Source organism: Streptomyces sp. SudanB52_2052 (assembly GCF_964272415.1).
In the GTDB taxonomy this organism is placed as follows: Bacteria; Actinomycetota; Actinomycetes; order Streptomycetales; family Streptomycetaceae; genus Streptomyces; species Streptomyces olindensis.
Genome location: NZ_OZ186796.1, coordinates 3796659 through 4250964 on the forward strand (window position 1 = coordinate 3796659; position 454306 = coordinate 4250964).

General features: G+C 71.5%; 393 protein-coding genes, 3 tRNA genes, 3 rRNA genes and 18 pseudogenes (2 of these 417 only partly in view). 163 read left to right on the top strand and 254 right to left on the bottom strand.

The annotated features are described in order from the left end of the window. The 10 genes in view from ACSUPV_RS16720 to ACSUPV_RS16765 are tightly spaced (at most 20 nt apart) and all read right to left on the bottom strand, a layout consistent with a single transcriptional unit that may run on beyond the window. Positions 1-124, bottom strand: partial view of an NADH-quinone oxidoreductase subunit J gene (locus ACSUPV_RS16720; protein WP_031117032.1) — the start only. The gene continues 719 nt to the left of window position 1, outside the view; only the first 124 of its 843 coding nucleotides appear in the window; its start codon is at positions 122-124; the stop codon falls past the left edge of the window. Further along, complete coding sequence (gene nuoI, locus ACSUPV_RS16725; RefSeq protein WP_037763535.1) at positions 121-786, bottom strand: NADH-quinone oxidoreductase subunit NuoI; 666 nt, start codon at positions 784-786, stop codon at positions 121-123. Before nuoI ends, ACSUPV_RS16720 begins: the two co-directional genes overlap by 4 nt. Then, positions 779-2155, bottom strand: coding sequence for an NADH-quinone oxidoreductase subunit NuoH (nuoH, locus tag ACSUPV_RS16730; protein WP_037763533.1), 1377 nt, complete (start codon positions 2153-2155; stop codon positions 779-781). The genes nuoI and nuoH overlap by 8 nt, the downstream gene beginning before the upstream one ends. 20 nt (positions 2156-2175) lie before the next feature. Continuing rightward, positions 2176-4680: an NADH-quinone oxidoreductase subunit G gene (locus ACSUPV_RS16735; protein WP_031117035.1), complete on the bottom strand. Its 2505-nt coding sequence runs from the start codon at positions 4678-4680 to the stop codon at positions 2176-2178. Beyond that, the gene (gene nuoF, locus ACSUPV_RS16740; RefSeq protein ID WP_359757883.1) at positions 4677-6023 is read right to left on the bottom strand and encodes an NADH-quinone oxidoreductase subunit NuoF; all 1347 of its coding nucleotides are present in this window, start codon (positions 6021-6023) and stop codon (positions 4677-4679) included. Before nuoF ends, ACSUPV_RS16735 begins: the two co-directional genes overlap by 4 nt. Then, a complete protein-coding gene (gene nuoE / locus ACSUPV_RS16745; RefSeq protein ID WP_031117037.1) occupies positions 6023-6883 on the bottom strand; it encodes an NADH-quinone oxidoreductase subunit NuoE in 861 nt (286 codons plus the stop codon). Before nuoE ends, nuoF begins: the two co-directional genes overlap by 1 nt. Continuing rightward, positions 6880-8202, bottom strand: coding sequence for an NADH-quinone oxidoreductase subunit D (locus ACSUPV_RS16750; protein WP_031117038.1), 1323 nt, complete (start codon positions 8200-8202; stop codon positions 6880-6882). Before ACSUPV_RS16750 ends, nuoE begins: the two co-directional genes overlap by 4 nt. After that, the gene (locus ACSUPV_RS16755; protein WP_031117039.1) at positions 8199-8960 is read right to left on the bottom strand and encodes an NADH-quinone oxidoreductase subunit C; all 762 of its coding nucleotides are present in this window, start codon (positions 8958-8960) and stop codon (positions 8199-8201) included. Before ACSUPV_RS16755 ends, ACSUPV_RS16750 begins: the two co-directional genes overlap by 4 nt. After that, positions 8957-9511 (bottom strand): NuoB/complex I 20 kDa subunit family protein, encoded by a 555-nt coding sequence (locus ACSUPV_RS16760; RefSeq protein WP_007383964.1) that lies wholly within the window; start codon positions 9509-9511, stop codon positions 8957-8959. Before ACSUPV_RS16760 ends, ACSUPV_RS16755 begins: the two co-directional genes overlap by 4 nt. 13 nt (positions 9512-9524) lie before the next feature. After that, positions 9525-9884 (bottom strand): NADH-quinone oxidoreductase subunit A, encoded by a 360-nt coding sequence (locus ACSUPV_RS16765; RefSeq protein ID WP_019755222.1) that lies wholly within the window; start codon positions 9882-9884, stop codon positions 9525-9527. 724 nt (positions 9885-10608) lie between these two features. Here ACSUPV_RS16765 and ACSUPV_RS16770 point away from each other — a divergent pair. Then, positions 10609-11442, top strand: a complete 834-nt coding sequence (locus ACSUPV_RS16770) for a C40 family peptidase (protein WP_037763525.1) — start codon at positions 10609-10611, stop codon at positions 11440-11442. 149 nt (positions 11443-11591) lie between these two features. On the opposite strand, the gene ACSUPV_RS16775 is transcribed toward ACSUPV_RS16770, so the two are convergent. Then, positions 11592-13415, bottom strand: a complete 1824-nt coding sequence (locus ACSUPV_RS16775; RefSeq protein ID WP_436947752.1) for a hydroxysqualene dehydroxylase — start codon at positions 13413-13415, stop codon at positions 11592-11594. 90 nt (positions 13416-13505) lie between these two features. On the opposite strand from ACSUPV_RS16775, the gene def reads away from it, so the two are divergent. Further along, positions 13506-14132 (top strand): peptide deformylase, encoded by a 627-nt coding sequence (def, locus tag ACSUPV_RS16780; protein WP_037763521.1) that lies wholly within the window; start codon positions 13506-13508, stop codon positions 14130-14132. 32 nt (positions 14133-14164) lie between these two features. Here the strand turns inward: def and ACSUPV_RS16785 are convergent, their stop codons facing one another. After that, positions 14165-15457, bottom strand: coding sequence for a geranylgeranyl reductase family protein (locus ACSUPV_RS16785; protein WP_037763520.1), 1293 nt, complete (start codon positions 15455-15457; stop codon positions 14165-14167). 244 nt (positions 15458-15701) lie between these two features. On the opposite strand from ACSUPV_RS16785, the gene ACSUPV_RS16790 reads away from it, so the two are divergent. Beyond that, positions 15702-16013 carry a PASTA domain-containing protein gene (locus ACSUPV_RS16790; RefSeq protein ID WP_382614449.1) on the top strand — a complete coding sequence of 104 codons (312 nt, stop codon included), beginning with the start codon at positions 15702-15704 and terminating at the stop codon, positions 16011-16013. Positions 16014-16018: 5 nt separating this feature from the next. Here the strand turns inward: ACSUPV_RS16790 and ACSUPV_RS16795 are convergent, their stop codons facing one another. Both ACSUPV_RS16795 and ACSUPV_RS16800 read right to left on the bottom strand, forming a co-directional pair. Next, the gene (locus tag ACSUPV_RS16795) at positions 16019-16714 is read right to left on the bottom strand and encodes a demethylmenaquinone methyltransferase (RefSeq protein WP_359784754.1); all 696 of its coding nucleotides are present in this window, start codon (positions 16712-16714) and stop codon (positions 16019-16021) included. A gap of 23 nt (positions 16715-16737) precedes the next feature. Beyond that, positions 16738-17261: pseudogene (locus tag ACSUPV_RS16800) on the bottom strand (hypothetical protein). A 95-nt stretch (positions 17262-17356) separates the two neighbouring features. Between ACSUPV_RS16800 and ACSUPV_RS16805 the strand changes: the two are divergent. Then, positions 17357-17833, top strand: coding sequence for a GNAT family N-acetyltransferase (locus tag ACSUPV_RS16805; RefSeq protein WP_436947753.1), 477 nt, complete (start codon positions 17357-17359; stop codon positions 17831-17833). On the opposite strand, the pseudogene ACSUPV_RS16810 reads toward ACSUPV_RS16805, so the two are convergent. Continuing rightward, a pseudogene (locus ACSUPV_RS16810) lies at positions 17802-18038 on the bottom strand (hypothetical protein); the annotation flags it as partial. The gene ACSUPV_RS16805 and the pseudogene ACSUPV_RS16810 sit on opposite strands and share 32 nt — an antisense overlap. 307 nt (positions 18039-18345) lie before the next feature. On the opposite strand from ACSUPV_RS16810, the gene ACSUPV_RS16815 reads away from it, so the two are divergent. Further along, positions 18346-19368, top strand: a complete 1023-nt coding sequence (locus ACSUPV_RS16815; RefSeq protein ID WP_436947754.1) for a chitinase — start codon at positions 18346-18348, stop codon at positions 19366-19368. A 246-nt stretch (positions 19369-19614) separates the two neighbouring features. Here ACSUPV_RS16815 and ACSUPV_RS16820 read toward each other — a convergent pair whose 3' ends face one another. The 6 genes and pseudogenes from ACSUPV_RS16820 to ACSUPV_RS16845 form a co-directional block, all read right to left on the bottom strand. After that, positions 19615-20061, bottom strand: a complete 447-nt coding sequence (locus tag ACSUPV_RS16820; RefSeq protein WP_037763509.1) for a hypothetical protein — start codon at positions 20059-20061, stop codon at positions 19615-19617. Positions 20062-20078: 17 nt separating this feature from the next. Continuing rightward, the gene (mqnC, locus tag ACSUPV_RS16825; protein WP_031117049.1) at positions 20079-21278 is read right to left on the bottom strand and encodes a cyclic dehypoxanthinyl futalosine synthase; all 1200 of its coding nucleotides are present in this window, start codon (positions 21276-21278) and stop codon (positions 20079-20081) included. Between the two features lie 70 nt (positions 21279-21348). After that, positions 21349-22077, bottom strand: coding sequence for a prepilin peptidase (locus ACSUPV_RS16830; RefSeq protein WP_436947755.1), 729 nt, complete (start codon positions 22075-22077; stop codon positions 21349-21351). Continuing rightward, positions 22074-22505: pseudogene (locus ACSUPV_RS16835) on the bottom strand (bacterial transcriptional activator domain-containing protein); the annotation flags it as partial. The pseudogene ACSUPV_RS16835 and the gene ACSUPV_RS16830, both read right to left, overlap by 4 nt. A 495-nt stretch (positions 22506-23000) precedes the next feature. Further along, positions 23001-23231, bottom strand: coding sequence for a hypothetical protein (locus ACSUPV_RS16840; protein ID WP_436947756.1), 231 nt, complete (start codon positions 23229-23231; stop codon positions 23001-23003). A gap of 660 nt (positions 23232-23891) precedes the next feature. Further along, the gene (locus tag ACSUPV_RS16845) at positions 23892-24308 is read right to left on the bottom strand and encodes a hypothetical protein (protein ID WP_031117053.1); all 417 of its coding nucleotides are present in this window, start codon (positions 24306-24308) and stop codon (positions 23892-23894) included. A gap of 384 nt (positions 24309-24692) precedes the next feature. Here ACSUPV_RS16845 and ACSUPV_RS16850 point away from each other — a divergent pair, with 384 nt between their 5' ends. Further along, a complete protein-coding gene (locus tag ACSUPV_RS16850; protein WP_436947757.1) occupies positions 24693-26147 on the top strand; it encodes a hypothetical protein in 1455 nt (484 codons plus the stop codon). Between the two features lie 261 nt (positions 26148-26408). Then, positions 26409-26657 carry a hypothetical protein gene (locus tag ACSUPV_RS16855; RefSeq protein WP_436947758.1) on the top strand — a complete coding sequence of 83 codons (249 nt, stop codon included), beginning with the start codon at positions 26409-26411 and terminating at the stop codon, positions 26655-26657. Positions 26658-26755: 98 nt separating this feature from the next. On the opposite strand, the gene ACSUPV_RS16860 is transcribed toward ACSUPV_RS16855, so the two are convergent. The 5 genes from ACSUPV_RS16860 to ACSUPV_RS16880 all read right to left on the bottom strand — a co-directional run bounded on the left by ACSUPV_RS16860 (position 26756) and on the right by ACSUPV_RS16880 (position 35845). Then, a complete protein-coding gene (locus ACSUPV_RS16860) occupies positions 26756-27928 on the bottom strand; it encodes an LCP family protein (RefSeq protein ID WP_382614462.1) in 1173 nt (390 codons plus the stop codon). Positions 27929-27962: 34 nt separating this feature from the next. Next, positions 27963-29888, bottom strand: a complete 1926-nt coding sequence (locus ACSUPV_RS16865; RefSeq protein WP_382614464.1) for a glycosyltransferase — start codon at positions 29886-29888, stop codon at positions 27963-27965. Positions 29889-30475: 587 nt separating this feature from the next. Further along, the gene (locus ACSUPV_RS16870) at positions 30476-32878 is read right to left on the bottom strand and encodes a serine/threonine-protein kinase (protein WP_436947759.1); all 2403 of its coding nucleotides are present in this window, start codon (positions 32876-32878) and stop codon (positions 30476-30478) included. Between the two features lie 128 nt (positions 32879-33006). Next, positions 33007-34833 (bottom strand): serine/threonine-protein kinase, encoded by a 1827-nt coding sequence (locus tag ACSUPV_RS16875; protein ID WP_436947760.1) that lies wholly within the window; start codon positions 34831-34833, stop codon positions 33007-33009. A gap of 163 nt (positions 34834-34996) precedes the next feature. Then, on the bottom strand, positions 34997-35845 hold the full coding sequence (locus ACSUPV_RS16880) for a menaquinone biosynthetic enzyme MqnA/MqnD family protein (RefSeq protein ID WP_037763476.1): 849 nt from the start codon (positions 35843-35845) through the stop codon (positions 34997-34999). A gap of 321 nt (positions 35846-36166) precedes the next feature. Here ACSUPV_RS16880 and ACSUPV_RS16885 point away from each other — a divergent pair, with 321 nt between their 5' ends. From ACSUPV_RS16885 to ACSUPV_RS16895, 3 genes are all read left to right on the top strand, one after another. After that, positions 36167-36370 (top strand): cold-shock protein, encoded by a 204-nt coding sequence (locus ACSUPV_RS16885; RefSeq protein ID WP_004984723.1) that lies wholly within the window; start codon positions 36167-36169, stop codon positions 36368-36370. A 122-nt stretch (positions 36371-36492) separates the two neighbouring features. Then, positions 36493-36720: a hypothetical protein gene (locus ACSUPV_RS16890; protein ID WP_382614469.1), complete on the top strand. Its 228-nt coding sequence runs from the start codon at positions 36493-36495 to the stop codon at positions 36718-36720. Positions 36721-36897: 177 nt separating this feature from the next. Next, on the top strand, positions 36898-37557 hold the full coding sequence (locus ACSUPV_RS16895) for a class I SAM-dependent methyltransferase (RefSeq protein ID WP_037763474.1): 660 nt from the start codon (positions 36898-36900) through the stop codon (positions 37555-37557). A 58-nt stretch (positions 37558-37615) separates the two neighbouring features. Here ACSUPV_RS16895 and kstD read toward each other — a convergent pair whose 3' ends face one another. The 5 genes from kstD to ACSUPV_RS16920 form a co-directional block, all read right to left on the bottom strand. Next, a complete protein-coding gene (gene kstD / locus ACSUPV_RS16900; protein ID WP_436947761.1) occupies positions 37616-39397 on the bottom strand; it encodes a 3-oxosteroid 1-dehydrogenase in 1782 nt (593 codons plus the stop codon). Between the two features lie 359 nt (positions 39398-39756). Further along, positions 39757-40356: a TetR/AcrR family transcriptional regulator gene (locus tag ACSUPV_RS16905; protein WP_359784731.1), complete on the bottom strand. Its 600-nt coding sequence runs from the start codon at positions 40354-40356 to the stop codon at positions 39757-39759. Between the two features lie 69 nt (positions 40357-40425). Beyond that, positions 40426-41517 (bottom strand): sugar ABC transporter substrate-binding protein, encoded by a 1092-nt coding sequence (locus ACSUPV_RS16910; protein ID WP_051648909.1) that lies wholly within the window; start codon positions 41515-41517, stop codon positions 40426-40428. Between the two features lie 145 nt (positions 41518-41662). Then, complete coding sequence (locus ACSUPV_RS16915) at positions 41663-43582, bottom strand: AMP-dependent synthetase/ligase (RefSeq protein ID WP_436947762.1); 1920 nt, start codon at positions 43580-43582, stop codon at positions 41663-41665. A 230-nt stretch (positions 43583-43812) separates the two neighbouring features. Beyond that, the gene (locus ACSUPV_RS16920) at positions 43813-45096 is read right to left on the bottom strand and encodes an acetyl-CoA C-acetyltransferase (protein WP_436947763.1); all 1284 of its coding nucleotides are present in this window, start codon (positions 45094-45096) and stop codon (positions 43813-43815) included. Between the two features lie 106 nt (positions 45097-45202). On the opposite strand from ACSUPV_RS16920, the gene ACSUPV_RS16925 reads away from it, so the two are divergent. Then, positions 45203-46528 (top strand): 3-oxoacyl-ACP reductase, encoded by a 1326-nt coding sequence (locus ACSUPV_RS16925; RefSeq protein ID WP_436947764.1) that lies wholly within the window; start codon positions 45203-45205, stop codon positions 46526-46528. Next, positions 46528-47379, top strand: a complete 852-nt coding sequence (locus tag ACSUPV_RS16930; protein WP_031117071.1) for a MaoC family dehydratase — start codon at positions 46528-46530, stop codon at positions 47377-47379. The genes ACSUPV_RS16925 and ACSUPV_RS16930 overlap by 1 nt, the downstream gene beginning before the upstream one ends. Positions 47380-47414: 35 nt before the next feature. Here the strand turns inward: ACSUPV_RS16930 and ACSUPV_RS16935 are convergent, their stop codons facing one another. The 9 genes from ACSUPV_RS16935 to ACSUPV_RS16975 all read right to left on the bottom strand — a co-directional run bounded on the left by ACSUPV_RS16935 (position 47415) and on the right by ACSUPV_RS16975 (position 53850). Beyond that, positions 47415-48080 (bottom strand): TetR/AcrR family transcriptional regulator, encoded by a 666-nt coding sequence (locus ACSUPV_RS16935; protein WP_436947765.1) that lies wholly within the window; start codon positions 48078-48080, stop codon positions 47415-47417. Between the two features lie 104 nt (positions 48081-48184). Then, a complete protein-coding gene (locus ACSUPV_RS16940) occupies positions 48185-49486 on the bottom strand; it encodes a dicarboxylate/amino acid:cation symporter (RefSeq protein WP_031117073.1) in 1302 nt (433 codons plus the stop codon). Positions 49487-49551: 65 nt separating this feature from the next. Further along, the gene (locus tag ACSUPV_RS16945; protein WP_359757918.1) at positions 49552-49653 is read right to left on the bottom strand and encodes a putative leader peptide; all 102 of its coding nucleotides are present in this window, start codon (positions 49651-49653) and stop codon (positions 49552-49554) included. A gap of 144 nt (positions 49654-49797) precedes the next feature. Then, on the bottom strand, positions 49798-50097 hold the full coding sequence (locus tag ACSUPV_RS16950) for a DUF4229 domain-containing protein (protein ID WP_436947766.1): 300 nt from the start codon (positions 50095-50097) through the stop codon (positions 49798-49800). Positions 50098-50188: 91 nt separating this feature from the next. After that, positions 50189-50713 carry a GNAT family N-acetyltransferase gene (locus ACSUPV_RS16955; protein ID WP_037763454.1) on the bottom strand — a complete coding sequence of 175 codons (525 nt, stop codon included), beginning with the start codon at positions 50711-50713 and terminating at the stop codon, positions 50189-50191. A gap of 16 nt (positions 50714-50729) precedes the next feature. After that, the gene (locus tag ACSUPV_RS16960) at positions 50730-51380 is read right to left on the bottom strand and encodes a UdgX family uracil-DNA binding protein (RefSeq protein WP_359784719.1); all 651 of its coding nucleotides are present in this window, start codon (positions 51378-51380) and stop codon (positions 50730-50732) included. Positions 51381-51449: 69 nt separating this feature from the next. Beyond that, positions 51450-52613 (bottom strand): aminofutalosine synthase MqnE, encoded by a 1164-nt coding sequence (gene mqnE / locus ACSUPV_RS16965; RefSeq protein WP_031117077.1) that lies wholly within the window; start codon positions 52611-52613, stop codon positions 51450-51452. A gap of 38 nt (positions 52614-52651) precedes the next feature. Beyond that, complete coding sequence (locus tag ACSUPV_RS16970) at positions 52652-53107, bottom strand: Lrp/AsnC family transcriptional regulator (protein ID WP_031117078.1); 456 nt, start codon at positions 53105-53107, stop codon at positions 52652-52654. A 56-nt stretch (positions 53108-53163) separates the two neighbouring features. After that, the gene (locus tag ACSUPV_RS16975) at positions 53164-53850 is read right to left on the bottom strand and encodes a UbiX family flavin prenyltransferase (protein WP_078650879.1); all 687 of its coding nucleotides are present in this window, start codon (positions 53848-53850) and stop codon (positions 53164-53166) included. A gap of 91 nt (positions 53851-53941) precedes the next feature. Here ACSUPV_RS16975 and ACSUPV_RS16980 point away from each other — a divergent pair, with 91 nt between their 5' ends. Next, positions 53942-54559 (top strand): rhomboid family intramembrane serine protease, encoded by a 618-nt coding sequence (locus ACSUPV_RS16980; RefSeq protein WP_436949909.1) that lies wholly within the window; start codon positions 53942-53944, stop codon positions 54557-54559. Between the two features lie 120 nt (positions 54560-54679). On the opposite strand, the gene ACSUPV_RS16985 is transcribed toward ACSUPV_RS16980, so the two are convergent. The 3 genes from ACSUPV_RS16985 to ACSUPV_RS16995 are packed head-to-tail and all read right to left on the bottom strand — an operon-like array spanning position 54680 to position 57182. Then, entirely contained in the window at positions 54680-54817 is a 138-nt protein-coding gene (locus tag ACSUPV_RS16985; protein ID WP_382614486.1) for a hypothetical protein, read from the bottom strand. A 14-nt stretch (positions 54818-54831) separates the two neighbouring features. After that, positions 54832-55734, bottom strand: coding sequence for a menaquinone biosynthesis prenyltransferase MqnP (gene mqnP / locus ACSUPV_RS16990; RefSeq protein ID WP_037763442.1), 903 nt, complete (start codon positions 55732-55734; stop codon positions 54832-54834). Then, a complete protein-coding gene (locus ACSUPV_RS16995; protein WP_436947767.1) occupies positions 55731-57182 on the bottom strand; it encodes a menaquinone biosynthesis decarboxylase in 1452 nt (483 codons plus the stop codon). Before ACSUPV_RS16995 ends, mqnP begins: the two co-directional genes overlap by 4 nt. Positions 57183-57250: 68 nt before the next feature. Here ACSUPV_RS16995 and ACSUPV_RS17000 point away from each other — a divergent pair, with 68 nt between their 5' ends. Then, positions 57251-57541 carry a PLD nuclease N-terminal domain-containing protein gene (locus ACSUPV_RS17000; protein ID WP_031117085.1) on the top strand — a complete coding sequence of 97 codons (291 nt, stop codon included), beginning with the start codon at positions 57251-57253 and terminating at the stop codon, positions 57539-57541. A gap of 3 nt (positions 57542-57544) precedes the next feature. Here ACSUPV_RS17000 and ACSUPV_RS17005 read toward each other — a convergent pair whose 3' ends face one another. Together ACSUPV_RS17005 and ACSUPV_RS17010 are read right to left on the bottom strand one after the other, a co-directional pair. Next, positions 57545-57655, bottom strand: a complete 111-nt coding sequence (locus tag ACSUPV_RS17005) for a DUF397 domain-containing protein (RefSeq protein ID WP_359784911.1) — start codon at positions 57653-57655, stop codon at positions 57545-57547. Next, positions 57603-58538: a helix-turn-helix domain-containing protein gene (locus ACSUPV_RS17010; protein WP_031117086.1), complete on the bottom strand. Its 936-nt coding sequence runs from the start codon at positions 58536-58538 to the stop codon at positions 57603-57605. The genes ACSUPV_RS17005 and ACSUPV_RS17010 overlap by 53 nt, the downstream gene beginning before the upstream one ends. Before the next feature lie 105 nt (positions 58539-58643). Between ACSUPV_RS17010 and ACSUPV_RS17015 the strand changes: the two genes are divergently transcribed. Further along, complete coding sequence (locus tag ACSUPV_RS17015) at positions 58644-59252, top strand: DUF7848 domain-containing protein (RefSeq protein ID WP_359784713.1); 609 nt, start codon at positions 58644-58646, stop codon at positions 59250-59252. 14 nt (positions 59253-59266) lie between these two features. On the opposite strand, the gene ACSUPV_RS17020 is transcribed toward ACSUPV_RS17015, so the two are convergent. Further along, positions 59267-59680, bottom strand: a complete 414-nt coding sequence (locus ACSUPV_RS17020; RefSeq protein WP_436947768.1) for a DUF6281 family protein — start codon at positions 59678-59680, stop codon at positions 59267-59269. A 74-nt stretch (positions 59681-59754) separates the two neighbouring features. Then, the gene (uvrA, locus tag ACSUPV_RS17025) at positions 59755-62202 is read right to left on the bottom strand and encodes an excinuclease ABC subunit UvrA (protein WP_436947769.1); all 2448 of its coding nucleotides are present in this window, start codon (positions 62200-62202) and stop codon (positions 59755-59757) included. Between the two features lie 92 nt (positions 62203-62294). On the opposite strand from uvrA, the gene ACSUPV_RS17030 reads away from it, so the two are divergent. Next, positions 62295-63011, top strand: a complete 717-nt coding sequence (locus ACSUPV_RS17030) for a MerR family transcriptional regulator (RefSeq protein ID WP_382614496.1) — start codon at positions 62295-62297, stop codon at positions 63009-63011. Here the strand turns inward: ACSUPV_RS17030 and ACSUPV_RS17035 are convergent. Then, positions 62987-63439, bottom strand: coding sequence for a GNAT family N-acetyltransferase (locus tag ACSUPV_RS17035; RefSeq protein ID WP_382614497.1), 453 nt, complete (start codon positions 63437-63439; stop codon positions 62987-62989). The two genes, ACSUPV_RS17030 and ACSUPV_RS17035, sit on opposite strands and share 25 nt — an antisense overlap. 109 nt (positions 63440-63548) lie before the next feature. Here ACSUPV_RS17035 and ACSUPV_RS17040 point away from each other — a divergent pair, with 109 nt between their 5' ends. The 5 genes from ACSUPV_RS17040 (at position 63549) to ACSUPV_RS17060 (ending at position 75497) form a co-directional block, all read left to right on the top strand. Further along, entirely contained in the window at positions 63549-64028 is a 480-nt protein-coding gene (locus ACSUPV_RS17040; RefSeq protein WP_382614498.1) for a pRL2-23, read from the top strand. A 241-nt stretch (positions 64029-64269) separates the two neighbouring features. After that, positions 64270-67833, top strand: a complete 3564-nt coding sequence (locus tag ACSUPV_RS17045) for a LamG-like jellyroll fold domain-containing protein (protein WP_436947770.1) — start codon at positions 64270-64272, stop codon at positions 67831-67833. Positions 67834-67950: 117 nt separating this feature from the next. Continuing rightward, positions 67951-74397, top strand: a complete 6447-nt coding sequence (locus ACSUPV_RS17050; RefSeq protein ID WP_436947771.1) for an RHS repeat-associated core domain-containing protein — start codon at positions 67951-67953, stop codon at positions 74395-74397. Between the two features lie 115 nt (positions 74398-74512). After that, positions 74513-75013, top strand: coding sequence for a hypothetical protein (locus tag ACSUPV_RS17055; RefSeq protein ID WP_436947772.1), 501 nt, complete (start codon positions 74513-74515; stop codon positions 75011-75013). After that, positions 75006-75497 carry a hypothetical protein gene (locus ACSUPV_RS17060; protein WP_436947773.1) on the top strand — a complete coding sequence of 164 codons (492 nt, stop codon included), beginning with the start codon at positions 75006-75008 and terminating at the stop codon, positions 75495-75497. Before ACSUPV_RS17055 ends, ACSUPV_RS17060 begins: the two co-directional genes overlap by 8 nt. Positions 75498-75544: 47 nt before the next feature. On the opposite strand, the gene ACSUPV_RS17065 is transcribed toward ACSUPV_RS17060, so the two are convergent. Further along, positions 75545-75982, bottom strand: a complete 438-nt coding sequence (locus ACSUPV_RS17065) for a hypothetical protein (protein ID WP_003974483.1) — start codon at positions 75980-75982, stop codon at positions 75545-75547. 506 nt (positions 75983-76488) lie between these two features. Here ACSUPV_RS17065 and hemL point away from each other — a divergent pair. From hemL to ccsB, 7 genes are all read left to right on the top strand, one after another. Then, positions 76489-77805 (top strand): glutamate-1-semialdehyde 2,1-aminomutase, encoded by a 1317-nt coding sequence (hemL, locus tag ACSUPV_RS17070; RefSeq protein ID WP_436947774.1) that lies wholly within the window; start codon positions 76489-76491, stop codon positions 77803-77805. Continuing rightward, positions 77802-78491 carry a histidine phosphatase family protein gene (locus ACSUPV_RS17075; RefSeq protein ID WP_031117096.1) on the top strand — a complete coding sequence of 230 codons (690 nt, stop codon included), beginning with the start codon at positions 77802-77804 and terminating at the stop codon, positions 78489-78491. The genes hemL and ACSUPV_RS17075 overlap by 4 nt, the downstream gene beginning before the upstream one ends. Before the next feature lie 118 nt (positions 78492-78609). Beyond that, positions 78610-79899, top strand: coding sequence for a hypothetical protein (locus ACSUPV_RS17080; protein ID WP_436947775.1), 1290 nt, complete (start codon positions 78610-78612; stop codon positions 79897-79899). Positions 79900-79965: 66 nt separating this feature from the next. Then, a complete protein-coding gene (locus ACSUPV_RS17085; RefSeq protein ID WP_031117099.1) occupies positions 79966-80607 on the top strand; it encodes a TlpA family protein disulfide reductase in 642 nt (213 codons plus the stop codon). Position 80608: 1 nt separating this feature from the next. Then, the gene (locus ACSUPV_RS17090; RefSeq protein WP_031117100.1) at positions 80609-81382 is read left to right on the top strand and encodes a cytochrome c biogenesis CcdA family protein; all 774 of its coding nucleotides are present in this window, start codon (positions 80609-80611) and stop codon (positions 81380-81382) included. A gap of 3 nt (positions 81383-81385) precedes the next feature. After that, positions 81386-83116 carry a cytochrome c biogenesis protein ResB gene (gene resB, locus ACSUPV_RS17095; protein ID WP_031117101.1) on the top strand — a complete coding sequence of 577 codons (1731 nt, stop codon included), beginning with the start codon at positions 81386-81388 and terminating at the stop codon, positions 83114-83116. Continuing rightward, the gene (ccsB, locus tag ACSUPV_RS17100; RefSeq protein ID WP_031117102.1) at positions 83113-84192 is read left to right on the top strand and encodes a c-type cytochrome biogenesis protein CcsB; all 1080 of its coding nucleotides are present in this window, start codon (positions 83113-83115) and stop codon (positions 84190-84192) included. Before resB ends, ccsB begins: the two co-directional genes overlap by 4 nt. Here the strand turns inward: ccsB and ACSUPV_RS17105 are convergent. Further along, positions 84141-84380, bottom strand: a pseudogene (locus ACSUPV_RS17105) (hypothetical protein); the annotation flags it as partial. The gene ccsB and the pseudogene ACSUPV_RS17105 overlap by 52 nt on opposite strands. Positions 84381-84411: 31 nt before the next feature. After that, positions 84412-84582, bottom strand: coding sequence for a hypothetical protein (locus ACSUPV_RS17110; protein ID WP_359784918.1), 171 nt, complete (start codon positions 84580-84582; stop codon positions 84412-84414). A gap of 151 nt (positions 84583-84733) precedes the next feature. Between ACSUPV_RS17110 and ACSUPV_RS17115 the strand changes: the two are divergent. Then, positions 84734-86647, top strand: a pseudogene (locus ACSUPV_RS17115) (hypothetical protein); the annotation flags it as partial. A gap of 314 nt (positions 86648-86961) precedes the next feature. Further along, positions 86962-87561: an antibiotic biosynthesis monooxygenase gene (locus tag ACSUPV_RS17120; protein WP_051648905.1), complete on the top strand. Its 600-nt coding sequence runs from the start codon at positions 86962-86964 to the stop codon at positions 87559-87561. Positions 87562-87599: 38 nt separating this feature from the next. On the opposite strand, the gene ACSUPV_RS17125 is transcribed toward ACSUPV_RS17120, so the two are convergent. The 5 genes from ACSUPV_RS17125 to ACSUPV_RS17145 all read right to left on the bottom strand — a co-directional run bounded on the left by ACSUPV_RS17125 (position 87600) and on the right by ACSUPV_RS17145 (position 92814). Further along, a complete protein-coding gene (locus tag ACSUPV_RS17125) occupies positions 87600-88865 on the bottom strand; it encodes an ArgE/DapE family deacylase (RefSeq protein ID WP_436947776.1) in 1266 nt (421 codons plus the stop codon). A 108-nt stretch (positions 88866-88973) separates the two neighbouring features. After that, positions 88974-90392 carry a HAMP domain-containing sensor histidine kinase gene (locus ACSUPV_RS17130; protein WP_037763407.1) on the bottom strand — a complete coding sequence of 473 codons (1419 nt, stop codon included), beginning with the start codon at positions 90390-90392 and terminating at the stop codon, positions 88974-88976. Beyond that, complete coding sequence (locus ACSUPV_RS17135; protein ID WP_078650874.1) at positions 90393-91112, bottom strand: response regulator transcription factor; 720 nt, start codon at positions 91110-91112, stop codon at positions 90393-90395. A 117-nt stretch (positions 91113-91229) separates the two neighbouring features. Further along, the gene (locus tag ACSUPV_RS17140) at positions 91230-92306 is read right to left on the bottom strand and encodes an LLM class flavin-dependent oxidoreductase (RefSeq protein WP_037763404.1); all 1077 of its coding nucleotides are present in this window, start codon (positions 92304-92306) and stop codon (positions 91230-91232) included. 67 nt (positions 92307-92373) lie between these two features. Further along, on the bottom strand, positions 92374-92814 hold the full coding sequence (locus tag ACSUPV_RS17145) for a hypothetical protein (protein WP_436947777.1): 441 nt from the start codon (positions 92812-92814) through the stop codon (positions 92374-92376). 179 nt (positions 92815-92993) lie between these two features. Between ACSUPV_RS17145 and ACSUPV_RS17150 the strand changes: the two genes are divergently transcribed. After that, complete coding sequence (locus tag ACSUPV_RS17150; RefSeq protein WP_031117112.1) at positions 92994-93329, top strand: YnfA family protein; 336 nt, start codon at positions 92994-92996, stop codon at positions 93327-93329. A gap of 17 nt (positions 93330-93346) precedes the next feature. On the opposite strand, the gene ACSUPV_RS17155 is transcribed toward ACSUPV_RS17150, so the two are convergent. Then, positions 93347-93781, bottom strand: a complete 435-nt coding sequence (locus ACSUPV_RS17155) for an ester cyclase (protein WP_031117113.1) — start codon at positions 93779-93781, stop codon at positions 93347-93349. A gap of 119 nt (positions 93782-93900) precedes the next feature. Between ACSUPV_RS17155 and ACSUPV_RS17160 the strand changes: the two genes are divergently transcribed. Then, complete coding sequence (locus ACSUPV_RS17160) at positions 93901-94677, top strand: SDR family NAD(P)-dependent oxidoreductase (RefSeq protein ID WP_031117114.1); 777 nt, start codon at positions 93901-93903, stop codon at positions 94675-94677. Positions 94678-94687: 10 nt separating this feature from the next. Here the strand turns inward: ACSUPV_RS17160 and ACSUPV_RS17165 are convergent, their stop codons facing one another. Next, positions 94688-95881, bottom strand: a complete 1194-nt coding sequence (locus ACSUPV_RS17165; RefSeq protein WP_436947778.1) for an RtcB family protein — start codon at positions 95879-95881, stop codon at positions 94688-94690. A gap of 171 nt (positions 95882-96052) precedes the next feature. Here ACSUPV_RS17165 and ACSUPV_RS17170 point away from each other — a divergent pair, with 171 nt between their 5' ends. The 3 genes from ACSUPV_RS17170 (at position 96053) to ACSUPV_RS17180 (ending at position 99301) form a co-directional block, all read left to right on the top strand. Next, positions 96053-96904, top strand: coding sequence for a DUF3558 domain-containing protein (locus ACSUPV_RS17170; protein WP_436947779.1), 852 nt, complete (start codon positions 96053-96055; stop codon positions 96902-96904). A gap of 119 nt (positions 96905-97023) precedes the next feature. Then, the gene (locus tag ACSUPV_RS17175; RefSeq protein ID WP_037763389.1) at positions 97024-97929 is read left to right on the top strand and encodes a DUF3558 family protein; all 906 of its coding nucleotides are present in this window, start codon (positions 97024-97026) and stop codon (positions 97927-97929) included. Positions 97930-98017: 88 nt separating this feature from the next. Continuing rightward, a complete protein-coding gene (locus tag ACSUPV_RS17180; protein WP_382614526.1) occupies positions 98018-99301 on the top strand; it encodes a DUF2637 domain-containing protein in 1284 nt (427 codons plus the stop codon). An 85-nt stretch (positions 99302-99386) separates the two neighbouring features. Here the strand turns inward: ACSUPV_RS17180 and lysS are convergent, their stop codons facing one another. Then, positions 99387-101135, bottom strand: a complete 1749-nt coding sequence (gene lysS / locus ACSUPV_RS17185; protein WP_436947780.1) for a lysine--tRNA ligase — start codon at positions 101133-101135, stop codon at positions 99387-99389. A gap of 149 nt (positions 101136-101284) precedes the next feature. Here lysS and argS point away from each other — a divergent pair, with 149 nt between their 5' ends. From argS to ACSUPV_RS17205, 4 genes are all read left to right on the top strand, one after another. Next, positions 101285-103048: an arginine--tRNA ligase gene (gene argS / locus ACSUPV_RS17190; RefSeq protein ID WP_436947781.1), complete on the top strand. Its 1764-nt coding sequence runs from the start codon at positions 101285-101287 to the stop codon at positions 103046-103048. Positions 103049-103187: 139 nt separating this feature from the next. Further along, a complete protein-coding gene (fxsT, locus tag ACSUPV_RS17195) occupies positions 103188-108659 on the top strand; it encodes an FxSxx-COOH system tetratricopeptide repeat protein (protein ID WP_436947782.1) in 5472 nt (1823 codons plus the stop codon). Between the two features lie 5 nt (positions 108660-108664). Further along, the gene (locus ACSUPV_RS17200) at positions 108665-109942 is read left to right on the top strand and encodes a hypothetical protein (protein WP_031117126.1); all 1278 of its coding nucleotides are present in this window, start codon (positions 108665-108667) and stop codon (positions 109940-109942) included. After that, the gene (locus ACSUPV_RS17205) at positions 109939-110970 is read left to right on the top strand and encodes a hypothetical protein (RefSeq protein WP_436947783.1); all 1032 of its coding nucleotides are present in this window, start codon (positions 109939-109941) and stop codon (positions 110968-110970) included. The genes ACSUPV_RS17200 and ACSUPV_RS17205 overlap by 4 nt, the downstream gene beginning before the upstream one ends. A 64-nt stretch (positions 110971-111034) precedes the next feature. Here ACSUPV_RS17205 and ACSUPV_RS17210 read toward each other — a convergent pair whose 3' ends face one another. After that, a complete protein-coding gene (locus tag ACSUPV_RS17210; protein ID WP_436947784.1) occupies positions 111035-111535 on the bottom strand; it encodes a DinB family protein in 501 nt (166 codons plus the stop codon). Between the two features lie 120 nt (positions 111536-111655). Between ACSUPV_RS17210 and ACSUPV_RS17215 the strand changes: the two genes are divergently transcribed. Then, positions 111656-112495 carry a DUF4253 domain-containing protein gene (locus ACSUPV_RS17215; protein ID WP_436947785.1) on the top strand — a complete coding sequence of 280 codons (840 nt, stop codon included), beginning with the start codon at positions 111656-111658 and terminating at the stop codon, positions 112493-112495. A 13-nt stretch (positions 112496-112508) separates the two neighbouring features. Here ACSUPV_RS17215 and ACSUPV_RS17220 read toward each other — a convergent pair whose 3' ends face one another. The 4 genes from ACSUPV_RS17220 to hemB all read right to left on the bottom strand — a co-directional run bounded on the left by ACSUPV_RS17220 (position 112509) and on the right by hemB (position 116840). Beyond that, the gene (locus tag ACSUPV_RS17220) at positions 112509-113342 is read right to left on the bottom strand and encodes an arylamine N-acetyltransferase family protein (protein WP_037763378.1); all 834 of its coding nucleotides are present in this window, start codon (positions 113340-113342) and stop codon (positions 112509-112511) included. Between the two features lie 138 nt (positions 113343-113480). Next, entirely contained in the window at positions 113481-114704 is a 1224-nt protein-coding gene (locus ACSUPV_RS17225; RefSeq protein ID WP_436947786.1) for a PLP-dependent aminotransferase family protein, read from the bottom strand. 136 nt (positions 114705-114840) lie between these two features. Further along, positions 114841-115743, bottom strand: coding sequence for an SAM-dependent methyltransferase (locus ACSUPV_RS17230; protein ID WP_436947787.1), 903 nt, complete (start codon positions 115741-115743; stop codon positions 114841-114843). Positions 115744-115847: 104 nt separating this feature from the next. Continuing rightward, the gene (gene hemB, locus ACSUPV_RS17235; RefSeq protein ID WP_031117133.1) at positions 115848-116840 is read right to left on the bottom strand and encodes a porphobilinogen synthase; all 993 of its coding nucleotides are present in this window, start codon (positions 116838-116840) and stop codon (positions 115848-115850) included. A gap of 208 nt (positions 116841-117048) precedes the next feature. Here hemB and ACSUPV_RS17240 point away from each other — a divergent pair, with 208 nt between their 5' ends. Next, the gene (locus tag ACSUPV_RS17240; protein ID WP_031117134.1) at positions 117049-118437 is read left to right on the top strand and encodes an FAD-binding oxidoreductase; all 1389 of its coding nucleotides are present in this window, start codon (positions 117049-117051) and stop codon (positions 118435-118437) included. Between the two features lie 23 nt (positions 118438-118460). Here the strand turns inward: ACSUPV_RS17240 and ACSUPV_RS17245 are convergent, their stop codons facing one another. The 5 genes from ACSUPV_RS17245 to ACSUPV_RS17265 all read right to left on the bottom strand — a co-directional run bounded on the left by ACSUPV_RS17245 (position 118461) and on the right by ACSUPV_RS17265 (position 124223). Beyond that, a complete protein-coding gene (locus ACSUPV_RS17245) occupies positions 118461-120167 on the bottom strand; it encodes a uroporphyrinogen-III synthase (RefSeq protein ID WP_436947788.1) in 1707 nt (568 codons plus the stop codon). Then, entirely contained in the window at positions 120164-121123 is a 960-nt protein-coding gene (gene hemC / locus ACSUPV_RS17250; protein ID WP_031117136.1) for a hydroxymethylbilane synthase, read from the bottom strand. The genes ACSUPV_RS17245 and hemC overlap by 4 nt, the downstream gene beginning before the upstream one ends. Beyond that, a complete protein-coding gene (locus ACSUPV_RS17255) occupies positions 121120-122877 on the bottom strand; it encodes a glutamyl-tRNA reductase (protein ID WP_037763373.1) in 1758 nt (585 codons plus the stop codon). The genes hemC and ACSUPV_RS17255 overlap by 4 nt, the downstream gene beginning before the upstream one ends. After that, positions 122874-123638 (bottom strand): redox-sensing transcriptional repressor Rex, encoded by a 765-nt coding sequence (locus tag ACSUPV_RS17260; RefSeq protein WP_031117138.1) that lies wholly within the window; start codon positions 123636-123638, stop codon positions 122874-122876. The genes ACSUPV_RS17255 and ACSUPV_RS17260 overlap by 4 nt, the downstream gene beginning before the upstream one ends. 315 nt (positions 123639-123953) lie before the next feature. Beyond that, entirely contained in the window at positions 123954-124223 is a 270-nt protein-coding gene (locus tag ACSUPV_RS17265) for a glutaredoxin family protein (RefSeq protein ID WP_436947789.1), read from the bottom strand. 169 nt (positions 124224-124392) lie between these two features. On the opposite strand from ACSUPV_RS17265, the gene ACSUPV_RS17270 reads away from it, so the two are divergent. The 3 genes from ACSUPV_RS17270 (at position 124393) to ACSUPV_RS17280 (ending at position 127914) form a co-directional block, all read left to right on the top strand. Then, positions 124393-125310, top strand: coding sequence for an HAD family hydrolase (locus tag ACSUPV_RS17270; protein ID WP_078650873.1), 918 nt, complete (start codon positions 124393-124395; stop codon positions 125308-125310). A 349-nt stretch (positions 125311-125659) separates the two neighbouring features. After that, entirely contained in the window at positions 125660-126430 is a 771-nt protein-coding gene (locus tag ACSUPV_RS17275; protein ID WP_031117141.1) for an ECF subfamily RNA polymerase sigma factor, BldN family, read from the top strand. 236 nt (positions 126431-126666) lie between these two features. After that, entirely contained in the window at positions 126667-127914 is a 1248-nt protein-coding gene (locus tag ACSUPV_RS17280) for a DUF5667 domain-containing protein (protein WP_436947790.1), read from the top strand. Positions 127915-128002: 88 nt separating this feature from the next. Here the strand turns inward: ACSUPV_RS17280 and ACSUPV_RS17285 are convergent, their stop codons facing one another. From ACSUPV_RS17285 to ACSUPV_RS17340, 12 genes are all read right to left on the bottom strand, one after another. Beyond that, positions 128003-129058: a lysophospholipid acyltransferase family protein gene (locus ACSUPV_RS17285; RefSeq protein WP_031117143.1), complete on the bottom strand. Its 1056-nt coding sequence runs from the start codon at positions 129056-129058 to the stop codon at positions 128003-128005. Positions 129059-129072: 14 nt separating this feature from the next. Beyond that, a complete protein-coding gene (locus tag ACSUPV_RS17290) occupies positions 129073-130134 on the bottom strand; it encodes an NAD-dependent epimerase/dehydratase family protein (protein ID WP_031117144.1) in 1062 nt (353 codons plus the stop codon). Between the two features lie 214 nt (positions 130135-130348). Then, positions 130349-130447: a 30S ribosomal protein bS22 gene (locus ACSUPV_RS17295; RefSeq protein ID WP_003948845.1), complete on the bottom strand. Its 99-nt coding sequence runs from the start codon at positions 130445-130447 to the stop codon at positions 130349-130351. A 156-nt stretch (positions 130448-130603) separates the two neighbouring features. Further along, positions 130604-130816, bottom strand: a complete 213-nt coding sequence (locus ACSUPV_RS17300) for a helix-turn-helix domain-containing protein (RefSeq protein WP_004984898.1) — start codon at positions 130814-130816, stop codon at positions 130604-130606. A gap of 129 nt (positions 130817-130945) precedes the next feature. Next, positions 130946-131761 carry a phosphatase gene (locus ACSUPV_RS17305; protein WP_037763367.1) on the bottom strand — a complete coding sequence of 272 codons (816 nt, stop codon included), beginning with the start codon at positions 131759-131761 and terminating at the stop codon, positions 130946-130948. 129 nt (positions 131762-131890) lie between these two features. Beyond that, a complete protein-coding gene (locus ACSUPV_RS17310) occupies positions 131891-133063 on the bottom strand; it encodes an acetoin utilization protein AcuC (RefSeq protein ID WP_359784647.1) in 1173 nt (390 codons plus the stop codon). Beyond that, entirely contained in the window at positions 133014-134234 is a 1221-nt protein-coding gene (locus ACSUPV_RS17315) for an MFS transporter (RefSeq protein WP_037763364.1), read from the bottom strand. Before ACSUPV_RS17315 ends, ACSUPV_RS17310 begins: the two co-directional genes overlap by 50 nt. Before the next feature lie 87 nt (positions 134235-134321). Continuing rightward, positions 134322-134966, bottom strand: coding sequence for an HAD family hydrolase (locus ACSUPV_RS17320; RefSeq protein WP_037763363.1), 645 nt, complete (start codon positions 134964-134966; stop codon positions 134322-134324). Positions 134967-134975: 9 nt separating this feature from the next. Then, positions 134976-135959, bottom strand: coding sequence for a pectate lyase family protein (locus ACSUPV_RS17325; protein ID WP_037763362.1), 984 nt, complete (start codon positions 135957-135959; stop codon positions 134976-134978). A gap of 151 nt (positions 135960-136110) precedes the next feature. After that, positions 136111-136227, bottom strand: a 5S ribosomal RNA gene (gene rrf, locus ACSUPV_RS17330). An 85-nt stretch (positions 136228-136312) separates the two neighbouring features. Then, a 23S ribosomal RNA gene (locus ACSUPV_RS17335) occupies positions 136313-139429 on the bottom strand. 308 nt (positions 139430-139737) lie between these two features. Next, positions 139738-141262, bottom strand: a 16S ribosomal RNA gene (locus ACSUPV_RS17340). The 16S, 23S and 5S rRNA genes sit together here, the layout of an rRNA operon. Positions 141263-142100: 838 nt before the next feature. Between ACSUPV_RS17340 and trpS the strand changes: the two genes are divergently transcribed. Continuing rightward, positions 142101-143135, top strand: a complete 1035-nt coding sequence (gene trpS / locus ACSUPV_RS17345) for a tryptophan--tRNA ligase (RefSeq protein WP_436947791.1) — start codon at positions 142101-142103, stop codon at positions 143133-143135. Between the two features lie 50 nt (positions 143136-143185). Here the strand turns inward: trpS and proC are convergent, their stop codons facing one another. The 6 genes from proC to ACSUPV_RS17375 all read right to left on the bottom strand — a co-directional run bounded on the left by proC (position 143186) and on the right by ACSUPV_RS17375 (position 147679). Continuing rightward, positions 143186-143998: a pyrroline-5-carboxylate reductase gene (gene proC / locus ACSUPV_RS17350; protein ID WP_031121558.1), complete on the bottom strand. Its 813-nt coding sequence runs from the start codon at positions 143996-143998 to the stop codon at positions 143186-143188. Positions 143999-144107: 109 nt separating this feature from the next. Beyond that, positions 144108-144881, bottom strand: coding sequence for an ABC transporter permease (locus tag ACSUPV_RS17355; protein WP_031121557.1), 774 nt, complete (start codon positions 144879-144881; stop codon positions 144108-144110). Further along, positions 144878-145687: an ABC transporter ATP-binding protein gene (locus tag ACSUPV_RS17360; RefSeq protein ID WP_037768349.1), complete on the bottom strand. Its 810-nt coding sequence runs from the start codon at positions 145685-145687 to the stop codon at positions 144878-144880. Before ACSUPV_RS17360 ends, ACSUPV_RS17355 begins: the two co-directional genes overlap by 4 nt. A 32-nt stretch (positions 145688-145719) precedes the next feature. Then, positions 145720-146535 (bottom strand): class I SAM-dependent methyltransferase, encoded by an 816-nt coding sequence (locus tag ACSUPV_RS17365; RefSeq protein WP_436949910.1) that lies wholly within the window; start codon positions 146533-146535, stop codon positions 145720-145722. Between the two features lie 181 nt (positions 146536-146716). Continuing rightward, on the bottom strand, positions 146717-147211 hold the full coding sequence (locus tag ACSUPV_RS17370; protein WP_037768352.1) for a membrane protein: 495 nt from the start codon (positions 147209-147211) through the stop codon (positions 146717-146719). A 138-nt stretch (positions 147212-147349) separates the two neighbouring features. After that, on the bottom strand, positions 147350-147679 hold the full coding sequence (locus ACSUPV_RS17375) for an SH3 domain-containing protein (RefSeq protein ID WP_031121530.1): 330 nt from the start codon (positions 147677-147679) through the stop codon (positions 147350-147352). A gap of 183 nt (positions 147680-147862) precedes the next feature. Here ACSUPV_RS17375 and ACSUPV_RS17380 point away from each other — a divergent pair, with 183 nt between their 5' ends. Beyond that, positions 147863-150004: a protein kinase domain-containing protein gene (locus tag ACSUPV_RS17380; protein WP_436947792.1), complete on the top strand. Its 2142-nt coding sequence runs from the start codon at positions 147863-147865 to the stop codon at positions 150002-150004. A gap of 58 nt (positions 150005-150062) precedes the next feature. Here the strand turns inward: ACSUPV_RS17380 and ilvD are convergent, their stop codons facing one another. From ilvD to ACSUPV_RS17400, 4 genes are all read right to left on the bottom strand, one after another. Further along, a complete protein-coding gene (gene ilvD, locus ACSUPV_RS17385) occupies positions 150063-151916 on the bottom strand; it encodes a dihydroxy-acid dehydratase (protein WP_037768358.1) in 1854 nt (617 codons plus the stop codon). A gap of 139 nt (positions 151917-152055) precedes the next feature. Then, positions 152056-152694, bottom strand: a complete 639-nt coding sequence (locus ACSUPV_RS17390) for a TetR/AcrR family transcriptional regulator (protein WP_359794900.1) — start codon at positions 152692-152694, stop codon at positions 152056-152058. Next, entirely contained in the window at positions 152691-153515 is an 825-nt protein-coding gene (locus ACSUPV_RS17395) for a sugar phosphate isomerase/epimerase family protein (RefSeq protein WP_436947793.1), read from the bottom strand. The genes ACSUPV_RS17390 and ACSUPV_RS17395 overlap by 4 nt, the downstream gene beginning before the upstream one ends. A gap of 93 nt (positions 153516-153608) precedes the next feature. Then, positions 153609-154541 carry a Ppx/GppA phosphatase family protein gene (locus tag ACSUPV_RS17400; RefSeq protein WP_031121536.1) on the bottom strand — a complete coding sequence of 311 codons (933 nt, stop codon included), beginning with the start codon at positions 154539-154541 and terminating at the stop codon, positions 153609-153611. Positions 154542-154612: 71 nt separating this feature from the next. Between ACSUPV_RS17400 and ACSUPV_RS17405 the strand changes: the two genes are divergently transcribed. Next, positions 154613-155413, top strand: a complete 801-nt coding sequence (locus ACSUPV_RS17405; RefSeq protein ID WP_037768364.1) for a hypothetical protein — start codon at positions 154613-154615, stop codon at positions 155411-155413. 11 nt (positions 155414-155424) lie between these two features. Here the strand turns inward: ACSUPV_RS17405 and ACSUPV_RS17410 are convergent, their stop codons facing one another. Further along, the gene (locus ACSUPV_RS17410; protein ID WP_436947794.1) at positions 155425-157140 is read right to left on the bottom strand and encodes a BACON domain-containing protein; all 1716 of its coding nucleotides are present in this window, start codon (positions 157138-157140) and stop codon (positions 155425-155427) included. A 197-nt stretch (positions 157141-157337) separates the two neighbouring features. On the opposite strand from ACSUPV_RS17410, the gene radA reads away from it, so the two are divergent. Together radA and disA are read left to right on the top strand one after the other, a co-directional pair. Continuing rightward, the gene (radA, locus tag ACSUPV_RS17415; RefSeq protein WP_037768370.1) at positions 157338-158747 is read left to right on the top strand and encodes a DNA repair protein RadA; all 1410 of its coding nucleotides are present in this window, start codon (positions 157338-157340) and stop codon (positions 158745-158747) included. Between the two features lie 80 nt (positions 158748-158827). Then, entirely contained in the window at positions 158828-159952 is a 1125-nt protein-coding gene (gene disA, locus ACSUPV_RS17420) for a DNA integrity scanning diadenylate cyclase DisA (protein WP_031121542.1), read from the top strand. 112 nt (positions 159953-160064) lie between these two features. Here the strand turns inward: disA and ACSUPV_RS17425 are convergent, their stop codons facing one another. Continuing rightward, positions 160065-160931, bottom strand: coding sequence for a hypothetical protein (locus ACSUPV_RS17425; protein ID WP_078651092.1), 867 nt, complete (start codon positions 160929-160931; stop codon positions 160065-160067). A 175-nt stretch (positions 160932-161106) separates the two neighbouring features. Between ACSUPV_RS17425 and ACSUPV_RS17430 the strand changes: the two genes are divergently transcribed. Then, a complete protein-coding gene (locus tag ACSUPV_RS17430; protein WP_382618345.1) occupies positions 161107-161769 on the top strand; it encodes a phosphatase PAP2 family protein in 663 nt (220 codons plus the stop codon). Between the two features lie 12 nt (positions 161770-161781). Here the strand turns inward: ACSUPV_RS17430 and ACSUPV_RS17435 are convergent, their stop codons facing one another. Together ACSUPV_RS17435 and ACSUPV_RS17440 are read right to left on the bottom strand one after the other, a co-directional pair. Beyond that, positions 161782-162438, bottom strand: a complete 657-nt coding sequence (locus ACSUPV_RS17435) for a response regulator transcription factor (RefSeq protein WP_382618342.1) — start codon at positions 162436-162438, stop codon at positions 161782-161784. Beyond that, positions 162435-164012, bottom strand: a complete 1578-nt coding sequence (locus ACSUPV_RS17440) for a sensor histidine kinase (protein WP_436947795.1) — start codon at positions 164010-164012, stop codon at positions 162435-162437. The genes ACSUPV_RS17435 and ACSUPV_RS17440 overlap by 4 nt, the downstream gene beginning before the upstream one ends. Before the next feature lie 119 nt (positions 164013-164131). On the opposite strand from ACSUPV_RS17440, the gene ACSUPV_RS17445 reads away from it, so the two are divergent. The 5 genes from ACSUPV_RS17445 to cseC all read left to right on the top strand — a co-directional run bounded on the left by ACSUPV_RS17445 (position 164132) and on the right by cseC (position 168674). Then, complete coding sequence (locus ACSUPV_RS17445; RefSeq protein WP_037760734.1) at positions 164132-165073, top strand: A/G-specific adenine glycosylase; 942 nt, start codon at positions 164132-164134, stop codon at positions 165071-165073. A gap of 233 nt (positions 165074-165306) precedes the next feature. Beyond that, on the top strand, positions 165307-165846 hold the full coding sequence (locus ACSUPV_RS17450) for a SigE family RNA polymerase sigma factor (RefSeq protein WP_010048809.1): 540 nt from the start codon (positions 165307-165309) through the stop codon (positions 165844-165846). Beyond that, on the top strand, positions 165834-166487 hold the full coding sequence (locus ACSUPV_RS17455) for a hypothetical protein (RefSeq protein WP_359793873.1): 654 nt from the start codon (positions 165834-165836) through the stop codon (positions 166485-166487). The genes ACSUPV_RS17450 and ACSUPV_RS17455 overlap by 13 nt, the downstream gene beginning before the upstream one ends. A gap of 126 nt (positions 166488-166613) precedes the next feature. Continuing rightward, the gene (gene cseB, locus ACSUPV_RS17460; protein ID WP_031121550.1) at positions 166614-167315 is read left to right on the top strand and encodes a two-component system response regulator CseB; all 702 of its coding nucleotides are present in this window, start codon (positions 166614-166616) and stop codon (positions 167313-167315) included. 9 nt (positions 167316-167324) lie between these two features. Further along, entirely contained in the window at positions 167325-168674 is a 1350-nt protein-coding gene (cseC, locus tag ACSUPV_RS17465) for a two-component system sensor histidine kinase CseC (RefSeq protein ID WP_037760740.1), read from the top strand. A 29-nt stretch (positions 168675-168703) separates the two neighbouring features. Here the strand turns inward: cseC and ACSUPV_RS17470 are convergent, their stop codons facing one another. The 3 genes from ACSUPV_RS17470 to ACSUPV_RS17480 form a co-directional block, all read right to left on the bottom strand. Further along, positions 168704-169150 carry a VOC family protein gene (locus ACSUPV_RS17470; protein WP_031121552.1) on the bottom strand — a complete coding sequence of 149 codons (447 nt, stop codon included), beginning with the start codon at positions 169148-169150 and terminating at the stop codon, positions 168704-168706. 63 nt (positions 169151-169213) lie between these two features. Then, the gene (locus tag ACSUPV_RS17475; protein ID WP_031121553.1) at positions 169214-169654 is read right to left on the bottom strand and encodes a helix-turn-helix transcriptional regulator; all 441 of its coding nucleotides are present in this window, start codon (positions 169652-169654) and stop codon (positions 169214-169216) included. A 381-nt stretch (positions 169655-170035) separates the two neighbouring features. Then, the gene (locus ACSUPV_RS17480) at positions 170036-171652 is read right to left on the bottom strand and encodes an MDR family MFS transporter (protein WP_436947796.1); all 1617 of its coding nucleotides are present in this window, start codon (positions 171650-171652) and stop codon (positions 170036-170038) included. A gap of 122 nt (positions 171653-171774) precedes the next feature. On the opposite strand from ACSUPV_RS17480, the gene ACSUPV_RS17485 reads away from it, so the two are divergent. After that, the gene (locus ACSUPV_RS17485) at positions 171775-172371 is read left to right on the top strand and encodes a TetR/AcrR family transcriptional regulator (RefSeq protein ID WP_031115857.1); all 597 of its coding nucleotides are present in this window, start codon (positions 171775-171777) and stop codon (positions 172369-172371) included. 25 nt (positions 172372-172396) lie between these two features. On the opposite strand, the gene ACSUPV_RS17490 is transcribed toward ACSUPV_RS17485, so the two are convergent. Further along, on the bottom strand, positions 172397-173116 hold the full coding sequence (locus ACSUPV_RS17490; protein ID WP_436947797.1) for a M23 family metallopeptidase: 720 nt from the start codon (positions 173114-173116) through the stop codon (positions 172397-172399). A 440-nt stretch (positions 173117-173556) separates the two neighbouring features. Here ACSUPV_RS17490 and ACSUPV_RS17495 point away from each other — a divergent pair, with 440 nt between their 5' ends. Together ACSUPV_RS17495 and ACSUPV_RS17500 are read left to right on the top strand one after the other, a co-directional pair. Continuing rightward, the gene (locus ACSUPV_RS17495; protein ID WP_031115859.1) at positions 173557-174192 is read left to right on the top strand and encodes an HAD family acid phosphatase; all 636 of its coding nucleotides are present in this window, start codon (positions 173557-173559) and stop codon (positions 174190-174192) included. Between the two features lie 58 nt (positions 174193-174250). Further along, positions 174251-177310, top strand: a complete 3060-nt coding sequence (locus ACSUPV_RS17500; RefSeq protein ID WP_436947798.1) for an NACHT domain-containing protein — start codon at positions 174251-174253, stop codon at positions 177308-177310. A 128-nt stretch (positions 177311-177438) separates the two neighbouring features. Here ACSUPV_RS17500 and ACSUPV_RS17505 read toward each other — a convergent pair whose 3' ends face one another. Then, positions 177439-179964, bottom strand: a complete 2526-nt coding sequence (locus ACSUPV_RS17505; RefSeq protein ID WP_037760757.1) for an ATP-dependent Clp protease ATP-binding subunit — start codon at positions 179962-179964, stop codon at positions 177439-177441. A 441-nt stretch (positions 179965-180405) separates the two neighbouring features. Here ACSUPV_RS17505 and ACSUPV_RS17510 point away from each other — a divergent pair, with 441 nt between their 5' ends. After that, on the top strand, positions 180406-181146 hold the full coding sequence (locus tag ACSUPV_RS17510; protein ID WP_436947799.1) for an SCO3374 family protein: 741 nt from the start codon (positions 180406-180408) through the stop codon (positions 181144-181146). 9 nt (positions 181147-181155) lie between these two features. Here ACSUPV_RS17510 and ACSUPV_RS17515 read toward each other — a convergent pair whose 3' ends face one another. The 10 genes and pseudogenes from ACSUPV_RS17515 to ACSUPV_RS17560 form a co-directional block, all read right to left on the bottom strand. Then, positions 181156-181491 (bottom strand): histone-like nucleoid-structuring protein Lsr2, encoded by a 336-nt coding sequence (locus ACSUPV_RS17515; RefSeq protein ID WP_010048839.1) that lies wholly within the window; start codon positions 181489-181491, stop codon positions 181156-181158. A 304-nt stretch (positions 181492-181795) separates the two neighbouring features. Next, on the bottom strand, positions 181796-182329 hold the full coding sequence (locus ACSUPV_RS17520) for an amino-acid N-acetyltransferase (RefSeq protein WP_031115864.1): 534 nt from the start codon (positions 182327-182329) through the stop codon (positions 181796-181798). A 9-nt stretch (positions 182330-182338) separates the two neighbouring features. Further along, positions 182339-182875 carry a BlaI/MecI/CopY family transcriptional regulator gene (locus tag ACSUPV_RS17525; RefSeq protein ID WP_031115865.1) on the bottom strand — a complete coding sequence of 179 codons (537 nt, stop codon included), beginning with the start codon at positions 182873-182875 and terminating at the stop codon, positions 182339-182341. A gap of 181 nt (positions 182876-183056) precedes the next feature. Continuing rightward, positions 183057-183242, bottom strand: coding sequence for a hypothetical protein (locus ACSUPV_RS17530; protein ID WP_031115866.1), 186 nt, complete (start codon positions 183240-183242; stop codon positions 183057-183059). 18 nt (positions 183243-183260) lie between these two features. Next, on the bottom strand, positions 183261-183893 hold the full coding sequence (locus tag ACSUPV_RS17535; RefSeq protein WP_436949911.1) for a hypothetical protein: 633 nt from the start codon (positions 183891-183893) through the stop codon (positions 183261-183263). 250 nt (positions 183894-184143) lie between these two features. Further along, positions 184144-184941, bottom strand: a complete 798-nt coding sequence (locus tag ACSUPV_RS17540) for a type III pantothenate kinase (protein WP_031115868.1) — start codon at positions 184939-184941, stop codon at positions 184144-184146. Between the two features lie 17 nt (positions 184942-184958). Continuing rightward, positions 184959-185930: a carboxylating nicotinate-nucleotide diphosphorylase gene (gene nadC / locus ACSUPV_RS17545; RefSeq protein WP_037761029.1), complete on the bottom strand. Its 972-nt coding sequence runs from the start codon at positions 185928-185930 to the stop codon at positions 184959-184961. Between the two features lie 5 nt (positions 185931-185935). Continuing rightward, positions 185936-187646: pseudogene (locus ACSUPV_RS17550) on the bottom strand (L-aspartate oxidase). Next, positions 187643-188644 carry a pantoate--beta-alanine ligase gene (gene panC / locus ACSUPV_RS17555; RefSeq protein WP_382615183.1) on the bottom strand — a complete coding sequence of 334 codons (1002 nt, stop codon included), beginning with the start codon at positions 188642-188644 and terminating at the stop codon, positions 187643-187645. The pseudogene ACSUPV_RS17550 and the gene panC overlap by 4 nt, the downstream one beginning before the upstream one ends. Further along, positions 188641-189579, bottom strand: coding sequence for a Rossmann-like and DUF2520 domain-containing protein (locus tag ACSUPV_RS17560; RefSeq protein WP_031115871.1), 939 nt, complete (start codon positions 189577-189579; stop codon positions 188641-188643). Before ACSUPV_RS17560 ends, panC begins: the two co-directional genes overlap by 4 nt. 178 nt (positions 189580-189757) lie before the next feature. On the opposite strand from ACSUPV_RS17560, the gene ACSUPV_RS17565 reads away from it, so the two are divergent. Then, positions 189758-190930, top strand: coding sequence for a threonine aldolase family protein (locus ACSUPV_RS17565; RefSeq protein ID WP_382615182.1), 1173 nt, complete (start codon positions 189758-189760; stop codon positions 190928-190930). Between the two features lie 54 nt (positions 190931-190984). Here the strand turns inward: ACSUPV_RS17565 and ACSUPV_RS17570 are convergent, their stop codons facing one another. After that, positions 190985-191188 carry a hypothetical protein gene (locus ACSUPV_RS17570; protein ID WP_382615181.1) on the bottom strand — a complete coding sequence of 68 codons (204 nt, stop codon included), beginning with the start codon at positions 191186-191188 and terminating at the stop codon, positions 190985-190987. A 162-nt stretch (positions 191189-191350) separates the two neighbouring features. Here ACSUPV_RS17570 and ACSUPV_RS17575 point away from each other — a divergent pair, with 162 nt between their 5' ends. Continuing rightward, the gene (locus tag ACSUPV_RS17575; RefSeq protein WP_359793853.1) at positions 191351-192457 is read left to right on the top strand and encodes a DUF5937 family protein; all 1107 of its coding nucleotides are present in this window, start codon (positions 191351-191353) and stop codon (positions 192455-192457) included. 19 nt (positions 192458-192476) lie between these two features. Here ACSUPV_RS17575 and ACSUPV_RS17580 read toward each other — a convergent pair whose 3' ends face one another. Together ACSUPV_RS17580 and ACSUPV_RS17585 are read right to left on the bottom strand one after the other, a co-directional pair. Next, positions 192477-193145 (bottom strand): response regulator, encoded by a 669-nt coding sequence (locus tag ACSUPV_RS17580; RefSeq protein ID WP_031115876.1) that lies wholly within the window; start codon positions 193143-193145, stop codon positions 192477-192479. Between the two features lie 67 nt (positions 193146-193212). After that, positions 193213-194403, bottom strand: coding sequence for a sensor histidine kinase (locus ACSUPV_RS17585; protein ID WP_382615180.1), 1191 nt, complete (start codon positions 194401-194403; stop codon positions 193213-193215). A 118-nt stretch (positions 194404-194521) separates the two neighbouring features. Here ACSUPV_RS17585 and ACSUPV_RS17590 point away from each other — a divergent pair, with 118 nt between their 5' ends. Then, positions 194522-195514 (top strand): SAM-dependent methyltransferase, encoded by a 993-nt coding sequence (locus tag ACSUPV_RS17590; RefSeq protein ID WP_436947800.1) that lies wholly within the window; start codon positions 194522-194524, stop codon positions 195512-195514. Positions 195515-195518: 4 nt separating this feature from the next. Here the strand turns inward: ACSUPV_RS17590 and ACSUPV_RS17595 are convergent, their stop codons facing one another. Beyond that, positions 195519-196670, bottom strand: a complete 1152-nt coding sequence (locus tag ACSUPV_RS17595; protein WP_037760782.1) for an NADH-quinone oxidoreductase subunit D — start codon at positions 196668-196670, stop codon at positions 195519-195521. Positions 196671-197094: 424 nt separating this feature from the next. On the opposite strand from ACSUPV_RS17595, the gene ACSUPV_RS17600 reads away from it, so the two are divergent. Both ACSUPV_RS17600 and ACSUPV_RS17605 read left to right on the top strand, forming a co-directional pair. After that, positions 197095-197604, top strand: a complete 510-nt coding sequence (locus ACSUPV_RS17600) for a PH domain-containing protein (protein ID WP_051648598.1) — start codon at positions 197095-197097, stop codon at positions 197602-197604. Continuing rightward, on the top strand, positions 197601-198935 hold the full coding sequence (locus ACSUPV_RS17605) for a PH domain-containing protein (RefSeq protein WP_037760785.1): 1335 nt from the start codon (positions 197601-197603) through the stop codon (positions 198933-198935). The genes ACSUPV_RS17600 and ACSUPV_RS17605 overlap by 4 nt, the downstream gene beginning before the upstream one ends. Before the next feature lie 10 nt (positions 198936-198945). Here ACSUPV_RS17605 and ACSUPV_RS17610 read toward each other — a convergent pair whose 3' ends face one another. Both ACSUPV_RS17610 and ACSUPV_RS17615 read right to left on the bottom strand, forming a co-directional pair. After that, on the bottom strand, positions 198946-200262 hold the full coding sequence (locus ACSUPV_RS17610) for a hypothetical protein (protein ID WP_436947801.1): 1317 nt from the start codon (positions 200260-200262) through the stop codon (positions 198946-198948). 161 nt (positions 200263-200423) lie between these two features. Further along, positions 200424-201548, bottom strand: coding sequence for an alpha/beta hydrolase-fold protein (locus ACSUPV_RS17615; RefSeq protein WP_031115886.1), 1125 nt, complete (start codon positions 201546-201548; stop codon positions 200424-200426). A 232-nt stretch (positions 201549-201780) separates the two neighbouring features. Between ACSUPV_RS17615 and ACSUPV_RS17620 the strand changes: the two genes are divergently transcribed. The 6 genes from ACSUPV_RS17620 (at position 201781) to ACSUPV_RS17645 (ending at position 206838) form a co-directional block, all read left to right on the top strand. Continuing rightward, a complete protein-coding gene (locus ACSUPV_RS17620; RefSeq protein ID WP_037760792.1) occupies positions 201781-203634 on the top strand; it encodes a phosphatidylglycerol lysyltransferase domain-containing protein in 1854 nt (617 codons plus the stop codon). Positions 203635-203708: 74 nt separating this feature from the next. Continuing rightward, positions 203709-204590, top strand: a complete 882-nt coding sequence (gene folP / locus ACSUPV_RS17625; RefSeq protein WP_031115888.1) for a dihydropteroate synthase — start codon at positions 203709-203711, stop codon at positions 204588-204590. Continuing rightward, complete coding sequence (locus ACSUPV_RS17630) at positions 204587-205093, top strand: nuclear transport factor 2 family protein (RefSeq protein WP_031115889.1); 507 nt, start codon at positions 204587-204589, stop codon at positions 205091-205093. Before folP ends, ACSUPV_RS17630 begins: the two co-directional genes overlap by 4 nt. 226 nt (positions 205094-205319) lie before the next feature. After that, the gene (gene folB / locus ACSUPV_RS17635) at positions 205320-205679 is read left to right on the top strand and encodes a dihydroneopterin aldolase (protein WP_031115890.1); all 360 of its coding nucleotides are present in this window, start codon (positions 205320-205322) and stop codon (positions 205677-205679) included. After that, positions 205676-206287: a 2-amino-4-hydroxy-6-hydroxymethyldihydropteridine diphosphokinase gene (gene folK / locus ACSUPV_RS17640; protein WP_037760798.1), complete on the top strand. Its 612-nt coding sequence runs from the start codon at positions 205676-205678 to the stop codon at positions 206285-206287. The genes folB and folK overlap by 4 nt, the downstream gene beginning before the upstream one ends. A 62-nt stretch (positions 206288-206349) precedes the next feature. Beyond that, on the top strand, positions 206350-206838 hold the full coding sequence (locus ACSUPV_RS17645; protein ID WP_031115892.1) for a DUF3180 domain-containing protein: 489 nt from the start codon (positions 206350-206352) through the stop codon (positions 206836-206838). A gap of 19 nt (positions 206839-206857) precedes the next feature. On the opposite strand, the gene folE is transcribed toward ACSUPV_RS17645, so the two are convergent. The 6 genes from folE to dacB form a co-directional block, all read right to left on the bottom strand. After that, a complete protein-coding gene (gene folE, locus ACSUPV_RS17650) occupies positions 206858-207463 on the bottom strand; it encodes a GTP cyclohydrolase I FolE (protein ID WP_031115893.1) in 606 nt (201 codons plus the stop codon). Positions 207464-207602: 139 nt separating this feature from the next. Continuing rightward, positions 207603-209642, bottom strand: coding sequence for an ATP-dependent zinc metalloprotease FtsH (ftsH, locus tag ACSUPV_RS17655; protein WP_031115894.1), 2040 nt, complete (start codon positions 209640-209642; stop codon positions 207603-207605). Positions 209643-209828: 186 nt separating this feature from the next. Further along, on the bottom strand, positions 209829-210389 hold the full coding sequence (gene hpt, locus ACSUPV_RS17660; protein ID WP_031115895.1) for a hypoxanthine phosphoribosyltransferase: 561 nt from the start codon (positions 210387-210389) through the stop codon (positions 209829-209831). Between the two features lie 60 nt (positions 210390-210449). Then, complete coding sequence (tilS, locus tag ACSUPV_RS17665; RefSeq protein ID WP_037760801.1) at positions 210450-211487, bottom strand: tRNA lysidine(34) synthetase TilS; 1038 nt, start codon at positions 211485-211487, stop codon at positions 210450-210452. A 195-nt stretch (positions 211488-211682) separates the two neighbouring features. Next, positions 211683-212810, bottom strand: a complete 1128-nt coding sequence (locus ACSUPV_RS17670; RefSeq protein WP_037760804.1) for a zinc-dependent metalloprotease — start codon at positions 212808-212810, stop codon at positions 211683-211685. Between the two features lie 343 nt (positions 212811-213153). Beyond that, positions 213154-214740 (bottom strand): D-alanyl-D-alanine carboxypeptidase/D-alanyl-D-alanine endopeptidase, encoded by a 1587-nt coding sequence (dacB, locus tag ACSUPV_RS17675; protein WP_436947802.1) that lies wholly within the window; start codon positions 214738-214740, stop codon positions 213154-213156. A 79-nt stretch (positions 214741-214819) separates the two neighbouring features. Between dacB and ACSUPV_RS17680 the strand changes: the two genes are divergently transcribed. Together ACSUPV_RS17680 and ACSUPV_RS17685 are read left to right on the top strand one after the other, a co-directional pair. Further along, positions 214820-215311 (top strand): inorganic diphosphatase, encoded by a 492-nt coding sequence (locus ACSUPV_RS17680; protein ID WP_031115900.1) that lies wholly within the window; start codon positions 214820-214822, stop codon positions 215309-215311. A 122-nt stretch (positions 215312-215433) separates the two neighbouring features. After that, a complete protein-coding gene (locus ACSUPV_RS17685) occupies positions 215434-217131 on the top strand; it encodes a threonine/serine ThrE exporter family protein (RefSeq protein ID WP_031115901.1) in 1698 nt (565 codons plus the stop codon). Positions 217132-217158: 27 nt separating this feature from the next. Here the strand turns inward: ACSUPV_RS17685 and ACSUPV_RS17690 are convergent, their stop codons facing one another. Beyond that, entirely contained in the window at positions 217159-218031 is an 873-nt protein-coding gene (locus tag ACSUPV_RS17690; RefSeq protein WP_359792885.1) for a DedA family protein, read from the bottom strand. Positions 218032-218166: 135 nt separating this feature from the next. On the opposite strand from ACSUPV_RS17690, the gene ACSUPV_RS17695 reads away from it, so the two are divergent. Further along, on the top strand, positions 218167-218532 hold the full coding sequence (locus tag ACSUPV_RS17695; RefSeq protein ID WP_031115903.1) for a YbjQ family protein: 366 nt from the start codon (positions 218167-218169) through the stop codon (positions 218530-218532). 16 nt (positions 218533-218548) lie between these two features. Here ACSUPV_RS17695 and ACSUPV_RS17700 read toward each other — a convergent pair whose 3' ends face one another. Further along, positions 218549-219310 (bottom strand): MerR family transcriptional regulator, encoded by a 762-nt coding sequence (locus tag ACSUPV_RS17700; RefSeq protein ID WP_436947803.1) that lies wholly within the window; start codon positions 219308-219310, stop codon positions 218549-218551. Positions 219311-219412: 102 nt separating this feature from the next. On the opposite strand from ACSUPV_RS17700, the gene ACSUPV_RS17705 reads away from it, so the two are divergent. Together ACSUPV_RS17705 and ACSUPV_RS17710 are read left to right on the top strand one after the other, a co-directional pair. Next, on the top strand, positions 219413-220699 hold the full coding sequence (locus ACSUPV_RS17705) for an ion channel protein (protein WP_436947804.1): 1287 nt from the start codon (positions 219413-219415) through the stop codon (positions 220697-220699). Between the two features lie 29 nt (positions 220700-220728). Then, on the top strand, positions 220729-222135 hold the full coding sequence (locus ACSUPV_RS17710; protein WP_037760814.1) for a glutamate decarboxylase: 1407 nt from the start codon (positions 220729-220731) through the stop codon (positions 222133-222135). 99 nt (positions 222136-222234) lie between these two features. Here ACSUPV_RS17710 and ACSUPV_RS17715 read toward each other — a convergent pair whose 3' ends face one another. From ACSUPV_RS17715 to ACSUPV_RS17740, 6 genes are all read right to left on the bottom strand, one after another. Beyond that, positions 222235-222996, bottom strand: a complete 762-nt coding sequence (locus ACSUPV_RS17715) for an ABC transporter permease (protein WP_436947805.1) — start codon at positions 222994-222996, stop codon at positions 222235-222237. Then, positions 222993-223943: a daunorubicin resistance protein DrrA family ABC transporter ATP-binding protein gene (locus ACSUPV_RS17720; RefSeq protein WP_037760819.1), complete on the bottom strand. Its 951-nt coding sequence runs from the start codon at positions 223941-223943 to the stop codon at positions 222993-222995. Before ACSUPV_RS17720 ends, ACSUPV_RS17715 begins: the two co-directional genes overlap by 4 nt. 73 nt (positions 223944-224016) lie before the next feature. Beyond that, positions 224017-224658: a PadR family transcriptional regulator gene (locus ACSUPV_RS17725; protein ID WP_031115910.1), complete on the bottom strand. Its 642-nt coding sequence runs from the start codon at positions 224656-224658 to the stop codon at positions 224017-224019. Positions 224659-224668: 10 nt separating this feature from the next. Then, positions 224669-225238: a DinB family protein gene (locus ACSUPV_RS17730; RefSeq protein ID WP_031115911.1), complete on the bottom strand. Its 570-nt coding sequence runs from the start codon at positions 225236-225238 to the stop codon at positions 224669-224671. A gap of 68 nt (positions 225239-225306) precedes the next feature. Beyond that, a complete protein-coding gene (locus ACSUPV_RS17735) occupies positions 225307-225534 on the bottom strand; it encodes a DUF397 domain-containing protein (RefSeq protein WP_359792876.1) in 228 nt (75 codons plus the stop codon). Next, on the bottom strand, positions 225527-226324 hold the full coding sequence (locus ACSUPV_RS17740; RefSeq protein ID WP_359792873.1) for a helix-turn-helix domain-containing protein: 798 nt from the start codon (positions 226322-226324) through the stop codon (positions 225527-225529). The genes ACSUPV_RS17735 and ACSUPV_RS17740 overlap by 8 nt, the downstream gene beginning before the upstream one ends. Before the next feature lie 263 nt (positions 226325-226587). Between ACSUPV_RS17740 and ACSUPV_RS17745 the strand changes: the two genes are divergently transcribed. Next, entirely contained in the window at positions 226588-226875 is a 288-nt protein-coding gene (locus ACSUPV_RS17745) for a hypothetical protein (RefSeq protein ID WP_031115914.1), read from the top strand. A 25-nt stretch (positions 226876-226900) separates the two neighbouring features. Here the strand turns inward: ACSUPV_RS17745 and ACSUPV_RS17750 are convergent, their stop codons facing one another. Together ACSUPV_RS17750 and ACSUPV_RS17755 are read right to left on the bottom strand one after the other, a co-directional pair. Next, positions 226901-228364 carry an aldehyde dehydrogenase family protein gene (locus ACSUPV_RS17750; RefSeq protein ID WP_037760828.1) on the bottom strand — a complete coding sequence of 488 codons (1464 nt, stop codon included), beginning with the start codon at positions 228362-228364 and terminating at the stop codon, positions 226901-226903. A 92-nt stretch (positions 228365-228456) separates the two neighbouring features. Further along, entirely contained in the window at positions 228457-229281 is an 825-nt protein-coding gene (locus tag ACSUPV_RS17755; protein WP_051851319.1) for a helix-turn-helix domain-containing protein, read from the bottom strand. Positions 229282-229645: 364 nt separating this feature from the next. On the opposite strand from ACSUPV_RS17755, the gene ACSUPV_RS17760 reads away from it, so the two are divergent. Next, on the top strand, positions 229646-230140 hold the full coding sequence (locus tag ACSUPV_RS17760; protein ID WP_037760831.1) for an ATP-binding protein: 495 nt from the start codon (positions 229646-229648) through the stop codon (positions 230138-230140). A gap of 96 nt (positions 230141-230236) precedes the next feature. Here ACSUPV_RS17760 and ACSUPV_RS17765 read toward each other — a convergent pair whose 3' ends face one another. The 5 genes from ACSUPV_RS17765 to rpmG all read right to left on the bottom strand — a co-directional run bounded on the left by ACSUPV_RS17765 (position 230237) and on the right by rpmG (position 232951). Continuing rightward, the gene (locus ACSUPV_RS17765) at positions 230237-230455 is read right to left on the bottom strand and encodes a DUF397 domain-containing protein (RefSeq protein ID WP_051648637.1); all 219 of its coding nucleotides are present in this window, start codon (positions 230453-230455) and stop codon (positions 230237-230239) included. A gap of 633 nt (positions 230456-231088) precedes the next feature. Beyond that, positions 231089-231322, bottom strand: a complete 234-nt coding sequence (gene rpsR, locus ACSUPV_RS17770) for a 30S ribosomal protein S18 (RefSeq protein ID WP_037760833.1) — start codon at positions 231320-231322, stop codon at positions 231089-231091. A gap of 6 nt (positions 231323-231328) precedes the next feature. Further along, positions 231329-232531 carry a CobW family GTP-binding protein gene (locus ACSUPV_RS17775; RefSeq protein ID WP_031115920.1) on the bottom strand — a complete coding sequence of 401 codons (1203 nt, stop codon included), beginning with the start codon at positions 232529-232531 and terminating at the stop codon, positions 231329-231331. A 4-nt stretch (positions 232532-232535) separates the two neighbouring features. Then, a complete protein-coding gene (locus ACSUPV_RS17780) occupies positions 232536-232784 on the bottom strand; it encodes a type B 50S ribosomal protein L31 (protein WP_436947806.1) in 249 nt (82 codons plus the stop codon). 2 nt (positions 232785-232786) lie between these two features. Next, positions 232787-232951 carry a 50S ribosomal protein L33 gene (rpmG, locus tag ACSUPV_RS17785; protein ID WP_010044249.1) on the bottom strand — a complete coding sequence of 55 codons (165 nt, stop codon included), beginning with the start codon at positions 232949-232951 and terminating at the stop codon, positions 232787-232789. A 63-nt stretch (positions 232952-233014) separates the two neighbouring features. On the opposite strand from rpmG, the gene rpmB reads away from it, so the two are divergent. The 4 genes from rpmB to ACSUPV_RS17805 all read left to right on the top strand — a co-directional run bounded on the left by rpmB (position 233015) and on the right by ACSUPV_RS17805 (position 235710). Continuing rightward, positions 233015-233251 (top strand): 50S ribosomal protein L28, encoded by a 237-nt coding sequence (gene rpmB / locus ACSUPV_RS17790; RefSeq protein ID WP_031115922.1) that lies wholly within the window; start codon positions 233015-233017, stop codon positions 233249-233251. Further along, entirely contained in the window at positions 233251-233556 is a 306-nt protein-coding gene (gene rpsN, locus ACSUPV_RS17795) for a 30S ribosomal protein S14 (protein ID WP_031115923.1), read from the top strand. Before rpmB ends, rpsN begins: the two co-directional genes overlap by 1 nt. A 147-nt stretch (positions 233557-233703) precedes the next feature. Next, positions 233704-234213 (top strand): hypothetical protein, encoded by a 510-nt coding sequence (locus ACSUPV_RS17800; protein ID WP_037760838.1) that lies wholly within the window; start codon positions 233704-233706, stop codon positions 234211-234213. A gap of 954 nt (positions 234214-235167) precedes the next feature. Then, on the top strand, positions 235168-235710 hold the full coding sequence (locus ACSUPV_RS17805) for a DUF4232 domain-containing protein (protein ID WP_436947807.1): 543 nt from the start codon (positions 235168-235170) through the stop codon (positions 235708-235710). Between the two features lie 31 nt (positions 235711-235741). Here ACSUPV_RS17805 and ACSUPV_RS17810 read toward each other — a convergent pair whose 3' ends face one another. After that, on the bottom strand, positions 235742-236842 hold the full coding sequence (locus ACSUPV_RS17810) for a DUF2786 domain-containing protein (protein ID WP_436947808.1): 1101 nt from the start codon (positions 236840-236842) through the stop codon (positions 235742-235744). Between the two features lie 109 nt (positions 236843-236951). On the opposite strand from ACSUPV_RS17810, the gene ACSUPV_RS17815 reads away from it, so the two are divergent. The 3 genes from ACSUPV_RS17815 to ACSUPV_RS17825 are packed head-to-tail and all read left to right on the top strand — an operon-like array spanning position 236952 to position 240127. Then, positions 236952-237584, top strand: a complete 633-nt coding sequence (locus ACSUPV_RS17815; RefSeq protein ID WP_031115927.1) for a LysE family translocator — start codon at positions 236952-236954, stop codon at positions 237582-237584. Positions 237585-237642: 58 nt separating this feature from the next. Beyond that, positions 237643-238383, top strand: a complete 741-nt coding sequence (locus ACSUPV_RS17820) for a Clp protease N-terminal domain-containing protein (protein ID WP_031115928.1) — start codon at positions 237643-237645, stop codon at positions 238381-238383. A gap of 55 nt (positions 238384-238438) precedes the next feature. Further along, positions 238439-240127: a bifunctional 3'-5' exonuclease/DNA polymerase gene (locus ACSUPV_RS17825; RefSeq protein WP_037760845.1), complete on the top strand. Its 1689-nt coding sequence runs from the start codon at positions 238439-238441 to the stop codon at positions 240125-240127. Here ACSUPV_RS17825 and ACSUPV_RS17830 read toward each other — a convergent pair. The 3 genes and pseudogenes from ACSUPV_RS17830 to ACSUPV_RS17840 form a co-directional block, all read right to left on the bottom strand. Further along, a pseudogene (locus tag ACSUPV_RS17830) lies at positions 240128-242410 on the bottom strand (tetratricopeptide repeat protein); the annotation flags it as partial. Positions 242411-242944: 534 nt separating this feature from the next. Continuing rightward, positions 242945-243805, bottom strand: a pseudogene (locus tag ACSUPV_RS17835) (AfsR/SARP family transcriptional regulator); the annotation flags it as partial. 385 nt (positions 243806-244190) lie between these two features. After that, a complete protein-coding gene (locus ACSUPV_RS17840; protein ID WP_037760846.1) occupies positions 244191-245084 on the bottom strand; it encodes a glycosyltransferase family 2 protein in 894 nt (297 codons plus the stop codon). A 300-nt stretch (positions 245085-245384) separates the two neighbouring features. Between ACSUPV_RS17840 and ACSUPV_RS17845 the strand changes: the two genes are divergently transcribed. Then, entirely contained in the window at positions 245385-245705 is a 321-nt protein-coding gene (locus ACSUPV_RS17845) for a hypothetical protein (RefSeq protein ID WP_037760849.1), read from the top strand. A gap of 271 nt (positions 245706-245976) precedes the next feature. Here the strand turns inward: ACSUPV_RS17845 and ACSUPV_RS17850 are convergent, their stop codons facing one another. The 4 genes from ACSUPV_RS17850 to ACSUPV_RS17865 are packed head-to-tail and all read right to left on the bottom strand — an operon-like array spanning position 245977 to position 251367. Beyond that, entirely contained in the window at positions 245977-246939 is a 963-nt protein-coding gene (locus ACSUPV_RS17850) for a DMT family transporter (protein WP_436947809.1), read from the bottom strand. A 32-nt stretch (positions 246940-246971) separates the two neighbouring features. Then, positions 246972-247469 carry a YbaK/EbsC family protein gene (locus ACSUPV_RS17855; RefSeq protein WP_031115938.1) on the bottom strand — a complete coding sequence of 166 codons (498 nt, stop codon included), beginning with the start codon at positions 247467-247469 and terminating at the stop codon, positions 246972-246974. Further along, positions 247466-249925, bottom strand: a complete 2460-nt coding sequence (locus ACSUPV_RS17860; RefSeq protein ID WP_436947810.1) for a class II fructose-bisphosphate aldolase — start codon at positions 249923-249925, stop codon at positions 247466-247468. Before ACSUPV_RS17860 ends, ACSUPV_RS17855 begins: the two co-directional genes overlap by 4 nt. Beyond that, the gene (locus ACSUPV_RS17865) at positions 249922-251367 is read right to left on the bottom strand and encodes a hypothetical protein (RefSeq protein ID WP_031115940.1); all 1446 of its coding nucleotides are present in this window, start codon (positions 251365-251367) and stop codon (positions 249922-249924) included. The genes ACSUPV_RS17860 and ACSUPV_RS17865 overlap by 4 nt, the downstream gene beginning before the upstream one ends. 885 nt (positions 251368-252252) lie before the next feature. Between ACSUPV_RS17865 and ACSUPV_RS17870 the strand changes: the two genes are divergently transcribed. The 14 genes and pseudogenes from ACSUPV_RS17870 to ACSUPV_RS17935 all read left to right on the top strand — a co-directional run bounded on the left by ACSUPV_RS17870 (position 252253) and on the right by ACSUPV_RS17935 (position 264329). Further along, positions 252253-252777, top strand: a complete 525-nt coding sequence (locus tag ACSUPV_RS17870) for a thiamine pyrophosphate-binding protein (RefSeq protein WP_436947811.1) — start codon at positions 252253-252255, stop codon at positions 252775-252777. A gap of 3 nt (positions 252778-252780) precedes the next feature. Beyond that, entirely contained in the window at positions 252781-253353 is a 573-nt protein-coding gene (locus tag ACSUPV_RS17875) for a thiamine pyrophosphate-dependent enzyme (RefSeq protein ID WP_051648609.1), read from the top strand. Beyond that, positions 253350-254375: a hypothetical protein gene (locus ACSUPV_RS17880; RefSeq protein WP_051648610.1), complete on the top strand. Its 1026-nt coding sequence runs from the start codon at positions 253350-253352 to the stop codon at positions 254373-254375. Before ACSUPV_RS17875 ends, ACSUPV_RS17880 begins: the two co-directional genes overlap by 4 nt. Continuing rightward, on the top strand, positions 254372-255304 hold the full coding sequence (locus ACSUPV_RS17885) for an isocitrate lyase/phosphoenolpyruvate mutase family protein (RefSeq protein ID WP_051648613.1): 933 nt from the start codon (positions 254372-254374) through the stop codon (positions 255302-255304). The genes ACSUPV_RS17880 and ACSUPV_RS17885 overlap by 4 nt, the downstream gene beginning before the upstream one ends. Further along, positions 255301-256416, top strand: coding sequence for a hypothetical protein (locus tag ACSUPV_RS17890; protein WP_436947812.1), 1116 nt, complete (start codon positions 255301-255303; stop codon positions 256414-256416). Before ACSUPV_RS17885 ends, ACSUPV_RS17890 begins: the two co-directional genes overlap by 4 nt. Further along, entirely contained in the window at positions 256413-256877 is a 465-nt protein-coding gene (locus ACSUPV_RS17895; protein WP_031115947.1) for a YjbQ family protein, read from the top strand. The genes ACSUPV_RS17890 and ACSUPV_RS17895 overlap by 4 nt, the downstream gene beginning before the upstream one ends. Further along, a complete protein-coding gene (locus ACSUPV_RS17900) occupies positions 256874-258016 on the top strand; it encodes a pyridoxal-phosphate-dependent aminotransferase family protein (RefSeq protein WP_031115948.1) in 1143 nt (380 codons plus the stop codon). The genes ACSUPV_RS17895 and ACSUPV_RS17900 overlap by 4 nt, the downstream gene beginning before the upstream one ends. Continuing rightward, positions 258016-258321: a glutaredoxin domain-containing protein gene (locus tag ACSUPV_RS17905; protein WP_031115949.1), complete on the top strand. Its 306-nt coding sequence runs from the start codon at positions 258016-258018 to the stop codon at positions 258319-258321. The genes ACSUPV_RS17900 and ACSUPV_RS17905 overlap by 1 nt, the downstream gene beginning before the upstream one ends. Then, positions 258318-259520, top strand: a complete 1203-nt coding sequence (locus tag ACSUPV_RS17910) for an ATP-grasp domain-containing protein (protein WP_037760855.1) — start codon at positions 258318-258320, stop codon at positions 259518-259520. Before ACSUPV_RS17905 ends, ACSUPV_RS17910 begins: the two co-directional genes overlap by 4 nt. A gap of 5 nt (positions 259521-259525) precedes the next feature. After that, a complete protein-coding gene (locus ACSUPV_RS17915; protein WP_051648616.1) occupies positions 259526-260206 on the top strand; it encodes a metallophosphoesterase family protein in 681 nt (226 codons plus the stop codon). Next, complete coding sequence (locus tag ACSUPV_RS17920; RefSeq protein WP_051648617.1) at positions 260203-261360, top strand: ATP-grasp domain-containing protein; 1158 nt, start codon at positions 260203-260205, stop codon at positions 261358-261360. The genes ACSUPV_RS17915 and ACSUPV_RS17920 overlap by 4 nt, the downstream gene beginning before the upstream one ends. Then, positions 261357-262670, top strand: coding sequence for an MFS transporter (locus ACSUPV_RS17925; protein WP_051648620.1), 1314 nt, complete (start codon positions 261357-261359; stop codon positions 262668-262670). The genes ACSUPV_RS17920 and ACSUPV_RS17925 overlap by 4 nt, the downstream gene beginning before the upstream one ends. 68 nt (positions 262671-262738) lie before the next feature. Then, a complete protein-coding gene (locus ACSUPV_RS17930) occupies positions 262739-263761 on the top strand; it encodes an HNH endonuclease signature motif containing protein (RefSeq protein ID WP_436947813.1) in 1023 nt (340 codons plus the stop codon). A 78-nt stretch (positions 263762-263839) separates the two neighbouring features. Further along, positions 263840-264329 (top strand): annotated as a pseudogene (locus tag ACSUPV_RS17935) (hypothetical protein). A gap of 12 nt (positions 264330-264341) precedes the next feature. Here the strand turns inward: ACSUPV_RS17935 and ACSUPV_RS17940 are convergent. The 11 genes from ACSUPV_RS17940 to bldG all read right to left on the bottom strand — a co-directional run bounded on the left by ACSUPV_RS17940 (position 264342) and on the right by bldG (position 280682). Then, positions 264342-264418 (bottom strand) — tRNA-Thr (locus tag ACSUPV_RS17940). Between the two features lie 108 nt (positions 264419-264526). After that, positions 264527-266167 (bottom strand): alpha/beta hydrolase, encoded by a 1641-nt coding sequence (locus ACSUPV_RS17945; RefSeq protein ID WP_436947814.1) that lies wholly within the window; start codon positions 266165-266167, stop codon positions 264527-264529. A 201-nt stretch (positions 266168-266368) separates the two neighbouring features. Beyond that, positions 266369-267574 carry a DNA polymerase III subunit delta' gene (locus ACSUPV_RS17950; protein WP_037760861.1) on the bottom strand — a complete coding sequence of 402 codons (1206 nt, stop codon included), beginning with the start codon at positions 267572-267574 and terminating at the stop codon, positions 266369-266371. An 86-nt stretch (positions 267575-267660) separates the two neighbouring features. Further along, positions 267661-270921, bottom strand: a complete 3261-nt coding sequence (tmk, locus tag ACSUPV_RS17955) for a dTMP kinase (RefSeq protein ID WP_359788787.1) — start codon at positions 270919-270921, stop codon at positions 267661-267663. A 154-nt stretch (positions 270922-271075) separates the two neighbouring features. Further along, the gene (gene topA, locus ACSUPV_RS17960) at positions 271076-273910 is read right to left on the bottom strand and encodes a type I DNA topoisomerase (protein ID WP_037760867.1); all 2835 of its coding nucleotides are present in this window, start codon (positions 273908-273910) and stop codon (positions 271076-271078) included. A gap of 246 nt (positions 273911-274156) precedes the next feature. Further along, positions 274157-274354, bottom strand: coding sequence for a hypothetical protein (locus ACSUPV_RS17965; protein WP_031115961.1), 198 nt, complete (start codon positions 274352-274354; stop codon positions 274157-274159). A 249-nt stretch (positions 274355-274603) separates the two neighbouring features. Beyond that, positions 274604-276133 (bottom strand): DUF7059 domain-containing protein, encoded by a 1530-nt coding sequence (locus ACSUPV_RS17970; protein ID WP_037760872.1) that lies wholly within the window; start codon positions 276131-276133, stop codon positions 274604-274606. Positions 276134-276310: 177 nt separating this feature from the next. Beyond that, the gene (locus ACSUPV_RS17975; RefSeq protein WP_031115964.1) at positions 276311-276898 is read right to left on the bottom strand and encodes a hypothetical protein; all 588 of its coding nucleotides are present in this window, start codon (positions 276896-276898) and stop codon (positions 276311-276313) included. Between the two features lie 193 nt (positions 276899-277091). Continuing rightward, positions 277092-279497, bottom strand: a complete 2406-nt coding sequence (locus ACSUPV_RS17980; protein WP_031115965.1) for a sodium-translocating pyrophosphatase — start codon at positions 279495-279497, stop codon at positions 277092-277094. Positions 279498-279769: 272 nt separating this feature from the next. Beyond that, entirely contained in the window at positions 279770-280207 is a 438-nt protein-coding gene (locus ACSUPV_RS17985) for an ATP-binding protein (protein WP_031115966.1), read from the bottom strand. 133 nt (positions 280208-280340) lie between these two features. Beyond that, on the bottom strand, positions 280341-280682 hold the full coding sequence (gene bldG / locus ACSUPV_RS17990) for an anti-sigma factor antagonist BldG (RefSeq protein WP_003991900.1): 342 nt from the start codon (positions 280680-280682) through the stop codon (positions 280341-280343). A gap of 79 nt (positions 280683-280761) precedes the next feature. Between bldG and ACSUPV_RS17995 the strand changes: the two genes are divergently transcribed. Continuing rightward, on the top strand, positions 280762-283290 hold the full coding sequence (locus ACSUPV_RS17995; protein WP_436947815.1) for a DEAD/DEAH box helicase: 2529 nt from the start codon (positions 280762-280764) through the stop codon (positions 283288-283290). Here ACSUPV_RS17995 and ACSUPV_RS18000 read toward each other — a convergent pair. From ACSUPV_RS18000 to ssd, 7 genes are all read right to left on the bottom strand, one after another. Beyond that, positions 283181-283633: an Rv3654c family TadE-like protein gene (locus ACSUPV_RS18000; RefSeq protein ID WP_436947816.1), complete on the bottom strand. Its 453-nt coding sequence runs from the start codon at positions 283631-283633 to the stop codon at positions 283181-283183. The genes ACSUPV_RS17995 and ACSUPV_RS18000 overlap by 110 nt on opposite strands. Next, positions 283630-283989, bottom strand: a complete 360-nt coding sequence (locus tag ACSUPV_RS18005) for a TadE family type IV pilus minor pilin (protein ID WP_031115968.1) — start codon at positions 283987-283989, stop codon at positions 283630-283632. The genes ACSUPV_RS18000 and ACSUPV_RS18005 overlap by 4 nt, the downstream gene beginning before the upstream one ends. Then, positions 283976-284185, bottom strand: a complete 210-nt coding sequence (locus ACSUPV_RS18010) for a DUF4244 domain-containing protein (RefSeq protein WP_031115969.1) — start codon at positions 284183-284185, stop codon at positions 283976-283978. Before ACSUPV_RS18010 ends, ACSUPV_RS18005 begins: the two co-directional genes overlap by 14 nt. A gap of 79 nt (positions 284186-284264) precedes the next feature. After that, positions 284265-285050: a type II secretion system F family protein gene (locus ACSUPV_RS18015; protein ID WP_436947817.1), complete on the bottom strand. Its 786-nt coding sequence runs from the start codon at positions 285048-285050 to the stop codon at positions 284265-284267. A 34-nt stretch (positions 285051-285084) separates the two neighbouring features. After that, positions 285085-285957 carry a type II secretion system F family protein gene (locus ACSUPV_RS18020; RefSeq protein WP_436947818.1) on the bottom strand — a complete coding sequence of 291 codons (873 nt, stop codon included), beginning with the start codon at positions 285955-285957 and terminating at the stop codon, positions 285085-285087. Next, positions 285954-287162: a TadA family conjugal transfer-associated ATPase gene (locus tag ACSUPV_RS18025; protein WP_037760887.1), complete on the bottom strand. Its 1209-nt coding sequence runs from the start codon at positions 287160-287162 to the stop codon at positions 285954-285956. The genes ACSUPV_RS18020 and ACSUPV_RS18025 overlap by 4 nt, the downstream gene beginning before the upstream one ends. Next, positions 287159-288268 carry a septum site-determining protein Ssd gene (ssd, locus tag ACSUPV_RS18030; RefSeq protein WP_436947819.1) on the bottom strand — a complete coding sequence of 370 codons (1110 nt, stop codon included), beginning with the start codon at positions 288266-288268 and terminating at the stop codon, positions 287159-287161. The genes ACSUPV_RS18025 and ssd overlap by 4 nt, the downstream gene beginning before the upstream one ends. Positions 288269-288844: 576 nt before the next feature. Here ssd and ACSUPV_RS18035 point away from each other — a divergent pair. Next, positions 288845-289678 carry an HAD family hydrolase gene (locus ACSUPV_RS18035; protein WP_031115976.1) on the top strand — a complete coding sequence of 278 codons (834 nt, stop codon included), beginning with the start codon at positions 288845-288847 and terminating at the stop codon, positions 289676-289678. A 332-nt stretch (positions 289679-290010) separates the two neighbouring features. On the opposite strand, the gene ACSUPV_RS18040 is transcribed toward ACSUPV_RS18035, so the two are convergent. Next, positions 290011-290835, bottom strand: a complete 825-nt coding sequence (locus ACSUPV_RS18040; protein WP_359788767.1) for an oxidoreductase — start codon at positions 290833-290835, stop codon at positions 290011-290013. Between the two features lie 114 nt (positions 290836-290949). Further along, on the bottom strand, positions 290950-292218 hold the full coding sequence (locus ACSUPV_RS18045; protein WP_037760898.1) for a polysaccharide deacetylase family protein: 1269 nt from the start codon (positions 292216-292218) through the stop codon (positions 290950-290952). 293 nt (positions 292219-292511) lie between these two features. Here ACSUPV_RS18045 and ACSUPV_RS18050 point away from each other — a divergent pair, with 293 nt between their 5' ends. From ACSUPV_RS18050 to ACSUPV_RS18075, 6 genes are all read left to right on the top strand, one after another. Further along, entirely contained in the window at positions 292512-294881 is a 2370-nt protein-coding gene (locus tag ACSUPV_RS18050) for a bifunctional SulP family inorganic anion transporter/carbonic anhydrase (protein ID WP_031115979.1), read from the top strand. A gap of 495 nt (positions 294882-295376) precedes the next feature. Further along, positions 295377-297332 carry an acetate--CoA ligase gene (gene acs / locus ACSUPV_RS18055; RefSeq protein ID WP_037760904.1) on the top strand — a complete coding sequence of 652 codons (1956 nt, stop codon included), beginning with the start codon at positions 295377-295379 and terminating at the stop codon, positions 297330-297332. A gap of 198 nt (positions 297333-297530) precedes the next feature. Next, on the top strand, positions 297531-298967 hold the full coding sequence (gene nhaA / locus ACSUPV_RS18060) for a Na+/H+ antiporter NhaA (RefSeq protein ID WP_037760908.1): 1437 nt from the start codon (positions 297531-297533) through the stop codon (positions 298965-298967). Between the two features lie 120 nt (positions 298968-299087). Further along, the gene (locus ACSUPV_RS18065; RefSeq protein ID WP_031115982.1) at positions 299088-299576 is read left to right on the top strand and encodes a phage holin family protein; all 489 of its coding nucleotides are present in this window, start codon (positions 299088-299090) and stop codon (positions 299574-299576) included. Continuing rightward, positions 299573-300523, top strand: coding sequence for an alpha/beta fold hydrolase (locus ACSUPV_RS18070; RefSeq protein ID WP_436947820.1), 951 nt, complete (start codon positions 299573-299575; stop codon positions 300521-300523). Before ACSUPV_RS18065 ends, ACSUPV_RS18070 begins: the two co-directional genes overlap by 4 nt. 127 nt (positions 300524-300650) lie before the next feature. After that, positions 300651-300833 (top strand): hypothetical protein, encoded by a 183-nt coding sequence (locus tag ACSUPV_RS18075; RefSeq protein ID WP_078650763.1) that lies wholly within the window; start codon positions 300651-300653, stop codon positions 300831-300833. A gap of 51 nt (positions 300834-300884) precedes the next feature. Here the strand turns inward: ACSUPV_RS18075 and ACSUPV_RS18080 are convergent, their stop codons facing one another. The 3 genes from ACSUPV_RS18080 to nth all read right to left on the bottom strand — a co-directional run bounded on the left by ACSUPV_RS18080 (position 300885) and on the right by nth (position 303778). After that, positions 300885-302084, bottom strand: coding sequence for a MarP family serine protease (locus ACSUPV_RS18080; RefSeq protein WP_031115984.1), 1200 nt, complete (start codon positions 302082-302084; stop codon positions 300885-300887). 13 nt (positions 302085-302097) lie between these two features. Then, positions 302098-302802, bottom strand: a complete 705-nt coding sequence (locus ACSUPV_RS18085) for an NUDIX hydrolase (protein WP_037761058.1) — start codon at positions 302800-302802, stop codon at positions 302098-302100. 97 nt (positions 302803-302899) lie between these two features. Continuing rightward, positions 302900-303778 carry an endonuclease III gene (gene nth, locus ACSUPV_RS18090; protein WP_031115986.1) on the bottom strand — a complete coding sequence of 293 codons (879 nt, stop codon included), beginning with the start codon at positions 303776-303778 and terminating at the stop codon, positions 302900-302902. On the opposite strand from nth, the gene ACSUPV_RS18095 reads away from it, so the two are divergent. The 3 genes from ACSUPV_RS18095 to ACSUPV_RS18105 all read left to right on the top strand — a co-directional run bounded on the left by ACSUPV_RS18095 (position 303756) and on the right by ACSUPV_RS18105 (position 306040). After that, positions 303756-304166, top strand: a complete 411-nt coding sequence (locus ACSUPV_RS18095) for a hypothetical protein (RefSeq protein WP_436947821.1) — start codon at positions 303756-303758, stop codon at positions 304164-304166. The genes nth and ACSUPV_RS18095 overlap by 23 nt on opposite strands. Positions 304167-304359: 193 nt before the next feature. Further along, complete coding sequence (locus ACSUPV_RS18100) at positions 304360-305034, top strand: Crp/Fnr family transcriptional regulator (RefSeq protein ID WP_031115987.1); 675 nt, start codon at positions 304360-304362, stop codon at positions 305032-305034. A 178-nt stretch (positions 305035-305212) separates the two neighbouring features. Further along, complete coding sequence (locus ACSUPV_RS18105) at positions 305213-306040, top strand: nucleotidyltransferase (protein WP_436947822.1); 828 nt, start codon at positions 305213-305215, stop codon at positions 306038-306040. On the opposite strand, the gene ACSUPV_RS18110 is transcribed toward ACSUPV_RS18105, so the two are convergent. The 4 genes from ACSUPV_RS18110 to ACSUPV_RS18125 form a co-directional block, all read right to left on the bottom strand. Then, on the bottom strand, positions 306037-306867 hold the full coding sequence (locus ACSUPV_RS18110) for an MBL fold metallo-hydrolase (RefSeq protein WP_031115989.1): 831 nt from the start codon (positions 306865-306867) through the stop codon (positions 306037-306039). The genes ACSUPV_RS18105 and ACSUPV_RS18110 overlap by 4 nt on opposite strands. Beyond that, positions 306864-307742: an NUDIX hydrolase gene (locus tag ACSUPV_RS18115; protein ID WP_359788753.1), complete on the bottom strand. Its 879-nt coding sequence runs from the start codon at positions 307740-307742 to the stop codon at positions 306864-306866. The genes ACSUPV_RS18110 and ACSUPV_RS18115 overlap by 4 nt, the downstream gene beginning before the upstream one ends. A gap of 80 nt (positions 307743-307822) precedes the next feature. After that, positions 307823-308284: a RidA family protein gene (locus tag ACSUPV_RS18120; protein WP_031115991.1), complete on the bottom strand. Its 462-nt coding sequence runs from the start codon at positions 308282-308284 to the stop codon at positions 307823-307825. Next, a complete protein-coding gene (locus ACSUPV_RS18125) occupies positions 308284-308442 on the bottom strand; it encodes a DUF4177 domain-containing protein (RefSeq protein WP_003991873.1) in 159 nt (52 codons plus the stop codon). Before ACSUPV_RS18125 ends, ACSUPV_RS18120 begins: the two co-directional genes overlap by 1 nt. Before the next feature lie 118 nt (positions 308443-308560). Between ACSUPV_RS18125 and ACSUPV_RS18130 the strand changes: the two genes are divergently transcribed. Continuing rightward, positions 308561-309538: an ArsA family ATPase gene (locus tag ACSUPV_RS18130; protein ID WP_031115992.1), complete on the top strand. Its 978-nt coding sequence runs from the start codon at positions 308561-308563 to the stop codon at positions 309536-309538. A 202-nt stretch (positions 309539-309740) separates the two neighbouring features. Then, positions 309741-311135, top strand: coding sequence for an ArsA family ATPase (locus tag ACSUPV_RS18135; protein WP_031115993.1), 1395 nt, complete (start codon positions 309741-309743; stop codon positions 311133-311135). Between the two features lie 120 nt (positions 311136-311255). Here ACSUPV_RS18135 and wblA read toward each other — a convergent pair whose 3' ends face one another. Beyond that, entirely contained in the window at positions 311256-311594 is a 339-nt protein-coding gene (gene wblA / locus ACSUPV_RS18140) for a transcriptional regulator WblA (protein ID WP_031115994.1), read from the bottom strand. A 407-nt stretch (positions 311595-312001) separates the two neighbouring features. Between wblA and ACSUPV_RS18145 the strand changes: the two genes are divergently transcribed. After that, positions 312002-314308 carry a transglycosylase domain-containing protein gene (locus ACSUPV_RS18145; RefSeq protein ID WP_037760918.1) on the top strand — a complete coding sequence of 769 codons (2307 nt, stop codon included), beginning with the start codon at positions 312002-312004 and terminating at the stop codon, positions 314306-314308. 320 nt (positions 314309-314628) lie between these two features. Here the strand turns inward: ACSUPV_RS18145 and ACSUPV_RS18150 are convergent, their stop codons facing one another. Continuing rightward, on the bottom strand, positions 314629-315093 hold the full coding sequence (locus ACSUPV_RS18150; protein ID WP_037760920.1) for a GatB/YqeY domain-containing protein: 465 nt from the start codon (positions 315091-315093) through the stop codon (positions 314629-314631). Between the two features lie 134 nt (positions 315094-315227). On the opposite strand from ACSUPV_RS18150, the gene ACSUPV_RS18155 reads away from it, so the two are divergent. The 3 genes and pseudogenes from ACSUPV_RS18155 to ACSUPV_RS18165 all read left to right on the top strand — a co-directional run bounded on the left by ACSUPV_RS18155 (position 315228) and on the right by ACSUPV_RS18165 (position 317202). Next, complete coding sequence (locus tag ACSUPV_RS18155) at positions 315228-316154, top strand: metallophosphoesterase (protein ID WP_031115997.1); 927 nt, start codon at positions 315228-315230, stop codon at positions 316152-316154. Between the two features lie 155 nt (positions 316155-316309). Next, positions 316310-317081: pseudogene (locus ACSUPV_RS18160) on the top strand (Pr6Pr family membrane protein). Between the two features lie 47 nt (positions 317082-317128). After that, positions 317129-317202, top strand: a tRNA-Pro gene (locus tag ACSUPV_RS18165). Positions 317203-317288: 86 nt separating this feature from the next. Here the strand turns inward: ACSUPV_RS18165 and ACSUPV_RS18170 are convergent. Then, complete coding sequence (locus ACSUPV_RS18170; protein ID WP_436947823.1) at positions 317289-317723, bottom strand: Rrf2 family transcriptional regulator; 435 nt, start codon at positions 317721-317723, stop codon at positions 317289-317291. Positions 317724-317850: 127 nt separating this feature from the next. Between ACSUPV_RS18170 and ACSUPV_RS18175 the strand changes: the two genes are divergently transcribed. Beyond that, positions 317851-318606 carry an SDR family NAD(P)-dependent oxidoreductase gene (locus tag ACSUPV_RS18175; protein WP_037760972.1) on the top strand — a complete coding sequence of 252 codons (756 nt, stop codon included), beginning with the start codon at positions 317851-317853 and terminating at the stop codon, positions 318604-318606. A 20-nt stretch (positions 318607-318626) separates the two neighbouring features. Here the strand turns inward: ACSUPV_RS18175 and ACSUPV_RS18180 are convergent, their stop codons facing one another. Beyond that, on the bottom strand, positions 318627-319166 hold the full coding sequence (locus tag ACSUPV_RS18180) for an ATP-binding protein (protein WP_436947824.1): 540 nt from the start codon (positions 319164-319166) through the stop codon (positions 318627-318629). A 238-nt stretch (positions 319167-319404) separates the two neighbouring features. Between ACSUPV_RS18180 and ACSUPV_RS18185 the strand changes: the two genes are divergently transcribed. After that, complete coding sequence (locus ACSUPV_RS18185) at positions 319405-321156, top strand: SpoIIE family protein phosphatase (protein ID WP_382613913.1); 1752 nt, start codon at positions 319405-319407, stop codon at positions 321154-321156. 24 nt (positions 321157-321180) lie between these two features. Here the strand turns inward: ACSUPV_RS18185 and ACSUPV_RS18190 are convergent, their stop codons facing one another. The 3 genes from ACSUPV_RS18190 to ACSUPV_RS18200 form a co-directional block, all read right to left on the bottom strand. Beyond that, on the bottom strand, positions 321181-322161 hold the full coding sequence (locus tag ACSUPV_RS18190) for an SDR family oxidoreductase (RefSeq protein ID WP_037760978.1): 981 nt from the start codon (positions 322159-322161) through the stop codon (positions 321181-321183). A gap of 148 nt (positions 322162-322309) precedes the next feature. Next, a complete protein-coding gene (locus tag ACSUPV_RS18195) occupies positions 322310-324430 on the bottom strand; it encodes a SpoIIE family protein phosphatase (RefSeq protein WP_382613909.1) in 2121 nt (706 codons plus the stop codon). 179 nt (positions 324431-324609) lie between these two features. Continuing rightward, positions 324610-324858, bottom strand: coding sequence for a hypothetical protein (locus ACSUPV_RS18200; protein ID WP_037760984.1), 249 nt, complete (start codon positions 324856-324858; stop codon positions 324610-324612). A gap of 180 nt (positions 324859-325038) precedes the next feature. On the opposite strand from ACSUPV_RS18200, the gene ACSUPV_RS18205 reads away from it, so the two are divergent. Continuing rightward, a complete protein-coding gene (locus tag ACSUPV_RS18205; RefSeq protein WP_436947825.1) occupies positions 325039-326322 on the top strand; it encodes a cytochrome P450 in 1284 nt (427 codons plus the stop codon). Between the two features lie 27 nt (positions 326323-326349). Here the strand turns inward: ACSUPV_RS18205 and ACSUPV_RS18210 are convergent. Then, positions 326350-326463 (bottom strand): annotated as a pseudogene (locus ACSUPV_RS18210) (DUF6766 family protein); the annotation flags it as partial. A gap of 181 nt (positions 326464-326644) precedes the next feature. On the opposite strand from ACSUPV_RS18210, the pseudogene ACSUPV_RS18215 reads away from it, so the two are divergent. From ACSUPV_RS18215 to ACSUPV_RS18230, 4 genes and pseudogenes are all read left to right on the top strand, one after another. Then, positions 326645-327044, top strand: a pseudogene (locus tag ACSUPV_RS18215) (FAD-dependent oxidoreductase); the annotation flags it as partial. A gap of 195 nt (positions 327045-327239) precedes the next feature. Further along, positions 327240-327752, top strand: coding sequence for a hypothetical protein (locus tag ACSUPV_RS18220; protein ID WP_031116005.1), 513 nt, complete (start codon positions 327240-327242; stop codon positions 327750-327752). Between the two features lie 50 nt (positions 327753-327802). Then, positions 327803-328528: a hypothetical protein gene (locus ACSUPV_RS18225; protein ID WP_436947826.1), complete on the top strand. Its 726-nt coding sequence runs from the start codon at positions 327803-327805 to the stop codon at positions 328526-328528. Between the two features lie 129 nt (positions 328529-328657). Further along, complete coding sequence (locus tag ACSUPV_RS18230; RefSeq protein WP_382613902.1) at positions 328658-329326, top strand: hypothetical protein; 669 nt, start codon at positions 328658-328660, stop codon at positions 329324-329326. A 6-nt stretch (positions 329327-329332) separates the two neighbouring features. Here the strand turns inward: ACSUPV_RS18230 and ACSUPV_RS18235 are convergent, their stop codons facing one another. The 3 genes from ACSUPV_RS18235 to ACSUPV_RS18245 all read right to left on the bottom strand — a co-directional run bounded on the left by ACSUPV_RS18235 (position 329333) and on the right by ACSUPV_RS18245 (position 331532). Beyond that, complete coding sequence (locus ACSUPV_RS18235) at positions 329333-329740, bottom strand: hypothetical protein (RefSeq protein WP_037760996.1); 408 nt, start codon at positions 329738-329740, stop codon at positions 329333-329335. A gap of 65 nt (positions 329741-329805) precedes the next feature. Further along, entirely contained in the window at positions 329806-330510 is a 705-nt protein-coding gene (locus tag ACSUPV_RS18240; RefSeq protein ID WP_037760999.1) for a TIGR03943 family putative permease subunit, read from the bottom strand. Then, positions 330507-331532: a permease gene (locus tag ACSUPV_RS18245; RefSeq protein ID WP_031116011.1), complete on the bottom strand. Its 1026-nt coding sequence runs from the start codon at positions 331530-331532 to the stop codon at positions 330507-330509. The genes ACSUPV_RS18240 and ACSUPV_RS18245 overlap by 4 nt, the downstream gene beginning before the upstream one ends. A 182-nt stretch (positions 331533-331714) precedes the next feature. Here ACSUPV_RS18245 and ACSUPV_RS18250 point away from each other — a divergent pair, with 182 nt between their 5' ends. Beyond that, positions 331715-333610, top strand: a complete 1896-nt coding sequence (locus ACSUPV_RS18250; protein ID WP_037761002.1) for a potassium channel family protein — start codon at positions 331715-331717, stop codon at positions 333608-333610. Between the two features lie 49 nt (positions 333611-333659). On the opposite strand, the gene ACSUPV_RS18255 is transcribed toward ACSUPV_RS18250, so the two are convergent. Further along, complete coding sequence (locus ACSUPV_RS18255) at positions 333660-335522, bottom strand: prolyl oligopeptidase family serine peptidase (protein WP_436947827.1); 1863 nt, start codon at positions 335520-335522, stop codon at positions 333660-333662. Positions 335523-335690: 168 nt separating this feature from the next. Here ACSUPV_RS18255 and ACSUPV_RS18260 point away from each other — a divergent pair, with 168 nt between their 5' ends. After that, positions 335691-336485 carry an SURF1 family protein gene (locus ACSUPV_RS18260; protein ID WP_382613895.1) on the top strand — a complete coding sequence of 265 codons (795 nt, stop codon included), beginning with the start codon at positions 335691-335693 and terminating at the stop codon, positions 336483-336485. Positions 336486-336566: 81 nt separating this feature from the next. Here the strand turns inward: ACSUPV_RS18260 and ACSUPV_RS18265 are convergent, their stop codons facing one another. The 4 genes from ACSUPV_RS18265 to ACSUPV_RS18280 all read right to left on the bottom strand — a co-directional run bounded on the left by ACSUPV_RS18265 (position 336567) and on the right by ACSUPV_RS18280 (position 341203). Further along, positions 336567-337604 (bottom strand): hypothetical protein, encoded by a 1038-nt coding sequence (locus ACSUPV_RS18265; RefSeq protein WP_037761011.1) that lies wholly within the window; start codon positions 337602-337604, stop codon positions 336567-336569. Between the two features lie 116 nt (positions 337605-337720). After that, on the bottom strand, positions 337721-338296 hold the full coding sequence (locus ACSUPV_RS18270) for a SigE family RNA polymerase sigma factor (protein ID WP_010032008.1): 576 nt from the start codon (positions 338294-338296) through the stop codon (positions 337721-337723). Positions 338297-338837: 541 nt separating this feature from the next. After that, the gene (locus tag ACSUPV_RS18275; RefSeq protein WP_436947828.1) at positions 338838-339914 is read right to left on the bottom strand and encodes an aspartate-semialdehyde dehydrogenase; all 1077 of its coding nucleotides are present in this window, start codon (positions 339912-339914) and stop codon (positions 338838-338840) included. Beyond that, positions 339914-341203, bottom strand: a complete 1290-nt coding sequence (locus tag ACSUPV_RS18280; protein ID WP_037761016.1) for an aspartate kinase — start codon at positions 341201-341203, stop codon at positions 339914-339916. Before ACSUPV_RS18280 ends, ACSUPV_RS18275 begins: the two co-directional genes overlap by 1 nt. 235 nt (positions 341204-341438) lie before the next feature. On the opposite strand from ACSUPV_RS18280, the gene ACSUPV_RS18285 reads away from it, so the two are divergent. Continuing rightward, entirely contained in the window at positions 341439-342140 is a 702-nt protein-coding gene (locus tag ACSUPV_RS18285) for a response regulator transcription factor (RefSeq protein ID WP_031116020.1), read from the top strand. Then, positions 342137-343495, top strand: coding sequence for a sensor histidine kinase (locus tag ACSUPV_RS18290; RefSeq protein WP_037761018.1), 1359 nt, complete (start codon positions 342137-342139; stop codon positions 343493-343495). Before ACSUPV_RS18285 ends, ACSUPV_RS18290 begins: the two co-directional genes overlap by 4 nt. Before the next feature lie 6 nt (positions 343496-343501). On the opposite strand, the gene ACSUPV_RS18295 is transcribed toward ACSUPV_RS18290, so the two are convergent. Then, positions 343502-344026 carry an SgcJ/EcaC family oxidoreductase gene (locus ACSUPV_RS18295; protein WP_436947829.1) on the bottom strand — a complete coding sequence of 175 codons (525 nt, stop codon included), beginning with the start codon at positions 344024-344026 and terminating at the stop codon, positions 343502-343504. 185 nt (positions 344027-344211) lie between these two features. Further along, the gene (locus ACSUPV_RS18300) at positions 344212-346299 is read right to left on the bottom strand and encodes an NB-ARC domain-containing protein (RefSeq protein WP_359788661.1); all 2088 of its coding nucleotides are present in this window, start codon (positions 346297-346299) and stop codon (positions 344212-344214) included. A 906-nt stretch (positions 346300-347205) separates the two neighbouring features. On the opposite strand from ACSUPV_RS18300, the gene ACSUPV_RS18305 reads away from it, so the two are divergent. Next, positions 347206-348042, top strand: a complete 837-nt coding sequence (locus ACSUPV_RS18305; protein WP_436947830.1) for a PhzF family phenazine biosynthesis protein — start codon at positions 347206-347208, stop codon at positions 348040-348042. 16 nt (positions 348043-348058) lie between these two features. On the opposite strand, the gene ACSUPV_RS18310 is transcribed toward ACSUPV_RS18305, so the two are convergent. The 3 genes from ACSUPV_RS18310 to ACSUPV_RS18320 all read right to left on the bottom strand — a co-directional run bounded on the left by ACSUPV_RS18310 (position 348059) and on the right by ACSUPV_RS18320 (position 349746). Continuing rightward, positions 348059-348718 (bottom strand): DUF5063 domain-containing protein, encoded by a 660-nt coding sequence (locus ACSUPV_RS18310; RefSeq protein ID WP_031116028.1) that lies wholly within the window; start codon positions 348716-348718, stop codon positions 348059-348061. Then, the gene (recR, locus tag ACSUPV_RS18315) at positions 348711-349310 is read right to left on the bottom strand and encodes a recombination mediator RecR (protein ID WP_003991835.1); all 600 of its coding nucleotides are present in this window, start codon (positions 349308-349310) and stop codon (positions 348711-348713) included. Before recR ends, ACSUPV_RS18310 begins: the two co-directional genes overlap by 8 nt. 94 nt (positions 349311-349404) lie before the next feature. Continuing rightward, positions 349405-349746 (bottom strand): YbaB/EbfC family nucleoid-associated protein, encoded by a 342-nt coding sequence (locus tag ACSUPV_RS18320; RefSeq protein WP_078650769.1) that lies wholly within the window; start codon positions 349744-349746, stop codon positions 349405-349407. A gap of 264 nt (positions 349747-350010) precedes the next feature. Between ACSUPV_RS18320 and ACSUPV_RS18325 the strand changes: the two genes are divergently transcribed. After that, positions 350011-350766 (top strand): SLATT domain-containing protein, encoded by a 756-nt coding sequence (locus ACSUPV_RS18325; protein WP_031116030.1) that lies wholly within the window; start codon positions 350011-350013, stop codon positions 350764-350766. Positions 350767-350823: 57 nt separating this feature from the next. Here ACSUPV_RS18325 and ACSUPV_RS18330 read toward each other — a convergent pair whose 3' ends face one another. From ACSUPV_RS18330 to ACSUPV_RS18345, 4 genes are all read right to left on the bottom strand, one after another. Beyond that, on the bottom strand, positions 350824-352200 hold the full coding sequence (locus tag ACSUPV_RS18330; protein WP_436947831.1) for a M20/M25/M40 family metallo-hydrolase: 1377 nt from the start codon (positions 352198-352200) through the stop codon (positions 350824-350826). A 97-nt stretch (positions 352201-352297) separates the two neighbouring features. After that, the gene (locus ACSUPV_RS18335) at positions 352298-354529 is read right to left on the bottom strand and encodes a protein kinase domain-containing protein (RefSeq protein WP_436947832.1); all 2232 of its coding nucleotides are present in this window, start codon (positions 354527-354529) and stop codon (positions 352298-352300) included. A 79-nt stretch (positions 354530-354608) separates the two neighbouring features. Then, on the bottom strand, positions 354609-355067 hold the full coding sequence (locus ACSUPV_RS18340; protein WP_037765075.1) for a MarR family winged helix-turn-helix transcriptional regulator: 459 nt from the start codon (positions 355065-355067) through the stop codon (positions 354609-354611). Next, the gene (locus tag ACSUPV_RS18345) at positions 355064-355696 is read right to left on the bottom strand and encodes a type 1 glutamine amidotransferase family protein (protein WP_382613875.1); all 633 of its coding nucleotides are present in this window, start codon (positions 355694-355696) and stop codon (positions 355064-355066) included. Before ACSUPV_RS18345 ends, ACSUPV_RS18340 begins: the two co-directional genes overlap by 4 nt. 161 nt (positions 355697-355857) lie before the next feature. Between ACSUPV_RS18345 and ACSUPV_RS18350 the strand changes: the two genes are divergently transcribed. The 3 genes from ACSUPV_RS18350 to ACSUPV_RS18360 all read left to right on the top strand — a co-directional run bounded on the left by ACSUPV_RS18350 (position 355858) and on the right by ACSUPV_RS18360 (position 358806). Continuing rightward, positions 355858-357213 carry an aspartate aminotransferase family protein gene (locus tag ACSUPV_RS18350; RefSeq protein ID WP_436947833.1) on the top strand — a complete coding sequence of 452 codons (1356 nt, stop codon included), beginning with the start codon at positions 355858-355860 and terminating at the stop codon, positions 357211-357213. Positions 357214-357331: 118 nt separating this feature from the next. Further along, positions 357332-358033 carry a GntR family transcriptional regulator gene (locus tag ACSUPV_RS18355; protein ID WP_037765083.1) on the top strand — a complete coding sequence of 234 codons (702 nt, stop codon included), beginning with the start codon at positions 357332-357334 and terminating at the stop codon, positions 358031-358033. A 122-nt stretch (positions 358034-358155) separates the two neighbouring features. Next, a complete protein-coding gene (locus ACSUPV_RS18360) occupies positions 358156-358806 on the top strand; it encodes a hypothetical protein (RefSeq protein WP_031116037.1) in 651 nt (216 codons plus the stop codon). Positions 358807-358809: 3 nt separating this feature from the next. On the opposite strand, the gene ACSUPV_RS18365 is transcribed toward ACSUPV_RS18360, so the two are convergent. Beyond that, complete coding sequence (locus ACSUPV_RS18365) at positions 358810-359100, bottom strand: DUF3303 family protein (protein WP_031116038.1); 291 nt, start codon at positions 359098-359100, stop codon at positions 358810-358812. A 189-nt stretch (positions 359101-359289) separates the two neighbouring features. Further along, positions 359290-360573 carry an adenylosuccinate synthase gene (locus ACSUPV_RS18370; RefSeq protein ID WP_359785313.1) on the bottom strand — a complete coding sequence of 428 codons (1284 nt, stop codon included), beginning with the start codon at positions 360571-360573 and terminating at the stop codon, positions 359290-359292. Between the two features lie 186 nt (positions 360574-360759). On the opposite strand from ACSUPV_RS18370, the gene ACSUPV_RS18375 reads away from it, so the two are divergent. Further along, a complete protein-coding gene (locus tag ACSUPV_RS18375; RefSeq protein WP_031116041.1) occupies positions 360760-361626 on the top strand; it encodes a diacylglycerol kinase family protein in 867 nt (288 codons plus the stop codon). A gap of 18 nt (positions 361627-361644) precedes the next feature. Here ACSUPV_RS18375 and ACSUPV_RS18380 read toward each other — a convergent pair whose 3' ends face one another. Next, positions 361645-362142 carry a GbsR/MarR family transcriptional regulator gene (locus tag ACSUPV_RS18380; protein ID WP_031116042.1) on the bottom strand — a complete coding sequence of 166 codons (498 nt, stop codon included), beginning with the start codon at positions 362140-362142 and terminating at the stop codon, positions 361645-361647. A gap of 75 nt (positions 362143-362217) precedes the next feature. Between ACSUPV_RS18380 and ACSUPV_RS18385 the strand changes: the two genes are divergently transcribed. Both ACSUPV_RS18385 and ACSUPV_RS18390 read left to right on the top strand, forming a co-directional pair. Then, on the top strand, positions 362218-363114 hold the full coding sequence (locus tag ACSUPV_RS18385; protein ID WP_436947834.1) for an ABC transporter ATP-binding protein: 897 nt from the start codon (positions 362218-362220) through the stop codon (positions 363112-363114). Next, positions 363111-364709 (top strand): ABC transporter permease, encoded by a 1599-nt coding sequence (locus tag ACSUPV_RS18390; protein WP_382613867.1) that lies wholly within the window; start codon positions 363111-363113, stop codon positions 364707-364709. The genes ACSUPV_RS18385 and ACSUPV_RS18390 overlap by 4 nt, the downstream gene beginning before the upstream one ends. Here the strand turns inward: ACSUPV_RS18390 and ACSUPV_RS18395 are convergent, their stop codons facing one another. The 19 genes and pseudogenes from ACSUPV_RS18395 to ACSUPV_RS18485 all read right to left on the bottom strand — a co-directional run bounded on the left by ACSUPV_RS18395 (position 364710) and on the right by ACSUPV_RS18485 (position 385103). Next, positions 364710-365306, bottom strand: a complete 597-nt coding sequence (locus ACSUPV_RS18395) for a Uma2 family endonuclease (RefSeq protein ID WP_436947835.1) — start codon at positions 365304-365306, stop codon at positions 364710-364712. It lies immediately after the preceding gene. A gap of 88 nt (positions 365307-365394) precedes the next feature. After that, positions 365395-366603: a cytochrome P450 gene (locus ACSUPV_RS18400; protein ID WP_436947836.1), complete on the bottom strand. Its 1209-nt coding sequence runs from the start codon at positions 366601-366603 to the stop codon at positions 365395-365397. Between the two features lie 115 nt (positions 366604-366718). After that, complete coding sequence (locus tag ACSUPV_RS18405) at positions 366719-367384, bottom strand: response regulator transcription factor (RefSeq protein WP_359785326.1); 666 nt, start codon at positions 367382-367384, stop codon at positions 366719-366721. Beyond that, positions 367381-368721, bottom strand: coding sequence for a sensor histidine kinase (locus tag ACSUPV_RS18410; RefSeq protein ID WP_037765102.1), 1341 nt, complete (start codon positions 368719-368721; stop codon positions 367381-367383). The genes ACSUPV_RS18405 and ACSUPV_RS18410 overlap by 4 nt, the downstream gene beginning before the upstream one ends. Positions 368722-368845: 124 nt before the next feature. Continuing rightward, complete coding sequence (locus tag ACSUPV_RS18415) at positions 368846-369529, bottom strand: response regulator (protein ID WP_031116049.1); 684 nt, start codon at positions 369527-369529, stop codon at positions 368846-368848. Then, a pseudogene (locus ACSUPV_RS18420) lies at positions 369526-370934 on the bottom strand (sensor histidine kinase). The gene ACSUPV_RS18415 and the pseudogene ACSUPV_RS18420 overlap by 4 nt, the downstream one beginning before the upstream one ends. After that, the gene (locus ACSUPV_RS18425) at positions 370927-372135 is read right to left on the bottom strand and encodes an acyltransferase family protein (protein ID WP_382613854.1); all 1209 of its coding nucleotides are present in this window, start codon (positions 372133-372135) and stop codon (positions 370927-370929) included. Before ACSUPV_RS18425 ends, ACSUPV_RS18420 begins: the two are co-directional and overlap by 8 nt. After that, positions 372128-373111, bottom strand: coding sequence for an alpha/beta hydrolase (locus ACSUPV_RS18430; protein WP_436947837.1), 984 nt, complete (start codon positions 373109-373111; stop codon positions 372128-372130). Before ACSUPV_RS18430 ends, ACSUPV_RS18425 begins: the two co-directional genes overlap by 8 nt. A 257-nt stretch (positions 373112-373368) precedes the next feature. Continuing rightward, the gene (locus ACSUPV_RS18435; RefSeq protein WP_037765112.1) at positions 373369-374235 is read right to left on the bottom strand and encodes an alpha/beta hydrolase family protein; all 867 of its coding nucleotides are present in this window, start codon (positions 374233-374235) and stop codon (positions 373369-373371) included. Positions 374236-374425: 190 nt separating this feature from the next. After that, the gene (kynU, locus tag ACSUPV_RS18440; protein WP_031116055.1) at positions 374426-375610 is read right to left on the bottom strand and encodes a kynureninase; all 1185 of its coding nucleotides are present in this window, start codon (positions 375608-375610) and stop codon (positions 374426-374428) included. Further along, a complete protein-coding gene (locus ACSUPV_RS18445; RefSeq protein WP_031116056.1) occupies positions 375603-376433 on the bottom strand; it encodes a tryptophan 2,3-dioxygenase family protein in 831 nt (276 codons plus the stop codon). The genes kynU and ACSUPV_RS18445 overlap by 8 nt, the downstream gene beginning before the upstream one ends. Positions 376434-376587: 154 nt before the next feature. Then, positions 376588-377001, bottom strand: a complete 414-nt coding sequence (locus ACSUPV_RS18450; protein ID WP_031116057.1) for a DUF3151 domain-containing protein — start codon at positions 376999-377001, stop codon at positions 376588-376590. Between the two features lie 198 nt (positions 377002-377199). Beyond that, positions 377200-378666 (bottom strand): MFS transporter, encoded by a 1467-nt coding sequence (locus ACSUPV_RS18455; RefSeq protein ID WP_436947838.1) that lies wholly within the window; start codon positions 378664-378666, stop codon positions 377200-377202. A 125-nt stretch (positions 378667-378791) separates the two neighbouring features. Then, positions 378792-379814, bottom strand: a complete 1023-nt coding sequence (gene fbaA, locus ACSUPV_RS18460) for a class II fructose-bisphosphate aldolase (protein WP_031116060.1) — start codon at positions 379812-379814, stop codon at positions 378792-378794. Positions 379815-379961: 147 nt separating this feature from the next. Next, positions 379962-380510: an orotate phosphoribosyltransferase gene (gene pyrE, locus ACSUPV_RS18465; protein ID WP_031116061.1), complete on the bottom strand. Its 549-nt coding sequence runs from the start codon at positions 380508-380510 to the stop codon at positions 379962-379964. Between the two features lie 10 nt (positions 380511-380520). Next, on the bottom strand, positions 380521-381309 hold the full coding sequence (locus tag ACSUPV_RS18470; protein ID WP_037765119.1) for an aldose epimerase: 789 nt from the start codon (positions 381307-381309) through the stop codon (positions 380521-380523). Between the two features lie 383 nt (positions 381310-381692). Beyond that, positions 381693-382652: an SRPBCC domain-containing protein gene (locus ACSUPV_RS18475; protein ID WP_359785352.1), complete on the bottom strand. Its 960-nt coding sequence runs from the start codon at positions 382650-382652 to the stop codon at positions 381693-381695. Between the two features lie 131 nt (positions 382653-382783). Next, on the bottom strand, positions 382784-384439 hold the full coding sequence (locus tag ACSUPV_RS18480; RefSeq protein WP_382613840.1) for a polyamine aminopropyltransferase: 1656 nt from the start codon (positions 384437-384439) through the stop codon (positions 382784-382786). Between the two features lie 136 nt (positions 384440-384575). After that, positions 384576-385103 (bottom strand): DUF2617 family protein, encoded by a 528-nt coding sequence (locus ACSUPV_RS18485; protein ID WP_382613837.1) that lies wholly within the window; start codon positions 385101-385103, stop codon positions 384576-384578. A 967-nt stretch (positions 385104-386070) separates the two neighbouring features. On the opposite strand from ACSUPV_RS18485, the gene ACSUPV_RS18490 reads away from it, so the two are divergent. Then, a complete protein-coding gene (locus ACSUPV_RS18490; protein ID WP_436947839.1) occupies positions 386071-387339 on the top strand; it encodes a pyridoxal phosphate-dependent aminotransferase in 1269 nt (422 codons plus the stop codon). Here ACSUPV_RS18490 and ACSUPV_RS18495 read toward each other — a convergent pair. Continuing rightward, positions 387294-387878, bottom strand: coding sequence for a hypothetical protein (locus ACSUPV_RS18495; protein ID WP_436947840.1), 585 nt, complete (start codon positions 387876-387878; stop codon positions 387294-387296). The two genes, ACSUPV_RS18490 and ACSUPV_RS18495, sit on opposite strands and share 46 nt — an antisense overlap. Positions 387879-388335: 457 nt before the next feature. Continuing rightward, the gene (locus ACSUPV_RS18500; RefSeq protein WP_037765125.1) at positions 388336-388863 is read right to left on the bottom strand and encodes a YbjN domain-containing protein; all 528 of its coding nucleotides are present in this window, start codon (positions 388861-388863) and stop codon (positions 388336-388338) included. A gap of 165 nt (positions 388864-389028) precedes the next feature. On the opposite strand from ACSUPV_RS18500, the gene ACSUPV_RS18505 reads away from it, so the two are divergent. Beyond that, positions 389029-389502, top strand: coding sequence for a hypothetical protein (locus ACSUPV_RS18505; protein WP_382613829.1), 474 nt, complete (start codon positions 389029-389031; stop codon positions 389500-389502). A 19-nt stretch (positions 389503-389521) separates the two neighbouring features. Here the strand turns inward: ACSUPV_RS18505 and clpB are convergent, their stop codons facing one another. Both clpB and ACSUPV_RS18515 read right to left on the bottom strand, forming a co-directional pair. Next, complete coding sequence (gene clpB, locus ACSUPV_RS18510; RefSeq protein WP_436947841.1) at positions 389522-392119, bottom strand: ATP-dependent chaperone ClpB; 2598 nt, start codon at positions 392117-392119, stop codon at positions 389522-389524. 377 nt (positions 392120-392496) lie between these two features. After that, positions 392497-392832: a hypothetical protein gene (locus ACSUPV_RS18515; RefSeq protein WP_037765134.1), complete on the bottom strand. Its 336-nt coding sequence runs from the start codon at positions 392830-392832 to the stop codon at positions 392497-392499. Positions 392833-393199: 367 nt separating this feature from the next. On the opposite strand from ACSUPV_RS18515, the gene ACSUPV_RS18520 reads away from it, so the two are divergent. Together ACSUPV_RS18520 and ACSUPV_RS18525 are read left to right on the top strand one after the other, a co-directional pair. Further along, the gene (locus ACSUPV_RS18520) at positions 393200-394162 is read left to right on the top strand and encodes a hypothetical protein (RefSeq protein WP_037765137.1); all 963 of its coding nucleotides are present in this window, start codon (positions 393200-393202) and stop codon (positions 394160-394162) included. Continuing rightward, on the top strand, positions 394159-395148 hold the full coding sequence (locus ACSUPV_RS18525) for a helix-turn-helix transcriptional regulator (protein ID WP_031116072.1): 990 nt from the start codon (positions 394159-394161) through the stop codon (positions 395146-395148). Before ACSUPV_RS18520 ends, ACSUPV_RS18525 begins: the two co-directional genes overlap by 4 nt. Here the strand turns inward: ACSUPV_RS18525 and ACSUPV_RS18530 are convergent. After that, positions 395111-396148 (bottom strand): LuxR C-terminal-related transcriptional regulator, encoded by a 1038-nt coding sequence (locus ACSUPV_RS18530; protein WP_436947842.1) that lies wholly within the window; start codon positions 396146-396148, stop codon positions 395111-395113. The genes ACSUPV_RS18525 and ACSUPV_RS18530 overlap by 38 nt on opposite strands. 234 nt (positions 396149-396382) lie before the next feature. On the opposite strand from ACSUPV_RS18530, the gene ACSUPV_RS18535 reads away from it, so the two are divergent. Then, a complete protein-coding gene (locus ACSUPV_RS18535) occupies positions 396383-397588 on the top strand; it encodes a DUF418 domain-containing protein (RefSeq protein ID WP_436947843.1) in 1206 nt (401 codons plus the stop codon). On the opposite strand, the gene ACSUPV_RS18540 is transcribed toward ACSUPV_RS18535, so the two are convergent. From ACSUPV_RS18540 to ACSUPV_RS18565, 6 genes are all read right to left on the bottom strand, one after another. Continuing rightward, entirely contained in the window at positions 397581-398690 is a 1110-nt protein-coding gene (locus ACSUPV_RS18540) for a sugar ABC transporter substrate-binding protein (protein ID WP_382613822.1), read from the bottom strand. The genes ACSUPV_RS18535 and ACSUPV_RS18540 overlap by 8 nt on opposite strands. Positions 398691-398972: 282 nt before the next feature. Next, positions 398973-399425, bottom strand: coding sequence for a heat shock protein transcriptional repressor HspR (locus ACSUPV_RS18545; RefSeq protein ID WP_031116078.1), 453 nt, complete (start codon positions 399423-399425; stop codon positions 398973-398975). 5 nt (positions 399426-399430) lie between these two features. Then, complete coding sequence (gene dnaJ, locus ACSUPV_RS18550) at positions 399431-400612, bottom strand: molecular chaperone DnaJ (protein WP_031116079.1); 1182 nt, start codon at positions 400610-400612, stop codon at positions 399431-399433. A gap of 30 nt (positions 400613-400642) precedes the next feature. Then, complete coding sequence (gene grpE / locus ACSUPV_RS18555; protein WP_031116080.1) at positions 400643-401299, bottom strand: nucleotide exchange factor GrpE; 657 nt, start codon at positions 401297-401299, stop codon at positions 400643-400645. Next, complete coding sequence (gene dnaK, locus ACSUPV_RS18560; protein ID WP_037765150.1) at positions 401296-403152, bottom strand: molecular chaperone DnaK; 1857 nt, start codon at positions 403150-403152, stop codon at positions 401296-401298. Before dnaK ends, grpE begins: the two co-directional genes overlap by 4 nt. A 94-nt stretch (positions 403153-403246) precedes the next feature. After that, positions 403247-404257 (bottom strand): MraY family glycosyltransferase, encoded by a 1011-nt coding sequence (locus tag ACSUPV_RS18565; protein WP_436947844.1) that lies wholly within the window; start codon positions 404255-404257, stop codon positions 403247-403249. 243 nt (positions 404258-404500) lie between these two features. Here ACSUPV_RS18565 and ACSUPV_RS18570 point away from each other — a divergent pair, with 243 nt between their 5' ends. Then, entirely contained in the window at positions 404501-406819 is a 2319-nt protein-coding gene (locus ACSUPV_RS18570; RefSeq protein WP_436947845.1) for a heterodisulfide reductase-related iron-sulfur binding cluster, read from the top strand. Positions 406820-406948: 129 nt separating this feature from the next. Here ACSUPV_RS18570 and ACSUPV_RS18575 read toward each other — a convergent pair whose 3' ends face one another. The 3 genes from ACSUPV_RS18575 to ACSUPV_RS18585 all read right to left on the bottom strand — a co-directional run bounded on the left by ACSUPV_RS18575 (position 406949) and on the right by ACSUPV_RS18585 (position 410130). Further along, entirely contained in the window at positions 406949-407707 is a 759-nt protein-coding gene (locus ACSUPV_RS18575) for a hypothetical protein (protein WP_436947846.1), read from the bottom strand. Positions 407708-407718: 11 nt separating this feature from the next. Next, positions 407719-408603, bottom strand: coding sequence for a DNA-processing protein DprA (locus ACSUPV_RS18580; protein ID WP_359785402.1), 885 nt, complete (start codon positions 408601-408603; stop codon positions 407719-407721). 159 nt (positions 408604-408762) lie between these two features. Next, positions 408763-410130: a hypothetical protein gene (locus ACSUPV_RS18585; RefSeq protein ID WP_436947847.1), complete on the bottom strand. Its 1368-nt coding sequence runs from the start codon at positions 410128-410130 to the stop codon at positions 408763-408765. A 531-nt stretch (positions 410131-410661) separates the two neighbouring features. Between ACSUPV_RS18585 and ACSUPV_RS18590 the strand changes: the two genes are divergently transcribed. The 9 genes and pseudogenes from ACSUPV_RS18590 (at position 410662) to ACSUPV_RS18630 (ending at position 420487) form a co-directional block, all read left to right on the top strand. Next, positions 410662-411930, top strand: coding sequence for a nucleotide sugar dehydrogenase (locus ACSUPV_RS18590; RefSeq protein ID WP_031116088.1), 1269 nt, complete (start codon positions 410662-410664; stop codon positions 411928-411930). Between the two features lie 26 nt (positions 411931-411956). Next, positions 411957-412130, top strand: a complete 174-nt coding sequence (locus tag ACSUPV_RS18595) for a hypothetical protein (RefSeq protein ID WP_359758865.1) — start codon at positions 411957-411959, stop codon at positions 412128-412130. Between the two features lie 41 nt (positions 412131-412171). Next, positions 412172-413461 (top strand): glycosyltransferase family 2 protein, encoded by a 1290-nt coding sequence (locus ACSUPV_RS18600; RefSeq protein ID WP_436947848.1) that lies wholly within the window; start codon positions 412172-412174, stop codon positions 413459-413461. 95 nt (positions 413462-413556) lie between these two features. Further along, positions 413557-413916: pseudogene (locus tag ACSUPV_RS18605) on the top strand (dihydrofolate reductase); the annotation flags it as partial. Between the two features lie 89 nt (positions 413917-414005). Next, the gene (locus tag ACSUPV_RS18610; RefSeq protein ID WP_436947849.1) at positions 414006-414641 is read left to right on the top strand and encodes a dihydrofolate reductase family protein; all 636 of its coding nucleotides are present in this window, start codon (positions 414006-414008) and stop codon (positions 414639-414641) included. A 286-nt stretch (positions 414642-414927) separates the two neighbouring features. Further along, positions 414928-416331 (top strand): FG-GAP-like repeat-containing protein, encoded by a 1404-nt coding sequence (locus ACSUPV_RS18615; protein WP_436947850.1) that lies wholly within the window; start codon positions 414928-414930, stop codon positions 416329-416331. A gap of 37 nt (positions 416332-416368) precedes the next feature. Further along, entirely contained in the window at positions 416369-417970 is a 1602-nt protein-coding gene (locus ACSUPV_RS18620) for an FG-GAP repeat domain-containing protein (RefSeq protein WP_436947851.1), read from the top strand. A gap of 17 nt (positions 417971-417987) precedes the next feature. Beyond that, positions 417988-419340 carry an FG-GAP and VCBS repeat-containing protein gene (locus tag ACSUPV_RS18625; RefSeq protein ID WP_436947852.1) on the top strand — a complete coding sequence of 451 codons (1353 nt, stop codon included), beginning with the start codon at positions 417988-417990 and terminating at the stop codon, positions 419338-419340. A gap of 118 nt (positions 419341-419458) precedes the next feature. Beyond that, positions 419459-420487 (top strand): Yip1 family protein, encoded by a 1029-nt coding sequence (locus ACSUPV_RS18630; protein ID WP_037765186.1) that lies wholly within the window; start codon positions 419459-419461, stop codon positions 420485-420487. Between the two features lie 72 nt (positions 420488-420559). Here the strand turns inward: ACSUPV_RS18630 and ACSUPV_RS18635 are convergent, their stop codons facing one another. Continuing rightward, on the bottom strand, positions 420560-421057 hold the full coding sequence (locus ACSUPV_RS18635; protein ID WP_031116096.1) for a phosphoribosyltransferase: 498 nt from the start codon (positions 421055-421057) through the stop codon (positions 420560-420562). A 29-nt stretch (positions 421058-421086) separates the two neighbouring features. Further along, positions 421087-421662 carry a dCTP deaminase gene (gene dcd, locus ACSUPV_RS18640; protein ID WP_031116097.1) on the bottom strand — a complete coding sequence of 192 codons (576 nt, stop codon included), beginning with the start codon at positions 421660-421662 and terminating at the stop codon, positions 421087-421089. Positions 421663-422179: 517 nt separating this feature from the next. On the opposite strand from dcd, the gene ACSUPV_RS18645 reads away from it, so the two are divergent. Further along, positions 422180-422253 (top strand) — tRNA-Gly (locus ACSUPV_RS18645). Positions 422254-422332: 79 nt separating this feature from the next. Here ACSUPV_RS18645 and ACSUPV_RS18650 read toward each other — a convergent pair. Together ACSUPV_RS18650 and ACSUPV_RS18655 are read right to left on the bottom strand one after the other, a co-directional pair. Then, positions 422333-423498: pseudogene (locus tag ACSUPV_RS18650) on the bottom strand (tyrosine-type recombinase/integrase). After that, positions 423498-423710, bottom strand: a complete 213-nt coding sequence (locus ACSUPV_RS18655; protein WP_436947853.1) for an excisionase family DNA-binding protein — start codon at positions 423708-423710, stop codon at positions 423498-423500. Before ACSUPV_RS18655 ends, ACSUPV_RS18650 begins: the two are co-directional and overlap by 1 nt. Before the next feature lie 439 nt (positions 423711-424149). On the opposite strand from ACSUPV_RS18655, the gene ACSUPV_RS18660 reads away from it, so the two are divergent. Then, the gene (locus tag ACSUPV_RS18660; RefSeq protein ID WP_031117465.1) at positions 424150-425379 is read left to right on the top strand and encodes an IS110 family transposase; all 1230 of its coding nucleotides are present in this window, start codon (positions 424150-424152) and stop codon (positions 425377-425379) included. Between the two features lie 325 nt (positions 425380-425704). Here the strand turns inward: ACSUPV_RS18660 and ACSUPV_RS18665 are convergent, their stop codons facing one another. Together ACSUPV_RS18665 and ACSUPV_RS18670 are read right to left on the bottom strand one after the other, a co-directional pair. After that, positions 425705-427597 carry a tetratricopeptide repeat protein gene (locus ACSUPV_RS18665; RefSeq protein ID WP_436947854.1) on the bottom strand — a complete coding sequence of 631 codons (1893 nt, stop codon included), beginning with the start codon at positions 427595-427597 and terminating at the stop codon, positions 425705-425707. A 683-nt stretch (positions 427598-428280) separates the two neighbouring features. Then, positions 428281-428691 (bottom strand): hypothetical protein, encoded by a 411-nt coding sequence (locus ACSUPV_RS18670; RefSeq protein WP_436947855.1) that lies wholly within the window; start codon positions 428689-428691, stop codon positions 428281-428283. A gap of 267 nt (positions 428692-428958) precedes the next feature. On the opposite strand from ACSUPV_RS18670, the pseudogene ACSUPV_RS18675 reads away from it, so the two are divergent. Further along, positions 428959-429422, top strand: a pseudogene (locus ACSUPV_RS18675) (hypothetical protein). Between the two features lie 292 nt (positions 429423-429714). Here ACSUPV_RS18675 and ACSUPV_RS18680 read toward each other — a convergent pair. The 4 genes from ACSUPV_RS18680 to ACSUPV_RS18695 all read right to left on the bottom strand — a co-directional run bounded on the left by ACSUPV_RS18680 (position 429715) and on the right by ACSUPV_RS18695 (position 432792). Next, positions 429715-430053, bottom strand: a complete 339-nt coding sequence (locus ACSUPV_RS18680; protein WP_078650937.1) for a glycoside hydrolase family 6 protein — start codon at positions 430051-430053, stop codon at positions 429715-429717. A 109-nt stretch (positions 430054-430162) separates the two neighbouring features. After that, positions 430163-431512 carry a class I SAM-dependent methyltransferase gene (locus tag ACSUPV_RS18685; RefSeq protein WP_037765224.1) on the bottom strand — a complete coding sequence of 450 codons (1350 nt, stop codon included), beginning with the start codon at positions 431510-431512 and terminating at the stop codon, positions 430163-430165. 303 nt (positions 431513-431815) lie between these two features. Then, positions 431816-432403 carry a TetR/AcrR family transcriptional regulator gene (locus ACSUPV_RS18690; RefSeq protein WP_037765226.1) on the bottom strand — a complete coding sequence of 196 codons (588 nt, stop codon included), beginning with the start codon at positions 432401-432403 and terminating at the stop codon, positions 431816-431818. Between the two features lie 65 nt (positions 432404-432468). Continuing rightward, on the bottom strand, positions 432469-432792 hold the full coding sequence (locus ACSUPV_RS18695) for a hypothetical protein (protein ID WP_436947856.1): 324 nt from the start codon (positions 432790-432792) through the stop codon (positions 432469-432471). Between the two features lie 1095 nt (positions 432793-433887). On the opposite strand from ACSUPV_RS18695, the gene ACSUPV_RS18700 reads away from it, so the two are divergent. The 6 genes from ACSUPV_RS18700 (at position 433888) to ACSUPV_RS18725 (ending at position 442292) form a co-directional block, all read left to right on the top strand. Next, positions 433888-437112, top strand: a complete 3225-nt coding sequence (locus ACSUPV_RS18700; RefSeq protein WP_037765228.1) for a bifunctional cytochrome P450/NADPH--P450 reductase — start codon at positions 433888-433890, stop codon at positions 437110-437112. Between the two features lie 86 nt (positions 437113-437198). After that, positions 437199-438605, top strand: a complete 1407-nt coding sequence (locus ACSUPV_RS18705; protein ID WP_382613679.1) for a flavin monoamine oxidase family protein — start codon at positions 437199-437201, stop codon at positions 438603-438605. Between the two features lie 35 nt (positions 438606-438640). Continuing rightward, positions 438641-439129: an SRPBCC family protein gene (locus ACSUPV_RS18710; protein ID WP_436947857.1), complete on the top strand. Its 489-nt coding sequence runs from the start codon at positions 438641-438643 to the stop codon at positions 439127-439129. Between the two features lie 141 nt (positions 439130-439270). Then, positions 439271-440335, top strand: coding sequence for a zinc-binding dehydrogenase (locus tag ACSUPV_RS18715; protein WP_436947858.1), 1065 nt, complete (start codon positions 439271-439273; stop codon positions 440333-440335). A gap of 493 nt (positions 440336-440828) precedes the next feature. Further along, a complete protein-coding gene (locus tag ACSUPV_RS18720; RefSeq protein ID WP_436949912.1) occupies positions 440829-441959 on the top strand; it encodes a GDSL-type esterase/lipase family protein in 1131 nt (376 codons plus the stop codon). 129 nt (positions 441960-442088) lie between these two features. Further along, positions 442089-442292 carry a hypothetical protein gene (locus tag ACSUPV_RS18725; RefSeq protein ID WP_382613670.1) on the top strand — a complete coding sequence of 68 codons (204 nt, stop codon included), beginning with the start codon at positions 442089-442091 and terminating at the stop codon, positions 442290-442292. A gap of 3 nt (positions 442293-442295) precedes the next feature. Here the strand turns inward: ACSUPV_RS18725 and ACSUPV_RS18730 are convergent. Further along, positions 442296-442697: pseudogene (locus tag ACSUPV_RS18730) on the bottom strand (TerD family protein); the annotation flags it as partial. 264 nt (positions 442698-442961) lie between these two features. On the opposite strand from ACSUPV_RS18730, the gene ACSUPV_RS18735 reads away from it, so the two are divergent. Together ACSUPV_RS18735 and ACSUPV_RS18740 are read left to right on the top strand one after the other, a co-directional pair. Next, entirely contained in the window at positions 442962-443177 is a 216-nt protein-coding gene (locus ACSUPV_RS18735) for a type II toxin-antitoxin system VapB family antitoxin (protein WP_382613668.1), read from the top strand. Beyond that, positions 443174-443596 (top strand): PIN domain nuclease, encoded by a 423-nt coding sequence (locus ACSUPV_RS18740; RefSeq protein ID WP_436947859.1) that lies wholly within the window; start codon positions 443174-443176, stop codon positions 443594-443596. Before ACSUPV_RS18735 ends, ACSUPV_RS18740 begins: the two co-directional genes overlap by 4 nt. A 428-nt stretch (positions 443597-444024) precedes the next feature. Here ACSUPV_RS18740 and ACSUPV_RS18745 read toward each other — a convergent pair. The 3 genes and pseudogenes from ACSUPV_RS18745 to ACSUPV_RS18755 all read right to left on the bottom strand — a co-directional run. Beyond that, positions 444025-444309 (bottom strand): annotated as a pseudogene (locus tag ACSUPV_RS18745) (tyrosine-type recombinase/integrase); the annotation flags it as partial. Between the two features lie 13 nt (positions 444310-444322). Beyond that, positions 444323-445459, bottom strand: a complete 1137-nt coding sequence (locus ACSUPV_RS18750; protein ID WP_359785442.1) for a sensor histidine kinase — start codon at positions 445457-445459, stop codon at positions 444323-444325. After that, the gene (locus ACSUPV_RS18755) at positions 445456-446124 is read right to left on the bottom strand and encodes a response regulator (RefSeq protein WP_382613945.1); all 669 of its coding nucleotides are present in this window, start codon (positions 446122-446124) and stop codon (positions 445456-445458) included. Before ACSUPV_RS18755 ends, ACSUPV_RS18750 begins: the two co-directional genes overlap by 4 nt. 339 nt (positions 446125-446463) lie before the next feature. Between ACSUPV_RS18755 and ACSUPV_RS18760 the strand changes: the two genes are divergently transcribed. Both ACSUPV_RS18760 and ACSUPV_RS18765 read left to right on the top strand, forming a co-directional pair. Beyond that, positions 446464-446991 (top strand): hypothetical protein, encoded by a 528-nt coding sequence (locus tag ACSUPV_RS18760; protein ID WP_436947860.1) that lies wholly within the window; start codon positions 446464-446466, stop codon positions 446989-446991. Positions 446992-447131: 140 nt separating this feature from the next. After that, on the top strand, positions 447132-448379 hold the full coding sequence (locus ACSUPV_RS18765; protein ID WP_436947861.1) for a DUF418 domain-containing protein: 1248 nt from the start codon (positions 447132-447134) through the stop codon (positions 448377-448379). A 713-nt stretch (positions 448380-449092) separates the two neighbouring features. Here ACSUPV_RS18765 and ACSUPV_RS18770 read toward each other — a convergent pair. From ACSUPV_RS18770 to ACSUPV_RS18800, 7 genes are all read right to left on the bottom strand, one after another. Beyond that, a complete protein-coding gene (locus ACSUPV_RS18770; protein WP_436947862.1) occupies positions 449093-450898 on the bottom strand; it encodes an ABC transporter ATP-binding protein in 1806 nt (601 codons plus the stop codon). Between the two features lie 142 nt (positions 450899-451040). After that, a complete protein-coding gene (locus ACSUPV_RS18775) occupies positions 451041-451172 on the bottom strand; it encodes a hypothetical protein (protein WP_359785448.1) in 132 nt (43 codons plus the stop codon). A 115-nt stretch (positions 451173-451287) separates the two neighbouring features. Further along, positions 451288-451716 carry a cation:proton antiporter domain-containing protein gene (locus ACSUPV_RS18780; protein WP_436947863.1) on the bottom strand — a complete coding sequence of 143 codons (429 nt, stop codon included), beginning with the start codon at positions 451714-451716 and terminating at the stop codon, positions 451288-451290. After that, positions 451716-452042 carry a hypothetical protein gene (locus ACSUPV_RS18785; protein WP_436947864.1) on the bottom strand — a complete coding sequence of 109 codons (327 nt, stop codon included), beginning with the start codon at positions 452040-452042 and terminating at the stop codon, positions 451716-451718. Before ACSUPV_RS18785 ends, ACSUPV_RS18780 begins: the two co-directional genes overlap by 1 nt. A 135-nt stretch (positions 452043-452177) precedes the next feature. Then, positions 452178-453473, bottom strand: a complete 1296-nt coding sequence (locus tag ACSUPV_RS18790; RefSeq protein WP_436947865.1) for a DUF418 domain-containing protein — start codon at positions 453471-453473, stop codon at positions 452178-452180. Between the two features lie 350 nt (positions 453474-453823). Continuing rightward, the gene (locus ACSUPV_RS18795) at positions 453824-454234 is read right to left on the bottom strand and encodes a PIN domain-containing protein (protein WP_436947866.1); all 411 of its coding nucleotides are present in this window, start codon (positions 454232-454234) and stop codon (positions 453824-453826) included. Further along, positions 454231-454306 carry the end of a type II toxin-antitoxin system VapB family antitoxin gene (locus tag ACSUPV_RS18800; RefSeq protein ID WP_031120842.1) on the bottom strand. Its footprint extends 146 nt past the window's final position, so only the last 76 of its 222 coding nucleotides appear in the window; the start codon falls outside the window, past its right edge; the stop codon is at positions 454231-454233. Before ACSUPV_RS18800 ends, ACSUPV_RS18795 begins: the two co-directional genes overlap by 4 nt.

Consider the following 454306-nt stretch of genomic DNA (forward strand, 5'->3'; position numbering starts at 1 on the left):
CGCTGTGCACGGCCTTCTTCATGAAGACGGTGCACAGGGCTCCGATCACCGCGACGGTGCCGAGGATCCAGAACTGGACGGCCTCTCCGGTGGAGGTGGAGTAGGCGGCGAGCTGGGCGGTCATCGGCCGATCACCTTCTCCGACGCCGGCTCGGTCCCGCCGAAGGTCGAGTCGGCCTCCTGCACCACCTCGCCCTTGGAGTGGGCGACCTGGCGCTCCGTACCGGGGGCGGCTTCGGTCACCAGGCCCCGGTAGTAGTCCTGTTCGTCCGTGCCCGGGTAGATGGCGTGGGGCGTGTCGACCATGCCCTCCTCAAGACCGGCGAGCAGCTGCTCCTTGGTGTAGATGAGGTTGGCGCGGCTGGAGTCGGCCAGCTCGAACTCGTTCGTCATCGTCAGCGCGCGCGTGGGGCACGCCTCGATGCACAGGCCGCACAGGATGCAGCGGGCGTAGTTGATCTGGTAGACGCGGCCGTACCGCTCGCCGGGCGAGTAGCGCTCCTCGTCGGTGTTGTCCGCGCCCTCGACGTAGATGGCGTCGGCGGGGCAGGCCCAGGCGCACAGCTCGCAGCCGACGCACTTCTCCAGGCCGTCCGGATGGCGGTTGAGCTGGTGCCGGCCGTGGAAGCGCGGAGCTGTGGTCTTCTGCTGCTCCGGGTACTGCTCGGTCAGCCGCTTCTTGAACATGGCCTTGAAGGTCACGCCGAAGCCGGCCACGGGGTTCTGGAAACCGGGCTTGGTGTCCTTCGGTTCCTCAGCCTTCGAACGCTCGAGTTCCTCAGCCATCGGACGCCTCCTTTCCATCCGTAGATCCGCCCAGAGATCCGTCACTCTGAGTATCGGGCCCACCACTGACAATCAGCTCCCGCTCACGGCGCGAGCGGCGTCGCGGGACGGGTGGAAGTTCCTGTCCCGGCAGGGGCGGTACGGGGAACCCGCCCGCCATCGGGTCGAAGGCGGCCGGGGTCTCGGCCGGCGGTTCGGCCTGCTTCGCCTTCTCGCGGAACATGTCGGCGACGAAGGAGAGCAGCAGCACGGCGAGGACGCCGCCGCCGACGTAGAGGGCGATGTCGGCGAAGTCGTAGCCCTCGTTCCGCAGGGCCCGGACGCTCGCGACGAGCATCAGCCACACCAGCGAGACCGGGATGAGGACCTTCCAGCCGAGCTTCATCAGCTGGTCGTAGCGGACGCGCGGGAGGGTGCCGCGGATCCAGATGAACATGAACAGCAGCAGCTGCACCTTGACGGTGAACCACAGCAACGGCCACCAGCCGTGGTTGGCGCCCTCCCAGAAGGTGCTGATGGGCCAGGGCGCCCGCCAGCCGCCGAGGAAGAGCGTGGTGGCGACGGCCGAGACGGTCACCATGTTGACGTACTCGGCGAGCATGAACATCGCGAACTTGATCGACGAGTACTCGGTGTTGAAGCCGCCGACCAGGTCGCCCTCGGACTCCGGCATGTCGAAGGGGGCGCGGTTGGTCTCGCCGACCATCGTGACGATGTAGATGATGAAGGAGACCGGCAGCAGCAGGATGTACCAGCGGTCGGTCTGCCCCTCGACGATCGTCGACGTGGACATCGACCCCGAGTAGAGGAACACGGAGGCGAACGCGGCGCCCATCGCGATCTCGTAGGAGATCATCTGCGCGCACGAGCGCAGACCGCCCAGCAGCGGGTAGGTCGAGCCGGAGCTCCAGCCCGCCAGCACGATGCCGTAGATGCCGACCGAGGCGACCGCGAGGATGTAGAGCATCGCGATCGGCAGGTCGGTGAGCTGCATCGTGGTGCGCTGGCCGAAGATCGAGATCTCGTTGCCGGCCGGGCCGAAGGGGATCACCGCGATCGCCATGAAGGCCGGGATGGCGGCGACGATCGGCGCGAGGACGTACACCGCCTTGTCCGCGCGCTTGACGACGACGTCCTCCTTCAGCATCAGCTTGATGCCGTCGGCGAGCGACTGGAGCATGCCCCAGGGGCCGTGCCGGTTGGGGCCGATGCGCAGCTGCATCCAGGCGACGACCTTGCGCTCCATGACGATGGAGATCAGCACGGTCACCATCAGGAAGGCGAAGCAGAACACCGCCTTGATGGCGACCAGCCACCAGGGGTCGGTGCCGAACATCGAGAGGTCTTCAGCGGCGAGGTACGGGCTCATGCCTCCACCTCCTTGAAGGCTCATGCCTCCACCTCCTTGGGGGCCTCGCCGGCGAGGGTCGCCGGGCCGATGCGGACGAGGGAGCCGGGCCGCGCCCCGGTGTCGGAGGCGACGCCGCCGCCGGTGGAGTTCAGCGGGAGCCACACCACCCGGTCGGGCATGTCGCTGATCTGCAGCGGGAGTGCGACGGCTCCCTCGGGGCCGGTGACCGCGAGGAGGTCGCCGTCCTTGACGCCCGCCTCGGCAGCCGTGGCGGCCGACACGCGCGCGCGTGCGGCGTGCCGGGTGCCGGCGAGTGCCTCGTCGCCCTGCTGGAGGACGCCCTGGTCGAGCAGGAGCCGGTGTCCGGCGAGCACGGCCTCGCCCGCGGCCGGGCGGGGCAGCGGGCCCGCGGTCTCCAGGGGTTCACCGGCTCGCGGACCGTCCCAGGCGCCGAGCCGGTCGATCTCGGCCCGTACGGTGCGCAGGTCCGGCAGGCCCAGGTGGACGTCCATGGCGTCCGCGAGCATCTGCAGCACGCGCGCGTCGGTGGGCGCGAGGCGCCGGGTCATCTGGTCGGGCTTGAGCGCGGCCTCGAAGAAGCGGACCCGGCCCTCCCAGTTGAGGAAGGTGCCGGCCTTCTCGGCGACCGCGGCGACGGGCAGGACCACGTCGGCCTTGCGGGTGATCTCGCCGGGCCGCAGTTCGAGCGAGACAAGGAAGCCGACCTCGTCGAGCGCGGCACGCGCGCGTGCCGGGTCGGGCAGGTCGGCGATCTCCACACCCGCCACCAGCAGCGCCTGGAGTTCGCCGGTCGCGGCGGCCTCCACGATCTGGCCGGTGTCGCGGCCGTAGCGGTGCGGCAGGCCGGCGACGCCCCAGACGGCGGCGACCTCGTCCCGCGCGCGGGGGTCCGTGGCCGGACGCCCGCCCGGCAGCAGCGACGGCAGCGCGCCCGCCTCGACGGCGCCGCGTTCCCCGGCCCGGCGCGGGATCCACACCAGCCGGGCCCCGGTCGCGGTGGCGGTGCGGACGGCGGCGGTGAGCCCGCCGGCCACCGCGGCCAGCCGCTCGCCGACGACGATCACCGCGCCCTCGGCGCGCAGCGCCTCTGCGGCGGCAGCGCCGTCGCCCTCCAGACCGACGTTGCTCGCGAGGGCGTCCAGCCACTCGGTCTCGGTGCCGGGAGCCGCCGGCAGCAGCGTGCCGCCGGCCTTCTCCAGACCCCGGGTGGTGTGGGTGGCGAGCGAGAAGGTCCGCTGCCCGTGCTTGCGCCAGGCCTTGCGCAGCCGCAGGAAGACGCCGGGCGCCTCCTCCTCGGCCTCGAACCCGACCAGCAGGACGGCGGGTGCCTTCTCCAGCGCGGTGTACGTGACGCCCGTGCCGTCGAGGTCCCGGCCGCGTCCGGCGACCTGGGCGGCGAGGAAGTCGGCCTCCTCACCGCTGTGCACGCGCGCGCGGAAGTCGATGTCGTTGGTGTCGAGCGCCACGCGCGCGAACTTGCTGTACGCGTAGGCGTCCTCGATGGTGAGGCGGCCACCGGTCAGGACGCCGGTGCGGCCCCGGGAGGCCAGCAGCCCCTGGGCCGCGATCTGCAGCGCCTCGGGCCAGGAGGCCGGTTCCAGCTCGCCCTCGGCGTTGCGCACCAGGGGCGTTTCCAGCCGGTCCCGCTGCTGGGCGTACCGGAAGGCGAACCGTCCCTTGTCGCAGATCCACTCCTCGTTGACCTCGGGGTCGTTGGCCGCGAGCCGCCGCATGACCTTGCCGCGCCGGTGGTCGGTGCGGGTGGCGCAGCCACCGGAGCAGTGCTCGCACACCGACGGGGAGGAGACCAGGTCGAAGGGGCGGGAGCGGAATCGGTACGCCGCTGAGGTCAGCGCTCCCACGGGGCAGATCTGGATGGTGTTGCCGGAGAAGTACGACTCGAACGGGTCGCCCTCGCCGGTGCCGACCTGCTGGAGCGCGCCCCGCTCGATCAGCTCGATCATCGGGTCGCCCGCGACCTGGTTGGAGAACCGGGTGCAGCGGGCGCACAGCACGCACCGCTCTCGGTCGAGCAGCACCTGCGTGGAGATCGGGACGGGCTTCTCGTAGGTCCGCTTGCGGCCGTCGAAGCGGGACTCGGCGTCGCCGTGCGACATGGCCTGGTTCTGCAGCGGGCACTCGCCGCCCTTGTCGCAGACCGGGCAGTCCAGGGGGTGGTTGATGAGCAGGAGCTCCATCACACCCTTCTGGGCCTTCTCCGCGACCGGGGAGGTCAGGTGGGTCTTCACCACCATCCCGTCGGTGCAGGTGATGGTGCAGGAGGCCATGGGCTTGCGCTGGCCCTCCACCTCGACGATGCACTGGCGGCAGGCGCCGGCCGGGTCCAGGAGGGGGTGGTCGCAGAACCGGGGGATCTCGATGCCGAGTTGCTCGGCGGCCCGGATGACCAGGGTGCCCTTGGGCACGCTGATCTCGATGCCGTCGATCGTCAGCGACACGAGGTCCTCCGGCGGGACCGCCGCCTCTCCCCCGCCGGAGGGAGAGCTGGTGGTCACGGTCATGCGTTCACCTCCGTGCGGTCGGCCCAGGCCGTCGACTTGGCCGGGTCGAAGGGGCAGCCCCGGCCCGTGATGTGCTGCTCGTACTCCTCGCGGAAGTACTTCAGCGAGGAGAAGATCGGCGAGGCGGCGCCGTCGCCCAGGGCGCAGAAGGACTTGCCGTTGATGTTGTCGGCGATGTCGTTCAGCTTGTCGAGGTCGGACATCTGTCCCTTGCCGGCCTCGATGTCGCGCAGCAGCTGCACGAGCCAGTAGGTCCCTTCGCGGCAGGGCGTGCACTTGCCGCAGGACTCGTGGGCGTAGAACTCGGTCCAGCGCGTGACGGCACGGACCACGCAGGTCGTCTCGTCGAAGCACTGGAGAGCTTTTGTGCCGAGCATGGAACCCGCGGCGCCCACTCCTTCGTAATCAAGAGGGACGTCGAGGTGCTCGTCGGTGAACATCGGGGTCGAGGAGCCGCCCGGCGTCCAGAACTTGAGGCGGTGCCCGGGGCGCATGCCACCGCTCATCTCGAGGAGCTGGCGGAGCGTGATCCCGAGCGGCGCCTCGTACTGACCGGGGCTCGCGACATGGCCGGAGAGGGAGTAGAGCGTGAAGCCGGGCGACTTCTCACTCCCCATCGACCGGAACCATTCCTTGCCCCGATGCATGATCGCGGGAACCGAAGCGATCGACTCGACGTTGTTCACCACAGTCGGGCAGGCATAGAGGCCCGCGACGGCAGGGAAGGGGGGACGAAGCCGCGGTTGACCCCGGCGGCCTTCGAGCGAGTCCAGCAGTGCGGTCTCCTCACCGCAGATGTACGCGCCCGCGCCCGCGTGCACGGTGATGTCGAGGTCGAGTCCGCTGCCCAGGATGTTCTCGCCGAGGAAGCCCGCCTCGTACGCCTCGCGCACGGCAGAGTGCAACCGCCGCAGGACTGGGACGACTTCACCACGCAGATAGATGAAGGCATGCGACGACCTGATGGCGTAACACGCGATGATCATGCCCTCGATGAGGCTGTGCGGGTTCGCGAAGAGGAGCGGGATGTCCTTGCACGTCCCCGGCTCCGACTCGTCGGCGTTGACAACCAGATAGTGCGGCTTCCCATCTCCCTGAGGGATGAACTGCCACTTCATCCCCGTGGGGAATCCCGCGCCGCCGCGCCCCCGCAGACCGGACTCCTTGACGTACGCGATCACGTCGTCCGGCGACATGGCGAGCGCCTTGCGAAGCCCCTCGTAGCCGTCGTGCCTGCGGTACACGTCCAGCGTCCAGGACCTGTCCTCGTCCCAGAAGGCCGACAGCACCGGTGCGAGCAGCTTCTCGGGGCTCATGTCTTTCAGCTCGGGTGCCAAGGTCATCACTCCCCCTCCTCGGCTGTGGGCCCGGCCGGGTGGGCCGGGTCGGAGGCCGACGTGTCCTGCGGCGCGTCGTGCGAGCTCAAGTGCTCCGTCGGTGACGGATCGTGCGGCGCATCGGTGCGGGCCGCCTCGCCGCGCGGGTGCACCACGCGGGCGGGAGCGCCCTCCCCCCTGGCGAGCTTCAGGCCGACCAGGGAAGCGGGTCCCGCGCTTCCCCCGGACTCGACGGCCCCGTCCCGCTCGTCGGGGAAGCCGGCCAGGATTCGAGCGGTCTCCTTGAAGGTGCACAGGGGCGCCCCGCGCGTGGGTGCGACGGGCCGTCCCGCGCGCAGGTCGTCGACGAGGCGCTTGGCGCTGGCCGGGGTCTGGTTGTCGAAGAACTCCCAGTTGACCATCACGACCGGCGCGAAGTCGCAGGCCGCGTTGCACTCGATGTGCTCCAGGGTGACCTTGCCGTCGTCGGTGGTCTCGCCGTTGCCGACGCCGAGGTGCTCCTGGAGCTCCTCGAAGATCGCGTCCCCGCCCATCACGGCACACAGGGTGTTGGTGCACACCCCGACCTGGTAGTCACCGCTCGGCCGGCGCCGGTACATGGTGTAGAAGGTGGCGACGGCGGTGACCTCGGCCGTGGTCAGGCCGAGCATGTCCGCGCAGAACTGCATGCCGGTGCGCGTGACGTGCCCTTCCTCGGACTGCACGAGGTGCAGCAGCGGCAGGAGGGCGGACCGGGAGTCCGGGTAGCGGGCGATGACCTCGCGCGCGTCGGTCTCCAGACGGGCCCGGACGTCGTCCGGGTAGGCGGGTGCGGGCAGTTCGGGCATGCCCAGGCTGACGCCCCGCTCGGAGGATGAGGTGGTCACCGGTCGACGCCTCCCATCACGGGGTCGATGGACGCGACGGCGACGATGACATCGGCGACCTGGCCGCCCTCGCACATCGCCGCCATGGCCTGAAGGTTGGTGAAGGACGGGTCGCGGAAGTGGACCCGGTAGGGGCGGGTGCCGCCGTCGGACACGACGTGCACCCCGAGCTCGCCCTTGGGCGACTCGACCGCCGCGTACACCTGTCCCGGCGGGACGCGGAAGCCCTCGGTGACCAGCTTGAAGTGGTGGATCAGGGCCTCCATGGAGGTGCCCATGATCTTCTTGATGTGGTCGAGGGAGTTGCCGAGCCCGTCCGGTCCCAGGGCGAGCTGGGCGGGCCAGGCGATCTTCTTGTCGGCGACCATGACCGGGCCGGGCTGGAGCCGGTCGAGGCACTGCTCGACGATCCGCAGCGACTGGCGCATCTCCTCCAGCCGGATGAGGAAGCGGCCGTAGGCGTCGCAGGTGTCGGCGGTCGGGACGTCGAAGTCGTACGTCTCGTAGCCGCAGTACGGCTGGGCCTTGCGCAGGTCGTGGGGCAGGCCGGTGGAGCGCAGGATCGGGCCGGTGGCGCCGAGGGCCATGCAGCCGGCCAGGTCGAGGTAGCCGATGTCCTGCATGCGGGCCTTGAAGATGGGGTTCCCGGTGGCGAGCTTGTCGTACTCCGGGAGGTTCTTCTTCATCTTCTTCACGAACTCGCGGATCTGGTCCACCGCGCCGGGCGGCAGGTCCTGGGCGAGTCCGCCGGGGCGGATGTACGCGTGGTTCATCCGCAGGCCGGTGATCAGCTCGTAGATGTCGAGAATGAGTTCACGATCACGGAATCCGTAGATCATGATCGTGGTGGCGCCGAGTTCCATGCCGCCGGTGGCGATGCACACCAGGTGCGAGGACAACCGGTTCAGCTCCATCAGGAGCACGCGGATGATCGAGGCGCGGTCCGGGATCTGGTCCTCGATGCCGAGGAGCTTCTCGACGCCGAGGCAGTACGCCGTCTCGTTGAAGAACGGCGTCAGGTAGTCCATGCGCGTCACGAACGTGGTGCCCTGCGTCCACGTCCGGTACTCGAGGTTCTTCTCGATGCCGGTGTGCAGATAACCGATGCCGCAGCGGGCCTCGGTGACGGTCTCGCCCTCGATCTCCAGGATCAGGCGGAGCACGCCGTGCGTGGACGGGTGCTGCGGGCCCATGTTGACGACGATGCGCTCGTCGTCGGCGCGGGCCGCGGACTGGACGACCTCGTCCCAGTCGCCGCCGGTGACGGTGTAAACGGTGCCCTCGGTGGTCTCGCGAGGGGATGCGTGCGAAGTGCTCACGAGTACGACCTCCGCTGGTCCGGAGCCGGGATCTGGGCGCCCTTGTACTCGACGGGGATGCCGCCGAGGGGGTAGTCCTTGCGCTGCGGAAAGCCCTGCCAGTCGTCCGGCATCATGATCCGCGTCAGGGCGGGGTGGCCGTCGAAGACGATGCCGAAGAAGTCGTACGTCTCGCGCTCGTGCCAGTCGTTGGTCGGATAGACCGAGAACAGGGACGGGATGTGCGGGTCGCTGTCGGGGGCGCTGACCTCCAGGCGGATCACCCGGTTGTGGGTGATCGAGCGCAGGTGGTAGACCGCGTGCAGCTCGCGGCCCTTGTCGTTCGGGTAGTGGACGCCGCTGACGCCGGTGCACAGCTCGAAGCGCAGGGCCGGGTCGTCGCGCAGGGTGCGGGCGACGCGGACCAGGTGCTCGCGCTCGATGTGGAAGGTCAGCTCGTCGCGGTCGACGACCGTCTTCTCGATGGCGTTCTCAGGGAGCAGTCCCTGTTCCTCCAGGGCGCCCTCCAGTTCGTCGGCGACCTCGTCGAACCAACCGCCGTAGGGGCGGGTCGCCGGTCCCGGGAGCCGGACCGAGCGGACCAGGCCTCCGTAGCCGGAGGTGTCGCCGCCGTTGTTGGCGCCGAACATGCCGCGCTGGACGCGGATCTCCTCGCCGCCCTGGCCGCGCTGGCCCGGGAGGTTCTCCGCGGAGAGGTCCTTCTCGGGGTTCACCCCGTTCGACCCGTTCGCGCCGTTGGTGCCGTTCGCGTCGCTCACCGCAGCAGCCCCTTCATCTCGATCGTGGGCAGGGCCTTGAGCGCCGCCTCCTCCGCCTCGCGGGCCGCCTCCTCGGCGTTCACGCCGAGCTTGGAGGACTGGATCTTCTGGTGGAGCTTGAGGATGGCGTCCATCAGCATCTCCGGCCGTGGCGGGCAGCCGGGGAGGTAGATGTCGACCGGCACGATGTGGTCGACGCCCTGGACGATGGCGTAGTTGTTGAACATGCCGCCGGAGGAGGCGCAGACCCCCATGGAGATCACCCACTTGGGGTTCGGCATCTGGTCGTAGACCTGCCTGAGCACCGGCGCCATCTTCTGGCTGACCCGGCCGGCGACGATCATCAGGTCCGCCTGGCGCGGCGAGCCCCGGAAGACCTCCATGCCGAAGCGCGCCAGGTCGTAGCGGCCGGCGCCGGTGGTCATCATCTCGATGGCGCAGCAGGCGAGGCCGAACGTGGCGGGGAAGACCGACGCCTTGCGCACCCAGCCCGCGGCCTGCTCGACGGTGGTCAGCAGGAAGCCGCTCGGCAGCTTTTCTTCGAGTCCCATGACTTGTGGCCCCTCAGTCCCATTCCAGGCCGCCGCGCCGCCATACGTACGCGTACGCGACGAAGACGGTGAGCACGAAGAGCAGCATCTCCACGAGCCCGAAAATCCCCAGGGCGTCGAAGCTGACGGCCCAGGGGTAGAGGAAGACGATCTCGATATCGAAAATGATGAAGAGCATCGCCGTCAGGTAGTACTTGATCGGGAAGCGCCCGCCGCCGGCCGGCGTGGGGGTCGGCTCGATACCGCACTCGTAGGCCTCGAGCTTGGCCCGGTTGTACCGCTTGGGCCCGATCAACGTGGCCATGACCACGGAGAAGATCGCAAAGCCTGCCCCGAGGGCTCCCAGTACGAGGATGGGCGCATAAGCGTTCACCGCTCCTCGCTCCTCTCAGTCGGCACTGACTGCTGGCGGTTTGCATCGGGCTCACATCCGCCCCACCGGTCCCCTGAACCTCGCCCGCCCCGGCGAAGATCGGGAACATGTGAAGCAGGTCACAAGCCCAACCGCGTGCATCTTATGCCCGACGCTCTGTGATCTGCGACACGGGGTATTGCACAAGCTTTGTGATCTCCACCACCTGACGATCGATCATGAAGTCGGGTGAGCGGTGATCTTCACACCCGAAGCGTCCGAGTGATCACCAGAGGTGACATTTTGGCTCGTCAGCGCAGGCCGGAGGGTGCGTCTCAATATCAAGATGGTTCCCTTGCATGCAAATTGGCGCTGGACTTGATCTCTTGATAGAGGCGCGTTCACACCGCGGGGGGCGTACGGAACGGGGTGTGGACGCGTGCACGCGTTCACGATCTTCGCGAGGCCGTGACCCGGCCGTGATCTACGCGCCGGGACGCTGCCGTCAGAGCAACCGTTCCGTGACCTCCGTCACAGCGATGAGAGGTTCATGAGAACGGGGCTTGGCCAATCAACGCAACCAGTGGTAAGCGCGGGGCAATTCGGGCGTATTGATCAAAGAGCGTGATCACAGCATGGTCACAGGCCGCCCGCAATGTCCGTTACGGCGTCAATAAAGGGCCTCGTCGGGGGTTTTTGGCGGCCCGATTGAGCAACTGTGGCGCAGCCCACGTTTCTTGAAGATATGAAGGAGCCCCTGGTACCGGTTGTTCCCATGTCCCACACCGCTCACATACGCAGCCACCGGAAACCCCGCCGCAGCGCGACCTCCACGATCGCCATGCGTGCCGGAGTTGCCGGTGGCGTTCTCAGCATGGCAGCGGCGGGTGCGTCGGCCTCGGCGAACGCCGCCGAGCCGGTGACGCAGACCATCGAACTGCCCACCCTGACGGCCGACATGTCCGCTCAGGTGGCCCAGTCCGCGGCCGCCACGCAGCAGGCCGCCGCGAACTACGAGCTGCGCGCAGAGCGTGACGCCGCCGCCGCCAAGGCCGCCGCGGAGGCCAAGAAGGACCTCGCCGAGGCGAAGAAGAAGGCCGAGGCCAAGAAGAAGGCCGCCGAGGCCGCCCGCAAGGCCGCCGCCGAGCGCGCCGAGCGCAGCGCCGAGCGCGCCACCCTGTCCGCCTCCGCGTCCGCCTCGGCGTCGGTCTCGGCGCCCGCCAGCGGCAGCGTCGCGACGGTCATCGCCTTCCTGAAGGCCCAGGTGGGCGACGCCTACGTCCTGGGCGCCACCGGTCCCAACGCCTGGGACTGCTCCTCCCTCGTGCAGGCCGCGTACAAGCAGGTGGGTGTGGACCTGCCGCGCGTCTCGCAGGACCAGTCGATGGCCGGCACGGACGTCCCGCTGTCCAGCATCCAGGTCGGCGACATCCTGTACTGGGGCGGCAAGGGCTCCGCGTACCACGTGGGTGTCTACATCGGGAACGGCCAGTACCTGGACGCGGCGAACCCGTCCAAGGGCGTCGTCATCCAGGACCTGTCGGGCTACCCGGCGTCGGGCGCGGTGCGCGTCCTCTGACGTCACTTCATCACTGATGCACGCGTGACTCATCACTGATGCACACATAACGGGCAAGAGGGCCGCTGCCGCTCGGGGGCAACGGCCCTCCCCGCCTGTCCGGGGCACCTCGCCGAGCCTTCACGGCCCTCCAGGGCCCCTCTGGGCGCCTATCCGAGGTCGAACGTGTTCGGCAGCCCCAGCCGGTACCGCAGTTCGTCCACGCGCTTCAGGGGCTCCAGCTCCGGCGGTCGGTACAGTTCCCAGACCCGGCAGCGCTCGATGTCCGAATCGTCCGCATCAAGCAGTGCGTTGACGGCGTGTCGCGCGGACTCGTTGGCGCCCTCCATCGACGCCAGGTCGACGTCGGTGCGGACGTAGTCGCCCGCGAGGAAGAAGTTGGGCACCTTCGTGCGGGCGGTCGGGCGGTTGTGGAACGTGCCCGTGGGGTGGACGAGGAGCTGTTCGCGGTTCTGCGGGTCGGGGCCGCCCAGGCCCGTCACCGCCGGGTCCATGAACCAGCCCAGCCGGTCCTCGTCCCTCAGGGTCGTCTTGCCGCTGTCGTTCAGGCCGTCCTTCAGCTGGGCCCAGAGTTCGGCGACGACTTCTTCCCTGGTGCACTCCTTCGCCGTCTTCCCGTACAGGATGCCGGGCTTGTCCCATTCCGAGATGATCGCGGAGAGGCAGTCGCGGGCCTGCCCGTCCCCGTAGTCGCGCGCGAAGTCGCGCACGTCCCAGAACTGGGCCTGGCCGACGGCCGTCACCGACCAGGGCGAGTCGAGGCAGTTGACGTGGCCGTGCACGACCGGGGTCGGGGTGCGCAGGTAGAACATCACGCCGGTCATCCAGTCGGTCTGCAGCGCGTCGCAGCGGGCGAGCTGCGGGTCGGCGGCGCGCAGGGCCGGGCCCCAGGTGAGGCGGGCGTGCTCGACGGGCAGGGCGCTGACGTAGTGGTCGGCCGTGATCACGCGCTCGTGGCCCCCGTCGCGGGCGGAGACCCGTACGCCGGTCACGCCGCCGCCGTCGCAGAGGACCTCGTGGACCTGGGTGCCGAGGGCGAACTCGACGCCGAGGGAGCGCAGGTGGGTCTCCCACGGGTCGATCCACGCCTCGCTCGTGGGGGCGTTCAGGACGCGGTCGACGTCGGCGTCGGGGCCGTCCATGCCACGGCCGAGCAGGCCCCACAGCAGCAGGGCCTCGATGATGACGCGCCCGACGGTCCGCGTGGACGCGACCTCCGCGCGCGTGGCGACGAGGTTGCGGGTCTGGCCGACGCCGAGGACGGTGCGGTACTCCTCGCTCATCTCCTCGGCGCGGATGAAGTCCCACCAGGCGACCTTCTCCCACTGGCCCTCGCGGCGGGCCTCGCAGCTGGTGAGGTGGACGAGGAGGCGGTTGGCGAAGTAGGCGGCCTCGTGGGCGGGCAGGCGGGTGCCGAGGTCGAGCACGGACAGGATCTGGTCGCGGATCCAGGACGGGGTCAGGTCGCCGGGGCGGGGCGGGGTGGTGGCGCGGCGGAGCGGGAAGTGCAGGTCCGGGCGGCCGGAGCCGCGGGCGAACAGCGCCTCGGTGCCGGAGCGGAGGTTGCCGCGGACGCCGTCGGCGTTGCCCGCGAAGGGTATGCGGCGCAGGGTGTCGGGGAGGTTCCGGTAGAAGCCGGGGAAGAAGCGGAAGCCGTGCTCGCCGGGGAGGGGTGCGCGGCCGCCGGTGCCGGTGCCGGGGACGTCCATCGAGCGGGCCTTGCCGCCGAGTGCGTCGTAGTACTCGTAGACGGTGACGGCGTAGCCGCGCTCGGCGAGTTCGTGGGCGGCGCTGAGGCCGGAGACGCCACCGCCGAGGACGGCGACGCGCTTGCCGGCGGAGGCGGGAGCGGCACTCGCGACGCCGGCCCCGACGCCCACGCCGGCTCCTAAGGCGGCCCCGGCGCCCGAGAGGAAGCGTCTGCGCGTGTGGCCGGACTGCTCCTGGGACTGCTGCGTGTGTTCTGTTGTCATGATTCCCGGAGGGTAGGGAGGGGCTCCCGATGCCGGAAGTCGGCTTCCCGCCACCCACAGCATCCTCACACTCACAGGGAGAGACAGCAGATGCCGAGTGTCTTCGTGCAGGGACGGCCCGTCGACGCGTATCCGAGGCTCGCGCCCGAGGCCCGGAACGGGAAGGTGCGGCGGATCACCGAGGTCGGCGAGGAGGTCCTGCACAAGCCGTGCCGGGACGTCACCGAGTTCGGGCCCGACCTCGCCGCGCTCATCGACGACATGTTCCTGACCATGTACATCGCGGACGGGGCCGGGCTCGCGGCGAACCAGGTCGGGGTCGATCTGCGGCTGTTCGTGTACGACTGCCCGGACGACGACGGGGTCCGGCACGTCGGACACATCGTCAACCCCGTGCTGGAGCCGCTCGAAACGGCCCACCGGAGGCTGCTCGACGAGGCCGAGGGGTGCCTGTCCGTGCCGGGCGCCACGAGGGACGTGCCGCGTCCGGACCGGGCCGTGGTGCGCGGCTTCGACCGGGACGGCGAGCCGGTCGTGATCGAGGGAACGGGGTACTTCGCCCGCTGCCTGGCGCACGAAGCCGACCACTGCGAAGGGCGGCTCTACCTGGACCGGCTCGCGCAGCGCGAGCGCAAGGACGCACTGCGGCAGATGGCGGACCGGCGCGACGAGGTGTACGCGCGCCGGGCCGCCAACATCGAGGCCCTCAGCGGCTGACGGACTGAACGGCCGAACGGGTCGGCGGCTGGTCAGGCCTTCGGCGCGACCTTGCTCAGGCCGTTGATGATGCGGTCCATCGCGTCGCCGCCCGTCGGGTCGGTGAGGTTCGCCAGGAGCTTCAGCGTGAACTTCATCAGCAGCGGGTGCGTGAGACCGCGCTGGGCGGCGATCTGCATGACCTTCGGGTTGCCGATGAGCTTCACGAAGGCCCGGCCCAGCGTGTAGTAGCCGCCGTAGGTGTCCTTCAGGACGCGCGGGTAGCGCTGGAGGGCCGTCTCGCGGCCGGCCGGGGTGGAGCGCGCGTGGGCCTGGACGATGACGTCGGCGGCGATCTGGCCGGACTCCATGGCGTAGGCGATGCCCTCGCCGTTGAAGGGGTTCACCAGGCCGCCGGCGTCGCCGACGAGCAGCAGGCCCTTGGTGTAGTGGGGCTGGCGGTTGAAGGCCATGGGGAGGGCGGCGCCGCGGATGGGCCCGGTCATGTTGTCGGGGGTGTAGCCCCAGTCCTCCGGCATGGAGGCGCACCAGGCCTTGAGGACCTCGCGCCAGTCCAGCTCCTTGAAGGAGTCGGAGGTGTTGAGCACGCCCAGGCCGACGTTGGAGGTGCCGTCGCCCATGCCGAAGATCCAGCCGTAGCCGGGCAGCAGGCGGTCCTGGGGGCCGCGGCGGTCCCACAGTTCGAGCCAGGACTCCAGGTAGTCGTCCTCGTGGCGGGGGCTGGTGAAGTACGTGCGGACCGCGACGCCCATCGGGCGGTCCTCGCGGCGGTGCAGGCCCATCGCGAGGGAGAGGCGGGTGGAGTTGCCGTCGGCGGCGACGACGAGCGGCGCGTGGAAGGTGACCTCGCGCTTCTCCTCGCCGAGCTTGGCGTGCACGCCGGTGATGCGGCCGGTGCGGTCGTCGACGATCGGCGCGCCCACGTTGCACTTCTCGAACAGTCGGGCTCCGGCCTTCTGCGCCTGCCGGGCGAGCTGCTCGTCGAAGTCGTCACGCTTGCGGACCAGGCCGTAGTCCGGGAAGGAGGCGAGGTCCGGCCAGTCGAGCTGGAGGCGCACTCCCCCGCCGATGATCCTGAGGCCCTTGTTGCGCAGCCAGCCGGCCTCTTCCGAGATGTCGATGCCCATCGCCACGAGCTGCTTGACGGCGCGCGGGGTGAGGCCGTCGCCGCAGACCTTCTCGCGCGGGAACTCGGTCTTCTCCAGGAGCAGTACGTCGAGTCCGGCCTTGGCGAGGTGGTAGGCGGTGGTGGAGCCGGCTGGCCCCGCGCCGACGACGATGACATCGGCGGTGTTCTCGGAGAGGGGCTCGGTCACGACACTCACGGCGGGATCTCCCCAAGGTTCGGAATCGGTGTGCCGCCCGGGCACAGGACATGGGCAGTCTATGCAGCGGCGTTGATCACCCGGCTGAAGGGCTGCCTCGTCCCCACACCGACCCGGTCGGCGACGGACAGTAATCGACTGTCACAGAAAGACACCTGTCGCTTCCGGCCGATGCGGGGCGGGAGTTACCCTTCCTGTACCGCTGGGGGTGACATCTGTGCACATATCCCGCAAGACACCCGAAGTGCGCGTACCGCGTCTGGTCGGTCTGATGGCCGTCGACGCACGCGAGACGGCCCGGGCGCGGGGCCTGTCCCTCAACGCGCCGGACCGGCCCGACTTCCACCTCGCCGTCGTCGACTACGTCGTACGCCAGTACCCGCAGCCCGGCGCCGAGGTGCCGCGGGACTCGATGGTCCACGTGTGGTTCGACTTCGGCCCCGGTGAGGGCGGCGGAGGCGTGCACGAGCCGCGGGTTCCGCGACCGCCGCGGGGCGGACTCCAGCGCGAGCTGGACGAGCCGGGCGATCCGCACATGGTGCTCAGCTCCCCGTAGGGGACTCAGCTCTCCTTGAAGCCCCGGTGCAGGGCCACGATCCCGCCGCTCAGGTTGCGCCAGGCCACCCGCGACCAGCCGGCCTTGCCCAGGCGTGCCGCCAGAGCGGGCTGGTCGGGCCAGGCGCGGATGGATTCAGCGAGGTAGACGTAGGCGTCGGGGTTGGAGGAGACGGCCCGGGCGACCGGCGGCAGGGCGCGCATCAGGTACTCGGTGTAGACCGTGCGGAACGGCGCCCACGTCGGGTGGGAGAACTCGCAGATCACGATCCGCCCGCCGGGCCGGGTCACCCGGTGCATCTCCCGCAGCGCGGCGTCCGTGTCCTGCACGTTGCGCAGCCCGAAGGAGATGGTGACGGCGTCGAAGGTGTCGTCCTTGAACGGCAGCCGCGTCGCGTCGCCGGCGGTGTAGGGCAGCCAGGGCTGCCGCTGCTTGCCGACCTGGAGCATGCCCTGCGAGAAGTCGCAGGGAACGACGTAGGCGCCGGTGCGGGCGAAGGGCAGCGAGGACGTGCCCGTGCCCGCCGCGAGGTCGAGGACCTTCTGCGCGGGGCGCGCGTCGACCGCCTTGGCGACCTCCTTGCGCCATCGCCGGTCCTGGCCGAGGGACAGCACGTCGTTGGTCAGGTCGTACCGTTCCGCCACGTCGTCGAACATCGAGGCGACTTCGTGCGGCTGCTTGTCCAGGGATGCGCGGGTCACGGGCCCATTCTTGCAGCACGCCCTCACGGCAGGAGCCGCGGCTTCCGTCGCGCCGCCACGTCCTCCACCCACCCGCACAACAGCACCAACACGGCGATCAGCACCCAGCCCACGCCGAACAGGAACCACTGGCTGTCCAACGGCAGGTACGCCTCGAAGGCCGGTACCTCCCAGAACCGGTCGATCAGCGGTACGGCGAGGACGAGCGCGATCTCGTGCCAGAGGTAGATCGTGACGGCACGCGCGCGTACAGCAGCAGCGTCACGAACCCCGCCGACCAGAAGGCCTGCGCGAGCGGGTTCTCGTCGAGGTCGTACGTGCCGTACTCGGCCTGGTGCGCGAGGGCGTACCAGCCGCCGTAGGCCAGGGCGGCCAGCGCGAGGGACCGCGCCATCAGGGTGCCGGCCAGGCCGAACATCACCCCCATGGAGGGGAAGACCAGTCCGGCCCAGGCCCAGCCGAAGGTGTGGTACGCGACGACGCGGACGAGCGCGACCGCGCGGAGGACGTCGAAGTAGCGGTCGCGACGCCTGCTGTGCGCGCCCATCAGCCCGCCTTTCCCTTCTGGTCACGGGTTGGTGGCAGCCGTTCGTAGAGTGGTGAGGCCCAGGGGAATCGGACGCACCCGAGCGGGGGACATGGATGGACGTGCTGATCAGGCCCGCACGCGCGACGGAAGCCGGCGTACTCACCGACTTGGCGCTGCGGTCCAAGGCGCACTGGGGCTACGACGCCGGGTTCCTGGAAGCGTGTCGGGAAGAGCTCACCGTCACGGCGGACGAGCTCGCGCGCCGACGGGCCACGGTGGCTGACCGAGACGGCCGCGTTCTGGGCTTCACGACGCTTGAGGGCGAGCCCCCCTCCGGCGTCCTGGGCATGATGTTCGTCGAGCCGCAGGCCATCGGTCAGGGGATCGGCCGCCTGCTGTTCGAGCGCACGATCGCCGCCGGACGAGAGCTGGGGTTCACCCGGCTCACGATCGACGCGGACCCGAACGCCGAGCCGTTCTACCGCGCGATGGGCGCGGTCCGCGTCGGGGAAGTCCCCTCGGGCTCCATCGCCGGCCGAGTGCTGCCGCAGCTGGTCGTCACCATCCACCACGGAGACGGCGCCGTTTGACGACGTCATCGGGAAGCCCCGCCGGGGTCCCGGCCTCGCCCGTCCGCTTGAGTTTCTGCCAGCGCAGTCGGCCGCCGGTGAGGGCCGTGACGCAGGAGTGGATGAGGACGAGGTACATCATCTACCGGTAGGCCAGCTGCTGGAGCGGCATCATCAGCAGGTAGCGGTACCGCTCGCGGTCCAGGCGGAAGGCGTAGGCCGCGCACCCGCACTCACCGAACACGGGTCCTTCGGTGGGCTCGTTGCCGCGTTTGCGGCGGCGACCGAGAGGGGCGCGGTTTTCGATGGCAGGCTCGGATTGCATTCCCCGGAAACCAGGGCGCCTTCATGTGCCCCAAACTCGGGTTTTCATGTGAGAGCCCCGTGAGAAACGACCCAAGCTGTCCTTTCTCTGAGAGTTCTCGGGAATGCCCGCGGAACTCGCCGTGAGCGACTGACCCCGTGAGACGTTTGCTGCCGGGAAACGTACTTCCTGTTGACCCCCAGACCTCACGAGATCGGGAGCGCACGTCATGAGGAGTCACCGGAAACCGGCGGCGATCGGGCTGGGCTGCCTGCTCGCCTTCGCCACGGCGGGATGCTCCGGCCAGGGCGACGCGACCCCGGCGGCCCCCGCGGTGACGACGGCGGCACCCAGCACTTCGTCACCTGCCGAGTCCGGCACGTCGTACGCCCCGTACGTCAGCTCCACCGAAGCCGCCGGCACCGACTCCGCGGGCTCCCCCACGACGTACAACCTGGCCTTCGTCATAGCCGACGGCAGCGACTGCGTCCCGCGCTGGAACGGCACGCACGCCATCGGCGACCCGGCGGTCGCGGCCCGGATCGCGCGGCTCAAGGAGGACGGCGGCCAGGTCCGGGTCTCCTTCGGCGGCGCCTCCGGCGATGAACTCGCGACGCACTGCGGCAGCGCGTCGGAACTGGCGGCGGCGTACGGCAAGGCCCTCGACGCGGCCGGCACCGGCCTGGCCGACTTCGACATCGAGGGCGACGAACTGGCCGACTCCGCGTCCGTCGCCCTGCGTTCGAAGGCGCTCGCCCGGTTGCAGGCGGAACGCGAGGACCTGGAGGTCTCGTTCACGCTCCCGGTCATGCCCTCGGGCCTGGGGAAGGACAGCCTGGCGCTCCTCGCCTCCGCCAACGACAACGGTGTACAGGTCTCGACCGTGAACCTGATGACGATGAACTACGGCACGTCCTACGACGGCGACATGGGCGGCTACGCCCGCACGGCCGCGCAGACCGCGCACACCCAGCTGAAGGAGGTCTTCGGCACGTCGGACGCGGCCGCCTGGCGGGGCATGGCGCTCACCTCGATGATCGGCGTCAACGACGTCGACGGTGAGACCTTCACGCTCGCCGACGCCGCCGAGGTCCGGGCCTTCGCCGAGGAGAAGGGCATCGGGTGGGTGTCGATGTGGTCGGCCGCCCGGGACCGGCAGTGCGCGAAGGACTCCGGGTCGGACCGGCCGGCGACCGATTGCAGCGGGGTGAAGCAGAGTTCGGGCGCGTTCGGGAAGGCGTTCGCGGGCTGACGCGGGCTGCTGGCTGGGGGCCGGGAGGCCGGGGGCCGGGAGGCCCGGGAGGCCGGGGGCCGGGGGATCGGGGCAGGGAGGCCTGGGAGCCGGGAGGCCCGGGAGCCCGGGGCAGGGCCGAAGGCCCGGGGGCCCGGGAGCCCGGGGCAGAGCCGAAGGCCCGGGGGCCCGGGAGCCCGGGGCAGAGCCGAAGGCCCGGGGGCCCGGAGGCCCGAAGGCCCGGAGGGTCGGAGGGTCGGCTTCCGTTCAGCGGCGCCGGTGCACCAGCCGTCCCGCGCACACCGTCGCGAGGCACTCCCCCGCGTCGTCGAAGACGGCGAGGTCGGCGCGGCCGGTCGGGACGATCGCGGTCCGGCGGGCCCGCGGCAGGACGACGACGTCGTTCCGCTCGGCGGCGGCCCGGAGTTCCGCCGAGTCGACGTACTCCTCCAGGACCGCCACCGCGCCGAGCTTCAGCACGGCGTGGACGCGCTCGCGCGGGCTCGGGGCGTCCGGCAACGGGCCCTCGTGGACGCGGGCCGGGCCGAGGGTCCCGGGCCAGCTGCGCACCCGGGCCGCCGGGAACGCCTCGCGCACGTCGTCGAGGGTCCCGACCGCACCGATGCGGTCCCGTCCGACGACCACGGCGCCGCCCTTGACGGGATCGGAGTCCCAGGTGACGCGGACCGCGTCCGCCGTGTGAATGGTCTCCAACTCTTCTCCGGCGCGCGCTAGTTGGAGGCGATCAGCTTGAGCTCGGGGTGAGCCGTGCCGCCCTCGATGGCCGTGGAGGAGATGTGCGAGACCACGCGGTCGTCGACGGGGTCGTTCGCCGGGTCGTCGTGGACGACGAGGTGCTCGTAGGTGGTGGACCGCTGGGCCGGGACGCGGCCCGCCTTGCGGATGAGGTCGATGATCTCCATCCGGTTCGACCGGTGCTTGGCGCCGGCCGACGACACGACGTTCTCCTCCAGCATGATCGAGCCGAGGTCGTCGGCGCCGTAGTGCAGGGAGAGCTGGCCGACCTCCTTGCCCGTGGTCAGCCAGGAGCCCTGGATGTGGGCGATGTTGTCCATGAACAGCCGCGCGATGGCGATCATCCGCAGGTACTCGAAGAGCGTCGCCTGCGTGCGGCCCTTCAGGTGGTTGTTCTCGGGCTGGTACGTGTACGGGATGAAGGCGCGGAAGCCGCCCGTGCGGTCCTGGACGTCGCGGATCATCCGCAGGTGCTCGATGCGCTCGGCGTTGGTCTCGCCGGTGCCCATGAGCATGGTGGAGGTGGACTCCACGCCCAGGTTGTGCGCGATCTCCATGATCTCCAGCCAGCGCTCGCCGGACTCCTTCAGCGGGGCGATGGCCTTGCGGGGCCGCTCGGGCAGCAGCTCGGCGCCGGCACCGGCGAAGGAGTCGAGGCCGGCGGCGTGGATGCGCCGGATGGCCTCCTCGACGGACACCTTCGAGATCCGCGCCATGTGCTCGACCTCGGACGCGCCCAGCGAGTGGATCACCAGCTGCGGGAAGGCGTCCTTGATCGCCTTGAAGTGCTTCTCGTAGTACTCGACGCCGTAGTCCGGGTGGTGTCCGCCCTGGAACATGATCTGGGTGCCGCCCAGCTCGACCGTCTCGGCACAGCGGCGCAGGATGTCGTCCAGGTCGCGCGTCCAGCCCTTGGCGGTGTCCTTGGGCGCGGCGTAGAAGGCGCAGAAGCGGCAGGCCGTGACGCAGACGTTCGTGTAGTTGATGTTGCGCTCGATGATGTACGTCGCGATGTGCTCGGTCCCCGCGTACCGGCGCCGCCGCACGGCGTCGGCGGCGGCCCCCAGCGCGTGCAGCGGGGCGTCCCGGTACAGCACGAGCGCCTCGTCCGGGGTGATCCGCCCACCGGCGGCAGCACGGTCGAGGATGGGCTGAAGGTCGGCCTTCTCGGTCACCGGGCGTCCCTTTCGTAAGGGTTGTGGACGGACCAGCCCAGCGTACGCCAGGGGTTCGGGGGGCTGGACGTCAGGCCGTGTACGCGCCCACCAGCAGGCCGAGGAACGCCCCCGTGATCAGGAACGGGCCGAAGGGGATGGCCGTTGTGCGGGTGGCTCGGCGGGTGAGGACCAGGGTGGCGCCGTACAGGGCGCCCAGTAGGAAGCCGGCGAAGGTGCCGAGCATCACCGTCGGCCAGCCGTACCAGCCGAGTACGGCGCCGGCGCCGAGGGCGAGCTTGACGTCGCCGAAGCCCATGCCCGCGGGGTTGATGAGGAAGAGGACGAGGTAGCCGCCGCCGAGGGCGAGGGAGCCGAGCAGGGCGGTGGTCCACTCGCCGGCGTGCTCCGGGACGAGGGCCGTGAGGCCGAGCAGGGCCAGGGCCGCGGCGGCGAAGGGGAGGGTGAGCGGATCGGGCAGCCGTCGTACGCGGAAGTCGACCACCGTGAGCAGGACGCCGACGGGGGCGAGGAGCAGCCAGGCGCCGATCTCCGGGCGGCTGCCGGTGGCGGCCGCGAGGGCGGCGCAGACGAGGGCGGTGGCGATCACCAGGGGTGTCGTACTCGGCCCGTACCCGCCCCCGGCGCACCGCGGGCACGACGCCCGCCCCAGCCAGCCCCTGACGGCATGCCCCCCGGGGCACGCCTCGTGCCACGGCTCCCCCGAGGGGGCCGAGAACCGGTAGGCCGCGCGCGGCAGCAGCGCTCCCGCCGCCGCGCCCCACAGCGCGGCGGCGACGACCAGCAGCCCGGTGCTCATCCCGCTACGGCGATCGTGTCGCGCCGCGTCGGCAGCAGCTCGTCGAGCAGCGCCTCGGTGCGCGGCGGCAGCACGCGGGTCCCGCGGCCGATGAGGTCGGTGGCGAGCGCGGCCAGCCGGTCCGCGTCGCCGGTGGCGTGCGTGGCGCGCGGCAGCTCGTGCCACAGGCGCTCGTCGGCCGGGGCGGTGCGCAGGGCCGCGTCGAGGGCCTTGATGGCCTTCTCCGCGCGGTTCTTCTCCATGTGGAAATCGCTCAGCGCGAGCCCGGTGTCCGCGACGAGCAGCGGCAGTTGGGCGTCGACGATCTCGTGGGTGAGCCACCGGTAGCGGCCCTCGGGCCGGTCGGCCAGCAGGGGCCCGCGCACCAGCACCGGCGCGTCGGTGAGCAGCCGCCCGCGTACGGCCCGGCTGCCGACGCCGCGGCCCTGAGGTGGCCTCGGTGCCGTCGCTCCCGACGTACTTCCCGTCGAGCTTGACGAGCATGAGGTGCGGCGTCGCGGCATGGCGGGTGTCCTGGGGTCGTGTGAGTGCGGTGAGACCGGGCTGTGAGGTGAGACATGTGCTGAGCCACAGAAATCTTATTGACTCCCATGGGGGTCGTTGAAGGGCAGAGGGACGCCCCGCGGGCACGACCAGCACCGTTCGCAAGCGCCACGCCACCCAAAGAGTCATAGCTCCGGGCGGGGTACGCGGCCATCATCCAGAACGACCCCGACAGCAAGGAACGTGCCTTCACCGATGAGAGCGGAATCGGAGAAACTCGACGACGAACTCGCCAAGCAGGTGAACGACGACATGAAGACCGAGGCAAGCGGGCGGAAAGGGCGGTAAGGGGGTTCCGCAGGCGGGGGCAGTGAGTAAGTCGCCCGCAGGCATACGGAAAGGCCCCGGACCGGATGGTCCGGGGCCTCGCGTGCGTTTCGTCAGGAAGCGACGGCGGCGTTGAGGTGCAGGTCGGCCGCGACGCCCTGGGGCGAGACGGCGAGGCCCACGCCACCGCCGACACCGGCGGTGAGGCCGGCAGCCGTCGTCTCGACGTAGAGACCGGCTGCGGCGCCGGCACCCGCGGCGACGCCGCCCGCCTGGCCGCCGGTGATGGTGTCCAGCTCGGCGTCGGACATCTGGGCGGTCTCGATCTGCGGGGTGAAGGCCATGGGAGGCGGTTCCCTTCGGTTCAAAAAAATTATTAGTGCTCGAGCGCGACCGATCAAAGCACGTGGAGAGAAGGGGCTGCCAGTCAGTGGTTATCGGGGTGCGGTGGATTCCGAGGGCCGCATTCATGAGTGTGTCCATCCCGTCACCGGGTACCGCGTCTTCTTCACATCTCCTGCCATTTCGCGATACAGGAACGTAGGACGCACCGTGGGATGTGAGCCTCGCTCAGGTCCTGCCCACTTTTCCTCCGACCTCTCGGTGAACGGTGTGCAGATCCCTCGAAGGTTCCGCCCGGGCTCCTCTCGTAGAGGGCCTCGCCGTAGACGAGGGCACCGCCCACCGGGTCCGCCTCGGCAAGCAGGACGCGCCGCGGCCAGACCGCCGCGAGGGCGACGGCCGCGGTGGTGACGCCGGGGGACCCCTTGTCGGCGGCGAGAGCGGTGAGCGCCATGGGTCGGGCGCCGCCTTCTGGTTGCCGAGATGTGCACGATGGCGACCTCGCCCGCGGCCGTGCCGACGGCACGTGTGAGCTCATGAGCAACGCCAGGCACACCGTTGTCCATGGCCAACGGAGTACGCGTCCCGACCGGGCCGCACACCGGGTCCGAAGGGGCCGATTCGCTGCCGATGCGGTGTGCGGCAGCGAATCGGCGTCGGCACTACGCCGTCGGCAACTTGCCGCTCTTCGTGTTGACTTCGCCCATGAAGTCAACGTTCTTCGAGTTCATCCGGTAGACGTTGATCCGGACCTTGTGGCCTTCCGGAATCTGGTACACGCAGTTCGTGTAGGAACTGGTCTGGCACTCGCCCTTCTTCTTCCCGGCCGTGACGTCGTAGATCTCGGTCCAGATGTAGTGGCCGTCCTTGCTCAGGTCGTCGACGGTCACGCGCTCGGCTTCCCGCGAGGAGTCGCGCGGCTGGAAAATGACCATCGCGCGCTTCTTGCCGCCCGAGGAGAAGTAGTCGATCGTGTTGGGCTTCGCCGCGGCGCTGGCCGTTCCGATGCCGGTGAAAGTGAGGGCCAGGGCCGTCACGGCCGTGGCACCCAGGCGAACAAAGGACGTCTTCAGGTACACGTTGTGCTCTTTCCCCGCTTCATTCCTGGGAGGAGCCGGAGCTGTGCTGCGGTCGCAACTCCCCTTGGTCGGCAGTCTTCCTATCACGCCTGATCAACCGCCTGCCGAGGCCCTCGAGGAGCCCTCCGCCTGGGCCCGGGCCACCCGGACGACACCCTCACACACTCGCCATCACTCCCCCACACGGAAGCCGGGCGGAGCCGCGAGCGGGTGACCTGTAGCACTCGCGAAGCGCCGAGTAGAGTGCGGCGCGGACAGCGATCGGACCACGGGGGCACATCGGTGAGAGCCGTCACGGCGAACAGGCCTTACGCAGGACGGATATGGGCGAGCAGCGATGACCGAACCCGGGTCCGCCGGCTGCTTCTCGCCCTCTGCGCGCTGATGGCCCTCTTCGCAACCGCCACCCCGGCCCACGCCGCGGACACCACCTCCGCCCCCACCCAGGCCGCCTACCTCGCCGACCGGCTCCGCGAGAACCCGGTCTACGTCAGCGACCAACTCCCCCGCGCCGTACCGCGCTCCACCGCGCCGGACTTCGCGCGGATCGCGAAGGAGACCGGCGTACCGACCTACGTCATGGTGCTCCCGCTCCAGAGCGTCAGGCAGGGCAAGGAACTTCTCGACGCGGTGCACGACCGGCTGGGCCGGGACGGGTTGTACGTGCTGCTGGACGACAGTTCGGTGACGGACGCCGCCGCCTACGGCGTGCGCGTACCGGCCGACGACGCCTGGACCGTCCAGCTGTACGAACTGCCGTCGGACGCGGGTCCGTTGCTGAGCTTCGAGCGGTTCGCGGAGGTCATCGCCCAGGGCGGCGGGAAGGCCGCCGCCCGTGCGGAGGCGGCCCGCGCGGAGTACGAGGACGACGAGCCCGCCGAGATGTACATCGGCCAGGCCGACCGCCGCAACCAGTCGTTCCTGACGGGCATCGCGCTCACCGGCGTACCCCTGCTGATCCTGCTGTCGGCGGCGTACGTGCGACGGGTGCGCCGCCGGTACGCCGGGTCAGGCAAGAGCACCGGCGCCCGTACCCCGCGCCGGATCCCCGCCCTGGTGGCCGTCCTCGCCTCCGCCGCGGTCGCCCTCACCGCCCTCTCCGTCTTCGACCAGACCAGGTCGAGCGGGGTGCAGCCGCCCACCCCCGCCGAGATGTCCGCTCGGGTCGAACGCGTCGCGGCGGGTCTGGAGCGGGACCCGGTGTACGCCGACCCGGAGAGCCCGCGGGTCCTCGACGCACGCGCGCGGGACCGGCTGCACGACCGGATCAGCGCGTTCCGGCGTTCCGACGGTGGTGGCCCGGTGTTCGTCTCCCTCGTTCCGCAGACGTACGAGAGCGAGGCGGCCGGCGACTCGGAGCTGTTCGCCGCGGCGGTGCACGCCAAGGTCCGTGAGGACGGGGTGTACGTCGTGGCCGACCCGGGCGACGGCACGATCGACGTCTACAACCACGGCCTGCGCCTGGACGCCAACCACCTCTTCCTCGACCTGCCGGACTCCATCTCCCTGGGCGACAGTCGGGCGGACGAGGCCGACGACCACCTCATCGGCGAGCGCCTCGACGCCCTGATGACCTTCCTGGACAAGACGCCGCGCACGGACCGGCCCGCCGAGGCCTTCGCACCCGCCGCGGCACCGAGTCCCACCGAGGAGACCGCTCTTCCGCCGCTGTTCTCCACCGACTTCTGGCCCGGCCTGTTCGTGGGCGTCTTCGCGGCCCTCCTGCTGTGGGCCCTCCTCGCCGGCGTGGCGGAGCTGGTGCTGCGCCGGTGGCGGCCGGCGCCCGAGCCGGCCCACCGGCTGGCCCTCACGGCCCCCAGGGAACCGTCGGCGTCCTAGCTCCGACGTACCGCGTACACCGAGATCAGCGCCCTGACCCGGGAGTTCACCGAGCCCGAGGACGGCACCCGCACACGCGCCCGGGACTGCCTCGACGCGGCGCTGCTCCTGCTCGACGGGGACGTCAATCGCGCCCGGAAATGGGGGACGGATCCCGCGACCCTGGTCGCCGTCATCGTCCTCGCCCGGGCGGGCCGGGCCGCCCTCGCCGGTGAGAAGGCCGATCTGTGCTGTGGCGTCAACCCCCTGCACGGTCCGGGCGTGAGCCTCCATCACGTCCGTGTCTCCGCCGACAACGGCAGCCGGCGCCTGCTCCCCGTCTGCGAAGCGTGCCGCAACACGGCCATCGCCGACCCCCTCGGCGTCCCCGGCAGCCTGATGACGCTGCCGGCCCCGTCCGGCGGTGGCCGTGTGCCGTACTACGACGCGACCGACGGCCCGCTGACCGCCGTACCCAAGGGCATCGCGCGGCTCGTCGACAGGGTGAGGGAGACCGCGGGTGTGCACTGAGGCCGGCCTTCGAGGTCCCGGCCGGGCGGAGCGTGTGGGCGGCGACCGGGTACGGCTCGCTGATGCCGCCGTCGGAAGGGCTCGCCCGGGCCCGCTGATCAGCCCGGCGGCCGGTCCTGCCGCAGGGCCTCGAACAGAGCGCGGGCCCGCCGGTCGGCCCACTTCACCGCGCTGCCCTGAGGAGTCCGCAGGTCGGGGTCGGCCACGGGCACGTTGAGCTGCCGGCCTCCGCCGGACGCGGCCTTCCGCAGCGCCTCGAACAGCGACATCAGGTCGGGCAGTTCCGTCTCCTCGTCGACGATGAGCGTGTCGAGGCCGGCGTCGAGCGTCGGGAAGGACTTGGACGGGTCGGCGAGGGTGGACGGGGTGGCCGCCTTGCGGGCGAGGGCGGCGAGGAATCTCTGCTGGTTGCGGGTGCGGCCCAGGTCCCCCTGCGCCTCCTGCTTGCGCTGCCGTACGAACGCCAGCGCCTCGGCGCCGTCGAGGGTCTGGCAGCCGGCGGGCAGGTCGGCGCCGGAGTCCTTGTCGCGCACGGGCTTGTCCAGGCACAGGTCCACGCCGCCGACGGCGTCCACGACGCCCACGAAACCGGCGAAGCCGATCTCCGCGTAGTGGTCGATGTGCACGCCGGTGTTGCGTTCCACGGTCCGCACCAGCAGGTCGGGGCCGCCCAGCGAGAACGCCGCGTTGAGCTTGTTCGGCGCGGCCCGGTAGCTCCTGCCGGTGTCGGGGTCGACGTAGGGCGGGAGGGTCACCCACGAGTCGCGCGGCAGGCTGAGCATGGTGGTGCCGCCCGCCCCGGTGTGCAGCAGGATCACCGAGTCGGTGCGGCGGCCCTCGGTCGAGCCGGTGTTCAGTTCCTTCCTGTCCTGCTCCGAGAGTCCCTCGCGGCTGTCGGAGCCCACGACCAGGTAGTTGGTGCCCTCGCCGCGCGGCACCCGGTCCGTGAGCGCGCCGAGGTCGACCTGCTGGTTGAGCCGGGTGTCGGCCCAGACGTACGTACCGGCCCCGCCGAGCAGCAGCACCGACGACAGGACCGCCGCCGTCCGCAGGAACCGGCGCCGCCGGGTGGGACGGCGCCGGTTCCTGCTGCCGCGCCCGCCGCGTGCGGCGAGGCTGCTGTCGTAGCGCCCGGGGGCGGCGGGCGAGGGCATGCCCGGCAGGGGGGCGGTGCGGGTCGAGGGCGGTGGTGCGAGGGAGGGCGCGGGCGGTTCCCGCCGCGGGGTCCGCTCGGGCGGGAGCCCTCCCTGCCGGTCGGTCCAGTCGCTCATCGGAGCCTCGAAGGTGCTGGGGGGTTCTCTCGGGTCAGCGCATCGGCACGCTCCTATACGGAACCGGCCCACCGATCTGTTCAGCGGCCGTACCGGACCGCTTCATCCGCTGCCACCTCAGCCGGCTGCCGAGCAGCAGCGCCACCAGCGACTGGATGACGACGAGGTACATCAACTGCCGGTAGACGACGATCTGGAACGGCATCGACCACAGCGCCCGCACCGGTTCGCCGTCGAGTCTCAGCGCGTAGCCGGAGCAGACGATCTGCACGCCGAGGAAGGCGAACCAGACCGCGGCCGACTCCCACGGGTCCCGGAACAGCACGCCGTACAGGGCGTAGACGTCGATGACGGGCGCGAGCAGCGGCAACGCGACCTGGAACAGCGCGAGGTACGTCAGCCCGCGCCGCCCGAACCGCCCGGCGGGCCCCATGGCGACCAGCGCCCCGCGATGCTTCCACATGGCCTGCAGGGTGCCGTAGCACCACCGGTACCGCTGCCGCCACAACTGCCGGACGGTGGTGGGCACTTCGGTCCAGGCGACGGCGGACTCCTCGTACAGCACCCGCCAGCCGGCCCGCCACAGGGCCATCGTCAGGTCGGTGTCCTCGGCGAGGGTGTCCTCGCTGATGCCGCCGACGCCGATCACCGCGTCCCGACGGAAGGCCCCGATGGCGCCGGGGACGGTGGGCATGCACTCCAGCACCTCGAACATGCGCCGGTCGAGGTTGAACCCGAAGACGTACTCCAGGTGCTGCCACCGGGCGAGCAGGCTGCGCCGGTTGCCGACCTTGGTGTTGCCGCTGACCGCTCCCACGGCGGGGTGCGCGAGCGGCTGCACGATCCGCTCGATGGCGTCGGGCTCGAAGACGGTGTCGGCGTCGACCATCACGACGATGTCGTACCGGGCGTGCGCGAGCCCGGCGTTGAGGGCGGCGGCCTTCCCGGAGTTGACCTGCCGGATGACCTCCACCCTCGCGTCACCCATGTTCTCGGCGATGTCGGCGGTCCGATCGCTCGACCCGTCGTCGATGACGACGACCTGCAGCTCCCGGTGGGTCGAGTCGAGCAGCGACCGCAGGGTCGACCCGATGCCGGCCTCCTCGTTGTACGCCGGGACGAGCACGGTCACCGGCCCGGACGTCTCCCGCATCCAGGGCGCCCCGGTGCGGAACCGCTCCAGCCGCCGCACATGGGCCCGGGCGAAGAGGGCGAGCAGCAGCAGCCGCAGCACGCCGAGCCCGCCGGCGACACCGAGGATCCAGATCATGGCGGTGGAGAAGACCTGCCCGATGCCGGTGACCTGGACGAGCCCCCGCCCCAGCCACCGCTCGACGAGGGACGGGGAGGCGTACGGCACGAGCCCGAGCCCGTCGGAGACGGTGGTGAACCGGTCGACGGCCCGGTTCTTCAGCAGCCTGCGCGCCTCCTGGTACGCGCTCTCCGTCTGGCTGAGCTGCCGGACGATCCCCTGCACGGGCCTCTTCGCGCCCTTGTCGGCGGCGACGAGCACGTACCCGTACCCGGTGGCCCGCCGCGCCGCCTGCCACTCGCGGCCGCACAGGGTGTCGGGCGTGGTGGTCCTCGGCATCCGCAGCAGGTTGGTACGCACCCCGGCGGTACCCGCGAGGGCGCTCTGGGTCAGTTCGAGCTCGGCCCGGAACCGGGGCGCGGAGGACTCCCCGAGGACCGCCCCCGTATACGTGTTGGACCCGATCTCGTGCCCCTCGGCCCGGATCCGCCGCATCAGTTCCGGGTGCCGGGCGGCTTGGGCGCCGTGCACGAAGAAGGTGGCGCGGGCCCTGTTCCTGCGGAGCAGGTCGAGCAGCCGGGGGGTCCAGACGGGGTCGGGTCCGCCGTCGAAGGTGAGCGCGACGGTCCGGGCGGGCATGGCCCCGGTCCGTATCCCGTCCCGGTTGATACCGATCACAGGCCCGCCCCCGGCGACGGCCTCCGGCACGGGCGAGGCACACGGCGTCCGCGCCTTCGCGGCGTCGACCTCGTGCCGGGTCCAGCCCTCGAAGACCAGAAGGGCGAGAACGAGGGGGAGCGTGAGAGCGAGGAGCAGCCAGTGGGCTCGGGGGTCTCGGGATTGTTTGTGGCGGGGTTTGGAGCGGCGGGGTGGGGGTGGAGTCCGGAGTGGTGGGGAGGGGGGTGTGGGGGGTATGTCGGCGGGGGTCAGGGGGCGTCACCGCCCCCGGGCACTTCTTCTCGGCCTCCTCGGGAGACGCCGCCTCGTCTTGGCTTCCTGTGCTTGCTGTTGTGGGGGGAGCGCATGGGGCGCGAGTGTAGTTACGGGCCGTCGATCACACGGCCGTAACAGCAAACTCTCACGGGAACGCGGTGGCACTCGGCTTCCGGTTGCCGAGCGTCTCAGCGTGACCGCCTTTCTGAAGGGGGTCGGCGTCCATGTAGAACGGCGACCCCGTAACGCCCGTAGGGCGTGCCGGCGTTCGTGGTCGGCGGACCCATCACGCCGAGCAAGGGCATGCTGGGGCACACACCCCACGGGATCGGCCGGATCCCGTGGCCTGTCGCCGTCCGGGCTCACACGGCCGGCAGCGCGTAGACCTCGGCCCCGTGGGTCACGAGCAGCCGGTCGCCGGCCAGGGCGGCCTGCCACGGCTCGCCGGTCTCCTTGTTGTCGTCGTACACCCAGCGGCCCTTGCCGGTCTTGGCGTTCAGGGCGAAGATGCCGCCGCCGTCCAGCGGTCCCGAGGCCCCGTACAGTGTCGCCCCTGCCTTCAGGAACGTCTGCGGAGGCTCGTCGGCGCCGGGGTCCTCGCACAGCCAGAGGCGCTTGCCGGTCTTGGCACTCACGGCCCAGACACCGCCGTCGAAGTCGGCGGCGTAGAGCACACCGTCGATGGCGGTCGGGTTGTGGAAGCCGCGTCGGCCGTTGGGCGACAGGGACCACCGCCTGTTCCCCGTCTCCACGTCGACCGCGGTGAGTTGCTCGCCGGGCAGGAAGACCAGCCCGCTCGCGACGGCGGGCTGCCGGCTCCACTCGTCACCGATCTTCTGGGTCCACAGCTGGTCGCCGGTGGCAGTGTCGCGCACGGTGACGTTGTGATTGGAGTCGGTGTAGACGAGGTACTTGCCCGAGACGGTGCCCTGGACGTCGTAGTCCTTCGTGCCCCAGTCGCGCCGCTGGACCCACACCTTTCTGCCGGTGGTGTGGCTGATGGCGGCAACGGCCGTGCGGTACTCGGTGGCGCTGCGGGACTCGCCGTAGTCCTTCGCCGTGACGTACACGTTGCTGCCGCCGATGGCGATCGTGCCCTCGACGGTCAGGGCCTTGCCGAGCCGGCTGCGCCAGGACTCCTCACCGGTGCGTACGTCGTAGGCGACGAGGACGCCGTCGTAGTCCCCGTCGGCCAAGTACACCTTGCCGCCGTGGAAGAGGAGTGGGGCGCCGGGGCGGCAGATGCCCGGCTTGGACCAGCGGGCGTCGCCGGTCTTCACGTCGTACGCCACGAGTGGATCGCCGCTGACCAGCAGCAGGCCGCCGTACGTCACGAGCGGCACGTCGGAGGCGGTGCTGTCCGGGTCCGCGCTCTCATGCCACAGGGGCTGCGGCGCCACGCCTGCTGGAGGCGTGGTGAAGTTCTCCCCGACAGGCCGGCCCACGCCTCCCTTGCCGCTCGCGGCGTCGGACACGTTGCCGTCCCGGCCGAGCAGCCATGCCGTGCCGCCGCCGATCGCCGCGACGGCCGCCGCACCGCCGAAGGCGAGCGAGAGAACGCGTCGGCGGGAGGGACCGGAGCCGGTGGGGGCGGCGGAGCCCACGAGCACGGTGCCTGGCCCGGGCGTGCTGGGGACTGGGGGCGAGGCGCCGTAACCGAATGTGCCGTTGCCGCCGGGAGGTGTGCCGTAAGCCGGGGCGGAGGGGCCGCCGTAACCGGGTGCGGGGGCAGTGCCGTAGCCGGGTGTCTGCGGGTAGCCGTATGCCGCTGCCGGTGTGGGGGCGGGCGCCGGCATGCCGTCCAGCGTCGTCGGCGCGGGGCCGAAGGTCCCGCCCGTCGCCGGTGCCGGTTCCGGTTCCGGTTCCTCAGGAGCGTCCAGATCCAGGATTCCAGCCGCATGGGTGGCGATCGTCGACGCCACCGCTGACGGCAACCAGTCCTTGAGCAGGCCCTCGACGCCCTGCGGGGCGAGCGCTGTGGCGATCTCCGAGGGCGTCGGCCGTCCGGCGGGATCCTTGAGCAGACAGGCACGGATGAGGCCCAGCAGGGACTGCGGTACGCCGGACAGGTCGGCCTCGCCGTGCACGACTTGGTAGAGCATCGAGGCGTGCGAGGCGGTGCCGTCACCGAAGGCCGGGTGGCCGGTCGCCGCGAAGGTGAGGACGGCGCCGAGCGAGAAGACGTCGCCCGCTGTGCCGACGTCCTGGCCCAGTGCCTGCTCCGGCGGCATGTAGCCGGGCGAGCCGACTACGACGCCCGTCTGCGTCATCCGGTTCCCGTCCACGGCCCGCGCTATCCCGAAGTCGATGACGCGCGGCCCGTCCGCGGCGAGCAGGACGTTGGAGGGCTTGAGGTCGCGGTGTATGAGGCCGGCCGCGTGGATCTCCTGGAGGGCGGCGGCAAGGCCTGCGGCCAGCGCGCGTACGGTGTGCTCGGGAAGCGCGCCGTGCGCGGCGACCACGTCCGTGAGGTCCGGGCCGAGCACGTACGACGTCGCCAGCCACGGCAGCGGCGCGTCCGAATCGGCGTCCACGACCGGGGCGGTGTAACGGCCCGACACCGCCTTCGCTATCTCGATCTCGTGCCGGAACCGGGCGCGGAAGTCGGCGTCCGCGGCGAGGTCCGGCCGTACGACCTTGACGGCGACGGTACGGCCACCGGGCGACCGGGCGAGGTAGACGCGGCCCATTCCACCGGCGCCGAGTCTTCGCAGAAGGCGGTAACTGCCCAACTCCCGCGGATCATCCGGTTGCAGTGTGTCCATGCCGCGCCTTCCCCGTAGCGAACCGTTCGTGGAACGTCCGGTTCATGTCATGGTCTTCGCTATCGCAGACACAGTAGTGACCAGGGTGAACAGACGGGGCTGATGGGAGTGCCGGTAGCGGCGGACACCTACCTGACCTTCGACATCCGAGCCTGTGGACGCCCCGACTCCGCGCTCTCCGAGCGGTACTGGAGGTCGTCGCCCACCGGCGTGAGGTGGACGGTCGTGGGAGCCGGGTTGCAGCCGCCGTGGTTGGTCTTCGCTCCGACCGACGTGGCGACGAGTTCCTTTTTCGTCACCTGTTTCAGGGTCAGCACGTCGACGCAGACGCCGCCGATCTGGTCGGTCTGGCGGAGTCGGCCCAACTCCTGGCCGACGGTGGCCCGTTCGACCGTGATCCGGAACGTGCCGAGGGGCAGCCGGCCGTCGAGGCCGGTGCCCTGGCCCTCCCAGGTGCCGAGGTAGGCGGCGGGCACCGTGCCGGCGGGGGCGGAAGGGGCGGAGCTCGCGGTCGCCCCGGGCGGTGAGTAGGCGTCGCTGCTGCCCGAGCCCGCGTTGTCCCCGCCGTCTCCGCCCGGCAGCAGGTCGAGGACGAGGACGGACCCGATCGTCACGGCCGCCATCGCGCCCGCGACGGCCAGCGCGACGGTGCAGCTCAGTCTCCGCACCCGCCCTTCACCCTCGGGCGTGGAGGTCGCGGCGACGGAGACGGAGAGCTTGCCGGGTCGACGGCCCGGGGCGGGGACGACGGTGTCCTCGCCGTGTCCTTCGCGGGGTTCGGGTACGGCGGCGGGGGACGGTGCCGGTGGTGCAGCTGGTGCGGCGGGGGCCAATGCGGCTGGTGCCGGTGCGGCTGGTGCATGTGCTGCCGGTGCCGCCGGTGCTGCTGACGCCGGTGATGGCGGTGCCACTGGGGCCGCTGTCGGCCGTGCCGCCATCGGCCCGTTCATCGCCGGCGGTGGCCCGAACTCCCCCGCGACAGCGGCCGGGCCGCCCGCCTCCGGCTCCCCCACGGACGGACTGCTGAACCCCACCGGCCCCGAGGGCGCGCCCGCCCCCGTCGCCTCCAGGTTCAGCAGCCGCACGGCGCTCCGGCTCACCTGCTCCACCAGCGCGCCCGGGAGCCAGCCGCCCGTCACCAGCCGGGCCGCGCCGTCGGGAGCCAGGCGTCGGGCCACCTCCGTGGGGGCGGGCCGCGCGGCCGGGTCCTTCGCGAGGCACGCTGCCGTCAGGTCCCGCAGCTCACCGTCGAGCGCGCCGAGTTCCGGCTCCTCGTGGACGACCTTGTAGAGCAGGGCCGCCGAGGAGTCCCCGGGGAAGGGCGGGACGCCGGTCGCCGCGTACGCCAGGACCGCGCCCAGGGAGAAGACGTCCGCCGCGCCCGTGACGCCGTGGCCCAGGATCTGCTCGGGCGACATGTAGCCGGGCGAGCCGATCGACACGCCCGTGGACGTCAGCGACGCCGTGCCGTCCGTGGCCCGGGCGATGCCGAAGTCGATCAGCAGCGGGCCGTCCAGGGTGAGCAGGACGTTCGACGGCTTCACGTCCCGGTGGACGAGGCCCAGCTCGTGCACCGCCGCCAGCGCCTCGGCGAGCCCCGCTCCCAGGGCTCGTACGGTGGAGGCCGGTAGGGGACCGGCGTCGGCGACGGCGGCGGACAGCGAGGGGCCCGCCGCGTACGCCGTCGCCACCCAGGGCACGCGCGCCTCCGGGTCGGCGTCCAGTACGGGTGCCGTCCAGGCGCCGCCCACCCGGCGCGCGGCGTCGACCTCGCGCCGGAAGCGCGCCCGGAACTCGTCGTCCAGCGCGAAGTGCGGGTGCACGATCTTCACCGCGACCGTGCGGCCGCCGGCGCTGCGGCCCAGGTAGACCCGGCCCATGCCGCCGGAGCCCAGCCGGCCGAGCAGCCGGTAGGGCCCCACGACGGTGGGTTCGTCGACGTCGAGCGGCCGCATGGGCGTCACCCCTCCCCCGTAGGCACGCGTCCCCCGTGGGCATGTCCCCGTAGGCATGTCCCCGTACGGGTGTCCCGTGGGGATCTCCCGTGGGGATGTGCAGGCCTTCGTCGGCCCCGTACGCGCGCGCTCCCCAGCAGAGTAGTGCCGGAGCGGCGCCGGCTCACGGCTGGAGCAGGTCCACCTTCACGTCCGCCGGGAAGCCGGTCGTCGGGCCGACGCGGCGGGCGAACTCGGCGACGGCCTCCAGCTGCGGGCCGCCGAAGCGGAAGTCGAGGGTCGTGAAGTAGCGGGCGAGGGTCGCCTCGTCGAAGGCCTCCCAGCGGGCGGCCTGCTCGGCGACCTTGCCGACCTCTTCGAGGGAGAGGTTGCGGGAGTCGAGGAAGGCCTCGTGCACCCGGCGGGTGAGGACCGGCTCGCGCTCCAGGTAGTCGCGGCGCGCCGCCCAGACCGCGAAGACGAACGGCAGACCCGTCCACTCCTTCCACAGGGCGCCCAGGTCGTGCACCTCCAGGCCGAAGCGGGGCCCGTCGACCATGTTCGCGCGCAGGGCCGCGTCGCCGATGAGGACGGCGGCCTCGGCCTCCCGCATCATCAGGCTGAGGTCGGGCGGGCAGGTGTAGTAGTCCGGCTGGACGCCGTAGCGCTCGGCGAGGAGCAGCTGGGCGAGGCGGACGGAGGTGCGGGAGGTCGACCCGAGGGCGACGCGGGCGCCGTCGAGCCGGTCCAGGGGGACCTGCGAGACGATCACGCAGGACATGACCGGGCCGTCGCAGCCGACGGCGATGTCGGGGAAGGCGACCAGGTCGTCGGCGTGCTTGAGGAACTCGACCAGGGTGATCGGACCGATGTCGAGATCGCCCTGCACCAGCTTCTCGCTGAGCTTCTCCGGAGTGTCCTTGGTGAGCTCGAAGTCGAGGAGCGTGCCCGTTCTGGCGAGCCCCCAGTACAGGGGCAGGCAGTTCAGGAACTGGATGTGGCCGACGCGCGGCCGGGTGCGAGGAGTGTCCACATCGTGAGGCTAGCCCTTACGGCGTACGGACCGGCGCGTGACCCCCGGCGTCGGCGCGCGACCGGGGGCCATGCGCCTTCACCGCCAGTCGGCCGGGGATGTTCAAACATTCGGGTGACGTGATCTTGACCCCTATTGCATTCCGGTGGTCGCGTGCTAGGCTCGTCGCAAGTTGCAGTTTGGTTTCCCTTGCAGTACAGAGCCTGCGGAGCATGTGACCGCGGGCTCTCGTCATTCTCAGACGTATGCAGTTGTGCAGAATTCATCTTCACACTTGCTGGTTCTGGAGCAGGGCAACCCTTTTGAGCCCAAGGAGGGCTTATGGCTACCGGAACCGTTAAGTGGTTCAACGCCGAAAAGGGCTTTGGTTTCATCGCCCAGGAGGGCGGCGGCCCCGACGTCTTCGTCCACTACTCCGCGATCAACGCGACCGGATTCCGGTCCCTCGAGGAGAACCAGCAGGTGTCTTTCGACGTCACGCAGGGTCCGAAGGGCCCGCAGGCTGAGAACGTCACGCCGGTCTGATAGCAGTACCCAAGGAGCCCCGCGCCGTCAGGCGGCGGGGCTCCTGCCTTTTCCCGGCCCGCCCCTTCGTGAATTCTGGGCGAATTCTTCTCGTCGGTGGCCGGACTCGGGACAATGTTCGGATGCGGAACGACGAACAGAACGGTGACTCCCCCGGGACCCACCACCTCGCGACCGGCCTGTCACTCGGCCTCTCCCTCGGCACGGCGACGGGGCTGGTGCTCGGTATCACGGTCTTCGACAACCTGGGCCTCGGCCTGGCCCTGGGCACAGCGATCGGCGCGGGAGCGGGCCTCGGCGCCGCACGGGCCCGTGAGGGGCGGGGGACCGAGTCGCCGGGTGAGGGATAGGTCCCAGGACCGCCGGGCGAGGGGTAGCTCCCAGGACGCCGGGCGGGGAACGGGCCGTCCGGTGAGAGCCGAGCCCACGGAGCGCGTCGGAGGCCCGGGCGCCGGGTGCATGTCAGAGCGTGGGCAGGAGGCTGGAAATGGGCGGTCGGGCCGTGCCCGCGTCGTAGGCTCCCGGGCATGGCCGACGTCGACTTTCTCGCCGAGACCCGTACCTTCTACGACACCGTCGCCGAGGACTACGCCGAGCACTTCCGGGACGCCGGTGTGGGCACGGCGTTGGACCGGGGGATGCTGACCGGGTTCGCGGAGCTCGTCGGCGCCGGGGGCGAGGTCGCCGACCTCGGGTGCGGGCCCGGCCGGGTGACGGGGTTCCTGGCCGCCCGGGGGCTGTCCGTCTTCGGGCTGGACCTGTCGGAGTCGATGCTCGCGATCGCCCGCCGTGAGAATCCCGGCCTGCGGTTCGTGCAGGGCTCGATGCTGGAGCTGGATCTCCCCGACGGCGCCCTGGACGGTGTCGTGTCCTGGTACTCGACCATCCACACCCCGATGGACCGGCTGCCGGACGTCTTCGCCGAGTTCGGCCGCGTCCTGCGCCCGGGTGGCCATCTGCTCGTCGCCTTCCAGGCCGGTGACGAGCCCCGCCGCTACGAGGAGGCCTTCGGCCACCAGGTCGCCCTGGACTTCCGCCGCCGTCGGCCGGAGCGGGTCGCCGCGCTGCTGGAGGACGCCGGGTTCACCCTGCGCTCACGGACGGTCCGGGAGCCCGACGAGACCCTCGGCGAGCTGGTCGCCCAGGCATGCCTCGTGGCCCGCAAGCCACCGGCGGCTGTCGCCTAGGCCAGACCGGCCCCTTCTACAACAGCCCCTCGACAACGCCCCCTCTACAACACCTCCTCTACAACGCCCCCGCGGCATCCCTCGCCGCGACGTACCCGAACGTCATCGCCGGGCCGATCGTCGAGCCCGCCCCCGCATAGCTGCGGCCCATGACCGCCGCGCTCGCGTTGCCCGCGGCGTACAGGCCGGGGATCACCGAGCCGTCCTCGCGCAGCACGCGGGCCCGGGCGTCCGTGCGGAGGCCGCCCTTGGTGCCGAGGTCGCCGGGGACGACGCGGAAGGCGTGGTAGGGCGGGAGCCAGAGGGGGGCCAGGCAGGAGTTCGGGAGGACCGACGGGTCCGTGTAGTAGTGGTCGTAGGCGCTGTCGCCGCGATGGTGGTCGGAGTCCTCGCCGCGCAGGGCGAGGGTGTTGAAGCGGTCGACCGTGGTGCGCAGGGCCGCCGGCGGGACGCCGATCGACGCGGCCAGGGCGTCCAGGGTCCAGGCCTTGTGCACGGCGCCGGAGTCGTACCACTCGGCGGGCAGCGGTAGCGTCGGGGCGATGTCCCTGAAGAGGTACCGGTTGCGGTAGTTCTGGTCGACGATCAGCCAGGACGGGATGGCCGGGTCGGTGTCGTGGACGTCGTACATGGTGTGGACGACGTCGCTGTAGGGGGCGGCCTCGTTGACGAAGCGCCGGCCCGAGGCGTTGACCAGCAGGCCGCCGGGCAGGGTGCGCTCCGCGAGGCAGAAGTACGGTTGGTCGGGCAGCGGGATCGCCGGGCCCCACCACGCGTCGTCCATCAGGTCGAGGGCCGCGCCGAGCCGCTCCCCCGCCCGGATGCCGTCGCCGGTGTTCTCCTTCGCGCCGACGGTCCAGTCCGTGCCGACGGGCTGCCGCTGGAAGCGTTCGCGCATCGCCGCGTTGTGCTCGAAGCCGCCGGAGCCGACGATCACGCCCCGGCGGGCGCGGACCAGGCCGGGGTCGCCGTCGCGGGTGACGACGGCTCCGGTGACGGTGCCGTTCTCGATGTGCAGGTCCGTCAGCGGAGTGTTGAGCCACACCGGCACCCCGGCGGAGGCGAGCCCCGCGCGCAGGCCCGCCGCCAGCGCCTGCCCCATCGTCAGGGGCTTCTGCCCGAGTGCCGCCGCCTTCGCGCCCCGGGCGAGGCACTGCGCGGCGACCGCAGCGCCCCGGGCGTTCACGGCGGCCAGCGCGAGCCACTTGAAGTCGGCGCTGAAGACGACCGTGCCGGCGGGGACGTCCATGTACGGCGGGTTCAGACGGGCCAGTTCGGCACCGAGGACCCTGCCGTCGAGCTGGTCGGGCTCGATGGAGCGGCCGTTCGGGAGGCCGCCGGGGAGCTCCGGGTAGTAGTCGCTGTAGCCCTCCATCCAGCGGAAGCGCAGGGGGCTGTGGGCCATGACGAGGGAGAGTGCCGCCGGGCCGTGGGTGAGGAAGGCGCGCTGCCGGTCGGCGGGGACGTCCCGGCCGACGACCGCGGCGAGGTAGGCGGCGGCCTTGGCGGGGGTGTCCGGGACGCCGGCCGCGAGGATCACGGAGTTGTTGGGGATCCAGATCCCGGCGCCGGAGCGGGCGGCCGATCCGCCGAAGGTCGGCGCCTTCTCCAGGACGACGCAGCTCAGGCCCTGCCGGGCCGCGGTCAGCGCGGCGGTCATCCCCGCGGCGCCCGACCCGATGACGACGACGTCGTACGTGCCGAGCGGGCGCAAGTCGGCGGCGTGGGCGCCCTGTTGGACTCCCGCGGCGACGGCGAGCCCGGCCCCGGCGGCACCGGCCAGCAGTCGTCTTCGGGACGGGGATCCGGGAGTCCCTGTGGAGTGCGTACCTGAGGTCATGGCGGCTCCAGCCCGGCGGGGAACACGAAGGGAGGGACTAAGGGTGGGGACTGTCGCGCGGGGGCCTTGAGAAGTCAAGGGCCATGTGCCGTACGCGAGTTGGCCTCATCCCCGCGTCCCGGTCCCGGTGGGGGCCTGGCGCCGAGCGGTGCCGGACGACAGCCCCCCGGGCGCCATGGAGGGACCGGACCGCCCGGACCGCCCGGAGCGCCCGGACGTCAACTCCGGCACCAGCGTCCCCAGCCCGAGCACCGCCATGCTGGCACCGAGCCAGAGGGCCGCGCGCAGGCCCCACGCGTCGATGGCGACGGCGCCGAGGGAGGAGCCCAGGATGACGCCGAGGGCCCCCTCCGCCGGATTCAGGGCGCCAGCGCGTCCATGGCGGTCTCCGCGATCATCTCCAACTCGGTCCGATCGGCGCCGCCCTGACTGGACACGCGCAGCCCGGCGACCGTCGCGTTGAGGAACCGGGCGAGTGCCTCCGGGTCACGCGAGGCGGTGATGCTGCCGTCGCGCCGGCCCTGCTCCAGCACGGCCCGGTAGGCGGCGAGGCGCCGCGCGGTGTCGCGCTGGAGCACCGCGGCCGCCGCCGGGTCGCGGCCGGCCAGTTCCACGACGGTGTTGACGCCGAGGCAGCCCAGGGCCCGCCCGGAGCCGATCCGGCACTCGGCCTCGCTCTCGACGACCTGGGTGAGCAGCGCCCGCACCCGGTCGGCGGCGGGCCGCTCCACGTCGTCCAGCACCGCCGTCTGCGCCGCTGTCATGGTGTCGAGGTAGTGCGCGAGCGCCCGCTCGAACAGGTCGTGCTTGCTCTGGAAGGTGTTGTAGATGCTGCTGCGCCCCAGACCGGTGGCGTCGCACAGGTCCTGGGTGGAGGTGGCCTCGTAGCCCCTCTCCCAGAACACGCGCATCGCCGCGTCCAGGGCGCGCTCCTCGTCGAACTTCCTCGGCCGGGCCATGGCAGGACGCTAGCACAGTTCTGTACTGACTATTCCAATACCTTGGGTTCCCACGCCCTGAGGGCCGGTCTACTCCAGGCCGATCGCCGCGCAGTCCGCCTTGTACTTCGGGGTGCAGATGTCCTTCACGGTGTACACGCCGTCCGTGATCACCGTCTCCTTGATGTTGTCCTTGGTGAGGGCGACCACCGGCACGAGCATCGCCGGGATGTTCTTCTGCGTCGGGCTGTCGACCGTCTCCCGGGTCAGCGCGGCGAACTCGATCGAGCGGCCCTGGACCTTCGCCACGGCGATCTTCGCGGCGTTCGTCGCCTCCAGCAGGAAGGACTTGTACACCGTCATGTACTGCTCCCCCGACACGATCCGCTGCACGGCGTCCAGGTTGGCGTCCTGCCCGGTCACGGGCGGCATCTTGGTGGCGCCCGCCTCCTTCAGTGCCTCGATGACGGCGCCCGCCATGCCGTCGTTGGCGGAGTAGACGGCGTCGATGTTGTTCAGCCCGACGGTCTTGATCGCCTTCTCCATGTTCGCCTTGGCGATGGCGGGCTTCCACTCCTTGGTGTCGTACTGCTGAACGATGTCGACCTGGCCCTGGAGTTCGCCGAGCGCGCCGCTCTTGAACCGTGCCGTGTTGGGGTCGGCGGGGTCGCCGTTCATCATGACGATCTTGCTGTTCTCGGCGTTCTCGCCGAGTTCCCCGAGGATGGCGCGGGCCTGCACCTGGCCGACGAGTTCGTTGTCGTGGGAGACGTAGGCGTCGATCGGGCCCTCGGCGAGCCGGTCGTAGGCGACCACCGGGATGCCGGCGTCCTTGGCCTTCTGCACGTCCGGGGCGATGGACTTGGAGTTCAGCGCGTCGACGAGGATGACGTCGACCTTGTCGGCGATCATCTTCCGGAACTGCTCGCTCTGCCGGGCGACGCTCGCCTCGGCGTTGGCGTAGCGGACCTTGCCCTTGTTCTCCGTGAGGGAGGCGACCTCCTGCTTGATGAGCGGGTAGTCGAACTTCTCGAAGCGGGCCGTGTCCCGGTCGGGCAGCAGGAGGCCCACCGTGATGTCGTTGCCCTTCTTCACGGCGGCGTCGTCACTCCCCTCGTCGCCGCACGCGGTGAGGGACAGGACCGACACGGAGGCCGCCAGGGCTATCGCGACAGGGCGCACAGCGGTCCGACGGGTGTTACGCGCTTTCACTGGTGGTGCCTTCCGATGGGGGGGCATCGCTACGAGGTGTATGGGGTGGCTGAAAGCCAACGGGCACACGCCTTGCGCCGTCAAGAACCACGTGTGAAGGGATCGCAAAGGTGCCTCACCGCGTGTACAGGCCCTCCACCTCGGCCGCGAACGCGCGCAGGACCGCTTCGCGGCGGAGCTTCATCGACGGCGTCAGATGGCCCGCTTCCTCCGTGAAGTCCTCGGGGAGGATGGCGAAGCGGCGGATGGACTCCGGGCGGGAGACCATCTTGTTGGCCTCGTCGACGGCGCGTTGGAGGACGGCGCGGAGTTCCTCGTCGTCGACGAGGAGGCCGGGCGGGACGGGGTGTTTGCCGTTCATGCGGCGCCAGTGGGTGATGCCGGCCTCGTCGAGGGTGATCAGGGCGGCGACGTAGGGGCGGCCGTCGCCGAGGACGAGGCACTGGGAGATCAGCGGGTGGGCCCGCAGCCAGTTCTCCAGGGGTGCCGGGGCGACGGATTTGCCGCCCGCGGTGATGAGGAGTTCCTTCTTGCGGCCGGTGATCGTGAGGTAGCCCTCGTCGTCCAGTTCGCCGATGTCGCCGGTGGCGAGCCAGCCGTCCGGTGCGGCGGGGACGACGCCGCCGGCCTGGGGGTCCCAGTAGCCGCGCAGGACGTGGTCGCCGCCGACGAGGATCTCGCCGTCGGCGGCGATGCGGACGCGGGTGCCGGGCAGCGGCCAGCCGACCGTGCCCAGGCGGGGTTTCAGGGGCGGGGTGACGGTCGACGCGCCGGTGGTCTCGGTCAGGCCGTAGCCCTCGAAGATCTCGATGCCGGCACCGGCGTAGAACGCGGCGAGGCGGCGGCCGAGCGGTGAGCCGCCGCAGATGGCGTAGCGGACCCTGCCGCCCATGGCGTTGCGGATGCGGCGGTAGACGAGCGGGTCGTAGAAGGCGCGGGCGGCCTTGAGGGCACGGGAGGGGCCGGGTCCGGTGCCCGTCTGGCGGGCCTCCATCGCCTCTCCGTAGCGCTGGGCCACCGCGACCGCGCGGTCGAACGACGTCACCCGGCCGCCCGCCTCGGCCTTGGCGCGGGCCGAGTTGAAGACCTTCTCCAGCATGTACGGGATGGCGATCAGACAGGTCGGCCGGAAGCTCGCCAGGTCCGGCAGCAGCTCCTCCGCCTTGATGCTGGGCGCGTGCCCCAGCCGTACCCGGGCCCGGACGCAGGCGATCGCCACCATGCGGCCGAAGACGTGGGACATGGGCAGGAACAACAGGACCGAGGCCTCTTCGCTGGTCCTGGCCCGGAAGACGGGGTAGAGCAGCTCGATGGCGTTGTCGACCTCGGCGAAGAAGTTGCCGTGGGTGAGCGCGCAGCCCTTGGGACGTCCGGTGGTGCCCGAGGTGTAGACGAGGGTGGCGAGGGTGCCCGGGCCGAGCATGCCGCGCCGCACCTCCACCTCCTGGTCGGACAGGTGCGCCCCGGCCTCCGCGAGCCGGTCCACGTGGCCCTTCTCCACGACCCACACGTGCCTGAGGTCGGGCAGCCGCTCCCGCTCGGGGCCGAGGGCGGCGGCCTGCCCGGCGGTCTCGGTGACGAGGGCGACCGCGCCGGAGTCCTGGAGGATCCAGCGGGCCTGGAAGACGGAGGAGGTCGGGTAGACGGGGACGGTGACCAGGCCGGCCGCCCAGGCCGCGAAGTCCAGGACCGTCCACTCGTAGATCGTGCGGGCCATCACGGCGACCCGGTCGCCCGGCATCAGCCCCTCGGCGATCAGCCCCTTCGCCACGGCCAGCACCTGGTCGGCGAACTGCGCCGCCGTGACGTCGCTCCAGCGCCCGTCGGCGTCCTTGCGGCTGAGCGCCACGGCGCCCGGGTCCGCGCTCGCGTTGTCGAACGGCAGGTCGGCGAGCGACCCGTGCGTCCGCGGCGGCGCCAGCGGCGGCACGGACGCCTCCCGCACCGCCCCGTCCAGGCGCCGCACCTCGGGCGCCACCAGGACCGGCCCGCCGTACACGTCGCCGTAGGCGGAGGAGGGATACGCAGTGGACACGGGCGGCTCCTGGGGCGTGCAGCGGGAGAACTGCTTGCTGCATGACGTACGTGCCTCGCACGCCGAGGCGCTCAACCGGCGGAACCCCCCGAAAGGGGTTACTGACGGTAGGAACGGGATCGTACGGCCCTTACGTGGCGGGTGTGTGCGGGTTCGGGGATGGTCCGGCGCCAGGGCTGTGCATTCTCGGGGGTTACGTGAGGGTCCTTCAGCTTCGGTTTGGCGTGCGGTCAGGCCCGCTCCAGGATCGCCGTCACGCCCTGCCCGCCCGCCGCGCACACGGAGATCAACCCCCGGGCGGGCGCGTCCCGTTCGGCCAGCAGTTTGGCCATCGTGGCGACGATCCGGGCGCCGGTGGCGGCGAAGGGGTGGCCGGTGGCGAGGGAGGAGCCGGCGACGTTCAGCCGGGCGCGGTCGACCGTGCCGAGGCCGCGCTTCTCCCAGGCGGCGAGCGTGGCCAGCACCTGGGAGGCGAACGCCTCGTGGATCTCGACGAGGTCGAAGTCGTCCAGGCCGAGCCCGGCCCGCTCCAGCATGCGCGGGACCGCGTACGCCGGTGCCATGAGCAGCCCGTCCTCGCCACCGGCGACATCCCCGCCCACGAAGTCGACGGCCGCCGTCTCGTACGCCGTCAGGTACGCCAGCGGCTCGAAGCCGCGCTCGCGGGCCCACTCCTCGCTCGCCAGCAGGACGGTCGCGGCACCGTCCGTCAGCGGCGTCGAGTTCCCGGCCGTCATGGTCGGGTCGGGGTGGTCGAGCCCGAACACCGGCTTCAGGGCGGCCAGTTTCTCCACGGTCGAGCCGGGGCGCAGGTTCTGGTCGCGGGCGAGACCCCGGAAGGGGATCACCAGGTCCTCGAAGAAGCCGCGTTCGTACGCCGCCGCCAGCCGCTGGTGGCTGGTCGCGGCCAGTTCGTCCTGGGCCTCGCGGCGGATGCCCCAGGCGCGGGCGGTGACGGCGGCGTGTTCGCCCATGGACAGGCCGGTGCGCGGCTCGGCGTTGCGCGGGATGTCGGGGACGAGGTGGCCCGGGCGCACCTTCGCCAGGGCCTTCATCCGCCCGCCGAGCGACTTCGCCCGGCGGGCTTCCAACAGGATCCGGCGCAGGGAGTCGTTGACGCCGAGGGGTGCGTCGCTGGCGGTGTCGGCGCCGCCCGCGATGGCCGAGTCGGTCTGGCCGAGGGCGATCTTGTTGGCGGCGGCGATGACGGCCTGGAGGCCGGTGCCGCAGGCCTGCTGGATGTCGTAGGCGGGGGTGCTCGGGTGGAGCTTCGAGCCGAGGACTGTCTCGCGGGCGAGGTTGAAGTCGCGGCTGTGCTTGAGGACCGCGCCGGCGACGAACTCCCCGACGGCGCCCGGCTCCTGGAGCCCGTGGCGCTCGACGAGGCCGTCCAGGGCGGCGGTGAGCATCTGCTGGTTGGAGGCGGTGGCGTACGGGCCGTCGGAGCGGGCGAAGGGGATGCGCGCTCCGCCGATGACCGCCACGCGCCGCACCGACATCTTCTGGGGGCTCATCTCGACCTGCTCCTCGCCTGTGACGTAGCCTTACCTCCGGTAACCTTACTCCAGAGTAAGCAGTTGTGCCCCTGCACTGAGCCGTCGTCGCAAGCTGGGAGTTGGAATGGCCGACCGCTATCTGAGCTTCACCGCCACCGGGCCCGGCCGTTTCCTCACCCGCCGGCTCGGTCTGCCGCAGCCCGCGGACCTGGTGCGCTGGTCCCCCGAGCGGCCCGCCCTGGACGGCGGCCTGCGCCACGTCACGGCCGGCCCGTCCGGCCTGGACCTGGCGCCGGTCCTGGCCCGTACGGGGATCGGCCCGGCCGGCGGCGACCGGGCGGGGGCCGTCGTCCTGGACGCGACCGGGGTGCGGGACGTGGAGGGCCTGGCCGAGGTCCACGCCGCCCTGCACCCGGTCGTACGGTCGGTCGCGGCGAGCGGCCGCGTGGTCGTGCTCGGTGCCCCACTCGACCCGGCCGACCACCACCAGGCGGCGGCCCAGCAGGCCCTGGAGGGGTTCACGCGCTCGCTCGGCAAGGAGATCGGCCGGGGCAGGACCGTGAACCTGGTCCGCCTCACGGACGCCTCCGCCGCCGAGTCCACGCTGCGGTTCCTGCTGTCGCCCAGGTCGGCCTACGTGAGCGGGCAGGTGATCGAGGTGGGCCCGCCCCAGGAGGTGGGCCCGCCCCAGGAGACCACCGCCCCCGTCGACTGGGACCGCCCCCTCACCGGCCGCACCGCCCTGATCACCGGCGGCGCCCGCGGTATCGGCGAGGCCGTCGCCGAGACGCTCGCGCGGGACGGGGCCCGGGTCGTCGTCCTCGACGTGCCGCAGGCCGGGCCGGACGCCCGGCGCGTCGCCGACCGGCTCGGCGGCACCGCCCTGCTCCTCGACATCACCGCCGCCGACGCGGCCGCCCGGATCGCCGAGGCCCTGCCGGACGGCCTGGACCTGCTGATCCACAACGCGGGCATCACCCGCGACCGGCGCCTGGTGAACATGCCGGCCGAACGCTGGATCTCCGTCCTCGAAGTGAACCTGGCGAGTGTGCTGCGCACGACGGACGCCCTGCTGAAGGCCGGGACGCTGCGGCGCGGCGGCTCGATCGTGGCCACGGCGTCGATCGCGGGCCTCGCCGGGAACGCGGGGCAGACCAACTACGGGGCGAGCAAGGCGGGCATCGTCGGCCTGGTCCGCTCCCTGGCGCCGCGCGCGCTCGCGGAGCACGGCGTGACGGTCAACGCGGTCGCGCCGGGCTTCATCGAGACGAAGATGACGGCCGCGATCCCGCTGTTCATCCGCGAGGCGGGCCGCCGGATGAACTCCCTCGCCCAGGGCGGCCTCCCGGTCGACGTCGCCGAGACCACCGCCTGGCTCGCGCACCCGGCCTCGGGCGCGGTCAACGGCCAGATCGTCCGCGTCTGCGGTCAGAGCCTGCTGGGGGCGTGATGACCGACCCCTCCGCCCTCGTCCTCACCGGGTCCCCCTCCCTCGCCCCGCTCCTCGCCCGCGGTGCCCTGCTGTCCCCCTTCAAACGCCCGGCCCCCGACGCCGGGTTCCCCCGCACCCGGCTCGTCCTGCCCGGCCTGCGCGTCGACCTCGCGCGGCTGGCGGCCTACGAGCGGGTCTGCGGCTTCCCGACCGGGGCGGACGCGCTGCCGGTGACGTATCCGCACGTGCTGGGCTTCCCTCTGGCCATGCGGCTGATGAGCGGCCGGGACTTCCCGCTGCCGCTGCTCGGCCTCGTCCACACGTCGATCACGATCACGCGGCGGCAACCGCTGCCGGCCACCGGCGCCTACGAACTCTCCGTCCACGTCGAGGGGTTGGCACCGCACCGGCGCGGCACCGAGGCCACGGTCGTCACCGAGGTGCGCGGCGCCGGGGACGTCGTGTGGGAGTCGACGAGCACGTACCTGGCACGGCACCGCACCCGGCAGTCCGCCGGTGCCGCCCGGGAGGAGGAGGCGCGCAAGCCGCTGCCGTCGGTCGCCGAGTGGCGGCTCGGCGGGGACGTCGGGCGGCACTACGCGGCCGCCTCCGGCGACCGCAACCCGATCCACCTCCACCCGCTCACCGCCCGGCTGTTCGGCTTCCCCCGGGCCATCGCCCACGGCATGTGGACGGCCGCCCGCTGCCTCGCCGCGCACGGCACACCGGACTCCTGCCACGTGCGCGCGGAGTTCAGGGCACCGGTACTGCTGCCCGGCACGGTGACGTACGCGGCGGAGCACGCCCGCTTCGAACTCCGGGGCCGGAACGACCGACTGCACGTGGCCGGAGAGGTCCTGCCCACTTGAGAGAAAGCCGCCCGGCCGGACCGGCGAACGGGCGCCTACCCGGCCCCGGCCTCCGTCCCCTCCCCCGGGGGCGACCACGGCCGTCCCGCCATGAGGTCGCCGAGGCCGGCCCAGGCGAAGTTCATCATCGTGGCCGCCGCCTGGCGGGCGGTGACGCCCGGGGTGGCGTTCGCCCAGGCCGCGAGGGACTCGGCGGCGCCGACCAGAGCCTCGGCGAGCCCGGCGACCTCGCGCTCGGGGAGGTCGGGGTCGCGGTGGGCCTCGCGGGCCCCGGCGAGGATCAGCTGCGTCACGAACGCGACGATCTCCTCGCGCATCGCGGCGACTTCGGCGGCGAAGGGCTCGCCGTGCGTGCGGGCCTGGAGGTGCAGGACCGACCAGGCGTCGGGGTGCTCGGCGGTGTGCGCGAAGAACGCGCCGAGGCCTTCCCACAGTTGCCGGTCGGCGGGCAGATCGCGGCGGACGCCGACCCGTACCGCCTCGACGAGGGCCTTGGCCTCCCGGCGGATGCAGGCGGTGAAGAGGTCTTCCTTCGAGTTCAGGTACAGATAGACCAACGGCTTGGAGACGCCCGCGAGTTCGGCTATCTCGTCCATCGACGCGGCCATGTACCCGCGTTGGCCGAAGATCCGCACGGCGGCGTCCAGCATCTGCTGTTCACGGACCGCGCGCGGCATCCGCTTCGTCTTCACGGCACCCATACCGCTTAGCGTACGGTCCCCTCGGCCGGCCCTCGGCCGGGAAACCCGCCAACCGGTCCTCGGCGGGGAAACCCGCCAAGGACCGGCCGGAGGCCGTCGGTAGGTCAGGCCGCCGCGGGCACCTGCTCGGGCCGCGCGTCCCGCGGCTCGTCCAGGGAGGAGCCGTCGGCCGTGGCGTAGGCGTCCCGGTCGAGCAGGTTCTCGCGGGCCGAGACCAGGACCGGGATCAGCGCCTGCCCGGCGACGTTGGTCGCGGTGCGGATCATGTCCAGGATCGGGTCGATCGCGAGGAGCAGACCCACACCCTCCATCGGCAGGCCGAGGGTGGACAGGGTGAGGGTCAGCATGACCGTGGCGCCGGTGAGGCCGGCCGTGGCGGCGGAGCCGACGACCGAGACGAACGCGATGAGCAGGTAGTCGCCGATGCCCAGCTGGATGTCGAAGATCTGGGCGACGAAGATCGCGGCGATGGCCGGGTAGATCGCGGCGCAGCCGTCCATCTTGGTCGTGGCGCCGAACGGCACCGCGAAGGAGGCGTACTCCTTCGGCACGCCGAGCCGCTCGGTGACCTTCTGCGTCAGCGGCATGGTGCCCACGGACGAGCGGGAGACGAAGGCCAGCTGGATCGCGGGCCAGGCGCCCTTGAAGAACTGGATCGGGTTGACCTTGGCGACGGTCGCGAGCAGCGTCGGGTAGACGCCGAACAGCACGATGAGGCAGCCGACGTAGATGTCGGCGGTGAACGTCGCGTACTTGCCGATGAGGTCCCAGCCGTAGGTGGCGATGGCGTTGCCGATGAGGCCGACGGTGCCGATCGGGGCGAGCCGGATGACCCACCACAGCGCCTTCTGGAGCAGGGTGAGGACGGACTCGCTCAGGGTGAGGATCGGCTGGGCCTTCTCGCCGAGCTGGAGGGCGGCGATACCGGCGACGGCGGCCATGAAGACGATCTGCAGCACGTTCAGCTCGGTGAACGGCGTGATGACGTCGGTCGGGATGATGCCGGTGAGGAAGTCGATCCAGGAGCCGGTGTCCTCGGGCTTCGCGCCGTCCCTGGGCGTGAGGCCGGTGCCGGCGCCGGGGTTGGTCACCAGGCCGATGACGAGGCCGATGCTCACCGCGATCAGCGAAGTGATCATGAACCAGAGGAGGGTGCGCGAGGCCAGGCGGGCCGCGTTGTTGACCTTCCGCAGGTTGGTGATCGAGACCAGGATCGCGAAGAAGACGAGCGGGGCGACGGCGAGCTTCAGCAGCCCGATGAAGGTGTCGCCGACCTTCTCCAGGGTCGTGACCAGCCAGGAGAGGTCCTGACTGCGGGCGAGCCAGCCGAGCAGCACACCCAGGACGAGACCGGCGATGATCTGGGCCCAGAAGGGCACCTTGAAGGACTTCGTGTATGAGGACACGGACTGACTCCGTTGGGGGACGCGTAGGGGGAACTGACGTGGGAGACGACGGGGGTTGCGTTACGTCAGGGACGACAGAAAGCGGACGCGCACCGACAGAGATCCACGTGCAGCCGCGCCACGAGCGGAGCGCTCAGAGGCGAATGGGGCACAGCTGCTGACTTCATACACGAACCTTAACACCTGAACTTTGAGGACCTCAAAGCCTGGCTTTGATAGGTGACGGGACGCACACACCCATACAAGGCAAAGCGCCCCGTTTCCGAGCAAGTACGGAAACGGGGCGCTGCGCGGCGTGTGCGTGGGGGGTGTTACGAGGTCTGCCCCTGGGTCCGGGCGGTGTCGTCGGCGACGTCCTCCTGGCTGCGGTTGGCGTCCAGGTTGGCCTTCATCCGGTCGACCCGCTGCGCGACCTGGATGGATGCCCGGTCCCGCTCCTTGCGCAGCACGACGAAGCTGATCGGCGCGGAGATGAGCAGGGCGAGCAGTACGACCCACAGGCCGTTGCTCGCGCCGAGGCCGCGCGGGGCGAGGCCGGAGTAGACGGCGCCCCAGACGACCACGAGGCAGCCCACGAAGATTCCGAGGCGCATCAGCGTGTAGCGGAGCATCTCAATCCACTCTTCCGGTTCGAACGGCCAGAACGCACCCAAAGGGGCACCGTCCAGTGAAGCACGCCGGAGGGCCGATCTTGCAGGGGGGTCAGTTCAGCGGGAGGAGCATGATCACGTCATCGCGGTCGTCGCCCGGCGCGACCCGGATGGCGCTCGGGATCCGGCCGACCTCCTTGTAGCCGCACGACTCGTAGAACCGCTCGAGACCGAGCCCGCCCCGGCAGGTCAGCCGGATCGCCTCGATCCCGTCGATCCCCCGGGCGGCGTCCGCGGCCGCGGCCAGCAGGTCGCGGCCGTACCCCTTCCCCTGGTGCCGCGGGTGCACCATCACGGTGTACAGCCACAGCCAGTGGGTCATCAGGTGGTGCGTGTTGAAGGTGAGGAACGCGGTGGCCGCGGCCCTTCCCTCCTCGTCGTGTCCGACGAGCAGCCGGACCCGCCCCTCCGCCATGGACGCGAAGTGCGTCAGCAGCTGGGGCCGGATCTCCTCACGCGTCACCGGCGGCACGAAACCGACGGCACCGCCGGCATTGGACACGTCGGTCCACAGGTCGAGGATGCCGTCGCGAAGATCCGGAGTGACGGCCGGGTCGAGCGTGAAGGTAAGGGGCATGCCGGGATTGTAGCCATTACCCCAGGGCTTGTGCCGCCACTTTCAGATCGGAGACGAGCCCGCGGTAGGCGGCCTCCCGATCGTCGGCCCGCAGCACGGAGGACGGGTGCACGGTCGGCACCAGCCGCTCGGGCCGCCCGTGGATCTCCTCCTCCAGCACGGTGCCGCGCACCTGTGTGACCCGGAACGAGGACCCGAGCAGCGCCTTCCCCGCGGTGGCCCCCAGCACGACGATCAGCTCCGGCTCGACGACCGCCAGCTCCGCGGCCAGCCAGGGCCCGCACGCGGTCATCTCACGCAGGTTCGGCGCCTTGTGGATCCGCCGCTTGCGGGGCTCGGCCTGCGTGAACTTGAAGTGCTTCACGGCGTTGGTGACATAGGCCTCGGAGGGGTCGATCCCCGCCTCCTCCAAGGCCCGGTCCAGCAGCCGCCCGGCCGGCCCGACGAACGGCTTCCCCTGCCGGTCCTCCTGATCCCCGGGCTGCTCCCCCACGAGCATGACCCGGGCATCCTTGCTGCCTTCCCCGAACACGGTCTGAGTGGCGTCCCGATGCAACGGACACCCCCGACACTCGGCAGCGGCCTTCCGCAGAGCGGCAAGCCCACCGCCCTGAGGAACAAAGGGTTCAGCGGTGTAGGCGTCCTCAGGCGCCTCAGTCCTGACCATGCCCTCCGGGTACCCCACTCAGGGGCGCGGGGAACTGCGCGAACAACCACCACGAACCCGCGCCCGCAATCAGACCCGCATCGGCTGCGGCGACTCGCGACGCAACGGGTCGGGCCCGTCATACTCCCGAATGATCTCGTACCGCGTATTCCGCTCCACGGGCCGGAACCCGGCATCGCGAATCAGGTCGAGCAAGTCCTCACGCGTCAACTTGTTCGGCGTCCCATAGTTGTCCGCGTCATGCGTGATCTTGTACTCGACGACCGACCCGTCCATGTCGTCCGCCCCGTGCTGCAACGCCAGCTGCGCGGTCTGCACCCCGTGCATGACCCAGAAGACCTTCACGTGCGGCACGTTGTCGAACAGCAGCCGCGACACCGCGAAGGTCTTCAGCGCCTCCGCCCCCGTCGCCATCTGCGTCCGCGCCTGAAGGCGATTACGAACCTTGCCGTCCTTCATGTCGACGAAGTCGTGCTGGTACCGCAGCGGGATGAAGACCTGGAAACCGCCGGTCTCGTCCTGCAGCTCGCGCAGCCGCAGCACGTGGTCCACCCGGTGACGGGGCTCCTCGATGTGCCCGTACAGCATCGTGCACGGGGTCTTCAGCCCCTTCTCGTGCGCGAGCCGGTGGATCCGGGACCAGTCCTCCCAGTGGGTGCGGTGGTCCACGATGTGCTGCCGGACCTCCCAGTCGAAGATCTCCGCGCCACCGCCGGTCAGCGACTCCAGACCCGCGTCGATCAGCTCGTCAAGGATCTCGGACGCGCTCATTCCCGAGATGGTCTCGAAGTGGTGGATCTCGGTGGCCGTGAAGGCCTTCAGCGACACGTCCGGCAGCGCGGCCTTCAGCTCGCGCAGCGACCGCGGGTAGTACCGCCACGGCAGGTTCGGATGCAGCCCGTTGACGATGTGCAGCTCGGTGAGGTTCTCCGACTCCATCGCCTTCGCGAGCTTGACGGCCTCCTCGATGCGCATCGTGTACGCGTCCTTCTCCCCCGGCTTGCGCTGGAAGGAGCAGTACGCGCAGGAGGCCGTGCACACGTTCGTCATGTTGAGGTGACGGTTGACGTTGAAGTGCACGACGTCGCCGTTCTTGCGCGTCCGCACCTCGTGCGCGAGGCCGCCGAGCCAGGCCAGGTCGTCCGACTCGTACAGCGCGATGCCGTCCTCACGGGTCAGGCGCTCACCGGCCCTGACCTTCTCCTCCAGCTCGCGCTTGAGCCCGAGATCCATGCCCACACCTTTCTCCGACGACGTCCCCAACCGTACGACTACGCTTCCTCGGGCAGTTCCCCGACCCGGTTCTCCCACTTCGTGGAGAGCACGATGGTGGTACGGGTCCGGGAGACGCCCTTGGTCCCGCTGAGCCGCCGGATGATCTTCTCCAGGCCGTCCACGTCCGCCGCACGCACCTTGAGCATGTACGAGTCGTCGCCCGCGATGAACCAGCAGTCCTCGATCTCCGAGAGGTCCCGCAGCCGCTGCGCCACGTCCTCGTGGTCCGTGGCGTCGGAGAGCGAGATGCCGATCAGGGCGGTGACGCCGAGGCCGAGCGAGGCGGCGTCGACGGTGGCCCGGTAGCCGGTGATGACCCCGGCCGCCTCCAGCCGGTTGATGCGGTCGGTGACGCTGGGTCCCGACAGTCCGACGAGGCGTCCCAGCTCCGCATAGGAGGCCCGGCCGTTCTCCCTCAGGGCCTGGATGAGCTGCCTGTCCACCGCGTCCATTGCGATCGAAGCCTTCCGCTGAAGTTGTAGTTGAGTCCGATGACGTTCGGGTGTACTCAGCCGGCGCGGTGTGCTCCGCCGCCGAGCTCACCTTGCCAACGGCGGTAGAGCGTGTGCGGCACGCCCGCCGCGTCGAGTACGCGTCCGGCGACGAAGTCCACCAGGTCCTGGATGTGCGTCGCGCCCGCGTAGAAGGCGGGTGAGGCGGGCACGACGGCCGCGCCCGCGTCGTCGAGGGTGACCAGGTGCCGCAGGGTCTGGCCGTTCAGCGGGGTCTCGCGCACGGCCACGACGAGGGGGCGGCCCTCCTTCAGGGTCACGCTCGCCGCCCGCTGCAACAGGTCCTTCGACAGGCCGAGCGCGACCCCGGCCACGCTCGCCGTCGAGGCGGGCACGATGAGCATGCCCTTGGTGGGGTACGACCCCGAGGAGGGGCCGGCGGCCAGGTCGCCGGCGCTCCAGTGCCGTACGGCGTCGAGGTCGACGGAGAAGGTGTCCGGCTTGCCGTCGGCGCCCCGGGACAGCCATTCGCGCAGGTCGTCCCGCCAGTGGGCGTCCCGGAAGGAGATCCCGGTCTCGTCCAGCAGGGTGAGCCGGGAGGCCCGGGACACCACGAGGTCGACGCTCTCGCCGGCGGCGAGGAGGCCCCTCAGTACGGCAGCGGCATACGGGGTGCCGGAGGCCCCGGACACCCCTACGATCCAAGGCGTACGCGGCGTCTCGCCTGGCTTGACTGGGTTCACGACACCGAGCCTATCCGGCGTCGCAGGGTGGGAACCGGCCAAGGGGGGCCGGGCGTTCCCCGGAGGAGACGTGCGAGCACTGGGGGTCGCCATGTCGAACGTGGGAGCCGGGTGGTCCCGGGGGGACCGAGCGCTGGCCGCGGGCAAGCTGATGCTGGCCTGGATCGCGCTGCTGTGGCTGCTGGAAGTGGTGGACGTGGCGACGGGCCACGCGCTGGACGGCTTCGGCGTCACCCCACGCGATCCCTCCGAGCTGGTCGACGTCGTCCCCTCGGCGTTCATCCACTTCGGCTTCGCCCATCTGGCGGCGAACACACTGCCGCTGCTGGTCCTGGGCTTCCTGGCCGCGCTCGCGGGCCTGCGCCGCTTCCTGCTGGTCTGCGCGCTGATCGTGCTCGTCGACGGCCTGGGCGTCTGGCTCATATCCCCGGCGCACACGAACACGGCGGGAGCCTCCGGCCTGATCTTCGGCCTCTTCGGCTTCCTCCTGGTCAGCGGCTTCGTGGAGCGCCGCCCCTGGGGCATCCTGGCGGGCGTCCTGATCGCCGCGATCTGGGGCGGCTCGATCCTGTCGGGCCTGGCCCCGACCCAGACGGGCATCAGCTGGCAGGGCCACCTGCTGGGCCTGCTGGCGGGGGTGGGGGCGGCGTTCGCGTTCCGCCGCCGGGCGACTCAGGGCTCAGCGGGAGCCGGCTGGTCTGTACGGTGAAGCGCCCGATCCTGGCCTCGACGGTGCCCTCGCCTCCGTACGGAAGCAGGTCCCTCCGGCGGTACCCGCCCGGACCGGGGTTCCAAAGGGTGACGACGTGCCCCTGCCGCGGGTCGAAGATCAGGTAGTTCGGAATGCCCCCGCCTCGGCCGGGATGACGGCGAGGTCGGGGCAGAGCTCATGGGCGCCGTCGAAGGGGAACAGGACATCGCTGACCACCTCCTCGAAGCGGGCGAGCTGAGCGCGGAGGCGGTGCATGCGCCGCACCGTAGCTACACGGTCAGGCCGCGAACCAAGAGATCCAGCAACGCGCACACGAACAGGGCGATGCCGATGAAGCCGTTGACGCTGAAGAAGGCGCGGTTGACGCGGGAGAGGTCGTGAGGGCGGACGATCGTGTGCTCGTAGAGGAACGCGGCGGCGACGATCAGCAGGCCCAGCCAGAAGAAGGCGCCCGCGTCGGTGGCCAGGGCGTACCAGACGAACAGAGCCGTGGTGAGGGCGTGGCAGACCCGCGCGCCCCAGATCGCCGCCGGGATGCCGAAGCGCGCGGGGACGGACATGACGCCGATCTCGCGGTCGGTCTCCACGTCCTGGCAGGCGTAGATCAGGTCGAAGCCGCCGATCCAGATGCCCACGGCGAGGCCGAGGATCACGGCGTCCCAGGACCAGGAGCCGGTGATCGCCAGCCAGCCGCCGACCGGGCCCATCGCCTGGGCGAGGCCGAGGATGGCCTGCGGGAAATTCGTGAACCGCTTGCCGTACGGGTAGACCACCATCGGGATCACGGCGATGGGGGCCAGGGCCAGGCAGAGCGGGTTGAGCAGGGCCGCCGCGCCCAGGAAGACGGCCAAGGCGATCAGCGCGCCCGTCCAGGCGTGCTTCACCGACATCGCGCCGGTCACCAGCTCGCGCTGCGCCGTACGCGGGTTCCGCGCGTCGATCTCCCGGTCGATGATCCGGTTGACCGCCATCGCGAACGTCCGCAGCCCCACCATGCAGATGGTGACGAGCAGCAGCCGCCCCCAGTGGATGTTCCTGTCCCACTGGTACATCGCCGTGAGCGCGGCGATGTAGGCGAAGGGCAGCGCGAAGACCGAGTGCTCGATCATCACCAGCCGGAGGAAGGCCCTGGTGCGGCCCGGCTGCGGGATGGCTGCGGAAGCGGAGGTCACAGGCCGTACTCCTTCCAGCGGCGGTCCACCTTCGCCGCCGTCTCCGGATCGGACTCCACCATGTCGGGCCAGCCGCCGTCGCGCGTGTAGCCCTCCTCGGGCCACTTCTTCGTCGCGTCGATCCCGGCCTTGCCGCCCCAGAACTGCTGGTAGGAGGCGTGGTCGAGGTGGTCGACGGGGCCCTCGACGATGCTGAGGTCCCGGGCGTAGTCCGTGTTGCCCAGCGCCCGCCAGGCCACCTCGTGCAGGTCGTGCACATCGCAGTCGGAGTCGACGACCACGATCAGCTTGGTCAGCGACATCATGTGCGCGCCCCAGATGGCGTGCATGACCTTCTGGGCGTGCTTGGGGTACTTCTTGTCGATCGAGACGATCGCGCAGTTGTGGAAGCCGCCCGCCTCGGGCAGGTGGTAGTCCACGATGTCCGGCACGATGATCTTCAGCAGCGGCAGGAAGAAGCGTTCCGTCGCGCGGCCCAGCGGTCCGTCCTCCGTCGGCGGCCGGCCCACGACGATCGACTGGAGCAGCGGCCGCTTCCGCATGGTCACGCAGTCGATCTTCAGCGCCGGGAACGGCTCCTGCGGCGTGTAGAAGCCGGTGTGGTCGCCGAACGGCCCCTCGGGCAGCATCTCGCCCGGCTCCAGCCAGCCCTCGATGACGACCTCCGCCTGCGCGGGCACCTGGAGCGGCACGGTCTTGCAGTCGACCATCTCGATCCGCTTGCCCGCGAGGAACCCGGCGAACAGGTACTCGTCGATGTCCCCGGGCAGCGGCGCGGTCGAGGCGTACGTCACGGCGGGCGGACAGCCGAAGGCGATCGCGACCGGCAGCCGCTCGCCCCGGCGCGCGGCCACCTGGTAGTGGTTCCGGCTGTCCTTGTGGATCTGCCAGTGCATGCCGATGGTGCGCTTGTCGTGGCGCTGGAGCCGGTACAGCCCGAGGTTGCGGATGCCCGTCTCCGGGTCCTTGGTGTGGGTCAGCCCCAGATTGAAGAACGACCCGCCGTCCTTGGGCCAGGTGAACAGCGCCGGAAGCTGGTCCAGGTCCACGTCGTCCCCGGTCAGGACGACCTCCTGCACGGGGCCGTCCTTCACCTTCTTCGGCGGCACGTGCGTCATCGCGCCGAGCTTCCCGAACGCCTCCCGCACCCCGACGAACCCGTGCGGCAGCTCCGGCCTCAGCAGCCCGCCGATCCGCTCCGAGATCTCCGCGTACGACTTCAGGCCCAGGGCCTTCAGCAGCCGCCGGTCCGTGCCGTACACGTTCATCGCGAGCGGCATGCGCGACCCGCGTACGTTCTCGAAGAGGAGCGCGGGACCGCCGGCCTTCTGCACCCGGTCGACGATCTCCCCGACCTCCAGATACGGGTCGACCTCGGCCTTGATGCGCTTCAGGTCTCCCTCGCGCTCCAGTGCCCTGAGCAGGGAGCGAAGATCGTCGTAAGCCATGGGGTCCAGTATCCCCGAGCCGCTACCCTGGCCTGGAACCGCCCACCGCTTTCGCTGAGAGGCCGCGCATGCTCCGGGTACTGATGTTCCTCGTACCGCTGGCGCTGAGCGTGTACGCGTTCATCGACTGCATCAGCACGAAGGACGACGACATCCGTCACATGCCCAAGCCGCTTTGGGCCCTGCTGGTGCTGCTGTTTCCGCTCGTCGGCTCGATCTCCTGGCTCATCGCCGGGAAGAAGAGGACACCGGCGGCGGGGCGGCCCCGGCAGTGGGTGGCGCCGGATGACAACCCCGACTTCCTGAAGTCCCTCGACGAGGAGAAGCGCGACGAGGATCCCAAGCGGGATGAGCCGTAGGGCTCAGAGAGCGGCTGTGAACGCGGCCCAGGCGGATCGGGTGACGAGCAGGACCGGTCCGTCAGGAGTCTTGCTGTCGCGGACGGGGACGACGTCGGGGGTATCGGGGGCTATTTCCACGCAGTTGCCGCCGTTGTCGTCGCTGTAGCTGCTCTTGATCCAGTCCATGGTGCTCGTACCCCTCCATAGCGTTGTTGATCAGAGCGGCGGATTCGCGGGCTGACAGGACGTCGGCCCTGAGCACATCATAGGTCTGGGAATGCCGCTGGTAGACGGCCGGATCGTTGTTGAAGTGGCCACGGTCCAGGGACTCCGAGTAGACCCATCGCTCGTCAGCCAGTTCGATCAACGACATGGATCCACGAGGCCGAACGAGTCCGAAGGCGTCTGCTGGAGCCACCTGGATACGGATGTTCCGGCGCCGCCCCACCGCCAGCAGGTGCGCGCACTGTTCACGCATGATCTCCGGGCTGCCGACGCCGTTGCGCAGGCAGCTCTCGTCGAGGATGACGACGTACAGCGGACCGCCTTCGGCCAGGAAGCGTTGCTGTCGGCTCAGTCGAGCCCGGACGCGTGAGTCCACCTCGTCGGCCTCCGCGCCACGGCGGCTGAACAGCGCACGCGCGTAGTCCGCTGTCTGCAACAATCCCGGGATCACTCGCTCCTGGTACTCACGGAGGGCGACGGCCTCCTCGTCCATCTCAGCTCGCCGCCGGAACCAGTCGGGATGCTCCACCTGCGGATACCAGTCGATCCGGCCCCACAGCCGAAGCAACACCCCACCCGTACCCAGAAGTTCGTCACACGTCTTGGCGAACGAGTCCTGCGGAACCCGCGTCCCCGCCTCCACCCGCGCCACATGCGACCGGTCGCACGGAATCTGCCGCGCCAACCCCTCCTGCGTCAGCAGCGCCGCCTCGCGGAAGTGCCGCAGCACCTCCCCGAACACCGCCGCCGTACTCGCCCCCGACTCCGCCCCGCCGTTCCGTCGGCTCACGGCTTCCCCCTCCGTGACAGTGCATCGGTGTCACACGCAAAGCATTGAACCGGACCATTCCCCTGCGCAACGCTCAGCACACCGAGAGTGACGGAGGTGCACGAAATGGAACCGGGAACGCTCGTCTACGACCAGCGCACGCGCAGGGTCGGCGAGTACCAGGACAGATCCGGCCCGCACGTGACGCTGCGCCCGGTCGGCGGCGGCCGGCAGTGGCAGGCGGACGCGGCCGAGATCAGGGTGGCGACGCTGGACGAACGGCTCAGCGCGGGCGTCCGCGCGCTCAACGAGCGTTCCAGGGAAGGGCTGTTGGCCGATCCGACCCGGCCCCCGGTGCCCGTGCCGGGGTGCGCGGCGTGTGAGGAGCTGGCCGTCGGGCGGGACCGGGCACGGGCCGCGTTCGACGGGAGTGCCGTGACGGACGCGAACGTGCTGCTGCGCCAGCACCAGCGCAAGGAGCACGGCGGGGAACCGGCGGGCGGGCGCAGGGTGTTCCGGTACGTGCCGTACACGATCACGCAGGACGCGTCGGCGCTGCCGGAGTACCAGGCGTACTGCGTCTCGGGTGAGGAGGCGGACTGCGGGGCGAGTTCGGGGCCGTGCCAGGCGCCGGCCGAGGTGGAGGAGTGGCAGCGCAGGCACACGCAGGAGACGCGGCACCTGCGCTACCGCCGCAGTTTCGCCGACTACGCGGTGCTGGAGCGGCAGGGCTGAGGCGCGGGCGGGGGTCAGGAGCGGTCGGTCAGCTTCCGTAGCTCGGGCGGGAGTTCCTTCACGGTGTCGGCGACGACGAGACGGTACGCGTCGGTGTCCTCGGCCACCGCGATGGCGACCGCGGGGTCGACCCCCGGCAGGGCGAACGCGGTCATGAGGGCCGGGGCCCCTCCGTCGTCGCCGTCGCCGGGTGTGTCGTCGCAGGCCGGGCGGGTGGCGGCGCCGAGGGACTTCCCGACGGTGACGTCCGTCTCCTCTCGCCCGAGGTAGGTGCGGCTGTCGTACTCGACGACGTAGGCGCAGGACGCCTCGGGCCGCGCGTCGTCGCCCGGGGGCGTCGACGTGCAGCCCGCGGAGAGCGGGGCGAGGGCCGCCGCCAGCAGCGCCCAGGCGGGGCCGCGGCCCGTGCGCGGGAGTGACGCCTTCATCGGTACGCCTCCTTCTGGAGCCCGGGCTCCGGCTGGGTGATACGTGACGAAGACGTGCGGCGGCCCTGGTCGGTTCAGTGTCCGGGCGCTCCCTGGGCGACCAGCCGTCCGCCGCCCGCGCCGCCCTCCGGGCCCAGGTCGATCAGCCAGTCGGAGGCCCGGATGACGTCAAGGTTGTGCTCGATGGTGACGACCGAGTGCCCGGCGTCGACGAGGCGCTGGAGGACGTCGAGGAGGCGGGCGGTGTCGGCGGAGTGCAGGCCGGTCGTCGGTTCGTCGAGGAGGTACAGGGCGCGTCCGGTCGTCCGCCGGCCGAGTTCCTTGGCGAGTTTGAGGCGCTGGGCCTCGCCGCCGGAGAGGGTGGTGGCGGGCTGGCCGAGGGGGAGGTAGCCGAGGCCGACGTCCGCCATCCGCCGCAGGCGTGTGGCGACCTGCGGGACGTCCTTGAAGACGGTCAGGGCCTCGTCCACGGTCGCCTGGAGGACCTCGGCGATGTCCAGGCCCTCGTGGCGGACGGACAGCACCTCGGGCCGGAAGCGGCGGCCCTTGCAGCCCGGGCAGCGGACCTCCACCGCCGGGAGGAAGTGCATGCGGACGGTGAGGACGCCCGCGCCCTCGCAGCGTTCGCAGCGTCCGCCCGGGACGTTGAAGGAGAAGTGGCCCGCCGGCAGGCGGCCCTTGCTGCGCTCCGCGAAGACCTCCCGGATCGGGGTGAAGACGTCCGAGTAGGTCGCCGCGTTGGAGCGCGGGAGGCGGCTGATGGGCTCCTGGTCGATGAGGACGGCCTTGGACAGGTGCTCCCAGCCGTCGATGCCGTCGTGCTCGGCGGGCAGGTCCCCGGCCCGGTGGAAGTGCCGGCGGGCGGCCCGGCCGAGGATGTCCAGCAGCAGCGTCGACTTGCCGGAGCCGGACGGGCCCGTGACCGTCACCAGGCGGCGCAGCGGTATCCGTACCGTCAGGTCCTTGAGGTTGTGGGCGCGGGCCCCGCGGATGACGACGGCCGTGTCGCCGTCGCCGCGTGCGCGGGAGCGGGGCGTGGCGAGCCGGCCCGACAGGTACGCGCCGGTCACCGAGCCCTCGGTGCGGGCGACCTCCTCGGGCGTGCCCGTCGCGACGATCCGGCCGCCGTCGCGCCCGGCGCCCGGGCCGACGTCGACCACGTGGTCCGCGGCGCGCAGCACGTCCAGGTCGTGCTCGATGACGAGCACGGTGTTGCCGAGGTCGCGCAGGCGGCGCAGGACGTCGATCAGGCGGGCGGTGTCGGAGGGGTGCAGGCCGATGGTGGGCTCGTCGAGGACGTAGAGCACGCCGGTGAGTCCGGAGCCGAGCAGGGCGGCCAGCCGCAGGCGTTGCGTCTCCCCGGCGGAGAGGCTGGGGGTGGCCTGGCCGAGGGTGAGGTAGCCGACGCCGACGTCCACGAGGCGCCGGACCCGCTCCTCCAGGTCGGCGACGACCGGCTCCACGAGCAGCCACTCGTCCCCGGCGGACCGCTCGCGCAGACCGGCCAGCCAGCCATCGAGGTCGGTCAGCGGGAGCCGCGTCGCCTCCACGAGGGTGAGGCCGTGCACGGTCACCGCCCGGCTCTCCGGCCGCAGCCGGGTGCCGCCGCAGTCCGTGCAGGGCTGCTTCACCAGGCCCTGCTGTTCGGCACGTTCGCGGTAGTCGGGGTCGTCGGCTCGGTCGTTGTAGCGGCGCAGCAGTGCCGTCGCCACGCCCTCGAAGCGGCCCGCGGAGACGGTGGCCGGAGGGGCCGTGTCCGGGAAGTGCCGCCGGAACTCGGGGCTTTCGACGCCGTGCAGCAGCAAGTCCCGCTGCCTGGGGTCCAGGTCGTCGACCGGCTGGTCCGCGTCGAAGGGGAGACCGTAGTGGGCGGCCGCGGCGCGCAGCACGGGCAGGGCCCACCCGGTGTACTTCGCGTTCCAGCCCCGTACCGCACCGTCGGCGACGGACCGGGCGCCGTCGACCAGGCGCTGGACGTCGGGCCGGATCACCTCGCCGAGGCCGGTGCAGGACGGGCAGGCGCCGGCGGGCTTGTTGAAGGAGAAGGAGCCCATGACGAGTTCGGGCACGAGGGTGCCGCAGTGCGGGCAGGGCCGCTGCTCGGCCTCGGCGTCCTCGTCGGGTTCGGTGCCGTCGGCGTACGACGGCGGGATCTCCTGCCCGCAGCCCGGGCAGGGCCGTACCCCGATGCGCGACCACAGCAGGCGCAGGTACGTGAACACCTCGGTGACCGTGCCGACCGTGGAGCGCGGGCTGCGGTTGGTGTGGTGCTGGTCGACGCTGATGGACGGGGACAGGCCGGTGATCGAGTCGACGGCGGGCTTGCTGACGAGGCCGGTGACCATGCCCAGCGACTCCAGGTACTGCCGCTGGCCCTCCCGGTGGAGGGTGTCGAAGGCGAGGGTGGACTTGCCGGAGCCGGACAGGCCGGTCAGGACGACCAGCTTGTTCTTCGGGAGGGAGAGGGAGACGTTCCGCAGGTTGTTCAGGCGCGCACCGGTGACATGAATGCAGGAGTCCATTCCTTCAAGTCTTCCATTGAAGTACGATGTTGAGACTTGAGAGCTGTTGAGGCCGTTCCTCGGCCGCTTCTCCTGCCGTAACCTTCAAATCGATGAAGAAAGACGACCGCCGCCTGCGCCCCGTCGACCTGGCCCGCCTGGCCGGTGTCTCGACGCAGCAGATCCGCAACTACGAGGACGCCGGGGTGCTCCCGCCGGCCGCGCGGACCGCGTCCGGCTACCGCGCCTTCGGGGACGTGCACCGCCGGGCGCTGCTGGCGTACCGGACGATGCTGCGGGGGTACGGCCCGGTGACGGCGACACGGATCATGCGGACCCTGCACGGCGGGGACACCCCGGGCGCCCTCGCCCTGGTCGACGCCGCGCACGCGGCGCTGCACGAGGAGCGGGTGTCCCTGCGGGCGGCGAGCGAGGCGCTGGAACTCCTGGCACTGGAACCCCCGGCCCCGCTCCCCCGCTCCGGCGGCCTGCGCATCGGCGAGGTGGCCGCACTGCTGGGCGTCCGCACGTCCGCCCTACGCGTATGGGAGACCGCCGGGCTGCTCACCCCGTCCCGCGAGCGCGGCACGGGCTACCGGACCTACACCCCGGCCGACGTCCGCGACGCCCGCCTGGTCCACACCCTGCGCCGCAGCCACTACCTGTTCGACCAGATCAGACCGGTCCTGGAGGACCTGCGCCGGGAGGGCAGCACCGAGGCCCTCCGCACGGCGATCACGACCCGCGGCCAGTCCCTGACGACTCGGACCCGGGGGATGATCGAGGGGGCGGGGGCGCTGCACGCCTACCTCGCCGAGGCCTCGACGTAGCGGCGAAACCCCTGAGCCAAGGGCTCGAACCCGCACGCGGCGTAGAAGGAATGCACGTACGCGTCATCGGCCGCGAGCAACTGCACCTTGTAGCACCCGGCTTCCTCGCCCACCCGCACGGCGGCGTCCATCAAGCGCCGTCCCACGCCCTGCCGCCGGAAGGCACCGGCGACCACGACGTTCTCCACGAACAGGACGGACCGCCCACCTCGGGTGAGGTTCGGCATCACGACACAGTCCGCCGTACCGGCCACGACCCCCTCGACCTCGGCCACCAGAACGGTCCGCCCCTGCTGCGCCGCTATCCGCGCCCAGACGGCCTCCGCGGTCGCACGGGACAGCGGCGGATCGTCCGGGTTGAACTCGCCGAAGAGAACGAGCAACTGCGGAAGGTCCGCCTCGGTGGCCGGGCGGATTTCGATCATCATGGGCCGAGCGTAGAGGGGGCACCGCATGCGGCACCTCCCGATACGGTGAGGCGCTGCGACTGCTTGACGAGTCCCGAATGCCCCAGTTCACTCCGTAGGAGGGGGGCATATGTGGACCACTGTCGTAGCTGTCCTGGGGACGCTTCTCGGTGCGGTCGTCGCCGGTGTCATCCAGCACCGGACCGCTCGGACGGGGCGTGCCCAGGACCGGGCGGAGGCCCTGTGGCGCGATCGGTTGGACGCCATCACCGCGCTGGCCGCCTGCGCCACCGAGCACCGTCGCGTCCTGTACGCGCAGCAGGACGCGCAACTCCATGCCCTGCGGACGGACCCGGACCACCTGGCCGCGCTGAAGGAGGAGAGGTACGCCACCCGGTCGGCCACGACAGCTCAACTCGTCCGGCTGCACTTACTCATCCTCGACCCGGCCGTCCGGCAGGCAGCCGCCGACCTGGTCACCGCCACGTACAACCTCCGGGACCTGGCCGACGCCGACGACATCGAGGCCCACCGCCTGGCAGCCGTGGCCGCACATGACACTTTCGTGGACACCGCCGCGGACTACCTCGACTGCGCGCGAACCCTCTGACACCCCTTCACCTCTTGAGTCACAGAATCATCACGCCACGTTTTCAATCTCATGCACATGGCAAAAATTGCGCCACGTAAGGGTCATGGCCGGATCATGAGCTTGGGGTGGGGTTGTGAGCTTGAGGTGGGGGCGCCGCGCCGGCGGCGTGCACGGAAGACCGATACAGACCCTGGTTTCCGCTGTGACTGCGGCGGCGGTTCTGACTGCCCTGCCTGCTTGGGGGCCGGTTTCGCAGGCGGTGGCGGACGAGGCGCAGCCTTCGCTGTCGGAGGGACAGAAGGCGCTCGCCGAGGCCCGGGAGTCGGGCAAGCGGGTGGAGGTCACCGGGGAGCGGACGGAGCGCACGACAGTTTTCGCCAACCCTGACGGGTTCACGTTCACGTTGGAGGAGTCCGCGGTTCCGGTGCGGGTGCCCGCGCCCGGCGGGGGCTGGCAGGCGCCCGACGCCACCTTGCAGGTCCGCGCGGACGGGACGGTGGCGCCGAAGGCGGCGGCGGTGGAGATGGAGTTCTCCGGAGGCGGGGACACCGGGCCGCTGGTGAAGATCTCCGATCAGGGACGGTCTCTGCAACTGGGCTGGCCGGGCAAGCTCCCCAAGCCCGAACTGGACGGAAGCAGCGCCCTGTACCCCGAGGTGCTGCCGGGCGTCGACCTGAAGGTCAGCGCGTCGGTGGAGGGCTTCCGCCACGTGCTGGTGGTCAAGACACCCGAGGCGGCGGCCTCGAAGGACCTCCAGCAGATCGACTACGCCCTGAAGGCCACCGGCCTGGACATCCTCAAGGGCAAGGCGGGCAACCTCACCGCGGTCGACGACGACGGCAACCGCGTCTTCCGCGCTCCGCCGGCACAGATGTGGGACTCCTCCGGTGCGGCATCCCACGCCCGGCCCATGTCCCTGTCGAGCGCCACGGCCGCGGACGGCGAGGGCTCGGATCCGGCCCAGACCGGCGCGTCGTCGACGAACGGGGTCGAGCCTGCCGCGGGCGACACCGTCACCACCATGGACGTGAAGGTCTCCGGTACCGCGCTGACGGTGGTCCCGGACGCGGAGATGCTCACCAAGACGGAGCCGGCGGCGTTTCCGCTCTACATCGATCCGACAGTGACCTGGGGCGAGTCGGAGCGAACCCTCCTGCGCAGCGACGGCTACGAGTCCTACGGCTGGAGCAACGGCGAGGACGGCCTGGGCAAGGGCGTCGGCGAGTGCGGCACCTGGAACGGGTACTACTGCGGGCCTGGATATGTGCAGCGGCTGTACTTCGAGTTCTCGCCGGCGAGCCTGAAGGGCAAGCACGTTCTGGACGCCACCTTCCGGGTGACCGAGCCCTGGGCGTTCCAGTGCGACCCGCGCTGGGTGGACCTGGTACGCACGAACAACATCTCCTCGTCCACCACATGGTCCTCCCGGCCCACTCATCTGGATCTGATGGGCGACCGACACGTGTCAGCGGGCCGTGGCTCGATGTGCGACCCGGACTCGCCGGACGCGCCGATCGAGTTCAACGACAACCCGGAAGAGTCGGACGAGAACCTCACTCCGACCGTCCGGAGTTTCGCGGCGGGCAAGTTCTCCCGGCTCACACTGATGCTCAAGGCCAAGGACGAGACGGACACCGCGGCGTGGAAGCGGTTCAAGAACGACGCCGTGCTGGCCGTCGACTTCGTCGGCCTTCCGGCCAAACCGACCGGCATCGGCCTGGTGACCGGCTCGGGCACGGTGTGCGAGACGACCGAGTCGGACCCGGCCGTCGTCTCGGACCCGACACCGGCCCTGACGGCGACGGCACAGACCGCGTCGGGCGGTGAGAAGGACGCGCAGTTGCGGGTCTACTTCGACCTCGACCACAAGAACAGCGACAACACCTGGTCGGACACCACCGCGGGCAACGGCGACCTGAGCCCCTCCAGCGGGTACGTCGGGGACGGCGTGAAGCTGACGAAGTCCTGGTCGACGCTGACCGAGGGCAAGCTGTACCGGTACCGGGCCTGGGTCCGCTCGTACTACAACAGCGGCGGCAGCTTCCTGTCGGGACCGTCGAACGCCTCGACGACCGGCTGGTGCTACTTCAAGGTCGATCCGACCGCTCCCAAGGCTCCGAAGATCACCGTCGGCAGCCCCTACTCCGCGTGCACCGACACGGCCTGCGCGGCGGGCGGCGGTCCGGGCCAGAAGGGCACCTTCACCTTCGCCCCGGCCACCGGGGACTCCAACGTCGCCTACCAGTACAAGCTGTCCTCCGCGGACGCCTGGTCGACGCCCGTCAACGGATCCACCGTGTCGAGGGAGATCACGCCCGTGCGTTCCGGCACGTACAGCCTGTATGTGCGAGCGAAGGACTCGGTGGGCCGGTGGGGTGCCCAGAACGTGGTCGACTTCCTCGTCGCCGCAGGCGAGGGCCCGGTCGGACGCTGGCACTTCGACGAGACCAGCGGTACCGCGAAGGACTCCGCGACCGCCGACGGCAGCGACGACGCGACGCTGGGCGGCGGTGCCGTGCGTGACGACCGAGGGCGGCGCGGGCTGATCACGCACGACGCCGAGGGACAGCCCCTGACGGAGGCGATCACGGACAAGGGGCTGTCGCTGAACGGCAGCACCGCCTACGCGGAGACCAGCACGCCGGTTCTGGAGACCCGCTCCGCCTACACGGTGTCCGCCTGGGCGCGGCTGGATCAGGGCGGTAAGAACGCCTCCGTGCTCGCACAGCCCGGGGGGCAGGGCAACACGTTCGTGCTCTGGTACCTCGCCGATGCGAAGCAGTGGTTCTTCGGCGTCCTCAACCCGGACGGCTCCACCTTCCGAGGGAGGTACTCCGTCTACCCGGCCCAGACGGGGGTGTGGACCCACCTGGCCGGCAGCTACAACCCGGCCACGGAGGAGCTGATCTTCTACGTGGACGGCCGTCGGCAGAGCCAGCCCCTGGCCACCGGCGCGGGCTCCTGGGAATCGACCGGAGGGCTGCAGATCGGCCGTTACAAGTTCCCGAGCGGCAGCGCCACGTACCACTTCCCCGGCTCGATCGACGAAGTCGCCGTCTGGCAACGGATCCTGACCCACCAGGAGGTCGCGGACGAGACGCGACTGCTGGTCTCGGAGAAGTTCGCGGGGGCCGAGTTGGTGGCCGACTGGAACGCCGCTCGGGGAAGCGGAACGACCATCGCGGACACCACGTCCGGCTACGGCAGGAGTCTGACACTGGCCGGCGGCGCCGCCCTCAGCGGCGAGGCCGTCGTCCTGGACGGAGTGGACGACGCGGCCACGACCGCGGGCCCGTTGGTGTACGACCACGCCCCCTTCACCGTGTCCACGCTGGTCGCGCTGGACTCCGCGAAGTTGCTGAGCAAGGAGGTCGGATATACCGGCCAGGTCCTGGGCCAGCGCACGGAAGACGGCTCGGCCTGGGGCTTGTGGTACGAGCTGACCGGCAAGGACACCGTCCTGGACGAGGACACGCTGGAGGAGACCACGAGGCCCGTCGGCGTGTGGCACTTCGGTCGCCTGAACGCTGACGGCACCTTCTCATCGGTGGTCTCCGACGAAGTGGCGGCGCTGGACAGCCCGGTGCGGCTGACCGGGATCTACGACTCGGTGTCCGGCACGATCAGCCTCTATCTGGGCTACGGGCAGAACGGCGACGCGAAGGCGTTCACCGTCCAGTTGGGCACCGGGGACTTCGCCATCGGCAAGGGCTTCACCAACGGCACATGGAAGCACTACCTGCCGGCCCGCGTCTCCGAAGTCCGCCTGTGGGCGGGCGCGATGGCGAGCCCGGAGCAGATCGAAGTCCGCGTGGGCGACTGACCAGCACTGGAGTCGTGCGGCGCCGCGCGAGAGGCGGCGCCGCACCCGAGCGCCACAGCACACCCCTACTCGCCGACTTTCACGATGCCGGAAACAACGGCGCGGGAACGGACAATCATGACTTTTGGCATAGGCACATCACAGAATGTGCGGGTCAGGAGAAGACGGAGCGTCGGTACGGCCATCACGCTTCTGGCCCTGTCCCTCGTCGTCCCGACAGGACTGACGGCCCCGGTGGCCCAGGCCGCGGACAAGGGGCTGGGGCGCCCCGACGTCCCCGACCAGCGCGTGAGCAAGGTCAGGGAGATCGACGGTCCTGGAGCGAAGAGGGCCCGCGCGAAGGTCGCCAAGGGCAAGAAGGCCGACGCCGAGCGCGCCCGGCAGGCCCAGGCGGAGCAGAAGGTGACCTGGCCCGGCAAGGGCGACGCGCTCGTTGAACTGGGCACCGGGGAACGCACCCGGGCGAAGCCCGGCGGCCTCCCCATCAGCATGAGCCCGGCCACGGGCGACAGCGGTGCTGCACCCGGGGCCACGGCACGGGTCACCGTCCTCGACCAGAAGGCCGCGCGCAAGGCCGGCATCACGGGTGTGCTGCTGACCGCCGAGGCGGACGAGGCGGGGCGGGCCAGACTCAGCATCGACTACAGCGGGTTCGCGTCGGCGGTCGGGGGCGGCTGGGCCTCCCGGCTGCGTCTCGTACGCCTTCCCGCCTGCGTGCTGGACACGCCGGAGAAGGCCGCATGCCGGACCACCACCCCGCTCAGGTCGGACAACGACCTCGCCGGCCAGACCGTCACCGCCTCCGTCCCGCTGACCGAGCACAGGGACGGCCCGTCGACCCAGCTGGCCGGCGCCGCGTCCTCCGGGGCCACGGTGTTCGCCGTGACGGCGACCGACCCGGGAGCGGGTGAGTCCCCGTCGGGTGCCGGTGACTATTCGGCAACCGAGCTCTCGGAGTCCTCGTCCTGGGAGGCCGGGGACAACTCCGGCTCGTTCACCTGGAGTTACGACTTCAACATGCCGCCCGCGGCTGCCGGTCCGACGCCGGAGCTGTCGCTCTCCTACGACTCGGGCAGCGTCGACGGCCGCACCGCCACGACCAACAACCAGGGCAGCGCGGTCGGTGAGGGCTTCAGCCTGACCGAGTCCTACATCGAGCGGTCCTACGGCTCCTGCGACGACGACGGCCATGACGACGTCTTCGACCACTGCTGGAAGTACGACAACGCGCAGCTCGTGCTCAACGGCAAGTCGACCCGCCTGGTGAAGAAGTCGGGAGACTGGGACAGCACCTGGCGACTCGCGAACGACGACGCCTCCACGGTGACCCGCTCCACGGGAGCCGACAACGGAGACGGCAACGGCGAGTACTGGACGGTCATCACCGGTGACGGCACCAAGTACGTCTTCGGCCTGAACAAGCTCGACGGCGCCGCCGACCAGCGCACCAACTCCACCTGGACCGTGCCGGTCTTCGGCGACGACTCGGGCGAGCCCGGCTACGGCAACGGCGACTCCTTCGGCGAGCGGTCGGTGACGCAGGCATGGCGGTGGAACCTCGACTACGTCGAGGACACCCACGGCAACGCCTCCACGTACTGGTACGCCAAGGAGACCAACTACTACAAGAAGAACAAGGCCACCACGGCCAACACCGCCTACACGCGCGGCGGATACCTGAAGGAGATCAAGTACGGGCTGCGCAAGGGCGCGCTGTTCACCGACGACGCCGACGCCAAGGTCACCTTCAGCCACGCCGAGCGCTGCACCGCGTCGGACTGCTCGTCGCTGACCAAGGACACCGCCGAGAACTGGCCCGACGTACCCTTCGACGCGATCTGCACCGACGGCGACACCGACTGCCTGGCAACCGGCCCCTCGTTCTTCTCCCGCAAGCGCCTGACCGGCATCGACACCTTCTCCTGGAACGCCGCCACCAGCACCCCCGACCCGGTGGACTCCTGGGACTTCACGCAGGAATACCTGGACGGCGGAGACATCGGCGACACCTCCGACCACGTCCTGACCCTGAGGTCGGTGCTGCGAACCGCCAAGGCCGACGGCACCCCCATCGCCCTCAACCCGGTCTCCTTCACCTACCAGTGGCGGGAGAACCGGGTCGACGGCACCGACGACATCCTGCCCCTCACCCGGCCACGCATCTCCACGGTCACCTCGGAGACCGGCTCGATCACCACGGTGACCCTGTCCTCACCCGAGTGCGTGCGCAGTGAAGTGACCGGCGCGGCCGAGGACACCAACACCCGCTCCTGCTACCCGAGGTACTGGAACATCAACGGCTCCTCCGAGGCGTCGGTGGACTGGTTCCACAAGTACCGGGTCCAGGCCGTCGTCGTGTCCGACCCCGCGGGCCACAACGACGCCGTCGAGTACGCCTACGACTACAGCGGTGCCGCCTGGCACCACAGCGACGATCCCTTCACCCCGAAGACCGAGCGCACCTGGTCCGACTGGCGCGGCTACCGCCAGGTCACCGTCCACACCGGAGCGAAGGACACCACCCGCTCCAAGAGCGTCTCGCTCTACATGCAGGGCATGCACGGCGACAAGAAGAAGGACGGCACCACCCGCTCCGTCACGCTCGCCCCGCTGCCCTCCCCGTCGATCGGGGTCGCGAGCATCACTGACAGCGACCAGTACGCGGGCACGCGCCGCGAGCACGTCACCTACGACGGATCGACGCCGATCACCGTCGAGGTCACCGACCCGTGGTCGAAGGAGACGGGACGCCAGAGTGTGCCCGACGCCGCCGACCACGTGGCCCGCTACGTCCGTACGGCCAAGACCACCACGCACCAGTATCTGACGGCCACGCAGACCTGGCGTTCCCGTGCGATCACCACGACGCACGACGACTACGGCATGCCCGTCACCGTCGACGACTCCGGTGAGGCCGGCAAGGACGGCGACCAGACCTGCACCCGCACCTGGTACGCCCGCAACGACGCGGCCGGTATCAACGACCTGGTCTCCCGTACCCGGACGGTCGGCCGGTCCTGCTCGGTGGCCGACGCTAGCCTGAGCCTTCCGGCGACGTCGGAGACCCGTGGTGATGTCCTGTCCGACACCGCCACCGTCTACGACAGCACCTCTGCCACCACCTGGTCCGCTGCTCAGACACCGACCAAGGGGGCGGCCACCTGGACCGGCCGCGCCACCGGCTACGCCGCGACCGCGGGCCCGGACGGATTCCGTGCGGCCTCCGGCTGGCAGACGACCACGACCACCGGGTACGACACCCTCGGCCGCCCCGTCGACGTCACCGACGCCGACGGCAACACCACCAACACCGCCTACACCCCCGTCTCAGCGGGTCCGCTGACCAAGACGATCGTCACCAACCCCAAGGGCCACAAGGTCACCAGCTTCCTGGACCACAGGCACGGCCAGGCCCTGCGCGTGTATGACGCGAACCTGAAGAAGACCGAATCCACCTACGACGCCCTCGGCCGGCTGACCGCCGTCTGGCAGCCCAACCGCAACAAGGCCGCCGGCTACAGCGCGAACACCACCTTCAAGTACCGGATCAGCAGCACCGAACCGTCGTGGGTGTCCACCTCCACCCTGAAGAAGGACGGCGAGACGTACAACACGAGCTACGAGCTGTACGACTCGATGATGCGCCCGCTGCAAACCCAGGCCCCCACCCCGCTCGGCGGCCGGGTGCTCACCGACACCCGCTACGACACGCGCGGTCTGGCCTACGAGAAGTACGAGGACATCTTCGACAGCACCGCCACGCCGAACGGCACCTACACGCGGGAGGAGTACGGCGAGGCGCCCACCCAGACCGAGACGGTGTACGACGGCGCGGAGAGGCCCACCACCAGCACCCTGTACGTGTACGGGGTGAAGAAGTGGTCGACCACCACCAGCTACACCGGTGACTCCACGGCCACCACCGCCGTCCAGGGCGGCTCGGCGACCCGCACCGTCACCGACGCTCGTGACCGCACGGTGGAGACACGCGAGTACGCGGGAACCAGCCCGGCCGACCCGCAGTTCGGGGGCGGGGCGGGCACGGCCTCGTACACCTCCACCAAGTTCCGGTACACGCTGGACGACAAGCAGTCCCAGGTCACCGGCCCCGACGGCGTCAAGTGGACGTACGGCTACGACCTGTTCGGCCGCAAGACCACCGCCGACGACCCGGACAAGGGTCTGACCAGGATGGACTACGACAAGCTTGACCGACTGACCAGGAGCACCGACTCCCGCGGCAAGAGCATCCTCACCGGCTACGACGAACTCGGCCGCACGACCGGCACATGGACCGGCTCGAAGACCGACGCCAACCAGCTGACCGCCTTCACCTACGACACGGTCCTCAAGGGACTGCCGGATGCGAGCACCCGCTACGTCGGCGGCAGGACGGGCAAGGCGTACACCGAGACCGTCACCGCCTACGACAGCCTGTCCCGGCCCACCACCACCCGACTGACCCTCCCCGGCTCCGACCCACTCGCCGCGGCGGGCGCGGCCACGCTCCAGTTCGAGAGCACCTACAACATCGACGGCACCCTCCAGAGCTCCAAGGAGCCCGCGCTCGGCGGCCTGCCCTCGGAGATTGTCGACTACGGATACACCGGCACCGGCCAGATCACCTCCGTCGGTGGCAGCACCGGCTACCTCCTCGACGTCGCGTACTCCGCCCTCGGCCAGGCCCAGCAGCTCGTCCTCGGCACCGCGAACACCGAGGCGCACAAGAAGGCGTACGTCACCAACACCTGGGAGGAGGGCACCGGACGGCTCCTCGGCAGCCACGTCACGGACCAGACCCACCCGTACAAGCTGCAGAACCTCCTCTACTCCTACGACCACGCGGGCAACGTCACCTCCATCGCCGACACCAGCACCCTCGGCGGCACCGCCTCCGCGGAGACCCAGTGCTTCGCCTACGACGGCCACCGACGCCTGACCGAGGCATGGACACCCGCCTCACAGAAGTGCTCCGACACCCGCAACGCGAGCAGCCTGAGCGGCCGGGCCCCGTACTGGTCCGGCTACACCTACAACGACGCCGGCCAGCGCACAACGGAGACCAAGCACACCGCCACCGGCGACACCACCACGACCTACTGCTACGAGAAGGAAACCCAGCCACACGCCCTGACCGGCACCAGCACCAAGGCCGACTGCGCCGCACCCGAGCGGGCCTTCGCATTCGACAACTCCGGCAACACCACCAGCCGCCCCGACGGCACCGCCCCCCAGAGCCTCGTCTGGTCCGACGAGGGCAGGCTGGCGACCCTGACCGAGGACGGCAAGAAGACGGACTACCTGTACGGGGCCGACGGCACCCTCCTGATCCGTGCCACCGAGGGCGGAGAGCGTGTCCTGTACGCGGGGGCGACGGAACTGCATCTGCGGGCCGACGGCAGCACATGGGGCCAGCGCCACTACGACGCGGGCGGCCCGACGGTGGCCGTCCGATCCAACGAGAGCGGCAGCAACGAACTCAGCTACCTGGTCACGGACCCGCACGGCACGGCCACCCTGGCCATCGACGCCACTGACCAGACATTTTCCCGGCGCTATATGACCGCCTTCGGCGCACCGAGAGGCAGCGTCACCGGGTCGGCGTGGCCCGACGACAAGGGTTTCCTCGGCAAGACCACCGACACCGGCACCGGTCTCACCCACGTCGACGCCCGCCAGTACGATCCCGGGATCGGGCAGTTCCTCAGCGTCGACCCGCTCCTCCAGACAGGCGTGGGCCAGACCCTCAACGGCTACAGCTACGCCGTCCAGAACCCGGCGACCATCGCCGACCCCTCGGGCCTCGGCGTCCCCGAGTGCAACGAGCCGCAGAAGTACGGCATCACGTGCCGGGGCGGCATCCCGGTCAGCACCAGCAAGAAGAAGGCCTCCGGCAGCAGCGGTGAGGGCCCGGTCCGAGCCTGCCGCTGCGGAAAGCGCCCCCCGCTGGTCAAGGGCATGAAGCCGACCGGCCTCGGAGGCATCCCGGGCCGCCGCAACATCACCCTGCCCTCGACGCCGGCTCCGAAGGGCTGGCTGAAGACCACACCGCCCAACCCGGGGCCCCCGCCGCCCAACCCGGGGCCCGAGCCCAAGAAGGACGACGGTTTCTGGGGGAAGGTCAAGAACTGGACCGGCGAAACCTTCGGTACCTGGGACGGATGGAAGAACAGAGTGCTACCCGGACTGGCTTTCGGAGCCTGTCTGGTCGTTTCGGCAGGGCTGTGCACCCTGGCGGGCGGGGCTGTTGTCCTGGCGACCTTCACGGGTGATGGTCTGACGACAGGAAGCTGGAACTACGCTGCAGCCGGCAGGAGTATGGCGTGGACCTTGGCGGGAGGGGCTGTGGCAAGAGGGCTCGCGGGCAGTTGGCGGGGGTCGGCTTTCGTAAGCCGCACGCGAGTCAAGACTGTGTCCGAGATGGAGAACGTCACCATCTATGGATACCGAAAGACCGTTGACTGGGGCGCCACTCAAGCCAACATAAGCGTCAACACCGCAAATGCAGGAACATTCTGCGGGGCGGGGGCTGCGAGCCCAGGGGCCGCTGCGGGGTGGTGCTGAGGGTGCCCCTGATACTCTGAATCACTTGAATGGCCAGGAACGGGAGACAGTAATGGTATCCGCAACGAGTCAAGCTGTACTTCGGCGGCGTTCCTGGCCCATTTTCTGTGCGATCGTGCTCGTGGGCCTCGGGATCGGAATGCTCGCGGCAGTTCTTAAGGTCACCTCGGTGAATGGGTTCCGGACCGGCTGGCAGGGAGTGCCGATCTACTTGGCGGTTGCGAGCGTCATGGGGCGAATCGCCGGCTGCAAAGTAATATTGCGTGACGACGCGCTCCTGGTGGTCAACCCCCTCCGCACCCACATTGTTCCGAAGGTGCTGATACGCGGAGCCTCGGTCAGCGATGACGGTACGCTGGAGGTGAACCTCGACGAGGACCGAAGTATCGCAGCGTTTGCATTCGGAGGGTCTCTCGTTGATCGTTTCAGGAAAACAAGCAGCGGGGCGGAGCAAGAAATCAACAGTTGGCTTCGTTCCGGTCGGGCAGCAAGTGACGCCGAGGCCGACCTGCGTGTCCGCTGGACCCGCTGCATGCCTGCCGACTTGGCTTTCGTCCTGTGTGGCGTGGTAGCCGGCGCAGGTGCGATCTGGATGGCCCTCAGTAGCGGTGCGTGACATCCATAGGTTTCACCGCCATTGCACGCATGACACCTGGATTGCTCTCAACGCCGCCGCCCGACGCAAGAATTGGTGGTGGACCGGCTGCTTGACGGCAATCCTTGGCGGTCTGGGAGTGGCGATGTCGCTGACGGGGACGGGCGAACGATTTTGGTGGGTGTTTTCCGTCGCGCTCTGCTGGCTGCTCTCGGTCATCTACATGATCAATCGCGGCTACGGTCGAACTCTCCTTACGCCGGAGCGGATGTCATTTCGCACTTTCTTCAGCCGCCGATCGATCCCGTGGGGGGAAATCACCAATATCGAGAAGCGGCGCCACCAAACACGCAGTGGAGAGTGGTGGGACCTGCGTGTCGTACGCTCGCACGGGCGGCCGCTTGCCATACCTGGCGCATTCAGCAGTCGCGCGGATGACGGTGATTTCGAAGTGAAGTTCACTGTCATTCGTGAGTATTGGGCCCGCTCGGCTCGCACAGAATGACTACCGTCGGGGCCCGAAACCCCCGCCCGCTCCCTGCAGAACCCCGGTCAGGGCCACACCAGGCAGTACGGCTGATGCCCCGCCTCATGCAACCGATGCGAGAAGTCCTGCCACTCGTGCAGCAGTTGGTAGACGTTGAACGCGTCCCGGGGGCCGCCCCGGTCCGGGACCGTCGACCAGATGAACGCCGCCGCGCCCACCGCCTCCTCGCCGATCCCGCGCAGGGGGTCGACGACCGTCATGGGGAGTTTCACGACCGCGTAGTCGGGGTGCAGGACGACCAGCTCCAGGGGCGGGACCTTGTGCAGGGGGACGCCCTCGATGCCCGTGAGGACCATCGCCGCCATCGTCTCCGGCTTGATCTTCGTGAACATGCCGTTCATGCCCAGCTCGTCGCCGCCGAGTTCCTCGGGGCGCATCGAGATCGGGACGCGGGCCGCGGTCGCGCCGTCGGGCGCGCCGAAGTACTTGTACGTCACCCCCACCCGACCACCATTCCTGCTCCCCGTCCGAAGATCGTCCGCTCGGCGTTCAGTACGTCCGTCGAGCCGCTCCGGTTCACCGGGCACACCCTGTACCTGACGTGTTTCCTGCGTGTCCTCCGCCTCGCGCCGGTGCCTTCCCCGCCGGGCACGTCGAGGACCCAGGTCATCAGTCCCCTCGCCCAGTCCGCCACCGCGATGCATATCTCCACCCGACTGCTTTTCTAGGACGCGTCGCCCCCGCCGCGCAACCCGATCATCGTGTCAGTGACCTCCCCCACGGCCGCCCGCCGAAACGTGCGCTGAAACATCTGTCCGCAGGATCTTCGCAGCCTCTGACCACGCCGGGCCGTTTGAGCTGTGTGTATCAGGTCCCAGTCTCGCAGACGACGGCGGCCCGGTGACCGGTTGTCCCACGCCCCTGCCTCCCACCCCCCTGGCCTACCCTGAACAGGTCACTGGCACCCGGAGCCCGACTACGTCGGAGAAGGTCGGAGAAGTCGCAGGTCATGAGCGAACTGTCATATCCGTATGAAGCACCGGCCTCGCAGGCTCTGTTCGACCGCGCGGCGGCCGTCACACCGGGCGGCGTGAACTCCCCGGTCCGGGCCTTCCGCGCCGTCGGCGGCACCCCGCGGTTCATGGTGTCCGGGACCGGCCCGTACCTGACGGACGCCGACGGGCGGGAGTACGTCGACCTCGTCTGCTCCTGGGGGCCGATGATCCTCGGGCACGCGCACCCCGAGGTCATCGCCGCCGTCCAGGACGCCGTCGCCCGCGGTACGTCCTTCGGCACGCCCGGTGAGGGCGAGGTCGCGCTCGCCGAGGAGATGGTCGCCCGGGTCGCGCCGCTGGAGCAGGTGCGGCTGGTGTCCAGCGGGACCGAGGCGACGATGTCGGCGATCCGGCTCGCGCGCGGGTTCACGCAGCGGACGAAGGTGGTCAAGTTCGCGGGGTGCTACCACGGCCACGTCGACTCGCTGCTCGCCGCGGCCGGCAGCGGCGTCGCCACCTTCGCGCTGCCCGACACCCCGGGTGTCACCGGCGCCCAGGCCGGCGACACCATCGTGCTGCCCTACAACGACCTCGACGCCGTGCGCGAGGCCTTCCGGGCCCACCCCGGCGAGATCGCCTGCGTGATCACCGAGGCCTCCCCGGGCAACATGGGCGTCGTCCCGCCCGCCGACGGCTTCAACCAGGGCCTGAAGGACATCTGCTCCGAGAACGGCGCCCTCTACATCTCCGACGAGGTCATGACCGGCTTCCGGACCAGCCGCGCCGGGTGGTTCGGCGTCGACGGCGTGGTCCCGGACCTGATGACCTTCGGCAAGGTGATGGGCGGCGGCTTCCCCGCCGCGGCCTTCGGCGGACGCGCGGACGTGATGGCGCACCTCGCCCCGGCCGGGCCCGTCTACCAGGCCGGCACCCTCTCCGGGAACCCCGTCGCCACCGCCGCCGGGCTCGCCCAGCTCCGGCTGCTCGACGACGCCGCGTACGCGAAGGTCGACGCCGTGTCGAAGGAGATCCAGGGCCTCGTCACCGACGCGCTGACCAAGGAGGGCGTCGCGCACCGGCTGCAGACCGCCTCCAACATGTTCTCCGTGTTCTTCACCGACCGGCCCGTGCGGAACTACGAGGACGCCAAGGCGCAGGATTCGTTCCGCTTCACCGCGTTCTTCCACTCGCTGCTCGCGCACGGCGTCTACCTGCCGCCGTCGTCCTTCGAGTCCTGGTTCGTGTCCACCGCGCACGACGAGCGGGCCGTGCAGCGCATCGCCGACGCCCTGCCGGCGGCGGCCCGGGCGGCCGCGGAGGCGACGGCATGAGCAACGGGACGAGCAGCGACATCACCGTCGTCCACGTCATGCGGCACGGCGAGGTCGCCAACCCGGACGGCATCCTCTACGGGCGGCTGCCCGGCTATCACCTCTCCGAGCTGGGCCGCCGCATGGCCGACCGGGTCGCCGAGCACCTGTCGGCGCGCGATGTGACGTACGTCGTCGCCTCGCCGCTGGAGCGCGCGCAGGAGACGGCCGAGCCGATCGCCAAGGCGCACGGGCTGGACCTCGCCACGGACGAGCGGCTGATCGAGGCCGACAACATCTTCCAGGGCAAGACGTTCGGCGTCGGGGACGGGGCGCTGCGCAAGCCCGGCAACTGGCGGCACCTGGTCAACCCGTTCCGGCCGTCCTGGGGCGAGCCGTACGTCGACCAGGTCGTGCGGATGATGAGCGCGCTGAGCGCCGCGAAGGACAAGGCGCGCGGGCACGAGGCGGTGGTGGTCAGCCACCAGCTGCCGATCTGGATCGTGCGGTCGTACGTCGAGCGGCGGCGGCTGTGGCACGACCCGCGCAAGCGGCAGTGCACACTCGCTTCGCTGACGACCTTCACGTACCAGGGCGACCGGATCGTCTCCGTCGGCTACACCGAGCCGGCCCGCGATCTCGTCCCGGCGCATCTGCTGGCCGGTGCCAAGCCGGTGAAGGGGAAGGGCAAGGCGTTCGGCGCGTAAGCCCTTTCTGTTCCCTTCTGACGCCTCCGTTACGGAATCTGCAAATTTCGACGGAACCTCCCCGTTCATCACGTCCTCTGACTGGGTGACCAGCACGATGTGATGAATCGGGGATGCCATGCGCGCTCTCACCCGCAGGGGAATGCTCGGAATCGGCGCGGGAGCCGCCGCCGTCTCGCTCGCCGGCTGCGGTGGCCTCACGGGCTCGGACGAGTCCGGCCACGCGGACGGTTCCGGCGGCGACAGGGCCCAGGGCGGGTCCGCGCCGAAGCCCGCCGCCCGGCCCATCGGCGACGGCTCCACCGCCTACACCGGCAAGCAGCCCCACCAGCCCGCGAAGCCCGAGCCGCTGGAGCCGGGTCAGACCCCGCCGCAGTTCGTGGTGTTCTCCTGGGACGGCGCCGGCGAGGTCGGCAACGGCCTCTTCCCGCGCTTCCTGGACCTGGCGAAGGAGCACGGCGCGAGCATGACCTTCTTCCTGTCCGGGCTGTACCTGCTGCCCGAGTCGAAGAAGCGCCTCTACGACCCGCCGAACAACCCGCGCGGCGCCTCCGACATCGGCTACCTCACCGACGCGCACATCAAGGACACGCTGAAGAACGTCCGCCGGGCGTGGCTGGAGGGCCACGAGATCGGCACCCACTTCAACGGCCACTTCTGCGGCGAGGCCCACGGCTCGGTCAAGAACTGGACGCCGCGGCAGTGGCGCAGCGAGATCGACCAGGCGAAGTCCTTCGTGAAGGAGTGGCGCACCAACACCGGCTGGACGGACCTGCCGTCGCTGCCGTTCGACTACGACAAGGAACTCGTCGGCGGCCGCACGCCCTGCCTGCTCGGCCAGGACAACCTGCTGCCCACGGCCCGCGAGCTGGGCTGGCGCTACGACGCCTCCTCCCCGGGCGGCCGTCAGGTGTGGCCCGTGAAGCGGCAGGGCATCTGGGACCTGCCGTTGCAGCAGATACCTTTTCCCGGCCGGGGCTTCGAGGTTCTCTCCATGGACTACAACATGCTGGCGAACCAGTCCCTGAACTCCACCAAGGCGCCCGCGCACAACTACCCGGGCTGGCGGGAGCAGTCGGCCCAGGCGTACATCCAGGGATTCAAGCGGGCATACGAGACAAACCGGGCACCGTTCTTCATCGGCAACCACTTCGAGCAGTGGAACGGCGGCATCTACATGGACGCCGTCGAGGAGGCCTTCCAGCACATCGCGCGCGAGAAGGAGAAGGGCGCCGATGTGCGTCTCGTCTCTTTCCGGCAGTACGTCGACTGGATGGACGCGCAGCGGCCCGAGGTCCTGGCCAAGCTCCGCACCCTCGACGTCGGGCAGCAGCCGGCGGGCGGCTGGCGGGAGTTCCTGAAGGCCACCCCCACCGGCTCCGGGACACCCTCCTCAAACGCCGCCTGAAATGCGGTTTTCCGCCCGCATGGGGGGTGGGCGAGATCGGCAGAACGGGCATGCGAAACTTTTCACATGAGTGCCGCCAGCCGCGCTTCCCTGCGCTCGAACCGCACCCGCCGCACCTTCCCGGGCCCCCGCCGCGCCGCCCTGCTCACCGCCGGTGCCGCGGCGGCGGCGCTGACCCTGTCCGCGTGCAGCTCGGGCGGTACGTCCAGCGGAGGCGGTGACACCAACTTCGTCCTGGGCAAGGACGGCATCGCCACCGCCGACAAGGGCGAGCGCGCGGACGCCCCGGACCTGTCCGGCAAGACCATCGACGGCAAGCAGCTCGACGTCGCCGACTACAAGGGCAAGGTCGTCGTCGTCAACGTCTGGGGCTCCTGGTGCCCGCCCTGCCGCGCCGAGGCGCCCGGCTTCGAGAAGACCTGGAAGGACCTCAAGGGCAAGGGCGTCCAGTTCGTCGGCATCAACACCCGCGACACCAGCACCGGCCCGGCCCTCGCCTTCGAGAAGGCGTACGGGGTGACGTACCCGAGCCTGTACGACCCGACGGGCAAGCTGATGCTCCGCTTCGAACGCGGCACCCTCAACCCGCAGGCCATCCCCTCCACCCTCGTCTTCGACCGGGAGGGGAAGATCGCCGCCCGCTCGCTCCAGGCGCTGAGCGAGGAGAAGCTCCGCAAGATGATCGCCCCGGTCCTCGCGGAGAAGTGACGTGACCTCGGCAGTCACCACGCTCGCGGCGACGGGCTACAACGGCACGGTGCTCAACGGCGCCCTGCTGGCGGCCCTGCCCATCGCGCTGCTCGGCGGTCTCGTCTCCTTCTTCTCCCCGTGCGTCCTGCCGCTCGTCCCCGGCTACCTGTCGTACGTGACCGGCGTCACGGGCACCGACCTCGCCGAGGCCCGGCGCGGCCGGATGGTCGCCGGTGCCTCCCTGTTCGTGCTCGGCTTCACCGCCGTGTTCGTCTCCTCCGGGGCGCTGTTCGGCTACTTCGGCGACACGCTCCAGGCGAACCGTGGCGTCCTGTCCAAGGTGCTCGGCGGGCTCATGATCCTCATGGGCGTGTTCTTCATGGGGCTGATGCCCTGGATGACCCAGCGCGAGTTCCGCCTCCACAAGCGGCCCGTGACCGGGCTCGTCGGGGCGCCGCTGCTGGGCGCGCTGTTCGGCATCGGCTGGACGCCGTGCATCGGGCCCACCCTGTCGTCGGTGCTGATCCTGTCCCAGGACCAGGGCAGCGCGGGCCGCGGGGCCCTGCTGACCGTCGCGTACTGCCTCGGTCTCGGCGTGCCCTTCGTGCTCGCCGCGGTCGCCTTCCGCAAGGCCCTCGGCGCCTTCGACTGGGTCAAGCGCCACTATGTGTGGGTGATGCGCCTCGGCGGCAGCATGATGATCGTCACCGGTCTGCTGCTGCTGACCGGCGCCTGGGACCGCATCGTGCAGGAGATGCAGACCTGGTCCAACGGCTTCACTGTGGGGATCTGATCGATGAGCAAGACCAGCACCACCGACCCGGCCCCCGCCGGCGGCCCGGAGGACCAGGACCTCGGCGCCGCGGGATCCCAGCTGTCCACCGCGCCCAAGGAGGACGCGCCCCACCTGCCCTCGCTGGGGGTCATCGGCTGGGCCCGCTGGTTCTGGCGACAGCTCACCTCCATGCGGGTCGCGCTGCTGCTGCTCCTGCTGCTGTCGCTCGGCGCGATCCCCGGCTCGCTCATCCCGCAGACCGGCATCGACGCCACCAAGGTCGCCGAGTTCCGCAAGAACAACCCCACCCTCGGCGACGTCTACGACAAGCTGGGGATGTTCCACGTCTACAGCTCGGTGTGGTTCTCCGCGATCTACATCCTGCTGTTCGTCTCCCTCATCGGCTGCATCGTGCCCCGCACCTGGCAGTTCGTCGGCCAGCTGCGCGGCCGCCCGCCGGGCGCCCCCAAGCGGCTGAACCGGCTGCCCGCCCACACCACGTGGCGTACGACGGCCGAGCCCGAGCAGGTCCGCGAGGCCGCGCTCGCCCTGCTGAAGAAGCGCCGCTTCCGCGCGCACCTCGCCGGTGACGCCGTCGCCGCCGAGAAGGGCTACCTGCGCGAGGTCGGCAACCTCGTCTTCCACCTCGCCCTGATCGTGATGCTGGTCGCCTTCGCCTGGGGCCAGCTGTTCAAGGCCGAGGGCTTCAAGCTGGTCGTCGAGGGCGACGGCTTCTCCAACACCCTCACCCAGTACGACGACTTCAAGTCCGGCAACCTCTTCACGCAGGACGACCTGAACCCCTTCAGCTTCCGCCTGAAGAACTTCACGGGCACCTACGAGATGAGCGGCCCCAACCGGGGCACCCCGCGCACCTACCAGGCGACGGTCGACTACAGCGTGGGCGCCTACGGCAAGGACGAGCACAAGACCATCAAGGTCAACGAGCCGCTCACCATCGGCGACACCAAGGTCTACCTCGCCAGCCACGGCTACGCCCCGGTCGTCACCGTCCGCGACGGCAAGGGCGACGTCGTCTACCGCGACGCCGTGCCGCTGCTCCCGCTGGACGGCTTCGCGACCTCCTCCGGCGCCATCAAGGTGATGGACGGCTACCGCAACGCCAAGGGCCAGAAGGAGCAGCTCGGCTTCCAGGCGTTCTTCGTGCCCACCTACCACGGCGGCGCGATGGTCTCCCAGTTCCCGGCGCTGATGAGCCCGGTCCTCGCGCTGAACGCCTACCACGGCGACCTGGGTGTCGACTCGGGCCTGCCGCAGAGCGTGTACCAGCTCGACAAGACCAACATGAAGGAGTTCAAGGACTCCCAGGGCAAGCTGCTGAAGAAGCTGCTCAAGCCCGGCCAGACGATGCAGCTGCCGAACGGCGCCGGCTCGATCACCTTCGAGAAGGACATCAAGGAGTGGGCGCAGTTCCAGATCACCCAGCAGCCGGCCAGCGGCTGGGCCCTGGGCGGTGCCATCGCCGCGATCTTCGGCCTGGCCGGCTCGCTGTTCATCCAGCGCCGCCGCGTCTGGGTCCGCGCGGTCCGGGGCGCCGACGGCGTCACCGTCGTCGAGATGGCCGGCCTCGGCCGCAGCGAGTCCGCCAAGGTCCCGGAGGAACTGGGCGACCTCGCCGGGATCCTGTACGACCGGGCGCCCGGAACATCCGACCCCGCAGACTCCCCCGACCCCGACCAGGAGCCGGGCACCACGACCCCCGTACCTGCCGAAGGGGCTGAGAAGCAGTGAATCTCGCCGCCGCGACCAACGAGAACCTCGCCAACATCAGCAACACGCTGATCTACTCCGCGATGGCCGTCTACACCCTGGCCTTCTTCGCGTACATCGCCGAATGGCTCTTCGGCAGCCGCAGCAAGGTGGCCCGCACCGCCGCCGCGCTCACGGCCAAGTCCGAGACGAAGAAGGCGCCCGCCGTCACCGTGAACCAGGCGGGCGGCACCGCCGTCCTGGAGCGGCCGAAGGTCACCGTGCGGGCCACGGCCGGCCAGCGCGACGTGCCGGACGGGCCCGGGGCGCACGGCGGTGACGAGCAGGGCGACCTGTACGGCCGGATCGCCATCTCCCTCACCGTGCTCGCCTTCCTCATCGAGCTGGGCGGCGTCATCGCCCGCGCGGCCTCGGTGGAACGGGCGCCGTGGGGCAACATGTACGAGTTCAACATCACGTTCTCCACGGTCGCCGTCGGCGTGTACCTCGGGCTGCTGGCACTGAAGAAGAACGTCCGCTGGCTCGGTCTGTTCCTGACCACGACCGTCCTGCTCGACCTGGGCCTCGCCGTCACGGTCCTGTACACCGCCAGCGACCAGCTGGTCCCGGCGCTGCACTCGTACTGGCTGTACATCCACGTCTCCACCGCGATCTTCTGCGGCGCCGTGTTCTACGTGGGCGCGGTCGGCACGATCCTGTACCTCTTCAAGGACTCCTACGAGAACAAGCTGGCGAGCGGCGGCACGCCCGGCACCTTCGCGACCTCGGTCCTGGAGCGGCTGCCCTCCGCCGCCTCCCTCGACAAGTTCTCCTACCGCGTCAACGCGGCCGTCTTCCCGCTGTGGACCTTCACGATCATCGCGGGCGCCATCTGGGCGGGCGACGCCTGGGGCCGCTACTGGGGCTGGGACCCCAAGGAGACCTGGTCCTTCATCACCTGGGTCGCCTACGCCGGTTACCTGCATGCCCGCGCCACCGCCGGCTGGAAGGGCCGCAAGGCCGCCTACCTGGCCCTGCTCGCCTTCGGCTGCTGGCTGTTCAACTACTACGGCGTGAACATCTTCGTCTCCGGCAAGCACTCGTACGCGGGCGTGTAGGCCCGGGGCGTCTCACCGCCTGGTGGGGGGGCGCGGTCCGCGACCGGCAGGACGATGTCGCGCAGCCGGTCGGCGTACAGCCACAGGTTCTTGTGGGCGACGTCGGTGTCCGGGTGGCGGGCCGCGAACCACAGCCCCTCGTGCAGCCGGGTGACCCAGGCGCAGACCTGGTCGCCGTAGGACACCCGGTCGAACGACGGTCCGGGTGCCGTCGTCCGCTCACGCGTCGTCGGTGTCCGGCCGGTCCCGGTTCCTGGTGCGGCGGTGCCGGGCGTAGCGGTGGGCGCCGGCCGTCGCGGCGACGATCGCCGCCGTCGCGAGCTGCGCGGGCAGCTCTGTGAGCAGCCCGTGTGCGAGGAGCGACAGTACGTGGTTGAGTTGGTCCGACATGGGGGGACTCCTCGGATGGGGTGGGGATGGCGTCGGCGGGCTGCCCGGCCTGTTTCGGTGACGCGGCAAGCCTGCTGGCCGGACGGCCTCGACTCCACTAGTCCGGGTGGTCCCGTGTACAAGTCCGGACAAGTACGGGGCCGTCGACACGGTGAGTGGACCAACTGAACACGCGGGTAGGGGTGTCGGAGCGAGCGGAGGGCGCCGCACCCGCCCCTGGGCGGAGCTGCGGGGTACCTCCGACGAGGCCAACGCCCTCGCCCGGCTGCTCCGCGAGTGGCTGGACCGCGCCGGCCTGCGGCTCGACGACCTGCTGCGCGAGCTCAAGGCCGAGCACTTCGAACGCCAGACGATCCCGAGCCGCAGCACGGTCGCCGACCGCCTGGCCGGCGTGAACCCGCGGTGGGACTTCGTCGAGGCGGTGGCCGACGTCTGCTCCCGGAACAAGGCCGAGCGCGACCGGCTGACCGAGCGGGCCCGCCCGCTGTACGAGGCCGCCGAGCGGGCCAGGCGGGCCGGACGGCGCGGCGGCAGACCGGCGAGCCCGCCCGAGGCGGTCACCGGCCCGGGGCACGGCGGCGCGGAGGCCACGGCCGAACTGGTCGCCGCGCAGCAGCATTCGCTGGCGCTCTCCGACCAGTTGCTGCGGGCGCTGCAGCGCACGGCCGAGTTGGAGAAGGCGCGCAACGACGCCAACCAGATGGTGCTGATCCTGCTCGCCCTCGTCGACAAACTGCACCGCGACATCGCCACGCTCACCGCGGAACGGGACCGGACGATGTCCCGGCTGCCGGGCCTCGTCATGCTCGACGAGGTCCAGGACCGCCTGCGGCACAGCGAGGCGCAGCGCGTCCAGGCCGAGACGGAACTGAGCCGGGCGCGGGCCGAGCGCGAGAAGGCCGACCGGCTGGCCGAGCAGTCCGCCGAGCAGGTGCGCCGCCTGTCGGAGGAGCTGGCGCGGCTGCGCCGGGGCGACGACGACGGGTCCGCCGCCGGGGAGGACGCCGTGCCCGAGCCCGACGCGCTGGTGCCGTCCCCGGTGCCCGGACTCGTCCAGGACGACATCGACGCCGCGCTGACGAAGGCCGCGCACATCCTGGACAACGGCGCGGAACGCCTGGAGCAGCTCGCGGAGGAACTCCAGGACGAGTCGGCCGGGTTGTCCGGCCCGGACAACCCGCTGACCAGCGACGCACGTCCGGACAACCGGCCGGACAACCCGCCGGACCACGCGTCGGACGACGGTCCGGAGTACGTGCCGGACCACGGGTCGGACCATGGACCGGACTACGGGTCGGACATCTCCGTCGTCGTGGACTACGCGGACAACCGCGCCGTCGCCCAGCTCGTCGACAAGGTCCGGTGGGCGCAGGCCAGCGGGCGGGACGACGGCCTGATCGACCTGCTGTGCCTGGCCGGGCGCGACTGGCCGGCCGGGCGCCTGCTCGCCGCCCTGAAGCGGCTGCGCCGGCTGAGCGCGGGCCCCGAAGTCGCCCGGGTGTTCCGGGAGTTCGGGGAGCGGCGCCCCACGCACGGCCTGGTCTCCGCGCTGCCCCTGCTGCCGCGGGACGACGTGCGCGCGGTGATCGCGGCCATGGGGGCGGGCCGTCCGGCCCGGCCCTTCCTGCACGCCGTGGAGCGCCTGCGCGCGGTCGGTCTCTCGGACTTCGCCGGCCAGGCGCTGCTGGCGGCCGGCCGGCTGCGCCCGCTGGACAAGCTCCCGCTGGTGCTGCCCCCGCTGAGAGGGGGCAGGGAGGCGGACACGGTCCTGATCCTGCACGGTGTGTGCGCACGGCCGCCGGAGGAACGGGAAGCGGCCGTGTCCGCGCTGGCGGAGGTGGGGATGCGGGAGGAAGCCGGTTTCCTGCGTGTCGCTGCCGCGGGCTCCGGCAGCACCTCCTCGTGGTTCGACCCCACCGTGCGGGCCCGCCGGGAGCCGGAGCCTCAGGAGCCGGAGCGCCGTACGTCCACGACGCTCACCACGCGGATCCGCATCAACATCCCCGGCTCACGCCCCATCCCGCCGGTCGTGGTGCGGGGGCCGCAGGTCCCTTCGGACCGGGCACCGCAGGACTGATCAGCCGCCCCCTCTCCGACGGTGACCGCGCGACCGTCGACAGGTCGAACCAGTCGGCCGGCGGCTGGTCGTCGAAGCCGAGCACGGAGACGCCTTCGGGCACCGCGATCGTCCCGGTCCTGCCGGTGACCAGGCTCGCGGCCTGCCGGGACACGCGAATTCCAGCCCGCGCGCGGCCTCCTCGACGCGAGCCGGACCTCCGGCGAGACGGTGCGCGGGGAAAGCAGTTGACCGTCCCCTGCCGCCCTCGGGCACGATCACGGTTCCGCCCCGTCCTCGGGCCGCACGAGAAGGAGCCCGCCGTGTCCACCGCCCTCTTCCCGGACCTCACCCGCCCCGGCACGCTGACCATCGGCACGCGGCACGCCGACGGCCCCGACCGCCAACAGACGCTCGTGGCAGCCGAGTCGGGAGCGCTCGGAACCCCGCCGACGGGCCTCGCCGCCGTCAGCTGGTTCCTGAGCACGGACGGGGAGACCGTGCTGACGCTCGCCCAGTGGGACGACGACACGGCCGTTCCGCTCGCCGGGCCGCCCCGCTACCGCCTCGACCGCAGCCTGGCCGAAGACCACGAGACCCGTGTCCCGGGCTGCCTGATCACCGCCGCCTTCGACGTCGACGGGCCCGAGCGGCAGCGCTTCTTCACCGACGCGGTGATCGCCGCCCAGCCGCGTGACGGCGGCCACCCCGGGGCTATCTCCGCCCACTTCCTGCACAGCGTCGACGGCAGCCGGGTGCTGCTCTACACCGAGTGGACCAGCGCCGAGGCCCACCAGGAGGCCGCCGAGGCCGGCGACCACGACAAGGGGCACGAGCTGTTCTCCGGAACACCCGGGGTGCGGCTCACGCACGGTGGGCGGTTCCGTCTCCAGCACGCGCTGCGGTGGACGCCCGCCGGGTGACCGAGCGTCTCGGACACCAGGACGTCACCGCGTGCGAGTCACTTCGTCCCCACCACCCGCAGGGTCCCCACCACCAGCGCCCGCGTCACCGCCGTCACCTCCCGCAGCGACACCCGCTCCGCCGCGCTGTGCGCCACCTGGATGTCCCCCGGCCCGAACTGCAGCGTCGGGATCCCGGCCCCGGCGTACAGCCGCAGGTCGCTGCCGTACGTCGCGCCGCGTTCGCGCAGGTCGGGGCCCCCGGCGGTGTCGGACCAGGCGCCGCGCAGGACACCGGGCAGGGGGTGCCCGTCGGGCAGACGGCCGGGGGCGAACTGGCCGCCGGGCCAGGTCACGGTCGGGGGGTGGGCGCGCAGCCAGGGGTCGGCGGCACAGGCCTCGGCCACGCACTCCTCCAGGGCGCGGCGGGCGTCGGCCGGGTCCTCGTCCAGGCGTACGCCGAGCCGGCCCTCGGCGACGAGCAGGTCCGGGACGCTGCTCGCCCAGTCACCGGAGCGCAGGGTGCCGACGGACAGGGCGTACGGGATGGGGTACTCCGCCAGCAGCGGGCCGGGGTCGGTGTTGCGCACGCCCTCCAGGCGGGCCAGGGCCCGGTGCAGGGGCAGGTAGGCGTCGATCGCGCTCACGCCACGCTCCCGGGAACTGGCGTGGGCGGCCCGGCCGGGCACGGTGACGCGGAACGTCAGGGCACCGGCGTTGGCGGTGATCAGCGTGCCCGCGGTGGGCTCGGCGATGACGCAGGCGTCGCCGCCGTGGCCCCGCAGGAGGGTGCCGAAGGCGCCGAGGCCGCCGTCCTCCTCTCCGACGACGAAGTGCACCGCGATCCGGCCGCGCAGCCGGATCCCGGCCGCGCGGATCGCGGCCAGCGCGGCGAGGTGCGCCGCGAGCCCGGCCTTCATGTCGCAGGCTCCGCGCCCGTGCACGATGTCTCCCTGCACCCGGGGCACGAACGGGTCGCCGTCCCAGGCGGTGAGGTCGCCGGGCGGTACGACGTCGACGTGGCCCTGGAGGATCAGGGTGGGCCCGTCGCCGCCGTCGGGTGTGGTGCCGACCAGGCCCCACGCCTCGTCGCGGGGCGCCTCCGTGCCCGGGAAGTCCGGGTGGGCCCGCAGGGCGGGCAGGTCCATGGACCACAGGTCGGTCTCCAGTCCCAGCCACTCCAGCCGGCCTGCCAGTTGGTGCTGGAGCTCCGACTCGGCGGGGCTGCCGGTCACACTGGGGACGGCTATCAGCTCCTGCACGGTCCGGGCCAGGGCCGCCTCGTCGATCTCCGCCAGGGCGGCGGCCTCCTCGTCACTCAGCACGCTGCCGGTCCTCCCCTCACCCGGGGCACGACGGTCGCGGCCCCGCTCGCATATCTGCTCAGCGCGGGCCGTTCGTACGCGGCGAGGCGCCCCGGGAGCGGTCGGGTGTCAGCCGATGCCGCCGCCCACCGTGAATCCGATCACCGTCCCGCCACCGTCCCGCCGGTACGCGAACGGCGCTCCCCCGTGCGCGAGAGCCACCTCGCGGACGATGGACAGGCCCAGGCCGGAGCCCGGCAGGGAGCGGGCGTCGGCCGCGCGGTAGAAGCGGTCGAAGACGCGGTCGAGGTCCTTCTCGGCTATGCCGGGACCCCGGTCGAGGACCTCCACGCGGATCACGCCGGGCCGGGCGGGCCCCGCGACGACGATCTCGATGGGGGCCGTGCCGCCCTGGTCGAACTTCACGGCGTTCTCCACGAGGTTGGACAGCGCCCGGGTCAGCATCCCGGGCCGCCCGTCGGTCGTGGTGTCGCCGCTCGCGCGCAGCACGATCCGCCGGCCGCTGCGGCGCCGGGCGAGGCCCGCGACCTCGTCCGCGATGTCGGCCAGGTTCACCCGCTGCGGCGGCTCCGTGTCGGACTGCCCGGCCGCGAGGTCGACCAGCTCGTTGACCAGGTCGGTCAGCTCCCGGGCCTCCTGTCCCAGGTCGGCGACGAGCTCCTCGCGGGTCTCCGGCGGGAGTTCGTCGATCCGGCGGAGCAGGGAGATGTTCGTCCGCAGCGAGGTCAGCGGCGTGCGCAGCTCGTGGCCCGCGTCCTGGACCAGGCGGCGCTGGTCCTCCTCGGACTGGGCGAGCCGGCCCAGCATGCGGTCGAAGGCCCGGCCCAGCCGGCCCACCTCGTCATGCCCGGCGACGGGCACCTGGATGCCGAGGCGGCGGGTGCGGGCGACGTCCTCGGCGGCGTCGGTCAGCACGACCAGGCGGCGCGTGATCCGCCGGGCCAGCCACCAGCCGAACAGCCCGGCGGCGATCACGACGGCGGCCATCAGCACGAGCGTCCGCTGCTGGAGCGCCCGCAGCAGGTCCTCGACGTCGCTGAACTCCTGCGCGACCTGCACCGCGCCCCGCCCGCCGCCGAGGGAGACGGTCGCCACGCGGTACACGTCGTCTCCGACGTCGACGTCCTTGTGCTCGGCCACCGCCCCGGACACGTCCGCGGCGGCGATCCGCACGTCGGCACCGGTGACCGGCAGCCCCGGACTGCCCCGGTCGACGACCCGCCCGTCCGGGCCGAGCACCTGCACGTCCGTCCGGGCGGGCCGCACCAGGTCGTGGCCGGGCGCGGCGGACGAGAAGTCGCCGGGCGTCATCCGGTTCTGGCTGACCTCGTCACGCAGGTCCTGCACGACCTCGTCGAACACCGTCTGCTGGTCCACCCGCACCAGCCGGGCCGCCGCGCTGTAGGACAGGATGCCGACCAGGATCGTCACGGCCGCCGTCACCGCCGCGAACGACACCGCGAACGTGGTCCGCAGCGACACCAGCTTCGGCCGCCGCCCGACCAGCAGCCGTCGCAGGCGGCCCACTCAGTCCTCCCGCAGCACGTAACCCACGCCGCGCACCGTGTGGATCAGCTGCGGTGCGCCCGGCTCGTCGAGCTTGCGGCGCAGGTAGCCGACGTAGACGGCGAGGTTCTTCGAGCCGGGCCCGAAGTCGTAGCCCCAGATGCGGTCGTAGATCGTCGAGTGGTCGAGGACGATGCCCGTGTTGCGGACCAGCAGCTCCAGCAGTTCGAACTCGGTGCGGGTCAGTTCCAGCTCGCGCGCGCCCCGCCAGGCCCGGCGCGCCTGCGGGTCCATGCGGATGCCGGCGGCCTCGATGAACCGCTCGGGCACGGGCCGGGGCGCCTCGGCCACCGGCGCGCTCCCGACGCCCACCGGGCTGGTGCGGCGCAGCAGCGCGCGCAGCCGGGCGAAGACCTCCTCGACGTCGAAGGGCTTCACGACGTAGTCGTCGGCGCCCGCGTCGAGACCGGCGATCCGGTCGGCGGTCTCCACGAGGGCCGTCAGCATCAGGATCGGCGTCCGGTCGCCCTCGGCGCGCAGCACGCGGCACACCTGGAGCCCGTCGATGCCGGGCATCATCACGTCCAGGACGAGGACGTCCGGGCGGTTGCGGTGGGCCTGCGCCAGTGCCTCGACACCGTCGGCGACCGCCATGACCTGGTAGCCCTCCAGGGTCAGGGCGCGCTCCAGGGCGTTGCGGATGGCGCGGTCGTCTTCGGCGAGCAGCACTGTTTGGGACACGCGTCCAGTGTGCCAAGCCGACGGGCCCCCGGGAGGGGGCGGGCGGCGCCGGAGCGTCCTTCTTACTGCCCTCTCACCAGGGGACACGCAACCTCGGGCCGGGTGCCTACCGTCCTCTCACCCCCGGGCGCTCGCGAGGCGGGACGCGTGCGTCGGGGCATCCGGCACGTCCGCCGGGCGGCCCACGGCGAACTCCTTGCGCAGCACCGGCACGACCTCCTCGCCGAGCAGGTCGATCTGCTCCAGCACGGTCTTCAGCGGCAGCCCGGCGTGGTCGACCAGGAACAGCTGCCGCTGGTAGTCGCCCGCGTACTCGCGGAAGGCCAGGGTCTTCTCGATGACCTGCTGCGGGGAGCCGACGGTCAGCGGCGTCTGGTCCATGAAGTCCTCCAGCGACGGCCCGTGCCCGTACACCGGCGCGACGTCGAAGTAGGGCCGGAACTCGCGCACCGCGTCCTGCGCGTTCCTCCGCATGAACACGTGCCCGCCGAGCCCGACGATCGCCTGCTCGGGCGTGCCGTGGCCGTAGTGCGCGTACCGCTCCCGGTACAGCTCGACCATGCGCCGGGTGTGGTCGGCGGGCCAGAAGATGTTGTTGTGGAAGAAGCCGTCACCGTAGAACGCGGCCTGCTCGGCGATCTCCGGCGAGCGGATCGACCCGTGCCACACGAACGGCGGTACGCCGTCCAGCGGGCGGGGCGTGGCGGTGAAGCCCTGCAGGGGCGTACGGAACTTCCCCTCCCAGTCGACGCGCTCCTCGCGCCACAGCCGGTGCAGCAGGGCGTAGTTCTCGATCGCGAGCGGGATGCCCTGCCGGATGTCCTGCCCGAACCAGGGGTAGACGGGGGCGGTGTTGCCGCGCCCCAGCATGAGGTCCACCCGGCCGTCGGCCAGGTGCTGGAGCATCGCGAAGTCCTCGGCGATCTTCACCGGGTCGCTGGTGGTGATGAGGGTGGTGGCCGTGGAGAGGATCAGCCGCTCGGTGCGGGCGGCGACGTAGCCGAGCATCGTCGTCGGGGACGAGGGCACGAACGGCGGGTTGTGGTGCTCACCGGTCGCGAAGACGTCGAGCCCGGCCTCCTCGGCCTTGAGCGCGATGGCGACCATGGCCTTGATCCGCTCCCGCTCGGTCGGTGTCCGGCCGGTGGTGGGGTCGGGCGTGACGTCGCCGACGCTGAAGATCCCGAACTGCATGCTCGCTCACCCTCCAGGTTGTTTACCGTTCAACCATACAGTGGAGTGGTGTCCGGAGCACGGCACCTCAGAAGTGGTACGGGTCCCCGGTGTCCAGGACGAGGACCCGCTGCCGGTCGTTCCCCCGATGACGGTCCACCGCCCCGCCGCCCCACACCGTCTCCAGCTCCACCACCACCTCCGACGGCGCGCCCAGCACCCGCACGCGCAGGCCGATCCGCTCCCCCGCCTCCTCCGCGGGCAGCGCCCCCGTCCGGCACAGCACCACCTGCCGACCCGACCGCGCACACCCCTCCGGCAGCTCCTGCCGGTCCGTCAGCGGCTGCGACCACCGCAACCGCACGGTCGCGTCCGAAACGGCGGCCGGGCCGTGGTTGCGCGGGGTGAACGCGAGGTCGACGAGCCCGGCGGACATGACGGCGAACCCGTGATAGGCGAGATCGGCCTCGGGCCCGGCCTCGACGGCATCCGCCGCCGGTACCGCCACCCCCACCACCAGCCCCGCCACGACGGCACCCCCACCACGGCGCGCCACACGCCACGCACACCGCGCACGCACTCGCACTCGCACTCGCACTCGCACTCGCACTCGCACTGCGATGTATCCCACGCCGAGCACACCGCAGGCGCCGTCCATCAGGTGACACCACGCCCGCGGCACCCCACCCCGCATGCCAAGCTGCCCGCATGTCGATCCTGCGTTCCGCCGCCCTCTTCGTCGTCGCCGCGCTGTTCGAGATCGGCGGGGCGTGGCTGGTCTGGCAGGGCGTGCGCGAGCACAAGGGCTGGCTCTGGGCGGCCGGCGGCGTCCTCGCGCTCGGCGCGTACGGCTTCGTCGCGACGTTCCAGCCCGACGCCCACTTCGGCCGCGTCCTCGCCGCGTACGGCGGCATCTTCGTCGCCGGCTCGATCCTGTGGGGCGTCGTCGCGGACGGCTACCGCCCGGACCGCTGGGACATCACGGGCGCGCTGGTCTGCCTCGCGGGCATGGCGGTCATCATGTACGCCCCGCGCGGCAACTGACCGGCCCCCTCGGGGCCTCAGAACGGCTCGTCGGGCAACAGCCCCAACTGGCCGAGGAAATCCATCTCGTCGAAGTACAGCCGGTAGTCGACGATCCGCCCGTCCCGCACGGTGGCGATGTCCACCCCGCGGATCCTGATCTCCTTCTGCGTCGGGGGCAGCGTCTCGCCGTTCGGCAGCGCCAGCGGCCCCGTGTTGCGCCCGCTGAAGATCCCCTCGTCGATGGCCGTGTCACCGACCTCGTAGGAGTGCAACGGCTGGAACGTCGCCTCGGGGACCGCCTCCGTCATCGTCCGCCAGTACTCGACGATGTCGTCGCGCCCGCGGAGCTCGCCCTCGTCCGGCGTGAAGGCGACCGCGTCCTCGGCGTACAGCTCGGCGACGACCTTCAGATCGGCGTGCGTGGTGACCGCGTCCGTGAGCCGGTCCATGACCTCACGTGCCTCGCCCATGATCCACCTCCAGGGAAACGGGGGATCACCCGCCCTCATTCTCCCACCGCGGGGCCCACCTATCCTGGCGGGAAGCCCGGCCGCACACGTCGGCCCGCACCCACGTCCGAGGAGCTCCCATGGCCACCGCCGCCCCGTCCGCAGCCTCCCGCATCGCCGTCGTCACGGGTGCGAGCAGCGGGATCGGCGCCGCCACGGCCCGGCAACTCGCCGCGGCGGGCTACCGCGTCGTCCTCACCGCACGCCGCAAGGACCGCATCGAGGCGCTGGCGGAGGAGATCAACGCGGCCGGCCACCAGGCCACGGCGTACCCCCTCGACGTCACCGACCGCGCGGCGGTCGACGAGTTCGCCACGGCCTTCAGGACGATCGGCGTGCTGGTCAACAACGCGGGCGGCGCGCTCGGCGCCGACCCGGTCGCGACCGGCGACCCGGACGACTGGCGGCAGATGTACGAGACGAACGTCATCGGCACGCTCAACCTCACCCAGGCCCTGCTGCCCAAGCTGATCGAGAGCGGCGACGGCACGGTCGTGGTCGTCTCGTCCACCGCGGGCCACGCCACCTACGAGGGCGGCGCGGGCTACGTCGCCGCCAAGCACGGCGCCCACGTCCTCGCCGAGACCCTCCGCCTGGAGATCGTCGGCAAGCCGGTCCGCGTCATCGAGATCGCCCCCGGCATGGTCAAGACGGACGAGTTCGCCCTGACCCGCTTCTCCGGCGACAAGGAGAAGGCGGAGAAGGTCTACGAAGGTGTCGCCGAGCCCCTCACGGCCGACGACGTCGCCGACACGATCACGTGGGCGGTCACCCGCCCCGCCCACGTCAACATCGACCTCCTCGTCCTCCGCCCCCGCGCCCAGGCGTCCAACACGAAGGTGCACCGAGAGGCGTAGAGCCGGCCGGTCAGCCCTTCACGCACACGACCTGCTTCAGCTTCGCCACGACCTCCACCAGGTCGCGCTGCTGGTCGATGACCTGCTCGATCGGCTTGTAGGCGCCCGGGATCTCGTCCACGACGCCGGAGTCCTTGCGGCACTCCACGCCCCGCGTCTGCTCCTCCAGGTCCTTCGTCGAGAACCGGCGCTTGGCCGCGTTGCGGCTCATGCGCCGGCCCGCGCCGTGCGAGGCGGAGTTGAAGGACTTGTCGTTGCCGAGGCCCTTCACGATGTACGAACCCGTGCCCATGGAGCCCGGGATGATGCCGTACTCGCCGGAGCCCGCCCGGATCGCGCCCTTGCGGGTCACGAGCAGGTCCATGCCGTCGTAGCGCTCCTCGGCCACGTAGTTGTGGTGCGCGCTGATCTCCGGCTCGAAGGCCGGCTTCGCCTTCTTGAACTCCTTGCGGATCACGTCCTTCAGGAGCGCCATCATGATCGAGCGGTTGTACTTCGCGTACTCCTGCGCCCAGAACAGGTCGTTGCGGTACGCCGCCATCTGCGGGGTGTCCGCGACGAACACGGCGAGGTCGCGGTCGACCAGCCCCTGGTTGTGCGGGAGCTTCTGGGCCACGCCGATGTGGTGCTCGGCCAGTTCCTTGCCGATGTTCCGGGAACCGGAGTGGAGCATGAGCCAGACAGAACCGGTCGCATCTGTGCAAACTTCGACAAAATGGTTGCCGCCGCCGAGCGTTCCCATCTGCTTGGTGGCACGTTCGGAACGGAACTTGACCGCCTCCGCCACCCCGTCGAACCGCCCCCAGAACTCGTCCCACCCGGCCGTGCCGAACCCGTGCAGCCGCCCCGGGTCGACAGGATCGGCATGCATCCCCCGCCCCACCGGAATCACCTGCTCGATCCGCGAGCGGAGCCGTGAGAGGTCGCCGGGCAGGTCGTTCGCCGTCAGGGACGTCTTCACCGCCGACATTCCGCAGCCGATGTCGACGCCCACCGCCGCCGGGCAGACCGCGCCCTTCATCGCGATGACCGAGCCGACCGTCGCACCCTTGCCGTAGTGCACGTCGGGCATGACGGCCAGGCCCTTGATCCAGGGCAGCGTGGCGACGTTCCGGAGCTGCTGGAGCGCCGAGTCCTCGACCGAGGCCGGGTCGGTCCACATCCGGATCGGCACCTTCGCACCAGGTATCTCTACATACGACATAGCGTCCTCAATCCCCCGTAAACGAACAGAAGTCCTCAAGAGCACTTACCGGAGCCAAGGTCGACGAAAGGGAAATCGGACCGGCGTCCACGGCTGTGCGTGCGATACACATTGTGTTCATCGGCCGCCCCGCGGCGGCAAGCCAATATCCGCGTCGAGAGGAGCCCCCACGTGCAACGGAAGGCGTACGTACCGGGTATCGCCGCGCTCCTCGCGGCGCTGCTGGCCGGCTGCACCGGCGGCTCGGGCGACGGCGGCACGACGGACGACTCCAACCCGGGGGACGCGGGCACGGCGTCGGCCGCCGCCGAGCCGGGCCGCTACCGCACTCTGCCGGAGCCCTGCACCGCGGTCGGCCACGGCACGCTCGACGAACTCCTGCCCGGCATCCGGCAGATCACCGACGCCGACCAGCGCGAGACGGCCTACGAGGGCGAGGCGACGCTCACCTACGACACCGACCGCAAGGTCGGCTGCCGCTGGAAGGTCGACTCCCGGGACGCCACCGACCACCTGCTCATCGACTTCGAACGGGTCGTCTCCTACGACAACGCCGTCAGCGACGACAGCCAGGCCGAGCAGCTCTTCGCGGAGAAGGAGGCGGCGGCCCACCTGCCCGAGCCGACCGCCACCGAGACTGCCGCCACGGAGACCCCCGCCGCCGGCAGCACCCCGGCGGGCGGCGCCTCGGACGCCCCGAGCGGCTCGGACGCCCCCAGCGGCTCGCCCTCCCCGTCCGGCTCCTCCTCGCCCCCGGCGTCCGCCTCGGCCACCCCGACCGAACTCCAGCCGCGCGTCCTGGAGGAACTGGGCGACGAGGCGTTCCTCGACGACGAGCTGAGCAGTTCCGGTTCGACGGCCAAGCAGCGGACGGTGACTGTGGCGTTCCGCACGTCCAACGTCATCGTGACCATCGAGTACGCCGAGCAGCCGGCGGCGATCGGCGTCGTCCCGGACAGCCAGGAAATGCAGGACAGGGCCCAGAAACTGGCCTCCCGGCTGGCCGAATCACTGAGCGACTGAGCCCCCTTCACGGCCCCTTCACGCGCACCCGCAAAGCACCCGAAGGAAGAACACACCGCTGCCTCACCGCGTACGGTGACCACTCGGACCCGTTCCGACCGCAGGGAATCACGAGCGTCATGAGTGAAGGAACCATGCAGCGACGAGCACAGCGAGAAGAGCGAGAGCAGCGAGTGAAGCGCCTGAGCCGCGTCCTTGTCTGCGCGGCCGCCGTCCCCGTGATGCTGGTCGCAGCCGGCTGCTCCTCGGACTCCGGCTCCGACGGCAGCACGGACAAGGCCGCGAAGGCCGCCGCGTCGGCGTCCGCGAGCCCGTCGCCGACCGTGGAGGCGGCGGCGTACGGCAAGCTTCCGGAGTCCTGCAAGGTGCTGTCGAAGAAGACGCTGGAGGACCTCGTCCCGGAGAGCAAGTCGGGCAAGGAGGGCAAGTCGGACGACATCTCCACGCGCGGCAGCTGCTCCTGGAACAGCCTCGACAACAACGGCGTGAAGGGCTCGCAGTTCCGCTGGCTCAACGTGTCGATGCTGCGCTTCGAGTCGGACGTCACCCGCGGCCCGGCCGACAAGCTGGCGCAGGAGTACTACGAGAAGCAGGTCCAGGACGCGCAGGCCGCGGAGGGCGCCAAGGGCGTCAAGTCGGAGCCGGTGTCCGGGACGGGCGACCAGGCGACGGCCGTCCGCTACGACCTGAAGAAGAAGGAAGGCACCTTCAAGCAGCAGACGATCGTGGCGCGCGTGGAGAACGTCGTCGTCACCGTCGACTACAACGGCGCGGGCCTGGCCGGTGACAAGTCCCCGAGCGCCGACGACCTGCTGAAGGACGCGAAGAAGGCCGCCAAGGAGGCCGTCGCGGCGGTGTCCGAGGCCAACGGCGCGGGCGGCGGCGCGGCGGGCGGCGCGCCGTCCAAGACCCCGTCGAAGGACGAGTCGAAGGCCCCTTCGGAGTCGGCGTCCAAGGCAGCCGCGGACGAGCCGTCGAAGGACGCGTCGCAGTCGCCGTCCAAGAAGCCCGCGTCGAAGAGCTGAACAGGCCCGACGGGAACCGGCCACCCGTTCTCCGGACACATGTGCCACCCTGTTGCGCGCAACAACACGCAAGGGGAGGGGAGTACGGGTGGCCGCGCCACTGCAGCTGACTCGGATGCACCGCGTTCTCATCGGCGTGGTCGTGGCCGGCGCCGTGATCATCGCCGGTATCGGCTTCGCCGGTTCGTACGCGGCGGTCCGCGAGTTGGCCCTGAAGAAGGGCTTCGGGAACTTCTCCTACGTCTTCCCGATCGGCATCGACGCGGGCATCTGCGTCCTGCTGGCCCTGGACCTGCTCCTCACCTGGATCAGGATCCCGTTCCCCCTGCTGCGCCAGACGGCGTGGCTGCTGACGGCGGCGACGATCGCCTTCAACGGCGCGGCGGCCTGGCCGGACCCGCTGGGCGTGGGCATGCACGCGGTCATCCCGATCCTGTTCGTGGTCGCGGTCGAGGCGGCCCGCCACGCGATCGGCCGGATCGCCGACATCACGGCCGACAAGCACATGGAGGGCGTCCGCCTCACCCGCTGGCTCCTCTCTCCCGTGCCCACGTTCCTCCTCTGGCGCCGCATGAAGCTCTGGGAGCTGCGCTCCTACGACCAGGTGATCAAGCTGGAGCAGGAACGTCTCGTCTACCAGGCGCGGCTGCGCTCCCGTTTCGGCCGCTCGTGGCGCAGGAAGGCGCCGGTGGAGTCCCTGATGCCGCTGAGGCTGGCGCGCTACGGGGTTCCCCTGGCGGAAACGGCCCCGGCGGGGCTGGCGGCGGCGGGCATCGAGCCGGCGTTGATACCGCCGCCTCCGCCGCAGACCGAGGTGACGGCGGGCCGTCGGGCCGAGGGGCCGGCACCGGACCCGCAGCGGGCGGCGCCGGCCGGCGAGCAGCGCCTGGAGCTCGACAGCGGCCCCGAGGCCGAGTACCCGGAGCAGGAGTCCGTGCCGGACCAGAGCCCGTGGTTCAACACCCCGCGCGAGGTCGAGTACCAGGGCGGCTACGACCCGAACTACGACCCCGCCGAGCACTACGCCCAGTGGATCGCGGAGCAGCAGGAGGCGGAGCAGTACCAGCCGCAGTACGACCGTGAGCCGCCGTCCCCGGAGGACACCGGCAGCTTCCCGATACCGGTGGGCCCGAACCGCACGCGGGAACTCGGTGAGGGCGGCGGCACGCCCCCGGCCCCCGAGCCGGACGAGGAGGCGTACTACCAGGTGTTCCGCCAGTCGATAGACGGCAGCTACCCCACGCCCCGCGCCCTGGGCGACAACATCCAGGCCACCTACGGCACGACGCTCAGCCCCGGCGAGCTGAAGTCCCTCGTGGAACGCTTCCAGAAGCGCCACACGGCGGAGCTGGAAGAAGACCACATCGCGTAGGCGCAGAAGACCACATCGCGCGGGCGCACAAGCGAACACAGGAGAAGGGGCCCTCACCCGAGGGCCCCTTCTTTCACGACGGTGACTACTCCCCGAGCAGGTGCCGGACCCGCTCCTGCCCCACCGCCAGCAGCAGCGTGGGCAGGCGCGGCCCCGTGTCGCGCCCGACGAGCAGGTGGTACAGCAGCGCGAAGAAGGACCGCTGGGCCGTCTTGATCTCCGGCGGGAGTTCCTTCGGCGTGGCGTCGGCGGAGAACCCGGCCTGCACCTTCGGCACGCCGTACACGAGGTGGGTCAGCCCGTCGAGCGACCAGTGCTCGGCGAGCCCGTCGAGCAGCAGCCGCAGCGACTCGCGGCCCTGCTCGTCGAGGGACTTCAGCAGCTCGGCGTCGGGCTCGTCCCGCACGATCGTCCGCTGGTCGGCGGGGACGTGCGTGTTGATCCAGGCCTCGGCCTTGTCGTACCGGGGCCGGGCCTCGTCGAGCGAGGTCAGCGGCTGCTCCGGGTCCAGCTCGCTGAGGATGCGCAGCGCCTGGTCCTCGTGCCCGGCGGTGATGTCCGCGACGGACGCGAGCGTCCGGTAGGGCAGCGGCCGGGGCGTGCGGGGCAGCTCGCCGGCGGCCGTGCGTACGGCGCGGGAGTGCGCGGCGGCGTCGGCGGGCAGGGCGCTGCCGTCGGTGACCTTGGCGTCGAGCCGGTCCCACTCGTCGTAGAGCCGCTGGATCTCCTGGTCGAAGGCGACCTTGAAGGACTGGTTGGGGCGGCGGCGGGCGTAGAGCCAGCGCAGCAGCTGCGGCTCCATGATCTGCAGGGCGTCGGCCGGGGTGGGCACGCCGCCCTTGGAGGAGGACATCTTCGCCATGCCGGAGATGCCGACGAAGGCGTACATCGGGCCGATGGGCTGCCTGCCGCCGAAGATCCCGACGATCTGCCCGCCGACCTGGAACGACGACCCCGGGGAGGAGTGGTCGACGCCGCTCGGCTCGAAGACGACGCCCTCGTAGGCCCACCGCATGGGCCAGTCGACCTTCCAGACCAGCTTGCCGCGGTTGAACTCGTTGAGCCGGACCGTCTCCGAGAAGCCGCACGCGGTGCAGGCGTAGGTCAGCTCGGTGGAGTCGTCGTCGTAGGACGTGACGGTGGTGAGGTCCTTCTCGCAGTTGCCGCAGTACGGCTTGTACGGGAAGTAGCCGGCGGAGCCGGAGCTGCCGTCGTCCTCGGCGGCCGCGCCGGAGCCCTCGGCGGCCTCCAGCTCGGCCTCGTCGACCGGCTTCTGCCCCTGCTGCTTCTTGGCCGGGGCCTTCTTCGTCCGGTACTGGTCGAGGATGGCGTCGATGTCGCCGCGGTGCTTCATGGCGTGCAGGATCTGCTCGCGGTACACGCCGGAGGTGTACTGCTCGGTCTGGCTGATCCCGTCGAACTCCACGCCGAGCTCGGCCAGCGACTCGATCATCGCGGCCTTGAAGTGCTCGGCCCAGTTCGGGTGGGCGGAGCCCTTGGGCGCCGGGACGGACGTCAGCGGCTTGCCGATGTGCTCGGCCCAGGCCTCCTCGTCGACCCCGGCGATGCCCTTGGGCACCTTGCGGTAGCGGTCGTAGTCGTCCCAGGAGATCAGGTGGCGCACCTGGTGTCCCCGGCGGCGGATCTCGTCGGCGACGAGGTGCGGGGTCATGACCTCGCGGAGGTTGCCGAGGTGGATGGGGCCGGACGGGGACAGCCCGGACGCGACGACGACGGGTTTGCCCGGGGCCCGGCGCTCCGACTCCTCGATGACCTCATCCGCGAAACGGGAGACCCAGTCGGTGGTCTCGGTGCTCTGAGCCACGATCGGCACGTCCTTCTTTCTGCATCGGGCAGCCGGTACGGTCGCACGGCTGACCGCAACATTGTCCCAGACCCCCTCGCGCCCGGAAAAACGGCTTTACCCCCATGGGATACTGGGCGTGTCTATCGATTCCCTCGAGGAGAACGGCACCTTTACCTATGGCCTCGGTCACGTCCCTCAGCGACTCCGTCCATCAGCGCCTCGCGGCGGCCCTGTCGGCAGCCCTGCCGCAGGCCGGCTCCGCGGACCCGCTGCTGCGACGAAGCGACCGGGCCGACTTCCAGGCCAACGGGATCCTGGCCCTGGCGAAGAAGGAGAAGGCGAACCCGCGGGAGCTGGCGACGCAGGTCGTCTCCCGGGTCGAGTCGGGTGAGCTGCTGCAGGACATCGAGGTCTCGGGGCCCGGCTTCCTGAACATCACGATCACCGACCGGGCGATCACGGAGAACCTGGCCGCGCGGTACGCGGACGACACGGGCCGCCTCGGCGTGCCCACGGCCGAGCACCCGGGCGTCACGGTCGTCGACTACGCCCAGCCGAACGTGGCGAAGGAGATGCACGTCGGTCACCTGCGCTCCGCGGTGATCGGCGACTCGGTGACGCGGCTGCTGGAGTTCACGGGCGAGTCGGTGGTCCGCCGCCACCACATCGGCGACTGGGGCACCCAGTTCGGCATGCTGATCCAGTACCTGGACGAGCACCCGCACGAGCTGGACCACGAGTCCGCCGAGGTGAGCGGTGAGGAGGCGATGTCGAACCTGGACCGCCTCTACAAGGCCGCCCGCAAGGTCTTCGACTCCGACGAGGAGTTCAAGACGCGCGCCCGGCGCCGGGTGGTCGACCTCCAGGCGGGCGACCCGCAGACGCTCGCCATGTGGCAGAAGTTCGTCGACGAGTCGAAGATCTACTTCTTCTCCGTCTTCGAGAAGCTGGACATGGAGGTCCGCGACCCCGACATCGTCGGCGAGTCCGGGTACAACGACATGCTGGCGGAGACGTGCCGCCTCCTGGAGGAGTCGGGCGTGGCGGTCCGCTCGGAGGGCGCGCTGTGCGTGTTCTTCGACGACGTCAAGGGTCCGGACGGAAAGCCGGTCCCGCTGATCGTGCAGAAGTCGGACGGCGGCTACGGCTACGCGGCGACCGACCTGTCGGCGATCCGCGACCGCGTCTTCAACCTCAAGGCGAACACGCTGCTGTACGTGGTGGACGCCCGCCAGTCGCTGCACTTCAGGATGGTCTTCGAGACGGCCCGCCGCGCGGGCTGGCTGAACGAGGACGTGCACGCGGTGCAGCTGGCCTTCGGGACGGTCCTCGGCAAGGACGGCAAGCCGTTCAAGACCCGTGAGGGCGAGACGGTCCGCCTGGTCGACCTCCTCGACGAGGCGATCGACCGTGCGTCGGCCGTGGTCCGGGAGAAGGCCCAGGACCTCTCGGAGGAGGAGATCGCCGAGCGCGGCGCCCAGGTGGGCATCGGCGCGGTGAAGTACGCGGACCTGTCGACGTCGGCGAACCGGGACTACAAGTTCGACCTGGACCAGATGGTCTCGCTGAACGGCGACACGTCCGTCTACCTCCAGTACGCCTACGCCCGTATCCGGTCGATCCTGCGCAAGGCCGGCGAGACCCGCCCGGCCGCGCACCCGGAGCTGGAGCTGCACGCGGCGGAGCGCGCGCTCGGCCTGCACGTGGACTCGTTCGGGGCGACGGTGGCGGAGGCGGCGGCGGAGTACGCCCCGCACAAGATGACGGCGTACCTGTACCAGCTGGCGTCGCTGTACACGACGTTCTACGACAAGTGCCCGGTGCTGAAGGCCGAGTCGCCGGAGCAGGTCGAGAACCGCCTGTTCCTCTGCGACGTCACGGCCCGCACCCTGCACCAGGGCATGGCCCTGCTGGGGATCCGGACGCCCGAGCGGCTCTGACGGTGTGGGGTGGCGGCGAACCGCGCCGGTCACCCCGCACCCCGGTGACAACTCCCTTTCGCCCCAGTACAGTTGCATATTCCTTCAGCACTGCGGGCGGACGACGCGGTCTGGTGCGGGTGATCGACACGGGGGAGTCATGATCATCTCTGAGGAGTCGCGGGCCGCGGGGGCCGCCGTCCTGGAGCGTGGCCTGGCCGTGCCGGGACAGGCCGGCGGCCGTTTCCGGCCGGGCGGCAATCCGCACACCGAAGAGCACACCACGGTGCTGCCGGAGCCGGCCAAGTCCGCCGCCCTGACGGTCGATCCGCCCGCCCGGCTGGACAACCTCCCCGCGCTGCCGTCGGCCCCTTTCGTCGGGCGCACGGACGACCTGGGCCGGTTACGCACCTCCCTGCGGTCCGGCGGCGGGGTCGTCACCCAGAAGGCCACGACCGCGCTGAGCGGTCTCGGCGGCATCGGCAAGACCACCCTGGCGCTGCACTACGCGCACCGGAGCGAGGGATACCGGCTCGTGTGGTGGATCACCGCCGAGAGCGAGGAGAGGATCGCCTCCGGCTTCGGTGAGCTGGCCCTGCGCCTGTACCCGGAGTGGGCCCGCCGGGCCACCGCGAAGGAGCGCACCGAGTGGGCGCTGCTCTGGCTGGAGAACCACTCCGACTGGCTGCTGGTGTACGACAACGTGGAGCGGCCCGAGCACCTCACGCCGTTCCTGGGCCGACTCCTCGACCGTGGCCACCAGTTGGTCACGAGCCGGTGCCGCACCGGCTGGCCCGAGGGGGCCCGCCTGGTCAGCCTGGACGTGCTGGACCACGGGGAGGCCGTCGACCTGCTGTGCGCGACGGCCGGCCTGGGCGAGGACCGCTCCGCCGCCGAGCGCGCGCAGGCCGCGCGGCTCGCCGAGGACCTGGGGCACCTGCCGCTGGCTCTCACGCAGGCGGGCGCCTATCTGCGGGAGACCGGCATCGGCTTCGCGGCCTACCAGGCGAAACTGGCCCGCGTGCCCGACGCGGTGCTCAACGACGGGGCGGGCCGCTCGGGCCGTACCATCGCCCAGATCTGGCGCACCAGCCTGGAGTCCATCCGTTCCCGGCGTCCGCTGGCCGTGCCGCTGCTGTACACGCTGGCCTGGTTCGCGCCGGAGGCGGTGCCGCGCGGGGTGCTGCGGCATCTGGGCCGGCCCGAGCGCGAGATCGAGGAGGCGGTCGACGCGCTGCGCGACTACCACCTGATCGGCTCCGGCTACAACGGCCTCACCATGCACCGCCTCGTCCAGCAGACCCTGCGGCACGCCGAACCGTCCGAGGTGCCCGAGGCGCGGGACCTCGCCGAACGGGCGCTGGCCGCGGAACTGTCCGGCGCCCCGGCCAAGCGCTTACGCCGGCTGCTCATCCACGTCCAGGCGCTCGCGGAGACCGGACCGGCCGCGGAACCGGGCGCCGAGGCGATCGAGATGTACCGGCGGGGCGCCGACGAACTGGCGGCGCGGGAGCAGCACGTACGGGCGATCCCCCTGATGACGCGGGCCGTCGAGGGCAGCGAGGCGCTGTTCGGGGTCGACGACGACACCACGCTCGACCACCGCGACCGGCTGGCCGAGTGGCACGCGAAGGCCGGCGATCCGGCGCGGGCGGTCCGGCTGTGCCAGAACGTGTACCTCGACCGCCGCCGCCGGTGCGGCCCGGACGCGAAGGAGACCCTGGCCGCCCGGGAGCGGCTGGCGTACGCGTACCGCAAGGCGGGCGACGTGATCCGGGCGGTCGAGGAGCTCACGGCCGTGGTCGCGGACCGGCGCCGGATCCAGGGCGAGGAGCACCCGGACACGCTCGGCAGCCGCAACAACCTGGCCTACGCGCTGCAGACGGCGGGCCGGTACCAGGCCGCCGTCGAGGAGTTCGCGGCGGTCGTCGCCGACCGGGAGCGTCTCCTGGGCGAGGGGCACCGGGACACGCTCGCCAGCCGCACCAACCTCGCCTACGCGTACCGGGAGGCGGGTGACCACCGCACGGCGCTGGCCCTCTACGAGCAGGCGGTGGAGGACCGGCTGCGGGAGCACGGCCCGGACCACCCCGACACGCTCACCAGCCGCGGCTGGCTGGCCGCGGCGCACTCCGCCGCGGGTGATCCGCGGCGGGCGGTGGCCCTGTACCGCGAGGTGGTCACCGACCGGGAGCGCGTGCAGGGCCCGGACCATCCGGACACGCTGCGCAGCCGGAAGGACCTGGCGTACGAGCTGTCCGAGGCGTACGGGCCGGACGCGGCCCTGCCGGAGTTCGAGTCACTGGCGGCGGACAGCGCCCGGATCCAGGGGCCGGACCATCCGGCGACCCTCGACTACCGCGACGACATCGCGGAGGCCCACCGGGAGCGGGCCGACTACGTCCGGGCGGTCGCGGAATACGAGGCGGTGATCGTCGACTATGCGCGGGTGCGGGGTCCCTACCACCGGGACACGCTGCGCGCGCGGGAGGCGCTGGCCTTCACCCGGCAACTCATGGGGGACCACCGCCGCTCGGTCCGTGAGCGCCGCGCACTCGTCGCGGACCGCACCCGCGAACAGGGCGCTGATCACCCGGCGACCCTCACCGCGCGTGCCCATCTGGCCTTCGCCCTCCGGGAGGCCTCCGATCTACCGGCCGCCATCGAGGTGTTCGAGGAGCTGCTGCGGGACCGCACCCGGGTCCTCGGCCCCGAGCACCCCGATGTGTTCGCCACACGCGAGGCCCTGGCCCGCACCCGCCAGTGGACGGGCGACCACCAGCGCGCGGTCGCGGATCTCGAGCAGCTGCTCCGGGACATGGAACCGCTCCTGGGCCCGGACCATCCGCGCGTCCTGTCGATCCGCCACTCCCTCGCCCAGGTGTTCGCCGAGGAGGAGCGTTACGCGCGGTCGCTGGAGCTGTACGGCCGGCTCGTGGAGGTCTACGAGCGGGTCTACGGCGCCGATCACCCGTCGTCCCTCGGCATGCGGTCGTGGCTGGGCGCGACACTCCGCTCGGCCGGTGAGTACGGCCAGGCCGAGGAGGTGTTCGACGCGCTGCGGGCCGACCGGGCGCGGGTGCAGGGCGCGGACCATCCGGACACGCTCGAAACCGACAGCTGGCGCGCCTGGGTCTTCCGTTCGGCGGGGCAGCACCGGCGCGCCATCTCGGTCTACGAGGAACTGGTCGCGGCCCGGGCCCGGGTCCTGGGCGTCGAGGCGCAGGCGACGCTGAACTCCCGCAACGGCTTGGCGCTGGCCCGGCTGGGCGCCGACGACCACGAGGGCGCGATCGCCGGGTTCACCGACCTGCTCGCCGACCGCCGCCGGCTGCTGGGCGACGACGCCCCGGACACGCTGCTCATGCTGGAGAACCTGGCCGACGCCTGCTCGGCCGCCGAGCACCACGACCGGGCCATCGCCCTGTACGAGGAAGCCGTCGAGGCGTGGACCCGGGCCTGGTCGGCCACTCATCCGCGCACCCTGCGCGCCCGGCGGGACCTGGGCCTGGTGCAGAAGGCGGCCGGCCGCCACCGGGAGGCGCTCGCCACGCTGGAGTCGGTGCTGGAGGAGCGCGGGCGCCTGTTCGGGCCCGATCACCCGCAGGTGCTCGACGTCCGCATCGACCTGGTCAGCGCGTCATGCGCGTCGGGCGACTACCGCCGCGCCGCCGAACTCGCCGACCGGCTGGTCGCCGACTGCGCCCGGGTGCGGGGCCGGGACCACGTCACGACACTGAACGCGCGCACGTGGCTGGCGCACGCGTGGGCGCGGTCCGGGGCGTACCAGCGGGCGATCATCGCGTTCGAGGGGCTGGTGGAGGACCGGACCCGGTTCCACGGCGCGGACCACGGCGAGACGCTGGCGACCAGGTACCTGCTGGCGACTGCCGTCGCCGAGCGCTGGGACTACGAACAGGCCGTCCGGCTCGGCCAGGACCTGGTGAACGACCTCGCCCGGATTCACGGAGCCGGCAGTCCGCAGGCCTTCGACGACCGCACGATGCTGGCCCGCTGGCGGGAATGCACCGGCGACCGGGCGGGCGCGCTGCGGGACCTGGACGCGTTGCTGCGCGACCACGAGCGGGCGCTCGGTCCCGAGCACCCCGAGACGCTGGCCCTGCGGCGGACCATCGCCTGGGTCTGGCTGGGGGCGTCCACCGCCCGCCGGGCCGTCGAGACCGCCGCGAGCCTCGTCGACGACTCGACCCGGGTCCTGGGCGCGGACCACCCGAGGACGCTGACCGCGCGCGCCACCCTCGCCTCCGCGCACAGCGCGGCGGGTGAGATCGCCACCGAGCTGCGGCTGCGGGCCTCGCTCGTGGACGACCGTGTGCGGATCCACGGCCCCGACCACAGTGCGGCCCTGGCCGCGCGCCGCGGCCTGGTCTCGGCACGGCGCCGGGCCGGCCGGCGCGTGCTGAGCGTCCGGGACGCCCTGGCCCTGGTCGAGGACAGCGAACGCGTCAGGGGCCCGCTGCACCCCGACACCCTCGGATGCCGCAACCTCCTGGGGCACACCTGCTGGGAGGCGGGCGACCCGCACCGGGCAGCCGCGGTGTTCGAGGAACTCTGGAAGCAGTGCGAGGAGGTCCTCCCCGAGGAACACGAGACGACGTTCTGGGTGCGCGGCAACCTGGCGTGGCTGACGGCGGACACCGGTCCGGCCGAGGACGCGGTGCGGTGGGCCCGGAACCTGGTCGACGACGCCACGGAGCTCTTCGGCCCGGACCACCGGCGCACCCTGGAGGTGCTGCCGGTGCTGGCGCACGCCCTGGGGCAGGCGGACGAGCCGCAGCAGGCCCTGGAGGTGCTGCGGGACCTGTTGCGCCGCACCGCACGGCTGCTGGATCGGCCGGAGTACCCGGAAACAGTCGATGACGTGGTCCGCGTCCACCAGCGGGCTGCCGAGCGGGACGGCGAGCCGACGTCGACAGGCCGGCCGGCGGAGGACGAGGACGAGGACGACATCCTGCTGGGCGTGCTCGTCGAGATGTTCGCCGCCCGCTTCGGCGGCTTCCTCCCCACCCTGGCCACTCAACTCGCCCACGCCGTCTCCGACGCGGGCGACCCCGCGGCCGCGGTGGCCCTGCTGAGGGCCGTGCACGCCGGACGCGCCCGGATGTTCGGCCCGGACCATCCGGACACCCTGGAGAGCCTCGCCGAGCTGGCCTTCGCCTGTCTGGAGGCCGACGACCCGGGCTCGGCGCCGTCCCACGAGGAGCTGCTCGCGCGCTGGGAGCGGACGTTCGGCCCGGACCACCCCGACACGGCGGAACTGCGCTGGCGGCTGCGCACCGCACGCCCTGCCTGGCGGGCCCGGCTGACCCTGGTCACGGACGACGTGACCGCCGGCCGTCCCGTCACGATCGAGGTCCGGCTGGAGCGGGAGGAGAGTGCGGCGGCGACCGCGCCGCCTCGGCTGATGGTGGCCGTCAGCTGCCCCACGGCGACCCTGGTCGAGCCGGCCACGGCCGAGTACGAGCCCGGCGGCGCCCCCACGCGCTTCACCCTGACCGCCTCCGAGCCGGGCGCCCACGACGTCCGCTTCACCCTGTACGACCACGCGTCGGGGTTCGTGCTGCAGGAACTGAAGACCGTTGTCCACGTGCAGGGTGCCAGGGAGGGCTGACCCGGATGCCGCAGGAAATGGCCGTGGAGGTAGTGCGGGACCCCTCCCACGGCTTCACAGGGGTACCGCCGCAGCCCGGGAGCACACCGCGTCCGCCGGAGGGGGAGCGCCCGGCGGAGCTGCGGGTGAAGCTGTACCGCACCAGCGAGAAGATGCTGACGATATTCGCCTGCGCCCCGGACCTGGCCGCCCCGCGCTGGCACGAGGCGCCGTTGGAGGTCTCCCCCGACGACCTGCGGGAGCGGGCCGACCGGCTGCGGAACCGGTGGCACGACCTGGTGGTGTACTACCAGAGCGAGGGCGACGAGCTCGGGACACAGGTCGGCAGCCGTCCCTTCGCGGAGGCCGCCGACCTCAGCGAACTCGCCGACCGGGCCGAGTCGGTGACGGCCCGGCTGGCCGAGGAGGGCTACGACCTGCTCGACGTGATGCTGCACGGCAGCGGCTACGACCTCGGCCGGTTCCGGGAGTTCCTGTTCACCGCCCTCGGCGGCAAGGAACCGCTGCGCGTCAGCTTCGACTCCGAGGTGCATCTGCCCTGGCCCATGCTCGCCGTGGACCCCTCGACGTGTGCCTCGCCCTGGGAGGCGTTCCTGGGACACCGGCACCAGGTCGAACAGACCACTTCCCGCTACCCCTGGGACCACGCCCCGCTCGGCGACCGGGACCTGGCCACGACCAGCCTCAACAAGGACGACGCCCTGGACCTCGTGGGCCGCGCGCGGGAGGTGCACAAGCTGCTGGAGGAGCGCTCGCGGCTGATCGTCCGCTCCCACGGCAGCGACCTGCTGCACGCGCTGGCGGCGCCCGTGCTCAACGAGGACGTCATGTACTTCTGGTGCCATGGCCGCATGGTGCACAGCGGCCCGTCGACCCCGGGCCTGTCCATCCGGCTCTCCGACGACGAACACATCGACGGCCCGGTGGTGTCCCGGAAACGACGCCGCTTCCGCCGCGACTCCCACGCCAGGTTCAAGCCGTTCGTGCTGCTCAACGCCTGCGGCACGGCACGGGCGGCGGCCCCCGGCAGGCTCAAGCACCTCGGACAGGAACTGATCGACATGGGTGCCGACGGCGTCCTCGCCCCCCAGATCGACATGCCCCAGGACTTCGCGACGGAGTACGCGTACGCGTTCCTCGACCTGTACCTGACCGGCCGTTACACCGCGGGCGAGATAAGCCTGCTGCTGGTGCGGCGCTTCGCCTCGGAGTTCCGCAACCCGCTCGCTCTGGCCTACGCGCTGCACTGCGGCATCGACAGCAGGCTGAGGCTCGCCTCGTGACCGCCCCGAGCACCCGGTTGCCCGCGCCGGTCGAGATCGACCTGGACGAGCGGGGCCGGCTGACGCTGCCGGGCGGCGGCACACCCGTGCCCGCGAACCGCGTCGCCGAGCACCTGGCCCGGAGGCTGACCGTGCCGCGCTGGGCGACGGACATCCACGTGTACGTGCACGGCTGGCAGACCGCGCCGAGCAGCGCCACCCGGACCGCCCTGCGCCTGGTCCGGCAGTCCCTGGACCTGTACGAGGCGGCGCCCGGCCGCTATCCGGAGCTGAAGACGGGCTACCGCCCCTGGTGCGTGGTGGTGCGCTGGCCGTCGTCCAGCCTGCCGACGCTCGGGGGCTACCGCAGGATCCGCGACCGTGCCCACGCGATGAGCGCCGAGGGCACCGGGCACGCGCCGTACGTCCTCGGCCATCTGCTCGGCTACCTGGACGCCGAACGCGCCGACCCGAGGGGCCCGGCGGTGCTGGCCAACCAGAACGGACAGTTCCTGCACCTCGTCGGGCACTCCTTCGGCGGGCGGTTCCTGTGCGAGGCGGTGCAGCGGGCCGCCGAGCGGCCTCCCGTGCTCGGCTGGAGCACACCGCACGACCCCCGCCGCCCGTTCACCGTGGACAGCGCCCTGATCTTCCAGATGGCCGCCCCGCGCGACGCCTTCGTCCGGCACTTCGGAACGTTGTTCCCGCGCGCGGGCCATCCGGGCGCACCGCTGCGCGGCCCCCTCGTCCTGACGCACTCGCGCTGGGACCGGGCCACGGGCTTCTGGCACCTGCGCGCCGAAAAGGCGCCCGGTATCGGTCACTCGGGCACCGGTGCGGCGCCGGTTCCGCAGTTCACCACGAAACTGCTGCCGACCGACGAGGCGTACGAGCAGGCCACGCTGGACCACCGGCTGGTGAACGTGGACGCCGACTGGCTCTACCGCGGCAGCCGGCGTACCCGGCTGCATCCCTCGGGCGCCCACTCCGACTTCCTGCGACCGGAGTCCGCGCACCTGCTGCTGACCCTGGCGGAGCGCTCCCGCTGACGGGAACGGCCGGGGCGGACGGGGTCAGCGGTCGGGAGCGACGCCCGCGTCCGACAGGGCCGGTTCAGCGCTGGGCGGTGCTGTTCGCGCCGTCCAGGGCCTCCCGGACGATGTCGGCGTGCCCGGCGTGCTGGGCGGTCTCCCGGATCAGGTGCAGCAGGATCCGGCGCGCCGACCAGTGCTCGGGCTCGGGCGGCGACCAGGGGGTCCTCGGCAGGGGCACGCCGCGATCGAGGTCCGGCAGCCCGGTCACGGCATCCTCGGTGGCCCGGGCGGCCGCCGCGTAACGCTCCAGGAGGCCGTGCAGTGTGTCGCCCCCGGTCATGCGGTACTGCTCCATGTCCAGCATGCCGTCGGGCAGTTCACCGTCGCCGACGACCATGATCCGCGTCCACGCCTCCTCCCCGCTCGCGAGGTGCTTCACGATCCCGCCGAGGGTCAGCTCACTCACGGTCGTGCGCCGCGCGGCCTGCTCGTCGGTGAGTCCGCGCACGGTGATCAGCAGCAACTCCCGCTGCTCCGCGAGCGCGTCCAGCAGGTCCGTCTTCTCCCAGGAAGTGGTCATGGCAGGACCGTAGAGAGCAATTAGGTCAACCGCTGTCCCCTGCCTGACCGGTCCTGCCCCCGGTCGGGATCCCTCGCCGGGCCGGCCCGATTGTCAGTGGCCGGCTCTACAGTCACCACCATGGCGACACTTCCGAACCCCCTGCCCACGCTGGCGGCGGACCCTAGCGGCCGCGCGCTCGGACTGCACCTCCCCGCCGGGGCACTCGTGGACACGACCGACGAGGGCCCCTGGCACGAGCCGCTGCTGTGGCGCGCGGACGAGCGGGCGGTGCCGGGCGGCTGGACGGCGCTGGAGCCGGCCCGCCGCACGGGTCTGCTGCCGGTCGTCCTCGACGTGGGCGACGGCCACGGCGAGCCGGACCGCTGGGAGTTGATGCCCGGCGAGATGTCGTACCCCGGGGGCCACGACGCCGAGGAGGTCCTCGCGGAGTTCTGGGAGGAGTACGCCGGAGACGCCGAAGCGTGGCCCGGCCTGGCCGGACCCGGCCCACAGCACCACGCCCGGGACCAAGAGCAGGACCACGACCAGGACCAGGACCACGACCAGGACCAGGACCCGGACGCGGTCGCGACCCGCGTCGCGGACTCCCTGCTCGCCGACGGCGGCCCCCTCAAGGCACCGCACCTCGCCCTCGTCCCGGCCCGCCGCAGCGCCGACATCCCGACGGCGATCGGCTGGACCGGCCCGGCGAACCACGAGGGCGACACGGCCCGGCTCAGCGCGGTGCTGCGCTCCTGGGAGGACCGCTTCGGCATACGTGTCGTGGCGCTCGGCTTCGACCACCTGCTGGTGTCCGTCGCCGCCCCGCCCGCCACCCTGGCCGAAGCGGAGGCCCTCGCCGCCGAGCACGTCGCGTTCTGCCCGGCCACCATCGGCCCGGACGGCGACGCCACCCTGCGGGCCTACGCCGAGCACCGGATCCTCGCCCAGCCGACCTGGCACTTCTGGTGGGACTAGAGCCTGGACACCCTCAGTCGGTCAGCAGCGTCATCCCCTCCGGCGCGGTGATGCCGAACTCCTCCTCCAGGAGCCGGTGCGCCTCCGCCTCGCCGGTCACCTCCCGCTCGGTGACCGTCCCGTCGGCGCGGGTCTCCGTCAGCAGCCGCCCGTCGAGCAGCAGGTGCCGGTCGGCGCTGACGTTCTGGACGTAGACGCGCCGGGTGAACGGCGAACGCGGGCTGGTGCCGACGTACCAGTTGACGACGTCGAAGTCGGGCTTCTCGAAGGGCTCCAGGGTGAAGGCGTACTGCGCGGTCCAGTCGTCCTTCGCCCGGTCGTGGGCCTCCAGCACCCACATCTCCAGCGGGCCGTCGTGCGGCGCGTGCACCAGCCGGTGCCGCCGCCCGGCCCCGGTGAACTCGGTGTCCGCCACCAGCGGCATCGGCTCCAGCAGCGATCCGATCGCCCCGAAGCCCACGTCCGCGAGGTACGGTCGCGCCTCGCCGGGGACCTCGGCCAGCAACGCCATGTGCGTGCGTGGCCGGCTCGCGATGCTGTCGGCGCCCACGACGACCCGCGCGACCAGCAGGGTGACCCGGAAGCCCAGCGCCCGGAGCGCACAGGCGAACAGCGTGTTGTGCTCGTAGCAGTAGCCGCCGCGCCGGCCGCGGACCAGCTTGGCCATGAGGTCGGCCGGATCGAGGGAAGGGGCCTGGCGGCGCAGGGCGTCGAGGTTCTCGAACGGGAGGGCCCGCAGGTGTGCCAGGTGCACACCGCGCAGGGTCGCCGCGTCGGCCCGCCGCTCCCCCTCCCATCCGATCCGCCGGAGATACACGTCGAGGTCGAACTGCACGGAATCGGACATGCCGTCACCGTAACCAGGGCCGCCCACCCCGTCCGCGGCCCACAGCCGTAACTCCCGCTCGGCCCTTGGCCCTAGGACCAGGAAGACCGCCCGGCACAAGCCCCGGCACGCCCGGCACAAACCCCGGGAAGCGACCCCCTAGACGCCGGGAGCCGCGCCCCGCAGTCCCTCCCCGAGCCTGCGCAGCCCCTCCGCGATCTCCTCCGGTGTCTGCGTCACGAAGCACAGCCGCAGGGTCGTGCGGTCGGGCGGGCCGGCGTAGAAGGGGGCGCCGGGCACGTACGCCACGTCGTGCCGCACCACCTGCGGCAGCAGGGCCGTCGTGTCGTACGGCTCGGGCAGGCTCGCCCAGAGGAACATGCCGCCCTCGGGCCGGGTCCAGACCGACCCCTCGGGCAGCGCCCCGGGCAGCCCCGCGAGCATGGCGTCGCGGCGCTCGCGGTACACGCGGGCGACGCGCGCGACGTGCGCGTCCAGGTCGCTGTCGGCCAGGTACCGGGCCGCGGCGAGCTGGTTGACGGTCGGGGTGTGCAGGTCGGCGGCCTGCTTGGCGACGGCACAGGCGCGCCGCAGTTCCCCGGGCCCGCGCAGCCAGCCCAGCCGCAGTCCGGGCGCCATGACCTTGGAGAAGCTGCCGAGCAGCACCGTACGGTCCTCGGCGCCCGGGTGGGAGGCGATCCAGGGCACGCGCTCGCCGTCGTAGCGCAGCTCCCCGTACGGGTCGTCCTCGACGATCCACAGCCCGTGCCGGGCGGCGACGGCGGCCACCGCGGCGCGCCGGTCGGTGGGCAGGGTCCGGCCGGTGGGATTCTGGAAGGTGGGCACGGTGTAGAGCAGCTTGGGCCGCTCGCGCACCACCAGTTCCGCCAGCGCCTCGGGGTCGAGGCCGTGCTCGTCGCCGGGCACGGCCACGACCCGGGCGCCCGTGAAGCCGAAGGCCTGCAGCGCGGCCAGGTAGCAGGGGTTCTCGACGAGGACCGTGTCCCCGGGTTCGAGCAGCGCGGTGGCCAGCAGGGACAGGGCCTGCTGCGAGCCGGTGGTGACGAGCAGGTCGTCGGGACCGGTCGGCAGGCCGCGCGCGGTGGTGCGTCCGGCCAGGGCGGCTCGCAGGCCGGGCTCGCCCTCGGTCGTGGAGTACTGCAGCGCCCGGCCGGGTGCCTCGGTGAGCACCGCCTGGTACGCGGCCGCGATGGCCTCGGCGTCGAACAGCTCCGGCGCCGGGAGCCCGCCCGCGAAGTTGATCACCTCGGGGCGGGCGGTGACGGCGAGGATGTCCCGCACGGGAGAGCCGCCGACCGAGCGCGCCCGTGCGGCGAGTTGCGGCGCGGGAGAGCGGGTGGGCGTGGGCGCGGTGAGGGTCATGACACGGCTCCTTCGGCTGCGGTGACGACGCGTGCGCCGCAGCCTAGGGACATACGTGCCGCCTACAAGAACATTTCCGGGATCCGGACATCGGGCCCGGCCGGGCGGGCGAGACCCGGCCAAGACACCCGTCCGGTCAGCCCTTGGCCCCGATCGCCGCGTACACGTTGATGTCCGCGTCCGTCACGTCGTTGATGTCGCGGTAGCGGACCTTCTCGATGTCGTCGAGGCCGGCGAGGAAGGACTCCTCCGGCTGCTCGGGGACGGGGGCCGCGTCGTCCGGCCGCCAGCGGTGCGCGGGGACGACCCCCGGATCGGCGATCTCCAGCCGGTTCTCCGTGAAGAACTTCTCCACCTCCGCCCGGGACCGCAGCACGAAGGTGAACCCCCGCTCGGTGTACGTCCGCTGCACCGCGCGGATGTTCTCCGGGTTCAGGTCCTCGGTCAGGTGGCTGAGCACCAGCCGGCTGCCGGCGGGCAGCGCGTCGAGCAGCTCGCGCACCAGCGGGTACGCCTCCTCGTCCGCGACGAAGTGCAGGATCGCGACCAGGCAGAGCGCGACCGGCCGGTCGAAGTCGAGGGTTTTGGCGGCCTGTTCCAGGATGCGGGCCGGGTCCCGCAGGTCGGCGTCGATGTAGTCGGTGCGCCCCTCGGGGCCGCTGGTCAGCAGGGCCCGCGCGTGCGCGAGCACGACCGGGTCGTTGTCGACGTACACGACCCGCGTGCCCGGCTCGATCCGCTGCGCGATCTGGTGCACGTTCTCGGCGGTCGGCAGTCCCGTACCGATGTCGAGGAACTGCCGGATGCCGTCCTGCTCCACCAGCGTGGTCACCGCGCGGCGCAGGAAGTCGCGGTTGTGCCGCACGTCCAGGTACCCGCGCGGGTTCGCGGCGAGCGCGGCGGCTGCGGCGTCCCGGTCCGCCGGGTAGTGGTCCTTGCCGCCGAGGAAGACGTCGTAGACCCGCGCCGGGTGCGCCTTGCTGCTGTCGATCCTCCTCCGCAGCTGGGCGGGATCCTGACTGAGGGCGTCACCGGACATGGACGTCTCCCTGAAGAGTAGGTGGTTCAATCAGCAACCACTTCGCTGGTCAACAACCTAACGCTCCAGGGGACTTGAAGGTGCCCTCCGGCCGACTCGCGGCCCTAACCCAGCTTCTGGGCCACTTCGGTGGCCCAGTAGGTGAGGATGTTCCGCGCTCCGGCCCGCCGGATGCCGGTCAGGGTCTCCAGGATCGCCCGGTCCCGGTCGATCCAGCCCTTCTCCGCGGCGGCCTCGATCATCGAGTACTCGCCGGAGATCTGGTAGGCGACGACGGGCACGTCCACGACGTCCGCGACCCGGGCCAGGATGTCCAGGTAGGGCCCGGCCGGCTTGACCATCACCATGTCGGCGCCCTCCTCCAGGTCGAGGGCGAGCTCGCGCAGGGACTCGCGCGCATTGGCGGGGTCCTGCTGGTAGGTCTTGCGGTCCCCCTGGAGCGAGGAGCCGACGGCCTCGCGGAAGGGCCCGTAGAAGGCGGAGGCGTACTTCGCGGTGTAGGCGAGGATGGCGACGTCCTCCCGCCCGATCTGGTCGAGGGCGTCCCGGACGACCCCGATCTGCCCGTCCATCATCCCGCTGGGCCCGACGACATGGGCGCCGGCGTCGGCCTGTACCTGGGCCATCTCGGCGTACCGCTCCAGGGTGGCGTCGTTGTCGACCCGCCCCTGCGCGTCGAGCACGCCGCAGTGCCCGTGGTCGGTCGTCTCGTCCAGGCACAGGTCGGACATGACGAGCAGGTCGTCCCCGACCTCGGCCCGCACGTCCCGGAGGGCGACCTGGAGGATCCCGTCCGGGTCGGTCCCCGGTGTCCCGAGCCCGTCCTTCTTCGACTCCTCCGGCACACCGAACAGCATGATCCCGGAGATCCCCGCCGCGACGGCCTCCGCGGCGGCCTTCTTCAGAGTGTCCCGCGTGTGCTGCACGACCCCGGGCATGGACGCGATCGGCACGGGCTCGCTGACACCCTCCCGCACGAACGCCGGAAGGATGAGATCGGCGGGGTGCAGGCGGGTCTCGGCGACCATCCGACGCATCACGGGGTTGCTCCGCAACCGCCGCGGCCGCGCACCGGGAAAAGATCCGTACGTCGTCATGCCCTCTACGCTACGCCCGCCCCAAACGCCCCGATGCCGACGCACTGTCGGAGCCCGGCGGCACCCCGCCGCCGGGCCGCGGCCCCACGATGCGCCCACCACCCCCGAGGTCCATCCTGAAATCACCAACGAGAAGGACAAGGACCCCGACGGCCCGAGCAGACCCCGCCGCCGCCGTCCCTCCGTACCCGCCCCCACGGAGGACGCGATGACCGCCCCCCACCACACCCCCGACCTCTTCGCCCTCTCGGAGATCCACGGCCCGGTCCTGCGCCCCGGCGACCCCGCCTACGCCGACGAGGTCACCGGCTTCAACCTGGCAGCCCTCCACACCCCGGACGTGGTCGTCGGCGCCACCGGCCCGGACGACATCGTCACCGCCATGCGCTGGGCGCACGCCACCCACACCCCCGTCGCCGTGCAGGCCACCGGCCACGGCGCCAACTTCCCCATCGAGCAGGGCCTGCTGATCACCACGTCCCGCATGACGGACGTCCAGGTCGACCCGACCACCCGCACCGCGCGGATCGCCGCGGGCGCGAAGTGGAGCCACGTCCTCGCCGCGGGCGCCCCCCACGGCCTGGCCGGCCTGTGCGGCACCTCCACCGACGCGGGCGTCGTCGGCTACACCCTCGGCGGCGGACTCCCCGTCCTCGGCCGCGCCTACGGCTACGCCGCCGACCTGGTCCGCTCCTTCCAGGTCGTCACCCCGGACGGCCGGCTGCGCGAGGCGGACCCCCAGCACGAGCCGGAACTGTTCTGGGCGCTGCGCGGCGGCAAGGGCAACGTCGGCGTGGTCACCTCACTGGTCACCGAACTGCTCCCGCTGCCCCGCCTCTACGGCGGCGGCCTGCACTGGCACGCCGAACACACCGAGTCCCTGCTGCACGCCTGGTCCGAGTGGACCCGCACGGTCCCGGACGAGATGGCCAGCATGTTCTCGGTGCTCCGCCTGCCGCCCATCCCGCAGATCCCGGAACCCCTGCGCGGCGGCTTCTGGGCCCGGGTCGCGCTCGCCTGGCCGGGCGACACGGCCGAGGGCGAAGCACTGATCGCCCCGCTGCGCCGGGCGGCCCCCGTGGCCGTCGACCTGGTGGAGGAGATGGACTACGCGGCCCTGGACCGCATCCACATGGAGCCCCAGGACCCGCTCCCGGCCCGGGAGTGCTGCATGCTCCTGCGCGACCTGCCCTCCGACGGCCTGAGCACGTTCCTGGAGCAGGTCGGACCGGCCGTCGGCGCCGACTACCCGCTGCTGGTCGCCTCGCTGCGCCACATGGGCGGGGCACTGGCCCGCCCGGCGCCCGTCGAGGACGCCGTCTGCGCCCGGGACGCGCGGTACTTCATGGAGTCGGTCGGGATCATGCCCGCGCCGCCGGTGGCCGAGGCCGTCGAACAAGCCACGCGCCGCCTCTACACGGCCATGGCGCCCTACGGCACCGGCCGCACCATGGTCAACATCCACGGCACGCCCGGCGACGACCACGACCGCGCCCGCGCCTGGACCCCGGAGGTCTACGAACGCCTGCGCCACGACAAGGCCACCTACGACCCGGACAACCTGCTGCGCTACGGCCACGCGGTGACACCCGCGTAGCCGCAGCCACCCCTCAGTTCCGGCTAGGTCGTCGACCGCCGCCGCCGTGCCCCCGGCCGCCGCTCGCTCGGCCGGGTCACCGGATCCCCGGCCTCGACGGCCGCGGCCCGCCGCTTCGCGCCGAAGTCGGCCAGGGCCTCCGCCAGCTTGAGCACGGACGGCTCCGGAGCCATGACGTCCACCCGGAGCCCGTGCTCCTCGGCGGTCTTCGCCGTGGCCGGGCCGATACAGGCGATCACGGTCACGTTGTGCGGCTTGCCGGCGATGCCGACCAGGTTCCGCACGGTGGAGGACGACGTGAACAGCACGGCGTCGAAGCCACCGCCCTTGATCGCCTCACGGGTCTCCGCCGGGGGCGGCGAGGCCCGCACGGTCCGGTAGGCCGTGACGTCGTCGACCTCCCAGCCCAGCTCGATCAGCCCGGCGACCAGCGTCTCCGTGGCGATGTCGGCCCGCGGCAGGAAGACCCGGTCGATCGGGTCGAACACCGGGTCGTAGGGCGGCCAGTCCTCCAGCAGCCCGGCGGCCGACTGCTCACCGCTCGGCACCAGGTCCGGCTTCACGCCGAACGCGATCAGCGCCTTGGCGGTCTGCTCGCCCACGGCCGCGACCTTGATGCCCGCGAAGGCACGCGCGTCGAGCCCGTACTCCTCGAACTTCTCCCGCACGGCCTTGACCGCGTTCACCGAGGTGAAGGCGATCCACTCGTAGCGGCCCGTCACCAGGCCCTTGACCGCGCGCTCCATCTGCTGGGGCGTGCGCGGCGGCTCGACGGCGATCGTCGGCACCTCGTGCGGCACGGCCCCGTACGACCGCAGCTGGTCGGAGAGCGACACCGCCTGCTCCTTGGTCCGCGGCACGAGCACCTTCCAGCCGAACAGCGGCTTGGACTCGAACCACGCGAGCTGGTCGCGCTGGGCGGCGGCGGAACGCTCCCCGACCACGGCTATCACCGGCCGGCCGCCCTCCGGCGAGGGCAGCACCTTGGCCTGCTTCAGCGTCTGCGCGATCGTGCCGAGCGTGGCGGTCCAGGTGCGCTGCCGGGTGGTCGTACCGGCGACGGTGACCGTCATCGGGGTGTCCGGCTTGCGCCCCGCGGAGACGAGCTCGCCGGCGGCCGCGGCGACGGAGTCCAGCGTCGTGGACACGACGACCGTGCCGTCCGACGCCCCGACCTCCGTCCAGCACCGGTCCGACGCCGTCCGCGCGTCCACGAACCGCACGTCCGCGCCCTGCGCGTCCCGCAGCGGCACACCGGCGTACGCGGGCACACCGACGGCGCTCGCGATCCCGGGGACGACCTCGAAGGGCACCCCGGCGGCGGCGCACGCCAGCATCTCCTCGGCGGCGTACGTGTCGAGGCCCGGGTCACCGGACACCGCACGCACGACCCGCCTGCCGCCCCGCGCGGCCTCCATGACAAGATGTGCGGCATCCCGCACCGCGGGGACGGGCGCGGTGGTTGACGTGCCGTCAACTACCGTCAGCTGGGGCGCTCCTGTGCCCGGAGTCGGCTCCTGTGAAGGATCCGCGTCCGTGTGCACCTCGGAGACGCCCTGCCTGGCGTGCTGACGTACGACGTCGAGCACTTCGTGCTCGGCGACGAGGACGTCCGCGTTGGCCAGTGCCTCGACGGCGCGCAGAGTCAGCAGTCCCGGATCTCCGGGTCCGGCACCCAGGAAGGTGACGTGCCCGTGTTCAGGACCGGCGGAAAGGGTGGTGGGGCTCAATGTGCTCGCTCCCCCATCAGACCGGCCGCGCCCTGGGCGAGCATCTCGGCCGCGAGTTCGCGACCGAGCGCCGTTGCCCCGTCGTGCGTCTCGGGCACGGGACCGGTGGTGGACAGCTGCACCATGCGCGAGCCGTCGGTGGTCCCGACGACGCCGCGCAGGCGCATTTCCTTGACAATCTGCCCGTCGGCCAGCAAGTCGGCCAAAGCACCCACCGGGGCGCTGCAGCCGGCCTCCAGGGCGGCGAGCAGTGACCGCTCGGCCGTCACGGCGACCCGCGTGAGCGGGTCGTCGAGTTCGGCGAGCGCGGCGACGAGGTCCGCGTTGGCCGCGGTGCACTCGATCGCCAGGGCCCCCTGGCCGGGGGCGGGCAAAACCGTGTCGGCCGACAGGAAGTCGGTCACCTCGTCACCGCGGCCGATCCGGTTCAGCCCGGCGGCGGCCAGCACGACGGCGTCGAGCTCCCCCTTGCGCACGAACCCGATGCGGGTGTCGACGTTGCCGCGGATCGGAACCGTCGCTATGTCCAGGCCGTGGCTGCGCGCGTACGCGTTGAGCTGGGCCATGCGGCGCGGCGAGCCGGTGCCGATGCGCGCCCCGGAGGGCAGGTCGGTGAACTTCAGGGCGTCCCGGGCGACGATCACGTCCCGCGGGTCCTCCCGCACGGGCACGGCGGCCACGACCAGCTCGTCGGGCTGCGTGGTCGGCAGGTCCTTCAGCGAGTGCACCGCGAAGTCGACCTCGCCCTTGAGCAGCGCGTCGCGCAGGGCGGTCACGAACACGCCCGTGCCGCCGATCTGGGCGAGCGCCTCACGCGAGACGTCGCCGTACGTGGTGATCTCGACGAGTTCGACGGGCCGCCCGGTCACCCGGCTCACGGCCTCGGCCACCTGGCCGGACTGGGCCATGGCGAGTCTGCTCCGCCGGGTACCGAGCCTCAGCGCCTTGTCAGTCATGCCGGGCCTCGGTCTCTCTGGGTGGTGCTGTCCTCGGCCCGGGAGACGGCGGCCACCGTCTCGGGGTCGAGGTCGAACAGGGTCCGCAGCGCGTCCGCGTACCCGGCGCCGCCGGGCTCGGCCGCGAGCTGCTTGACCCGCACGGTCGGCGCGTGCAGCAGCTTGTCGACCACACGCCGCACGGTCTGGGTGATCTCCGCGCGGTGCTTGTCATCGAGGCCGGGCAGTCGCCCGTCCAGCCGGGCGATCTCGCTGGCCACGACGTCGGCGGCCATGGTGCGCAGGGCGACCACGGTCGGCGTGATGTGCGCGGCCCGCAGTGCTGCCCCGAAGGCCGCGACCTCGTCGGAGACGATACGCCTGACCTGGTCCACATCGGCAGCCATCGGAGCGCCCGCGGAGGCCTCCGCCAGCGACTCGATGTCCACCAGCCGCACCCCGGCCAGCCGGTGCGCGGCCGCGTCTATGTCGCGCGGCATCGCCAGGTCGAGCAGGAACAGCACGGGCTCGGGCCGCTGCGGCTCCTCGACCGGCTCGGGCCGGCGCCGCTCGGGGATGCGCCCGACGGTGGCGACGGTCGCGGCGAGCGCGGCGATGGCGTCGGTGTCCGCGGCCGGGTCGAGCGTGCCGGGGCGGGCCGGGCTCGCGGCCCGCTGGCCGCCGCCGGCCGTGCCGTTGTCCACCCAGGCCGCGTGCTGCTCCAGGTCGGCGGCGGCCATGCCGGCCACGGCCGCCTCGCCCAGCACGGAGAACCCGGCGGTGCCCTGCACCGCGGAGAGGTCCAGCGGGCAGCCGTCCTCGCTGCCGAGGCTGGTGGTGGGCAGGCCGCCCTGCCGCGCGTCCGGCCCGGTCGTACGGCCGGCTCCGCCGCCCGGCGCCGCCGGTCCGTCACCGCCGGCCGACGGTGCGGGCGTCCGGCCCCCGACCGCCTCCGCGACCGACTCGGCCGTCAGGACCAGGCCCGTCGCGCCGGTGCAGGAGACGGCGACGTCGGCACGTGTCAGCTCGGCCGGCACCGACTCCATCGGTACCGCGCGGGCCAGCACGTCCGTGTCGTCGCCCTCGGACAGGATCTGCGCGAGGCGCTCGGCGCGGTCGAAGGTGCGGTTGGCGACGACGACCTCGGCGACCCCGGCCCGCGCGAGCGTGGCCGCGGCCAGGGAGGACATCGACCCGGCCCCGATGACCAGGGCCTTCTTGCCCCGCGCCCATTCCTGGACGTCGCCGCCGCGGGCCAGCTGCTCCAGGCCGAAGGTGACCAGGGACTGGCCGGCGCGGTCGATGCCGGTCTCGGAGTGGGCGCGCTTGCCGACCCGCAGGGCCTGCTGGAACAGGTCGTTCAGCAGGCGACCCGCGGAGTGCAGCTCCTGCGCCCGGGCCAGGGAGTCCTTGATCTGGCCGAGGATCTGCCCCTCGCCGACGACCATCGAGTCCAGCCCGCAGGCCACCGAGAACAAGTGGTGGACGGCCCGGTCCTCGTAGTGCACGTAGAGATAGGGAGTGAGCTCCTCCAGGCCGACCCCGCTGTGCTGGGCGAGCAGCGTGGACAGCTCGGCGACACCGGCGTGGAACTTGTCCACGTCGGCGTAGAGCTCGATGCGGTTGCAGGTGGCCAGCACCGCGGCTTCGGTCGCCGGTTCGGCGGCGACGGTGTCCTGGAGCAGCTTGACCTGCGCGTCCGCGGTGAGCGAGGCCCGCTCCAGGACGCTGACCGGGGCGCTGCGGTGGCTGAGTCCGACGACGAGGAGGCTCATGCCGGCATCACGGCGGGCATGTCCCCGTCGGGCCCCTGGTCGGCGGAGTCGCTGCGGGCGGCGGCGGCCGGGAGGGCGCCGTCGGCGCTCGCGGCCTCCTCGCCGGCCTTGCGCTGCTCGTGGAAGGCGAGGATCTGCAGCTCGATGGAGAGGTCCACCTTGCGCACGTCGACGCCGTCCGGGACGGACAGCACGGTCGGCGCGAAGTTCAGGATGGAGGTGACCCCGGCGGCCACGAGCCGGTCGCAGACCTGCTGCGCGGCACCGGCGGGGGTGGCGATGACACCGATCGACACGCCGTTGTCCTGGATGATCTTCTCCAGGTCGTCGGAGTGCTGCACCGGGATCCCCGCGACGGGCTTGCCCGCCATGGCCGGGTCGGCGTCGATCAGCGCGGCGACCCGGAAGCCGCGGGAGGCGAACCCGCCGTAGTTGGCGAGGGCGGCGCCGAGGTTGCCGATACCGACGATCACGACCGGCCAGTCCTGGGTGAGCCCCAGTTCGCGGGAGATCTGGTAGACGAGATACTCGACGTCGTAGCCGACGCCCCTCGTCCCGTAGGAGCCGAGGTACGAGAAGTCCTTGCGCAGCTTCGCGGAGTTGACCCCCGCCGCGGCCGCGAGCTCCTCGGAGGAGACCGTGGGCACCGAGCGCTCCGACAGTGCGGTCAGCGCGCGGAGGTACAGCGGAAGCCGGGCGACGGTGGCCTCGGGAATCCCTCGGCTGCGGGTCGCCGGTCGGTGAGTTCGGCCAGTTGCCACGGTGCTCCTGCGGGTAGAGCGGGGCTGTAGGCGGTCATACGTCCCTACATGACCGCCCCGTCGAAAGCAGGCTATGTCTTTGTGAACGCGTGCACAAAGATGGTGTCCGTTTTGCCCGCCCAACGTGACCGGGCTCACGCGCCCCCGGCGCACGGGTGGGGAACCGGCACACAGGCACCACCGTTCCTTGTCTTCTGGGGGCAAAACAACACACTCTCCTCAGTGAATCCCGCCCCCGAGACCAAGTCGCCATCGATCCTAAGCGACCACGGGGGCCGCTTTGGACTGCTCGGTCAGTCGTCTCGCCGGTCGGGATCAGTCGGCCAGCGCCTTGCGCAGGCGGTCCTCGTTCACGCGCCAGAACGTGTGCTGCCTGCCGTCCACCAGCACGACCGGGATCTGCTCCCAGTACTCGTCGTGCAGTTCCCGATCCTCGGTGATGTCCTTCTGCTCCCAGGGGACTCCCAGATCACCGCACACCTTCTCCACAACGACCTGTGCGTCATCACACAGATGACAGCCGGGCTTGCGGATCAGCGTCACGAGCCGGTCCCGAGAGGGCTTGCGTCGGAAGAGAGGGCTCATGTCGGCCATTGTCGCGCGCCGGCCGAGGAGGGGAACCCCGTGAACGGCCAGGGGACGCGCCGATCCGGCCCGTCTCGAGCGACATCTTTAACGACACGCTTGCCGAGAGTTCACAGGCTTCAAACCTCGCGACTCCGGAACCCCCGAACAAACTGGCTATGCTCACGCCATGGCCGCTCTCGGATGGCTCACTCCCCGTAGGCGCTCCGCCACGGCGCGGAGCGTTTTGGCAGGCGAGGCCTCGGCGGAGGCCGCCCGCAAGTCCTCACAGGAGGCCGCCGGCACGACCGAGGAACCGCAGTTCCCGGTCCACGGCGACGACCGGGCCGCCGCCTTCTTCGACCTGGACAACACCGTCATGCAGGGTGCCGCGCTCTTCCACTTCGGGCGGGGCCTGTACAAACGGAAGTTCTTCGAGACCCGCGACCTCGCCCGCTTCGCCTGGCAGCAGGCGTGGTTCCGGCTGGCCGGCGTCGAGGACCCCGAGCACATGCAGGAGGCCCGCGACTCGGCCCTGTCCATCGTCAAGGGCCACCGCGTCGCCGAGCTCCAGTCGATCGGCGAGGAGATCTACGACGAGTACATGGCCGAGCGCATCTGGCCCGGTACCCGCGCCCTCGCCCAGGCCCACCTGGACGCGGGCCAGAAGGTGTGGCTGGTCACCGCCGCCCCCGTCGAGATCGCCCAGGTCATCGCCCGCCGCCTGGGCCTGACCGGCGCCCTGGGCACGGTCGCCGAGTCGGTCGACGGCGTCTACACGGGCAAACTCGTCGGCGAACCGCTGCACGGCCCCGCCAAGGCCGAGGCCGTCCGCGCCCTGGCCGCCGCGGAGGGCCTGGACCTCGGCCGCTGCGCCGCCTACAGCGACTCGCACAACGACATCCCGATGCTGTCGCTGGTCGGCCACCCCTACGCCATCAACCCGGACTCCAAGCTGCGCAAGCACGCCCGCGAGCTGGACTGGCGCCTGCGCGACTACCGCACCGGCCGCAAGGCCGCGAAGGTCGGCATCCCCGCCGCCGCGGGCGTCGGCGCGGTGGCCGGCGGCACGGCGGCCGCCATCGCCCTGCACCGCCGCCGCCGCTGACCATTCGATCAAACCGGAACACCTTCGTTTACGGGATGACAAACCCCGTAAATCCAACTGGCGTACCCCCATAACCTCATGTCCAGTCCTCTTGGCTGCACACGGCCACAACACGCCCTGGACTCAGCCGCAATACGAACCGTTCCGATCAACAACCGTTCACTCCGCGGCACTTGATAGGGCGTCAATCGGTTACGGAAGCGACGCAATCGATGATTTGAGCAACTCGGTGTAGCAGCGCCTGCACGAAGCGTTATTCTCCTCAGACGCAAACCGGTACCCCTCCGTCGCTACGACGGGTGAAAGGTCCCGCACTGCACGTGATGGAAGCTCTGCCTCTGGGAGTCCCGTGTACCCACACGTCGGGGTTGACGCCTCGGGCCTGGCTACGCTGCGCGCAACGGTCCTCGACCTGTTGCGCGGCTTCGTCCCCACCGCGTACGCCGTCCCCGCATTCGCCACCGCCGCGCCCGTCGGCCCGTGCTACGCACTGGCCGACGGCAGCGCCGCGGTCGGCAGACGAGGCCGCCCGTCCGGGGCGGCCACCGCCCGCCGCCCGGCGGCGGACAGTGACAGCGCCCGGATGATGGACCTCGTCGAGCGCGCCCAGGCCGGCGAGGCCGACGCCTTCGGCCGCCTCTACGACCAGTACAGCGACACCGTCTACCGGTACATCTACTACCGGGTCGGAGGAAAGGCGACCGCCGAGGACCTCACCAGCGAGACCTTTCTACGCGCCCTGCGCCGCATCGGCACCTTCACCTGGCAGGGCCGCGACTTCGGCGCCTGGCTCGTCACGATCGCCCGCAACCTCGTCGCGGACCACTTCAAGTCCAGCCGCTTCCGGCTGGAGGTCACCACCGGCGAGATGCTCGACGCCAACGAGGTCGAGCGCTCCCCCGAGGACTCCGTCCTGGAGTCCCTCTCCAACGCCGCCCTGCTCGACGCCGTGCGGCGGCTCAACCCCCAGCAGCAGGAGTGCGTGACGCTCCGCTTCCTCCAGGGCCTCTCCGTCGCCGAGACCGCCCGCGTGATGGGCAAGAACGAGGGCGCCATCAAGACCCTCCAGTACCGGGCCGTCCGCACCCTCGCCCGGCTCCTCCCGGAAGACGCCCGCTGACCGGACGGCACACTCGGCGACGGTCAACTCACGTTCCGTGAAAGTCCGTTGACTTCCCCATCCGATCGTTCTCCGTCCGTAACCCAAGCGCCAAGCCGCTCGTTGTGCGGGATGCAGGCTCCCTGTGGTCACCCCCTGGCCGACTCCGATCACCCGATCGTGTGGTTGTGGTCAGGGTGTGCAACCCTCAGGACCCCCTGGGGAGTCGACCGTCATGACGAGAGGAGGTGCCGCCAGTGATCGCGAACGTATCGGCGCACCGGCGGGCGAACGCCTTCGCCCAGGCCTTGGAGGAGCAGTCCGAGCAGGGCACGGCGGCCGAGCAGTCCGAAGGATCGCCACCGGCCCCGGAAGCCGCGGAACCGACCGAGGGGGCGCGCCTGCTGGCGCTCGCCTCCGGTCTCGGCGCGCTGCCCAAGCCGGAGCTCGACCCTGAGGTCAAGGTCGTCCAGCGGGCCCAGCTGGTGGCCGCGTTCGAGGCCATGCTCCAGGAGGGCACCGCGGGAGGCGGGGCGACGGACCGTGCGGTCCCCGAGCAGCGCTCCAGCCGGGCCCGTGGCGCCCACCGCGCGGGCTCGCTGAAGAAGTTCCGGCCGCGTTCCCGCCTCGCCAAGGGCCTCACCGCGGGCGGGCTCAGCGTGGGTGTGGCCGCGAGCGCCTTCGGCGGCGTCGCCGCCGCCAGCTCCGACGCCCTGCCCGGTGATTCGCTCTACGGCCTCAAGCGCGGCATCGAGGACGTCAAACTCGGGCTGGCGGACAGTGTGGACGAACGCGGCCGGGTCTACCTCGACCACGCCTCCACCCGCCTCAGCGAGGCCCGCCGCCTGATGGAGCGCGGCCGCAGCGGCCCCCTGGAGCACGAATCCGTGGGCGAGATCCGCCGCGCCCTGTCCGGCATGCGGCACGACGCCTCGGAGGGCCACCGGCTGCTCAGCGAGGCGTACGAGCGCGACCCGGACTCGCTCGGCCCCATCCAGGCCCTGTCCGCGTTCTCCCGCTCCCACCGCGAGGCCTGGGGCGAACTGCGCGAGCGGCTCCCCGTCCAGCTCGGGGACGTCAGCGAGCAGGTGTCGTCGGTGTTCGACGCCATAGAGGAGGACGTCGCCCCGCTGCGGTCCCTGCTGCCCGAGCCCCCGGCCACCGGCGGCGGCGACGGCAGCCGGCAGGGCTCCTCGGAGTCGGCCTCCACCGGCTCCTCCGCCACCGACCGCTCAGCCCGGCCCAGCGACAACGGCGGCGGGCGCACCGACAAGGGCACTGCCGACAGCGGCAGCCCCAGCCGCTCGGTCGGCTCCGGCAGCGACAGCGACGGCCTGCTCGGCGGCAACACCGGCGGCCTGCTCGACCCGCCGCAGGACGGCGAGGCCAGCACCTCCCCGTCGGCGGACGGCACCACACCCGCCCCCGAGCCGGATGTGACGCTCCCGCCGCTCCTGCCCGACCTCCTGCCAGGCCTGGGCATCGACAGCGAGGACGCCGACTAGCCGTCGGCGGTACGACAGTGGGGGCGCCCCTTCGGCACAGGGCGCCCCCATCGTCGTACCCGCGCGGGACCAGAACTCGTACGCCGGGCTAGAAGAAGACCGACCGGCGCTGCACCAGCAGCTTGTACAGCGTGTGCTGGATCTGCTCCCGGACCTGGTCGGTCAGGTTGAACATCAGCATCGGGTCCTCGGCCGCCTCCGGCGGATAGCCGTCCGTGGGGATCGGCTCGCCGAACTGGATCGTCCACTTGGTCGGCAGCGGCACCGCCCCGAGCGGCCCGAGCCACGGGAACGTGGGCGTGATCGGGAAGTACGGGAAGCCCAGCAGCCGGGCGACCGTCCTGGCGTTGCCGATCATCGGGTAGATCTCCTCGGCCCCGACGATCGAGCAGGGCACGATCGGCGTCCCGGCGCGCAGGGCCGTCGAGACGAAACCGCCGCGGCCGAAGCGCTGGAGCTTGTAGCGGTCCGCGAAGGGCTTGCCGAGGCCCTTGAAGCCCTCCGGCATCACCCCGACCAGCTCGCCCTGCTCCAGCAGCCGGGCCGCGTCCTCGGCGCACGCCAGGGTGTGACCGAGCTTGCGGGCCAGCTCGTTGACCACCGGCAGCATGAACACCAGGTCCGCGGCGAGCAGCCGCAGATGCCGGCCCGCCGGGTGGTTGTCGTGCACGGCGACCTGCATCATCAGGCCGTCCATCGGCAGCGTCCCGGAGTGGTTGGCGACGATCAGTGCGCCGCCCTCGGACGGGATGTTCTCGATGCCCTTCACCTCGACCCGGAAGTACTTCTCGTACAGCGGGCGCAGCAGGGACATCAGGACCTGGTCGGTCAGTTCCTCGTCGTAACCGAAGTCGTCGACCTCGTAGTCACCGGTGAGGCGGCGGCGCAGGAAGGACAGGCCGCCAGCGATCCGCCGCTCCAGACCGCCGTCGCCGTCCCGGGACCGCTCCGGCGGCTGTTTCTCGGATGTCACAGGAACATCATCCTGCGGAACAGCCCTGGTGGGCAGGGGCTGCACCTCACGGACCGGCACGGACTCCGTGCCCGGGCGCCGGCTCGCCCCGCTCCGGCGCCGCTGGGGGCGCTGCGCGGCGCTCCCCCGGGACCGGTCGTCGTCGAACGGAATGACCTTGGCATCCGCCATCGTTGATGCGCTCCTCAGTCGGCGCTCTGCGTCGGGGTCTGGCCGCCGCCCGCGAGGGGCAGCGCGGCGATCCGGTCGACGGCCCCCGCGAGGGCCTCCGGCGGAAGAAGTCCGGGGCCTTGGCTCCGTGCGAAGTCCGCGAACGTCTCCGCGGTCGTGTACTTGGGCTGGAATCCCAGCGTCTCGCGCATCTGGCCCGTGGCCACGACCCGGCCGTGGGTGAGCAGCCTGATCTGCTCCGGCGAGAAGTCGGACATCCCCAGCGTACGCACCAGCGAGCCCGCCCAGGTGACGGCCGGGAGCAGCAGGGGCACGGTGGGGCGCCCGAGGCGCCGGGAGCACTGGGAGAGCAGCAGCACGCCGTCGCCGGCGATGTTGAAGGTGCCGCTGTTGAGGGTGCCCCGCCGGGGCTCGTGCGAGGCGATGCGCAGCACCTCGATCACGTCGTCCTCGTGCACGAACTGCAGCCGCGGGTCGTAGCCGAACACGGTCGGCAGGACCGGCAGCGAGAAGTACGAGGCGAGCGGGGTGTCCGCGGTCGGGCCGAGGATGTTGGCGAACCGCAGCACGCACACCGCCACGTCGGGCCGGCGCCGGGCGAAGCCCCGCACATAGCCCTCGACCTCGACGGTGTCCTTGGCGAAGCCGCCGCTGGGCAGGGACTTGGGCGGGGTCGTCTCGGTGAAGACGGCCGGGTCACGCGGCGCGGAGCCGTAGACGTTCGTGCTGGACTTCACCACCAGCCGCTGCACGGCCGGGGACTTCTGGCAGGCACCGAGCAGCTGCATGGTGCCGATGACGTTGGTCTCCTTCAGTGAGGCCCGGTTGCCGCTGCCCAGCGGCGTGCCCGTCACGTCCAGGTGGACGATCGTGTCGGCGCCCGTCTCGGCGAGCACCCGGGCGATGGTGGGCTGCCGGATGTCGGCCTGGACGAAGTCGGCCCCGCCCAGATGGTGCTCGGGGGGCACCGCGTCCACGGCGACGACCCGGTCCACCTCGGGGTCCCGCTGGATCCGCCGCACGAACCGGCCCCCCAGCTGGCGGGCCACTCCGGTCACGAGCACGACCTTGCCCAAGATCAGCGCCTTTCTTCCAGAACCTCTTGTCCCGCCGCGTTCCCCCGTAGGGCCAACTTAGCGGGTTGCTGTTGCGCTGTGATGACCGCCCGATGCGGCAGGTGACGGAAGCAGCCGGACGTACGAGCCGATGCACCGAGCCGATACACGTGTGGCCCCCCACCTGTGGGTGGGGGGCCACACGCAACGCTCTCGCTGCGTCCGCGTCGCGAACTTACTTCTTGTTGCGACGCTGGACGCGCGTGCGCTTGAGCAGCTTGCGGTGCTTCTTCTTCGCCATCCGCTTGCGCCGCTTCTTGATAACAGAGCCCACGACTACCCTCGCTCACTTCTCATCACTCGGTTGTTTGGGCGCCATGGGCCCACACGACCTACGAGGGGCTAGCCTACCCGCCCGAGCGCTGAGGTCGTAATCGAGGAGGCCAGGGTGATCCCGAGTGCCCTGTGAGGGACCACCCCGCCCCAGCCGTCAGGCGGTTTCCACCCCCACGTAACTCTCGCGGAGGTACTCATGAACCGCTTGCTCCGGGACGCGGAAGGACCGCCCCACACGGATCGCGGGCAGATGACCGCTGTGCACCAACCGGTACACGGTCATCTTCGACACTCGCATCACCGAGGCGACTTCCGCCACGGTAAGGAACTGAACCTCGTTCAGAGGCCTCTCGCCAGCTGCAGCCATGACACACCTGAACCTTCCGCACTCGACGGCCACCGGCTTCCCCTTCCGGTGACTCTTCGTCGCTGCGTGCTCACTCCCCAATGTAGGGGCGGGTGATGCGAGTGGGGAAGAGGTGCACCCATCGGCGGCCTACTGTGACAGACACGCCCGATTGAGTACGTAGCGGGTAAGCGGCAGGTAGTAATCAGACCGCACGCCGTCATCAAGTGGAACGACGACGGACACGGACCCCTCGGCCTCCCCGACGAACGGGGCCGGATCGTCCGCATCGGCCGGCCCGACGGCCTCGAACCCCAGCTGACCTGCTCCGCAGACCCACCCGTGGTCCCCGATCACCAGCTCCGGAAGGGGCCCGCCGGACTCCGCGGCAGCGGCCAGTACGGTACGAACCGGGAGAGGTGAGTGCGTATGTGCGCCGGGTGCACAACCGGGGCGTTTTGCGCCGGGGGTCCGCACCAGCGCGACTCCTCGTACGTAGTCGAGGTTGTGCGTGCGTAGGCCGAACCGGGTCGTTATGTCGACACAGCGACCCTGCGCGGGGGTGAGGACGGCACACCCCGCCGCCGACAGCGCGTCTGCCAGAGCGGCGTAGAAACCGAGCAGCCGGTGGGGGTGCCCGGTGCCGAGGAGCACGGGCGCACCCCTCCGGGCGACGTCGGCGAGACGTTCCGCGAAGGCGTCCAGCGCGGCCAGGGTCCGCTCCGGAGCGATCACGTCCTGGCCGGAAGTCCGCCGGACATCGGCTGGAACTCCGCATCTGTCCGCCATCAACTCGATCAAGTCCCGCTGCCCCCAGGCACCTTCGGGATCGAGACCGAGCAGCACCCGAGGATCCCGGGCGGCGAAGAGCCGGTACCTGCGCAAACTCTCCTCGCGCGAGGTCGCCACGGTCCCGGCGAGCCGTGCGCCGACCAGGTGCGCACGAAGGGCTTCGGGGGTCAGCACCTTCTGATCGTGCGCGACCGGAGCCGCACGTGTCCCGGGAACGGGCGAACACCGCACGGTCGGCGTACGACCGACCTCCCACCGGACTCTCGGGTCATACCCCGACCAGCGGGCGCCGCGCCGGACCGCTCAAGCCAGCAGACCCCGCAGCGGGAACACCGCCCGCCGGGCCGCCAGCACCGCCTGGTCGAGCCGGTCGGCGGGGTCGTAGCCCTCCTCCCAGGAGGACCAGGTGACCGGCCAGCGTCCGTCCGTCATCCGCGCCGGGGCCAACTGCCGCGTCTTCGCGAACACTTCCTGCCGCCACCCCTCGGGGATCATCGCCTCGGGCTCCACGGCCCGGCCGGCGGCGATCGCGACCAGGTGCGTCCACGACCGCGGGACGACGTCCACCACCGCGTAGCCGCCCCCGCCCAGGGCCACCCACCGCCCGTCGGCGTACTCGTGCGCCAGGTCGTGACACGCCACCTGCACCGCCCGCTGCGCGTCCAGCGACACCGCCAGATGCGCCAGCGGGTCCTCGAAGTGCGTGTCGGCCCCGTGCTGCGTCACCAGCACCTGCGGCCGGAAGTCCGCGATCAGCTCCGGCACGACCGCGTGGAACGCCCGCAGCCACCCGGCGTCCCCGGTCCCGGCCGGCAGGGCCACGTTCACCGCCGAGCCCTCCGCCGAGTCCGCCCCGGTCTCCTCCGGCCACCCGGTCTGCGGGAACAGCGTCCGGGGATGCTCGTGCAGCGAGATCGTCAGCACCCGCGGGTCGTCCCAGAACGCCGCCTGCACCCCGTCCCCGTGATGCACGTCGACGTCGACGTACGCGACCCGCTCCGCCCCGAGCTCCAGCAGCCGGGCGATCGCCAGCGAGGCGTCGTTGTAGATGCAGAAGCCGGACGCGCCGCCCGGCATCGCGTGGTGCAGCCCGCCCGCGAAGTTCACCGCGTGCAGCGCCTCACCCCGCCACACGGCCTCCGCCGCCCCCACCGACTGCCCGGCGATCAGCGACGACACCTCGTGCATCCCCGCGAACGCCGGATCGTCCATGGTGCCCAGCCCGTACGACGGGTCCGCCGCCCCGGGATCCACGGAGGCCGCCTTCACCGCCGCGATGTAGTCCTCCCGGTGGACGAGCCGCAGCGTCGACTCCCCGGCCGCCTTCGCGGCGACCACGTCCACCTCCCGGTCCAGCCCGAAGGCGTCGATCAACCTCCGGGTCAGGGCGAGCCGGACCGGGTCCATCGGATGCCCCGGACCGAAGTCATAGCCCGTTACTGCCTCGTCCCACATCAGCTGTGCGCGGCCGCTCATGCCCGCCACCGTATCGGTCCGGTTGAGCGGCGAACGACCGGGCGTACACAAGCGTCACCAGCACCAACACCATCGGCACGAGCATCGCCCCGCGGTAGCTCCACGCATCCCCGAGAGCACCGACCAACGGCGAACCGATCAAAAACCCCACATAGTTGAAGACGTTCAGCCGTGCGACGGCCGCATCCGAAGCCCCCGGGAACAATCTGCCGGCCGCCGCGAACGTCTGCGGCACCAGCACACACAAGCCCAGGCCCAGAAGCGTGAACCCCAGCATGCCGACCCACGCCCCCGGTGCCCCCGCCACGACCGCGAAGCCCCCCGCCGCCACGAGCGCGCCGCCCCGCACCACGGCGACGGCCCCGAACCGGCGCACCCCGAAGTCCCCGATCGCCCGCCCCAGCAGCGTGGTGACCATGTACACGTTGTACGGCACCGTCGCCAGCTGCTCCGAACTGCCCAGCACGTCCTGGAGGTACTTGGCGCTCCAGTTGGAGACGGTCGAGTCACCGATGTAGGCGACGGTCATCACCAGACACAAGGGCAGCAGCCACTTGAACACGACGACCTGGCCCTCACCGCCCGCCTGCTCCTCCGCCCCGGGCGCCGCGTCCCGGTCGTCGACGTACCACCGGCTCCCCACCAGCACCGCCGGCAGCAGCACCGCCACGACCGGCAGGTACGACACCCACAACGCCAGCTCCCAGTGCGCCCCCACCCACGCCAGCGAGGCCCCCGCGATTCCGCCCAGGCTGTACGCCGCGTGGAAACTGAGCATGATGCTGCGCCCGTACGACCGCTGCAGGCTCACCCCGAGCATGTTCATCGACGCGTCCAGCACCCCGACGGCGAGCCCGAACGCGGCGAGGGCCACGCCCAGTTCCACCATCCGCTCCCCGGCCCCGACCCCGAGCAGCGCCAGCAGCACCACGGGCTGGGACCAGCGCAGCAGCCGGCTCGGCGCCACCCGCTTCACCAGCCGCTCGGTGCTCACGCTCCCGATCCCGGCCAGGATCGGCACGGCCGCCAGGAAGGCGGGCAACAGCGCGTCGGACACCCCGTACCGGTCCTGGATGGCCGGGATCCGCGTCACGAGCAGAGCGAAGGCGACCCCCTGCACCAAGAAGCCGAACGCCAACGAGGCCCTGCCGCGCCGCAGCACATCAGTCATGGCGGCGAGCGTAGAGGCCAGACCTACCCATGGGTAGATCCAGCCAAAGATGAATCTGACTCAGCTTCGACGGCTCTCAGCCGCGGTTCACGCCAGCAGACCGGCCAACTCCCCCATGTCGGAGAAGAGGCCGGTGGCCCCCACCAGCCGCTCGCCCGGCGTCATGGCGGTGAACCCGTACACGTCCATCCCCGCCGCGACCGCCGCCCGCACCCCCAGCGGACTGTCCTCGACGACGACACACCGCTCCGGCTCGGCCCCCATCCGGTCGGCCGCGTACAGGAACAGGTCGGGTGCCGGCTTCCCCCGCCCGACGTCCTGCGAACTGAAGATCCGCCCCTCGTCGAACCACCGGTCGAGCCCGGTCGTCCGATGCCCGACCCGAATCCGCTCATGGCTCCCGGAGGAGGCCACGCAGTACGGCACGGAGTCGGCGGCGAGCTTCTGCAGCACCTCCTCGACGCCGGCGACCGGCTTCAACTCCCGCTCGAAGGCCGCGAAGACGCGGGCGTGGAACACGTCGTCGAAGTCCCCCGGCAGCCGCCGACCGGTGCGCTCCGCCACGAGTTCGTGCACGCGGTGCATGGCGGAGCCCATGTAGTCCCGGATGGAGTCCTCGTACGACGTCGGGTGCCCGAGTTCGGTGAGGTAGGCGGCCAGCAGCCGGTTGGAGATCGGCTCACTGTCGACCAGCACACCGTCGTTGTCGAAGATCACGAGGTCATAGCGCATGACCTGACCCTAGAGGGCCCCGATCTTCCCGACACCGGCCCCGGCCCGCACCAGCGAGGGCACATTGGCCGCCGGATCGAGCGTGTACGAGTAGAAGGTCCGCGGCTCGGTCACGCTGCCGTTGGTCTCGCACGTCCCCGACCCGACGAACTGGTTGCCGCGCTGCACCAGCCTCCCCGGCCCGGAATCGGCGTACCCGCTGGCGGAATAGCAGGGGTGGGGAACGTTCTCGAAGTAGTTCCCCTCGACCAGCACACCGGCGTTCATCGTCGACGCGACCCCGTACAGCTGGTTGTTCCGGAAGTAGTTGTTGTACACGTGCACCGGCTCACCGAACCGCACCCGCGGGTTCCGCTGCTTCGAGCCGTCGAAGAAGTTGTGGTGAATGCTCACCTTCAGCTTGCCGGCGTCCTGCCCGCCGTTCCCGTCCGAGTGCCCGATCAGCATGTTCTTGTCGGTCTTGTTGAACCAGTTCCAGGACACGGTGACGTACTCGGCCGCCCGGTTGATGTCGAGGGCACCGTCGACGGGAGCCACGAACTCGTTGTGGTCGATCCAGATGTGGTGCGACTGCTGGCCGATATTGACGGCATCATCCTCGGCGTTGGTGAACTTGATGTTGCGCACGATGACGTTGTACGAGCGGTAGAAGTCGAGCCCGCCCCCGTTGATGACGGCCGACGAACCCACCCCGACGATGGTCTTGTTGGGCCGGACACCCTGCTTGCTGGTGATGTCGATGGTGCCCTGCACCTTGATGGTCAGCGGCCCCACGGTGTCGATGTACTCCAGGAACTGCTCGGACGTGGTCGCGGTGACCGTCGCACCCCCAGCCCCACCGGTCGTGCCGTTCTGCCCGAGCGCGTTGACGGCGGCGAACCCGGTGGGCGCCGCCTCGGCCGATGGCGCCGGCCCAGCGGCGGTGGCCTGACCTCCGAGGCCCAACGCACCGAGCAGGAGGACGAACGAAAGCGTTAACGAGGACGATCTCATGGGGTATCTCCTCCGATAGAAAGCGCTTTCCGAACGCCTCGAAGGTAGGGCGATATCCTGAGCATGTCAACGCATGTTTACGGCCATCATGGCTGCCGGCATACAAAAAACCCCGCACCGGTGAACCCGGTGCGGGGTTTTCTCAATAATTGTTCGGCGGCGTCCTACTCTCCCACAGGGTCCCCCCTGCAGTACCATCGGCGCTGTAAGGCTTAGCTTCCGGGTTCGGAATGTAACCGGGCGTTTCCCCTACGCTATAACCACCGAAACACTATGAAACTGTGAACGCCACACCGCCAACAATGACGGGGCTGTTCGTGGTTTCAGAACCAACACAGTGGACGCGAGCAACTGAGGACAAGCCCTCGGCCTATTAGTACCGGTCAACTCCACACGTTACCGTGCTTCCATATCCGGCCTATCAACCCAGTCGTCTACTGGGAGCCTTACCCCATCAAGTGGGTGGGAGTCCTCATCTCGAAGCAGGCTTCCCGCTTAGATGCTTTCAGCGGTTATCCCTCCCGAACGTAGCCAACCAGCCATGCCCTTGGCAGAACAACTGGCACACCAGAGGTTCGTCCGTCCCGGTCCTCTCGTACTAGGGACAGCCCTTCTCAAGACTCCTACGCGCACAGCGGATAGGGACCGAACTGTCTCACGACGTTCTAAACCCAGCTCGCGTACCGCTTTAATGGGCGAACAGCCCAACCCTTGGGACCGACTCCAGCCCCAGGATGCGACGAGCCGACATCGAGGTGCCAAACCATCCCGTCGATATGGACTCTTGGGGAAGATCAGCCTGTTATCCCCGGGGTACCTTTTATCCGTTGAGCGACGGCGCTTCCACAAGCCACCGCCGGATCACTAGTCCCGACTTTCGTCCCTGCTCGACCCGTCGGTCTCACAGTCAAGCTCCCTTGTGCACTTACACTCAACACCTGATTGCCAACCAGGCTGAGGGAACCTTTGGGCGCCTCCGTTACCCTTTAGGAGGCAACCGCCCCAGTTAAACTACCCATCAGACACTGTCCCTGATCCGGATCACGGACCCAGGTTAGACATCCAGCACGACCAGACTGGTATTTCAACGACGACTCCACACTAACTGGCGTTAGCGCTTCACAGTCTCCCAGCTATCCTACACAAGCCGAACCGAACACCAATATCAAACTGTAGTAAAGGTCCCGGGGTCTTTCCGTCCTGCTGCGCGAAACGAGCATCTTTACTCGTAGTGCAATTTCACCGGGCCTATGGTTGAGACAGTCGAGAAGTCGTTACGCCATTCGTGCAGGTCGGAACTTACCCGACAAGGAATTTCGCTACCTTAGGATGGTTATAGTTACCACCGCCGTTTACTGGCGCTTAAGTTCTCAGCTTCGCCCTGACGAATCAGAGCTAACCGGTCCCCTTAACGTTCCAGCACCGGGCAGGCGTCAGTCCGTATACATCGCCTTACGGCTTCGCACGGACCTGTGTTTTTAGTAAACAGTCGCTTCTCGCTGGTCTCTGCGGCCACCCCCAGCTCTGGCAGCAAGTGCCGTCACCGGATGTGGCCCCCCTTCTCCCGAAGTTACGGGGGCATTTTGCCGAGTTCCTTAACCATAGTTCACCCGAACGCCTCGGTATTCTCTACCTGACCACCTGAGTCGGTTTAGGGTACGGGCCGCCATGAAACTCGCTAGAGGCTTTTCTCGACAGCATAGGATCATCCACTTCACCACAATCGGCTCGGCATCAGGTCTCAGCCACAAGGTGTGCGGATTTACCTACACACCGGCCTACACCCTTACCCCGGGACAACCACCGCCCGGGCTGGACTACCTTCCTGCGTCACCCCATCACTCACCTACTACCACCTTGGTTCAGCGGCTCCACCACTCCCCTTTGCCCGAAGGCTCCGGGGCGGCTTCACGGCCTTAGCATTAGCGGGCTCGATGTTTGACGCTTCACAGCGGGTACCGGAATATCAACCGGTTATCCATCGACTACGCCTGTCGGCCTCGCCTTAGGTCCCGACTTACCCTGGGCAGATCAGCTTGACCCAGGAACCCTTAGTCAATCGGCGCACACGTTTCTCACGTGTGAATCGCTACTCATGCCTGCATTCTCACTCGTCAACCGTCCACAACTCGCTTACGCGGCTGCTTCACCCGGCAGACGACGCTCCCCTACCCATCCATACACCCGTTGGGGCTGTTGTATGAATGACACGACTTCGGCGGTACGCTTGAGCCCCGCTACATTGTCGGCGCGGAATCACTAGACCAGTGAGCTATTACGCACTCTTTCAAGGGTGGCTGCTTCTAAGCCAACCTCCTGGTTGTCTCTGCGACTCCACATCCTTTCCCACTTAGCGTACGCTTAGGGGCCTTAGTCGATGCTCTGGGCTGTTTCCCTCTCGACCATGGAGCTTATCCCCCACAGTCTCACTGCCGCGCTCTCACTTACCGGCATTCGGAGTTTGGCTAAGGTCAGTAACCCGGTAGGGCCCATCGCCTATCCAGTGCTCTACCTCCGGCAAGAAACACACGACGCTGCACCTAAATGCATTTCGGGGAGAACCAGCTATCACGGAGTTTGATTGGCCTTTCACCCCTAACCACAGGTCATCCCCCAGGTTTTCAACCCTGGTGGGTTCGGTCCTCCACGAAGTCTTACCTCCGCTTCAACCTGCCCATGGCTAGATCACTCCGCTTCGGGTCTTGAGCGTGCTACTCAGACGCCCTATTCGGACTCGCTTTCGCTACGGCTTCCCCACACGGGTTAACCTCGCAACACACCGCAAACTCGCAGGCTCATTCTTCAAAAGGCACGCAGTCACGAGAAGCATCAAAGTGCTTCCGACGCTCCCACGGCTTGTAGGCACACGGTTTCAGGTACTATTTCACTCCCCTCCCGGGGTACTTTTCACCATTCCCTCACGGTACTATCCGCTATCGGTCACCAGGGAATATTTAGGCTTAGCGGGTGGTCCCGCCAGATTCACACGGGATTTCTCGGGCCCCGTGCTACTTGGGTGTCTCTCAAACGAGCCGCTGACGTTTCGACTACGGGGGTCTTACCCTCTACGCCGGACCTTTCGCATGTCCTTCGCCTACATCAACGGTTTCTGACTCGTCTCATGGCCGGCAGACCATGAAAGAGAGATCCCACAACCCCGTATACGCAACCCCTGCCGGGTCTCACACGCATACGGTTTGGCCTCATCCAGTTTCGCTCGCCACTACTCCCGGAATCACGGTTGTTTTCTCTTCCTGCGGGTACTGAGATGTTTCACTTCCCCGCGTTCCCTCCACACTGCCTATGTGTTCAGCAGCGGGTGACAGCCCATGACGACTGCCGGGTTTCCCCATTCGGACACCCCCGGATCAAAGCTCGGTTGACAGCTCCCGGGGCCTATCGCGGCCTCCCACGTCCTTCATCGGTTCCTGGTGCCAAGGCATCCACCGTGCGCCCTTAAAAACTTGGCCACAGATGCTCGCGTCCACTGTGCAGTTCTCAAACAACGACCAGCCACCCATCACCCCGCCTACTAGGCGAGTTCACTGGGGCCAGCGGCTGAGGAAAGTTCATTCCCTCAGACACCCAACAGCGTGCCCGACCAGTCCTCGCCCGGAGATCGTGCGTTCCACGCTCTTGCGAGCAGTACTAGCAGCCTCCGACCCGAAACTCTGGCCGAGTAGTCAACGTTCCACCCATGAGCAACCAGCATCAGACGTTCGCTGATGTACTGGCCTCTGAACCAGCCCCGAAGGACCGGCTTAGAAGTGCTCCTTAGAAAGGAGGTGATCCAGCCGCACCTTCCGGTACGGCTACCTTGTTACGACTTCGTCCCAATCGCCAGTCCCACCTTCGACAGCTCCCTCCCACAAGGGGTTGGGCCACCGGCTTCGGGTGTTACCGACTTTCGTGACGTGACGGGCGGTGTGTACAAGGCCCGGGAACGTATTCACCGCAGCAATGCTGATCTGCGATTACTAGCGACTCCGACTTCATGGGGTCGAGTTGCAGACCCCAATCCGAACTGAGACCGGCTTTTTGAGATTCGCTCCACCTCGCGGTATCGCAGCTCATTGTACCGGCCATTGTAGCACGTGTGCAGCCCAAGACATAAGGGGCATGATGACTTGACGTCGTCCCCACCTTCCTCCGAGTTGACCCCGGCGGTCTCCCGTGAGTCCCCAGCACCACAAGGGCCTGCTGGCAACACGGGACAAGGGTTGCGCTCGTTGCGGGACTTAACCCAACATCTCACGACACGAGCTGACGACAGCCATGCACCACCTGTACACCGACCACAAGGGGGACCCTGTCTCCAGGGTTTTCCGGTGTATGTCAAGCCTTGGTAAGGTTCTTCGCGTTGCGTCGAATTAAGCCACATGCTCCGCCGCTTGTGCGGGCCCCCGTCAATTCCTTTGAGTTTTAGCCTTGCGGCCGTACTCCCCAGGCGGGGCACTTAATGCGTTAGCTGCGGCACGGACAACGTGGAATGTTGCCCACACCTAGTGCCCACCGTTTACGGCGTGGACTACCAGGGTATCTAATCCTGTTCGCTCCCCACGCTTTCGCTCCTCAGCGTCAGTATCGGCCCAGAGATCCGCCTTCGCCACCGGTGTTCCTCCTGATATCTGCGCATTTCACCGCTACACCAGGAATTCCGATCTCCCCTACCGAACTCTAGCCTGCCCGTATCGACTGCAGACCCGGGGTTAAGCCCCGGGCTTTCACAACCGACGCGACAAGCCGCCTACGAGCTCTTTACGCCCAATAATTCCGGACAACGCTCGCGCCCTACGTATTACCGCGGCTGCTGGCACGTAGTTAGCCGGCGCTTCTTCTGCAGGTACCGTCACTTTCGCTTCTTCCCTGCTGAAAGAGGTTTACAACCCGAAGGCCGTCATCCCTCACGCGGCGTCGCTGCATCAGGCTTGCGCCCATTGTGCAATATTCCCCACTGCTGCCTCCCGTAGGAGTCTGGGCCGTGTCTCAGTCCCAGTGTGGCCGGTCGCCCTCTCAGGCCGGCTACCCGTCGTCGCCTTGGTGAGCCGTTACCTCACCAACAAGCTGATAGGCCGCGGGCTCATCCTGCACCGCCGGAGCTTTACACCATCAAGGATGCCCAAGATGGTCATATCCGGTATTAGACCCCGTTTCCAGGGCTTGTCCCAGAGTGCAGGGCAGATTGCCCACGTGTTACTCACCCGTTCGCCACTAATCCACCCCGAAGGGCTTCATCGTTCGACTTGCATGTGTTAAGCACGCCGCCAGCGTTCGTCCTGAGCCAGGATCAAACTCTCCGTGAATGTGTACCGGTAATCCGGTGCAACACCACGAGAGCGGAACAGTCAGGCGGAATAAGCCCGACCGTTCACAGCGTCCTCGCTGTGTTTTTTCAAAGGAACCTCGACCATCGGTTGTCCGACGGACGGGGTATCAACATATCTGGCGTTGACTTTTGGCACGCTGTTGAGTTCTCAAGGAACGGTCGCTTCCTTTGTACTCACCCTCTCGGGCTTTCCTCCGGGCGCTTCCCTTCGATCTTGCGTTTCCGACTCTATCAGATCTTTTCTCGATCCGATTTCCTCGGTGCTTTCCAGGTTCCCGCTTCAGCGTTTCCCTTTCCGGCGGTTCCGACTCTATCAGATCCTTTCGGGCCTGATTCCCTGTCAGTTGGGGTTGTCCTCGCGGCCGTTGGGCCGTTCCGACGAGTGAGACTTTAGCGGATTCCTCGGCTCCCGAGCCAATCGGGGGCCGCGTTCTTTCGAACGGGGATTCCTCATTCCGTAAATACGCATGCCAATGAAACGACGACAGAACTACTGCGCGTCGAGTAGTGGTTGGTACCTGCGGATTGGCTGCCCGGGGACCGACCGGAGTCGGCGCTCACGTCGGGCAACTCGGAGAACACTACGGATCGGGTCTGGGCGTGTCAACTCACGGGCGGACGGCACTCCCGGGGCGTAGTCTGGGGGGCATGACGACGCGTACGTGTAGCCAGTTCTGGTGGGCCGCCTGACGGCGGCCGTCCTCACGTATGCACTCAACGGCCGCCGCTTCGGCGGCCGTTGTTGTTTCTCCCTTCAGGACCACCGAGGGGCCGGCCGCCCGGGGCGGCGGTCCCGACCAGGAGGTGGAGGAGAGATGACACGGGTCTTCAGCGGGGTCAAGCCGACGGGGCATCTGACGCTGGGGAACTATCTGGGGGCCATGCGGCGGTGGGCTGCCGTCGACCAGCACGAGGCCGACGCCTTGTTCTGTGTCGTGGACCTGCACGCGCTGACCGTGGAGCACGATCCCGCGCGGGTGCGCAGGCTGAGTCGGCAGGCGGCGACGTTGCTGCTGGCGTCGGGGGTGGATCCGGAGCTGTGCACGGTGTTCGTGCAGAGTCATGTGGACGAGCACGCGCGGCTGTCGTACCTGCTGGAGTGCGTGGCCACCGACGGTGAGATGCGTCGGATGATCCAGTACAAGGAGAAGGCCGCGCGGGAGCAGCGGCGGGGCGGGAGCGTGCGGCTGTCGCTGCTGACGTATCCCGTGCTGATGGCGGCGGACATCCTGGCGTACGCGGCCGACGAGGTGCCCGTCGGGGACGATCAGCGGCAGCATGTGGAGCTGGCGCGGGATGTGGCCGTGCGGTTCAACCAGCGGTACGGGCACACGTTCGTGGTGCCGCGGGCGACGAAGCCCGGGGTGGCGGCTCGGGTGATGAATCTGCAGGATCCGGCGTCGAAGATGGGCAAGAGCGATGACGTCGGGCCGGGGATCGTCTATCTGCTGGACGAGCCGGACGTGGTGCGGAAGAAGGTCATGCGGGCCGTGACCGACAGCGGGCGGGAGGTCGTGTACGACCGGGAGGCCCGGCCGGGGCTCGCCAACCTGCTGGAGATCCTCGCGGCCTGTACCGGTGGGGAGCCCGAGAAGCTGAGTGGGACGTACACGTCGTACGGGGAGCTGAAGAAGGACACCGCCGAGGCTGTGGTCGAGGTGCTTCGGCCCGTGCAGGAGCGGCACAAGGAGTTGTGTGCGGACCCGGCGTACGTGGAGGCCGTGCTGCGGGACGGGGCGGAGCGGGCGCGGGGGATGGCTCGGCCGACCGTGGATGCCGCTTATCGCGCGATCGGGTTGTTGCCGGCCGTGGCCGGGGCGGCCGGGGTCCGGGCCGGGGTGGCTGGGTGAGGTGACCGGGTGGTGGGGGGCGGCCGTGTCGGCCGCCCCTCTGCCGGTGGTCAGCTGTTGTTGCCGGAGGCCAGGGCGCGGCTGCGGTCGCGGGCGGCTTCGAGGGCGGCGATGAGAGCGGCCCGGACGCCGTGGTTCTCGAGTTCGCGGATGGCGTTGATCGTCGTGCCGGCGGGGGACGTGACGTTCTCGCGGAGCTTGACCGGGTGTTCGCCGCTGTCGCGGAGCATCGTCGCGGCGCCGATGGCGGACTGGACGATGAGGTCGTGGGCCTTGTCGCGGGGCAGGCCGAGGAGGATGCCGGCGTCGGTCATGGCCTCGACCAGGTAGAAGAAGTAGGCCGGGCCGGAGCCGGAGAGGGCGGTGCAGGCGTCCTGCTGGGACTCGGGGACGCGGAGCGTCTTGCCGACGGCGCCGAAGATCTCCTCGGTGTGGGCGAGGTGGTCGGCGGTGGCGTGGGTGCCGGCGGAGATGACGGACATGGCCTCGTCGACGAGGGCGGGGGTGTTCGTCATGACGCGGACGACCGGGGTGCCGGGGGCCAGGCGCTCCTCGAAGTAGGCCGTGGGGATGCCGGCGGCGCCGCTGATGACCAGGCGGTCGGCGGGGACGTGCGGGGCGAGCTCGTCGAGGAGGGTGCCCATGTCCTGCGGTTTGACCGTGAGGATCAGGGTGTCGGCGGTCTTGGCGGCTTCGGGGTTGGTGACCGGGGTGACGCCGTAGCGGGTGCGGAGTTCTTCCGCTCGTTCCTGGCGGCGGGCGGTGACCAGGAGGTCGGCCGGGGTCCAGCCGGCGCGGATCATTCCGCTGAGCAGGGCTTCGCCGATCTTGCCGGTGCCGAGGACTGCGACTTTCTGGGTCATGGCTTTCGGTGCCCTCCGGGGGTTGCGCGTCGTCCGGGTTCATCCTCGCACCCGGGGGTGGTGGGGTGGGTCCGGTGTCCGGTGGGCGGGATGCCTGCGGGGCGGGTGGCTACGCCGTCCGGCGCCTCAGGGTCGCTGCTCCGAGGGCCAGGACCAGGAGGGCGCAGCCCGCCACGATCAGGGCGTCGCGGAGGAACGTGGCCGTCATGTCCGTGTGGTGCAGGACCTCGTTCATGCCGTCGACGGCGTACGACATGGGGAGGACGTCGGAGATGGCCTCCAGGGCCGGGTGCATGTCGTCGCGTGGGGTGAACAGGCCGCAGAGGAGGAGCTGGGGGAAGATCACCGCCGGCATGAACTGGACCGCCTGGAACTCCGAGGCCGCGAAGGCCGAGACGAAGAGGCCGAGGGCCGTGCCGAGGAGGGCGTCGAGGAGGGCCACCAGGAGGAGGAGCCAGGGGCTGCCGGTGACGTCGAGGCCGAGAAGCCAGAGCGCGAGGCCCGTGGCCAGGGCGGACTGGATGATCGCGAGGGTGCCGAAGGCGAGGGCGTAGCCGGCGATGAGGTCGGCTTTGCCGAGGGGCATGGCGAGGAGGCGTTCGAGGGTGCCCGAGGTGCGTTCGCGCAGGGTGGCGATGGACGTCACCAGGAACATCGTGATCAGCGGGAAGATCCCGAGGAGGGACGCGCCGATGTTGTCGAAGGTGCGGGGGCTGCCGTCGAAGACGTAGCGGAGCAGGAGCAGCATCACGCAGGGGATGAGGAGCAGCAGCGCGATGGTGCGGGGGTCGTGGGTGAGCTGGCGGAGGACCCGGGTCGCGGTGGCGGTGGTGCGCGCGGGGTTCAGGGCGCGCGGCCGGGCGGGTTCGAGCGTGGTGGTCATCGGCTTGTCTCCTTGCTGCGGGCCTGTGCCGTCGCCTCGTCGACCAGGTGGAGGAAGGCCTCCTCGACCGTTTCCGCGCCGGTGCGGGTGCGCAGGGCGTCGGGGGTGTCGTCGGCGAGGAGCTCGCCCTCGCGCATGAGGAGGAGGCGGTGGCAGCGCTCGGCCTCGTCCATGACGTGGGAGGAGACCAGGAGGGTGGCGCCGCGGCTCGCCGCGATGTCGTGGAAGAGGGCCCAGAGGTCGCGGCGCAGGACCGGGTCGAGGCCGACGGTGGGTTCGTCGAGGACCAGGAGTTCGGGGGTGCCGAGGAGGGCGACGGCGAGGGAGACGCGGCTGCGCTGGCCGCCGGAGAGGTTGCCGGCCAGGGCGTCCGCGTGGGTGGTGAGGTCGACGTCGGCGATGGCTCGGATGACGTGGTCGTGGCGGCGGTCCGCGGCGGGGCGGCCGGGGTCGAGTATCGCGGCGAAGTAGTCGAGGTTCTGGCGGACGGTCAGGTCGTCGTAGACGGACGGGGCCTGGGTGACGTAGCCGATGCGGGTGCGCAGGGCGGGGTGGCCGGCGGGGTGGCCGAGGACGTCGAGGGTGCCGGTGACCTTGGCCTGGGTGCCGACGATCGCGCGCAGGAGGGTCGACTTGCCGCAGCCGGAGGGGCCGAGGAGACCGGTGATCCGGCCTCGGGGGACGGTGAAGGCGAGGTCGCGCAGGACGGTGCGGGGGCCGCGGACGACGGTGAGGTCCTGGGCGTGGATGGCGGCCGAGGGGCCCTGGGTGGCTGGGCGTGGTGGGTCGGGAGCATTATTCATCATGCGATGAATAATGCTCCTGGGGGTGGGACCCGTCAAGCGGATGTGTGTCCTGCCGGGGCTTTGGCGAGCAGGAGGATCACGTCGTAGACCTCCTCGACGCAGCCGTCCGGGAAGGTGCTGAGCAGGTGCTCGCGTTCCTCGGCGAGGAAGGCCGCGGTGTGGTCCTCGCCGTGCACCAGGAAGACCGAGTGGCTGCCGATGTTGGCGAGGTGGGTGTCGACGGGGACGCGGCGGCTCCAGCGGACCGTGCGGCGGGTGAAGTCGAGAAGGCCGGTCGGGTCGGCGGCGCGGGCGTTGACGTTCCGCTTCTCGGCGGAGACGTCGATGCCGAAGTGGCGTGCCGTGCGGGCGGCGGCCTCGGCGATCCACGGCACGTCGAGGGCGTCGGTGTTCCACCAGAGGGCCAGGGCGCCACCGGGACGCAGGACGCGGAGGGCCTCCGGGACGGAGCGGGCGGGGTCGGTCCAGTGCCAGGCCTGGGCGTAGGTGACGAGGTCGATGGAGGCGTCGGCGAGGGGGAGGTCGTCGCCCGTGCCGCGGATGAGGGGGAGGGCGGGGTGGGCGCTGCGGAACTGGGCCGCCATGCCGTCGCCGGGCTCCACGGCGACCACGTTCGCGCCTCGGGCGTGCAGGAGGGCCGTGGCTATGCCGGTGCCGGCGCCGATGTCCGCGACGCGGGAGCCGGTGAGGGGGTGGCCGGCCAGGTCTTCTATCGCGTCGAAGAGGGCGGGCGGGTAGGAGGGGCGGTTGGCGGCGTACTGGGCCGCGGCGGCGTTGAAGGAGTGGGCTCGGGCGTGGCGCGTGAGGCGGTCGTCCGCGGGGCGGTCGTCCGCGGGGCGGTCGTCCATGGGGCGGTCGTCCGCGGGGTGGTCGTCCGCGGGGCGGGGGACGCGGGGTTCGGGGGTGAGGTCGGCTCCGGTGGGGTGGTCGTCGGCGGTGGGTGGTGTGGTCATACGGCCATGGTGGCCGGGGGTGGGGTGGGGGGCGGTGAGATTTGGGTGAGAGGGCCGGGGCGCGGGTCATGTCGGCCTATGCGCGGCGGCGCTTCTTCGACGGGTTGCCCGTGCGGCGGGTGGTGCGCTTCTCGTGTCGTCTGCGGGCCTCCTCGTACTCCTCGCGGTGGAGCTTCTCGCCCGGGGCCTCGGTGAGGGAGCGGAAGAAGTACGCCAGGAGGGAGCCGACGAAGCCGATGGTCAGGAGTCCGCGGAGGGACGCCTGGCGGTCCGGGTCGGGGCGGCGGGTGAAGCCGTCCCAGGTGTGGCGGAAGGCCATCGCGCTGCAGATCGCGAACATGGCGACCATGAGGAGCGTGACGAAGCCGCCGATCGCGGCGATCTGAAGACCCTGGTAGGCGAGGCGCAGGACCAGGCAGGAGACGGCCGCGGCGGCCAGTGAGCCGACGGCCACGGCGATGCGGCGGGCGGTGTAGCCGTTGTCGTGGTCCACCCACGTCGTGCCGAAGAAACGGATCGGCTCGGGGTGGGGGGCGGTGGCGGGGGCCGGGGTGCCGTTGTCTGCGCTCACGGGTCGATTATGGCTCCGGCCCGGCGGCTCGGGCGGGGGGCGGGTGGTGGGGCACCCGTCACGCCTTCCCGGTCCGGGAGCGCGGCGGTGGATGGTGCGGCCCGCAGTGGGGGCGGGCCGCCTCATCCCCGGTGCGGGTCAGGAGCAGCGCGGGCGGATGTAGCCGTCGCTGCCGGTGTTCACGTAGGAGTCCGACACGTACTGGCCGGCGGCGATGTTGTCCCAGATGTTCGTCGTGCCGTACGGGCCCGTGACCCAGGTGCCGGGTGTCTGGCAGTGGATCGCCACCCGCGAGCCCTCGGGCAGGACCTTGACGATCGGGTAGCCGGTGCCGGGACCGCTGCGGACGTTGAGCCGGACGCCCGGTGCGATCGAGTAGTAGGTGGCCGCCGCGGCCAGGGTGGTGACCAGCGGCGTGCCGGCACCTTCCTTGTCGCGCTCGACCTCTTCGACAGGCTCGACTGACATGAAAAACCTCCCCCGTTGCACCCCCATGGCTGCCATGGGGCCCCGTTGATTCCCTCGAATCACGTCATCAAACATCTGTGCGTGACTCGCTTGCGGAGGCTAGCAAGCCGCCTCTGTCTCGTACGAGTCATCGACTAGGCTCCGTGCGTCGCGCGCGCGGACGAACAGCACGGGGGTGGTCCCATGGCGCCACAGCGGAACGCCGGAGCGGGCCCGGAAGCGGAACTTCCCGAGTACGCCGGTCACTACCGGTTGGAGTCGTGCCTGGGCTCGGGCGGCATGGGCGTCGTCCACCTGGCCCGGAGCACCTCCGGGATGAAGCTCGCAGTGAAGGTCGTGCACGCGGAGTTCGCCAAGGACCCCGAGTTCAGGGGGCGTTTCCGGCAGGAGGTGGGCGCGGCCCGGCGGGTCAGCGGGGCGTTCACCGCGCCCGTCGTGGATGCCGATCCCGAGGCCGGGCGGCCCTGGATGGCCACGTTGTTCATTCCGGGCCCCACGCTGGCCCAGGAGGTGAAGCGGAACGGCCCCTTGGCCCCCGCCCAACTGCGCCGGCTGATGGCGGGGCTCGCGGAGGCCCTGCGCGACATCCACCGGGTCGGGGTCGTGCACCGGGATCTGAAGCCGAGCAACGTGCTGCTCGCCGAGGACGGGCCGAAGGTCATCGACTTCGGCATCTCCCGGCCGACGGACAGCGAGTTGCGGACCGAGACCGGGAAGCTGATCGGCACGCCGCCGTTCATGGCGCCCGAGCAGTTCCGGCGGCCGAGAGAGGTGGGACCGGCCGCGGACGTGTTCGCCCTCGGGTCCGTGATGGTCCATGCCGCCACCGGGCGGGGGCCGTTCGACTCCGACAGCCCCTACGTCGTCGCCTACCAGGTCGTGCACGACGAGCCCGACCTGACCGGCGTACCGGAAGCGCTGGTGCCGCTCGTGCTGCGGTGTCTCGCCAAGGAGCCCGAGGACCGGCCCTCCCCCGACGAGTTGATGCGCGAACTGCGGTCGGTGGCGGCCTCGTACGACACGCAGGCGTTCATACCGCAGCAGCGCGTCGAGGAGGCGCCCGAGCGGCCCGAGCCGGTGGTGCCCGCCGAGGAGTCCCCCGTCGATCCCTCCGGCCCCGGGAAGTCCCCGCGGCCGTCGAAGCGGCGGCTCGGCAGGCGGGCCGGTCTGGCCGCCGGTGCGGTCGGGCTGGTCGTCGTCGGGGCGCTGGCGGTGGTGCCGCTGCTCGGGGGCGGGAGTCCGGCGCCGGAGGTCAGCGCGCCGCGGACCACGGCTGCCGCGTTCTCGGCGTGGGAGGCCCAGCCGCTGGACCGGGAGAGCACACCGCAATGCTCCTACGCGGTGGGCCGGTTGCTGTGCGCGCAGAACGGCCTGGTGTTCGCCCTCGACCCCGGCGACGGGCGGCTGCTGTGGCGGCATCCGTTGGAGGGGGCCGCCGCGAGCGGGCCGCCGAGCGGCGCACCGGTCGTGTCGGGGGGCCTGGTGCTGGCCGGGCTCGGGCAGGAACGGCGGGTGGCCGCGCTCGACCCCGCGTCGGGCGAGGTGGTCCGGCGGGAGGAGCTGCCCGCGTACGGCGGGCTGCGGGCCGTGGGCGGCATGGTGCTGCTCACCGCTGCCGACGGCACGGTCAGCGGTGTGGAGAGCGCCTCGGGCGAGGTGAAGTGGAGTCACCGGATCCCGGGCCAGGACGTGCCGTACTTCGTCTCGTTCCCCGGTGATCCGCTGGCGTACGCGGCGACCGTGTCCGGCGACGGCTCGGCCACGCGGGTCACGGCGGTGGATCCGCGCACCGGCGACGTGCGGTGGGACGCGGAGCTGGAGGGGGCTCTGCAACCGCTGGGCTCGGCGGACGGGTCCGTCGTCTTCGCCGCCGGCGACCCCGTGAGGCAGGACGCGCGGGCCCTGGTGCGCTACCGCCCCGACGACCGCACCACCTCGCGCGTGCCGCTGCGCATTCCCCTGCAGCAGGTCCAGGGCAGCGTGCACGGGGACGTCGTCCACCTCATGGCGGCGGGCGGGTCGCTGGTCGCCGTCGACCTGGAGACGCGGAAGCAGCTCTGGAGTCTGGAGACGGGTCTCGCGCGCGGGTCCACGCCGGTCGCCGGTGAGCGGTACGTGTACGTCACCGCTCCGGACGGCCGGCTGCTCGCCGTCGACGCGCGGCGCGGGAAGCTCGCCGGGCAGACGTCTCCCCGGCTGGGAGACCGGTCGGACCGGGTTCCGGCCGCGCTGCCCGAGCCGGTGCTCGTCGGTGACCGGGTCTACGCCGGTGCGCCGGACGGCACCGTCTTCGCCGTGCACGGGCGCGATCCCGCGGCCTGGTAGGCGGACATGCGCGAGGGCCGCCCCCGGCTGCGGAGGCGGCCCTCGGGAGTGCGGGGGCTCAGCCCAGCATCGTGACGTCCCGGACGGCGCCCTTGTCGGCGCTGGTCGCCATCGCCGCGTAGGCACGCAGGGCGGCCGAGACCTTGCGGTCGCGGTTCTTCGGGGCGTACCGGCCGTTCAGGGCCTGCTCGCGGCGGGCCAGCTCGGCGTCGTCGACCAGGAGCTCGATGGAGCGGTTGGGGATGTCGATGCGGATGCGGTCGCCGTCCTCGACGAGGGCGATGGTGCCGCCCGCGGCCGCCTCGGGCGAGGCGTGGCCGATGGACAGGCCGGAGGTGCCGCCGGAGAAGCGGCCGTCCGTCACCAGCGCGCAGGTCTTGCCCAGGCCGCGGCCCTTCAGGTACGAGGTCGGGTAGAGCATCTCCTGCATACCGGGGCCGCCCTTGGGGCCCTCGTAGCGGATGACGACGACGTCGCCGTCCTTGACCTGCTGGGTGAGGATCTTCTGCACGGCCTCCTCCTGCGACTCGCAGACGACCGCCGGGCCCTCGAAGGTCCAGATGGACTCGTCGACGCCGGCCGTCTTCACGACGCAGCCGTCCACGGCCAGGTTGCCCTTGAGGACCGCGAGGCCGCCGTCCTTGGAGTAGGCGTGCTCGACGGAGCGGATGCAGCCGCCCTCGGCGTCCTCGTCCAGTGCCTCCCAGCGCTCGGACTGGGAGAAGGCCTCGGCGGAGCGGACGCAGCCGGGGGCCGCGTGCCACAGCTCGACGGCCTCGGCGGACGGGGAGCCGCCGCGCACGTCCCAGGTCTTCAGCCAGTCGGCGAGGGAGGGGCTGTGCACGGAGTGGACGTCCTCGTTGAGCAGGCCCGCGCGGTGCAGCTCGCCGAGCAGGGCGGGGATGCCGCCGGCGCGGTGCACGTCCTCCATGTAGTACGTGCGGTCCTTGGCGACGTTCGGGGCGACCTTGGCCAGGCACGGCACCCGGCGGGAGACCTCGTTGATCTCCTCCAGCCCGAAGGGGACGCCCGCCTCCTGGGCGGCGGCCAGCAGGTGCAGGATCGTGTTGGTGGAGCCGCCCATGGCGATGTCGAGGGCCATGGCGTTCTCGAAGGCCGCGAAGGACGCCACGCTGCGGGGCAGGACCGTCTCGTCGTCCTCCTCGTAGTAGCGGCGGGTGATGTCCATGACCGTCTTCGCGGCGTTCACGTACAGCTGTTTGCGGGCCGTGTGCGTGGCCAGGACCGAGCCGTTGCCCGGCAGGGACAGGCCGATGGCCTCGGTCAGGCAGTTCATCGAGTTGGCGGTGAACATGCCGGAACAGGAGCCGCAGGTCGGGCAGGCGTTCTCCTCGATGCGGAGGATGTCCTCGTCCGAGATCTTGTCGTTCACGGCGTCGGAGATCGCGTCGACCAGGTCGAGCGTGCGGACCGTGCCGTCGACGAGGGTGGCGCGGCCGGACTCCATGGGCCCGCCGGAGACGAACACCGTCGGGATGTTCAGCCGCAGGGCCGCGTTGAGCATGCCCGGGGTGATCTTGTCGCAGTTGGAGATGCAGATCAGGGCGTCGGCGCAGTGGGCCTCGACCATGTACTCCACGCTGTCCGCGATCAGGTCGCGGGAGGGCAGGGAGTAGAGCATGCCGCCGTGGCCCATGGCGATGCCGTCGTCCACGGCGATCGTGTTGAACTCGCGCGGGATGCCGCCGGCCTCGATCACCGCCTCGCTGACGATCCGGCCGACCGGCGCCAGGTGCGTGTGGCCCGGCACGAACTCCGTGAAGCTGTTGGCGACCGCGATGATCGGCTTGCGGCCGATGTCCGCACCCGGTACACCGGAGGCGCGCATAAGGGCGCGGGCGCCCGCCATGTTGCGGCCGTGGGTGACTGTGCGGGACCTCAGCTCGGGCATCGTCGCTCGCTCCTTCTACAGGCGGCGTCAGAGGATTCGGAGATTTCTGACTGCTACCGAGCGTACGCCGGTCATCCAGTGGGCGGGACGGAGTGTCCGGAATGCGGGACGGCTGTCTCGTCGGCGGCCCGCGCGGGGGCTACGGATCGGTCAGGTGTCCCTGCACGACGGGGGCCAGCCGCGCGATGATCTGCTCCGGGTCCGCCGAGGCCAGGGGCTCGACCTTGATGACGTAGCGCAGGATCGCCGTGCCCACGAGCTGGGCAGCGGCCAGCTCGGCCCGCAGTTCCGCGTCGGGCAGCTCCAGGCGTACCGCGATGCGGCGCAGCACCTGGGTGGCGACGATCCGGCGGAAGACGGCCGCGGCGGTCTCGTTGGTGACGGCGGAGCGGACGATGGCGAGCAGCGGCGCGCGGGTCGCGGGGTTCTCCCAGACGCCGAAGAAGAAGCGGGCCAGGCGCTCCCCCACGCCGTCGAGCGGGCCCTCCTCGATGGCCTTCGGCGCCTGCAGGGCGGGGCCGAAGGACTGGGTGATCGCCGCCTCGAAGACCTGCTCCTTCGTGCCGAAGTAGTGGTGCACGAGGGCGGAGTCGACGCCGGCGGCCTTGGCGATGCCCCGCACGGACGTCTTCTCGTAGCCGCGCTCGGAGAACTCGTCGCGGGCGGCGGTGAGGATGCGGTCGCGGGTGTCCGCGGACTCCGCGCGCTTGGGGCGGCCGCGGCGGCGGGCGGAGGTGCCGGGGCCGGTGTCGGTGTCGGCCGGGGGCCGCTCGGTCATCGGCGCGGCACCCGCACGGCCGAGGCCAGGTGGAGGCGGGTGAAGGCCAGGGCCTCGGCGAGGTCGGCCTCGCGCTCCGCGCTCGACATGGCGCGGCGGGTGTTGACCTCGATGACGACGTGGCCGTCGAAGCCGGTCAGGGCGAGCCGCTCCAGCACCTCGGCGCAGGGCTGGGTGCCGCGGCCGGGCACCAGGTGCTCGTCCTTGGCGGAGCCGCGGCCGTCGGCGAGGTGGACGTGGCCGAGGCGGTCGCCCATGCGGTCGACCATGGCCAGCGCGTCGGAGCGGGCCGTCGCCGTGTGGCTGAGGTCGATCGTGAAGTGACGGTAGTCGTCCTTCGTGACGTCCCAGTCGGGGGCGTAGGCGAGCATCTCGCGGTCGCGGTAGCGCCAGGGGTACATGTTCTCGACGGCGAACCGTACGTCCGTCTCGTTCGCCATGCGCCAGATGCCGGCGACGAAGTCCCGCGCGTACTGGCGCTGCCAGCGGAACGGGGGGTGGACCACGACCGTGCTCGCGTCGAGCTTCTCGGCCGCCGCGCGGGCCCGCTGGAGCTTGGTCCAGGGGTCGGTGGACCAGACGCGCTGCGTGATGAGCAGGCAGGGGGCGTGCACGGCCAGGATCGGGATCTGGTGGTAGTCGCTCAGTCTGCGCAGAGCCTCGATGTCCTGGCTGACGGGGTCGGTCCAGACCATGACCTCGACTCCGTCGTAGCCGAGGCGCGCGGCGATCTCGAAGGCCGTGGCCGTCGACTCCGGGTAGACCGAGGCCGTCGAGAGGGCGACCTTCGCGTCCGGGATCTTTACGGCTGGCTCTGCCATGGAGGACAGATTACGGGGTGTGGCGGGCAGGTCGTGGGGTGCCCGCTCGCCGTTGTGGTGATTGCCACGTGCTGAGCCCGAGCGCCGGGCTCCCTACGCGGACTCCATGTGATCCAGCCGGCGCAGGATCACGCCCTCCCTGAGCGCCCACGGGCAGATCTCCACGCGCTCCACGCCGAACAGGTCCATCGCCGCCTCGGCCACCAGGGCACCCGCGAGCAGCTGGCCCGCCCTGCCCTCCGAGACGCCCGGGAGCTCGGCACGTTCGGCCTCCGTCATGCCGGACAGCCTCGGGACCCAGCCCTCCAGGGACTCCCGCTTCAGTTCCCGCTGGACGTAGAGGCCCTCGGCGGAGCGGGCCGCGCCGGCGATGCGGGCCAGCTGCTTGAACGTCTTGGACGTGGCGACGACGTGGTCGGGGGCGCCGAAGCGGCTGAACTCGCCGACCGTGCGGGCGATCTCCGTGCGGACGTGACGGCGCAGGGCCCGGACGTCGTCCGGGGCGGGCGGGTCGCCGGGCAGCCAGCCGGCGGTGAGGCGGCCGGCGCCCAGCGGCAGCGAGGCTGCCGCGTCGGGCTCCTCGTCGATGCCGTAGGCGATCTCCAGGGAGCCCCCGCCGATGTCCAGGACCAGGAGCCTGCCGGCCGACCAGCCGAACCAGCGGCGGGCGGCGAGGAACGTGAGCCGGGCCTCCTCCGCGCCGGTGAGGACCTGGAGCTCGACGCCGGTCTCGGCCCGCACGCGCGCCAGGACGTCGTCGGCGTTGCGGGCGTCGCGGACCGCGGAGGTCGCGAACGGCAGCACCTCCTCGACGCCCTTGTCCTCGGCGGCCTGGAGGGACTCGTGGACGACCCCGATGAGCCGGTCGATGCCGTCGGGGCCGATCGCGCCGCTGTCGTCGAGGAGCTGGGCGAGGCGCAGTTCCGCCTTGTGCGAGTGCGCGGGCAGCGGGCGCGCGCCGGGGTGTGCGTCCACCACCAGCAGATGCACCGTGTTCGATCCCACGTCGAGGACACCGAGTCTCATGTACGGAACGCTACTGCCAGCGGTGCCGTCCACCGTCCCCGGTGTGGGTAAGAGGCCCGTACCCTGGACTCGTGCCAAAGACGAAAAAGGCCAAGCGCGACAAATCACCGGGCGTCGCGGTACCCGACGAGAAGGGGCTCGACTTCGCTCGCGCGTGGGTGGAGTTTCCCGATCCGGCGGACGACGAGCAGGTGTTCCGCTGCGATCTGACATGGCTGACCTCTCGCTGGAACTGCATCTTCGGCAGCGGCTGCCAGGGCATCCAGGCGGGCCGCGCGGATGACGGGTGCTGCACCTTGGGTGCCCACTTCTCCGACGAGGACGACGAGAAGCGCGTCGCCGAGCATGTGGCCAGGCTCACGCCGGACATCTGGCAGCACCACGCCGAGGGCACGAAGAACGGCTGGGTGTCCGAGGACGAGGACGGCGACCGCCAGACCCGCCCCTTCCAGGGGTCCTGCATCTTCCAGAACCGGCCCGGCTTCCCGGGCGGCGCGGGCTGCTCGCTGCACATCCTCGCCCTGAAGGAGGGCCGCGAGCCGCTGGAGACCAAGCCGGACGTGTGCTGGCAGCTGCCGGTGCGGCGGACGTACGAGTGGATCGACCGGCCCGACGACACGCGCGTGCTGCAGGTGTCGATCGGTGAGTACGACCGCCGGGGCTGGGGCCCGGGCGGCCACGACCTGCACTGGTGGTGCACCTCGGCGACCTCGGCGCACGGCGCGGGCGAGCCGGTGTACGTCTCCTACCGGCCCGAGCTGATCGAGCTGATGGGCAAGGCCGGTTACGACCGGCTGGTCGAGCTGTGCGAGGAGCGGCTGGCCTCGCAGCTGCCGCTGCTGGCGCCGCATCCGGCGGACCCGGGGGTCTGAGCGGCCGGGGACTACGACGCGGCCGGGCTCGGGTCGCCGCTGTCCGAGGGCGGGGGCGGCGAGTCCGCCGGGTCGGTGGGCTCCGGGTCCGTCGGGGTGGGCGTGGGGTCCGGGTCGGGCGACGGGGGCGGGGTGGTCGGCGTCGGGTCCGGGTCCGGGGCGGAGGTCGTGGGCGCCGGGTCGGGCCGGGTGGAGGGCGGCTCGGCCGGGCTGCTGGGACGCGGGCCGGGGCCGGAGGGGCTGGGCGCGGTGCCGTAGCCCTCGATGTGGACGACGGCGCCGACGGGTGCCACCGCCACCTGCGCGCGCCAGGGGCCGGAGGGCTCCCGCAGGTGGTCGACGTACACCTTGATCGTCAACGACTCGCCGGGCCGCAGCGTTCCCGACGACTGGCTGAGGTAGAGCCAGTCGGCTCCCGTGGACGCGGACCAGCGGACCGGGGTCGGGCCCGAGGCGGTCAGCGTGATCAGGGTGGTGTCGCCGCTGTGCCCGGCGGTGATGTCCAGGGCGGCCTTGCGGCCGGCGCCGGCGACGCCGATGACCTCGACGGAGACGTCGGCCTTGCCGTCCTTGCCGAAGCGGGGACCGGGGCGGGTGCTCGCGTTGCCCGTGTTCTCGTAGCCGCCGCCCGCCATCTCGCCGTCCAGGCCGAGCGTCTCGTCGGCCTCGCGCGCGAAGGCGGAGCGGCCGTCCTGGCCCTCCCCCACGGGGGTGCCCCGGTAGGCGGCCCACAGGGCGAGCACGGGGGCGGCCACCACGGTGGCGACGACGGTGGTGGTGACGGCACGCGCGCGGAGCCGGTCCCTGCGGGCGGCGCGGTCCTTGGGGTCCATCGGGAAGCCGCGCCGGTCGAAGCGCGGCGCTGCGCTCCGCGCGCGCGGGTGGTGGGCCATGGCGACGTGCAGGGCCGCGCGGGGCGCCGGCAGGACGGGCAGCTCGGCGGGGGTGACGCTGGTGCCGGGCCAGCGGCCGGGGATGGCGCGCTCGGCGGTGCGGCGGCAGCGCGGGCAGTCGTCGACGTGCCGGACGAGTTCGCGGCGCAGGGCCGTGCCGAGCACGAGCCGGTCGTCGCCCACGAGGTGCGCGACGCTCGGGCACGCCCCGGTCTCGACGACGGCGAGGGCGGCACGCGTGCGTTCCACCTCGCAGGCGGCGGAGGCGAGCAGGTCGCGGGTGGCGGCCACGTCCATGCCGAGGACGGCGGCGACCTCGTGGGCGGCGAGGTGGTGGCGCACGGCGAGTTCGAGCGCCTCCCGCTGCTCCGGGGTGGTGCCGGCGGCCTCCGGCCAGGCCAGCATGGCCAGTTCGGCGCGCCGGCGTTCCCGGACCTCCTCCGAGGGGGCCGGGGCGGCCTGCCGGTCGGTGCGCTGCCGGTCGGCACGGCCCGCCGCGTGGCTGCTATGACGTTTCTGCTTGGCCTCGGCCAGCTTGCGCAGACACGCCCAGCGGGCCAGCGCGTACAGCCAGGCCCTGCGGTCCGCGGGCGCCTCGGGGACGCGCCGCCCGCGGCGTTCGGCGAGGGCGAGGACGTCGCCCAGGGCGGCGGTCGCGGCGTCGTGGTCGCAGAGCACGGACAGGCAGTAGGTGAACAGGCCGTCCAGGTAGGGCTCGTAGCGCGCGGGCGGCCGCTGCGCCAGGGTGCGGGCGGCCCCGCGGTCACGCGCTTCCCGGTGCACCCGGTGTGCGCCGGCCGTGCGGGTCGAGATCTCCGGAGTACTGCTCATCATTCGGCGACCGTAGGGGGCCGGGAGTGGCACCTTCAGGCGGCTTGAGCGCATTTAATCCGTACGGGTGAAACGATCCCTCAATCGGGGACAGGAACCCTGCGTTCCGCCGCTGGCGCGGGGTGGCGGGCCATTGGCGCGCGGGTGGCCGCACCCGCCCGCTCCCCCTGTTGTCAGTGGCTGCGGCTACGGTTTCGTCCATGGCTGCCCGTACGAAGACCACCAAGGACCGCCCGTCCTACCGCTGCACGGAGTGCGGCTGGCAGACGGCGAAGTGGCTCGGCCGCTGCCCCGAGTGCCAGGCCTGGGGGACGGTCGAGGAGTACGGCGCGCCCGCGGTCCGTACGACGACGCCGGGGCGGGTCACCACCTCCGCCCTGCCCATCGGCCAGGTGGACGGCCGCCAGGCCACCGCCCGCACCACCGGCGTGCCGGAGCTGGACCGCGTGCTCGGCGGCGGACTGGTCCCCGGCGCCGTGGTGCTGGTCGCGGGCGAGCCGGGCGTCGGCAAGTCGACGCTCCTGCTGGACGTGGCGGCCAAGTCGGCGAGCGACGAGCACCGCACCCTGTACGTCACGGGCGAGGAGTCGGCGAGCCAGGTCCGGCTGCGCGCCGACCGCATCGGCGCCATCGACGACCACCTGTACCTGGCGGCCGAGACGGATCTCGCGGCCGTCCTGGGCCACTTGGACGCGGTGAAGCCCTCACTGCTGATCCTGGACTCGGTGCAGACGGTGGCCTCCCCGGAGATCGACGGCGCGCCCGGCGGCATGGCCCAGGTGCGCGAGGTCGCCGGGGCCCTGATCCGGGCGTCCAAGGAGCGCGGCATGTCCACGCTCCTCGTGGGCCACGTCACGAAGGACGGCGCGATCGCGGGCCCGCGCCTGCTGGAGCACCTGGTGGACGTCGTCCTGCACTTCGAGGGCGACCGGCACGCCCGCCTGCGCCTCGTCCGCGGCGTCAAGAACCGCTACGGCACCACCGACGAGGTCGGCTGCTTCGAGCTGCACGACGAGGGCATCACGGGCCTCGCGGACCCGAGCGGACTTTTCCTGACACGCCGGGCGGAACCGGTCCCGGGCACCTGCCTGACCGTCACCCTGGAGGGCCGCCGCCCCCTGGTCGCCGAGGTCCAGGCGCTCACGGTGGACTCGCAGATCCCCTCCCCGCGCCGCACCACCTCGGGGCTGGAGACCTCCCGGGTGTCGATGATGCTGGCGGTACTGGAACAGCGCGGGCGGATCAGCGCCTTGGGCAAAAGGGACATCTACTCCGCGACGGTGGGCGGGGTGAAGCTCTCGGAGCCGGCGGCGGACCTGGCCGTGGCCCTCGCCCTGGCGAGCGCGGCGAGTGACACACCTCTCCCCAAGAACCTCGTCGCGATCGGTGAAGTGGGCCTCGCGGGCGAGGTGAGACGGGTCACGGGCGTGCAGCGCAGGCTGGCGGAAGCCCACCGTCTCGGCTTCACACACGCCCTGGTACCGGGCGACCCGGGCAAGATCCCCGCGGGTATGAAGGTCCTGGAAGTCGCGGACATAGGGGACGCCCTGCGGGTCCTTCCCCGGTCCCGTCGCAGAGAGGCCCCACGGGACGAGGAGGGTCGCCGGTAGACTTTGCCCTGGTCTCGCCCGTCCGTGCGAACCGAGCGCGCGACACGGGGGCGCCCAGAACCTGCGACCGGAGGAGTGCAGTGGCAGCCAACGACCGGGCATCAGCTCCCGGAAAGTCCGGCGGGAGTGCCGGCACCGATGGCCTGATGCGCGCCTCGCTGAGCGCCGTGGCACCCGGCACCGCCCTCCGCGACGGCCTGGAGCGTGTGCTCCGCGGCAACACCGGCGGGCTCATCGTGCTCGGCTCCGACAAGACGGTCGAGGCGCTGTGCACCGGCGGTTTCGTGCTGGACGTCGAGTTCACCGCGACCCGTCTGCGCGAGCTGTGCAAGCTGGACGGCGGCATCGTGCTGTCCTCGGACCTGTCCAAGATCCTGCGCGCGGGCGTGCAGCTGGTCCCGGACCCGACGATCCCCACGGAGGAGACGGGCACCCGGCACCGCACGGCGGACCGCGTCAGCAAGCAGGTCGGTTTCCCGGTCGTCTCGGTCTCCCAGTCCATGCGGCTGATCGCCCTGTACGTCGACGGCCAGCGCCGCGTCCTGGAGGACTCGGCGGCGATCCTGTCCCGCGCCAACCAGGCCCTCGCGACCCTGGAGCGCTACAAGCTCCGCCTCGACGAGGTCGCGGGCACGCTGTCGGCGCTGGAGATCGAGGACCTGGTGACCGTCCGGGACGTCTCGGCGGTCGCCCAGCGCCTGGAGATGGTGCGCCGCATCGCCACGGAGATCGCCGAGTACGTGGTGGAGCTGGGCACGGACGGCCGTCTGCTCGCCCTCCAGCTGGACGAGCTGATCGCGGGCGTGGAGCCGGAGCGTGAGCTGGTCGTCCGGGACTACGTCCCCGAGCCCACGGCCAAGCGCTCCCGCACGGTCGACGAGGCCCTGTCCGAGCTCGACGCCCTCAGCCACGCCGAGCTGCTCGAACTGCCCACGGTGGCCCGGGCGTTGGGCTACACGGGCTCGCCCGAGACGCTGGACTCGGCGGTGTCCCCGCGCGGTTTCCGCCTGCTGGCCAAGGTGCCCCGGCTGCCCGGCGCGATCATCGACCGCCTGGTGGAGCACTTCGGCGGTCTGCAGAAGCTGCTCGCCGCGAGCGTCGACGACCTCCAGACGGTGGACGGCGTGGGCGAGGCGCGGGCGCGCAGCGTCCGGGAGGGCCTGTCGCGGCTGGCGGAGTCGTCGATCCTGGAGCGGTACGTCTAGGGCCTGTCGTTTGGATCACGCCGTAGACGCCCTGCACGCGAGGCGCACCGGACGGAACGGCTGAGGGCGGTACCCGGCGCGGGTACCGCCCTCAGCCGTTCCGGAGGCCGCTTCAGTCGGCGGACAGCACGAACGACGTCTGCACCTTCGCGAAGCCCGGAGCCTTGGCTTCCACCAGGTACGTGCCGGTCCCGGCCGAGCCCGCGGGAGGCGTGGCGCACTCGGGGGCGCTGGGCTCGCGGTCCCACTTCACGGTGTAGGTGATGCCGCTGCCGGCGGGGACCCGGTAGAGCTGGTGGGCGGCGGACCTGGGGCAGTCCTCGGAGGACCAGTAGTCGTCGTCGCTGCTCGCCGGGGTGACCGTGAACACCGCGTTCTTCGGCCCGAGGTCGATCTTGCAGTCGCTGCCGGAGATGTTCCGCGCGGTCAGCAGGAACGTGGGCGTCTGCTCGGGGTCGTAGGTGTTGTGTCGGCTGCGCAGGCTGAACTTGACCACGCTCGCGGTGCAGTTGGGCAGCGTGGAACCGGCCGGCAGGGTGTCGCCGATGCCGACGCCGCCCGCCGTGTCGCCGCCCGCGGAGCCACCGGAGCCCCCCGAGCCGTCGGAGCCGCCCGAGCCCGCGGAGCCGGAACCGCCGCCGGAGCCCGAGCCGTCCCCGGACCCGTCGCCCGAGCCGTCGCCGGAACCGTCCCCGGAGCCGGACGACGAGCCGCCGCCGGAACCCGAGCCGCCCGACTCCTCGCGTCCGCCGGGAGCTTGACTGATGGCCGGACCCGAACTCGACGGGCCGGGCGTGATGGAGGGCGCGGGATTCTTGCCGTTGGCGCCGTTGTCGCCGTCCTTGCCGCCGCCGCCGCCCATGGTCACGATCCAGGTGATCAGCAGCGCCAACAGGGCGACCACAGACACCAGTACGACCCTCCGACGCCAGTAGATGGAGGAGGGAAGCGGCCCGACCGGATTGCGCAGAGATCCCACGGCGCAAACCTTACGAGAGATCGGCGCGTTCGCCTGTCCCACCCGCCGCTCGGGGCTACAACTTTTCCGGATCATCATCCCGGAAACCACCGCCCCACCCCTGTCTTTCGTCAGGTTCGGTACGCGACGATCGCTGGGTGTGACGGGATCGCGGTCCCGCCTACCGTCCGTGACCATGACCTTCGAGGACACCGCGCTCTACCGCGACATCACCGACTTCGCCCACGACTCCCCGATGTGGGTACGGCACGGGGCCGAGCTGTGGACGGAGGCCGGACTGCTGGTATTCGTCGGCCTGTTCGCCGCCGCCTGGTGGCGGGCCCGCCGCGACAGCGCCCACGCGTTCGCGATCGCGGCCCTTGCACCTCTGGCCACGGCCGTGGCGTACGTGTGCAGCGAGCTGCTCAAGTCCGTGGTCGCGGAGGAGCGTCCGTGCCGGGCGGTCGCCGGTGCGGCCGCGTCCCTGTCCGCGTGTCCGCCGCACGGTGACTGGTCCTTCCCGTCCAACCACGCCACGATCGCGGGCGCGGCGGCGGTCGCCCTGGCCCTGGTCCGGCGCGCGCTCCTGTGGCTGACGGCCCCGCTCGCCCTGCTGATGGCGTTCTCCCGGGTCTTCGTCGGCGTTCACTATCCGCACGACGTCGTCGCGGGGCTGGCGTTGGGCACGGTCGTCGCCCTCGTCGCCGTGCGGCTGGGCACGGGCCCGGCGACTCGGCTGGCGAGGGCGATGCGTGGCTCACCGGCGCCGGTGGTGCGGTGGGTGACGGGGCCGGGCCGCCCGACCCCCGGGAGCCACGCGACGGCCATACCGTCGTACGAGATGCCCGCGGATCGCTGAGAGGGGCGGCCGCTACGGCTCCACCAGGCCCGCCTCGTACGCCACGATCGCCGCCTGCACCCGGTTGCGTACGTCCAGCCGGTCCAGGACCGCGCTCACGTACGCCTTCACTGTGCCCTCGACGAGGTGCAGCCGGGCGGCGATCTCCGGGTTGGACAGGCCGGCGCCGACCAGGCCGAGCACCTCGCGTTCGCGCGGGCTCAGGCCGGCCACGCGCGCGCGTGCCCGCGCCTCGCGGGTGAGCCGGCCGCCGCCGAGGCCCTCGTCGATGACGTACCGGGCCACCTTGGGCGAGAGGAACGCCGCCCCGGCCGCCACCGCCCGTACGCCCGCGATCAGTTCGTACGGGTCCCCGGACTTCAGCAGGAAGCCGGTGGCGCCGCCGCCGAGGGCGCGGGTCACGTAGGCACCCTCGGAGAACGTGGTGAGCATCGCGACGGCCGTGCCGGGCGCGGTCCTCACGATCTCCTCCGCCGCCGCGAGGCCGTCCAGGCGCGGCATGCGGATGTCGAGCAGCGCCACGTCCGGGCGGTGGGCGCGGGCCAGTTCCACCGCCTCGCGCCCGTCACCCGCCTCGGCGACGACCTCCGTCTCCCCGCTGCTGCCCAGGATGGCCCGCACACCGGCGCGGACCATGGCCTCGTCGTCGGCCAGAAGCACACGGATCACCGGGAGAACTCCTCGTATTCCTCGCGGCCTTCGCCGGACAGGCCGACGCGGGGCACCACGTCCTTGGCGACCAGCCGCCCGGCCTCGAAGCACAGTCTGAAGTGGTCGACGGAGACGAAGAGTTCACCGCTCGCACGGTAGTAGCGGCAGTCGGCTCCGTCGGGCGGGGCGGGGGCCCGTTCCTCGGGCGGGTCGTTCACGTCGCGCTCGGGCAGCACGTGCTCGACGTCGGCCGCCGGGGTGCCCAGGCGCAGTTCCGCGTACGCGGCGGGTTCGAGCACCGAGTGCTTCTCCGCGTAGGCGTACCAGCCGAAGGCCACGCCGACCAGGACGGCGCCCGCGCCGGCCACGGCACCGAGGCCGGCGGCGACGCGGCGGCGGGCGTGCCGGAAGGGGGCCGGGCCCGGGGCCCTGGCGGCGGGCTGCCGCTCGGTCACGGCGGGGACGTACGCCGAGACGCGGAACCCGTCCTCGTGCGGACCGGCCTCGAACGTGCCGCCGGCGGCGGTCACCGCGGCCCGCAGCCCGAGCAGGCCCGTACCGCCTCCAGAGGGACGGGAACCGTCCGGTGCGGCCCGGCCGTTGGTGAGGGTGACGGCCGTCCCCGTGGGCCTCCCCTCCAGCGACACCACCACGGGGGCGCCCGGTGCGTGCCGCGCCGCGTTGGTCAGCGCCTCCCGGACCACGCGGTGCAGCAGCCGCTCGGCGAGCCCGCCCGGTTCCACGGGCGGGTCCTGTCCGGTGGGCTCCCAGCGCACGGGGAGCCCCGACTCCGCGGCGCGGGCGACGAGTTGCTCCAGGGTCTCGTCGGCCGGGGCCAGCGGCGCCGGCTCGTCGTCGTCCTCGCGCAGGACGCCGATGATGCGGTGCAGCCGGTCCGTGGCGTCGGCGGCCGCCGCGCGCAGGTCGGCCGCCGCGCGCCGGTGCTCGTCGCCGAGGCCGGGGGCGACCTGGAGTGCGCCCGCGCGCAGGGCGATGAGGCTGAGCTCGTGGCCGAGGGAGTCGTGCATGTCCTGGGCGATCCTGGCCCGTTCGCGCAGCCGGGCGCGCTCCTCCGTGAGGCGCTGCTCGTCCTCCAGCCGGGCGGCGCGCAGCCAGCCCGCCTCGGCCAGCTCGCGGCTCTGCCGCCAGTAGCGTCCGCCGAGCCAGGGGAAGACGCAGCCGAACAGCAGGGTGCCCGTCATGACCAGCCACTCGGGGGCCGGATCGACTCCGACGAGCGCGATCCGCGCGGTGCCGGCGCAGCCGACGGCCGCGAAACAGAGCACCGCGGGGCGCGCCCGGCCCGCCCGCAGCCCGAGCAGCAGCGCGAACAGGCCGAGGGCCGGGCCGTAGGAGAGGGTGAACAGGGCCCGGGCGGCGGTCAGACTGAGAGCGGCCGCCAGCCCGAAGGCGGCGAGCGGCGAGCGCCGGGACAAGGCGGTCGCCACCGCCAGCACCGCCACTCCGGCCGCCTGCTGCCAGGCCGGTCGGGGTTCGTTCAGCCCGATCCGGTCGGCCGTGAGCGCCGGCAGCGCGAGGGCCGCCCAGAGGAGGGCGCCCCGGGCGTAAGGGGCCGGGCGAGGACGTTCCATGCGGGCGACGCTACAAGCGCCGGACAGGGCGGCACTGCTGTCGATCGTCAGGTCCCCGTCTCCCTCAAGGGTGGCGGTGCGCCCGGAACGACGGTTCTGCGTGGCACCATCGAGAGGCCATGACTGCTCCCACGAAGCCCCCGCGCCCCACCGCCTCCCCCACCGACGCCGCCTCCGGCCCGCCCCTCGGGGAGGACCTGCACTCCCCCGTCATCGACTGGTTCGACGAGAACGCCCGCGACCTGCCGTGGCGGCGTCCCGAGGCCGGCGCGTGGGGGGTGATGGTCAGTGAGTTCATGCTGCAGCAGACGCCGGTGAGCCGCGTGCTGCCCGTCTACGAGCAGTGGCTGGCCCGCTGGCCGCGCCCCGCCGACCTGGCCGCGGAGGCGCCCGGCGAGGCCGTCCGCGCCTGGGGCCGGCTCGGCTACCCGCGCCGCGCGCTGCGGCTGCACGGCGCCGCGGTCGCCATAACGGAACGGCACGGCGGTGACGTGCCGGCCGACCACGCCCAGCTGCTGGCCCTGCCCGGCATCGGCGAGTACACGGCCGCCGCCGTCGCCTCCTTCGCCTACGGGCAGCGGCATCCCGTGCTGGACACGAACGTGCGCCGGGTCCTCGCCCGCGCGGTCACGGGCGTGCAGTACCCGCCGAACGCCACCACCGCCGCCGAGCGGAAGCTGGCCCGCGCGCTGCTGCCCGAGGACGAGTCGACCGCGGCCCGCTGGGCCGCCGCCTCCATGGAGTTGGGCGCGCTGGTGTGCACGGCCAAGAGCGAGTCCTGCCACCGCTGCCCGATCGCCGCGCAGTGCGCGTGGCGGCTGGCGGGCAAGCCGGAGCACGACGGGCCGCCGCGCCGCGGCCAGACGTACGCGGGCACCGACCGGCAGGTGCGCGGGCGGCTGCTCGCCGTGCTGCGGGAGGCCCACGGTCCGGTTCCGCAGGCGGCACTGGACCGGGTGTGGCACGAGCCGGTGCAGCGCGCGCGGGCCCTGGACGGCCTCGTCGCCGACGGTCTGGTGGAGCCGCTGGAGGGTGGGATGTACCGGCTGCCGTTGACGTGACACGGCTTCTGTTGCAGCGAGGCGGCGAGCAAATCACCCCGTAACCACACCAACCGGCGCAGCCCTCTCCCCGCGTCCGACAGCTGTTACACAACCGACGGACAGCCGAGCGCTGGCCGCAGGCTGCTTCGGACAGCGCCGTGACAACCCCTCCGTAACTTCTTCTCCGTCATCACGGACAGCGGAACCCGGCAGCAGGACGCACCGGTATACGGGGATGGAGGCGGTTGCACATGGCGCAGGGCGAGGTGCTCGAGTTCGAGGAGTACGTGCGCACCCGGCAGGACGCGCTGCTGCGCAGTGCCCGCCGCCTGGTCCCGGACCCGACGGACGCGCAGGACCTGCTGCAGACGGCACTGGTCCGCACGTACGGCCGCTGGGAGACCATCGAGGACAAGCGGCTGGCGGACGCCTACCTGCGCCGGGTGATGATCAACACCCGGACGGAGTGGTGGCGGGCCCGCAAGCTGGAGGAGGTCCCCACCGAGCAGCTGCCGGACGCCTCGGTCGACGACTCCACCGAGCAGCACGCGGACCGCGCCCTGCTGATGGACGTGCTGAAGGTGCTCGCCCCGAAGCAGCGCAGTGTCGTGGTGCTGCGACACTGGGAGCAGATGTCCACGGAGGAGACGGCCGCCGCCCTCGGCATGTCGGCCGGAACGGTCAAGAGCACGCTGCACCGGGCGCTCGCCCGGCTCCGCGAGGAGCTGGAGTCCCGCGATCTCGACGCACGCGCGCTGGAGCGTGAGGAGCGGGAGCGGTGCGCGGCCTGACCGGCGAGGGTTCCGCGGGGAACCGGGGCGGCATCCAGGCGGTGATCACGGCACTGGCCGGGTTCGCCGCCCTCGGCCTTTTCGCGTCCTCGTGCGCCGCCGGCGGCACCGGCGCCCGTGACGAGGGCCCGGCGCACGCGGACTCGGTGGCGGGCGCCGCCGCCTCGCCGTCCGCCGCGCCGTCGAAGACGCCCGACGCGGTGAACGCGGTCCGGCTGGTCAAGGACGATCCCGAGGTCGCGCCCGAGGTGAAGCGCGACCTGAAGCCGTGCGTCGCCGACGAGTACCCCGTCGACGTCTCCTACGGCAACCTCACCGGAGGCTCGGCCGACGACGTTGTGGTCAACGTGCTGACCTGCGGTGACGCGGTGGGTGTGGGCAGTTACGTGTATCGCGAGCAGGACGGCTCGTACAAGAATGTGTTCAAGGCCGAGGAGCCTCCGGTCTACGCGGAGATCGACCGCGGCGACCTGGTGGTGACCAAGCAGGTGTACGAGAAGGGCGACCCGGTGTCGAGTCCCTCCGGGGAGAACGTGATCACCTACCGGTGGGCCTCCGGCCGGTTCGCCGAGGAGTACCGCACGCACAACGACTACGGGAAGGTCGTCGGCGACAGCGCGTCGCCGGTGCCCGCGAGCTGACGCGGCCGAACCGCGTGAACCGGTCGGGCCGCTCGGAACGATCCCCCGGTGAACGCGTCGGACGGGCCGTGCGTCCCAGCAGAGAGAACGCACCCCACGGATCACACGAGGACTGAGAGCACCGGGATGGCAGACCAGACCCACGTCCTGTTCGTCGAGGACGACGACGTCATCCGCGAGGCCACGCAGCTCGCCCTGGAACGGGACGGCTTCGCGGTCACCGCCATGCCCGACGGCCTGTCGGGCCTGGAGGCGTTCCGCACCGACCGCCCCGACATCGCCCTGCTGGACGTGATGGTCCCCGGCCTCGACGGGGTCAGCCTGTGCCGCCGGATCCGGGACGAGTCGACCGTGCCGGTGATCATGCTGTCGGCGCGGGCCGACTCCATCGACGTCGTGCTGGGACTGGAGGCGGGCGCCGACGACTACGTGACCAAGCCGTTCGACGGTGCCGTGCTGGTCGCCCGGATCCGCGCGGTGCTGCGCCGGTTCGGGCACGCGGGCGGCGGGCGGGGCGAGGAGCAGGCCTCTCCGGCGAGCGGCGGGGTGCTGACCTTCGGGGACCTGGAGGTCGACACCGAGGGCATGGAGGTGCGCCGGGCCGGGCGGCCGGTGGCGCTGACGCCGACCGAGATGCGGCTGCTGCTGGAGTTCTCCTCCGCGCCGGGCACGGTCCTCTCCCGCGACAAGCTGCTGGAGCGGGTGTGGGACTACGGCTGGGGCGGGGACACCCGAGTCGTCGACGTGCACGTGCAGCGGCTGCGGCAGAAGATCGGCCAGGACCGTATCGAGACGGTCCGCGGCTTCGGCTACAAGTTGAAGGCCTGAGCAGGGGTTATGAGGGGGCACTTCCGGCGCCTGGTCGCCACGGGCTTGGAGCGCGCGGGCATCCGCACGGGCCTCAGATGGAAGCTGAGCGCGGCCATCGCGCTGGTCGGGGCGCTGGTGGCGATCGCGCTGAGCCTGGTCGTGCACAACGCCGCGCGGGTGTCCATGCTGGACAACGCCCGGGACCTCGCCGACGAGCGCATCATCATCGCCCAGCGCACCTACGAGCTGTCCGGGCGGATCAACTTCCCCAACACCAAGATCGACGACCCGGACCTGCCGGAGGCGCTGCGGGACCGGGTCGAGGCGGGGCAGCGGGCGACGTACGTGGCCGACCGGCCGGGTGACGCGCCCGACATATGGGCCGCCGTGCCGCTGAAGAACGGGCACGTGATGTCCCTGCACTCGGGCTTCACGGACCGCAGCTCGGACATCCTCAAGGACCTCGACCAGGCCCTGGTGATCGGCTCCATCGCCGTCGTCCTCGGCGGCAGCGCGCTCGGCGTCCTCATCGGCGGGCACCTGTCGCGGCGGCTGCGCAAGGCGGCCATCGCGGCGAACCAGCTCGCGGGCGGCGAGACGGACGTGCGGGTGCGGGACGCCATGGGCGGGGTCGTCCGGGACGAGACCGACGACCTGGCGAGCGCGGTGGACGCCATGGCGGACGCGCTGCGGCAGCGGATCGAGGCCGAGCGGCGGGTCACCGCCGACATCGCGCACGAGCTGCGCACCCCGGTGACGGGGCTGCTGACCGCCGCCGAGCTGCTGCCGCCGGGCCGCCCGACCGAGCTGGTGCTGGACCGCGCGAAGGCCATGCGCACGCTCGTGGAGGACGTGCTGGAGGTGGCCCGGCTGGACGGGGCCTCGGAGCGGGCGGAGCTGCAGGACATCATGCTGGGCGAGTTCGTCGCCCGGCGGGTGGCGGCCAAGGACCCGGACGTCGAGGTGCGGATCGTGCACGAGTCGGAGGTCACCACCGATCCGCGGCGCCTGGAGCGGGTGCTGTTCAACCTGCTCGCCAACGCGGCCCGGCACGGCAAGCCGCCCATCGAGGTCACCGTCGAGGGCCGGGTCATCCGCGTCCGCGACCACGGCCCGGGTTTCCCGGAAGACCTGCTGGCCGACGGCCCGAGCCGCTTCCGCACCGGCAGCAAGGACCGGGCCGGCCACGGTCACGGCCTCGGCCTGACCATCGCGGCCGGGCAGGCCCGGGTGCTGGGCGCCCGGCTGACCTTCCGCAACGTCCGCACGCCGGGTGCGCCGGAGGAGGTACCGGCCGAGGGCGCGGTGGCGGTGCTGTGGCTGCCGGAGCACGCGCCGACGAACACGGGGAGCTACCCCATGCTGCCGGGGTCCTGAGGACCGCCGCCCGCCGCCCGCCACCCGGATCAGCAGGTCCAGTCCTGGTCCAGGTCGAGTCCGCCCTCGCGGGGCTGGGTGAACGAGAACCAGTTGCCGGAGTCGTCGCGGAACAGCGCCTCCGTGCCGTACGGGCGTTCCTGCGGCTCCTGGAGGAACTCCACGCCGCGGTCCTTGAGCTTCTTGTAGTCGCCGTGGATGTCGTCGGTGGTCAGCACCCCTGCGCCGAGCGCCCCCTTGGCCACCAGCTTGCGGAGCATCTCGGCGGACTCGGGGTCCATCGCGGGGCCGCCGGGCACCATCAGCGTCAGCTCCACGTCGGGCTGCTCGGGCGAGCCGACCGTGAGCCAGCGCATGCCGCCCTCGCCCATGGTCATGTCCGTACGGACCTCCAGGCCCAGTTTCTCGGTGTAGAACTCCTTGGCGCGGTCCTGGTCGAGGACCCAGACGGTCGAGATGGCGAGACCCTTGATCATGACGTGCTCCTGCTGCTCGGCGGGGCTTTCGTGCTGGCCCTGCCACCGTAGGCAGCGGGGGTGTCAGCCCGCTTCTCCGGAATTGCGCTGCCGCCGCGGTCCCGCGCCGGGCCCCGAGCGGAAGCCGCCCGCCCAGAGCATGGCGTAGCAGCCGGGTATCAGGGCGGCTCCGCGGCCCACGTGCTTGTGCCGGTACTCGCTCGGTGTCAGCCCGGTCCAGGCCTTGAAGCGCGCCGAGAACGTGCCCACGCTGCTGAAGCCGACCAGGTGGCAGATCTCCGTCACCGACAGGTTCGCCGTGCGCAGCAGGTCCTCGGCGCGGTCCATGCGGCGGTGGGTGAGGTACTGGCCGGGGGTCTCGCCGTACGCCTCCTTGAAGGCGCGGATGAAGTGGTAGCGCGAGTACCCCGCGTGCGCGGCGACGGTGTCCAGGTCCAGCTCGGGGTCGGCCCAGTCCCGGTCCATGGCGTCCTTGCCCCGCCGCACCTGCCGCATCTTGTCCATGCGACCGATGGTGGCACGGGGGTCTGACAGTGGGGCCGGGCGGCCGGGGGCTGGCGGTGGGGATCGGGGCGGCGGGGGCCTGGCCGTGGGGGCCGTGCGGCCGGAGCCTGGCAGCGGGAACCGGTGCGGCCGGGATCTGACCCGGGGGACCCGTGCCACCGGAGCCTGACTGGGGGCCCATACGACCGGAGCCTGGTAGCGGGAACCGGTGCGGCCGGGATCTGACCCGGGGGACCTGTGCCACCGGAGCCTGACGGGGGCCGGTTCGGCCGGAGCCTGGCACCGGGGATCGGGGCGGCCGGGGTCTAACCGTGAGGACCGGTACGGCCGGGCAAGCCGAAGCCCCCGGGGCGGGTACCCCGGGGGCTTCTCGCGGTTCGGTCAGACGGCCTCGATCACCGGCGTCTGTGCCGCCGGGCCGTCCCGGTGGCCGTCGTCGCCGTCCGTGCGGCCCTCGTCCTCCGGCTTCGGCCCCGCTCCCCGCAGCGGCACCTCCTTCACGAACACGGCCGCCGCCAGCGACACCACCGCCACCACGGCCCCGAGGAGGAACGCCGAGTGCGTACCGGCGGAGACCGCGTGCTGGTAGGCCTCGCGGGCCAGCGCCGGCAGCTTGGCGAGGCTCGCCGCGTCGAGCTGCGCGGACTGCTCGGTCACCTTGGAGCCCAGCGCCCCGGCCCGCTCCGACATCACGTCCTGGACGCGACTGTTGAACAGCGCACCCATGATCGCGACGCCGAAGGAGGAGCCGAGGGTGCGGAAGAGCGTGGTCGACGAGGACGCGACGCCCATGTCCTTCATCTCCACGCTGTTCTGCGCGACCAGCATGGTGATCTGCATCAGGCAGCCCATGCCGAGCCCGACCACGGCCATGAAGACCCCGGAGGTGAACCGCGAGGTGCCCGTGTCCATGGTGGACAGCAGGTAGAGCCCGACGATCATCAGCACGCTGCCGAGCAGCGGGAACACCTTGTACCTGCCGGTGTTCGTGGTGACCCGGCCGGCGACCATCGACGTGACGAGCATCGCGCCCAGCATCGGCAGGAGCAGCAGCCCCGAGTTCGTCGCGGAGGCGCCCTGCACGGACTGCTGGTACAGCGGCAGGAACAGCGTCGCGCCGAACATCACGAAGCCGGTGACGAAGCCGATGACCGACATCAGCGTGAAGTTGCGGCTGCGGAAGATGTGCAGTGGCAGCACCGGCTCGGCGGCCCTGGTCTGCCAGAACACGAACCCGACGAGCGCGGCGACCCCGATGCCGATCAGCTCCATGATCCGCGTGGAGCTCCAGGCGTACTCCGTGCCGCCCCAGGTGGTGACGAGCACGATCGCGGTGATGCCGACGGTCAGGAGCACGGCGCCCAGGTAGTCGATCCGCGCCTCGGCCCGCTTCTTCGGCAGGTGCAGCACGGCGCTGACCGCGACCAGCGCGACCGCTCCGAGCGGCAGGTTGATGTAGAACGCCCAGCGCCAGCCCCAGTTGTCCGTGATCGTGCCGCCGACGAGCGGGCCGCCGATCATCGCCAGGGCCATGACGCCGGCCATCATGCCCTGGTACTTGCCGCGTTCCCGGGGCGGGATCAGGTCACCGATGATGGCCATGACGCCGACCATCAGACCGCCGGCGCCGAGGCCCTGCACGGCACGGAAACCGATCAGCTGGCCCATGTCCTGGGCCATGCCGCTAAGCGCCGAGCCGATCAGGAACAGCACGATGGACGACAGGAACGTGCCCTTGCGGCCGTACATGTCGCCGAGCTTGCCCCACAGCGGGGTCGAGGCGGCGGTGGCGAGGGTGTAGGACGTGACCACCCACGAGAGGTGTTCGAGCCCGCCCAGCTCGCCCACGATCGTCGGCATCGCCGTACCGATGATCATGTTGTCGAGCATCGCGAGCATCATCGCGATCATGAGCGCGAGCAGGACGACCCGCACACTCCTCGGCTGTTTCCCCACGGTGTCGGCGCCGACCGCCGGTGTGTCCGTCGTGTCCGCCATCGCTTCCCCACTCCCCAGCTACCGCTACTTACTTGCCGACCGGCTAGTGACTACACTCGGAAGCTAGCCGCGGAACTAGCCGGGCGTCAAGTAAGTTTTATGGAAAGCGGGCGCGTAGGAGGATGGGCGGCACCATGGACGACACCAGGCAGCGGCGCCGCGGGGACACCCGCCGGCGCATCCAGGACGTGGCCCTCGAACTCTTCGCCGAGCAGGGCTACGAGAAGACGTCCCTGCGGGAGATCGCCGAGCGCCTGGACGTCACCAAGGCGGCGCTCTACTACCACTTCAAGACGAAGGAAGAGATCCTCGTCAGCATCTTCGAGGACCTCACGCAGCCCATCGAGGACCTGGTCGAGTGGGGCCGGCGGCAGCCGCACACCCTGGAGACCAAGCAGGAGATCGTCCGCCGGTACGCCGACACACTCACCCAGGCCGCCCCGCTGTTCCGCTTCATGCACGAGAACCAGGCGACCGTCCGGGACCTGCGGATCGGCGAGTCCTTCAAGGCGCGCATCCACACCCTGCGCGAGATCATCGTCGACCCGGACGCCGACCTGATCGACCAGGTCCGCTGTGCCAGCGCCATCTACACGCTGCACGCCGGCATGTTCCTGCTCCAGGACGTGGGAGACGACCCCGAGGAACGGAACAAGGCCGTCCTCGAGGTCGCCACGGATCTGGTCACCCAGGCCCACCGGGGAGCCGGGGGCTCCTAGCGGACCCCGGGAGAGGGGGTGCGGGTCAGACCTTCACGCCCTTGGCGCGCAGGAACTTCACCGGGTCGACGGCCGAGCCGTAGTTCGGGGTCGTACGGATCTCGAAGTGCAGGTGCGGGCCGCTCGAGTTGCCGGTGTTGCCGGACCGGGCGATCTCCTGGCCGGTCTTGACGATCTGGCCGATCTTCACCTTCACCTTGGACAGGTGGGCGTACTGCGAGTACGTGCCGTTGCCGTGCTTGATCACGACGGCGTTGCCGTACGCGGGACCGTCACCGGCGCCGTTGCCGCCGGCCTTGACCACGGTGCCGCCGTGGGCGGCGACGACCTGGGTGCCGCTCGGAACGGCGTAGTCCTGGCCACTGTGGGTGGACTGCCACATGCCGCCGTTCTGGGCGAAGCTCGCGGAGAGCCGGTACTTCTTCACCGGGCCGACCCAGGACGGCTTGGCCTTCTTGGCGGCCTTCTTGGCGGCCGCCTTCTTCTCGGCGGCCTTCTTCGCGGCGGCGGCCTTGGCCGCCTGGGCGGCCTTCTCAGCCTTCACGGCCTCGACCTTGGCGGCCTTGGCCTGGGCGGCGGCCTGCACCTGGACGGCACTGGCGGCACCGGACGCGGCCGTGGTGTCGGCGGCGGACGCGACCCCTGCTCCCAGTGCGACCGAGACACCGAGGCCGGCGGCCAGCACGGTCGCACGGGTGCGGAGCTGGGACGTACGGGAGGAACGGGACGTGACGCGCTGGGACATCGAAACCTCATGGGGAAGGGGACGGAGAAAACCACCCGGCGCACAGTCGCTCGCCGAATGGCCATCCCTTGGTAACCCGAAGTCCGACAAACTCCCAAAAGCGTGATCTACGACAGAAGTTAGTAATTTCGTTCAGTGTTCTACGTCTCTTGACACAGCGCCCATTCGGGACGAATCAGCCCACTAGCCTGCACTTCACCCGGTATCGCGGAGCAAGAATCCCTTTCCTCCCTGCCCCTTCAGCACTATTCCGCCTAGTAACGGACATATCGCCTGTGCGCCATGTCACCGGAGTCCCTCTTCGGCCATTCAGGAAATGTGGCGCACGCCTCTAGGCGCCTACCGTCCGGTAACCCTACGGTTCCCCTCGCGCCACCCTCGCGCACGAACATGCACACGACATGTTGGCAGCGTCACGGACGTGAGAGGACCCCCACGACATGCAGACCCGACGCCCCTGGTTGCGCCGCGCCTCAGTGACCGCCGTCTCGGCGGCGGCCCTCGTGGCGATGGCCGCACCGGCCGACGCCGCGCCCACCGCCCAGGCCTCCACGGCGGCCTCCGCCGCCACCACGGCCGCCGCCGTCGACTACGCCACCTGGCAGAAGGACTGCCAGGCGGTGATGGACCAGGCGCTGCCCTACCTGAAGCAGCGCATAGCGGCGGCGAAGCCCGGCGAGAAGCAGGCGATCGTCTTCGACATCGACAACACCACGCTGGAGACCGACTTCGGCTTCAGCTACCCGCAGCCGGCCAACAAGCCGGTCCTGGAGGTCGCCAGATACGCCCAGGAGCGCGGCGTCGCCCTGTTCTTCGTGACCGCCCGCCCGGACATCATCCACTCGTTCACGGACTACAACCTCAAACAGGCCGGCTACCAGGTCTCCGGCCTCTACGTCCGGAACTTCATCGACCTCTTCAAGAACGTCGCCGAGTACAAGACGGCCCAGCGCGTCGACGTCGAGAAGAAGGGCTACACGATCATCGCGAACATCGGCAACAGCGCCACCGACCTCTCGGGCGGCCACGCCGAGAAGACGTACAAGCTGCCGGACTACGACGGTCAGCTCTCCTGACCCGTCCGCAACTCCCTGTAGTCTCACCCCCGTTCGCGCGATCACGGGGGTGAGGCGGTTGGATCCGACGGTACTCGGCGGCAAGCTGGCGTCCGCGCTGGTCGCTCCGCTGCTGAAGAAGCTCTTCCGTGCGGACGGACCGGGCGCGGGCCTGGTCGACAAGCCCGTACGCCTGTCCGCTCTCGTGTCCTTCCGGGGCGAGAAGCGCACCCTGGAGGAGCGGGACGTCCACAAGCTCGCCGGGCGGATCGTGGCACAGGCGGTGGACTCCCCCGGCGAGCCGCCCTTCCCGTCCGACGAGCGGATCGCCGTCACCGACAGCCTGGCCCGCAGGCTGCTCGCCCTCGGCGACCTCGACATGGACGATGTCCAGGCGGTGCGCCTCGGCCACCGCGAGCTGGCCACGAGACTGCGCCGGGCGGGCCCCGCTCCCGACGGTCTGTCCGCGGACGCCTGCCACTTCCTGGACTACGCGACCGAGTGGGCGTGCCTGAACATCCTGGAGTTCTTCACCCGCCGCTCCACGTTCGTCGCCCGCACCCTCGTCGAACAGACCCGGGCCCAGGCGGAACTGATCGCCAAGGTCGACGAGCTGATCACCCGCACGCCCCGCCCGGACGGCCGGGACGCCGCCTTCGAGCGCCGCTACCTGCCCTACGTCGCCGACCGCCACAACCACATCACCATCTACGGCATCGACCTGCGCGACTCCCCGGACCGCTGGCCCCTGGAGGTCGCCTACCTGACGCTGGAGGCGACCGCCGACCGGGAACCCGACCGGGCCGCCGCCCCCGGCGAGGATCCGCCGGCCCGCACCGGACGGATGCCCGCCGACGAGACGCTGGACCAGGACCCCAGGGTGCTGCTGCGCGGCGACGCCGGCTCCGGGAAGACGACACTGGTGCAGTGGTTGGCAGTGACCGCGGCACGCAAGGGCACCCACATCCCGTACGCCCTCCCGCTGCGCACCCTTGTCCGCACCGGCCCGCTGCCCGCACCGGCCGCCTTCCTGAGCGCCGTCGGCTGTCCGCTGTCCCCGCCGGACGGCTGGACGGAACGCGTGCTGACCGCGGGCCGGGCGCTGGTCCTGGTCGACGGTCTGGACGAGATCCCGGAAGCCGACCGCCACGGCACCCGCGACTGGCTGCGCGCCCTCATCCACGCCTACCCCGGCAACCGCTGGCTGGTGACCACCCGACCCACCGCCGTACGCGCCGACTGGCTGTCCCAGGAGGGCTTCCGGGAACTGTCCCTGGCGCCCATGGGCCGGGCGGAGGTCGCCACCTTCGTCCACCGCTGGCACGAGGCGGCGCACGCCCCGGAGTACGAGCAGCGGCTGCTCGACTCCCTGCGCACCAAGCGGGACCTGGCCCGCCTCGCCACCAACCCGCTCATGTGCGGCCTGATCTGCGCCCTGCACCGCGAGCGCCGCGGCTACCTGCCCACCGGGCGCAAGGAACTGTACGACGCCGCCCTCGCCATGCTGCTCACCCGGCGCGACCGGGAGCGCGGCATGGGCACGGCCGAAGGACCGGAGCTGGGCGAAGCGGCCCAGCTCGAACTGCTCCAGCGCATCGCCTACGCCCTGGTGCTGAGCGGCCGGACCGAGATGACCCTGGAGACGGCCGAGAGGATCGTGGAGCGCGCGCTGCCCGCGCTGGCGTCGGCGGCCGGGAAGTGGGACGCGTCGGCGGTCCTGCGGACCCTCCTGCTGCGCAGCGGGGTGCTGCGCCGTCCGGCCGACGACGTCGTGGACTTCGTCCACCGCACCTTCCAGGACTACCTGGGAGCGCGGTACGCCGTCGAAGAGGGTCACCTCGACGTCCTCACCAGCCATGCCGACGACTCCCAGTGGGAGGACGTCATCCGGATGGCCGTGGCCCACGCCCGACCTCACGAACGGGTGTCCGTGCTGGGGGAGCTGTTGGCCGCGGACACGCCCCGGCTCACGCTGCTGGCGCTGGCCTGCCTGGAGCACGCGACGGCGCTGGACCCCGCCGTGCGCACGGAGGTGGAGAGGCGGGCCGCCGCGCTGATCCCGCCGCGCACGAAGGGAGCCGCGAAGGAGCTGGCCGAGGCCGGTCCGCTGGTGCTGGAGCTGCTGCCGGGGCCGGAGGCCCTGACGGACGAGGAGGCGCTGGGCGTCACCGTCACCGCCTCGGTCCTCGGATCGGACGAGCCCGACGGGGCCCTCGCCGTGCTGCGCCGCTTCCGGGACCACCCGAACCACGCCGTGCGGCGGCAGCTCGCGGGAACCTGGCACCGATTCGACGCCGAGGAGTACGCGGCCGAGGTACTGGACCACCTCGACCGCACGGACCTCTTCCTCACCTGCGAGTCGCCCGCCCAGCTCACCGCCCTCGCCCGGATGCGTCCCTGGCCCGAGCTGACCTTCGAGGGCCCGTACAGCGCCGAGGACATCGTGGCCGCCGTACCGGAGCCGGGGACGGTGACCACGCTCGACATCCACCGGAACCCGCGTCTGACGGACCTGGGCGCCCTGCGGCACTTCACCTCGCTGAACCGGCTGACGCTCTTCGAATGCCCGGACGCGACGGGCCTGGACCGGCTGAGGCCGCTGCCGCTGGCCGAACTGGTCCTTGCCCCCGTCGCCGACCTGACGGGGCTGCGGTCCCTGCCGTCACTGACGCTGCTCTCCGTGGTCCAGGAGCTGCCCGGCGCCGACCTCACCGACGCCCTGCCTGCCGAGGCCCCGCTGGGCTTTCTCTTCCTGGGCCGCCACAGCACCGATGCGACCGGGCTGCGGGGCCTGGGTCACTGGGACACGCTGCACACGCTCAGCCTCGGCCCGCTGACCACGGAACTGACGGCGGCCGACTGGCGGGAGGTCGCCGCACTCCCCGGACTCACTCGCCTGTATCTCAACGCGTCGATCATCAGGGATCTCCCGGCCTCCATCGGCCGCATGCCCGAGCTGCCCGGGATCGAGGAGCTGCGGGTCCCCTCGATGGACGGCACCGAGCATCTCGCCGCACTGGCGTCCCGACTTCCCGGGCTGCAGTCGGTGACCCTGGGAAACAAGCCCGGACATTCCTTCCCGGTGTCCGGCTTCCAGCCGCTCTTCCCGGACGCGGACGTCACCCTGGACCAGCGCTGAGGCTGGAGCCGGTGCCCACAGGGCAACCGGCGGACGGACCGGGAGCGCCTCGCCCCGGACGAAGCACGAAGTGGGGCCACCGCCCGAAGGCAGTGGCCCCACTCGCGTTCAGGAACGTCCCCGAAGGGTCACGCGTCCTTGCTCAGGTTCGGCCCCGTGCCGCCGGCCGCCTGCTCGATCGGCGGGACGTCCGGCAGGGCCGACTTCTCCTCGCCGCGGAAGGTGAAGGTCTTGGCCTCGCCCTCGCCCTCCGTGTCCACGACCACGATGTGGCCGGGGCGGAGCTCGCCGAAGAGGATCTTCTCCGACAGCGAGTCCTCGATCTCGCGCTGGATGGTGCGGCGCAGCGGCCGGGCACCCAGCACGGGGTCGTAGCCCTTCTTGGACAGCAGCTCCTTGGCGGACTGGGAAAGCTCGATGCCCATGTCCCGGTCCTTCAGGCGCTCGTCCACCTTGCCGATCATCAGGTCGACGATCTTGAGGATGTCGTCCTGGCTGAGCTGCGGGAAGACGACCACGTCGTCGACGCGGTTGAGGAACTCGGGCCGGAAGTGCTGCTTCAGCTCGTCCTGGACCTTGTTCTTCATGCGCTCGTAGTTGGTCTTCGTGTCACCCGAGGCCGCGAAGCCCAGGTTGAAGCCCTTGGAGATGTCCCGGGTGCCGAGGTTGGTCGTCATGATGATGACCGTGTTCTTGAAGTCCACGACCCGGCCCTGGGAGTCGGTCAGGCGACCGTCCTCCAGGATCTGCAGCAGCGAGTTGAAGATGTCCGGGTGAGCCTTCTCGACCTCGTCGAAGAGGACGACCGAGAACGGCTTGCGCCGCACCTTCTCGGTCAGCTGGCCGCCCTCCTCGTAGCCCACGTAGCCGGGGGGCGAACCGAAGAGACGCGAGACCGTGTGCTTCTCGCTGAACTCCGACATGTCGAGGGAGATCAGCGCGTCCTCGTCGCCGAAGAGGAACTCGGCGAGCGCCTTGGACAGCTCGGTCTTACCGACACCGGACGGGCCGGCGAAGATGAACGAGCCACCGGGGCGCTTGGGGTCCTTCAGACCGGCACGCGTACGGCGGATCGCCTTCGACAGCGCCTTGACGGCGTCGTTCTGGCCGATGACCCGCTTGTGGAGCTCCTCCTCCATGCGCAGCAGGCGGGAGGACTCCTCCTCGGTCAGCTTGAAGACGGGGATGCCGGTGGCGGTCGCGAGGACCTCGGCGATCAGCTCGCCGTCGACCTCGGCGACGACGTCCATGTCGCCGGCCTTCCACTCCTTCTCCCGCTTGGCCTTGGCGGCGAGGAGCTGCTTCTCCTTGTCGCGCAGGGAGGCGGCCTTCTCGAAGTCCTGCGAGTCGATCGCGGACTCCTTGTCGCGGCGGACACCGGCGATCTTCTCGTCGAACTCGCGCAGGTCCGGCGGCGCGGTCATCCGGCGGATGCGCATCCGGGAACCGGCCTCGTCGATCAGGTCGATCGCCTTGTCCGGCAGGAAGCGGTCCGAGATGTACCGGTCGGCCAGGGTGGCGGCCTGGACCAGCGCCTCGTCGGTGATCGAGACGCGGTGGTGCGCCTCGTACCGGTCGCGCAGGCCCTTGAGGATCTCGATCGTGTGCGGCAGGGACGGCTCCGCGACCTGGATGGGCTGGAAGCGGCGCTCCAGGGCCGCGTCCTTCTCCAGGTGCTTGCGGTACTCGTCCAGCGTGGTCGCACCGATGGTCTGCAGCTCACCACGGGCCAGCATCGGCTTGAGGATGCTCGCGGCGTCGATGGCGCCCTCGGCGGCACCCGCACCGACCAGCGTGTGCAGCTCGTCGATGAACAGGATGATGTCGCCGCGGGTGCGGATCTCCTTGAGCACCTTCTTCAGGCGCTCCTCGAAGTCACCGCGGTAGCGGGAGCCGGCGACCAGGGCGCCGAGGTCCAGGGTGTAGAGGTGCTTGTCCTTGAGGGTCTCGGGCACCTCGCCCTTGACGATGGCCTGGGCGAGGCCCTCGACGACGGCGGTCTTGCCGACGCCGGGCTCACCGATCAGCACCGGGTTGTTCTTCGTACGGCGGGACAGCACCTGCATGACCCGCTCGATCTCCTTCTCGCGCCCGATGACCGGGTCGAGCTTGGACTCACGAGCGGCCTGGGTGAGGTTCCGGCCGAACTGGTCGAGGACCAGGGACGTCGAGGGCGTGCCCTCGGCAGGCCCGCCGGCGGTGGCGGTCTCCTTGCCCTGGTAACCGGAGAGCAGCTGGATCACCTGCTGCCGCACGCGGTTCAGATCTGCGCCCAGCTTGACCAGGACCTGGGCGGCGACGCCCTCGCCCTCGCGGATCAGGCCGAGCAGGATGTGCTCCGTGCCGATGTAGTTGTGGCCCAGCTGAAGGGCCTCACGGAGCGACAGCTCCAGGACCTTCTTGGCACGGGGGGTGAAGGGGATGTGCCCGGACGGGGCCTGCTGGCCCTGGCCGATGATCTCCTCCACCTGCTGGCGGACCGCCTCGAGCGAAATCCCGAGGCTCTCAAGGGCCTTGGCGGCGACACCTTCACCCTCGTGGATCAGGCCCAGGAGGATGTGTTCAGTGCCGATGTAGTTGTGGTTGAGCATCCGGGCTTCTTCCTGAGCCAGGACGACAACCCGCCGCGCGCGGTCGGTGAACCTCTCGAACATCGTTAATCGCTCCTCAGAGCGGTCAGGCAGTGGGGGGAACTTCCCCTCCCTGTCCTTCCGCAGCTTAGTCCCGCAAGCGGGGACCGCTCATTCCAACTGCCGACACCGTTCTTGGCCTCCTGACCCCGAACGCCGACATCTGCTCCAACCCGATGGTGCGAGACGATGTTCCCGCAGGCCAGGCAGATACCCCACTCGCCAGTACGCCGATGGCGAACGTGAGACGGCCTTTCCTGCGTGTCGCCCCCTCCCACTAGGGATGTCTTACCCGTACGGACCGACTGTCCATGCCGAGCGCCCCCGTTCCCTCCGCTACGGGCGAACAACCTTGCGCCTCCCCGCACCCCTCTCACGGCCCCCGTTCGACACTTTGTGCACTCGGCTCACTACGCAGCGTTCCGTCAGCGTAACCCGCACGCCCTTCCGGCGGTTGCACTTGGCATGTTCGGCACCCCTCCCCCCGTCCTGCCGTCCGCGTCCCGGGCCGTGAGCGGTCGGCTCCGGCGGTGGTACGAGAACGAACTGGGCTGGCCGACGGTGCCCGGCGATCCGCTGCGGCTGGTGGTGGGGGTGCGCTTCGACGTCCTCGACGTCCCGGCCGAGGCGGGCCACGCCGCGCTGCGGCGCCTGGGGCGGGGTTCTCCGGTGGCCGTGCGGGGTGACCGGATGCTGCTGCCGGTGGCCGCGGGCAGCGCGGCGGAACTGCCCGGCCTGCTGGAGTGGCTGGAGTGGGGAGACCTGTCGCTCGACCTGGCGGCAATCGGCCCGCACGGCGTCATGGACGCGCCACTGCCGACTGCGGCGGGCGAGCGTCCTGAGCGGGGCCTGAACGCCGAGAGGGGTGCCCGGCTGCCGCCCGAGGGGGTCGCGGGGCCGCACCCCGGCGTGGCGGCGCGGTGCGTGGCCGGAGCCGGTCCGTCACCGTCCCCCGAGCCCGGCCCGTGCACCGGCCGGCCGCTTCCCCTGGGCCGACTCGGTTCCCAGGGGGCCGCTGTGTGGCTGCGGCCCCCCGAGCCGGGGTGCGAGATCGAGACCTCGCTGCCGACGCTGTCGGCCTTGGGGGGCGCTGGGAACGCCCCGGATCTCGTGCGGCTGGTGGACACGGTGGCCACGTGGTGCCACCGGATCCGGCTGCGGCACGCGTGCGCCCAGCCACCGGCCTCGCGTGCGCGAGGTCGGTAGTGCCGCTGTTCAGCCGTTGGCCTTCTCGTAGGCCTCGCGGATGGTCGCGGGAACACGGCCGCGGTCGTTGACCTCGTAGCCGTTCTCCTTCGCCCAGGCGCGGATGGCCGCGGTGTCCTGGCTGCCGCTCGAAGCCGCGCGCGCCTTTCCGCGCCCGCCCGAAGCACGGCCTCCGGTACGACGACCGCCCTTCACGTAAGGCTCGAGAAGGCCGCGGAGCTTGTCCGCATTGGCAGTGGTGAGATCGATCTCGTACGTCTTGCCGTCCAGCGCGAACGTCACGGTCTCGTCCGCCTCGCCACCGTCGAGGTCGTCGACAAGAAGGACCTGAACCTTCTGTGCCACCGGATTTCCTTTCATCGATATCTTCAGGGCCGGGGTGTGCCGGCGTCCGCCGTATCGCCGTCCCCTGTTATATGCAGCACTGCAGTACCTCGGAAAGCAAACCGCTTTTGCCGGAAAAACACAAACCCTCGGCAGAGACTGGTAGCCCTCCCTCCGCCCGGAAACGTGCGCGTTTCGGACATAGGGCACCGGGGCAGGGGCGGCGCCGCGGAATATGTCTTGACGAACCGGACGGACCCTCTTGCGACTGACTTGCGACTGCCTTGCGGCGGGTCTTGTGGTCGTCTTGTGTCCGTCCTGGCGATCACAGATGCAGAAGCATCCGGCTGTTGCCCAAGGTGTTCGGTTTCACTCGTTCGAGACCGAGGAACTCCGCGACGCCCTCGTCATAGGAACGCAGCAGCTCCGCGTAGACATCCGTGTCGACGGGCGTCTCGCCGATCTCCACGAAGCCGTGCTTGCCGAAGAAGTCGACTTCGAAGGTCAGACAGAAAACGCGGCGAACGCCGAGCCAGCGGGCGGTGTGCAGCAACTTCTCCAGCAACTGGTGTCCGACGCCCGCTCCCTTCAGGCCGGGCTTCACCGCGAGAGTGCGGACTTCCGCGAGGTCTTCCCACATCACGTGCAGGGCGCCGCAGCCGACGACCTCGGCGTTGTCGTCGCGTTCCGCGACCCAGAACTCCTGGATGTCCTCGTAAAGCGTCACCGTCGCTTTGTCGAGCAGGATGCCGCCGCGGACGTAGGCGTCAAGGAGGCGGCGCACGGCCGGGACATCGCTGGTGCGGGCCCGTCGGACGGTGATGGCTTTTGCGGTGGCTTCGGGGCTCTTCGCGGGCATGAGCGGACGCTATCGCCCGTCGCGGTCCTGTGCGGAGGCGGGGTTCTCCGGGGGGCCTTCGCGGGGTTCCGCGGGTTCTGCGGGTTCGTCGCCTTCCGCGGGTTCCGCGGGTTCTGCGGGTGTGCCGCCTTCCCCGGGTTCCGTGCGTTCCGGTCGTTCCGCGCCTTCCGGTCGTTCCGCCGGCCGAGCGGATTCCGACGGTTCGGTCGGTTCCTGGGTTTCCGGGCCCTGGACGATGCGTACCGCATCGCGAAGAGCCTGGCGCTGTTCCTCGCTCATCATGCCGAAGAAGGCGACGAGAGCGGCAGCGGGGTTGTCGCTCTGCGACCAGGCGTCGTTCATCAGGGCTGCGGCGTAGGCGGCGCGTGTGGAGACCGCCTCATATCGATAGGCACGGCCTTCCGCCTCGCGGCGCACCCAGCCCTTCTGATGGAGATTGTCCAAAACGGTCATCACCGTGGTGTAGGCGATGGACCGCTCCTTCTGAAGATCTTCCAGGACTTCTCGAACGGTCACGGGGCGGTTCCACTTCCAGACCCGCGACATGACCGCGTCTTCGAGTTCTCCCAATGGGCGAGGCACAGCTCAGAACAATAGTGGGAGATCTCGGTAATGGCGTGGCGGACGTGCGCTTCACCGGCGAACGGGAACAAAAAGGGCGTACGACTCGAAAGCGCGGGCTGCGTGGGGCGGCCTCGCGGAGTCGTACGCCGTCGGCGGGGTGGGGTCAGGCGTCTGCCCTGGGGCTGGTCGCGGACTGGGGGGCGCCCTCCGCGCGGGCGAGGGCGGCGTCGACGGCCGCGTCCTCCTTGGCCTTGTTGGCGCCGCCCTGTGTCTTCACGATCACCCGGATCACGCCGATGAAGAAGATGGCCATGACGACCGGGGGCAGGAGAGCGGAGACGTAGTCCATGGATCCAGGGTAGCCACGTCAGCCCGCGGCGAGCTGCTGGGGGTTCGCCGGGGGTGGCGGGGTGGGCTTGCGGCGCGGGAAGACCTCGCCCGGGGTGGGGATGGGGCGGGTGGGCTTCGGGGCGCCCGGGGCGGGGGCCGGGGTGGGCTTGGGGCTGGGCTTTGGGGCCGCGGGCTTGCGTTCGGGCTTCTTCTCGGGCTGCTTCTCGGGGGTGTCCATGGCGGATCTCCGGCCTTCCGAGAGACCTCCGGGGAGGGCGTGGAGGCGGGCGCGCGAGGCGGGGACGGTGGGGGTGGCCGCGGGGCCGGTGAGGGCGGCGACCGCGCAGCGCTCGAGGAGGGCCGCAGCGGTGGGGTTGCCGCGCAGGGCGCGGAGGGCGGCGAGGTCGTCGGGGTGGGGGCGGTATCCGGCACCCAGGGCCTCGTCCAGGAGTGCGAGGTAGCCGGCGGCGGCGCCGGGGAGGGCCGCGCGGTACCGGCCGAGGTCGGCCACGAGGAAGGCGCGCAGCCTGGCCCCCTCCCGCATCGCCTCGTCGAGCGACTCTGCGAGGCGGAGGCAGTCCTGGACGTCGTCGGACGAGGCGGAGGTGGGGTGGAGGGCGAGGGCGAGAGCGCGGCGGAGCACACGCAGCTCCTCCACGCCGAACGCCATGCCGCCGCGGGATCCGTATGGCGTGGGCATGTGGCGACGATACGCGCTAATCAGACAATTTCGACATAGGGGGCGGGTGTGGCGCGGGGGACCACTCGGGTGGGCGGGGTGCGAGTGCCTCCGGCGGTCGGGCCGGGGTGATGCCTTCGCGCCGGGGGTGGGTCGGGGCCGCGCCGCTGCGGGCAATCGTGCCGCTGGGGCGGGCTGCGGACCCACCCGGCCCCGGCCACGACGCACCGCACCGCACCGCTCACATACGCGACACGTTCCGCTCGTACACCAGCCGCAGTCCGATCAGCGTGAGCCACGGCTCGTGCTCGTCGATGACCGACGACTCGCCCAGGACCATCGGCGCCAGTCCCCCCGTCGCGATGACGGTGACGTCGTCGGGGTCCTCGGCCAGCTCGCGGGCCACGCGGTTGACGACCCCGTCGACCTGGCCGGCGAAACCGTAGATGATGCCCGACTGCATCGCCTCGACCGTGTTCTTGCCGATGACGCTGCGCGGCCGGGCCACCTCGATCTTGCGGAGCTGGGCGCCGCGGACGCCGAGGGCCTCGACGGAGATCTCGATGCCGGGGGCGATGACCCCGCCGACGTACTCGCCGCGCGCGCTGACCGCGTCGAACGTGGTCGCCGTGCCGAAGTCGACGACGATGGCCGGGCCGCCGTAGAGCTCGACCGCCGCGACCGCGTTGATGATGCGGTCCGCGCCGACCTCCTTGGGGTTGTCCATGAGGATCGGGACGCCCGTCTTGACGCCCGGTTCGACGAGGACCGCCGGGACGTCGCCGTAGTAGCGGCGCGTCACCTCGCGGAGTTCGTGCAGGACCGAGGGGACGGTGGCGCAGATGGCGATGCCGTCGATGCCGTCGCCCAGTTCGTCGCCGAGGAGCGGGTGCATGCCCATCAGGCCCTGGAGGAGGACCGCGAGCTCGTCGGCGGTGCGGCGCGCGTCCGTGGAGATGCGCCAGTGTTCGACGATGTCCTCGCCGTCGAACAGGCCCAGGACGGTGTGGGTGTTTCCTACGTCGATCGTCAGCAGCATGACCCGACCCCGCTCCCCTACTCCGCCGGCCGCAGGTCCAGGCCGATGTCCAGGATCGGCGAGGAGTGGGTGAGGGCCCCGACGGCCAGGTAGTCGACGCCGGTGTCGGCGTAGGCCTTGGCGTTGTCGAGGGTGAGGCGGCCGGAGGCCTCCAGGGCGGCGCGGCCCTGGACGATCGCGACGGCCTCCGCGCACTCCGCGGGCGTGAAGTTGTCCAGCAGGATCAGGTCGGCGCCCGCGTCCAGGACCTCGCGGAGCTGGTGCAGCGTGTCGACCTCGACCTCGATGGGAACCTCGGGGAAGCGTTCGCGGACCGCCTGGAAGGCCTGGGCGACACCGCCCGCGGCGACCACGTGGTTGTCCTTGACGAGGGCCGCGTCCGAGAGGGACATGCGGTGGTTGACGCCGCCGCCGCAGCGGACCGCGTACTTCTCCAGGCTGCGCAGGCCCGGGGTGGTCTTGCGGGTGTCGCGGACCCTGGCCTTCGTGCCCTCCAGGACGTCCGCCCACGCGCGCGTGGCCGTCGCGATGCCGGACAGGCGGCACAGGATGTTCAGCGCGCTGCGCTCGGCCGTGAGGAGGTCGCGGGTGCGGGTGGTGACGGACAGGAGCTTCTGGCCCGCCTCGACGCGGTCGCCGTCCTCCGCGTGGCGCTCGATCTCCAGTTCCTCCTCGCAGACGACCGAGAGGACCGCTTCGGCGACGCGCAGGCCGGCCACGACGCCCGCCTCGCGTGCGGTGAAGTCGGCGGTGGCCACCGCGTCCTCGGGGATCGTCGCGACCGTGGTCACGTCCACGCCGTGGGCCAGGTCCTCCTGGACGGCCACGTTGGCGATGTCCTCGACCTCGACGGGGTCGAGTCCGGCGTCGGCCAGGAGCTGGGCGAGCGCGGGATCCAGGCCGCACTCGAGGTACGCCTCGTCGTCCGCGCCGCAGGCGCAGCCGTCGCCGCAGCCTCCGGAGGCGAGGGGAAGGTCGGGGGTGCTCACGTCGGTCACTGCTCCTGGGGGGCCTGGGACGGGGTGGTCGTAGGGAAGTGTGTGGTGTCGGTGGTGTGCACGGCCAGCGTCCGGTCGGGGTTCAGGGTGACGACGATGTGGCGGCGCCAGTTCGTGTCGTCGCGCTCGGGGCGGTCCTCGCGCCAGTGGCAGCCCCGGGTCTCCTCGCGCAGCAGGGCGGCGGCGACGAGGACGCGGGCCACGCACAGGAGGTTGGTGGCCTCCCAGGTGTCGACGCCGGGCTCGGCGGTCTTGCCGTTCTCGGCGAGGGCGTCGCGGGCGTCGGTGTGGAGCTGCTGGAGCCGGTCGGCGGCCTGGGCGAGGGACTCCGCCGAGCGCAGGACCCCGGCCCCGTTCGTCATGATCCGCTGGATCGTGAAGCGGGCCTCCGGGGTCTGCAGGGGGTGCTCGGGGGTCTCCGGGTGGGGCAGGGGCTGCGGCACGCGCGCCTGGAGGCCGCCCGCCGCGATGTCGGCCGCGATGCGCTCGGCGTAGACCAGGCCCTCCAGGAGGGAGTTGGAGGCCAGGCGGTTGGCGCCGTGCACGCCGGTGCAGGCGACCTCGCCGCACGCGTACAGGCCGGGCACGGTCGTACGGCCGTGGGAGTCGGTGCGGACACCGCCGGAGGCGTAGTGGGCGGCCGGGGCGATCGGGATGGGCTCGGTGACCGGGTCGATGCCGTGGGCGCGGCAGGCGGCGAGGATCGTCGGGAAGCGGTGTTCCCACATGTCGGCGCCGAAGTGCCGGGCGTCGAGGTACATGTGCTCGGCGTCCCGCTCCTGCATGCGGCGCGTGATGCCCTTGGCGACGATGTCCCGGGGGGCGAGTTCGGCGAGTTCGTGCCGGCCGAGCATGAAGCGCACGCCGTCGGCGTCCACGAGGTGGGCGCCCTCGCCGCGCACGGCCTCGGAGACCAGGGGCTGCTGGCCCTCGGCGTCGGGGCCGAGGAACAGGACGGTCGGGTGGAACTGGACGAACTCCAGGTCGCTGACCTCGGCGCCCGCGCGCAGGGCCAGGGCGACGCCGTCACCGGTCGAGACCGACGGGTTGGTGGTCGCCGAGAACACCTGGCCCATGCCGCCGGTCGCCAGGACCACGGCCGGGGCGTGGACCGCCCCGACGCCGTCGTGCTGGCCCTCGCCCATGACGTGCAGGGTGACGCCGGCGGTGTGGCCCTCGGCGTCCGTGAGGAGGTCCAGGACGAGGGCGTTCTCGATGGTGCGCATCCCCCCGCGCGCGGACCGCCTCGACCAGGGCGCGGGAGATCTCGGCGCCGGTCGCGTCGCCGCCGGCGTGGGCGATGCGGCGGCGGTGGTGGCCGCCCTCGCGGGTGAGTTCCAGGCCGCCTTCGGAGGACTCGTCGAACTGGGCGCCGGTCTCGATGAGGCGGCGTACGGCGTCGGGGCCCTCGGTGACGAGGAGCCGGACCGCTTCCTCGTCGCACAGGCCCGCGCCCGCGACCAGGGTGTCGTCCAGGTGCTGTTCGGGGGTGTCGCCCTCGCCGAGGGCCGCCGCGATGCCGCCCTGGGCCCAGCGGGTGGAGCCGTCGTCGAGGCGGGCCTTGGTGACCACGACGGTGTGCAGGCCCGCGGCCTCGCAGCGCAGGGCCGCGGTCAGGCCGGCGACGCCGGAGCCGACGACGACCACGTCCGCGGCGATGGACCATCCGGGGGCGGGCGCGTGCAGTCGTATGCCTGTGGTGGTCACGAGGCGGCTCCGAGGGTTCCGAAGGTGAGGGGGATGTTGTCGATCAGCCGGGTCGTCCCGACCCGGGCGGCGACGGCGAGGACCGCCTCGCCGGTGAAGTCGTCCCCGATCTCGCTGAAGTCGGAGGGGTCCACCAGGGCGAGGTAGTCCAGCGCGAGCGGCGGATCGAGGCGGGCGGCCTCGTCGAGGACCTGGCGGGCCGCCGCGCGCACGGCGGCGGGGCCGCCCGGGACAGCCGTCGCGACGGCGTGCGCGTCCGCCGCCGCTCGGGACTCGCCTATGGCGCTGAGCGCCTCGGCACGCGCGCGCGTGGCGGGCACTTCACGGGCCCGGGCGCGCAGCGCCTCCTGCGCAGCGTGCCGGTCCTGGCCCGCGAACAGGGCCCGGGACAGCGCGAGGGCCGTGCGCCGCTCGGCGGGCGAGAGGTAGCGGTTGCGGCTGGACAGGGCCAAGCCGTCCTCCTCGCGGACGGTGGGGACGCCGACGATCTCCACGCCGAAGTTCAGGTCCCGCACCATGCGGCGGATCAGGGCGAGCTGCTGGGCGTCCTTCTGGCCGTACAGGGCGACGTCGGGGCGGGTGAGGTGCAGCAGCTTGGCGACGACCGTGAGCATGCCGTCGAAGTGGCCGGGGCGGGAGGCGCCCTCCAGGCGCTCGCCCATGGGGCCGGCGCTGATGCGGACCTGGGGCTCGCCGCCCGGGTAGACCTCGTCGACGGCGGGGGCGAACACGACGTCGGCGCCCGACTGTTCGGCGAGCTTGACGTCGGCGTCCAGGGTGCGGGGGTAGCGGTCGAGGTCCTCGCCCGCGCCGAACTGGAGCGGGTTGACGAAGACCGTGACGACGACCTCGCCCTCGCGGCCGGCCAGGCGGCGCGCGGTGCGGATCAGCGTGGCGTGGCCCTCGTGCAGCGCGCCCATGGTCATCACCACGGCGCGGCGGCCCGTACGCGCGCGTGCGTGCAGGTCGCCGGCGGTGTGCAGCAGGGTGGTGGTCATCGGGCGTCCCCCTCGGTGCCTCGGGTGCCGTCGGTCCCGTCGGCGAGTACCCCGAGGAGGTCCTCGGCGAGCTCGGGCTTCAGCAGGCCGTGGGCCAGGGCCCGGTCGGCGGTGGCGCGGGCCATGGCCAGGTAGCCGGCGACGGTCTGCGGGGCGTGTCGGCGCAGCTCCGTGACGTGTGCGGCGACCGTGCCCGCGTCGCCGCGCGCGACCGGGCCGGTGAGGGCCGCGTCGCCGGAGCGCAGGGCGTTGTCCAGGGCGGCGCCGAGCAGCGGGCCGAGCATCCGGTCGGGGGCCGCGACGCCGGCCGCGCTCAGCAGCTCCATGGACTGGGCGACGAGGGTGACCAGGTGGTTGGCGCCGAGCGCGAGGGCCGCGTGGTAGAGCGGCCGGTTCTCCTCGGCGATCCACTCGGGCTCGCCGCCCATCTCGATGACGAGGGCCTCGGCGGCCAGGCGCAGTTCCTCGGGCGCGGTGACGCCGAAGGAGCAGCCGGCCAGCCGCTGCACGTCCACGGGCGTGCCGGTGAAGGTCATGGCGGGGTGCAGGGCCAGCGGCAGGGCGCCCGCGCGCAGGGCCGGGTCGAGGACCCGCGCGCCGTACCGCCCGGAGGTGTGGACGAGCAGCTGCCCCGGCCGGACGGACCCGGTGTCGGCGAGGCCCGCGACCAGGTCGGGCAGGGCGTCGTCCGGGACCGTCAGCAGGACCAGGTCGGCGCGCTGGAGGACCTCGGCGGGCGGCATCACCGGCACGTCGGGCAGCAGTCGCGCGGCCCGGCGCCGGGAGGCGTCGGAGACCGCGGAGACGGCGACCGGGCGGTGCCCGGCGAGCTGGAGGGACGCGGCCAGTGCGGGTCCCACGCGGCCGGCGCCGACGACGCCGACGGTGAGCCGCGCGGGGCGGTCCTTGGGGTCTGGCTGTGGGGTTGTGTTCACTCGACGGCGGCCTTCCCGTTCCAGTCCGCTCCGGGTACCGGACGATTTCTCGTCATGTTAACGCGATCGGTTCGAGGGGCGTTCGGTTGTCCACAGGGTGTGCATGTCCGCGCGTGTTTCCGGACGGCGTTCGAAATGCGGGTGCCCGGTGGCGGGCGCGCGGGGGAGGATCCGCACCATGACCGACTTGGCGGAACGCGATGAGCAGGCGACGGACCGGGACCGGGCCGCGGGGATGCGTGAGCGGCGGCTGGCGGCCCAGCGCGGCGCGCGGCGGGTGTTCGCGCGGTTCGGTTTCCAACGGACCCTGCGGGAGCGGCTGGCGGTGCTGGACGAGGCGGAGGACGTCCACGACCTGGACGAACTGTCGGACTGGTACGGCGACGGGGTCGTCGAGGCGCTGGAGCGGAAGGTCGCGGGACTCCTCGGCACCGAGGCGGCGGCGTTCTTCCCGACGGGCACGATGGCCCAGCAGGTGGCCCTGCGCTGCTGGGCGGGCCGCACCGGCAACCCGACCGTGGCCCTGCACGCGCTCAGCCATCCGGAGGTGCACGAGCGGAACGCGTTCAGCGAGGTCGGCGGACTGCGCCCGGTGCGGGTGACGGGCGAGCCGCGGCTGCCGACCGCCGCGGAGGTGCGCGACTTCGAGGAGCCCTTCGGGGCGCTGATGCTGGAACTGCCCCTCAGGGACGCCGGTTTCGTGCTGCCCACCTGGGAGGAGCTGACCGAGGTGGTGGAGGCCGCGCGGGAGCGGGACGCGGTGGTGCACTTCGACGGGGCGCGGCTGTGGGAGTCCACGGTGCAGCTCGGCCGGCCCCTGGAGGAGATCGCGGGGCTGGCCGACAGCGTCTACGTGTCGTTCTACAAGTCCCTGGAGGCGTTCGGCGGCGCGGCCCTCGCCGGTCCGAAGGAGCTGGTGGAGGAGGCGAAGGCCTGGCGGCACCGGTACGGCGGCCAGGTCTTCCAGCAGTTCCCCACGGCCCTGTCGGCGCTGGTCGGACTGGAGCGCGAACTGCCGCGGCTGCCGGAGTACGTGGCCCACGCGCGCGTGGTGGCCGCCGCCCTGCGCGAGGGGTTCGCCGCGGCCGGGCTGCCGTGGGCGCGCGTGCACCCGGAGGTGCCGCACACCCACGACTTCCAGGTGTGGCTGCCGTACGACGCGGACGTGCTCGCGGAGGTGTCGGTCCGGGCGGCCGAGGAGACGGGCTGCGTCCTGTTCGCCTCCCCCTGGAACCGGGGCGGTCCGGGTCTGGCGGTCACAGAGCTGCATGTACGGGCCGAGGGGCTGGAGTGGACCGTCGAGGACGTGAAGAGCGCGGTGGCGGAGTTCGTGGCCCGGCTGCCGGAGTAGGTCGACTGGGAACAGGTCCCGCCGAGGGGAAAGCGGGCTCGGGTGGGAGCGGGCTCAGATGGGGCGCCGCCGCCACCGGCTCAGGGTGTCCCGGAACCGGTGGCGGGCCGGACGGCCCGCCAGGACCGCCCTGAACCGGCGTTCGTCGCGCCACTCCCGTACGACCTGCCGGTCGTGCGCGCCCGGAGCGGGCGGGGCGGGTTCGCCGAGGGACCGGGCGCGGTGGACGTCGAGGAGGTGCTGCTGCGTGATGCTCATGGTGGATCGCCTCTGCGGGACGGGGTGAGGGAGGAGGTCCGAAGGCTCCGCGGCTGCCCCGGTGGATCCACCGTGCGCACGGGCCGAGGGCGGCGTCGCGTCGATTGACGACGCCCGTCAATCGACGGGGGCGTTGTCAGTGGCCGGGTGCACCATGAGGGCATGAGCGTGCACATCGACATCGCGGGGCTGCGGCCGGAGAGGGTCGCCGTCGTGCCGTCACCCCTGGCGGAGCTGGGCATGGCGCTGCACGCGCTGTCCGAGCCGGCCCACCACCCGGGCCTGCAGGGCTGGGTGACGGGCGTGCGGGCCCGGCTCGATCCGCATCTGGCCGACCGGATGTGCGAGGCGGACTTCCTGTGGCGGACGACGTTCTCGGACCTGTTCATGCCGTTCGCCGGCATCCCGGGCCGCAGCACGCTGCCGTGCGGCACGCTCGCCGAGGAACTGGACCTGCTCGACAAGCTGACGGACGAGCAGTTCGTGGACGCGGCCCTGGAGTTCACGTGCGCGCTGCCGTACTGCTCGCACGGCCCGGACGCGCTGTCCGACGCGGAGATACGCCGCCGCGCCCTGGACCTGGCCGCCGCCCGCGGGCCGCAGCAGCTGCGGTTCAGCGAGCGGCTGCTGGCCGACCCGCCCAGGATCCGCGCCTGGCTGCGGCAGTTCCTCCAGGACTGCGACGAGGCGTTCTTCGCGGAGGCCTGGTCCCGGCTGCGCCACCAGCTCGCGGCGGACGCCCGCCACAAGACGGACCTGCTCCGGCGCAAGGGCCTGGCCGAGGCGCTGGCCGCGGCGTCCCCGGCGGTCACGCTCGACGAGGCCGCCGCCCGCATCACGGTCGACAAGCTGGGCGACGGCCGTACGGCCACGGGCGACGGCGGCCTGCTGCTCGTCCCGACGAGTCTGGGCTGGCCGCACCTGATGGTCCTGCACCGGCACGGCTGGCAGCCGCTGCTGCACTACCCGGTCGGCTCCCCCGAGCTCGCTGCCCCGCCCACGCTGGAGCAGCTGGCCCTGCGGATGACCGCGCTGTCCCACCCGGTCCGCATGCGCATGTGCCGCCATCTCGCCCGCAGCGAGTACACCACCGGCGAGCTGGCGCAGGTGCACGGCATGACGGCCCCGGAGATATCCCGGCACCTGGCCGTGCTGAAGAAGGCGGGCCTGATCACCACCCGCCGCCGCGGGCGCTACGTCCTGCACCAGCTGGACGTCACGGTGGTCGCCCGGCTCGGCAGCGAGTTCCTGGAGGGGATCCTCCGGTAGCGGGCCCCTCGCGGGCGGCTCAGCCGTGCCCGCCGGCCCGCACCAGCCCGGTCTCGTAGGCCAGCACCACGACCTGCACCCGGTCCCGGAGGCCCAGCTTGGTCAGAATGCGGCCCACATGGGTCTTCACGGTCGCCTCCGACAGCACGAGCCGGGCCGCGATCTCACCGTTGGACAGGCCCTGCGCGACCAGCACCATGACCTCGCGCTCCCGGTCGGTGAGCCGCTCCAGCTCCTTGTGCTGGGGCTGCTGGGTGCCCGGCAACATGGGCGCGAAGCGGTCGAGGAGCCGCCGGGTGGTGGAGGGCGCGACGACCGCGTCACCGCTGTGCACGGCCCGGATCGCGGCGAGCAGCTCCCCCGGGGGCACGTCCTTGAGCATGAAGCCGGAGGCGCCCGCCTTCAGCCCGGAGAAGGCGTACTCGTCGAGGTCGAAGGTGGTCAGGATGAGCACCTTGGGCGGGTCGGTGTCCGCGCAGATGCGGCGGGTCGTCTCCACACCGTCGAGCTTCGGCATGCGGACGTCCATGAGGACGACGTCCACCTCGGTCGTCCGCAGCACCTGGAGGGCCTCGACGCCGTCGCCCGCCTCCGCCACGACCTCCATGTCCGGCTGGGCGGCGAGCACCATCCGGAACCCGGTGCGCAGCAGCACCTGGTCGTCGACGAGCATCACGCGGATCGTCATCTGGCCTCTTCCCTATCGGTCATCGCAATGGGTCGTCACAGGTGTCGGCGAGGGGCCGCGTGCCAGGTCAGTGCGCGGGTTTGAGCGGCAGCAGGGCACTGATGCGGAATCCTCCGCCCGGGCGCGGTCCGGCGTCCAGGGTGCCGCCGACCATACCGACCCGCTCCCGCATGCCGATCAGGCCGTGGCCCTGGCCGTCGAGACCGCCCTCCTCGTACAGCTCGTGCGGGGCGCCCTTGCCGTCGTCCTCGACGAGCAGGCCGAGGCCGTCGTCGAAGTAGACCAGGCGCACGCTGGCGCCCGCGTTGGGCCCGCCGTGCTTGCGGGTGTTGGTGAGCGCCTCCTGCACGATGCGGTACGCGGTGAGCTCGACGCCGCTGGGCAGGGGGCGCGGGGTGCCCTCGACCTTGAAGTCGACGGGCAGTCCGGAGCCGCGGCACTGCTCGACGAGGTCCTCGATCTGCCGCACGTCGGGCTGCGGCACGTACTCGCCGGCCTCCTGGTGCTCACCGGTGCGCAGCACGCCGAGCAGGCGGCGCATCTCGGCGAGGGCCTGGCGGCCGGTGGAGGAGATGGTCTCCAGGGCCTTCTTCGCCTGGTCGGGCGCGGCGTCCAGGACGTAGGCGGCGCCGTCGGCCTGGACCACCATCACCGAGACGTTGTGCGCGACGACGTCGTGCAGCTCGCGGGCGATGCGGGCGCGTTCGGCGGCGACGGCGACCTTGGACTGCGCCTCGCGCTCCTTCTCCAGGCGGGCGGCCCGCTCCTCCAGCTGGGCGAAGTAGGCGCGCCGGGTGCGGATGGAGTCGCCGAGCACCCAGGCCAGGGCGAAGGGCACGGTCATGAAGACCGTCAGCACGATGTTGCCGGCGACGGACGTCTGGTCGTTCGGCCAGCGCATCTGGGCCAGGGGGGCGGCGCACAGGCCGGCGCCCAGCGCGAAGCGGGAGGCCCAGCGCGCGCCCTCCGCGGCGACCGTGTAGACGATCACCAGCAGGGCGAAGTCCGCCGGGCCGATCTCCACGTCGGTGATCAGCTGGGCCACTCCCACCGCGGTCCCGAGCAGCAGCATCTTCTCCGGCATCCGGCGGCGCAGCGCGATCACCAGGCAGAGCAGCAGGGTGAGGGGGACGGCGAGAGCAGGGGAGCCGTACCCGCCCGCCACTCCGCCCACCAGCGACATCCCGAGGAGGACGACGGCCCAGGTGCCGTCGACCCACATCGGGTGCCTGCGGAGGAAGTCATAGAGGCGCTGCACGTAACCCAGCGTAGGGAAGCGGGATAGGTGCAGGGGTCAACCGGAGGACCGATCCGCGTCCGGCGCGCGTACTCCGCAAGGTGGAGTTGCGTTCGTTGTGTCCGCATAGCCTGGCCCGGTGACAGCGGGTGCGAGGGACGAGTGGCGAGGGTGGCGTGCCGCGGCGCGCGAGGCGCTGTACGGGCCGGGCGGCTTCTACCGGCGGGCCGAGGGGCCGGCCGGGCACTTCCGTACGTCCGTGCACGCGTCGCCGCTGTTCGCCGGGGCCGTGGCGCGGCTGCTGTGCCGGGTCGACGAGGCGCTGGGACGGCCCGCGGCGCTGGACTTCGTCGACATGGCGGCCGGGCGGGGCGAGCTGGCCGCCGGGGTGCTCGCCGCGCTGCCCGCCGAGGTGGCGGACCGCACGCGCGCGTACGCCGTCGAAGTGGCCGGGCGGCCCGCCGGGCTCGATCACCGGATCGAGTGGCTGGCCGCGCCCCCCGAGGGGACGACTGGACTGCTGTTCGCCAACGAGTGGCTGGACAACGTGCCCGTGGAGGTCGTGGAGGTGGACGCCGCGGGCACGGCCCGGCTGGTGCTGGTCCGCGCGGACGGGACCGAGCGGCTCGGGGAGCCGGTCGGCGGGGCGGAGGCCCGGTGGCTGGAGCGCTGGTGGCCGCTGCCCGCTGAGGCGGGGCTGCGGGCCGAGATCGGGCTGCCCCGCGACGAGGCCTGGGCCGCGGCGGTCGCGACCGTCGGCCGGGGGCTCGCGGTCGCCGTGGACTACGCGCACACCGCGGACACGCGGCCGCCGTTCGGGACGCTCACCGGTTTCCGGGAGGGCCGCGGGACCACGCCCGTGCCGGACGGCTCCCGCGACATCACCGCGCACGTCGCCCTGGACGCGTGCGCGCTTCCCGGCGGGCGCGTGCTCCGGCAGCGTGAGGCACTGCACGCCTTGGGCGTGACCGGCGCACGCCCCCCGCTCACGCTGGCGTCCACCGACCCCGCCGCCTACGTACGCGCCCTCGCGGGCGCCGGGGAGGCCACCGAGCTGACGGCGGCGGGCGGTCTCGGCGACTTCGGCTGGCTGGTGCAGCCGGTCGGGATCGCGGACCCGCTCCCGGCGTGAGCGCCTACTTGTCGATGTCCCCGACCACGAAGAACATCGATCCCAGGATCGCCACCATGTCCGCGACCAGCGTCCCCGGCAACAGCTCCGTCAGCGCCTGGATGTTGTTGTACGAGGCCGAGCGCAGCTTCAGCCGGTACGGGGTCTTCTCGCCCTTGCTGACCAGGTAGTAGCCGTTGATGCCGAGGGGGTTCTCGGTCCACGCGTACGTGTGCCCCTCGGGCGCCTTCAGGACCTTCGGGAGCCGCTGGTTGACCGGGCCGGGCGGCAGGTCGGCGAGCCGGTCGAGGCAGGCATCGGCCAGGTCCAGCGCGTTGTGCGTCTGCTCCAGCAGGCACTCGAAGCGGGCGAGGCAGTCGCCCTCCTGCCGGGTCACGACCTTCAGGGTGTCCTGGAGTTCGCCGTAGGCGAGGTACGGCTCGTCCCGGCGCAGGTCGAAGTCGACGCCCGAGGCGCGGCCGATCGGCCCGCTGACGCCGTAGGCGTGCACGGCCTGCGGGCTGAGGACGCCGACGCCCCGGGTACGGCCGCGGAAGATCTCGTTGCCGAGCACGAGGTCGTCGAAGCGGTCCATCCGGGAGCGCACGTCGGCGACGGCGGTCCGCGCGCGTGCGGTCCAGCCGGCCGGCAGGTCCTCCTTGAGGCCGCCCACGCGGTTGAACATGTAGTGCATGCGCCCGCCGGAGATCTCCTCCATGACGTGCTGGAGTTCCTCGCGCTCCCGGAAGGCGTAGAAGATCGGGGTGATCCCGCCGAGTTCCAGCGGGTACGAGCCGAGGAACATCAGGTGGTTCAGCACCCGGTTCAGCTCGGCGAGCAGCGTGCGCAGCCACACCGCCCGCTCGGGGACCTCCATGCCGAGCATCCGCTCCACCGCGAGGACCACGCCCAGCTCGTTGGAGAACGCCGACAGCCAGTCGTGGCGGTTGGCGAGCATGATGATCTGGCGGTAGTCGCGCGCCTCGAACAGCTTCTCCGCGCCGCGGTGCATGTAGCCGATCACCGGCTCCGCGTGCGTGATGCGCTCGCCGTCCAGGACGAGCTTCAGCCGCAGCACGCCGTGCGTGGACGGGTGCTGGGGCCCGATGTTGAGCACCATGTCGGTGCTCTCCGCGGCGCCGCCGATTCCGACCATGGTCTCCGTCGTAGGAGTCATGGACACAGTCTCCCCTACGTACCCTGACCTCATGGAGACGGGGAGCCCGCACGAGGCGGGGCCGACGGGGGCCGGGAACGCGGCCGGCGCGGCGGGGGCAGAGGACACGGCCGGGACACCGACAGCGGACGGGCCGGAGTCGGCGGAGCTGCCGGGCGCGCCAGGGCCGGCGGGAGCGGAGGATACGGCTGGGTCGCCGACAACAGACGGGCCGGGACCGGCGGAACCACCGGACGCGCCGGGACCAGCCGGAGCGGAAGACACGGCCGGATCACCGACAACAGACGGGCCGGGACCGGCGGAACCACCGGACGCGCCGGGACCAGCCGGAGCGGAAGACACGGCCGGATCACCGACAACAGACGGGCCGGGACCGGCGGAACCACCGGGCGCGCCGGGACCGGCCGCCGCGACCCGCGAGACCGTGCCGCCGGGCACCAGCACGGCGGCCGAGGCCCGCTCGGAAGACGACGAGCCCGTCTGGATCGCCCTGCCTCCCGGCCTGCTGAGGATGCGGCGGCTGCTGCTGGTCGTCTGGCTGGGGGTGATCGCCCTGGCCGCCGGGCTGCTGCCGGGGCTGTTCGCCGGGCCCGGCTGGGCCGCGTTCGCCGTCGTACCGCTGGCGCTGATGGCCTGGGGCTGGGTGATGATCGACCGCAACTGGCGGTCCTGGCGGTACGCCGAGCGCGCCGACGACCTGCTGATCAGCCGCGGCGTGCTGTGGCGCGAGGAGACGGTCGTGCCGTACGGGCGGATGCAGCTCGTCGAGGTGACCTCCGGGCCGGTCGAGCGGCACTTCGGGCTGGCCAGCGTGCAGCTGCACACCGCCGCCGCGGCGACCGACGCCACCATCCCGGGCCTGGACCCGGCCGAGGCGGAACGGCTGCGCGACCGGCTCACCGAGCTCGGCGAGGCCCGATCGGCGGGCCTGTGACGGCGCCCGGGGCCGCCGAGGCCACCCCCGCCGACGGCGGGCCCGCCGAGCGGCGGCTGCACCCCGTCACACCGCTGCGGCGGGCCTGGGCACCGGTCGCCGTGGTCGCCGGCTGGGCCGTGCACGATCCCGACGGGGCGCAGCGCCACCTGGCCCGGCTGACGACGACCACGCTGCTGATCGGCCTCGCCGTGATCGTCCCGGCCGCCGCCCTCTACGGCTTCTGCTCCTGGTGGTTCACGCACTTCGCGGTGACCGAGACCGAGCTGCGCATCCGTACCGGACTGGTGTTCCGGCGCACCGCGCACATCCGGCTGGAGCGGGTCCAGGCCATCGACATCACCCAGCCGCTGCTCGCCCGGGTCGCGGGCGTCGCCAAGCTGAAACTCGACGTCATAGGGACCGACAAGAAGGACGAACTGGCCTTCCTCGGCGCGGACGAGGCGCGGGCGCTGCGCGCCGAACTGCTCGCGCGGGCGGCCGGGTTCGCCCCCGAGACCGCGCACGAGGTCGGCGAGGCCCCGTCCCGGCAGCTGCTGCGGGTGCCGCCCCGGGTGCTGGCCATGTCGCTGGTGCTGAGCGGGGCGACCTGGGGGTCGCTGGCCGCGGCGCTCATCGTGCCGCCGGTGCTGTGGGTGGCCACGGAGAGCGTGTGGACGGTGCTGGCCACGGCCCTGCCGCTGCTGGGCGCGGCGGGCGCGAGCAGCGTGGGGCGGTTCGTCGGCGAGTACGACTGGACGGTGGGCGAGTCGCCCGACGGGCTGCGCCTCGACCACGGCCTGCTGGACCGGGCCCACGAGACGGTGCCGCCGGGCCGCGTGCAGACCGTGCGGATCGTGGAGCCGTTGCTGTGGCGGCGGCGCGGCTGGGTGCGTGTGGAGCTGGACGTGGCGGGCTCGTCCAACTCGGTGCTGGTTCCGGTCGCTCCGCGCGAGGTCGCGGAGGCCGTCGTCGCGCGCGTGCTGCCCGGGGTGACCGTGCCGGAGCGCGCGGCCCTGTCACCGTCGCCGCGCCGCGCCCGCTGGTGCGTGCCGCTGTGGTGGCGGGGGTACGGACTCGCCGTCACCGACGCGGTGTTCGCGGCGCGGTCGGGGCTGCTGCGACGGAGCCTGGCGCTGGTGCCGCACGCCAAGGTGCAGAGCGTACGGATGACGCAGGGCCCCTGGGAGCGGGCCCGGGGCGTGGCCGACGTGCACGTGGACACGGGCGCGAACAAGACGGTGACGGCCCGGCTGCGGGACGCGGCCGAGGCGCGCGAGTTGCTGGCGGCACAGGCGGAACGGTCCCGCACCGGGCGCAGGGACGCGCGGCCGGACCGCTGGATGGCCTGACATTCCAGGGTCAGGAAACCGCGCTGCGCAGCCCCTGCACGTCGATCTGCTCCGTCTCGTCGTGCGCCGTCAGGTCGATGACCTGGCCGATCCCGCGCGACTCCTCGTCCACCGGCTTGAACCGGGCCTCGGTCTCGGCCTTGTGCAGGGCGAGGGCCTCCTGGCCGACGACATCGGCGAGGTCCTCGTTCTGCACGGCCTCCAGGGCGGCCCGCGAGGTGCCCTTCTTGGTGCCGAAGAAGTCGAACCCGCCCTCGGTCAGGGGGCGTCGCACCGGCGCCTGCGGCGCGACGGCCACGGCGGTCGGGACGGTGTAGTGACCGGAAACCGCCGGTGCGGCCTGGACGGCCTCCGGGAGCCGCTCGCCGCCGGCTTTCTCGGCCACGGCGGCCCGCTCGGCGGTGACGGCAGCCTGCTCGGCGGTGACGGCAGCCTGCTCGGCCACAACGGCCTGTTCGGCGGTGGCGGCAGCTTCCTCGGCCACGGCAGCCCGCTCGGCAGCGGCGGCAGTGGCGGCAGCGATCCCGGCGGTGGCGGCGGTCGCGTGCTCATGCCCGTCGACCGCCTCGGACTGCCCCTGCGGCTCGTCCTCCGGGGCCTGCTCCCGCTGCTCCGCCGGCTCCTGCCGCGGCTCCCGCGCGGGCTCCGCGTCCTCGCCCTTCGGCACGCCGTCGCCGTCGCCGCCGCCGTCCGGGTCCGGGGCCGTCTCGGCGTCGAACCGGGCGAGCGCGGCAGCGGCCCGCACGAACAGCCGGGAGCCCTCGGGCGAGAACACGGCGGGAACCGCGGGCTCGTCCTCGACGGTGAGAGGCGCCCCGTCCGGCCCGGCGGTGTCCGCCACCCCCGCGGGCAGCGCCGCCCGGACCGGAGCCGTCGCCTCTATCTCGAGCACCCGGCGCTCCTCCAGGACGCTCGCGCGCTCGGTCTCCGACGTGGCGTACCGGCGCAGCAGCGCGGCGTGCTCGTTGCGCAGCCCGGCCAGTTCGGTGCGCTTGGCGCGCAGCCGCTGCTCCAGCTTCGCGCGCAGCTCGCGGGACTCCTCGAGGTCGGCCTCCAGTTCGGCGACCCGTTCCTCGAAGCGCCACTCGTCGCTCGCACGCGCGCGCGTGAGGTCGGCGACGCGCTTGCCCGCCTGGGTGTCCCAGCGGCGCAGCACGACCGCGCCGACGACCGCCGTCGCCGCGGCGGCCGCGGCCAGACCGCGGAGCACCATCGGCTCCGTGAACACCCAGGGCCCCAGGGCGCAGACGAGGGAGACGCCTGCGATCGCCGAGGGGGGCAGCAGCCTGTGCAGGGGCGGGGAATGGCGATGACGTCCACGTGGCATGGCCAGAAACTTACCGCGCGTAGGCGAATCGTGGTGACCCACCCCGCAAAAACAAAGCCACACCAAGAGACTCACACGGCATCAGAACTCGGCAAGAAGCGGAATCAACCGTTCATGGGCCGGGGCACCGACTACACCGACTTCCGCAACAATTCCCAAGATCATTTTCCACGGCCGTCCAGGCGCTCGCTCATCCACTCCAGCGTCGCCGGAATCTCACGCCGCCAGGTGTTGAAGTTGTGCCCGCCGCTTTCCAGGATGATCGACGAGATCCGCGTCAGTCCGGTGTCCTTCACCCGCTCTATGAACTTCAGCGTGTCCTTGTAGTTGGACTCGCCCAGCTTGCTGCTGGTGACCAGCAGCGAAGTGTCGGGCGCCGGCATGTGCTCGAGATACCACCACAGGTCGGCGCGATTGCGCAGCCCCTTGTCGCCCTGGAAGAGATCACCGGTCGTGGCGTCGATCGGTGCCTTGTAGTACGCGGACAGGCCCGCCCCGGCGGCGTACACACCGGGATGGTGCAGGGCGATCTTCAAGGCGCAGTAGCCGCCCGTCGAGTTGCCGATGATGCCCAGGCCGCCCGGCTTTTCGGTGACCCGGTAGTGCGTGCGCAACGCCTCGGGCAGATCCTTCGCGAAGAACGACTCGGTCTGCGGACCGCCCGGGATGTCCACGCACTCCGTGTCCCGGGGCGGCGCCACCGTCGGCCGCAGCATCACCAGGATCATCGGCTTCGCCCGGCCCGCCCGGGCCAGTTCCAGGGCGGTGCGCGGATAGTGGAGCTTCTCCACCAGCGCCGACGCCGTGCCCGGATACCCGGTCAGCACGACGGCCGCGGGGAACCGGTGGGTGCGGTACCGCGGCTGGAAGTACTCCGGCGGCAGATAGACGTACGCGGGCGTCGCGATGCGGGTCGTACGGCCCACCAGGTCGACCTGCTGGATCCGGCCCCCGGCCTGGGGGCGCGCCCCGCCCGCCCCCGGCACCCTCCGCGAGCCGACCACCTCCAGCGGGCCCTCGCCCGGGGTGTGGTCCACGACCACGCCCTGGTCCTTCTCCTGCCCGAACAGGTCCGCCCAGCTCGCGTAGAACCCGAAGGCCTGGTTGGCGGCCAGGCCCACCGCGGCGAACAGCGCCAGCTGCGTGGCCAGCAGCAGGCCGACGCGTCCGCCCACGGCCGGCCAGCTCCGCCGGGCCAGTCGTGGCCACAGCCAGACCGTGCCGGCGAACAGCAGCACGGCGGACAGCACCGCCAGCGCCAGCACCTTGTTGCTCGTGAGACCCATGGGTTGGTTACCTGCTCGCGCTCTCCGTCCGGCCCCGCCCGCGATCACACCTTCGCTCGGGCTTGTCCCGGACTTTCCTCGGCCTTTGAAACGGCTTTGACGTGGGGAGTGAACCTCTCCCCCCGAGACACCGTCCTAGAGGGCGCAATGTCGCCGGATGCCCGAATCGGCACCGGATCCAAGGTCTCTCGCAGAACTACGGGATGCGATGTCTGTCAGGACAGATGAGGAAATGTCGGGTGAGGTTCCGAGTCGCCGAAGCGGCGCGGCCGGTACGGGCCGGACGAGCCGGGTGCGCCGCCTGCTGCGCGGACCGCGCCCCGAGGCCGTCCCCCTCCTCGTCGGCAGAGCCTGTGCCCTCGTGGGCCTGCTGGACATCGCAGCGGGCGTCTTCCCGCGCTTCCGGCACAGCCGGATGCACGCCATCGCCGAGGTCCTGCCCGGCGCGCTCGGCCCGTTCGCGGCCGCGCTGTCGCTGAGCACCGGTGTGCTGTTGCTGCTGCTCGCCCACGGCCTCAAGCGCGGCAAGCGCCGGGCCTGGCGGGCGGCCGTGGCCCTGCTGCCCGCCGGCGCCGTCGCGCAGTTCACCTACCGCCACTCGATCGTCGGCGTTCTCATCTCCCTGGCGCTGCTGGCTCCCCTGCTGCGCCACCGCGACCAGTTCGACGCCCTGCCCGACCCGCGCAGCCGCTGGCGGGCGCTCGCCAACTTCGTGCTGATGAGCGCGGGTTCGCTCCTGCTGGGCCTGCTCATCGTCAGCGTCCACGGTGAACGCATGCTCGGCGACCCGAGCCTGGCGGACCGCATCACCCACGTCATCTACGGCCTGTTCGGTTTCGAGGGCCCGGTCGACTACCAGGGCAACACCTCCTGGACCGTCGCCTTCTCGCTCGGCGCCCTCGGCCTGCTCACCGCCGTCACCACCATCTACCTGGCCTTCCGTCCCGAACACCCGGCCGCGCACCTCACCGAGGAGGACGAGGCGAAGCTGCGCGCCCTGCTGGACAAGCACGGCGGTCGCGACTCCCTCGGCCACTTCGCGCTGCGCCGCGACAAGGCCGTCGTCTTCTCCCCCAGCGGCAAGGCGGCCGTCACCTACCGCGTGGTCTCCGGCGTGATGCTCGCCAGCGGCGACCCCATCGGCGACGTCGAGGCCTGGCCCGGCGCCATCGAACGGTTCATGGACGAGGCCAAGGCCCACTCCTGGACCCCCGCCGTCATGGGCTGCTCCGAGACCGGCGGCGAGGTGTGGACCCGCGAGACCGGGCTCGACGCCCTCGAACTCGGCGACGAGGCGGTGGTGGACGTCAAGGATTTCTCGCTCGCCGGCCGCGCGATGCGCAACGTGCGCCAGATGGTCAAGCGCATCGAGCGCGCCGGTTACGAAACCCGGGTCCGACGTGTCCGTGATCTCGGCGAGGCCGAACTGGAGCGCATCCGGCGCGCCGCCGACGACTGGCGCGGCACCGACACCGAGCGCGGCTTCTCCATGGCCCTGGGCCGGGTCGGCGACCCCGCCGACGGCGACTGCCTCATCGCCACCGCCCACAAGCAGGACGACCACCCCGACCACCCCGGCCCCTACGGCGACCTGAAGGCGATCCTGCACTTCGTGCCCTGGGGCACCGACGGCGTCTCCCTGGACCTCATGCGCCGCGACCGCTCGGCCGACCCCGGCATGAACGAACTGCTCATCGTGGCCGCCCTCCAGGCCGCCCCCAAGCTCGGCATCGAGCGGGTCTCCCTCAACTTCGCCATGTTCCGCTCGGCCCTGGCCCGCGGCGAGAAGATAGGCGCCGGTCCCGTACTGCGCGCCTGGCGCGGACTGCTGGTCTTCCTCTCCCGCTGGTTCCAGATCGAGTCGCTGTACAAGTTCAACGCCAAGTTCCAGCCGCGCTGGGAGCCCCGCTTCGTCGTCTACCGGGCCTCCGCCGACCTGCCCCGCATCGGCTTCGCCGCCATGCAGGCGGAAGGTTTCGTCAACCTGGCCCTGCCCCTGCCGCGCTTCCTGCGCCGCCGACGCCCGGCGAGCCGCCGCCCCTGCGCCCACGGCACCACCACGGAACGCAGCGTCCGGGCGGCGTGACCCGGACCGTCCCGGCGGGACCGTCACCCGAGCCGCGGCGCCTGACGGCCCCTGCCGGGGCCTACGCTGAACATATGAGCAACCAGAGCGGACGCGGGCGCGTGGCGGGCCTACCGGAATGGGACCGCTGCGCGGTCATGGGAGTCGTGAACGTCACCCCCGACTCCTTCTCCGACGGCGGCCGCTTCTTCGACACCACGGCCGCCGTCAAGCACGGCCTCGACCTGGTCTCCGAGGGCGCGGACCTGGTCGACGTCGGCGGCGAGTCCACCCGCCCCGGCGCCACCCGCGTGGACGAGGCCGAGGAACTGCGCCGCGTCATCCCCGTCGTCCGCGGCCTCGCCTCCGAGGGCGTCACCGTCTCCGTCGACACCATGCGCGCCTCCGTCGCCGAGCGGGCCCTCGCGGCCGGCGCCGCCCTCGTCAACGACGTCAGCGGCGGCCTCGCCGACCCCCGCATGATCCCGGCCGTCGCCGACGCCGGCGCCCCGTTCGTCGTCATGCACTGGCGCGGCTTCCTGGAGGGCGGCAACGTCCGCGGGGTGTACCGGGACGTCGTCACCGAGGTCGTCGACGAGCTGCACGCGCGCGTGGAGGCCGTCCTCGCGGGCGGCATCGCCCCCGACCGCGTCATCGTCGACCCCGGCCTCGGGTTCTCCAAGGACGCCGAACACGACCTGGCGCTCCTCGCGGGCCTCCACCGCGTCCTCGGCCTCGGCCACCCGCTGCTCGTCGCCGCCTCCCGCAAGCGGTTCCTGGGCCGCGTCCTGGCCGGCCCGGACAGCCCGCCCCCGCCCGCCCGCGAACGCGACGCCGCCACCGCCGCCGTCTCCGCGCTCGCGGCGCACGCCGGCGCGTGGGCGGTCCGCGTGCACGAGGTCCGCGCCACCTCCGACGCCGTGCGCGTCGCGCGCGCCATCGAGGGAGCACGCACCGGCGCAGAGGGAGCCCGGTGAGCGCCCCGCACACCGACGTCGAGCAGGTCGAGGCCGCCAACACCGCCTTCTACGAGGCACTGGAACGGGGCGACTTCGAGGAACTGGCGTCGCTCTGGCTGACCCCCGCCGACCTGGGCGTCGACGAGACCTACCACGACCCGGCCGACACCGGCGTGGTCTCCTGCGTGCACCCCGGCTGGCCCGTGCTCACCGGCCGCGGCGAGGTCCTGCGCTCGTACGCCCTGATCATGGCCAACACCGACTACATCCAGTTCTTCCTCACCGACGTGCACGTCTCGGTCACCGGTGACACCGCTCTGGTCACCTGCACGGAGAACATCCTCAGCGGCGGCCCCGCCCCCCAGGGCGAGGACGAGGAGCTGGGCCCGCTCGTCGGGCAGCTCGTGGTCGCCACCAATGTGTTCCGGCGCACGCCCCAGGGGTGGAAGCTCTGGTCGCACCACGCTTCCCCGGTCCTGGCCGAAACCGACGAGGACGAGCAGGACGACACCCCCGCCTGAGTGGGTAGTCGCCAGGTAGTGGTGGGAATCACGGGGCCGCGGGTATGGGCGGCTACCAGCCCGTGAGCCGCCGGGTTCCCCGAGGGAAACGCCGGATGAATCCTGCCGGGCCCGGACCCCGTGGCCCGGCCCCGTCCGGGCTCGCAGGTAGATTCGACCGAGGCCGGGTGTGCCGCCCGCACACGGCACCCACCGGCCGAGACCGACGATTGCAGGAGTGATTCGCGTGGATCGTGTCGCGCTGCGCGGCCTGAAGGCCCGCGGGCACCACGGTGTGTTCCCGAGGGAACGCGAGGAGGGCCAGACCTTCATCGTGGACCTCGTCCTCGGCCTGGACACCCGCCCGGCCGCGGCCGACGACGACCTGGCGAAGACCGTGCACTACGGCATCGTGGCGGAGGAGGTCGTGGCCGTCGTCCAGGGCGAGCCCGTCGACCTCATCGAGACGCTCGCCGAGCGCATCGCCCAGGTATGTCTGAAGCACGAGGGGGTCCAGCAGGTCGAGGTCTGCGTCCACAAGCCGGACGCCCCGATCACGGTCCCCTTCGACGACGTGACCGTCACCATCACCCGGAGCCGAGTATGACTGCACCCTTCCTCAAGGGCCCCAGCGACCCGACCGTACAGCCGGTACCCGCCTCCGTCGTCGAGAAGGTCGACGCCGCCGACACGACCCTGTCCAACCCGAAACGGGCCGTGGTCGCCCTCGGCTCCAACCTCGGCAACCGCCTGGAGACCCTCCAGGGCGCCATCGACGCCCTGGAGGACACCCCCGGCGTCCGCATCAAGGCCGTCTCCCCCGTCTACGAGACCGAGCCCTGGGGCGTGGACCCCGGCAGCCAGCCCTCCTACTTCAACGCGGTCGTCGTCCTCAAGACCACCCTGCCGCCCTCCTCGCTCCTGGAGCGCGCCCACGCGGTCGAGGAGGCCTTCCACCGCGTCCGCGACGAGCACTGGGGCCCCCGCACCCTCGACGTCGACATCGTCTCGTACGCCGACGTCGTCTCCGACGACCCGCAGCTCACCCTCCCCCACCCCCGCGCCCACGAGCGCGCCTTCGTCCTGGCCCCCTGGCACGACCTGGACCCCGAGGCGCAGCTCCCCGGCCGCGGACCGGTGGCCGGTCTGCTGGACGCCGTCACCCGCAATGGTGTCGCGCCGCGCACCGACCTGGAACTCCGGCTGCCCGAATAGCCGTTAAGGTCAAGACGGCCGCGAACCGCGCCGGACCGACCGGGGGGAACCGAAGGGACACCGTGAGAGAGCTGCGCATCAGGCTGCTGGCCGGAGTCTTCGTCGTGGCCGGAGTGCTGTCCTGGGCGGGCGCCCGCCTGTGGAACTCGGTGGGCACTCTCCCGAGCGTCCCCCTGGCCGCCCCCATCGTCCTGGCCCTGATCGCCGTGGTCCTGCTGGCCACGGCGCTCTCGCTGCGCGCCCGCCTCAAGGCCCAGCGCGAACGGCAGCCCGACGCCAAGGGCGTCGACCCCATGATGGCGGCCCGCGCAGTCGTCTTCGGCCACGCCAGCGCCCTGGTCGCCGCCCTCGTCTCCGGCATGTACGGCGGCACCGGCGTCTTCCTGCTGGAGTCCCTCGACATCTCCGCCCGCCGCGACCAGGCCATCTACGCCGGCTTCTCCGTCGTCGCGGGCATCGGCGTGATAGCGGCGGCCATCTTCCTGGAGCGCGTCTGCAAACTCCCGGAGGACGACGAGCACGACGGCGCGGGGGCCGCCCCCGCCGCCTGAGAACCGCGTCGGCGCCGGGTCAGCGCGCCATGATGAGGCTCATCGCCTCGTTGCGGGTCGCGAGATCGCGCAGCTGGCCCCGCACGGCCGACGTGATGGTCTTGGCGCCGGGCTTGCGCACCCCCCGCATCGACATGCACATGTGCTCGCACTCGACGACGACGATCACGCCGCGCGGCTCCAGGATCTGCATCAGGGAGTCGGCGATCTGCGTGGTGAGTCGTTCCTGCACCTGTGGACGCCGCGCGTACACGTCCACGAGCCGGGCCAGCTTCGACAGCCCCGTGATCTTGCCCTCGGCCGACGGAATGTAGCCGACGTGCGCGACTCCGACGAACGGCACGAGGTGGTGTTCACAGGAACTCAGGACCTCGATGTCCTTCACCAGCACCATCTCGTCGTGCCCGAGGTCGAAGGTCGTCGTCAGGACGTCCTCCGGCTTCTGCCACAGGCCCGCGAATATCTCCTTGTACGCCCGCGCCACCCGCGCCGGTGTCTCCCGCAGCCCCTCGCGGTCCGGGTCCTCGCCGACCGCGATCAGGAGTTCGCGTACGGCGTTCTCGGCGCGCTTCTCGTCGAACTCGCCGATCCGGCCGTCGCCGTCCATCGTCACGGGGTCGGTCATCTGGTGCCTCGTTCCTGTGTCCTTCTCGGGGCAGCCTGCGCGCCGCCCTGCAAACATGGCTGAAAGCCGCGCCCCCCAGGCTAAAACCTGGGGGGCGCGGCATCCATTCCGGGCCCGGTGGGGCCACCGGGAGAGCGGGTCAGCTCTCGGGGCGGTCCTCCGGGGCTCGCTCGGGCGCCGGGGCGGGCTCCGCCGCGGTGCTCTTGGCCGTGGTGATGGCCGGCGTGGCGCCGTTCGCCCCGTTCGTCAGGGCCAGCTCCTTGGGGGAGAGGACCGGCGGGCGGGTCGACGGCGTACGACGGGAGGATCCCGTCCAGGCGGGCCGCGGCGGGCGCTTGACGATCGGGGCGAAGATCTCGGCGATCTCCTCCTTGCCGAGCGTCTCCTTCTCGAGGAGGGCCAGCACCAGATTGTCGAGCACATCGCGGTTCTCGACCAGGATCTCCCAGGCCTCGTTGTGCGCGGTCTCGATGAGCTTCTTGACCTCTTCGTCGACCAGCGCGGCGACCTCTTCCGAGTAGTCGCGCTGGTGAGACATCTCACGTCCGAGGAAGGGCTCGGTGTTGTCCCCACCGAACTTGATCGCGCCGAGACGCTCGGTCATGCCGTACTGCGTGACCATCGCGCGGGCCAGGCCCGTGGCCTTCTCGATGTCGTTGGCGGCACCCGTGGTCGGGTCGTGGAAGACGAGCTCCTCGGCCGCGCGGCCGCCCAGCATGTAGGCGAGCTGGTCGAGCATCTCGTTGCGCGTGGTCGAGTACTTGTCCTCGTCCGGCAGCACCATCGTGTAGCCGAGGGCGCGGCCTCTCGACAGGATCGTGATCTTGTGGACGGGATCGGAGTTCGGCGAGGCCGCCGCGACCAGGGCGTGTCCGCCCTCGTGGTACGCGGTGATCTTCTTCTCCTTGTCCGACATGATCCGGGTCCGCTTCTGCGGGCCCGCGACCACACGGTCGATCGCCTCGTCCAGCATGTGGTTGTCGATCAGCTTCTGGTCGCTGCGGGCCGTCAGCAGGGCGGCCTCGTTCAGCACGTTGGCGAGATCGGCACCCGTCATGCCGGGCGTACGGCGGGCGACGGCCGACAGGTCGACGTCGGGCGCGACCGGCTTGCCCTTCTGGTGGACCTTGAGGATCTCCAGACGGCCCTGCATGTCCGGGCGGTCGACCGCGATCTGGCGGTCGAAGCGGCCCGGGCGCAGCAGCGCCGGGTCGAGGATGTCGGGCCGGTTCGTCGCGGCGATGAGGATCACGCCGCCCTTGACGTCGAAGCCGTCCATCTCGACGAGCAGCTGGTTCAGGGTCTGCTCGCGCTCGTCGTGACCGCCGCCGAGGCCGGCGCCGCGGTGGCGGCCGACCGCGTCGATCTCGTCGACGAAGACGATCGCCGGGGCGTTCGCCTTGGCCTGCTCGAACAGGTCACGGACCCGGGAGGCACCGACACCGACGAACATCTCGACGAAGTCGGAACCGGAGATCGAGTAGAACGGCACGCCCGCCTCGCCCGCGACGGCACGCGCGAGCAGGGTCTTGCCGGTGCCGGGAGGCCCGTAGAGCAGGACGCCCTTGGGGATCTTGGCGCCGACGGCCTGGAACTTGGCCGGCTCCTGGAGGAACTCCTTGATCTCGTGGAGCTCCTCGACGGCCTCGTCCGACCCGGCGACGTCGGCGAACGTCGTCTTCGGGGTGTCCTTGGTGATGAGCTTGGCCTTGGACTTCCCGAAGTTCATCACGCGGGAGCCGCCGCCCTGCATCTGGTTCATCAGGAACAGGAACACGACCACGATCAGCACGAAGGGCAGCAGGGAGAGCAGGATGCCGACGAACGGGTTCTGCTTGGACGGCGAGACCGTGTAGCCGTCCGGGATCTGCTTGTCCTGGTACTTGTTCTGCAGCGTGTTGGCGATGTCCACGCCCTGGTTGTCGATGTAGCTCGCCTGGATCTTCGAGCTGCCCTCGACCTTCACGCCGTCCTTGAGCGTGACCTTGATGGTCTCGTCATCGCCGGTGGTGAGCTTGGCCGACTCGACCTTGTTCTGGTTGATCGCCTGGACGACCTGGCCGGTGTCCACCGTCTTGTAGCCGCCGGACGAGCCGACGACCTGCATCAACACGACCACGGCAAGGACGGCCAGCACGATCCACATGACCGGCCCACGGAAGTATCGCTTCACGTCCATCCATACGGAGCGGTGCCGCCCCGTCCCTCCTGCCATAGTGAGTTTGATAAAAGACTGTTCTTCGGACGGTACCCCAGCATTGTCACCTGAAGCCGCGTGGGACGGCTGGCGATCCGTCTACGCCTGCTCCAACGGCGGGAAGCCCGCTGGGGTTCCCGATCACCGTCACGGCACCCCGGCCGGGGTTCAGCCGCCGTACACGTGGGGCGCGAGCGTACCGACGAACGGGAGGTTGCGGTACTTCTCGGCGTAGTCGAGGCCGTAGCCGACGACGAACTCGTTGGGGATGTCGAAGCCGACCCATTCCACGTCGATGGCGACCTTCGCGGCCTCGGGCTTGCGCAGCAGCGTGCACACCTTGAGGGAGGCGGGCTCGCGCGAGCCGAGGTTGGAGATCAGCCAGGACAGGGTCAGGCCGGAGTCGATGATGTCCTCGACGATGAGGACGTGCTTGCCCTTGATGTCGGTGTCGAGGTCCTTGAGGATCCGCACCACACCGGAGGACTGGGTGCCCGCCCCGTACGAGGATACGGCCATCCAGTCCATGGTGACGGGGGTGGACAGCGCCCGCGCGAGGTCGGCCATGACCATCACCGCGCCCTTGAGGACACCGACGATCAGCAGGTCCTTGCCCGCGTACTCCGCGTCGATCTTCGCTGCCAGCTCGGCCAGCTTGGCGTCGATCTCTTCCTTGGTGATGAGTACCTGCTGGAGGTCGGCACCCATGTCTTTCGCGTCCACCCGCATCACTTTCGGTCGTCCCACCGGCCGACCGGCCCCTCCTGCGACAGCCGGGAGGGGACGGATTCAGCCTTGCCGAATCACCAGTCTGCCACCCTGCCGCCGGGCCACGACCTTGCCGGGGAGGTTGATGGCTCCCTGGCCGCGCCAGCCGGTGATGAGCCGGTCGACTTCCTCGATGTGGCGGGCGAACAGGGATCCGGCCGGGGCACCGGCGGCGATGGCGGCCCGGCGCAGGACGCGGCGGCGCACGGCGGGCGGCAGGGCGTAGAGCTTGGCGCAGTCCAGGAGCCCGGCGGCGTCGCGGACGGTGGCCTCGGCCTGGGCGGCCCAGGAGTCGAGGGCGTCGGCGTCGTCGCGGGAGAGCTGGGCGGTCCGGGCGAGGGCCTCCACGACGCCCTTGCCGAGGGCCTTCTCCAGGGCGGGCAGACCCTCGTGGCGCAGCCGGGAGCGGGTGTAGGCCGGGTCGGCGTTGTGGGGGTCGTCCCAGACGGGCAGGGACTGGACCATGCAGGCCTTGCGCGCGGTCTGCCGGTCGAGTTCCAGGAACGGACGGCGGTAACGGCCGCCGGCCCCCGAGACCGCGGCCATGCCGGACAGGGAGCGGATGCCGGAGCCGCGGGCGAGGCCGAGGAGGACGGTCTCGGCCTGGTCGTCGCGGGTGTGGCCGAGCAGGACGGCGGCGGCGCCGTGGCGTTCGGCCGCGGTGTCGAGTGCGGCGTAGCGGGCGTCGCGGGCGGCCGCCTCCGGTCCGCCGGCGCGGCCGACGGTGACGGCGACGGAGTCGACGGGGTCGAGACCGAGTTCACGCAGGCGCTGGACGACTTCCGCGGCGCGCAGGTCGGAGCCGGGCTGGAGACCGTGGTCGACGGTCACGCCGCCGGCTCTGATGCCGAGCTTGGGGGACTCGAAGGCGAGGGCGGAGGCGAGGGCCATGGAGTCGGCGCCGCCGGAGCACGCCACGAGCACGAGCGGCGGGGGCGGCTGCTCGTGCGAGAGGGCGTGCGGGACCGCGGCGGGGGCGCGGTGGTGTTCGGTGAGGAGGTCGTGGAGGACGCGGCGTACCGCCAGGCGTATCGCCGCGACCGCAGGATGGGGACCCATGTCCGGTTCCCTTCATGAAGTTTTCGGGGGGTGAGCCCGAGGTCGGTCACGCAGAGTGTATAGATGGTGACAGAACCGGGCCGTTCCCCGAGCATTGCACGCCTACCCCTGCCTCACGGTCCCTCGGACGGGTGATTGGAGGGGCGTTCGCCTGCCGTCGACCGGTTTCCTTTCACGACCTTCCCGCGATGTTCACTACTCGGACCTGCGATGCACCCGCGCGACCCAGTCCGCCGGTTTGGCGATCTCCGACTTGGTGGGGAGGGTGTTGGGCGAGGTCCACACGCGGTTGAAGCCGTCCATGCCGACCTCGTCGACGACGGCCCGGACGAAGCGTTCGCCGTCGCGGTACTGGCGGAGCTTGGCGTCCAGGCCGAGGAGCTTGCGCAGGGCGAGGTCGAGGCGGGAGGCGCCCTTGGCGCGGCGCTGCTGGAACTTCTCGCGGATCTCGCCGACGGACGGCACGACGGCCGGGCCGACGCCGTCCATGACGAAGTCGGCGTGGCCCTCCAGCAGGGACATCACGGCCGTGAGGCGGCCGAGGATCTCGCGCTGGGCGGGGGTCTGGACGATCTCGACGAGGGAGCGGCCGCCGTCGTCCTCCTCGGCCTCGGGGCGTCCTCCGGCGAGGCTCTGGGCGGCTTCGCGGACGCGTTCCAGGACGGTCATGGGGTCGACGTCGGTCTCCCCCAGGAACGACTGGATTTCACCCTCCAGGTGGTCCCTCAGCCAGGGCACGGCGGTGAACTGGGTGCGGTGGGTCTCCTCGTGGAGGCAGACCCAGAGGCGGAAGTCGTGGGGGTCGACGTCGAGTTCGCGTTCGACGTGGACGATGTTCGGGGCGACGAGGAGGAGCCGGCCGCCGCCGCTCTCGCCGGCCGGGAGCTCGCGGCTGGCCGGGGCGAAGGTCTCGTACTGGCCGAGGACGCGGGAGGCCAGGAACGACAGGAGCATGCCGAGCTCGACGCCGGTGACCTTGCCGCCGACGGCGCCCATGACCGCGCTGCCGGGGCTGCTGCCGCGCCGTTCCTGCATCTTGTCGAGCAGGGGCCGGAGGATCTCCCGGAACCCGGCGACGTTCGCGCGGATCCAGCCCGGGCGGTCGACGACGAGGACGGGGGTGTCGTGGCCCTCCTCGGTGCCGAGCCGGGTGAAGCCGCGGACGTGTTCCTCCGAGGACTTGGCGTGCCGGCGCAGTTCCGCGACGACGGCCCTCGCCTCGTCGCGACTGACCTCGGGGCCCGGCCGCACGAGCCGGGTCGCGGTCGCCACCGCGAGGTTCCAGTCGACCATGCCGGTTGAAGCACCACCGATGCTCGTCATGCGTCAACCGTACGTGAGCGCTCGCCGCGGGGGCAGGGCGGCGAGGGGTGGGTGATGCCGGGGTGCGCTTTCAGGCGTCCGGCGTCTCCAGGGCCGACGGGGCCGGGTTTCCCGCCGGGCATCCAGCCTCGGGGCCCGCGTTCCTCCCCCGCGCTCCCGACTCCGCCCGAGTGGAGCACCCGCATCGCCCCAGCGGAACGAAAGCGGAACGACCGCCGAGGGCTGTACGGATCGGCGCTGTACGGATCGACGCCCCGGGACGGAAGAGCGACGCCCCACGCCGGGGACGGCCGGCACAAGGCCCCGGGCGCGGGTCCCTCGGCGTCCGCCCCGCAGGGGCGCGTCACCCGCAGCCGCACGCCGCCAGAGCCGTCGCCACCCTGTCCAGGGCCCTCTGGGTCGCCGCCGGGTTCCCCGGGTCCGTGCCCGTGGCCATGGCGGCGAACGCCAGCAGGCGACCGTCCCGGTCGACCAGGGTGCCCGCGAGGGTGTGGACGCCGGTGAGGGTGCCGGTCTTGGCGCGGATGACGCCGGATGCTCCGTCCGTGTAGCGGGAGCTGAGCGTGCCCGTGAAGCCGGCGACGGGGAGGCCGGTGAGGGCCGGGCGGAGTTCGGGGTGGGACGGGTCGGCCGCCTTCGCCAGCAGGGCGGTGAGGAGGTCCGGTGTCAGGCGGTCGGCGCGGTCGAGGCCGCTGCCGTCCTTGAAGGCGGCGCCCTTGAGCGGCAGACCGAGTTCGCGCAGCTGGGCGCCGATGGCCCGGCCCGCGCCCGCGAAGTCGGCCCGTTCGCCGGTGGCGATCGCGGTCTGGCGGGCGAGGGCCTCGGCGATGTCGTTGTCGCTGTTGGTCAGCATGCGTTCGACGAGGGCCGACAGCGGGGGCGAGGAGACCGCCGCGAGGGTCTCGGCGCGGGTCGTGGCCTTGGACGGGCCGGGGGCCGTGGTCTTGATGCCGTGGGAGGTCAGGAAGTCCTCGAACTGGCGGGCCGCGTCCTCCGCCGGGTCCGTCACGCGGGCGACCGGGCCGCTCGTGGAGTCGTCCGTGCGGCCCTCGTCGGCCATCAGGGGGGTGACCAGGGCGAGATTGGGGTTGTTCCCGATCGGGTGCTTCGGGGAGCCCGCGTAGCGGGTCGTGTCGTAGGACAGGGTCACCTCGCGCACACCCCGCTCGGCGAGGGCGGCGGCCGTCTCGGCGGCCAGGGTGCGCAGGCTCGCCGCCCCCTCGGCCTTCTCGCGGGCCGTGAGGGTGGGGTCGCCGCCGCCGACGAGGACTACTTCCTTCGTGTCGGGTTCCAGCGCGGCGCGGGTGGTGAGGCGGTGGTCGGCGCCCATCGCGGACAGCGCGGCCACCGCCGTGGCGATCTTCGTCGTGGAGGCCGGGGTGAGCGCGGCGCCCGCGTGCGTGCCGTACAGGCGCCGGCCCGTGGTGACGTCGACGACGGCCGCGGCGGGCCGGGGGCCGAGCGCCGGGTCCTTCAGCAGGGGCGTGAGGGCCTTGGCGAGGGCCTTGCCGTCCGGGGCGGACTTCACGGTGCTGACGCTGCCGAGGCCGGTCAGCACGGGTCCGGCGCTGGGCGCGGGCCGGGGCAGGCCGGGCGCGCCGGAGGTACCGCCGTGATCTGTGCCACCCGCGCGGCCGAGGGCGGCGGCCCGGTCCCGCTCGGCCGTACGCTGACCCGAGGAGTCCCAGGGACCGGCGGCGGTCACCACCCCGGCGGCCAGTGCCAGGCCGGCGGTGGCGGCACCCGCGGTGTACTGCCAGGTCTTCGGCCGCGTGACCCGCGCGACCTGCGGTTTCCCGGTCCGTACGAGCCGTGTGACCCGCGGTTTCGCGGCCGCTGCGGCCCGGACCAGGCGCGGTCGTACGGCATCCGCGATCCGCACCACGTGCGGTCTCGCGGCCCGCCAAGGCCTCAGCTCTGGCACGACCACCAGCCCCTTTCGCGATCACACACCTGCGTGAGGGACACTTAACCACCAGAACTATGTGTTGATCATGGAGGAGCCACCGGTGGAGTTCGACGTCACGATCGAGATTCCGAAGGGTTCGCGCAACAAGTACGAGGTGGACCACGAGACCGGTCGTATCCGCCTGGACCGGCGACTCTTCACCTCGACCGCCTACCCGACCGACTACGGCTTCGTCGAGAACACCCTCGGCGAGGACGGCGACCCGCTGGACGCGCTGGTCATCCTCGACGAGCCGACGTTCCCGGGCTGCCTCATCAAGTGCCGTGCGATCGGCATGTTCCGCATGACGGACGAGGCCGGCGGCGACGACAAGCTGCTGTGCGTGCCGGCGACGGACCCGCGCGTGGAGCACCTGCGCGACATCCACCACGTGTCGGAGTTCGACCGCCTGGAGATCCAGCACTTCTTCGAGGTCTACAAGGACCTGGAGCCCGGCAAGTCGGTCGAGGGCGCCAACTGGGTGGGCCGTACGGACGCGGAGGCCGAGATCGAGCGGTCCTACAAGCGCTTCAAGGAGCAGGGCGGTCACTGATCCCCGCCCCCTCTGATGCCCACGGGCCGCACGCGTGCGCGTGCGGCCCGTTCGTCCGTGTGTGCGCATACTGAGGCTGATGGGGTACCGAGGCTGACGTGTCGTACAGGGAGCGCCAGGCAGTGACGGACGCGGAGGACCGCAAGCCGAAGTCGGACGAGGCCAGGAGTGCGTTCCTGCCTCCGGGCGGGGCCGCCGTCGACGGGGACATGTCGACGACGTCGGAGTTCGCGATCCCCGAGGGGCTGGCCGTCCACCGGCCGGCCGGTACGGAGTCGGAGACCACGTCCGAGTTCGCCCTGCCGGAGGGGCTGGACGTGGCGCCGGCGCCCGCGGCGGAGCCGGAGGGGTCGGCGTTCACGCCGCCGAGCACGTACAGCGCCAAGCACGCCCCGTCCGCGTTCACCCCGCCGACCGGGATCCCCGTGGTCAGCCTGACCAAGGACGTGCCCTGGCAGGACCGGATGCGCACCATGCTGCGCATGCCGGTGGCGGAGCGGCCGGCACCGGAGGCGATCCAGCGCGGCGGCGACGACTCGGCGCCCGCGGTGCCGCGCGTGCTCGACCTGACGCTGCGTATCGGCGAGTTGCTGCTGGCGGGCGGTGAGGGCGCCGAGGACGTGGAGACGGCGATGTTCGCCGTCTGCCGGTCCTACGGGCTGGACCGCTGCGAGCCCAACGTCACCTTCACGCTGCTGGCGATCTCCTACCAGCCGTCGCTGGTCGACGATCCGGTCACGGCGTCGCGGACCGTGCGCCGCAGAGGGACCGACTACACGCGGCTGGCGGCCGTGTACCAGCTGGTGGACGACCTCAGCGACGACGAGACGGCGGTATCCCTGGAGGAGGCCTACCGGCGGCTCGCGGAGATCCGCCGGAACCGGCACCCGTATCCCGGCTGGGCGCTGACCGCCGCGAGCGGGCTGCTGGCGGGTGCGGCCTCCGTGCTGGTCGGCGGTGACCTCATCGTGTTCGTCGCGGCGGCGCTGGGCGCGATGCTCGGCGACCGGCTGGCGTGGCTGTGCGCGGGGCGCGGGCTGCCGGAGTTCTACCAGTTCACGGTGGCCGCGATGCCGCCGGCCGCGATCGGGGTCGCGCTGACGCTGGGCCACGTCGACGTGAAGGCCTCCGCGGTCATCACCGGTGGGCTGTTCGCGCTGCTGCCCGGGCGGGCGCTGGTGGCGGGGGTGCAGGACGGGCTGACCGGTTTCTACATCACCGCGTCGGCGCGTCTGCTGGAGGTCCTGTACTTCTTCGTGGGCATCGTCGCGGGTGTGCTGCTGGTGCTGTACTTCGGCGTGCAACTGGGGGCCCCGCTGAACCCCGACGCGGCGCTCGGGGTCTCGGACGACCCGGTGCTGCTGATCGGCGCGTCGATGCTGCTGTCGCTGGCCTTCGCGGTGCTGCTCCAGCAGGAACGATCCACCGTGGTGTGGGTGACGCTGAACGGGGGCGTCGCGTGGGTCGTGTACGGCGCGATGCACTACGCGGGGGACATCTCGCCGGTGGCGTCCACGGCGGCGGCCGCCGGGCTGGTGGGGTTGTTCGGGCAGTTGCTGTCCCGGTACCAGTTCGCCTCCGCGCTGCCCTACACGACCGCGGCGATCGGGCCCCTGCTGCCCGGTTCCGCCACGTACTTCGGGCTGCTGGCCATCGCGCAGAACGAGGTGGACGCGGGGCTGGTGTCGCTGTCGAAGGCGGTGGCCCTGGCCATGGCCATCGCCATCGGGGTGAATCTGGGGTCCGAGATCTCCCGGATGTTCCTGCGGATCGGGTCCGCGGAGAAGCGGCGGGCCGCCAAGCGGACCAGGGGCTTCTAGCTCCGCCGGCGGCGACCGCCCGGTGGGTCAGTAGCCGCCGTTGTAGGGCCGCTGGTTGCCCTGCTGCGTGCCGTACGGCTGCTGCTGGCCGTAGCCCGGGCCCTGGGGGTACTGGCCGTAGTACTGCTGGTCGTCGTAGCCGTTCTGGTTGCCGTACGGGGGCTGCTGCGGCTGGTGGTGGGGCGGGCGGTCGTCCGGGGTGATGCGGCGGAGCTGGGTCGTCGCGTCGTCCATGACCGGGAGGTGGGGCTGCGTGGCGGCGGGGTCCTGCGCCACGGCGCGCTTCTTCTTCGACCGCTCGCGCAGGTACTCGATGATGATCGGGACGACGGAGACGAAGACGATCAGGACGAGGATCGCCTCGACGTTCTTCTTGATGAAGTCGATCTGGCCGAGCCAGTAGCCCGCCAGGGTGACGCCGGTGCCCCAGGCGATGCCGCCGATGATGTTGTACGTGAAGAACGTGCGGTACTTCATGCGGCCGGCGCCCGCGACGATCGGGGCGAAGGTCCGCACGATCGGGACGAAGCGGGCCAGCACGATCGCCTTGGGTCCGTACTTCTCCATGAACTCGTGGGCCTTGTCCAGGTTCTCCTGCTTGAAGAGCTTGGAGTTGGGCCGGTTGAAGAGCTTCGGGCCCAGGAACTTGCCGATCATGTAGCCCACTTGGTCGCCGACGACGGCGGCGATCACGATCAGCGTGCACACCAGCCACAGCGGCTGGGTGATGTAGGTGCCCTCGGCCACGAAGAGGCCCGCCGTGAACAGCAGGGAATCGCCCGGCAGGAACGCGAACAGCCCGGACTCGGCGAAGACGATCAGCAGGATGCCGGGCAGGCTGAAGGTCTCGATCAGGTAGTTCGGGTCGAGCCACTCGGGGCCGAGCGCAAGCGTGGTCACGGGGATGTGGCTCCTGCTGCTGTGAGATGCGGGCTGGGGCTGGCTGCCTCAAAGTATCAACGCAGCCGTCACGACCCAGGTTCCATGGGGGTACCCAGAATGCACTGTGGGCCCTCCCGGAGAAAGCTGAGAAGCATGGGCATCGATGAATACGGCGGCGGGCAGGGCCCTCAGCCCGATGTGCTCGTCGTCACCACGAACGACGTACCCGGATACCGCGTGCAGGAGGTCCTCGGCGAGGTCTTCGGCCTGACCGTGCGCTCCCGGCACGTGGGCAGCCAGATCGGCGCCGGGCTGAAGTCGATGGTCGGCGGTGAGCTGCGGGGGCTCACCAAGACCCTCGTGCAGACCCGCAACCAGGCCATGGAGCGACTCGTCGAACAGGCACGCGCGCGTGGTGCCAACGGCGTGCTCGCGTTCCGGTTCGACGTGACGTCGGCGGCGGACGTGGGCACCGAGGTGTGCGCGTACGGCACGGCGGTGGTCCTGGCCCGGGAGTGAGGTCCCGGGCCGGGGATCAGGAGGTGTGGCGGGCGGCGTTCGCGGCAATCGCGTCCCTGAGGTGCTCGGCGAGGCCGGGGCGCATCGACTCGTAGAACGCCTTGAAGCGCTCGTCGGCGACGTACATCTCGCCCAGGCGGCGGTGCTGCTCGTGGGAGCACTCGTAGTACCAGGTGCAGATGTGCTGCCGGTGCTCCTCCGCCAGGGCCATGGCCGCCTCGCCGGTGGGCGGTTCGCCGGCGGCCATCAGGGCGCCGTAGCGCTCGCCCCAGTCGGCGGTCTGGTCCTGGATCCGCTGCCACTCCTCCTTGGTGTAGCGGGCGACGCGGCGCTGCGACTCGGCGTACTGCTCGGTGCCGCCCCAGCGCGCTTCCGCCTCGTCGGCGTACTGCTCCGGGTCCTTGTCCCCGAAGACCTCGAACTTCTCCTCGGGCGTGAGGTTGATGCCCATCTCGCGTGCCTCCATGGCGTGCTCCACGGCCGCCGCCATCTTCGTCAGCCGTTCGATCCGGGCGGTCAGCAGGTCGTGCTGCCGGCGCAGGTGGGCGCGCGGGTCCGCCTCCGGGTCGTCGAGCAGGACGGCGACCTCGTCGAGGGGGAAGCCGAGCTCCCGGTAGAACAGGATCTGCTGCAGCCGGTCGAGGTCGGCGTCGCTGTAGCGCCGGTGGCCCGCGTGGCTGCGCTCGCTCGGGGCGAGCAGGCCGATGGCGTCGTAGTGGTGCAGGGTGCGCACCGTGACGCCGGCGAAGCCCGCGACCTGTCCCACGGAGTAGCTCACTTCCGCTCCCTTCCTCCTCCGCGCTCCACGGTCGGGCCTCACGCCACGTGAGGTGCAAGCGTGTTTCCTGTTTGTGCCGTTTGATCCCTTTATCGTGTGCCCGTGGTCCAGGACAGCGAGCAGCGGGCGCCCTCCGTCACCCCCGCGACCCCCGCGCGCGTGCTGCTGCCGTCGATCCTGCCCGCCGTGGCGGTCGGGGTGGTCTCCTGTCTGGTCCTGGTGGGGGTGAGCGTCGCCGCCGAGGAGCTCCAGGACCTGCTGTGGGGGCCGCTGCCGGACGCGCTGGGGATCGGCCGGTACTCCGTGGCGTGGATGTTCGTGATGCTGGTCGCGACCGGTGCGGCGGTCGGGCTGGTGGTGTGGAAGGTGCCCGGACACGCGGGCCCCGATCCGGCCACCGTCGGTCTGGACGCCCCCGTCCTGCCGCCCGTGGTGCTGCCGGGGCTGCTGCTGGCGACCGCGCTGATGCTGGCCGGCGGACCCAGTCTCGGTCCCGAGAACCCGATCATCGCCGTGAACGTCGGCCTGGCGGTCTGGCTGGGCGGCCGGGCCCTGCCCCGCGCCCCGGGCCGGATGTGGCCGGCCCTGGCGGAGGCGGCGACGATCGGCGCACTGTTCGGCACCCCCGTGGCGGCCGCCCTGGTGATCTCCGAGGCGCTGGCCCGGGAGGAGACCCGCGGCCTGCTGTGGGACAACCTCTTCCCGCCGCTGACCGCCGCGGCGGCCGGTGCCCTGACCGCCACCCTCGTCGAGCACCCGAGCTTCGACCTGGACCTGCCGTCGTTCGGGCGGCCGGGCTGGGGCGATCTGTCGGCGGCGCTCGTGGTGGCCTCGGCGGGCGCGCTGCTCGGCATGGGCGCCGTGCGCTCCTTCCCCCACGTCCACGGGGCCTTCCGGCGGCTGCGGCACCCGATGCTGATGCTCCCGGCGGGCGGGGCCGTGCTGGGCGTGCTGGCGGCCCTGGGCGGCCATCTGACGCTGTTCAAGGGGCTCGACGAGATCGCGGTGCTGGCCCGCGACCCGGAGGGGCGGTCGGCCGGGGAGTTCGCCGTCCTGACGGTGGTGAAGCTGGCCGCGCTGGTCGTCGCCGCCTCCTGCGGGTTCCGCGGCGGGCGCATCTTCCCCGCCGTGTTCGCCGGCACCGCCCTCGGCCTGTGCGCGCACGCCCTGGTGTCCGGGGTGCATCCGTCGGTGGGGGTGTCGGCCGGGGTGCTCGGGATGCTGCTGGCCATCACCCGGCAGGGCTGGGTGAGCCTCTTCGTCGCCGCGGTGCTGGTCGCCTCGCCGGGGGTCATCGCCCTGCTCTGCATCGCCTCGCTGCCGGCCTGGCTGCTCGTTACGGGCCGGCCGCAGATGCAGCTGCGCCCGGACGGGACACCGGTCCGCTGACCCAACCATCCCCCTTTTTGGAGGCTCCCTTGCCGCTCAACGAAGGCCCCCGCCGGCCCGGCGGCCACCGCCTGTCCGTCAACCCCTTCTACGGCCCCGCCAATCCGGTCGGCGACATGGCCGAGGCCCCGCCCACGCACCGGCTCCCGGACCAGCCGATGGCCCCGGCGACCGCCCACCAGCTGGTGCGCGACGAGCTGATGCTCGACGGCAACGCCCGGCTGAACCTCGCCACCTTCGTCACCACCTGGATGGAGCCGGAGGCCGGGGTGCTGATGGCGGAGTGCCGGGACAAGAACATGATCGACAAGGACGAGTACCCGCGCACGGCCGAGCTGGAGCGGCGCTGCGTGGCGATGCTGGCCGACCTGTGGCACGCGCCCGATCCGGCGGCGGCCGTGGGGTGTTCGACGACCGGGTCGAGCGAGGCGTGCATGCTCGCCGGGATGGCGCTGAAGCGGCGCTGGGCGCGGCGCAACGCCGACCGGTACCCGGGGGCCCGGCCCAATCTGGTGATGGGCGTCAACGTGCAGGTGTGCTGGGAGAAGTTCTGCACCTTCTGGGAGGTGGAGGCCCGGCTGGTGCCCATGGAGGGCGACCGGTTCCACCTGGACCCGCAGGCCGCCGCCGAGCTGTGCGACGAGAACACCATCGGGGTCGTCGGGATCCTGGGCTCGACCTTCGACGGGTCCTACGAGCCGGTCGCCGACCTGTGCGCGGCGCTGGACGCGCTGCAGGAACGCACCGGGCTGGACATCCCGGTGCACGTCGACGGGGCGTCGGGCGCCATGGTCGCGCCGTTCCTCGACGAGGACCTGGTGTGGGACTTCCGGCTGCCACGCGTGGCGTCCATCAACACCTCGGGGCACAAGTACGGCCTCGTCTACCCGGGCGTCGGCTGGGCGCTGTGGCGGGACGCGGACGCGCTGCCCGAGGAACTGGTGTTCCGGGTGAACTACCTGGGCGGTGACATGCCGACGTTCGCGCTGAACTTCTCCCGGCCGGGCGCGCAGGTCGTGGCCCAGTACTACACGTTCCTGCGGCTGGGCCGGGACGGCTATCGGGCCGTGCAGCAGGCCGCGCGGGACGTGGCCACGGGGCTGGCCGCGCGGGTCGAGGCGCTCGGCGACTTCCGGCTGCTGACCCGGGGCGACCAGCTGCCGGTGTTCGCCTTCACGACCGCGCCGGACGTCACCGCGTACGACGTCTTCGACGTGTCCCGGCGGCTGCGCGAGAGCGGCTGGCTGGTGCCCGCGTACACCTTCCCGCCGCACCGCGAGGACCTGTCCGTGCTGCGGGTGGTGTGCCGCAACGGCTTCTCCGCGGACCTCGCCGACCTGCTCGCGCAGGACCTGGAACGGCTGCTGCCGGAACTGCGCCGGCAGCCGCGCCCCTTCACCCAGGACAGGGACGCGGCCACCGGGTTCCACCACTAGGGCCTGTCGTTCGGATCACGCCGCAGACGCGGGGTCTGGCACCGAACAGAACCGTCGCTTTCCTGCGACCTGATCCAAACGACAGGCCCTAGGGGCGGCCTAGCGGCTCAGTCGCCCGAACCTGCGTACCGCCAGCGGGAAGAACACCGCGAGCAGGGCCAGGGGCCACAGGACGGCCGGTGCCACGTGGCCCGGCTCCGCGCCGGGCACGCCGAACAGGTGCCGAACGGCCGTGGCCGTGTGGGACATCGGGTTCCACTCGACGACCGTGCCCAGCCAGCCGGGCATGGAGTCGGGGGTGGCGAGGGCGTTGGAGAGGAAGCCGATCGGCCAGACCAGGATCTGCACCGCCTGGACCATCTCCGGCTTCCCGGCCACGAGGGCCAGGTGGATGCCGATCCACAGCATGGCGAACCGGAGCAGGAGCAGCAGGCCCACGGCGCCCAGGAAGGCCGCCGGACCGCCGTGGGCACGCCAGCCGAGCGCGGCGCCCACACCGATGAGCACCGCCAGGGTCAGCACCGACTGGAGCATGTCGGCGGCGGAACGGCCCACCAGCACCGCCCCGTTGGCCATCGGCATCGAACGGAAGCGGTCGATCACGCCCTTGTCGAGGTCCCGCGTGACGGCGATCATCGTGCCCTCCAGGCCGAAGGCCATGGTGAGCGCGAGCATGCCCGGGACGAGGTAGTCGCGGTACGCGCCGCTCACGCCCCGGCCGCCGCCGACCAGGTAGCCGAACATGAGCAGCAGCATCACCGGGAAGACGAGGTTGACGGCCAGCTGGACCGGCTGCCGTCCCCAGCGGGCGAGTTCCCGGCGGGTCATGGTCCAGGAGTCGGTCAGGGCGTAGGCGGTCACGCGGTCTCCTTCACGCTGCGGTCGTCTCCGGTGAGGTGCAGGAACACCTCGTCCAGCGTCGGTCGGCGCAGGGCGACGTCCTCCGCCTCGATCCCGGCCTCCTGGAGCGCCCGTACGACCCCGGAGAGCGCCTCCATGCGGTCGGTCACCGGGGCGCTCAGCAGACGGCGGTCGACGTCGGCCGTGACCCCGGTGAGGGGCAGCAGGGCGACGGCGGCGCCCAGTTGGCCGGCGTCCCGCAGGACCACGTCGATGCGGTCGCCGCCGGTCTCGGCCTTCAGCTCGTCGGCCGTGCCCTCGGCGATGACGCGGCCGGCGTCGACGACCGAGATGCGGTCCGCGAGCTGGTCGGCCTCCTCCAGGTACTGCGTGGTGAGCAGGACCGTCGTACCGCCGCCGACCAGGGAGCGGACGGAGTCCCACACCTCGGCGCGGCCGCGGGGGTCGAGGCCGGTGGTCGGCTCGTCCAGGAAGAGCACCTCCGGTTCGGTGATCAGGGAGGCGGCGAGGTCCAGCCGCCGTCGCATGCCGCCGCTGTACTGCCGTACGGCCTTGCGGCCCGTGTCGGACAGGCCGAAGCGCTCCAGGAGTTCGCCGGCACGCGCGCGTGCCCGCTTCGCGCCCAGGTGGTGCAGCCGGCCGAACAGCTCCAGGTTCTGCCGCCCGCCGAGTTCCTCGTCGAGCGCGGCGTGCTGGCCGAGCAGGCCGATGCGCAGCCGTACGGCGTACGCCTCGCGCACCACGTCGTGCCCGGCGACCTCGATCCGGCCCCCGTCGGGCCGCAGCAGCGTGGACAGGACCCTGACCAGGGTGGTCTTGCCCGCGCCGTTCGGGCCGAGCACCCCGTGCACCGTGCCGCGCGCGACCCGCAGGTCGAGCCCGTCCAGCGCCTTCTTGTCGCCGTACCTCTTCTCCGCGCCTTCGACGGTGATCGCCGCGTCGGCCACTGAGCCTCCCTCGCTAGTCAAACTTGACTACAGGCTCGAAAGTAACCCCGCGCCAGCCATTCGTCAAATTTGATTAGTGGGCGTCCCCGGGATGCCGCTCACCCGTCGCGTACGGGTTCTCCTCGCCCTCGGCCAGCACGCCGACGAACGGCTCGCCCTCGTCGGCGAAGGTGTAGGCGCCGCCCTCGATGCGCCGGATCAGACCGCGGGTCCACTCGGCCTCGGAGTCGGCCGTGTGGACCCACATGTTCATGATCTCGCCGATGTGGCCGAGCCCGGCGGTCCCCTCCTCGGGCACGTAGTCCTTCAGGACGGAGGCCCGCCACTGCTCGATGCGCAGGGTGCGTTCCTTCAGCAGCGCGACCGCCTCCGCCCGCGGCAGGTCGACGATGAAGCCCACCGCGGCCGTCTTCACGTCCCCGTGCTGGTCGTACGTGACCAGCGCCTCCCGCAGCAGCCGGAAGTACTCCTCGGTGCCCTGCTCGGTGATCTCGTACTCCGTGCGCGGCGGGCCGCCGGCCGTGGACGGGGCGATCTCGTGCGCGTGCAGCAGTCCCTGCTTCGCCATCTGCTTCAGGGCGTGGTAGATCGAGCCGGGCTTGGCATGGGACCACTCGTGCGCGCCCCAGTACTCCAGGTCGTTGCGCACCTGGTAGCCGTGGGCCCGCCCGTGCATGCGCACCGCGCCGAGCACGAGGAGACGGATCGCTGACATGCGGTCCAGACTAGGACGCGGCGGCCACCCGATGCGCCTCGGCCACCCGCTGTTCCTCGGCCACCAGCTCGAAGGCCGTCCTGCCGTCCAGCGACTCGCGGATGACGTCGGCGTGGCCCGCGTGCCGGGCCGTCTCGCGGATCAGGTGGAGGCAGAGCCAGCGCATCGAGAGCTGCTCGTCCCGGGGGTTCCAGGAGGTCGCGGGCAGCTCGAAGGTGTCGTCGAGGCTGGGCACGGCGCGGATGAACGCCTCCGTCTCGGCGGCCACCTTCTCGTAGTACGCGAGTTGCGATTCCACGCTCTCGTCGCCGACCAGCCGGAAGCACTCGTGCCAGTTCGACTCGTCCCGGTGGACGGCCGGCGGCTCCCCCTTGGCGCGGGCGATCCAGCCCTGCTCGACCTCGGCGACGTGCTTGAGCAGCCCGGCCAGGGACAGCTCGCTGGCGCTGGGGCGGGACGACGCCTGCTCCTCGGTCAGGCCCAGCAGCGCCCGCCGGATGCCGCCGCGCTGCTCTGCGATGAAGGACAGCAGCGCTCCGCGCTCGTCGCCGCGTGCCTCCGAGGGAACGTGAGTGACCATGACCGCCGCCTTTCGTCGGGTCCGGGGGCCTCTCCCCCTGACACCGACGACGCTACGAGGGCTTGCGGTCAGCTTCTGTCCGCAACGGACCCGTCCTTCAGCGCCGTGACGAACGACGACCACGCGGGCGCCGGGACGATCACGGCGGGGCCGTGGGGGTTCTTGGAATCGCGGACCGGTATGCCCGAAGGGTGGTCGTCGAGGACTTCGAGGCAGTCACCGGCGTTGTTGTCGCTGTGCGACGACTTGCGCCAGCCGCGCAGCGTGGCGGCGTTCGGGATAGTGCGCTCAGTCATGGCGTCCGTACTCCTTCGCGGTGGCCCTGAGCAGGGCCAATGAGTCCTCCAGCGGCATTGCTTGGCTCAGCGCCAGAGCGTAGCGATGCTGCAACTGCCGGACCATGGACGGGGAGTCGTGCAGCCTCCCCATGTAGCCGCCCTCGGTGTACGCCAGCGGCGGTTGGTCTTCGAACCACATCAGCTTGAGCATGCTGTGCGCCAGCGGATGGTGACCCACAGCAAAGGGCAGCACATGCACCCGGATACGTCCAGCCTCCCCGAGACGAACAACGTGCATGAACTGCTCGGCCATGACATCCCCGCCGGCCACGGGGCGACGGAGCAGCGTCTCGTCCAAAAGCGCCCACACTACGGGACTCACGGGGTCTTCGAGGATCTTTGCGCGCTCCAGGCGTGTGACAACGCGCCTGTCACACTCCTCTTCACTCACCGGAGGGAACGCCGCACCCAGAACCGCACGTGCGTACCTTTTCGTCTGGAGGATGCCCGGGAAGTACGCCAGGGCGAACTCGTGGATGGCCACCGCCTGTTGTTCGAGTACGCGCACCCTCTCGAAGTACTCGGCGATGGATACGTCCTCGTCCTGCGGCAGGAAGCTGCTGAGCACGTTTCCCGTGTTCAGCGCCATATCGAGGCGCCTCGCGTCCTCCTTCGACGGCACCCGCCGCCCCGCCTCGATGTGGGCGATGTGCGAACGCGTCATGATCGCCCGGTCCGCCAACTGCTGCTGTGTCAGGCCCGCCGCCTCGCGCTGTTCCTTGAGCCAGTCGCCGTAGATCGTGCCCATCGGATCAACTCCCTTGTGACAAAGGCTCTGTCACCTGCGTCTCTCTGGCGAGGCTAGCCCGACCGGCGCCAGAGTGTGAGCGGTTCGCTACACAAAGCGAGACCGCCGAACACAGGGAGTTGATGACAGGTGAAGATTCTCCGCGCGATCGGGCGGACCGTCCGCCATATGGGGCGCCACGTCCCGCGCCCGGTACCGACGGCAGTGCCGGGGATCGGCCTCGGCTCGCTGGGCATGCCCGTGCGGGAAACGCGGGGGAGGAAGTGACGGGCGGCGGGGGCGAGACACGGCTGCTGCCCTGGGCCGGCACCGGCGGCAAGCCCTGCTATCTCGTGACCGACGGATCCGGATACGCCTCCCGGGTCGCCGACACCGTCGAGAGCGTGCAGCTCGGCATGGCCGGCGGTCTCCTTGACCACGCGGCCGACATGCTCGCCGACCCCGGGGCGACACCCGCACAACTGCGGTTTCTGCTCGCCCGGATGAGCGAGGCACTCACGGACGTCCGCCGGATCGCGGAGAGCCGTGGTGCCCGCCTGCCCGAGTCGTAGAGATCAGAACGAGGTCAGAACGAGGTCAGAACGGGAAGCCGCTCCGGCCGTGCTGCACCGAGATCCACTTGGTGGTGGTGAACGCGTCCAGCATCGTGTCGCCGTTGAGCCGGCCGAGGCCCGAGTGCTTCTCGCCGCCGAAGGGCACGATCGGCTCGTCGTGCACGGTGCCGTCATTGACGTGGAACATGCCCGTGTCGATCTGCTTGGCGAACGCGACGCCCCGCTCGACGTCCGCGGTGTGGACGGCGCCGCTCAGGCCGTACGGGGTGTCGTTGACGAGGCGTACGGCCTCCTCCTCGCCGTCGAACGGGACGAGGAAGGCGACCGGGCCGAAGACCTCCTGCCGCAGCAGGGCCGAGTCGGCGGGCAGCCCGGTCAGGACGGAGGGCTCGACGAGGTTGTCGGTCCGGCCGCCGCGCACCAGGGCCGTGGCGCCCTCGGCGAGGGCCTGCTCGACCACGCCCGCGACGGCGTCCGCCTGCGAGGAGTTGATGACCGGGCCGATCACGGTCTCCGGGTCGCGCGGGTCGCCCGCCTTGAGGGTCTTCACCTTGGCGACGAACTTCTCGGTGAACTCGTCCGCGACCGACCGGTCGACCAGGACGCGGTTGGCGGCCATGCAGACCTGGCCCTGGTGGACGTACCGGCTGAAGACCGCCGCGTCGACCGCGTAGTCGATGTCGGCGTCGTCGAGGACCACCAGCGCGCTGTTGCCGCCCAGTTCGAGGACGGCGCGCTTGAACTGCCGGGCGCAGACCGTGGCCACGTGCCGGCCGACCTGGTCGGAGCCGGTGAAGGAGATGACCTTGGGGACCGGGTGCTCGATGAAGGCGTCGCCGATCTCCGCGATGTCGGTGATGACGACGTTCAGCAGACCACCGGGCAGCCCCGCGTCCTCGAAGATCTTCGCCACCAGCGAGCCGCCGACGATCGGGGTGTTCTGGTGCGGCTTGAGCACCACGGCGTTGCCGAGCGCGAGCGCCGGGGCGACCGACTTGATGGACAGCAGGAACGGGAAGTTGAAGGGGCTGATCACGCCCACCACCCCGACCGGCACGCGGTAGACGCGGTTCTCCTTGCCGTCCACCGGGGAGGGGATGATCCGGCCCTCGGGGGCCAGCGCCAGGTGCACTGCCTCGCGCAGGAACTCCTTGGCGAGGTGCAGCTCGAAGGCGGCCTTCAGGCGCGTGCCGCCGAGCTCGGCGATGATGGCCTCGGAGATCTCCGCCTCGCGCTCCTCGATCAGCCTGAGGGCCTTCTCGAAGACGGCGCGACGGGCGTACGGGTTGGTCGCGGCCCACTGCTTCTGGGCGCGGGCGGCGGCCCGGTACGCCTGGTCGACCTCGTCGGCCGTGGCTATGGTGATCGACGCCAGCTTCTCGTCGTCGTACGGGTTGAAGTCGATGATGTCCCAGGAGCCGGTACCCGGGCGCCACTCACCGTCGATGTACTGCTGTGCGAGGTCGGTGAAGTAGGACGACGACATGTGTGATCCCTCGATCCCTGGCAGACCCTCGATCGCGCCTTCACGATCTGATCACACGTCATCGTACTGGTGTTTAAGGTGAGTTGGAGGCTTTAGGAGAGTTGGAGGAGCCCCCGGAGAAGGTCCCGGCTCTCCGAGGGGCCCGGGCTGTCGCTCTGGAGTTCCTTCAGGGCCTTCTCGTACTGGGCGACGTCCTCGGGCTTGTCCAGGTACAGCGCGCTGGTGAGCTGCTCCAGGTAGACGACGTCCGACAGGTCGGACTCCGGGAAGCTGAGGATCGTGAACGCGCCGCTCTCGCCGGAGTGGCCGCCGAGGCTGAACGGCATCACCTGGAGGCGCACGTTGGGCCGCTCGGAGATCTCGATGAGGTGCTGGAGCTGGCCGCGCATCACCTCGCGGTCGCCGTACGGGCGGCGCAGGGCGGCCTCGTCCAGGATGATGTGGAAGTCGGGCGCGCTCTCGTCGACGAGGTACTTCTGCCGCTCCAGGCGCAGCGCCACGCGCCGCTCGACGTCGGCCTCGCTGGCGCCCTGCATGCCGCGCCGGACCACCGCGCGCGCGTACGCCTCGGTCTGCAGCAGGCCGTGCACGAACTGCACCTCGTAGGCCCGGATCAGCGAGGCGGCGCCCTCCAGGCCGACATAGGTGGGGAACCAGCTGGGCAGCACGTCCGAGTAACTGTGCCACCAGCCCGCGACGTTGGCCTCCTTGGCCAGGGACAGCAGCGAGGCGCGCTCCTGCTCGTCGGTGATGCCGTACAGGGTCAGCAGGTCCTCGACGTCTCTGGTCTTGAAGCTCACCCGGCCCAACTCCATCCGGCTGATCTTCGACTCGGAGGCGCGGATCGAGTAGCCCGCCGCCTCGCGCGTGATGCCCCGCGCCTCACGCAGTCGCCTGAGTTGTGATCCGAGCAGCATGCGCCGCACCACCGATCCCGGCTCTCCCGCGCTCACGTTCGCCAGCCTCCCCAACGTCTTCAGGGGCCGAAGTCTGCCACTAAAACACTCCGAGCAGTACTCGTCCGGTTACGGAAACGGAATCGAGCCAGTGGACGCACGCGCGTGGGATCAAGAAGAAGGCAAGTGAACGGCCGGACGGCGACGTGAAGATGACGGAAAAATTGACCAACAAGCGGTACGGGATGCCCTATTCCGGTCAGCTGCACGTGCATCTGCCCTTGCATCTGCTGTACGCATCCGAAACCATGGTCCCGCACCACCGCCGCATCGCACCGACCGCGAATTCCCGGGAGTGCCTCGCATGGGGACGAATGGATCGACCATGCTCGAGCCGTTAAGGCAGGGCCTTCCGCCGCTGGATCCCGCGGCCGTGTCCGACGCCGCCTCCTGCGCACTGCCCGCGCGCTACGAAGCGGTACGCGAGGCCCGGCAGTTCACCCGCAGGACCCTCGACCAGTGGGACATGGGCGACCGGTTCGACGACGTCTGCCTGGTGGTCTCGGAGCTCGTCACCAACGCCCTGCGGCACGGCCTGCCTGCGAGCGGCCGGTGCGCTGCCGGCCAGGAGCCCCCGGTACGGCTGCATCTGATGCGGTGGACCGAGCGCCTGGTGTGCGCGGTGCGCGACCCCAGCCACGACAGCCCCGTCGCCCGCGAGACCGACGACTTCTCGGCCGAGTCGGGCCGCGGGCTGTTCCTCGTCGACTCCTTCAGCGACAGCTGGGGCTGGCACCCGCTCGCGGGCGCGCTCAGCGGCAAGGTGGTCTGGGCGCTGTTCCGGCTGCCCCGGGCCGGATCGAGCCCGAACGGGGAATGAGGAAACCGCGGCGCTTCCTGGCGCCGCGGTTCTACGCGCGTCACGGCGCGCGCCGCATGCCGAGGGCTGCGGATGTCCGCGGGCCCCGTCCGGCCGTCAGCCGCCCACCAGGTGGTCGAACTCACCGTCCTTCACGCCCAGCAGCATCGCCTCGATCTCCGCGCGGGTGTAGACCAGCGCGGGTCCGTCGGGGAAGCGCGAGTTGCGCACGGCCACGTCGCCGCCCGGCAGCCGGGCGAACTCCACGCACGAGCCCTGCGAGTTGCTGTGCCGGCTCTTCTGCCAGGCCACACCGCGCAGCCTGGCGGCCGCCATCCCGTTGTACACGTCGTGGTCCACAGGTCGCTCCCCGGTGGTGCACTGGCTGGTGTGGCCATTGATGCAGTGGTCAACTGACCCGGATCATAGCCCTGTTCATGTGCAGATGCATGGGCAGATGCACGTGCACGCGGGGTGGTCCCGTGGTTACAGCTTTGACGACCGCTTTACCGAAGCTCTTGCCTGTTTGACGGCGCCTGCCCGCCGGGCGTTCCCGGAAGCCCGCGCCGAAGTCGGGGGGTTCGGCGGAGGTCCGGTGGAGGCGGAGCATCCGCTCGGTGGCGGGAGCGGGCGGCTGTGCGGCTCGGGAAGGGCCGGCCGGCCGTCGTAACGGAAGCGGTGGACACCGGCCGGGAGCAGGGAGAAATGGGCCGTGCGCAGGACCGGGAGGTCGTCCCGGGAGCCGGTGCCGGGGTCGGACCATCGCCGGATCCCCGGTGGGCGCACGGCGCGTGACGGCTCGTACGACAGGACTGCGTGGCGGTCCACCGGATGTCCGGGGCACGGCGGCCGACCGGGCACGCAGCCGGTCCGGAGGCGTCCCGGGGGCGTGCGCGGGGGCCGGCCGTTTCACGGTCACGAGGTCCCCCACGCGTCAAGCGTGGGGAACCTCACCCCGACGGGACGCGCTCAGCGGCTGGCGTACGGCAGCAGCGCCATCTCGCGGGCGTTCTTGATCGCCCGGGCCAGCTGCCGCTGCTGCTGGGCGGAGACGCGGGTGACGCGGCGGCTGCGGATCTTGCCGCGGTCGGAGATGAACTTCCGCAGCAGGTCGGTGTCCTTGTAGTCGATGTAGGTGATGCCGGCCTGGTCCAGGGGGTTGGGCCGGTTCTTGGCGGGCTTGCGCTCGGGCTTGCGGGGCATGTCGGGTCAGACCTCCAGGAGGGTGTCGAAGGCGTGCGGCAGCCGCTGCCAGGCGTCGCGCCCGGCGGCGTACTCGGCGTCGGTCAGCAGGCAGGACTCCAGCAGTCGCTCCAGGCCGTCCCGGTCGAGGCCGGGCGAGGTGAAGACGAGGTGCTGGCCGCGGTCGCCGTGCTCGGGGTGCCAGTCCAGCGCGGCGGCGGCGCGGCGCACCGGCGGGACCATCTCCCAGGCCGCGTCGGGCAGGGAGGCCAGCCACGGCCCGGCGCTCTCCACGCACAGGGCCCCGCCCGCCGCGTCCCAGTGGAAGAGCGTGTCGGGCTTGTCGGCGAGCCAGAACCGGCCCCGGCTGCGGGCGGCCGCGCAGGTCAGGTCCTCCAGGGCGGCGTAGAGCCGCTCCGGGTGGAAGGGGCGGCGCTGCTGCCAGACCAGGGTGGAGACGCCGTGCGCGTCGGCCTCGGCGGGCAGCAGCGCGCAGGCCGGGTGCTGGGCGGCGGCCGCGGCCTCGACGTCGAAGCCGGCGAAGGCCGCCCGAGCCAGGGGCGTCAGCGGGCGCAGACGCGGGGTCGGCACGGTCAGGGCGTCCCCGTCCGGGGCCGCCGGGGCCTCCTCCCCGATGGGCACCCGCAGGGCCGTCGGGTGCAGTTGCGCGAGCAGCTCCCGGTCCTCGTCGTCGGCCTCCGGGGACTCGGCGACCGCGAGGACGGGGGCGTACTCCAGCTGGCGCGCGAAGGTGTCGGCGACCGTGCGCTGGTCGGTCGCCGCCGCGGCGAGACCGCCCTCGGCGAGGTCGTCGCCGTTGCCGAGGTAGGGCAGGACCAGGGCCGGGTCGACGGCGGTGATCACGCCGGTGACGGTGAGCCCGCCGGCCGTGACGACCTCGGCCATGGCCTTGGGCTCGACGGAGTCCCACAGCTCGACGACGGCGAGCCGGGTGCCGCCGGCGTCCTGGAGCCGCTCCAGCTCCGGGACCAGGTCCTCGCGCAGGGCGCAGCAGGCGCAGTCGTTGACGAGCGGCGCCTCGCCCGCGTCGAGGATGCCGCCGGCGTCCCGGACGGTCCGCACGACCGTGCCCGCGGCGGCCGTCGCCAGGTCGTGGTGGAGGACGACGCTGCCGGGCACGTCGGCGAGCAGCCGCGCCACGGCCGCCTTGCGGGCGTCGGCGTGCAGTCCGCCGACGATCACGACGGGGAGAGCGGGAGGGGCAGCCATGGGGTCAGCCCTTCTTTCCGTACCGGCGCTCGAAGCGCTCGACGCGGCCGGCGGTGTCCAGGACGCGGGCGGTGCCGGTGTAGAAGGGGTGGCTGACGTCGGAGATCTCGACGTCGACGACCGGGTAGGTGTTGCCGTCCTCCCACTCGATGGTCTTCTCGCTCGTCATGGTCGAGCGGGTGAGGAAGGCGTAGTTCGCGGCACGGTCGCGGAAGACGACGGGCCCGTACTCGGGGTGGATTCGCTGGCGCATGGTCAGCGCTCCTCTCGGAAGTCGACGTGGCGGCCGACGACCGGATCGAACTTGCGCAGGGTGAGTCGGTCCGGGTCGTTGCGACGGTTCTTGCGGGTCACGTAGGTGTAGCCGGTCCCGGCGGTGGACCGGAGCTTGATGACCGGGCGGAGTTCGTTGCGTGCCATGCCGCTATGCTACTGAAAATGAATTCCATTTACACCACCTGAGTCGGAGAGGTACGTCACCACATGTCCGCGCACTGCATGCTGACCGGCACCCAGCCCGGTTTCGGCAACCGCATCTCGCACTCCCACCGGCGCACGTCCCGCCGGTTCGACCCCAACATCCAGTCCAAGCGCTACTGGCTGCCGAGCGAGGGCCGGTACGTACGGCTCCGGCTGAGCGCCAGGGCGATCAAGACCGTCGACACGATCGGGATCGAGGCGGCCGTCGCCCGGATCCGCGCCCGGGGGGTGAAGGTCTGATGGCCAAGAAGAGCAAGATCGCGAAGAACGACAAGCGGCAGGAGGTCGTCGCGCGGTACGCCGCCCGGCGGGCCGAGCTGAAGGAGATCATCCGGCGGCCCTCGTCGACGGAGGCCGAGCGGCTGGCGGCGCAGGCGGAGCTGCGCAGGCAGCCGCGCGACGCGAGCGCCACGCGGGTCCGCAACCGCGACCAGGTCGACGGCCGGCCGCGCGGCTACTTCCGGGCGTTCGGGCTGTCCCGGGTGAGTCTGCGGGAGCAGGCGCACGCGGGGTATCTGCCCGGTGTGCGGAAGTCGTCCTGGTGAGAGGCGCCCCCGGGGGCTCTTGACGGCCCCTGGTAGCTTGCTGCGATCGTTCCGGCCAGGGGGCCGGCCGGGTGCCGTCCGGGTCGGCCGGCTACAGCTTGGGGGCTTGCAGTGACTTCGGTGATGTTCTGGCGTCGTTTTGGCGCCGTGCGCGTCGCGGCGGTGGCCGCGGGGCTGGTGGGCGCGCTGGCACTGACGGCGTGCAGCGGCGACGGCGGCTCCGGGGACGACCCGGCGTCCGGCTCCAGCCCCTCGGCCACGGCGTCCGCCGGAACCGGCGGCTCGGACTCGGGTTCCGCGTCCGGCGGCTCGGACTCCGGCTCCGCGTCCGGCGGGTCGGAGTCCGACGAGCTGGCGGGCAGCTGGCTCGCGACGACCGACGGCAAGGCCGTGGCGCTGGTGATCACCGGCAGCAAGGCCGCGCTGTTCGCCACCGGCGGGAGCGTGTGCAGCGGCACCGCGGGTGAGCAGTCCGGGATGCGGATGATCCGCCTGAAGTGCACGGACGGCTCCAAGGACCGGGCGACCGGCATGGTCGACTCGGTGACCGGGAGCAGCCTGAAGGTCACCTGGGAGGGCGGCCTGGGCGAGGAGACGTACACGAAGGCCGAGGGCGGCAAGATGCCGACCGGACTGCCCACGGCGGGCCTCGGATAGCGGCACGCCGACGCGTACGGACGGGGCCGTGGGCCGCCTTCGGGCGCCTCGGCCCGCGTACGGACGGGCTGTGGACCGCCTCCGGGCACCGCAGCCCGCGTATGGACGGGGCCATGCACCGCCTCCGGGCACCGCAGCTCAGCGGGCGGACGGGGCCATGGACCACCTCCGCGCACCGCAGCCCGCGTGCAGACGGGCCGTGGACCGCCTCCGGGCACCGCAGCCCGCATGCGGACGGGCCGTGGACGGCCTCCGGGCACCGCAGCCCGCGTGCAGACGGGACCATGCACCGCCTCCGGGCACCGCAGCCCGCATGCGGACGGGCCGTGGACCGCCTCCGGGCACCTCGGCCCGCGTACGGACGGGGCCATGCACCACCTCCGGGCACCGCAGCTCAGCGGGCGGACGGGACCATGGACCACCTCCGCGCACCGCAGCTCGCATGCGGACGGGCCGTGGACCGCCTCCGGGCACCTCGGCCCGCGTACGGACGGGGCCATGCACCGCCTCCGGGCACCGCAGCCCGCATGCGGACGGGCCGTGGACCGCCTCCGGGCACCTCGGCCCGCGTACGGACGGGGCCATGCACCACCTCCGGGCACCGCAGCCCGCGTACGGACGGGGCCATGGACCACCTCCGCGCACCGCAGCTCAGCGGGCGGACGGGACCATGGACCACCTCCGCGCACCGCAGCCCGCGTACGGACGGGGCCATGCACCACCTCCGGGCACCGCAGCCCGCGTGCGGACGGGCCGTGGACTACCTCCGCGCACCGCAGCCCAGCGGGCGGACGAGGCCATGCACCGCCTCCGGGCGCCGCGGCCCGCAGCGGACGGGCCGTGGTCCGTCCGGCGTTCGGGGGATTCGCAGGGGGTGGGTGCCCGTGCGGGATCCGGGTGCGTGATGATCCAGGGAGCCGAAGCCGCTCACGTTCACCACGCCCAGAGGACTCCATGCGCACCTTGCCCCTCACCCTGGCCGCCGCCCTCGCCGCTACCCTCCTGCTGACCTCCTGCAGCGAGGGCGCGTCCGGTGGAGACGACGACGCGAAGAACGCGGACCCGGCGAACGGTTCGGCCTGCGCGATCGGCGACCTGGGCGTGGAGGTCGGAGCCGGTGCCGCCCCCAAGGCCGGGGACACCGGCAACGTCACCGTCACGCTCACCAACAAGGGCGCGCAGTGCACCCTGAAGGGCTTCCCCTCCGTGGACCTCCTGGCCGAGGACAGCACGACGTCCGTGTCCCCGGAGGAGGGCGCGAAGGCCCAGCCGCTCACGCTGCCGAAGGGCGGGACCACGTCCTTCACGATCACCTACGTGCGGGGCGAGGCGGACTCCGCGAAGAGCCTCTCCGTGCACAAGGTGTCCTTCGCCCTGCCCGGCGCCACCGCCGACGCGCACGATCTCCCCTGGTCGTACGGGGAGGTCGCCCGGCGGGACGGGGGCGGCGGCGCGGCGCAGGCCTCGGTGAGCGGCTTCGAGTCCTCGGGCGACTGACCGCTGGTCAGCGCAGCGGCGGGACGGCAGGTCAGCGCAGCGGCGGCCGGTGGCGCATCCGCGCACGGTCCGCCGCCTGTGCGCCCTCCGTCCAGCCGGCCGCGTCGCGCACGCCGCGCAGCCGGGTCGTGGTGGTCTCCGGGAACATCCGGTCCAGCCGTCCCGTGACGGCGAGTTCGCGGGAGGCGAGGACCGGGAGCAGGTCGTCGGTCACCTGGGTCTCGGCGGCGGCCGCGAGGCGGGTGCCGATGCGGTGGGCGTAAGCGGCGAGGAAGGCCTGCCGGAACGCCTTGGTGCGCTTACGGCCCCCGGCACGCTGGGCCGCCTCCGCCTTCGTCATCGCGGTCGTGGCCTGCACCAGGAGCGAGGTGTGGAGGAGTTCGACCGCCTCCAGGTCCGTTTCGAAGCCGACGACGGTGGAGAAGCCGAGGGGCTCGTTCCACACCGCCCGGCAGTGGTTGGCGGTGGCGACGGCGTCCAGCAGCACCGCCTTGGCCTGCTCGTACGGCGGTTCGACCCCGATCCGGCAGGCGCCGGGCATGTCGGGCGAGGGTGCCCGGGCCGCGAGCAGCGCCTCGTCGACGCTGTGCCGGCCCATCAGCTCCTGCGCCTTGGCGCTCAGCGCCTCCGCCTCCTCCGGGAACCCGGTCGCCTCCGCCTTGGCGAGCAGGGCACGGATGCGGGTGAGCATGCGGGACTCGGGCCTCGCCTCGCCGGACGACTCCTCGAGGGATTCCAGCGCGGGCAGGCGCAGCAGCAGGCGGTACAGCTCCAGTACGGCCGTGGCGTGGGAGAAGCGGTCGGTGCGGGGCGGGGCGCCGGCGGGCAGGTCGGCGAGCTGCGCGCTCCAGCGGCGGCCACGGGGCCGGTCGTACGGCGCCTGCGCGCGGATCAGCTCCGCCGCGAGCAGCACGTGGACGTCGTCCAGCTCGCGCCGGACGATCCGGACGACGTCGGCCGGCTGCCAGCCGCGCCGCCAGGCCGCCGCCACGAACTCCTCCCCGCGCCGGGCCAGTTCGGCGTCGGCCGCCGGGTCGGAGGCAAGTAGGGACGCGCCGGTGTCGAGGGCCGTCTCGCCGGTCTCGTACAGGGCGGCTTCGAACGCGCGGTCGACGGTGGTGGACGTACTCACGGGCCGATGGTGCCACGCCGCCACCGGCGCCCCCGCGGCCGCGGCCTGGTGCGTCTCACTCCGCGGAATTCGGTCGATCGGGCGGGGCGGGGCTTCGAGCATGGCCCGCATGGTGGATCTGTCTCTCTACGCGGCGTTCCTCGTCGCCGCCTTCGCGCTGTGCGTCACCCCCGGCCCCGACATGATGTTCATCGTGGCGATGGGCGGCCGGGGCGGGCCGACCGCCGGGGTGATGGCCGCGTTCGGGGTGGCGTGCGCGATGCTCGTGCACGCGGTCGCGGCGGCCCTCGGCCTGTCGGCCCTGTTCACGGCGTTGCCGACGCTGTACCACGTGCTGCGCTGGGCGGGCGCGGCCTATCTGCTCTATCTGGCGGTGAAGGCGTTCCGCGACCGGTCGGTGCCGGGTGCGGAAGGGACCGGCGCCACGGGGTCGGGCATGCGGCGGGCGTTCTGGCAGGGCGCGATCACGAACCTGCTGAACCCCAAGGTGATCCTCTTCAACGTGGCGTTCCTGCCCCAGTTCGTGGACCCCTCGCTCGGCCACGTCCAGGGCCAGTTGCTGCTGCTCGGCGTCACGCTCGTGGTGATGGGCTTCCTGTGGGACGGCAGCGTCGGGCTGCTCGCGGGGCGGCTGACCTCCTTCCTCAGGCGCAGCGCGCGGGTGAACCGCTGGCTGAACATCGTCTCCGGGACGGTGTTCACGGGGCTGGCGCTGCGGCTGGTGGCCACTTCTCCGAAGTAGCTCGGCCGCGTGTCAACCCGAGGTTGACAGCCTTCAGGGCGCAACCTACGGTTGACACATGACGAACCCCGAGCCCACGTCATCCATCCGTCTCGACGACCTCATCGCGGCCATCAAGAAGGTCCACGACGAGCCTCTGGAGCAGCTCCAGGACGCCGTGATCGCCGCGGACCACCTGGGCGACGTGGCCGACCACCTGATCGGCCACTTCGTCGACCAGGCAAGGCGGTCCGGCGCCTCCTGGACCGACATCGGCAAGAGCATGGGCGTCACCCGGCAGGCCGCGCAGAAGCGTTTCGTGCCCAAGGAGTCGGCCGACCTCGACCCGAGCCAGGGCTTCAGCCGCTACACCGTCCGCGCCCGGAACGTGGTCATGACCGCCCACAGCAAGGCCAAGGCCGCGCGCAACGCCGAGGGCGTGCCCGCGCACCTCGTCCTCGGGCTGCTCGCCGAGCCCGAGGGCCTCGCCGCGAAGGCGATCGTCGAGCAGGGCGTCTCGCTCGACGCGGTCCGGGATGCGGCGACGGCGGCCCTCCCGCCGGCGGTCGAGGAGGCCCCCGAGCTCGTGCCGTACGGGCAGGACGCCAAGAAGGTCCTGGAGCTCACCTTCCGCGAGGCCCTGCGCCTCGGCCACAACTACATCGGCACCGAGCACATCCTGCTCGCCCTGCTGGAGCACGAGAACGGCGACGGCGTCCTCAGCGGACTCGGTGTCGACAAGGAGCGGACCGAGGAGTACGTCGCGGCCGTGCTGGAGAAGATCGTGCAGGCCCAGAAGGACGTGCTGGACGCGTCCTGACCGGGGGCCGCGGCGGTACGGCGGCGTTGTCAGACCCCCCTGGCACACTCGCAGCATGACCGACCGGTGGGCACTCGCCCCGGCCGAGGACGGTGGCGTGGACGTCGCCCCCCTCGGTCCGGACGGGCTGCCCGCCGGGCCGGTGCGGCGGGAGGCCGATCCCGCCGAGGCCGTGCGGAGCCGTCCCGGCGTCACGCGGTGGGTGTGGCGGTCCACCGCCGAGGTCTACCCGCGCCTGCTCGCCACGGGGGTGCGAGTCGAGCGCTGCTACGACATCGAGGCCGCCGAGACACTCCTCCTCGGCCACGAGGGGCGGTACGGGGAACCCCGCTCGGCCGCGGCCGCCCTGGCCCGGCTGCGCGGCGGCCCCGTACCGCCCGATCCCCCGCTGCGCTCCGCCGAACCGGGCTCCCAGTCCTCCCTGTTCGAGCCGCGGGGCGTCCCGCTGCCCCTGCCGGACCTCCTCGCGGTCTACGCCGAGCAGCAGCGGCGGCACGAGCGGGCCGAGCACCCCGAGCGCATGCGCCTGCTGACGGCCGCCGAGTCCGCGGGCATGCTGGTGGCCGCCGAGATGAACCGCGCCGGGCTGCCCTGGAGCGCCGAGGTGCACCGCGCGGTGCTCCACGACCTGCTGGGCGAGCGGTACGCGGGCGGCGGCGAGCCCCGCCGCCTGGCCGAGCTGGCCGACGAGGTGTCGGCCGCGTTCGGCAGACGGGTCCGCCCCGACCTGCCCGCCGACGTGATCAAGGCCTTCGCGCAGGCCGGCGTCAAGGTCTCCTCGACCCGCCGCTGGGAGATCGAGTCCGTCGACCACCCGGCCGTGAAGCCGCTGATCGAGTACAAGAAGCTGTACCGCATCTGGGTCGCCCACGGCTGGTCCTGGCTCCAGGACTGGGTGCGCGACGGCCGGTTCCGGCCCGAGTTCCTCGCGGGCGGGACGGTGACCGGGCGCTGGGTGACCAACGGCGGGGGCGGGCTCCAGATCCCCAAGGTGATCCGGCGGGCCGTGGTCGCCGACCCCGGCTGGCGGCTCGTCGTCGCCGACGCCGACCAGATGGAACCGCGCGTCCTGGCCGCCATCTCCCGCGACCCCGGGCTCATGGAGGTGGCCGGCCGGGAGAGCGACCTGTACCAGTCCGTCTCCGACCGCGCCTTCTCCGGCGACCGCGCCCAGGCCAAACTCGCCGTGCTCGGCGCGGTGTACGGCCAGACCTCCGGCGACGGCCTGAAGAACCTCGCCGCGCTCAGACGCCGCTTCCCCAGGGCGGTGGCGTACGTCGACGAGGCGGCCCGGGCCGGCGAGGAGGGCCGGCTCGTGCGGACCTTCCTGGGCCGGACCTGCCCGCCCGCGGCCCGGGGCTCGGACGACGCGACGGAGGAGGCCGGCATCCCGGCCACCGAGGACGACCAGCCCGACGGCGGCCAGTGGGTCCCCGGGTACGCCTCCACCAACGCCCGCGCCCGCGGCCGCTTCGCCCGGAACTTCGTCGTCCAGGGCAGCGCCGCCGACTGGGCGCTGCTGCTGCTCGCCGCGCTGCGGCGGACCTGTGCCGGGCTGGCGGCCGAACTGGTCTTCTTCCAGCACGACGAGGTGATCGTGCACTGCCCCCAGGAGGAGACCGAGACGGTCGTGGCGGCGATCCGCGAGGCGGCGGACCTGGCCGGGCGGCTGACCTTCGGGGAGACGCCGGTGCGGTTCCCGTTCACGACGGCGGTGGTGGAGTGCTATGCGGACGCCAAGTAGTCAGCCCTCGGCGGCCAGCAGCGCGCGGAGCTCCGCGACCACCGCGTGCTCGTCCGTCCCCTCCAGTGCCGCGAGCGCCCTGGCCCACGCCTCGCGCGCCTCGCCGGGACGCCCCCGCTCGCGCAGCAGCAGCCCGTTCTGGTGGCGGGCGAGACCGCCGGTGTAGTGGTCGGCGCGGGCGTCGGCCCGGCCCAGCAGCTCGGCGCACTCGCGGGCGGCCCGCCCGGTGCGGCCCAGCAGCCGCAGCGCGCGGACCAGGCCGAGCCGGGTCTGGGACTCGCCGTGCCAGTCGCCCTGGCCGCCGAGGACGCGCAGGCTCTCCTCGAAGTGCGGAAGGGCGGCGTCCGGTTCCCCGAGCCGCAGATGGGCGTAGCCGATGTTGCAGTGCGCCGAGTGGCGCACGATCACGGCGCCGATCTCCTCCCCGAGCGCGAGCGACCGCCGGTGCTGCTCGATGGCGGCCCGCGGGTCGGTGTGCTCGTAGAGGTTGCCGAGGTGGCTGCGGGTGACGGCCTCGCCGTACGGGTCGTCCAGCCTCCGCGCGTACTCCAGGCTCCGCGTCAGCGCCTCCGCCGCCTCGGCGTGCCGGCCGAGTCCCTCCAGCAGCAGGCCGCGGTTGTTGAGGCAGCGGCGGATCCAGGAAGGCTGGTCCAGCCGCCGCCAGAGGTCCAGCGCGCGGTCGTTGAGGGTGAGGGCGTCGCTCTGGCGGCCGGTCAGGAAGCGCAGCCCCGCGAGGTCGACCAGCGCGCACGCCTCCGCCGCCTCGTCACCGAGCCGCCGCGCCACCCGGAGGCCCACCCGCCCGAGCACCTCCATCTCGGCGACCCGTCCCCGGCGGTGCGCGTAGGGGAAGACCAGCCGGACCAGATCCGAGACCAGGGCGGCGCGCCCGCCGCACGGGTCGTCCGCGTGCCGCTCGACCAGGGTGACGAGGTTCGCCAGCTCCCGGTCGCCCCAGGCGAAGGCCTCCTCGGGGGTGTCGAAGGGGGCGACCGCGTCGGCGTGCGCAGGTGGGCCGGCGGGCCGGGCCGCGGTGGGGCGGCGGCGGTCGTCCTGGTCGGGGCCGGGGCCGAGGATGGCGGCGAGGGCGCGCTCGGCCACGGCGGCGTACCAGCGCAGCGCCGTGTCGGCGGCGTCGCCGGCGCTGTCCGCCTCCCGCTCACCGGCCCGTTCGCGGGCGAAGTCGCGCACCAGGTCGTGCGGTGCGTAGCGGCCGTACGCGATCTCTTCCAGCAGGGCCACGTCCACGAGCCGGTCCAGGGCGGCCTCGGTGCGCCTCTCGTCCGTGCCGGTGAGACGGGCGAGCAGGGGTGCGCCGTACGTGGGCAGGTCGAGGGCGCCGATGCGGCGCAGGGTGAGGGCCGCGTCCCGGTCGGCCTCGCGCGCGGAGCCCGCGAGCGCGTCCTGGGCGACGGCCAGGGAGCGGCGGACGCTCAGGTCGTCGTACTCCAGGTGCCGCAACCGCCCGTCCGCGGCGGCCAGTTGCCCGGCCAGGACGTCCGGCGTGAGGGCCTGACGGGCGGCCAGCCGGGCCGCGACGACGCGCAGGGCCAAGGGGAGGCGGCCGGTCAGTTCGACGAGGAGCCGGGCGGCGTCCGAGCCGTCCAGGCCGTCACGGCCCGAGGCCGCGCGCAGGAGGTCGGTGCTCTCCTCGTCCGACAGCGGGGCGAGCGGGAAGCGGGCGACTCCGTCGAGGGCGGTGAGCGGTGATCGGCTGGTGACGATGACCGCGCAGCCGGAGCCGCCCGGCAGCAACGGCCGAACCTGGGCGGCACTCGCGGCGTCGTCCAGCACCAGGAGCGTGCGGGTCGGGGCGAGCAGTGAACGCAGCAACGCGGCGGCCGCGTCCGGGAGTTCCGGGATGCGGCCCGGTTCGACACCGAGGTCGCGCAACAGGGCGGTGAGCGCCTGGCCCGGGGTGAGGGGGGTCATGCCGGGAGTCGCGCCGTGCAGGTTGAGGTGGAGCTGTCCATCGGGGAAACGTTCCGCCAACGCGTGCGCGACGTGCAGCGCGAGGGCGCTCTTGCCGACGCCGGGCATGCCGCTGATCACGGCGGTGGGATACGGGCCGGGCGCGGTGAGGGCACGGCACAGGGCGTCGCGCACGGCGTGCCGTCCCGTGAAGTGGGCCGGGGACGGGGGGAGTTGCGCGGGCCGGGGCGCCGCGGCGAGGGAAGGGGACGGGGCGCGTGCGGGCCGCTGGGGGCCGCGGTTTGCCGGGTCGGTGCTCGGGGGTGACTGGTGGCCGGGGGTACTCGGGGTCGCGTGCGCGGGCGGCTGGGGGACGGGGGCGTGTGGGGTTGCGGCCGCAGAGGGCTGAGAGTCCGGGGCATGTGAGGCTCCGACCGCAGACGACCGAGAGTCCGGGACATGGGAATCTCCGACCGCAGACGACCGAGAGTCCGGGACATGTAAGGCTCCGACCGCAGACGACCGAGAGTCCGGGGCATCCGGATCCAGGCCCGCAGACGACCCGGCACCCCGCCCCTCCGGGCCCGTGCCGGCGGACGACTGGCAGCCGGGGGCATCCGGGCCCGCGCCCCCAGACGACTGAGAGCCGGAGGCCGGTAGGGCTGCGCCCTCAGACGACTGAGAGCCGGAGGCCGGTAGGGCTGCGCCCTCAGACGACTGAGAGCCGGAGGCCGGTAGGGCTGCGCCCTCAGACGACCGGCAACCGGAGACACCCGGCCCCGCACCCTCGAACGACCCGGAACCACGCTCCCCCGAGCCCACATCCGCAGGCGACCGGGAAGCCCCTCCCTGCACCCGGGCGCCGTGCTCCCCCGCCCCTCCCGGACCGCCGTCCCCCAAGGCACCCCGCAACACCTCCACGTGGGCCTCGCGCACGCCCGGGCCCGGTTCGATGCCGAGTTCGTCGACGAGGCGGGTGCGCAGGTCACGGTGGACGGCGAGGGCCTCGGCGCGGCGGCCGGTGCGGTGCAGGGCGAGCATCAACTGCCGGTGGTACACCTCCCGCAGCGGATACTCGCTGGTCAGCGCCGCCAGCTCCGGCACCAACCGGTCCAGCCGGGCGCCGCCCAGGGCCAACTCGGCGTCGTAGCGCCACTCCAGGAGCAGCAGCCGGGCCTCGCGCAGGCGCCGTGCGAAGGCGTAGCCGCCCACCTCGGGCGGCAGTCCGGCGAGCGGCGCGCCCCGCCACAGGGCGAGCGCGGCCCGGCACTCCGCGACGACCCGCTCCCAGTCCTGGCCGGTGTGCGCGGCACGTGCCGCGGCCACATGGGCGTCGAAGACATGGACGTCCAACTCGCCCTCGTCGACACGCAGCACGTACCCGGAGGGCACGGTCCGCAGCCGCTCGGGGTTCCCCAGCAGCCGCCGCAGCCGGGCCACGTGGTTGTGCAGCGAGGCCTGCGCGGACACCGGCGGGGTCCCTCCCCACAGCGCGTCCTTGAGGGACTCGACGGAGACGACCCGTCCGGCGTCGAGCAGCAACGCGGCCAGCAGCACACGGGTCTTGGGGCTCCCGATGGCCCGGACCGTCCCTTCGCCCCGGCGACTCCCGCCGCTGGTCACGCCTCCGGCACCGCCCGGGATGTCGTCGTACAGCACCGGCGGCCCCAGCAGCCCGAACCGCAGGCCGTACCGTTCCCCGGAACCCCCGCCGGACCCCCCGCCGGGTCCACCGTCGCTGCCCGAGCAGGGAGATGCCGCCCCCATCGCGCCCCCGCCTTCCGCTCCGCCGCCCTGGACGTGATTCCCACCGTGACGGGTTTCCGCCCCTGGACAGCGGTTTTCCGTCACCTTCGTCCCCGCGTCCTCCGCCGGGATCCGCCGCCGCCCCGGCCTTCCTCGGCCCTGGTTCGGCGACTTCACGCCAATCGGCAGACGACGCAACGGAGAACCGTTGGCCACATGTTAGCGATCCGTTGGCAAAGCCTGATGTGATCGCTACATCGGATCTGGCCCGGCGGCGCGCGCGTCTGGACGCGCAACTCGGGGGAGTGTCGCCGCCGCGGCCGGATCCGGGTCCCGGTCGGCGGAGGTGAACGGCCGGGGCCCACTCAACCACTCACGCGACGCCGGCGACGCACGCCCGTCGGCGTCAGATGACGGGCGGACGCCCCAGCCGGGTGAGCCGCCACACCGTACGCCAGCGCATGGGCCGCCGCTCTCCCGCCGACTCCCGTACGCCTTCCACGAATCCGCCGAACCACGCCCGCAGCCCGGCGCCCGACCGGTTCCGCGCGAGGGTGAGCAGCACCCAGACCCCCAGATGGACGGGGACGAGCGGGAGCGGCAGCCGGCGGCGGGCCAGCCAGACCCGGTTGCGGGCGTTCACGCGGTAGTAGATGGCGTGCCGGGCGGGCGAGGTCTTCGGGTGCTGGAGCAGCAGTTCGGGCGCGTAGAGGATGCGCCAGCCCGCGTCGGCCGCGCGCCAGGCCAGGTCGGTCTCCTCGTGCGCGAAGAAGAACTCGGCGGGCCAGTCGCCGATCTGGTCGAGCATCGCCATCCGCAGCGCGTGCCCGCCGCCGAGGAACCCGGTGACGTACCCGCCCCGGTGAGGGTCCGACCTGCCGATCCGGGGCACGTGCCGCTGCTGCGTCTCGCCCAGCTCGTCGGCGATGCGGAAGCCGACGATGCCGAGCCGGTCGTCGGCGGCGTAGAGGTCCCGGACGCGGCGCAGCACATCGGGGTCGACGAGCAGACCGTCGTCGTCCAGGTCCACCACGACGTCGATGTCGCCGAACTCCCGCAGCCGCGCCAGGGCCGCGTTCCGCCCGCCGGGGCAGCCGAGGTTCTCGTCGAGCTCGATGAGGGTGACCTCGCCGGGCAGCGACAGCCGCCGGGCGAACTCGGGCAGCGGGCAGCCGTTGCCGACGATCACGATCCGCTCGGGCGGCACGTCCTGCTTGGCCACCGACTCCAGCAGCGCGTCGACCTCCTCGGGCCGGTTGCCCATCGTGACCACGGCGACGGCGATCCTGGGCGCCCCCATGTCCTCACCTCATCCCGGTCCGGCGGCTGACGGGCTGACGCGCGATGCTATCCGTTCACGGTAAAGACCCCTTAAGTACGCCTGTCGGACCGCGACGCGTCTACGCCGTTCGGCGGAGCCGCGACGGGTGCGTCCCGGCCGAGCGGGAGTCCCGCGCCGGTCGTCAGGCGGCGCAGCGCAGCATCTCCAGCGGGGGGTTGGCGTGGAAGTCCGCCCAGTACTCCGCGCCGTACGCGCGCAGGGCGGCGTCGGACACCTCCAGCGCACTTCGCGGGCCTGCCGACCACGACGCTCCTCGTCATGCACGAGCTGCCGCAGGGTGTGCCCGCACCCGACGTGCTCGCGGCGGCCGGGCTCTCGGAGGTCCGGCCCGGCCAGGAGGCCGAGACGATCGCGACGGCACCGCGGCTGCGCGGCACCGTCGAAGCCGTGAGCGCCAAAGCCGTCGCCCTGCGTACGACGGAGCCCGTCGGCGGGATCTTCGAGCTCACCACCATGGAGTGGGGCGGCACCGCGGCGATCGTCGTCGGCGGCCACCTCTACGGCCCCGACGGCGCGACGGTCCGGGACCGCGAGCAGCCCGCCTGGGAGGCCTGGGCCGCGAAACTGGCCGCGGGGTGACGGCCGCGGGGCGACGGCAGGGCGGGCTCCGGCCGGGCGGGCTCCGGCCGGGCGGGCTCCGGCCGGGCGGGCTCCGGCCGGGCGGGCTCCGGCCGGGCGGGCTCCGGCCGGGCGGGCTCCGGCCGGGCGGGCTCCGGCCGGGCGGGCTCCGGCCGGGCGGGCTCCGGCCGGGCGGGTTCCGGCAGGCCGCGGCGGGTTCCGGCGGTTCCACGCCCGTGGAGCGACGGGCACGGGGAACGGCCCGCCGGAGGGCGCGGGGCCCGCGCCCTGCTCAGCGGGCCGCGCGCTCCTCCACGGGGAGGTCGGCCGCCTCGGTCCCCACTGTCGGCTCCGGCGCGGCGGCCCGTCGCCGCGCCGGGCGGGGCAACGTGCCGTGTGCCGCCATGATCCCTGCGATGACCAGCACCGCCCCGAGCGGCTGGTTCCACGTCAGCCGCTCCCCGAGCAGGACCACGCCCGCCGTGACACCGACGACCGGGGTGAGATAGGTGACCGCGGCGGCGTTCACCGCACCCCACGCCTGGACGATGTTGTTGTTCCACAGATAGGCGAGGCCGGTGCTCAGGGCGCCCAGCGCCAGCATGCTCAGCGCGATCGGCGTGTCGACGCGGGGCGCGGGCGACGCCAGCCAGGGGGTGGCCGCCAGCATGATGAGGGCGCCGATGGTGACCTGCACGAAGGCGACGCTGACCGCCGGCAGCCCGTACGGGGTGATGTACCGACGCAGACAGACGAAGGCGACGCCGTAACAGGCGGTGGCGCCCAGGCAGGCGAGTTCGGCCAGGAGGTGCCCGCCGCCCCCGGCGAGTCCCCCCGGGCCGATCAGCACCAGCACCCCGGCGAACCCGGTGAGCAGACCCGCCGTACGGCGCTTGTCGAGCCGCTCGTCCGCCAGGGCGACCGCGCCGACCGCGAGGGTGAGCAGCGGAGTGGTGGCGTTGAGGATGCTCGCCATGCCGGAGTCGAGGTGCTGCTCGGCCCAGGAGAACAGCAGGAACGGCACGACGCAGAGCAGCACGGACACCACGGACAGCCGCAGCCACAGCCCGGCGTCCCGGGGGATCCTGCTGCGGGTCACCGCCATGACCGCGCAGAGCGCCAGCGCGCCCAGCACCAGCCGGCCCCAGACGACCTGGGCGGGCGTCAGCCCCTCCAGCGCGACCTTGATGAACAGGAAACTGGAGCCCCACGCGCACGCCAGCGCGACGAACTGTGCCCCGATGCGCACGCGCATGCCGACGCACCCCCCTTGATTCGTGTCGGTCCCTACTCCGCGGCGGCCGGGACCACCGGCGCCGCGATGGGCGCCACCGCGGGCGCCACGATCCGGACGTAGTCCTCCGTGGCCATGACCACCGACCGGTCCAGCCGGCCCGCGTTGAAGGCGATCTCCTCGTGGGCCGCGAGGAACTCCGCGTCCACCACGACGGGCAGCGTGCCGGACAGCGACAGCGGCGGGATGGCGCCGACGACGCAGCCGGTGAGCTGCTCGGCCAGGTCCGACGGGGCGAACCCGCCCTTCTTGCCCTCGACCGCGGCGACGACCTTCTTCAGGTCCGCGCGCCGGTCGCCCGCCAGCACGGCCAGCACCGCCGGGGACTCGATCCCCTTCACCCGGCACACGAGCGCCTTCGCGCCCTGCGACACGGTCGTGCCGCGCACCGCGGACACCTCCTCGGAGCGCCCTTCGGCCGGGTGCTCGACCACGCGGTACGTGGCCTTCTCGCGGTCGAGGAGGTCGAGGATCTGCTCAAAGGGACTCAACTGCGGCCTCCCGGGGCCTGGGTGGGCGTACGGCCACGGAGCGGGGCCGCGTAGCACCGCTCCAGCCGGCTGACGAAGGTGTCGACGAAGGACGGCGGCGCATCGGTCCAGGAGCGCCAGTCACGCGTCGCCTCCGCAAGGTACGACATGCGCCGCACGTGCTTCCAAGTCCCGTCCCCCGTAGGGGCATCGGGGTCCGCGGTGAGGTCGACGGGGAGATGGGCGCGCAGCGCCTCCAGGTAGTCGGCGTAGACCCCGCTGCCGAAGTTCACCCGGGCGACCCCGTGCGCCGGCAGGGAGGCGAGGTCGACCCGTGAGATCGAGCTGCCGCCGTGCACGACCAGGGCGCGGCCGGTGCCTTCCAGGACGCCGGTGAGGGTCTGGACGAGTCCGTGGTCGATCGCCGCGTACCGGTGCTCGCGCGCCGGTTCGGTGGCGAAGACCTCGTCCCACAGGTCGGTCTTGCGCCGGACCTTGGCCAGCCGGCGCTCCAGCCACTCCCTCTCCAGGGCGTCGAGCAGCGGCCGCTGGAACACCGGGACGCGGGTCCGGGCCTCGCGGAACACCGCGTCGAGCCGTGGCCCGGCGTCCGGCCCGTCCCCTGCCGTCGTGGCCCGGCGGGCCAGCGCGGCCACCAGCCGGTGCTCGGCCGAGTAGCCGGGCAGTCCGGAGTCGGTGAGGTCCTTCTCGACGCGCGCGCAGGCCTCGGCGAAGGCGTGCAGGTCGTCGCCGGTGGCGCGGTCGTCCAGCAGGCCGACTTCGGCCAGCGAGCGGCGGGTGGCGGCGAAGCCGTAGTCGAAGCTGTGGAACTGGCCCACGTGGGCGCCCACCAGGTCGAGGTCCGTGTCCTCGACGAACCGGGTGAAGTCGCTCGGGGTCGTCTTGTTCCACTTGCGCAGCCCGGCCCCGTCGATGGAGCCGATCTCGCCCTCGACGAGGACGCCGTAGCGCCGGGCCAGTTCGGTGGCGGCGTTGGTGAAGAGGACGTTCTGGTGGAGCGTGCGGCCGGACCCGTCGACCATGACCGAGTCGAAACCGGCCTCGCAGGCGGCCTGGATCACCTCGTGGTCGTCCGCGTGGTCCAGGTGCAGCCGCAGCCGGGAGCCGAGCGCGGTGTTGAGCCGGTCGACGTCCTGCCGGAGCGTGGCGAACACCCCGGCGACGGCGGCGGCCGGACCCCGGCCGACGCTGTCCGCGACGAACAGCAGGGCCTCCTGCGGCGAGATCTCGCAGTACACCTCCCGCCGCGTGCGCGCGGAGAGCAGGGCGTACGGCAGCAGCATGGAGGGGTGCTTCACGTTGAAGTTCGGCACGGTCCCGGTCCACCGGGCGGGGGCCGCCGCCGCTTCCCGGGCCGGTGGTGTGCCGGGGCGACGATTGCGCAGTTCCCAGTGGAACTCGTGCCGCACGCGCTGCACTTCGGCGAGGAAGTCGGGCAGGTCCGTGTCGCCGGGCGACAGGGTGCGCACCAGCGGGCCGAGGGCGCGCGGGTCCAGGGCTCGGGGGTCCTCGACCATGAAGACCACGCCGAGCAGGGGGTCGTCGCGGCGCAGCGCCTCGGTGCGGCGAGCCGCCCAGGACATCGCGGCCAGGCCGCTGACCGGGAGTTCCTCACAGACGAACGCCACCGACTGGGCGGCGAGCGTGTCGAGCACGCGCTCGCAGGACAGCCGCTCGTCGGCGATGACCGTCCGCAGGTCGAGCCGTTCCAGGAGCGGCCGGGCCCACTCGGTGTGCCAGACCTCCGCGCCGATCACGGCGTGCGGCACATCGGCCCGGCGCGGCCGGACGACGGTGTTCAGCACGCCGGGCGGCAGCGGTGGCCGGGACCCCCGACGGGCCGTCGGGCCCACGGGCGAACCCGGGGCGTCCGCGCGGCTCCCGGGAGTCACCGTGCCCACCGGAGCCAGGACGACGGCGGAGCCCACGGCGCCGACCACGGCGCCGCTGCCCGCCCGGTCCTCCGAACCCGCGATACCGACCGCAGCGCCGCCGCTCGCCAGAGCCTCCGAACCCGCAGTACCGGCCATGCCGACCGCGACACCGGCCCCCACACGGGCCACCGGACCCACCGCACCAGTCGCGGCAGCACTGCTCGCCAGAGCCTCCGTACCCGCAGTACCGGCCATGCCGACCGCGACACCGGCGCCCACACGGGCCACCGAACCCACCGCACCAGTCGCGGCAGCGCCGCTCGCCAGGGCCTCCGCATCCGCCGTGCCGAGCGCGGCGGCGCTCGCCCGAGTCGCCGTACCCGCCACACCGACCGCAGCCGGAGCACCTCCCCGGGCCGCCGTACCCGCCGCACCCGCCACGGCGGGAGCACCGGCCCGGGCGGCCGTACCCGCCACACCAGCCACAACCGGATCACCCGCCCGGGCCCCCGTCCCCGCGGAACCCATCGCGTCCGGGGCCACCGCCGGGCCCGACGTGTTCGCCGGAGTCGCCGTGCTCATCGGAACACCTCCCCCAGCAGGCGGGCCGCGGCCGGTGAGTCGACGTAGGCGTCGAAGGAGTAGGCCAGCCGGTCCAGGGTGTGGTGCCGGAGCAGGTCGGCGACCTCGGCGCGGACCGCCGTGGGCTCGGCGCGGCGCAGCACGACCTTGGCCACCAGCCGGGCCACCTCGCGCATCTCCGCCTCGCGCAGCCCCCGCCTGGTCATCGCCTGGACGCCGAGCCTGAGGCCGTGCAGCCCGTTGGCGCCCGGTACCTCGATGTTGGTGGTGCGGATGCCGGCGTGCGCCAGGTCGCCCAGGGACAACCGCAGCGCGTCGGCGGCCGACCCGGTGATGATGTGCACCTGGTGGGTCTCGGTGAATCCGAACGACTCCCCGGAGACCCGCACCCCTTCCTCGTGCAGGGCGTGCGCGAGGGCCTGGGAGTTGGCGAGTATCTGACGCGCGTAGTCATGGCCATAAAGGGCGATCTCGGACAGGGCCACGTACATGGGCGCGATCAGCTCGGCGTGCGAGTTGCTCTGCATCTGCGGGCAGACCCAGTCCGACACCGCCCTGAGCTTGGGGTGGTCGGCGTCCCGGAAGGCGATGTACGCCTTCTGCGGTCCGGCGATGGTCTTGTGGGTGTTGCCGTGCACGGCGTCCGCGCCGAGCAGCGTCGGCTGCGGCAGCGCCCCGCCCGCGATCAGGGCACCGTCGTGGCTGGCGTCGTACGCGAGGAAGACGCCCTCGGGCAGCGCGGCCCTGATCTGGGCGAGCGGCTGCCAGCGCAGTTTGAACGACTGGTCGAGGATGACGAGTTTGATCTCCGGGTGCTCGGCGCACAGCGTGGCCAGCCGGTCCACGTCGATGAGCAGGGTCCGGTCGACCATCGGCAGGTGGTAGGTGTTGACGCCGGCCGCGGCGGCCAGCGACTCCAGCGCGAAGTGGCCGCCGTCCTTGTGCGCGAAGTGCACGAAGCCGTCGCCGCGCCCGCAGGTGCCCAGCAGTACGGCCTGCTCGGCGACCGAGCCGCCGTTGGGCCGCCAGTCGAAGGTGGCCGCCTCGAAGAGCTGCCGGCCGATCCCGGTCAGCTTCCCCACCAGGGAGGAGTTCGCGCCGGAGTCCGGGAAGGCCCACTCGCCCGCCTCGGTCGGGTACGGCGGGGCGAACTCGTAGAAGCCGCCCTGCAGTCCGCTGCCGAGCATCCGTACCAGCTTGCTCGGGTAGTTCTCGCTGGCCGTGAGGCTCAGGTGCTGTTCCCGGTAGGTGTTGTCGAGCACGAAGTCCGAGGCGAGCCGCTCCAGCAGGTGCGCCACCCGGTCGTCCGACCACGCCTGGCCGAACACACCGTCGATGTCATTTCCCGAAGCCTCGTCGATGATTCCCTCGGCCGCCTCGACCGCCGCCTGTGCTTCGTCGTCGACAAAGCCGATACCACTGTCTTGTTCTGCGGCACGCATGAATCATCCCCGTTGCATGTCGAAAAGAACCGAAAAAGAAAAAGAAGAGTCGCCGGAAAGGGGCGAAGGGGAAGACACCCGCGCACGGCGCTGTGTGGGGTGGTGGTGCATCGAAACAAAACCGGACCCGGCTGTCGATGCTCTGCGGCGATCCGCCTCCGCCCCGGGAATCCCGGGGCCCCCTTCCGAAGGCATCCGCACGTCAATGGCGGCGACTGTACACGGCCGGGAATATCTCCGGCCTACCGCAATCCAGCCACTCTGCGACCCGCCTCGCCCCGCCCTGCAGAAAGTGCGCAGTTCGGTCAGATCGGCCAGGATGCCCGCCCAGAGTGCCCGAATTACGCCCGCAGATCCCGTAATCCCAGGCACACGGAGCAGTCCGTGAGGCAGCCGATACCCCGTCCCGGCAATGACTCGAATCCGCCCACCCGACAAACCGGTTTCCAGCCTTGGCCACACCTTCACGCGCCCCGCGATGACCGGAAACATGCAGGTCGGAGCGGCCCTCATGGACGGGCCAGAAGGACGCTCTTGGACAGTGCGGGCGCCCGTACGGCGGCCTGCACCTCCTCGGACGCCGCCGAAGAAGGGCGGCCGGCCCGGCGACCGCCCCGCCCCTGGAATCCCCGGTACCGCGCAACCGCACTTCAAACATCGAGATTCAGTCATTACATGCACAGAATCGGCCGATTAAGCACCCGACCATAAGCCCGCCGAACGCACGATATGCCCGAATCGGCCCCTCAGAATTCCGCTGTCCGTATTCCGGAATGTCATTGCGGATTCCTCTGGTCGTCATGCACCATCCACACCGCCGGGGGGCACGGAGACGCTCCTCGCCGGGCGTGATCACGTCCGTGCTTCGCAAAAGAAAGGTCATGCGTGCTGCCTGAACCTTCGTTGACAGCAGGATCCGGGGCCAGCGTCGCGGAAACCTTGTTCAACGCCTTATTCACCCGGGGCCATTCGCACTTCACCGGCGTACCGTGTTCCCTGCTCAAGGGATTCTTCCGGTTGCTGGAGGACCCCGGATGTCCGGCCTCCTACATCCCGGCGCCACGCGAGGACAGCGCCCTCGGGGTGGCCTCCGGTCTCGCCGTGGCGGGGGCCAGGCCCGTCGTCCTCATGCAGAACTCGGGCCTCGGCTACTCGCTCAACGTCCTCACCTCGTTCAACCTCATCTACGACGTCCACCTGCCGATCGTGGTGAGCTGGCGCGGCCACGACGGCAACGACGCCGTCGAGCACGACGTCATCGGACGGGAACTCACCCGGCTGCTTGACGTGTTCGGGATTCCCTGGACCGTGCTGGACAACGAGCACCCCGATGACTCCGCGGAGGCGTTCCTCAAACAGTACGACTCCGGCCGGAGCACCGCCGTGCTGATCGTCCGGGAAGGGATCTGAGCGTTGCTGGACATCCGTGACGCCCTGGGCGCACTGCTGGAACGCGAGTCCACCGCCCTGACGGTGACCACCTGCGGCTACATCACACGCGACGTGTACAACATCCGCGATCGCGCCAACCACTTCTACCTCGTCGGCTCCATGGGCATGGCCGCGCCGATCGGGCTCGGCATCGCCCTGGCCCACCCGGACCGCCGGGTGCTGGTGCTGGACGGCGACGGCTCGTTCGCCATGAACCCGGGCTGTCTGCCGATGGTCGCCGAGCACCGGCCGAACCTCGTCCACGTCGTCCTCGACAACGGCGCCCACGAGAGCACCGGCGGCCAGCGCACCGTCGCCCTCGGCGACCCGGCGGCCATGGCCCTCGCGGCCGGTTACGCCGCCGCCCACACCGTGGACGACCTCGACCAACTGGCCGCCCTGGACCTGACCGGCACACCCACGCTGGTGCGGATCCGCTGCAAACCGCGCAGCCACCCCGCCGGAAAGCGCGTGGAACAGACGCCGCAGCAGCTGGTGGAGCGCTTCCGCGCCCAACTGGCCGACCCGGCGGCGCATCTGGAAGGAGCCGTGTGAAACCCACCCTGCTCGACTGCACCCTGCGCGACGGCGGGAACCAGAACGACTGGCAGTTCACCGCCACCGACGTCGACACCATCGTGAGCACCCTGGACGCCGCCCGCGTCGACGTCATCGAGGTCGGCTACCGCGGCGGTTCCGGGAGCAAGGCCAGCGCCACGGCGGGGCCCTCGGCGCACTGCACGCCCGAGTACCTCGCGGCGCTGCCGGCCGTCTCGCACGCCGAGCTGGCCGTGATGGTCGTCCCCACCGTGTGCCCGGTGAGTGCCATGGACGACCTGCCCGACAGCCCGGTGTCCATGGTGCGCGTCGCCGCCTACCCGTGGAACATCGACGGGGTCCCGGAGTACGTCCGTGCCGTGCGGGCCCTCGGCCTCAAGGTCGGCGTCAACCTGATGGCCGTCAGCTACACCACCCTGGAGCAGCTGGCCGAGGTCGCCGCCGTCGTCGCCGCGGAGGCGCCGGACGTCTTCTACATCGCCGACTCCTTCGGCGCGCTCACCCCGGACGACGTCCGCCGGCGGATCGAGCTGCTGGCCGAGCGGCTGCCGACCCCGCTCGGCATCCACGCCCACAACAACCTGGGCCTCGCCGCGGCCAACGCCGTGGCCGGCCTGGACGCGGGCGTGAGCTGGCTGGACGCCTCGCTGTGCGCCATGGCCCGGGGCGCCGGGAACCTCGCCACCGAGCAGGCCGCGGCCTTCCTCACCGCGTGGCCCAAGTACGACACCCACGCCGATCTGCCCCTGGTCTGCGAGGCCGCCGAGTACGTGGCCGAGCAGGTGCTGCCGCGCCCCATGACGGTGCGGCGGGCGGAGATCGCGGCCGGGATCAACGACCACCACTTCTACTTCCAGGACCGCATCGAGAAGATCAGCGCCCGCCACGGGCTCGACCCGTGGGAGGTCGGGCGCCGGATCGGCGCGGCCCGGCCGCGCAAGGTCCTCGACGAGACGGTCGAGGACGTGTGCCGGGAACTCGCCGGACAGACCGAACACACCAACGGAGGGGACGCATGACCGGGAGACGACCGCAGCAGGAACGGAACGAGGCACCGGCCGGGGCCGCACAGCGGCTGCGCGCGGCGCTCGCCGCCCCGCGACTGACACGTGCCATGGGCTCGCACAGCCCGCTCAGCGCGCGGCTCGCCGAGGAGGCCGGCTTCGACGTCGTCTGGTCCAGCGGCCTGGAGATCTCCGCCGCGGCCGGCGTCCCCGACGCCAACATCCTCGCCATGGGCGAGTGCCTGGAGGCGGCGGCCGACCTCGCCTCCGCTGTGGACATCCCCGTCCTCGCGGACTGCGACTCCGGGTTCGGCAACGTCAACAACGTCATCCACATGGTGCGCTCCTACGAGGCGCGCGGTGTGGCCGGCGTGTGCATCGAGGACAAGCAGTTCCCGAAGCTCAACAGCTTCATCGAGGGCAACCAGGACCTCGCCCCGCTGCACGACTTCGCGGGCAAGATCCGGGCCGCGACCGAGACCCGCACCGACATGCTCGTGGTGGCCCGCCTGGAGGCGCTGATCTCCGGGCAGGGCATGACCGAGGCACTTCGCCGGGCCGACGTCTACGAACGGGCCGGGGCGGACGCCCTGCTCATCCACTCCAAGCGCAAGGACCCCGAGGAGGTCTTCGCCTTCCGCGAGGCCTACCGCGGCGACCTCCCGGTGATCGTCGTGCCGACCACCTACAACCAGGTCACCGTCGAGGAGCTGGAGCAGCGCGGCTTCGCCATGGCGATCTACGCCAACCAGGCGCTGCGCAGCTCGATCCGGGCCATGCGGGAGACGCTCACCCGGATCATGCGGGACGGCACCACGCTGAACGTGGAGCCGGAACTCGCGCCGCTCAAGGAGATCTTCGACCTGCAGCGCATGCCCCAGATGCTGGAACAGCAGGACCGCTACGAGTCCCTGGGACGCGAACTCGCGGAGGCCGCACAGTGACCACCCGCCCCACCACCCTGTGGCTGGACTTCCACGGCACCCGGCTCGACCTGGAGGTGGCGCCCGGTGCCGGCGTCGAGGACGCGCTGGCCTTCCTCGCCACGCACCTGACCGCCGAGGAGGCCAAGCCCGACGAGACCGGCCGCGAGCCGGTCGCCACACTGCGCGTGCACGCCCCCGACCCGGAGCTCCTCGCGCCTCCGGCCGGGACCGCGCAGGAGGACATCTACCTCCGCAAGAGCGCCAGCGCGTTCTTCACCGTGCCGGCCCGGCGCGCCGAGGTGGACGGCCGGGAGTACCTGGAGTGCACCAAGACCGGCACCCGTTTCCGCTTCGACCGCGCCGCCCGCGTGATCGACGTGACGCTCGGCGCCGGCGGGCACATGGACCTCGTCGAGCTGGTGCGCGACCTGGTGCTGAAGCACCAGGAGAACACCGGCGCCGCGGTGCTGCACGCCACCGCCGCCTACCGCGACGGCGAGGTCGTCCTGGTCACCGGCGCGAAGGGGGCCGGCAAGAGCACGGTGCTCCTGGAGCTGGTGGAGCACTTCGGCTACCAGGTGCTCAGCGGCGACAAGACCGTGCTGCACGAGCTGCCGGACGGCTCGGTCGTCGCGGCCGGCTGGCCCGACTACCCGCACCTCGGCTACGGCACCGTCGCCAAGTACCCCGGCCTCCGCGAGATCGCGGGCATCGGGGACGACTACGTGCCCGCCGAGGGCCACGCCTTCTCCCCGGTGGGGAAGTTCGCGGTGGACCCGCTGCCGTTCCGTGAGCGCTTCCCGAGCGCACCGGTCGGCGTGCGGGTGCCCGTCGCGGCGATCCTGCACCCGGCCATCGGCCCCGGCGAGCACACGGTCGTCGAGCCGCTGACCGGCAGCCGCGCCGACCACGCCGAGGTGCTGCGCGCCAACGTGGAGTCGGCCTTCGACGGCGCCAACGCCGGCTGGCACCACTACCTCGACGACGGCCGCGCCGCCCACACCGCCCAGGTCGCGCGCATCACGGACGTCCTCGCCGGGGTGCCCGCCTGGACGCTGACCGGCCCCGGCGACCTGACGGCCGAGAACACGCCGGCGGCGATCGCCGGGCCCGCGGAGGTGGCCCGGTGATCGAACTGACGGTGGAGAGCACCGGCCTCAACTCCCACTACGACCTCACCGACCGGATCGCCGCCACGCTCCAGGAGCACGGCACGGGCGACGGGCTGGCCGGGGTGTTCGCGCACGGCAGCACCATCGGGCTGACCGTCATGCGCTACGAGCCGGGCGCCGTGCAGGACCTGCTGCGGACCCTGGAGCGGATCGCCCCCGAGTCCCCCGCCGACGGCAGCCGCTATCTGCACGAGCTGACCACCGCCGACCCCAACGGCTTCTCCCACCTGAAGTCGTCGCTGCTCGGCACCAGCCTGCTCGTGCCCTTCCGGGAGGGCCGCCTCGCGATGTCGCCGAGCCACCGCGTGGTCCTCTTCGACTTCGACCTGAAGCCCGCCACCCGGCGCGTCTTCGTCGACGCGCCCCGGACCGCGGCGCCCGTCCCCGACACCGACACGATCAAGGAGAACAGCCGGTGAAGCTGCGGCTGGCCACACCCGGGCCCACCGAAGTCCCGCAGCGCCTGCTGCTGGCCGGGGCCCGCGAGATCATCCACCACCGCTCCACCGAGATGGAGCAGCTGATCCACGAGATCAGCGGCGGCCTGCCCCCGCTGTTCGGCACCAGCGCCCCCGTGTACACCATCGCCTCCTCCGGGACCGGCGCGATGGAGGCCGCGGTCGCCAACTGCTTCTCGGCCGGCGACGAGGTCCTCGTCGTCTCCAACGGCTACTTCGGCGAACGCTTCCAGGCGATCTGCACCTCGTACGGCCTCGTCGTCCACGTCGTGGAGAGCGACTGGGGCACCAGCGCCGACCCCGAGCGGGTGGCGGCCGCCTACCGTGAACACCCGGAGATCAAGGGCGCGTTCGTCGTCTACAGCGAGACCTCCACCGGTGCCCTCAACGACGTCGAGGCGATCGGGCGGATCTTCCGCGACACCGACGTGGTCGTGGTCGTGGACGCCATCAGCGGTCTGCTGGTGCACCCGCTGGAGATGGACGCGTGGGGCCTGGACGTGGTCCTCGCCGCCTCCCACAAGGGCTTCATGCTTCCGCCGGGGCTCGCCTTCGTCGCCCTGTCCGACAAGGCGTGGACGGCCGTCGAGCGCTCCACCGGACCGAACTACTACTGGTCCTTCGAGCGGCTGCGGCACTTCTACCCGATGTCGTCCTCGTCCCCCGCGGTGTCCCTGCTGCTCGCCCTGCACGAGTCGCTGAAGATGCTGGACGAGGAGGGCATGGAGGCCTTCCGCAGGCGCCACGCCGTCCTGGGCAGGGCCGCCGAACGCGGGCTGCTGAAGCTGGGCTTCAGCACCTTCGTCCAGGCCCCGCACCGGCGCAGCCACGTCATCACCTCGGCGCTCGCGCCCGAGGGCATCGACACCGGCCGGCTGCTGAAGACGCTGTCCACCTCGTACGGTGTCACGATGACCGGCGGCCAGGCCCACCTCAAGGGCAAGCTCATCCGGGTCGGGCACGTGGGCGCGGCCGACGCCCTCGACCTGAGCGGCATCTTCGGTGCCCTGGAGATGGCCCTGCTCGACCTCGGCCACACGTTCACGCCGGGCTCCGGCGTCGGCGAGATCATCCGTACGTTCCACGAGGAGGGCCGCTGATGCTCGTCCTGTTCCAGCGGGAGACCTGCCCGGACTGCAAGCCGGTGCGCGAACTGCTCACCAGGCTCCAGGTCTCCTACATCAACATCAACGTGCCCAAGCCGCGCGAGGAGCGGCACGAGCTGATCCGCACCACGGGCAGCAAGTTCATCCCGGCCCTGGTGGACGGCGCCACGGTCATCCCGGGCAAGCTGCGGGAGAACGCCGACATCATCGCCTACCTCAAGGAGCGCTTCGGCGACCCGGAGGCGGTGGCGCCCGAGGCGGCGACCGCCGGGGACGCACAGCCGGAGCCCGTGGCATGACCTTCGGGCAGCAGGTGCCCGCGACACCGCGGATCGCGGTGCTCGCGGGCACCCCGCAACTGGTGCGCGCTGCCCGCGCCCTGGGCATCGACACCGTCTTCGTGCACGACGCGGCGCAGCCGGCGCCACCGGTGGCCGCGGAGGCCGACACCGCCCTGGCGGCCCCCCTGGCCGACACCGGCGCACTGCACGCGGCCCTGGCGCCGCTGCACGCCGAACGCCCCTTCGCCCGCGTCCTGTCGCTCACCGAAAGGGGCCTGCTGCCGACGGCCGCGGTCGCCGAGCGGCTCGGCCTGCCCGGCAACTCCCTGCACACCGTGGGGCTGTTGCAGGACAAGCGGCGCATGCGGGAACTCCTCAACGCCCGCGGCATCGGCCCCGTGCACACCGCCGCCCCGCGCGACCCGGCCGACCTCGCCGCGTTCTGCCGTACGACCGGAGGGCCGGTCATCCTCAAACCGGCGGCGGGCACCAGCAGTCAGGCCGTCTTCAAGGTGGCCGGGCCGCGGGACGCCGAGGACGTCTGGCGGGCTTTCGAGGCGGCGGGCGGGCTCCGGCCGATCGCCGAGGAGTACCTCGACGGGCCCGAGATCAGCGTGGAGAGCTTCTCGTACGACGGGAAGCACACCGTGCTCGCGGTGACCGACAAGCTGGTCGGCAGCGGGTTCGTGGAGACCGGGCACACCCAGCCGAGCGCCCTGCCCCCGCCCGTGCTGGCGGAGACCGCCGCGCTCGTCCGGGCCTTCCTGGACGCCGTCGGCCTGACGGAGGGCCCCGCCCACACCGAGGTCAAGATCACCCGGAAGGGCCCCCGGATCCTGGAGTCGCACAACCGCATCGGCGGCGACAAGATCCGCGAACTGCTGCGCCGCGCCTACGGACTGGACGTGGTGGCCCTCACCGCGGGCTGCCCGCTCGGGCTGCTCCGCCCGCCCGCCGACCCACCCGTGGCCCGCCGGGGAGCGGCCATCCGCTTCCTCACCCCACCGCCCGGAACGGTCCGTGACATCGCCCTGCCCGACACCGACGGCACCACCGCCGAGATCCGGCTGGACGTCCAGGTCGGCGACCGGGTCCGCCCGGTGCGCAGCTCGCAGGACCGCGCCGGATACGTCATCGCCGACGGCACGGACGCGGCCGACGCCGCCCGGGTCTGCGAGGCGCTGGCGGACCGGGTGCGGATCGGGACGAGCGGGTGAGACCGGTGCGCCACGCCGTCGTGACCGACATCCACGGGGACACCGCGCGGCTGCGCGCCGTGCTCGACGGCATCCGTGAGCAGGGCGTGGACCGCGTGGTCTGCCTCGGTGACGTCTTCGAGTGCCGCGTCGGCAAAGGGGAGGTCGCCGGGTACGCGTTCGACGGCCGGCTGACCGACGTCTTCGACCCGGACCCCGACCTCGCCCGGCTCCTGGACGGGGTACGGCTGGTGCGGGGCAACCAGGAGGAGCGGATCCGCGCCCTCGTGCCCGACCCCCACCTGCCCGACTGGAGTCGCCCGCTGCTCGACGCCCCGCTGGAGCACCGCACCGACTTCGCGCTGTACTGCCACGGCCACCCGCTGCCCTGGCGCGAACTGGAGCCGGGGCGGTGGTGCCCGGCCGACGCGGACTTCCCCGGGCGGGCCCTGGTGCACGGGCACCACCACCGCAGCGCGCTGTACCGGCTGTGGCCCGACGGCACCGGCCCGGTGCGGGTGGAGCGCCTGCCCGTACGGTTCGGGGAGCCGGTCCCGCTCGCACCGGACGGCCGCTACGTGATCAACGTGGGCTCCGTCACCGGCTGCGCCCCGGACCGCGGACCCTCCCCCGCCTGGGCCGTCGTCGACGAGGCCGCCGCCACCGTCACCTACCACCACGCCTCACCCCCTACGGAGATCAAGTGACCCGGCAGGTACTCCTGCTCAACTCGGACAAGCCCGAGGTCCTCCAAGCGCTGGCCCGCCGCCCGGACGTCACCGTCCGCGTCATGACCCGAAAGGTCTACGCCGACCTGTACCGGGGGCACGAGGTGGCGTACGTCGACAGCTTCGCCGACCTGACGCAGGTCGAGCAGGCGGCGTACGAACTCGCCGCGCACGGGCCGGTCGACCACGTCGTCGCGGCCACCGAGAAGAGCGTCGTCGCGGCCGGCCTGGTGCGTGCGCTGCTCGGGGTGCCCGGGCCCGGCTTCGACGCGTCCCTGTGGGGCGCCCACAAGCGGGCGATGAAGGACAGGCTGCGCGCCGCCGGTCTCCCGGTGACGGACCACGCCCAGGCCGCCACGGTCGACGACGTGCCCCGGGCGGCGGAACGGACCGGCTGGCCGGTCATGATCAAGCCGGTGTTCGGCTCCGCCTCGAAGTGCACCTACCGGGTCGACTCCCCCGAGGAGTTCACAGCACGGCACCGGGCCGGCGGCTTCGCCGACCTCGCGGAGCAGCGGCTGCCCGTCCAGGTGGAGCGCCTGGTGCGGTTCACGCACGAGTACCACTGCGACGGCGTCGTCCACGACGGCGAGGTGGCCCGCGCGGCCGTCTCCCGCTACTTCCTCCCTCCGCTGCGCACCTCGCCGAACCTGAACAGCGGGTACATCGCCGACCAGACGGACCCGTTCTCGCGGGACGTGCTGGACCTGCACGACCGGGTGGTCGCCGCGCTCGGCCTGCCGGCCGGGGTGACGCACCTGGAGGTGTTCCGCACGCAGGACGGGCCGGTCATCGGCGAAGTGGCCGTACGGCCGGGCGGCATGGGCATCTCCCGGATGTGGTGGCACGCGTTCGGGGTGGACCTGTGGGAGGAGTTCGTCCGGGTCTCGACCGGTGAGCGGCCCAGCCGTCCCGACCGCGCCCCGCGCCCTGAGACGGTCGGGCGCACCCGGCTGCCCGCGTTGCCCGGCCTGCGGGAGCGGGTCCTGGCGGTGCCCGGTGTGCTGGAGGTGCTGACGCCTGAGGAGTGCGCCAGTCCGGGGCGCCTGGAGGCGTACTTCACGGCCGCGGACGAGGCGGCCGCGGAGGCGTTCATCGCCCGACTGCACGAGATGGCGGTCCCCGCGGCATGAGCACCTCCGCCCGGAGCCGGACGCGCGCCCTGCTCGACGCCGCTCTGCCCCCTCCCGGCGAGCCCCGGCTGCTCGCCCTGTCCTGGCTGCTGAAGACGGTCGGCAGCGGGCTCTATCTGACGACCAGCACCCTGTTCTTCACCCGGGTGGCCGGCCTGCCCGTCCACCAGGTGGCCTCCGGCCTCACCGTAGCCGGGATCGTGGCGCTGGCCGGTGCCGTACCGCTGGGCAGGCTGGCGGACAGGTTCGGCCCCCGGCGCACGTACACCGTCCTGCTCGGCGTCCAGTTCGTCACGATGGCAGCGCTGGCCTTCGCCCGCGCCTTCCCGGCGTTCCTGGCACTGATCCTGGTCTTCCTCCTCGCCGAGCAGGGCAGCACCGCGGCCCGCGGCGCGCTGGTCGCCACGGTCGGGGAGGAGGCCGTGGGGGTCCCCCCGGGCGAGGGCGTTCGAGCGTGGGGGAGGGTGCGGCTGCGGGCCTACCTGCGTGTGGTGACCAACATCGGCATCACCCTCGGCGCGGCGGCCTCGGCACTGGTCATCCAGGCCGACACCGAGGCCGGGTACATGGCCCTGCTGTGGTGCACGGCGCTGACCTACCCGGCGGCGGCGCTGCCGCTGCGCTGGCTGCGGGCGCGCGAGACCCGCCCGGCGTCGGCCGGGAAGGCGGAGCCCACCGGTTCCGGCTGGCAGGTGCTGCGCGACCGGCGGTACGCCGCCGTCACCCTGATCTGCGGGGTGCTGTCCCTGCAGGCACAGGTGCTGTCGTTCGCCGTGCCGCTGTGGGTGCTCCAGCACACCGAGGCGCCGCCGGTCCTGGTGTCGGGCATCGTCGCCGTCAACACGGTGATGGTGATCTGCCTGCAGATCCGCTTCAGCCGCGGCGCCGAGGACGACCGCCGGGCCGCCCGCATGTGCCGCAACTCCGGGATCGCCCTGTTCGCCGCGTGCGCGCTGGTGGCGTTCACCGGCGGGCTGGGCGGCTGGCCGGCGACGCTGCTGCTCCTGCTGTTCGCGGCCGCGCTCACCTTCGGCGAACTGTGGCTGTCCGCAGGCTCCTTCGGCCTGAGCTTCAACCTGGCCCCCGAGGGCATGCACGGCCAGTACCAGGGCTTCTTCTCCCTGGGCCGCGGCGCGGCGACGGCGGTGGCCCCGGCCCTGATAGCGGTCCTCTGCCTCGGCGCCCACCCACGGGAGGGCTGGCTCGTCCTGGGCACCCTGTTCGCCTTGGCGGGGGCAGCGGCGCCGCTGGCGTTGCGGGTGCGGGGGGTGGGGGTGCGGGAGCCGTCTCTGTCTTCTGCGGCGAAGTGAAGGGTTCCCGGGCTTGTCAGTGGTCACTGGCATGCTACTCGGCTCAAGGTCACGCCCGGGGGGGGAACATGCCAAAAAAGAAGAGCACCAGAAAGAGCACGAAGAAAGCGCAGCGGAAGCGTCCGGACACCATCAAACCCGTGGCCCTGTATCACGACATGGCCGTGTACGAAAACTTCGAACGCTGCGCGCCTCGCATCTTCGAGGTCATATGGAGCGCACAACAAAAGGCTCCCAACGCGCCACGCCTTCTCTACTTCGACGTGCAAGGACACCGCAACAGCGCCGGCGGCTACGACCGCGACTCATGGGAGATGATCGAGAACTTCCTCCCCGAAAAAGCGCTGCCATATCTGACTGAGCTGCACACTCCCTTGTACAGCTGGAAGAACAAAAGACGACAGGACAATCGCGTACCCCAGGAAATGCACATAGGCTACCCGGAGGGGGAGGGAAAGTCCTTCTGGTACGACATCGAGTCACTGCCGCTGAGGAAGCGGGAAGCCGAAGCGGACAGCAGGAGAACGCCCCCTTCCAAAAGAGCGATCATGGAGTACCTGGGGATCAGCGAAGAGTGCTTGATCTGCTGGAACTCCCCCGTCGAGCGAGCCCACGTGGTCCCCACGTCACTGGGAGGCTCGATGGATGTGCGCAATTTCGCACTGCTGTGCCGCGAGCATCACAGACAAGCTCCGGACATCGCAGACGCGGAAGCATTTTGGGCATGGGTGGACTACGCGGAAATTCGCGACTCCGGCAGCAAATGGACTCGCGCACCAGAGAAGGTCAAGAGCTGGGTCTTGTCCACCGGCGGGAGAGTCGAACCACTGGATCGCGGCGAGATGAGCTTCTTGGAATCTGTACAGTTCGAACTACGACATCTGTACGGATGGACCGACGACGACTTCTCGGCGACATCCTGGGAGCTCATCGCCGAATACCACCATGTCCTCGACAAGGCTACCGGCCGGCACTTCGGCGTCGAGAAGAAGGCCTCCACACACGCGTGGGCCTACCATGTCGCCAGATTGCGACTGGCGGCAGAAATCACCGGCCGCCCGAACAAGACCGACTTCAATCTGCCGTTCTAGTACTCCAGCCGGATCGTGATCTTGTGGGCACCGCGGGGATCGGCCGGATCGACATCGGTCGCGTGAGGTGGCCGCTCGCTGGCACGCTGCCCCCATGGACGAGCTGGAGTCGGTAAGACGACTGTCGGGTGGGAGGTTTCGGCGCTGCTGCGGTCCGAGGCCGTCGCTCACGCGATCATCGATGGCGACTTCATGGGGCGGGTGCATCCGGCCCCAGAGGGAGACCCCCACCGCGCGGAGATCACCGAGACCAATCTGACCGCCGTGTGGTCGAACTTCGCCCAGCGCGGCTACCGACGCCTGATCTATACGAACACGATGAGTGTGCTTCCGGAGGCGACGGGCATGTTCGAGCGTGCCATGGGGGCCGGAGTGGGGATCATACGAGCTGGTGGGACGAGAACTCGGCTCAGAGCTGAAGCAGGAGTTGGAAGGAAGTATCCGCAAGGCACGGCTCCTGGACCAGCGGGCCCCCGCGGGGACCGTGCGAGTGGCGACGGACGGACGGCTCGTCGCCCGCCCCACGCACCGGACACTGAACGAAGAAGCCCAGCTCAGGGAGATCTGAACTGGGCTTCAGTGGAGCCGCCTTCGGGATTCGAACCCGAGACCTACGCATTACGAGTGCGTTGCTCTGGCCATCTGAGCTAAGGCGGCGCGCTGCCCGCACTATGGTGCGATCAGCAACGACGGTAAGTCTACACAGTTTCCGGGGGTGCTCCGTACCAGCCCCGGAGGAGAGCCCTCCGGGGCCGGGCGCAGCGGTTATGAGCAGCGCTTTCCGTCCTGGGGCGGGGTGCCGCGGAGCAGGTACGCGTTGATCGTGGAGTCGATGCAGGAGCTGCCGCGACCGTACGCCGTGTGGCCGTCGCCCTCGTAGGTGAGCAGGCGGGCCGAGGAGAGCTGCCCGGCCAGGGCCTTCGCCCAGCGGTACGGCGTCGCCGGGTCGCGGGTGGTGCCGACCACGACGATGGGCGCCGCCCCCTCGGCCTCGATGCGGTGCGGCTCGCCCGTGGCCCGCACGGGCCAGTACGCGCAGTTCAGGGCGGCCCAGGCCAGGCCCTCACCGAAGACCGGGGACGCCTTCTCGAACGCGGGCAGCGACCTGCGGACCTCGTCGGGGCTGTCGAAGGCGGGCGGCAGGTCCAGGCAGTTCACCGCCGCGTTGGCGAACATCAGGTTGCTGTAGCCGCCGTCGGCGTCCCGCTCGTAGTAGCCGTCGGACAGGACGAGGAGTCCCGATCCGTCGTTCTTCTTCATCGCGGACGTCAGCGCCTCGCGCAGCTGCTGCCAGGCGCCCTCGTCGTACATGGCCGCGATCACACCGGTCATCGCGAGCGACTCGGTCAGCCTGCGGCCGTCGGCATCGCCGGTCGGGACGGGGCGCGCGTCGAGCTTCTCGAAGAACGCCTTGAGGTTCTCGCCGACCTTCCCTGGCGAGGCTCCCGCGCCGCCCAGCGGGCAGTCGGGCTGCCTGACGCAGTCCCGCGCGAACGACCGGAACGCCGTCTCGAAGCCCGCCGTCTGTTCGAGGTTCAGCCGCCGGGCGGGCAGCGACGGGTCCATCGCGCCGTCCAGCACCAGCCGGCCCGTCCGATGCGGGAAGAGCCCCGCGTACGTCGCGCCGAGCAAGGTCCCGTAGGAGGCTCCGACGAAGTTGAGCTTCTCGTCGCCGAGCGCCGCCCGCACGATGTCCATGTCCCGCGCCGCCTCCACGGTCGACACATGGCGCAGCAGCCTGGGCGCGTCCGCGCCGCAGCCCTCGGCGAACGTCCGGAAGGCCGCGACCAGCCCGTCGGTCTCCTTCGCGTCGTCGGGCGTGGCGTCCGTCTGCGTGTACGTGTCCATCTCCGGCCCGTCCAGGCACTCGACGGGCTCGCTGCCGGCCACGCCGCGCGGGTCGACCGCCACCATGTCGTAGCGGGCACGCACCTCGGACGGATAGCCGATGCCCGCGTACGCCTGCACGTAGCCGATCGCCGAGCCGCCCGGCCCGCCGGGGTTCACCAGCAGCGAGCCGAGCCGCTCGCCCGGGCCCGTGGCCTTCTTGCGGGCGACGGCGAGGCGGACGTCGCCGCCGGACGGCTTGTCGTAGTCGAGCGGTGCCTTGACCGTGGCGCACTCGAAGCCCGGGACGCCGCAGCCGCGCCAGGCCGGCTGCTGCCGGTAGTACGGCGAGAGCGCCGCGGGGACGGTCCGCGGCAGTGCGACGAGCGCCGTCGTATCGTCGGCCGCGGAGGCGGCGGACGCGGTGGACGTCGTCGAGCTTCCGGACGAGCAGGCGGAGACGAGCAGCGCGGCCGTGGCCAGGATGCCGGCCGCGGTCCTGGCTCCGCTGCGGGCCCTGCGGTGGACACCGCCGGAGCGGGAGACCGAGGCGGTGCGGGGGGAACGCCTTGTGTACATCCAGTGAGCGTAACTCTGCGCGATGGAATGGATGCCGTGCGTGCGTGTCGCGCCTCGTACGAGTGACGCGGTCAAGCCCGCGAGTGCTTCGTCAGCGGGGCAGGAGTGCCGCATGGGCGGTGCGACAGTGGCTCGTGAGCGATGCGCGATGCCTCGTCGGCGGGGCAGGAATGCGCCTCGTGAGCGGTGCGGGCATTTTCCTCAGCCCGCTCTGAGCGCCATCGTCATCGCCTCCACCGCGAGCAGCGGCGCCACATTGCGGTCGAGGGCGTCCCGGCAGGCGGCGATGGCCTCGATGCGGCGGAGCGTGGACTCCGGGGAGCTGCCGCGGGCGAGGCGCTCCAGGGCGTCCTCGGCGTCCGCGTTGGCGATGGCCACGCGGGAGCCGAGCTGGAGGGCGAGGACGTCGCGGTAGAAGGCCGTGAGGTCAGTCAGGGCGAGGTCGAGGCTGTCGCGCTGCGTGCGCGTCCTGCGGCGCTTCTGCTTGTCCTCCAGGTCCTTCATCACACCGGCGGTGCCACGCGGCATTCGGCCGCCCTGCGCCGCTCCGAGGGCGGCCTTCAGCTCCTCGGTCTCCTTGACGTCCGTCTCCTCCGCGAGCTGCTTGGCGTCCTCGGCGGCCGCGTCGACGAGCTCCTGGGCGGCCTTGAGCGCTCCGCCGATCTCCTCCACGCGCAGCGGCAGCCGCAGCACGGCGGCGCGGCGTTCGCGCGCGGCCGGGTCGGTGGCGAGGCGGCGGGCCCGGTCGACGTGGCCCTGGGTCGCGCGGGCCGCCGCCGCCGCGACGGCCGGCTCGATGCCCTCGCGGCGGACGAGCATGTCGGCGACGGCGTCGACCGACGGCGTGCTCAGGTTCAGGTGGCGGCAGCGGGAGCGGATCGTCGGCAGGACGTCCTCGATGGAGGGGGCGCACAGCAGCCAGACCGTGCGGGGGGCGGGTTCCTCCACGGCCTTGAGGACGGCGTTGGCCGACTTCTCGTTCAGCCGCTCGGCGTCCTCGACGAGGATGATCTGCCAGCGGCCGTTCGCGGGCGAGGTGAACGACTTGCGGACCGTGTCGCGCATGTCGTCGGCGAGGATCTGCGTGCCGACCGCGGCGACCGTGGTGACGTCGGCGTGCGTGCCGACCAGAGCCGTGTGGCATCCGTCGCAGAAGCCGCAGCCCGGGGCTCCGCCGAGCGCGCGGTCGGGGCTGACGCACTGGAGCGCCGCCGCGAACGCCCGCGCCGCCTGGTTGCGGCCTGCTCCCGGCGGGCCCGTGAACAGCCACGCGTGGGTCATCTTCGACGCCTCGGGCGGCGGGGCGTCGGCGGCGGCTGCGGTGACCAGGGCGTCGGCGTCCCGGGCGGCAGCGTCCAGCTGCTCGCTCACCCTCTCCTGCCCGACGAGGTCGTCCCACACGGTCATGGGTCACGCCGCCCTTCCGTCATGTTCTGCGGTGCGGGATCCATTGTGGGGGTGGGCACTGACAGTGCCGGACGAGGCCGGAGGCCTCAGCGGTCCCGGCCGCCCCTCCCACGGCGCCCGCGGCCCTCGTCCTGCTCCTCGTCGTGCGGTCCGAGCAGTTCGTCCGCCAGCGACGGCAGGTCGTCCAGCGGCGTCTCCTCGGCCCAGTCGGAACGGCGGCGGCGCGGCGCCCCCTCGGCGTCGATCTGGGGCAGCTCCCGCGTACGGTCCTCCGTCCCGTCGGGCCGGGCGGTCGGGGCAGCCTCGTCCCGGAAGTAGCCGGGCGGCACCCGGTCCGCCGGCCCGTCCCCGCGCACAGGGGGCAGCACGGCCGTCTCCTCGGCATCCCGGACGGGGGGCAGCACGGCCGTCTCCTCGGCATCCCTGACCGGCGGCAGGACGGCCGTCTCCTCGGAGTCGCTCGGGCGAACCGGCGGCAGCACCTCCGTCTCCTCCCCCGCCCCCGGCGGAACCGGCGGCTTCGGCAGCTCGGCCGTGACCTCTGCGTCGGACCCGCCCGAGGCCCGGCCCCGACCCTGCTCCTCGTCCCGCACGGGGCGCAGCACGGTCGTGTCGTCCGCCGCGCCGCCCGGTGTCACCACGGGCGTCGGCACGGTCGCCGCGTCCTGCCCCGCCTCCGGAGCGGAGGGGCGCTCCGGCGCGGGGCTCTTGGACATGGAGATCTTCGGCCCGGCCTCGGCCGCGGCCGCCGCCGCCTCCGCGAGCCGCCGCGCCTCCTCGGCCCGCAGCAGCGCCTCCTCGGCCTTGCGCTGCTTCTCCAGGCGGAGCGCCTCGGCCTCGGCACGCAGCCGGGCCTCCTCCTCGGCCTGCTTGCGGCGCCGTTCCTCCTCGGCCTTGCGGCGGGCCTCCTCCTCGGCCCGGGCCTTCTCCTCGGCGAGGAGCCGAGCCCGCTCCTCCTCGGCCTTCCTACGCGCTTCCTCGGCCCGGCGCCGGGCCTCCTCCGCCTGCCGTTCGGCCTCGCGGCGCTGCGCCTCCTCCAGCTCGCGGCGCTTGCGCTCCTCCTCCTCGGCGCGCAGCTTGGCCAGCTGCTCCTGGCGCTCGCGCTCCAGGCGCTCCTCCTCGGCCTTGCGGGCGGCCTCTTCCTCGGCCTTGCGGCGGGCTTCCTCCTCGGCCTTCTTCCGGGCCTCCTCGCGGGCCTTGATCTCGGCCTCGGACAGCGGCAGCACCTGGTCGAGGCGGTGCCGGATGACGGTCGTGACGGCCTCGGGCTCCTGACCGGCGTCCACCACCAGGTACCGCCCGGCGTCGGCCGCGGCCAGGGTGAGAAAACCGGCCCGCACGCGCGCGTGGAACTCGGCGGGCTCCGACTCCAGCCGGTCGGGCGCCTCGGTGAACCGCTCGCGCGCGGTCTCCGGGGAGACGTCCAGCAGCACGGTCAGATGCGGCACGAGTCCGTTCGTCGCCCAGCGGTTGATGCGGGCGATCTCCGTGGGCGACAGGTCACGGCCCGCGCCCTGGTAGGCCACGGAGGAGTCGATGTACCGGTCGGAGATGACGACCGCGCCGCGCTCCAGGGCGGGCCGTACGACGGTGTCGATGTGCTCGGCCCGGTCGGCCGCGTACAGCAGCGCCTCCGCGCGGTGCGACAGACCCGCGCTGGACACATCCAGCAGGATGGACCGCAGCCGCTTGCCCACCGGCGTCGCCCCCGGCTCGCGGGTCAGCACGACCTCATGGCCCTTGGCGCGGATCCACTCGGCGAGCGCCTCGGCCTGCGTGGACTTGCCCGCCCCGTCGCCGCCCTCCAGGGCGATGAAGAAGCCGGAGGTCGCGGTCGCCTGCTCGGGGTCGTCACCGCCGAGCAGCGCGTCCCTCAGGTCCTGCCGCAGGGGCACGCCGGAGCGGTCGTCGACCTTGGCCAGCACCAGCACGGCCACCGGCAGCAGCAGCGCGCCGGCCAGCATCAGCGTGAACGCCGCGCCGCCGTGCGCGAAGACGAACTTGCCGCTCTCCAGCCGGTGCGGTCCGATGGCCGCCGCCACCACGGGAGCGATCACCGCGCCGAGCGCCACGCAGACGCGGACGACCGCGTGCAGGTGCTCCGTCGTGCGGGGCCGCCGGTACTCCTCGGTCTCCTGGTCGATCAGGGTGTGCCCGATGTTGGCGGCCATGCCCGCGCCGGCACCGGCCAGCGCGAGGATCAGCAGCACGCTGGTGACGTCCGGGACCAGACCGGCCGCCAGCAGCGCGACACCGGTGAAGGCGATCGCCAGCGCGAGGAGCCGGCGGCGCGACAGGGCGGGCAGCAGGCGCGGCGCCGTACGGATGCCGATGACGACACCACCGGTCAGCGCGCCCACGAACAGTCCGAACAGGACCGGGCCGCCGCCCAGGTCCTTGGCGTGCAGGACGGCCACGGCGACGGCGGCCGACACGGCGGTGGCGACGGCGGCGCAGGCCAGCACCAGCAGCGGCATGGCGCCGGTGCGGCCCTTCTCCGCGCCGGTGGTGGTCTTCGGGCGGCGCAGCCCCTCCAGCGGCGACCGCGCGCGCGGGGTGCGCGTGGCGGGCAGCTCCAGGAAGGTCAGCACGGACAGGGACGCCGCGAACAGCCCGGCGGCGACGTAGGAGGCGAGGGCCGCCTGGTGCTGGGCGAACCAGTCGATGCCGGCGCCCAGCAGGTTGTTGAAGAGGGCCGCGACGACGAGGGCGACGGCCGCGAGGGGGATCGCCACGAAGCCCGTGCGCAGCGAAAGCCGGCGCAGGGCGTCCATGTGGTCCGGCAGCGGCCGGACGGTCGCGCCCTCCGGCGGCGGGGCGGGCAGCAGGGCGGGGGCCGCGCTCTCGCGGCACACCGTCCAGAACCGCTCGGCGACCCCGGTCACGAAGGCGGTGACGAGGAGGATGGCCGGCGCGTCCTCGGGCGTCCAGTCGATCCACAGGGGCGCGACGATGAGCAGCGCGGCGCGCAGCCCGTCCGCGCCGACCATGGTCCAGCGGCGGTCGAGCGGGCCGTCCTGGGAGGTGAGCGCGGTGAGCGGCCCGAGGAGCACGGCGCCGAACAGCAGCGTCGCGAGGATGCGCACCCCGAAAACGGTCGCCACTGCGAACGCCACGCCTCGGTAGCCGCCCCCGAAGGAACCCTCCGCGATGGACGCCTGGAGGACGAGGACGACCAGCACGAGGAGCGCGAGGGTGTCGCCCACGCCTCCCACGAGCTGGGCGCTCCACAACCGCTTCAGCTGCGGTCGGCGCAGCAGGGCGCGGACGGCGCGCTCGCGGGAGTCCGCGACCAGGGCGTCGTCGGGGGCCGGCTGAGGGGCCGTTGGATGCTCGGCTCGCGTCATGCATTCAGCCTATCGGGCGGCACCGACACCACGGGGCGCCCGGCCTGGCATGCGCACGCCCCGACACCGAAGTGTTGCCGGGGCGTTCGCTTTCCGAACCCTGGGCGAAGACCCGGACCTTGACCTCAGCGGCCGGTCCGGGGCCCGAACGTCCTCAGTCGTCCGCCGACTTGGCGGCGGTCGCCGTCTTGGCGGCCGTCTTCTTGGCGGTGGTGGTCTTCTTGGCCGTCGCCTTCTTCGCGGTCGTGGTCTTCTTCGCCGCGGTCTTCTTGGCCGCCGTCGCCGTCTTCTTCGCCGGCGCCTTCTTGGCCGCCTTCTTCGCGGTCTTCTTCGCCGGTCCCTTGGCGCGCTTCTCGGCGAGCAGCTCGAAGCCGCGCTCCGGGGTGATCGTCTCGACGCTGTCGCCGGAGCGCAGGGTCGCGTTGGTCTCGCCGTCGGTGACGTACGGCCCGAAGCGGCCGTCCTTGACGACGACGGGCTTCTCGCTGACCGGGTCGGTGCCGAGCTCCTTCAGCGGCGGCTTGGCGGCGGCCCGGCCACGCTGCTTGGGCTGGGCGTAGATCGCCAGCGCCTCCTCCAGCGTGATCGTGAAGAGCTGCTCCTCGGACTGGAGCGAGCGCGAGTCCGTGCCCTTCTTCAGGTACGGGCCGTAGCGGCCGTTCTGCGCGGTGATCTCCTGGCCCTCGGCGTCCGTGCCGACGACGCGCGGCAGCGACATCAGCTTCAGGGCGTCGTCGAGGGTGACCGTGTCCAGGGACATCGACTTGAACAGGGACGCCGTGCGCGGCTTGACCGCGTTCTTGCCCGTCTTGGGGGTGCCCTCGGGGAGGATCTCCGTCACGTACGGGCCGTAGCGGCCGTCCTTGGCGACGATCGTGTGGCCGGTGCCCGGGTCGGTGCCCAGCTCGAAGTCGCCGCTGGGCTTGGCCAGCAGTTCCTCGGCCAGCTCCACGGACAGCTCGTCCGGCGCGAGGTCGGCCGGGATGTCGGCGCGCTGGTGCTGCTCGGTGTCCTTCTCGCCGCGCTCGATGTAGGGGCCGTAGCGCCCCACCCGCAGCACGATGTCGTTGCCCACCGGGAACGACGACACCTCGCGCGCGTCGATCGCGCCCAGGTCGGTCACCAGTTCCTTGAGGCCGCCGAGGTGGTCACCGTCGCCGTTGCCGGCCTCGGCCGCGCCGCCGTTGTGGGTGCCCTCGCCGAAGTAGAACCGCTTCAGCCACGGCACGGCCTGCGCCTCGCCGCGGGCGATGCGGTCGAGGTCGTCCTCCATCTTGGCGGTGAAGTCGTAATCGACGAGCCGCCCGAAGTGCTTCTCCAGGAGGTTGACCACGGCGAAGGACAGGAAGGACGGGACGAGTGCCGTGCCCTTCTTGAACACGTAGCCGCGGTCCAGGATCGTGCCGATGATCGAGGCGTACGTCGACGGGCGGCCGATCTCGCGCTCTTCCAGCTCCTTGACCAGGGAGGCCTCGGTGTAGCGGGCCGGGGGCTTGGTGGCGTGCCCGTCGACCGTGATTTCCTCGGCGCTCAGGGGGTCGCCCTCGGAGACCTGGGGCAGCCGGCGCTCGCGGTCGTCGAGCTCGGCGTTCGGGTCGTCGGCGCCCTCCACGTAGGCCTTCAGGAAGCCGTGGAAGGTGATCGTCTTGCCGGACGCGCTGAACTCGACGTCCCGGCCGTCGGAGGCGGTGCCGCCGATCTTCACCGTGACACTGTTGCCGGTCGCGTCCTTCATCTGGGAGGCGACGGTCCGCTTCCAGATCAGCTCGTAGAGCTTGAACTGGTCGCCGGTCAGTCCGGTCTCGGCGGGAGTGCGGAAACGATCACCCGAGGGGCGGATCGCCTCGTGGGCCTCCTGCGCGTTCTTGACCTTCCCGGCGTACGTCCGCGGCTGCGGCGGCAGGTAGTCGGCGCCGTACAGCTGCGTGACCTGGGCGCGGGCGGCGGCGACCGCCGTGTCGCTCAGGGTCGTGGAGTCCGTACGCATGTACGTGATGTAGCCGTTCTCGTACAGCTTCTGCGCGATCTGCATCGTGGCCTTCGCACCGAAGCCGAGCTTGCGGCTGGCCTCCTGCTGCAGCGTCGTCGTACGGAACGGGGCGTACGGCGAGCGGCGGTAGGGCTTGGACTCGACGGAGCGGACGGCGAACCGGGTCTGCTCCAGGGCGGCGGCCAGGGCGCGCGCGTTCGCCTCGTCGAGGTGGAGGGTGTTCGCGCTCTTCAGTTGTCCCAGGGAGTCGAAGTCGCGGCCCTGCGCGACCCGCCTGCCGTCGACGGTCTGCAGGCGGGCGACCAGCGACGACGGGTCCGACGGGTCTCCGGCGCGGCCGGTCGCGAAGGTGCCGGTCAGGTCCCAGTACTCAGCCGAACGAAAGGCGATGCGCTCGCGTTCCCGCTCGACGACGAGACGGGTGGCGACGGACTGGACCCGGCCCGCGGACAGCCGCGGCATGACCTTCTTCCACAGGACCGGCGAGACCTCGTAGCCGTAGAGGCGGTCGAGGATGCGGCGGGTCTCCTGGGCGTCGACGAGCTTCTGGTTGAGCTGGCGCGGGTTGGCCACGGCGGCCTGGATCGCGGCCTTGGTGATCTCGTGGAAGACCATCCGCTTGACCGGGACCTTGGGCTTGAGCACCTCCTGGAGGTGCCAGGCGATGGCCTCGCCCTCGCGGTCCTCATCGGTGGCGAGGAAGAGCTCGTCGGACTCCTTCAGCAGGTCCTTGAGCTTCTTGACCTGCGCCTTCTTGTCGGCGTTGACCACATAGATCGGCTGGAAGTCATGGTCGACGTCCACACCGAGGCGGCGGACCTCGCCGGTGTACTTCTCGGGCACCTCGGCGGCGCCGTTGGGAAGGTCGCGGATGTGCCCGACGCTCGCCTCGACGGTGTATCCGGGCCCGAGATAGCCCTTGATCGTCTTCGCCTTGGCAGGCGACTCGACGATGACGAGTCGGCGGCCGCCCTTCGCGGTCTCGCTGGTCGGGGACAACTTCGCTCTTCTCTCCGGTCGACGCTGGGGCCTCCCCGGAGTCGCTTACCGGGGCTGGGTACGTGGTGACGCTGCGGAGTGTGACGGTACAGCCCGCCCCCGTGTCAAACGGGAAAAGCCCGCAACGGCCACTCGAACGGTAACCCGACTACCACCATTCCTGCCGCCCGGAGTACCCGGAGCAAGCCCGGCCCCGTGCGGAGCGCGACCCCCCGGTTACGGGCGGGCACGGCTCCGGCCCCGGGCTCACAGGCGGGTGAAGCACCACGCTCCGACCGCCAGGGCGAGCACCGCGACGACGCTCGCGAGGGTCGCCGACGCGACCGGTCTCACCCCGTGGGCGACGGGCCGGTGCTGGCGCACGCGCGTCACGGTCCAGACCAGCAGTCCCGCTCCGAACAGGGAGAACACCGCTCCCGCGAAGATCGCCGGTTCGCTCTCCATGGCCCGCCGTGCCCCTTTTCTCACGTCCGTGACTCCCCAGCCCCGGGAGGCTGACACGCGTGGGCGGCGAGCAGGCGAACCCGAGGTGAACTCCAGGGCGACACAGCTGTCGATCAAGGACGTCCAGCCCCTCACGACCCCTTTCGGACGAGGTGTTCAAATCGACTCGAATTTGTTGGCGGCCTCCTTGGCCCGAACCTTCTCCGGGGCCCTCAGACGGCTTCCTCGGCGCAAGCCGCTCCGGGACCCTCAGCCGGCCGGCTCCAGGAACCCCTGCTCCACCAGCAGCCGGATCTGCGCCGGGGTGCGGTCGCGCAGCAGCACCGGGTCCTCGCCGACCAGCTGGGCGATGGCGTCGAGGATGCGGCCCGCGCTCATCGTGCCGTCGCACACGCCCGCGAAGCCCGCGCCGACCGTGTCCACCCGGGTCGCCCGGCGCATGCCGCGGTTCTGGCGGAGCACCACATGCTCCGGGTCCTCGGCGCCGGGCAGCCCGACCTGTTCCTGCACGATCTCGGCGGCGAGCCGGAAGTGCCCTTCGAGCAGGGCGGCGTCGTCGTGCTCGCGCAGGTAGTCGAGCCGGTCGAAGTGGTTCCGGATGGTGTCGCCGAGCGGCTGCTCGACCGGATGCGGCCACTCCTCCACCGTGAGGGAGGGCACGGCGGCGTCCGTCCTTCGCAGGGTGATCCAGCCGAAGCCGACGGCCTTCACCTTGCGCGCCTCGAACTCGTCGAGCCATGCGTCGTACCGCGCCTGGTACTCCGCCACGTCGCCGCGGTGGTCGCCCGCGTCACGCAGCCACAGCTCGGCGTACTGGTTGACGTCCTGCACCTCGCGCTGCACGATCCACGCGTCGCAGCCCCGGGGCACCCATGACCTGAGCCTGTCCTGCCAGTCCTCCCCTTCCACGTGCTGCCAGTTGGCGAGGAACTGCGCGAACCCGCCCTCGTTCAGCCGTTCCCCTGCCTCCTGAACGAGCGTGCGGCACAGATCGTCCCCGCCCATCCCGCCGTCGCGGTAGGTGAGCCGGGCACCGGGCGAGATCACGAACGGCGGGTTGGAGACGATCAGGTCGTACCGCTCGTCGTCCCGGACCGGTGCGAAGAGGGAGCCCTCGCGCAGATCGGCGGCCGGGGCGCCGGACAGCGCCAGCGTGAGGGCGGTGATGTGCAGGGCGCGCGGGTTGAGGTCGGTGGCCGTCACCCGGGTGGCGTGCTGCGCGGCGTGCAGGGCCTGGATGCCGGAGCCGGTGCCCAGGTCGAGAGCGGCGGCGACGGGCCTGCGGACGGTGATGCCGGCGAGGGTCGTGGACGCGCCACCGACCCCGAGGACGACTCCTTCGTCGCGCCGGCCGATCCCGCCGGCGCCGCCGACGGCGCAGCCCAGGTCCGACACGATGAACCAGTCCTCGCCGCCGGGCCCCCCGTAGGGGCGCACGTCCACGGCGGCGGCGAGCTCGTCGCCGCCGGCGGGCAGCAGCCAGCCGCTTTCCATGCAGGCGTCGACGGGCAGGACGTCCGCCACGCGCGCGTGCGGCACGGGCTGCTGGAGCAGGAACAGCCGGACGAGCATCTCCAGCGGCGTGTCCCCGCGGGTGGCCCGGAGCGCGGGCACGGTCTCGCTCCGGGCCAGCGCCGCGTACGCGGGGGCGCCGAGCAGTTCGAGCAGTCCGTCGGCCGTGAAAGAGGCGGCGAGCAGGGCGTCCCGGAGCCGGGCGGCGACCTCGGGACGGTCGGTGGAGGGCAGCGGGGGCAGGGGTGACTGGCTGGCGTTACTCACGCCCCCATTGTGGCCGTCGGCCCCGGCGCCGCACGTGCCTGGACCGGGTATCGCGCGCGTCTCTACCGGGTATCGCGCGCGTCCCTGCGGGGTGGCGGCCCGGGCCGCGGCTGCGGAAGTTCACATCCGCCCCGGAGACCACCCTCAGCCCACAGGGCACACCCCGGCCCAGCGCACTCAGCTCTGGGTGGCCCCCGCCGACGCCGTGGCCGCCTTGCAGCTGGACTGACGGGCCATCGCCTGGCCGACCTCGCCCTCCTCCAGGTTCCGGAGCGCGTCGTTCCCGCTCTTGCTCAGCTTGTCCAGCTCGGTGGCGATGTCCTTGAGGCCGTCGGCGAACTTCCCCTGGTCCTTCGTGTCCAGCGCGTCGACCTGCTTCTTCAGGTCGGCGTAGGACGAGGAGATCGAGTTGAGCTCCGTGACCGCGTCCTTCTGCTTCTTCTCACCGTTCTCGACGTCCGGCGCCCCGGCCTTGTTCACCGCGGCCCCGATCGCCTTGTAGGCGTCGGACATGTCCTGGAAGGCCTGCGCGTCGGTCTTCTGGACGTCCTCCGGCGTGCTGTTGTCCGAGGTCTCCTTCTGGATCGCGGCATTGGCCGACTCGATCTTCTTGGCCTGCGGCTGTACGGCGTCACAGACCTGCTTGGCCCAGGAGTCCAGCTTCTCGTTGTCGTCGCCGCCGCAGCCCGACAGCGCCAGTACCAGTACCGCACCGCCGGACAGTGCGGCCGCGAGCTTCTTGTTCACCGGTTTGGTCCCTTCCATGGCTCTCGGCCCCGGAACATACACGCCAGATGCACGGCAACCGCACGCCGAACGTCTATTAAGACCTTTTTGTAACCTTTTGCACCAAGCGAGAGAAGGCTCACGGCGTGCTCGTGTACACACAAGAGCGGGCGCGCGTCGCGCCAACGCGCGCCGCCCGCCCGCACCTTGAGCTGGGGCTTGAAGGACCTCCCTACGAAACCACCGCCGGGTCGGCCGACTTGGGCTTCGGCTCGGCGTTGCCTTCGTCACCCATGGCGATCCCGCGCCGCTTCGACACGTACACCGCGCCGACGATCACGAGGAACGCGATGGCCGCGATCAGGATCCGTACCCCGATGCTCTTGTCGGCGCCGTAGGAGAACTTGATCACCGCGGGCGCGATGAGCAGCGACACCAGGTTCATGACCTTCAGCAGCGGGTTGATCGCGGGACCGGCGGTGTCCTTGAAGGGGTCGCCGACCGTGTCGCCGATGACAGTCGCGGCGTGGGCCTCGCTGCCCTTGCCGCCGTGGTGGCCGTCCTCCACCAGCTTCTTGGCGTTGTCCCAGGCGCCACCGGAGTTGGCGAGGAACACCGCCATCAGCGTGCCCGCGCCGATCGCGCCCGCCAGGTAGGCGCCGAGCGCGCCGACGCCGAGCGTGAACCCGATGAAGATGGGCGCCATGACGGCGAGCAGGCCGGGCGTCGCGAGTTCCCGGAGCGCGTCCTTCGTGCAGATGTCGACGACCTTGCCGTACTCCGGTTTCTCGCTGTAGTCCATGATCCCGGGCCGCTCCCGGAACTGCCGCCGCACCTCGAAGACCACGGAACCCGCCGACCGCGACACAGCGTTGATCGCCAGCCCCGAGAAGAGGAAGACGACCGCCGCGCCCGCGACGAGACCCACGAGGTTGTTGGGCTGCGAGATGTCCATCATCAGGCTCATCGGCGCACCCGGCCCGGACAACTCCTCGCCCACGTCCCGCGCGCCGGTGATGATCGCGTCCCGGTAGGACCCGAACAGCGCCGCCGCCGCGAGCACGGCCGTGGCGATCGCGATGCCCTTGGTGATCGCCTTGGTGGTGTTGCCGACCGCGTCCAGGTTGGTGAGCACCTGCGCGCCCGCGCCCTCGACGTCGCCGGACATCTCCGCGATGCCCTGGGCGTTGTCGGAGACCGGCCCGAAGGTGTCCATCGCGACGATCACGCCGACCGTGGTGAGCAGGCCGGTGCCGGCCAGCGCCACCGCGAACAGCGCCAGCATGATCGACGTACCGCCGAGCAGGAACGCCCCGTACACGCCGAGGCCGATCAACAGGGCGGTGTAGACGGCGGATTCGAGACCGACGGAGATACCGGCGAGGACGACGGTGGCCGGGCCGGTGAGCGAGGTCTTGCCGATGTCCCGGACGGGCCGGCGGGTGGTCTCCGTGAAGTAGCCGGTCAGTTGCTGGATCAGGGCGGCGAGCACGATGCCGATGGCCACCGCGACGAGCGCGAGGATCCGCGGGTCGCCGTCCTTGCCCGTGATCGCCGTGTCCGTCACGCCGTCCAGCTCCGAGTACTTCCCCGGCAGGTAGACGAAGACGGCCACCGCCACCAGCACGAGCGAGATCACCGCGGAGATGAAGAACCCTCGGTTGATGGCGCTCATGCCGCTGCGGTCGGCGCGCCGCGGCGCCACCGCGAAGATGCCGATCATCGCCGTGATGACACCGATCGCCGGCACCAGCAGCGGGAAACCGAGCCCGGCGTCGCCGAAGGCCGCCGAGCCGAGGATCAGCGCGGCGACCAGGGTCACGGCGTACGACTCGAAGAGGTCGGCCGCCATGCCCGCGCAGTCGCCGACGTTGTCGCCCACGTTGTCGGCGATGGTCGCGGCATTGCGCGGGTCGTCCTCCGGAATGCCCTGTTCGACCTTGCCGACCAGGTCGGCGCCGACGTCGGCGGCCTTGGTGAAGATGCCGCCGCCGACCCGCATGAACATCGCGATCAGCGCGGCCCCGAGACCGAATCCCTCCAGCACCTTCGGCGCGTCGGCCGCGTACACCAGCACCACGCAGGAGGCACCGAGCAGGCCGAGGCCCACCGTGAACATGCCGACCACACCGCCGGTGCGAAATGCGATCTTCATCGCTTTGTGCGAGACGGCGGTCAGATCCTTTTCCGGCTCGCCTGCCGCCGGGGTCGCTTCACGCGCCGCCGCGGCGACACGCACATTGCTGCGTACGGCGAGCCACATGCCGATATAGCCGGTGGCCGCCGAGAACGCCGCTCCGATCAGGAAGAACACCGACCGTCCGACTCGCTGATTCCAGTCGTCCGCGGGCAGCAGCATGAGCAGGAAGAACACGACGACGGCGAATACGCCGAGCGTGCGCAGCTGGCGTGCCAGATAGGCGTTCGCGCCTTCCTGGACCGCTGCCGCGATCTTCTTCATGCTGTCGGTGCCCTCGCCCGCCGCGAGTACCTGGCGCACCAGGACGCCCGCGACCGCGAGCGCCGCCAGCGCGACGACCGCGATGACCACGACGAGAACGCGGTTGCCATCGGTCAGTACGGCGGCTGCGAGGTCTGTGGGATGGCCCGACTGTGGTGAGATGGAAAGCCCCGCCATTCGTCCTCCTTGACGCTTGGGCTGAGCTCAAGATGTGGACGGGATTGTAGGTACCGGAACCTGATCAAAACAGAGCGCGATAAACGGAATTGGCCTTCTGAGGTAATGCCCTGAAAGCATTCTGGTACTGCCGCGGAGCACGCGAATGATCGTGAACGAATTCACGCGATGAACGGCACAGGAACTACTGTAAAGGCGAGCACTGACACCCGCACATGGCGAAGGGCCCCACGGGTGGGGCCCTTCGGAAGAACGGTGTGCGCGGTGGCCGGTCAGACCAGGATGGTGGGCGGCGGCGTGGTCGGCCAGGTCATCTTGATCGACCCGCCATGCTCTCCCGCGCTGACCTCGACGTCGTCGACGAGGCCGCTGATGACCGCGAGGCCCATCTCGTCCTCGTCGGTCTCACCGTCGGGGTCGCCGGGCCCAGCGCCGGGCGCGCGCTCGCCGGGGACCGCGTGCGGGGCCTCGTCGCCGACCTCGATGGAGAACTGTTTCTCCTCCTCGATCAGCAGCACCTTCACCGGTGCCGAGATCCCGCCTGTCTGATGCAGTCCGACGGCCCGGGTGCACGCCTCGCCGACGGCGAGCCTGACCTCGTCGAGGACGGCCTCGTCCACTCCGGCCCTGCGCGCCACCGCTGCCGCCACCAGCCGGGCGGTCCTGACGTGCTCGGGCAGCGCGCTGAAGCGGAGCTCAACGGTGGCCATGCATCCCCCTCGCAACTACGGGCGTGCTGTCGGGAGGCACCGGGCCGCCGAAAGGCCGGGCCCCCTCGGTCTTCACTTCTGCCGAACTCGTACCGCACTGCGGCCGGCCCGGGCACACGGCCCGGGCCCGGTCTCAGTCGGTGGCCGCTACCGCTTCCTCGACCGAGGTGTGAATCGGGAACACCTTGGTGAGGCCGGTGATGCGGAAGATCTTCAGAATGCGCTCCTGGTTGCAGACCAGGCGCAGGGAGCCCTCATGGGCACGCACGCGCTTGAGGCCGCCGACCAGAACGCCGAGCCCGGTGGAGTCGAGGAAGTCCACGCCCTCCATGTCGACGACAAGGTGGAAACTGCCGTCGTTCACCAGCTCGACCAACTGCTCGCGCAGCTTGGGCGCGGTATATACGTCGATTTCGCCACCGACCCTGACGATCGTGCGATCGCCCATGGTCTCGGTCGACAGGGACAGGTCCACGGATCCTCCAGCACCTTGCTATCGAGCGGTCGCCCTTGGGGCATCTCGGCTTCAGCCCTTGGACGCTTCGCCAGCCGCGATGGCATTCAATCACTTACCGGCAGGCGTGCACGACGCCTTGGCTCCATTGTCCGTCACGCCAGTGACACACTCGGTGCCGATGGCCAAGAATCACCGATCCGATCGAACCCCGACGGACCCCGCCTCCCGGCCCGCGCCGGGCGCGGTCCTGGACCGGCTCGCGTCCGGTCCGAGCAGGGCTTCGCGCATTACTCATACGGAGCACTTGCCCCCGCGCGAGGGTCGGCATGCCGTCTGGCCGGACCGGATCCGCGCCGAGGTCGTGGCCGCCGTGCAGGCCGCCGGCATCGAGCATCCCTGGGCCCATCAGGCCCGCGCGGCCGAGCACGCCCTGGACGGCGAGTCGGTCGTCGTCGCCACCGGCACGGCCTCCGGCAAGTCCCTGGCCTACCTCGTGCCGGTGCTTTCCACCCTTCTGGAGGGTGCCGAGGCCCCGAACGGCCGCGGTGCCACCACCCTCTACCTGGCTCCGACCAAGGCTCTTGCGGCGGACCAGTGCCGCTCGGTGAAGGAACTTTCACATCCGCTGGGCAACGCCGTGCGCGCCGCCGTGTACGACGGCGATACTCCGTTCGAGGAACGCGAGTGGATCCGCCAGTACGCCAACTACGTCCTGACCAACCCGGACATGCTCCACCGCGGCATCCTGCCGTCCCACCCCCGCTGGTCCTCCTTCCTGAAGTCGCTGAAGTACGTCGTCATCGACGAGTGCCACACCTACCGGGGCGTCTTCGGCTCGCACGTCGCGCAGGTGCTGCGCCGGCTCCGCCGCCTGTGCGCCCGCTACGGCGCCTCGCCCGTGTTCCTGCTGGCCTCAGCGACCGCCGCCGAGCCCGCGGTGGCCGCCCGCCGCCTCACCGGCGTGCCGGTACTGGAGGTCGCCGACGACGCCTCCCCACGCGGTGAACTGGTGTTCGCCCTGTGGGAGCCCCCGCTGACCGAGCTGCACGGCGAGAAGGGCGCCCCCGTCCGCCGCACGGCCACCGCCGAGGCCGCCGACCTGCTGACCGACCTCACCGTGCAGGGCGTCCGCTCGGTCGCCTTCGTCCGCTCCCGGCGCGGTGCCGAGCTGATCTCCGTCATCTCCCAGGAGCGGCTGGCCGAGGTCGACCGCTCGCTGGCCCGGCGTGTCGCGGCGTACCGGGGCGGCTACCTCCCGGAGGAGCGCCGCGCGCTCGAACGCGCCCTCCATTCGGGTGAACTCCTGGGCCTCGCGGCGACGAACGCCCTGGAACTCGGCATCGACATCTCCGGCTTGGACGCGGTCGTCATCGCCGGCTACCCGGGCACCCGGGCCTCCTTGTGGCAGCAGGCCGGCCGGGCCGGACGGTCCGGGCAGGGCGCCCTCGCCGTCCTGGTGGCCCGCGACGACCCCCTGGACACCTTCCTCGTCCACCACCCGGAGGCCCTGTTCGACCAGCCCGTCGAGTCCACCGTCCTCGACCCGGACAACCCCTACGTGCTGGCCCCGCACCTGTGCGCGGCCGCCGCGGAGCTGCCCCTGACGGACGAGGACCTCGACCTGTTCGGCCCGGCCTGCGAAGGCCTGCTGCCGCAGCTGGAGGCCGCGAAGCTGCTGCGCCGCCGCACCAAGGCCTGGCACTGGACCCGCCGGGAGCGCGCCGCCGACCTGACCGACATCCGCGGTGAGGGCGGACGCCCGATCCAGGTCGTCGAGTCCGGCACGGGCCGACTGCTCGGCACGGTCGACGCGGGCGCCGCGCACTCGACGGTCCACGAAGGAGCGGTCCACCTCCACCAGGGCCGCACCTACCTCGTGCGGTCGCTGGACCTGGAAGACTCCGTCGCCCTCGTCGACGAGGCCGCCCCGCCGTACTCCACGGTCGCCCGCGACACCACCTCGATCTCCGTCCTGGAGACCGACATCGAGGTCCCCTGGGGCGACGGCCGGCTCTGCTACGGCTCCGTCGAGGTCACCAACCAGGTCGTCTCCTTCCTCCGCAGACGGCTCATCACCGGTGAAGTGCTGGGCGAGACCAAGCTCGACCTCCCTCCTCGTACGCTGCGCACCCGGGCGGTGTGGTGGACCGTCACCGAGGACCAGCTGGACCGGGCACGGATCGGCCCGGAGATCCTCGGCGGCTCCCTGCACGCCGCCGAGCACGCGTCGATCGGCCTGCTGCCGCTCTTCGCGACCTGCGACCGCTGGGACATCGGCGGCGTGTCGATCCCTCTCCACCCCGACACGCTCCTGCCGACGGTCTTCGTCTACGACGGCCATCCCGGCGGCGCGGGCTTCGCGGAGCGCGCCTTCCACACCGCCCGCACCTGGCTGACCGCCACCCGCCAGGCCATCGCCTCCTGCGAGTGCGAGGCCGGCTGCCCGTCCTGCATCCAGTCCCCCAAGTGCGGCAACGGCAACGACCCGCTGCACAAGAGGGGGGCGGTGCGCCTCCTCACGGTGCTGCTGGAGGGGGCTCCGGAGGAGAAGGCGGTGGAAGACCCGGAGCCGAAGGAAGACCCGGGGCCGACGGAGGCCCCGCCCGCGCCCGCACCTCCGCCGTGAACGGCCCCCGCCCCGAGGCCGCCGTCACATCGGAGATCTCTCCGACGACCTCGCACCGCGCGAGCCGCACGCCCTGCGCCCGGGCCACCCGGTCGGCACGCGCACAGGCCGCCGCAGCGCCCTCGGCCCAGTGGTCCGCCGCCGCGAGCGCCGCGAGATCCGCGGCGCCCGCCGCACGGTGCCGGATCACGACGGCCTGCCCCAGCGCGAGGACCACACCGAAGACCACGCACAGGACGGCGATCGCCCCGACGCTCCAGACGGTGGCCGACCCCCGGTCCGACCAGACGGTGGCCGACCGGCGGTCCGAGCCGGCCCGCCCCGTCGCTCGACGCCGTCTCACGAGCCCACCGCCTCCTCCACCGACGCCACGGCCTCCTCACGAACGGCGAAGGACAGCCCGCGCAGCACCGGCGGCTCGGCCACCACGACCACCCGCACGTGCTCCGCGTCCCGGCTGACGGTGACCTTCGCGCCGGGCGGCGCCGCCTCGCGGGTCAGCCGCACGACCGCGCCGGGCGGGTCCTGCCGGGCCGCCGCACGGGCGCCCGTCCGCGCCGCGTCCACGCACTGGATCTGCGCGGCCACGACCAGCAGCCCCCACACCAGCGCCGTCGCGAACATCACCAGCACGGGCAGCACCACGGCCGACTCCGCCGTCACGAACCCCCGGTCGGCGCCCCGCTCACATCCGCGCATTGAGGGCTTCCTTCACGATGCTCTGCAACTCCGCGCTGACCGCACCACTGGTGACGACCTTGTAGAGCACCACCGCGAACGCCACCGCCGCGACGATCCCGGTGGCGTACTCGGAGGTGACCATCCCCGCGTCCCTCCGCGCCGCACGCGCCCTGCACACCAGGGCACACAGCCGTGCCCGTACCACCTGATACATCTCAACCCCCGTGGGAAAGAATCCGAACTTCCGTTGCTTCTCGCTCACTTGCTTGCGTTGCCGCCGTTCCGTCTCCCCGTCAGCCGCCACCCCCTCCGAGCACCCCGCCCGCGAGCCCGATCACCACGGGCAGCACGCCGACCGCGATGAACGCGGGCAGGAAACACAGCCCGACCGGCGCGCTGACCATGACGCCCGCTCGGCGGGCCCTGGCCGTCGCGGCGCGGCCCCAGTCGGCACGGGCCTGCGCGGCGAGTCGTGCGACCGGTGCGGCGGCCGGCAGCCCGGACACATCGGCCCGTTCGAGCAGCCGGGCCAGCCCTCCGGCGTCCGGGACGGCGGCCAACCTGCGCCAGGCCGCCGCCGGTTCACCGCCCAGCCGTACTTCCGCTGCGCCGCGGGCCAGCGCGTCTCCCACCGGGCCGCCCAGGGCCTCACCGACCGCCTGTGCCGCGATCACCGGGCCCGCGCCCGCCGCGATGCAGGCGGCCAGCAGATCGGCGGCGAGGGGCAGTTGCCGGGCCGCCTCGGCGAGGTCCGGCCCTCCGTCCGTGTCGGCCGCTTCCTGCCGCAGCCGCCACCGCCACAGGCCCACCGCGCCGGCCAGCCCCACGGCGACACCGATGGGTCCGCCGACCAGGGCCCACCCGGCGCACGCCACGCCCACGGGCGCCAGCCATCTCCGCGCGGCCCCGCGCAGGGTGAGCCGTGGGACGGGCGCGGGTGCCTCCCGGACCCGTAGCTCGGCCAGCCGCCGCCGTAGCCTTCGCCGGCGCCGCCTGTCCACCAGCCACCGCACCGACCACGTGAGGGCCGACAGGATCCCCACCGCCGCCCCCAGCCTGTGGACAATCTCTCCGCTCATGCCGTCGCCCCCAGCCTGTGGACAACTTCGCCGCTCATGCCGCCGCCTCCGCGCCCTGCACGATCCGCAGCGCCCACCACACCCCCAGGCCCTCCAGCACACCGCCGGCGACCAGACAGCCCAGGCCCGCCGGGGTGTGCAGCAGGACATGGAGGGGATCGGCGCCGAGGGCGCCGCCGATCAGGAGTCCCAGGGCCGGCAGCCCGGCGAGCATCACCGCCGTGGCCCGGGCACCCGCCAACTGGGCGCGCAGGTCGCAACGCTGGTCCCGTTCGGCGCGCAGGGCGGCGGAGAGCCGGTCGAGTCCGGCCGCGAGCCCCGCGCCCTGGTCCACGGCCACCCGCCAGCACGCCGCGAGCCCCCGCAGACCCTCGGCGCCCGGTTGCCGTGCCGCCGTCGCGAGCGCGTCCGGCACGTCACCGCCGAACCGCGCCGCCGCCAGTACCGTCGCCTGCGCGTCCGCGAGCCCGTCGCAGTCCCGCGCGGCCCGCAGCAGCGCCTCGCCCGGCTGGCGTCCGGCCCGCACCTCCCCGGCGAGCACCCCGCACAGCGTGATCACCGCGTCGGCCCGGCGCTCCCGGTCCCGCCGCGCCCGGGCGGCCAGCCGGACCCGCCGCAGCAGCGGCACCCCGGCCGCGCCCAGGACGACCGGCAGCAGCGACGCCCCGAGCACCGCCAGCACGAGACCGGCCACCGGCGCCCACCACTCGGGCCTCAGCCGGCCGCGGACGCGCCGCAGCCCACCGGTCATCCGCCGCCACCCGGGCGGCCCGCTCCCGACGGCCCCGCCGCCCGCGAGCAGCAACCGCGCCCGCCGCGCCGCCGAGTGCCGCTCGCCCATCAGCCAGACCGCCGCACCCATGCACGCGACGGCCACACCCATCGACATCTCGGCCGCCCCTGTCATGACTCGCCCCCGTTCATCCCGGCCTCACACGGCCCGTTTCCGTCTCCCCGGAGCAGCCCCCGCAGCCGCTCCCAGCCCCGCTCCCGCACGAACGCCTCGGCTCCCCACCGCAGCGCGGGCACCGTCCGCACCAGCCCCGACGGATCCCGCTCCAGCACGTGCACCTCCGCGATCCGGCGCCGCCCGGACCGGTCGCGCACGAGGTGCAGCACCACGGAGAGGGCAGCCGCCACCTGGCTGTGCAGCGCGGCCCGGTCGAGCCCCGCGGCCGTGCCGAGCGCCTCCAGCCGGGCCGGTACATCGGCGGCGGCGTTGGCGTGCACGGTCCCGCAGCCGCCCTCGTGGCCGGTGTTCAACGCGGCCAGCAGATGCACCACTTCGGGCCCGCGCACCTCACCCACCACCAACCGGTCGGGCCGCATTCGCAGCGCCTGGCGCACCAGGTCCTCAAGGGTCACGAGACCCGCGCCCTCCTGGTTGGCGGGTCTGGTCTCCAGCCGCACCACGTGCGGATGGTCCGGCCGGAGCTCCGCCGAGTCCTCGGCGAGGACGATCCGCTCGTCCGGCCCGACCAGCCCCAGCAGGGCACTCAGCAACGTCGTCTTGCCGCTGCCCGTGCCTCCGCTGACGAGGAACGACAGCCGGGCGTCGAGCAGCGCGCGCAGCACGCGGTCCCCGCCCGGCGGCACGGTGCCCGCCGCGACCAGCTCGCCGAGTGTGAAGGCCCGGGGCCGCACGACGCGCAGCGACAGGCAGGCGCAGCCCACGGCCACCGGTGGCAGCACCGCGTGCAGCCGGGTCCCGTCGGGCAGCCGGGCGTCGACCCATGGGCGGGCGTCGTCCAGACGGCGTCCCGCCACCGCGGCGAGGCGCTGGGCGAGCCGTCGTACGGCCGCCGCGTCCGGGAAACGGACCGCTGTCAGCTCCAGTCCGCCGCCCCGGTCCACCCAGACCCGGTCCGGTGCGGACACCAGCACGTCGGTCACCGACGGATCGGCGAGCAGCGGCTCCAACGGCCCGCTGCCGACCAGCTCCGACCGCAACCGAGCGGCGGCCCCCAGCACTTCGGCGTCCCCGAGGACCCGCCCCTGTTCGCGCAGGGCCTGCGCCACGCGCGCGGGGGTCGGCTCGGCCCCGCTCTCGGCCAGCCATCGCCGCACCCCGTCGAGCAGCTCCGCGCCCTCCAGTCCGGCCAGGGTGCTCATGCCGTACCCGCCTCGACGAGGGCCCGCTCCCAGAACTCCTTGCAGAACCGGGCGAGCGGTCCCCGCCCGGCGCCCGGCGGCGCCGTGCCCTCGTCAGGGCGCAGCAGCCCAGGTTCCACCGGCACCTCACCGGCCAGCGGCAGTCCGAGCAGCCGGGCCACCTCACGGTCGTCGAGCCCCGGCGGATACGGCCCGCGGACCGCCACCCGCAGGTCCCGCAGGACCATCCCCACCGCGGACGCCACCCGCCCGGCGGCCGCCACGGCCCGCAGCTCGGCGGGCACCACCACCAGGCCGAGATCGAGCTGGCCGAGCACCTCTGCGACGCCGTCGTCGATCCGGCGCGGCAGGTCCACCACGACCGTGCCGCCCCGGCGCCGGGCCGCCGCCAGCACCGCGCGCACCGCCTGGGGAGGGACCGCGATCCGGTCACCCCGGTCCCAGCTGAGTACCCGCAGCGAGTGCAGCTCGGGCAGCGACTCCTCCAGGGCGCCCCCGCCGACCCGGCCGCGCGAGGAGGCGAACGCGGGCCAGCGCAGCCCCTCGGCCGTCTCACCGCCGAGGAGTACGTCGAGTCCGCCACCGAGCGGATCGGCGTCCACCAGGAGTGTGCGCAAGCCCTCCCGCGCGGAGGTGACGGCGAGGGCGCAAGCGAGCGTGGACGCTCCGGCCCCGCCCCGGCCGCCGATCACGCCCACGGTGAGAGCGGGCCGGCCGACGCCCTCGGCCACGTCGGCGATCCGGTCCACCAGCCACTGTTCGCCGTCGGGCAGCATCAGGACGTGCTCGGCGCCGATCTCGACGGCCCGCCGCCACACCCCCGAATCGTCCTGGTCCCGGCAGACGAGGACGACTCCCCTTCTGCGCGCGGCCCCGTGCACACGTCGCGCGGCGTCGTCGCCCACCAGGACGAGCGGCGCGGCCTCCCAGTTGCCTCTGCGCTCGGGCACCCCGTGGTGCACCTCGGGTGTGGCGCCCGCCGCCGCGCACAGGCGCAGCAGGTCGTCGAGGAGTTCGCTGTCCTCGGTGACGATCAGCGGTCCGCCCTGCCGCCCTCCGGCGGCCGGCGGTGGATCGTGTGTGACGGCTCCGGCCACGGTCTCCATCCCCCTTCGCTGCTCGAATCGCGCGGCCCCTGCGGCCACGCGATTCCCGAACACGGGAAGAACCGGCAAGACGGCCTCCCTGTGAACGGCCGGCGGAAACCGGCCGAACGCCCCCGGCAATCGGAACCGGCCATGAACTCGCCGCGAGCGGGGTGCGCTGGAATCACGGTGCAGCGATCCCGGAAATCGTGTGGATCTTGGTGGATAACTGTGGACGCCTCGGCGGTTGTGAATATCGCCGTCACCCATACCGGTGACCCCCGCAGGCCCTCTGTACGACTTCCCCAGAGCAGTCCGACGACTACGCAGCGTGACGGATCATGGGCATGAAGAAGAGGAGGCCTAAGCCGCCTCGGAAGCGGCACTCGGGCCGCGAGAAGAAGGAGAAAACCCACCCGGACATGCGACGACCCCCGCCGGGGGGGAGAGCGGGGGTCGTCCCCACGGCCGACTCGGGGGGGGGAGGAGTCGGGCCGGGTTAGCACGGTCGCGAACGATCCGTGACTTCCATGGTGTACCCGAGAGCCCTCTCAGGCAAACCCACGCGCCCCACCTTACGCCGAATGGGCTGCCCCTATGCTCAAGGGCGTGGAAAACCACTCCTTGCCCCGCACAGCGGCCTTCTTTGACCTGGACAAGACCGTCATTGCGAAGTCGAGCACGCTCACGTTCAGCAAGTCGTTCTACCAAGGCGGTCTGATCAACCGCAGGGCCGTGCTGCGCACCGCATATGCCCAGTTCGTCTTCCTGGCCGGCGGCGCCGACCACGACCAGATGGAGCGGATGCGCGCGTACCTGTCCGCGCTGTGCCGCGGCTGGAACGTGCAGCAGGTCCGGGAGATCGTCGCCGAGACCCTGCACGACCTGATCGACCCGATCATCTACGACGAGGCCGCCTCCCTCATTGAGGAGCACCACACCGCCGGCCGCGACGTCGTGATCGTGTCCACGTCGGGCGCGGAGGTGGTCGAGCCGATCGGCGAGCTGCTCGGCGCGGACCGCGTGGTCGCGACCCGCATGGTCGTCGGTGAGGACGGCTGCTTCACGGGCGAGGTGGAGTACTACGCCTACGGCCCGACCAAGGCCGAGGCCATCAGGGAGCTGGCCGAGTCCGAGGGGTACGACCTCAGTCGCTGCTACGCCTACAGCGACTCGGCGACCGACGTGCCCATGCTGGAGTCCGTCGGCCGTCCCCACGCCGTGAACCCGGACCGCGCACTGCGCCGTGAGGCCCTCGCGCGCGGGTGGCCGATCCTGGACTTCCACCGCCCGGTCCGGCTCAAGCAGCGCATCCCCTCGTTCTCCGTGCCGCCGCGTCCGGCGCTCGTCGCGGTCGCCGCGATAGGTGCCGCGGCGGCCACCGCGGGCCTGGTCTGGTACGCGAACCGGCGCCGGGCCACGGTCGCCTGACCTGGGGTGACCCGACGTCCTATTTGAACCCAAAAGTAAAGAAGTGCAGTCTGGACTTCCGCTTACTTCGGGTCAGGAGTACAAAGGACTCAACGGCCCGCGAGACCAAGGACATCCGAGAGGATCACCTTAAAACGCATTTGGCCCCACGGACCGAGCATGGACACCGGGCACCCACGCGACGTCGACCCGTCGATTACGGGCCAGCCGCACCAGGTGACGGGCAAAGTTCCCGACCTGATGGGCACATATCGAGGACGCTTGGTAACCCGGTGCTCATGCCAGCGGCGGTACGAGTTCTCGTACCGCCGCATCTCTTGTCCCCAGGGCGTTCACGCCGCTCCGCGCTGCAGCGCCTCGCACACCGCCGTCGACTCGCGCGCCCCCAGTTCGACCGCCCTGCCGCAGTGGGCGATCCAGGCGGCCACGCCCTCCGGGGTGCCGGAGACGTACCCCTCCAGGGCTTCCAGATAGGCCTCGCGGCCCAGCTCGGCGTGGCCGACCTCGGCCGGGCAGACCGACTTCGGGTCCAGGCCGCTGCCGACCAGCACGATGCGCTCGGCCGTGCGCGCCACCAGCCCGTTGTGGGACGTGAACGGGCGCAGCGCGAGCAGTTCGCCGTGCACGACGGCGGCCGTCACCAGCGCCGGCGCGGAACCGCCCGCGATGATCAGCCCGGCCAGCCCCTCCAGCCGGCCGTGCGCCTCGGCCGCGCTCGGCAGCGGCAGGCCGACGAGCGGCTCGTCCACCGGCTCGCCCTCCTGCCGGGGCCGCCCCACCTGGTCGGCCTTGTCCGCGGCCGCCACCAGGTGCAGCCGGGCCAGCACCCGCAGGGGCGACTGCCGCCAGATCGACAGCAGCTGACCCGCCTCGGCGGTGAGCCGGAGCGCGGCGCCGACGGTGCGCGCCTCGTCGTCCCCGCTGAAGTCCGTACGTCGGCGCACCTCCTCCAAGGCCCAGTCCGCACCGGACAGCGCGGCCGAGCCGCGGGCGCCGCGCAGGGCCGCCTCGGAGGTGATCGCGTTGCTGCGCCGCCGCATGATCCGGTGTCCGTAGACCCGGTCCACGGACTTGCGTACGGACTCCACGGAATCGGCCACTGAGGGCAGTGCCCCAAGGGCCGCGAGCGGATCGGCGGTCGCGCCTGCTGTACTCATGAGTACGACCCTACGCACCCCGGGGGCCCGCTCTGCGGCGGAGTGGCCTTCTTCACGCGCGCGTGCCCGTCACGGCGACCGCCGGGCGTCTCCCCGGGCCGCCGGGGCCCTCGCCTATCCCCGGGCCGCCGGAGCCCCGGGCACGCCCTTCGGAGCCGGGGCGGGACGGCCGGACAGGAAGGCCTCCCAGCCCTCCTTCGGCGCCTCGCCGACCTTCAGGGTGCGCAGCTTCTCCAGCGTCTTCGGGTCCTGGGCGTCCAGCCAGTCCACGAGCTGCCGGAACGAGACGCAGCGCACCTCCTCCTTGGTGCACACCGTCTCGATGACCTCCTCGACGGCCCGCATGTAGGTGCCGCCGTTCCAGGACTCGAAGTGGTTGCCGATGATCAGGGGCGCGCGGTTGCCGTCGTAGGCCCGCTGGAAGCCCTTGAGCAGGCCGTCGCGCATCTGGTCGCCCCAGAAGTCGTGCATGGCGGGGTTGCCCCGGGTGGTGGTGCCCGACTGGTTGACCATGAAGTTGTAGTCCATGCTCAGCTGCTCGTAGGAGTGCCCGGGGAACGGCACGAGCTGCATGGACACGTCCCACAGGCCCTGCTTCTTGCGTGGCCACACCTGGTCGTTGACGCCGCTGGTGTCGTAGCGGAAGCCCAGGTCCCGGGCCGCCTTCAGGAAGTTCCGCTGGCCTTCGAGGCAGGGCGTGCGGGCGCCGATGAGCTCCTTGTCGTAGTCGAAGGGAAGCGAGGACGCGTTCTTCAGGCCCGTGTTGGTCCTCCAGGTCTTCACGAACTGCTTGGCCTGGGCGATCTCGTCCTTCCAGTCCTCCACCGACCACTCGCCGACCCCGCCGCCGCTGCCGCAGAAGTGGCCGTTGAAGTGGGTGCCGATCTCGTTGCCCTCCAGCCACGCCAGGCGCAGCTGCTGCACGGTGGCGGCGATGCCGCGGCGATCGTTGAAGCCGATGTCGGAGCGACCCGGGGAGTGCTGCGGGGGCCGGTAGAGGTCGCGCTTCTCGTCCGGCAGCAGGTACACGCCGCTGAGGAAGTACGTCATCGTCGCGTTGTTCTCCCGGGCGACCTTGCGGAAGTGGGAGAACAGCTTCTGGCTGTCCTCACCGGCGCCGTCCCAGGAGAAGACGACGAACTGCGGGGGCTTCTGCCCTGGACGCAGCCGCTCGGGCCGGGGCAAGTGGGGCTGGGCCCCGGTGTAGGCGGTGGAGCCGTCCCCGATCAGCCGGACCGCGCTCTTCGGTGCCTGAGCGGGCTTCGCCCTGGACGGTTCGGGGGGGGTGCCTTGCCGGGAGGTGCCGGTCGCGCAACCGGCGAGCGATGCGGCGCAGACCGCGGCGATCACGGAGCCCGCGGCGATCCTGTGGGTGGCGGCCATGTTCCGCCCACCTTCTTCCTTCTCTCGGGTGCCGACAGCGCCGCCAAATTCGCACGAGACCGAGAAGGAAATTAGTACGACAAGCCGATCAAATAGCCACTTCACTCCTCAGGGTGATTTATTAGCCCATTTGCCCGTAAAGTCTATGCTCGCCCTTTACTCTGCATTACGATCCGTTTACCGAGCGTTGATTTATCCCGCCGATTTACGCCGTGACCCACGGCCGCGACAGAACCCGCCCCGAGCGGGACCCCAGTCACGCGACCGCGCAGCCCCGGAGGAGACGGGAAACGATGTCAGCCTGCGTTCCCACCCGCGCCGCCGATCCGAACCGGACCGAGCGGACCCATCCACCCCACAGCCCGCCGCCGACCGGCCCCCGCCGCTTCCGTATCGCGGGTGCCGACGTGTCGGCCTCGATCGCGGTCTTCCTGATCGCCCTGCCCCTGTCCCTGGGCATCGCCCTCGCCACCGGCGCCCCCCTCCAGGCCGGCCTCGTCGCCGCCGCCGTGGGCGGTCTCGTCGCCGGACGGCTCGGCGGCTCCCCGCTCCAGGTGAGCGGACCGGCCGCCGGACTCACCGTCGTCACCGCCGACCTCATCCAGCGCTACGGCTGGCGGACGACCTGCGCCATCACCGTCCTCGCCGGCCTGGCCCAACTCGGCCTGGGCTGCCTGCGCGTGGCCCGTGGCGCCCTCGCCGTCAGCCCCGCCATCGTGCACGGCATGCTCGCCGGGATCGGCGTCACCATCGCCGTCGCCCAGCTGCACATCGTGCTCGGCGGCACACCGCAGAGTTCGGTCCCCGACAACCTGAGAGCCCTGCCGGCCCAGTTGGCGCAGCTGCGCCCCGCGTCCGTGTCGGTGAGCGCGCTGACCCTGGCGCTGCTGCTGCTCTGGCCGAGACTGCCCGGCCGGGCCGGACACCTGCTGCGCAAGGTCCCGGCCGCGCTCATCGCCGTCGCCGGAGCCACCGCTGCCGCCGCCCTCGCCGGTCTGCGCCTGCCCAAGGTCGACCTGCCGTCCTGGAGCAACCACGCGCTGGCCGGCTTGCCCGAGGGCCCCGTCCTCGGCCTCGTCGCCGCCGTGCTCACCACCACGCTGGTGTGCAGCGTGCAGTCGCTGCTCGGTGCGGTCGCCGTGGACAAGCTGGTGGCCGGCCGCCCGGGCCTGCCCGCCCGGGTCGGACGCTCCGACCTCGACCGCGAGCTGCTCGGACAGGGCGCCGCCAACATCGTCTCCGGATCGCTCGGCGGTCTGCCCATCGCCGGTGTCGCGGTGCGGACCACGGCGAATGTGAACGCGGGAGCGGTCAGCCGGAACTCCACGATGCTGCACGGCGTTCTCGTAGTGATCGCCACGCTGCTGATGGTCCCGATCCTGGAGCTCATCCCGCTCGCCTCGCTCGCCGCCCTGGTGATGTCCGTCGGCATCCAGATGGTGTCCCTGAACCACATCCGCACGGTGACGCGCCACCGAGAGGTGTGGGTCTACGCCGTCACCACCCTGGGCGTGGTGACCCTCGGCGTCCTCCAGGGCGTCGCCCTGGGCATCGCCATGGCCGTCGCCGTCGCCCTGCACCGCCTCACCCGCACCCGCATCACGCACGAAGAGAGGGAAGGAGTCCATCACGTACACGTCAGAGGACAGTTGACGTTCCTCGCGGTGCCGCGGCTCAGCCGGGCCCTGCATCTCGTGCCCCACGGTGCCGACACCGTCGTCGAGTTGGACGGGTCGTTCATGGACCACGCGGCGTACGAGACGCTGCAGGACTGGCAGAAGACGCACACCGCGCAGGGCGGCACCGTCGAGATCACCGGCCGGCACCCCGGCACACGCATCTCCGAGCCCACGGCCGTCGCCGACTGCCGTTGCCGACCCTGGACGGCCTGGCGCAACCACCAGTGCGAACGCCCGCAGTCCGCACCCCCCTCCGAGCAGGACACGGACGGGTCGGACCGCCCCGAGCCGGACCCGGCAGGCGCCGGCGGAGCCGACGGGCACGAACTGGCGCGTGGCATCAGCGCCTTCCAGCGCAACACCGCACCGCTGGTGCGCAGCGAGCTGGCCCGGCTGGCGCGCGAGGGGCAGCGGCCCTCGCAGCTCTTCCTGACCTGCGCCGACTCACGACTGGTCACATCGATGATCACCTCCAGTGGTCCGGGCGACCTGTTCGTCGTACGCAACGTGGGCAACCTCGTCCCGCTCCCGGGCGAGGAGAGCGGCGACGACTCGGTGGCGGCCGCGATCGAGTACGCCGTGGAGGTGCTGCGCGTGCGGTGCATCACGGTGTGCGGGCACTCGGGCTGCGGCGCCATGCAGGCGCTGCTCACCTCCGAGCCCGGCGGCGCCCGGACACCGCTGAAGCGCTGGCTGCGGCACGGGCTGCCCAGCCTGGAACGCGTGACCGACGACAGCCGGCCGTCATGCAGCCTGGCCGGCCGGGTGCCCGAGGACGTGGTCGAGCAGCTCAGCCTGACCAACGTGGTCCAGCAGTTGGAGCACCTGCGCGCCCACGACTCGGTGGCCCGGGCCCTGGCGGAGGGCGCCCTGGTCCTCCAGGGCATGTACTTCCACGTGGGCGAGGCCGAGTCGTACCTGCTCACCGAGACGGACGGCGGCGTGGTCTTCGACCGCGTACGGGAGGCGGACCTGACGGCGTGAGCCGGGCGCCCACCCGGGTGCGCGGCACCTGCACCGCGCACCCGGCCACCCCATCGCGGCACACCCGGCTGCCCAACGCGCCACACCCGGCCCCCCAACGCGGCACGCCCGGCTGCCCACCGCGCCACACCCGGCCGCCTCATCGCCCCGCGCCCGGCCATCGGCCCTGCCCCGCGCCCGTCGGCCGGCACCTCTCCACGACCCGCCGACCGGCAGGTGCCGACAACAGGCCTCGACCCTCCGCCCCACCGCCCGTCGAGTGCCGACCACCGCCCTCGACCCTCCGCCCCACCGCCGGTCACGTGACCGGCGTTACACGCATGAACTTTCCCTGGTCGGCGTCCGTGGGTACGGATGACCCCGGCCGTCGAGACCACCGACTGACACCCGACCAACAGGTCTAAACCAATCGGCGGTCGGCCCTTGTCATCGCACCCCCGGGTCTGATGAGCTGTGGCCTGGGACACAACGGACACCCTGGGAAAGGCAGATGCCGTGAGCAACGAAAGCCTGGCCAACCTGCTCAAGGAAGAGCGCAGGTTCGCACCCCCCGCCGACCTGGCCGCCAACGCCAACGTCACCGCGGAGGCGTATGAACAGGCCAAGGCTGACAGGCTCGGCTTCTGGGCCGAGCAGGCCCGTCGGCTGACCTGGGCCAAGGAGCCCACCGAGACCCTCGACTGGTCGAACCCGCCGTTCGCCAAGTGGTTCAAGGACGGCGAGCTCAACGTCGCCTACAACTGCGTCGACCGGCATGTGGAGGCCGGGCACGGCGACCGGGTCGCCATCCACTTCGAGGGCGAGCCCGGCGACAGCCGCGCCCTCACCTACGCCGAGCTCAAGGACGAGGTCTCCAAGGCGGCCAATGCCCTGCTGGAGCTGGGCGTTCAGGCCGGTGACCGGGTCGCCGTCTACATGCCGATGATCCCCGAGACGGCGATCGCGATGCTGGCCTGCGCCCGCATCGGCGCCGCCCACTCCGTCGTCTTCGGCGGCTTCTCCTCGGACGCGCTCGCCACCCGCATCCAGGACGCCGACGCGCGCGTGGTCATCACCTCCGACGGCGGCTACCGACGCGGCAAGCCGTCCGCGCTCAAGCCGGCCGTGGACGAGGCGGTGGAGAAGGCGGGCAACGTCGAACACGTCCTGGTCGTGCGCCGCACGGGTCAGGAAGTCGCCTTCACCGAGGGCCGCGACGTGTGGTGGCACGACCTGGTGGGCCGCCAGAGCGCGGAGCACGCCCCCCAGGCGTTCGGCGCCGAGCACCCGCTGTTCATCCTCTACACCTCGGGCACCACGGGTAAGCCGAAGGGCATCCTGCACACCTCCGGCGGCTACCTCACCCAGGCCGCGTACACGCACCACGCCGTCTTCGACCTCAAGCCGGAGACCGACGTCTACTGGTGCACCGCCGACGTCGGCTGGGTCACCGGCCACTCGTACATCGTCTACGGCCCGCTCGCCAACGGCGCGACGCAGGTCATGTACGAGGGCACGCCCGACACCCCGCACCAGGGCCGCTTCTGGGAGATCGTCCAGAAGTACGGCGTGACGATCCTCTACACGGCGCCGACGGCGATCCGTACGTTCATGAAGTGGGGCGACGACATCCCCGCCAAGTTCGACCTGTCCAGCCTGCGCGTGCTGGGCTCGGTGGGTGAGCCGATCAACCCCGAGGCGTGGATCTGGTACCGCAAGAACATCGGCGGCGACCGCACCCCGATCGTGGACACCTGGTGGCAGACCGAGACCGGCGCGATGATGATCACCCCGCTGCCGGGCGTGACCGCCACCAAGCCCGGCTCCGCGCAGACGCCGCTGCCCGGCATCTCCGCGACGGTCGTCGACGACGAGGCGAACGAGGTGCCCAACGGCGGCGGTGGCTACCTGGTGCTGACCGAGCCGTGGCCGTCGATGCTGCGCACCATCTGGGGCGACGACCAGCGGTTCATCGACACGTACTGGTCGCGCTTCGAGGGCAAGTACTTCGCCGGTGACGGCGCGAAGAAGGACGACGACGGCGACATCTGGCTGCTCGGCCGGGTCGACGACGTCATGCTCGTCTCCGGGCACAACATCTCCACCACGGAGGTCGAGTCGGCGCTGGTCTCCCACCCGTCGGTCGCCGAGGCGGCCGTCGTCGGCGCGGCGGACGAGACGACCGGGCAGGCGATCGTCGCCTTCGTGATCCTGCGCGGTACGGCCGCCGAGACCGAGGACCTGGTCGCCGAGCTGCGCACGCACGTCGGCAACACCCTGGGCCCGATCGCCAAGCCGAAGCGGATCCTTCCGGTGGCCGAGCTGCCCAAGACCCGCTCCGGCAAGATCATGCGCCGGCTGCTGCGGGACGTCGCCGAGAACCGCCAGCTGGGTGACGTCACCACGCTGACCGACTCCACGGTCATGGACCTCATCCAGGCCAAGCTGCCCGCCGCGCCCAGCGAGGACTGATCACGGCACAGGCATAGCGGAGTGGACGAAGGGCACCCGGCAGGCGGCACGCCGGGTGCCCTTCCCGCGGCCGTGGCGCGGATCAAGATGCGCAAGCCCATACATTTAGCTAAACTAAGAAAAACAAGTGCTCCATGGTGCGCCGGGAAGTCTGGTCGGCAAGTGTTCAGCCCTGCCCACCGACCGGAGGTCTCCCCCGTGGCCGCGCCCCGCCCCAGCACCCCCCGCAAGATCCTCGGACGGCTCTCGCTCCCCGAGCGGACGTACGTCGCGGACGCGCTGCGCACCGAGACGGTCGGCGGCGTCCTGCTGCTCGCCGCCGCGGTCGTCGCGCTGCTGTGGGCGAACATCCCCGCGCTGCACGACAGCTACGAAGACATCGCCCACTTCCACCTGGGCCCCGCCGCCCTCGGTCTCGACCTGTCCGTCGCGCACTGGGCCGCCGACGGACTGCTCGCGATCTTCTTCTTCGTCGCCGGCATCGAACTCAAGCGCGAACTCGTCGCGGGTGATCTGCGCGACCCCAAAGCCGCCGCGCTCCCGGTCGTCGCCGCCCTGTGCGGCATGGCCGTACCCGCGCTCGTCTACACCGTCACCAACGTCACCGGCGGCGGCTCCCTGGCCGGCTGGGCCGTGCCCACCGCCACCGACATCGCCTTCGCCCTCGCCGTGCTCGCCGTGATCGGCACGTCCCTGCCGAGCGCGCTGCGCGCCTTCCTGCTCACGCTCGCCGTCGTCGACGACCTCTTCGCGATCCTGATCATCGCCGTCTTCTTCACGGACGACCTGAACTTCGCCGCGCTCGGCGGCGCCGTCGCCGGCCTCCTCGTGTTCTGGCTGCTGCTGCGCACGGGCGTCCGCGGCTGGTACGTCTACGTGCCGCTCGCGCTGGTCGTCTGGGCCCTGATGTACAACAGCGGCATCCACGCCACCATCGCGGGCGTGGCCATGGGCCTGATGCTGCGCTGCCACCGCCACGAGGGCGAGGCGCACTCCCCCGGCGAGCACATCGAGCACCTCGTGCGGCCGCTGTCGGCGGGACTGGCCGTACCGCTGTTCGCGCTGTTCAGCGCGGGCGTCTCGGTGTCCGGCGGGGCGCTCGCCGACGTGTTCACCCAGCCCGAGACCCTCGGTGTCGTCCTCGGACTCGTCGTCGGCAAGGTGCTCGGCATCTTCGGCGGGACCTGGCTGGCCGCGCGCTTCACCCGGGCGTCGCTCAGCGACGACCTCGCCTGGGCGGACGTGTTCGCGGTGGCGAGCCTCGCCGGCATCGGCTTCACCGTCTCCCTGCTCATCGGTGAACTCGCCTTCGAGGGCGACCAGGTGATGACCGACGAGGTCAAGACCGCCGTGCTGTGCGGCTCGCTCATCGCGGCGGCCCTCGCGACCGTCCTGCTGAAGATCCGCAACACCAAGTACCGCCGCCTGTGGGAGGCCGAGGAGCGCGACGAGGACGCCGACGGCATCCCGGACGTCTACGAGGAGGACGACCCGGCGTACCACCTGCGCCTGGCGGAGCGCTACGAGCGCAAGGCCGCCGAGCACCGCCGCATCGCCCAGGAGAAGGCAGCGGCGCGGCACGGGCTTGCCGAAGTACCGGGCGGGGCAGGCGATGACCGCGACGGTCCGGCATGATCTGACGAGACGGTACAAAAGACGGGACCGTACGCAGTCAGGCCGTACGCAGTCGGACGACTGTGGCGAGTCAGGCACAGGACGCGGAAATCGGACCGTACGCAGAAGAGGGAGACCGCGATGAGCGCACCCGACGGCAGCCCGGTCGGCGCCGAACGCAGCATCGGCCAGCTGTTCGCCTCGGCGACGGCGGAAATGTCGGCGCTGGTGCACGACGAGATCGCGCTGGCGAAGGCGCAGCTCAAGCAGGACGTCAAGCGCGGCGCGACCAGCGGGGGCGCCTTCTCGCTGGCCGGCGCGGTGCTGGTGTTCTCCCTGCCGATGCTGAACTTCGCCCTGGCCTACGGCATCCGCACCTGGACGGACTGGAACCTCGCGATCTGCTTCCTGCTGTCCTTCGCGGCGAACGTGCTGGTGGCGCTCGTCCTCGCGCTGATCGGCGTGGTCTTCGCGAAGAAGGCCAAGAAGAGCAAGGGGCCGCAGAAGGTCGCCGCCTCGATGAAGCAGAGCGCGGGCGTCCTGCAGAAGGCCAAGCCGCATCCCCGCCCGGAGCTCACGCAGGACCGGGTCCCCGAAGCCATCGAGGCTGTGGCACGCTCGTCGTCATGACGGACCCCGCGACACCCCCGGCACAACCGGCCTCGGCCGTACTCCTGGACGTCCCCGGCGGGAAGCAGGTGTGCCACCGCGACGTCGCGGCCAACGGCGCCCGCTTCCACATCGCCGAGCTGGGCGACGGGCCGCTGGTGCTGCTGCTGCACGGCTTCCCGCAGTTCTGGTGGACCTGGCGGCACCAGTTGGTGGCGCTCGCCGACGCGGGGTTCCGGGCCGTCGCCATGGACCTGCGGGGCGTCGGGGGCAGCGACCGTACGCCGCGCGGCTACGACCCCGCCAACCTCGCGCTGGACGTCACCGGGGTCATCCGCTCGCTCGGCGAGCCCGACGCCGCGCTGGTCGGCCACGACCTCGGTGGATACCTGGCGTGGACGGCGGCCGCGATGCGCCCCAAGCTCGTGCGGCGGCTGGCGGTCGCCTCCATGCCGCATCCGCGGCGCTGGCGCTCGGCCATGCTGCGGGACGTCAAGCAGACGCGCGCCGGTTCACACATCTGGGGGTTCCAGCGGCCCTGGATCCCGGAGCGGCAGCTCACCGCCGACGACGGGGCGCTCGTGGCCGAGCTGATCCAGGAGTGGTCCGGACCGCGTCCGCCGGAGGACGAGGCGCTGGAGAACTACCGCCGCGCCATGTGCATCCCCTCGGCGGCGCACTGCGCGGTCGAGCCGTACCGCTGGATGGTGCGCTCCCTGGCCCGCCCGGACGGCATCCAGTTCAACCGGCGGATGAAGCGGCCCGTGCGCGTGCCGACCCTCCATCTGCACGGCTCCCGCGACCCGGTGATGCGCACGCGCAGCGCGGCCGGCTCCGGCGAGTACGTCGAAGCCCCGTACCGCTGGCGGTTGTTCGACGGCCTCGGCCACTTCCCGCACGAGGAGGACCCGGTCGCGTTCTCCGCGGAACTCATCAACTGGCTGCGGGATCCCGAACCCGATCGGTGACCGCGCGACCGCGCCCCGTACCCCCGCCTGAACGCTTGTCCTACGAGCGGCCACTTGCCTGGCGCATAGGCCAATTGGGCGCCCCGGGAGCGGTTATCGACCATGGGGCAGGGGCACACGTCGGGGTATGGGCTGGACGCACGACTACAGTGACGCAAGCCGCAATCGCCGCTCGGCGGGCGGTGCGAACTCCTACCAGCGAGGCGGTGCACCCCAGATGGCGGGGGCGGACCCCAGGGTCGGGATCCCGCGCATCCTCCGCCGCCGGGCCCGCTGGGTCTCCGTACGTCTGCGCCACACACGCGACTGAGGCAACACCCGCGCGAGTGACGCGCGGGCCGTCCCCTCTCCAGAGCCGCTCCTAGAGCGCGCAGCTGTCGCTGCCCACCTGCTGGTTGGCGGTGCGCCCCTTGGTGATGTCCTCCTGGATCTCGTCCACGGTCAGCGCGTACCCCGTCTCGGCGTCGTCGAGGGACTTGGCGAACACCACGCCGTAGACCCTGCCGTCGGGCGTGAGCAGCGGGCCGCCGGAGTTGCCCTGGCGGACGGTCGCGAAGAGGGAGTAGACGTCGCGGCGGACCGTGCCGCGGTGGTAGATGTCCGGGCCGTTGGCCGTGATGCGGCCCCGCACGCGCGCGGCCCGCACGTCGTACGCCCCGTTCTCCGGGAAGCCGGCGACGATCGCGTCGTCGCCGCTGCCCGCGTCCTTCGACGTGAACCGCAGCGCGGGCGCCTTGAGGTCCGGCACGTCCAGTACGGCGATGTCGCGCCGCCAGTCGTAGAGCACGACCGTGGCGTCGTACTTCCTGCCCTCGCCGCCTATCTGCACGGTCGGCTCGTCGACACCACCCACCACGTGCGCGTTCGTCATCACGCGACGGTCGGCGAAGACGAAGCCCGTGCCCTCCAGGACCTTGCCGCAGCTCGGAGCCGTGCCCATGACCTTGACGATGGAGCGCTGGGCGCGGGTCGCCACCTGGCTGTCGGCCAGGGCCGGGTCCGGGCGCTGCACGTCGGTGATCGGCTCGTTGGAGAACGGGCTGAAGACCTGCGGGAAGCCGTTCTGCGCGAGGACGGAGGAGAAGTCCGCGAACCAGGTGGCGGCCTGGTCGGGCAGCGCCTGGGAGACGCCCTGCAGCACCTTGGAGTTGCGGACCTCCTTGCCGAGCGTCGGCAGCGTGGTGCCCGCGAGGGCAGAGCCGATCAGCCAGGCGACCAGGAGCATGGCCACGACGTTGACCAGCGCGCCGCCGGTCGCGTCGAGGGCCCGGGCCGGGGACCAGGTGATGTGCCGGCGCAGCTTGTTGCCGAGGTGGGTGGTGAGGGCCTGGCCGACGGAGGCGCAGACGATGACGACGACGACCGCGACGACGGCCGCGGTCGTGCTCACCTCCGCGTTGTCCGTGAGCGCGTCCCAGATGACGGGCAGCACGTAGACCGCGACGAGGCCACCGCCCAGGAAGCCGATCACCGACAGGATGCCGACGACGAACCCCTGGCGGTACCCGACGACCGCGAACCACACGGCGGCGACCAGCAACAAGATGTCCAGCACGTTCACGAAGGCCACCCTGTCATGCGCGCCAGTCGAGCGGGACCCGCTTCTCGCGGTCCCAGGGCCGCTCCCAGCCCGCGTAGTGCAGCAGCCGGTCGATGATTCCCGCCGTGAAACCCCAGACAAGGGCCGATTTGACCAGAAATGCTGGTCCTTGGTGGCCGCTGGGGTGGATGGTGGTGGCTCTGTTGGCGGGATCCGTGAGATCCGCCACGGGAACCGTGAAGACCCTGGCGGTTTCGTTCGGATCGACGACCCCGACCGGGCTCGGCTCGCGCCACCAGCCGAGCACCGGTGTGACGACGAAGCCGCTCACCGGGATGTACAGCCGGGGCAGGACACCGAAGAGCTGGACGCCGGCGGGGTCGAGGCCGGTCTCCTCCTCCGCCTCGCGCAGGGCGGCGCGCAGCGGTCCGTCGCCCCTCGGGTCGCCGTCCTCCGGGTCGAGGGCGCCGCCGGGGAAGGAGGGCTGGCCCGCGTGCGAACGCAGGGAGCTGGCGCGCTCCATGAGCAGCAGCTCCGGCCCGCGGTCGCCCTCCCCGAACAGGATCAGCACGGCGGACTGGCGGCCGGCGCCGTCCTCGGGCGGCAGGAAGCGGCTCAGCTGCCTGGGCCGGACCGTCTCCACGGCGTGCACCACCGGGTCCAGCCAGGCGGGCAGCCCTTCTTTGCTGACCGTCACCGCCGTCACCGGGCCGCCCTGTGTGTCGCTCGCACGCGTCATCGCCACCCCCGTCGTCCTGCCGCTTCCAACGCACGGCGGCCCCGAGATCGTTCCGCGCCGGGTCGCGGTCCCCCGTTCGAGGGGCTCATGGGGCAGCTCATCCGGCCCCCAGCGGCGGCGCCGGCTTGCCGCCCGCGTCCAGGTAGGCCTGCGGAGGCCTCAGGCGCTGGCCGGGGAAGCCGCCCTTCTCGTACTTGAGGAGCTTCTTCGCCTTCTCCGGGTCGGTCTCGCCCTCGCCGTACGCCGGGCAGAGCGGGGCGATCGGGCAGGCTCCGCAGGCCGGCTTGCGGGCATGGCAGATGCGACGACCGTGCCAGATCACGTGATGCGAGAGATCCGTCCAGTCGCTCTTCGGGAAGAGCGCGCCGACGGCGGCCTCGATCTTGTCGGGGTCGGTCTCGGCGGTCCACTGCCAGCGGCGCACCAGACGCTGGAAGTGCGTGTCGACGGTGATGCCGGGGCGCCCGAAGGCGTTGCCGAGCACGACGAACGCGGTCTTGCGGCCGACGCCGGGCAGCTTGACCAGGTCCTCCAGCCGGCCGGGCACCTCGCCGCCGAAGTCCTCCACCAGCGCCTTCGACAGCCCTATGACCGACTTCGTCTTGGCCCGGAAGAAGCCGCAGGGGCGGAGGATCTCCTCCACCTCCTCCGGGTTGGCGGCGGCCAGGTCCTCGGGGGTGGGGTACTTGGCGAAGAGCGCGGGGGTCGTCTGGTTGACGCGCAGGTCGGTGGTCTGGGCGGACAGGACCGTGGCGACCACCAGCTGGAAGGGGTTGTCGAAGTCCAGCTCGGGGTGCGCGTACGGGTAGACCTCGGCGAGCTCGCGGTTGATACGGCGGGCGCGGCGGACCAGGGCGGTACGCGACTCGCCGCCCGGCGGGTGGACGACGGTCCGGGCGGGGGCGGTGTCCTTGACGCGGGCGGTGGCCTTCTTGGGCGCGACGGTGACCTTCTTGGCGGCGGGCGCCTTCTTCACGGCGGGTGTCTTCTTCGCAGCGGGTGATTTCTTCGCGGCCGGTGCTTTCTGCGCAGCCGGTGTCTTCTTCGCGGCAGGGGCCTTCTTCGCAGCAGCGGCAGAGGCCTTCGACACCGCAGGCGTCTCGGAGGCGGCTTTCTTCGCAGAGGCGGCCTTCCTCCCGGATGTCGCCTTCTTGGCGGAGGCCTTCCCGACGGAGGCCTTCTTGGCGGGCGACTTCCCCGTCGGCGTCGGCTTCCCCGAAGCCGACGCCCCCTCTGTCGCTTTCGCCGTTTTCCTACCGCCATCGGGGCTCTGTTCGCCCACAGCGGAATCGCGACGTACAACCACCCGCGCAGCCCCCTCGGCCTGTGCTCTCACCGGCGATTTGGACACCCGGCCAGCCTAAGGCCAGGCACCGACATCCGCCCCGGCCCCTGAAGATCGGCGCCCAATTGGACCCCTGCCGCGTACCCCGGGACACCTGTGCGGCATCCTTGTGACAGATCACACTGTTTGGACCGTCCGGCAAAATGGGCACCACGGTCCCCTGGTACGCGGGGGTGCAAGATCCCCTGAGCAGGTCGAAAGGGAGAGAACTCGTGGACGACGTTCTGCGGCGCAATCCGCTCTTCGCGGCGCTCGATGACGAGCAGGCCGCGGAGCTCCGCGCCTCCATGAGTGAGGTGACCCTCGCCCGCGGTGACTCACTGTTCCACGAGGGCGACCCCGGCGACCGCCTGTACGTGGTCACGGAGGGCAAGGTCAAGCTCCACCGCACGTCCCCCGACGGCCGCGAGAACATGCTCGCCGTCGTCGGCCCCGGCGAGCTCATCGGCGAGCTGTCGCTGTTCGACCCGGGCCCGCGCACGGCGACCGCCACGGCGCTGACCGAGGTGAAGCTGCTCGGCCTCGGCCACGGCGACCTCCAGCCCTGGCTGAACGCCCGCCCGGAGGTGGCCTCGGCGCTCCTGCGTGCCGTCGCGCGCCGGCTGCGCAAGACCAACGACGCGATGTCCGACCTGGTCTTCTCGGACGTCCCGGGCCGTGTCGCCCGCGCTCTGCTGGACCTGTCCCGCCGGTTCGGCGTGCAGTCCGAGGAGGGCATCCACGTCGTCCACGACCTCACGCAGGAGGAGCTGGCCCAGCTGGTCGGCGCGTCCCGCGAGACGGTCAACAAGGCCCTGGCGGACTTCGCCCAGCGCGGCTGGCTGCGCCTGGAGGCCCGCGCGGTGATCCTCCTGGACGTGGAGCGCCTCGCCAAGCGCTCGCGCTGACGCGCCCGACCGGCCGTACGTCTTCGGGCCCTGTCCCCTCACGGGACGGGGCCCGACGTCGTGCACGGCACCAGGAGGGTGCCTGCCGCGCCCTGCCCTGCCGCCGTCGGCCCTGTTGCCGTCGGCTCGGCGTCGAAAACCAGGCGCGCCGGATCGCCCCTCACGGCACAGTGACCACATGGCCGGAACCGTTCCCCGCCCCGGGCTCGACGCCGAGGGCTTCATCGCCCGGGAGGGCTCCCTCGCGCGCGTGCCCCGCGCCTTCCGCCCGGTCGTCGCCGCGGCCCGGGACGGGCTGACCGACGTGTTCGGCACGCGGCTGCACAGCGCGTACCTCTACGGGTCGATTCCGCGCGGCACCGCACGTATGGGACGCAGCGACCTCGACCTGCTGCTCGCCATGCGCGCGGAGCCGACCGAGGCGGACCGGGCCGACGCCCGGGCGCTCGGCGCGGCGCTGGACGCGGAGTTCGAGCAGATCGACGGCCACGGGACGCTGCTCTTCAGCCGCGAGCGGCTGCTGAGCGACCTGGAGCGGCACGACCTGGGCTGGTTCCTCGCCTGCCTGTGCACACCGCTGCTGGGCGAGGACCTGGCCGCGCGGCTGCCGCGCTACCGCCCCGACTCGCTGCTGGCCCGCGAGACCAACGGCGATCTGCACCTGCTCCTGCCCAGCTGGCGCCGCCGGATCGCCGAGACGGACGACACGGCGGAGGCCCGCCGTCCGCTCGTCCGCTTCATGTCCCGGCACCTCGTCCGCACCGGCTTCACGCTCGTCATGCCCCGCTGGAACGGCTGGACCAGCGACCTGCGGGAGATGGCGGAGGCGTTCGCCGGGTACTACCCGGAGCGCGCCGAGCAACTGCGGGCGGCGGCCGTCCTCGGACGCGAGCCGACGGGGGACGCCGCCGTGCTCCGGTCGTACGTCGACGATCTCGGTCCGTGGCTCGCCGGGGAGTACGCGCGCGTGCACGGCGTCAAGGCCCCGCGCCCCGAGGGGCCCTAGATGAGCCCGTGCTCCTCCAGGTAGTCCAGCTGGGCCCGTACCGACAGCTCCGCCGCCGGCCACAGGGAGCGGTCCACGTCGGCGTAGACGTGGGCGACGACCTCGGCGGGGGTGCGGTAGCCGTCCTCGACCGCCGTCTCGACCTGGGCGAGGCGATGGGCGCGGTGGGCCAGGTAGTACTCGACGGCGCCCTGCGCGTCCTCCAGGACCGGGCCGTGGCCCGGCAGGACCGTGTGGACGCCGTCGTCGACCGTGAGGGACCTCAGGCGGCGCAGGGAGTCCAGGTAGTCGCCGAGGCGGCCGTCGGGGTGGGCCACGACCGTCGTGCCGCGGCCCAGGATCGTGTCGCCCGTCAGGACGGCCTGGTCCGCCGGGAGGTGGAAGGAGAGCGAGTCGGCGGTGTGGCCGGGCGTCGGTACGACCCTCAGTTCGAGGCCGCCGGTGGTGATCACGGCTCCGGCGGTCAGGCCCTCGTCGCCCAGCCGCAGCGCCGGGTCGAGGGCACGCACGCGCGTGCCGGTCAGTTCCGCGAACCGGGCGGCGCCCGCCGCGTGGTCGGGGTGGCCGTGGGTCAGCAGGGTCAGGGCGACGCGCTGGCCGGCCTGCTCTGCCGTGGCGACGACATGGCGCAGGTGACCTTCGTCCAGCGGCCCCGGGTCGACCACCACGGCCAGGTCGGAGTCGGGCTCGGCGAGGATCCAGGTGTTCGTGCCGTCCAGGGTCATCGCCGACGGGTTGGGCGCCAGGACGTTGACGGCCCGCGCGGTGGCGGGACCCGAGAGGACCCCGGCCCGGGGCTGGCCGGGCAGGGCTGCTGCGTCCGTCATGCGCTGGCTCCACCGGTCGGGGCGGTCGGGACGTGCTTGGTGAACTCGTCGTGGCCCGGCCAGGAGAGCACGATCTCGCCGTCCACCAGGCGGGCCGTGGCCAGGACGGGCGTGAGGTCACGGCCGGGAGCGGCGGCGAGCGCCCGGGCGGCCGTCTCGTACGCCGTCAGCTGCCGCAGGGTCGCGATGGTCGGCGGCATCATCAGCAACTCGCCCCGGTCGTACCCGGCCGCCGCCTCGCCCGGGGCGATCCACACCGTGCGGTCCGCCTCCGTGGAGGCGTTGCGGGTGCGCTGCCCCTCGGGGAGGGCGGCCACGAAGAAGAAGGTGTCGTAGCGGCGGGCCTCGAACTCGGGGGTGATCCAACGGGTCCACGCGCCGAGCAGGTCCGAGCGCAGCACCAGCCCCCTGCGGTCCAGGAACTCCGCGAAGGACAGGTCCCGGGCGACCAGGGCGGCCCGGTCGGCCTCCCAGTCGGCGCCCGTGGTGTCACCGACGACCGCGTCGGCGGCCGGCCCGGCGAGCAGCACGCCCGCCTCCTCGTACGTCTCCCGTACGGCCGCGCAGACGATCGCCTGGGCCGCCGTCTCGTCGACGCCGAGCCGGTCCGCCCACCACGCGCGCGTGGGGCCCGCCCAGCGGACGTGGTGGTCGTCGTCACGCGGGTCGACACCGCCGCCCGGATACGCGTACGCGCCTCCGGCGAAGGCCATGGAGGCGCGTCGGCGCAGCATGTGGACGGCGGGACCGCTGTCGGTGTCCTTCAGGAGCATGACGGTGGCCGCGCGCTTCGGGGTCACCGGGGTGAGGGTGCCGGCCGCGAGTGCGCGGATCCGCTCCGGCCACTCCGGGGGGTACCACTGACCGTTCGCCATGGGCGCGAGGCTATCCCGTGACGGGCGGATGTTCGAGTGGCCCCGGGTACGGATCGCGCAGCTCGGACGGGTGCGGGGTGCTACGCGAGCTCCACCTGGATCTCGACCTCGACCGGGGCGTCCAAGGGCAGCACGGCCACACCCACGGCACTGCGCGCGTGCACGCCCTTGTCGCCGAGGACCTCGCCGAGCAGCTCGCTCGCGCCGTTCAGCACGGCGGGCTGGCCGGTGAAGTCCGAGGCCGAGGCCACGAAGCCGACGACCTTCACCACGCGCGCGATGCGGTCCAGGTCACCGGCGACGGACTTGACGGCGGCCAGGGCGTTGAGCGCACACGTGCGTGCCAGCTCCTTGGCCTCCTCCGGGGTGACCTCGGCGCCGACCTTGCCGGTGACCGGAAGCTTGCCGTCCACCATCGGGAGCTGCCCAGCGGTGTAGACGTACGGCCCGGACTGCACGGCCGGCTGGTATGCGGCGAGCGGCGGGACGACGTCGGGCAGGCTCAGGCCGAGCTCGGCCAGCTTCGCCTCGACGGCGCCCACTACTGCTTCTCCCGCTTCAGGTAGGCGACGAGCTGCTCGGGGTTGTTCGGCCCGGGCACGACCTGGACGAGCTCCCAGCCGTCCTCGCCCCAGGTGTCCAGAATCTGCTTCGTGGCGTGGACGAGCAGCGGCACGGTTGCGTATTCCCACTTGGTCATGCGGCCGACTTTAGCCCCTGTCCGAGCGGGGTCACGGCCGCGGTCCGGGACCGACCCCGGCCCAGGTTGTCCACAGCCTCCCGCGTAGCCCGGGCGCGGACTGGTTAGGCTCGAATACGTGAGCAGGCTCCAGGTCGTCAGCGGCAAGGGCGGTACCGGCAAGACCACGGTGGCCGCGGCCCTAGCACTGGCCCTGGCCGAGGAGGGGAAGCGGACGCTTCTCGTCGAGGTCGAGGGCCGTCAGGGCATCGCGCAGCTCTTCGAGACCGAAGCGCTGCCTTATGAGGAGCGGAAGATCGCCGTCGCTCCAGGGGGCGGGGAGGTGTACGCCCTCGCCATCGACCCCGAACTGGCCCTTCTGGACTACCTCCAGATGTTCTACAAGCTGGGCAGCGCCGGACGGGCCCTGAAGAAGCTCGGCGCGATCGACTTCGCCACCACCATCGCGCCCGGCCTGAGGGACGTACTCCTGACGGGCAAGGCGTGCGAGGCGGTGCGCCGCAAGGACAGGAGCGGACGGTTCGCCTACGACTACGTCGTCATGGACGCCCCGCCCACCGGGCGCATCACGCGCTTCCTGAACGTCAACGACGAGGTCGCGGGCCTCGCCAAGATCGGCCCCATACACAATCAGGCGCAGGCCGTGATGCGGGTGCTGAAGTCGCCGGAGACGGCCGTGCACCTGGTGACGCTGCTGGAGGAGATGCCCGTCCAGGAGACCGTGGACGGCATCGCCGAGCTGCGGTCGGCGCGGCTGCCGGTGGGGCGGATCATCGTGAACATGGTGCGGCCGGAGGTGTTGGACGCGGCCGACCTGGAACTCGTACGCACGGTCCCGCGTTCCACAGTCGCGCGGTCGCTGTCGTCCGCCGGGCTCGGCGGGGCGCGGCGCGGCGGGCATGCGGAGCGGCTGGTGGACCCACTGCTCACCCAGGCCGAGGAGTACGCCGAGCGGTACGCGCTGGAGCACGAGCAGCGTGCGGTCCTCACCGAGCTGGGCCTGCCGCTGCACGAACTGCCGCTGTTCGCCGAGGGCATGGACCTGGCGGGGCTGTACGAGCTGGCCCGCGAGCTGCGCGAGCAGGGCGTGTCGTGAGCCGGCCACGCATAGGGCTGGGGCCGAGCGCAGGGCTGCGGCACTGCACAGGGCTACGGCCCCGCACAGAGCCAGGGCCTCACACAGGGCTACGGCCCCGCACAGGGCCAGGGCCCCACACAGGGCTGGGGCCGCGCACAGAGCCAGGGCTGCGGCCCGGCACGGAGGCAAGGTTCGTCATGAGTCGGAAGCAGGGGATGTCATGAGTCGTCCGGACCCGGCCCACACGCACGACCCGGCCCGCCACCACCTCGCCCCCGCGCGCGTGCTCGACGTCGATCCGCTGCTCCAGGATCCGAAGACCCGCATCGTGGTCTGCTGCGGCTCGGGCGGGGTCGGCAAGACCACGACCGCGGCGGCCCTGGGCCTGCGCGCGGCCGAGCGGGGTCGCAAGGTGGTCGTGCTCACCATCGACCCGGCCCGCCGGCTCGCCCAGTCCATGGGCATCGACTCCCTCGACAACACCCCGCGCCGCGTGAAGGGCATCGACGACTCCGCGGGCGGCGAGCTGCACGCGATGATGCTCGACATGAAGCGCACCTTCGACGAGATCGTCGAGGCGCACGCCGACCCCGAGCGGGCGGCCGCCATCCTGGGCAACCCCTTCTACCAGTCGCTCTCGGCGGGCTTCGCGGGCACGCAGGAGTACATGGCGATGGAGAAGCTCGGCCAGCTGCGGGCCCGGGACGAGTGGGACCTGATCGTCGTCGACACCCCGCCGTCCCGCTCCGCGCTGGACTTCCTGGACGCCCCCAAGCGGCTCGGGTCGTTCCTGGACGGGCGGCTGATCCGGCTGCTGACGGCGCCGGCGAAGCTGGGCGGCCGGGCCGGGATGAAGTTCCTGAACGTCGGGATGTCCATGATGACGGGCACGCTCGGCAAGCTGCTCGGCGGCCAGCTCCTCAAGGACGTCCAGACGTTCGTCTCCGCGATGGACACGACCTTCGGCGGCTTCCGCACGCGCGCGGACGCCACGTACAAGCTCCTCCAGGCGCCGGGGACGGCGTTCCTCGTGGTCGCGGCCCCGGAGCGGGACGCGCTGCGCGAGGCCGCGTACTTCGTGGAACGCCTGGCCGCGGAGGACATGCCGCTCGCCGGGCTGGTGCTCAACCGGGTCCACGGCAGCGGCGCCGACCGGCTGTCGGCCGAGCGGGCGCTCGGCGCCGCGGAAAATCTTGAGGACTCCCGCATTGTGGATCAGGAGGGCGGGAAAGCTGGACTTCGTAACTCTCCCGACACGCACGGCAGTTCAGACTCTCCCACGCCCGAAACACCAGCTCCGGCCGCTGCTGAGGCCTCCGACGGTGGCTCCCCCGCCGAGGACGACGCCGAGCACGCCGAGCGCTCCGTCGACCAGCTCACGGCAGGCCTGCTGAGGCTGCACGCCGAACGCATGCAGCTGCTCTCCCGCGAGCAGCGCACGCGTGACCGCTTCACCGCGCTCCACCCCGAGGTGGCCGTGACGGAAGTGGCCGCGCTGCCCGGTGACGTGCACGACCTCGCGGGACTGCGCGACATCGGCGACCGGCTCGCGGCCAACGAACGCGAGCTGCCCGACGCGTCCGATGTGCCCGGCCTGCCCGAGGCGAGCGCCTGACGAAACGCGAACGCGGCTCGGTCCTGGTGCCGAAGCAGCCAAAGGACCCGTCAAGGGCCCTGAGACGTGCGGAGACCGACGTGCGGAGACCCCGGAGGGAACCCCTCAGCGAGGAATCCCTCAGCTCACCGCGGCGTAGTTCTCGTAGACCTCGTCGTCGTCGAGAGGCACCACACCCGTGCCGCGCTCGTACTCCGAACGCGCGGTCTCCAGCAGCCGACGCCAGGAGGTCACCGTGGGCCGCCTGCGCAGCAGTGCGCGGCGCTCCCGCTCCGTCATGCCTCCCCACACGCCGAACTCGACGCGGTTGTCGAGCGCGTCGGCCAGGCACTCGGTACGCACCGGGCATCCGGTGCACACCGCCTTGGCCCTGTTCTGCGCTGCTCCTTGAACGAACAGTTCATCCGGATCGGTAGTGCGGCAGGCCGCCTGCGCACTCCAGTCGGTTACCCAGCCCATACCGGCGCCGTCCTCTCCCGAATCGAGGCTCCCCCACGGCGGCAGCGGCATATTCACCGCCGCCAGTTGAGGACGTTACGGAAGGTGGGCACAGCGCAACACCCCCAGCGGGCCCAATCTTGAATGGCCCGAACGGACTATGGGTAAGCGGCAGATCACCCGGGGGAGTGAGCTGGCGACATACGTAACTTTCCTGGCAAACCAGGACAGTTCAGTTGCGCCACAACGGACGCCGCATGACACACAAGGCGGATTCGGACACGACCCCACCAAAAAGTTGGGGAACACCCGGAACGATTCGGGGTCGCCGGACGTATTGATACGTGGCCTCACTGCTGTGACAGTTGAGAGCAGCTTAGGCCAAGGCCTGTACGCCTGTCCGGCGAATGAGAACGTAGGCTGCCCTCATGCCAAAGAAGCGCTCGGGCGGTGGTCTGTCCCCCACGCAGCAGGCCGCCAAGTTCCTCGGTGTCAGTGTTCTCGCGGGGGCCGTGCTGGCCGGCATCGCGCTGCCCGCGGTGGGCGCGCTGGGGCTGGCGGCGAAGGGATCGGTCGAGAGCTTCGACGAGCTCCCGGCCAACCTCAAGACGCCGCCGCTGAGCCAGCGCACGACCATCCTCGACGCCGACGGCGGCCAGATCGCCACGGTCTACTCGCGCGACCGCACGGTGGTCCCCCTCAAGGACATCGCGCCGACCATGCAGAAGGCGATCGTCGCGATCGAGGACTCGCGCTTCTACCAGCACGGCGCGGTCGACCTGAAGGGCGTGCTGCGCGCCCTCAACAAGAACGCCCGCAGCGGTGAGGTCGCCCAGGGCGCCTCGACGCTGACGCAGCAGTACGTGAAGAACGTCTTCGTCGAGGAGGCGGGCGACGACCCGACGAAGGTCGCGCAGGCCACCCAGCAGACCATCGGCCGCAAGATCCGCGAGCTCAAGTACGCGATCCAGGTCGAGGAGGAGCTCGGGAAGAAGAAGATCCTCGAGAACTACCTCAACATCACCTTCTTCGGCCAGCAGGCCTACGGCGTCGAGGCCGCGGCCCGGCGCTACTTCTCCAAGTCCGCCAAGGACCTGAACCTCCAGGAGTCGGCCCTCCTCGCCGGCATCGTCCAGTCGCCCAGCCGGTACGACCCGGTCAACGACGAGGCGGAGGCCACCAAGCGCCGCAACACCGTGCTGCGCCGGATGGCCGAGGTCGGCGACATCTCCCGGGCGCAGGCCACCGAGGCGATGAAGGCGCCGCTGGGCCTGAAGGTCAGCAAGCCGCGGAACGGCTGCATCACGGCGGTCAAGGGCGCGGGCTTCTTCTGCGACTACGTGCGCGAGGTCTTCCTGACCGACCCGGTCTTCGGCAAGACCAGGGAGGCCCGGGCGAAGGTCTGGAACCAGGGCGGTCTCACCGTCCGCACCACCATGGACCCGCAGGCGCAGGACGCGGCGCAGCGGTCCATCAAGGACCACGTCTACAAGAGCGACCCGGTGGCCACCGCCGCCACCCTCGTCGAGCCCGGCACCGGCAAGATCCTCGCCATGGGCCAGTCGCGTCCGTACGGCTTCAAGAAGAACGAGACGCAGATCAACCTCTCCGTCGACCAGGCGATGGGCGGCGGCATGGGCTACCAGCCCGGTTCGACGTTCAAGCCGATCGTGGCCGCCGCCGCCCTCGAGGACGGCATGCCGGCCAACAAGGTGTACTCCTCGCCGTACCGGATGGCGTACCCGAGCCCGGTCGCGGCCTGCGACGGCAAGAAGTGGCTGAACGACCCCGCCAACCCGGCGAAGCTCGAGAACGAGAACTCGTCGGAGGTCGGCCCGTACGACATGAAGGAAGCGACCGCCAAGTCGGTCAACACCTACTACGTGCAGATGATCAGCGACATCGGCATCTGCCCGGTGACGACGATGGCGAAGAAGATGGGCGTCGAGCGGGCCGACGGGGACAAGATGCCCCAGGTGCCCTCCATCGCCCTCGGCACGCAGGAGATGTCCCCGCTGACCATGGCGAACGCGTACGCGACCTTCGCCTCGCGCGGCATGTACTGCACTCCGGTCGCGATCGAGTCGGTCAGCCAGCGGGTCGGTGACGAGACCCGCAAGCTCGAGGTCCCGAAGTCGACGTGCTCGCGCGCGATGTCGGAGAACACCGCCGACACCATCAACGCGCTGCTGAAGGGCGTCGTCGAGGACGGTACGGGCCGGAAGGCCGGTCTCGGGAACGGCCGGGACAGCGCCGGCAAGACCGGTACGACGGACGAGCGCTACGCGGCCTGGTTCGTGGGCTACACGCCGAACATGGCGGGCGCGGTGTGGGTCGGCGACCCGGCGCACAAGCGGAAGATGGTGAACATCACCATCGGCGGACAGCCGCACGACAAGGTCTTCGGTGGCGAGGTCCCCGGCCCCATCTGGAAGGACATGATGTACGGGGCGCTGGAGGGCAAGCCCGTCGAGAGCTTCAACACCGTCCACATCCCCGACGGCATCGACCGGGACCGTGACCGCGGCGACGGCGACGGCAACGGTGGCGGTGACGGCCGCGGCGACGGGGACAACGGCGGCAACGACGGCTTCATCGGCGGCCTGGTCGGCGGCAACAACAACGGCGGCGGAGGCGGCGAGCCCTTCCCGACCCCGTCGTTCTCCATCCCCGAGGGCTTCTTCCGGGGCCAGGACAACGGCGGCGGGAACGGCAACGGCGGGCGGTTCGGCTGAGCGCGGGCCGTTCACCCGGGCGCGGCCGTTCCGCTGAGCGCGGCCGGTTCCGCTGAGCGCGGCCTGGGCGCGGCCGGTTTGTCTGGGCGACCGGTGTGGCGGAACGCGACGGTGTGGCGGAACGCGGCCGGTTCGGCTGAGCACTGCCGGTGTGGCTGGGCGGTCGGTGTGACCGCACGGGCGTGATCTGACGGAACGGAAGGGGTGGCCCTCTGGGCCAGGCGACACAGGGGCGGCCCTCCTCTTCCCGGCCGGGAAGGAGAGGGCCGCTCCTCGTCTGTGTGCCGGTCGGCGGCGACCGGCGGTGATCACCGGCCCGGTCAGCCGGCCAGCAGCTTCTTCACCGCGGCGGCGACACGGCCGCCCTCGGCCTGCCCGGCCACCTTCGGGTTCACGATCTTCATGACCGCGCCCATGGCCCGCGGCCCCTCCGCACCGGCCGCCTTCGCCTCCTCGACGGCCTGGGCCACGATCTGCTGGAGCTCCTCGTCGGACAGCTGCTTGGGCAGGTACTCGGCGAGCACCTCGCCCTCCGCCTTCTCCCGCTCGGCCTGCTCGGCGCGACCGCCCTGCGCGAAGGCCTCGGCCGCCTCGCGCCGCTTCTTCGCCTCCCGGGTGATCACCTTCTGCACCTCGTCGTCGGAGAGCTCGCGCTTCTCCTTGCCCGCGACCTCCTCCTTGGTGATCGCGGCGAGCGTCAGCCGGAGCGTCGAGGAGCGGAGCTCGTCGCGCTCCTTGATCGCGGCGTTGAGGTCATCCTGCAGCTTCGACTTGAGCGTGGTCATGGGGTCGATTGTCGCAGGTGCGGCCGGAAAGGCGCCCCTCGATTTAGGGGGCGGTCGGGCAAGGGCCGGTGCCGTCAGGCCATTTCGCGCACCACCGGGCGCAGGCGACCGGCCCGGTCTGACACGATGGTCGTATGCGCGCGCGATACGGAGTCCCCCTGGGAATCGCGGCGGCTGGTGCCGCCGGTCTGTTGTACGCGGCGGGCTTCGAGGCCCGCTCCTTCCGCCTCCGCCGGGTCACCGTCCCGGTCCTGCCCTCAGGGATGCGTCCCCTGCGCGTGCTCCAGGTGTCGGACATCCATATGGTGGGCGGCCAGCGCAAGAAGCAGCGCTGGCTGCGGTCCCTGGCCGGCCTGCGCCCCGACTTCGTGATCAACACGGGCGACAACCTCTCCGACCCGGAAGGCGTCCCGGAGGTCCTGGACGCGCTCGGCCCCCTGATGGAGTTCCCGGGCGCGTACGTCTTCGGCTCCAACGACTACTACGGCCCCAAGCTGCGCAACCCCGCCCGCTACCTGCTGGAGAAGGCCCAGGGCCGTCACGGCCTGAACGGCAACCCGCCGGCCGTCGGCGCGGTGCACAACCCGTGGGAGGACCTGCGGGACGGTTTCGACGCGGCGGGCTGGCTCAACCTGACGAACACGCGCGGCACGCTCAAGATCGACGGCCTGTCGCTGGAGCTCACGGGCCTGGACGACCCGCACATCAAGAGGGACCGCTACGAGCAGGTGGCCGGCGGCCCGTCCGACACGGCGGACTTCTCGATGGGCGTCGTCCACGCCCCGTACCTGCGCACGCTGGACGCGTTCACGGCCGACGACTACCCCCTCATCCTGGCCGGCCACACCCACGGCGGCCAGCTGTGCATCCCCTTCTACGGCGCGCTGGTCACCAACTGCGACCTGGACACGGACCGGGTGAAGGGCCTGTCCACGCACACGGCGGAGGGCCGTACGGCGTACCTCCACGTGTCGGCGGGGTGCGGCACGAACCGCTACACGCCGGTACGGTTCGCGTGCCCGCCGGAGGCGACGTTGCTGACACTGGTGGGACGGGAGTAGGCGCGGACGGGAGTAGGCGCGGACGGGAGTAGCCACGGACGGGGAGTAACCGCGGACGTCGTCGGGCCGGGGCATAAGCCCAGGTAGGGATCAGGGGTAACCCACACAGCCGCACCCGCATCGCCCCCTTTGTCCGGTTCTGTCAGCGTGGGGGCATGACAGCCCCGATACCCAGGGACCTCCCGGACCTGCCCGCGATCCCGCGCAAGCCCGCACTCCGGCCCTCCCCCGTCCCCGCCACGGCCGTCGTCACCCCGGTCCGCCGCCCCGCGGCAGCGGCCTACCGCCTGCTGATCGCCCTCGCGGCGGCCGCCGGCGTGACGCTCGAACTACTCCTCGGCGACCCGTCCCGGGTCCTGGGCTACTTCGCGATCCAGAGCAACATCCTGCTGGCCGTGGTCATGACCTTCTCGGCCCGCCGCGCGTGGACGGCCAGCCGCCCCCTGCCGGGGGCCGTCCTGGGCGCGACCCTGCTCTACGTCGTCATCGCGGCCCTCGTGCACCATCTGCTCCTGGCGAACGCGGCGAGCCCCTTCTCCCTCACGGGCGAGGCCGCGACACCGAAGGGCTGGCAGGCCCTGGCCCACCACACGCTCCACACGGTGACGCCGATCGCGGCCGTACTGGAGTGGCTCCTGCTCACGGCCCCCGGCCGCCTGCACCTGCGCCATGCCCCGACCTGGCTGCTCTACCCCCTGGCCTACCTGGCCTTCTCCCTCACCCGGGGCGAACTGCTCCTCCCCGGCGCCGCCGACCGCTACCTCTACCCCTTCCTGGACGTCGGCCAGGACGGCTACAAGCGCGTCCTCGGCAACGCCCTCCTCCTGGGCCTCTCCTTCTACGCCCTGGCCGTCCTCCTCGTGGCCCTGGACCACGCCCGCCCGAACCCCATCCGCCACCGCGGGAAAAACCGGATTTCGTGTCTAGCCACCGGTGGGCTAAAGTAAACGTCGTCGCCGCGACAGCAGCGACATCGGGGTGTAGCGCAGCTTGGCAGCGCGCTTCGTTCGGGACGAAGAGGTCGTGGGTTCAAATCCCGCCACCCCGACAGTGAAGTACCAGGTCAGGGGCCTGATCCAGTGAGTGGATCAGGCCCCTGAGTGGTTCCCGGAGACGCAGGGCGTTGCGGGGAAGCTAGCGAGGTGTCGCGAGTACGTCCTGGAGTACGTTCTCGAGCGTGACGCCGGCCAGTTCGTGTCTCAGGGTCTGCTCGATGCCCTCGTAGATGCGCTGCATCGTCGGCTGGATGCCGTGGCCCACCACGCATTCCTGGTCGGGGGTGGTGCGGTGCATCGCGAACAGCGGGCCGGGTTCGACTGCCTCGTACACGTCGAGCAGGGTCATCGACTCCAGCTCGCGCGCCAGTGACCAGCCCGCGCCCACGCCCCGCCGGGACTCCACGAGCCCGGCCCTGCGCAGTTCGCCGAGCAGCCGTCTGATCACCACGGGGTTGGTGTTCGCGCTGGTCGCGATCTGCTCGGAGGTGGCGACCTCGTGGCCCTGGCGCTGGTAGAGGCCGATCCAGGCCAGCGCGTGGACGGCGATGGTCAGCCTGCTGTTGGCGCTCATCGACTCCTCCTCTCGGCCGCAACGGTTTATGTTACGACGGCCAGTCGTAACAGTTATGGTTGCAACGGGCTGTCGTAACAATTAATGTTTCGACAGTCGGGAACGGCCAATCAACGAGGTGAGATGAATGAGCAAGCCACTCGCGGGCAAGGTCGCCCTGGTCACCGGGGGGTCGCGCGGACTGGGAGCGGCGACCGTACGGCTGCTGGCCGAGCAGGGTGCCGACGTCGCCTTCACCTACGTCAGCTCCGAGCAGCTGGCGCAGGCTGTCGTCGACGAAGTGCGCGGCAAGGGAGCGAAGGCCGTCGCCTTCAAGTCCGACCAGGCGGACATGAGTCGGGCGCCAGCGCTGATCGACGACGTGGTCGCGCACTTCGGCGGCCTGGACATCCTCGTCAACAACGCGGCGATCTCGGTGGAGCAGGGCCGCACGGTCGACGACCCGGACGCCGACACCGCCGCACTGGACCGGATGCACGCCACCAACTACCTCGGCGTGATCGCCGTCATCCGGGCCGCCTCCCGAGTGCTGCGCGCGGGCGGCCGCATCATCACGGTGAGTTCCGGACTGGGCTCCCGGGTCGGCCTCCCGGGCGTTGCCGACTACTCGGCGACCAAGTCAGGGATCGAGAGGTACACCATGGGGGTCGCGCGGGACCTCGGGCCCCGGAACATCACGGCCAACGTCGTGGAAGCCGGACTGATGGAGAGCGGCATGCAACCGCCGGACCCCGAGACCCTCAAGGCCCTGCTCAGCTCGCTGTCCCTGCAACGCATGGGTCACCCCGACGAAATCGCCGCGGCGATCGCCTTCCTGGCGAGCCCCGCCGCGTCGTACGTCACGGGCGCGGTGCTGGACGCCCACGGCGGCTACAACGCCTGAACCACCCGAACCCCACCCCCTTACGCGCTGTCGGACCGTGCGGCGGGGTGTGGGGCGGCGCCCCTCAGGTCGTGCCTTTGGCGCACGCTCACCAGCGCTGATGTCGTCGGCAGAGGAAGGCGCAGGCAGGCGGTGACCTCCTTTCCCCTGCCGCGGGGAGTCACTACGACTCGGTCGCAGATCGAGTGCACCAGGTGCAGCCCGTGGCCGCCGATGCGGTGCCGGTCGGGCTTCTTGAGCAGCGGGGCGTCGGGGGAACCGTCCCACACGCTGATCAGCAGATCGCTGTCGGTCAGTCGCAGCGTCAGGCCGCAGATGCCGGGAGCATGCCGGAGGGCGTTCGTGACCAGTTCGCTGACGACGAGCTCGGCGTCCACGGCCAGGGACGACGGCAGCGGGGCGCGGCCTCGGAGCGGGGCGTGTGCGAGCAAGGCGCGCAGGGCCCGGCGCGCGTCCACGGCGCTGACTCCGTCTTCTGCCCAGGCCGCGCCGTAACGCAGCGTCTCGTGCTCGTGCCTGCCCTGCTCATCTGCCGCCTGCTTCATAAGCGGGATGACCATGTGGGAGATCTTTCAACGCGATTGCCGCTCTTGGGCGGTTACCGGTCCTGCGCTTACCCGGGCGTCGACGAAACACGCACAGGCCGGCTCCCCCGCCTCCGCCGGTCCGGTGGGGAGGCGGAGATCACCGAGCCCTCGGACGACGTGGAGTTTTCTCGTGCGGGGGCATACGGGGAACACGAACGGGGGCATGCACGGCGGTGGACGGGGCGCCGGGCCGGCAGCGAGGAGGCCGAGAATGACGGGGCGAGAGCATACGGAGACCGACCGCGGGTCGCCCGTGCCGGCGTCTTCCGCCGCGCTGCGCGGTGCGCTGCAGGCCATCGGCGCCGGCGCCTACGTCGTCGACGAGCAGGGCTGCATCATCGCCGTCAACACCCGCGCCGAGCACCTGCTGGCCCGGCCAGCCGAAGAACTCCTCGGGCACGACGCGCACGACCTGCTGCACCGCGATCCGCACGGTCAGCCGCTGCCGAGAGCCCGATGCGCCATGCGGCAGGCGTTCCACGAGGGGCGCACGGCACAGGCCGACGAGGACCATTTCGCGCGGGCCGACGGTTCCCTGCTGCCCATCTCCTGGCTGATCACCCCGTACGACATCGGTGAGCGCGCGGTCGGCACACTCGTCGTCTTCCACACATCGGAGCGTCCGCGGGGAGCCGGCCCGCGGCCGGCGTCGGCGGGCACGCCTCTGTCGGAGCTCGAACGGCTGACCCTGCTGGCGGAGACCACCACACAGCTGACCTCCACCCTCGACGTCGACCTGGCGCTGCAACGGCTGATGGCCCTGGTCGTACCGCGACTGGCGGACTGGGCGGTCGTCGACCTGATCACGGAACGCGACGAAGTGTGGCGCACCGTCGTGGTACACGCCGAGGGGGACGGTCTCGTGCACCACGAGGACCTGGAGGGGCCGATGCCGCCGGTCCCTGAGGAATCGCCGATGCCTCTGTCCCGGGCCCTGCGCGGCGTCGCCTCCACCCTGGCCGGACCGCGGACGTACCGACGGACACCGGATTCCGGCATCGCGGTCGAGCAGCGCCGCCTGTTCGACACCACGGGGATGCACTCCGCGGCCATCGCCCCCATCCGCAGTACCCGCGAAGTGCTGGGCGCGCTGACCCTGGGCCGCGCCGAGAACGGGGTGGCCTTCACCCCGGCCGACCTTCCCCTGATCGAGGACATCGCCCGCCGCGCCGGCCTCGCCCTGGACAACGCCCGCCTCTACCAGCGTCAGCGCAAGGTCGCCGAGACCATGCAGAACCATCTGCTGCCGCAGATGCCGGGCGTTCCGGGCCTGCAGATGACCGCCCGCTACCAGCCCGCGCCCGACGCCTCACAGGTCGGCGGCGACTGGTACGACGCCTTCCCCCTCTCCGACGGCTCCACCGCCCTGGCCGTGGGAGACGTCGTCGGACACGACCTGGAGGCCGCGGCCGGCATGGCACAGCTCCGCAACATGCTCCGCGCCTACGCCTGGTCCCAGAAGGAGCCCCCCAGCCGGATCGTCCAGCGGCTCGACGAGGCGATCCAGCACATCACCGACGTCACCATGGCCACCGTGGTCTTCGCCCGGATCGAAGTGGCGGAGGACGGTCACTGGCAGCTGTCCTGGACCAACGCGGGCCACCCTCCGCCGCTGCTGATCAGCCGGGACGGCCTGGCGGAGTACCTCACCGAAGGCCACGGCATCCTCCTGGGCACCCAAGCGGACGCCCCGCGCCCCGACGCCACGGCGCCGCTGCCGCCCGGATCCACCCTGGTGCTGTACACCGACGGCCTCATCGAATCGCCCCGCCACACCCTCGACGAGGGGCTGGACCGACTGCGCCAGCACGCCGCCGCCCTCGCCCACCGCCCCCTCGCCTCGTTCACCGACCAGCTCCTGCGCCGCGTCCGCCCCGCCGGCAACGACGACGACGTCGCCCTCCTGGCCCTGCGCGCCCCCGGCCGACCGGCAGAGCAGGGCGTCCGCGGACACGGTCGGTGAGCGACGCCTGGCCGCATCGTGCACTCACCGGGAAGCGATGCGTCGGCCCGCGCCCACGGCCGCTCCCACGCCGACGGCTGTCGCCGCGACGGCGAGACGGCGCAGGGCGGTCCCCCGCCGCCCGCCCCAGCCACCGTCGACCGATCCGGCCCCGGGCGCCGGTACGTGCAGGTTGCCGTGTGTCGCCGGGGCCGGCTCATCGGCGAGATGCGTCCGGTCCACCTGCCGCGCCGCCGCCCGTTCCAGCAGCCCGGGAGCCGTCCGTGACTGCAACACCATGGCCCGCCCCATCGGACCGACCACCACCTCACGCCGGGGCTTCCGGACCACGCCCAGGATGGCGCGGGCGACCCGCTCGGCGCTGTACACGGGAGGCATGGCGACGACCTCGCGGCCCGTGTAGTTGGCCGCGTGCTGGAACAGCGGGGTGTCGATGACGGCGGGCAGCACCGTGCACACGTGGATCTTCCCGGCCCCCGCCAGCCGCAGTTCCTGCCGCAGGCTCGCGCCGAGCGCCCGGACGGCATGCTTCGACATGACGTACGCGTGGGCGTAGGGCTGGCTCACCACCCCGGCGACCGAGGAGACGTCGACCAGGGTGCCGCTCCCCTGCTTCCGCATGGTGCGCAGAGCTGCCCGGGCCCCGTTCACGGAGCCCATGACGTTGACGTCGATGACCCTGCGGAAATCCTCCAGCGGCACGTCCGAGAACGGCCCGAACACGGTGACCGCCGCGGAGTTGACCCATACGTCGATCCGCCCGAACCGTTCCACGGCACGCCGTGCGAGGTCGTCGACCGCCTTGACGTCCGTGACATCGGTCGGGACGACGAGCGTCCGGGCGCCCCGGTGCCGCTCGCAGTCCCGCGCGGCGGCTTCGAGGGCCTCCTGTCCCCGCGCGGCCAGCACCACGGCACAGCCCTTGCGCGCGAACGCCACCGCGGTGGCACGTCCGATACCGCTCGACGCCCCCGTGATCACCACTACCGCATCCTTGACACGCATCCCGCCGCCTCCTCAGGGATCACCGGGGGAACACCAGGCCAGGGTCGTCCCCGGACCGGACCCGCGGTTGAGCCAGGTACCCGACGCCACATGGCGCAATCAGCGGAGGGGCGTCGGAACAGGCGGCGGAGGAAGGCGGACGGGAGGGCTAGCCGGCCGACGGCCACCGCAGCACGAGGAGTGCCGTGTCGTCGGTGCGCTGGGAGGTGGACACGGCCCGCTCCAGCAGGTCGTCCACGAGCATGTCCAGGTTCCGGTCGTCGGAGCGTGCCAGCCGGCGGGCGAGGCGTGCCATGGAGTCGTCGAGGTCGATTCCCGGTCTTTCGATGAGGCCGTCGGTGTAGAGGACGAGCAGCCCGCCCTCGGTGAGCGGGAACCCGGTCACGGGAAAGGCTGCCTCGGCGGCGACTCCCAGGGGCGGTCCGGGCCGGACGTCCACAGGGCGGGCCTCGCCGTCGGGGAGGCGCAGGAGCGGCGGAGGGTGGCCGGCGCTGGCCAGCGTCACCCGGCGGCGCGCCAGGTCGAGGTGGGCGTACAGGCAGGTGGTGAACAGGTCGGGGCCCAGGTCGGTCAGGAGCCGGTTGGTTCTGGCCAGGATCTGGTCGGGGCGCGCGCTGAGGGTCGCGTGGGCGTGGACTGCGGTACGGACCTGCCCCATCAGAGCGGCGGCGGCGGCGTTGTGGCCCTGGACGTCGCCGATGACGGCCGCGACCGCGGTGTCGCCGAGGCGGATCACGTCGTAGAAGTCCCCGCCGATGTCCATGCCCCGGGTGGCGGGCAGGTAGCGGGCGGCGACGTCGAGACCGGTGACCGTGGGCAGCGCGCGCGGGAGCAGCGCCTGCTGGAGGCCGTGGGCGAGGTCCTGTTTCGTGTCGTACAGGCGCGCGCGGTCGAGGGCCTGGGCGATGAGCCCGGCCAGTGACGTCAGGACGGCGCGTTCCTCGGCCGGGAACGCATGGGGGTTCTCGTAGGACAGGATGCAGCAGCCGACGGGCCGCCCGGAGACGATCAACGGCAGGAAGGCCCACGCTCGCTTGCCGCTGATCAGCGGAGCCTCGGGATAGATCCGCCGCATGTCCTGCGGGTCGGCGAAGAACGCGGGGATGCCGCTGCTGAGGGCGCGCCCGGCGGGGGTGAGCACGGTGTCGAGGGGCAGGCCGTCCAGACGGTCGATGGTGTGGGCGGCGTAGCCGCGCTGGCCGATGATCCGCAGCCGGCCGGCCTCAACGGTGGACAGGACCAGGCCCTGGGCTCCGAACGCGGGCATGATCTGGTCGGCGACCAGGGCGATGACGTCCTGGACGCCGACCACCTCGGTCAGTGCCGCGGCCAGGTGCGTGAGCTGGTAGAGCTGCCCGGCTCGGGACGGCGTGGCGGTGCGCGTGGAGTGGCGGGGGGCCGGGGAGGGCGGGCCCGGTGCGCCGCTGGGCACGATACGGACGCTGATGCCGCTGGCGTCCGGATACAGGTGGAAGTCCAGCCAGTGGTCCGGCGGGCGGCACGCGGTGAACGCGACGGGCTCGCGGCTGATCACCGCGGCGCGGTAACGGTCCTCGTAGGTGGGGTCGTCGAGCCAGCGCAGGGACTGCCACGGGAGGGTGCCGAGCAGTTGACCGGCGCTGAGTCCGAGCAGCTCGCACGCCCCGGAGGTGACGTAGGTGATGCGCCCTTCCAGGTCCAGGGCACAACTGCCACCGGGCAGGCGCTCGGCGAAGTCGGCCGCGGCCATGGCCGGGCCGGTGGACCGGCGGCCGGCTTCGACGGGGAGGACGCGGGGCCCATCTCCACGGACCGGGGACCTGCCGGACTGCACCGCTTCCTCGATCAGCCGGGCCAGCCTTCGGCAACTGGAGCGGATGTGGCCCTGTTCCCGCCGCGTCGTGTGCGGCGGGCGGGTGGCCGGCCACATCAGGAGCAGGGCGCCCCACCGCCGCACGCCGGTGACCGGCGCGGCGACCAGCACCAGCGGGTACGGAAGCACCATGGCGGTGCGCGGGTAGGAACGGGCCATCTCCTCCTGGCTGCCCACCCACACCACGCGGTCCTCGCGGACCGCGTCGGCCACCGGGGCCGGAGCGGCCAGCGAGACCCTCGCCCAGGGTGCGGCGAACTCGGCCGGAGCCCCGTAGAGAACGGCCAGGTGCAGCAGTTGCCCGTCCGGTGCGAGCAGATAGAGGGCACCGACGGACGCGCCGGTGCGGCGGACCGTCTCCGCGAACGCTGCGTCCAGCTCGTCGACGTCGGTGGCGGGTTCACCCGTGCTGGTCACAAGGCACCTCCAGCATCCCGCCCGACGTACCGAGCGTCGCGTCTACGGACGTTACGCCCAGCTGGAGCAGTCGGCACGTCGCAGTCGGCACGTCGCAGCCGGCAGGTCCAGTCGGCCGTCGCAACCGGGTGTGGCGCAGCCGGCCCGGCGTCCGGTCCGCGTGGGGTCCTCCGCCGCTGCTAGCGGCCGGTGGATTCCTCGGTGCCCTCGCCCTCCGGCCCCCGCCGGGCCTGCTCCTCGGCCTCGACGCCCTCCAGGGGCTTGCCCGCCGTCGTGCCCCGCTCCGGCTGGTAACCCTCCTGGGCGCTCGCCGTGCCGGGTACGGATCGCTCCTGTGCCGGGCTCTCCGCGCCCGAGTGCGCACCGGGCCCTCGGGGGTCGCGTGCCCGGTCGTGGCGGTCCCCGCGTTGCTCCTCGTGGCCGGTCATGTCCGTCCCTCCCGTCTGCCTCGGGCTCCGTCCGCCTCGGGTCCCGTCTGCCTCGGGCCCCGTCTGCCTCCGGTCCTCGCCGGGTTCCCTGAGGCGGATACCGGGAAACGGCGGACGGTGAGCGCGGTGCCCGGGCCGGGGCGGCGTTTCCGGGTGGGGCCGCCGGGCACCCGCCGAGGCATGAATCGAAGCCGTCGCCCCCCGCTCGTCGACAGCTCACTCGCGCTCCTCGCCAAGGGGTACGCCTGGCTGCCCGACCGTCGGCGCAGCACCGGTCCCGTCGTGCGTGCCCGGCTCATGGGACAGGAGACAGTCGCCCTGCACGGGCCGGAGGCGGTGCGGTTCTTCTACGACGAGCGGCATGTGGAGCGTGGGACGGCTCTGCCCGGCCCTGTGCTGAGCACGCTGTTCGGGCACGGCGCCGTGCACACGCTGGACGGGCGGGCCCATCGCGTGCGCAAGGAGATGTTCCTCTCCCTGCTCACCGGCCCGGAGGCGGTCGCCGGCCTGGTCGCATGCGTGACCAGGGCGTGGGACGAGACGGTGCGGTCGTGGTCCGGCCGCCGGGTCGTGCTGTTCGACGAAGCGAGCCGTGTGATCACCCGGGGCGTGTGCCAGTGGGCCGGGATCCCCCTCGACGACGCCCACTCACTGGCACGGCACCTGGTCGCCATGGTCGACGGGTTCGCCACGCCGGGGCCGCGCCATTGGCAGGCACGGCGCGCGCGGGCCCGCAGCGAGGCGTGGCTGGGACGTCTGGTCGAGGACGTACGGGCGGGCGCCGCCACCGCGCCAAACGGGTCGGCGCTGGACGAGGTGGCCCGGCACCGGGACGCCGATGGCCGGCTCCTCGACCCGCACACCGCCGCGGTCGAACTGCTCAATGTCATCCGCCCCACCGTCGCGGTCTGCTGGTTCGTCTCCTACGCCGGTCACGCCCTGTGCCTCCGGCCCGAACTGCGGGACCGCCTGGGCGACGACGATCCCGCCTACGCCGTGGCGTTCGCCCACGAGCTGCGGCGCTTCTACCCCTTCGCTCCCTTCCTGGGCGGCCGGGCCGTCACCGATCTGGAGTGGCGGGGTGAACCGATTCCGGCGGGCACGCTGATCCTGCTCGATCTGTACGGGCAGAACCACGACCCCGCCCTCTGGGAGGATCCGTACACCTTCGAGCCGCAACGCTTCGTGGAGCGGCCGCCCGAGCGCGACGAACTCGTCCCCCAGGGCGGCGGCGACCGCGCCCACGGTCACCGCTGTCCCGGTGAGGACGTCACGGTCGCGCTGCTGTCCGCTCTCGTGCCACGGCTGGCCCGGCTGGAGTACCACGTGCCCGAACAGGATCTGAGGATCCCGTTGCACCGCATGCCGGCGCGGGTGCGCAGTGGATTCGTCATCGAGGACGCCCGGGTACCGGCGTCGGTGGCCGTCACCGGCTCGTCAGTACCTGGGGCGACAGGTTCTTGATCATCGTGGTGTCCGACGCCCCCCTAAGAACTGCAGGTACTCGGACTGCCAGTTCTCGGTGACGTCGACGGCGAAGTCCGAGGTGGTCAGGTAGGCGCCGAAGCCGATGGGTGCCAAGCCGTCGGCGCGGAGCTGGTTGTTGTCGGTGGTGCCGTTGCCGGGCGCCGGTGCCGTACTCATCGGCGCATCAGTCCCAGGGCCGTGAAGTACGCCGAGCAGAGGGCTATCACCTGGAGCGTCCCCACGAACATCGTCCTCATGGTCCTCTCGCCCGCCCTTGATCTCGCACTGGTACGGCTGCCGGGGCCGGGGCCGGCAGCAGCTGCTCCCCGGCTGGGACCCACGGTTCACCGCGCTGATCGAGGCCTGCGACGACACCATCGTGCCGCGGCCGATCACCACCCTGCCGATCGGCCCGACCTGGCCGTCGACGCCCGGCGTCACGCTGGCCGTCGACGCCCGGCGTCACGCTGGTCGGCGACGCCGCGCACCTGATGCCGCCGGTGGGAGAGGGCGCCAACATGGCGCTGCTCGACGGCGCCCTGCTCGGTCTCGCGCTGGCCGCGCGCCCGGACGACTTCCCCGCCGCCGTCAAGGAATACGAACGGGAGATGTTCGAACGCACCAGTGCGGCCGCCCGGATGTCCGCGGACATGCAGGAACTGCTGATGTCGCCGGACGCCGCCCGGAAGCTGCTCGCCTTCTTCACGGGCGGCGCGTAACGGGGCCGGCCCGGCCGGACCACGCCAACTTCCCCTCGTCACCGGCCACTTGGATCATGTGCGGCCGCGAACACGAGGTAGGGTGATCGCTCTCCGCTCCAGGTGAGCGGATCGCATCATCGTAACGAGGGGAACCACAGAGTGAATCTGCGTCGCACAGCGCCTTCGCGGCAGTCGTCCGCGAGCAGGAAGGTCATGTCGGTCGCACTGGTCGGTGCCACCGTCGTCGGCGCGTCCATGCTGTCCGTCTCGCCGGCGGCCGCACTGAGCTGGAAGTGCAAGGAGAGCAGCAAGACCATCGACGACGCGGGGTACTCCGGCCCCTGGGGCGACAACTGGGACTTCACCGTCAACAACTGCGTCGCCCGGTCCGGCGGTTACGTCTACGCCAAGGCCAAGGTGAGCTGGGACGCTCCGCCGTGGTACTCCGGGACCGACCTGTCGGAGACCTTCGACAGCGCCGAGTTCCGGCTGTACCTCAAGCACGCCGACGCCGGTGCGGACACCGTCCTGCTGAAGCGGGACTTCGACATCAAGTCCACGCTGGCCGCCATGGACGGCAGCGGCAACGGGTCGTGGACCTCCTCCACGATCAAGAAGAAGGTCGGCGGCAAGAGCGCGTACGCCGACGGTGCCCTGCGTCTCAACTGGGACGAGGACGGCAAGGACGTCCGCCACTACGGCTTCAAGGCCAGCCGCTCGGTCTGAGGCCCCGTGGGCCGGGACCGGTCCCGGCCCACCTGTGGTGCCCTACGGGCATGGGCGCGGAGCGTGTGCTGATTCTGCATCAGGGGGACGACCTCGACGTCGGGGAGATCCGCGGGCTCGTGGACTCGGTCGAGAGGGAGTCCGGGGGTGATCTGACCGGGACGCGGCTCACCACCTATCCGGCGGGCGAGCCGGCCCAGGGGGTCGCCGAGGCCCTGGTGTTCCGGCTGGAGAGGGAGGGCGAGCTCACGCCCGGTTCGCTGTCCCGTACGGCCACGTACCGGTACGAGGTGTCCGGGGGGCGGGTGGCCCTGGCCGTGGTGGTGTGGGCGGGGGAGGTCAACGGCTGGGTGCGGCGGGTCATCCCCCAGCACATGCGCAAGGTCGAGGCCACCGGCATGGCACTGACCCGGCGGCCGGGGTGGCGGCGGCTCGCGGAGGACGGCGCGCTGGCGTTCGTCGCCGAGGCACGGGACGGTGCCGGGCGGCCGTTCGGGGACGACGTGCACGTGGTCGTGAGCCTGCTGCCCCGCGCCAAGCCGCGGCAGATCCGGCGGCTCATGCCCGGTGGGTACATCCAGTGGGTGGACGGCGTGTTCCGCGGTGCCGGCGCGCCGCTCGGGCGCGTCGACGTCGCCCACTGGCTCGTCTGCGTGGACGAGCCGAAGCGCGCCCTGCACCTCGCCTATCTCGCCGCCGACCGGAGCGTGATGGCGTTGCTGCCGTGGGAGCTGCTGTCCCGGGCCGAGAAGCGCGGCGGAACGAAGCTGACGTAGGCGTTCCCTCGGGCGGACGAGGGCTTGGACTCGGAGGCGGTGGTCGGGGTGGCGTTGTTCCGGAGACGGCGGGAGCGGCGGCAGGAGCAAGGGCGGAGCACTGCGAGTGCGCGGGTGCCCCGGCCGGAGGTGAGGCGTCCCGTCGGCGACGCGTACGTGCTGCTGCGCGATGCCGCCGGGGAGTTGGAGGCCCTGTGGCTCGCCGACGTGAGACGGGCCGACGACTTCCCCATCGGGGAGATCCTCGCGCGGCACGGGCTGCGGGACGACGTGACGACGTCGCGGTACCGGGTCGTCCACAACACCTTCAACGATCGCGGTGGCGTCTTCGTCCGGTTCGTCGGGGACGAGACGACCGGCCGGGACGGCGACGGGGTGCCGCGGCGGGAACTCGTGGTCGGCGAGCGGCACTGCGTCCCGCACGAGGAGTTCGACGCGTTCCGCCGCGACGCCGTCGCCGGGAACGTCGCACTGCTGAAGACCACCATCGACGCGGCGTCGGCGAGCGACCTGTACCCCTTGTACGACGCCCTGTTGAAGGCCTTCGGCGAGCGGGCGCCGCGGACCCGGGCCGTCATGCGCGCCCCGCTGCAGTGTGTGACCTGCCTGCGGGCCTACTCGCCCCACCTGATCCACATGCGGGACCTGAAGCGTGAGGGCACGCCGACGGGCGGGACCGTCAGCAGCGCGGAGGGCGCCCGGCAGGTCGCCCGGGCGCTGGCGATGACGGCGTGTCTGGACTGCGGGGGCGAGATCGCCGTGTGGGTGTACGACCCCCGCGCCGCCGGGGAGCGGTGATCCCGGTCAGGCGAGCGTTCCTGCCAGGGTTCCCGCGAGGGTCAGCGCCAGGAAGGCCGCGCCCCACACCATCGCCAGGCGGATCCGGCGGTACTTGAGGGAGGTCGCGCGGGACAGGAACTCCCGGTGGGTCTCGTGGCCGGAACCGGGCCGCGGCTGGGCCGCCAGGCCGAGCAGGACCAGCGCCGGGGCGCAGGCCGCGCAGCCGGACCAGACGAGGAGTTGCGGGATCACCGCGTACTGGCCGGGCGCGACGACACCGGCGGTGATCGCGCCGAGCAGGGCGGTCAGGGCCGCGCCCAGGGTCGCCAGGGTCAGTCCCGCTCTGCTGTCGGCCTTCGCGAGTCGCTCCCGCGCCTCGGTCAGGAGCGCCGGGTCGCGTTCGGCGGTGCGCTCGTCTTCGAGTGTGGTCATCGGTCCCCCTCGCTGAACAGCGGCTTCTCCGGGTACCCGGGAGGGGCATTTCTACTACGCCGGCGTCAGGTGTTCCAGGTTTCGTCGTAGGGGTCGTGCGGGGTGGCGACCGGGCGGGAGCCGGTGACCTCGAGGTACGGGATGGGGCCGTCGTTGACGGGGTCCTTGGTGCGGCGCGGGGTGTAGCGGCCGGTGACCTCCAGCCAGGTGTCGGGGCTCAGGACCGGAGGGACCTCACCGGTGAGGGCGATCTTGACCGGCTGGGCGTCCGCGGCGCAGCAGTTGAGGCCCATGCGGACCAGGTAGGGGGTGCCCGCCCGGTCCAGGGTGACGAAGCCGGTGATCTTCAGCTGGCGGCCGCGGAGGGAGCGGCCGTCGTCGTAGACCGCCCGGCCCGCGTAGTCGGCGACGCCGAGGCGGAGGGGGCCGCGGTCGGGCAGGTCCGGGAAGCCGAAGGGCTTCGTCAGGGCCGTGCCCGTGTGGGCCGCGCTGTAGGAGCCGAGGGCCGGCGGGGCGACCAGGATCAGGGCGAGCACCGGCAGGGTGAGCAGCCAGGAGACGCGGGGTTCGTGGTGGTGGACGGCCGGCCTGCCGCGGCGGCGGTCGTACCAGAGCGTCGCCGCCGCCGTCGCGATCAGCACCACGCCCGCCAGCAGGACCAGCGGGCGCAGGCCCGACTTGACGTAGCGCAGGTAGAGGTCGGTCGTCGCGGCGTGCAGCAGGGTCGCGCCGAGCAGGAAGAGGAGGGCCGTCTGGGCCAGGCGGTTCACAGCAGGACCGTTCCGGTCAGGGCCGACACGACGACGGCCAGGGCGAAGGTCGCGGGGGCGAACCGCAGGGCGAAGGCCCGGCCGAAGGTGCCCGCCTGCATCGCGAACAGCTTGAGGTCGATCATCGGCCCCACCACCAGGAACGTCAGACGGGCCGTCAGGGAGAACTGGGTCAGCGAGGCCGCCACGAACGCGTCCGCCTCCGAGCAGAGGGAGAGGAGCACGGCCAGCACCGCGAGGGCCAGCACCGACAGCACCGGGTGGTCGGCCGCCAGACGCAGCCACTCGGCCGGTACCACCGCCTTCAGCGTCGCCGCGGCCATCGCGCCGACCACCAGGAAGCCGCCCGCGTGCGTCACGTCGTGCCGCACCGAGTCCCAGAAGGCCGCCCCCTTGCCCTGCCCCTCGTGCGAGGTCCCCGCCGGGAGGCGCAGCCAGTCCGTGCGGCCCAGGCGGTGCCAGAGCCAGCCCATCGCGCAGGCCACCAGCAGGCTCGCGACGAAGCGGGCCAGGACCATCTCCGGGTCGCCGGGGAACGCCACGGCCGTCGCCGTCAGCACGATCGGGTTGATGGCGGGCGCCGACAGGAGGAACGCCAGGGCCGCGGCCGGTGTGACCCCCCGGCGGACCAGGGCCCCGGCCACCGGCACCGACGCGCACTCGCAGCCCGGCAGCACCGCGCCCGCCGCGCCCGCGACCGGCACCGCCAGGGCCGGGCGGCCGGGCAGGGCCCGGGCGAAGAAGGACGGCGGCACGAACACCGCGATCGCCGCCGAGAGCAGCACGCCGAGCACCAGGAACGGCAGCGCCTGGACCATGACCGCGACGAACACCGTCATCCAGCTCTGCATCACGGGTGCGGACAGCGCCCCGCGGATCGGGCCCTGGAACATCACCGCCGTGAGCAGCAGCAGGGTGAGGAGGAGCGGGGAGTTGAAGTGCCTGCCCTCTTCGCGGTCCCGGTCCGGCCCGGTCTCCGCGCGCTCGCCGCTCTCCCGCGGGGCGGTCTTCGTGATGGCCACGGGCCCGGTACCTCCGCCTGTGCGCACGGGCATTGCCCCTTCCCTCCCCTTCTGTACGCGCGGACGGGCCCGGGCGTTCACGCCCCAGGGCCCTCTTCTGGAACCGGCCGTCCCGGTGAGGCAGTCTTCTCCTCGTGGGGAGCGTTCCGAACCAAGGTCAGCCGGGTGACACGGCCACGCACATGATCGTGTGCGGGGACGACGGGCTCGCGCACCGGCTCGCCGCCGAACTCCGGGGCGTGTACGGCGAACAGGTCACGCTCGTGGTGCCGCCCTCGGGACGCCGGGTGCGGCAGCCGGTGGTCGGACGGGCCCGGGCCGCGTCGGCCGCGCTGCTCGACCGGTTCGTGAACGCGGCCGCCAACCGCACGGGCACGGGCGGTGCCGAACCCGCCCCGGCCGAACAGGTCGTCGAGGCCGCCGAGATCACCGAGGCCGTGCTCGGCGAGGCGGGCGCCGACCGGGCGGCCGCGCTGGCGCTCGTGTACGACGACGACGAGACCAACATCCGCGCCGCGCTCACCGCCCGCCGCCTCAACCCCCGCCTGCGTCTCGTACTCCGGCTGTACAACCGGCGGTTGGGGCAGCACATCGAGGAACTGCTGGACCAGACGGCCGCCCTGGCCGGCGGGGCGGGGCCGGGGTCCGCGGGGCTCGACGCGTCCACGACCGTGCTCTCCGACGCCGACACGGCCGCGCCCGCGCTGGCCGCGACCGCCCTGGTCGGCACCAGCAAGGTCGTCCAGACGGAAGGGCTGGTGCTGCGCGCGGTGGAGCGGCAGCCGCCGCGGCCGGGCGAGGTGGCCGATCCGGGGCTGTGCACGCTGGCGCTGCTGTCCGCGACGAGCAACGACCCGGCCGGGGCGGACGGTTCGGAGGGCAGCGGGGAGCAGGGGCCGCGGCTGCTGCCGGACGAGGCGGCGGTGGCGTCGGCGACCGGGCGCGGGACCGTGGTCCTGGAGCAGGTGTCGTACTCCGGGCCGTCCCTGTCCTCGGGGCGGGGCGGTGTGCCGCCGTTCGCCTCGCTGTTCTCGCGCCGCCTGCGGTGGTCGCTGGCCGGTCTGGTGGGGTGTGTGCTCGCGCTCGCCGTCGCGCTGATGGTCGTGACCGGGGAGCATCCCCTGTACGCGACGTACGTGACGTTGCTCGACCTCTTCGGCATCAACGACCCCGCGTTCCACGCGTCGACGGGACGGCAGGTCCTGCAACTGCTGTCCGGGCTGGTCGGGTTGCTGCTGCTGCCGGTGCTGCTGGCCGCCGTGCTGGAGGCCCTGGGCACGTTCCGCAGCGCGTCCGCGCTGCGGAAGCCGCCGCGCGGGCTCGGCGGGCACGTGGTGCTGCTCGGGCTCGGCAAGATCGGGACGCGGGTGCTGACGCGGCTGCGGGAACTGCACATCCCCGTGGTGTGCGTGGAGTCCGACCCGGAGGCGCGGGGACTCGCCACGGCGCGGCGGCTGCGGGTGCCGGTCGTGCTCGGGGACGTCACGCAGGAAGGCGTGCTGGAGGCCGCGAAGATCCATCGGGCGCATGCGCTGCTGGCGTTGACCAGTGCGGACACGACGAATCTGGAGGCCGCGCTGTACGCCCGGTCCGTGCGGCCGGACCTGCGGGTCGTGCTGCGGCTGTACGACGACGACTTCGCGACGGCCGTGTACCGGACGCTGCGGGCCGCGCACCCGTTCGCCCTGACGCGGAGCCGGAGTGTGTCGCACCTGGCCGCGCCCGCGTTCGCCGGGGCGATGATGGGGCGGCAGATCCTGGGGGCGATTCCGGTGGAGCGGCGGGTGCTGCTGTTCGCGGAGGTGGAGGTGGCCGGGCATCCGCAGTTGGAGGGGCGGACGGTCGGGGACGCCTTCCGGGCCGGGGCGTGGCGGGTGCTGGCGCTCAACACGGCTCCCTCCGGGCGGCGGGGTGACGGGGAGAACACGGAGGAGGACGGCGCGCCGGCTTCGGGGCTGGTGTGGGACCTGCCGTCCACCTATGTGCTGGGGTCCGGGGACCGGGTGGTGCTGGCGGCGACGCGGCGGGGGCTGGCGGAGTTGCTGGGGCGCAGACGGCGGGAGCGGACCGGGACGTGACGCCGAGCGGTGTTGCCGCACGGCTCGGCGTCACGAGGCGCGTGTCACCTCACCCGACGACGCTCTTCAGGTGCCTCTCCGCGAACTCCAGCTCCAACCGGACCTGCTTGATCCGCTCGTCCACCACCAGCGAGCCGTGCCCGGCGTCGTAGCGGTACACCTCGTGGACCGCGCCTCTCGCCTCCAGGCGCTTGACATAGTTCTCGATCTGGCGGATCGGGCAGCGCGGGTCGTTGACGCCGGCGGAGATGTAGACCGGGGCCTTGACCTGGTCGACGTAGGTGAGCGGGGAGGACGCCTCGAAGCGCTCGGGGACCTCTTCCGGGGTGCCGCCGAGGAGCGTGCGGTCCATCGCCTTCAGCGCCTCCATCTCGTCGTGGTAGGCCGTGACGTAGTCGGCGACGGGCACCGCCGCGATGCCCAGCGTCCACGCGTCGGGCTGGACGCCGAGGCCGAGGAGGGTGAGGTACCCGCCCCACGAGCCGCCGGTGAGGACGAGGCGGTCGGGGTCCGCGAGGCCCGAGTCGACGGCCCAGGCGCGGACCGCGGCGATGTCCTCCAGCTCGATGAGGCCGACGCGGTGCTTCAGGGCGTCCGTCCAGGCGCGGCCGTAGCCCGTGGAGCCGCGGTAGTTGACACGGATCACCGCGTAGCCGTGGTCGACCCAGGCCGCCGGGCCCGCCGCGAAGGAGTCGCTGTCGTGCCAGGTCGGGCCGCCGTGGATGTCGAAGACCGTGGGGAGCGGGCCGGTGGCGCCCGCCGGCTTCTGCACGAGGGCGTGGATGCGGCCGCCCGGGCCCTCCACCCACACGTCCTCCACCGGCACCGAGCCGGGCGACTTCATGCCGGGCGGGTCGAGCACGACACCGCCCGCCGTGGAGCGCACCGCCGACGGCTCGGCCGCCGAGGACCACAGGTACTCCACGCTGCCGTCGGGCCGGGCCGTGGCACCGGACACCGTGCCGGGCGGGGTCGGGATCTCCGCCAGGGCACGGCTGGCCAGGTCGTAGCGGAACAGCTCGCTGCGGGCCTCGAAGCTGTGCACGATGAGCAGGCCGGTGCCGTCCGGGTACCACTCGGCGCTGACGTCGCCCGGCAGTTCCAGCGCCAGGTCCGTCTCCTCGCCGGTGGCCACGTCCCAGACGAGGGGCTCCCAGCGGCCCCGGCGCTGGTGGCCGATGAGCAGGCGCGTGTCGCCGTCGACGGGGGCGAAGCCGAGGACCTCCAGGCCCAGCTCGCGGGTGCCGCCCTTGGTGTCGTCGAGGTCGGCGACCGGTGTGCCGTCGGGGCGCAGGACGCGCAGGGCCGAGTGCATCGCGTCGCCGTGCTCGGTGTGCTCGATGGCGATGAGCGAGCCGTCGTGGGACAGGTCGCCGACGCCGGCCGACTCGCGGTGGCGGTAGATCTCCACCGGGGCCTCGCCGGTGCGGACGAGGTGGATCGTCGTGCCGTCCTCGTCGGTCGAGCGGCCCACGACCGCCGTGCGCCCGTCGCGGCCGAGGGCGAGGCCCGCCGGGTACGAAGCCTGAAGGCCCTCGGCGGCCGGTTCGTCGGCGCCGCCGTCGAAGGGCTGGCGGCGCCACACGCCGAACTCGTCGCCGTCCTTGTCGTCGAACCACCAGATCCAGGCGCCGTCCGGCGACAGGACGCCGTCCGTCGTGCCGTTCGGCCGGTCCGTCACCTGGCGCTGCTCGCCCGTCGACCGGTCCCAGGCGTACAGCTCGTACGTCCCGGTCGCGTTCGACACGAACAGGGAGCGGTCCGGCGCGTCCTCCGCCCAGTCGGGCAGGGAGACCCGGGGTGCGCGAAAGCGCTTCTCCCAGTCCGGCATCCGCTCCTGCTGTCCCGTCTGTACCTCTTGCTCGTGCTGGTCCCGCTGATCCCGAGCGTCGGACCCGTTGCTCTCAGTCATGGCCCCATACTGCACGCCGTCGCCGACATTTCGCTGGCGAGGTCCCCAGCCTGTGGATAACCTCCACCGGTTCCCCTTCAGAGCAGGTCAGGGGAGAGGGCCGGCGGGGGCGGTTCCGTTGCCGACCCCGCGGGCGGGACCGGCCCGGCGGCCCCGTACCGTGGGGGTGTGTACCGGTTTCTGCTGACGCCCCGATGGTGGGGGATCAACCTCTTCGTGCTGCTGTCGATCCCCTTCTGCATCTTCATGGGGTCCTGGCAGCTGGGCCGGTTCGAGGACCGCGTGCAGGACCATCGCACGGCGACCGAGCAGGTCGCCGAGGCGAAGCGCGAGGCGCCGCGACCGCTCGCGGAGATGCTGCCGGTGACGAAGGCGACGTCCGGCAAGCTGGTCACCGCGACCGGGAGCTACGGCAAGCAGTTGCTGGTGCCGGGGCGGGAGCTCGACGGCAAGCAGGGCTTCTACGTCCTGACGCTGCTGCGCACCGACTCGGGCGAGGCGCTGCCGGTGGTCCGCGGCTGGCTGCCCGGTGCGGCCGACGCGGCCGAGGCCCCCGCCCCGCCGGCCGGTGAGGTCACCGTCACCGGGGCCCTCCAGGCGTCCGAGACGCCGGGTGACAACGGCGTCAGCGCGCAGGGCGGGCTGCCGGCCGGGCAGACGGGCGCGATCAGCGCGGCGTCCCTGGTGAACCTGGTGCCGTACGACGTGTACGACGCGTGGGTCACGCTGGCCGAGGGCGACTCGGGGATGAAGGCGGTGCCCGCCGCGGCTCCGCCGGACACGGGGCTGGACCTGAAGGCGTTCCAGAACCTGGGCTACACCGCGGAGTGGTTCGCCTTCGTGGGGTTCGTGATCTTCATGTGGTTCCGGCTGCTGCGGCGTGAGGTGGAGTTCGCGCGGGACGCGGAACTGGGGCTGGTGCCGGATGAGGAGCCTGTTGCCGTGGACGCCGCCGTGAAGTGAGGCGGCGTTCGCCGGGTGGTGGGTCCGCAACCCGCCGTGCCGGGGTGCCGCTGCGCAGGTGACGCAACGGCGACCGCGCGGCTACGCCCCCGCCAGCAACCCCGTCCAGTACACCGTCCCCGCGCACGCGTTCGACACCGTCACCGTGCTTCCGGCGGAGCCGGTCGCCGGGGAGTACGTCACCACCACGCTGCCGTCGGTCGTGCCGTCCTCCGTGACCAGCTGCGGGGCCACGCCCGTGTCGCCGCCGGTGGAGGTGCCGCCCGTGGTCGTCGTCGTGTCGTCCGACGGTGTGGGGTCGGGGGTCGGGTCGGGGTCGCCGGGATCGCCGCCCGGGGTGGGGCAGGTCTCGGTGGGGACCCACGCGAACTTCACGTCGTAGGCGGCGCCCGGCTGGAGCACCAGCTCGGCGGCCTCCAGGGACGGGTTGGGCAGACCGGCCGCCGCGTCCCCGGCCACGTGCCGGGCGGCGCCGATCTTGGCGGGGTCGGCCGCGCCCTGCGGCAGCGCGGTCACCGAGCCGGGGCCGGAGACCGTGCAGCTCGCGGCGGAGACGTTGGTGACGCGGAAGGAGCCGTAGACCGCGCCGGTGGAGTCGGGGGCGGCGCTGCTGCCGGCCGCGGGGCCGAGCTGGGCCGGGGTGCACGCCGGGATGCCGGCGGCGGCGGTGGAGGACGGGCCGGCGCCCTGGGGCGTGCCGGGGGCGGAGCCGGAGCCCTTGCCCTGGTCCTTCTCCTTCTTGTCGTCCTTGTCCTTGCCCTCGGGCTTGCCGGAGGAGCCGGTGCCGCTGCTCTCGCCGCCGTCCGGGCCCTTGCCCTCGCTCGCGCCGCCCTGGGCCTCGGAGGCGTGGCCTATGGCCGAGGGGTTGGCGTCGGAGCCGGTGGCGTTGGAGACGTGTACGAGGGCGGGGATGGCGGTGCCGATGAAGAGCGCGGCGGCGGCCATGCCGACGACGGCCTGCCGCTTGCGTGCCCGGCGCTGGGGCACCGCCCTGCGCAGGTAGTCCAGGGTGCCGTCGCGCGGTTCCACCTCCTGCACCACTTGGTGCAGCATCCTGCGCAGGTCCAGCTCGTCCGAGTCGAGCCCCTGAGGGCTCTGGTCGTCGGGGCCGTGGTTCACAGTTCCGTTCCCAGCGTGCGATTGCTTCGGATCTTGCCCGTGCAGCCTTGTCGGCTCGTGCCACTCGAAGGGCTCGTGCCGGTCGCGCCCGTCACGGCGCGCGCCGTCTCCGTCGCTCATGCCGGCGCCTCCATGGCCAGCCTGAGCGCCGCGATCCCGCGCGAGCCGTACGCCTTGACCGAGCCCAGGGATATGCCGAGCGTCTCGGCGACCTGCGCCTCGGTCATGTCCGCGAAGTAGCGCAGCACCAGCACCTCGCGCTGGCGGCGCTGCAGGCCCTTCATCGCCTTGATGAGGGAGTCGCGCTCCAGCTGGTCGTAGGCGCCTTCCTCGGCACTGGCCATGTCGGGCATGGGCTTCGACAGCAGCTTGAGGCCGAGGATGCGGCGGCGCAGCGCCGAACGCGAGAGGTTGACGACCGTCTGGCGCAGGTACGCCAGGGTCTTCTCGGGGTCGCGGACCCGCTTGCGTGCGGAGTGGACACGGATGAAGGCCTCCTGGACGACGTCCTCGCAGGAGGCCGTGTCGTCGAGGAGGAGCGCGGCGAGACCCAGCAGCGAGCGGTAGTGCGCCCGGTAGGTCTCGGTGAGGTGGTCGACGGTCGTACCGGCCGCGACTCCGTCCTCGGCGCCGTCGCGCTGGTTCGGGATGCGGGCCGGCCGCGCTGCGGGCACGGGCGCGATCACCGGCATGCCACCGGGCGTACCGGGCATGCGGGGTCGGAGAGCCGCCGGACGGGGCGGTCGAAGGACCGTGCCGCGTGCCGCGCTGAAGTCGAGTACCTCTGCCACGCCTGTTGGACACGCTGACCCCCGCGAGGGTTGTACGTGCCGGGCGTCACTTTCACGCCGACCGTCGCCATCGACGGTCTACCCGCGTCAGGCAGCACAACCGATAGTGCATCACATGCCCTCATGCGTCCCGCTCTTCCCCTATGTCCAGATATGAACGGACGTCCCCACGTCCGGTTCCAGGCGTCCCCACGCCTGATGAAGCGCTCCCACGGCCGAAGAGGCGACCGCAAAGACGCTCCCCGCCCTCCGCGCGGTTGCGGAGGACGGGGAGGTAAATCCTCTGATGCCGAAGCGCCTCGGACAAGTGGTCCGGACCATCGATCGGCTCACATGTCGTACGCAGATCCTACAAACCACCTACGACACAAAGCCGGAGGTTCGACCACGGCGAAAGCCCGGCGAAAGTTCCCGAAAGGCCCGGCAGGACGGCGCGGCCTCGTCAGGACAGCTCGGCCGCGACCAGTTCGGCGATCTGCGCGGTGTTGAGCGCGGAGCCCTTGCGCAAGTTGTCCCCGCAGACGAAGAGTTCGAGCGCGGTGGGGTCGTCCAGCGCGCGCCGCACCCGCCCGACCCAGGTGGGATCGGTGCCGACCACGTCGGCGGGGGTCGGGAACTCCCCGGCGGCCGGGTTGTCGAACAGCACGACACCGGGCGCTGTGGCGAGGATCTCGCGGGCCTTGTCGACGGTGACCTCGCCCTCGAAACGGGCGTGCACGGTCAGCGAGTGCGTGGTGATCACCGGCACGCGGACGCAGGTGACGGCCACGGGGAGGACGGGCAGGCCGAGGATCTTGCGGGTCTCGTCCCGCACCTTCAGCTCCTCCGAGGACCAGCCGTCATCGCGCGCCGTACCGGCCCACGGCACGACGTTCAGCGCGACCGGCTCCGGGAACGGCCCGGTGTGGTCCCCGACGGCCCGCCGCACATCGCCGGGGCTGGTGCCCAGCTCGGTCCCGGCGACCAGGGACAGCTGCTGCCGCAGGGTCGCCACGCCCTCGCGCCCCGCGCCGCTGACGGCCTGGTACGAGGAGGCGACCAGCTCGCGCAGCCCGAACTCGGCGTGCAGCGCGCCCAGGGCCACGATCATGGAGAGCGTCGTACAGCTGGGGTTGGCGATGATGCCGCGCGGGCGCATGCGCACCGCGTGCGGATTGACCTCGGGCACGACGAGCGGCACGTCCGGGTCCATCCGGAACGTGCCGGAGTTGTCGACCACCACCGCGCCCTTGGCGGCGGCGAGGGGCGCCCACCGCTCGGCGACCTCGTCGGGGACGTCGAACAGGGCGACGTCGACGCCGTCGAAGGCCTCCTCGGTGAGCGCCACGACCTCGGTCTCCTCGCCGCGCACGGCCAGCTTGCGGCCGGCCGAGCGCGGGGAGGCGACGAGTCGGATCTCGCCCCAGATGTCCGCCCGCTGGGACAGGATCTGGAGCATGACCGTGCCGACGGCTCCGGTCGCTCCCACCACGGCGAGCGTGGGTCGGCCCGATCGGCCGGTCTGCCCGGGTCCGGCCATCAGCGGCCGGTGCCTCCGTAGACGACGGCCTCGTCGCTGTCGGAGTCGAGCCCGAACGCGGAGTGCACGGCACGGACGGCCTCGGGCACGTCGTCGGCGCGCGTGACGACCGAGATGCGGATCTCGGAGGTCGAGATCAGCTCGATGTTCACGCCCGCGTCGGACAGCGCCGTGAAGAAGTCGGCCGTGACGCCCGGGTTGGTCTTCATGCCGGCGCCGACCAGGGAGATCTTGCCGATCTGGTCGTCGTAGCGCAGGGAGTCGAAGCCGATGCCGGCCTTGTTCTTCTCCAGCGCGTCGATGGCCTTGCGGCCCTCGGTCTTCGGCAGCGTGAAGGAGATGTCCGTCAGGCCCGTGGAGGCGGCGGACACGTTCTGCACGACCATGTCGATGTTGATCTCCGCGTCGGCGATCGTGCGGAAGATCGAGGCCGCCTCGCCCGGCTTGTCCGGCACGCCGACGACCGTGACCTTGGCCTCGGAGGTGTCGTGCGCGACACCGGAGATGAGAGCCTGCTCCACCTGCTTTTCCCCTTGCGCTTGCTTCTTGACGATCGGCTCGCTGCTGACCCAGGTGCCCTGGAGCCCGCTGAAGCTGGACCGCACGTGGATCGGGATGTTGTACCGGCGGGCGTACTCCACGCAACGGTGGAGCAGCACCTTGGACCCGGAGGCCGCCAGTTCGAGCATGTCCTCGAAGGAGATCCAGTCGATCTTCCGGGCCTTCTTCACCACACGCGGGTCGGCGGTGAACACGCCGTCGACGTCGGTGTAGATCTCGCACACGTCGGCGTCGAGGGCGGCGGCGAGGGCCACCGCGGTGGTGTCCGAGCCGCCGCGGCCGAGGGTGGTGATGTCCTTGGTGTCCTGGCTGACGCCCTGGAAACCGGCGACGATCGCGATGTTGCCCTCGTCCACCGAGGTCTTGATCCGACCCGGCGTGACGTCGATGATCCGGGCTTTGTTGTGGACCGAGTCGGTGATGACACCTGCCTGGCTGCCGGTGAACGACTGGGCCTCGTGGCCCAGCTTTTTGATCGCCATGGCCAGCAGGGCCATGGAGATCCGCTCTCCGGCGGTCAGCAGCATGTCGAGCTCTCGCCCGGCAGGCATCGGGGAAACCTGCTCGGCGAGATCGATCAGCTCGTCCGTCGTGTCGCCCATCGCGGAAACCACGGCAACCACCTGGTTGCCGTTCTGCTTCGCTTCCACGATCCGCTTGGCGACGCGCTTGATGCCCTCGGCATCGGCTACGGAGGAGCCTCCGTACTTCTGCACGACAAGGCCCACGTGCGCTCCTCGCTCAATCCGTCTCTATCCGCTCATACGCATTCGTACTGCGGTCGGCTCAGTCTAACGAGCGTCCGAAAATCCCTTCCGCGATATCGCATGGTGAGATTTCCGGGGTACTCGTCCAGAGCTGCTCATGCCCATCTGGGCACGGGCCACGCGAGAAAGTGCCCGGCGTCACAGCCGACACCCGACCGGTCCCGATGAGCAAACTTTCAAGCACTATGGTTCGCCTGTGCGCGTACTTCTGGTGGAAGACGATGAACCGGTCGCCGAGTCGCTGCGACGCGGCCTGAAGCGCTACGGCTTCGAGGTCGAGTGGGTGAGCACGGGCCAGGCCGCTCTGGAGCACGAGGGACCGTACGACGTCGTCCTGCTGGATCTCGGCCTGCCCGACACCGACGGCCTGGACGTCTGCAAGGTGCTGCGCGAGCGCGGCGACGTCCCGATCATCGTGATCAGCGCCCGCAGCGACGAGACGGACCGCGTGGTGGGCCTGGAGATCGGCGCGGACGACTACGTCTCCAAGCCGTTCGGCGTCCGGGAGGTCATCGCCCGGATACGAGCGGTCATGCGGCGCGTGCAGCCCCGCACCCCCGCCGCCGAGGCCCCCGGGACCGGCCCCGACCGCTACGGCACGCGCCTGACCGTCGACCGCAAGGCGGCCCGGGTGCACCTGGACGGCGCGGAGGTGGCCCTCGCGCCCAAGGAGTACGACCTGCTGGCCTTCCTCACCGAGGAGCCCGGCGCCCTGATGTCGCGCGAGCAGATCATGGAAGCCGTCTGGGACGCGAACTGGTTCGGGCCGACGAAGACACTGGACGTGCACGTGGCGGCGCTGCGGCGGAAGCTGGCGGGGGCGATCACGATCGAGGCGGTGCGCGGGGTCGGGTTCCGGCTGGAGATCGTCCAGGACGAGGACAGCGGCACCTCATGATCCGCCAGCTCGTCCGCAGCTACGTCCTTCTCGTCGCGGTGGCCATCGCGCTGTTCACCGTGCCGGTGGCGTTCACGCTGACCGATCAGCTGCGGGGTGACACCCGGTCGGCCGTCCTGCGCGAGGCCGACGCCATGGCCCTGCTGCTGGGCGACGGCCGGGCCGCCTCCTGCCAGGCCCTGGAGGAGATGGCCCGGGCCTACGAGGACGAGATCCAGGTCACCCGCACCGCGAGCTGCCCGGCGGACCTGCCGCGCCCGGCGGCGGACACGGCACTGACCAGGGCCCTGGAGGACGGCGAACCCACGACCGACTGGGGCTCCTCCTTCATCTGGGGCCCCGAGCTGGTGGTCACGGTGCCCGCCCGCGCGACCGGCACGGACCGGGTCGTCGGCGCCGTGCGCATCGTGTACTCGACCGACGAGATGACCGACCGCCTGTGGCAGATCTGGGGCTTCCGGGCGGTCCTCGCCCTGCTCGTGCTCGGCGTCGCGGCCGTCATCGGCGTCGTGGTCGCCCGCCGCCTCACCCGGCCGCTGCGCCAGCTGAACGACATGGCGAGCAAGTTCAGCGACGGCGACCTGACGGCCCGCTCCCCCGTGACCGGCCCGCCCGAGACGCAGACGCTGGCGCGCACCCTCAACCAGGGCGCGGAACGCCTGGACACCCTGATCGCGGCCCAGCGCATCTTCGTCGCCGACGCCTCCCACCAGCTGCGCACCCCGCTGACGGCGCTGCGGCTGTCCCTGGACAACATCGCGGACGGGGTGGACGACGAGTTCGTGCGCGAGGACGTGGAGCAGGCGACGGCGGAGGTCGTCCGGATGAGCCGCCTGGTCAACGGCCTGCTGGTGCTGGCCCGGGCCGAGGCCAAGGTGTCGGCGGCCGAGCCGCTCCCGCTGATGGACATCGTGCGGGAACGGCTCGCCGTGTGGAGACCGGCCGCCGACGAGCGCGGAGTCACCATCGCGCTCAGGGGGAGTGCCGACGGCCGGTCGTCTGTGCTGGCCAGCCCCGGTCACCTGGACCAGATGCTGGACAACGTGCTCTCCAACGCCCTGGAGGTCTCACCGGACGGCGGGACGATCACCGTGCGGGTGGAGCACCGGGGCGACGTGGTGGAGGTGTCGGTCCTGGACGAGGGACCCGGCATGTCGGACGCCGAGAAGTCCCGTGCCTTCGACCGTTTCTGGCGGGGCCAGGGCCTGACCGGGAAGGCCGGCTCCGGCCTCGGTCTCGCCGTCGTCCGGCAGTTGGCGACGGACGACGGCGGAACCGTGGCCCTGACGGACGCTCCCGGGGGCGGCCTGTGCGTGACGATCACGCTCCGGGCGTCCCACCGGGCCGACCGCTGAGGCGGCTCACCCCTCCGGCATCTTGGAGGAGTGGTGGTTCACGATGAGCCACCTGCCGTCGGGCTGCTGCTCGTAGGCGTAGGTGTAGCGGGCCTTGACGGTGCTCTTCTCGCCGGTCTCGTGGTCGGTGAGCGCGAACTCGTAGACGCCGGTGTCGATGACGGTGTCGCGGTCGAGGATGTTGACCACGGACTCGATCTTCGTGCCGACGGGCTTGTTCCGCAGGAAGTGCTCGAAGTAGTCGACGATCTCGGCTCTGTCCGTGCGGACGTTGTCGGAGACGGTCGGCAGCAGGACCGCGTCCTTGGCGTACAGGTCGGCGACCTTCCGCGGGTCGCCCGTCCGCAGCGCGGCGTTCCAGTCGTCGAACAGGCCGAGCACCTGCGCCTTGGTGACCGGCTTGGCGGGCTTCCCGGCCTTGCCCCTGGAGTCGGCTCCGGCGACGCCGGCACCGGCGGCGAAGGTGCCGGCGGCTACGACGGCGACCGCGGTGGCGAGGGCTGTGCGCTTGCCGGTGGAACGAATGGTCATCGCGAACTCCTTCAGCGGGGCGGTGCGTTGCTCCCTCCGTCGGCTCCGGTTCGCTTCCGGGGGAGGAAGTGACTCCAGATTCGCGTGACACCGGTTAGGGCCCGTGCAGTCGACGTACAGCGGGCGTACAAGGCGCAGCCAAATGACGCTTCGTGACGGGTTGGTGATGCGTCGTGACGGGGTGGTCACGCCTCCTGCGGCGTGAGCGCTGTGGCGAGGGCCAGGATCAGCCGGCGGCAGTGCTCGGTGGGCGGCAGCCCCAGTTCCATCTTGAACGGCTGACCGGCGCCGAGCACGAGCTCACGGGCGAGCGCCGGGTCACCGGTGAGGGCCGCGAGGCCGGCCCGCAGCAGGCGCGCCTTGTAGGTGTCCCCGTGCTGGTCCCCCAGGACCCGCAGGCACCTGGCCATGAGCCGCTCCGCCCGGGCCAGGGCCTCCTCCGTCTCGCCGGCGACCAGCGCGGCGACCACGCTGTCCTCCTCCAGCCGTCTGGCCGAGGCGTGGTCCTCGCCCAGGAGTCTCCTGGCGTCCGCCAGATACACCTCGGTCTGAGGGCTCTTCGGCCACGGCTGGTCGACCCAGTGCAGGTGCAGCCGGGCCTCGAAGGCCTCGGGGTGCTCGGGTCCCAGCAGGCGGGTCGCCTCCGCGAGATACTCGCGGGCCGCCGCCTCGGCCTGGGCGCAGCCCCCGCGCGTCAGGCACTGCACGAGCCAGCGGCGCATCCGGAAGGTCGCCGGATCGGCGGGGCCGTTGTGCTCCAGGCTCTCCGCCAGCGCCTGTTCGAGCAGGGCCAGGGCCCGCGCCCGGTCCCCCTGGTCCTCCACGCATCTGGACAGCAGCCCGGCCACGTTCAGGGTGTCGCCGTGCCCACGGCCCCAGATGCGCTCGGCCGCGGGCTTGGCGCGCTGGAGCAGCACGGCCGCGCGGTCGGTGAAGTGGTTGCTCTGCAGGTAGGCGGCCGCGTCCAGGAACAGCAGCAGGGAGGACTGGGTGTCGGTCGCGGGATCCGTGTGGCCGGCGAACGCCTCGATGTGCGTGGTGAGGTCCCGGAGGTCCTGGGTGAGCCTCGCCTCCTTCGGCGCCTGGAGGAGGAGCAGTCCCACGGCGGCATCCCGGCAGGAGTCGATCATCTCCGCGTCCCGGTAGGGGTCGTCGGGGTCCGGGGTGCGGGCGACGGCCTGCACCAGCCGGTGCACCGAGAGGGTGTCGCCGTGCAGGGTGATCAGGCTGTGGGCGGCCAGCCGCCGCAGCGCCTCGGTCACCGCGAGCGGAGAGCTCATCGGCCCCAGGTTCGGTACGTGGAAGGGCTCCAGATAGCGGCGCGGGATCCCGTCCGGCGCCCACCAGGCGATCGTGAACAGCACGATCAGGGCCATGGGGGTGTCGTTCAGCCGGTCCAGCGTCACCCGCCAGACGCGTCCGACGGTGCGCTGCGCCTCACCGCCCTCCGCCGTGGCGGCGTACATGTCGGCCGGGTACCGGGCAAGGAGCTCGCGGTAGGTCCGCGGGCTGATCCGCGCCTCCCTGCAGTACGCGGCGGCCTGGTCGACCGCCAGGGGCAGGCAGCCGAGGTCGTCGCACAGCTCCTCGACCCCGTCGGCGGGGCCCTGGTGGATCTTCGTGAACAGCTCGACGGCCTCGGCGGGTTCGAGGACGTCGAGGCTCAGCGGCTCGGCGATCCCCCGCCACCCCGTCGCGCCCCGCCGGGTGGTGATCAGGAAACGGCCGGAGGGGGCGCGGTCGAGGAGCGGTGTGATGTCCGCCGGGTCCGAGACGTTGTCCAGGACGAGCAGCCAGCCGTCGTGGGAGGCGAGCCAGTGCAGGGTGCGCTCGCGCAGCGCCTCCTCCGGCAGGGCCCCGGCCAGGGACGGCTGGAGGGCCCGGCCGAGCGCGGCGAGACCCGCGTCGAGGTCGGCCGGGGTCTCGGCCGTGATCCACCAGACCGGGTTGAACTCCGCCGCGTGCCGCGCCGCCCAGTGCGCCGCGAGCGTGGACTTGCCGATGCCGCCCAGCCCGTGGACGGCGTGCACGACGACGCCGTGCGCCGTGCCGAACGCCTCGTCCAGCCGGGCGAGTTCCCGCTCACGCCCGACGAACAGCGCGGTGCGGTACGGCAGATGGCACACGCGCCCCGGGTCCGCTCCCGGGGGCAGGGCCTGCGGCGGCAGGAGCGTGGTGTGCTGGACGACGTGGTCGCCCGTGGCCACCTGCCCGATGCTCCCGGCGGCCCCCACGGACCGCTCCCCGCGGGCCTCGGCGGACGCGTCGCTCACGCGTCCCCCGTGGACACGCTGCCGATGTCACCGCCCGCCGCGACGGAACGATCACCGGAGGCGGTAACGGCCCCACCCACAGAACGCGGCACCGCGGGGGGCGGGGAGGCCGGGTGAGGCGAGGACGCCGGGTCGGGCGAGGACGCCGAGTCAGACGGCGAAGCCGGATCAGACGAGGACGCCGGATCAGACGGCGAAGCCGGATCAAACGAGAACGCCGAGTCAGACGGCGAAGCCGGATCAGACGGCGAAGCCGGATCAGACGGCGAAGCCGGATCAGACGGCGAAGCCGGGGTCGGCCCGGACGCCAGAATCGACCCGGACGCCGAGGCCAGCCCGGACGCCGAGGCCAGCCCGGACGCCGAGGCCAGCCCGGACGCCGAGGCCGGCCCGGACGCCGAGGCCGGCCCGGACGCCGAGGCCGGCCCGGACCCCGGGATCGGCCCGGGCGCCGGGGTCCGTACGGTCACCCCGTCCCCGGTCGCGGCGGATCCGATGCTCCCGCCGGCGGCGACCGACCGCGCACCGCTCGCCGTCACCCGGGCCCCGCCGGACGTCCCGCCGGCCCTTGCCGCGAAGAGGGCGTGGATCGTGAGCGCCAGCCCGACGAGACCGGCCGCGCCCCCGGCCGCGCTCGCCCAGGGATCCGCCGCGTCGACATCCAGCACGGCCCCCACGAGCAGCCCGAGGGCCCCGGCCACGCACAGCCCGATCCCCGTCCACATCAACGCCTTCGAGCGCCCCGTCGTCATGGGGCCATCATCGCGCCGCGGGCCCCCGAGACGCAGCGAAACCCGAGTGACGAGGCCAAGCCCCGGCCCGGGCCCGGCGGTTGGCCCTCCCTCGGCGGCGCCTCGCACGCCGAATTCCCGCGCCGCTTCCCCGGCCGCGCGCTACGGTCGGCGGATGGAGATATTGCGCTACGTGGCCTTCAGCACCGATCCCAAGGGCGGCAACCCCGCCGGAGTGGTGCTCGACGCGGCCGGGGCCGACGACGCGGCGATGCAGGCGGTGGCAGCCGAAGTCGGCTATTCCGAGACGGCGTTCGCGGTGGAGGCCGGTGACGGCCTGCTGGACGTGCGGTACTTCAGCCCGCTCGCCGAGGTGCCGTTCTGCGGCCACGCGACGATCGCGACGGCCGTCGCCCACGCCCGGGCGCACGGCACGGGCCGCCTGCGGCTGCGCACGCAGGCCGGACCGGTCACCGTCACCACCGACCGCGCGGAGGACGGCACCGTGGTGGCGACGCTGGTGAGCATCGAACCGCGGACCGCGCCGCTCACACCGGCCGTGCTGGACGAACTGCTGACGGCCCTGCGCTGGTCGGCGGATGACCTCGACCCGGCGCTGCCGCCGCGCGTGGCCTACGCCGGCGCCTGGCACCCGGTCGTCGCCGCCGGCAGCAGGCGGCGCCTCGCCGACCTGGACTACGACGTCCCCGCGCTCACCGCGCTGATGGACCGCGAGGGCTGGACCACCGTCGACCTGGTGTGGCGGGAGTCCCCCACGGTGTTCCACGCCCGCAACCCCTTCCCGCCGGGAGGTGTCGTCGAGGACCCGGCCACGGGCGCGGCGGCCGCCGCCTTCGGCGGCTACCTGCGGGAGCTGGACCTCGTGTCCCCGCCCGCGACGCTGACCATCCATCAGGGAGCGGACATGGGACGGCCGAGCACGATCACCGTGTCCGTGCCGGCCGGCCCGCACACCGGGATCGGCGTCACCGGGACGGCCGTCCCGATCTGACCGCCTACTGCGCCGGCTACTGCGCCGGGCGCAGGCCCAGCGGGCCCGCGATCTCCTCCGCCATGACCCGGCCCGCCTCGATCTCCAGCGTGTCGTCGCCCATGCCCTGGTCCGTGTCCAGCCCGTCGAGTTCGGCGAGGGGCTGGTTGAGGCGGACGTGGGCGAGGACCGACTGGAGGGCCCGGAGGGTGGCCGAGGCGGTGGAGCCCCAGTTGGAGAAGTACGAGAACTGCCACCACCACAGGGCCTCGGTGGTGCGGCCGGCGCGGTAGTGGGCCATGCCGTGGCGCAGGTCCGTGATGACGTCCGTGAGGTCGTCGGAGATCCGGGCGGGCACGGGAGCCTTGCGCGGCTCGTAGGGGTCGAAGACCTCGGAGTAGACGTCGATCGGGTCCAGCAGTCGGGCCAGGTTCTCCCGCAGCTCGTCGACGTCCGCGTCCGGGCCCGTGTCGGGCTCGTAGCGCTCGTCCGGCACGATGTCCTCGTGCGCGCCGAGCCGGCCGCCGGCCAGGAGGAGTTGGGAGACCTCCAGGAGGAGGAAGGGCACGGCCGATTCCGGCTCGTCGCCCTTCGCGACCTCCGTTACGGCGACCAGGAAACTCTCGACCTGGTCCGCGATCTGGACCGCGAAGTCGTCCGGGTTCTGGTCGGTCGCGTGCAGCGTGGCGTCAGACATCTAGGAGTCGTCTCCCCTCGAAGGCGCGGCCGAGGGTGACCTCGTCCGCGTATTCCAGGTCGCCACCCACCGGGAGGCCGCTGGCCAGGCGGGTGACCTTCAGGCCCATGGGCTTGATCATGCGGGCGAGGTACGTCGCCGTCGCCTCGCCCTCCAGGTTCGGGTCCGTGGCGAGGATGAGCTCGGTGACGGTGCCGTCGGCGAGACGGGCCAGGAGCTCCCTGATGCGCAGGTCGTCCGGGCCCACCCCGTCGATCGGGCTGATCGCTCCGCCCAGGACGTGGTACCGGCCCCGGAACTCACGCGTGCGCTCGATCGCCACGACGTCCTTCGGCTCCTCGACCACACAGATGACGGCCGGGTCGCGGCGGGTGTCGCGGCAGATGTTGCACAGCTCCTCCTGCGCGACGTTGCCGCAGGTCGCGCAGAAGCGGACCTTCGCCTTGACCTCCATCAGGGCCTGCGCGAGGCGCCGTACGTCCGTCGGCTCCGCCTGGAGGATGTGGAAGGCGATCCGCTGGGCGCTCTTCGGACCGACGCCGGGCAGCCGCCCCAGTTCGTCGATCAGGTCCTGGACCACGCCTTCGTACAACGGACTGCCCTTCCTGGGTCTTCGGGGTCGGTACGCAACCCTCCCGTACGTACCGTAGTTGTCAGCCGCCTCCCCGAGGAAGGCGGTACGCGTCTCAGAACGGCAGGCCGGGGATGCCGCCGCCGCCGAGACCCTGCGCGAGCGGGCCCAGCTTCTGCTGCTGGAGCTCCTGCGCGTTCTCGTTGGCCGCCTGGACGGCCGCCACGACCAGGTCCGCGAGCGTCTCGGTGTCCTCGGGGTCCACCGCCTTCGGGTCGATCTTCAGGGCGCGCAGCTCGCCGGCGCCGGTGACGGTCGCGGTCACCAGGCCGCCGCCCGCCTGCCCGTCGACCTCCGTCTGCGCCAGTTCCTCCTGCGCCCGCGCCAGGTCCTGCTGCATCTTCTGGGCCTGCTGGAGCAGCTGCTGCATGTTGGGCTGGCCACCACCGGGGATCACGATCAGCTCCTTGCTCGGTACGGGTTTTCCCGTTCGGCACGAGCCTACGTGGTCGGGCCTGCCGCCGCTCCAGCACTCTTTCGAGTGAGTCCCTCTCGCGCCCCATAACCGATCAAGGAATACTTCCGGGCGGAAAAGCGGCGAAAGCTACGCCTTCGCCACCCATTGGGGGGTAGGAAGGGTCCGGCGCGTGCGTCGTCCGTCGCGCAGTGTGATCGGTGAGTGAACCGCGCGTGGTCATTCGTGGTCAGTTGGGAGTGCCGGGTGGGTCAGCCGGAGATGCAGCCCGAGGGGCCGCCTCAGGACGGGCGGGGCGAACAGGCGGCCCGGCTGCGGCCGGGGGATCTGACCGGGCGGGCCTTCCCGCACGGCGACTGGGGCGAGCCGGCGGCCCGGCTGGACGAGCTGTACCGGTGGGTGGAGCGCGGGGCGCTGCGGACGGCGGCCTGGTACCTGGAGGACCGGGTGTGGAAGCGGCGGTGCGCGCGGGCGCTGCGCTGCGGGACCGCGGTGGGAGCGGGCACCGGGATCGCGCTGCCGCTGCTGGATCTGACCGGGGCCGTGGGCGGGGTCGCGCCCTGGGGGTGCCTGGCGCTGCTGCTGGGGGTGGCGTGTGTGGCCGCCGACCGGTACTTCGGGGTGACGTCGGGGTGGATGCGGGACGTGGCGACGGCGCAGGCGGTGCAGCGACGGTTGCAGGCGTTGCAGTTCGACTGGGCGGCGGAGAGCGTGCGGGAGGTCCTCGGGCCGACGGAGGGGACGGCGGGTGAGGCGGCCGAGCGGTGCCTCTCGGTGCTGCGGAGGTTCTCGGAGGACGTGACCGAGCTGGTGCGGGTGGAGACGGCCGACTGGATGGGCGAGTTCCGGAGCGGGGGCGCGCCCGTGGGGGTGCAGGCCGTGGTGTTCCCGGGGGGCGGGCGCGGGGCCGAGACGGTGGGCGGGAACGGACGGTTCACCGTGCCGCCGCACGGCGGGGCCCGGCCGAACATGCCACGCCAGCGGCCGCCGGAGCCGCGGTGAACGGGGCCGCCGCCTGGTCTTCTGGTGCTCGGCCGGTGCCGGGGCGGGCGGGCCCGCTCAGGCAGCAGGCTCGGGGAAGGCCACCGGGCTGCGCAGGCCCGCTCTGTTCACCGCCCGCACGCCGAAGAACACGTTGTCCTTGGACAGGTCCACCTCGTGGGTCGTCGTGTCGCCGACCGGGATGACGTGGGTCCACTCCGGGGCCGTCGTCTCGCGCCAGACCACCTCGTAGCCCACCAGATCAGGCTCCGTTCCCCGGCTCCACACCAGCTTCGTCGAGTTCGTCAGGTCCGACGTGACGATCTTCGCGCCCCTCGGGGTGCCGGGGGCCTGGGCGAGGGTCCACAGGGTGGCCGCGTTCACCCGCGCCACCCTCGCCGTGAAGTCGAAGTCGCAGAACTCCGGCAGGTCGCCGTACTGCTTGCCCGTCTCGTCGACGCGGACGTCCTGGTGCTGGTGGGCGAAGTCCTCGGCCGGCTCGGTGAAGCGGGCGGCCGGGTAGCCGCGTTCCAGGAACGGGATGTGGTCGCCGCCCCGCCGGTAGCGGTCGCGGCGGTGGATCACGCGGATGTTCATGCCCGTCGCGTCGTTGTCGGCCACGTCCCGCACGAACCGGGCCAGCTGACGGGTCGCGGAGTCGTTCTCACCTCCCACCGCACGGCGGACCGCCGCCTGTTCCGGGGTCTCCGAGGACGGGACACCCTCCGCGAACAGCCGGATCGTGTACGGGGCCCGCGTGCCGTCGTCCGCCGTGGAGCTGCCGACGATGTCGTTGGTGAACATGCCCTGGACGTCCGTCCCGGCCGCCCTGAACCGCTGGGCCAGGTGCGCGGATCCGTACAGGCCCTGCTCCTCCCCCGCCACCGCCGCGAACACGATCGTCGACGCCGGGCGGCGCCGGGCCAGCACCCGGGCGAGTTCGAGGACGACGGCCACGCCCGAGGCGTCGTCGTCCGCGCCGGGCGCGTCGGAGGTGGCGTCCATGACGTCCGTGACGCGGGAGTCGTAGTGGCCGGCGACGACGTAGACGCGGTCGGGGGTGACCGAGCCACGGAGGGTGGCGACGACGTTGGTGATGCGGGTGGCGGCCGGGATGCGCGGGGCCGGTTCCTGGACGTACGACTGGAGTTCCACCGTCATCCGGCCGCCCGACGCGGCGGCGTACGAGCGGAGTTCGGACAGCAGCCAGTCGCGGGCCGCACCGATGCCCCGGGCGGGATCGTCCTGGGAGGAGAGGGTGTGGCGGGTGCCGAAGGAGACGAGCTTGTGGACGGTCGCCGCGACGCGGTCCGGGTCGATCTCCCGGAGCAGGGCCCGGAGTTCGCGGGACGGGCGCTGGGCCGTCACGGGCGGGCGGCCGGATCCCGGCCGCGGTTCCGCCGAGGCCGTGCCCGTGGCCGCCCCTGCCGCCCCGACCGCCGCCGTCGCGGTCAACAGCGTTCTCCTGCTGGGGCGCATGGGTCCTCCCGGGTCTGGGGGTGCCGACCGACCGTTCATATGGTCGTGGACACGCCAACCAGGCCGCAAGGCCTCACTCCCGCGTGTACGTCAGCCGTTCCCCGCTGCTCGTGTTGACGCGCTGGAGCGTGCCGTCCGGGAGGAGGGTGACCTCGGTGGCCGCGCCCGGGGTGCAGGCGGTGCGCGGCTGCCCGACGGTCACGGTGGACGGGCCGATCTTCAGCGGGCCGTCGCCGTCGGGGGCCGCCGTGAGGTCACCCTCGAACACGCAGTGGTAGGTGCCGCCTCCCTCGGTGGGGCCGTCCGCCACGAGGGAGAGGACCGTGTCGCCCGGTTCGCCCTGCTGGATGGTGAGCGAACGGCGGTGCTGCCCGTCGGCGTTGTCGATGGTCGTGGTCCAGGTGCCGAGGTACGACGTCGGGACGGCGCCGTCCGCCGGGGAGGGCGAGGTCGTCGGGGACGGGCCCGGAGTGGTGGGGTCCGACGTCGTGGTCGGGCCCGCGCTCCGCGTGGGGGTGGGGTCGCCGTCGGCGCGCTCGCCCTCGCCGCCCTGCATCAGCGCGTACACCGACCCGCCCGCGGCCAGCGCGACGACCAGGGCGATCAGGACGAGCAGCGCGGTGGAACGGCCGTCTCTTCGCGGCGGCTCCTGCGGGGGCCCGTACGGCGGGGTCGTGCCGTAGGGCGGCGGGCCGTAGGGCGGAGTGGAGCCGAGGCCGCCGTAACCCGGGTACGAGGGTGCGGCACCTGCCGGGGCGCCGGGCTGGGGGTGCTGCTGGGGGTAGCCGTACGCCGGGTAAGGGGGCGGCGGCCCCTGCGGCTGCGGCACGCCGCCCGGGCCGGGGTTCGGGCCGGGGTTCGGGCCGAAGTCCGGCTGAGGCGCCTGCGGGTGCACCGGGGCGCCCGGGCCATGGCTCGCCGACGGTGTCTGCGGGTGCACCGGGGCGCCCGGGCCGTGGCCCGGTGGAGGCATCTGCGGGTGGCTGCCGGGGGCCGGCGCCGGGGGCACGGTGCCCTGGCCCGCGACCATGGTGGGCAGATGGTTCAACGGCGACCCCTCGCCGGGGCGGCCCGGCGGAGGCGGGGCGGAAGTGACGGCGGGCGCCGCGGCGGGGGCCGGCGGCAGCGTGGGCCCCGGGGCCGATTCATCGGCGGCGGGGGCGTGTTCGGGGGTCGGCCCGGGACTGCCGAGGGGCACCGGCGGCGCACCGGCGCCGGAACCCGGCCGACTCGCACCGCCGGAGCCCGGCCCGGTCACGGGCCCGGCGCCCGGCCCGTCGGCCGACGCGACCCCGGCGTGCCCGGCGGCACCGGCCGCCTGCCCCGCGGCACCGGCCCCCTCCCCCACGGCCTCCCTCTCCGGGTTCTCCGGGTTCTCCGGGTTCTCCGGGTTCTCCGCGTCCAGCAACCGCACCGCGTGGCGCCCCAGTTGGGCCACGAGGGCGCTCGGCAGCCAGGGGTCGAGGGCGCGGCCGTCGGAGACGGTGTCGTCCGCGCCCGTGCGCTGCAGGACGCGGTCGAGGGTCGGGCGGGCGGCGGGGTCCTTGCGCAGGCAGTCGCGGACCAGATCGGCGATGCCCTCCGGGACGCCCTCCAGGTCCGGTTCCTCCTGGGCGATGCGGAACATCAGGGCGTGCACGCCGCTGTTGGCGGTGCCGAACGGCAGGTTGCCGGTGGCGGCGTAGGCGAGGACCGAGCCGAGGCAGAAGACGTCGCACGCCGGGGTGATGCGGTCGCCCCGCACCTGCTCGGGCGCCATGAACCCGGGCGATCCGACGAGCGCGCCGGTGCGCGTGAGCCCGCCGTCGGTCACGGTCTCCAGGGCGCGGGCGATGCCGAAGTCGATGACGCGCGGTCCGTCGATGGTGACGAGCACGTTGGACGGCTTGAGGTCGCGGTGGACGATGCCGACGGCGTGGATGTCCTTGAGCGCGTGCGCGAGCCCGGCCGCGAGGATGCGGACGGACCGCTCGGGCAGGGCACCGTGGTCGTGCCCGACGACCTGCTGGAGGCTCGGCCCGGCGACGTATCCCGTGGCGACCCACGGCACCGCGGCCTCCGTGTCGGCGTCCAGCACCGGCGCCGTCCAGTACCCGCCGACCCGCCGCGCGGCCCCCACCTCCTGCCGGAACCGCTCGCGGAACTCCTCCTGCGCGGCCAGTTCCTCACGCACGAGTTTCACGGCGACGGTACGGCCCCGCTCCGAGCGGGCCAGGTACACGTGCCCCATGCCCCCCGCGCCGAGCCGCGCCAGCAGCCGGTACGCACCGATCCGCTGCGGATCCCCGGGCCCCAACGTCTCCATCGCTCCGCCGCCTTCCCCCCACACGCGAGCAACAGACCGAGAATAGTGCGGGGCCGGGGCCGGGCGACCTGGGAGACGTCTACGGTTCCGTAACAGGCGGACCCGTCGCGTCGAGCACCTTCGACAGCCGTTCCAGCACCCGGACCGCCTCCGCCAGTTCCGCCTCCCCGAAGGCCTCCGCCAGCCGGTCGGCGAACGCCGCGTGCCCCGGGTCGATCCGGGCGATCGCCGCACGGCCCTCCTCGGTCGGCGCGAGGAGCTTGGCCCGGCGGTGCGCGGGGTTCGGCCGGTACTCCGCGAGCCCCCGCTCCACCAGCAGATCGGCGATGCGCTGCACGCTCTGCCGTGTGATCCCCATGGCGCGGGCGATGCCCGAGACCGGCAGCGGCTCACCGAGGACCGCGCCGAGCACCTGCCACCAGGCGGCGGTCAGCCCGGCCGGCCGGGCCAGCTCCTCCGCGACGGCGAGGAACTGGCCGTTGAGCCGGAACACCCCGAGGGCACTGCGGCTGAGCAGGTCCTGACGCTCCCGGCTCATGCCGCCCCGGCCTTCTCCAGCACGGCGTACGCCGACGCGTCGGAGTCGTGGAAGAGCCGGTACCAGGCGTCCAGCACCTCGCCCTCGTACACCCCGAGCAGCCGGAGGATCTCCCGGGCGAAGGCGACCGGCTCGGTCGGGCCCGCCGTGACCAGGCCGCCGTCGGTGACGGCGTCGGCCTCGACGTAGCGCTCGCCGCCCGCGTAGCCGGTCGCGGCGAGGTAGAAGGAGACCGCGCTGGTGTGGGCCCGGTCGTCGAGCAGGCCCTCCCGGGCCAGTCCGGCGGTGGCGCCGCAGATCGCGGCGACCGGCACGCCCGCCGCCAGGAACGCGCGGGCCGTGCGGGCGAAGGGGGCCAGATCGTCGCCCGTGTCCCAGAGGTCGGCGCCCGGGAGGATCAGCAGGGAGCTGTCCTCGGGCCGTACGTCGTCCAGGGCCAGGTCGGGCTGGATGCGCAGGCCGCCGATGCTGGTGACCGGGGCCGTGGACGGGCCGACCGTGCGGATCTCGTGGCCGGCGCGGGCGAGGTGGGCCGTGGCGTGGCCGGTCTCCCAGTCGGCGAGGGTGTCGTAGACGGCGAGATGGACGGGCTTGCGGTCACGGCCGGTGGTGGCTGGCGTGGCGTTCATGGCTCCTCCTCGGACCCTGTGCTTTATGACAGCATCCTTACATTTCGACAGTAGGCTGTCAATCCATTCCGTCCCGCCTGGACAACCTGTCGCGGAATGCCGCCGACGCCAGACAGGCCGCCGATACCACCGCCCTCCCCACGGCACCTACGCTCGCCCGCATGACCCCTCAGCCGAACCCCGAAGCCGGTGCCGCCGTGAAGGCCGCCGACCGTGCCCACGTGTTCCACTCCTGGTCCGCGCAGGAACTGATCGACCCGCTCGCCGTCGCCGGTGCCGAGGGGTCGTACTTCTGGGACTACGACGGCAAGCGCTACCTCGACTTCACCAGCGGTCTCGTCTACACGAACATCGGCTACCAGCACCCCGCGGTCGTCGCCGCGATCCAGGAGCAGGCGGCGCGGATGACGACCTTCGCGCCCGCCTTCGCGATCGAGGCCCGGTCGGAGGCGGCCCGGCTGATCGCCGAGCGGACCCCGGGCGACCTGGACAAGATCTTCTTCACCAACGGCGGCGCCGACGCCGTCGAGCACGCCATCCGGATGGCCCGGCTGCACACGGGCCGCCCGAAGGTGCTCTCGGCGTACCGCTCGTACCACGGCGGCACGCAGCAGGCCGTGAACGTCACCGGCGACCCGCGCCGCTGGGCCTCCGACAGCGGCACGGCCGGGGTGGTGCACTTCTGGGCGCCGTACCTCTACCGCTCCCGCTTCTACGCGGAGACCGAGGAGCAGGAGTGCGCGCGGGCGCTGGAGCACCTGGAGACGACGATCGACTTCGAGGGGCCCTCGACGATCGCGGCGATCATCCTTGAGACCATTCCGGGCACGGCCGGGATCATGGTCCCGCCGCCCGGCTACCTCGCCGGGGTGCGCGAGATCTGCGACAGGCACGGGATCGTCTTCGTCCTGGACGAGGTCATGGCCGGCTTCGGGCGGACCGGCGAGTGGTTCGCGGCGGACCTGTTCGGCGTCACGCCCGACCTGCTGACCTTCGCCAAGGGCGTGAACAGCGGGTATGTGCCGCTGGGCGGGGTGGCGATCTCCGGCGCGATCGCGGAGACCTTCGGCAAGCGGCCGTACCCGGGCGGTCTGACGTACTCCGGGCACCCGCTGGCGTGCGCCGCCGCCGTCGCGACGATCAACGTCATGGCCGAGGAGGGGATCGTCGAGCACGCGGCCCGGCTGGGCGAGACCGTCGTCGGGCCGGAGCTGCGGGCGCTGGCCGAGCGGCATCCGAGCGTGGGCGAGGTGCGCGGCGTCGGCATGTTCTGGGCGCTGGAGCTGGTGCGCTGCCGCGAGACGCGGGAGCCGCTGGTGCCGTACAACGCGGCCGGTGAGGCGAACGCGCCGATGGCCCGCTTCGCCGCCGCCGCGAAGGCCGGCGGGCTGTGGCCGTTCGTGAACATGAACCGGACGCACGTGGTGCCGCCCTGCAACGTCGGCGAGGCGGAGCTGAAGGAGGGCCTGGCCGCCCTGGACGCGGCACTCTCCGTGGCGGACGAGCACACGGAGTAAACACCTGTAAACCCGTCAGTAACAGACATCCTCGCGCCTCATTCGAACGCGTAAGGTGGCGTGCCCGTAGACATGTACGCGCACGCCACCCGAACGCGACGAGGGAGACGCCCTGACCATGCCCGGCAGCACCGGCAACGGCGCCGTCACGCGCAGCACCCTGCGCCAGCAGATCGCCGAAGCGCTTCGCGACGAGGTGCTGGCCGGGCGTCTGCAGCCGGGGCAGGAGTTCACGGTCAAGGAGATCGCCGAGCAGTACGGGGTGTCCGCGACGCCGGTCCGGGAGGCGCTCGTCGACCTGTCCGCGCAGGGCCTGCTCGACGCCGACCAGCACCGCGGCTTCCGGGTCCACGAGTACTCGGTCGAGGACTTCCGCGGCATGATCGAGGCGCGCGGGCTGGTCATCGAGGGGATGTTCCTGGCGCTGACCGCGGGACACCCGGGCGCCGTGCGGCCCGACGATCCCCGGGCCGCCGCCGTCGTCGCCGGGGTCCGCAGGCGCGGCGAGGAGGCGCAGCGCGCCGCCACCGCCGGTGACCTCACCGTCCTCATCGGCTACGACCTGCGCTTCTGGCGCGAGCTCGGCGCCTGCTTCGGCAATCCCTACCTCGCCGACTTCCTGCACCGGCTGCGCGTCCAGACCTGGGTGTGCGCGGTGCAGCACCTGCGCCGGCTCACCGACCTGCGCGGCGAGCTGTGGGCCGGCCACACGGAACTGGTCGACGCCCTGATCGCCCGCGACAACGACACGGCCCGGTCGATCATCGCCGGCTACAACGCCCACTCGCTGGCCCTGATCGAGCGCCTCGCCTCCGGATGACCTGCGTCGCCCGGGCCCGTCTGGGTATGGGACATGCACGGCGGGAGCCGTGAGCGTGCCGCACCGATACCCTTCCCTGACCACCGTGCTACCCGACCACCGCGCTGAGCGAGGAGCCTTCTTTGGCCTGTGACCTGTGGCTGGTACCGCTCGTCGACGTGTTGTGCCACACGCCGGACAACCCGTTCGCCGAGGAACTCGCGCAATACAACAAGGTGCTCGCCGAGGCCGGGCTCCCACCGGTGCCGGTGTACCAGTACATGCCGGGCCTGTCGGGCGACGTCGCCCCGGTCGCGGGCTTCGACTACGACGCCCTGCACTTCCTGCGCCGCGCCTACCTGCTCCAGGTGTGCGGCCTGCCGGTGACGCCGGTGGACGAACTGGGCGGGGACTACGAGCAGTTGCTGGAGATGTTCGAGTCGACGGCCCAGCAGTCGCACCTGGTCTGGCACTACGACCACGCGGGCGCCTACGTCCCGGTCGACTTCCCGAGCCCGCTCGCCGACGACGAACTCCTCGCGGGCGGCGGTCCGCTGGGCTCCTCGCACGCCCTGCTGCGGGAGTTGGAGCTGGTCGCCCCGGCCATCGGCATCGACCCGGCCAACCCGCCGGCGGCCCCCCAGCCGCCGCTCGTGCCCACGGAGCTGGAGGAACCCGCCGTCCCCGCTCCGTACGACCCCAGTCCGTTCGCCCGCGAACGCCACGTCTGGCTCGGCCTGCACGCGGCCGTGACCCGGAGCCTGGCCCAGGGGTCGATGATCGTCTTCAGCTGAAGGTCAGGCCAGCTGGGACAGGCCCTTCTGGAGGTCGTCGCCGTTCATGATCGGGAAGACCTCGACGTCGGCGTTGAGGTCGTTGAAGAACGGTTCGAGCAGGGGCGGGAGCTGGGCGCTCTCCTGCATGTCGAAGACCATGAAACACGTCCTGCGGCCCCCGCAGGGCCCGTAGTAGGCCGCCTCCGGCTTCAGCTTCTCCAGGGCCTCCTGCATGATCTGCGGCATCTTGCCGCCCCGGATGGCGTCGTTGCCCTTGTCGGTGTCCAGCGTCGCCTTGAGCATCACGCGCATAGCACTCACTTCTTCCGTCTCGGGGTGGTGGTGGCTGGGATGGTGGTGGCTGCTGTTGCGTATCGCAGGCTCAGACTATGTCCCGATATGACGGTCATGCCCCTTGAGTGCTCCATCGGGAGCAGACAGCACAACGCCCCGGCGACCGCGGGGGTCGCCGGGGCGTGGCGCGCGCGCCGTCCGGTGCGGCTACAGGAACGAGTTGACCTCGATCGTCTCGTCCCGGCCCGGGCCCACGCCGATCGCGGAGATCGGGGCGCCGGACATCTCCTCCAGCGCCTTCACGTACGCCTGGGCGTTCTTCGGCAGGTCGGCGAAGGTCTTCGCCTTGGAGATGTCCTCGCTCCAGCCCGGCAGCATCTCGTAGACCGGCTTGGCGTGGTGGAAGTCCGTCTGGGAGTAGGGGAGCTCCTCGACGCGCTTGCCGTCGATCTCGTACGCCACGCAGACCGGGATCTGCTCCCAGCCGGTGAGGACGTCGAGCTTGGTGAGGAAGAAGTCGGTCAGGCCGTTCACGCGGGTCGCGTAGCGGGCGATGACCGCGTCGAACCAGCCGCAGCGGCGGTCACGGCCGGTGGTGACGCCGCGCTCGCCGCCGATGCGGCGCAGCGCCTCGCCGTCCTCGTCGAAGAGCTCCGTCGGGAACGGGCCCGCGCCGACGCGGGTGGTGTAGGCCTTGAGGATGCCGATGACCCGGCTGATCTTCGTCGGGCCCACGCCCGCGCCCGTGCAGGCGCCGCCCGCGGTCGGGTTGGACGAGGTGACGAAGGGGTACGTGCCGTGGTCGATGTCGAGCAGGGTGCCCTGGCCGCCCTCGAACAGGACGACCTTGTCCTCCTCCAGCGCCTGGTTGAGGACCAGGACGGTGTCGGCGACGTACGGCGCGAGCTTGTCGGCGTAGCCCAGCAGCTCCTCGACCACCTGGTCCACGGCGATGGCGCGCCGGTTGTAGAGCTTGGTGAGGATCTGGTTCTTGACGTCGAGGGCCGCCTCGACCTTCTGCGTGAGGATCGACTCGTCGTAGAGGTCCTGCACGCGGATGCCGACGCGGTTGATCTTGTCGGCGTAGGTCGGGCCGATGCCGCGCCCGGTCGTGCCGATCTTCCGCTTGCCGAGGAAGCGCTCGGTCACCTTGTCCACCGTCACGTTGTACGGCGTGATGATGTGCGCGTTTCCGCTGATGAGGAGCTTGGACGTGTCGACACCACGCTCGTTCAGACCGCTCAGCTCGGAGAGCAGGACCGACGGGTCGACGACGACGCCGTTACCGATGACCGGCGTGCAGCCGGGGGACAGGATTCCGGAAGGGAGGAGGTGGAGGGCGTACTTCTGGTCGCCCACGACCACCGTGTGGCCGGCGTTGTTGCCGCCCTGGTAGCGCACTACATAGTCCACCGAACCACCGAGCAGGTCGGTGGCCTTTCCCTTGCCTTCGTCACCCCACTGAGCACCGAGCAGCACAAGTGCGGGCACGCGCGTACACCCCTTCCGGGCGGGGCATGTCCATGGTCGAGGGCGAACGCGGAGCGTCTGCAGCCGCGTGCACCGCGACCGCCGTTGGCCGCCAACCGTCGGACCGGATGCCCCGGAATAGACGAAGCCCCTGGCGCAATAGCGCAAGGGGCTCTTGCACAAAGATGCTACCCGAGGAAGCGAGGCATGGCCGAGGTGGCGACTTCCGCGACGTCCGAGCAGCTGCTGGTGGTCATCGACCCGGTCGCCCGTCGGTCGGACGGCGAGTCCGTACGGATCGCGAAAGACGTGCTCGGAGCGGGTGCCGCGGTGAAGCTGTGCCTGCCGGAGGGGCCGGAGGAGTTCGCCCGGGCATTGCGCCGACGGGGCTCGCGGCGCCCGGTGGTGGTGGGCGACGACCGGGCGCTGATCCGCGCGGTGTCGCTGCTGCACCGGCACCGGGAGCTGGCCGGATGCGCGCTGTCGGTGGTGCCGGTCGGGGGCGCGCTGTCCCTGGCCCGGTCGCTGGGCGTGCCGACGGGGACGGTGCAGGCGGCGCGGGCCGTGCTGGACGGGGTCGAGCGGCGGATGGACCTGCTCGTCGACGACAGCGACGGGGTGGTGCTCGGCGCGCTGCGGATACCGCCGGTGACGGCCACCGCGCAGCAGCCGGACTCCGAGACGACGTCCCCGGGCCGTCCCTGGCTGCGGACCTGCCAGTCCCTGGTGCGCACCCTGGTCCCGGCCGGCCGCCCGTCCCGGCCCGCCTCCGCGCCGGAGCCCGGCCCCTCCCGGCTGCGGGTCGAGGTCGACGGCGAGACCCTCGTCGATCTGAACCAGCCGGTGGAGGCGGTGTCGGTGTCGCCGGGGGCCGCCGGCGTGGCCTCGGTGGAGGTCCGTCCGGTGTCCGTGGGCGCCGAGGCGTCGCCGCTGCTCGCACAGGGCCGGACGGTGACGGTGTCGGGCGCGCACTTCCGCTACCGGGCGGACGCGCTGGTGTCGGGGCCGGTGCGCACACGTACCTGGGTGGTGCGCGAGGGAGCCTGGGGGCTGACCGTGCCGGCGGCGGGGTGAGCCGGTCCGCGGCCGGGGTCAGCCCGGGCCGAAGGTCTTCTTGCGGTGCTCGCGCCAGCGTTCCATCAGGGCGGCCACCTCGCCCTCCAGGAACTCGAAGAACGCGAGCGTCTCGGCCATGCGACGGCCGGCCGGGGTGTCGGCGCCGAGGCTGGTGACGCCTTCGCGCAGGGCGCTCTCCCACCGCTTCAGGACGGCTTCGCGGTTGGTCAGCGCCTCGTACCACTGGTCGCCGTGCACCCGGTAGCGCTCCCGGCGCGAGCCGGGCTCCCGCTCGCGCGAGACCATGTGCGTCTGGGCCAGGTAGCGCACCGCCCCGGACACGGCCGCCGGGCTGATGCGCAACTGCTCGCCCAGTTCGGCGGAGGTCATCGAGCCCTCGTCGGAGGAGAGCAGCGCGGCGAAGACCCGGGCGGGCATCCGGGGCATCCCGGCCTCGACGAGGTGCGCCGCGAAGGACTCGACGAACCTCGACACCGCCTGCGCGTCCCGGCCGGTCCCGGCTGATTCCGTCATGCGGCTCATCCTATCCGGCAATTTATACGCTTCCTTAACTTCACAATTTTCTGAAGGAAGCGTAGCTTCTGAAGCATGACGAAGGCCATCACCGTCTCCGGACTGCACAAGTCCTTCGGACGGACGCACGCACTCGACGGGCTCGACCTGGAGGTCGCCTCCGGCGAGGTCCACGGCTTCCTCGGCCCCAACGGCGCGGGGAAGTCCACCACCATCCGCGTCCTGCTCGGCCTGCTGCGCGCCGACTCGGGCGCCGCACAGGTGCTCGGCCGCGAGCCGTGGACGGACGCGGTGGAGGTGCACCGCCGCATCGCGTACGTCCCCGGGGACGTGACGCTGTGGCGCAACCTCTCCGGCGGCGAGGTCATCGACCTCTACGGCCGGCTGCGCGGAGGCCTGGACGCCCGGCGCCGGGCGGAACTGATCGAGCGCTTCGAACTCGACCCCACCAAGAAGGGCCGCACCTACTCCAAGGGCAACCGGCAGAAGGTCGCCCTGGTCGCCGCGTTCGCCTCGGACGTCGACCTGCTGATCCTGGACGAGCCCACCTCGGGTCTCGACCCGCTGATGGAGGAGGTCTTCCAGCGGTGCGTGGCGGAGGAGCGCGACCGGGGCCGCACGGTCCTGCTCTCCTCCCACATCCTCAGCGAGGTCGAGGAGCTGTGCGACCGGGTGAGCATCATCCGCAAGGGCCGCACCGTCGAGAGCGGATCCCTCGCCGACCTGCGCCATCTCACCCGCACCAGCGTCGTCGCCGAACTCGCGGGCCCGCCGGACGGACTGGCGGACCTGCCCGGTGTTCACGACCTCGACGTGCGGGGGCGCCGCGTCCGGCTCCAGGTCGACACCGACCGGCTGGACGGCGTCCTGCGGTCGCTGACCGAGTCGGGCGTGCGGTCCCTGACGTCGACGCCGCCGACACTGGAGGAACTCTTCCTGCGGCACTACCAGGACGAGGTGGCAGCCCGATGACGACCCTCGCGGTGCGGCCCGGCAGCTCACGCCAACTCGCCGGGACGGGCACGCTGCTGCGGTTCGCGCTGCGCCGCGACCGGCTGATGATCCCGGTGTGGATCGCGGTGAACGCGCTCATGGTGCTCTCCATGCCGGGCACCCTGGAGGGCCTGTACGGCACCCCGGCCGAGCGGGCCGACCTGGTCCGGCAGGTGGGGACCAACTCCTCGCTGCGGGCGATGGTCGGCCCGGTCTTCGGCGACTCGCTGGGTGCCCTGACGGCCTGGCGGGCGGGCGTCTACGCGGGCGCCCTGGCCGCCGTGACGAGCCTGCTGGTCGTCGTGCGGCACACCCGGGACGAGGAGGAGAGCGGCCGTCAGGAGCTGGTGGCGTCCGGGATGGTGGGCCGCCGGGCCTCCCTGACGGCGGCCCTGCTGGCGGCGGTGGTCGCGAACGCGGCACTGGCGCTGCTGCTCACGGCCGGGCTGGCCGGGCAGGGCACGACCGGTGCGCTGGCGCTCGGGCTCGGCATCGCCGGCGTCGGCCTGGTCTTCGCGACCATGGCGGCGGTCGTCGCGCAGCTGACGGAGAGCGCGCGGCTGGCCCGCGGTCTGACGGCGGCGGTGCTGGGCGCCGCGTTCGTGCTGCGCGCGGCGGGCGACTCGGGCACGCGGGACGGCTCGTCGGTGCTGACGTGGCTGTCGCCGCTGGGCTGGCTGGAGAACCTGCGGCCGTACGCGGACGAACGCTGGTGGGTGCTGGGGCTGCTGGGGTCGGCGGTGCTGGTCCAGGGAGCGGTGGCGTACGCGCTCGCCGGGCGCCGGGACATCGGCATGAGCTTCCTGCCGACGCGGCCCGGCCCGGCGACCGGCCGGCTGGGCAGCGCGGGCGCCCTGGCCTGGCGGTTGCAGCGGGGCAGCGTGCTCGGCTGGAGCATCGGCTTCTTCCTGGCCGGGGTCGTCTACGGCGGCATGACCGAGGGCGCGGCCGAACTGGTCGGCGACAACGACAACGCCCGGCGGATCTTCGAGCGGATGGGCGGCCAGGCGGGCCTGACGGACGCGTTCCTGGCGTCGATGATCGGCATGCTCGGCCTGGTCGCGGCGCTGTACATCGTGGCGTCCGTGCTGCGGCTGCACGGCGAGGAGACCTCGGGCCGGGCGGAGCCGGTCCTCGCCAACGCCGTCGGACGGCTGCGGTGGGCCGCCGGGCATCTGGCGGTCGCCTTCGGCGGCTCCGCGCTCCTCATGCTGCTGGCCGGTCTGGGCTTCGCCGTCGGCTACGGCGAGAAGACCGGCCCGATCCTGGGAGCGTGCCTGGTGCAGCTCCCGGCGGTATGGGTGATCGGCGGGGTGGCGGTACTGCTGCACGGCGTACTGCCCCGGGGAGCCGCGGCGGCGTGGGTCGTCGCCGGGGCGGCCCTGCTGATCGGCTGGGTCGGTCCCGCCCTGGACGTGCCGCAGGCGGTACTGGACCTCTCCCCCTTCGGCCATCTGCCGAAGCTGCCCGGGGGAACCATGGCGTGGGGGCCGGTGGGCGTGCTGACCGGGTCGGCGGTGGCACTGGTGGCCGCGGGGCTCGCCGGGCTGCGGCGGCGGGACATCGCGGCGTGATCAGTCGGCGTACTGCTTGAGCTCCTCGGTGTCGAGTGTGATGCCGAGGGGCTCGGGGAGCGAGAGTTTCGCGCCGAAGGACTTCCTGATCGTGCTGCGGTACCCCTCGCCGGGTTCCGGATCGCTGTACAGCGTGATCGAGCAGTCGTCCCGATCGATCAGCAGGTAGTGGGGGATGCCCGCCTCTGCGTACCCCAGGGGTTTCTCCTCGCGGTCCCGCCGGTGTGTGTCGGCGTCGTAGGAGGTGACCTCGACCGTCATCACAACGCCCTTGGTGTCAGCCCAGTCCCCTGCCCCCGCGAATGTCCCCCGAGGCGCGAGCACGGCGTCCGGAAGAGCTCGGCCCTTGCGGTACTTCTCGATCCGCAGGCCCAGCTCACCACCCCCGTAGAGCCACAGCCCGGTGCCCCCCATCAGGAAACACTCCTGCAGCCACCTGATGACCTCACTGTGGTTGCCGTCCGTCATGCCCTTGACTCCGAGCCGTCCGTTGATGAACTCCAACCTGACGGCGTCGAACCTCTTGGCCACGAGTGCGGCGAGCTCCTCGAACTCCTCCACTGACATCTGAGCCGTGTGCTGCGCCATAACCGTCATGGTGCCCTCCTTTACAGGCGCAGACCAACTTGCCGAGCACTCTGTGAGCAACCGGACGGATCACGTACATGATCATCCGAGCGGGTGATCAGCCCACCACCACGCTGAGCCCCTCCAACCCCCTGATCACGAAGTTCGGCTTCCGCTCCGGCTCGGCGGCCAGGCGCAGGGTCGGTGCCTTCTCCAGCAACGCCCCCATCGACGCCGCCAGTTCGATACGGGCCAGGGGTGCGCCGATGCAGTAGTGGATGCCGGCGCTGAAGGAGATGTGGGGATTGTCGGCGCGGGTCAGGTCCAGCGCGGAGGGGTCCGCGAACACCGTCGGGTCGTGGTTGGCGGAGCCGAAGAGCATGGCGATCTCCGCGCCGCGCGGGATCGTCGTGCCGGCGATCTCGATCTCGTCCAGGACCCAGCGCTCGAAGAGCTGCAGCGGAGTGTCGTAGCGCATCAGCTCCTCGATCGCGGAGGGGATCAGGGAGTGGTCGGCGCGCAGCAGCTCCAACTGGGACGGGTTGCGGAACAGGGCGTACCAGCCGTTGACCGTGGCGTTCACCGTCGCCTCGTGGCCGGCGTTCAGCAGCAGGACGCAGGTGGAGATCATCTCCTGCTCGGTGAGGCGGTCGCCCTCGTCGTGGGCGGCGATCAGGCCCGAGACGAGGTCCTCGCCCGGCTCCTTGCGACGGGCCGCGATCAGCTCGCGCAGGTAGTCGGAGAACTCGACCGACGCCCGGACCGCCTTCGCCGCCGTCTCCTCGGACGGGTTCAGCTCGTACATCCCGCAGATGTCCGCCGACCACGGGCGCAGCGGGGCCCGGTCGGACTCCGGGATGCCGAGCATCTCGGCGATCACCGCGACGGGCAGGGGCTCCGCCACGTCCTTCAGCAGGTCGCCGCCGCCCGCCTCGACCAGGGCCGCGGCCAGCTCGTCCGCCAGGCCCCGCACGTACGGCTTCAGCCGCTCCACCGTGCGCGGTGTGAACGCCTTCGACACCAGGCGGCGGATCCGGGTGTGGTCCGGCGGCTCCAGGTCGAGCATCCCGTGGTCGTTGAGCGTGTGGAACGGCTCGTGCTCCGGCGGGGGCGCGCTACGGCCGAACTCCTCGTGCGTGAAGCGGTGCTGGTACGTCCGGCCCAGACGCCGGTCGCGCAGCAGCGCCGAGACGTCCGCGTGGTGCGGGACGAGCCACTGGTTCGTGGGCTCGAACCAGTGCACGCGGCCCCGGGCACGCAGCTCGGCGTAGGCAGGGTACGGGTCGGCGAGGAACGCCGGGTCCCACGGGTCGAATACGGCAGCCATGCCGGGACGCTAGCCCCACATCCCCCTCACTGACCAGGGGCGTTCCTTCACATGGTCGACTCGGCCCGGCGAAACGAAGATCGTTGAGCTGGGGCTGGTGCCGCCCGGCCCCCGGCTAGCCGGGGGTCACCAGCCGCGCCTCGTAGGCGAACACCGCCGCCTGCGTGCGGTCCCTGAGGCCCAGCTTCACCAGGATCCGGCTGACGTGCGTCTTGATCGTCGACTCGGCGACCACCAGCCGCTCGGCGATCTCCGCGTTCGACAGGCCCTGCGCGATGAGGACCAGCACCTCCGTCTCCCGCTCGGTGAGATCGCCGTAGGCCGCCTGCGCGGAGGGCATCAGGCGCGGCTTCTCGGAGAGCTTGGAGAACTCGGTGATCAGGCGTCTGGTCACCGAGGGCGCCAGCAGCGCCTCCCCGGACGCCACGACCCGCACCCCGTCCGCGAGCTGGCGGGCCGAGGCGTCCTTGAGGAGGAACCCGGAGGCTCCCGCGCGCAGCGCCTGGTACACGTACTCGTCGAGGTCGAACGTGGTCAGCACCAGCACCCTCGCCGCGCCGTCGGCGGCGACGATCTCGCGGGTCGCCTCGATGCCGTTCAGCTCGGGCATGCGGATGTCCATGAGCACGACGTCCGGGGCGAACTCGCGGACCTTGGCGACGGCCTCCCGGCCGTTCACCGCCTCGCCGACGACCTCGATGTCCGGCATCGCGTTCAGCAGGACCGAGAAGCCCTCTCGCACCATCATCTGGTCGTCCGCGATCAGGACCCGGATCGTCATGCGTCATCCTCGTCCGGCAGGGCGACCGGCAGGAACACCGTCACCTCGTAGCCTCCGTCGTCCGTGCGGCCCGCCGTCATCTCGCCGTTGAGCATCGACACGCGCTCCCGCATGCCGGTGATGCCGTGCCCGGCGCCGGGCGAGGGCTTGATCAGGCTCGGGTTCGGCGGCGGGCCGTTGACTATGCGCAGGCCCAGACCGCCGAGAACGTACCCGATCTCCACCCGGGCGGTCGCGCCCGGGGCGTGCCGCAGGCTGTTGCTCAGCGCCTCCTGCACGATCCGGTACGCCGACAGCTCCACGCCCTGCGGCAGCTCCCGCACCGCCCCGGTCACCGCCTTCTCCACGCTCAGCCCGGCCTCCCGCACGTTGGCCAGCAGCGCGTCCAGGTCGGCGAGGGTGGGCTGCGGGGCGTCCGGGGCCTCGTAGTCCTCGGCGCGGACCACGCCCAGGACGCGGCGCAGCTCGGTCAGCGCCGCCACCGCGTTCTCCCGGATCGTGGCGAAGGCCTTCTCCAGCTCCGGCGGCGGGTTCTCCACCCGGTAGGGCGCGGCCTCCGCCTGGATGGCGACGACCGACATGTGGTGGGCGACCACGTCGTGCAGCTCGCGGGCGATCGTGGTGCGCTCCTCCAGCAGGGTGCGCCGGGACCGCTCGTGGGCGGTGACCGTCTGCTGGGCGGTGACCTCCTGGACCGCTTCCCGGCGGATGTGCCAGACGGTGACGCAGAGCAGGATCATGGCCGAGAGGACCAGCATGGGGCCGGAGTTGGTGCCGTAGAGGTAGGTCGGGCCGATACCGCTGTCCGCAGCGAGCGCGTACAGCGCCGTGAGCACCCACATCCACCCGGCCGTGCGCGGCCTGGTGCGCATGGCCACGACCGTCAGCACGGTCAGGTGGCAGGCGAAACTGCCGGCCGCCCACGGCCACTCGCCCCAGTTGCTGCCGAGCATGGCGGCCAGCGGGGTGGACACCATGGACGCCCAGAACGCCGCGACCGGCCGGATCATGGTCAGCAGGACCGGGATCACCGTCAACGGAACGATCAGGAGCACCGCGTCGTCGGCGTCGACACCGGAGATGAGCAGGGTGATCAGGGCCGCCACGGCTATCAGGGCGTGCGGCGTCCAGGTCGCGTACTCCCGCAGCCGGGCGGGCAGCCGCCGGATGATCCGCCCGTCCACGCTCCGGCGCGGCAGCGGCCGGTAGGCGAACGCGTCGTGGAAGAGGTCCTGCCGCAGCCCGCGCAGGGAATCCACGGCCACCCGGTACTCCGGGCTGCGCGGCTTCATCCCGTCCCCCGGCGGCGTGGTCTGGATGTGAGTCGTCTCGGTCACGTACAGAACGGTAGGCGTACCCCCGGGTCGCGGTCGTCCCCAGTGAGAGGGGTTCCCCGGCGTCCCTCTCAGGTACTACGGGGTCCAGAGCAGTCAGCACCCGTCAGTACACCGACAGCACCCATCAGTACCCCGACGGCCGCACCAGTCCCGACTCGTAGGCGAACACCGCCGCCTGCGTCCGGTCCCTGAGGCCCAGCTTCACCAGGATCCGGCCCACGTGCGTCTTCACCGTCTGCTCCGCCACGAACAGGTGCCGGGCGATCTCCGCGTTGGACAGGCCCTGCGCGATCAGGGCGAGCACCTCCGTCTCCCGCTCGGTGAGGTCGCCGACGCGCTCCTTCAGCGGGGCGCGGGGTCTGCCGTCCAGCCGGGAGAACTCGGCGATCAGCTTGCGCGTGATGACCGGGGCTAGCAGGGCGTCCCCCGCCGCCACCACCCGGACCGCCTCGGCGAGCTGCTCCGACGAGGCGTCCTTCAGCAGGAATCCGGAGGCGCCGGCGCGCAGCGCGTCGTACACGTACTCGTCGAGGTCGAAGGTGGTCAGCACCAGCACCCGGATGTCCGGGTGCGCGGCCGTGATGCGCTCGGTGGCCTCGATGCCGCCGACGCCGGGCATGCGGATGTCCATGAGGACGACGTCCGGAGCGGTGGCGGCGGCCTTGGCGACGGCCTCCTCGCCGTCCCGGGCCTCGCCGACGACCTCTATGTCGGGCTGGGTGCCGAGCAGCACGGTGAAGCCCTGCCGGACCATGCCCTGGTCGTCGACGATGAGGACCCGGATGGGGTCGCCGGTGCCGCTCGTCATGGGGTCCTTCCCTCGCGGTCGGTGGTGCGGTCGGTGATGCCGTCGGTGACGCGGTCGGTGGTCGGGCCGGTGCCCGGGGCGTCGGCGGGCGGGGTGTCCGGCAGGAAGGCCGTGACCTTGAAGCCGTCCCAGTGCCACGGATGGGCCGTCATGGTGCCGCCGAGCATCGCCACGCGCTCCCGCATGCCGAGCAGCCCGTGCCCCGCCCCGGTCGACGGCGGCGGGGGCGCGGTCGGGCGGCCGTTGACGATCTCCACCTCCAGGCCGTCGGGCTCATAGGTGAGCCGGACGGTGATCCGCGCGCCGGGCGCGTGCCGCAGGGCGTTGCTGAGCGCCTCCTGCACGATCCGGTACACCGACAGCTCAACCCCCGGCGGCAGGGGACGCCGCTCGCCGTTGATCTCGGTGAGGACCTCACGGCCGGCGGCCCGGGTGTTCTCCACCAGCGCGTCGAGCCGGTCGAGGGTGGGCTGCGGGGTGTGCGCGCCGGTCGTGTCGCCCGGGTCGGCGGACTCCCCCGGCTCCGGATGCTCCGAGCGCAGCACGCCCAGCACCCGGCGCAGCTCGGTCAGCGCCTCCAGCGCGTTCTGCCGGATGCCGGCGAGGTTCTCCTTCAGCTCGTCCGGCGGGTTCTCGACGAGGTGCGGGGCGACCTGCGCCTGGATGGAGATGACCGACATGTGGTGGGCCACCACGTCATGCAGCTCCCGGGCGATGCGGCTGCGCTCCTCCAGCAGGGTGCGCGGGTGCGTTCCTCCGCGGTGAGCGTGGTCTGTTCGACGAGTTCCGCGCGGGCCTCGCGGCGGCCGCGCAGGGCGGTGCCGACGATCACCACGACGGTGGACAGGGAGAGCGCGAGCACACCGGTGGTGTCGTAGCGCTCCGCGCCCCGCAGCCCCTCCAGGGTGTAGGTGAGCAGCGCGGTCACGGCCAGGGCCGCGATCGCCGCCCGGGTGGGCACCCGCAGCGCGAGCAGCAGCAGCACGAACAGCTCGGCTATGAGGCCCGCCGCGGTCCAGGGCCAGGTGTAGGTATCCGGGTCGAAGCCGAGCCGGCCGCGCACGGCCACGGCACCCACGACGAAGGCGCCCAGGGACAGCCACCACGCCGGGACCGGCCGCCACAGCCCCAGGATCATGGCACCGCCCTGCCCGCACGCGACCAGGAAGGCCAGGCTGGGGCTCAGGTGGCCGTTGTCGCTCATGTCGCCCGTGCCGCCGACCGTGACGCCGAACGCGGCCAGGCACACCAGGCCGTGCGGCAGCCAGCGCAGCCAGGTGGAGGGCGGCAGCGGGTCCGGTCTGAGGGTCCACAGGTCCGCGCGCAGGACCCGCAGCCAGCCCATGACGCGCGCCCGCAGCACGCGCCCCACCCCCCTGTCCGTCACGCGGCCCAGCCTAGACATGCCGCGCCTCCGCCGCCGTCCCGCGGCCGGACGGGCGGTGGGCCCGCACCACCCGCGATCCCCGGCCCCGGCCGCCGCCCCGCTCGATGGAGCGGAACGCGGCCCAGCACACGGCGAGGGCCAGGGCGAACACCGGCAGCCACAGCAGCCGGGCCCCGACCCAGCCGAGGCCGTCGGGCCGGGTGTGCAGGCCGGGGAGCCGGCCCGCGAGGAGACCGGTGGCCGTGGTGGCCATCAGGGCCGTCTGGTGCCAGAGGAACACGGTCATCGCCGAGAGGTTCACGAGCGCCACCGCCGCCCAGGCGACGGGCCCGCGCATCACCCGGCGCAGTCGCTCACGCAGCAGCAGGGCGAGACCGCACTGGGCCAGGCCGAAGCAGACGACCGTCAGCGTCGGCGGGTCCAGGTTGGACATGCCCTCGCCCGGGACGCCGACCATCGACGCCGGGTAGCCCGCCCACGCCACCAGCGCCGCCGTCGCCGCCGCCCCGCCGGTGAGCAGCACCCAGCCCGCGCGGCGGCGCTCCAGCTCGCCCCGGGTCCAGGCCGCGCCGAGCGTGAAGGGCACCAGCCAGCCCGCCGCGACGTTCACCCAGCCCAGCCAGGAGGGACCGCCGAATCCGAAGCGCAGCAGGTCCACGTGGAGGACGACGGCCAGCGGCCAGAGCGGGTTGAGCCGGGCCAGCAGCGGGGTCGCCGCCGTCAGGGCCGCGAACACCACGAGGAACCACAGCGGGGACAGGGCCAGTTTCACCAGGGTCCGGACCGTCCCGAACTCGGCGCCCGACAGCAGCAGCGCCGACGCGGCGACCGTCCACAGCCCGAGGACGGCCAGGACCGGCCTGAACAGGCGGGTCAGACGGCCCGTCAGCCAGTGGTGGTAGGGAACGCCCCGGGCGCGGGCCGAGGCGTACCCCCGGGTGGCGACGTGGCCGCCGACCAGGAAGAACACGGCGAGTGTCTGGAACAGCCAGGAGATGGGCGCCAGCCAGGGCATGTGCTGCAGCGGGCTCGCGGTGCGCAGGGCGCGGCCGTCGGCGACCAGGGCCGTCACCAGCCAGTGCCCGAGGACGACGCCGAGGACCGCGGCGGCGCGCAGGACGTCGACGGCCCGGTCGCGGTCGGCCGGGGTGGCCGCGCCGATCCGGTCGGCCTCCCGTCGCAGGGCGCGGGGGACACCGCGCACACCGAGGTCAGTCATGGGTCACCGCCTTGGTCTGGCCCAGGACGATCCGCGTCAGATTGCTCAGGGACGTCGAACCGGGCTTGAAGTAGTCGCTGTGGCCGCCGTCGCCGGCCGCGAAGACCCGGGCGCCGAAGGCCCGGGAGACGGGGTCGGTGCCGAAGCCGACCGTGGTGCCGAACAGGCCGGCGCTGACGTGCGGGACGTGCGCCACCCAGTCGTCGGCGCCGCGGGCCGCCCAGACGCGGGCGCGGGTGTGCAGGGCGGCGGCGGAGTCGGCGCCGGTGCCGGGGCTGCCGACGAGCGCGATGTCGTCGACGGCGAGTCCGGCGGCGGCCCGTCCGCAGACGACCGAGCCGTAGGAGTGGCACAGCAGCGAGACCCGCGGTCCACCGCCCGCCACGGCCCGCAGGTCGGCCACGAGCGCGCGCAGCCGCGGGGCGGCCTGCTCCGCCCTGCCGGTCGTCGTGACCGTCGCGCTGACCGTGGCCGGGGTCTCGTAGCCCAGCCAGGCCACGACCGCGGTGCGTGTGCCCGCCGGGGCCTGCCGGACGAGCTGCCCGTACAGGGCGGAGGCGGCGGCGTGGAACCGCTCGTAGGTGTCGAGGCTCGTGTCGGAGCCGGGGACCAGGACGGCGATGCGGTCGGCCCGGGCGAGGTCGCCGAGGACTTCGGTCACCCGGCCGGAGCCGCGGCCGTCGAATTGGAGGAGGTGCCGGGCCGGGGCGGCCAGGGAACGGTCCGTCGCGGCCCGGTCCCGGTCGTCGTGGGCCGCGGCCGTGCGGGCCGCCTCGGCGGCGTTCGCGCGGTTGGCCGCGTACGCCTCGGCGAGCGTCGACGCGCTGAGAGGGGCCAGGGACGCCGGGGTCGGCGCGGGGATCTCCGGCCGCACGGCCCCGGAGAGAGGGAACACCACCGCGCCTGTGACGAGGGCGGCGAGCACGGCCCGTCGCCACCGCCCGGCCCGCCGGCGGAGTCCCGATGCGAACCCCATGGTCGTCCCCCCTCCACCGCACCCGGCCATCGGGTCCGTGTGGAAGGGAAGTTACGGAGCGGGCCGCCTCGTCCGCGTCCCACCGCGGAGCTCACCTCGGGACTGGCTCTCAGGTACTACGGGTATCACCGGGGAGGGACCCCACGGGGTCGTCGCGACGGCCCCGCGGTCGCACGGGAACGGCGACTCACCAGGCCCCCCGATCTCCACCGCAACGGCGACTCACCAGGCCCCCCGATCTCCACCGCAACGGCGGCTCACCAGGCCAGTTGCGCGATCTCCTCCGCCACCACGGCGCACGCGTCCGCCGCCGGGTCGACGAGCGGGAAGTGCCCCACGTCCTCCAGCAGCGTCACCCCCACCATCTCCCCGGACTTCGCCGCCGCGTCCGCGTACGACTCGGCGACCGCCTGCGGCACAACGAGGTCCGCGCGGCCCTGGACGAGGGTGGTGGCGATGCCGGTGGGCAGCAGCAGCGCCGGGTCCGCGTACGGCTGCCGCTCGGCGAAGTGCTCGTCACCGCCGAGGAGTTGGCGTACGGCACCCCCGCACACGTCCAGCTTGTCGGCGACGGCGAGGTCCGCGATCGGGGCGAGGGCGACGACGCCGCGCAGGGCCGCCGGGCCGCCGGCCCGCCAGGGCGAGTCGGCCGGCAGGACGTGCCGGGCCGCGCCCCACAGCGCGAGGTGCCCGCCCGCCGAGTGGCCGGTGAGGACCGTCCGGCGCGGGTCGGCCTGCGGCAGCAGTTCCCGGACGAGCGCCGGGAGGGCGTCGAGCGCGGCGGCGACGTCGTCGAAGGTGTCGGGCCAGCGGCCCGCCACGGAGTCGTCGCCGCCACCGCGCCGGTACTCGGCGCTGGCCACGGCGAACCCGCGGCGGGCGAGGAAGTCCGCGAAGGGGCTGAGGTGGCGCCGGTCGTACGGCGCCCGCCAGGCACCGCCGTGCAGCACGAGGACGACCGGGGCGGGGCCGCCCGGGCCGCCTTCCCCGCGCGGGGCGTAGAAGTCGATCACCTGGTCGGGATGGTCACCGTAGGCCGCGGTCGCGTCCGGGTCGACGGGCGCGTGCGAGAACACCGACTTCTCTTCCGCGGCGGCCCGTGCCGCTGCGACGTCGTCCGTCATGCTCCAACCTCTCAGCGATCGAACGTAGATGGCGGACCAGGTGGGGATCCGGCCGTTGGCCGGGACGGTATCAGGCGGGTGACGTGGGCGGACACGGGGATGTCACGCTGGGTGAAGAGCGAACGGCGAAGGCCGGACAGCCCCCGCGGCGGCAAGGGCCCTCCGGCAGGGGCCGTCCGGTGCGGGAACGTCAGGCCAGTGTCCGGGCCAGCACCCGGGCCGCCCGCTCCACGTCGGCGAACCCGACGTACAGCGGCGTGAACCCGAAGCGCAGCACGTCCGGCGCCCGGAAGTCGCCGACCACCCCCTGCTCGATCAGCCGTTTCATCACCTCACCGGCATCGGCGCAGCGCAACGCGATCTGGCTGCCCCGCTCCTCGTGCGCCACCGGCGTCACGCACTCGACCCGTCCCTCGGGCACGTACTCCGCGACGCACTCCAGGAAGAAGTCCGTCAGCGCGAGGGACTTGGCCCGCACGGCCGCCACCGACACCCCGTCCCACACCTCAAGGGCCGCCTCCAGGGCGAGCATGGAGAGGATGTCGGGCGTACCGACCCGGCCGCGCAGGGCACCGGAGGCCGGCTCGTAGTCGGTCCGCATCCCGAACGGCTCGGCGTGGGAGTTCCAGCCGGGCAGCGGCGAGTCGAACCGGTCCTGCAGCTCCCGCCGCACATACAGGTAGGCCGGTGAACCGGGCCCGCCGTTCAGGAACTTGTAGGTGCAGCCGACCGCGAGGTCCACCCCGTGCTCGTCGAGCCCGACCGGCAGCGCGCCCGCGCTGTGGCACAGGTCCCACACGACGTACGCCCCGGCCCGGTGCACGGCGGCCGTCAGCGCCGGCAGGTCGTGCAGCCGGCCGGTGCGGTAGTCGACGTGGTTGAGGAGGACGGCGGCGGTGCGGTCGCCCAGCGCGGCCGGGACGTCCGCCGGTGCCACGGGCCGCAGCGTGCAGCCGGTCAGCCGCGCGGCGGACTCCGCGATGTACCCGTCGGTGGGGAAGGTCGTGGCGTCGACGACGATCTCGTCGCGGCCCTGCCCGGCGAGCCGCACCGCTCCCACCAGCGCCTTGAAGACATTGACACTCGTCGAGTCGCCCACCACGACCTGCCCGGGCGCCGCCCCGATCAGCGGCGCGATCCGGTCACCGATCCGCTCGGGCGCCGTCCACCAGCCGCTCTCCTCCCAGGACCGGATGCGCAGCTCGCCCCACTGGCGGCGTACGACGTCCTCGACCCGCCCGGGCACGACGGCCGGCAGCGCGCCGAGCGAGTTGCCGTCGAGGTAGATGACGTCGTCGAGGACGAACTCGTCGCGCTTGCCGCGCAGTTCGTCGGCGGCGTCCAGCTTCTCCGCCCGCATCGCCTGCTCAGACATAGGACCGCGCCGTCCACAGCTCGGGGAACACGTTCTTCTGCGCGCGCTTCTCCAGCCATGCCACCCCGGCGGAACCGCCCGTGCCGGCCTTGGCGCCCATCGCGCGGCGCGTGGCGACGAGGTGGTCGTTACGCCAGCGCCACACCAGCTCGGCGACATCGCTCAGCGCCTCGCCGAGGCGGGCCAGCTCGTCGCTCTCGTCACCGGAGTAGACGGCCGCCCAGGCCGCCTCCACCTCCGGCGACGGCTCGTAGCGCCGGGACACGTCGCGCCGCAGCACGGTCTCCGGGATGTCGTACCCGCGCCGCGCGAGCAGCCGTACGACCTCGTCGTACAGGCTCGGCTCGTGCAGCGCCTTCTCCAGCTCGGCGTGCACACGCGGCGCGCCCCGGTGCGGGACGAGCATCGACGCGGACTTCTCACCGAGCAGGAACTCCAGGCGCCGGTACATCGCCGACTGGAAGCCCGAGCCCTCGCCGAGGGCGCTGCGGTACGAGTTGAACTGGGCCGGGGTGAGCTGGGCCAGCGGCCTCCAGGAGGCGTTCAGCGCCTCCAGCTCGCGCACGGACCTCTTCAGCGCGGCTGTGGCGGTGGGTACGTCGTCGCCCCGGAGCGCGCGGGCCGCCGTCTCCCACTCGTGGACGATGACGGTGAACCACAGCTCCATCACCTGGGTGGTCACCAGGAAGACCATCTCTCCGGGGTCGTCGGAGAGGGTGTGCTGGAGGTGGGTGAGCACGTCCGCCTTGACGTAGTCCTCGTACGGCGTGGTGCCCTGGAAATCGAGATGCGGGGTCTCGGGCTCGTGAGCCTCGTGGGACATCGCTGTCTCCTGCAGATAACTCCGGGTAGCGGTCCGCCCCTGCCGATGCCGGCACGGGGGCCCCGGTCCCCACCGGCATACTCCGCAATCGTCCCCCGAAACCGCAAGGCCCGCCCGCTCGGGACGGGCGAGCCTCACACACTCGGGCCGCCGGTCAGCCCAGGACCTGCGCCGCCGTCGGCGAGGAGTCCTTCAGGAACTGGGAGCAGCGCTCGTACTCCTCCTGCTCGCCGATCGCCTGCGCGGCGCGGGCGAGGGCGTGCAGGGCACGCAGGAAGCCGCGGTTCGGCTCGTGCTCCCACGGCACCGGGCCGTGGCCCTTCCAGCCGTTGCGGCGCAGCGCGTCCAGGCCGCGGTGGTAGCCCGTACGGGCGTACGCGTACGACTCCACGGCCGCGCCCCGCTCGAACGCCTCGTCGGCGAGCTGCGCCCAGGCGAGCGAGGAGGTGGGGTGCGCGGCGGCGACCTCGACGGGCGATGCGCCCGACGCGAGCATCTCGCGCGGCCCGGGATCATCGGGCAGATGGGTCGGGGGCGGACCCCCGAGAAGATTCTCGTGAATGGACATGCCCCAAGTCTGCGCCATACGACAGACCAGCGGACACCCAACTCAGCTGCGGGCCATCGTGCCGCTGGGGCGGCACGGGTGGGCGGTGAGGGTCCCCCCTGCTCGAGCGAAGCCGAGAGCTTGGGGAGGCACCCCGCTCCGCCTGGCTGCGGACCCACCCGGCCTCAGCACCAACGCCGAGCACCAGCACAACCGGGCCTACGGCAACCGCTTCCGCACCGACTCCCCCTCCAACGGCGGCGCCGCCACACCCCCATGCCGCAGACACTCCGGCCGCTTGCACCCGGCCGGAGGCCTCCGCACCACCGCGACAGCCACCAACGCCCCCACCACCAACGCCCCCGCACACCACCCCATGGCCTTCCCGAACGCCGCGTCGAAGGCCCCCGGCGTCCGATAGGCCTCCTCCCCCATCCCCGCCAGCAACGGCAACGCCGCCACCGCCACCAGCCCCGCCGCCCGGGCCGCCGCGTTGTTGATCCCGCTGGCCAGCCCGGCCCGGGCCACGTCCACGGACCCCAGCACGGTCGCCGTCAGCGGCGCCACCAGCGTCACCATGCCCAGCCCGAGCACCACCAGCGCCGGCAGCACGTCGGCCGGGTAGGACGCCCCCGGCCCGACCCGCAGCATCAGCAGCATCCCCGCCGCGCACAGCAGCGGTCCCACCGTCAGCGGCACCCGGGGCCCGATCCGGTCGGCCAGCTCCCCCGACCGCGCGGACAGCAGCAGCATCAGCACGGTCGTGGGCAGCAGGGCCGTACCGGCCGCGAGGGCCGAGTAGCCCACGACCACCTGCAACTGGAGCGCGGCGAGGAAGAAGAACCCGCCGAGCGCCGCGTACACGCACAGCGTCACGAGGTTGACGGCCGTGAACTGCCGGGACGCGAAGATGTCCGGCGGCATCATCGGCTCGGCCCGCCGCCGCTCGACGACCACGAACGCGACGGCCGCGGCCACCCCGGCCACCGCCGAGACCGCCGCCACGGCACCACCCTCCCCGGCCTCGATCAGCGCGTACGTCACCAGCGCGAGCGCCACCGCCCCCAGCACCGCACCGAGCACGTCGAACCGCCCGTGGGCCCGCTGGTCCCCCGACTCGGGGACGTGCCGCAGGGCGACCGGCACGCACAGCAGCGCCAGCGGCACGTTCAGCAGGAACACCCACCGCCAGCCCGGCCCGTCCACCAGCCAGCCCCCGACGAACGGCCCGACCGCCGCCCCGATGCCGCCGAAGCCGGACCACAGGCCGACGGCCCGCCCCCGGTCGTCGGGATGGAAGGACGCCTGGATCAGCGCCAGCGACCCGGGCGTCAGCAGCGCACCGCCCACCCCTTGCAGGGCGCGCGCGGCGATCAACACCTGCTCGTTCGGTGCGATCCCGCACAGCAGGGACGCCACCGCGAACCACACCACCCCGACGACGAAGACCTTCCGCCGCCCGAACCGGTCCCCGAGCGCCCCTCCCAGCAGGATCAGCCCGGCCAGCGTGACCATGTACGCGTTGACGGTCCACTGCAGGGCGGCCATGTCCGCGTCGAGGTCGCGGCCGATGCGCGGGAGGGCGACGTTGACGACGGTCGAGTCCAGCAGCGCCATGCTGGAGCCGAGGACGGTGGTGAGCAGGATCCACCTGCCCTGTGGTGAGGCCAGCCGTACGTCGGGCATGCAGGGAGCATACGGAAGAGCCCGGCACCTGGGCAGGTGCCGGGCTCGACGCGAATGAACCGGGTGGAACCGGATGGAACCAGCCGGAATCGACTGGAGCCGGCTGGAACCGGGACGGACAGGACTTACTTGATCTTCGTGCCGGTCGAGCGCAGGTTGCCGCAGGCCTCGACGACGCGGGCGGCCATGGAGGCCTCGGCCAGCTTGCCCCAGGTGCGCGGGTCGTAGGTCTTCTTGTTGCCGACCTCGCCGTCGACCTTCAGGACACCGTCGTAGTTGCGGAACATGTGGTCCGCGACCGGGCGCGTGAAGGCGTACTGCGTGTCCGTGTCGATGTTCATCTTCACGACGCCGTTCTCCAGCGCGGTGCGGATCTCCTCCTCCGTGGAGCCGGAGCCGCCGTGGAAGACGAAGTCGAACGGCGAGGCCTTGCCGAACTTGGCGGCGACGCCCTCGTTCAGCTCCTTCAGCAGCTCGGGGCGGAGGACGACGTTGCCCGGCTTGTACACGCCGTGCACGTTGCCGAAGGACGCGGCGAGCAGGTAGCGGCCCTTCTCGCCCAGGCCGAGGGCCTCGGCGGTGCGGATCGCGTCGTCGACCGTGGTGTAGAGGGAGTCGTTGATCTCGTGGGAGACGCCGTCCTCCTCGCCACCGGTCGGGGTGATCTCCACCTCGAGGATGATCTTCGCGGCGCGGGCCTGCTCCAGCAGCTCCTGCGCGATCTCCAGGTTGTCGGCGAGGGTCTCGGCGGAGCCGTCCCACATGTGGGACTGGAACAGCGGGGCCAGACCGGCGTCGACGCGCTTCTTGGACAGGGCCAGCAGCGGACGTACGTACCCGTCGAGCTTGTCCTTCGGGCAGTGGTCCGTGTGCAGCGCGATGTTCACCGGGTACTTCTCGGCGACGATGTGCGCGAACTCGGCCAGGGCGACCGCGCCGGTGACCATGTCCTTGTTGTACTGACCGCCCAGGAACTCGGCGCCACCCGTGGAGATCTGGACGATGCCGTCGCTCTCCGCCTCAGCGAAACCGCGCAGGGCCGCGTGCAGGGTCTGGGTGGAGGTCACGTTGATGGCCGGGTAGGCGAACTTCCCTGCCTTCGCCCGGTCCAGCATCTCGTTGTAGACCTCGGGAGTTGCGATGGGCATGCGTCCGCTCCTTGTATCTGCGGGTTGACGTACTGCTTTGTCTACGGCCCTGACCTAGACCTTGGGGTGCGACGTCATCGTCGGCCCCATCTTTCCAGACTTGGCCGGAAGGTCCAGGCCACCGTCCACGCCCTGGTCAGTCCCCGGTCAGTCGAGGCCCAGCTCGTCCTTGGAGAAGGCGAACAGGTACGGCACCCCGGCGCCCTCCTGGATCTTCTCGGCGGCGCCGGTCGCCCGGTCGACGATGGTCGCGACGGCGACGACCTCGGCCCCGGCCTCGCGCACGGCCTCGACGGCGGTGAGCGGGGATCCGCCGGTGGTGGAGGTGTCCTCGACGACCAGCACGCGGCGGCCGGCGATGTCCGGGCCCTCGACGCGCCGCTGCAGCCCGTGCGCCTTGGCGGCCTTCCGCACGACGAACGCGTCCAGGTGCTTCCCGCGGGCGGCGGCCGCGTGCAGCATCGCGGCGGCGACCGGGTCGGCGCCCATGGTGAGGCCGCCGACGGCGTCGAAGTCCAGGTCGGCGGTCAGGTCCAGCAGCACCTGCCCGACGAGCGGGGCGGCCTCCCCGTCGAGGGTGATGCGGCGGAGGTCGACGTAGTAGTCGGCCTCCAGACCCGACGACAGGGTCACCTTGCCGTGCACCACGGCCTTGTCCTTGATCTGCTGCAGCAGCGCGCCGCGTGTGTCCGTCATGCCGCCCAGCTTAGAGGCGGCGCCAGCTCCAGGTGGTGGTGGCCTCCAGCGGCTCCAGGGGCGTGACCAGGCGCGGCAGGGTGTTGAGCCCGTTGGGCGGGCCGGTCTGCGGCTCCACGCACACGGCCTCCCGCTGCTCGTCGTAGACGACCACCCACTCCTCGCGGCTGGTCACCTTCAGCTCCAGCTGCCCGGGCCAGGTGAGGGTCACGTCGACGCCGCCGGGCATGCCGAAGCAGTCGTCCCAGGGGCCGGGCTTCGGGTCGACGCGGTTGCCGGTGGGCAGGTGGTCGTCGCCGCGCTCCTCCTGCCAGGCGGGGGCGAAGTCGAGGGTGACGTCCTCGCCGCCGAGGTTCCGGTTGAACCAGGGGTGCCAGCCGATCTGCGCCGGGAAGGACGACTCGTACGTCTCCACGGACATGGTCAGCGTCAGCGTGTCCTCGGTGAGGGCGACGATCTGGGTGACGCGGCCCGGGTGGGGCCAGGGTGCGGTGAGCTCGTGGGTGAGGACGGCCTCGGCCGTGCTCGTGCGGGCGGTGCGCCAGGCGCTGTCGCGGGCGGTGCCGTGGATGGCGTGCGGCGGGGCGTTGAGGGGCATCTGCCGTACGACGCCGCCGTCCAGGAACCGCCCGTCCCGGATCCGCCCGCACCACGGCACCATCGGGAAGCAGCCGAACCGCTCGCCCTGCCGCAGCAGTTCGACGCCGCCGATCCGCAGCCCTCCGACCCGGCCGCCGTTGCCCGGTTGCACGGTCGCCTCCGCGTCGCCCGCGGTCAGCGTGATGTCTTCGTCACTCACGGGACGACCCTACTGGGGTGATCAAGAGGGCCTCGGCGGTCGGGCCGCTTCGGCGACGGTACGGCGTGCTGCTGCGGCGGCGGTACGGCGTGCTACGGCAGCGCCGGCGCAGGCCCTCAGCGGCGCGGGCGGGCCCCTGGCGGCACCCGCGCAGGCCTCTCGGCGGCGTCCCGCACAGGCCCCTCGCGGCGTCCTGGTCCGCGCATGTCCCTCGGCGCGGCGTCCGTGGGCGGCCTTCAGCGGCGCCTGTGCAGGCTCCCCGGCGGGGCGCCTGTGCAGGCTCCCCGGCGCGGCGTCCGTAGGCGGCCTTCAGCGGCGTCCGCCAGGCCCCTCGCGGCCTCCAGGTCCGCGCACGCCCCCGGCGCGGCGTCCGTGGGCGGCCTTCAGCGGCGTCTGCGCAGCGCCCGGACCGCCACGATGGCCGATGCCAGGGCCAGGGCCGCGGCGGGGGCGGCCCAACGCAGCGGGGCTGGCGGTGACACCGTCTGGGGCGCGGGGACGGGGGCGTAGCGACCGCGCGGCGGGGCGTGATCCACCTCCTCGGCGCTGCGCCCGATCATCGTCCGCCGCGCGTGCGCCGCCTCGGCGACGCCCTCGGTGTCCTCGTCGTCCTCGTCGTCCTCCCCCGCGGGTTCGAGGGACGAGGGCGGGACCTCGGCACCGAAGACGGAGGCGGACGCGGAGGCGGATTCGTCGGCGGAGCCCGGAGGTTCCTCGGTGAGCCCCGGCTCGGGAGCGTCGTCGCCGCGAGCGGAGGGCTCGTCCTGGGGCGCTGGGCCGGAGGCCTCCGCCGAGCCGCCCTCCGGCCGCGTGGGAGCGGAAGGCGGAGGCGGGGGCGCGTCGTCGGCGTCCGGGGTGGTCTCGTGGTCCGTCGTGGCCCGGGGTTCGAAGTCCTGGGTGGCGAGGGGCGCGGTCGGGTCCGGCGCGGCCGTGGCCAGGTGCTCCGCGAAACGGTTCAGCAGCCGGGTGACGGCGCCCTCCACCGCGTCCGGAGGGAGGTCGGTGATGCGCCCCTTCGCCGAGGCCGTGCCGTCGAACGCCACGGTGCAGCCGTCGTCCGCCTCCCGCAGGGCGATCCGCAGCGCGAGCGTGACCGAGCCGCTGCCGCGCGACTCCTCCGCCTCGCCCTCGGCGGCGTACGCCCCGTCGTCCCGCCGGGAGAGCCGTACCGCTCCCCGGTACGTGACGGAGTGGCTGCCGACCCGGATCTTCAGCCGCCCGGCGACGGGCTCGGCGCCGGCGTCCTGCTGGAGCCCGGGAACCGCCCGGGCGACCCGCGCGGGGTCGTCCAGCACCTCCCTGAGCCGCTCGGCCGGAACCGGAACGAACACCTCGTGCTCCATGTCGACGGACTCTACCCAGCACAGCCCGAAACGCACCCCCGCCTGAGGGATTCACGCCCGATCCGCCCCCACCAGGCGTATCCTCCCGGCCCGGCCGGACGGGCCCCGTCCGCTCCGACCGCTCCGACCGCTCAGTAGCGCGGATGCACCAGCGTCGACGCCGGCAGCCCCGCGATCCGTGTCTCCCGCGCCGCCCGCGCGCCCGCCGCGAGGGACGCGTCCGTGAGGACGCGGGGGCGCGGGCCGTTCGGGTCGAGGCGCGGCCGCGGCTCGGTGCGGGCGGCCAGGACGAAACCCCAGTCCCGGGGCGCGTGGGAGCGGTCGGCGGGCGTGCGGTCGGGCCCGACGGCGAAACCGGCGTGCCGCACGCCCGTGCCGTACGGGGCGGTGCGGAAGCCGGCCGCGCGCACCGTCGCCTCCACCGTCCAGTACACGCGGGGGCTGGACGCGACCGGCCCGGCGTGCACCACGAGCCGTCCGCCGGGGGCCAGCACGCGCCGCGCGAGGCCGTAGAACTCCTGCGAGTACAGCTTCGTGCTCGCCGTGATGCCCGGGTCCGGCAGGTCCGAGACGACCACGTCGTACGTCGCGGGGGGCGCCGAGCGGAGCCAGCCGAAGGCGTCCCCGGTGGTCACGTGCGCGCGGGGGTCGCCGAACGCGTGCTCGTTCAGCGCGGACAGGGACGGGTCGGTGCGGGCCAGCCGGACCACCTCGGCGTCGAGTTCGACGACGTCGACCCGGTGCACTCCGGGGTGGCGCAGCACCTCGCGGGCCGCGAGGCCGTCGCCGCCGCCGAGGATGAGCACGCGCGCGTGCGGCCCGTTCATCGCGGGGTGGACGAGGGCCTCGTGGTAGCGCAGCTCGTCGCGTCCGCTGACCCGCAGCCGACCGTCGAGGAACAGGTCGAGGGGACGGCCGGGCGTGCCGCCGGTGAGGACCACTTCCTGCACGCCGGACTGGAGCGCCACCCGCACGTCCTCTCCGTACACCGCGTGCCGGGCGGCCCGTTCGAAGTCGTCGACGAGGACGGCGGCCGAGGCGAGGATCGCGAGCACGAGGGCGTTGGCGAGCAGCAGCAGCCGGCGGGCGCGCCGGGTGAGGTCGCGGCGGAACAGGCCGAGCACCAGCGCGCCGCCGACGACCGCGTTGACAGCGCCGGTGAGCAGCGCGCCGGTCAGCTGCCCGAGGAACGACAGGAGCAGGAAGGGGAAGGCGAGGCCGCCGACGAGGGCGCCGACGTAGTCCGCGGCGAACAGGTCGGCCACGGCGCCGCCCGCGTCCTCGCGGCGGATGCGCTGGATCAGTTCCATCAGCAGCGGAATCTCGGCGCCGATGAGCAGCCCGGTCACGAGGGAGAACGCGACGAGCAGGCAGCGCGGTCCGCTGGCCCACATCCCGCCCCAGTCGCCGGTCCAGGCGAAGACGGCGTACAGGGCCATCGCGCTGCACCCGCCGACGAGGGCGAGGGTGGCCTCGACGGCGCCGAAGCCGGCCGCGGCGAGCCCGCGCAGCCGCTTCGCGGCGAGGGAGCCGATGCCCATGGCGAAGACCATGACGGAGAGCACGACGGACGCCTGGGCGACCGAGTCGCCCATCAAGTACGAGGCGAACGCGACGAGTTCCAGTTCGTAAACGAGTCCGCAGGCCGCGCAGACGAAGACGCCCGCAAGGACCAGGAACCGTCCGGTGCCCGGCCGGACGGGCAGCCGCGCCGGGCCGCCGGGACCGTCCGGGGCGCTCCAGGGCGGCGGGGAACCGGGCGGGGCGGGCACGTGCGGCTCGATCACCCTGCGACGTTACGTCACGTCTGCGCTGCGGTCCGTCACCCACACGTGTGGTGCTGGTTTACAGAGGACGGATATCGGTACGAGAAGGGGTTCGGCGGCAGAGCCCGGTCGGTCGGGCTCCGTCCGGCCCGCTCGGTCAGGACGCGGTGACCGCCGCTGGAACCCGAACGCCCACTCTGGTACGGGTCGCCACCAACTGGCCGTCCTGCGGGTACGCGTGCCAGGTCCGCCAGTGCACCTGCCCCTCGTGGTGCTGGGCCAGCAGCGCCGTGAAGGCGTGCGGGCTGCCGGGGAAGACGCCGGCGAGGCCGTGCGGGTGGTCGGCGACGAGGGCGAGCAACTCCTGGGCGCGGCCCGCGAAGGAGCCGGGCGAGAGGACCTCGACCCGGGCCGCGAACTCGTACTCCCAGTCGCCCACCCGCTTGGCGACGCCGAGCGGAAGCGGAGTGCTGCTGCCCGGAATGCACGCCACCGTCTCCGAGCAGACGCCCCGCTCCTCCTCCAGCAGCACCTGGTGGGACGCGCCGAGGAGTCGCAACTGCAGTTTGCTGCCCGTCAGTTCGAGGTCGAGCGTGGCCAGGGCGGGAAGCGGCTCGCGCCCCAGGGCCCAGGCGAGGTCGGCCGCGCGCGTGTCGCTGTAGGAGGTGTTCAGGGTCGTGAGCATGGATCGGCTCCGCAAGCACACAAAGGAGAGGGAGATGGGTCCGCTGCGCCCCGGTCGCACCGGGGGATTGTCGGCCCGGGTCAGACCGGTCGGCCGGTTTCAGGAAGGTGTCCGCGGGACGTCCGAGAGGCTGCGTTGGTGAGAGGGAATCATGAACTGTGGCGCTGCCACAGCGTTTTTACCCAAGTTCGTACGGCTTCCACCCCTCAGAGGGCTCCACTGCTCAACTGTTCAACCACGGCGTGCGCCGGTGCCGGGGTGGCGTGCGCCGGTGCGCCGTGGCGCGCACCCACCGACCGGGACGGACCGGCGCCCGGCATTCCGCCTGACCACCGAAGTGGCCCTGTGACGCCCACAGTTGCCGGAGTCACCTCCGGACGCGCCACCCCCTGGGCGCAGTTGTCCTACAGGCATGAGAAGTTGCCTGAATCCACGTAACGTCACCGGACAGAGGTTCGGCACATCCGCCGGTCGAGAACTCCGGCCCGACACGGGAACGCGGGGCCCGCCCCAGGTGCGGACCCCGCGCTCGCGCTCGCGCTCGGTGGATGCGGCTCCCCCGTCGTGAGGGCCGGCCGGTGTAGCGGTCAGCTGCCTCCGCCGCCGCATCCGCCCCCGCCTCCACCGCAGGACGAGCCGCCCCCGCAGGAGTGCCCGCCGGACGAGCCGGAGTCTCCCCCGCCGGCCCACCAGCTGCCGCCGCTGTCGTGACGACCGGAACCGGTGGACGCCCACGCCCCGCGACGCGTCGTCCGCCCGGATCCGCCCCTGCGGGCCTTGGACACGAGCGCCCCGATCAAGACGACTCCGATCACCGCCAGGATGATGCCGACGACCATGGCGTCACCCTCCTTCCGTTTCCCCCGAAGCGGCCCCCCGTGGGCGCCTCGCACTTGCGTGAACCGGTGATGCCCGGCCCTCGAACGCGCCAAAGCAGAGTTGAGGAACTCCAGAGCTTCGGCGCAGGATGACCGGCATGACCTCCAGCGCGCGCCCCCTCCTCAACCGTCGGCTCGCCGAGTTCGGGACGACGATCTTCGCCGAGATGTCGGCCCTGGCGCTGAGCACCGGCGCCATCAACCTCGGGCAGGGCTTCCCCGACACCGACGGCCCCGAGGAGGTCAGGGAGGCGGCCGTGCGGGCGCTGCGGGACGGCCGTGGCAACCAGTACCCGCCCGGCCCCGGCATCCCCGAGCTGCGCACCGCGGTCGCCGCCCACCAGCAGCGGCGCTACAGCCTGTCCTTCGACCCCGACACGGAGGTCCTGGTCACCGCCGGGGCCACGGAGGCGATCGCCGCCGCGCTGCTGGCCCTGCTGGAACCCGGCGACGAGGTGATCGCCTTCGAGCCGTACTACGACTCGTACGCGGCGTGCATCGCGATAGCGGGCGGACGCCGGGTGCCGGTGACGCTGCGCGCGGACGAGGGCGCGGGCCACTTCCGCCTCGACCTCGACGAGCTGCGCGACGCCGTCACCGACCGCACCCGCCTGCTGCTGATCAACACCCCGCACAACCCGACCGGCACGGTCCTCACCCGCGCGGAGCTGGCCGCGATCGCCGAGCTGGCGGTGGAGCGGGACCTGCTCGTGGTGACGGACGAGGTGTACGAGCACCTGGTCTTCGACGACGCCGAGCACGTGCCGCTGGCGACGTTCCCGGGGATGCGCGAGCGCACCGTGACGATCGGCTCGGCCGGCAAGACCTACTCGTTCACCGGCTGGAAGGTCGGCTGGGTGACGGCGTCCCCGGAGCTGGTCACGGCGGTCCGCTCGGCGAAGCAGTACCTGACGTACGTCTCGGCGGGCCCGTTCCAGTACGCGGTCGCGGAGGCACTGGCGCTGCCCGAGTCGTACTTCACCGCGTTCCGCGACGACATGCTGGCCAAGCGGGACCTGCTGTCGGCGGGCCTGGAGGAGGCGGGCTTCCGGGTCTTCCGCCCGTCGGGCACGTACTTCGTCACCACCGACATCCGCCCCCTCGGCGAAACGGACGGCTTCACCTTCTGCCGCGCCCTGCCCGAACGCGCCGGCGTCGTCGCCATCCCGAACGCGGTCTTCTACGACCACCGCGAGGAGGGCGCACCGTTCGTACGGTTCGCGTTCTGCAAGCGGACGGAGGTCCTTCAGGAGGCCGCGAAGCGACTCGGGGCGGCCTTCCAGACGCGTTCGGGCCGTCCCCGCCCCGTCGGTCAGGGTGGCCCAGTGCGCTCGACGCGGTCGCGCCGTACCGCGTAGGCGGCCGGACCGGCCTTGCCCACTGCCCGATCTCCCCGGCCTCCCAGAGGTCGGTGATGGCCCTGACCGGGACCCGATTGGCGGCCACGACGGGAGTTCCGTGACCGAACCTCGGGTCGATCACGACGGGTACGGAGTCCGGGTACTGCCTGAGTCGCAGGCTGGATGGGCGTCTGACCGTCCCGCGCCCTGCACAGGTCGCCGAGGCCGGGCTCGACGAAGATGTCCACACCGTCCGTCGCGATCCGCTCCGACACGAGTCCGTACGGAGTGGCGAAGGCGTCCCGTACGGCGGCCGCCGCTTCCCTGATCTCGCTCGTCCGCAGTCCCAGGGAGCGCAGGGAACGGAGCACATGGGCCTCGGCCACCGCGATGAACGGCACCGAGGGCTGTCCCTTCCGCAGTGGCTCGATCCGGTGGACCAGGGGCGCCCCGGCAGCCCTGCCCTTCAGCCACGAGTGGAGCGTCGACTGCGGAATCTCCAGGTAGGAGGCTGTTTCCGTGGGAGTCAGCAGTCCGTCCCTGAACCTGTCGACCATGCCCCACCCACGGGGTCAGCCGGCCGCACGCAGGTTCTCCGCACCCATGCGCTCTCGGCAGCTCCGGCAGTGTCCGGGCTCCGGGGCGCGGAAGGCACGCTCACAGCCGTCGCAGGTCTGGAAGGGCAGTACGGCGGGGTGCTCGGCGATCGTGGGCGGCGGGGGTGGGGGCGGCGTCGGCAGCGGCGTTTCCCGGAGCCGGAAGGCGAGGACGCTCGCGGGTCGGGCCCTCCCGGTTCTTTCAGGAGGTCAGCGGCCGACCGGCCCCTCGCGGACAAGGGTCCGGCGAGTCCGGAAGACGGACGGCGGCCGGGAACCGGCTGCCTCGGATGCGGCGCCTCCGGCCTTCAACTCGCCTTCGAGAGCGGCCCACCTCGCCCGCGAACAAGCAAACGGCGCGTACAGCACGCACCCGTTCGTACGCGCCGACGCGCCGTGAGAGGCCCGCTCGGGGGCCCTACTCGTCGTCCTCGGGCTTCTCCGCCTCGTTGATCTCCTGCTCCAGGCCGAGCTGCTCGACGAGCCACTTGTCGAACTCGATCGCGGCGCGCACCCAGCTGACCGTCGAGGAGACGAAGTGCTCCAGGCTCACGCCCATGCCGATCAGCATCTGGGCCTCGCCGATCAGGCGGACCGTGCCGTCGTCGTGGGTGTGGCTGTAGACCTTGGGCCACAGGGTGCGGCGGTTCCAGTCGTCGATGGACTCCAGGATCTGCGGCTTGGCCTCGATCTCGTGGGGCCGGTCGTAGAACGTCCGCACGGAGAAGACCTGCTGGTCTCCCTCTCCACGGAACATGAAGTAGGTGCGGAACTGCTCCCACGGCGCCGCGAGGTCTCCCTCGTCGTCGACGACGTACTTGAGCTCCATCTGGTCGAGGAGCTGCTTCACGAGGTCCTGATCCGGGACGACGGGGCCCGCCGGTCCTTGCGGCTGCGGCTCGGGCTGGCCCCCGAAGTTCGGAATCGAGGACGGGTCGATGGTCACCGTGAATTTCCCTTCGTACGGATTCCGCCATCCTCCCCCATGCGGGGAGGGGGGTGGCAAGCCCCGACAGGCCCTGTCAGCCCACGGCTGACACGATCCGGTCAACCGCAACCTCCGGGTGCCGGAACCCGTCTCCCCCAAGGGTGGACGAAGGGGGCGGCGGCCATGGCGGCGACGGGCCGGGGGCATACCCGGTGGGGGCTGATCCTGCCGTTTCTGGCAGTACCGGTGCTCCTCCTCGGGTTCCTCGTCATCGGCCTTTTCATGTGGGGCCAGACGGACGAGGACGACACGCGCGGGGGAGGCACGGTGACGGTGCCCTGCGCCGAGGCGCTGGCCTTCGGCGGGGCCGCGCGTCCCGGGGGCGCGGAGGTCGGCCACTGCGCCGTGCAGCGGGGCATCGACACCGCGTACACGGCGGTGCTGCGGATGCCGCCTGCGGACGTGCGCGACTGGCTGCGCGCCACGTACCCGGACGCCCCCGAGGCCCGTACGGGTGGTTCCTGTGCGGCGCTCTGTCTGGATGTGACCCACGAGGACGGCATGCCCGGCGCGGCGGAGGCGCACGTGGTGCAGGTGAGGGTGGAGTACGTGAACGCCGAGACGGCGCGGGTGCGCTTCTCGGCGTTCACGATGTGACGCCAGGGACCCGGGCCGCCTACAGCGTCTTGGCCGTGGCCGGGCCCACCAGGAGCCCGTCCTCGAAGCGGTCCACCCGGACCGTGTCGCCGTCCTTGATCTCCCCGGAGAGGATCTCCTTGGCGAGGCGGTCGCCGATGGCCGTCTGGACGAGGCGCCGCAGCGGCCGGGCCCCGTAGGCCGGGTCCAGGCCCTCCTCCGCGAGCCAGGCCAGGGCCTGAGGCGTGATGTCGAGGGTGAGGCGCCGCTCGGCGAGGCGCTTGGCCAGGCGGTCGATCTGGAGCTTCGCGATGCGCTCCAGCTCGGGCTTGGTCAGCGCGGCGAAGACGACCAGGTCGTCCAGGCGGTTGAGGAACTCCGGCTTGAACGAGGTCCGCACCACCTCCAGGACCTGCTCCTTCTTCTCCTCCTCGCTGGTGATCGGGTCGACCAGGAACTGGCTGCCCAGGTTCGACGTCAGGACGAGGATGGTGTTGCGGAAGTCGACCGTGCGGCCCTGGCCGTCCGTGAGGCGCCCGTCGTCCAGCACCTGGAGCAGGATGTCGAAGACCTCGGGGTGGGCCTTCTCCACCTCGTCCAGCAGGACGACGGAGTACGGCCGCCTGCGCACGGCCTCGGTGAGCTGGCCGCCCTCCTCGTAGCCGACGTATCCGGGCGGGGCGCCGACCAGCCGGGCCACGCTGTGCTTCTCGCTGTACTCCGACATGTCGATACGGACCATCGCCCGCTCGTCGTCGAAGAGGAAGTCGGCGAGGGCCTTGGCGAGTTCGGTCTTGCCGACGCCGGTCGGGCCGAGGAAGAGGAAGGAGCCGGTGGGGCGGTCGGGGTCGGCGATCCCGGCGCGGCTGCGGCGTACGGCGTCGGACACCGCGCGCACCGCCTCGGTCTGGCCGATGAGCCGCTTGCCCAGCTCGTCCTCCATGCGCAGCAGCTTCTGTGTCTCGCCCTCCATCAGGCGCCCGGCGGGGATACCGGTCCAGGAGGCGACGACGTCGGCGATGTCGTCGGCGCCGACCTCCTCCTTGACCATGGTGTCCTTGGCTACCTCCTCCTCGGCCTCGGAGGCGGCCTCCAACTCCTTCTCCAGCGCCGGGATCTCGCCGTAGAGCAGCTTGGAGGCGGTGTCGAAGTCGCCGTCGCGCTGGGCGCGTTCGGCCTGACCGCGGAGTTCGTCGAGGCGTTCCTTCAGCTCGCCGACGCGGTTGAGGGACTGCTTCTCCTTCTCCCAGCGGGCGGTGAGGCCGCGCAGCTCCTCCTCCTTGTCGGCGAGGTCGCGGCGCAGCTTCTCCAGGCGCTCGCGGGAGGCGGCGTCGGTCTCCTTGCCGATCGCCAGCTCCTCCATCTTCAGCCGGTCGACGGCGCGCTGGAGTTCGTCGATCTCGACGGGCGAGGAGTCGATCTCCATGCGCAGGCGCGAGGCCGCCTCGTCGACCAGGTCGATCGCCTTGTCGGGCAGGAAGCGGGAGGTGATGTACCGGTCGGAGAGGGACGCGGCGGCGACGAGCGCGCTGTCCGCGATCTGCACCTTGTGGTGGGCCTCGTAGCGGCCCTTGAGTCCGCGCAGGATCGCGATGGAGTCCTCGACGGTCGGTTCGGCGACCAGCACCTGCTGGAAGCGCCGCTCCAGCGCGGGGTCCTTCTCGATCCGCTCGCGGTACTCGTCGAGGGTCGTGGCGCCGACCATGCGCAGCTCGCCGCGGGCCAGCATCGGCTTGAGCATGTTGCCGGCGTCCATGGCGGAGTCGCCGCCGGCCCCGGCGCCGACGACGGTGTGCAGCTCGTCGATGAAGGTGATGATCTGTCCGTCGGAGTCCTTGATCTCGGCCAGGACGGTCTTCAGGCGCTCCTCGAACTCGCCGCGGTACTTGGCGCCCGCGACCATCGCGCCGAGGTCGAGCGCGACGAGCCGCTTGTCCTTCAGCGACTCGGGCACGTCGCCCTTGACGATCCGCTGGGCGAGCCCCTCGACGACGGCGGTCTTGCCGACGCCGGGCTCGCCGATCAGCACGGGGTTGTTCTTGGTGCGCCGCGACAGCACCTGCACGACGCGGCGGATCTCCTGGTCCCGGCCGATGACGGGGTCGAGCTTCCCGTCCCGGGCGGCGGCGGTGAAGTCGGTCCCGAACTTCTCCAGGGCCTTGTACTGGCCCTCGGGGTCCGCCGTCGTCACCCGGCGCTGGCCCCGGGTCTTCTGGAAGGCGGCCTGGAGCTTCTTGGCGTCGGCGCTCTGCTGGGACAGCACCTCGCCGGCCGCGCCGCCCTTCGCGGCGATGCCGATGAGCAGGTGTTCCGTGGAGAGGTACTCGTCGCCGAGGTCCTTGGCGCGGGCCTGCGCGTCGGCGACGACGGCGAGCATCTCGCGGTTGGGCTGGGGCGGCGCGACGGTCGACCCGGTCACGCTGGGCAGCCCGGCGAGCACGCGCTCGGCGCCGGAGCGCACGGCGGCCTGGTCGGCGTCGACCGCGGCGAGCAGGTCGGTGATGTTCTCGTTGTCCTGCCCCTGGAGCAGTGCGAGGAGCAGGTGGGCGGGGGTGAGGTCGGGGTGCCCCTCGGTCACGGCCCGGTTGCTGGCAGCGTTGATCGCGTCCCGACTCCGGTTGGTCAGCTCGGCGTCCACGTTCGCGTTCTCCTCCTTGCACTGACCCGAACGACTTACACAAAGTTGAGTCTACTGCACTCAAGGACGCGCCGGGAGCCCGGACGGTACTCCGCACGTGGTACCCCCGTCCGGTTCACATACGATCCCCGCGGCCCGGCTCGCTCGCCGCCGAACCCGGCGCGCGCGGTCATCGAGAGGGAGCTGACGCGCACGATGGGGCGCGGTTGAGGGAAGTGAAAATCCACACCGGTGATCGACTGGTTCCAGCCACCGGGGAACTGGGCGGATACCCGGAAATGTCCCCACAAACTGCAGCGGCGTCACCGTGTTCAGGTCACGGTGACGCCGCTGCGGGGGGAAGCACCTGAGCGATCTGTTACGACGGGGGAATCGCGTCAGGCACTGCGGGGGGTGGCAGAGATGGTCCTCGGGGCAGGGGAGTCGGCCTCCACCTGCTGATGGTCCCTTTGGTCCAGGTTCACGAAGATCATTCCGTACCGTACGGCACATCGCACTGGCTGCGGCGCCCCCCGAGGCCGCCGCAGACACCGGTACGCCCGTACGTCTCCGTCCTCGTCCCGCGTGACGACGACCGGCTCTCCGAACACGGTCACCATCAGCGAGTCACCGCTGTGGGGGATGGCGGTGACCAGGTCGATGAAGTGCCAGCCGGAGCGGTAGGCGGTCGCCATTTCACGGCGGAAGGAGCGGTCGTCGGGTGGAGTGGTCACGGTCAGCTCCCGGATCCGGCTGCCCCGGAGCTCGGCCAGCTGGTGTTGTTGATGCCGCTGCTGGTCTGAGCCACCGACGGCCAGCTGGTGTTCGCCCGAACATCGCTCTTCGCTTCGGAGAAGCCGCTCAGTACGCCGAGGGCTGCAACGGCGGAGAAGGCGGCGACAAGCACCGAGCGAAGCATTCTGTTCCGCATAGTCGGCTTCGTCCTCACTTGAAGGTCCCCTTTTCCCCCGTCGAGTACGACGATGGCTCATTCGGGCACGTCATGGCCACACAATCGATGCATCATGTTCCTGCATGTTCAGGACCCTGGGGGGTGGAGATTTGGCAACGAATCCGGCAAGAGGGACACATCCCCATGCGATGACCGAGTGGTGCGAGGAGGGCAGCCGTCTGTATGCCTCCGCTCTGCGCACCGGGCGCATCGCTCGCGCGGAAGTGGAGCCGGCCCCTTGCCTGGTGGAGTTCGCCCTCCTCCACCCCGATCCGGACGATCCCAACTGGCTGCGCCCCGTGCCCCCGGTCGTCGCCCTGTCCCGGCAGCTCAGCCCGCTGGAGAACGAGATCGCCGAGCGCAGGCGCCTGGCCATCAGTCTCGCGGAGACCTTCCAGCCCTTCATGGCCATGGGTACCCACACGGCCACGAGTGACTCCATCACCGTGCTGGAGGGCGGCGAGCGGATCAACGCCGCACTCAACATGGCGACGGCCCAGTGCAGGACCGAGGTGCTCACGCTCCAGCCGAGCGACCGTATGTCGGAACGCAGCCTTCTGAGAGGGCTGGAACGCGACAAGCCGCTCATCGAACGAGGTGTGCGGATCCGGACGGTGTATCAGCACACCGCCCGCTACAACCCGGAGCAACTGGCCTACGCGGCGCGGCTCTCCGACGGCAAGGCGGAGTACCGCACCATAGACGAGCTGGTGGAGCGCCTGATCATCTGCGACGAGACCGTCGCCTTCATCCCCGCGCGCGACGACCAGCAGGTCGCCCTGGAACTGCGCCACCCCGGCCTCGTCCGCTACCTGATCAAACTCTTCGAGTACCTGTGGGACCGCGCCGTCCCGCTGAGCACCGGCACCCCGTACGAAGCGGCGTCCGGCGGCATCACGGAGATCCAGCACTCCATCGCCAAGCTCCTGGTCGAGGGCCACGTCGACGAAGCCATCGCACGCCGCCTGGGCATGAACGTGCGGACCTGCCGCGCCCACATCGCCAAGCTGGCCTCGGCCCTGGGCAGTGGCAGCCGGGCGCAACTCGGGTATCTCATAGCACGGTCGGAGATCCTGAAGCAGGACGACGGAACAGGAGGTAGTCCCGCGTGACGTCGGCGCCCCACCCGGAGCACGACGCGGACGAACTGTGCCCCGACGGCATGGCGCTGTACGAACGCGCCCTGCGCGAAGGGCACACGACCGTGGACGCCGCCCGCGCCGCACCCTGCCTGATCGGCTTCGGCCTGCTGCACCCCGCCGTCGACGACCTCCACCGGCTGGAGCCCGTGGCGCCGGCCGTCGCCCTCCACCGGCTGCTGCGGACCTCCGAGGAACGGATCGCGCGGGAGCGGCGGCGCGAGGAACAGCTGGCCGAGACCTTCGGGCCGCTGATGGCCGCGGAGGGACATCACCCGGCCGCGGACGCCACCCCGACGCTCAGGCTCCTCGACGGGAAGGAGCAGATCAACACGGCCATCACCGAGGCCATGGCGGACGCCTGCCGGGAACTGCTGACCGTCCAGCCACGCAGCGGGCTCCCCGGGGCACGGGTCGAGGCGGCCTATGCCCTCGCCACCCGCCGCGACCAGGCGCTGCTGGACCGCGGCGGCCGCATCCGCACCCTCTACCAGCACACCCTGCGCCACCACCCCACGACCGTGGCGCACCACGAACGGCTGAAGGGCGACATCGAGGCGCGTGCGCTGGACGAGATCACCGACCGGCTCATCATCGTCGACCGGGACGTGGCGTTCCTCCCCGCCGACGACAACGGCAGCCTCGCCCTGGAGATCCGGCACCCGGCCATCGTCGGGTACCTGGCCACCACGTTCGACCGCTTCTGGCGCCTCGCCACCCCGCTGTTCCCCGAAGCCGCCCCCCAGCCCTCCCACAACGGCATCACCCCCCGCCAACGCGCCATAGCCGCCCTCCTCGTCGAGGGCCACACCGACGCCGTCATCGCCGACCGGCTGGGCATGAACGTGCGCACGGCCCGCGTCCACATCGCCAAACTCGCCGCGACGCTGGGCAGCCAGAGCAGGGCCCAACTCGGCTACCTCATCGGGCAGTCCGGGATTCTCGGCGAGGAACGCTGAGGGGCGCGGCCACCTGGGGCGGCCCGTCGAGCCCCACCTGGGCGATGCGCACGCCCAGTTGGGTACGGCTCGCCGCCCCCAGCGTCTCCGACAGCCGCGCGATGTGCGCCCGGCACGTCCGTACGCTGATGCCCAGCCGTTCCGCGATCACGGCGTCCTGATGCCCCTCCGCGAGCAGGGCCGCGATCGACTGCTCCCGGTGCGAGATGCCCTCGATGCCGGTGTCGGGGAGCGGGGCCGTCAGGGGGATCGCGAGGCGCCACAGCCGCTCGAAGACCGTGACCAGGTACTCGACGATCGCGGGGTGCCGCAGCTCCAGCGCCATCGTGCGGTCGGTGTTGGCGGGGATGAAGGCCACCGTCCGGTCGAACAGGATCAGCCGGTCGATGACCTCGTCCAGCGTGCGCGCCTCCACCGCGTCGCCCATCAGCTCCAGGTAGGTCAGCAACCCCTGCCCGTGCCGGGCGACGTGCGTGTACAGGTCCCGCATCCGCACGCCCCGGCCGCGCAGCGCCAGCGCCCGGTGCAGCCCCTCGGAGAGCTCCGCCTCGCGGCGGATGCCGCCCGGCTGCACCGTGAGCACCTCGGTGGTGCACGCCTGCGTCGCCTCGTCCATCGCGGCCTGGATCCGGGCGAGTCCGTCCAGGACCCGGATCGCCGGGCCCTCCGCGGCCGACGCGGCCGGCTGCACCTGGCGGCCCAGCCCGGCGTACCACTCGAAGGCGGCCACCACCGAACCCACCCGCCGCTGGCTCGCGCTGACCTCGTCGTACATCCCGCGCAGCAGCCGGGTCATGACCTCCTGCGGGGAGGTCGGCACCAGCCAGTCCATGTCATCCGGGTCCGGGTGCAGCAGGGCGAGTTCCAGCAGGCAGGGCACCGGCTCGGCGTCCCGGCGCGGCACACGGCCCCGCCGTACGGCCCGGGAGTACACGCGATCCCCGGCTTCGCACAGTCGGTCGGCACCGTGTGGATGCTCCTCCGCCCCGTGCCCGGCCATCGACCATCCCACCCCCGGTTTCGCCGTCCTTCGCAGCGCAACTATGCGCGGCCGGGACCTGCTCCGCAACACGGCTCCCCCGCACCCGCGTTCCTTTTTGAGCCGTTCGATCCCTGAATCCGCTCGCCGTCAGCCGGCCTGTTGCCCCAGGATGGGGTGGCGTGCGCGCGGTCGGTGTGCGACCTTCTGTGATCGCGGGCCGGGACCGGGTCCGCCTGCTCGCGAGGGGGAACGGTGAACGACCCGGGGGGACCGGCGGGCCCGCGACGGCTGCCCGCCGTCGACGCGCTGCGGGGCTTCGCCCTGTTGGGCATCCTGGTGGTCAACAGCGCGCAGATCATGAGCCCTTACGAGGCGGAAGGGGTCCGGGATCCCGGGGCGGCCCCGGTGGACCAGGTCGCCGCCTGGCTGGTGGCGGCGCTCGCGTCCAGCAAGTTCTACCTGCTGTTCTCGTTCCTGTTCGGCTACAGCTTCACCCTCCAGGCGGCCTCCGCCGAACGGGACGGGGCCCGCATCACCGCGCGCTTCCTGCGCCGGTCCCTGGGCCTGGTGCTGCTCGGCCTGGTGCACGCCGTCCTGCTGTACACCGGCGACATCCTCCTGACCTACGGCGTCCTGGGCCTGGTCCTGCTCTGGGCGCGGCGGATCAGGCCGGCCACCGCCGTGAAGGCCGCCGCCTGGATCTACGGGGTGTTCGGTGTCGTCCTCACCGGTCTGGGGGCGCTGGCCACCGCGGTGGACGACGAGGAACCCGTCCCCCACCAGGCGATCGCGCAGGCCGTGGCCGCCTACCGCGGCAGTGCGGGCTCGGTCGTGCGGGAGAACCTGGACCGGCTGCCCCTCGCCCTCCTCGGCGTTCTGCTCATGGCCCCGGGCGTGCTCGCCGCGTTCTTCCTCGGTCTGGCCGCGGGGCGGCGGCGCCTGCTCGCCCCGGGCGGCACCGACCGCTCCCGGCTGGTGCGCGTCACGGTCGTCGCTCTGGCCGTCGGAGTCCCGGGCGCCGTCTTCTTCGCCTCCTCGGCGCAGGGGCCGTTGGGCGACCGCTGGCAGCTCCTGGGCATCGGCGTGGGCATGCTGACGGCGCCCGCCCTGTCGGCCGCGTACGCCTGCGTGCTGCTGCTCCTGCTGGACTCGCCCCGGGGGGACCGGGTCCGGCGGCTGTTCGCCCCGGCGGGCCGCCTCGCGCTCACGAACTATCTCGGGCAGTCCCTGATCATGATGTTCGTCGCCACGGCGTACGGCCTGTCCCTCTACGGGGAGGTGGGAGCGGCCGGCGTGCTGCTGCTCGCGGTCGCCGTGTACGCGCTCCAGCTCGCCCTCAGCACGGCGTGGACCCGGCGCTTCGGGCACGGGCCCGCCGAGTGGCTGCTGCGGGCGCTCACCCTGGCCGGACGCCCCGGAAGGGCCGACAGGAGGCGTACGCCCGAACCGGCTACTTGAGGCCGAGGGACTGGCAGGCCGCCTTGTACTTCGCCGTGCAGATGTCCGACACCTGGTAGATGTCGTCGGCGACGACGGTGTCCTTGATGTTCTCCCGGGTCAGCGCGACGACGGGCACGAGCTGTGCGGGGATGCCCTTGTGGGTGGGGCTGTCGACCTTGTCGCGGGTGAGGGCGGCGAACTGGATGTCCCGGCCCTGGACCTTCGCGACCGCCATCTCCGCGGCGCTCTCCGCCTCCTGCGGGTACGACTTGTACACGCTCATGTACTGGTCACCGCTGATGATGCGCTGCACCGCGGCGAGTTCCGCGTCCTGCCCGGTGATCGGCGGCAGCTCGGTCACGCCGGCGGCCTCCAGCGCCTTGACGATGCCGCCCGCCATGCCGTCGTTGGCGGAGTACACGGCCGCGATGTTGTCCTTGCCGATCTTCTCGATCGCCTGGGCCATGTTGGCCTGCGCGTTCTCCGGCTTCCAGTCCTTGGTGTCGAAGGACTCGGCGATCGTCACCTTGCCGTTCAGCTCGGACATCGCCCCGGCTTTGAACTGCTTGGCGTTCGGGTCCGTCGGCGAGCCGTTCATCATGACGATCTTGTCGGAGAGGCTCGCCTTCTCGCCGATGGCCTCCAGCAGGGAGCGGCCCTGGACCTCGCCGACCAGTTCGTTGTCGAAGGAGATGTACGCGTCGATCGGGCCCTCGGCCAGCCGGTCGTAGGCGATGACCGGAATGCCGGCGTCCTTGGCCTTCTTCACGCCGCTCGCGATGGCCTGCGAGTCGACCGCGTCCAGCAGGATCACGTCGACCCGGTCGTCGATCATCTGCTGCAGCTGGCTCGCCTGCTTGTCGGCGCTGGCCTCGGCGTTGGCGTACTCGACGCGGCCCTGGTCGTTCGTGAGGGACTCGACCTTCTGCTTGATGATGGGGTAGTCGAAGTTCTCGTACCGCGTGTTCGCCTTCTCCGGCAGCAGCAGGCCCACCGTGATGTCGTTGCCCTTGGTCGGGCTGGCGTCGTCGCTGCTCCCGGTCGCGTTGAGCACGCCGCAGCCGGCGAGCGTGACGGACATCGTGGCCGCGGCCACGGATATGGAGATACGACGACGCATGCGGGAGCTCACTTCGCGTGTGATTCGGACGTGGGCACAGCTTTGTGGCCCATGTGACTGAAAAGCCAACGCGGACGCGCCCCTCAGCGTCAAGCGGAAGCACTTAACGAGATGACAACACCACGCTCCGCAGTGGTTGTGAAGACGGTGCGGAATCGTCTCCAAGTGCTCCGCACTGGTCAGTCATGGACAGGGGACCGTGCGAAATCGGGTCAAGGCATGCGAAAGGGGCCGGGAGTTGCCTCCCGGCCCCGCATTCACACGCGGACACGCGCGTACGCGTCAGTCCGCCTGCTGCTGCCGCTTCGGCCGCCACACCACCAGCGCGCTGGTCTGCTGGACCTCCTGGTACGGCACCAGGTCCCGGCGGTACGACGCGTGCACCGCCGCCTCGCGCTGCCGCATGGCCGCCGCCGCGCCGTCGAGCGCGTCCTCCAGCTCGGCCACCCGGGCCTGGAGCGCGGCGACCTGGTTCTCCAGTTCGATGATGCGCTTGATGCCCGCCAGGTTGATGCCCTCGTCCTGCGACAACTGCTGCACCTGCCGGAGCAGTTCGATGTCACGGGCCGAGTAGCGGCGGCCCCGGCCGGCCGTGCGGTCGGGGGAGACCAGGCCCAGGCGGTCGTACTGGCGCAGGGTCTGCGGGTGCAGGCCGGACAGCTGGGCCGCCACCGAGATGACGTAGACCGGGGTCTCCTCGGTCAGTTCATACGGGTTGCGTCGACGACCGTCCATCTGACTCATGCTCCCTTCGCGGCCTGGAACAGATCCGCCCGCGGATCCTCGCCCGCGGTCGCCTCGCGATACGCCTCCAGTGCGTCACGAGCCTTCCCCGTCAGGTCCTTCGGGACACTCACCTCGACGGTGACCAGGAGGTCGCCGCGGGTGCCGTCCTTGCGGACCGCGCCCTTGCCCCGGGCGCGCATCGTACGGCCGTTCGGCGTGCCGGGCGGCAGTTTCAGCGTGACGGGCGGGCCGCCCAGCGTGGGCACCCGGACCTCGCCGCCGAGGGCCGCCTCGGCGAACGTCACCGGGACGGTGACGGTGAGGTTGTCGTCCTTGCGGCCGAACACCGGGTGGGAGTCGACGTGCACCATCACGTACAGGTCGCCCGCCGGGCCGCCGCGCTCGCCCGGCGCTCCCTTGCCGCGCAGCCGGATCCGCTGGCCGTCGCTGACCCCCGCGGGGATGCGCACCTGCATCGTCCGCGAGGACTTGGCCCGGCCGCTGCCCTTGCAGATCTCGCAGGGGTTCTCCGCGATCAGGCCGCGGCCCTTGCAGTCCGGGCAGGGATCGGTGAGCGAGAAGCCGCCGCCGCTGCCCCGGGCGACCTGCCCGGTGCCGACGCAGGTCGGGCACACGCGCGGCGTGCCGTTCTTGTCGCCGGTACCCGAACAGGCCTTGCAGGGCGACTGCGACGACATCCGCAGCGGGACGGTCGCGCCCTCGATCGCCTCCGTGAAGCTGAGCGTGACCTCGGACTCGATGTCCTGGCCGCGCCGGGGCTGCGTACGCGTCCCCGGTCCGGCGCCGCCACGGTTGAACAGGCCCCCGAAGACGTCACCGAGTCCGCCGCCGAAGCCGCCGGCCCCGCCCTGGCCCTGGGCGCCGCCTCCGAAGAGGTCGCCCAGGTCGAAGTTGAAGGAGCCGCCGCCCGCGCCGGGCCCCGGGCGGAAGCCGCCGTTGCCGAAGAGGGCGCGGGCCTCGTCGTACTCCTTGCGCTTCTTGGGGTCGCCGAGGATGTCGTTGGCCTCCGAGATCTCCTTGAAGCGCTCCTCCGCCTTGACGTTGCCCTTGTTGGCGTCCGGGTGGTACTCGCGGGCGAGCTTCCGGTACGCCTTCTTGATCTCGGCCTCGGTGGCGTCCTTGGGGACGCCGAGGACCTTGTAGTAGTCCTTCTCGATGAAGTCCTTGGTGCTCATCCTCGACGCCCCTCCTTCCCTTCGTCTACGTCAGCCCTCGTCCGGGCCACCGCTCTCCTTGTCGTCGGCTTCGGCGGCCTCGTCCGCCTTGACCGTCTGCGCCCCCGGCTGGGGCTCGGCCACCGCCACCCGCGCGGGGCGGATGGTGCGCTCGCCGATCCGGTACCCGGGCTGCAGAATCGCCACGCAGGTCGTCTCGGTGACGTCCGGTGCGTAACTGTGCATCAGGGCCTCGTGGATCGTCGGGTCGAAGGGCTCGCCCTCCTTGCCGAACTGCTGCAGGCCCATCTTCGCCGCGGTGCTCTCCAGCGACTCGGCGACGGACTTGAAGCCGCCCACCAGTTCGCCGTGTTCCCGCGCGCGGCCGATGTCGTCGAGCACGGGCAGGAGCTCGGTCAGGAGGTTCGCGATGGCGATCTCCTTGACCGCGATCCGGTCGCGCTCGACCCGACGGCGGTAGTTCTGGTACTCGGCCTGGAGGCGCTGGAGGTCCGCGGTGCGCTCGCCGAGCGCGGTGCGCACCTGGTCCAGCTGGGCCACCAGACCGGCGTCCTGGCCCGTGTCCCCGGCCGGGGCCGCCTTCTCCTCCGGGGAGGAGGCGGCGGCCTTCGGCTCGGCGTCGTCGGAGGTGGCGCCGGAAGGGACGTCGGGCTGCTGCTCGTCGAAGCCCGGGGTCTCCTCCGTCACGCGGCACCGTCCTTCCGGTCCTCGTCGACGATCTCGGCGTCGACGACGTCGTCGTCGGCCTTGGCGTCACCGGCACCCGCGCCGGCTCCGGCGGAGGCACCGCCGGCGGCCTGGGCGCCCTGGGCGTCGGCGTACATGGCCTGGCCCAGCTTCTGGGAGACGGCCGCGACCTTCTCCGTGGCCGTGCGGATCTCGGCCGTGTCCTCGCCCTTGAGCTTCTCCTTCAGCTCGGCGACGGCCTCCTCCACCTCGGTCTTGATCTCGCCCGGGACCTTGTCCTCGTTGTCCTTGAGGAACTTCTCGGTCTGGTAGACGAGCTGCTCGCCCTGGTTGCGGGACTCGGCGGCCTCGCGGCGCTTGTGGTCCTCCTCCGCGTAGCGCTCGGCCTCCTCGCGCATGCGGTCGACCTCGTCCTTCGGCAGCGAGGAGCCGCCGGTGACGGTCATCTTCTGCTCCTTGCCCGTGCCCAGGTCCTTCGCGGTCACGTGCATGATGCCGTTGGCGTCGATGTCGAAGGACACCTCGATCTGCGGGACGCCGCGCGGCGCCGGGGGCAGACCGGTCAGCTCGAACATCCCGAGCTTCTTGTTGTACGCCGCGATCTCGCGCTCGCCCTGGTAGACCTGGATCTGCACGGACGGCTGGTTGTCCTCGGCGGTGGTGAAGATCTCGGACCGCTTGGTCGGGATCGTCGTGTTCCGCTCGATGAGCTTGGTCATGATGCCGCCCTTGGTCTCGATGCCGAGGGACAGCGGGGTGACGTCGAGGAGCAGGACGTCCTTGACCTCGCCCTTGAGGACACCGGCCTGGAGCGAGGCGCCGATGGCGACGACCTCGTCCGGGTTCACACCCTTGTTGGCCTCCTTGCCGCCGGTCAGCTCCTTGACGAGCTCGGCGACGGCGGGCATACGGGTCGAGCCACCCACCAGGACGACGTGGTCGATCTCGCTGATGGAGATGCCGGCGTCCTTGATGACGTTGTGGAACGGCGTCTTGCAGCGCTCCAGGAGGTCCGCGGTCAGCTGCTGGAACTGGGCGCGGGTGAGCTTCTCGTCGAGGTGCAGGGGGCCCTCGGCGGAGGCGGTGATGTAGGGCAGGTTGATCGAGGTCTCGGTGGACGAGGACAGCTCGATCTTCGCCTTCTCGGCGGCCTCACGCAGACGCTGCAGGGCCATCTTGTCCTTGCCCAGGTCCACGCCGTGGCCGGACTGGAACTGCTGGACCAGGTAGTCGACGATCCGCTGGTCCCAGTCGTCACCACCGAGGTGGTTGTCACCGTTGGTGGCCTTCACCTCGACGACGCCGTCGCCGATCTCCAGCAGCGAGACGTCGAACGTACCGCCACCGAGGTCGAAGACCAGGATGGTCTGGTCGTCCTTGTCGAGGCCGTACGCCAGGGCGGCGGCGGTCGGCTCGTTGACGATACGGAGCACGTTCAGACCGGCGATCTCGCCGGCCTCCTTCGTGGCCTGGCGCTCGGCGTCGTTGAAGTACGCCGGGACGGTGATGACCGCGTCGGTCACCTTCTCACCGAGGTAGGACTCGGCGTCCCGCTTCAGCTTCTGCAGCACGAAGGCGCTGATCTGCTGCGGGTTGAAGGGCTTCCCGTCGAGCTCGATCTTCCAGTCGGTGCCCATGTGCCGCTTCACCGAACGGATCGTCCGGTCCACGTTCGTGACCGCCTGGCGCTTGGCCACCTCGCCCACGAGGACTTCGCCGTTCTTGGCGAAGGCGACGACGGACGGCGTGGTCCTGGCGCCCTCGGCGTTGGTGATGACGGTGGGCTCGCCGCCCTCCAGAACGCTGACGACGGAGTTAGTCGTGCCCAGGTCGATGCCGACCGCACGTGCCATGGTTGATTCCTCCAGCTGACTTGAGTGGAACGGACTCAAGTGTGCACGACGGCTCCCGACCGGTCAACAGAGCTGAGTCGAGCGGACTCAACTCTTATCCGCTCCTTACACGCAATGAGGCTCTGACCTGCGGCGATACTGTGCGTCGATCGGCGTACACGGGTACACGCGAGAGGGCGAACACCACCACGAGAGCCACGCCCGGGACCCACCACAGGGCGTCGGCCCCGACCCAGCCGACGTGCGCGAGTACCCCGACGAGCACGCCGGAGAACGCCCCGAAGCCCAGCAGCAGCGTGACGCCCGGCACGGTCGGACCGAGCCGCCGCAGCCGGTGCGCGAGATGGTCCGGCCCGCTGCGGACCACGGGCCGCCCGCTCAGCCGCCGCGCCAGCAGGACGAGTACGGCGTCGGCGCACGCCAGGGCCGTCAGCGCGAAGAGCACCCCCGCGCTCTCCCCGATCCCGAACCCGGCCCGGACGTGCACGAGGCCGACGGCGATCACGAATCCCGCCGCCATGGACCCACAGCTGCCCAGCGCCACGCGCGCGGGGTGCCAGTTGTGCAGCAGGAAGCCGGTCAGCGCCGCGGCCAGCACGCTCATCAGCACGGCGATCCCGTCCAGCACGTCGATCGCCGCGCAGGCCGCCACCCCGAAGGCGGTGACGACCCCGACCGTCCCCGCGAGCCCGTCGGCGTGGTCGAGCCCCCGGAAGGCGAAGGTCACCCCGACGACCCACACGACGGCGAGCAGCCCGGTGCCCACCCCCGTCTCCCCGTACGGCACGACACACGCGGCGGCCACGCCCGTACCGCCGGCCAGCACCCGCCGCCGCAGCCGCCACACGTCGTCGACGAGCCCGAGCAGGGCGACCACGCCGCCGGCGACGAGCAGCCCGTCGATCCCGCTCCCGGCCGCGCCCCACTCCGTGACGCCGACGACCGCCCCGGTGACGACCACCACGGCCACGCCCCCGGACAGCGGCACCTCGCGCTGCCGCCGCCGCTCGACCAGACGCAGCCGCAGGGCGGGCACACGAAGGGCCGCCGCGAGAAGGGCGGTGAGCAGGAGGGCGGTGGCGGCGGCGGTGATCCCGTAGAGCACGGATATAAGTTAGGCGTCACTATGACAATTCGGTATGAATAACACGACGGGATCCGGGTCGAATCCGGATGGTTCCTGAGGCAACCCTGAGCGATTCAGATCACTGCCCACCCGGCTACAGTGCGGCGGAAGATAGGGGTAGTCTCAGACGGACTGCATAAGTTACCGCTTAGTAATTTCGGGGAACCCTTCGGGAACGACAGGTCACCCCGACGAAACCCCTCGCAGGCCCGAGGAGCCCCCATGCAACTCGCCGCGATCATCGTGTCGCTGGTACTGACCGTGGTCGGCGTCGCGCTGCTCGCACGCGCGATCGGCCAGTTCGTCCGGTACTTCAAGCTGGGCCAGCCCGTGCCCGCCGGTACCCGGACCGACAACCCCTACCAGCGCAGCGTGACCCTGGTGAAGGAGTTCCTCGGCCACACGCGCATGAACCGGTGGGGCATCGTCGGCATCGCCCACTGGTTCGTCGCGATCGGCTTCCTGACGCTGCCGCCGACCCTCGCCCAGGCCTTCGGGCAGCTGTTCCAGGCCGACTGGGTGCTGCCGGTCATCGGCACGTTCCTGCCGTTCGAGCTGTACATCGAGTTCATCGGCGTGATGACGGTCCTGGGCATCGCGGTGCTCATCGCGATCCGTCTGCTGAACCTGCCGAACCGGCCCGGTCGCAAGTCCCGCTTCGCGGGCTCCAAAGCCGGTCAGGCCTACTTCGTCGAGTACGTCATCCTCACCATCGGCCTGGCCATCTACGTGCTCCGCGGCCTGGAGGGCGCGCTCCACCACGTCGACCACTACGAGGCCTCGTACTTCGCCTCGTACCCCCTGGTGCTGGCTTTCAAGGGCCTGTCGGTCACGGCGCTGCAGAACCTGGTCTACCTGGTCGCGATGATCAAGATCGGCACCTCGTTCATCTGGATGATCGTGGTGTCACTCAACACCAACATGGGTGTGGCCTGGCACCGCTTCCTGGCGTTCCCGAACATCTGGTTCAAGCGCGAGGCGACGGGCGGGACGGCGCTGGGCGCGCTGCAGCCCATGACGTCGGCCGGCAAGCCGATCGACTTCACGGACCCCGGCGACGACGACGTCTTCGGCGTCAGCCAGGTCGAGCAGTTCTCCTGGAAGGGCTTGCTGGACTTCTCCACGTGCACCGAGTGCGGCCGCTGCCAGTCGCAGTGCCCCGCCTGGAACACGGGCAAGCCGCTCTCCCCCAAGCTGCTGATCATGTCTCTGCGGGACCACGCGCACGCCAAGGCGCCGTACCTGCTGGCCGGCGGCGGCAAGACGATGGAGGGCGAGGAGAAGGCGTCCGAGGAGCAGTTGGCGGGTGTGCCCGCCGCCGCCCTGGCGGAGGCCGAGCGCCCCCTGATCGGCACGCTGGAGGACAACGGCGTCATCGACCCGGACGTCCTGTGGTCCTGCACCACGTGCGGTGCCTGCGTCGAGCAGTGCCCGGTGGACATCGAGCACGTCGACCACATCGTCGACATGCGCCGCTACCAGGTGATGATCGAGTCGGCGTTCCCGTCCGAGGCGGGCACGATGCTCAAGAACCTGGAGAAGAAGGGCAACCCCTGGGGCCTGGCGAAGAAGCAGCGCCTGGAGTGGCTCAAGGAGGTCGACTTCGAGGTCCCGGTCGTCGGCAAGGACATCGAGGACCTGTCCGAGGTCGAGTACCTGTACTGGGTCGGCTGCGCCGGCGCCCTGGAGGACCGCGCGAAGAAGACGACGAAGGCCTTCGCGGAACTCCTCCACATCGCGGGCGTCAAGTTCGCGATCATGGGCGGCGACGAGAAGTGCACGGGTGACTCCGCCCGCCGCCTCGGCAACGAGCCCCTGTTCCAGGAACTCGGCATGGAGAACGTCATGGCGCTGAACATGGCGTTCGGCGAGGAGATGGACGAGGACGGCAAGGTCACGCCGGAGTCGGCGAAGCCCAAGTCCTCCAAGAAGATCGTCGCGACCTGCCCGCACTGCCTCAACACGCTCGGCAACGAGTACCCGCAGCTGGGCGGCGATTACGAGGTCATCCACCACACGCAGCTGCTGCAGCACCTGGTGGACGAGGGCAAGCTGATCCCGGTCACGCCGGTCGAGGGCATCATCACGTACCACGACCCGTGCTACCTGGGCCGCCACAACAAGATCTACACGCCGCCGCGCGAGATCATCGCGTCCGTCCCCGGCATCCGCAACGAGGAGATGCACCGCCACAAGGAGCGGGGCTTCTGCTGCGGCGCGGGTGGCGCGCGGATGTGGATGGAGGAGCGCATCGGCAAGCGCATCAACAACGAGCGCGTGGACGAGGCCCTGTCGGTCAACCCCGACATCGTCTCAACGGCCTGCCCGTTCTGCCTGGTCATGCTCACGGACTCCGTGAACGGCAAGAAGAACGACGGCAAGGCGAAGGAGTCCATCACGGTCGTGGACGTCGCCCAACTCCTGCTGGACTCGGTGAAGACGCCGGTCCCGGCGGAGCCCGAGGACACGGACGGCGACGACGAGCCCCCGGCAGGCACGGCGGACTCCGAGAACGCACCGGAGCCGGAGCCGGTGAAGTAGGCGGTTCCTCCGAAGCTCGCCTTCGACGCCCCCTGTCCGCGTGGTCGGGCAGGGGGCGTCGGCGCTCTTACGGCGTTCGTTGATCCGGCGGCCTGGGCAGCGAGCAGCTCGGAGCCGACTCGAGCACGGTCATGAATCTCGGCTGTGGCCCCATGGTCGTAGGGCGCAGGCAGCCCAGGAGAAGCTGCGCAGGCGAGCCTGTTCGACGAGCGTCGCCGTGTCACCGTAGGTGAGGTTGAGATGCCGGCCGAGGACGACGATGGCCACGCTGCCTGCGCCTGCCGCCTTCAGGGCCGCCGCTGCGGACTGGGCGTGGTGCCCTGTGGTCCAGGTGTCGTCGACGAGCAGCACATCCTCGCCCCAGAGTGCCGAAGACGTGTAGCGCGCCGAAGAGCCCGTTCGGCCGAGGGCGGCGGCCTCAGGCGTCGGCGTGAGCAGGTCCCGGTAGCGGCCGCGTGTGGCGCCGACCATGTCCGCGACCATGGTCCGCAGTGGATGAATCTCCCGACCGCTGGTGCTGGGCACCGTGGTGACGACGCTGAAGCCGGGTACGGCGCAGTGGGCGGCGATGCAGGCTTCGTGAAGGGCGAGAAAACGCCACAGGACAGCCGCCAGGCCCGTGCGGAAGTAGTGCTGCTGCGCTCCCGTGGTGTTCTTGTAGCGCCACAGTTCGTTGGCGTACTGCTCGTTCTTCAGGGCCAGGCTGACGGGAACCACGGCATCACCGACCCCTGCGCCTAAGATCCTCCTGGCCTCCTGGCACTGCCAGCAGGTGGGGTAGCCAGGGTTCGCGGTGCCGCGGCAGACCTGGCAGACACCTGGTCCCGGCAGTAACGGATGAACGAGGAAGTTGGCGTAGCGGGCGGACAGTTCGGAAACAGTTGCCACACGGTCCGCCGTTATGCCCAGGTGAGCTCGCCCGTGGTGGGGACGAGCGAGTCGAGTTGGCTGAAGACGTCGTCAGGACCGTCGATGACGGTCGTGTTGGGCCGACTCGCGTACTCACGGGCCCATTCGTGAGTCATGAGAGAGCGCATGAGGAACACACGCCGTCCGTGTTCAAGGGCCAGACGGGCCTGCATACGGGCGCCGCTGCGGTACGCCGCCTCCACCACGACGGTGGCAAGGCTGTATCCGCTCATCACGGCGTTGCGCAACGGGAACGACGCCTTCGAAGGCGGTGCATCCGGCCAGAACTGGGAGATCACCAGGCCCCGCTCGATGATCTCCCGCTGCAGGTCGGCGTTCTGCGCCGGGTAGGTCCGCCGGAGGCCGGTGCCGATGACGGCGACCGTGCGCCCGCCGACCGCGAGGGCGGTGCCATGGGCGGCGGTGTCGATGCCGGCAGCGAGACCACTGACCACAGTGACGCCGCGCTCAGCGAGCCCACCCGCGATGGCACGGGCATGGGCGATTCCCTCCGGGGTGGGAGCACGCGTACCCACGACGGCGACCCGCAGGTCGCCCTCTACGGGCGTTCCCCGTAGGAACAGGAAGGGCGGACGCTGATGGACCAGCCGCAGATACAGCGGGTAATCATCATCCAGGATCGTCACCAGGCGCATGCCCTCGTGCTCCCAAGCCGAGATCTCGGCTGCGACAGCGTCCAGGTCCACGGCGGGCTCGGTGTCGAACAGTGCGCTCTGCCCAGAAGCGTCAAGAGCGTTCTCGAGGATGTCGCGTGCGCTTCCGACCGACTCGATCTGGTCGGTCAGCTCGGACCACGGCCGGTCGCCGCGCCGCAGCAACGCGACGATGGCGGCTCGCTCCAGTTCGTGGTCCATGCTGCAAGTATAGGAAGAACGTCTGTGGCGGCTGCTCACTTGCGGATACCGACGGGGCGCTCCGCCCACGACCCGGCGGCGACGGCACATGGCATCCACGCTGCGTAGCGCTTGGTGAACGCCGTGAAGGCCCCCGGTGATGTCCTCTGCGGTGGCGTGTCAGCGCCCCACCTTCACCACCTCCGACACCGCCCCCCGGAACGACTCCGTCGCCTCGAACCGCGCTCGGAAGTAACCGCGTCGCACATCCGTGAGGTCCGCCGAGAACGCGTGTCCCTCGCCCGACCAGTTCGCCTCCGTCGTGCGGAGGTTCGTCCAGCGCTTGCCGTCGCGGGAGTGTTCGATGTGGACCGGGATGACGCCGGGCGTCCAGCCGTCGGGGAAGTCCATCGCGCCCTCGACGTGGACGCCGCCCTCCTGCGCACGCGTGGCCGAGAACGACGTGAAGACCGAGGCGCGCAGGACCGTGATCTCAGGGCTGTTCGCCGAGGCCGGGGCGATGAACGGGTCGTCGCTGTGGGACGCCACGCGGAACGTGCCGGTCTCCCACGGGGTGTGCGTGACGCTGGCCTTGCCGTCCGCGCCGGTGGTGAAGTAGCCGACGCTGGCCCAGTGCGTGCCCTCGGATGCCTCGTAGAGGACGCCGCCGCTCTGGCCCTCGAAGGGGACCCAGCCCTGCGGGGTCTCGCGCTCCAGGGTCGCCGTGACGGTGACCTGCTGTCCGTAGTCGATCGTCCGGGCTTCCGCCGGGGCCTGGAAGGTCCAGCGCGTGGCCACCTGCCGGATGCCGATCGGCGTCGGCTCGGACTCGCCGTAGAGGACGTACGGGTTCGCGGTGTCGTGCCGGTAGACGGCCTGGACCGGGACCGCGTCGTTCACGGTGACCGTGCCGGAGAAGCGCCCCTCCGCGTCGGTGCGGACGGTGTTCTCCGTCCAGTTGTCCACGTCGAGGTCGACCCGGTGGTCCGCCAGCGGCTTCAGCTCGCGGGTCCCCGGCCAGCGTCCCTTCAGCGTGCCGTCGACCCGCACCTCGCGGTGGTCGGTGTCGATCTCCGTGCGGTCGGGGCGCACGTCCTCGAACAAGGCCGCGACGTAGTAGGCGAGCGAGCCCGCGGAGTTGTCGACGGTGCGGTCGCCGTCCGCGTCCGTGGCCTCGACGCGGACGTCGTAGCTGCCGAGCGCGGGCAGGTCGAGCGGCTGCTTCGTGCGCCACACGCCGTCGGCCGCCGTGCCGGAGGCCAGGGTGAACGCGTCGTACTCCACGACGGCGACCTCCTGCTGGGTGGACGCCGAGACGATGTGGGCCCTGATGTCCGTGAGCGCGCTGTCGGAGCTGACGGCGACCTGGAGGGTGCCGAGGTCGCTCGACACGCTGCTCGCCCAGCGGACGTCCGGCGCCTGCCCCTCCGCGGTCCCCGCCGCCTCCGCCGTCCCCGCCCCCTCCGCCGCGTGCGCCGCCGGCACGCCGGTCAGCAGGAGCGCGGCGGTCGTACCGATGGCAGCCCAGGCCGCCCGTGTTCTGAACAAGGTCCCCCCAGGGATGCGTCGAAAGCCGCACCACAGCAGCGGGTACGGCCGAACAGTGTTTCTACCGCACACATCTGACAGCGGTCCCGCGAGTTTCCGCCCCCTCCACCAGCCGACAGACCGCAGGGGTGGTACGTGGGGCGCACTCGAGGGGCGCGTTCGATTCGCTACTGCACTCGGCCACACCGCTCACCTATGAGTCGCGTCACTGTGGAGTTGTGAAGATCCAGCATCCACACCGCACTTGACGTGCCCTCACTCACCAATCGCCCTCACCTGCCCTTCCCTTCTCAGATTGCGAATCAGTAAAGGGGGTTCCGTTCAGCGAATAGTTGTTTAACCATGAAGGTCCACAGATGAGGGGGATTTGTGAAGATCACCGGTTGCGCTTCGCGCACGGTCGGGCAGGGGGCCCGGGCGAACCGGTGACGCGGTGCTGGTGCCGTTCCCACACCGCTTCTCACGCAGTACCACGCCACGGCCGCCTGCCTCAGGAACAGGCGGCCGTACTTCAGGGGTGAGGAAACCACCATGCACATATGTGTGCTGGGGCAGGGCTACGTCGGCCTGCCCCTGGCCGTGAGGGCCGCCGAGGTCGGGCACACCGTCACCGGCTACGAGCCCGACCGGACGCGCTGCGCGGCGCTGGCCGCCGGGTCGTCGTACGTCGAGGACATCGGCGACGGCCGGCTCCGGGCGGTGCTGGACTCGGGGGCGTACCGCGCCAGTTGCGACCCGCAGGACCTCAAGGGGTTCGACGTCGCCGTCATCACCGTTCCGACACCGCTCACCGACCGCGCGCCGGACCTGAGTTGTGTCCGGGACGCCGGTCGCGTGCTCGCGGAGTGGATCGAGCCGGGCGCCACCGTCGTCCTGGAGTCGACCACCCACCCCGGCACCACCCGTGACGTGCTCGTACCGCTGCTGGAGGAGGGCTCCGGCCTCGTCGCCGGGCAGGACTTCCACGTCGGTTTCAGCCCCGAGCGCATCGACCCGGGCAACGCCGACTGGCGGCTGGAGAACACACCGAAGATCGTCGCCGGGCTGACCGAGGACTGTCTGCGGCGCGTGCACGACTTCTACGACACCGTCACCGACGTCACCGTGCCCGCCTCGGGCCTCGAAGAGGCCGAGCTGGCCAAGGTGTTCGAGAACACCTACCGGCACGTCAACATCGCCCTGGTCAACGAGCTGTCCCGGATGGCCCACACGCTGGGCGTGGACGTCTGGCACACGCTGGAGCTGGCCGCGACCAAGCCCTTCGGGTTCACCAGGTTCCTGCCCGGGCCCGGGGTCGGCGGGCACTGCCTGCCCATCGATCCGGTCTACCTCAGCCATCACGTCAAGGCCCGGCACGGGCAGACGTTCCGGCTGATCGAGCTGGCCCAGGACATCAACGAGAGCCAGCCGGACTACGTGGTGCGCCGGCTGCAGGACGCCTTGAGCCGCCGCTTCCGACGGAGCGTGCACGGGGCGCGCGTCCTCGCCCTCGGCGCCGCCTACAAGCCGGGCACCTCGGACGCCCGCCAGTCGCCGGCCGTCGAAGTCACCGACCGGCTACGGGCGATGGGGGCGGACGTCACCGTCGTGGACCCCTATCTGCCGGAGTCCGGCGGAGGTCTCCGCGACATCCCCTTCGCCGGGGCAGGCACGGGGACCGACACCGTCGCCGGCTTCGACGCCGTCGTCCTGCTCACCCCGCACGCCGAGTTCGACCTCGACCGGCTCGCCGCCGAGGCCGCCTACGTGCTCGACACCCGCGGCGTCATGCCCGCCGCACCGCACATCGAACGGCTCTGAGAGCCACGGAAGGAAAGAGGAACACCATGTACGGACAGAACGGTGTGGGCGCCGCCATCGGGACCGCCACCGGCGGAGCCGCCCTGGCCGCCACCGGCGGCACGGCGCTCGGCTGGATCGTGCTGGCGGCCATGCTCCTGGTGATCGGCGGCGTCGCGGTCTTCCGCACGGCGACCCGCGGCAAGCGAGCGACCGCTTGAGCGCCTACCCGGGCCGCGCTTCACGGGTGAGGTTCACCGTCGTGACCCTCGTGGTGGTGGCGGCCCTGGCCGCCGCCACCGCGGTGGTGCACGTGGAGTCGAAGAGTCCGGTCCTCACCTTCTACTGGTGGCTGGGCATGACGGTGATCGTGCTCTGCCTGGTCTCGTTCCTGAAGGGCCGGACCTTCACCCACCTGCCGGTCGCCCCCGGCCGGACGGTGGCGATCATCCCGGCGTTCGAGGAGCCGTCGGAGAACCTGCACCGCACGGTGCGGTCCCTGCTGGCCCAGACGCACCCCGTCGACGAGATCCACGTCATCGACGACGGCTCGCGGCAGCACCCCGTGGAGCCCTTCGACCACCCCCGCGTCTTCTGGCACCGGCAGGAGAACAAGGGCAAGCGCGGGGCCCAGGTCACCGTGCTGCGGCACCTCCAGGAGCAGGGCAGGCACTTCGAGTTCGTCCTCACCATCGACTCGGACGGCGAGCCCTTCCCGGACGCGCTCGAACAGCAGCTGCGGGCCATGAGCAACCCGCGGATCCAGGCCACCACCGGCATGATCTACGTTCGCAACTTCGAGGAGACCTGGGTCTCCCGGGCCGCGGACATCGACATCGGCACCTCGTGCGTGATGATGCGGTCCTCGCGCTCCATGCTCGGGGCCCTGGAGACGACGTCGGGTGCGCTCGCGCTCTACCGGGCCGAGCTGCTCTACGACCACCTGGACGCCTACGAGGTCGAGTGCGGCACCGGCGACGACCGCTGGCTGGCGCTGCGGGCGCTGATGCGCGGCGAGGTCGTAGCCGTCAACGAGGCCGGAGTCGTCACCGACATGCCGACCACGCTGCGGAAGACCTACCGGCAGCGGCTGCGCTGGGCCCGGTCGTGGTGGTGGATGCTGCCGTTCGTGTACGCGCGGCTGTCGCCGAAGCAGCTCATCTCGCCGACCTTCGGCCTGCTGCAGCTCGTCATCACGCCGGTGATGCTGGCCTGGACCGTCGTCATGACGCTGCTGACCCTGGGCGGGCGGTACCACAACCCGGGCGTGGCGCTGGTGTACCTCGGCGTGTACCTGGTGGTCCGGTACGGGCAGTCGGGGCTGTACGTGCTGATGCGGCCGGACATGACCGCGCGTCAGCGCTGGCGCTCCTGGCTGGTCGGCACCCCGGCGGCCGTGTTCATGAACATCGTGCTGCTGTGCCCCACCCGCTACTGGGCCCTGTTCAAGCTGCGCGACAACGCCTGGCAGTCGCGGGGGCTGACAGCGAGGACGGCGCTGCCGCAGGGCGGTCGTCACCGTGCCGGTCCGAAGAACCTGCAGAAGGCCTGAGGAGACCGGGCGGCGGTCCGCGATGAGTTTCGGGCGTGGGGGCGGTCTATGGATGCAACAGGGCCGCCCCGGCCCCAGGACGCACGGGAGATCGCATGACCACCGTCGTGATGCACAACGTCGTCTCCGTGGACGGCTTCATCGCCGACGCCGACGACCAGGTCGGGCCGCTCTTCGAGTGGTACGGCAACGGCGACGTCCCGCTCAACGAGTACGCCAAGGTGTCCCGGGCCTCCGCCGACTACGTGGGACCGGCCATGGCGAGCATCGGCGCGCTGGTCGTCGGGCGGCACGTCTTCGACATGACCGACGGGTGGGGCGGCGTCCCCCCGGCCGGCGAGCACCTGGTGGTCGTGTCGCACCGGCCCCGGCCCGAGGGGTGGCACCCCGAGGCGCCGTTCCACTTCGTCGACGGCGTGGCGGAGGCGGTCGCCAAGGCCAGGGAACTCGCCGGTGCGGACCCGAACGGCATCGACCGGGTCCTGCACCTGCGCTACCGCGTGCGGCGGCAGCCGTGACCGTCCACGAGGAGAGGTCGACCGGCATGGATCCACAGACCGCGGCCGGCGAGGATCCGCAGACCGCCGCCCGCATGGACCCACAGACCGCCGCCGGCAAGGTGCTCTGGCACTTCTCGATGTCGCTGGACGGCTTCGTGGCAGGCCCCGGCCACTCGATGGACTGGATGACGGGGGTGACGTTCCGCCCCGGCCTCGTCGAGGAGTACGCCGGGACGACCGGCGCGGTGCTCGGCGGCCGGACCGGCTGGGACGCCTACCCCGACCCCGGCGGGATCTACGGCGGCGCCTGGCAGGGACCCGTCTTCGTGCTCACGCACCACCCGGAGGACGCCCACCCCACCCCCGGGGTGACGTTCCTGAACTGCGACGTCGCCGAGGCGCTCCGCATCGCGCTGGAGGCCGCCGACGGGAAGAACGTCGAGGTCTTCTCGCCGACCATCGGCCGGCAGCTCCTGGAGCGCGGGCTGATCGACGAGATCGACCTGCACATCGTGCCCGTCCTGCTCGGCGACGGAATCCGGCTGTTCGACAACGCCGGGGGCGCACCCGTACGGCTGGAGCTGCTCGTCGGCAGCGACCCCAGGGCGGCCGTCGACGTGCGGTACAGGCCGGTGCGGTCGAGTGACGGAACCCCGCCTCCCGACCGCCCCGGAAATTAACCGAACTCACGTACAACCCTTACGTCCCCACGTGGGTCTCCTGATCGCCGACCACCCGTGAACGCCCGGACAACTCCCGGCGAACAGGGCCGGTCCCGGCACCTCATCGACGGTGGATGCCCGCCAGGCATCCCGCATGCCGCAGGAGACCCAGCATGCCCCAGCACGAGCGACGCGCCCCCGGGCGCCCTCACCCGCGCCCCGCACCACCTCGGGACTCCGCAGCCACGCCCTGGGCCGGCCCCCTCTCCGCCTGAGCCCTGCCCCCTCTCCCCCGGAGCCCCGCTTGCGCAAGCGCACCCTCATCCTGGCCGCGGCCCTCACCACCGGCCTCCTCACCGCCACCCCGGCCTCCGCCGCCCCCTCCGGCCTCGCCGGGGACTTCAACGGCGACGGATACCGGGACGTCGCGGCCGGCGCCCCCTGCACCGACGTCGGTCCGGCCTCCTGCGCCGGCGCGGTCGTCGTGCTGTACGGCTCGGCGTCCGGTGTCTCGGCCGCCCGCAGGGCCGTCATCACGCAGAACTCCGCGGGCGTCCCCGGCACCGCCGAGTCCGGCGACCTGTTCGGCGCCGCCCTGGCCGCCGGCGACCTCGACCGGGACGGCTACTCGGACCTCGTCGTCGGCGCCTCCAACGAGAGCATCGGCGACCGGGACGGGGTCGGGTCCGGCACCGTCCTGTGGGGCAGCGCCTCGGGCCTGACCAGCGGCAAGGGCCTGCCGCAGCCGTCGACGCTCGCCGAGTACGGCAACTTCTCCCGGGGCATCGCAGCCGACGACTTCGACGGCGACGGCGACCCGGACGTCACACTCACCGGCCAGAGCCACACCCGCATCTACCGGGGCCCCTTCACCCGGGCCGGCGGCCCGTCGAGCCACTCCGTCGTCGGCGAACTCGGCACGACGTACGAGGTGATCGCCGGGGACATGACCGGCGACGGCGCGGCCGAGCGCGTCTACCCGTTCAACGTGGACGGCGACACCGGCGGCCAGATCAACTACTTCCGCTGGACCGGCACGACGTACAAGATGGCCGAGCTGCCGAACGCCGACGGCTACCCCGGTTCCATCGGCGACATCGACCGCGACGGCTACGGCGACCTCGTCCTCGGCGACCACACCGACCCCTACGACCTCAAGCCCGGCGGCCACAAGGGCGGCCAGATCACCGTCTGGTACGGCGGCCCCACCGGCCCCGACCCGGCGCAGCGGCCGACCGTGATCCACCAGGACACCGCGGGCGTGCCCGGCGCGGGCGAGACCGACGACGGTTTCGGCCGGGCCGTGAGCACCGGGGACATCAACGGCGACGGGTACGCCGACGTCGTGGTCTCCGCCCCGGGCGAGGACCTCGGCGCGGCGAAGGACGCGGGCTCGGTGACCGTGCTGTTCGGCTCCGCCGCCGGCCTGACCACCACCGGCGTGAAGTCGTACACCCAGGACACCGCCGGGGTGCCCGGCTCCGCCGAGTCCTGGGACGGCTTCGGTTCCGCGGTCGCCCTGAAGGACGTGACCAGGGACAGCCGGGCGGACCTGGTCGTCGGCGTCGCCGGCGAGAACTCCACGGGCGGCCTGTGGACCCTGCGCGGCTCCGCCTCCGGCCTGACCACGAGCGGCGCGCAGGGCATCACCACCACCGCCGTCTCCCTCAAGTCCGGCTCCGGCCTCGGCTCCGTCGTCGCCCAGTGACAGCCTGCCGACTGCCGCGCGGCTCCCTGATCGCCCAGTGACAGCCCGTCGACCGCCGCGCGGCTCGGCGTCCGCCCCGACCTCCGGGGGCGCGACGGCGTGCGCCCGGAACACGGCGGGTGTGCCCGGCGGCTGCGAGAACGACCGCACCCACCTCTCGACCAGTACCTCCGACCCGACAGGGACCCCGATGCGCAAGCGCACCCTCCTCCTGGCCACGGCCCTGACCACCGGCCTGCTCACCGCCCTGCCCGCGCAGGCGGCCACCGCCGCCCCCGCCGGCGGCCCGACCGCCGACTTCAACGGCGACGGCTACGGCGACGTCGCCTTCGCCGCCCCGTACGCCAAGGTCGACGGCCAGGGCATGGCCGGCTACGTCGCCGTCGTCTACGGCGGCGCCACCGGCCTCGACCCGGCCAAGCGCACGGTGGTCAGCCAGAACACCGCCGGTGTGCCCGGTGCCGCCGAGGCCGAGGACACCTTCGGCGACGCCCTCGCCGTGGCCGACCTCAACGGCGACGGCTACACCGACCTCGCGGCCGGCTCCTCCGGCGAGGACGTCGGCACGGACACCGACGGCGGCTCCGTCACCGTGCTGTGGGGCTCGGCGAGCGGCCTGAAGAACGGCACCACGATCAAGGACCCGGCGGTCTCCGGACACGACCACTGGGGCCGGCTGCTGACCACCGGCGACTTCGACGGCGACGGCAAGGCCGACCTGGCCGTCGGCACCGGCTCCTCCCACGTCTACGTCGTCCGCGGCCCCTTCACCACGACCGGTACCAGCGGCGCCGCGCGGAAGATCGGCACGCCGGAGACGGCGTACAGCGTCGACGCCATGGACGCGGGCGACACCAACGCCGACGGCAGGTCCGACCTCGCCCTCACCTACCGGGTCCGGCTGAACGAGGACGGGACGGGCAGCTGGTCCAAGGGCGTCGCCTACCTCGGCACCCCCACCGGCCCCGACACCTCCGTCCCCCGCCCCCTGAACGGCGGCACCTCCCTCGCCCTCGGCGACATCAACGGCGACGGCTACGACGAGATCGCCCTCGGCAACGTCTTCTCGAAGGAGGACGACCACAGCGGCAGCCTCGGCGGTCAGGTCGTCGTCATCCGCGGCTCGGAGGGCGGCCCGGTCAACGGCGACGCTCCCATGGCGGAGCTCACGCAGGACTCCGAGGGCGTACCCGGCGGCGACGAGGCGGGCGACGGCTTCGGCGGCGCGGTCTCCATCGGCGACACCAACGGCGACGGCTACGGCGACCTCGCCATCGGCGTCGTCTTCGAGGACGTCTCCACCACCGAGGACACCGGCGCCACCGTCCTGATGAACGGCTCGGCCACCGGCGTCTCGCGCACCGGCGCCCGCACCTTCACCCAGGCCACCGCCGGCGTCCCCGGCTCGGCCGAGGCCATGGACTACTTCGGCTCCGACGTCCTGCTGGCCGACCTGACCAAGGACGGCCGCGCCGAGTTCACCATCACCGCGGGCTTCGAGGACGAGGGCGTCGGCGCGCTCACGACCCTGCGCGGCTCGGCCACCGGCCCCGTCACCGACGGCGCCCGCTCCTTCGGCCCGGGCAGCCTCGGCCAGACCCGCTCGTACGGCGCCTTCGGCACCGGCCTCATCGGCTGACGCACCAGGGAGACACCATGCGCAGAACCACCACGACCGTCCTGGCCGCCGCCCTGCTGGCGACCGGCGTCACCCCCGTGTTCCTCACCGCCCCCGCCTCCGCGGCGGTGGCGAAGCACTACGACGACTTCAACGGCGACGGCCGCCGCGACCTGGCCTACGGCGGCTACAACGGCGACGGCCGCGAGGGCGGCACCGTCACCGTCCTCTACTCCACCGCCACCGGCCCCGACACCTCCCGCGTCCAGCGCGTCCACCAGGACAGCGCCGGCATTCCCGGGTCCGGCGAGGAGGACGACCAGTTCGGCGAGTCCCTCGCGAGCGCCGACCTCAACAAGGACGGCTACGCGGACCTCGTCGTCGGCAACCCCACGGAGCACGTGGGCGCCGACGACTACCGCGGCACCGTCACCGTCGTCTGGGGCTCCAAGTCCGGCCTGTCCGGCGGCACCAACCTCGCGCCCGTCGGCGGCGCTGCCGGCCACTTCGGCCGCGACCTGGCCACCGGCGACTTCACCGGCGACGGCTCCCCCGACCTGGCCGTGATCGGCGGCGAGGAGGCGTGGCTCTACCGCGGCCCCTTCACCAAGTCCGGCACCACCGGCAAGGTCAGCAAGATCGACAAGGGGTCCGGGGGCTGGTACTCCTCCGCCCTCGCGGCCGGCAAGGTCGACGGGGACGGCCGGACGGACCTCGTGGTGATCGGCACGGAGATCACCGGCAGCGACATCCGCGAGCGCGCCTGGTACCTGAAGGGCACGTCCACCGGCCTCACCTCGGGCGCGTCCCGGTCCCTCAGCGACCGGCAGCAGGGCCTCTACCCGAGCCCGGTCATCGGCGACTTCGACAAGAACGGCTACGGCGACATCGCCCTCGGCGTACCCGACAAGGACGGCGGCAAGGGCGCGGTCACGATCTGGCGCGGCACCTCCTCCGGCCCGGGCACCTCGACCACCCTCACGCAGGCCACCTCGGGCGTCTCCGGCAGCCCGGAGGCCGGGGACGACTTCGGCTACGCGATCTCGGCCGCGGACGCGAACGGCGACGGCTACGCGGACCTCGCCGTCGGCGTGCCCCACGAGGACGTCGACGGCCGGGAGGACCAGGGCGGCGTCCACCTCTTCCGCGGCGGCTCCGGCGGCCTCACCGGCGCCCGCTCCTCGTGGATCGCGCAGACGGTGCTCGGCCCGGCCGACTCCCACACCGCCTTCGGCTACACCCTGCGCCTGCGCGACCTGACCGCCGACAGCAAGGCGGACCTGGCCGTGGGCGCGGCGAGCAGCGCGCTGCTGATGCGGGGCACCGCCACGGTGCCGACGAAGACCGGCGCGATCACCCTGCCGGAACTGGGCGGCACGCTGCCCGACTGACAGGGGGCGATGCCCGACTGTCGCGGCCGCGGGGGGCCGGGGCAAGGGACCCGGGGCGAGGCCCGTACGGCCGAACCCTGACACCCCACCTGGCCCCAAGGCCCGTACCCCTTAAGGGATGTCACAGCTCGGCCGCAAAGCCGGGCCCGGAAGCCCGGGCCCGGCACACCACCGCCGGGGACCAGGTACGTTCGAAGACGTGGCTGGATTCAGGATCGGACGCGGCCGGAACAACGGCGCTCCTCAGACGCGACCGCACAACCCTCCGAACGGGCAGCAGACGCCGCAGGGGCCGTCGTACGGCTACCCGCCGGCGCCGCAGCCGTACCCGCAGCAGCCGCCGTACGGCAACGGCGGCGGCCCCACCTGGCCGCAGCCGAACGCCGGACCCGGCGGCGGCTACGGCGGTCAGGGCGGTCACGGTGGTCACGGCGAGCCGGAGTACTTCGGCGACGGCGCGTACCCGCCCGGCCCGCAGGGCCCGCACGACCCGTACGCGGCGAACAACCCGGGCCACACCCAGGCCTTCTCGGTCGGCGAGGACCCCTACACCCAGGGCGACACCTACCGCGCCGGCTCGGCGGCCCCGCCGCCCGGCCCGATCGGCCCGCGCCTGCACTGGAAGGCCCTGCTCCGGGGGATCGTCCTCGCCCCGAACCAGACGTTCCTCCAGATGCGGGACTACACGATGTGGGGCCCGGCCCTGATCGTCACGTTCCTCTACGGCCTGCTCGCCGTCTTCGGCTTCGACGGCGCCCGCAAGGATGCGATAAACGCCACACTGTCGAACGCGATCCCGATCGTCCTGACGACGGCCGTCGCGATGGTGCTGAGCGCGTTCGTCCTCGGCGTGGTCACCCACACCCTGGCCCGTCAGCTCGGCGGCGACGGCGCCTGGCAGCCCACGGTCGGCCTCTCCATGCTGATCATGTCCCTCACGGACGCGCCCCGCCTCGTCTTCGCGATGTTCGCGGGCGGCGACGCGACGTTCGTGCAGCTGCTCGGCTGGGCCACCTGGGTCGCGGGCGGTGTGCTGCTCACCCTCATGGTCGGCCGCTCCCACGACCTGCCCTGGCCGAAGGCGCTGGGCGCGTCGGCGATCCAGCTGATCGCGCTGCTGTCGATCGTGAAGCTGGGCACGGTCTGAGGCCTGCCGCACGTACGTACGAGAAAGGGGCACCCCGGCTGGGGAGCCCCTTTCCGGCACGTCACGCCGCTCTCAGGCGTCGAGAACCTGCCCGGTGCGCCGCACCACCGGCGGTTCGACACTCCACGGGAAGTTGATCCAGTCGTCGGTCCGCTTCCACACGTACTCGCACTTCACCAGCGACTGGGACTTCTCGTAGATCACCGCGCTGCGCACCTCGGCGACGGTGTCGAGGCAGAAGTCGCGCACCAGCTTGAGCGTCTTGCCGGTGTCGGCGACGTCGTCGGTGATCAGCACCTTCTTCTCGGAGAAGTCGATGACGTTGGGAACGGGCGCGAGCATGACGGGCATCTCGAGAGTGGTCCCCACGCCCGTGTAGAACTCGACGTTCACCAGATGGATGTTCTTGCAGTCGAGGGCGTAGGCGAGCCCGCCGGCCACGAAGACACCGCCGCGGGCGATGCTCAGCACTATGTCGGGCTCGTACCCGTCGTCGGCGATGACCTGCGCGAGCTCGCGCACGGCGGCCCCGAACTGCTCGTAGGAGAGGTTCTCCCGCACAGAGCTCATGCCTGTACCGCCGCTCATGCCTGTGTCGCTCACACCTGGGTCCGATGGAAGTTGAGGAAGGACCGGGAGGCGGTCGGCCCGCGCTGCCCCTGGTACCGCGACCCGTACCGCTCGCTCCCGTACGGGAAGTCGGCGGGCGAGCTGAGCCGGAACATGCACAGCTGCCCGATCTTCATGCCCGGCCACAGCTTGATGGGCAGGGTGGCCAGGTTCGACAGCTCCAGGGTCACGTGCCCGCTGAACCCGGGGTCGATGAACCCGGCGGTGGAGTGCGTCACCAGCCCCAGCCGCCCCAGCGAGCTCTTCCCCTCCAGCCGGGAGGCGAGATCGTCGGGCAGCGTGATGACCTCGTAGGTACTGGCGAGCACGAACTCCCCCGGGTGCAGGATGAACGGCTCGTCCCCCTCCGGCTCCACGAGCCGGGTCAGGTCCGCCTGCTCGATGGAGGGGTCGATGTGGGGGTACCGGTGATTCTCGAACACCCGGAAGTAGCGGTCCAGCCGCACATCGATGCTCGACGGCTGCACCATCGCGTCGTCATAGGGATCGATCCGCACGCGCCCGGCGTCGATCTCGGCCCGGATGTCCTTGTCTGAGAGAAGCACGCCCCGAGGATACGCAAGGCGCGCGGAGCGCCCACAACCGGACGACTCCGCGCGCCTGCGCTGCTTGCTGCTGTCGCTCTGTCCGCTACCGCTTCTGGTAGCTCACGGGCACCACGCTCCTCAGCCGCGCACAGCGCGGACACCGAAGAAGCCGGCCGGGGCCGAGCCGCTCGGCCTGCTGCATCGGGAACGAAGCGGTGGTGAACACGTGCCCATCCGCACAGCGGACGACGGTGCGCTCCATCAAGTCCAAGAGTCCCTTCCCCAAGAGCCGCGTCTGGCTGCTGCTTGCCTGACGACAAAAGCCACAGTACGGGATCAAAGGGACGGCCCTCCAGGCGGCACTCCGGTCCCGCCCGGACCCTCCTCGACGCCCACACGGTACGCCCCAACTCGGTTCCCGCGCAGCCGCATCCCAGTCCTGAAACACCCTCAGGCCCCGCGGCACGAACACCGGGGGCCTGGCATGAGGTAGAGTGGGCGAGCATTCGGACACCGACTCCGGTCGGCGTCTTACGCGGGTGTAGTTTAATGGTAGAACATCAGCTTCCCAAGCTGAGAGCGCGAGTTCGATTCTCGTCACCCGCTCCATGTGAAACCCCCAGGTCAGAGACCCGGGGGTTCTTTGTTGTCTAGACCGGTGGGCCGGTCGCGCACCATAACCGCACCACTAGCTCTCGGCAGCCTCCTCGCTGTGGTGCGCTGGGTCGCCCTTGTGGCACTTCGCACGCTCGGCGCGCACGAGGTCGTCGAGCCCGGCAGCCACCTCCCGCTGCCGCTCCTCGTCGGAGTGCTGGTAGATCAGCGCCGCCTTCTCGGAGGACTGCCCGGCACGCACCATCGTGTCCTTGAGGGTGGCGCCGGAGCGGGTCGACAGGGTGTGCCCGGTGTGACGGAGATCGTAGAAGCGGAAGCCGTCCGGGAGACCGGCGACCGTGCGAGCCCGGCGCCACTTCCGACCGAAGGAGGTACGCCGGAACGGCGCGCCCTTCTCCCCTACGAAGACCAGACCATCCGGCCCCTTCTCGGCGTACCAAGCAAGGTGTCGCTTCACCTCCTTGTGGAGGAAGGCCGGAGGACGACCGTGCGAATGCCCGCATCGGATTTGGTATCGCTGGGAGCGCGTCTGCCGTTCGTTCGCTCGGGCTCGGCGACGCGGACGCGGATGACTAGGTTGTCCAGGTCGACGTCTCGGCGGCGAAGGCCGGCCAGCTCCTCCGGTCGCATCGGACCGTACGCGCCCAGGTAGACCATGAGGCGCCAGCGGATGCCGATCGCGTCGGCGAGCGCGTCGACCTGGGCCACAGAGGCGATACGACGTTCGGCGGCTGACTCCTTACCCGCGCCCTTGATCCGGCACGGATTGCGGCTGATCAGGTCGTCATCCACGGCCGTCTCCAGGATGGCTTTGAGGAGGCGGTACGCCTTGGCTACGGCTGTCTTGGCCCCGGTGGTGCGGAGTCGCTCCGCTCGCCACTCGCGGACGCGGGGAGCCGTGATCTCGTCCAGGTCGAGCGCGCCGAAGGCCGGGAGGATGTACAGGCGCAGGAGATGCTTGTACAGGTCGTCGGTGCGAACGGACAGCTCCCGCTCCTCGACCCACTTCTCGGCGTACACACGGAAGTTGACGGCTCCGGCATCAGGGGCGCGCCAGTCCCCGCGGCTGAGGTCGGCCTCTACCTGGGAGAGCCAGATCTCGGCGTCCTTCTTGGTGTCGAAGGTCTCGTCCGCCCGAATGCGCTCACCGTTGGGCCCGAGGTACGACGCGGTCCAGCGGCCGGACCTGTACTGCCGCACCGCACCGAAGCGGCGACGCCTCCCCTTCTTGTTCGCCATCAGGCAGCCCTCCGAAGTGCGGCGCGACGAGGCTTGATCGGCTCGACAGTCCTGGACCGAACAAACTCCTCGACCGCGCTCTCAGGGATGCGGACGTGCCGGCCAACCTTCACGTACCGGATGCGCCGTTCCTCGATGAGCCGCCGGGGGAAGCGGGGAGTCGTACCGAGCAGCTCGGCGACCTGGTCGACGGACAGGTACCGGTCGTTCATGTAGTGGGCTCTCCTAATTCCTCCTTAAGACGGTCGATCGTGTGCTGGCTGAGCGGGGGATGCCTGCGGTTCTCCTGGCCATTGACGCCTCACGGAAGAGCGGCGCCCGTAGGACGCTACGCAACGTGACTGCCGCGTGAACACCGGGCAGATACCTGCTGCGCTTCTGGCCCGCAGGCCTTGAGACAGAGCGGTACACCCGGTGTTCTCGGACCAGCACGACATCGCGTCACAACCGAGACAACCCTTGCGCGGCCGAGGTGTGAGCCAGCCCGGCCGTAGTGACCTCTTCGTCGCTTCGCGAGCCAGCGAGCTCTCCTTGAGACAGAGGCCGGCTGGGTGCAGGCGCCATGAACGGCTGGTGAGATGGCGGACGGATCAAGTCCTGGAATTAGGTCGCCGCATGGCCCGCACCGGCTTCACCCACAACACCGCGCGCATGGAGGACACCGTGAAGGTCTTCTGCGGGATCGACTGGTCCGAACACCACCACGATGTCGCCCTGGTCGACGACACCGGCACACCGCTGGCCCAGTGCCGCATCACCGATGACGCCACCGGCTACACCCAACTTCTGAGTCTGCTCACCGAATACGGCGACAGTCCCGCACACCCCATCCCCATTGCCATCGAGACCAGCCGAGGCCTCCTCGTCGCTGCCTTGCACAACGGCCACCGGCAGGTCTTCGCAATCAACCCGCTCGCCGTCGCCCGCTACCGAGACCGCCACACGGTTTCCCGCACCAAGTCCGACCGCGCTGACGCGCTAGCGCTTGCACACATCCTGCGCACCGACATGCACCGTCACCGCCCACTGCCGAACGACAGCGACCAGGCCAAAGCCATCACGGTCCTGGCCCGCGCCCAACAGGACGCCGTCTGGAACCGCCAGCAGATCGCCAACCAGGCACGCTCGCTCCTACGCGAGTACTACCCGGCCGCTCTGGAAGCCTTCCAGAGCAGAAAAGGCGGACTGACCCGACCCGACGCCCGCCAGGTGCTGACCATGGCACCCACCCCGGCCCAAGCCGCCCGCCTCACCCTCGCCCAACTCCGCAGAGCCCTCACACGAGCCGGCCGCAGCCGGAACATCGACACCGACGCCCATCAACTACACGCCCTCTTCCGCACGGGCCGACCCCGCCAGCCCACACCCGTCGAACACGCCATGGGCCGACAACTGCTCGCCCTGCTCACCCAACTGGACGCCGCCTGCCAAGCCACCGACGACCTCACCACCGCCGTCGACGAACAACTCCGCACACATCCCGACGCCCAGATCCTGCTCAGCTTCCCCGGCCTGGGACCCCAGCTCGCCGCCCGCATCCTGGCCGAAATGGGAGACGACCACACACGCTTCTCCAACGCCCGCGGCCTGAAGGCATACGCCGGATCCGCACCCATCACCCGCTCATCAGGCAAGAAACGCTACGTGGGCCGCCGCTACATCAAAAACGACCGCCTCTGCCACGCCGGCCACCTCTGGGCCTTCGCCTCCTTAAGCGCCTCACCAGGAGCCAAAGCCCACTACCAACGCAGACGCGACCACGGCGACTGGCACGCCGCCGCCCAACGCCACCTCTTCAACCGCTTCCTCGGACAGCTCTACCACTGCCTCCAAACCCGACAGCCCTACAACGAAGAGCAAGCCTTCGGCCCCACCCCTTGACGCCTTAACAGCGTGAGATGTCTGTCTCCGCCCCGCTCCAGCCCGGCCGGCGCCCGGGCCCCGCTCAGAGCAATCAGCCGCCTGATGCCAGAGAAGGGGTACGTTGTGGCTGGGGCAGTCGGCTCCACGGCTTTACGGAGCCAATTTGGCGCGAGCCGCGAAGATCATGGCCCCAACGTCGTGCTTTACCAGGCAGGTCCACAGACTGCCCGACGCGCCATCAGCTTACGGGGCCAAGATCACTCGCGCCAAAGCAGCGCCACCCCAAAGCCGCTCCACCGACCTCACGTACCAAACACTGCCCTTGAGTGACACCTCGCGGGCGCTAGGTTGCCCCTGCATGCTCCTCGGCTGAGGTGAGCATTTCTCGAATCATTAGAACTTGAGGAGAGTCTTTTTCCTGCGCTTTATCCAAAAGCGCACGAGCGCGGACCAGATCGCCATCCCTAAGCGCCAAGAAGGCGAGCATGTGATAGACGTCTTCCCCGGCTTCCTCAGCCTTGGTCAAATACTTGCGTGCCACACAATAATCTCTCCTATACAGATAAAGCTGACCAAGATGGAATAGGGCATGGCTTTCACCATTCTCAGCAGCTTCTACGTATAGCTTACGCGCCGCCTTGCTTTTCCCTTGCCTCTCATAGAGAAATCCTAGAGAGACTGCACCTCGATAGTTTCCATCATCCATGGCTCGCCGATACCAAAGCATGGCTTTGTTTGGCTCACCGAGCGCCTCTTGAACCATTCCCATCTCGACGTAATACTCGCGTTTACTCAAGGCTAGGGCCCGATTGATCCAAGTCAGCGCCTCTCGCGGCGCTCCCTTCCTACGGCAGATAGCCGCCAGATTAGCCATCGCACGCGTATCACCCTCGGAAGCAGCCTCGCGGAGTAGCTTTTCAGCCTCCTCTTTACGGCCTTGATCCGACAACATCAGGGCTAGATTGTTTTTCGCATACTCCGAGCCCGCAGCGATTGACCGCCTATAGAACGTTTCAGCTTCCTCATGACGACCAGTTCTGGCGAGCAAGCCGGCCAAATTGAATACTACGTGCCCATCATCCGCCTTTTCTAGACGGCTTCTGTAAAGCGACTCCGCCTCCTCGAGCTGACCCAACTTCTCGAGGATGCCTGCCAGGTTGTTCGCCGATTGCTCATTTCCTGCTTCTAGCGCACGCCGGTACGAGGCGGAAGCAGAATCCAAGGCATCCTGCTTCTCTTGCGCAACGCCCAGGTAGAACCAAGCATCGTTGTTACCGTCCCCAAGTGCATCTTGGAGCCATTCTTCAGCCTTTTGGTACTCGCTCTGCTTGATGCAGAGTTGTCCCATCAGCATCTTTGCAACTGACGGCGTCTTCGACATGAACGAAACGAAAAGCTCTCTCGCTTCGTCCCACTCTTCGCGGTCGAGCAGGTAGTGCCCGAGGTTGCGCATCGCGTGGGCGTCACCTTCTTGGGCAGCCTCACGGAACCATGTAGCTGCCTCGTCCTCACGCCCATTCCTGGCCAGGACGAGACCTAGATTGTTTCTTGCTACGTTACTTCCCTGCTCGATCGCCCTGAGGTACCAGAATTCAGCATCCTCCAATTTATTTTGCTTTGCAGCAATGTATCCCAGGTGGAAAGAGCCGTCCGATATGCCAGCAGCGGCTAGGCGTTCATATGCCCGCGTCGCGAATTCATACTTCCTAGCCTTTTCGGCCCGATGGCCGACTGAATGAACCACTTCAAGAGCGAAGTCGTCAATAGCTGCGGTCCATACCTCATCCGGCAGATCTCGATTTTTTCTGCCGCGAGCAAGAGCACCGGCCAGGTATTCAAAAGCCCTGTACATGTCGTCCCGAACCGGAACGAGCAGGCTACTCGTCGCATGCAAAGGTTCCAGAGCCCAGTGAAAAGCGTCGAGGATCGACTCAGGACGGAGGCGTACACCACCGCGCGCTTCGAGGTAAACAGAATGGAGGCGTTCTAGAAGCTGTCTTGATACAGGTTCTTGGATGCCCGCACGATGTAGATCAACAGCAGCCGAAACCAGAGCGGCTCCACGTGGATGCAAACCCGGAGACCAGGCATTCTGCCATTCGAGATAAAGTTGTGGACCAGCAGCTAGGTACTCCGCTACGCCGTATTCTGTGGCATAACGACTAGCGTCAATCACCCTGGGGTCATTGGACAGCTTTGCTCTGCCTACCTCATCGGCACTCCACTGCCGATCCACGAATAGTATGTGCGCCCTGGCTGTGACTGCTCTTGCCGCCCTAGCAAGGACCCGACTCTCCTGACTGAGCCCCCTTTCGTGGCGCGGCGAGAGCACATCTAGTTGATCGGCACGCATTGTGCCTATTAACACGGCGCCTGACTTCAGGGCTTCGTCCAGTGACGCAGTAGGTATGAACGGCGGGCTCAAGAATCGGTCAAGTTCATCGAGCCAAATTACCTTCTCTTGCGACCGCGAAAAGGCCACGCACTCCTCAAACTCGGATCCATCTTCCGGCCGGAATGCGAGGTAATCCGGAAACTTTGCACTGACAGCCTCGAACGCGCTCCGAGACTTCCCTGAAGTCGGGTCGCCTACCAGGAGGACAAAAGTTCCAGGTCTCAGAATGGAGTGAAGGTCATCGTCGATGTCTCGACGAACGTATTTTGGATACTGATTTCCGTTCCACGTGGCAGCGGGATGAACACCGAAGCTGACAGGACTCTCAAAATCCTGAATCTTGCGGCTACTATCCAGCGCTAGCAGGTGGGCCTTACTAGCTAAATCCTCCGGTGACCTCACTCCTCCACTAGCATAGTAAATCTGGATGCCGTGACTTTGTTGGAACGCTGTGCCGTGGTCATGGACATCGGAATGTTGAGCTGACGAAGGAGGGGCTAGGGTCTCGTCATCAGGTTCCATTTTCAGTCTGCCCGGTAATTCTGAGTTCCGGAGATCTGCTGAAAATTCACAGCATTATCCCGAACTGTTGCGTTTTGCGAAATCTGCTCCGCGTTGACTGTCGCATTGCTTGCCTGCACGTCGCCAAGCAGTTCCTTCAAGGGAGCAATGGTGTTCGGGTCTTTTGTGATCGCCGCGCACAATAGCGCAACCATCTCGGCATGCTTCTGTTGAAGCGTTTCTTGAGAATCATCAGAGATGAGCCGGAGACGCATTTCGTCTAGGTGCTCTTCCGCCGCGTGAGGATCTTCGAGGCTGCCACCAACTATGCGCGCCAAGCGTCCCTTGAAGGATTGCCATCCATCAGAAACCATCACGGTCAGTAGTGCTTGCGCGGCCGGCACTGCAAACTGAGCGATTTCCAACTCGTTCATGTCCCCCACCCCTGGTACACGGATCCCTAGGCCAAGGTTAGCGCTGAAGCGAGTGCGTGTCGCAAGGTTCTTGCAAGGACGACTCAGCGACCAACACGTACCCGCCGATGCTGAGCGTTCCGTGCCAGGTAGCAGGGAAACCTAGGTATAGCCGGGGCGACTCGGAGTGCGACCGGGCTCCAACACCACTCCCCCGCAGTGCTGCAACAAACAACAGCGGAGGCTTACGGCCCCCCGGAGGGCGGCGATGCGTGATCAGCTTGGGATGTGGAGACCATCATCGCCAGCGGCATAGCCGTCTTGGGGACGCTGCTCGGTTCGGGGATCACTCTGGCGTTCCAGCAGCGCACCACCGACAGGAGCCACCAGTTCACCCGCCGCGAGAAGCTGCAGCAGAGCGACTCGATGCCTACTCTGCCTACGCTGGCGCGTTGGTCAACTACCGCCGCTGCCTGGTGCACCTCTGGTTCTGCGAGCACGAACAACCACCACCGGAGGACCCCGACACAGTGCGGATCCGTGCCTACGACCTACGCTCCAACGCCCAAGAAGCACTGTTCCGAGTGCAGATGCTCACCGATGACGAGACGCTGAGCCGGTCCGCAGAGGACGTGCTCGCAGACGTTACTGCGCTGTCCAAGACAGACAGCAGAACAGAACTCGGCGATGCCAGGGTACGGACCCGTGACGACATCAGCCGACTGGTCAGGGCAGCCAAGCAGCACCTCTGAGGCACTTGCAGTCGCGCCGGTTCGTAGAAGCCGTCACGCCGACGGCGACCGCACCACAAGCGCACCAGATCGAGCGGGGAGCAGCAGGGAATCACGGTGAAAGCAGCCGGTGCCCGCAGAGGTGGTGAACCTGCCGTTCGAACAGGTCAGCGCCCACAGCAGGCCCTCGATGTCCGCAGCTTCCCAAGCTGAGAGCGCGAGTTCGATTCTCGTCACCCGCTCCATGCGAAACCCCCAGGTCAGAAGCCCGGGGGTTGTTTGTTGTCTAGTCCAATTTGAGGGTGGCGTGCCCTTACGGCGATCGACAGAGCCGGTCAGGTTCCGTCGATGAGCCGCTCGGCAACGTGCCAGCCGGGATGCCCTGGCCAATCCCGCAGGAACCGTCCGAGTCTCCGGGGTACTTGATCCACAGCAGGTAATCGGCTCCGGCGACACCGATCGAGCTGGGGATGCCGAGGCGACGGCCAGCCGGATTGCACCAGTTGACGTGCTGGCCGACCGCGTCCATGGCACCGTTGCCGTTTCGGGCGGTGTCCACCACGAAACCCTTCCCGGCCACGCCGAGCCGCGCCAATGTTCGAGCGCTACTTGGGCACGCCGGCGCCCAATCGTCTCGAATACCGAGACCCATTTCAGGTCAACTGGGCCAGCGTTGATGCTGCTATGCATGGAGTCGCCTCTTGGAGGAGCGCGGCTTGGCTCCTACCACCGTGGGCCGTTACGACCGGACCGGCACCGCGTCAGGCGGGCACCGAGGGCGAGGCCCCTCGGAAGTCCCTGCGCAACGGCATGCCGGACCGGCCGTCATCGCCGGTCCTGACCGCCAGCACCTGGTTGACGCCCATCGCGTTGTTCTCGAACCCGACCGCCGAGGCCGCCATGTAAAGGCGCCACACCCGCGCCCGCCCGGGCGAGGTCAGCTCGACCGCCTCGTCCCAGTGCGCTTCGAGGTTGGCCACCCACTCACGCAGCGTGAGGGCATAGTGCTCGCGCAGGGACTCGACGTCGCGCACCTCGAAGCCCGCTTCCTCCAGCAGCGACACGGTGGAGCCGACGGGAGCCAGCTCGCCGTCGGGGAAGACGTACCGGTCGATGAAAGGATCCATTCGGTACTTGCCTTCGTCCCGCACAGGGCGCCGCGCTATCTGGTGGTTGAGCAACCGCCCGCCGGGCTTGAGCAGTTGGTGCAGTATGTCCGCGTACGCGCGGTACCGCTTCCCGCCCACGTGCTCGGCCATGCCGATGGAGGAGATCGCGTCGAAGGGGGAGTCGTCGATCTGCCGGTAGTCCTGCACCCTGATCTCCACCCGGTGCTCAAGCCCCGCCGCGGCGACACGCTCGCGAGCCAGCGCCGCCTGCTCGTCCGAGATGGTGACCCCGACGACCCGTACGCCGTAGCGTTCGGCCGCGTGCATGGCCAGCGAGCCCCAGCCGCAGCCCACGTCCAGCAGCCGCTGCCCCTCGCGCAGGGCGAGCTTGCGGCAGACCAGGTCCAGTTTGGCCTCCTGGGCCCGCTCCAGGGTGTCGCCGGAGCCGGAGGAGGGGTCGCTCTGCCAGTAGGCGCAGGAGTAGACGAGCGAGGGGCCCAGCACCAGGGCGTAGAAGTCGTTGCCCACGTCGTAGTGGTGACTGATGGCCGCCTTGTCACGGCGCAGGCTGTGCGCGGGACCGCGACGGCGCACCACCTCTTCGGCGGGCGGTGCCGGCGGGAGCCCGATCCCCGCGAGGCCGAGCGTTCGGCGCACCGTACGCAGGCTGGCGGGTGTGGTCAGCACGCTCAGCGCCCGGCGGAGCGCCGCCGTGCGGCTGCCGGGCTCGTCCCGTTCCCACAGCAGCGTCGAGATTCGCTTCAGCAGTTCGTACAGGTCGCCGTCGACTTCGAGGTCTCCGGCCACCCAGGCGCGGGCGAGCCCCAGCTCGCCCGGCCGCCACAGCAGACGCCGCAGGGCGTCAGGGTCGCGCAGGACGAAGGCCGGCCCGTCCTCGGGACCGGCCGTGCTGCCGTCCCAGAGGCGGATTCCCACGGGCAGGGGGAGACCCAGCACCTGTTCACTGAACCGGGCCAGAACCGCTGCGGCTGCTTCGGCCATGCGTATCCTCACAGTCCAACCAAGGGGCCCCGCCCGTTTCGTACTGCGGTGGGCCTGGCAAGGTTCCACCGCGGCGCGGCCGGCGCCGGTGAGTATATGCAGACATTGATTGAAACCTGAACAGGTCTTTTTTAGGCAGCCGATGGGGGCATGGTCGGGTTATCCGGTCCGGGTCACGACAGGATCCCTGCGTCAGGCCGCCGCGACCGCGGCTCCCCTCTCCTCCGCCAGCCGCAGCGCCGGCCGTGAAGCCCCGCTGGGGACCGGAGCCGCGGTGCGGCGTCGTGATCGGGGGCGGCGACCTCAGGCCATGGCCAGGACGGCTGAGACCAAGGCCCGCAGGCAGACGCGCTCGGCTTCCTCGTCCGGCAGGGAGAGGTGCTGCATCGTCAGTCCGTCGAAGCCGGCCAGGAAGAACCTCGCGATCGTCTCGGCGGGCTGGCCGAGCTGGTGACCGGTGCGTTCGGCGGCCTGGTCGACCAGTTTCGTCGTCACTGCCAGGACCTCGCTGTAGTGGCTCTGAAGAGCCTCCTTCAGGTGTGGCGTACGCATGGCGAACATGCTCAGCTCGGTGAGCAGCTGGTGCGAGGCGGGCTGTTCGAGCACGGTCCGCCAGAGCGCTTCGGCGAGCGTGACGATGGTTTCCTCGAAGCTCGCGTCCGGGGGCGCGGCTTGTGTCACCTGGGTGATCAGGTCGTGCGTGAGCTGTTCCATGACGGCCCGGTACAGCTCCTCCTTCGTGCCGAAGGTGTAGTGCACGGTCGCCTGTGCCACGCCGAGCTCGGTGGCGATGGCGCGGGTGCTGCCGGCGGCGACGCCCTCCCTGGCCATGAGGGCGATGGCCGCCTTGATCAGTTGGGGGCGGCGCTCCGCCGCGGACACATGAGCCATGACACGATTCTATCCGACTCAGTCTGTCGATCAGGTCGCTCGACAAGGCCAGGAACCGCCGCCTGTCAGAGGGCGATCCTCGATGCCTCGGAACGGAGCAGGACGTCCGGGGTGGTCATGAGGTGCGCCCACCGGCTCTGGACCGGGCGGAACTCGAAGGTGTTGGTGACGTCCTGGAGCGGGGCGAATCCGGTGCCGGTGTCGACGCGGCGCTTGAGGGGTTCGATCTCCCTGACGGTCCAGACCGAGTCGGTCTTGAGGGGGCCGAGGGTGCGGTTGCGCTCGGCGTAGGTCTTGCCGACGGTGGCGACGCCGTGGTGGTCGGTGACCTCGATGGCGCCGGCGACCCACTCGGCGTACCGGTCGGTGCGGGAGATGACGTTCCACACCCGCCCGAGGGGGCGGCGATGACGGCCTGTTCGGATCGTGGTCCCTGCCGCGCTCATCACGTGTGCCGGCGTCTTCGGCGCAAGCTCGACGACCGCTTCACCGTGCCGGGCACCGAGTCCCAGCCGCGTGGGCACGTTTCGGCAGGACACTGCCCGCAGCCCAGCCCCCGGAGCGGGCGCCCAGCTCGTCTTCACGGCCCCTGAGGGACACCGCGTCACGGACGCCCCGTACCTAGCGGCCAGGCCGGATCCGAGGCGGTGGTCGCGAAGGCGCCCCAGATCAAAGCCGTGGTAGGCCCAGGCCTTTCCGTGGCTGTCCCGGCCGACCGGAGCACGGCGATCGTGCAGGTGCAGTACTCGGTGCAGCGGGCCGAGGTACGCCCCTCGTCCCTGGACGTGATCGAACGGGCGGCCGAGAAGAGCGGGCTCAGGACCTCAGTCGGCGGCAGTGCATACGGCAGCAACGGCGCGCCCCCAGGCCCGTCATCCGGCCTCTGCCCAAGCGGTGGGTGATCGAGCGGACCACGCCGGCGAGCCGGCCGCGCTCCGCTACGGGATCGTGCCGGACGGGTGGTGATTCGCCACCCACCAGGCGGCGACCCGGGCGCGGGAGCGGAATCCGAGCTTGGCCAGGATGTGCTCGATATGGCGGTCCACCGTGCGCGGTGCACAGGCCGAGCGCCGAGGCGATCTGCCGGTTGCTCATGCCCTCGGCCACCAGCGCGGCCACCTCCTTTTCCCGGGGTGTCAGGGGACATGAGTGGGCAGCTGAGGCACTGCGCCCGGCGTCGGCCGACGCCGCCCGGGCCAATTCGACGGCACAGGCGCCTGGCGCCGACGGACCGCGCGGTGAGAGGAGCCGCCTGACGGTGTCGCCGATGCCTCGTCCAGGGCCTCGCGTGGTCCGAGAAGCGCTGTCACGTTCCCCTGCAGTCCCTGGCCCTTCGCCTCACTCACCGGCCCACGACGAGTCTCCGCACACAATTCCTTCACTCGACCACGTCAAATAACCTAGTCAGGCGACATTGTCACTCGACAATGTCTGCCTGTAGGTTGGCGGCCATCGCTTGCCAGCCGTGATCGAAAGGCACGCTCATGTCCCCTGCGCCCCTGTCCGAAACCGAGCCGATCCCCGAGCGCCCGGCTCTTCCCCTGATCGGCCATGCACTCGACATCCCCGGCGGGGCCGAAGGTCTCGCCTATGTCATGAAGGAGGCCAAGGAGCTGGGGCCGCTGTTCAAGCTCCGGATCTTCGGCACCGAGATCAACTTCGTCTCCGGCCTGGATCTCGTCTCCGAACTGGCGGACGAGAGCAGGTTCCGCAAGAACGTTCACCCCGACCTCGTGATCCTGCGGGAGATCGGCGGAGACGGGCTGTTCACGGCCTATGGCGACGAGCCCAACTGGCGCAAGGCGCACGACGTCCTGATGCCGGCGTTCTCCCTGGGCGCGATGCGGGGTTACCACGCGACGATGCTCAAGGTCGCCCGTGAGCTGATCGCCAAGTGGGACCGGGCGGCCGGGGAGCTTGCGGTGGACGTGGCCGCCGACATGACCCGGCTGACCTTCGACACGATCGGGCTGTGCGGCTTCGGCTACGACTTCGAATCCTTCCGCCGTGATGAGCCGCATCCCTTCATCACGGCGCTTGCGAGGGCACTGGACTTCGCTCAGGCCAAGGGCGAGTCCATCCCCGGGGCCGAGTTGTTCCAGTGGAAGAAGGCGGAGCAGTTCCGCAACGACGTCACCCTGATGAAGGACCTGGTCGACGATGTGATCCGGCAGCGCAGGGCGGACGGCGACCAGAGCACCGACGACCTGCTGGGCCGGATGCTGCACACTCGCGACGAGGTCACCGGCGAGCCCCTGGACGACGTCAACATCCGCTACCAGGCGATCACCTTCCTCATCGCCGGCCATGAGACCACCAGTGGCCTGCTGTCGTTCGCTCTGTACTACCTGACCAAGCACCCCGCGGTGCTGGCCCGCGCCCAGGCGGAAGTGGACGCCCTGTGGGGCGATACGGCCGACCCCGACCCGCAGTACGCGGACATCGGCAAGCTCACCTACGTCCGCCAGATTCTCAACGAGAGCCTGCGGCTGTGGCCCACGGCGCCGTCGTACGCGGTCGAGCCCCTGGCCGACACGGTCATCGGCGGCAAGTACGCCGTGCGCCAGGGCGAGTCGCTGATGGTGCTGATCCCTCAGCTGCACCGGGATCCCGCCTGGGGGGACAACGTCGAGCTGTTCGACCCGGAGCGGTTCTCAGCCGAGCGGGAGGCCGCACGCCCGGTCCACCTGTTCAAGCCGTTCGGCAACGGCGAACGGGCCTGCATCGGCCGCCAGTTCGCGCTGCACGAGGCGACGCTCGTCCTCGCCCTGCTGATCCACCGGTTCCGCCTGATCGACCACACCGACTACCAGCTCAAGATCAAGCAGTCCCTCACCCTCAAGCCCGACAACTTCACCCTGAACCTGGCCCGACGCGACAGCGGCGAGCGCCGCCTGCCCACAGCCACCGCTATCGGCGCACCCGCTGAACGAGCGCGGCCCGCCGCCCGGCGTGCGGCCGGTACGACACTGAGCGTGCTGCACGGTTCCAATCTCGGGACCTGCTCCGGCATCGCCGCTGACCTCGCCGTGGACGGTGACGAGCACGGCTTCGCCACCGCCGTCGCCCCCCTCGACGACGCCGTGGGCGAACTCACCGCCACCGGCGGCCCGGTGGTGATCGTCGCCGCCTCCTACAACGGCAGGCCCACCGACGACGCCGCCCGGTTCGTGTCATGGCTGGAGGAGTTGGAGCCCGGCTCGCTCGACGGCGTCCCCTACGCGGTGCTCGGCGTCGGCGACCGCAACTGGGCCGCCACCTACCAGCGCATCCCGACGCTCATCGACGAGCGGCTCGCCGCCGCCGGTGCGACGCCCCTGCTGGAGCGGGGCGCCGCCGACGCCGCGGGGGACTTCGCCGGCACCGTCGACCGGTGGACCGGCGACCTGTGGAACGCTCTGCTGGAGAAGTACGGGAGCCCGGTGCAGGCCGGCGCCGAACCGACCGGACAGAGCGGCGAAGCCGACGCCGACCAGGGGCTGTACGAGCTTCAGGACGCAACGGAGTCGGTCACCGGCCCGCTCGCGGCACGGCACGGCGTACAGCCGATGGAGGTGCTGGACGCCTACGAACTGGTCGACATGGACCACCCGCTCGGTCGCTCCAAGCGCTTCATCCGGCTGCGGCTGCCCGACGGCGTCACCTACCGCACCGGCGACCACCTCGCGGTGCTCCCGCGCAACCCGGCCGCCCTCGTGCAGCGGGTCGCCGACCGCTTCGGCCTCGACCTGGACCGCACCGTACGGCTGAAGGCGCGCCGCCGCAGCCGGGGCGCGCTGCCCGTCGACCGTCCGCTGACTCTGCGTCAACTCCTCACGGAATTCGTGGAGCTGCAGGACACCGCAACCCGGGAGCAGGTCGCCGTACTCGCCGAGCACACCGCCTGCCCGCCGGAGCACCGCCCCCTTGCGGAACTCGCCGAGGCGAAGCCCGACGTCTTCCGCGAGCAGGTCACCGACGCCGGGTGCAGCCTCCTGGACCTGCTGGAGCGCTACCGGGCCTGCGAGCTGCCGTTCGAGCACTTCCTGGAACTGCTGCCCGTGCTGCGCCCGCGCCACTACTCGATCTCCTCGTCCGCCGCGGCCGCGCCCGGTGAGGTGGACCTGATGGTGTCGCTCCTCAAAGCCCCGCACCGCAGCGGTGAGGGCACCTTCCACGGCATCGCCTCCCACTACCTGCAGACCGTCAGCGCGGGCGACACCCTCCAGGCGCGCGTGCTCCCCTGCAGCGAAGCCTTCCGTCTGCCGCAGGACCCGGCCGTCCCCGTGATCCTGATCAGCGCGGGCACCGGAGTGGCACCCTTCCGCGGCGCCGTCCTCGACCGGCTGCACGGCAAGGCGACCGGGACACTGCTGTGCTACTTCGGCTGCGACCACCCGGACGTCGACTTCCTCCACCGCGAGGAATTCCAGGCGGCCGAGGACGCCGGAGCCGTCAGCCTGCGCCCCGTCTTCAGCCACGCCCCCGAGGACGGCGTCCGCTTCGTCCAGGACCGCATCGCCAAGGAGAGCGCCGAGGTCTGGTCGGTCCTGCGGGCCGGAGGACGGGTGTACGTCTGCGGCGACGGGCGCCGTATGGCCCCCGGCGTACGCAAAGCGCTCCAGGCCGTCTACCGCGAGCACACCGGAGCCGACGCCGACGAGGCCGCCGCCTGGCTGACCGCCATGACGGAGTCCGGCACGTACGTCGAGGACGTCTGGGCCGGCTGACGCCGGTCGGCGCGCACTCCGCACATCAATGACCAAAGCCTTGCATCAGTGACCACACCCTTGCACCAGTGACCAAAGGACAGATCATGACCGATACGCAGAGCACTGCGGCCGCAGACCACCGCGGGAGCCGCACCACCGATGTCGTGGTGATCGGTGCGGGGCTGGCCGGTCTGACGGCGGCGCGGGAACTCGTCGCGGCGGGCAAGTCGGTGGCCGTGCTGGAGGCCCGCGACCGGGTCGGCGGCCGACTGCTCAACCACGACCTCGGCGACGGCCAAGTGACTGAGGTCGGCGGGCAGTTCGTCGGCCCGACGCAGGACCACATCCTGGCGCTGGCCAAGGAGGTCGGCGTGGCCACGTACCAGGCCGCCGTCCCCGGCGAGACCGTCTACGTCAACGACGGCAGGGCCAAGCGGTTCACCGGGCACACCCCGCCGGACCTGTTCGCGCTGCCGGACATGGGTATCGCCCTGGCCCGGATCGGCCAGGCCGCGGCCAAGGTGGACCCGGCCGCCCCGTGGCAGACCCCCGACGCCCGCGAACTGGACGGCATGACCTACGAGACCTGGCTGCGCAAGGCCGAGATCACCGGCGACGCCGTCGACATGATCAACCTCTTCCTCAACTCCGCCTACGGCGGCGAAGCCCGCGACGCCTCCGCCCTGTTCAGCCTCTGGTACGTCTCCACCTTCGGCAACGAGACCAACCCCGGCACCATGGAACGCGGCACCGGCACCACCGGCGGCGCCCAGGACAGCCGGTTCGTCGGCGGCTCCCAACTGGTCGCCCAGCGCCTCGCCGAGGAACTCGACGGCCGGGTCCACCTGTCGGCGCCGGTGCGGCGCATCAGCCAGGACTCCACCGGTGTCACCGTGGTCTCCGACGCCGGCGACTGGCGGGCCGACCGAGTGATCGTCGCCGTACCGCCGCTGGTGGCCTCACGGATCGTGTGGGACCCGCTGCTGCCGGCCCAGCAGGACCAGCTCTTCCAGCGGCTGCCGTTCGGCACCCTCATGAAGTGCGTGGCCGTCTACGACAAGCCGTTCTGGCGGGAGGACGGGCTGTCCGGCATGGGCCTGCTGCGCGGCGGCTCCCCCATACGCGAGATGTTCGACAACACCCCGCCCGACGGCGGACCCGGCGTGCTCATGGGCTTCCTCGGCGGCAAGGAATGGCGCAAGTGGGCCCACCGCCCGGCCGCCGAACGCCGCGGCGCCGTGCTGCGCTGCTTCGCCCAGGTCGTCGGGGACCGCGCCTTCGACACCATCGACTACGTCGAGCAGGACTGGACCGCCGAGCAGTGGACCCAGGGCGGCCCCACCTCCGTCGCCGCCCCCGGCGTGCTCACCGACTTCGGCCAGTGGATGGGCCGCCCCCACGGCCACGTGCACTGGGCGGGCGCCGAGTTCTCCCCGTACTGGAACGGCTACATGGACGGCGCTGTCCGCTCCGGCCGGACGGCGGCCGCCGAACTCCTCGACCGCGACTGAGCCCAAGAGGCACCGACAAGAGAGGGAAACCACCCATGAACCACTACGTCGTCACCGAGACCGCCGTCATCGACGCCCCCCTCGGGCGGGTGTGGGACATCATCTCCCGCACCGACCGGTACGCCGAGTGGGTCGCCGGCGCCATCGAGGTCACCGACCACCACGGCGTCGCCACCGTCGGCAAGACCTACGCCGAGCGCAACCGCACCCTCGGCCCCCTCAAGACCGACTCGGTCTGGACCGTCAGGGAGATCGAACCCCTCAAGCGCCGCGTCGACACCGGCACCGGATTCGCCCCGCTCCAGGACGTCACCAACACCTTCGAGTTCCGCCCGGTCCAAAGCCCGGACGGCCGGGACACGACCGAAATGACCTACCAGGTGGAGTACACCATCCCCCTCGGCCCACTGGGCCTGCTCCTCGACTCCATACAGCAGCCCGCGATGCGCGCCGGCATGCGTACGTCCATGGCCAACCTCAACACCCTGATCCGATCGGAGGACTCGGGCACCGGCCGACGGTGACGCGGGAGCAGCGGTCGCCCGCCGCTTGCGGGCCGGGGTCCTCGCCGCCCCTGGCCCTCCCGCCCCGCCCCTCCCCTCCTCCTGCTCTCCCCTGCCCTTCCGGAAGGTCCATCCCCTTCTCAGAAAGCCGAGGTTCACATCATGTCCACCACCATGCTGGCCGGACGCCTCCACCTGGACACCCGCACCTTCGCGGTCGAAGAGGTCCCCGTTCCCGTCCCCGGTCCCGGAGAGGTGCTGATCGAGGTCAGGGCCGCCGGAGTGTGCCTGTCCGACGTCCACCTGATCGACGGCAGCCTCACCCCTGCCTTTCCTGTCGAGGCGGTCACCCGTTCGGGCGCGGTCACCCTCGGCCACGAAGTCGCGGGCGTCATCCACGCGCTGGGCCCCGGCCTGTTGGGGGACTGGGCCCCCGGCATGCGCGTCGCCCTGCAGGCCGGCCAGGCGTGCGGAGCCTGCACCGACTGCATGCGCCGCTCCCCCTGTCCACGGCCGCTCACGCGCGGCGTCGACTACGACGGCGGCTGGGCCGAGTACGCCGTCGCCCGGGAGGACACCCTCGCCCCCATCCCCGACCACCTGCCCTTCGACCAGGCCGCCATCATCCCCGACGCGGTCTCCACCCCGTATGCCGCGATCATCGAGACCGGGGCGGTCCGGCCGGCGCAGTCCGTCGGCGTCTGGGGCGCCGGCGGTCTGGGCGCCCACGGCATCCGGCTCGCCCGCCTGGCCGGCGCCGCGCCCGTCATCGCCGTCGACCCGCTGCCCGAGGCCCGCGAACGGGCCCTCACCTTCGGCGCCGACCTCGCGCTCGACCCCGCCGACCCGGGATTCGCCGCAGCCGTGGGCCGGGCCACCGGCGGCCGCGGCCTCGACGCCGCCTTCGACTTCGCGGGTTTTCCAGCGGTCCGCGAGCAGGCTGCCGCGCTCCTGGGCGCCGGCGGTGTCCTCGTCCTGGCCGGCCTCACCCCGGAACCGCTCACCATCACCGACAGCACGTCCTTCAGCTACCGCGGCAACCAGATCCGCGGTCAGTACGGTTCCGGGCCCGAACACGTGACCCAGCTCATCCGCCTGGCCGCCGCCGGCAGGCTCGACCTGGCGTCTTCCATCACCGATCACATTCCCCTGGCCGAAGCGGCCGACGCCGTCACCCGGCTGGAGAAGAAAACCGGCAACCCGATCCGCCTCGTCCTCACCCCGTGAACCATCTACGCGTTCAATAAGGTGTCAGCATTCCGCGACCGGCACCATTCGGCCCGTCGAACACGAGGCCAACTGCCACGCTCAACACCAGCCCAACCGGCTGCCCACGCGGGGAATTCACCAATCAGTCGATCACTCAGCGAATGGCTACGAACGAGTCCGGTCACCAATTCCCGGCCGGTCGAGCCTTTCTGAGGATTACGCGTGTCGTGTGACCGTCCCTTTATCTACTTCCCATACCCAAGTCGGCGTCAGACTTGCTAGATTGACGCCCGCGCCTCCGAGACGAAGTCAGGTAGGTCTCGCAGTTCCACAGAGGCAGAATTCCCCCCTAAGCCTTGACCGAGGCTTTCTCTGGATGCCCGAAAACCGTAACGTCTGAGCCTTGCTGCTTCCAGCCACGCCCTTCGGCACCCGAACCCCCAACACATCAGAAAGCGCGCAAGTGATGAGATCCTTTCAGCGTTTCGGCCCTCCGCTGGCCGTCTCCGCCATGGCGGTCGTGCTGAGCACGCCCGGACTGGCCGCCGCCGACGAGGCGACCGGCGGCAAGGACACCACGTACTACATCTCGCTCGGTGACTCCCTGGCTTCTGGCTACCAGCCGGACGTCGACAAGGACACCGACGTCGCCTACACCGACCAGCTGTACGCGCAGCTCAAGCAGCGCACCCCCGGACTGAAGCACATACGCCTGGGCTGCACCTCCGAGACCACGGAGTCCTTCATCGACGGCGGGAAGTGCGACTACCCGGACGCCAAGTCCCAACTGGACGCCGCCCTGAAGGCCATGGCCCAGCACCAGGGCAAGGTCGCCTACGTCACCCTCAGCGTGGGCGCCAACGACATCCTCCTCAACTGCGTCACCCCGGCCCGCACCCTCGACGGCGCGTGCCTGAACAGCAAGAGCCAGACCATGGCGAAGAACCTCGCCCAGATCGCGGGCACGCTCCGCAAGGCGGGCACGGACAACACCCAGTTCGTGGGCTCGACCTACCACAACCCGTTCCTGGGAGCCTGGCTGCAGGGCCCCGCGGGGCAGCAGGCCGCCAAGGACTCGGCACCCCTGCTCAAGGCCGCCAACACCGGGATCGCCCAGGTGTACAAGTCCACCGGCTTCAAGGTGGCGGACGTGGCCGGGGCCTTCTCCTCGGACGACTTCACCACCCAGGTGAACGTGCCCGGTGCGGGCGAGGTGCCGGCCAACGTGGCCAAGACCTGCCAGCTGACCTGGGCGTGCACGAAGCAGGACCCCCACCCCAACGCCGACGGCCACAAGGTGATCGCAGGCGCCTTCGCGGCGGTTCTCGCCGAGAACGGCGCGCCCGGTGCGGGAGAGTCCCCGACCCCCAGCGAGCCGGCCACGCCCGGTGCGAGCGAGTCCCCGACGCCCAGCGAGCCGGCCACACCTGATGCCGGCGAATCCCCGGCCCCCAGCGAGTCCGCCGCCCCCGGGGCCGGCACCGACTCGGGCGCGAACAGCCCGACCGTCAACGGCGATCTCGCCGAGACCGGCGCGTCGAGCAACACTCCCGTCCTCGCGGGTGCGGGTCTCGCGGTCGTGGTGGTCGGCGCCGCCGCGGTCTACTTCGCGCGCAAGCGCCGTACAGGTGAAGAGAGCTGACCGTAGTCGGTAGACCGCCTCAAGCAGCAGGCCGCTCGCCGTGTCGCGGGCGGCCTGCTCGGCTCGGCTGCGGACGGCCGGGGTCCAGACCCCGGCCAACCGGGGGAACCGTGGGGGATCTCCGCGTACGTGATGCGGGTGACGATGCCGTGGGCCTCGAACTGGCGCAGCCTGCTGGTACAGCTTGCCGGCCCGCTCGGTTGCATCCGCCTGTTCGTCTTCTGCTGCGCCGTCCAATACCTCCTCGGCAGCCGCCTCGTCCTCGATGTCGACGCCGAAGTCCGTTGCCAGACCCGCCAGACCGGCGTCGTAGCCCTGGCCGACGGCCCGTAGTTTCCACTCTCCACCCCGGCGGTAAAGCGCACCGAAGATGAACGCGCTCACCTTGCCGGCATGCTCGATCGCGAACCGGAGCAGGTTCTCGCCGGAGCCGTCGGCCAACGTCAGCCGCAGATCGTCCAGTTCCCCGAAATGGGCTCCGTCGTACCGGCTCGCGGCCACCACGATCCGATCGATGTCGTCCGGGATCGCGGTCAGGTCGAAGCTGATCCGGTCCTTGTTGCCGCTCACCGTGGGTGTCTTGCCCAGGAGCTGCACGCTCCCGTCCAAGGCAACCGGATTGTTGTAGAAGTAGAAGTCGGCGTCACTGCGCACCTTGCCGCCTGCGTCCAGCAGCAGAACGGAGACATCCGCGTCGCCCTCACCCGTCGGGCTGCTCCAGTCCAGACTCACGATCACGGAGTCGACGCTTTCGCTGAGAGCCGCCAGACCTACGTTGGCACCCTTGATCAACTCGTACTTAACCCCCCACTCCGATAGGGCACGTCATCCGTGAATGGCCACCCCTCGCCACCTGTCGGCCGACCCGGTGTGACGCTCGGAATGGCCTTCCAGCGACCACGACTGGAGCTACGGTGCAGCCATCGCCTCCTTCCGGCCCGCCCTCACACATCGATGCATATATAGTTAATGGAACAGTTGATATCCATGGAGGTGTAGTCGATGAGCCGAACCGTGATCGACCTCGACGATCAGCTGGTCGCGGACGTGGCCAAGGCCCTCGGTACCAGCACCAAGAAGGAGACGGTGAACACCGCGCTGCGCGAGGTGCTGGAGAACCGGCGGCGGGCCCTGGCGCTCACCCGCCTGCGGGCGTCGGCGGAAGAGGGTGCCTTCGACCTCGATCTCTTCGCGGACAAGGGGAACTACCGTCGGTGAACGCCGCGCAATACCTGATCGACACCAGTGCGCTCGCCCGCATGCTGCGCGGCGACGCCGAGCAGTACGGATGGGACCAGGCGGCAGCCGCCGGGCTCATCGCCACCTGCCCCGTCACCGAGCTGGAGTTTTTCTACAGCGCGCGTTCCGCCGCCGACCGCGCACAGGGCATCGAGGACATGCGCCTGATCTTCGGCTGGGTGCCGGTTGACGACCGTGTCTACGACCGCGCCTGGCGGGTCCAGGAGGTCCTCACCCAGCGCGGACAGCACCGCAGCGCCGGGGCCGTCGATCTCGTGGTGGCCGCCACGGCCGAGTTGCAGGGACTGACGCTGCTGCACCGCGACCGGGACTTCGAGTGCATCGCCGCTGTCACCGGCCAGGCGCTTCAGTGGTACGGCCCCGAAGCCGGCAAATGAACCAAGGGCGAGCGCCTGCGCTCCGAGGAAGCCGCAGTCATCGGCCTGGCAGTGCACAACGGGTTTCACCCGAGTTTTGTACACACGCGAAGGCGTTCCCCGACAGACGTCTGACCGAGCCCAGCCGAACACAGCGCCCGTTCGTGTACACGCTCTGCCCACCGGCCGTCGCGCCCCGTGCCCACAGCGTGCCCGTAAGTGCGGACAACCACGGTCAACAGCGGTGCGATCCGCCCCGCACGACCACCCCCGGAAGAAAGCATCTGCGCAGGTCGGAGCCGCAGAGCGCCCACAAGCGCCGTCGCTTCCCAAGCTGAGAGCGCGAGTTCGATTCTCGTCACCCGCTCCACGTGAAACCCCCAGGTCTGAGACCCGGGGGTTCTTTGTTGTCCAGACCGGTGGGCAGGTCGCGCACCACAACCGCACCATTAGCTCTCGGCAGCCTCCTCGCTGTGGTGCGCGGGGTCGTCCCTGTGGCACTTCGCACGCTCGGCGCGCACCAGGTCGTCGAGCCCGGCGGCCACCTCCCGCTGCCGCTCCTCGTCGGAGTGCTGATAGATCAGCGCGGCCTTCTCGGAGGACTGCCCGGCACGCACCATCGTGTCCTTGAGGGTGGCGCCGGAGCGGGTCGAAAGGGTGTGCCCGGTGTGACGGAGATCGTAGAAGCGGAAGCCGTCCGGGAGTCCGGCGACCGCGCGAGCCCGGCGCCACTCGGGCGGGGCGTGCTCAGGCGGGCCGGGTGGAGGCTCGTAGTTCGATCTCGTATCCGCCCTGTGGGGTGGGTTCGGCGGTGAGGGTGCCGTCGAGCAGTTCGGCGCGTTCTCTCAGGCCGATCAGGCCGTGCTGGGCGCTGGGCAGGGCGACGGACGGGCGGGTGGGGGCGGTGTTGGTGACGGTGACGCCGAAGTGGTGCGCGTCATGCCACAGGCGCACCTCGGCACGGGCGCCCGGGGCGTGCTTGCGGACGTTCGTGAGGGCTTCTTGGACCGTGCGGTAGACGGTGCGTTGGGCGGTTGTGCTGGTGCCGGGCGGGAGCTCGCCGGTCAGCGTGGTCTCGATGCCGCTGTTGGCGATCAGCTGCTGGAGGTCGGCGAGGGTGGGCTGCGGGGTGAGTTCGGTGTCCTTGCCGCCGGAGGCGCGGAGCAGGGTGACCATGTGGCGGAGTTCGTCGAGGGTGTTCACGCTCAGGGTGCGGATGGTGCGGGCGGCGTCGCGGGCGTCCGGGTCCTTGGCGGCGACCTGCAGGGCTCCGGCCTGTACGGCGATGAGGCTGACCTGGTGGGAGACGACGTCGTGCATCTCGCGGGCCAGTTGGGCGCGTTCACGGGCGAGGACGGTCTGGGCGTACAGGGCGCGTTCGTGTTCGCGGGCCACTTCGACCTCGACGAGTTGGCGGGCCAGGTCGTGTCTGGCCTGCACGAGCTGGCCGCACAGGATCGGAACGAAGGCCATGGCCAGCGTGTAGACGAACTCGATGAGCGTCCAGGTCCGGTCGCCGGGAAAGGTGTCGCCGGAAAACGTGTCGGACAGGGGCCAGGCGAGGGTGGTCGCCGCCGCGTTCAGCAGGGCGCATCCGGCCATGAGCGGGCGGTTACGGGTGCGCGTGGCCAGTGTGTACAGGGCGGCGATCGGCGCGACTGCCACGTCCATGAACAGGGTCATGGGCAGTGTCAGCAGGAAGACGGGCAGGGGAAGGCGCCTGCGCAGGAACAGTCCGGCGCAGCCGAGGGCGGCGCAGGCCCACATGAACGCTGACGCCTCGCCGTAGAGGTTGATCCAGGCGTCGAGGGCGGCGAGCACGACGAGGCCCGCGTCGACGGCCCAGAGGGGCACCCGCCGCCACTGTGCCTGACCCGTGTTCATCGTCCGTTGCTCCGTGCCGTGTTGGCGTCGTCGCCGCTGAGCAGTCCGGCCCGCTCCGCCAGGAGCGCCGCCTGGACGCGGCTGGAGACCCGGAGCTTGGTCAGGATCGAGCTGACGTGGTCCTTGACGGTGCCCGCGCTCAGGTGGATGCGGGTGCCGATGTCGGCGTTGGACAGTCCTTCCGCGATCAAAACGAGGACGTCACGTTCGCGGTCGGTGAGCAGGTTCACGCGCGCCACGTCCGCGTCGTGGGGCGTGTCCCGTCCAGGATGGCCGCGCAGCAGGGCCCGCGAGGCTTTCGGGGACATCACCACCCCGCCCGCGGCCAGGGTGCGTACGAGGTGGGCGAGTTGTTCGGGCTCGGTGTCCTTGAGCAGGAAGCCCGCGGCTCCCGAGCGCAGCGCGGTCAGGATGTACTCGTCGGTGTCGAAGGTGGTCAGCATGGCCACCGTCGGCGGCTCGGGCAGCGTCTGGATCTCCCTCAGGACGGTCAGGCCGTCCACGTCCGGCATGCGGATGTCGAGGAGCACGACGTCCGGATGCTCACGCCGGATCACGTCGGCGGCCTGCTCTCCTTCCGCGGTCGCCACGACCTGGATGTCGTCGGAGGCATTCAGGATCAGCTGGAACCCGGACCGCACCAGCGCCTCGTCGTCCACCACCACTACCCGGATCACCGGCGTTCCGCCTCACACTCGTCTGCTCTGTCCAGCTTCTCGGCGACCAGTACACCCCGCATCGGGGCGTCCGCATACTCGTATGCTGATCGCACGCTGCCGACAGTACGTCCGGCCGGACGCGCGACGGTGCGGCCGCTGTAGGCTCCCGCCACCCGGCAGGTCGGTTCCAGCCGTTCGGGGGGAGCGCTCCGGCCCGTCGGCGGGCGGGTGAGCGAGGTCCGGCGGATGGTGTCGGCGGTTCTCGTCCGGTGGGATCGGTCCGTCAGCCCGACCAGAGTCTGTCGGCCGCAGTCGATTTCCGAACCCTTCGAGGATCACCCAGCCATGCCCGAGTCGTACCTTCGTCAGCCTGTCCGTGCTCTGCGCCGTTGTGCGGCGCAGCCCCATGTGCTGTTCGGGGGCGTGTACGGGGCGGTACTGGCCAGCTCCATGGTGGCCGCCCTGACAGAGCAGGGTGAGACGGCGCCCGCCGACCGGTTCAGCAGCGCCCAGTGGCTCCTGATCACGGCCGCCGCGTCGGCCTTGGCGCACGGTTACGCACATCTGATCGCCCTGCGCGGCGACCGGACCCATCACGGTGTGCGCGCCGCGGTGCGGCTGTTGCTGTCCGAGTGGCCGTTGGTGGTGGCGACGGTGCCGACGGTGGTCCTGCTGCTCGGCGCGGGCTGGGGGTGGTGGCCCTCGGCGGGCATCGAATACGTGGCCTTCGCCGTGAACGTGGTGCTGCTGTTCGTCTGGGGCCTGCTCGCGGCCCGCGCTGCCGGTCGCACGTGGAGTTCCGCCTTGATGATCGGCACCGTTGACTCGTTGCTCGGGCTGACGGTCGTGGTGGCCAACGCCGTCATCAAGTAGGCGGTTGGCCGTCCGGGCCCGCCGGCCGGCCGCCGCGGCGCTGTTCCGCCGGTCGGCGGGGCGGTACCGGCCGGTCGGCGGGGGCGTTACCGAAGCCTGCCGGATGGTCCGCCTCCTGACGGGCACGCGAGATTCGCCGTATGACACAGACACAGCCGCCACAGGAGACGACGGCTCCGCAGGAGAACTCGCCTCCGCCGCCCCGAACCTCCCCCGAGTCCGCCGCGCCGGCCTCGCCCGGTCCCTCGATGGGACGCCTCGTCGGGGTGGACCTGGCCCGCGCACTGGCGGTGTTCGGCATGTACGTCGTGCACATCGGCCCCCCGCTGTCCGCCACGAGCGGCGTCGGCAGCTGGATCCGGTACATATCGGATGGTCACTCGTCGGTCCTGTTCGCCACCCTCGCCGGGTTCTCCCTGATGCTGCTCGCCGGCCGCCGCGAGCCCAAGACCGGCCTGGCCGGCCGGCAGGCGAAGGCCCGCATCGTGATCCGCGCCGTGATCCTGCTGGCACTGGGCACCGTGATGGCGATGGAGTTCGGAGGAGTGATCATCCTCGGCTTCTACGGGGTCTACTTCCTCCTCGCCCTGCCCCTGGTCCGCCTGAGCGCCAGGGCCCTCGCGATCCTCGCGGCCGTGCTCGCCCTCGTCACACCGCAGCTGGCGTTCCTCCTGAACTCGCTGCTGACGTCGTCGGTCCAGGAGAGCATCAACGCCTACGACCCGCTCCGACGCCTCAGCGAGGTGGGCGTCCTCGATCTGCTGCTCACCGGCTTCTACCCGGCGCTCACCTGGATGTCGTTCGTGATCGCGGGCATGGCCCTGGGCCGCCTCGACCTGTCCTCCGGCACCGTTCAGAAGCGCCTGGCCGCCTTCGGTGCCGCCCTCACGGCGGTCGCGTACGGCATGTCCCTGCTGCTGGCCGGCAAGGGCGCGTTGAAGAGCCTCGCGGAAGGCGGGTCGTCGTCCGGCGGCTCCGGATCAGTGCCCCTCGACAGCGGGTCCCTGCCCGACATGCCGGCGTCGTTGCTCCTCAAAGCCGGGCCGCACAGCGGCACCACGTTCGACATCATCGGCAGCGTCGGAGTCGCGATCCTCGTGATCGTGGGCGCGACCGTGCTGATGGACCGTCTGCCGCGACTACGCCGCCTGGCGAAACCGGTCATCGCCGTGGGCACCATGTCGCTGACCGCCTACGTCGGCCACTTCGTCATACAGCCCATGCTGCCCGTGCCCGCCGGGACCGGCATCCAGCAGTCCTGGGTGCCCCTGATCATGTTCGTCCTCGGGGCGATCGTGTTCGCCACCATCTGGTCCCGCTTCTTCCGCCGCGGCCCTCTCGAGTCCCTGCTCAACGCCGCCACCAAGCCGGCCAAGTACATCCGGTGAGGTCCGGCCGGGGTGGGACGCCTGCACGTCCCGCCCCGGCCTGGACGGCCTGCCCGGCCCGCAAGGGGGATCGCCCTTGCGGGCTTCGGCCGTGGTCCCGGCCGACCGCTGTCAGCTCCGTCTGTCGCCGACCGGCCGTCCATGGGCAGGGTCCGTGCGACTGCGGGACATGCGTGGCATGCGTGGGCGTGATCCCCGGCGCGGCCCCGGGCAACGGCTGGTGCGGGTCAGGAGGCGGTGGCCGCCGGTGCAGCTGAGACCACGACGGCCACCCAGGCAGGTATGGAGACTCGCGGTGTCGCACCGGGCAACGCCGGGGAAACCCATCCGGTCGTGGACACCGCCCTCCTCGACCGCGTCCACGACGACGTCGCGGACAGCCGCGACATCGACGTGGTCCGACTCGTCCGAGAGCTCCAAGTTCAAAAAGGCGCCCGTCATCGGGCGCGATGTGGTGGCCGAGCAGGGGAGGAACCTCCCGCAGCTGCTCTTGGTCCAGCAGTCGCCGCACGCGGACCTCGTCGTGTCCGGTGTCCGGGAGGTGCTCCAGCGGCACCTCCTCCGCTTTGCGCGCACGCCCCCACTCGGTGCTCGGCTTGATCATGACTCGGCGCACGTACGCGCCGGCCCGCGCCTGGTCACGAATGCAGGCCGCCCGCCTGCGTGCGCAGGAGGGCGGCCTGCAAAAAGGTCCTCGGCGTCGCAGGCCCGTCTCACCCGCCGGGGCGTCCCGCCGTGGTCAGGAGCTGCGTCGCCGCGAGCTGCGCGTACAGCTCGTCCTCTGCCACCAGCTCCTCGTGGGTGCCGACCGCGCGGACCTTGCCCGCGTCCATGACGACGATGCGGTCGGCGTCCGTGACCGTCGACAGGCGGTGGGCCACCACCAGCACGGTGGTCTCGCGTGCGGTCTCGGCGATGACCTCCCGCAGTGCCAGCTCGTTGACGGCGTCGAGCTGCGAGGTCGCCTCGTCCAGGAGCAGCAGCCGGGGCCTGCGCAGCAGCGCGCGGGCGATGGCGATGCGCTGGCGCTCGCCGCCGGACAGTTTCGTCCCGCGGTGCCCGACCGGGGTGTCCAGGCCGTGCGGGAGACGCTCGACGAGGGCGTCGAGCCTGGTCCGGATGAGGACTTCGCGTATCTCGTCGTCGGTCGTGCCGGGCGCGGCGAAGACCAGGTTCTCCCGCAGCGTGCCGGCCAGCACCGGCGCGTCCTGCTCGACGTATCCGATGACGGACCGCAGCTCGGGCAGCGGCCACTGTGTCACGTCCTTGCCGTCGACCAGGACACGGCCGCCGGTCGCTTCGTAGAACCGCTCGACGAGCGCGAGGACCGTCGACTTGCCCGCGCCCGAGGGGCCGACGAACGCCGTCATCCCGCCGCCCGGCACCTCGAAGTCCACCCGCTGGTGGATGTCCGGCAACCCGGTCCCGTAGCGGAAGGACACCTCCTCGAAGCGAACCGACGCCGGACGTGGCCGCACCGTCTTGGTCGCCGCAGGCCGCGCCGACGGGTGCCGGTCCTGCTTCTCTGTCGCCAGGCGGTCCACCTGCGCGATCCGGGCGATCGCGGCCGCACCCTCCTGGTAGTGGGTCGCTGCCTCGACCAGCTGGTACACCGGCTCCATCAGGAAGAAGAGGTACAGCAGGAACGCGATCAGCGTGGACACGGGCATGTCCCCGGACGCCACCCGCGCCCCGCCGACGGCGAGTACCGCGAGGAACGCGAGCTCGACGGTGAGGTTGTCCGCCGAACCCAGCACGGCCTCCCACTTCGCGCTGCGCACGCCGTGGCGCCACGCCCTGCGTGCCGCCGCCTCGACGCGAGCGGTCTCCCGCTCCTCGGCGCCGGACGCCTTCACCGTGCGGAACGCGCCGAAGACCCGCTCCAGGCCCGTGGACATCTCCCCGACAGCCGCCTGCGCACGCTCGGCGGCCTGCCCGATCTTCGGCAGCACCAGCACGGCACCCACGCCGACGACCGCGACCACACCGAGCGTGACGCCCAGCAGGACGGCATCGAGGAACGCCATCACCACGACCGCCGCGACCAGTGTCACCGCCCCCGTCGCCGCGGAGACCACCGCCTGGGTGCTGACCGCCCGCAACAGCGTGGTGTCGGAGGTCACCCGGGACATCAGGTCGCCCGGCTGCATCCGGTCCACCTCCGTGAGGCGCAGCCGCAGCAACCGTCCGATGAGGCTGCGGCGGGCGGCGAGCACCACCGACTCCGCCGTCCGTTCCAGCACATAGGCACCGAACGCCTCGGCCACCATGCTCAGCAGGACCAGAACGGTCATGGCCAGCAGGATGGTGCCGATCGTGCCACCGGACGAGAGCCGGTCGACCAGCGCCTTCGTGGCCAGGGGCTGGAGCAGCCCGCCGGCGGCCCCTGCCAGCGCCAACAGCAGACCGAGTACGACGGCCCACCGGTGCGGGCGGACATACCCGTACAGCGCCTTGAGCGTCTCGCGGGCGCGCAAGGACTCGGCACCCGTCGCCTCCGGGGCGGATGCGGTGTTCACAGAATTCCTTTCCTACGTGGTCGGCCGCGCACCGCCTCGGCGGTTGCCACAGCCCTTGTAGCGAGCGTGTGCACAACGGCATCACGGAGATCAGGGCGTACGACGGCCAGGCGCCTGCCCCGAGAGATCTGCGGTCGCAGGCTCAGTGGACCAGTGAGACCGCCCGCGTGGCGAAGACGTGCACCCCTGCCTCGTAGAACTCAGGACGGACGACGAACAGGACACCGGCGCCCGCCACCAGCGTCAGGCCGAGAAATCCAGCGCTCCTTGTCACGAACGTGCTGTGTCATGTCTCCAGGCTGGACGCCCGGCCGCTCCGCGCACATCCGGCGACTGTCGGGTCCTCCCCCGCCGAGTGGCTGGAAAGACCGGACTGGAGGAGGAGCACATCAACCCTGCGTGGCGACGACCCGTGAGTCCGGCTCGTCGGTCCCCGGGGAGCCGGGGCCGCCCCGGGCCGACGGTGGCGGGCCGGTCAGGGACCGGGCGATGACCACCGAACCACCGCCGTGGAGCAGAACGCTGCCGAGCACCGTCAGGGTCATGGCGTACAGGGCTGTGTCGGCGTACCGCCCGTCCGGCAGAGCGTTGAACGCGAGCAGGCCGAACACGATGGAGGTGGTGCCGCGTGGTCCGAGCGCGCCGACCATGAGCCGTTCTCGCCAGGTGAACTTCGAGCCGAGGAAGGCGAGCATGATCGGAAGGATGCGCACGACGGTGAGCGCGGCGACGCAGAGCACGATGGCGGGCCAGTCGATGCCCTCGCCCAGGGCGAGCACCACGGCGTTGCCGAAGAAGAACCACATGCACATGGTCATCATCGAGTTGGTACCACGGTGACCGGAGTGAAAGTGAGCGTCAGCGAGGCGATCAGTGCGGCGAACGGCCCGGCCCGGGCCCGTACGATCCGGTGCAGCAGCCATACCGTGAGCACGCCCTCGATCACATGGGGCAGCGCGGCCGCCCAGGTGTGCGGCCAGAAGGCGCCGGAGACCTTGTCGAGGGTGATCGAACCGCTGGTGTCGAGACCGCCGAAGAAGAAGGCCCGCCAGCTGGTGGCCATCGACCGTATCGCCGCGCTGTAGTAGGGGTGGATCGCGGCGTGGCCCATACCCCAGGCGTACAGCAGTGCTGCGATGCCCAACACCGCGGCCGACGCCGGGCGTTCCCAGCGCGCCGGAGCTTCCGGCCGGTCGGCGCGGCGATGCGATACGGCCTCCGGCGCCCGCACGCCGGAGGCCGACTCACGCTCGGACTTCCCGTGGTGCCAATCCGAGGCTCAATGGACGCGACTTGCCAGTTTCGTAGCGTTGTTGAGCAGGTATTCCAAGGGGCCGCGGCGGAAGAAGCGGGACCAGAGGGCCGCGAACGCGGTGGCCCCGACGATGAAGCAGAGCAGCAGTTCGAAAGAGGCGGACTGCGGCGGGGTGGCCGCTTCACCGGGCAGGGCGAGGATTGCCAGGATGTGGCCCACGTAGAGGGTCAGGGACATGGTGCCGACGGCGATGACCGGCGTTGCCGGCCGGCGCAGCCACGGCAGTCGGTCCAACGCCACCGTCGCGCACAGGATCACGGTGATCGCGGTTCCCAGGCAGCCGACGAGGTCGAACGTGGAAGCACTGTGCGGCTCGGCCGCCAGCAGCCCCCATGCGTCGGGGCCCCACAGCCCACTGCCGACCGGCAAGTCGAAAGATCCCTCTGCCATGCCGGGATCCTTCATGGCACCGAGCTCCTTCATGGCGCCGAAGTCCTTCATGCCAGGCATCCCGGCCATGGTCTTCTCAGCGCCGCCGGTCAACCGCAGCGCCAGCCACGAGACGCCGTATCCGAACGCGATCAGCGCGGGACCGACCACGGCCAGCCGCCGCCGCACCGCGCCTGAGGCGAGGTCCAGCCGGCCCAGCGCCATGCCGGTGACCACGAACGTCATCCAGGTGATCGCCGGGTAGAAGCCGGTGAGCAGGAAGTCGAGCACGCCCACGCCGGAGAGGCGCGCGATCGGGTCGTACGAGTCGATGGTGTTCACGATCGACTCACTGAGCAGCGCTCGAAGGGCGTACGCCAGCTGCGGCGTGACAACCGCGAGCGCGACCGCGATGAGCGCGAGCGTCCTGGCCCGCAGCCGCAGCAGGGGCAGGGACAGCAGGAAGTACACCGCGTAGTAATTGATGATCACGGCGCCGCCGAAGTCGGTCATCGCCAACGCGGTGCCCACCACCAGCAGGATCACGGCCCGGATCACGATCCTGGCCTTCGCCTGCCGGCCGGCCGGTCCGGTCTTCGGCTCCAGGCGACCGGCGATCAGCACCAACGAGAACCCGGCGAGGGTGGCGAACAGCGCCGAGGCCCGGCCGCTCGCCAGCCAGACCAACCATTCGCCAACGCCGCTGCCGGACGTCGGGAAGGGATTGAAGGGGCCGGTGTGCACGGCGAACATCCCGAACACGGCCAGTGCACGGGCGAGGTCCACCCCGACCAGCCGCGCTGTCGACGAAGGGCGTTCCGTCGCCGTGGCGGACTGGGACGCGGGTAAAGGCTGGCGAGGCGCCTCCTCGGCGCTTTCGATCTCGGTCATCGGGACAACCTCGCCGAGGCGGGGGGCGGTCGACCATCCGCCGGGCTTCGGGAGATGTCCCGCCGGTCAGCCGACCGGCCCCCTCCGATCGGCGGGGGTCGGTCTCGGCCGCGTGGCAGGCTCGTCGCTGCCGGCGCCGAAAGGCGGCATCTGACCTGCCCTTTCGCTGTGCCATCCGCATCAGTCGTGCCCGGAAGCCCTCAGCCTGCCCGTCCCCTCGGGAAGCGGACGGTGGTTGTGGACGCCGCAGCGTTGTTGGTCGCCCAACTCATGCCCAAGAGGCAGTACTTCGACTGACGCGCTGGTGGCCACGAAAGGGCCGGACGACACGCAGGCCCGGCGGAAACGTCTCAGACGATGTCGTGGATGTTGTGCTCGGTCAGGTCGGATGCGTGCCGGGCGATGGCACCGTAGTCGGCGTCGTCGTGGAGGACGGCGAGGCCGTGGTGGGCGGCGGTGGCGGCGATGACCAGGTCGACCGCCGAGGCACTGCGGTGCTCCCCGGCCCGGGCCATACGGTGCTGCACCGCGCCGATCCAGCGTCCCGCGTTCTTCGGCACCGACACGTCGGGGTACAGGTCGGTGAACATCTCCACGATCTCGCCATACTCGCGTCCGTTCCGAGCACTGTGGAAGAACTCGGCGCGTTGCACATAGCAGGATGCGATAGCCCCGGCGTCGATCGCGTCGTACCAGGCCGCTTGGAGTTTCGGATCGCGGAGCAGGCGGACCAGGCCGGAGGTGTCGAGCAGGTAGATCACCGGCTGTTCTTCTCCGCCCGGTGCAGGCGCTCGGCGTCCTCGACAGCACCCCACTCACGCGCACGCTCGAAA

What these genes read in the sequence shown, in the direction of transcription:
- resB (WP_031117101.1), top strand. Translation starts at nt 81,386, where the DNA reads ATGAGCAAGACCAGCACCACCGACCCGGCCCCCGCCGGCGGCCCGGAG.
- ACSUPV_RS18145 (WP_037760918.1), top strand. Translation starts at nt 312,002, where the DNA reads ATGCCAAAGAAGCGCTCGGGCGGTGGTCTGTCCCCCACGCAGCAGGCC.
- ACSUPV_RS17945 (WP_436947814.1), bottom strand. Translation starts at nt 266,167, where the DNA reads ATGTACACAAGGCGTTCCCCCCGCACCGCCTCGGTCTCCCGCTCCGGC.
- ACSUPV_RS17390 (WP_359794900.1), bottom strand. Translation starts at nt 152,694, where the DNA reads ATGACCGAGCGGCCCCCGGCCGACACCGACACCGGCCCCGGCACCTCC.
- ACSUPV_RS17995 (WP_436947815.1), top strand. Translation starts at nt 280,762, where the DNA reads ATGGCATTCAATCACTTACCGGCAGGCGTGCACGACGCCTTGGCTCCA.
- ACSUPV_RS18170 (WP_436947823.1), bottom strand. Translation starts at nt 317,723, where the DNA reads ATGAGCGCCAACAGCAGGCTGACCATCGCCGTCCACGCGCTGGCCTGG.
- ACSUPV_RS17110 (WP_359784918.1), bottom strand. Translation starts at nt 84,582, where the DNA reads ATGTCGGACCAACTCAACCACGTACTGTCGCTCCTCGCACACGGGCTG.
- ACSUPV_RS18335 (WP_436947832.1), bottom strand. Translation starts at nt 354,529, where the DNA reads ATGGAGACGTTGGGGCCCGGGGATCCGCAGCGGATCGGTGCGTACCGG.
- ACSUPV_RS17160 (WP_031117114.1), top strand. Translation starts at nt 93,901, where the DNA reads ATGGCCACCGCCGCCCCGTCCGCAGCCTCCCGCATCGCCGTCGTCACG.
- ACSUPV_RS18390 (WP_382613867.1), top strand. Translation starts at nt 363,111, where the DNA reads ATGACGACCCTCGCGGTGCGGCCCGGCAGCTCACGCCAACTCGCCGGG.
- ACSUPV_RS18635 (WP_031116096.1), bottom strand. Translation starts at nt 421,057, where the DNA reads ATGAGCTCTGTGCGGGAGAACCTCTCCTACGAGCAGTTCGGGGCCGCC.
- ACSUPV_RS17615 (WP_031115886.1), bottom strand. Translation starts at nt 201,548, where the DNA reads ATGGGTCTCACGAGCAACAAGGTGCTGGCGCTGGCGGTGCTGTCCGCC.
- folE (WP_031115893.1), bottom strand. Translation starts at nt 207,463, where the DNA reads ATGACCGACCCCGTGACGATGGACGGCGACGGCCGGATCGGCGAGTTC.
- trpS (WP_436947791.1), top strand. Translation starts at nt 142,101, where the DNA reads ATGACACGGGTCTTCAGCGGGGTCAAGCCGACGGGGCATCTGACGCTG.
- ACSUPV_RS17035 (WP_382614497.1), bottom strand. Translation starts at nt 63,439, where the DNA reads ATGATGATCGAAATCCGCCCGGCCACCGAGGCGGACCTTCCGCAGTTG.
- folP (WP_031115888.1), top strand. Translation starts at nt 203,709, where the DNA reads ATGAGCAACCAGAGCGGACGCGGGCGCGTGGCGGGCCTACCGGAATGG.
- ACSUPV_RS17950 (WP_037760861.1), bottom strand. Translation starts at nt 267,574, where the DNA reads ATGACCGTGTGGGACGACCTCGTCGGGCAGGAGAGGGTGAGCGAGCAG.
- ACSUPV_RS18350 (WP_436947833.1), top strand. Translation starts at nt 355,858, where the DNA reads ATGACCCCTCAGCCGAACCCCGAAGCCGGTGCCGCCGTGAAGGCCGCC.
- ACSUPV_RS17450 (WP_010048809.1), top strand. Translation starts at nt 165,307, where the DNA reads ATGGCGCAGGGCGAGGTGCTCGAGTTCGAGGAGTACGTGCGCACCCGG.
- ACSUPV_RS17595 (WP_037760782.1), bottom strand. Translation starts at nt 196,670, where the DNA reads ATGACTCCTACGACGGAGACCATGGTCGGAATCGGCGGCGCCGCGGAG.
- ACSUPV_RS16985 (WP_382614486.1), bottom strand. Translation starts at nt 54,817, where the DNA reads ATGCACCGCCTCCGCGCTCAGCTCGCCCGCTTCGAGGAGGTGGTCAGC.
- ACSUPV_RS18380 (WP_031116042.1), bottom strand. Translation starts at nt 362,142, where the DNA reads ATGACGGAATCAGCCGGGACCGGCCGGGACGCGCAGGCGGTGTCGAGG.
- ACSUPV_RS17200 (WP_031117126.1), top strand. Translation starts at nt 108,665, where the DNA reads ATGCCGCAGGAAATGGCCGTGGAGGTAGTGCGGGACCCCTCCCACGGC.
- ACSUPV_RS18405 (WP_359785326.1), bottom strand. Translation starts at nt 367,384, where the DNA reads ATGACGATCCGGGTCCTGATCGCGGACGACCAGATGATGGTGCGAGAG.
- ACSUPV_RS18595 (WP_359758865.1), top strand. Translation starts at nt 411,957, where the DNA reads ATGTACGGACAGAACGGTGTGGGCGCCGCCATCGGGACCGCCACCGGC.
- ACSUPV_RS18540 (WP_382613822.1), bottom strand. Translation starts at nt 398,690, where the DNA reads ATGCGTCGTCGTATCTCCATATCCGTGGCCGCGGCCACGATGTCCGTC.
- ACSUPV_RS17215 (WP_436947785.1), top strand. Translation starts at nt 111,656, where the DNA reads ATGGCGACACTTCCGAACCCCCTGCCCACGCTGGCGGCGGACCCTAGC.
- ACSUPV_RS17520 (WP_031115864.1), bottom strand. Translation starts at nt 182,329, where the DNA reads ATGCCCGCGAAGAGCCCCGAAGCCACCGCAAAAGCCATCACCGTCCGA.
- ACSUPV_RS17840 (WP_037760846.1), bottom strand. Translation starts at nt 245,084, where the DNA reads ATGGGGGCGCCCAGGATCGCCGTCGCCGTGGTCACGATGGGCAACCGG.
- ACSUPV_RS17320 (WP_037763363.1), bottom strand. Translation starts at nt 134,966, where the DNA reads ATGCGCTATGACCTCGTGATCTTCGACAACGACGGTGTGCTGGTCGAC.
- ACSUPV_RS18680 (WP_078650937.1), bottom strand. Translation starts at nt 430,053, where the DNA reads ATGGGTCTCGGTATTCGAGACGATTGGGCGCCGGCGTGCCCAAGTAGC.
- ACSUPV_RS17580 (WP_031115876.1), bottom strand. Translation starts at nt 193,145, where the DNA reads ATGACGATCCGCGTGATGCTCGTCGACGACCAGGTGCTGCTGCGCACC.
- dnaJ (WP_031116079.1), bottom strand. Translation starts at nt 400,612, where the DNA reads ATGAGCACCAAGGACTTCATCGAGAAGGACTACTACAAGGTCCTCGGC.
- ACSUPV_RS18475 (WP_359785352.1), bottom strand. Translation starts at nt 382,652, where the DNA reads ATGGAGCACGAGGTGTTCGTTCCGGTTCCGGCCGAGCGGCTCAGGGAG.
- ACSUPV_RS17535 (WP_436949911.1), bottom strand. Translation starts at nt 183,893, where the DNA reads ATGGCGTTCGGCGTGGAGGAGCTGCGTGTGCTCCGCCGCGCTCTCGCC.
- ACSUPV_RS17150 (WP_031117112.1), top strand. Translation starts at nt 92,994, where the DNA reads ATGTCGATCCTGCGTTCCGCCGCCCTCTTCGTCGTCGCCGCGCTGTTC.
- ACSUPV_RS17750 (WP_037760828.1), bottom strand. Translation starts at nt 228,364, where the DNA reads ATGTCGTCGTCCTACTTCACCGACCTCGCACAGCAGTACATCGACGGT.
- ACSUPV_RS18250 (WP_037761002.1), top strand. Translation starts at nt 331,715, where the DNA reads ATGATCGTGTGCGGGGACGACGGGCTCGCGCACCGGCTCGCCGCCGAA.
- hemB (WP_031117133.1), bottom strand. Translation starts at nt 116,840, where the DNA reads ATGACGACGTACGGATCTTTTCCCGGTGCGCGGCCGCGGCGGTTGCGG.
- ACSUPV_RS17845 (WP_037760849.1), top strand. Translation starts at nt 245,385, where the DNA reads ATGCACGAGCTGCCGCAGGGTGTGCCCGCACCCGACGTGCTCGCGGCG.
- ACSUPV_RS16960 (WP_359784719.1), bottom strand. Translation starts at nt 51,380, where the DNA reads ATGGTCAGGACTGAGGCGCCTGAGGACGCCTACACCGCTGAACCCTTT.
- ACSUPV_RS17860 (WP_436947810.1), bottom strand. Translation starts at nt 249,925, where the DNA reads ATGAGCACGGCGACTCCGGCGAACACGTCGGGCCCGGCGGTGGCCCCG.
- ACSUPV_RS18415 (WP_031116049.1), bottom strand. Translation starts at nt 369,529, where the DNA reads ATGACGAGCGGCACCGGCGACCCCATCCGGGTCCTCATCGTCGACGAC.
- ACSUPV_RS18345 (WP_382613875.1), bottom strand. Translation starts at nt 355,696, where the DNA reads ATGAACGCCACGCCAGCCACCACCGGCCGTGACCGCAAGCCCGTCCAT.
- rpmB (WP_031115922.1), top strand. Translation starts at nt 233,015, where the DNA reads ATGTCCGCGCACTGCATGCTGACCGGCACCCAGCCCGGTTTCGGCAAC.
- ACSUPV_RS17470 (WP_031121552.1), bottom strand. Translation starts at nt 169,150, where the DNA reads ATGATCAAGGGTCTCGCCATCTCGACCGTCTGGGTCCTCGACCAGGAC.
- fxsT (WP_436947782.1), top strand. Translation starts at nt 103,188, where the DNA reads ATGATCATCTCTGAGGAGTCGCGGGCCGCGGGGGCCGCCGTCCTGGAG.
- folK (WP_037760798.1), top strand. Translation starts at nt 205,676, where the DNA reads ATGACTGCACCCTTCCTCAAGGGCCCCAGCGACCCGACCGTACAGCCG.
- ACSUPV_RS17980 (WP_031115965.1), bottom strand. Translation starts at nt 279,497, where the DNA reads ATGGCGGGGCTTTCCATCTCACCACAGTCGGGCCATCCCACAGACCTC.
- ACSUPV_RS16930 (WP_031117071.1), top strand. Translation starts at nt 46,528, where the DNA reads ATGACCGACCCCTCCGCCCTCGTCCTCACCGGGTCCCCCTCCCTCGCC.
- pyrE (WP_031116061.1), bottom strand. Translation starts at nt 380,510, where the DNA reads ATGACGGACACACGCGGCGCGCTGCTGCAGCAGATCAAGGACAAGGCC.
- ACSUPV_RS17670 (WP_037760804.1), bottom strand. Translation starts at nt 212,810, where the DNA reads ATGACGAGCATCGGTGGTGCTTCAACCGGCATGGTCGACTGGAACCTC.
- ACSUPV_RS17825 (WP_037760845.1), top strand. Translation starts at nt 238,439, where the DNA reads ATGACCGACCGGTGGGCACTCGCCCCGGCCGAGGACGGTGGCGTGGAC.
- ACSUPV_RS17015 (WP_359784713.1), top strand. Translation starts at nt 58,644, where the DNA reads ATGGAACCGGGAACGCTCGTCTACGACCAGCGCACGCGCAGGGTCGGC.
- ACSUPV_RS18020 (WP_436947818.1), bottom strand. Translation starts at nt 285,957, where the DNA reads ATGACAGGGGCGGCCGAGATGTCGATGGGTGTGGCCGTCGCGTGCATG.
- ACSUPV_RS18395 (WP_436947835.1), bottom strand. Translation starts at nt 365,306, where the DNA reads ATGACGGTTATGGCGCAGCACACGGCTCAGATGTCAGTGGAGGAGTTC.
- ACSUPV_RS17530 (WP_031115866.1), bottom strand. Translation starts at nt 183,242, where the DNA reads ATGGACTACGTCTCCGCTCTCCTGCCCCCGGTCGTCATGGCCATCTTC.
- ACSUPV_RS16890 (WP_382614469.1), top strand. Translation starts at nt 36,493, where the DNA reads ATGCGGAACGACGAACAGAACGGTGACTCCCCCGGGACCCACCACCTC.
- ACSUPV_RS16805 (WP_436947753.1), top strand. Translation starts at nt 17,357, where the DNA reads ATGGACGTGCTGATCAGGCCCGCACGCGCGACGGAAGCCGGCGTACTC.
- ACSUPV_RS17505 (WP_037760757.1), bottom strand. Translation starts at nt 179,964, where the DNA reads ATGTTCGAGAGGTTCACCGACCGCGCGCGGCGGGTTGTCGTCCTGGCT.
- ACSUPV_RS18765 (WP_436947861.1), top strand. Translation starts at nt 447,132, where the DNA reads ATGACACAGACACAGCCGCCACAGGAGACGACGGCTCCGCAGGAGAAC.
- kynU (WP_031116055.1), bottom strand. Translation starts at nt 375,610, where the DNA reads ATGTCTGAGCAGGCGATGCGGGCGGAGAAGCTGGACGCCGCCGACGAA.
- ACSUPV_RS18670 (WP_436947855.1), bottom strand. Translation starts at nt 428,691, where the DNA reads ATGAACGAGTTGGAAATCGCTCAGTTTGCAGTGCCGGCCGCGCAAGCA.
- ACSUPV_RS18625 (WP_436947852.1), top strand. Translation starts at nt 417,988, where the DNA reads ATGCGCAGAACCACCACGACCGTCCTGGCCGCCGCCCTGCTGGCGACC.
- ACSUPV_RS17480 (WP_436947796.1), bottom strand. Translation starts at nt 171,652, where the DNA reads ATGGCGGACACGACGGACACACCGGCGGTCGGCGCCGACACCGTGGGG.
- ACSUPV_RS16850 (WP_436947757.1), top strand. Translation starts at nt 24,693, where the DNA reads ATGGCCCTCTTCGCAACCGCCACCCCGGCCCACGCCGCGGACACCACC.
- ACSUPV_RS18340 (WP_037765075.1), bottom strand. Translation starts at nt 355,067, where the DNA reads ATGAGCCGGGAGCGTCAGGACCTGCTCAGCCGCAGTGCCCTCGGGGTG.
- ACSUPV_RS17155 (WP_031117113.1), bottom strand. Translation starts at nt 93,781, where the DNA reads ATGGGCGAGGCACGTGAGGTCATGGACCGGCTCACGGACGCGGTCACC.
- ACSUPV_RS17725 (WP_031115910.1), bottom strand. Translation starts at nt 224,658, where the DNA reads ATGTCAGCGATCCGTCTCCTCGTGCTCGGCGCGGTGCGCATGCACGGG.
- ACSUPV_RS18295 (WP_436947829.1), bottom strand. Translation starts at nt 344,026, where the DNA reads ATGACCATTCGTTCCACCGGCAAGCGCACAGCCCTCGCCACCGCGGTC.
- ACSUPV_RS18150 (WP_037760920.1), bottom strand. Translation starts at nt 315,093, where the DNA reads ATGACCACGCTCAAGTCGAAGCTGCAGGATGACCTCAACGCCGCGATC.
- ACSUPV_RS18720 (WP_436949912.1), top strand. Translation starts at nt 440,829, where the DNA reads ATGGCGGTCGTGCTGAGCACGCCCGGACTGGCCGCCGCCGACGAGGCG.
- ACSUPV_RS17930 (WP_436947813.1), top strand. Translation starts at nt 262,739, where the DNA reads ATGCCAAAAAAGAAGAGCACCAGAAAGAGCACGAAGAAAGCGCAGCGG.
- ACSUPV_RS16735 (WP_031117035.1), bottom strand. Translation starts at nt 4,680, where the DNA reads ATGACCGTGACCACCAGCTCTCCCTCCGGCGGGGGAGAGGCGGCGGTC.
- uvrA (WP_436947769.1), bottom strand. Translation starts at nt 62,202, where the DNA reads ATGGACTCCTGCATTCATGTCACCGGTGCGCGCCTGAACAACCTGCGG.
- ACSUPV_RS17905 (WP_031115949.1), top strand. Translation starts at nt 258,016, where the DNA reads ATGCTCGTCCTGTTCCAGCGGGAGACCTGCCCGGACTGCAAGCCGGTG.
- ACSUPV_RS16860 (WP_382614462.1), bottom strand. Translation starts at nt 27,928, where the DNA reads ATGAGCGACTGGACCGACCGGCAGGGAGGGCTCCCGCCCGAGCGGACC.
- ACSUPV_RS18780 (WP_436947863.1), bottom strand. Translation starts at nt 451,716, where the DNA reads ATGACCATGTGCATGTGGTTCTTCTTCGGCAACGCCGTGGTGCTCGCC.
- ACSUPV_RS17410 (WP_436947794.1), bottom strand. Translation starts at nt 157,140, where the DNA reads ATGATGAGCAGTACTCCGGAGATCTCGACCCGCACGGCCGGCGCACAC.
- ACSUPV_RS18185 (WP_382613913.1), top strand. Translation starts at nt 319,405, where the DNA reads ATGACGGGGCGAGAGCATACGGAGACCGACCGCGGGTCGCCCGTGCCG.
- ACSUPV_RS17820 (WP_031115928.1), top strand. Translation starts at nt 237,643, where the DNA reads ATGACGAACCCCGAGCCCACGTCATCCATCCGTCTCGACGACCTCATC.
- ACSUPV_RS17510 (WP_436947799.1), top strand. Translation starts at nt 180,406, where the DNA reads ATGTTCGGCACCCCTCCCCCCGTCCTGCCGTCCGCGTCCCGGGCCGTG.
- ACSUPV_RS18530 (WP_436947842.1), bottom strand. Translation starts at nt 396,148, where the DNA reads ATGGCCGGGCACGGGGCGGAGGAGCATCCACACGGTGCCGACCGACTG.
- ACSUPV_RS18735 (WP_382613668.1), top strand. Translation starts at nt 442,962, where the DNA reads ATGAGCCGAACCGTGATCGACCTCGACGATCAGCTGGTCGCGGACGTG.
- ACSUPV_RS18065 (WP_031115982.1), top strand. Translation starts at nt 299,088, where the DNA reads ATGAGCGCACCCGACGGCAGCCCGGTCGGCGCCGAACGCAGCATCGGC.
- ACSUPV_RS17300 (WP_004984898.1), bottom strand. Translation starts at nt 130,816, where the DNA reads ATGGCTGCAGCTGGCGAGAGGCCTCTGAACGAGGTTCAGTTCCTTACC.
- ACSUPV_RS18205 (WP_436947825.1), top strand. Translation starts at nt 325,039, where the DNA reads ATGAATCGAAGCCGTCGCCCCCCGCTCGTCGACAGCTCACTCGCGCTC.
- ACSUPV_RS18310 (WP_031116028.1), bottom strand. Translation starts at nt 348,718, where the DNA reads ATGTCTGACGCCACGCTGCACGCGACCGACCAGAACCCGGACGACTTC.
- ACSUPV_RS17285 (WP_031117143.1), bottom strand. Translation starts at nt 129,058, where the DNA reads ATGGCGGATGCCAAGGTCATTCCGTTCGACGACGACCGGTCCCGGGGG.
- ACSUPV_RS17080 (WP_436947775.1), top strand. Translation starts at nt 78,610, where the DNA reads ATGCGCGCTCTCACCCGCAGGGGAATGCTCGGAATCGGCGCGGGAGCC.
- ACSUPV_RS16970 (WP_031117078.1), bottom strand. Translation starts at nt 53,107, where the DNA reads ATGGACGCGGTGGACAGGCAGCTCATCCAGGCCCTGAGGGAGAACGGC.
- ACSUPV_RS18435 (WP_037765112.1), bottom strand. Translation starts at nt 374,235, where the DNA reads ATGACGGACGACGTCGCAGCGGCACGGGCCGCCGCGGAAGAGAAGTCG.
- ACSUPV_RS18070 (WP_436947820.1), top strand. Translation starts at nt 299,573, where the DNA reads ATGACGGACCCCGCGACACCCCCGGCACAACCGGCCTCGGCCGTACTC.
- ACSUPV_RS18180 (WP_436947824.1), bottom strand. Translation starts at nt 319,166, where the DNA reads ATGGTCATCCCGCTTATGAAGCAGGCGGCAGATGAGCAGGGCAGGCAC.
- ACSUPV_RS18105 (WP_436947822.1), top strand. Translation starts at nt 305,213, where the DNA reads ATGGCCGGAACCGTTCCCCGCCCCGGGCTCGACGCCGAGGGCTTCATC.
- ACSUPV_RS17975 (WP_031115964.1), bottom strand. Translation starts at nt 276,898, where the DNA reads ATGGAAGGGACCAAACCGGTGAACAAGAAGCTCGCGGCCGCACTGTCC.
- ACSUPV_RS18385 (WP_436947834.1), top strand. Translation starts at nt 362,218, where the DNA reads ATGACGAAGGCCATCACCGTCTCCGGACTGCACAAGTCCTTCGGACGG.
- ACSUPV_RS18035 (WP_031115976.1), top strand. Translation starts at nt 288,845, where the DNA reads ATGCTCAAGGGCGTGGAAAACCACTCCTTGCCCCGCACAGCGGCCTTC.
- ACSUPV_RS16885 (WP_004984723.1), top strand. Translation starts at nt 36,167, where the DNA reads ATGGCTACCGGAACCGTTAAGTGGTTCAACGCCGAAAAGGGCTTTGGT.
- ACSUPV_RS17815 (WP_031115927.1), top strand. Translation starts at nt 236,952, where the DNA reads ATGGTGGATCTGTCTCTCTACGCGGCGTTCCTCGTCGCCGCCTTCGCG.
- ACSUPV_RS18255 (WP_436947827.1), bottom strand. Translation starts at nt 335,522, where the DNA reads ATGACTGAGAGCAACGGGTCCGACGCTCGGGATCAGCGGGACCAGCAC.
- ACSUPV_RS17525 (WP_031115865.1), bottom strand. Translation starts at nt 182,875, where the DNA reads ATGTCGCGGGTCTGGAAGTGGAACCGCCCCGTGACCGTTCGAGAAGTC.
- ACSUPV_RS17325 (WP_037763362.1), bottom strand. Translation starts at nt 135,959, where the DNA reads ATGAGATCGTCCTCGTTAACGCTTTCGTTCGTCCTCCTGCTCGGTGCG.
- hemC (WP_031117136.1), bottom strand. Translation starts at nt 121,123, where the DNA reads ATGACTGACAAGGCGCTGAGGCTCGGTACCCGGCGGAGCAGACTCGCC.
- ACSUPV_RS18040 (WP_359788767.1), bottom strand. Translation starts at nt 290,835, where the DNA reads ATGAGTACAGCAGGCGCGACCGCCGATCCGCTCGCGGCCCTTGGGGCA.
- fbaA (WP_031116060.1), bottom strand. Translation starts at nt 379,814, where the DNA reads ATGCCCATCGCAACTCCCGAGGTCTACAACGAGATGCTGGACCGGGCG.
- ACSUPV_RS16870 (WP_436947759.1), bottom strand. Translation starts at nt 32,878, where the DNA reads ATGGACACACTGCAACCGGATGATCCGCGGGAGTTGGGCAGTTACCGC.
- ACSUPV_RS16775 (WP_436947752.1), bottom strand. Translation starts at nt 13,415, where the DNA reads ATGACAACAGAACACACGCAGCAGTCCCAGGAGCAGTCCGGCCACACG.
- ACSUPV_RS17430 (WP_382618345.1), top strand. Translation starts at nt 161,107, where the DNA reads ATGACCTTCGAGGACACCGCGCTCTACCGCGACATCACCGACTTCGCC.
- ACSUPV_RS18290 (WP_037761018.1), top strand. Translation starts at nt 342,137, where the DNA reads ATGATCCGCCAGCTCGTCCGCAGCTACGTCCTTCTCGTCGCGGTGGCC.
- ACSUPV_RS18710 (WP_436947857.1), top strand. Translation starts at nt 438,641, where the DNA reads ATGAACCACTACGTCGTCACCGAGACCGCCGTCATCGACGCCCCCCTC.
- ACSUPV_RS17400 (WP_031121536.1), bottom strand. Translation starts at nt 154,541, where the DNA reads ATGAGACTCGGTGTCCTCGACGTGGGATCGAACACGGTGCATCTGCTG.
- ACSUPV_RS18225 (WP_436947826.1), top strand. Translation starts at nt 327,803, where the DNA reads ATGGGCGCGGAGCGTGTGCTGATTCTGCATCAGGGGGACGACCTCGAC.
- ACSUPV_RS18355 (WP_037765083.1), top strand. Translation starts at nt 357,332, where the DNA reads ATGCCCGGCAGCACCGGCAACGGCGCCGTCACGCGCAGCACCCTGCGC.
- ACSUPV_RS17610 (WP_436947801.1), bottom strand. Translation starts at nt 200,262, where the DNA reads ATGCCACGTGGACGTCATCGCCATTCCCCGCCCCTGCACAGGCTGCTG.
- ACSUPV_RS18025 (WP_037760887.1), bottom strand. Translation starts at nt 287,162, where the DNA reads ATGAGCACCCTGGCCGGACTGGAGGGCGCGGAGCTGCTCGACGGGGTG.
- ACSUPV_RS17395 (WP_436947793.1), bottom strand. Translation starts at nt 153,515, where the DNA reads ATGGCAGAGCCAGCCGTAAAGATCCCGGACGCGAAGGTCGCCCTCTCG.
- ACSUPV_RS17490 (WP_436947797.1), bottom strand. Translation starts at nt 173,116, where the DNA reads ATGTCCCAGCGCGTCACGTCCCGTTCCTCCCGTACGTCCCAGCTCCGC.
- ACSUPV_RS16955 (WP_037763454.1), bottom strand. Translation starts at nt 50,713, where the DNA reads ATGCCCCTTACCTTCACGCTCGACCCGGCCGTCACTCCGGATCTTCGC.
- ACSUPV_RS18200 (WP_037760984.1), bottom strand. Translation starts at nt 324,858, where the DNA reads ATGACCGGCCACGAGGAGCAACGCGGGGACCGCCACGACCGGGCACGC.
- ACSUPV_RS16830 (WP_436947755.1), bottom strand. Translation starts at nt 22,077, where the DNA reads ATGAGCACCGGGCTGCTGGTCGTCGCCGCCGCGCTGTGGGGCGCGGCG.
- hemL (WP_436947774.1), top strand. Translation starts at nt 76,489, where the DNA reads ATGAGCGAACTGTCATATCCGTATGAAGCACCGGCCTCGCAGGCTCTG.
- nuoF (WP_359757883.1), bottom strand. Translation starts at nt 6,023, where the DNA reads ATGACCTTGGCACCCGAGCTGAAAGACATGAGCCCCGAGAAGCTGCTC.
- ACSUPV_RS17740 (WP_359792873.1), bottom strand. Translation starts at nt 226,324, where the DNA reads ATGGGCACGATCTACGGCGACTGGCTCAAGGAACAGCGCGAGGCGGCG.
- ACSUPV_RS17850 (WP_436947809.1), bottom strand. Translation starts at nt 246,939, where the DNA reads ATGCGCGTGCGCATCGGGGCACAGTTCGTCGCGCTGGCGTGCGCGTGG.
- ACSUPV_RS17575 (WP_359793853.1), top strand. Translation starts at nt 191,351, where the DNA reads ATGAGCGTGCACATCGACATCGCGGGGCTGCGGCCGGAGAGGGTCGCC.
- ACSUPV_RS18050 (WP_031115979.1), top strand. Translation starts at nt 292,512, where the DNA reads ATGTCAGCCTGCGTTCCCACCCGCGCCGCCGATCCGAACCGGACCGAG.
- ACSUPV_RS18305 (WP_436947830.1), top strand. Translation starts at nt 347,206, where the DNA reads ATGGAGATATTGCGCTACGTGGCCTTCAGCACCGATCCCAAGGGCGGC.
- ACSUPV_RS17775 (WP_031115920.1), bottom strand. Translation starts at nt 232,531, where the DNA reads ATGGCTGCCCCTCCCGCTCTCCCCGTCGTGATCGTCGGCGGACTGCAC.
- ACSUPV_RS18155 (WP_031115997.1), top strand. Translation starts at nt 315,228, where the DNA reads ATGCGCGCGCGATACGGAGTCCCCCTGGGAATCGCGGCGGCTGGTGCC.
- ACSUPV_RS16815 (WP_436947754.1), top strand. Translation starts at nt 18,346, where the DNA reads ATGAGGAGTCACCGGAAACCGGCGGCGATCGGGCTGGGCTGCCTGCTC.
- ACSUPV_RS17270 (WP_078650873.1), top strand. Translation starts at nt 124,393, where the DNA reads ATGGCCGCTCTCGGATGGCTCACTCCCCGTAGGCGCTCCGCCACGGCG.
- ACSUPV_RS17175 (WP_037763389.1), top strand. Translation starts at nt 97,024, where the DNA reads ATGAGTGAAGGAACCATGCAGCGACGAGCACAGCGAGAAGAGCGAGAG.
- mqnE (WP_031117077.1), bottom strand. Translation starts at nt 52,613, where the DNA reads ATGGATCTCGGGCTCAAGCGCGAGCTGGAGGAGAAGGTCAGGGCCGGT.
- ACSUPV_RS17165 (WP_436947778.1), bottom strand. Translation starts at nt 95,881, where the DNA reads ATGTCGTATGTAGAGATACCTGGTGCGAAGGTGCCGATCCGGATGTGG.
- ACSUPV_RS16895 (WP_037763474.1), top strand. Translation starts at nt 36,898, where the DNA reads ATGGCCGACGTCGACTTTCTCGCCGAGACCCGTACCTTCTACGACACC.
- ACSUPV_RS16770 (WP_037763525.1), top strand. Translation starts at nt 10,609, where the DNA reads ATGAAGGAGCCCCTGGTACCGGTTGTTCCCATGTCCCACACCGCTCAC.
- ACSUPV_RS16995 (WP_436947767.1), bottom strand. Translation starts at nt 57,182, where the DNA reads ATGGCTTACGACGATCTTCGCTCCCTGCTCAGGGCACTGGAGCGCGAG.
- ACSUPV_RS16905 (WP_359784731.1), bottom strand. Translation starts at nt 40,356, where the DNA reads ATGGCCCGGCCGAGGAAGTTCGACGAGGAGCGCGCCCTGGACGCGGCG.
- ACSUPV_RS17965 (WP_031115961.1), bottom strand. Translation starts at nt 274,354, where the DNA reads ATGGAGAGCGAACCGGCGATCTTCGCGGGAGCGGTGTTCTCCCTGTTC.
- ACSUPV_RS18270 (WP_010032008.1), bottom strand. Translation starts at nt 338,296, where the DNA reads ATGCCGGTGATCGCGCCCGTGCCCGCAGCGCGGCCGGCCCGCATCCCG.
- ACSUPV_RS17910 (WP_037760855.1), top strand. Translation starts at nt 258,318, where the DNA reads ATGACCTTCGGGCAGCAGGTGCCCGCGACACCGCGGATCGCGGTGCTC.
- ACSUPV_RS18610 (WP_436947849.1), top strand. Translation starts at nt 414,006, where the DNA reads ATGGATCCACAGACCGCGGCCGGCGAGGATCCGCAGACCGCCGCCCGC.
- ACSUPV_RS17210 (WP_436947784.1), bottom strand. Translation starts at nt 111,535, where the DNA reads ATGACCACTTCCTGGGAGAAGACGGACCTGCTGGACGCGCTCGCGGAG.
- ACSUPV_RS17565 (WP_382615182.1), top strand. Translation starts at nt 189,758, where the DNA reads ATGACCGACTTGGCGGAACGCGATGAGCAGGCGACGGACCGGGACCGG.
- ACSUPV_RS17365 (WP_436949910.1), bottom strand. Translation starts at nt 146,535, where the DNA reads ATGGACGACCGCCCCGCGGACGACCGCCCCGCGGACGACCGCCTCACG.
- ACSUPV_RS16920 (WP_436947763.1), bottom strand. Translation starts at nt 45,096, where the DNA reads ATGAGCCCCCAGAAGATGTCGGTGCGGCGCGTGGCGGTCATCGGCGGA.
- ACSUPV_RS17805 (WP_436947807.1), top strand. Translation starts at nt 235,168, where the DNA reads ATGCGCACCTTGCCCCTCACCCTGGCCGCCGCCCTCGCCGCTACCCTC.
- ACSUPV_RS17695 (WP_031115903.1), top strand. Translation starts at nt 218,167, where the DNA reads ATGGGCATCGATGAATACGGCGGCGGGCAGGGCCCTCAGCCCGATGTG.
- ACSUPV_RS16925 (WP_436947764.1), top strand. Translation starts at nt 45,203, where the DNA reads ATGGCCGACCGCTATCTGAGCTTCACCGCCACCGGGCCCGGCCGTTTC.
- ACSUPV_RS16950 (WP_436947766.1), bottom strand. Translation starts at nt 50,097, where the DNA reads ATGCTCCGCTACACGCTGATGCGCCTCGGAATCTTCGTGGGCTGCCTC.
- cseC (WP_037760740.1), top strand. Translation starts at nt 167,325, where the DNA reads ATGAGGGGGCACTTCCGGCGCCTGGTCGCCACGGGCTTGGAGCGCGCG.
- ACSUPV_RS18590 (WP_031116088.1), top strand. Translation starts at nt 410,662, where the DNA reads ATGCACATATGTGTGCTGGGGCAGGGCTACGTCGGCCTGCCCCTGGCC.
- ACSUPV_RS17085 (WP_031117099.1), top strand. Translation starts at nt 79,966, where the DNA reads ATGAGTGCCGCCAGCCGCGCTTCCCTGCGCTCGAACCGCACCCGCCGC.
- ACSUPV_RS17765 (WP_051648637.1), bottom strand. Translation starts at nt 230,455, where the DNA reads ATGGCGGCCGCCAGGCTGCGCGGTGTGGCCTGGCAGAAGAGCCGGCAC.
- ACSUPV_RS17985 (WP_031115966.1), bottom strand. Translation starts at nt 280,207, where the DNA reads ATGGCCACCGTTGAGCTCCGCTTCAGCGCGCTGCCCGAGCACGTCAGG.
- ACSUPV_RS18010 (WP_031115969.1), bottom strand. Translation starts at nt 284,185, where the DNA reads ATGTATCAGGTGGTACGGGCACGGCTGTGTGCCCTGGTGTGCAGGGCG.
- ACSUPV_RS18190 (WP_037760978.1), bottom strand. Translation starts at nt 322,161, where the DNA reads ATGCGTGTCAAGGATGCGGTAGTGGTGATCACGGGGGCGTCGAGCGGT.
- ACSUPV_RS18545 (WP_031116078.1), bottom strand. Translation starts at nt 399,425, where the DNA reads ATGGACGGTCGTCGACGCAACCCGTATGAACTGACCGAGGAGACCCCG.
- ACSUPV_RS18700 (WP_037765228.1), top strand. Translation starts at nt 433,888, where the DNA reads ATGTCCCCTGCGCCCCTGTCCGAAACCGAGCCGATCCCCGAGCGCCCG.
- ACSUPV_RS18505 (WP_382613829.1), top strand. Translation starts at nt 389,029, where the DNA reads ATGGCGGCGACGGGCCGGGGGCATACCCGGTGGGGGCTGATCCTGCCG.
- ACSUPV_RS17485 (WP_031115857.1), top strand. Translation starts at nt 171,775, where the DNA reads ATGGGCGGCACCATGGACGACACCAGGCAGCGGCGCCGCGGGGACACC.
- ACSUPV_RS16840 (WP_436947756.1), bottom strand. Translation starts at nt 23,231, where the DNA reads ATGGCCTTCACCCCGCAGATCGAGACCGCCCAGATGTCCGACGCCGAG.
- ACSUPV_RS18085 (WP_037761058.1), bottom strand. Translation starts at nt 302,802, where the DNA reads ATGACGCGTGCGAGCGACACACAGGGCGGCCCGGTGACGGCGGTGACG.
- panC (WP_382615183.1), bottom strand. Translation starts at nt 188,644, where the DNA reads ATGACCACCACCCTGCTGCACACCGCCGGCGACCTGCACGCACGCGCG.
- ACSUPV_RS17495 (WP_031115859.1), top strand. Translation starts at nt 173,557, where the DNA reads ATGCAGACCCGACGCCCCTGGTTGCGCCGCGCCTCAGTGACCGCCGTC.
- ACSUPV_RS18685 (WP_037765224.1), bottom strand. Translation starts at nt 431,512, where the DNA reads ATGGCCGAAGCAGCCGCAGCGGTTCTGGCCCGGTTCAGTGAACAGGTG.
- ACSUPV_RS17445 (WP_037760734.1), top strand. Translation starts at nt 164,132, where the DNA reads ATGACTGCTCCCACGAAGCCCCCGCGCCCCACCGCCTCCCCCACCGAC.
- radA (WP_037768370.1), top strand. Translation starts at nt 157,338, where the DNA reads ATGGCTGCCCGTACGAAGACCACCAAGGACCGCCCGTCCTACCGCTGC.
- def (WP_037763521.1), top strand. Translation starts at nt 13,506, where the DNA reads ATGCCGAGTGTCTTCGTGCAGGGACGGCCCGTCGACGCGTATCCGAGG.
- ACSUPV_RS18220 (WP_031116005.1), top strand. Translation starts at nt 327,240, where the DNA reads ATGTCGGTCGCACTGGTCGGTGCCACCGTCGTCGGCGCGTCCATGCTG.
- ACSUPV_RS18400 (WP_436947836.1), bottom strand. Translation starts at nt 366,603, where the DNA reads ATGGCTGCCGTATTCGACCCGTGGGACCCGGCGTTCCTCGCCGACCCG.
- ACSUPV_RS17230 (WP_436947787.1), bottom strand. Translation starts at nt 115,743, where the DNA reads ATGTCCGGTGACGCCCTCAGTCAGGATCCCGCCCAGCTGCGGAGGAGG.
- ACSUPV_RS17355 (WP_031121557.1), bottom strand. Translation starts at nt 144,881, where the DNA reads ATGACCACCACGCTCGAACCCGCCCGGCCGCGCGCCCTGAACCCCGCG.
- ACSUPV_RS16875 (WP_436947760.1), bottom strand. Translation starts at nt 34,833, where the DNA reads ATGCGGCCGCTCGACGTCGACGAACCCACCGTCGTGGGGCCCTACCGG.
- ACSUPV_RS18570 (WP_436947845.1), top strand. Translation starts at nt 404,501, where the DNA reads ATGCAACTCGCCGCGATCATCGTGTCGCTGGTACTGACCGTGGTCGGC.
- ACSUPV_RS18075 (WP_078650763.1), top strand. Translation starts at nt 300,651, where the DNA reads ATGGGCTGGACGCACGACTACAGTGACGCAAGCCGCAATCGCCGCTCG.
- ACSUPV_RS17780 (WP_436947806.1), bottom strand. Translation starts at nt 232,784, where the DNA reads ATGCGCCAGCGAATCCACCCCGAGTACGGGCCCGTCGTCTTCCGCGAC.
- cseB (WP_031121550.1), top strand. Translation starts at nt 166,614, where the DNA reads ATGGCAGACCAGACCCACGTCCTGTTCGTCGAGGACGACGACGTCATC.
- tmk (WP_359788787.1), bottom strand. Translation starts at nt 270,921, where the DNA reads ATGACGCGAGCCGAGCATCCAACGGCCCCTCAGCCGGCCCCCGACGAC.
- nuoH (WP_037763533.1), bottom strand. Translation starts at nt 2,155, where the DNA reads ATGAGCCCGTACCTCGCCGCTGAAGACCTCTCGATGTTCGGCACCGAC.
- ACSUPV_RS17050 (WP_436947771.1), top strand. Translation starts at nt 67,951, where the DNA reads ATGACTTTTGGCATAGGCACATCACAGAATGTGCGGGTCAGGAGAAGA.
- ACSUPV_RS18715 (WP_436947858.1), top strand. Translation starts at nt 439,271, where the DNA reads ATGTCCACCACCATGCTGGCCGGACGCCTCCACCTGGACACCCGCACC.
- ACSUPV_RS18275 (WP_436947828.1), bottom strand. Translation starts at nt 339,914, where the DNA reads ATGGCCGGACCCGGGCAGACCGGCCGATCGGGCCGACCCACGCTCGCC.
- tilS (WP_037760801.1), bottom strand. Translation starts at nt 211,487, where the DNA reads ATGGGTCCCCATCCTGCGGTCGCGGCGATACGCCTGGCGGTACGCCGC.
- ACSUPV_RS17760 (WP_037760831.1), top strand. Translation starts at nt 229,646, where the DNA reads ATGCTCGAGCCGTTAAGGCAGGGCCTTCCGCCGCTGGATCCCGCGGCC.
- wblA (WP_031115994.1), bottom strand. Translation starts at nt 311,594, where the DNA reads ATGGGCTGGGTAACCGACTGGAGTGCGCAGGCGGCCTGCCGCACTACC.
- ACSUPV_RS18495 (WP_436947840.1), bottom strand. Translation starts at nt 387,878, where the DNA reads ATGGTCGACAGGTTCAGGGACGGACTGCTGACTCCCACGGAAACAGCC.
- ilvD (WP_037768358.1), bottom strand. Translation starts at nt 151,916, where the DNA reads ATGCCCGAGCTGAGGTCCCGCACAGTCACCCACGGCCGCAACATGGCG.
- ACSUPV_RS18750 (WP_359785442.1), bottom strand. Translation starts at nt 445,459, where the DNA reads ATGAACACGGGTCAGGCACAGTGGCGGCGGGTGCCCCTCTGGGCCGTC.
- ACSUPV_RS18690 (WP_037765226.1), bottom strand. Translation starts at nt 432,403, where the DNA reads ATGGCTCATGTGTCCGCGGCGGAGCGCCGCCCCCAACTGATCAAGGCG.
- hpt (WP_031115895.1), bottom strand. Translation starts at nt 210,389, where the DNA reads ATGCGGGTGGACGCGAAAGACATGGGTGCCGACCTCCAGCAGGTACTC.
- ACSUPV_RS18430 (WP_436947837.1), bottom strand. Translation starts at nt 373,111, where the DNA reads ATGGGGTTCGCATCGGGACTCCGCCGGCGGGCCGGGCGGTGGCGACGG.
- ACSUPV_RS17885 (WP_051648613.1), top strand. Translation starts at nt 254,372, where the DNA reads ATGACCGGGAGACGACCGCAGCAGGAACGGAACGAGGCACCGGCCGGG.
- rpsN (WP_031115923.1), top strand. Translation starts at nt 233,251, where the DNA reads ATGGCCAAGAAGAGCAAGATCGCGAAGAACGACAAGCGGCAGGAGGTC.
- ACSUPV_RS17570 (WP_382615181.1), bottom strand. Translation starts at nt 191,188, where the DNA reads ATGAGCATCACGCAGCAGCACCTCCTCGACGTCCACCGCGCCCGGTCC.
- ACSUPV_RS18455 (WP_436947838.1), bottom strand. Translation starts at nt 378,666, where the DNA reads ATGCCCGACGTACGGCTGGCCTCACCACAGGGCAGGTGGATCCTGCTC.
- ACSUPV_RS18005 (WP_031115968.1), bottom strand. Translation starts at nt 283,989, where the DNA reads ATGCGCGGATGTGAGCGGGGCGCCGACCGGGGGTTCGTGACGGCGGAG.
- ACSUPV_RS18485 (WP_382613837.1), bottom strand. Translation starts at nt 385,103, where the DNA reads ATGCTCACGACCCTGAACACCTCCTACAGCGACACGCGCGCGGCCGAC.
- ACSUPV_RS17475 (WP_031121553.1), bottom strand. Translation starts at nt 169,654, where the DNA reads ATGGACAAGATGCGGCAGGTGCGGCGGGGCAAGGACGCCATGGACCGG.
- ACSUPV_RS17240 (WP_031117134.1), top strand. Translation starts at nt 117,049, where the DNA reads ATGACCGCCCCCCACCACACCCCCGACCTCTTCGCCCTCTCGGAGATC.
- ACSUPV_RS17925 (WP_051648620.1), top strand. Translation starts at nt 261,357, where the DNA reads ATGAGCACCTCCGCCCGGAGCCGGACGCGCGCCCTGCTCGACGCCGCT.
- nuoI (WP_037763535.1), bottom strand. Translation starts at nt 786, where the DNA reads ATGGCTGAGGAACTCGAGCGTTCGAAGGCTGAGGAACCGAAGGACACC.
- ACSUPV_RS17315 (WP_037763364.1), bottom strand. Translation starts at nt 134,234, where the DNA reads ATGACTGATGTGCTGCGGCGCGGCAGGGCCTCGTTGGCGTTCGGCTTC.
- ACSUPV_RS17440 (WP_436947795.1), bottom strand. Translation starts at nt 164,012, where the DNA reads ATGGAACGTCCTCGCCCGGCCCCTTACGCCCGGGGCGCCCTCCTCTGG.
- ACSUPV_RS17255 (WP_037763373.1), bottom strand. Translation starts at nt 122,877, where the DNA reads ATGAGCCTCCTCGTCGTCGGACTCAGCCACCGCAGCGCCCCGGTCAGC.
- rpmG (WP_010044249.1), bottom strand. Translation starts at nt 232,951, where the DNA reads ATGGCACGCAACGAACTCCGCCCGGTCATCAAGCTCCGGTCCACCGCC.
- argS (WP_436947781.1), top strand. Translation starts at nt 101,285, where the DNA reads ATGGCCTCGGTCACGTCCCTCAGCGACTCCGTCCATCAGCGCCTCGCG.
- ACSUPV_RS18365 (WP_031116038.1), bottom strand. Translation starts at nt 359,100, where the DNA reads ATGCGCGTGATGCTCAAGGCGACGCTGGACACCGACAAGGGCAACGAC.
- ACSUPV_RS17735 (WP_359792876.1), bottom strand. Translation starts at nt 225,534, where the DNA reads ATGACTGAGCGCACTATCCCGAACGCCGCCACGCTGCGCGGCTGGCGC.
- ACSUPV_RS17020 (WP_436947768.1), bottom strand. Translation starts at nt 59,680, where the DNA reads ATGAAGGCGTCACTCCCGCGCACGGGCCGCGGCCCCGCCTGGGCGCTG.
- ACSUPV_RS18425 (WP_382613854.1), bottom strand. Translation starts at nt 372,135, where the DNA reads ATGACTGACCTCGGTGTGCGCGGTGTCCCCCGCGCCCTGCGACGGGAG.
- ACSUPV_RS18655 (WP_436947853.1), bottom strand. Translation starts at nt 423,710, where the DNA reads ATGAACGACCGGTACCTGTCCGTCGACCAGGTCGCCGAGCTGCTCGGT.
- ACSUPV_RS17755 (WP_051851319.1), bottom strand. Translation starts at nt 229,281, where the DNA reads ATGCTGCTCGGATCACAACTCAGGCGACTGCGTGAGGCGCGGGGCATC.
- ACSUPV_RS18580 (WP_359785402.1), bottom strand. Translation starts at nt 408,603, where the DNA reads ATGGACCACGAACTGGAGCGAGCCGCCATCGTCGCGTTGCTGCGGCGC.
- dnaK (WP_037765150.1), bottom strand. Translation starts at nt 403,152, where the DNA reads ATGGCACGTGCGGTCGGCATCGACCTGGGCACGACTAACTCCGTCGTC.
- ACSUPV_RS17040 (WP_382614498.1), top strand. Translation starts at nt 63,549, where the DNA reads ATGTGGACCACTGTCGTAGCTGTCCTGGGGACGCTTCTCGGTGCGGTC.
- ACSUPV_RS17220 (WP_037763378.1), bottom strand. Translation starts at nt 113,342, where the DNA reads ATGTCCGATTCCGTGCAGTTCGACCTCGACGTGTATCTCCGGCGGATC.
- ACSUPV_RS16980 (WP_436949909.1), top strand. Translation starts at nt 53,942, where the DNA reads ATGTCGAACGTGGGAGCCGGGTGGTCCCGGGGGGACCGAGCGCTGGCC.
- ACSUPV_RS18790 (WP_436947865.1), bottom strand. Translation starts at nt 453,473, where the DNA reads ATGACCGAGATCGAAAGCGCCGAGGAGGCGCCTCGCCAGCCTTTACCC.
- ACSUPV_RS17380 (WP_436947792.1), top strand. Translation starts at nt 147,863, where the DNA reads ATGGCGCCACAGCGGAACGCCGGAGCGGGCCCGGAAGCGGAACTTCCC.
- ftsH (WP_031115894.1), bottom strand. Translation starts at nt 209,642, where the DNA reads ATGGACGTGAAGCGATACTTCCGTGGGCCGGTCATGTGGATCGTGCTG.
- ACSUPV_RS17620 (WP_037760792.1), top strand. Translation starts at nt 201,781, where the DNA reads ATGTCGGGTGAGGTTCCGAGTCGCCGAAGCGGCGCGGCCGGTACGGGC.
- ACSUPV_RS18175 (WP_037760972.1), top strand. Translation starts at nt 317,851, where the DNA reads ATGAGCAAGCCACTCGCGGGCAAGGTCGCCCTGGTCACCGGGGGGTCG.
- ACSUPV_RS16945 (WP_359757918.1), bottom strand. Translation starts at nt 49,653, where the DNA reads ATGAAGTCAGCAGCTGTGCCCCATTCGCCTCTGAGCGCTCCGCTCGTG.
- ACSUPV_RS18110 (WP_031115989.1), bottom strand. Translation starts at nt 306,867, where the DNA reads ATGACGGACGCAGCAGCCCTGCCCGGCCAGCCCCGGGCCGGGGTCCTC.
- ACSUPV_RS18660 (WP_031117465.1), top strand. Translation starts at nt 424,150, where the DNA reads ATGGAGGACACCGTGAAGGTCTTCTGCGGGATCGACTGGTCCGAACAC.
- ACSUPV_RS18115 (WP_359788753.1), bottom strand. Translation starts at nt 307,742, where the DNA reads ATGGCGAACGGTCAGTGGTACCCCCCGGAGTGGCCGGAGCGGATCCGC.
- ACSUPV_RS18125 (WP_003991873.1), bottom strand. Translation starts at nt 308,442, where the DNA reads ATGACCAAGTGGGAATACGCAACCGTGCCGCTGCTCGTCCACGCCACG.
- ACSUPV_RS18705 (WP_382613679.1), top strand. Translation starts at nt 437,199, where the DNA reads ATGACCGATACGCAGAGCACTGCGGCCGCAGACCACCGCGGGAGCCGC.
- ACSUPV_RS18375 (WP_031116041.1), top strand. Translation starts at nt 360,760, where the DNA reads ATGGCCGAGGTGGCGACTTCCGCGACGTCCGAGCAGCTGCTGGTGGTC.
- ACSUPV_RS18490 (WP_436947839.1), top strand. Translation starts at nt 386,071, where the DNA reads ATGACCGGCATGACCTCCAGCGCGCGCCCCCTCCTCAACCGTCGGCTC.
- rpsR (WP_037760833.1), bottom strand. Translation starts at nt 231,322, where the DNA reads ATGCCCCGCAAGCCCGAGCGCAAGCCCGCCAAGAACCGGCCCAACCCC.
- ACSUPV_RS17225 (WP_436947786.1), bottom strand. Translation starts at nt 114,704, where the DNA reads ATGACCCTCACCGCGCCCACGCCCACCCGCTCTCCCGCGCCGCAACTC.
- ACSUPV_RS18630 (WP_037765186.1), top strand. Translation starts at nt 419,459, where the DNA reads ATGTCACAGCTCGGCCGCAAAGCCGGGCCCGGAAGCCCGGGCCCGGCA.
- ACSUPV_RS18015 (WP_436947817.1), bottom strand. Translation starts at nt 285,050, where the DNA reads ATGAGCGGAGAGATTGTCCACAGGCTGGGGGCGGCGGTGGGGATCCTG.
- proC (WP_031121558.1), bottom strand. Translation starts at nt 143,998, where the DNA reads ATGACCCAGAAAGTCGCAGTCCTCGGCACCGGCAAGATCGGCGAAGCC.
- ACSUPV_RS18760 (WP_436947860.1), top strand. Translation starts at nt 446,464, where the DNA reads ATGCCCGAGTCGTACCTTCGTCAGCCTGTCCGTGCTCTGCGCCGTTGT.
- ACSUPV_RS18045 (WP_037760898.1), bottom strand. Translation starts at nt 292,218, where the DNA reads ATGGCCGCCACCCACAGGATCGCCGCGGGCTCCGTGATCGCCGCGGTC.
- ACSUPV_RS16760 (WP_007383964.1), bottom strand. Translation starts at nt 9,511, where the DNA reads ATGGGACTCGAAGAAAAGCTGCCGAGCGGCTTCCTGCTGACCACCGTC.
- ACSUPV_RS16935 (WP_436947765.1), bottom strand. Translation starts at nt 48,080, where the DNA reads ATGGGTGCCGTGAAGACGAAGCGGATGCCGCGCGCGGTCCGTGAACAG.
- ssd (WP_436947819.1), bottom strand. Translation starts at nt 288,268, where the DNA reads ATGGAGACCGTGGCCGGAGCCGTCACACACGATCCACCGCCGGCCGCC.
- ACSUPV_RS17730 (WP_031115911.1), bottom strand. Translation starts at nt 225,238, where the DNA reads ATGGTCACTCACGTTCCCTCGGAGGCACGCGGCGACGAGCGCGGAGCG.
- ACSUPV_RS17140 (WP_037763404.1), bottom strand. Translation starts at nt 92,306, where the DNA reads ATGCAGTTCGGGATCTTCAGCGTCGGCGACGTCACGCCCGACCCCACC.
- ACSUPV_RS18445 (WP_031116056.1), bottom strand. Translation starts at nt 376,433, where the DNA reads ATGTCCCACGAGGCTCACGAGCCCGAGACCCCGCATCTCGATTTCCAG.
- ACSUPV_RS17265 (WP_436947789.1), bottom strand. Translation starts at nt 124,223, where the DNA reads ATGAGCCCTCTCTTCCGACGCAAGCCCTCTCGGGACCGGCTCGTGACG.
- ACSUPV_RS17375 (WP_031121530.1), bottom strand. Translation starts at nt 147,679, where the DNA reads ATGTCAGTCGAGCCTGTCGAAGAGGTCGAGCGCGACAAGGAAGGTGCC.
- ACSUPV_RS18135 (WP_031115993.1), top strand. Translation starts at nt 309,741, where the DNA reads ATGAGTCGTCCGGACCCGGCCCACACGCACGACCCGGCCCGCCACCAC.
- ACSUPV_RS17075 (WP_031117096.1), top strand. Translation starts at nt 77,802, where the DNA reads ATGAGCAACGGGACGAGCAGCGACATCACCGTCGTCCACGTCATGCGG.
- ACSUPV_RS17000 (WP_031117085.1), top strand. Translation starts at nt 57,251, where the DNA reads ATGCTCCGGGTACTGATGTTCCTCGTACCGCTGGCGCTGAGCGTGTAC.
- ACSUPV_RS17865 (WP_031115940.1), bottom strand. Translation starts at nt 251,367, where the DNA reads ATGCGTGCCGCAGAACAAGACAGTGGTATCGGCTTTGTCGACGACGAA.
- ACSUPV_RS17310 (WP_359784647.1), bottom strand. Translation starts at nt 133,063, where the DNA reads ATGAGCGGCCGCGCACAGCTGATGTGGGACGAGGCAGTAACGGGCTAT.
- ACSUPV_RS17360 (WP_037768349.1), bottom strand. Translation starts at nt 145,687, where the DNA reads ATGATGAATAATGCTCCCGACCCACCACGCCCAGCCACCCAGGGCCCC.
- kstD (WP_436947761.1), bottom strand. Translation starts at nt 39,397, where the DNA reads ATGACCTCAGGTACGCACTCCACAGGGACTCCCGGATCCCCGTCCCGA.
- ACSUPV_RS17540 (WP_031115868.1), bottom strand. Translation starts at nt 184,941, where the DNA reads ATGCTGCTGACGATCGACGTAGGAAACACCCACACCGTCCTGGGCCTG.
- ACSUPV_RS17030 (WP_382614496.1), top strand. Translation starts at nt 62,295, where the DNA reads ATGAAGAAAGACGACCGCCGCCTGCGCCCCGTCGACCTGGCCCGCCTG.
- ACSUPV_RS18450 (WP_031116057.1), bottom strand. Translation starts at nt 377,001, where the DNA reads ATGTCCATTCACGAGAATCTTCTCGGGGGTCCGCCCCCGACCCATCTG.
- ACSUPV_RS18235 (WP_037760996.1), bottom strand. Translation starts at nt 329,740, where the DNA reads ATGACCACACTCGAAGACGAGCGCACCGCCGAACGCGACCCGGCGCTC.
- ACSUPV_RS18520 (WP_037765137.1), top strand. Translation starts at nt 393,200, where the DNA reads ATGACCGAGTGGTGCGAGGAGGGCAGCCGTCTGTATGCCTCCGCTCTG.